Source organism: Enterobacter sp. MGH 37 (genome assembly GCF_000534515.1).
Taxonomy (GTDB): Bacteria; Pseudomonadota; Gammaproteobacteria; order Enterobacterales; family Enterobacteriaceae; genus Enterobacter; species Enterobacter kobei.
Genome location: NZ_KI973206.1, coordinates 384,291 through 737,049 on the forward strand (window position 1 = coordinate 384,291; position 352,759 = coordinate 737,049).

The 352,759-nt window shown below is 54.0% G+C and carries 317 protein-coding genes, 3 tRNA genes, 1 rRNA gene, 1 other RNA gene, 11 pseudogenes and 1 riboswitch (1 of these 334 running past the window's edge); of the genes and pseudogenes, 167 read left to right on the forward strand and 166 right to left on the reverse strand.

Going from position 1 to position 352,759, the window contains the following annotated elements:
* On the reverse strand, positions 1–404 hold the 5' portion of the coding sequence (locus L383_RS09285; RefSeq protein ID WP_023331304.1) for an AraC family transcriptional regulator. It extends 496 nt beyond the left edge of the window; only the first 404 of its 900 coding nucleotides appear in the window; the start codon lies at positions 402–404; its stop codon lies beyond the left edge, outside the window.
* A gap of 195 nt (positions 405–599) precedes the next feature.
* Here L383_RS09285 and yqhD point away from each other — a divergent pair, with 195 nt between their 5' ends.
* A complete protein-coding gene (yqhD, locus tag L383_RS09280; RefSeq protein WP_023331305.1) occupies positions 600–1,763 on the forward strand; it encodes an alcohol dehydrogenase in 1,164 nt (387 codons plus the stop codon).
* Positions 1,764–1,868: 105 nt separating this feature from the next.
* Complete coding sequence (dkgA, locus tag L383_RS09275) at positions 1,869–2,696, forward strand: 2,5-didehydrogluconate reductase DkgA (RefSeq protein WP_023331306.1); 828 nt, start codon at positions 1,869–1,871, stop codon at positions 2,694–2,696.
* Positions 2,697–2,773: 77 nt separating this feature from the next.
* On the opposite strand, the pseudogene L383_RS09270 reads toward dkgA, so the two are convergent.
* The 4 genes and pseudogenes from L383_RS09270 to L383_RS09255 all read right to left on the reverse strand — a co-directional run.
* Positions 2,774–3,781, reverse strand: a pseudogene (locus tag L383_RS09270) (radical SAM protein); the annotation flags it as partial.
* A gap of 114 nt (positions 3,782–3,895) precedes the next feature.
* Positions 3,896–4,225, reverse strand: coding sequence for a hypothetical protein (locus L383_RS09265; protein WP_000140246.1), 330 nt, complete (start codon positions 4,223–4,225; stop codon positions 3,896–3,898).
* A 204-nt stretch (positions 4,226–4,429) separates the two neighbouring features.
* Positions 4,430–7,705 carry a P-loop NTPase fold protein gene (locus tag L383_RS09260; protein WP_021242119.1) on the reverse strand — a complete coding sequence of 1,092 codons (3,276 nt, stop codon included), beginning with the start codon at positions 7,703–7,705 and terminating at the stop codon, positions 4,430–4,432.
* 159 nt (positions 7,706–7,864) lie between these two features.
* A complete protein-coding gene (locus tag L383_RS09255) occupies positions 7,865–8,833 on the reverse strand; it encodes an IS5-like element IS903B family transposase (protein WP_022649395.1) in 969 nt (322 codons plus the stop codon).
* A gap of 796 nt (positions 8,834–9,629) precedes the next feature.
* Between L383_RS09255 and L383_RS09250 the strand changes: the two genes are divergently transcribed.
* The 6 genes from L383_RS09250 (at position 9,630) to fghA (ending at position 14,036) form a co-directional block, all read left to right on the forward strand.
* Positions 9,630–9,926: a helix-turn-helix transcriptional regulator gene (locus L383_RS09250; RefSeq protein ID WP_017384073.1), complete on the forward strand. Its 297-nt coding sequence runs from the start codon at positions 9,630–9,632 to the stop codon at positions 9,924–9,926.
* A gap of 536 nt (positions 9,927–10,462) precedes the next feature.
* Positions 10,463–11,160, forward strand: a protein-coding gene (locus tag L383_RS0124090; protein WP_223479951.1) for an IS1 family transposase whose coding sequence is annotated in 2 segments (ribosomal slippage) — positions 10,463–10,712 and positions 10,712–11,160 — 699 coding nt in all. Because the reading frame shifts where the segments join, the coding sequence is not laid out codon by codon here.
* Positions 11,161–11,273: 113 nt separating this feature from the next.
* Positions 11,274–11,549, forward strand: coding sequence for a formaldehyde-responsive transcriptional repressor FrmR (gene frmR, locus L383_RS09240; protein WP_017384071.1), 276 nt, complete (start codon positions 11,274–11,276; stop codon positions 11,547–11,549).
* A gap of 34 nt (positions 11,550–11,583) precedes the next feature.
* Positions 11,584–12,693: an S-(hydroxymethyl)glutathione dehydrogenase gene (gene frmA, locus L383_RS09235; RefSeq protein ID WP_017384070.1), complete on the forward strand. Its 1,110-nt coding sequence runs from the start codon at positions 11,584–11,586 to the stop codon at positions 12,691–12,693.
* A gap of 43 nt (positions 12,694–12,736) precedes the next feature.
* Positions 12,737–13,135, forward strand: coding sequence for a VOC family protein (locus L383_RS09230; protein WP_012561111.1), 399 nt, complete (start codon positions 12,737–12,739; stop codon positions 13,133–13,135).
* A gap of 64 nt (positions 13,136–13,199) precedes the next feature.
* Positions 13,200–14,036: an S-formylglutathione hydrolase gene (gene fghA, locus L383_RS09225; RefSeq protein ID WP_012561110.1), complete on the forward strand. Its 837-nt coding sequence runs from the start codon at positions 13,200–13,202 to the stop codon at positions 14,034–14,036.
* 27 nt (positions 14,037–14,063) lie between these two features.
* On the opposite strand, the pseudogene L383_RS25965 reads toward fghA, so the two are convergent.
* The 4 genes and pseudogenes from L383_RS25965 to L383_RS25685 all read right to left on the reverse strand — a co-directional run.
* Positions 14,064–14,216, reverse strand: a pseudogene (locus L383_RS25965) (resolvase); the annotation flags it as partial.
* 114 nt (positions 14,217–14,330) lie between these two features.
* Positions 14,331–14,607: pseudogene (locus L383_RS25155) on the reverse strand (IS3 family transposase); the annotation flags it as partial.
* A 16-nt stretch (positions 14,608–14,623) separates the two neighbouring features.
* Positions 14,624–15,700: an IS110 family RNA-guided transposase gene (locus tag L383_RS09220; protein WP_000227969.1), complete on the reverse strand. Its 1,077-nt coding sequence runs from the start codon at positions 15,698–15,700 to the stop codon at positions 14,624–14,626.
* A gap of 272 nt (positions 15,701–15,972) precedes the next feature.
* Positions 15,973–16,841: pseudogene (locus L383_RS25685) on the reverse strand (IS3 family transposase); the annotation flags it as partial.
* 81 nt (positions 16,842–16,922) lie between these two features.
* On the opposite strand from L383_RS25685, the pseudogene L383_RS26550 reads away from it, so the two are divergent.
* The 3 genes and pseudogenes from L383_RS26550 to L383_RS0124110 all read left to right on the forward strand — a co-directional run.
* A pseudogene (locus L383_RS26550) lies at positions 16,923–17,243 on the forward strand (IS66 family insertion sequence element accessory protein TnpB); the annotation flags it as partial.
* Positions 17,240–17,590, forward strand: a complete 351-nt coding sequence (gene tnpB, locus L383_RS09210) for an IS66 family insertion sequence element accessory protein TnpB (RefSeq protein WP_016151369.1) — start codon at positions 17,240–17,242, stop codon at positions 17,588–17,590. The pseudogene L383_RS26550 and the gene tnpB (L383_RS09210), both read left to right, overlap by 4 nt.
* A 30-nt stretch (positions 17,591–17,620) precedes the next feature.
* Positions 17,621–19,213 (forward strand): annotated as a pseudogene (locus L383_RS0124110) (IS66 family transposase).
* A gap of 199 nt (positions 19,214–19,412) precedes the next feature.
* Here L383_RS0124110 and L383_RS09205 read toward each other — a convergent pair.
* A pseudogene (locus L383_RS09205) lies at positions 19,413–19,697 on the reverse strand (copper-binding protein); the annotation flags it as partial.
* A gap of 56 nt (positions 19,698–19,753) precedes the next feature.
* Positions 19,754–20,722, reverse strand: a complete 969-nt coding sequence (locus tag L383_RS09200) for an IS5-like element IS903B family transposase (RefSeq protein WP_022649395.1) — start codon at positions 20,720–20,722, stop codon at positions 19,754–19,756.
* Between the two features lie 267 nt (positions 20,723–20,989).
* On the opposite strand from L383_RS09200, the gene fecI reads away from it, so the two are divergent.
* From fecI to L383_RS25170, 9 genes and pseudogenes are all read left to right on the forward strand, one after another.
* Positions 20,990–21,511 carry an RNA polymerase sigma factor FecI gene (gene fecI / locus L383_RS09195; RefSeq protein ID WP_016151347.1) on the forward strand — a complete coding sequence of 174 codons (522 nt, stop codon included), beginning with the start codon at positions 20,990–20,992 and terminating at the stop codon, positions 21,509–21,511.
* A complete protein-coding gene (gene fecR / locus L383_RS09190; protein ID WP_023304425.1) occupies positions 21,508–22,461 on the forward strand; it encodes a ferric citrate uptake sigma factor regulator FecR in 954 nt (317 codons plus the stop codon). The genes fecI and fecR overlap by 4 nt, the downstream gene beginning before the upstream one ends.
* A gap of 86 nt (positions 22,462–22,547) precedes the next feature.
* Complete coding sequence (fecA, locus tag L383_RS09185) at positions 22,548–24,872, forward strand: TonB-dependent Fe(3+) dicitrate receptor FecA (RefSeq protein WP_022652364.1); 2,325 nt, start codon at positions 22,548–22,550, stop codon at positions 24,870–24,872.
* Between the two features lie 44 nt (positions 24,873–24,916).
* Positions 24,917–25,819: a Fe(3+) dicitrate ABC transporter substrate-binding protein FecB gene (gene fecB / locus L383_RS09180; protein WP_007898890.1), complete on the forward strand. Its 903-nt coding sequence runs from the start codon at positions 24,917–24,919 to the stop codon at positions 25,817–25,819.
* Positions 25,816–26,814 (forward strand): iron-dicitrate ABC transporter permease FecC, encoded by a 999-nt coding sequence (fecC, locus tag L383_RS09175; protein ID WP_004118243.1) that lies wholly within the window; start codon positions 25,816–25,818, stop codon positions 26,812–26,814. The genes fecB and fecC overlap by 4 nt, the downstream gene beginning before the upstream one ends.
* The gene (gene fecD, locus L383_RS09170; protein WP_004118246.1) at positions 26,811–27,767 is read left to right on the forward strand and encodes a Fe(3+) dicitrate ABC transporter permease subunit FecD; all 957 of its coding nucleotides are present in this window, start codon (positions 26,811–26,813) and stop codon (positions 27,765–27,767) included. Before fecC ends, fecD begins: the two co-directional genes overlap by 4 nt.
* The gene (gene fecE, locus L383_RS09165; protein WP_004152282.1) at positions 27,768–28,535 is read left to right on the forward strand and encodes a Fe(3+) dicitrate ABC transporter ATP-binding protein FecE; all 768 of its coding nucleotides are present in this window, start codon (positions 27,768–27,770) and stop codon (positions 28,533–28,535) included.
* A 53-nt stretch (positions 28,536–28,588) separates the two neighbouring features.
* A complete protein-coding gene (gene tnpB, locus L383_RS0124120) occupies positions 28,589–28,891 on the forward strand; it encodes an IS66 family insertion sequence element accessory protein TnpB (protein WP_369796274.1) in 303 nt (100 codons plus the stop codon).
* Between the two features lie 85 nt (positions 28,892–28,976).
* A pseudogene (locus L383_RS25170) lies at positions 28,977–29,235 on the forward strand (IS66 family transposase); the annotation flags it as partial.
* A gap of 22 nt (positions 29,236–29,257) precedes the next feature.
* Here L383_RS25170 and L383_RS0124125 read toward each other — a convergent pair.
* The gene (locus L383_RS0124125) at positions 29,258–29,536 is read right to left on the reverse strand and encodes an EAL domain-containing protein (protein WP_074146981.1); all 279 of its coding nucleotides are present in this window, start codon (positions 29,534–29,536) and stop codon (positions 29,258–29,260) included.
* A 261-nt stretch (positions 29,537–29,797) separates the two neighbouring features.
* Positions 29,798–30,802, reverse strand: a complete 1,005-nt coding sequence (locus L383_RS09160) for an IS110-like element IS4321 family transposase (protein WP_000427623.1) — start codon at positions 30,800–30,802, stop codon at positions 29,798–29,800.
* A 407-nt stretch (positions 30,803–31,209) separates the two neighbouring features.
* Between L383_RS09160 and lacI the strand changes: the two genes are divergently transcribed.
* From lacI to L383_RS0124130, 4 genes and pseudogenes are all read left to right on the forward strand, one after another.
* Positions 31,210–32,292, forward strand: coding sequence for a DNA-binding transcriptional repressor LacI (lacI, locus tag L383_RS09155; protein WP_007851507.1), 1,083 nt, complete (start codon positions 31,210–31,212; stop codon positions 32,290–32,292).
* Between the two features lie 121 nt (positions 32,293–32,413).
* Positions 32,414–35,488: a beta-galactosidase gene (gene lacZ / locus L383_RS09150; RefSeq protein WP_007894989.1), complete on the forward strand. Its 3,075-nt coding sequence runs from the start codon at positions 32,414–32,416 to the stop codon at positions 35,486–35,488.
* A gap of 51 nt (positions 35,489–35,539) precedes the next feature.
* Positions 35,540–36,793 carry a lactose permease gene (gene lacY / locus L383_RS09145; protein WP_003846917.1) on the forward strand — a complete coding sequence of 418 codons (1,254 nt, stop codon included), beginning with the start codon at positions 35,540–35,542 and terminating at the stop codon, positions 36,791–36,793.
* Positions 36,794–36,858: 65 nt separating this feature from the next.
* A pseudogene (locus L383_RS0124130) lies at positions 36,859–36,999 on the forward strand (maltose acetyltransferase domain-containing protein); the annotation flags it as partial.
* Between the two features lie 14 nt (positions 37,000–37,013).
* Here the strand turns inward: L383_RS0124130 and L383_RS26555 are convergent.
* The 8 genes and pseudogenes from L383_RS26555 to L383_RS09105 form a co-directional block, all read right to left on the reverse strand.
* A pseudogene (locus L383_RS26555) lies at positions 37,014–37,515 on the reverse strand (IS1 family transposase).
* Positions 37,434–37,709 carry an IS1-like element transposase gene (locus tag L383_RS26400; protein ID WP_000179213.1) on the reverse strand — a complete coding sequence of 92 codons (276 nt, stop codon included), beginning with the start codon at positions 37,707–37,709 and terminating at the stop codon, positions 37,434–37,436. Before L383_RS26400 ends, L383_RS26555 begins: the two are co-directional and overlap by 82 nt.
* Before the next feature lie 165 nt (positions 37,710–37,874).
* Complete coding sequence (locus L383_RS09130; protein WP_017384068.1) at positions 37,875–39,008, reverse strand: glutathione-independent formaldehyde dehydrogenase; 1,134 nt, start codon at positions 39,006–39,008, stop codon at positions 37,875–37,877.
* Positions 39,009–39,342: 334 nt separating this feature from the next.
* A protein-coding gene (locus L383_RS0124135; protein WP_085949497.1) for an IS3 family transposase occupies positions 39,343–40,490 on the reverse strand; the annotation gives its coding sequence in 2 pieces (ribosomal slippage) (positions 39,343–40,253 and positions 40,253–40,490; 1,149 coding nt in all).
* Between the two features lie 90 nt (positions 40,491–40,580).
* A complete protein-coding gene (locus L383_RS09120) occupies positions 40,581–41,009 on the reverse strand; it encodes a hypothetical protein (protein WP_017384060.1) in 429 nt (142 codons plus the stop codon).
* Positions 41,010–41,012: 3 nt separating this feature from the next.
* Entirely contained in the window at positions 41,013–43,130 is a 2,118-nt protein-coding gene (locus tag L383_RS09115; RefSeq protein ID WP_017384059.1) for a hypothetical protein, read from the reverse strand.
* Positions 43,118–44,884: a hypothetical protein gene (locus L383_RS09110; protein ID WP_007897920.1), complete on the reverse strand. Its 1,767-nt coding sequence runs from the start codon at positions 44,882–44,884 to the stop codon at positions 43,118–43,120. Before L383_RS09110 ends, L383_RS09115 begins: the two co-directional genes overlap by 13 nt.
* Complete coding sequence (locus tag L383_RS09105; RefSeq protein ID WP_007897923.1) at positions 44,871–46,118, reverse strand: tyrosine-type recombinase/integrase; 1,248 nt, start codon at positions 46,116–46,118, stop codon at positions 44,871–44,873. Before L383_RS09105 ends, L383_RS09110 begins: the two co-directional genes overlap by 14 nt.
* Before the next feature lie 613 nt (positions 46,119–46,731).
* Here L383_RS09105 and L383_RS09100 point away from each other — a divergent pair.
* The gene (locus L383_RS09100; RefSeq protein ID WP_012477419.1) at positions 46,732–47,367 is read left to right on the forward strand and encodes a hypothetical protein; all 636 of its coding nucleotides are present in this window, start codon (positions 46,732–46,734) and stop codon (positions 47,365–47,367) included.
* 135 nt (positions 47,368–47,502) lie between these two features.
* Here L383_RS09100 and L383_RS09095 read toward each other — a convergent pair.
* A pseudogene (locus L383_RS09095) lies at positions 47,503–48,678 on the reverse strand (YgiQ family radical SAM protein); the annotation flags it as partial.
* 200 nt (positions 48,679–48,878) lie between these two features.
* Here L383_RS09095 and L383_RS09090 point away from each other — a divergent pair.
* Positions 48,879–50,354, forward strand: a complete 1,476-nt coding sequence (locus tag L383_RS09090) for a TrkH family potassium uptake protein (RefSeq protein WP_014885240.1) — start codon at positions 48,879–48,881, stop codon at positions 50,352–50,354.
* A 32-nt stretch (positions 50,355–50,386) separates the two neighbouring features.
* On the opposite strand, the gene ftsP is transcribed toward L383_RS09090, so the two are convergent.
* The 4 genes from ftsP to L383_RS09070 form a co-directional block, all read right to left on the reverse strand.
* Positions 50,387–51,799 carry a cell division protein FtsP gene (ftsP, locus tag L383_RS09085; RefSeq protein ID WP_023331309.1) on the reverse strand — a complete coding sequence of 471 codons (1,413 nt, stop codon included), beginning with the start codon at positions 51,797–51,799 and terminating at the stop codon, positions 50,387–50,389.
* A 58-nt stretch (positions 51,800–51,857) separates the two neighbouring features.
* Complete coding sequence (gene plsC / locus L383_RS09080; RefSeq protein WP_014885242.1) at positions 51,858–52,595, reverse strand: 1-acylglycerol-3-phosphate O-acyltransferase; 738 nt, start codon at positions 52,593–52,595, stop codon at positions 51,858–51,860.
* Between the two features lie 163 nt (positions 52,596–52,758).
* Positions 52,759–55,017: a DNA topoisomerase IV subunit A gene (gene parC, locus L383_RS09075; protein WP_023331310.1), complete on the reverse strand. Its 2,259-nt coding sequence runs from the start codon at positions 55,015–55,017 to the stop codon at positions 52,759–52,761.
* Positions 55,018–55,135: 118 nt separating this feature from the next.
* A complete protein-coding gene (locus tag L383_RS09070) occupies positions 55,136–55,537 on the reverse strand; it encodes a YgiW/YdeI family stress tolerance OB fold protein (protein ID WP_014885244.1) in 402 nt (133 codons plus the stop codon).
* A 139-nt stretch (positions 55,538–55,676) separates the two neighbouring features.
* Here L383_RS09070 and qseB point away from each other — a divergent pair, with 139 nt between their 5' ends.
* The 5 genes from qseB (at position 55,677) to lysM (ending at position 59,295) form a co-directional block, all read left to right on the forward strand.
* On the forward strand, positions 55,677–56,336 hold the full coding sequence (gene qseB / locus L383_RS09065; protein WP_014885245.1) for a quorum sensing response regulator transcription factor QseB: 660 nt from the start codon (positions 55,677–55,679) through the stop codon (positions 56,334–56,336).
* A complete protein-coding gene (gene qseC / locus L383_RS09060; RefSeq protein ID WP_014885246.1) occupies positions 56,333–57,670 on the forward strand; it encodes a quorum sensing histidine kinase QseC in 1,338 nt (445 codons plus the stop codon). The genes qseB and qseC overlap by 4 nt, the downstream gene beginning before the upstream one ends.
* 105 nt (positions 57,671–57,775) lie before the next feature.
* Positions 57,776–58,357 (forward strand): NAD(P)H-dependent oxidoreductase, encoded by a 582-nt coding sequence (locus tag L383_RS09055; protein WP_023331311.1) that lies wholly within the window; start codon positions 57,776–57,778, stop codon positions 58,355–58,357.
* Between the two features lie 31 nt (positions 58,358–58,388).
* Complete coding sequence (locus L383_RS09050) at positions 58,389–58,703, forward strand: putative quinol monooxygenase (RefSeq protein ID WP_008502984.1); 315 nt, start codon at positions 58,389–58,391, stop codon at positions 58,701–58,703.
* A 151-nt stretch (positions 58,704–58,854) separates the two neighbouring features.
* The gene (gene lysM, locus L383_RS09045; RefSeq protein ID WP_014885249.1) at positions 58,855–59,295 is read left to right on the forward strand and encodes a peptidoglycan-binding protein LysM; all 441 of its coding nucleotides are present in this window, start codon (positions 58,855–58,857) and stop codon (positions 59,293–59,295) included.
* Between the two features lie 30 nt (positions 59,296–59,325).
* Here the strand turns inward: lysM and L383_RS09040 are convergent, their stop codons facing one another.
* Genes L383_RS09040 through L383_RS09020 form a run of 5 tightly spaced genes read right to left on the reverse strand, consistent with a single transcriptional unit; the run spans position 59,326 to position 63,987 of the window.
* Positions 59,326–60,201, reverse strand: coding sequence for a MurR/RpiR family transcriptional regulator (locus L383_RS09040; RefSeq protein WP_014885250.1), 876 nt, complete (start codon positions 60,199–60,201; stop codon positions 59,326–59,328).
* Positions 60,198–61,148: an iron-siderophore ABC transporter substrate-binding protein gene (locus tag L383_RS09035; RefSeq protein WP_023331312.1), complete on the reverse strand. Its 951-nt coding sequence runs from the start codon at positions 61,146–61,148 to the stop codon at positions 60,198–60,200. The genes L383_RS09040 and L383_RS09035 overlap by 4 nt, the downstream gene beginning before the upstream one ends.
* Before the next feature lie 9 nt (positions 61,149–61,157).
* Positions 61,158–62,198 (reverse strand): FecCD family ABC transporter permease, encoded by a 1,041-nt coding sequence (locus tag L383_RS09030; protein ID WP_023331313.1) that lies wholly within the window; start codon positions 62,196–62,198, stop codon positions 61,158–61,160.
* Positions 62,195–63,178, reverse strand: a complete 984-nt coding sequence (locus tag L383_RS09025) for a FecCD family ABC transporter permease (protein ID WP_023331314.1) — start codon at positions 63,176–63,178, stop codon at positions 62,195–62,197. The genes L383_RS09030 and L383_RS09025 overlap by 4 nt, the downstream gene beginning before the upstream one ends.
* The gene (locus L383_RS09020) at positions 63,175–63,987 is read right to left on the reverse strand and encodes an ABC transporter ATP-binding protein (protein WP_023331315.1); all 813 of its coding nucleotides are present in this window, start codon (positions 63,985–63,987) and stop codon (positions 63,175–63,177) included. Before L383_RS09020 ends, L383_RS09025 begins: the two co-directional genes overlap by 4 nt.
* 385 nt (positions 63,988–64,372) lie before the next feature.
* Between L383_RS09020 and L383_RS09015 the strand changes: the two genes are divergently transcribed.
* Entirely contained in the window at positions 64,373–66,514 is a 2,142-nt protein-coding gene (locus tag L383_RS09015) for a TonB-dependent siderophore receptor (RefSeq protein WP_023331316.1), read from the forward strand.
* An 83-nt stretch (positions 66,515–66,597) separates the two neighbouring features.
* On the opposite strand, the gene parE is transcribed toward L383_RS09015, so the two are convergent.
* Genes parE through nudF form a run of 5 tightly spaced genes read right to left on the reverse strand, consistent with a single transcriptional unit; the run spans position 66,598 to position 71,006 of the window.
* Complete coding sequence (parE, locus tag L383_RS09010; RefSeq protein ID WP_014885256.1) at positions 66,598–68,490, reverse strand: DNA topoisomerase IV subunit B; 1,893 nt, start codon at positions 68,488–68,490, stop codon at positions 66,598–66,600.
* Positions 68,491–68,518: 28 nt separating this feature from the next.
* On the reverse strand, positions 68,519–69,100 hold the full coding sequence (gene yqiA, locus L383_RS09005) for an esterase YqiA (RefSeq protein WP_023331317.1): 582 nt from the start codon (positions 69,098–69,100) through the stop codon (positions 68,519–68,521).
* A complete protein-coding gene (gene cpdA / locus L383_RS09000) occupies positions 69,100–69,927 on the reverse strand; it encodes a 3',5'-cyclic-AMP phosphodiesterase (protein WP_023331318.1) in 828 nt (275 codons plus the stop codon). The genes yqiA and cpdA overlap by 1 nt, the downstream gene beginning before the upstream one ends.
* A 27-nt stretch (positions 69,928–69,954) precedes the next feature.
* Positions 69,955–70,377 carry a DUF1249 family protein gene (locus L383_RS08995; protein WP_003862516.1) on the reverse strand — a complete coding sequence of 141 codons (423 nt, stop codon included), beginning with the start codon at positions 70,375–70,377 and terminating at the stop codon, positions 69,955–69,957.
* Positions 70,374–71,006, reverse strand: coding sequence for an ADP-ribose diphosphatase (gene nudF / locus L383_RS08990; RefSeq protein WP_008502974.1), 633 nt, complete (start codon positions 71,004–71,006; stop codon positions 70,374–70,376). The genes L383_RS08995 and nudF overlap by 4 nt, the downstream gene beginning before the upstream one ends.
* A gap of 198 nt (positions 71,007–71,204) precedes the next feature.
* On the opposite strand from nudF, the gene tolC reads away from it, so the two are divergent.
* From tolC to L383_RS08970, 4 genes are all read left to right on the forward strand, one after another.
* On the forward strand, positions 71,205–72,689 hold the full coding sequence (tolC, locus tag L383_RS08985) for an outer membrane channel protein TolC (RefSeq protein WP_094166514.1): 1,485 nt from the start codon (positions 71,205–71,207) through the stop codon (positions 72,687–72,689).
* Positions 72,690–72,882: 193 nt separating this feature from the next.
* The gene (locus tag L383_RS08980) at positions 72,883–73,548 is read left to right on the forward strand and encodes a DUF1190 family protein (RefSeq protein WP_014885260.1); all 666 of its coding nucleotides are present in this window, start codon (positions 72,883–72,885) and stop codon (positions 73,546–73,548) included.
* Between the two features lie 2 nt (positions 73,549–73,550).
* Positions 73,551–74,711, forward strand: coding sequence for a glutathionylspermidine synthase family protein (locus tag L383_RS08975; RefSeq protein WP_023331320.1), 1,161 nt, complete (start codon positions 73,551–73,553; stop codon positions 74,709–74,711).
* Positions 74,712–74,855: 144 nt separating this feature from the next.
* Complete coding sequence (locus tag L383_RS08970; RefSeq protein ID WP_023330980.1) at positions 74,856–76,013, forward strand: DDE-type integrase/transposase/recombinase; 1,158 nt, start codon at positions 74,856–74,858, stop codon at positions 76,011–76,013.
* A gap of 74 nt (positions 76,014–76,087) precedes the next feature.
* On the opposite strand, the gene ygiD is transcribed toward L383_RS08970, so the two are convergent.
* Positions 76,088–76,876 (reverse strand): 4,5-DOPA-extradiol-dioxygenase, encoded by a 789-nt coding sequence (ygiD, locus tag L383_RS08965; RefSeq protein WP_014885262.1) that lies wholly within the window; start codon positions 76,874–76,876, stop codon positions 76,088–76,090.
* A gap of 522 nt (positions 76,877–77,398) precedes the next feature.
* Between ygiD and L383_RS08960 the strand changes: the two genes are divergently transcribed.
* The 4 genes from L383_RS08960 (at position 77,399) to L383_RS08945 (ending at position 82,286) form a co-directional block, all read left to right on the forward strand.
* A complete protein-coding gene (locus L383_RS08960) occupies positions 77,399–77,959 on the forward strand; it encodes a fimbrial protein (protein ID WP_014885263.1) in 561 nt (186 codons plus the stop codon).
* Positions 77,960–78,034: 75 nt separating this feature from the next.
* Positions 78,035–80,473, forward strand: coding sequence for a fimbria/pilus outer membrane usher protein (locus L383_RS08955; protein WP_032629503.1), 2,439 nt, complete (start codon positions 78,035–78,037; stop codon positions 80,471–80,473).
* A gap of 6 nt (positions 80,474–80,479) precedes the next feature.
* Complete coding sequence (locus tag L383_RS08950; RefSeq protein ID WP_032629504.1) at positions 80,480–81,241, forward strand: fimbrial biogenesis chaperone; 762 nt, start codon at positions 80,480–80,482, stop codon at positions 81,239–81,241.
* Positions 81,225–82,286: a type 1 fimbrial protein gene (locus L383_RS08945; protein WP_014885266.1), complete on the forward strand. Its 1,062-nt coding sequence runs from the start codon at positions 81,225–81,227 to the stop codon at positions 82,284–82,286. The genes L383_RS08950 and L383_RS08945 overlap by 17 nt, the downstream gene beginning before the upstream one ends.
* Positions 82,287–82,330: 44 nt before the next feature.
* Here L383_RS08945 and ribB read toward each other — a convergent pair whose 3' ends face one another.
* Positions 82,331–82,984 carry a 3,4-dihydroxy-2-butanone-4-phosphate synthase gene (gene ribB, locus L383_RS08940; protein ID WP_014885267.1) on the reverse strand — a complete coding sequence of 218 codons (654 nt, stop codon included), beginning with the start codon at positions 82,982–82,984 and terminating at the stop codon, positions 82,331–82,333.
* A gap of 106 nt (positions 82,985–83,090) precedes the next feature.
* Positions 83,091–83,241, reverse strand: a riboswitch (FMN riboswitch).
* Positions 83,242–83,360: 119 nt separating this feature from the next.
* On the opposite strand from ribB, the gene ubiK reads away from it, so the two are divergent.
* Positions 83,361–83,657, forward strand: a complete 297-nt coding sequence (gene ubiK / locus L383_RS08935; RefSeq protein WP_014885268.1) for a ubiquinone biosynthesis accessory factor UbiK — start codon at positions 83,361–83,363, stop codon at positions 83,655–83,657.
* 101 nt (positions 83,658–83,758) lie between these two features.
* On the opposite strand, the gene hldE is transcribed toward ubiK, so the two are convergent.
* The 3 genes from hldE to L383_RS08920 are packed head-to-tail and all read right to left on the reverse strand — an operon-like array spanning position 83,759 to position 89,408.
* Positions 83,759–85,189 carry a bifunctional D-glycero-beta-D-manno-heptose-7-phosphate kinase/D-glycero-beta-D-manno-heptose 1-phosphate adenylyltransferase HldE gene (hldE, locus tag L383_RS08930; protein ID WP_014885269.1) on the reverse strand — a complete coding sequence of 477 codons (1,431 nt, stop codon included), beginning with the start codon at positions 85,187–85,189 and terminating at the stop codon, positions 83,759–83,761.
* A 40-nt stretch (positions 85,190–85,229) separates the two neighbouring features.
* Entirely contained in the window at positions 85,230–88,085 is a 2,856-nt protein-coding gene (gene glnE / locus L383_RS08925) for a bifunctional [glutamate--ammonia ligase]-adenylyl-L-tyrosine phosphorylase/[glutamate--ammonia-ligase] adenylyltransferase (protein ID WP_023331323.1), read from the reverse strand.
* Positions 88,086–88,106: 21 nt separating this feature from the next.
* Entirely contained in the window at positions 88,107–89,408 is a 1,302-nt protein-coding gene (locus tag L383_RS08920) for a CYTH domain-containing protein (RefSeq protein ID WP_023331324.1), read from the reverse strand.
* 229 nt (positions 89,409–89,637) lie between these two features.
* Between L383_RS08920 and L383_RS08915 the strand changes: the two genes are divergently transcribed.
* Both L383_RS08915 and L383_RS08910 read left to right on the forward strand, forming a co-directional pair.
* Positions 89,638–90,258, forward strand: coding sequence for a TIGR04211 family SH3 domain-containing protein (locus L383_RS08915; RefSeq protein WP_014885272.1), 621 nt, complete (start codon positions 89,638–89,640; stop codon positions 90,256–90,258).
* Positions 90,259–90,318: 60 nt separating this feature from the next.
* The gene (locus L383_RS08910) at positions 90,319–91,560 is read left to right on the forward strand and encodes a multifunctional CCA addition/repair protein (RefSeq protein WP_014885273.1); all 1,242 of its coding nucleotides are present in this window, start codon (positions 90,319–90,321) and stop codon (positions 91,558–91,560) included.
* Positions 91,561–91,573: 13 nt separating this feature from the next.
* Here the strand turns inward: L383_RS08910 and bacA are convergent, their stop codons facing one another.
* On the reverse strand, positions 91,574–92,395 hold the full coding sequence (gene bacA, locus L383_RS08905; RefSeq protein ID WP_023331326.1) for an undecaprenyl-diphosphate phosphatase: 822 nt from the start codon (positions 92,393–92,395) through the stop codon (positions 91,574–91,576).
* 105 nt (positions 92,396–92,500) lie between these two features.
* Positions 92,501–92,869 carry a bifunctional dihydroneopterin aldolase/7,8-dihydroneopterin epimerase gene (gene folB / locus L383_RS08900; protein ID WP_014885275.1) on the reverse strand — a complete coding sequence of 123 codons (369 nt, stop codon included), beginning with the start codon at positions 92,867–92,869 and terminating at the stop codon, positions 92,501–92,503.
* Positions 92,870–92,976: 107 nt separating this feature from the next.
* Here folB and plsY point away from each other — a divergent pair, with 107 nt between their 5' ends.
* The 9 genes from plsY to ureG all read left to right on the forward strand — a co-directional run bounded on the left by plsY (position 92,977) and on the right by ureG (position 99,188).
* Positions 92,977–93,591, forward strand: a complete 615-nt coding sequence (plsY, locus tag L383_RS08895; protein ID WP_014833311.1) for a glycerol-3-phosphate 1-O-acyltransferase PlsY — start codon at positions 92,977–92,979, stop codon at positions 93,589–93,591.
* Between the two features lie 111 nt (positions 93,592–93,702).
* Positions 93,703–94,530, forward strand: a complete 828-nt coding sequence (locus L383_RS08890; RefSeq protein ID WP_023331327.1) for an urease accessory protein UreD — start codon at positions 93,703–93,705, stop codon at positions 94,528–94,530.
* Positions 94,531–94,540: 10 nt separating this feature from the next.
* Positions 94,541–94,843, forward strand: coding sequence for an urease subunit gamma (locus L383_RS08885; protein ID WP_003862556.1), 303 nt, complete (start codon positions 94,541–94,543; stop codon positions 94,841–94,843).
* Positions 94,844–94,853: 10 nt separating this feature from the next.
* Positions 94,854–95,168: an urease subunit beta gene (locus L383_RS08880; RefSeq protein WP_023331328.1), complete on the forward strand. Its 315-nt coding sequence runs from the start codon at positions 94,854–94,856 to the stop codon at positions 95,166–95,168.
* Positions 95,161–96,864 (forward strand): urease subunit alpha, encoded by a 1,704-nt coding sequence (gene ureC, locus L383_RS08875; protein ID WP_023331329.1) that lies wholly within the window; start codon positions 95,161–95,163, stop codon positions 96,862–96,864. Before L383_RS08880 ends, ureC begins: the two co-directional genes overlap by 8 nt.
* A gap of 9 nt (positions 96,865–96,873) precedes the next feature.
* Positions 96,874–97,338 (forward strand): urease accessory protein UreE, encoded by a 465-nt coding sequence (gene ureE / locus L383_RS08870; RefSeq protein WP_014885279.1) that lies wholly within the window; start codon positions 96,874–96,876, stop codon positions 97,336–97,338.
* 9 nt (positions 97,339–97,347) lie between these two features.
* The gene (locus tag L383_RS08865) at positions 97,348–97,887 is read left to right on the forward strand and encodes a HupE/UreJ family protein (RefSeq protein WP_014885280.1); all 540 of its coding nucleotides are present in this window, start codon (positions 97,348–97,350) and stop codon (positions 97,885–97,887) included.
* The gene (locus tag L383_RS08860) at positions 97,887–98,561 is read left to right on the forward strand and encodes an urease accessory protein UreF (protein ID WP_014885281.1); all 675 of its coding nucleotides are present in this window, start codon (positions 97,887–97,889) and stop codon (positions 98,559–98,561) included. The genes L383_RS08865 and L383_RS08860 overlap by 1 nt, the downstream gene beginning before the upstream one ends.
* Before the next feature lie 9 nt (positions 98,562–98,570).
* Positions 98,571–99,188 carry an urease accessory protein UreG gene (ureG, locus tag L383_RS08855; protein ID WP_014885282.1) on the forward strand — a complete coding sequence of 206 codons (618 nt, stop codon included), beginning with the start codon at positions 98,571–98,573 and terminating at the stop codon, positions 99,186–99,188.
* A gap of 86 nt (positions 99,189–99,274) precedes the next feature.
* Here the strand turns inward: ureG and tsaD are convergent, their stop codons facing one another.
* Complete coding sequence (gene tsaD / locus L383_RS08850) at positions 99,275–100,288, reverse strand: tRNA (adenosine(37)-N6)-threonylcarbamoyltransferase complex transferase subunit TsaD (RefSeq protein WP_014885283.1); 1,014 nt, start codon at positions 100,286–100,288, stop codon at positions 99,275–99,277.
* 236 nt (positions 100,289–100,524) lie between these two features.
* Between tsaD and rpsU the strand changes: the two genes are divergently transcribed.
* From rpsU to rpoD, 3 genes are all read left to right on the forward strand, one after another.
* Positions 100,525–100,740 carry a 30S ribosomal protein S21 gene (gene rpsU / locus L383_RS08845; RefSeq protein ID WP_001144069.1) on the forward strand — a complete coding sequence of 72 codons (216 nt, stop codon included), beginning with the start codon at positions 100,525–100,527 and terminating at the stop codon, positions 100,738–100,740.
* Between the two features lie 115 nt (positions 100,741–100,855).
* On the forward strand, positions 100,856–102,601 hold the full coding sequence (gene dnaG, locus L383_RS08840) for a DNA primase (protein ID WP_014885284.1): 1,746 nt from the start codon (positions 100,856–100,858) through the stop codon (positions 102,599–102,601).
* Between the two features lie 165 nt (positions 102,602–102,766).
* Positions 102,767–104,611 (forward strand): RNA polymerase sigma factor RpoD, encoded by a 1,845-nt coding sequence (gene rpoD, locus L383_RS08835; RefSeq protein WP_014885285.1) that lies wholly within the window; start codon positions 102,767–102,769, stop codon positions 104,609–104,611.
* 101 nt (positions 104,612–104,712) lie between these two features.
* Here rpoD and mug read toward each other — a convergent pair whose 3' ends face one another.
* Entirely contained in the window at positions 104,713–105,219 is a 507-nt protein-coding gene (gene mug, locus L383_RS08830) for a G/U mismatch-specific DNA glycosylase (RefSeq protein ID WP_014885286.1), read from the reverse strand.
* Positions 105,220–105,344: 125 nt separating this feature from the next.
* On the opposite strand from mug, the gene L383_RS08825 reads away from it, so the two are divergent.
* The 5 genes from L383_RS08825 (at position 105,345) to L383_RS0124140 (ending at position 107,604) form a co-directional block, all read left to right on the forward strand.
* A tRNA-Ile gene (locus L383_RS08825) sits at positions 105,345–105,420 on the forward strand.
* Between the two features lie 140 nt (positions 105,421–105,560).
* Positions 105,561–106,301, forward strand: coding sequence for a hypothetical protein (locus L383_RS08820; protein WP_023331330.1), 741 nt, complete (start codon positions 105,561–105,563; stop codon positions 106,299–106,301).
* Positions 106,302–106,374: 73 nt separating this feature from the next.
* On the forward strand, positions 106,375–106,599 hold the full coding sequence (locus L383_RS25195; RefSeq protein WP_023331331.1) for a helix-turn-helix transcriptional regulator: 225 nt from the start codon (positions 106,375–106,377) through the stop codon (positions 106,597–106,599).
* Positions 106,600–106,609: 10 nt separating this feature from the next.
* Positions 106,610–106,801 carry a helix-turn-helix transcriptional regulator gene (locus tag L383_RS08815; protein WP_023331332.1) on the forward strand — a complete coding sequence of 64 codons (192 nt, stop codon included), beginning with the start codon at positions 106,610–106,612 and terminating at the stop codon, positions 106,799–106,801.
* A gap of 155 nt (positions 106,802–106,956) precedes the next feature.
* Complete coding sequence (locus L383_RS0124140; protein WP_023331333.1) at positions 106,957–107,604, forward strand: YagK/YfjJ domain-containing protein; 648 nt, start codon at positions 106,957–106,959, stop codon at positions 107,602–107,604.
* Positions 107,605–107,639: 35 nt separating this feature from the next.
* Here L383_RS0124140 and L383_RS08810 read toward each other — a convergent pair whose 3' ends face one another.
* Genes L383_RS08810 through L383_RS08785 form a run of 6 tightly spaced genes read right to left on the reverse strand, consistent with a single transcriptional unit; the run spans position 107,640 to position 118,609 of the window.
* Positions 107,640–108,257 (reverse strand): hypothetical protein, encoded by a 618-nt coding sequence (locus L383_RS08810; RefSeq protein ID WP_023331334.1) that lies wholly within the window; start codon positions 108,255–108,257, stop codon positions 107,640–107,642.
* A 21-nt stretch (positions 108,258–108,278) separates the two neighbouring features.
* Complete coding sequence (locus L383_RS08805; protein WP_023331335.1) at positions 108,279–109,637, reverse strand: McrC family protein; 1,359 nt, start codon at positions 109,635–109,637, stop codon at positions 108,279–108,281.
* The gene (locus L383_RS08800) at positions 109,634–111,598 is read right to left on the reverse strand and encodes an AAA family ATPase (protein ID WP_023331336.1); all 1,965 of its coding nucleotides are present in this window, start codon (positions 111,596–111,598) and stop codon (positions 109,634–109,636) included. Before L383_RS08800 ends, L383_RS08805 begins: the two co-directional genes overlap by 4 nt.
* Positions 111,599–111,627: 29 nt before the next feature.
* Positions 111,628–114,876, reverse strand: a complete 3,249-nt coding sequence (locus L383_RS08795; protein WP_023331337.1) for a type I restriction endonuclease subunit R — start codon at positions 114,874–114,876, stop codon at positions 111,628–111,630.
* Positions 114,873–116,249 (reverse strand): restriction endonuclease subunit S, encoded by a 1,377-nt coding sequence (locus L383_RS08790; RefSeq protein ID WP_023331338.1) that lies wholly within the window; start codon positions 116,247–116,249, stop codon positions 114,873–114,875. The genes L383_RS08795 and L383_RS08790 overlap by 4 nt, the downstream gene beginning before the upstream one ends.
* Entirely contained in the window at positions 116,249–118,609 is a 2,361-nt protein-coding gene (locus L383_RS08785; RefSeq protein WP_023331339.1) for a type I restriction-modification system subunit M, read from the reverse strand. The genes L383_RS08790 and L383_RS08785 overlap by 1 nt, the downstream gene beginning before the upstream one ends.
* 159 nt (positions 118,610–118,768) lie before the next feature.
* Between L383_RS08785 and L383_RS08780 the strand changes: the two genes are divergently transcribed.
* Positions 118,769–122,593: an RNA-directed DNA polymerase gene (locus L383_RS08780; RefSeq protein WP_226882703.1), complete on the forward strand. Its 3,825-nt coding sequence runs from the start codon at positions 118,769–118,771 to the stop codon at positions 122,591–122,593.
* A 292-nt stretch (positions 122,594–122,885) separates the two neighbouring features.
* Here the strand turns inward: L383_RS08780 and L383_RS08775 are convergent, their stop codons facing one another.
* The gene (locus L383_RS08775) at positions 122,886–124,193 is read right to left on the reverse strand and encodes a tyrosine-type recombinase/integrase (protein ID WP_023331342.1); all 1,308 of its coding nucleotides are present in this window, start codon (positions 124,191–124,193) and stop codon (positions 122,886–122,888) included.
* Between the two features lie 561 nt (positions 124,194–124,754).
* Between L383_RS08775 and L383_RS08770 the strand changes: the two genes are divergently transcribed.
* On the forward strand, positions 124,755–125,924 hold the full coding sequence (locus tag L383_RS08770; protein ID WP_023331343.1) for a coiled-coil domain-containing protein: 1,170 nt from the start codon (positions 124,755–124,757) through the stop codon (positions 125,922–125,924).
* Here L383_RS08770 and L383_RS08765 read toward each other — a convergent pair whose 3' ends face one another.
* Complete coding sequence (locus tag L383_RS08765) at positions 125,925–126,689, reverse strand: siderophore-interacting protein (protein ID WP_023331344.1); 765 nt, start codon at positions 126,687–126,689, stop codon at positions 125,925–125,927.
* Between the two features lie 147 nt (positions 126,690–126,836).
* Here L383_RS08765 and L383_RS08760 point away from each other — a divergent pair, with 147 nt between their 5' ends.
* Complete coding sequence (locus tag L383_RS08760; RefSeq protein WP_014885300.1) at positions 126,837–127,331, forward strand: PadR family transcriptional regulator; 495 nt, start codon at positions 126,837–126,839, stop codon at positions 127,329–127,331.
* Here L383_RS08760 and L383_RS08755 read toward each other — a convergent pair.
* Together L383_RS08755 and L383_RS08750 are read right to left on the reverse strand one after the other, a co-directional pair.
* Complete coding sequence (locus tag L383_RS08755) at positions 127,328–128,887, reverse strand: methyl-accepting chemotaxis protein (protein WP_014885301.1); 1,560 nt, start codon at positions 128,885–128,887, stop codon at positions 127,328–127,330. The two genes, L383_RS08760 and L383_RS08755, sit on opposite strands and share 4 nt — an antisense overlap.
* A 336-nt stretch (positions 128,888–129,223) precedes the next feature.
* Complete coding sequence (locus tag L383_RS08750) at positions 129,224–130,744, reverse strand: methyl-accepting chemotaxis protein (RefSeq protein WP_023331345.1); 1,521 nt, start codon at positions 130,742–130,744, stop codon at positions 129,224–129,226.
* Positions 130,745–131,179: 435 nt separating this feature from the next.
* Between L383_RS08750 and ygjG the strand changes: the two genes are divergently transcribed.
* Positions 131,180–132,559, forward strand: coding sequence for a putrescine aminotransferase (ygjG, locus tag L383_RS08745; RefSeq protein ID WP_023331346.1), 1,380 nt, complete (start codon positions 131,180–131,182; stop codon positions 132,557–132,559).
* 72 nt (positions 132,560–132,631) lie between these two features.
* Here the strand turns inward: ygjG and L383_RS08740 are convergent, their stop codons facing one another.
* Positions 132,632–133,234 carry a helix-turn-helix domain-containing protein gene (locus tag L383_RS08740; protein WP_023331347.1) on the reverse strand — a complete coding sequence of 201 codons (603 nt, stop codon included), beginning with the start codon at positions 133,232–133,234 and terminating at the stop codon, positions 132,632–132,634.
* Positions 133,235–133,276: 42 nt separating this feature from the next.
* On the opposite strand from L383_RS08740, the gene L383_RS08735 reads away from it, so the two are divergent.
* The 3 genes from L383_RS08735 to L383_RS08725 all read left to right on the forward strand — a co-directional run bounded on the left by L383_RS08735 (position 133,277) and on the right by L383_RS08725 (position 135,946).
* Positions 133,277–133,963 (forward strand): B3/B4 domain-containing protein, encoded by a 687-nt coding sequence (locus L383_RS08735; protein WP_023331348.1) that lies wholly within the window; start codon positions 133,277–133,279, stop codon positions 133,961–133,963.
* 12 nt (positions 133,964–133,975) lie between these two features.
* Positions 133,976–134,824: a dihydrodipicolinate synthase family protein gene (locus L383_RS08730; RefSeq protein WP_023331349.1), complete on the forward strand. Its 849-nt coding sequence runs from the start codon at positions 133,976–133,978 to the stop codon at positions 134,822–134,824.
* Between the two features lie 150 nt (positions 134,825–134,974).
* On the forward strand, positions 134,975–135,946 hold the full coding sequence (locus L383_RS08725) for a WaaS/CpsH family glycosyltransferase (protein ID WP_014885307.1): 972 nt from the start codon (positions 134,975–134,977) through the stop codon (positions 135,944–135,946).
* Positions 135,947–135,986: 40 nt separating this feature from the next.
* On the opposite strand, the gene lsrG is transcribed toward L383_RS08725, so the two are convergent.
* Genes lsrG through lsrA form a run of 6 tightly spaced genes read right to left on the reverse strand, consistent with a single transcriptional unit; the run spans position 135,987 to position 141,672 of the window.
* The gene (gene lsrG, locus L383_RS08720) at positions 135,987–136,280 is read right to left on the reverse strand and encodes a (4S)-4-hydroxy-5-phosphonooxypentane-2,3-dione isomerase (protein WP_023331350.1); all 294 of its coding nucleotides are present in this window, start codon (positions 136,278–136,280) and stop codon (positions 135,987–135,989) included.
* The gene (lsrF, locus tag L383_RS08715; protein ID WP_014885309.1) at positions 136,277–137,164 is read right to left on the reverse strand and encodes a 3-hydroxy-5-phosphonooxypentane-2,4-dione thiolase; all 888 of its coding nucleotides are present in this window, start codon (positions 137,162–137,164) and stop codon (positions 136,277–136,279) included. The genes lsrG and lsrF overlap by 4 nt, the downstream gene beginning before the upstream one ends.
* An 11-nt stretch (positions 137,165–137,175) precedes the next feature.
* Positions 137,176–138,177 (reverse strand): autoinducer 2 ABC transporter substrate-binding protein LsrB, encoded by a 1,002-nt coding sequence (gene lsrB, locus L383_RS08710; protein ID WP_014885310.1) that lies wholly within the window; start codon positions 138,175–138,177, stop codon positions 137,176–137,178.
* Position 138,178: 1 nt separating this feature from the next.
* Complete coding sequence (gene lsrD / locus L383_RS08705) at positions 138,179–139,156, reverse strand: autoinducer 2 ABC transporter permease LsrD (RefSeq protein WP_023331351.1); 978 nt, start codon at positions 139,154–139,156, stop codon at positions 138,179–138,181.
* Positions 139,157–140,188 (reverse strand): autoinducer 2 ABC transporter permease LsrC, encoded by a 1,032-nt coding sequence (lsrC, locus tag L383_RS08700; RefSeq protein ID WP_023331352.1) that lies wholly within the window; start codon positions 140,186–140,188, stop codon positions 139,157–139,159.
* The gene (lsrA, locus tag L383_RS08695) at positions 140,185–141,672 is read right to left on the reverse strand and encodes an autoinducer 2 ABC transporter ATP-binding protein LsrA (protein ID WP_023331353.1); all 1,488 of its coding nucleotides are present in this window, start codon (positions 141,670–141,672) and stop codon (positions 140,185–140,187) included. The genes lsrC and lsrA overlap by 4 nt, the downstream gene beginning before the upstream one ends.
* A 215-nt stretch (positions 141,673–141,887) precedes the next feature.
* Here lsrA and lsrR point away from each other — a divergent pair, with 215 nt between their 5' ends.
* The 3 genes from lsrR (at position 141,888) to L383_RS08680 (ending at position 146,679) form a co-directional block, all read left to right on the forward strand.
* Complete coding sequence (lsrR, locus tag L383_RS08690) at positions 141,888–142,856, forward strand: transcriptional regulator LsrR (RefSeq protein WP_014885314.1); 969 nt, start codon at positions 141,888–141,890, stop codon at positions 142,854–142,856.
* Positions 142,857–142,890: 34 nt separating this feature from the next.
* The gene (lsrK, locus tag L383_RS08685) at positions 142,891–144,471 is read left to right on the forward strand and encodes an autoinducer-2 kinase (RefSeq protein WP_023331354.1); all 1,581 of its coding nucleotides are present in this window, start codon (positions 142,891–142,893) and stop codon (positions 144,469–144,471) included.
* Positions 144,472–144,657: 186 nt separating this feature from the next.
* A complete protein-coding gene (locus L383_RS08680; protein WP_023331355.1) occupies positions 144,658–146,679 on the forward strand; it encodes an NADPH-dependent 2,4-dienoyl-CoA reductase in 2,022 nt (673 codons plus the stop codon).
* An 82-nt stretch (positions 146,680–146,761) separates the two neighbouring features.
* On the opposite strand, the gene rlmG is transcribed toward L383_RS08680, so the two are convergent.
* On the reverse strand, positions 146,762–147,898 hold the full coding sequence (gene rlmG / locus L383_RS08675; protein WP_023331356.1) for a 23S rRNA (guanine(1835)-N(2))-methyltransferase RlmG: 1,137 nt from the start codon (positions 147,896–147,898) through the stop codon (positions 146,762–146,764).
* An 83-nt stretch (positions 147,899–147,981) separates the two neighbouring features.
* Between rlmG and L383_RS08670 the strand changes: the two genes are divergently transcribed.
* The 4 genes from L383_RS08670 (at position 147,982) to sstT (ending at position 152,224) form a co-directional block, all read left to right on the forward strand.
* Positions 147,982–148,485, forward strand: a complete 504-nt coding sequence (locus L383_RS08670; RefSeq protein ID WP_023331357.1) for a YgjP-like metallopeptidase domain-containing protein — start codon at positions 147,982–147,984, stop codon at positions 148,483–148,485.
* A gap of 70 nt (positions 148,486–148,555) precedes the next feature.
* On the forward strand, positions 148,556–149,554 hold the full coding sequence (locus tag L383_RS08665; RefSeq protein ID WP_023331358.1) for a Gfo/Idh/MocA family protein: 999 nt from the start codon (positions 148,556–148,558) through the stop codon (positions 149,552–149,554).
* A gap of 251 nt (positions 149,555–149,805) precedes the next feature.
* Complete coding sequence (locus tag L383_RS08660) at positions 149,806–150,771, forward strand: TerC family protein (protein ID WP_023331359.1); 966 nt, start codon at positions 149,806–149,808, stop codon at positions 150,769–150,771.
* A gap of 211 nt (positions 150,772–150,982) precedes the next feature.
* Entirely contained in the window at positions 150,983–152,224 is a 1,242-nt protein-coding gene (gene sstT / locus L383_RS08655) for a serine/threonine transporter SstT (protein ID WP_023331360.1), read from the forward strand.
* Between the two features lie 93 nt (positions 152,225–152,317).
* Here sstT and L383_RS08650 read toward each other — a convergent pair whose 3' ends face one another.
* Both L383_RS08650 and uxaC read right to left on the reverse strand, forming a co-directional pair.
* Positions 152,318–153,805, reverse strand: a complete 1,488-nt coding sequence (locus L383_RS08650) for a UxaA family hydrolase (RefSeq protein ID WP_023331361.1) — start codon at positions 153,803–153,805, stop codon at positions 152,318–152,320.
* A 17-nt stretch (positions 153,806–153,822) separates the two neighbouring features.
* Complete coding sequence (gene uxaC / locus L383_RS08645) at positions 153,823–155,235, reverse strand: glucuronate isomerase (RefSeq protein ID WP_014885323.1); 1,413 nt, start codon at positions 155,233–155,235, stop codon at positions 153,823–153,825.
* A gap of 474 nt (positions 155,236–155,709) precedes the next feature.
* On the opposite strand from uxaC, the gene L383_RS08640 reads away from it, so the two are divergent.
* The 11 genes from L383_RS08640 to L383_RS08590 all read left to right on the forward strand — a co-directional run bounded on the left by L383_RS08640 (position 155,710) and on the right by L383_RS08590 (position 163,101).
* Positions 155,710–157,008 carry an MFS transporter gene (locus L383_RS08640; protein WP_023331362.1) on the forward strand — a complete coding sequence of 433 codons (1,299 nt, stop codon included), beginning with the start codon at positions 155,710–155,712 and terminating at the stop codon, positions 157,006–157,008.
* A 181-nt stretch (positions 157,009–157,189) separates the two neighbouring features.
* Positions 157,190–157,966 carry a transcriptional regulator ExuR gene (gene exuR, locus L383_RS08635; RefSeq protein ID WP_014885325.1) on the forward strand — a complete coding sequence of 259 codons (777 nt, stop codon included), beginning with the start codon at positions 157,190–157,192 and terminating at the stop codon, positions 157,964–157,966.
* Between the two features lie 343 nt (positions 157,967–158,309).
* Positions 158,310–158,972 carry a DedA family general envelope maintenance protein YqjA gene (gene yqjA / locus L383_RS08630; RefSeq protein ID WP_014885326.1) on the forward strand — a complete coding sequence of 221 codons (663 nt, stop codon included), beginning with the start codon at positions 158,310–158,312 and terminating at the stop codon, positions 158,970–158,972.
* 2 nt (positions 158,973–158,974) lie between these two features.
* The gene (mzrA, locus tag L383_RS08625) at positions 158,975–159,358 is read left to right on the forward strand and encodes an EnvZ/OmpR regulon moderator MzrA (protein ID WP_014885327.1); all 384 of its coding nucleotides are present in this window, start codon (positions 158,975–158,977) and stop codon (positions 159,356–159,358) included.
* 143 nt (positions 159,359–159,501) lie between these two features.
* Positions 159,502–159,870, forward strand: coding sequence for a DUF1090 domain-containing protein (locus L383_RS08620; protein ID WP_014885328.1), 369 nt, complete (start codon positions 159,502–159,504; stop codon positions 159,868–159,870).
* A 29-nt stretch (positions 159,871–159,899) separates the two neighbouring features.
* The gene (locus L383_RS08615) at positions 159,900–160,205 is read left to right on the forward strand and encodes an ElaB/YgaM/YqjD family protein (protein ID WP_008503141.1); all 306 of its coding nucleotides are present in this window, start codon (positions 159,900–159,902) and stop codon (positions 160,203–160,205) included.
* Between the two features lies 1 nt (position 160,206).
* Entirely contained in the window at positions 160,207–160,605 is a 399-nt protein-coding gene (locus L383_RS08610; RefSeq protein WP_014885329.1) for a phage holin family protein, read from the forward strand.
* On the forward strand, positions 160,602–160,898 hold the full coding sequence (locus L383_RS08605) for a YqjK-like family protein (RefSeq protein ID WP_023331364.1): 297 nt from the start codon (positions 160,602–160,604) through the stop codon (positions 160,896–160,898). The genes L383_RS08610 and L383_RS08605 overlap by 4 nt, the downstream gene beginning before the upstream one ends.
* 279 nt (positions 160,899–161,177) lie before the next feature.
* Positions 161,178–161,570 carry a DoxX family protein gene (locus L383_RS08600; RefSeq protein ID WP_014885331.1) on the forward strand — a complete coding sequence of 131 codons (393 nt, stop codon included), beginning with the start codon at positions 161,178–161,180 and terminating at the stop codon, positions 161,568–161,570.
* Positions 161,571–161,641: 71 nt separating this feature from the next.
* Complete coding sequence (locus tag L383_RS08595) at positions 161,642–162,628, forward strand: glutathione S-transferase family protein (protein ID WP_023331365.1); 987 nt, start codon at positions 161,642–161,644, stop codon at positions 162,626–162,628.
* A 107-nt stretch (positions 162,629–162,735) separates the two neighbouring features.
* Positions 162,736–163,101 carry a DUF805 domain-containing protein gene (locus tag L383_RS08590; protein WP_014885333.1) on the forward strand — a complete coding sequence of 122 codons (366 nt, stop codon included), beginning with the start codon at positions 162,736–162,738 and terminating at the stop codon, positions 163,099–163,101.
* A gap of 41 nt (positions 163,102–163,142) precedes the next feature.
* Here L383_RS08590 and L383_RS08585 read toward each other — a convergent pair whose 3' ends face one another.
* The gene (locus tag L383_RS08585; protein ID WP_014885334.1) at positions 163,143–164,045 is read right to left on the reverse strand and encodes a LysR family transcriptional regulator; all 903 of its coding nucleotides are present in this window, start codon (positions 164,043–164,045) and stop codon (positions 163,143–163,145) included.
* A 104-nt stretch (positions 164,046–164,149) separates the two neighbouring features.
* Here L383_RS08585 and L383_RS08580 point away from each other — a divergent pair, with 104 nt between their 5' ends.
* Positions 164,150–164,851: a pirin family protein gene (locus L383_RS08580; RefSeq protein ID WP_014885335.1), complete on the forward strand. Its 702-nt coding sequence runs from the start codon at positions 164,150–164,152 to the stop codon at positions 164,849–164,851.
* Positions 164,852–164,890: 39 nt separating this feature from the next.
* Here the strand turns inward: L383_RS08580 and L383_RS08575 are convergent, their stop codons facing one another.
* Both L383_RS08575 and L383_RS08570 read right to left on the reverse strand, forming a co-directional pair.
* Positions 164,891–166,192 (reverse strand): L-cysteine desulfidase family protein, encoded by a 1,302-nt coding sequence (locus L383_RS08575; RefSeq protein WP_023331366.1) that lies wholly within the window; start codon positions 166,190–166,192, stop codon positions 164,891–164,893.
* Positions 166,193–166,212: 20 nt separating this feature from the next.
* Complete coding sequence (locus L383_RS08570; protein WP_014885337.1) at positions 166,213–167,544, reverse strand: SLC5/6 family protein; 1,332 nt, start codon at positions 167,542–167,544, stop codon at positions 166,213–166,215.
* Between the two features lie 351 nt (positions 167,545–167,895).
* Here L383_RS08570 and L383_RS0124145 point away from each other — a divergent pair, with 351 nt between their 5' ends.
* Genes L383_RS0124145 through L383_RS08560 form a run of 3 tightly spaced genes read left to right on the forward strand, consistent with a single transcriptional unit; the run spans position 167,896 to position 169,173 of the window.
* The gene (locus L383_RS0124145; protein WP_032629512.1) at positions 167,896–168,345 is read left to right on the forward strand and encodes an STM2901 family protein; all 450 of its coding nucleotides are present in this window, start codon (positions 167,896–167,898) and stop codon (positions 168,343–168,345) included.
* A 2-nt stretch (positions 168,346–168,347) separates the two neighbouring features.
* On the forward strand, positions 168,348–168,665 hold the full coding sequence (locus L383_RS08565) for a DUF1493 family protein (protein ID WP_014885338.1): 318 nt from the start codon (positions 168,348–168,350) through the stop codon (positions 168,663–168,665).
* Positions 168,666–168,687: 22 nt separating this feature from the next.
* Entirely contained in the window at positions 168,688–169,173 is a 486-nt protein-coding gene (locus L383_RS08560; protein WP_014885339.1) for an Hcp family type VI secretion system effector, read from the forward strand.
* Positions 169,174–169,248: 75 nt separating this feature from the next.
* Here the strand turns inward: L383_RS08560 and L383_RS08555 are convergent, their stop codons facing one another.
* From L383_RS08555 to garL, 9 genes are all read right to left on the reverse strand, one after another.
* On the reverse strand, positions 169,249–169,659 hold the full coding sequence (locus L383_RS08555; RefSeq protein WP_014885340.1) for a Spy/CpxP family protein refolding chaperone: 411 nt from the start codon (positions 169,657–169,659) through the stop codon (positions 169,249–169,251).
* A 149-nt stretch (positions 169,660–169,808) separates the two neighbouring features.
* Positions 169,809–172,103: a formate C-acetyltransferase gene (pflB, locus tag L383_RS08550; protein WP_023331367.1), complete on the reverse strand. Its 2,295-nt coding sequence runs from the start codon at positions 172,101–172,103 to the stop codon at positions 169,809–169,811.
* A 15-nt stretch (positions 172,104–172,118) separates the two neighbouring features.
* Complete coding sequence (gene tdcD, locus L383_RS08545; protein WP_023331368.1) at positions 172,119–173,327, reverse strand: propionate kinase; 1,209 nt, start codon at positions 173,325–173,327, stop codon at positions 172,119–172,121.
* A 30-nt stretch (positions 173,328–173,357) separates the two neighbouring features.
* Complete coding sequence (tdcC, locus tag L383_RS08540) at positions 173,358–174,689, reverse strand: threonine/serine transporter TdcC (RefSeq protein WP_014885343.1); 1,332 nt, start codon at positions 174,687–174,689, stop codon at positions 173,358–173,360.
* A gap of 9 nt (positions 174,690–174,698) precedes the next feature.
* Positions 174,699–175,688 carry a bifunctional threonine ammonia-lyase/L-serine ammonia-lyase TdcB gene (gene tdcB / locus L383_RS08535; RefSeq protein WP_023331369.1) on the reverse strand — a complete coding sequence of 330 codons (990 nt, stop codon included), beginning with the start codon at positions 175,686–175,688 and terminating at the stop codon, positions 174,699–174,701.
* A 116-nt stretch (positions 175,689–175,804) separates the two neighbouring features.
* Complete coding sequence (gene tdcA, locus L383_RS08530) at positions 175,805–176,725, reverse strand: transcriptional regulator TdcA (protein ID WP_014885345.1); 921 nt, start codon at positions 176,723–176,725, stop codon at positions 175,805–175,807.
* Positions 176,726–177,412: 687 nt separating this feature from the next.
* Positions 177,413–177,789: RNase P RNA component class A (gene rnpB, locus L383_RS24585), an RNA gene on the reverse strand.
* Positions 177,790–177,848: 59 nt separating this feature from the next.
* Positions 177,849–178,739, reverse strand: a complete 891-nt coding sequence (gene garR, locus L383_RS08525) for a 2-hydroxy-3-oxopropionate reductase (RefSeq protein ID WP_023331370.1) — start codon at positions 178,737–178,739, stop codon at positions 177,849–177,851.
* Between the two features lie 20 nt (positions 178,740–178,759).
* Positions 178,760–179,530: a 2-dehydro-3-deoxyglucarate aldolase gene (gene garL, locus L383_RS08520; protein ID WP_023331371.1), complete on the reverse strand. Its 771-nt coding sequence runs from the start codon at positions 179,528–179,530 to the stop codon at positions 178,760–178,762.
* Positions 179,531–179,889: 359 nt separating this feature from the next.
* On the opposite strand from garL, the gene garD reads away from it, so the two are divergent.
* On the forward strand, positions 179,890–181,461 hold the full coding sequence (gene garD / locus L383_RS08515) for a galactarate dehydratase (protein WP_023331372.1): 1,572 nt from the start codon (positions 179,890–179,892) through the stop codon (positions 181,459–181,461).
* Between the two features lie 37 nt (positions 181,462–181,498).
* Here the strand turns inward: garD and L383_RS08510 are convergent, their stop codons facing one another.
* A complete protein-coding gene (locus tag L383_RS08510; RefSeq protein WP_023331373.1) occupies positions 181,499–182,314 on the reverse strand; it encodes a DeoR family transcriptional regulator in 816 nt (271 codons plus the stop codon).
* Between the two features lie 251 nt (positions 182,315–182,565).
* Here L383_RS08510 and kbaZ point away from each other — a divergent pair, with 251 nt between their 5' ends.
* From kbaZ to L383_RS08455, 11 genes are all read left to right on the forward strand, one after another.
* Entirely contained in the window at positions 182,566–183,861 is a 1,296-nt protein-coding gene (kbaZ, locus tag L383_RS08505; protein ID WP_023331374.1) for a tagatose-bisphosphate aldolase subunit KbaZ, read from the forward strand.
* Positions 183,862–183,881: 20 nt separating this feature from the next.
* Positions 183,882–184,355 (forward strand): PTS N-acetylgalactosamine transporter subunit IIB, encoded by a 474-nt coding sequence (agaV, locus tag L383_RS08500; RefSeq protein WP_023331375.1) that lies wholly within the window; start codon positions 183,882–183,884, stop codon positions 184,353–184,355.
* Between the two features lie 10 nt (positions 184,356–184,365).
* Entirely contained in the window at positions 184,366–185,145 is a 780-nt protein-coding gene (agaW, locus tag L383_RS08495) for a PTS N-acetylgalactosamine transporter subunit IIC (RefSeq protein ID WP_023331376.1), read from the forward strand.
* Complete coding sequence (gene agaE, locus L383_RS08490; RefSeq protein WP_023331377.1) at positions 185,135–186,013, forward strand: PTS N-acetylgalactosamine transporter subunit IID; 879 nt, start codon at positions 185,135–185,137, stop codon at positions 186,011–186,013. Before agaW ends, agaE begins: the two co-directional genes overlap by 11 nt.
* A 16-nt stretch (positions 186,014–186,029) precedes the next feature.
* Positions 186,030–186,464, forward strand: a complete 435-nt coding sequence (gene agaF / locus L383_RS08485) for a PTS galactosamine/N-acetylgalactosamine transporter subunit IIA (protein WP_023331378.1) — start codon at positions 186,030–186,032, stop codon at positions 186,462–186,464.
* Positions 186,461–187,594 (forward strand): N-acetylglucosamine-6-phosphate deacetylase, encoded by a 1,134-nt coding sequence (nagA, locus tag L383_RS08480; RefSeq protein WP_023331379.1) that lies wholly within the window; start codon positions 186,461–186,463, stop codon positions 187,592–187,594. Before agaF ends, nagA begins: the two co-directional genes overlap by 4 nt.
* Before the next feature lie 246 nt (positions 187,595–187,840).
* Positions 187,841–188,989, forward strand: coding sequence for an SIS domain-containing protein (locus L383_RS08475; RefSeq protein WP_023331380.1), 1,149 nt, complete (start codon positions 187,841–187,843; stop codon positions 188,987–188,989).
* 12 nt (positions 188,990–189,001) lie between these two features.
* On the forward strand, positions 189,002–189,874 hold the full coding sequence (gene kbaY, locus L383_RS08470) for a tagatose-bisphosphate aldolase subunit KbaY (protein WP_023331381.1): 873 nt from the start codon (positions 189,002–189,004) through the stop codon (positions 189,872–189,874).
* Between the two features lie 116 nt (positions 189,875–189,990).
* Positions 189,991–191,562 (forward strand): maltose/glucose-specific PTS transporter subunit IIBC, encoded by a 1,572-nt coding sequence (gene malX / locus L383_RS08465; RefSeq protein ID WP_023331382.1) that lies wholly within the window; start codon positions 189,991–189,993, stop codon positions 191,560–191,562.
* 12 nt (positions 191,563–191,574) lie between these two features.
* On the forward strand, positions 191,575–192,747 hold the full coding sequence (locus L383_RS08460; protein WP_023331383.1) for a MalY/PatB family protein: 1,173 nt from the start codon (positions 191,575–191,577) through the stop codon (positions 192,745–192,747).
* A 15-nt stretch (positions 192,748–192,762) separates the two neighbouring features.
* On the forward strand, positions 192,763–194,652 hold the full coding sequence (locus L383_RS08455) for an alpha-galactosidase (RefSeq protein WP_023331384.1): 1,890 nt from the start codon (positions 192,763–192,765) through the stop codon (positions 194,650–194,652).
* Between the two features lie 64 nt (positions 194,653–194,716).
* On the opposite strand, the gene rsmI is transcribed toward L383_RS08455, so the two are convergent.
* The gene (rsmI, locus tag L383_RS08450) at positions 194,717–195,580 is read right to left on the reverse strand and encodes a 16S rRNA (cytidine(1402)-2'-O)-methyltransferase (RefSeq protein ID WP_014885356.1); all 864 of its coding nucleotides are present in this window, start codon (positions 195,578–195,580) and stop codon (positions 194,717–194,719) included.
* A 62-nt stretch (positions 195,581–195,642) separates the two neighbouring features.
* On the opposite strand from rsmI, the gene L383_RS08445 reads away from it, so the two are divergent.
* Genes L383_RS08445 through dolP form a run of 4 tightly spaced genes read left to right on the forward strand, consistent with a single transcriptional unit; the run spans position 195,643 to position 199,355 of the window.
* Positions 195,643–197,805, forward strand: coding sequence for a penicillin-binding protein activator (locus L383_RS08445; protein WP_023331385.1), 2,163 nt, complete (start codon positions 195,643–195,645; stop codon positions 197,803–197,805).
* Entirely contained in the window at positions 197,763–198,158 is a 396-nt protein-coding gene (locus L383_RS08440; RefSeq protein ID WP_014885358.1) for a YraN family protein, read from the forward strand. The genes L383_RS08445 and L383_RS08440 overlap by 43 nt, the downstream gene beginning before the upstream one ends.
* Before the next feature lie 21 nt (positions 198,159–198,179).
* Positions 198,180–198,770: a DnaA initiator-associating protein DiaA gene (diaA, locus tag L383_RS08435; RefSeq protein ID WP_003861754.1), complete on the forward strand. Its 591-nt coding sequence runs from the start codon at positions 198,180–198,182 to the stop codon at positions 198,768–198,770.
* Between the two features lie 9 nt (positions 198,771–198,779).
* A complete protein-coding gene (gene dolP, locus L383_RS08430) occupies positions 198,780–199,355 on the forward strand; it encodes a division/outer membrane stress-associated lipid-binding lipoprotein (protein ID WP_014171764.1) in 576 nt (191 codons plus the stop codon).
* A gap of 49 nt (positions 199,356–199,404) precedes the next feature.
* On the opposite strand, the gene L383_RS08425 is transcribed toward dolP, so the two are convergent.
* A complete protein-coding gene (locus tag L383_RS08425; RefSeq protein WP_014885359.1) occupies positions 199,405–200,442 on the reverse strand; it encodes a permease in 1,038 nt (345 codons plus the stop codon).
* A gap of 40 nt (positions 200,443–200,482) precedes the next feature.
* Positions 200,483–201,127 carry an NAD(P)H-binding protein gene (locus L383_RS08420; RefSeq protein WP_023331386.1) on the reverse strand — a complete coding sequence of 215 codons (645 nt, stop codon included), beginning with the start codon at positions 201,125–201,127 and terminating at the stop codon, positions 200,483–200,485.
* A gap of 128 nt (positions 201,128–201,255) precedes the next feature.
* On the opposite strand from L383_RS08420, the gene L383_RS08415 reads away from it, so the two are divergent.
* Entirely contained in the window at positions 201,256–201,774 is a 519-nt protein-coding gene (locus L383_RS08415) for a type 1 glutamine amidotransferase domain-containing protein (protein ID WP_014885361.1), read from the forward strand.
* Here the strand turns inward: L383_RS08415 and L383_RS08410 are convergent.
* On the reverse strand, positions 201,754–202,188 hold the full coding sequence (locus L383_RS08410; RefSeq protein ID WP_023331387.1) for a YhbP family protein: 435 nt from the start codon (positions 202,186–202,188) through the stop codon (positions 201,754–201,756). The two genes, L383_RS08415 and L383_RS08410, sit on opposite strands and share 21 nt — an antisense overlap.
* A gap of 14 nt (positions 202,189–202,202) precedes the next feature.
* Here L383_RS08410 and L383_RS08405 point away from each other — a divergent pair, with 14 nt between their 5' ends.
* Positions 202,203–202,532 (forward strand): GIY-YIG nuclease family protein, encoded by a 330-nt coding sequence (locus L383_RS08405; RefSeq protein ID WP_023331388.1) that lies wholly within the window; start codon positions 202,203–202,205, stop codon positions 202,530–202,532.
* On the opposite strand, the gene L383_RS08400 is transcribed toward L383_RS08405, so the two are convergent.
* Positions 202,519–203,022 (reverse strand): GNAT family N-acetyltransferase, encoded by a 504-nt coding sequence (locus tag L383_RS08400; protein WP_014885364.1) that lies wholly within the window; start codon positions 203,020–203,022, stop codon positions 202,519–202,521. The genes L383_RS08405 and L383_RS08400 overlap by 14 nt on opposite strands.
* The gene (locus L383_RS08395; protein ID WP_014885365.1) at positions 203,016–203,540 is read right to left on the reverse strand and encodes a ubiquinone anaerobic biosynthesis accessory factor UbiT; all 525 of its coding nucleotides are present in this window, start codon (positions 203,538–203,540) and stop codon (positions 203,016–203,018) included. The genes L383_RS08400 and L383_RS08395 overlap by 7 nt, the downstream gene beginning before the upstream one ends.
* 211 nt (positions 203,541–203,751) lie before the next feature.
* Between L383_RS08395 and L383_RS08390 the strand changes: the two genes are divergently transcribed.
* The 3 genes from L383_RS08390 (at position 203,752) to L383_RS08380 (ending at position 206,719) form a co-directional block, all read left to right on the forward strand.
* Positions 203,752–204,747: a ubiquinone anaerobic biosynthesis protein UbiU gene (locus L383_RS08390; RefSeq protein ID WP_014885366.1), complete on the forward strand. Its 996-nt coding sequence runs from the start codon at positions 203,752–203,754 to the stop codon at positions 204,745–204,747.
* Positions 204,748–204,754: 7 nt separating this feature from the next.
* Complete coding sequence (locus L383_RS08385; protein WP_023331389.1) at positions 204,755–205,633, forward strand: U32 family peptidase; 879 nt, start codon at positions 204,755–204,757, stop codon at positions 205,631–205,633.
* A 78-nt stretch (positions 205,634–205,711) separates the two neighbouring features.
* Entirely contained in the window at positions 205,712–206,719 is a 1,008-nt protein-coding gene (locus L383_RS08380) for a luciferase-like monooxygenase (RefSeq protein WP_014833426.1), read from the forward strand.
* 63 nt (positions 206,720–206,782) lie between these two features.
* On the opposite strand, the gene mtr is transcribed toward L383_RS08380, so the two are convergent.
* From mtr to L383_RS08325, 12 genes are all read right to left on the reverse strand, one after another.
* Positions 206,783–208,027 carry a tryptophan permease gene (mtr, locus tag L383_RS08375; protein ID WP_023331390.1) on the reverse strand — a complete coding sequence of 415 codons (1,245 nt, stop codon included), beginning with the start codon at positions 208,025–208,027 and terminating at the stop codon, positions 206,783–206,785.
* Positions 208,028–208,169: 142 nt separating this feature from the next.
* Positions 208,170–210,065: a DEAD/DEAH family ATP-dependent RNA helicase gene (locus tag L383_RS08370; RefSeq protein WP_014885369.1), complete on the reverse strand. Its 1,896-nt coding sequence runs from the start codon at positions 210,063–210,065 to the stop codon at positions 208,170–208,172.
* Entirely contained in the window at positions 210,058–210,138 is an 81-nt protein-coding gene (gene yrbN, locus L383_RS25970; protein WP_097397692.1) for a protein YrbN, read from the reverse strand. Before yrbN ends, L383_RS08370 begins: the two co-directional genes overlap by 8 nt.
* A gap of 107 nt (positions 210,139–210,245) precedes the next feature.
* Positions 210,246–211,130, reverse strand: coding sequence for a lipoprotein NlpI (gene nlpI, locus L383_RS08365; protein ID WP_013098912.1), 885 nt, complete (start codon positions 211,128–211,130; stop codon positions 210,246–210,248).
* A gap of 109 nt (positions 211,131–211,239) precedes the next feature.
* A complete protein-coding gene (gene pnp / locus L383_RS08360) occupies positions 211,240–213,378 on the reverse strand; it encodes a polyribonucleotide nucleotidyltransferase (protein ID WP_023331391.1) in 2,139 nt (712 codons plus the stop codon).
* Between the two features lie 242 nt (positions 213,379–213,620).
* The gene (rpsO, locus tag L383_RS08355) at positions 213,621–213,890 is read right to left on the reverse strand and encodes a 30S ribosomal protein S15 (protein ID WP_003861789.1); all 270 of its coding nucleotides are present in this window, start codon (positions 213,888–213,890) and stop codon (positions 213,621–213,623) included.
* 154 nt (positions 213,891–214,044) lie between these two features.
* The gene (gene truB, locus L383_RS08350) at positions 214,045–214,995 is read right to left on the reverse strand and encodes a tRNA pseudouridine(55) synthase TruB (RefSeq protein ID WP_023331393.1); all 951 of its coding nucleotides are present in this window, start codon (positions 214,993–214,995) and stop codon (positions 214,045–214,047) included.
* A complete protein-coding gene (rbfA, locus tag L383_RS08345; protein ID WP_014885372.1) occupies positions 214,995–215,399 on the reverse strand; it encodes a 30S ribosome-binding factor RbfA in 405 nt (134 codons plus the stop codon). The genes truB and rbfA overlap by 1 nt, the downstream gene beginning before the upstream one ends.
* A gap of 87 nt (positions 215,400–215,486) precedes the next feature.
* Positions 215,487–218,174, reverse strand: coding sequence for a translation initiation factor IF-2 (infB, locus tag L383_RS08340; protein WP_014885373.1), 2,688 nt, complete (start codon positions 218,172–218,174; stop codon positions 215,487–215,489).
* Between the two features lie 24 nt (positions 218,175–218,198).
* A complete protein-coding gene (gene nusA / locus L383_RS08335) occupies positions 218,199–219,701 on the reverse strand; it encodes a transcription termination factor NusA (RefSeq protein ID WP_023331394.1) in 1,503 nt (500 codons plus the stop codon).
* A gap of 28 nt (positions 219,702–219,729) precedes the next feature.
* Positions 219,730–220,182 (reverse strand): ribosome maturation factor RimP, encoded by a 453-nt coding sequence (rimP, locus tag L383_RS08330; RefSeq protein ID WP_014833432.1) that lies wholly within the window; start codon positions 220,180–220,182, stop codon positions 219,730–219,732.
* A 207-nt stretch (positions 220,183–220,389) separates the two neighbouring features.
* Positions 220,390–220,466, reverse strand: a tRNA-Met gene (locus L383_RS08325).
* A gap of 287 nt (positions 220,467–220,753) precedes the next feature.
* On the opposite strand from L383_RS08325, the gene argG reads away from it, so the two are divergent.
* Complete coding sequence (argG, locus tag L383_RS08320; RefSeq protein WP_023331395.1) at positions 220,754–222,100, forward strand: argininosuccinate synthase; 1,347 nt, start codon at positions 220,754–220,756, stop codon at positions 222,098–222,100.
* A gap of 178 nt (positions 222,101–222,278) precedes the next feature.
* Here the strand turns inward: argG and L383_RS08315 are convergent.
* The 6 genes from L383_RS08315 to rlmE all read right to left on the reverse strand — a co-directional run bounded on the left by L383_RS08315 (position 222,279) and on the right by rlmE (position 227,871).
* Positions 222,279–222,365 (reverse strand) — tRNA-Leu (locus L383_RS08315).
* A 9-nt stretch (positions 222,366–222,374) separates the two neighbouring features.
* Positions 222,375–222,707 (reverse strand): preprotein translocase subunit SecG, encoded by a 333-nt coding sequence (gene secG / locus L383_RS08310; RefSeq protein WP_003861803.1) that lies wholly within the window; start codon positions 222,705–222,707, stop codon positions 222,375–222,377.
* Positions 222,708–222,930: 223 nt separating this feature from the next.
* Positions 222,931–224,268 (reverse strand): phosphoglucosamine mutase, encoded by a 1,338-nt coding sequence (glmM, locus tag L383_RS08305; protein ID WP_014885376.1) that lies wholly within the window; start codon positions 224,266–224,268, stop codon positions 222,931–222,933.
* Positions 224,261–225,109 (reverse strand): dihydropteroate synthase, encoded by an 849-nt coding sequence (gene folP, locus L383_RS08300; protein WP_014885377.1) that lies wholly within the window; start codon positions 225,107–225,109, stop codon positions 224,261–224,263. Before folP ends, glmM begins: the two co-directional genes overlap by 8 nt.
* A gap of 98 nt (positions 225,110–225,207) precedes the next feature.
* Positions 225,208–227,142 carry an ATP-dependent zinc metalloprotease FtsH gene (ftsH, locus tag L383_RS08295; protein ID WP_013098921.1) on the reverse strand — a complete coding sequence of 645 codons (1,935 nt, stop codon included), beginning with the start codon at positions 227,140–227,142 and terminating at the stop codon, positions 225,208–225,210.
* 102 nt (positions 227,143–227,244) lie between these two features.
* The gene (gene rlmE / locus L383_RS08290) at positions 227,245–227,871 is read right to left on the reverse strand and encodes a 23S rRNA (uridine(2552)-2'-O)-methyltransferase RlmE (protein ID WP_003861812.1); all 627 of its coding nucleotides are present in this window, start codon (positions 227,869–227,871) and stop codon (positions 227,245–227,247) included.
* Between the two features lie 127 nt (positions 227,872–227,998).
* On the opposite strand from rlmE, the gene yhbY reads away from it, so the two are divergent.
* Positions 227,999–228,292 carry a ribosome assembly RNA-binding protein YhbY gene (gene yhbY, locus L383_RS08285; RefSeq protein ID WP_003861814.1) on the forward strand — a complete coding sequence of 98 codons (294 nt, stop codon included), beginning with the start codon at positions 227,999–228,001 and terminating at the stop codon, positions 228,290–228,292.
* A gap of 151 nt (positions 228,293–228,443) precedes the next feature.
* Here the strand turns inward: yhbY and greA are convergent, their stop codons facing one another.
* Complete coding sequence (gene greA, locus L383_RS08280) at positions 228,444–228,920, reverse strand: transcription elongation factor GreA (protein WP_014171793.1); 477 nt, start codon at positions 228,918–228,920, stop codon at positions 228,444–228,446.
* Between the two features lie 228 nt (positions 228,921–229,148).
* Between greA and dacB the strand changes: the two genes are divergently transcribed.
* From dacB to pmrB, 3 genes are read left to right on the forward strand one after another with little or no spacing between them, the layout of a single operon-like run.
* Positions 229,149–230,582: a serine-type D-Ala-D-Ala carboxypeptidase gene (gene dacB, locus L383_RS08275; RefSeq protein ID WP_014885378.1), complete on the forward strand. Its 1,434-nt coding sequence runs from the start codon at positions 229,149–229,151 to the stop codon at positions 230,580–230,582.
* A gap of 2 nt (positions 230,583–230,584) precedes the next feature.
* Positions 230,585–231,247 carry a two-component system response regulator PmrA gene (gene pmrA / locus L383_RS08270; protein WP_023331396.1) on the forward strand — a complete coding sequence of 221 codons (663 nt, stop codon included), beginning with the start codon at positions 230,585–230,587 and terminating at the stop codon, positions 231,245–231,247.
* Positions 231,244–232,287, forward strand: coding sequence for a two-component system sensor histidine kinase PmrB (gene pmrB, locus L383_RS08265; RefSeq protein WP_023331397.1), 1,044 nt, complete (start codon positions 231,244–231,246; stop codon positions 232,285–232,287). Before pmrA ends, pmrB begins: the two co-directional genes overlap by 4 nt.
* Before the next feature lie 34 nt (positions 232,288–232,321).
* Here pmrB and cgtA read toward each other — a convergent pair whose 3' ends face one another.
* The 4 genes from cgtA to rplU form a co-directional block, all read right to left on the reverse strand.
* Positions 232,322–233,494, reverse strand: a complete 1,173-nt coding sequence (gene cgtA / locus L383_RS08260) for an Obg family GTPase CgtA (RefSeq protein ID WP_014885381.1) — start codon at positions 233,492–233,494, stop codon at positions 232,322–232,324.
* Entirely contained in the window at positions 233,491–234,465 is a 975-nt protein-coding gene (locus L383_RS08255; protein WP_014885382.1) for a DMT family transporter, read from the reverse strand. Before L383_RS08255 ends, cgtA begins: the two co-directional genes overlap by 4 nt.
* Positions 234,466–234,560: 95 nt before the next feature.
* Positions 234,561–234,818, reverse strand: coding sequence for a 50S ribosomal protein L27 (rpmA, locus tag L383_RS08250; protein WP_004385076.1), 258 nt, complete (start codon positions 234,816–234,818; stop codon positions 234,561–234,563).
* A 19-nt stretch (positions 234,819–234,837) separates the two neighbouring features.
* A complete protein-coding gene (gene rplU / locus L383_RS08245) occupies positions 234,838–235,149 on the reverse strand; it encodes a 50S ribosomal protein L21 (protein ID WP_003025032.1) in 312 nt (103 codons plus the stop codon).
* Between the two features lie 257 nt (positions 235,150–235,406).
* On the opposite strand from rplU, the gene ispB reads away from it, so the two are divergent.
* Together ispB and sfsB are read left to right on the forward strand one after the other, a co-directional pair.
* Positions 235,407–236,378: an octaprenyl diphosphate synthase gene (gene ispB / locus L383_RS08240; protein WP_032629753.1), complete on the forward strand. Its 972-nt coding sequence runs from the start codon at positions 235,407–235,409 to the stop codon at positions 236,376–236,378.
* Between the two features lie 229 nt (positions 236,379–236,607).
* Positions 236,608–236,895, forward strand: a complete 288-nt coding sequence (sfsB, locus tag L383_RS08235) for a DNA-binding transcriptional regulator SfsB (protein ID WP_014885384.1) — start codon at positions 236,608–236,610, stop codon at positions 236,893–236,895.
* Between the two features lie 61 nt (positions 236,896–236,956).
* Here sfsB and murA read toward each other — a convergent pair whose 3' ends face one another.
* From murA to mlaF, 7 genes are all read right to left on the reverse strand, one after another.
* Complete coding sequence (gene murA, locus L383_RS08230) at positions 236,957–238,216, reverse strand: UDP-N-acetylglucosamine 1-carboxyvinyltransferase (RefSeq protein ID WP_023331399.1); 1,260 nt, start codon at positions 238,214–238,216, stop codon at positions 236,957–236,959.
* A gap of 50 nt (positions 238,217–238,266) precedes the next feature.
* Complete coding sequence (gene ibaG / locus L383_RS08225) at positions 238,267–238,521, reverse strand: BolA family iron metabolism protein IbaG (protein WP_008501458.1); 255 nt, start codon at positions 238,519–238,521, stop codon at positions 238,267–238,269.
* Between the two features lie 126 nt (positions 238,522–238,647).
* Positions 238,648–238,941, reverse strand: coding sequence for a lipid asymmetry maintenance protein MlaB (mlaB, locus tag L383_RS08220; protein ID WP_014885386.1), 294 nt, complete (start codon positions 238,939–238,941; stop codon positions 238,648–238,650).
* Positions 238,941–239,576, reverse strand: a complete 636-nt coding sequence (gene mlaC, locus L383_RS08215) for a phospholipid-binding protein MlaC (protein WP_014885387.1) — start codon at positions 239,574–239,576, stop codon at positions 238,941–238,943. The genes mlaB and mlaC overlap by 1 nt, the downstream gene beginning before the upstream one ends.
* A 17-nt stretch (positions 239,577–239,593) precedes the next feature.
* The gene (mlaD, locus tag L383_RS08210; protein ID WP_014885388.1) at positions 239,594–240,142 is read right to left on the reverse strand and encodes an outer membrane lipid asymmetry maintenance protein MlaD; all 549 of its coding nucleotides are present in this window, start codon (positions 240,140–240,142) and stop codon (positions 239,594–239,596) included.
* Positions 240,143–240,146: 4 nt separating this feature from the next.
* Positions 240,147–240,929, reverse strand: a complete 783-nt coding sequence (gene mlaE, locus L383_RS08205) for a lipid asymmetry maintenance ABC transporter permease subunit MlaE (protein ID WP_010436044.1) — start codon at positions 240,927–240,929, stop codon at positions 240,147–240,149.
* Between the two features lie 7 nt (positions 240,930–240,936).
* Positions 240,937–241,749 (reverse strand): phospholipid ABC transporter ATP-binding protein MlaF, encoded by an 813-nt coding sequence (gene mlaF, locus L383_RS08200; RefSeq protein WP_014885389.1) that lies wholly within the window; start codon positions 241,747–241,749, stop codon positions 240,937–240,939.
* Positions 241,750–241,976: 227 nt separating this feature from the next.
* Here mlaF and L383_RS08195 point away from each other — a divergent pair, with 227 nt between their 5' ends.
* The 11 genes from L383_RS08195 (at position 241,977) to npr (ending at position 249,896) form a co-directional block, all read left to right on the forward strand.
* A complete protein-coding gene (locus L383_RS08195; protein WP_014885390.1) occupies positions 241,977–242,954 on the forward strand; it encodes a calcium/sodium antiporter in 978 nt (325 codons plus the stop codon).
* A gap of 13 nt (positions 242,955–242,967) precedes the next feature.
* Entirely contained in the window at positions 242,968–243,954 is a 987-nt protein-coding gene (kdsD, locus tag L383_RS08190) for an arabinose-5-phosphate isomerase KdsD (protein ID WP_014885391.1), read from the forward strand.
* 14 nt (positions 243,955–243,968) lie between these two features.
* Positions 243,969–244,535: a 3-deoxy-manno-octulosonate-8-phosphatase KdsC gene (gene kdsC, locus L383_RS08185; protein WP_023331400.1), complete on the forward strand. Its 567-nt coding sequence runs from the start codon at positions 243,969–243,971 to the stop codon at positions 244,533–244,535.
* Positions 244,532–245,107, forward strand: a complete 576-nt coding sequence (lptC, locus tag L383_RS08180; protein WP_023331401.1) for an LPS export ABC transporter periplasmic protein LptC — start codon at positions 244,532–244,534, stop codon at positions 245,105–245,107. The genes kdsC and lptC overlap by 4 nt, the downstream gene beginning before the upstream one ends.
* Complete coding sequence (gene lptA / locus L383_RS08175; protein ID WP_023331402.1) at positions 245,076–245,630, forward strand: lipopolysaccharide ABC transporter substrate-binding protein LptA; 555 nt, start codon at positions 245,076–245,078, stop codon at positions 245,628–245,630. Before lptC ends, lptA begins: the two co-directional genes overlap by 32 nt.
* Positions 245,631–245,636: 6 nt before the next feature.
* Positions 245,637–246,362, forward strand: coding sequence for an LPS export ABC transporter ATP-binding protein (gene lptB, locus L383_RS08170; protein WP_014885395.1), 726 nt, complete (start codon positions 245,637–245,639; stop codon positions 246,360–246,362).
* A gap of 47 nt (positions 246,363–246,409) precedes the next feature.
* A complete protein-coding gene (gene rpoN, locus L383_RS08165) occupies positions 246,410–247,843 on the forward strand; it encodes an RNA polymerase factor sigma-54 (protein ID WP_014885396.1) in 1,434 nt (477 codons plus the stop codon).
* A gap of 22 nt (positions 247,844–247,865) precedes the next feature.
* Positions 247,866–248,153 (forward strand): ribosome hibernation promoting factor, encoded by a 288-nt coding sequence (gene hpf, locus L383_RS08160; RefSeq protein WP_014171818.1) that lies wholly within the window; start codon positions 247,866–247,868, stop codon positions 248,151–248,153.
* A gap of 82 nt (positions 248,154–248,235) precedes the next feature.
* A complete protein-coding gene (ptsN, locus tag L383_RS08155; RefSeq protein ID WP_008501443.1) occupies positions 248,236–248,727 on the forward strand; it encodes a PTS IIA-like nitrogen regulatory protein PtsN in 492 nt (163 codons plus the stop codon).
* A 45-nt stretch (positions 248,728–248,772) separates the two neighbouring features.
* Positions 248,773–249,627: an RNase adapter RapZ gene (gene rapZ / locus L383_RS08150; protein WP_014885397.1), complete on the forward strand. Its 855-nt coding sequence runs from the start codon at positions 248,773–248,775 to the stop codon at positions 249,625–249,627.
* A complete protein-coding gene (gene npr / locus L383_RS08145; RefSeq protein ID WP_003861872.1) occupies positions 249,624–249,896 on the forward strand; it encodes a PTS phosphocarrier protein NPr in 273 nt (90 codons plus the stop codon). The genes rapZ and npr overlap by 4 nt, the downstream gene beginning before the upstream one ends.
* A gap of 38 nt (positions 249,897–249,934) precedes the next feature.
* Here npr and mtgA read toward each other — a convergent pair whose 3' ends face one another.
* The 5 genes from mtgA to lptF form a co-directional block, all read right to left on the reverse strand.
* Entirely contained in the window at positions 249,935–250,660 is a 726-nt protein-coding gene (gene mtgA, locus L383_RS08140) for a monofunctional biosynthetic peptidoglycan transglycosylase (protein ID WP_023331403.1), read from the reverse strand.
* Positions 250,657–251,310, reverse strand: a complete 654-nt coding sequence (gene elbB / locus L383_RS08135; protein WP_014885399.1) for an isoprenoid biosynthesis glyoxalase ElbB — start codon at positions 251,308–251,310, stop codon at positions 250,657–250,659. Before elbB ends, mtgA begins: the two co-directional genes overlap by 4 nt.
* Before the next feature lie 232 nt (positions 251,311–251,542).
* Complete coding sequence (arcB, locus tag L383_RS08130) at positions 251,543–253,876, reverse strand: aerobic respiration two-component sensor histidine kinase ArcB (RefSeq protein ID WP_014885400.1); 2,334 nt, start codon at positions 253,874–253,876, stop codon at positions 251,543–251,545.
* Positions 253,877–254,011: 135 nt separating this feature from the next.
* Complete coding sequence (gene lptG / locus L383_RS08125; protein ID WP_014885401.1) at positions 254,012–255,094, reverse strand: LPS export ABC transporter permease LptG; 1,083 nt, start codon at positions 255,092–255,094, stop codon at positions 254,012–254,014.
* Entirely contained in the window at positions 255,094–256,194 is a 1,101-nt protein-coding gene (gene lptF / locus L383_RS08120) for an LPS export ABC transporter permease LptF (RefSeq protein ID WP_014885402.1), read from the reverse strand. Before lptF ends, lptG begins: the two co-directional genes overlap by 1 nt.
* A 266-nt stretch (positions 256,195–256,460) precedes the next feature.
* On the opposite strand from lptF, the gene pepA reads away from it, so the two are divergent.
* From pepA to L383_RS08095, 5 genes are all read left to right on the forward strand, one after another.
* Positions 256,461–257,972: a leucyl aminopeptidase gene (gene pepA / locus L383_RS08115; RefSeq protein WP_014885403.1), complete on the forward strand. Its 1,512-nt coding sequence runs from the start codon at positions 256,461–256,463 to the stop codon at positions 257,970–257,972.
* 118 nt (positions 257,973–258,090) lie between these two features.
* Positions 258,091–258,534, forward strand: a complete 444-nt coding sequence (holC, locus tag L383_RS08110; protein ID WP_014885404.1) for a DNA polymerase III subunit chi — start codon at positions 258,091–258,093, stop codon at positions 258,532–258,534.
* Positions 258,534–261,389: a valine--tRNA ligase gene (locus L383_RS08105; protein ID WP_014885405.1), complete on the forward strand. Its 2,856-nt coding sequence runs from the start codon at positions 258,534–258,536 to the stop codon at positions 261,387–261,389. The genes holC and L383_RS08105 overlap by 1 nt, the downstream gene beginning before the upstream one ends.
* 123 nt (positions 261,390–261,512) lie before the next feature.
* Positions 261,513–262,016 carry a GNAT family N-acetyltransferase gene (locus tag L383_RS08100; protein ID WP_023331404.1) on the forward strand — a complete coding sequence of 168 codons (504 nt, stop codon included), beginning with the start codon at positions 261,513–261,515 and terminating at the stop codon, positions 262,014–262,016.
* Between the two features lie 83 nt (positions 262,017–262,099).
* On the forward strand, positions 262,100–263,119 hold the full coding sequence (locus L383_RS08095; RefSeq protein WP_014885407.1) for an NADPH-dependent aldehyde reductase Ahr: 1,020 nt from the start codon (positions 262,100–262,102) through the stop codon (positions 263,117–263,119).
* A gap of 43 nt (positions 263,120–263,162) precedes the next feature.
* On the opposite strand, the gene L383_RS08090 is transcribed toward L383_RS08095, so the two are convergent.
* Positions 263,163–264,803 (reverse strand): dihydroxyacetone kinase subunit DhaK, encoded by a 1,641-nt coding sequence (locus tag L383_RS08090; RefSeq protein WP_023331405.1) that lies wholly within the window; start codon positions 264,801–264,803, stop codon positions 263,163–263,165.
* Between the two features lie 137 nt (positions 264,804–264,940).
* Between L383_RS08090 and L383_RS08085 the strand changes: the two genes are divergently transcribed.
* Complete coding sequence (locus tag L383_RS08085) at positions 264,941–266,443, forward strand: helicase HerA-like C-terminal domain-containing protein (RefSeq protein ID WP_023331406.1); 1,503 nt, start codon at positions 264,941–264,943, stop codon at positions 266,441–266,443.
* Here L383_RS08085 and L383_RS08080 read toward each other — a convergent pair.
* Positions 266,423–267,364 carry a tRNA modification radical SAM protein MnmL/YtqA gene (locus L383_RS08080; RefSeq protein WP_155857905.1) on the reverse strand — a complete coding sequence of 314 codons (942 nt, stop codon included), beginning with the start codon at positions 267,362–267,364 and terminating at the stop codon, positions 266,423–266,425. The two genes, L383_RS08085 and L383_RS08080, sit on opposite strands and share 21 nt — an antisense overlap.
* Before the next feature lie 686 nt (positions 267,365–268,050).
* Here L383_RS08080 and gltB point away from each other — a divergent pair.
* Both gltB and gltD read left to right on the forward strand, forming a co-directional pair.
* Complete coding sequence (gene gltB / locus L383_RS08075; RefSeq protein ID WP_023331408.1) at positions 268,051–272,511, forward strand: glutamate synthase large subunit; 4,461 nt, start codon at positions 268,051–268,053, stop codon at positions 272,509–272,511.
* Between the two features lie 9 nt (positions 272,512–272,520).
* Positions 272,521–273,939 (forward strand): glutamate synthase subunit GltD, encoded by a 1,419-nt coding sequence (gltD, locus tag L383_RS08070; RefSeq protein ID WP_014885412.1) that lies wholly within the window; start codon positions 272,521–272,523, stop codon positions 273,937–273,939.
* Positions 273,940–274,053: 114 nt separating this feature from the next.
* Here gltD and L383_RS08065 read toward each other — a convergent pair whose 3' ends face one another.
* The 9 genes from L383_RS08065 to zapE all read right to left on the reverse strand — a co-directional run bounded on the left by L383_RS08065 (position 274,054) and on the right by zapE (position 282,737).
* Positions 274,054–274,614: a DUF1120 domain-containing protein gene (locus tag L383_RS08065; RefSeq protein WP_023331409.1), complete on the reverse strand. Its 561-nt coding sequence runs from the start codon at positions 274,612–274,614 to the stop codon at positions 274,054–274,056.
* On the reverse strand, positions 274,611–277,031 hold the full coding sequence (locus tag L383_RS08060) for a fimbrial biogenesis usher protein (RefSeq protein ID WP_023331410.1): 2,421 nt from the start codon (positions 277,029–277,031) through the stop codon (positions 274,611–274,613). Before L383_RS08060 ends, L383_RS08065 begins: the two co-directional genes overlap by 4 nt.
* A gap of 4 nt (positions 277,032–277,035) precedes the next feature.
* Positions 277,036–277,740: a fimbria/pilus chaperone family protein gene (locus L383_RS08055; RefSeq protein WP_014885415.1), complete on the reverse strand. Its 705-nt coding sequence runs from the start codon at positions 277,738–277,740 to the stop codon at positions 277,036–277,038.
* Between the two features lie 120 nt (positions 277,741–277,860).
* The gene (locus L383_RS08050) at positions 277,861–278,544 is read right to left on the reverse strand and encodes a DUF1120 domain-containing protein (RefSeq protein ID WP_023331412.1); all 684 of its coding nucleotides are present in this window, start codon (positions 278,542–278,544) and stop codon (positions 277,861–277,863) included.
* Positions 278,545–278,997: 453 nt separating this feature from the next.
* Positions 278,998–279,492 (reverse strand): ClpXP protease specificity-enhancing factor, encoded by a 495-nt coding sequence (gene sspB / locus L383_RS08045; RefSeq protein WP_014885417.1) that lies wholly within the window; start codon positions 279,490–279,492, stop codon positions 278,998–279,000.
* Between the two features lie 5 nt (positions 279,493–279,497).
* Positions 279,498–280,136, reverse strand: a complete 639-nt coding sequence (gene sspA, locus L383_RS08040; protein WP_014885418.1) for a stringent starvation protein SspA — start codon at positions 280,134–280,136, stop codon at positions 279,498–279,500.
* Positions 280,137–280,444: 308 nt separating this feature from the next.
* Positions 280,445–280,837 (reverse strand): 30S ribosomal protein S9, encoded by a 393-nt coding sequence (rpsI, locus tag L383_RS08035; protein WP_003860436.1) that lies wholly within the window; start codon positions 280,835–280,837, stop codon positions 280,445–280,447.
* Between the two features lie 15 nt (positions 280,838–280,852).
* Positions 280,853–281,281 carry a 50S ribosomal protein L13 gene (rplM, locus tag L383_RS08030; RefSeq protein ID WP_003860434.1) on the reverse strand — a complete coding sequence of 143 codons (429 nt, stop codon included), beginning with the start codon at positions 281,279–281,281 and terminating at the stop codon, positions 280,853–280,855.
* Positions 281,282–281,612: 331 nt separating this feature from the next.
* Positions 281,613–282,737, reverse strand: coding sequence for a cell division protein ZapE (gene zapE / locus L383_RS08025; RefSeq protein WP_023331414.1), 1,125 nt, complete (start codon positions 282,735–282,737; stop codon positions 281,613–281,615).
* A 189-nt stretch (positions 282,738–282,926) separates the two neighbouring features.
* Between zapE and zapG the strand changes: the two genes are divergently transcribed.
* The 3 genes from zapG to degS all read left to right on the forward strand — a co-directional run bounded on the left by zapG (position 282,927) and on the right by degS (position 286,023).
* Complete coding sequence (zapG, locus tag L383_RS08020; protein WP_010436126.1) at positions 282,927–283,325, forward strand: Z-ring associated protein ZapG; 399 nt, start codon at positions 282,927–282,929, stop codon at positions 283,323–283,325.
* A gap of 170 nt (positions 283,326–283,495) precedes the next feature.
* Positions 283,496–284,863 carry a serine endoprotease DegQ gene (gene degQ, locus L383_RS08015; RefSeq protein WP_023331415.1) on the forward strand — a complete coding sequence of 456 codons (1,368 nt, stop codon included), beginning with the start codon at positions 283,496–283,498 and terminating at the stop codon, positions 284,861–284,863.
* Positions 284,864–284,955: 92 nt separating this feature from the next.
* A complete protein-coding gene (gene degS / locus L383_RS08010; RefSeq protein WP_023331416.1) occupies positions 284,956–286,023 on the forward strand; it encodes an outer membrane-stress sensor serine endopeptidase DegS in 1,068 nt (355 codons plus the stop codon).
* Between the two features lie 90 nt (positions 286,024–286,113).
* On the opposite strand, the gene mdh is transcribed toward degS, so the two are convergent.
* Entirely contained in the window at positions 286,114–287,052 is a 939-nt protein-coding gene (gene mdh, locus L383_RS08005) for a malate dehydrogenase (protein ID WP_014885422.1), read from the reverse strand.
* Between the two features lie 397 nt (positions 287,053–287,449).
* Here mdh and argR point away from each other — a divergent pair, with 397 nt between their 5' ends.
* The 3 genes from argR to yhcN (L383_RS07990) all read left to right on the forward strand — a co-directional run bounded on the left by argR (position 287,450) and on the right by yhcN (L383_RS07990) (position 288,937).
* On the forward strand, positions 287,450–287,920 hold the full coding sequence (argR, locus tag L383_RS08000; RefSeq protein ID WP_008502836.1) for a transcriptional regulator ArgR: 471 nt from the start codon (positions 287,450–287,452) through the stop codon (positions 287,918–287,920).
* Positions 287,921–288,295: 375 nt separating this feature from the next.
* Complete coding sequence (gene yhcN, locus L383_RS07995; protein WP_014885423.1) at positions 288,296–288,559, forward strand: peroxide/acid stress response protein YhcN; 264 nt, start codon at positions 288,296–288,298, stop codon at positions 288,557–288,559.
* 111 nt (positions 288,560–288,670) lie between these two features.
* Positions 288,671–288,937, forward strand: coding sequence for a peroxide/acid stress response protein YhcN (gene yhcN, locus L383_RS07990; protein WP_014885424.1), 267 nt, complete (start codon positions 288,671–288,673; stop codon positions 288,935–288,937).
* A 67-nt stretch (positions 288,938–289,004) separates the two neighbouring features.
* Here the strand turns inward: yhcN (L383_RS07990) and L383_RS07985 are convergent, their stop codons facing one another.
* The 5 genes from L383_RS07985 to aaeX form a co-directional block, all read right to left on the reverse strand.
* Positions 289,005–289,277 carry a barstar family protein gene (locus tag L383_RS07985; protein ID WP_014885425.1) on the reverse strand — a complete coding sequence of 91 codons (273 nt, stop codon included), beginning with the start codon at positions 289,275–289,277 and terminating at the stop codon, positions 289,005–289,007.
* A gap of 44 nt (positions 289,278–289,321) precedes the next feature.
* Positions 289,322–290,776, reverse strand: coding sequence for an NAD-dependent succinate-semialdehyde dehydrogenase (locus L383_RS07980; protein ID WP_014885426.1), 1,455 nt, complete (start codon positions 290,774–290,776; stop codon positions 289,322–289,324).
* An 89-nt stretch (positions 290,777–290,865) separates the two neighbouring features.
* The gene (gene aaeB, locus L383_RS07975; RefSeq protein ID WP_023331417.1) at positions 290,866–292,833 is read right to left on the reverse strand and encodes a p-hydroxybenzoic acid efflux pump subunit AaeB; all 1,968 of its coding nucleotides are present in this window, start codon (positions 292,831–292,833) and stop codon (positions 290,866–290,868) included.
* Between the two features lie 5 nt (positions 292,834–292,838).
* On the reverse strand, positions 292,839–293,771 hold the full coding sequence (gene aaeA / locus L383_RS07970; RefSeq protein ID WP_014885428.1) for a p-hydroxybenzoic acid efflux pump subunit AaeA: 933 nt from the start codon (positions 293,769–293,771) through the stop codon (positions 292,839–292,841).
* A gap of 7 nt (positions 293,772–293,778) precedes the next feature.
* Entirely contained in the window at positions 293,779–293,982 is a 204-nt protein-coding gene (gene aaeX, locus L383_RS07965; RefSeq protein ID WP_003860416.1) for a p-hydroxybenzoic acid efflux pump operon protein AaeX, read from the reverse strand.
* Positions 293,983–294,161: 179 nt separating this feature from the next.
* Here aaeX and aaeR point away from each other — a divergent pair, with 179 nt between their 5' ends.
* Together aaeR and L383_RS07955 are read left to right on the forward strand one after the other, a co-directional pair.
* Positions 294,162–295,088 (forward strand): HTH-type transcriptional activator AaeR, encoded by a 927-nt coding sequence (gene aaeR, locus L383_RS07960; RefSeq protein ID WP_014885429.1) that lies wholly within the window; start codon positions 294,162–294,164, stop codon positions 295,086–295,088.
* Positions 295,089–295,307: 219 nt separating this feature from the next.
* Complete coding sequence (locus L383_RS07955) at positions 295,308–295,922, forward strand: YagU family protein (RefSeq protein WP_023331418.1); 615 nt, start codon at positions 295,308–295,310, stop codon at positions 295,920–295,922.
* A 46-nt stretch (positions 295,923–295,968) separates the two neighbouring features.
* Here the strand turns inward: L383_RS07955 and tldD are convergent, their stop codons facing one another.
* The 8 genes from tldD to csrD form a co-directional block, all read right to left on the reverse strand.
* The gene (tldD, locus tag L383_RS07950) at positions 295,969–297,414 is read right to left on the reverse strand and encodes a metalloprotease TldD (protein WP_023331419.1); all 1,446 of its coding nucleotides are present in this window, start codon (positions 297,412–297,414) and stop codon (positions 295,969–295,971) included.
* Positions 297,415–297,498: 84 nt separating this feature from the next.
* Entirely contained in the window at positions 297,499–301,296 is a 3,798-nt protein-coding gene (gene yhdP, locus L383_RS07945) for an AsmA2 domain-containing protein YhdP (protein ID WP_014885431.1), read from the reverse strand.
* A gap of 42 nt (positions 301,297–301,338) precedes the next feature.
* Positions 301,339–302,808, reverse strand: coding sequence for a ribonuclease G (gene rng / locus L383_RS07940; protein WP_014885432.1), 1,470 nt, complete (start codon positions 302,806–302,808; stop codon positions 301,339–301,341).
* Positions 302,798–303,391: a Maf family protein gene (locus L383_RS07935; protein WP_023331420.1), complete on the reverse strand. Its 594-nt coding sequence runs from the start codon at positions 303,389–303,391 to the stop codon at positions 302,798–302,800. Before L383_RS07935 ends, rng begins: the two co-directional genes overlap by 11 nt.
* A gap of 9 nt (positions 303,392–303,400) precedes the next feature.
* Complete coding sequence (mreD, locus tag L383_RS07930; protein WP_008502849.1) at positions 303,401–303,889, reverse strand: rod shape-determining protein MreD; 489 nt, start codon at positions 303,887–303,889, stop codon at positions 303,401–303,403.
* Positions 303,889–304,905, reverse strand: a complete 1,017-nt coding sequence (gene mreC, locus L383_RS07925; RefSeq protein WP_023331421.1) for a rod shape-determining protein MreC — start codon at positions 304,903–304,905, stop codon at positions 303,889–303,891. The genes mreD and mreC overlap by 1 nt, the downstream gene beginning before the upstream one ends.
* Before the next feature lie 61 nt (positions 304,906–304,966).
* Complete coding sequence (gene mreB / locus L383_RS07920) at positions 304,967–306,010, reverse strand: rod shape-determining protein MreB (protein WP_000913396.1); 1,044 nt, start codon at positions 306,008–306,010, stop codon at positions 304,967–304,969.
* Positions 306,011–306,292: 282 nt separating this feature from the next.
* A complete protein-coding gene (gene csrD / locus L383_RS07915) occupies positions 306,293–308,233 on the reverse strand; it encodes an RNase E specificity factor CsrD (protein WP_023331422.1) in 1,941 nt (646 codons plus the stop codon).
* Between the two features lie 182 nt (positions 308,234–308,415).
* Between csrD and L383_RS07910 the strand changes: the two genes are divergently transcribed.
* The 14 genes from L383_RS07910 (at position 308,416) to fis (ending at position 322,959) form a co-directional block, all read left to right on the forward strand.
* Entirely contained in the window at positions 308,416–309,390 is a 975-nt protein-coding gene (locus tag L383_RS07910; protein ID WP_023331423.1) for an acrylyl-CoA reductase (NADPH), read from the forward strand.
* 77 nt (positions 309,391–309,467) lie between these two features.
* Positions 309,468–310,469: a protein-methionine-sulfoxide reductase catalytic subunit MsrP gene (gene msrP / locus L383_RS07905; RefSeq protein ID WP_023331424.1), complete on the forward strand. Its 1,002-nt coding sequence runs from the start codon at positions 309,468–309,470 to the stop codon at positions 310,467–310,469.
* The gene (gene msrQ / locus L383_RS07900; protein ID WP_014885437.1) at positions 310,470–311,069 is read left to right on the forward strand and encodes a protein-methionine-sulfoxide reductase heme-binding subunit MsrQ; all 600 of its coding nucleotides are present in this window, start codon (positions 310,470–310,472) and stop codon (positions 311,067–311,069) included.
* A 234-nt stretch (positions 311,070–311,303) separates the two neighbouring features.
* The gene (gene aroQ / locus L383_RS07895; RefSeq protein WP_023331425.1) at positions 311,304–311,756 is read left to right on the forward strand and encodes a type II 3-dehydroquinate dehydratase; all 453 of its coding nucleotides are present in this window, start codon (positions 311,304–311,306) and stop codon (positions 311,754–311,756) included.
* 21 nt (positions 311,757–311,777) lie between these two features.
* Positions 311,778–312,239 carry an acetyl-CoA carboxylase biotin carboxyl carrier protein gene (accB, locus tag L383_RS07890; protein WP_010436174.1) on the forward strand — a complete coding sequence of 154 codons (462 nt, stop codon included), beginning with the start codon at positions 311,778–311,780 and terminating at the stop codon, positions 312,237–312,239.
* Between the two features lie 10 nt (positions 312,240–312,249).
* A complete protein-coding gene (gene accC, locus L383_RS07885) occupies positions 312,250–313,599 on the forward strand; it encodes an acetyl-CoA carboxylase biotin carboxylase subunit (protein ID WP_003860388.1) in 1,350 nt (449 codons plus the stop codon).
* A 222-nt stretch (positions 313,600–313,821) separates the two neighbouring features.
* Positions 313,822–315,723, forward strand: coding sequence for a M60 family metallopeptidase (locus L383_RS07880; RefSeq protein WP_023331426.1), 1,902 nt, complete (start codon positions 313,822–313,824; stop codon positions 315,721–315,723).
* Between the two features lie 171 nt (positions 315,724–315,894).
* Positions 315,895–317,793 (forward strand): M60 family metallopeptidase, encoded by a 1,899-nt coding sequence (locus L383_RS07875; protein WP_023331427.1) that lies wholly within the window; start codon positions 315,895–315,897, stop codon positions 317,791–317,793.
* A gap of 104 nt (positions 317,794–317,897) precedes the next feature.
* Positions 317,898–318,140 (forward strand): YhdT family protein, encoded by a 243-nt coding sequence (locus L383_RS07870; RefSeq protein WP_014885441.1) that lies wholly within the window; start codon positions 317,898–317,900, stop codon positions 318,138–318,140.
* A complete protein-coding gene (gene panF, locus L383_RS07865) occupies positions 318,130–319,581 on the forward strand; it encodes a sodium/pantothenate symporter (RefSeq protein WP_014885442.1) in 1,452 nt (483 codons plus the stop codon). Before L383_RS07870 ends, panF begins: the two co-directional genes overlap by 11 nt.
* Positions 319,582–319,592: 11 nt before the next feature.
* On the forward strand, positions 319,593–320,474 hold the full coding sequence (gene prmA / locus L383_RS07860) for a 50S ribosomal protein L11 methyltransferase (protein ID WP_023331428.1): 882 nt from the start codon (positions 319,593–319,595) through the stop codon (positions 320,472–320,474).
* A gap of 128 nt (positions 320,475–320,602) precedes the next feature.
* A complete protein-coding gene (locus tag L383_RS07855; RefSeq protein ID WP_014885444.1) occupies positions 320,603–321,343 on the forward strand; it encodes a carbonic anhydrase in 741 nt (246 codons plus the stop codon).
* A gap of 330 nt (positions 321,344–321,673) precedes the next feature.
* On the forward strand, positions 321,674–322,639 hold the full coding sequence (gene dusB, locus L383_RS07850) for a tRNA dihydrouridine synthase DusB (protein WP_014885445.1): 966 nt from the start codon (positions 321,674–321,676) through the stop codon (positions 322,637–322,639).
* Between the two features lie 23 nt (positions 322,640–322,662).
* Positions 322,663–322,959: a DNA-binding transcriptional regulator Fis gene (fis, locus tag L383_RS07845; protein ID WP_000462905.1), complete on the forward strand. Its 297-nt coding sequence runs from the start codon at positions 322,663–322,665 to the stop codon at positions 322,957–322,959.
* A gap of 129 nt (positions 322,960–323,088) precedes the next feature.
* Here fis and L383_RS07840 read toward each other — a convergent pair whose 3' ends face one another.
* The 20 genes from L383_RS07840 to L383_RS07760 form a co-directional block, all read right to left on the reverse strand.
* Complete coding sequence (locus tag L383_RS07840; protein WP_032629534.1) at positions 323,089–326,553, reverse strand: phage tail tape measure protein; 3,465 nt, start codon at positions 326,551–326,553, stop codon at positions 323,089–323,091.
* Positions 326,554–326,566: 13 nt separating this feature from the next.
* A complete protein-coding gene (locus L383_RS07835; protein ID WP_023332898.1) occupies positions 326,567–328,228 on the reverse strand; it encodes a terminase large subunit in 1,662 nt (553 codons plus the stop codon).
* Positions 328,212–328,568, reverse strand: coding sequence for a phage terminase small subunit P27 family (locus tag L383_RS07830; protein WP_023332897.1), 357 nt, complete (start codon positions 328,566–328,568; stop codon positions 328,212–328,214). Before L383_RS07830 ends, L383_RS07835 begins: the two co-directional genes overlap by 17 nt.
* 130 nt (positions 328,569–328,698) lie before the next feature.
* Positions 328,699–328,851, reverse strand: a complete 153-nt coding sequence (locus L383_RS26135; protein WP_023332895.1) for a hypothetical protein — start codon at positions 328,849–328,851, stop codon at positions 328,699–328,701.
* Complete coding sequence (locus L383_RS07825) at positions 328,844–329,287, reverse strand: HNH endonuclease signature motif containing protein (protein ID WP_023332894.1); 444 nt, start codon at positions 329,285–329,287, stop codon at positions 328,844–328,846. The genes L383_RS26135 and L383_RS07825 overlap by 8 nt, the downstream gene beginning before the upstream one ends.
* Entirely contained in the window at positions 329,287–329,580 is a 294-nt protein-coding gene (locus tag L383_RS07820; protein WP_023332893.1) for a head-tail connector protein, read from the reverse strand. Before L383_RS07820 ends, L383_RS07825 begins: the two co-directional genes overlap by 1 nt.
* A complete protein-coding gene (locus L383_RS07815; protein WP_023332892.1) occupies positions 329,577–329,915 on the reverse strand; it encodes a phage head closure protein in 339 nt (112 codons plus the stop codon). Before L383_RS07815 ends, L383_RS07820 begins: the two co-directional genes overlap by 4 nt.
* Complete coding sequence (locus L383_RS07810; protein ID WP_023332891.1) at positions 329,912–331,147, reverse strand: phage portal protein; 1,236 nt, start codon at positions 331,145–331,147, stop codon at positions 329,912–329,914. Before L383_RS07810 ends, L383_RS07815 begins: the two co-directional genes overlap by 4 nt.
* 1 nt (position 331,148) lies before the next feature.
* Positions 331,149–331,709, reverse strand: coding sequence for an HK97 family phage prohead protease (locus L383_RS07805; protein ID WP_023332890.1), 561 nt, complete (start codon positions 331,707–331,709; stop codon positions 331,149–331,151).
* Between the two features lie 51 nt (positions 331,710–331,760).
* Complete coding sequence (locus L383_RS07800) at positions 331,761–332,927, reverse strand: phage major capsid protein (protein WP_023332889.1); 1,167 nt, start codon at positions 332,925–332,927, stop codon at positions 331,761–331,763.
* A gap of 231 nt (positions 332,928–333,158) precedes the next feature.
* Positions 333,159–333,458, reverse strand: a complete 300-nt coding sequence (locus L383_RS07795; protein ID WP_023332888.1) for a hypothetical protein — start codon at positions 333,456–333,458, stop codon at positions 333,159–333,161.
* Positions 333,459–333,470: 12 nt separating this feature from the next.
* Positions 333,471–333,725 carry a hypothetical protein gene (locus tag L383_RS07790; protein ID WP_023332887.1) on the reverse strand — a complete coding sequence of 85 codons (255 nt, stop codon included), beginning with the start codon at positions 333,723–333,725 and terminating at the stop codon, positions 333,471–333,473.
* A gap of 222 nt (positions 333,726–333,947) precedes the next feature.
* Positions 333,948–335,312 carry a helicase RepA family protein gene (locus L383_RS07785; protein WP_023332886.1) on the reverse strand — a complete coding sequence of 455 codons (1,365 nt, stop codon included), beginning with the start codon at positions 335,310–335,312 and terminating at the stop codon, positions 333,948–333,950.
* Positions 335,309–335,677 (reverse strand): hypothetical protein, encoded by a 369-nt coding sequence (locus L383_RS07780; protein ID WP_023332885.1) that lies wholly within the window; start codon positions 335,675–335,677, stop codon positions 335,309–335,311. The genes L383_RS07785 and L383_RS07780 overlap by 4 nt, the downstream gene beginning before the upstream one ends.
* Positions 335,674–335,901, reverse strand: coding sequence for a hypothetical protein (locus L383_RS07775; protein WP_001547834.1), 228 nt, complete (start codon positions 335,899–335,901; stop codon positions 335,674–335,676). The genes L383_RS07780 and L383_RS07775 overlap by 4 nt, the downstream gene beginning before the upstream one ends.
* Complete coding sequence (locus L383_RS07770) at positions 335,894–336,079, reverse strand: hypothetical protein (RefSeq protein ID WP_023332884.1); 186 nt, start codon at positions 336,077–336,079, stop codon at positions 335,894–335,896. The genes L383_RS07775 and L383_RS07770 overlap by 8 nt, the downstream gene beginning before the upstream one ends.
* Positions 336,072–336,998, reverse strand: a complete 927-nt coding sequence (locus L383_RS26560) for a host cell division inhibitor Icd-like protein (RefSeq protein ID WP_023332883.1) — start codon at positions 336,996–336,998, stop codon at positions 336,072–336,074. Before L383_RS26560 ends, L383_RS07770 begins: the two co-directional genes overlap by 8 nt.
* A 10-nt stretch (positions 336,999–337,008) precedes the next feature.
* On the reverse strand, positions 337,009–337,218 hold the full coding sequence (locus L383_RS0124170; RefSeq protein ID WP_032629541.1) for a helix-turn-helix transcriptional regulator: 210 nt from the start codon (positions 337,216–337,218) through the stop codon (positions 337,009–337,011).
* Positions 337,219–337,312: 94 nt separating this feature from the next.
* Positions 337,313–338,125, reverse strand: coding sequence for a hypothetical protein (locus tag L383_RS07765; RefSeq protein WP_023332882.1), 813 nt, complete (start codon positions 338,123–338,125; stop codon positions 337,313–337,315).
* Complete coding sequence (locus L383_RS07760; protein ID WP_023332881.1) at positions 338,122–339,345, reverse strand: tyrosine-type recombinase/integrase; 1,224 nt, start codon at positions 339,343–339,345, stop codon at positions 338,122–338,124. The genes L383_RS07765 and L383_RS07760 overlap by 4 nt, the downstream gene beginning before the upstream one ends.
* 371 nt (positions 339,346–339,716) lie before the next feature.
* On the opposite strand from L383_RS07760, the gene L383_RS07755 reads away from it, so the two are divergent.
* Positions 339,717–339,881 (forward strand): DUF2556 family protein, encoded by a 165-nt coding sequence (locus tag L383_RS07755; RefSeq protein WP_014885446.1) that lies wholly within the window; start codon positions 339,717–339,719, stop codon positions 339,879–339,881.
* A 135-nt stretch (positions 339,882–340,016) separates the two neighbouring features.
* Positions 340,017–342,098, forward strand: coding sequence for a putative bifunctional diguanylate cyclase/phosphodiesterase (locus L383_RS07750; RefSeq protein ID WP_023331429.1), 2,082 nt, complete (start codon positions 340,017–340,019; stop codon positions 342,096–342,098).
* Here the strand turns inward: L383_RS07750 and envR are convergent.
* Entirely contained in the window at positions 342,014–342,730 is a 717-nt protein-coding gene (gene envR / locus L383_RS07745; RefSeq protein WP_023331430.1) for an acrEF/envCD operon transcriptional regulator, read from the reverse strand. The two genes, L383_RS07750 and envR, sit on opposite strands and share 85 nt — an antisense overlap.
* Before the next feature lie 389 nt (positions 342,731–343,119).
* Between envR and L383_RS07740 the strand changes: the two genes are divergently transcribed.
* The 7 genes from L383_RS07740 (at position 343,120) to L383_RS07710 (ending at position 352,538) form a co-directional block, all read left to right on the forward strand.
* Entirely contained in the window at positions 343,120–344,259 is a 1,140-nt protein-coding gene (locus L383_RS07740) for an efflux RND transporter periplasmic adaptor subunit (RefSeq protein ID WP_023331431.1), read from the forward strand.
* 11 nt (positions 344,260–344,270) lie between these two features.
* Positions 344,271–347,384: an efflux RND transporter permease subunit gene (locus L383_RS07735; protein ID WP_023331432.1), complete on the forward strand. Its 3,114-nt coding sequence runs from the start codon at positions 344,271–344,273 to the stop codon at positions 347,382–347,384.
* Positions 347,385–347,688: 304 nt separating this feature from the next.
* Entirely contained in the window at positions 347,689–347,910 is a 222-nt protein-coding gene (locus tag L383_RS07730; RefSeq protein WP_008502867.1) for a lipoprotein, read from the forward strand.
* A 474-nt stretch (positions 347,911–348,384) separates the two neighbouring features.
* Positions 348,385–349,410, forward strand: coding sequence for an amino acid ABC transporter substrate-binding protein (locus L383_RS07725; RefSeq protein ID WP_014885451.1), 1,026 nt, complete (start codon positions 348,385–348,387; stop codon positions 349,408–349,410).
* Between the two features lie 67 nt (positions 349,411–349,477).
* A complete protein-coding gene (locus L383_RS07720; protein ID WP_014885452.1) occupies positions 349,478–350,659 on the forward strand; it encodes an amino acid ABC transporter permease in 1,182 nt (393 codons plus the stop codon).
* Between the two features lie 9 nt (positions 350,660–350,668).
* The gene (locus L383_RS07715) at positions 350,669–351,772 is read left to right on the forward strand and encodes an amino acid ABC transporter permease (protein ID WP_023331433.1); all 1,104 of its coding nucleotides are present in this window, start codon (positions 350,669–350,671) and stop codon (positions 351,770–351,772) included.
* A gap of 7 nt (positions 351,773–351,779) precedes the next feature.
* Entirely contained in the window at positions 351,780–352,538 is a 759-nt protein-coding gene (locus L383_RS07710) for an amino acid ABC transporter ATP-binding protein (RefSeq protein ID WP_014885454.1), read from the forward strand.
* Positions 352,539–352,644: 106 nt separating this feature from the next.
* Here the strand turns inward: L383_RS07710 and rrf are convergent.
* Positions 352,645–352,759 (reverse strand): 5S ribosomal RNA (rrf, locus tag L383_RS07705).

Consider the following 352,759-nt stretch of genomic DNA (forward strand, 5'->3'; position numbering starts at 1 on the left):
AGCGTGGCCGAGTTAATCCCGCTTGAAGCCATCGACGGCTGGAAGAGTTCATCTTCGCCTATCTCCATCAGCAGTTCCTGCAACTGAAGGATATCGACATTAACGCGAATACCCGCCAGCGGGACCTCCTCTGTCGCGAAAGTTTCACATTCAAAGGGTAAAGGTACTGTCAGAAGCAGATATTCATTGGTGTCGTAGCGGAACACGCGGTCATTGATATAACCAATTTTATGGCCCGAAAAGAGAAAAACGATGCCCGGCTGGTACATCACTGGCGTGCGCGTCCCGGGCTGCGTGCCATAGAGCAGACGAATATCAGGCAACGGATCGCTGACACTATTTTCATTATCTATCAGTCTCTTAATCTGCGCGGTAAGCTGATGGCAGATCGCTTCACGGTTCATTTTTCGTTACTCCGGGTACGTTTTCCGACTTTCACAGTTTGCGCACTTTCCCGAGGTTTCTCCAGCGCTCTGTAGAAATGGGCAAGACATTGGCAGGAATGTGCATTGAGAGCATAGCCCCGGACCGCCACAATGTGCATCATCAGGCAGGCATCAGTGCCGCCACGGTTTTTCACCCACTAAAGGGAACGAGCAATGAACAATTTTAATCTCCATACCCCAACCCGCATTCTGTTTGGCAAAGACGCAATCGCTGACCTGCGTGCGCAGATCCCCGCTGATGCGCGTGTCCTGATCACCTACGGTGGCGGCAGCGTGAAAAAAACCGGCGTGCTGGATCAGGTTTACAGCGCCCTGGACGGTCTGGACGTGCGTGAGTTCGGCGGCATCGAGCCAAACCCGTCTTACGAAACGCTGATGAATGCGGTAAAAATCGCCCGTGAAGAAAACATTACTTTCCTGCTGGCGGTCGGTGGCGGTTCCGTTCTGGATGGCACGAAGTTCATCGCGGCGGCAGCGCACTACGCTGACGGCGTTGACCCGTGGCACATTCTGGAAACCCGCGGCAGCGACATTAAAAGCGCAATCCCGATGGGCTCCGTGCTGACACTGCCAGCCACCGGTTCCGAATCCAACAAAGGCGCAGTGATCTCCCGTAAAACCACCGGTGACAAACAGGCCTTTATGAACGAGCACGTGCAGCCTGTCTTCGCGATCCTCGACCCGGTTTACACCTATACCCTGCCTGCACGTCAGGTAGCGAACGGTGTGGTTGATGCCTTTGTTCACACCGTTGAGCAGTACGTGACCTACCCGGTGAATGCCAAAATTCAGGATCGTTTCGCGGAAGGCATTCTGCTGACGCTGGTTGAAGAAGGTCCGAAAGCGCTGAAAGAGCCGGAAAACTATGACGTTCGTGCCAACGTCATGTGGGCGGCAACGCAGGCGCTGAACGGTCTGATCGGCGCTGGCGTGCCGCAGGACTGGGCGACCCACATGCTGGGTCACGAACTGACGGCGATGCACGGTCTCGATCACGCTCAGACGCTGGCGGTGGTTCTGCCTGCGCTGTGGAACGAAAAACGGGATACCAAACGCGCCAAACTGCTGCAGTACGCAGAGCGCGTGTGGAACATCACCGAGGGTTCTGACGATGCGCGTATTGACGCGGCCATCGAAGCGACACGCAACTTCTTCGAAAGCCTGGGCGTACCAACGCGCCTGTCTGGCTACGGCCTGGATGGCAGTTCTATCCCTGCTCTGCTGGAGAAACTCGACGCGCACGGCATGACCCAACTGGGCGAGCACGGTGACATTACGCTGGACGTCAGCCGCCGTATCTACGAAGCGGCACGCTAAGCGTTTTTGTCCTCCCGACTTTCGTTTTTTGACATTTCGTCCAGACTTAATGCACACCCCATCGCCGGAGCCCCCCTCCGGCGATGCGCACCTGAAGGAGGAAAAATGGCAAACCAAACCGTAATCAAGCTGCAGGATGGCAACGTGATGCCCCAGTTGGGGCTAGGTGTATGGAAAGCCGGTAACGACGAGGTCGTCTCCGCCATTCATAAAGCCCTGGAAGTCGGCTATCGGTCAATTGATACCGCCGCCGCCTACAAAAACGAGGACGGCGTAGGCACTGCACTGGCCAGCGCCGGCGTCCCCCGCGATGAATTATTCATTACCACGAAACTGTGGAATGACGATCAAAAACGCCCTCACGAAGCCCTGCAGGAGAGTCTGGAGAAACTTCAGCTCGATTTCGTCGATCTGTATCTGATGCACTGGCCGGTTCCCGCCATCGACCATTATGTTGATGCCTGGAAAGGGATGATTGAACTGCAAAAAGAGGGGTTGGTGAAAAGCATCGGCGTCTGTAACTTCCAGGTTCATCACCTGCAGCGCCTGATTGATGAGACAGGCATCGCACCGGTGATTAACCAGATCGAGCTGCACCCGCTGATGCAGCAGCGCCAGCTTCACGCCTGGAATGCGACCCACAAGATCCAGACCGAATCCTGGAGCCCCCTGGCGCAGGGTGGCGAGGGGGTCTTCGATCAGAAAATCATCCGCGACCTGGCGGATAAATACGGCAAAACGCCCGCACAGATCGTCATTCGCTGGCATCTGGACAACGGCCTGGTCGTTATTCCGAAATCAGTCACGCCATCACGTATTGCCGAGAACTTCGACGTCTGGGATTTCCGCCTGGACAAAGATGAGCTGGGTGAGATTGCGAAGCTGGAGAAGGGCAAACGCTTAGGGCCGGACCCGGATCAGTTTGGCGGTTAAAAAAAGCCGGGTGGCGGCTTCGCCTTACCCGGCCTACGTGTCTACATAAAAAACCCCGGCTTGCCGGGGTTTTTTATTTACGCTTTGCGCTTCACGGGCTTCTTCGCATTCGAATTACCGTTCGAACGCTGATGCACAATCGGCGTGTGCTTGGTCAGCGCCGGGCGCGTATTGCGGTTCTGGCGACGCGCTTCGCGCATCTCATCCAGCGTCGGGGCCGGTACCAGACAGTCGCGGCGTGAACCGATCAGGTGTTTTTTACCCATCTCTTCCAGCGCCTGGCGGATCAGCGGCCAGTTTTTCGGGTCATGATAACGCAGCAGCGCTTTATGCAGACGACGCTGTTTATCCCCTTTTGGCACCACCACCTCTTCACTCTTGTAGCCAATCTTACTCAGCGGGTTCTTGCCGGTGTAATACATGGTCGTCGAGTTGGCGAGCGGTGACGGGTAGAAGTTCTGCACCTGATCCAGACGGAAGCGACGCTGCTTCAGCCACAGTGCCAGGTTCACCATATCCTCATCACGCGTGCCGGGGTGCGCGGAGATAAAGTACGGGATCAGGTACTGCTCTTTGCCCGCCTGCTTTGAATACGTGTCGAACAGCTCTTTAAAGCGGTCATAGCTGCCCATACCCGGCTTCATCATCTTCGACAGCGGACCTTCTTCGGTGTGCTCCGGCGCAATCTTCAGGTAGCCGCCCACATGGTGGGTCGCCAGCTCTTTGATGTAGCGCGGATCTTCCACGGCGATGTCGTAACGCACCCCGGAGGCAATCAGGATCTTCTTGATGCCCTTCAGGTCGCGCGCGCGACGATAGAGATTGATCGTCGGCTCGTGGTTGGTATCCATATGCTCGCAAATGCTCGGATAGACGCAGGAGAGACGACGGCAGGTTTGCTCCGCGCGCGGCGACTTACAGCGCAGCATATACATGTTCGCGGTTGGGCCGCCAAGGTCGGAGATCACACCGGTGAAGCCTGGCACCGTGTCGCGAATCGCTTCGATCTCATTGATGATCGAATCTTCAGAGCGGCTCTGAATAATACGGCCTTCGTGCTCGGTAATAGAGCAGAGCGAGCACCCTATAATTCTGATCATTTAGAAATTTTTTTGCGTTTAAAATCAATGAATTGAAAGATTTCATTTTTCTAAGTCTGATAAAACAGATGAAAACCCAACTGACTATACTCATAAAACTCAATCTTTGCGCTGCTGTACGATACCAGTAATTACAGGTGCCGAGTTTAACATCATGAAAAGTAGCCCAATAATGAATGACGCAACGCCAGCTGCGGTGCCTAACTTCTGACTGAACACCATTGAAACAAAGTACATATTTGGGATAAAAACGGACATAGCAATCACGAAAAGTAACTTATTCAGATAATTATTTATTCGGGTCTTAACCTCAACTCTATCATAAAAAGCCATCGAAACGTAAGCAGTTATCAGTGAATAAAAAGACCATGTCATATAGTTAACCGATTCATTAAATGCCTCTCGCAAAAGCAAAGCACTTTCTGTCATTCCCTACCTCATTAAATCAATAGAAAATAAATCTGAATAATTTATTTTTAAAAGAAAAGAACACAACATAACTTCAGTAGTTATGATTAATCCCTGAATGATTATTTCTTAGCAAGATATAACATGCTTAATGTATATCAGGCAATAAAAAAACTCCCAAAGACCACCGCTGTGGTCTTCAGGTATAGGATTTAAAGAACGAACTCAGTCCGGAAACGTATCACTATCTTCTGTAACGTCCGCTTTCTCTGGTAACATTCTGTTTTTAATATACTGTGAATTCCTGCAGATGAGAGGAAAAATCTCCGAGTTATTCATTATACAACTCGTTGCCGTACGGGCGTCCTCCGGAGACCATGATGAAAATGAAAACGTCTGACGGTCAAGCCATTGAGACAATAATACATTATCAACAGAAGCGCTAAACAGCGCCGCAATAGCCCTGCGTTCAACGGCCTTCTCAGGTTCAATAAACGACAACTCATTATGAAAACGGGTAATAATCGCAATACGGCTGTCAATACGAATATGTCTTTCAAGTAAGACATCGTGCAACTCATCAAGTACAGTCTCTCTCTGGGTATCGTCGAGGCAAGACCACAGAAAATGAATGTTCTCGGCATTTGTGACAACGTCTGGCTCTGCATCACGGAACCATGATGCAAAGATACCCACACTACCTTCCATCCGGATATGCTGCCCCTGAAGTTGCATTTGTTCAAGGATAAAGCGCATGTTCACAGGAAGAACCGTAAAACACTCAATAAGCCTTTCAGAAGAACTAAATACTCCACATGCCAGGGCGTTCAGCTTTTTCTTCAAAATATCAAACTGCTCACCTGACTGATATACGTCATGGAGAAATACTGGACCCATAGCATTCACATCAGACTCAATTATTTTCTCTGACAGTGCTTTTTGACGCTCTCGCACAAATATTAAAAGAGAGGTTGCATTTGTAGCTTCTTTGATGACGTCATACTGACCTTTAACAAAGCTCAGGACAGGTATATTCACCAGAAGACCTAAATCAACAATCCTGCCAACAGCATTTTTGATGTACGGCAGAACATTTTTATCCTTAAGTGCTATAAAGATACTCTCGGCAGTACGTAGATAACGAAGATATGCAGCCAAAGCCAGGTCAAACCGTTCCTCACCAATATGTTCACTGTACGACTCGATACCGGCATAGTTACCATGGAGCACCATGTGAGCAACAGCCTGTGCAGCAAATTCCGCAGGGAAGAGATTCCTCGTCGCCGTATTATTAAGATAATATTGATTTAAAACATTATTATTCCAGTCCGGGCTCAGAACAATTTTTCTGAAATGGATAACGTCCTCAACAACCTGACGATTTTTAAGCGTCATTATTGCAGAGCTAACCTGAGCCCCACCTGTACCATCATTCTTTCCAATTACGTTCTGTACCGCCTTCGATGCAATATTGATATGCCGGATAATTCCCGGATTAAAAAGGTCTATCTGAGGTTGCTCAGCTCCATAGCGTAACATCTCCTCCCGACCGTGATTTCCGATATCTAGTGTGCCAATTTTCAGGTTTGACAAGGTCTCTTCATTATTGACAAGGTATTCCACATAAAATACGCCATCTACAAAATTCTCCATTTTATTCAGTAGTGATTCACCGGCCAGAACAGAGTATGAATCAGCTTCCTGCAGCAACGTCTTCGTGGATTCAGCCTCCAATTTTTCTGAATCCTGAATTTCATCAAGTTTACTCACAATAAACGATATTTGCCTTTCGACGAAAGGCTCTAGGCTTATCCGCCCGTCAGCCATCAGTTTCTGCAGACTCAATACGAAACCTTCATCATTCTTTTCTCTGAGTGAAACAGCATAACTCTGATTCAGCATTTGCACTGCGACTTTGAGTTGCGGTTCGGCGAGAGCCTGACACTTCTCATCCATCCGGCTATAAGAAACCAGCCAGTCTCGCATCTGAATATGTGGTGCCACTCGCTGCCATGCTTCAGCGAAACCCCACAAGGCCGTCAGCTCTTCAAGCCGTGGGATATTTATAGCACCAATCGCGTCTTTAAGAGGCGTATCAAGCAACTCGCTCCTGGCAAGCTCCACCGTGGACTGATAGTGGATGCTCATCAGAAATTCGCTCCATCTTTCTGTATCGTTATTAAAAATTCGGGATATTTGTTGATAAGTTAGCGAGAGCATCTCGTCAAAATCATCCGGAGCAATACCGGGTTCGGTCTGACTAGCTTTGGGATCGCGAAGTAATACTTTAATATCTCGCTCCCCGTATCTGACCACCAGTAAGTAGAGAGCAATAAGAATATGGCGATGATCTTCTGTTGCAGGAACGGTAAGGTTCAGAATATGAATATCATTAACAAACTTCTTCATTAATCGCGGTGTGATACGAGGATACTCAGAGGGTTTCCAGCGCTCAAGCAACACCGTTGCTTCCCGGCACGCTATCCCTGCATCCTCATTTACTGTTTCTTTCCAGTACTGCCTTAACGCTTCCTGCCATCCTGCCGAAATAAGAGGAGGAACCTGAAAACTTACAGGAATCCGCTTTGCAATAAACTCACGCCCGCTGAAACCCGCCACAGAAAGTGAGGCTGAAACCTGTCTTGCCGAATAGGGCACCACTATCCTGAAGTGTTCATGAGTGGCTCCGGCAATAAGCTCCATATCACTCCAGAGCTCTTTCACTTTGTCTGCACTGATTCGGTCCAGATTATCAATGATAAGGATGAAGCGATCTCCATGGGAAATGACCTCTTTGGAGGTAAATCCCTGCAGAGCTTCAGCCAGCTCAATAGCTCCGACCTCCTTATTAACTAGCCAAGTCTCTTCAATCCTGTCAGTACTGTTGCGTTTGAACAAATCACCAATACTCGAATACCCTTTCTTTCTGTACCATTCCATGTTCTGCAGGCATGCCAGTCCTGCGACCATAATGGCAGGAGAAAGAAACGCGGCCACCTCAACATAAAAAAGCCACCCTAATAATGACTCCTTGTTAGTAAAATATTGATTAAGGTCTGTTAGCACATAACGAAGCATCTGCACGGAAAGCAATGACAGTAAAATAAAAACGACGGTCAACCAGCTTAGCCTGCTGCTGACCCTCTTGTCGTATTCAACGATGTTACCCAGAGCCAGATTTTTATACTTATCCAACACATCCCGGGAGCCCGGACATTGTAGGCTGACCCCGTGGTGGATGACATCGATAAGCGCTTTTTTAGTTGAGCCATGATGGTAACGTTCTGCATCAAAGTTAATGAACGTAAAATCATCTTTAAGCTTTTTCTGCAGGAACTTCAATATTGTTGACTTACCTGAACCCAGCTCACCTTCCAGACCAATAATATTGACATCAGGTGTCCTGATGATCTGAGCCACATTCTCTGCAACTTTTTCATGACTGCTGCCTCTAAACATATCCTGGTCAGCGGGTGATTCCGTCTGCAATCGTAGAGTCATTCAGCAATTTCCTTCGTTATAACGTAAGATTCTTTCACTATTAGACACAGTACAGAGCCCACAGCAACCAAATGACTGCAGCCGGGGCAGTTTAGTTTTAAGCGGCTTTGTTGAATAAATCAGATTTCGGGTAAGTCTCCCCCGTAGCGGGTTGTGTTTTCAGGCAATACGCACGCTTTCAGGCATACCTGCTTTCGTCATTTTGTTCAGCGCTCGTACCAGGGCCATAGCCTCTGCAACCTGACCATCGTAGTCACGCAGTGTCAGTGAACCTCCGAACAGCTGTTTTACCCGGTACATCGCCGTTTCCGCTATCGAGCGACGGTTATAATCTGTTGTCCATTTCCACCGCGCATTACTCCCGGTCAGCCGCTGATTCGCAACAGCACGGTTACGGTCTGCATATTCACCGGGCCAGTAACCCGCGCCTTTTCGGGGCGGGATAAGCGCGCTGATTTTCTTACGCCGCAGTTCATCGTGACAGAGCCGGGTGTCGTAAGCGCCGTCTGCCGATGCTGCCCTGATTTTTCTGTGAGTCTGCCGGATAAGACCCGGGAAGGCTTCTGAGTCCGTCACATTGTTCAGCGACAGGTCTGCACAGATGATTTCATGTGTGTTGCTGTCAACTGCCAGATGCAACTTTCGCCAGATACGGCGGCGTTCCTGGCCATGTTTTTTGACTTTCCATTCGCCTTCACCAAAGACCTTCAGCCCGGTGGAATCAATCACCAGATGCGCGATTTCACCCCGGGTGGGCGTTTTGAAACTGACATTAACCGACTTTGCGCGCTTGCTGACACTGGTGTAATCCGGGCAGCGCAACGGAACATTCATCAGTGTAAAAATGGAATCAATAAAACCCTGTGCAGCCCGCAGGGTCAACCTGAACACGCGTTTAATGACCAGAACGGTGGTGATGGCGAGATCAGAATAGCGCTGAGGTCTTCCCCGTGATGAAGGCGTTGCCGACTCATACCAGGCCTGAATAGCTTCATCATCCAGCCAGAAAGTTATGGAGCCACGGTTGATGAGGGCTTTATTGTAGGTGGGCCAGTTGGTGATTTTGAACTTTTGCTTTGCCACGGAACGGTCTGCGTTGTCGGGAAGATGCGTGATCTGATCCTTCAACTCAGCAAAAGTTCGATTTATTCAACAAAGCCGTTTTAAGCATGCATAAGCCGATTTCGATGGAATCCCTTTCACACAATAATATTGAATTGAAGCAATGAAAACATTAATGTGTTTGTTGTGACTAGCTGCAGGGGCCTGGAAGAAATTCCAAAGCCTGACAAACCGGAACAGGGCTTGCTCTGCTCCGGTTTTATCCAGTTCATCTTGAAGCCCTTGTTTTTGTTACATATCCCTGCTCACTCTTTCAGCCATTGTTAAGCTTCTTGTGTGTAATCTGCGAATAATACGGATGCAAAATTGATGCAATGGATTATACATACCTACAGCGCACGTTACGCTGAGCTGAATCGAATTTCAGAGAACGTTCTTCGCTATTACCCTGCCCAGCCAGTTGAACACATTTTATCATCCGGCCCCGAGAGTGACATGTTCTCTGCCTGGTACAGCCTTCATCAGAGTCAAACTAGACGTTATTTACAGGCAAAAGAAGACAGCTACAGAGCTTAAGTCTGACATTATTCGTGGCTGTGTCTGCCTTCGGAGTTTTCAGCTTATCCCGATAACAGCGGTTTTGAAAAATTGACGTTTTTTACACCGGTACATTGCCCGAACGCAATCTCCCCCGTAGCGAAATACCGCCCCGCAGAAAATCGTCCATGCTCGGCATGCCCCTGGAACATCAGCATCTTTTCAATAAAGGTTTTACAGCCTATAGTCTGTATAACACAAAATACACCTTACCTGCTGTATTACAGGGCGGTACTCCCTACTCAGTCTGCGAGGCAGGTCACTTATGAATAATCAGTTCCCGATAAAAACGCTGAACCAGCTCAGACCTGTGCTAATCGGGTTTCGCAAAATCAAGGGCTTCACGCAAAAAGATGTGTCTGAGAGGCTTGGCGTAACGCAGCAAACCTATGCCCGCCTGGAAGCAAACCCTGCTAGCGCCAGTATTGATCGTCTGTACAAGGTATTCAGTATTCTGGGCGTAGAAATAACGCTGTCATCTATTTCCCCTTCACCCTTCATTTCCCACACAGAGATGAGGGGGGCATTTGACAGCACTCCCGCCAGACGGGAGAAATGGTGACTATTAGAAGTTTGCTAGTTTTGTCGAATGACGCCAACTACATGTCCGCATCCATCGAGTAGTGGCTTCAAGCCACGATTGTCACTGCCTCCGCTGCCTTTTTCCAGTAACTCTCTCCTTTTAATTCTAATATTTAGGGGTGTCAACGCAAAGCAGAAACGGCACCTTCTTTGCGAGACAGAAATGACCTGTGATTGCCTGGCCGATTTATGGCAGCTAAGTGCGAGAAGCGGATATAGCGAATTCGCCATTGTACGGGATTAGCAGGTTTACTGAAGCAACCTGCGATGGCGTTATGGCAATAGTCAGTCCCCTGTCCAGTCGGCATAGGTGGCCACCTCGTCACCGCCGGGGATAAACTGATTGAAGCCTCCGCGCAAAATCACTTATTCTTTTCCGTTAATAAAATGCAGGAGCAAAGTCATGACTGGCGAAATTCGTGGGCGAGGCAGGCCACGAAAAACAGAGAGTACCTATACAGGGTAAGGGTGCCAACTTACTGATTTAGTGTATGATGGTGTTTTTGAGGTGCTCCAGTGGCTTCTGTTTCTATCAGCTGTCCCTCCTGTTCAGCTACTGAAGGCGTGGTGCGTAACGGTAAAAGTACTGCCGGACATCAGCGCTATCTCTGCTCTCACTGCCGTAAAACATGGCAGCTACAGTTCACTTACATCGCCTCTCAGCCCGGTACACACCAGAAAATTATTGATATGGCCATGAATGGCGTCGGATGTCGCGCCAGTGCACGCATTATGGGCGTTGGCCTCAACACGATTTTACGACACTTAAAAAACTCAGGCCGCAGTCGGTAAACTCACGCATACAACCGGGCAGTGACGTTATTGTTTGCGCGGAAATGGACGAACAGTGGGGTTACGTCGGCGCTAAATCACGCCAGCGCTGGTTGTTTTACGCGTATGACAGGATACGGAGGACGGTTGTGGCGCACGTATTCGGTGAACGCACGTTGGTCACGCTGGAGCGTCTTCTGGGCCTGCTGTCGGCCTTTGAGGTCGTGGTATGGATGACGGATGGCTGGCCGCTTTATGAATCACGCCTGAAGGGAGAACTGCACGTTATCAGCAAGCGATATACGCAGCGCATTGAGCGGCATAACCTGAATCTGAGGCAGCATCTGGCAAGGCTGGGCAGGAAGTCACTGTCTTTCTCAAAATCGGTGGAGCTGCATGACAAAGTCATCGGGCATTATCTGAACATAAAACACTATCAGTAAGTTGGAGTCATTACCGGTGCTCTGATATATTTATTATACTATAGTGGGGTATGTGTTGATCTTAATGTAATACTCCCCTATAGTATAAGAAATACAGAGCAGTGAGGTAAGCAATGCCCAGTACTCCTGAAGAGAAAAAAAAGGTCCTAACCCGGGTTCGCCGTATCCGGGGTCAGATTGATGCTCTGGAAAGAGCACTTGAAAGTGGCGCTGAATGCCGTTCCGTTCTCCAGCAAATCGCCGCCGTCCGGGGCGCCGCTAACGGACTGATGGCAGAGGTGCTGGAGAGCCACATACGGGAAACCTTTGACCAGAATGACAGCTACAGTCATGAAGTCAGTAAATCAGTTGACGATACGATTGAGCTGGTTCGTGCCTATCTTAAATAGGTGAGGCCATTATTACATTGAGGATATATTACGTATGAAATCACGTGCCGCTGTTGCATTTGCACCAGGGAAGCCCCTGGAGATTGTTGAAATTGATGTTGCTCCGCCTAAAAAAGGCGAGGTGCTGATTAAAAACACCCACACAGGTGTCTGCCATACCGATGCCTTTACCCTCTCAGGGAATGACCCTGAGGGCGTTTTCCCGGTGGTTCTCGGCCACGAGGGAGCCGGTATCGTCGTTGAAGTTGGTGAAGGCGTCACCAGTGTGAAGCCGGGTGACCATGTTATTCCGCTCTACACCGCTGAATGCGGGGAGTGTGAATTCTGCCAGTCCGGTAAAACGAACCTCTGTGTATCGGTTCGCGAGACTCAGGGCAAAGGACTGATGCCTGACGGGACCACTCGCTTTTCATACAACGGTCAGCCTCTTTACCACTACATGGGATGTTCCACATTCAGTGAATACACCGTTGTGGCCGAGGTTTCTCTGGCAAAAATTAACCCGGAGGCGAACCATGAACACGTCTGCCTGTTGGGTTGTGGCGTGACTACCGGTATTGGCGCCGTCCATAACACGGCTAAAGTGCAGCCGGGCGATTCAGTTGCCATTTTTGGTCTGGGGGCAATTGGTCTGGCTGCGGTACAGGGGGCCCGTCAGGCAAAAGCGGGACGTATTATCGCTATCGATACTAATCCGACAAAATTTGACCTGGCCCGTCAGTTCGGGGCCACTGACTGCATTAACCCGAATGATTATGACAAACCGATTAAAGATGTTCTGCTGGATATCAACAAGTGGGGTATTGACCATACCTTTGAATGTATCGGTAACGTTAACGTCATGCGTGCAGCGCTGGAAAGTGCTCACCGTGGGTGGGGGCAGTCCGTTGTCATTGGTGTCGCAGGGGCCGGACAGGAGATTTCCACCCGTCCTTTCCAGCTGGTCACCGGGCGCGTATGGAAAGGTTCCGCGTTTGGCGGAGTAAAAGGCCGCACTCAGCTCCCCGGTATGGTCGAGGATGCCATGAAGGGGGATATTGACCTTGAGCCATTTGTAACCCATACGATGACACTGGATGAAATCAATGACGCCTTCGAGCTTATGCATGAAGGCAAATCTATCCGGACAGTGATTCATTACTGATCCCATCAGAATTTTAATCAACTCAAACTGAAGGAAGTGGAAAATGACAACTCCGGTAATTTCTGGTGACGGCATCTTTTCTCATGTGTTCATTGGCGCAGCCGATGTCGAGAAATCCTCCGCATTTTACGATGTCGTCCTGGGCACGCTTGGTATCAATAACCTCGGCCCGTTTGGCAACGGCTGGGTACTCTATGGCCGCGAAAAGCCGGCATTTATCATTGCCCGTCCGGGCAACGGTGAAGCACCTTCCGCTAACGGGGTGACTGTCGGCTTCGCTGCTGCCACCCCGGAAGAGGTTGATGCTTTCCATGCTGCCGGCCTTGCCGCCGGTGGAGCTGATGAAGGTCAACCTGGCCCGCGTGGTCACCTTCCCGGGGCCTATGCTGCCTACCTGCGGGATCCGGCGGGTAACAAAATCACGGCGTATACGTTTATCTGACGTCCGGATTTAAAGATACTTCCCCTGGCTTCGGTCAGGGGAAATAACCATGAGATAACGGCTGATGGAACTCATTGAGCAGCATGCCAGCTCTGGCGGCTGGCAAAACGTGTACCGGCATTATTCACAATCCCTTAATTGTGAAATGAATTTCGGTGTGTATCTTCCTCCCAAAGCAGTAACAGAAAAACTGCCGGTACTATACTGGTTGTCGGGCCTGACCTGTACTGAGCAGAATTTCATCACCAAATCAGGTATGCAGCATTATGCAGCCCGGCATAACGTCATCGTTGTTGTCCCGGATACCAGTCCCCGGGGTAATAATGTCCCGGATGCCGACAGTTACGATCTTGGCCAGGGGGCCGGTTTTTATCTGAACGCGACGGAACAGCCGTGGAATGTTCATTACAGGATGTATGACTATATTCTCAGAGAGCTTCCGGATGTCGTCATGAATCATTTTCCTGCAACGGCAAGAAAATCTATATCCGGTCATTCTATGGGAGGGCTGGGTGCTCTGGTGCTGGCTCTGCGAAATCCTGGTGAATATGTGAGCGTATCAGCATTTTCCCCGATAGTATCGCCTTCTCAGGTGCCATGGGGGCAACAGGCATTTAGCGCTTACCTGGGTGAAAACAGAAAAACGTGGGAAGCCTACGATCCAGTCAGCCTCATTTTACAGGGTGAAAAATTACCAGAAATCTTCATTGATCAGGGGCTGAGTGACGCCTTTTATGAAGAGCAACTGCGCACCAAAATCCTTGAGAGAGTATGCAATGAGATGAACCTCAATGCGTCGTTCCGATATCATACTGGATACGACCACAGCTATTATTTCATTTCCAGCTTTATTGGTGAGCACATTGCTTACCATGCCAACAGGCTCAGGCTGTCAGCATGAGTTGATTTCCAGCCTCAGAAAATGTGCTTAATTTTCAGGCCTGAACAGGGCCTGAACCCTGCAGACCTGAGATGTACTGTAACTGGTGGCTTCAGCAGTTTCTCTTATGCTCAGTTTCTTGACCTGTCGGTAATACAGAACTTTCTTATGTCGTTCCTGATCGGCCTGTTTGCCCCGGTGAATAGCCACGGATAATCTAGACACTTCCGAGCCGTTGATGGACTGACCCCGCCCCGGTAGACGATCCTGCCCTATAGTTTGGACTGACCCCACGCCTGTAGACAAATCCTGTCCTCACGACGAGGCCTGTTCGAAGGCCTCCGGACTGACGCCGCCGAGGTGGCTGTGGCGCCGGGACCGGTTATAGAAGACTTCAATGTAATCGAAGATCCGCCCGGGCCAGATCCCTGGTTTTATATATGCGTTTTCTGATCCGTTCTTTTTTCAGCGAACTGAAGAACGATTCGGCCACCGCATTATCCCAGCAGTTGCCACGCCGGCTCATGCTCGGCGCCAGGTTATTGGCCCGGTAGAAGCGCTGCCAGTCGTCACTGCCGTACTGGCTGCCCTGGACGCCCTTCTAAGAGTCAAGCTGTTATCGGGATACTGTTGATCCGCCTGTTTTGATTGCGCAGTAACGTGTAAACTTCGCGGGAGATATATCGCTTTAGACAGCGTATCGCTTCCATTTTTGTATGTCCTTCGGCTACACGCCTGGCGACATATTCCTTTGTTTTTGCGTCAGTTCGTAAGCGTCCGATGGCGATGATGTGAAGTGCACTATTTGCAGCACGATCTCCACCACGATTAAGTCGGTAACGGTTCGTTTTTCCAGAAGAAACGGGGACCGGGCTGACACCACACAGTGCCGCAAATCCTGATTCTGATCTTAACCGTTGAGGATTGTCTCCGGCAGTGATCAGCAACTGTGAAGCGCTTTCGTATCCGATAGCATTACGTTTAATCAGCTCAGGTGCCAACTCGTCGACAATTGCCGCAATCATGACATCCAGATCAGCGATTTCGTCATGTAACTCGAGATAGCGTCGGGCAAGGGACTTTAATGAAATGCGATAAACGTTGGTTACATTGCGGTATTCACTGGCATCAGGTCTCCAGGAACCCAGGGTCCTGATGAGCTGCATGCGCGTCATATTTCTGAGCTGTTCACGTAATTCATCCGGGGCAGAGATAATATTTGAATGGATAATCTGGAGAGCGACTCTGCGGGCTGATATTGCTGTTTTTCGGCAAGTTTTTAATACCCGCAGGGACTCAATCATGCCATCACGCGTTTTGGGAGTAACTGTCCTGATGCCTGAGAATGCTGCATGAGCGGCACATTCAGCATCAATTGTGTCACTTTTACCCCGTTTGCGTCGCTCCATCCGGTCTGGAGCAGTCACCTCAAGAACTTCTAACCCGGCGTTCTGAAAATAACGAAGCAAACCGGAACCATAGGTACCTGTGCACTCAACACCAATTCGCTTTAATGTCCCAAACGAGGTCATCCATGCCAGCATCTGCCGGTAACCTTGTCGTGTTGTGGAGAAATACTGAGTCCCAAGGACTTTATTGTTCTGATCTACGACAGCGGCAACGTGCAAATCTTTATGTGTATCCACGCCACCCACAACGGCAGCTTCGGTAACTTTATCAACCATGACAGAGCTCCTGTGAGGAAACAGAGTTGAATCTCCAGACAGATAACCTGGACAGGACAGTAACGAGACAAGCCGTCAGGCCCTTCTTGAGTCACGCGCATCGGTGAGGAGATGCCTCGCATGAAGGCGCTTCCGGCAACCGACGGGTCCAGGGCAGGACACAAAAGGTCGATCGCTGTGTGAGTCAGGATGCGGGAAGGTCTTCACTGCATCAGTAATCACACCAATCTGGTTAAACGGCAAACTAAGTGGTGGTAAAGACTGACATCGGCATTATTACTATCGCTGTGGAACATCACCCCGACGGGCTTACCACGGGTTTCCCATGCCATTTCCAGTGCTTTCATGGTGAGCCTGCTGTCCGGCGAGAACGACATGGCCCAGCCCACTGGTTTTCTTGCGAACAGGTCGAGAACAACGGCGAGGTACGCCCAGCGCTTACCCGTCCAGATATAGGTCACATCACCGCACCACACCTGATTTGGTTCCGTTACGGCGAACTGTCGCTCAAGATGATTCGGGATAGCAACGTGCTCATGACCGCCACGCTTATACCGGTGAGTCGGCTGCTGGCAACTGACCAGCCCCAGCTCTTTCATGAGTCTGCCAGCAAGCCAGCGCCCCATCTGGTAACCTCTCTGGGTTGCCATTGTGGCGATGCTTCTTGCTCCGGCAGAGCCGTGGCTGATGCCATGCAGTTCAAGTACCTGACTGCGTAATACAGCCCGTCTGCCGTCTGGCTTTTCAGGACGGTTTTTCCAGTATTTGTAGCTGCTGCGATGAACCCCGAACACATGGCAGAGAGTGGCCACAGGATAACGCGCCCTGAGTTTCCCGATTATCGAGAACTGTTCAGGGAGTCTGACATCAAGAGCGCGGTAGCCTTTTTTAATATTTCATTTTCCATTTCAATACGTTGTAGCTTTTTCCTGAGCTCACGGATTTCAATTTGTTCCGGGGTAATGGGGGAGGCTTTTGGTGTTTTGCCCTGCCGTTCATCACGTAATTGTTTCACCCATCGCGTCATTGTGGAAAGGCCGACATCCATAGCGCTGGCTGCATCTGCCACGGTGTAGTTCTGGTCAACGACCAGTTGAGCGGATTCGCGTTTAAACTCTGCGCTGAAATTTCTTTTTTTCATTATGACACCTGTGTTGTTCTGAGGTGAGCATATCACCTCTGTTCAGGTGGCCAAATTCAGTAAACCACTTCATATCAGCCTGGAGCCTGTGTTGCCCGGTTGGCGCGGGATAATGGAATTAATGACAATCTGCTGTTTACCTGGCGCCAGCGTTACAGACATCTTCTGCCCGATGAAATACAACGGTCAATCAGAGAGCAAGACTCTGTTATCCCCGTTGTCCTGCCTGATATGGTCCTGTCACACCATGCTGAGCCGCACTATGAACCCGCCGCTCCAGCCTGCCGCGAGGCCATGACATGCGAGGTGACTGTCGGCGGTGCCAGCCTGCGTCTGTCCGGGGATTTATCACCTGCACTTCTGAAAACGCTGATCCGCGAGCTGAGCGGGAGGAGCCGATGATACCCTTACCGTCAGGCACTCGTATCTGGCTGGTTGCCGGGGTCACCGATATGCGTAAGTCCTTCAATGGTCTGGGCGAACTGGTCCAGCATGTTCTTGATGACAATCCGTTCTCCGGCCACCTGTTTATCTTCCGTGGTCGTAAAGGTGACACCGTGAGGATCCTCTGGGCTGATGCTGACGGTCTGTGTCTGTTTACCAAACGTCTGGAAGAGGGACAGTTCGTCTGGCCTGCTGTACGCGACGGCAAAATCGCCATCACCCGCTCACAACTCGCCATGCTCCTCGATAAGCTGGACTGGCGGAAACCTAAAACTGCACGCCTTAACTCACTGACGATGTTGTAAAAAGCGCATGACCGCATTATAAATGGGGTCATGAGTCAGGACTATCTCGCCCGTATCGCTGCGCTGGAAGACGCGCTTCGCCAGAAAGACAGCCAGCTCAGTCTCGTTGCTGAGACTGAGTCGTTCCTGCGTTCAGCGCTGGCCCGCGCAGAAGAGAAAATAGAGAACGAAGAGCGTGAAATAGAACATCTGCGGGCTCAGATAGAAAAACTGCGCCGAATGCTGTTCGGTACCCGTTCAGAAAAGCTACGCCGGCAGGTCGAAGAAGCCGAAGCCCTGCTGAAACAGCAGGAGCAGCAAAGCGATCGTTACAACGGCCGGGACAATGATCAGCAGGTTCCGCGTCAGTTGCGCCAGTCCCGTCATCGTCGCCCGTTACCGGAACATCTTCCCCGCGAAATAAACAGACTGGAGCCAGCTGAAACCAGCTGTCCTGGTTGCGGTAGTGATATGGCCTATCTCAGCGAAGTCAGCGCGGAGCAACTGGAGCTGGTCTCCAGCGCCCTGAAAGTGATCCGCACGGTCAGGGTGAAAAAGGCCTGTACCCGATGCGACTGCGTCGTTGAAGCGCCAGCGCCCTCACGTCCTATCGACCGGGGCATCGCCGGGCCGGGTCTGCTGGCCCGCGTGTTAACGGCCAAATACTGTGAACACCTGCCGCTGTATCGCCAGTGCGAAATCTTTGCCCGTCAGGGTGTGGATCTGAGTCGTGCGCTGCTCTCCAACTGGGTGGATGCGTGCTGCCGGTTAATGGCCCCGCTGGATGAAGCCCTCTACCACTACGTGATGGACTGCCGCAAACTGCATACGGATGACACTCCGGTGCCCGTGCTGGCGCCGGGCAGAAAGAAGACGAAAACCGGGCGTATCTGGACATATGTCCGTGATAACAGAAGCGCGGGTTCATCAGATCCGCCAGCGGCATGGTTCGCCTTCTCACCGGACCGACAGGGGAAACACCCTCAGCAACATCTTCGGCACTATCATGGCGTGCTGCAGGCAGATGCCTTCGCAGGGTACGACAGGTTGTTCAGCGCAGAGCGTGAAGGTGGCCCGTTGACAGAAGCGGCATGCTGGGCTCATGCGCGGCGCAAAATCCATGACGTCTATATCAGCACCCGGACGGCCACAGCAGAGGAGGCTCTGAAGCGCATCAGTGAGTTATACGCGATAGAAGAGGAAATACGCGGCCTTCCGGCATCTCAGCGGCTGGCCGCCAGACGGTCCCGAAGTTAACCGTTGCTGATATCCCTGCATGACTGGTTGGTGGAGAAAAGTGCCACTCTGTCGAAAAAATCCCGGTTAGGCGAGGCGTTCGCTTATGCACTGAACCAGTGGGATGCCCTGTGTTACTACTGCGATGATGGTCTGGCAGAGCCGGATAATAACGCTGCTGAGCGCGCGCTACGAGCGGTCTGTCTGGGCAAGAAAAACTACATCTTCTTCGGCAGTGATCATGGTGGTGAACGTGGTGCCCTGCTGTATGGTCTGATCGGAACGTGCAGGCTGAACGGTATCGATCCAGAGGGTTACCTTCGCCATATCCTGAGCGTATTGCCGGAGTGGCCCATCAACAAAGTGGCCGAACTGCTGCCATGGAACGTAGATCTCACCAATAAATAGCCGTCAATACGGCGCTCACTTAACGCTTACGTTCACCTGAGGTGTTTTTGTAGTTATCTGGCGTTACGTGACAGTGTTGGTCAGATACTTCCACCTCTTCAGAGTTAAAGTTTGATATATGGGAAAAAAACGCTCCCGGACGGGAGCGTAAGCCAGTGACTTCGGCGTCAAATGAGGGTCTGACAAGTGGAGCTGCGGGTTAATTCTGGGTGATCTGGCTGCGATGCTTTTCAGCCTGCTGCTGATGAATAACGGAAGATAGACCATTATTCGCCTTCTCATGCACAACAGCGGCTTTCTCATGCTCGTTCATTTCGGAAAATGGCTTAGCAGTTTCTTGGGTGTTCTCAGGTTTGGATTTCATCATTTTTTTATGCATTTCAGCCATGTCCTGATGGGCAGCAGAATTGCCGTTTTGCATCATTTCATGGGACATTGCGGCCTGATCGTGACCGCTCATATCCATCATTTTCATGCTCTCCCCGGCTTTGTTGAATAAATCAGATTTCGGGTAAGTCTCCCCCGTAGCGGGTTGTGTTTTCAGGCAATACGCACGCTTTCAGGCATACCTGCTTTCGTCATTTTGTTCAGCGCTCGTACCAGGGCCATAGCCTCTGCAACCTGACCATCGTAGTCACGCAGTGTCAGTGAACCTCCGAACAGCTGTTTTACCCGGTACATCGCCGTTTCCGCTATCGAGCGACGGTTATAATCTGTTGTCCATTTCCACCGCGCATTACTCCCGGTCAGCCGCTGATTCGCAACAGCACGGTTACGGTCTGCATATTCACCGGGCCAGTAACCCGCGCCTTTTCGGGGCGGGATAAGCGCGCTGATTTTCTTACGCCGCAGTTCATCGTGACAGAGCCGGGTGTCGTAAGCGCCGTCTGCCGATGCTGCCCTGATTTTTCTGTGAGTCTGCCGGATAAGACCCGGGAAGGCTTCTGAGTCCGTCACATTGTTCAGCGACAGGTCTGCACAGATGATTTCATGTGTGTTGCTGTCAACTGCCAGATGCAACTTTCGCCAGATACGGCGGCGTTCCTGGCCATGTTTTTTGACTTTCCATTCGCCTTCACCAAAGACCTTCAGCCCGGTGGAATCAATCACCAGATGCGCGATTTCACCCCGGGTGGGCGTTTTGAAACTGACATTAACCGACTTTGCGCGCTTGCTGACACTGGTGTAATCCGGGCAGCGCAACGGAACATTCATCAGTGTAAAAATGGAATCAATAAAACCCTGTGCAGCCCGCAGGGTCAACCTGAACACGCGTTTAATGACCAGAACGGTGGTGATGGCGAGATCAGAATAGCGCTGAGGTCTTCCCCGTGATGAAGGCGTTGCCGACTCATACCAGGCCTGAATAGCTTCATCATCCAGCCAGAAAGTTATGGAGCCACGGTTGATGAGGGCTTTATTGTAGGTGGGCCAGTTGGTGATTTTGAACTTTTGCTTTGCCACGGAACGGTCTGCGTTGTCGGGAAGATGCGTGATCTGATCCTTCAACTCAGCAAAAGTTCGATTTATTCAACAAAGCCCCTCCCCGCCCTAAAGGGCGGGGAGGATGTCAATAATAGCAGACCACATCATGATGTCATTCTGACCGACAGATGCCAGAAGCAGAGGATCCATCCCATTTTATACCTACCTTATAACACTTAGAAAAACAACATGTTAAAAATGTTTATTGGAAACAATTTTATTTCCAATTGTAATGATAACCATTCTCATATTAATATGGCTACGTGATAATTAACTTTTGATGCACTCCGCATGTCTGACCGTGCCACTTCCACAGCTTCCTTAACGTTCGAGTCGCTTTATGGCACCCATCACGGCTGGTTGAAAAGTTGGCTGACGCGCAAACTCCAGTCTGCCTTTGATGCAGATGACATTGCCCAGGACACTTTTTTGCGGGTAATGAGCAGCGAAACGCTCTCGACGATCCGCGATCCTCGCTCTTTCCTGTGCACTATCGCCAAACGCGTGATGGTGGACCTGTTTCGCCGAAACGCGCTGGAAAAAGCGTATCTGGAGATGCTGGCGCTTATGCCGGAGGGGGTAGCGCCTTCACCTGAGGAACGCGAAAGCCAGCTCGAGACCCTACAACTCGTCGACAGCATGCTGGACGGGCTAAACGGAAAAACACGTGAAGCGTTTCTGCTTTCGCAACTGGATGGCCTGACATACAGCGAGATTGCGCACAAACTCGGTGTTTCCGTCAGCTCCGTGAAAAAATACGTGGCGAAAGCCGTCGAGCACTGCCTGCTGTTTCGTCTGGAGCATGGGTTATGAATCCTTCGTTAACCGATTCCCGCCGTCAGGCGCTGCGTTCAGCTTCCCACTGGTATGCCGTGCTAAGCGGCGAGCGCGTCAGCCCACAACAGGAAGCGCGCTGGCAACAGTGGTATGAACAGGATCAGGATAACCAGTGGGCCTGGCAGCAGGTTGAAAACCTGCGCAACCAGCTTGGCGGTGTGCCTGGCGACGTTGCCAGCCGGGCGCTGCACGATACCCGCCTCACCCGCCGTCACGTGATGAAAGGATTACTGCTGTTGCTCGGCGCTGGCGGAGGCTGGCAACTCTGGCAGTCGGAAACCGGCGAAGGTCTGCGGGCAGATTACCGCACCGCCAAAGGCGCAGTCAGCCGTCAGCAACTGGAAGATGACTCCCTGCTCACGCTGAATACCCAAAGCGCGGCGGATGTGCGTTTTGATGCGCATCAGCGCACCGTCCGGCTCTGGTACGGTGAAATCGCCATTACTACCGCGAAAGATGCGCAGCAACGCCCCTTCCGCGTCCTGACCCGTCAGGGCCAACTCACCGCTTTAGGGACAGAATTTACCGTCCGCCAGCAGGATAATTTCACGCAGCTTGACGTGCAGCAGCACGCCGTGGAAGTGCTTCTCGCCAGTGCCCCCGCGCAAAAACGCATCGTGAACGCTGGTGAAAGCCTGCAGTTCAGCGCCTCTGAGTTTGGCGCAGTGAAACCGCTGGATGACGAGAGTACAAGCTGGACGAAGGGCATCCTGAGCTTCAGCGATAAACCGCTGGGTGAGGTGATAGCCACGCTAAGCCGTTACCGCAACGGCGTGCTGCGCTGCGATCCCGCCGTTGCCGGGCTGCGCCTGAGCGGGACGTTCCCGCTGAAAAATACCGATGCGATCCTGAACGTTATCGCTCAAACGCTTCCCGTTAAAATTCAGTCTATTACGCGGTACTGGATAAACATTTCACCGCTGTAAGAAAAATAATTCTCATTTCGATTGTCCTTTTTACCCTTCTCGTTCGACTCATAGCTGAACACAACAAAAATGATGATGGAGAAGGTATGACGCCGTTACGCGTTTTTCGTAAAACAACACCTTTGGTTAACGCCATTCGCCTGAGCCTGCTGCCGCTGGCCGGTCTCTCGTTTTCCGCTTTTGCTGCACAGGTTGATATCGCACCGGGATCGCTCGACAAAGCGCTCAATCAGTATGCCGCACACAGCGGAATTACCCTCTCGGTTGACGCCAGCCTGACGCGCGGCAAGCAGAGCAACGGCCTGCACGGAGATTACGACGTCGAGAGCGGCCTGCAACAACTGCTGGACGGCAGCGGACTGCAGGTAAAACCGCTGAGAAATAACAGCTGGACGCTGGAGACCGCGCCCGCGCCAAAAGAAGATGCCCTGACCGTGGTCGGCGACTGGCTGGGCGATGCGCGTGAAAACGACGTATTTGAACATGCTGGCGCGCGTGACGTGATCCGCCGTGAGGATTTCGCCAAAACCGGCGCAACCACCATGCGTGAGGTGCTTAACCGCATCCCTGGCGTCAGCGCGCCGGAAAACAACGGCACCGGCAGCCACGACCTGGCGATGAACTTTGGCATCCGGGGCCTGAACCCACGCCTCGCCAGCCGCTCGACCGTCCTGATGGACGGCATCCCCGTCCCCTTTGCCCCTTACGGTCAGCCGCAGCTTTCACTGGCTCCCGTTTCGCTCGGCAACATGGATGCCATTGACGTGGTGCGCGGTGGTGGTGCGGTGCGTTACGGACCGCAGAGCGTGGGCGGCGTGGTGAACTTTGTTACCCGCGCCATTCCGCAGGACTTTGGTATCGAGGCGGGGGTGGAAGGTCAGCTCAGCCCAACCTCTTCACAAAACAACCCGAAAGAGACGCACAACCTGATGGTGGGCGGCACAGCGGACAACGGTTTTGGCACCGCGCTGCTCTACTCCGGCACGCGCGGCAGTGACTGGCGCGAGCACAGCGCCACCCGCATCGACGACCTGATGCTGAAAAGCAAATATGCGCCGAATGAGGTGCACACCTTCAACAGCCTGCTGCAATATTACGATGGTGAAGCCGACATGCCCGGCGGCCTGTCCCGCGCGGATTACGACGCCGATCGCTGGCAATCCACCCGCCCGTATGACCGCTTCTGGGGCCGTCGCAAGCTGGCGAGCCTGGGCTACCAGTTCCAGCCGGACAGCCAGCATAAATTCAACATTCAGGGGTTCTACACCCAAACCCTGCGCAGCGGCTACCTGGAGCAAGGCAAACGCATCACCCTCTCGCCGCGTATCTACTGGGTGCGCGGTATTGAGCCACGCTACAGCCAGAGCTTTATGATCGGCCCTTCCGCGCACGAAGTGGGCGTGGGCTATCGCTATGTGAATGAATCAACGCATGAAATGCGTTACTACACCGCCACCAGCAGCGGGCAGTTGCCGTCCGGCTCAAGCCCTTACGACCGCGACACGCGTTCCGGCACCGAGGCGCACGCCTGGTATCTGGATGACAAAATCGACATCGGCAACTGGACCATCACGCCGGGTATGCGTTTCGAACATATCGAGTCATACCAGAACAACGCCATCAAAGGCACGCACGAAGAGGTGAGCTATAACGCACCGCTTCCGGCGTTGAACGTGCTCTATCACCTGACTGATAGCTGGAATCTTTATGCAAACACTGAAGGCTCGTTCGGCACCGTACAGTACAGCCAGATTGGCAAGGCTGTGCAAAGCGGCAATGTGGAACCGGAAAAAGCGCGAACCTGGGAACTCGGTACCCGCTACGATGACGGCGCGCTGACGGCGGAAATGGGGCTGTTCCTGATTAACTTTAACAATCAGTACGACTCCAACCAGACCAACGACACCGTCACTGCACGTGGCAAAACGCGCCATACCGGGCTGGAAACGCAGGCACGTTACGACCTGGGTACGCTAACGCCAACGCTTGATAACGTTTCCGTCTACGCCAGCTATGCGTATGTGAACGCGGAAATCCGCGAGAAAGGCGACACCTATGGCAATCAGGTGCCATTCTCCCCGAAACATAAAGGCACGCTGGGCGTGGACTACAAGCCGGGCAACTGGACGTTCAATCTGAACAGCGATTTCCAGTCCAGCCAGTTTGCGGATAACGCCAATACGGTGAAAGAGAGCGCCGACGGCAGTACCGGCCGCATTCCCGGCTTCATGCTCTGGGGCGCACGCGTGGCGTATGACTTTGGCCCGCAGATGGCAGATCTGAACCTGGCGTTCGGTGTGAAAAACATCTTCGACCAGGACTACTTCATCCGCTCTTATGACGACAACAACAAAGGCATCTACGCAGGCCAGCCGCGCACGCTGTATATGCAGGGGTCGTTGAAGTTCTGATGTGTTAACGCCCGGCTTGCCGGGCTTTTAGCTGGAATGTGACTATGTTGGCATTTATCCGTTTTCTTTTTGCAGGCCTGCTGCTGGTGATCGGCCACGCCTTTGCCGCCACGGTTCAGGACGAACACGGCACGTTTACACTCGATAAAACGCCACAACGGATTGTGGTGCTGGAACTCTCGTTCGCCGATGCGCTGGCCGCCGTGGACGTCAGCCCGATCGGTATTGCCGACGATAACGATGCAAAACGCATCCTGCCCGAAGTGCGTGCGCACCTGAAACCGTGGCAGTCCGTCGGAACGCGCGCGCAGCCGAGCCTGGAAGCCATTGCTGCCCTGAAACCAGACCTGATCATTGCCGACAGCAGTCGCCATGCGGGGATTTACACTGCCTTGCAGCAAATCGCGCCGGTACTGCTGCTTAAGTCCCGCAACGAAACCTACGCTGAAAATTTGCACTCAGCGGCTATCATCGGCGAAGTGGTAGGTAAAAAACGAGAGATGCAGGCGCGTCTGGAACAACATAAAGAGAAGATGGCGCAGTGGTCCAGCCAGCTTCCCACAGGGACACGCGTGGCCTTTGGCACATCACGCGAACAGCTATTCAACCTGCATACCCAGGAGACCTGGACCGGCAGCGTGCTGGCTTCTCTGGGGCTGAACGTTCCCGCTGCGATGGCGGGCGCGTCCATGCCGTCCATCGGCCTGGAGCAACTGCTGGCGGTCAATCCTGCCTGGCTGCTGGTTGCCCACTATCGCGAAGAGAGCATTGTTAAACGCTGGCAACAAGATCCGCTCTGGCAGATATTAACCGCCGCGCAGAAGCAGCAGGTTGCTTCAGTCGACAGTAACGCCTGGGCGCGGATGCGCGGTATTTTTGCCGCAGAGCGTATTGCCGCTGACACGGTAAAAATCTTCCACCATCAGCCGCTTACCGATGTGAAATGACCGCGCTAAAACACCCGGTGCTGCTGTGGGGGCTTCCCGTTGCAGTACTTATTATTATTTTCTGGCTGAGTCTGTTTTGCTACTCGGCCATTCCTGTTTCCGGAGCAGACGCAATCCGCGCCCTGCTGCCTGGACACACGCCAACGCTACCAGAAGCGCTGGTGCAAAACCTTCGTTTGCCGCGAAGCCTGGTCGCCGTTCTGATCGGCGCAAGCCTGGCGCTCGCGGGCACGCTGCTGCAAACCCTGACCCACAACCCAATGGCCTCTCCTTCACTGCTCGGCATTAACAGCGGCGCGGCGCTGGCTATGGCGCTTACCAGCGCGCTGAGTCCGACGCCGGTTGCAGGCTATTCCCTGTCGTTCATCGCGGCATGCGGGGGCGGCGTGAGCTGGCTGCTGGTCATGACCGCAGGAGGCGGGTTTCGTCATACCCAGGACAGAAACAAACTGATCCTCGCGGGTATCGCGCTGTCGGCCTTTTGTATGGCCCTGACCCGCATCACCCTGCTGCTGGCCGAAGATCATGCTTACGGCATCTTTTACTGGCTGGCAGGCGGAGTGTCCCACGCCCACTGGCAGGATGTCTGGCAGCTCTTGCCGGTGGTGGTCACTGCAGTCCCTGTCGTGTTGCTGCTGGCGAATCAACTGAACCTGCTCAACGTCAGCGACAGTACCGCCCATACGCTGGGAGTGAACCTGCCGAGACTACGTTTGATCATCAATATGTTAGTGCTGCTTCTGGTTGGCGCGTGCGTCAGTGTGGCAGGTCCGGTGGCGTTTATCGGCCTGCTGGTGCCACATCTGGCGCGCTTCTGGGCAGGCTTCGATCAGCGCAACGTACTGCCGGTGAGCATGCTGCTGGGGGCCACGCTGATGCTGATGGCAGATGTACTCGCACGCGCGCTGGCCTTCCCCGGCGATCTGCCCGCAGGCGCAGTGCTGGCGCTGATTGGCAGTCCTTGCTTTGTCTGGCTGGTGAGGAGGCGAGGATGAAAATTGCGCTGGTCATTTTCATCACCCTTGCCCTGGCAGGTTGTGCGCTGTTATCACTCCATATGGGGGTGATCCCCGTGCCGTGGCGCGCGCTGCTGACCGACTGGCAGGACGGACGCGAGCATTATTATGTATTGATGGAGTACCGACTGCCGCGCTTGCTGCTGGCACTGTTTGTCGGTGCAGCCCTCGCCGTGGCGGGCGTGCTGGTACAGGGGATTGTGCGTAACCCGCTAGCATCACCGGATATTCTCGGCATTAACCATGCCGCCAGCCTTGCCTCTGTGGGAGCACTGCTTCTTATGCCATCACTATCCGTGATGGTGCTGCCGCTGCTGGCCTTTGCGGGCGGTATGGCGGGGTTGATCTTGCTGAAGATGCTGGCAAAGACCCACCAGCCGATGAAGCTGGCGCTCACCGGCGTGGCGCTTTCCGCCTGCTGGGCGAGCCTGACGGATTACCTGATGCTCCTGCACCCGCAGGATGTAAACAGTGCCCTGCTGTGGCTGACGGGTAGCTTATGGGGGCGCGACTGGCACTTTGTGAAGATTGCCGTGCCGTTGCTCATTCTGTTTTTGCCGCTGAGCCTGCGCTTTTGTCGCGATCTCGACCTGCTGGCGCTGGGCGATGCACGAGCAGCCACGCTCGGCGTGTCGGTTCAGCGCACCCGGTTCCAGGGGCTGATGCTGGCTGTCGCGATGACAGCAACCGGCGTGGCCGTCTGTGGTCCGATAAGTTTTATTGGTCTCGTCGTGCCGCACATGGTGCGCAGGATCGCCGGCGGGCGTCACCGCTGGCTGATGCCCGTTTCGGCCCTGACGGGCGCGTTGTTGCTGGTCATTGCCGATCTGCTGGCACGAATCATTCATCCGCCGCTGGAGCTTCCGGCAGGCGTGCTGACCGCCATTATCGGCGCACCGTGGTTTGTCTGGCTGCTTGTGAGAATGCGATAAATGAGATTACGTACTGAAAATCTGACCGTCAGCTATGGCGCACAAACCGTGCTGGATGGACTTTCTCTCGCCCTGCCTGCCGGAAAAATCACGGCCCTGCTCGGCCCTAACGGTTGCGGGAAATCGACGCTGTTGAACTGTTTTTCTCGCCTGTTAACACCAGACTCTGGCGAGATATTGCTTGATGAAAAACCCATAGCCGGTTTTTCCGCCCGCCAGCTGGCTCGCCGCCTGGCTTTACTGCCGCAACACCATTTATCCCCCGAGGGGATCACTGTACGGGAACTGGTTTCCTACGGCCGCAGCCCGTGGCTGTCGTTGTGGGGGCGACTCTCCGCGGAAGACAACGAGCGGGTCAACGTGGCAATGAGTCAGACCCGGACGCGCAATCTGGCTGACCGCAGGTTAACCCAGCTTTCCGGCGGCCAGCGCCAGCGTGCGTTTCTGGCGATGGTGCTGGCACAGGATACCCCACTCATTCTTCTTGATGAGCCTACGACCTACCTCGATATCAATCATCAGGTTGAACTGATGCGCCTGATGGTTGAACTCAAAAGGCAGGGGAAAACCGTAGTGACGGTACTCCACGATCTGAATCAGGCCAGCCGCTATTGCGATCATCTGGTGGTACTGGCAAGCGGTCGCGTGATGGCGCAAGGTGCTCCGGAAGCAGTGATGAAACCAGAGCTTCTAAAGACGGTGTTCAGCGTAGAAGCGGAAATCCATCCCGAACCGGTATCTGGCAGACCCATGTGTGTGGTGAAGTAGTCTGGCGAAGTCATAAGGATCATCACAGGACAGATAAAGGAAGTGATAACCACCTGCCAACAGGCACCAAAATCTGGCTGGTTGCCGGTATCACCGACATGCGCAACGGCTTCAATGGTCTCGCCGCAAAGGTGCAGACGATGCTGAAAGATGACCCGATATCCGGCCATGTCTTCATCTTCCGGGGCCGCAGCGGCAGTAAGGTCAAACTGCTGTGGTCCACCGGCGACGGGCTGTGCCTGCTGACCAAACGGCTGGAACGCGGCCGCTTCGCCTGGCCCTCTGCCCGCGATGGCAAAGTGTTCCTGACCCCGGCGCAGCTGGCAATGCTTCTGGAAGGCATCGACTGGCGGTAGCCTAAAAGACTGCTTACGTCCCTGACCATGTTGTAGGCCTCTTTATCCTGGTTGTCGTTGAATAAGCCTGGTAAAATGCGGGCTTATGAACAACACCTCCCCCTGACGACATCCTTCTGCTGAAACAGCGCCTGTCCGAACAGGAAGCGCTGAACCGCGCCCTGCTGGAAAAGCAGGCCGACCGGGAGCGCGAAATAGACCATCTGCAGGCGCAGCTGGATAAGATTCGCCGGATGAACTTCGGCAGTCGTTCTGAATAAATCTCCCGCCGCATCGCGCAGATAGAAGCCGACCTGAACCGGCTTCAGACAGAAAGCGATACGCTGACGGGTCGGGTTGCCGATACGGGCCGGGCCCCGTATCGTTTTAACCCTGAATATTCATCGCAGATATTGTTTCGGGTTTTCCGATATACCAGCCCTGAACTAGGTAACCGGGGCCAAGAGAACGGACGAATTCAAACTGTCCTGGCGTTTCCACCCCTTCAAACACCAGTGGTTTGCCAGTACCACGTAACCCTTTCACCACAGAAACAAGTAGCGCTCGCTTCACCGGGTCATCAATATTGGCAATAAAAATACGGTCTATTTTTATCTCATCGAAATCCAGTACCGTCAGCCATTCAATATGGGGGCCGCTTGGCAAACGGAATCTATGGTCACTCCCGTTTTTGCAACACCGATTTTGACGACAAGTTGGCTTGCTTGAATCTATCCGGCGTCTGAATGGGATTTTATTCCCGCGCCTTGATGAGTTCCGCGCCTGATGAACCTCCAGAAAATATACGGCTTCAATGAGCCTTTCCGTTTTACAGGTTCCTCAACAGGCCGGTGGGCCGTTAGTATCATCAATATCAGTATTCGCAAAACCAGATCAGTAATTCTTTAAACCGGTGTATTTCTGCCGTTATGCTACATAAGTTTGCTGTCGTGCCGTTAGGGCCCAGGCTATTCTGGCCAGCTTGTTTGCCAGAGCACAAGTGACGACAAAGTTGCTTTTCCGGCACAGTAAATCCCTGACCCAATCGGCCAATTTGCCAGACTGGTGTTCCAGTTTTTGTATGAATACCCTGGCACATTGAACCAACAAAGTTCGGATCTTTTTATTACCTCGCTTACTAATTCCCAGCAATGTCGTCCTACCTCCCGTGCTGTACTGCCGAGGTACAAGCCCTGTTGCCGCCGCAAAGTCACGGCTGCTGGCGTACTGCTTCCCGTCGCCAATCTCAGTTGAAATAGTACTCGCTGTCAGTGTTCCGACGCAGGGAATGCTCAGCAAGCGCTGTCCAACCTCATCTTCGTCCAACTTTCGTTTCAACTGGGATTCCAAATCTTTAATCTGCTCAACAAGATAGTGATAATGCTGTTGTAATTTCAGCAATAACTGGCTGAGGTAAAGAGGCAAACTATTATCCTCAAGAATGGTACTCAGTCGGCTAATAACGGCAGCTCCTCGGGGAACGCTAATGCCAAATTCCAGCAGAAAAGCATGCATTTGATTGGTTGTTTTTACCTTATCCTGAACCAGGGATTCACGGACACGATGCAGAGCCCGCATTGCCTGCTGAGATTCCGTTCTGGGCTGCACAAAACGCATAGACGGACGCGATGCAGCTTCACAAATAGCTTCGGCGTCGACAAAGTCGTTTTTATTGCTTTTAACGAACGGGCGGACAAATTGTGGTGATATCAGCTTTGGGGAATGCCCCAACTCTTCCAACTTGCGTGCCATAAAGTGAGAACCGCCACAGGCTTCCATTGCGATGGTTGTAGCGGGGCATGTCGCCAAAAATTCGATCAACTTTGGCCGGGTAAATTTTTTACGGTAAACAGCCTTCCCGCGACGATCCTGGCAATGAATATGGAAAGAGTTTTTACCCAGATCGATACCAATGAGCGCAATGTTTTCCATGATAGTTCTCCGAATGAAAGCCTGTCCTCAGCATAATACCGGGAAGGAGGGAGTGACCATCTCATTAAATATCCTACGTTAAGCCTGTTTCTTTAGCTGGCATTACAAAAAGCGAGCGTCTGCATGGTACAGACAGACACCCGAATACGATAAAAATGAGACGAAAAAAACGGTAATGCTGTCAACCTGTTGATGACTATTTTAATCTGTAGTCATTCAATCCTTGTAACATCAGGATGATCCTGGTGTCAGTGAAAATACGAAATCAACACGTTGGTATCATTACCCACCTGTGAACTGACGTCGGCATTTTGAATCTCACTTCGGCGTGCCCCCTCCGAATGGCGCAAAACATTTCGTGGTATGGCATGATAGCACCCGAAGAGAGTCAATTCAGGGTGGTAAATGTGAAACCAGTAACGCTATACGATGTCGCAGAGTATGCCGGTGTCTCTTATCAGACCGTTTCCCGCGTGGTGAACCAGGCCAGCCACGTCTCTGCGAAAACGCGGGAAAAGGTGGAAGCGGCGATGGCGCAGCTGAACTACATTCCCAACCGCGTGGCACAACAACTGGCGGGGAAACAGTCGTTGCTGATTGGCGTTGCTACCTCCAGTCTGGCCCTGCACGCGCCGTCGCAAATTGTCGCGGCGATTAAATCTCGCGCCGATCAACTGGGTGCCAGCGTGGTGGTGTCGATGGTAGAACGAAGCGGCGTCGAAGCCTGTAAAGCGGCGGTGCACAATCTTCTCGCGCAACGCGTCAGTGGGCTGATCATTAACTATCCGCTGGATGACCAGGATGCCATTGCTGTGGAAGCTGCCTGCGCTAATGTTCCGGCGTTATTTCTTGATGTCTCTGACCAGACTCCCATCAACAGTATTATTTTCTCCCATGAAGACGGTACGCGACTGGGCGTGGAGCATCTGGTCGCATTGGGTCACCAGCAAATCGCGCTGTTAGCGGGCCCATTAAGTTCTGTCTCGGCGCGTCTGCGTCTGGCGGGCTGGCATAAATATCTCACTCGCAATCAAATTCATCCGATAGCGGAACGGGAAGGCGACTGGAGTGCCATGTCCGGTTTTCAACAAACCATGCAAATGCTAAATGAGGGCATCGTTCCCACTGCGATGCTGGTTGCCAACGATCAGATGGCGCTGGGCGCAATGCGCGCCATTACCGAGTCCGGGTTGCGCGTTGGTGCGGATATCTCGGTAGTGGGATACGACGATACCGAAGACAGCTCGTGTTATATCCCGCCGTTAACCACCATCAAACAGGATTTTCGCCTGCTGGGGCAAACCAGCGTGGACCGCTTGCTGAAACTCTCTCAGGGCCAGGCGGTGAAGAGCAATCAGCTGTTGCCCGTCTCACTGGTGAAAAGAAAAACCACCCTGGCGCCCAATACGCAAACCACCTCTCCCCGCACGTTGGCAGATTCCTTAATGCAGCTGGCACGACAAGTTTCCCGACTTGAAAGCGGGCAGTGAGCGCAACGCAATTAATGTGAGTCAGCTCACTCATTAGGCACCCCAGGCTTTACACTCTATGTGTCCGGCTCGTATGTTATGCGAAAATGTGAGCGGATAACAATTCACGCAGGATACAACTATGACAATGATTACGGATTCACTGGCCGTCGTATTACAACGTCGTGACTGGGAAAACCCTGGCGTTACCCAACTTAATCGCCTTGCGGCACATCCCCCTTTCGCCAGCTGGCGTAATAGCGAAGAGGCTCGCACCGATCGCCCTTCCCAAGAGTCGCGCAGCCTGAATGGTGAATGGCGCTTTGCCTGGTTTCCGGCACCAGAAGCGGTACCAGAAAGCTGGCTGGAGCGCGATCTTCCTGACGCCGATACTGTCATCGTCCCCTCAAACTGGCAGATGCACGGTTACGATGCGCCTATCTACACCAACGTGACCTATCCCATTGCGGTCAATCCGCCGTATGTTCCCACGGAGAATCCGACGGGTTGTTACTCGCTCACATTTAATGTTGATGAAAGCTGGCTACAGGAAGGCCAGACGCGAATTATTTTTGATGGTGTTAACTCGGCGTTTCATTTGTGGTGCAACGGGCGCTGGGTCGGTTACGGACAGGACAGTCGTTTGCCGTCTGAATTTGACCTGAGCGCATTTTTACACGCCGGAGAAAACCGCCTCGCGGTGATGGTGCTGCGCTGGAGTGACGGCAGTTATCTGGAAGATCAGGATATGTGGCGGATGAGCGGCATTTTCCGTGACGTCTCGTTGCTGCATAAACCGAGCACGCAAATCAGCGATTTCCATGTAGCCACTCACTTTAATGATGATTTCAGCCGCGCTGTACTGGAGGCAGACGTTCAGATGTACGGCGAGCTGCGCGATGAGCTGCGGGTGACGGTTTCTTTGTGGCAGGGTGAAACGCAGGTCGCCAGCGGCACCGCGCCTTTCGGCGGTGAAATTATCGATGAGCGTGGTGGTTATGCCGATCACGTCACCCTACGTCTGAACGTCGAAAACCCGAAACTGTGGAGCGCCGAAATCCCGAATCTCTATCGTGCGGTGGTTGAACTGCACACCGCCGACGGCACGCTGATTGAAGCAGAAGCCTGCGATGTCGGTTTCCGCGAGGTGCGGATTGAAAATGGTCTGCTGCTGCTGAACGGCAAGCCGTTGCTGATTCGCGGCGTTAACCGTCACGAGCATCATCCTCTGCATGGTCAGGTCATGGATGAGCAGACGATGGTGCAGGATATCCTGCTGATGAAGCAGAACAACTTTAACGCCGTGCGCTGTTCGCATTATCCGAACCATCCGCTGTGGTACACGCTGTGCGACCACTACGGCCTGTATGTGGTGGATGAAGCCAACATTGAAACCCACGGCATGGTGCCAATGAATCGTCTGACCGATGATCCGCGCTGGCTACCCGCGATGAGCGAACGCGTAACGCGAATGGTGCAGCGCGATCGTAATCACCCGAGTGTGATCATCTGGTCGCTGGGGAATGAATCAGGCCACGGCGCTAATCACGACGCACTCTATCGCTGGATCAAATCTGTCGATCCTTCCCGCCCGGTACAGTATGAAGGCGGCGGAGCCGACACCTTCGCAACCGATATTATTTGCCCGATGTACGCGCGCGTGGATGAAGACCAGCCCTTCCCGGCTGTGCCGAAATGGTCCATCAAAAAATGGCTTTCGTTGCCTGGAGAGACGCGCCCGCTGATCCTTTGCGAATACGCCCACGCGATGGGTAACAGTCTTGGCGGCTTCGCTAAATACTGGCAGGCGTTTCGTCAGTACCCCCGTTTACAGGGCGGCTTCGTCTGGGACTGGGTGGATCAGTCGCTGATTAAATATGATGAAAATGGCAATCCGTGGTCGGCTTACGGCGGTGATTTTGGCGATACGCCGAATGATCGCCAGTTCTGCATGAACGGTCTGGTCTTTGCAGACCGCACGCCGCATCCGGCGCTGACGGAAGCAAAACACCAGCAGCAGTTTTTCCAGTTCAGTTTATCCGGGCGAACCATCGAAGTGACCAGCGAATACCTGTTCCGTCATAGCGATAACGAGCTCCTGCACTGGATGGTGGCGCTGGATGGCAAGCCGCTGGCAAGCGGTGAAGTGCCTCTGGATGTCGCTCCACAAGGTAAACAGTTGATTGAACTGCCTGAACTACCGCAGCCGGAGAGCGCCGGACAACTCTGGCTAACGGTTCACGTAGTGCAACCGAACGCGACCACATGGTCAGCAGCCGGACACATCAGCGCCTGGCAGCAGTGGCGTCTGGCGGAAAACCTCAGCGTGACACTCCCCTCCGCGCCCCACGCCATCCCGCAACTGACCACCAGCGAAACGGATTTTTGCATCGAGCTGGATAATAAGCGTTGGCAATTTAACCGCCAGTCAGGCTTTCTTTCACAGATGTGGATTGGCGATAAAAAACAACTGCTGACGCCGCTGCGCGATCAGTTCACCCGCGCACCGCTGGATAACGACATTGGCGTAAGTGAAGCGACCCGCATTGACCCTAACGCCTGGGTCGAACGCTGGAAGGCGGCGGGCCATTACCAGGCCGAAGCAGCGTTGTTGCAGTGCACGGCAGATACGCTTGCCGACGCGGTGCTGATTACCACGGTCCACGCGTGGCAGCATCAGGGGAAAACCTTATTTATCAGCCGGAAAACCTACCGGATTGATGGAAGTGGTCAAATGGCGATTACCGTTGATGTTGAAGTGGCGAGCAATACGCCACATCCGGCGCGGATTGGCCTGACCTGCCAGCTGGCGCAGGTAGCAGAGCGGGTAAACTGGCTCGGATTAGGGCCGCAAGAAAACTATCCCGACCGCCTTACTGCGGCCTGTTTTGACCGCTGGGATCTGCCATTGTCAGACATGTATACCCCGTACGTCTTCCCGAGCGAAAACGGTCTGCGCTGCGGGACGCGCGAATTGAATTATGGCCCACACCAGTGGCGCGGCGACTTCCAGTTCAACATCAGCCGCTACAGTCAACAGCAACTGATGGAAACCAGCCATCGCCATCTGCTGCACGCGGAAGAAGGCACATGGCTGAATATCGACGGTTTCCATATGGGGATTGGTGGCGACGACTCCTGGAGCCCGTCAGTGTCGGCGGAATTCCACCTTAGCGCCGGTAGCTACCATTACCAGTTGCTCTGGTGTCAAAAATAATAATAACCGGGCAGGCCATGTCTGCCCGTATTTCGCGTAAGGAAATCCATTATGTACTATTTAAAAAACACAAACTTTTGGATGTTCGGTTTATTCTTTTTCTTTTACTTTTTTATCATGGGAGCCTACTTCCCGTTTTTCCCGATTTGGCTACATGACATCAACCATATCAGCAAAAGTGATACGGGTATTATTTTTGCCGCTATTTCTCTGTTCTCGCTATTATTCCAACCGCTGTTTGGTCTGCTTTCTGACAAACTCGGGCTGCGCAAATACCTGCTGTGGATTATTACCGGCATGTTAGTGATGTTTGCGCCGTTCTTTATTTTTATCTTCGGGCCACTGTTACAATACAACATTTTAGTAGGATCGATTGTTGGTGGTATTTATCTAGGCTTTTGTTTTAACGCCGGTGCGCCAGCAGTAGAGGCATTTATCGAGAAAGTCAGCCGTCGCAGTAATTTCGAATATGGTCGCGCGCGGATGTTTGGCTGTGTTGGCTGGGCGCTGTGTGCCTCGATTGTCGGCATCATGTTCACCATCAATAATCAGTTTGTTTTCTGGCTGGGTTCTGGCTGTGCATTCATCCTCGCCGTTTTACTCTTTTTCGCCAAAACGGATGCGCCCTCTTCTGCCACGGTTGCCAATGCGGTAGGTGCCAACCATTCGGCATTTAGCCTTAAGCTGGCGCTGGAACTGTTCAGACAGCCAAAACTGTGGTTTTTGTCACTGTATGTTATTGGCGTTTCCTGCACCTACGATGTTTTTGACCAACAGTTTGCTAATTTCTTTACTTCGTTCTTTGCTACCGGTGAACAGGGTACGCGGGTATTTGGCTACGTAACGACAATGGGCGAATTACTTAACGCCTCGATTATGTTTTTTGCGCCACTGATCATTAATCGCATCGGTGGGAAAAACGCCCTGCTGCTGGCTGGCACTATTATGTCAGTACGTATTATTGGCTCATCGTTCGCTACCTCAGCACTGGAAGTGGTTATTCTGAAAACGCTGCATATGTTTGAAGTACCGTTCCTGCTGGTGGGCTGCTTTAAATATATTACCAGCCAGTTTGAAGTGCGTTTTTCAGCGACGATTTATCTGGTCTGTTTCTGCTTCTTTAAGCAACTGGCGATGATTTTTATGTCTATTCTGGCAGGCAATATGTATGAAAGCATCGGTTTCCAGGGCGCTTACCTGGTGCTGGGTCTGGTGGCGCTGGGCTTCACCTTAATTTCCGTGTTCACGCTTAGCGGCCCCGGCCCACTTTCTCTGCTGCGTCGCCAGGTGAATGAAGTCGCTTAAGAAATTAATGTCGGATACGGCGCGAGCGCCTTATCCGACCAACTTATCAGGACGGAATGTTAAAAATGAACATGTCGATGACAGAAAAAATAAAAGCAGGCAAGCTATTTACCGATATGTGCGAAGGCTTACCTGAAAAAAGACTTCGTGGGAAAACATTAATGTATGAGTTCAATCACTCGCATCCATCAGAAGTTGAAAAAAGGGTAATGACTCCAACTTATTGATAGTGTTTTATGTTCAGATAATGCCCGATGACTTTGTCATGCAGCTCCACCGATTTTGTGAGCGACAGCGACTTCCGTCCCAGCCGTGCCAGGTGCTGCCTCAGATTCAGGTTATGCCGCTCAATTCGCTGCGTATATCGCTTGCTGATTACGTGCAGCTTTCCCTTCAGGCGGGATTCATACAGCGGCCAGCCATCCGTCATCCATATCACCACGTCAAAGGGTGACAGCAGGCTCATAAGACGCCCCAGCGTCGCCATAGTGCGTTCACCGAATACGTGCGCAAACCGTCTTCCGGAGCCTGTCATACGCGTAAAACAGCCAGCGCTGGCGCGATTTAGCCCCGACGTATCCCCACTGTTCGTCCATTTCCGCGCAGACGATGACGTCACTGCCCGGCTGTATGCGCGAGGTTACCGACTGCGGCCTGAGTTTTTTAAGTGACGTAAAATCGTGTTGAGGCCAACGCCCATAATGCGGGCGGTTGCCCGGCATCCAACGCCATTCATGGCCATATCAATGATTTTCTGGTGCGTACCGGGTTGAGAAGCGGTGTAAGTGAACTGCAGTTGCCATGTTTTACGGCAGTGAGAGCAGAGATAGCGCTGATGTCCGGCGGTGCTTTTGCCGTTACGCACCACCCCGTCAGTAGCTGAACAGGAGGGACAGCTGATAGAAACAGAAGCCACTGGAGCACCTCAAAAACACCATCATACACTAAATCAGTAAGTTGGCAGCATCACCTGGCAGCTGAAAGTATGAATAATAACGCCCTGACAGGATATTTTATTGCACCCTGTCAAAAGTCATACATTCTTTCCCGGTTTTTGCTTTCTCATACCGGATAACTCTATTTAAGGCTTAAGGATAACCTTCGTCCATCCTTCATCCCGCTCATCGAAGTGCTTATATCCGGCAGGAGCCTCTTCAAGCGAAAGACGATGAGAAATTATTTTGCCCGGACTGGCTTTATCGTGATGGATGAGGCGAGACAGCTGACGGTTATAGGCCTTAACGTTCGCCTGGCCGGTACGGATTGCCTGTCCTTTAAACCAGAAACTCCCAAAATCAAATGGCATCTTACCCTCTCTGGCAAGCTCCGATTCAGCCCCCGGATCCTGAGGAATAAAGACGCCAACCACACCAATTCCCCCGGTTGCTTTCGTCGACGCAACAAGACTGTTCATGGTGACAGAGTTATCTTCATGGCCATGTTTGTTACAGCACTGATAGCCAACACATTCGCAGCCACAATCCGTACCGCGTCCATCCGTCAGGTCGAGAATTTTTTGTACAGCTTCATCGCCAGTAGCATTGATGCCCGTCGCCCCCATTTTTTCAGCCAGAGCCAACCGGTCTGTGTGCGTATCAACCACAAACACCTGTGAAGCACCTTTAATGATCGCCGAATGAGCTGCCATCAAACCGACCGGCCCCGCGCCATAAATGGCCACGCTTTCACCAGGCTTCAATCCGGCAAGTTCTGTTGCATGCCAGCCGGTAGGAAAAATGTCAGAGAGCATCACATAATCATCTTCTTTTTCTGCCGCATCAGGGGGAAGAACAAGGCAGTTAAAGTCGGCAAATGGCACCCGAAGCAGTTCCGCCTGCCCCCCCTCCCAGGGACCCATTTCAGCAAAACCATAAGCTGCGCCTGCCGAACCCGGATTGGTAGTGAGACAAAAGCCGGTCAGACCTTTTTCACAGTTTTCGCAAAAACCACATCCCACGTTAAACGGCAGACAAACATAGTCGCCCACCTTAATACGTTCAACGCCTGAGCCAATTTCGACCACTTCACCCAGGTTTTCGTGACCCAGAATCCGTCCCTGTTCAAAGCTGGTCCGGCCCTCATACATGTGCAAGTCCGACCCACAAATGTTGGTGGTGGTGATGCGGACGAGTACATCCGTGGGGCGGACAATTTTCGCATCCGGTACGTCTTTTACTTTTACATCATAAGGACCGTTGTAAATTACTGCTTTCATGATCTTCTCCTTCTTGCGTGCGGAAAGGAAATGCTGCCCGGCGGATTGGGGTATCAATCGAGTTTAGCTGCCATAACAGATCTCGCGATCGGCGAAAGGACGATTAGGATGTTTCTTAACTAAGTGCATTGAAGTCTGTAAGACAGGTACTTACCGATGAAGGCTGCCTGGAAAACGTAAAAACATCACACGTTAATCCGGTTTTTTTAAGCAGGCAGGGGATTACGGACAGCTTTGAGCGAGAAGCGGATAAAGTAAATCTATCTCATTTCTGCATTGTGCCAGAAGTAGACATAGGTGAATTAGGTAACCCTAGTGAATCGCCACGGATAATCTAGACACTTCCGAGCCGTTGATAATACTGGTTTTCATATTCTGTCGGTGACATCTGTTCGCTAGAACCATGCCGACGCTTACTGTTATAAAACATTTCGATGTAATCAAAAATATCACTGCGGGCTTCTTCCCGCGTTCCGTAGATCTTTTTCTTTATCCGTTCACGTTTCAACAACTGGAAAAAACTTTCTGCAACCGCATTATCATGGCAGTTACCGCGACGGCTCATGCTACCCTCCAGGCCGTGTGATTTCAGGAACGACTGCCACTCATGGCTTGTGTACTGACTGCCCTGATCCGAATGAACCAGCACCTGTTTTTCGGGATTACGCCGCCATACAGCCATCAGCAGTGCGTTCAGGACAATGTCCTTTGTCATCCGGGATTGCATGGACCAGCCGATAATTTTGCGTGAGAACAGATCAACAACAACGGCAAGATACAGCCAGCCTTCGTGGGTCCTGATGTAGGTTATGTCCGTTACCCAACGCTCATCAGGAGCATCCGGATTGAACTGTCGCTGGAGCCTGTTGGGTGACACGATACTGGCCTCGCCTTTACGTGCCCGCGGGCTTCGGTATCCGACCTGAGCCTTTATTCCGACACGTTTCATCAGTCTCCAGACTCTGTTTACTCCGCACTGTTGCCCGCTGTCACGCAGATCCAGATGGATTTTGCGATAACCATAGACGCATCCCGATTCCAGCCAGAACTGTTTAATCTGTCCTGTCAGTCTCAGGTCTGCCTGATGGCGTTGTGAATGCGGCTGCTGAAGCCAGGCGTAAAAACCACTGGGATGAACATCCAGCACCCGACAGAGCAGGCGAACAGGCCAGCAACAGGAGTTGTCACGGATAAAGGCGTACCTCAGTCGGACAGCTTTGCGAAGTACGCCGCGGCTTTTTTTAATATGTCCCGTTCGTCGGTAACCCGTTTCAGCTCTTTCTGGAGACGGCGGATCTCGGCCTGAGCATCTGACTGTTCTTTATTAGTGGAAGAATCCGGACCGTACTTCTTTATCCAGGCATAAAGGCTGTGGGTGGTGATATCGAGACGTGTTGCAACGCTGGCAACAGAATAACCGCGATCAACAACCTGTTTGACTGCTTCAGTTTTAAACTCTTCAGGATAACGCTTACCGCTCATGGGCACCTCTCTTTAAGTCATCTTAAATGACTCTGAGGTGTCTGTTAAACGCGTGGCGATTCACCTCGCGTCCTTCCGTTCAGTATAGCCTCAGTCCCTGACACCACCCGAGAACGGAATGACGTCCCCTTTCTCCCTCCCGGTGTTGCGTTCAAGCTCCCTGACATACTGCTGTAAAAGTATAAGGTTATGTAACAGCTCTACATTTTCAGCCATCATCTTTTTGATTTCTTCCCTCAGCTCATTTCTCTGACGGCGATACTTTTCTTTCAGCTTGATCTGCTGCTCAATGCCCTGCTCATCAACCGGCGCGGTGCCCTGGCACGTTTTTTTCAGACTGCGGATAGCCTCCCTGACCTGCCTGTACTCAGGACAGTTATAATTCAGGGTGCCGTTTGCCAGCCCCGCTCGTTTTTCCACAGCATACTGGCTGATACGCTCCCCTGATAACATCAGTTCCCTCAGGGCCTGCTCTGCTCTTGCCTGTGTTTTTTTAACCCCCGACTGTTCGTTCGTCATGCTCTATTCATCCTTTTCAAAAAAGCGGACAGCATCTGCATAAAAATCTCTCTCAAGCATCAGAAAATCCCTGTCAGCCTGAGGAGCATTATTTCGCACGGCAATCTCCAGAAGGTTGTCATAATGAGCCATCCTGCGTTTCCACACGGGAACAGAATCAGCTCCGGCCAGCATGTTCTCACATCCCGGATTGCAGGACGCTGACTGAACAACCGCCTTAAACTCGCAGTCATGGCCATTCATGCAATAAAAACCGTTTCCAAGAGATACCAGTTTTTGCCCGCCTCGTTTAGCCATGCTCATCGCTTTTTTCAGTGTAGGAAACGTCATCTGATGTAAGTGCCCACCTCTCTGGGACATCAGTAACTTCCCGCCTTCGCCATAAAGCAGGCCTTCATGCTGATAAGAAACAGCCCTGGAAGCTGAGAGTTCGGTATCAACCCTTTCAATCTCGGCAGCGAATGCCTGAGGGATCGCCCGGCTAAAATGCGAAGCGTTGAGTGCACCGGACATATACCACTCCGTCATGCCTCTGATTAAGTGCTTAAACTGCCGGATAAGATCATTAGTAGAAATCAGATCAAGACGCCTGAGGTGTACAGCAAGTGAACGGCGAAACTGATGGGTTCGCAATGGCCAGAAAGCCCCCTCCCGAATCTCCATCGCAACGCGTTCATCATCACGTATGTTTGGATTTAAAAGCCTGAACTCATCAATATGGTCACGTCGGATGAACAGATGGTGTCTTTTCACAAATTTCTTTGCCCACTCAGTCTGGCGCTGCGTCCCCATAAAAGAGAGTTTTTGCTCCGAGAACCACGACCTGATATTTAAAGACAATGGAACATTGTCCAGCGTCTTCCCGTCCAGGCCTGTCATGATTTGATTAATTCTGCGTAAATGCTGAAAAGGCTTTTCCACATAGCGACAAACAACCCAGTCTTCGTGACTTCCACCTTCCGGGGCGAACTTATGCAACACCGAACGAAGTCCCAGGATATCACCATCATAAATCAGTGAACCGTGCATCACGCCAAGCACTTCGCTGTGTCTCATCCCCGACATGGCCTGTATCACATTCATGACTTTTAACGTCAGCTCAAAATGCCAGGTGTTCAGCTTTATGTGATCAACGCCAATAAAATCAGATCTCCAGCGCTTATTTTTATGTACCGAGAACCAGCCCTGCATCCCGGGGCCAAGTGTCGCGAAAAGCGCCCGAATTTCCCCGGCAACAATATTGTAGTAATACGCGGCCCGGTAATCCGGTATGCTTTTTGCTGTCCCTCTTTTACGGGCTTCCAGCATCGACGTATAGTAAGGCGAATCATAAAAACCGTTTATGATAGCGCACAGCCGGGAAAACCCGTCAAAATCGAAATCACTGATTTCAGCATCCAGTTCAGTAATCAGCCCTTCCCAGACAGACATCATAAGACTGAAAGGCATACAATATGTCTGGTTTGAATCATCCACACTGTTGTAACTGTCGAAGCTAATATCAGGAAAGTAACCGTATTTTCGAAGACGGGTATGACCTGTCAGCGAGATATCCGCCAGGTCCATAAAGTAATTACGTAATGTTCTTTCAGAACGCTTCCTGCCGTGCTCATCCTCCTCCTTCATCTTTACAATGAAAGCATTCCGGACAAGCGGAAAACGAAGCTGAAACAGACTGCGATACCCCATAGACTCAATAATACGGGCTCCCGCCACAATGTTTGCACATTTCCGGATCAGTGACTGCGTCTTCGCGGTCCTGCCGACAATCCAGAGCAGGCTGGCTGAGATGATTTTGGCTTCAAGACGCAGTTCAGGATCCCGTATGCCTGAAAAATTAACGGTTCTTAACGTTTCACCAATATGGGTTCTGACATAGCGATTGGTCCAGACATCATCCCTGAAATAAATATTCAGCGTCTCCTCATTGATAAAACGCATATCATGTTCATCTGAGCTGGCGATAACCAGGCAGTTATTCAGACGTTCAAAGCTTTTGTTTTCTAGTGCCTCACAGATGATATCCTCAGTCGGAAACTCATCCCCTGAACGAAGCGGCGTTCCGGCAGGAAACTCCGCCATTCGACTACGGCTTACCTCTTTTTTCTTCAAATCTGCCATACCGGAGCCACACCTTCTCGCTGAAGTTTAACGCGCGCTTTTTTCAGGGTCGCCTCATCTACCAGCCCAAGCCGTAAATCAATCTTCAGGAGTAACGTTTCATAACGCTCCACAGCATTGACCGAACCGATGTACAACGGTTTTCCATACTCGATAGCATGCCTGAATGACAGCAGGAGCCATACAGACTCCAGCGTTTCCACAACGCAACTTTTTGAACATTCGACACAATGAGAAAAATCCGCACAAGCCTTTGGTGTCCGGCCAAATCGTTTTTGCTTTTTTATAAAGCGCAATTCAATATCTGTAGGCGGCTCCTGCGATCGACATCCCAGGCCATTCAATAAAAGATCCACACCCTCATCGCTTCCACGCAGATCGATCCCCAGCTCATCAGCAACTTTTACCCGCTCGGATAACGCACGTGTCGCAATCCCCTGATTCATAAGCGTATCAAGTGCAGCACTGAAGTTTTCCTTCGCCCCCTGTGGGTTACCTGCAGCATAATTCCGCCTGTAAGTGCCCCAGTTATGCTGTGCTTTTTCCGCCGTAATCAGACCATTCTTTAATGTTCTGTCCGTATACTGCTCAGACGTTTTGCGCAAGCCAGAAACGGTAATTGATGGAAGCGAGGGATTAAGCTGCCGCATCGTGGCCCACGCCCCCTCAGAGTTAGAAAATTTAGTCAGATGACTGGGATTAAGAGAATAAAGCTTACGGAATTTCACCTGCGGCTCACTCAGAAACAGCGCCTGTACCGGAGGGAAGTTATCTGCGGAAACCAGATAGTTAACGATGTCGTCCCTGAGCCTGATAAAAGACAGAAACCAGTAATAGCCCGCACGTTTGGTCACATACTCCGATTTACCTATCGTCAGACGTATATACTTATTCGCTCTCCCCTTATAAACATAATCAGTGCTGATACCCTTTTCATCCAGATGTATATCATCCCGCGTCAGACCCAGAACCTGAGAGGTGTTTCCCCATGTGTGGTAACAGAACAGAAAAAAAGAAGTAAGAAAGTAATTTTCCAGAACGTCCCTGATGATGATCTCTGCCCTGCTGACCCCGTTCTCTCCCGGATACCGGAAATACGCTTCATAAACAGGTGCCAGCAAAGACGGTGAGAAATGCCGCACCCCTTTTTCCGATTTAGCGATATGCTCCCGGATACATCCCGCAAGGAACTCATTCATGGATGACAACTGCCTCAGGATCTCGGAAAGTTCATTCCTGGTATAGCTATCCCTTCCCTGCTGCTGATACGTTCCTTTCGGTAAGAATTCATATTCATACCGCCTCTGAATCTGCCCGCCCGTAAGCAAAAACCGGTTGACCACGGACAAGTAGTGTCTTGCCATCCTGACTGAAATTTTTCGCCGACGAATATCGTTCATGAGATGTTTAATATACATTTCAACGCCTTCAGCCGTGCCATAGTCATACTGATTGACTGACTGCCATATAAAAAACATATTGAGATAACGGAAAATGGTTAACCTTCCGGCGGGACGGTAAGACAGAAGAAATCGTTTCAGAGAGGCAATAAAATCGCGTTTTTCAGGGCGGGCAAGATGCGAATGTTCACTAAACCATCCGGGGAGCAACACATAATCTGAAAAATGAGCCTGAAGATAAACGTCAAGTAAATAATATCGGTTCAGATCCCGCTGAGTGATGTGTCCGCTGACCGTCTCCCATGACAGCACATTTTCGGCCATCCACGTTATCTGCGTTTCACTCCGGCTCATATATGGCTCCATCGCGACCTGCAGCACCGTCAATCAATGCGTCCATGACCCCGGCGACTGCATCAGAAATCTGGTTTTGCTGAAGAAAGACGATGTATTTCATCGTCGTATTTTCGCTTTTATGGCCCATCCAGTATTTTACTGTACCCAGCGCATTTGCGGCCTGATCGGGATAGCAACTCAGTGCCGAGCGTAAAAAATGGGTCGCAAACGTTGCCCGCAAATCATGGGGTTTATGTCTGAACACATTTCCCGGAGCAGACCGGGCCAGGCGATGGCGAAAACTGTACCAGCGGGAGTAAAAGGCTTTTTCAGACATCCGTTTCCCGTTTGCCATTAAAAATAAAGGCTCGTGCCGCCCTTCCCCACCCTGTCGTGCACGCCATTTTTGGATCTTCTTTTCATACTCCTCATCCGCCAGATAATCCAGAACCTGCTCGTACAATCGTCTGGTGATGAAGAGTTCTCGCGTCATCCCAAACTTCGTATGAACTCCGCATCTCGGACCAATATGAAGCCCCCTGATGGTCAACTCAGATACAGGGACACTGGCAAGGTACTCTTCAGTAAAGAGTGACGACGGCAGGGTCAGCATTTCATCCAGCCGTAGCCCACAATTTTTCATCAGCACAATCATTAAACTGAACAACCCGGACTCAGATTTCAGTGCCTCATCCAGGATATGAACCTCTGCATCATTCAGTGGGTTGATTGTCCTTTTTGTTGTGCTGGTTATCCTGATGGCAAGATCCGAACTTATCACCTTGCGTCGCCCGTCAACGACTTTTTCGACCAACGTAAAAAATGAGCTGGCAGCCAGCTCACCACACTTGCCCAGAAATACGTAAAACCGTCGGATAACGCTGATGTACACCGCCGCGGTGGATGAGGCGATGCGCCCCTGCCTTACGGCCCCCAGAAGATACTCCCTGAAGCCATATGTAGGGCTTTGGTATTTCAACGTTCCCGGGGTGAAAGGGTCAAGTCCGTTATCCTCCAGCCACCTTATCCAGCGTAAAAATGCCCGGGCTAAAGGCTTTAAATCCCTGGCCTGCAGGATAGCTTTATCCATAAGATAAAAGTGTACATATCGGCTCAGTTTTCGATTCTGGATGCCGCTAATATAAGGTATTTCAGCATACAGAAATCCGGGTTCAAATTTCAGTTTCGGCTCTGTTGCATCCAGTTTGCTGACACGCCCATAACGCGCATGAATGTTAGTGATTATCCTCACAGTCTGTCGCCCTGAAACGCCACCTCATGCCTACACTATAAATCCGGAAGAAGAAAAAACAAACAACCAGGTTGCCGGGAGTGAATATGCAAATCAGGAGGAAAGTAAAAGATGTAACGACACCATCACGATGCAATACATTGACCTCAACACGTTACCCGGACCATACGTGATAAACATCACAAATCCTTTGAGTGAAGAACTTAAGATGTGATTTTCATTTCCCGGCACAAACCGTGCCCTTAAAAAACAGGCAACGGATACATCTTAATGCCAGAAGTAAACCTTAATTGATTGAATACAGCCTGAGTCCATTGCAAAAATAACACACAGGGTAAATTCGCATATACAGAACCCAACGAAAAGCAAAAGAAACCTGTAACACATTTCGTTTACCTGTCACTTTCAATTGTAAAAGCCAGCAGAAAAAGCGCATATAACTATATTTATCCCTGCGGGGACTTTTGTTTGTGCTATATATTTTTTACAGAGAACCGCAACGCGTCCAAACACAAGAATATATTTACCTCTGGAAAATGGTCTGACTCCCTTTCACGTGGTTGTAGTGACCTGTTCTGTGATTCATGTAATGTCTTTTCTGGATGAGGAAAATATGTCATCACTGATATTTTATACAGACGAAGCACAAGCACTGATTGTAACAGATACCCTTGCCGTCACCGATAATGGGGAGCCGTTATCTTTTGTTTCCAAAGCAGGTTACATCCCCCAGCTAAGAACCATCATAGCAGGAACGGGGGCAGGTGGATTTTCTAACACCTGGTTGCTTGAAGCATCAACCAGAATGGTCGTATCAGGTATACAAAATCTCAATTATCATACATCGGCCTGTCTAAGGAGGCTGTGGAAACAATACAAGCATGACCATGCAATTCCCTCTTCTTCAACGGTGACAACCAGTGTTTATCAGTTCGCAATTTGCGAGGAAACAGGAAATATCGTTTCGTTCGCCTATCGCTCAGTCCATGATTTCGAATCAGAGCAATTACAATACGGAACAGGAGTAAAACCTGAGTGCCAAATCTTGGATGGGGATTTGTTGCAGACAATTCCTGTAATGATGAATGAACAAAGGGCTATACAGGCGACATACCCACACCCGGAACGGATCCATATTGGCGGTGAGATGATTGCGCATTATCTGACATCATCTATGTATCAATGCTTTAAGATTGGGGAATTTGAGGATTTCAGAACTCAGGGAGAGTATATATTGAGCAGGATTTAGGCAAAACGCGGTTCAGATAAAGTGCTTTTAACAGGCTTGCTGAACATTAAAAGGATATCTCTCAATTACGATGAATAGCTTGAATTCTAAAAATAGAAAAGTAGAGTTTAACTCTAAATACATAAAAACAAGAGTAAATGAACACCCGCCGAAGCAGCCGCGCATGATGTTGATCGAGAAACGGATCATCTCATACGCCGGGATACGGGCGTTGCCGTACGCCGGATGCGGCACGCGCTTGTACGGCAGCGCAAAGACGCTGTCCATCTCTTCGGTGGAGAGCGGGATCGCTGGCGGGTTGATCCAGATAAAGCGCTCGCCGTGCTTCTGCATTAACGCGCGGGCACAGCCCGGGTTGGTTTCGTGGTGCAAAATACGGGACGCATGGGCGTAGAGAACTTTGTCAGCCTTCACCTTCTCGTAAGACGGCAGCAGCACGTAGGTTTTTTCCCACGGTTTCGGGCGCGGCGGCTGCACGACAATCGCCTTTGCTTCCGCTTTCTTTGGCTCAACCGGTTTATTATCCGCACACGGCAAATCTTCGCCGTACGGGTGTGGGATAGGATCGATTTTGCCCGGCATATCAATGATGCGGGAATCCACCCCGCTCCAGCCCGGCAGCGCCTCTTTCACCATGATGGCGGTATTGCGCACGTCGCGGATGCTGCTCACCGGTTCACCCTGCGAGAGACGATGCGCCACTTCCACCAGCGGACGTTCACCGTTGCCGTAAATCAGCATATCGGCTTTGGAATCCACCAGCACCGAGCGGCGAACGGTATCTGACCAGTAGTCGTAATGCGCGGTGCGGCGCAGACTCGCCTCAATGCCACCCAGGATCACCGGCACGTCTTTCCAGGCTTCTTTACAGCGCTGGGTGTAGACGAGGGTAGCGCGGTCCGGACGTTTGCCCGCCACGTTATCCGGCGTATAGGCATCGTCATGGCGCAGCTTACGGTCGGCGGTATAGCGGTTGATCATCGAATCCATGTTGCCCGCGGTCACGCCGAAGAACAGGTTCGGTTTACCCAGACGCATAAAGTCGTCTTTGCTGTTCCAGTCAGGCTGGGAGATGATCCCCACACGGAAGCCCTGCGCTTCGAGCATACGGCCGCAGATGGCCATGCCGAAACTCGGATGGTCAACATAGGCATCGCCTGTGACCAGAATGATATCGCAGCTGTCCCAGCCAAGTTGGTCCATCTCTTCCCGGGACATCGGCAGGAACGGCGCCGGTCCAAAGCAGGCCGCCCAGTACTGGGGCCAGGAGAAGAGGTCACGATCCGGCTGGATCAGGGAAATGGCGCTCATAATGCTTCCGAAGAAAAAATAGACAAAAGGAGCGGGATTATACGCTGTTCATCCATCCAATTTGAAGAAAAGGATGCAGGAAGCAGACATAAAATCGCGGAAGTCGTTAAAATACAGCGCCCTGTTAATTTTGCATCATAATTACCCCTGACGCCTCCGGTTCTCTGCCGCCGGGAGGCATTCTGGCGTGGAGTTTCCGTGTGAAGTTCAACGATTCGTTACATGTGTCTCAACTGCGGGTTGTGCTCCACCTCTGCGGTTTCCTGGTTCTGCTGTACAGCCTTTCAATGCTGCCGCCGATGGTCATTGCCCTGCTGCACAAAGAGCGGACCTACTTTGCGTTTTTAACCACGTTTCTGACCTTTTTCAGCCTCGGGGGGTTAACCTGGCGGGCGACCCGTCACGCTGGCATACAGCTGCGCACCCGTGACGGTTTCGTGATCATTGTGCTGTTCTGGCTGCTGTTTTCAGTGATCAGCGCCATGCCGCTCTGGATGGATGATGGTCTGCATCTCTCTTTTGCGGATGCGCTCTTCGAAGGGGTGTCCGGAATCACCACCACCGGGGCAACGGTGATCGGGGACGTCAGCGCCCTGCCTAAGTCGTACCTTTATTATCGCGCCCAGCTCAACTTCATTGGCGGGTTAGGCGTCATCGTGCTGGCCGTCGCGGTACTGCCGCTGCTGGGCATCGGGGGCATGAAGCTGTATCAGTCAGAAATGCCCGGGCCGTTCAAAGAGGAGCGCCTGACGCCCCGGCTTGCCGATACTGCGCGTACCCTGTGGCTGACCTATTTCGCGCTGGGCGTGACCTGCACGCTGGCCTACTGGCTGGCGGGGATGCCCGTTTTTGACGCCATCTGTCACGGGCTTTCAACTGTGTCACTGGGCGGGTTTTCTACCCGCAGCGAGAGCATTGGCTTTTATGACAGCCACGCAATTGAACTGGTTGCCGGGGCTTTTTCGCTGCTTTCTGCCTTTAACTTTACCCTCTGGTACGTCGCCATTGTCAGACGCACCCTGAAACCGATCCGCCGCAGCCCGGAGGTCAAATTCTTTCTCAGTGCCGCCGCGGTGATTATCCTCATCACCGCCTGGCAGGTCTGGCATGCGGGAATGTACAACCCGACGGATAGCCTGGTACACGCATTCTTCCTTGCCAGCTCGATGATGACCGATAACGGTCTCGCGACGGCCGACTATGCCCAATGGCCTGCCCACACCATCTTTTTACTGTTGAGCGCCAGCTTCTTTGGTGGCTGCGTCGGCTCGACCTGCGGCGGGATCAAAGCGCTGCGTTTTCTCATTATGTTTAAGCAGAGTATTCAGGAGATGAATCAGCTGGCCCATCCGCGCGCGCTGCTGAGTATTAAGGTGGGCAAAAGCGTGGTGAATGAACGCGTTCTGCGTTCGGTATGGAGCTTCTTTTTTCTCTACGTGATGATTACCGGATTTTTTGTCTGGGCGCTTAATCTGATGGGCTATGACCTGTTTACGTCATTCGCCACGGTTGCCGCCTGTATCAACAATATGGGACTGGGTTTTGGCGAGACAGCATCAACGTTTGGCACCTTAACCGAAGGGGCAAAACTGCTGATGTGCGCGGCGATGATCTTAGGGCGTCTGGAAATCTACCCGGTGCTGATTCTGTTCTCGCGCTTTTTCTGGCGGGCATAACACATTCCCGGCGAACCGGGAATGTCAGGGGGTTATGGCGCGGGGTTGATCAACATCTGCCCCACTGAGCCCCTGTCCATCATCTCCAGCGTCTGGCTATGGAACAGGAACGGGAAGTGCGGCCACGAAGGCTGGCCATAGTAGACAAGCAGTTCGACCTGACCATCCACCCAGACGGTATCTTTCCAGCCGCGATCTTCCGGGAACGGCATCGCACCGTTGACGTTACGGATCAGGAAGGACACCCCTTCAATATGGAACGACTGCGGCATATCTGAACGAACCGTCCAGCGCTCCCAGGTGCCCTGCTGGGCGGTGATGTCGATACGGTTGACGTCCCACAGCGCGCCGTTGATGCCCGGATCGTCGCCCAGGCTGATATCACGGCTGCGCACCGGCGAACCGCCCATGATCTCCTGCGGCAGCAAACGCATCGGCAGGCTATCGGTGACCAGCGGCAGCAGGCCGGTTGGACGCAGGGTTAACACCAGCGTGGAGACCAGAATGCTCGACGGCTCGAAGAACCCGCGAATACGGTCAACAATGCTCGCGGCTTCGCCACAGGTGACAGAGACTTCATCCCCGTTGGTCATATCAACCAGAATTTCCCGACGTTCCCCCGGCGCCAGCGCCAGTTGCTTAACGGAGACCGGCGCAGGTAAAAAGCCCTGGTCACCGGAGATCACGTGGAGCGGGCGGCCATCGCTCATCTGCAGCTGATAACGACGGGAGTTAGAGGCATTAAGCAAACGCAGACGCACCCAACCGCGGGAAACTTCGACATACGGGCTTTGCGCACCGTTTACCAGCAGCGTATCGCCAACAAAGCCACCGCTCCCCGGCTCGCTGTACTCCGGCGTGCCAAAGTTATCCAGGCGCTTGTCCTGAATAATGATCGGGAAATCATCCACGCCGTAGTGGTTCGGGATCGGCAGCGACTTGCTGACCTCATCTTCCACCAGCCACATCCCGGCCAGACCGTTATAGACCTGCTGCGCCGTGCGGTTAGGCGTGTTGGCGTGATACCACAGCGTTGCCGCGCTCTGGCGGATCGGCAGGACGGGTGCCCAGTCGGCGTTGGGAGACATCATGCGCGCCGCGCCACCGATCAGCGGGCCTGGAACCTGTAAACCGCTGATGGTCATGGCAACATTTTCAGTGGTGCGGTTGCTGTAAATGAGCTTAACGTCATCGCCGTTCCACACGCGAACGGTTGGCCCGAGGTAGCGCCCGTTAATGCCCCATACCTGCGCGCGCGTGCCCTGGGTAAAGGACCAGTGGCTGCGCTGTAGCGTCAGAAATAGCGGCTGGCCGCGACGGGATTCAATCAACGGCGGAATGGGTAGCGGCTGTTGCTGCCCGGCGGCGCTGGCTGTCAGCGGCATCGCACCCGCACAGAGGGCAATCCCCGAAGCCTGAATAAACTGACGCCGACTGAGTGACATATAAGCTCCATCTGAAACGACTAACAACGCGGGAATTCGTTTTCCCTTTAACGCCGGATTAAATCTTACCGGCGGCTTCTCTTTCTGCGACTTCTTTGTCCAGCTGCGCAATACGCTGAGCCATCAGCTCGCGGCAATGTGCTGCCAGCTCGCGTACCTGGTCTTTACCGTATTTGCTGGTATCGACAGGCGGCAACATTTCGACAATCACCAGACCATTATTCAGGCGGTTAAGATTAATCTTATTCGAAGTATTGGAAACGCACACAGGAATAATTGGAACACCCGCCGCAATTGCGGCATGAAAAGCGCCCGTTTTAAACGGCAGCAGGCCACGCCCACGGCTACGCGTCCCTTCCGGGAACATCCAGATGGATATTTTGCGCTTTTTAAAATGATTCACCACTTCCGCAATGGTGCTGTGTGCTTTTGCGCGGTTATTACGATCGATCAGCAGGTTACCGGTCAGCCAGTACAACTGGCCAAAAAACGGGATCCACAGCAGGCTCTTTTTCCCCACCGTCACGGTCGGCGGCAGAACGATATTGGAGGCCGTCACCATATCGTAGTTGTTTTGATGGTTGGCGATATAGATGGCATTACCGAAGTTCTCTGCCCCTTCAGGCAGGCGTTTCTCAACCTTCAGACCAAACAACGGTGCAAGGCGGCCGAACATATGGCCGAAGGTGGCAACGTGCTTAGGATTGCGCGGGCTGAACAGGCAATAAATTGAGCCGAAAACACAGACCAGAATACAGTAGATAACGGTAAGAATAAGACGAACAATATATAGCATAGCGACCTCTGAAGCCCCAACAGCTGACAATTATACTTCACCTGTGGCCAGGTAAGGACTTTATTACGAGCGCGTATTGTTAATCGCAACGCACGAATTAACAACGATTTTACGGGAAATTTTATTGAACTTCCCCCTCCGGACGGAGGGGGATATCACGAGACTACTCTTCGCTGTCACCCGCGCTGCTGCGCGCCGGTGAATCTATCTCCACACGGTCGATACGCTGCAGGCCGCGCATCAGCGAACCGCGACGACCGCGTTCACCCACCACTTTCTGCAGCTCTTCCGGGCGCAGTTTGATCTTACGCTTGCCAACATGAATGGTCAGCGTGCTCTGCGGCGGCAGCAGGAAGAGGTGCGCCAGACCATCTTCACCTTTCGCGGCTTCCGCCGACGGGATGTTGATGATCTTGTTGCCCTTCCCTTTCGACAGCTCCGGCAGGTCGCTGACCGGGAACATCAGCATGCGTCCGGCGGAGGTGATCGCCAGCAGCATATCGCTTTCGTTCTCGATCACCAGCGGCGTCATCACGCGAGCGTTGTCCGGCAGGCTAATCAGCGCTTTACCGGCACGGTTACGCGACACAAGATCGTTAAAGGTACAGATAAAGCCATAACCCGCGTCAGACGCCATCAGCAGCTTCTGGTCATCGGCCTCCATCAGCATATGATCAACCGTCGCCCCCGGCGGCAGCGTCAGCTTACCGGTAAGCGGTTCGCCCTGGCCGCGCGCGGAAGGCAGCGTGATCGGGTCGATGGCGTAGCTGCGACCGGTGGAGTCGATAAACGCCACCGGCTGGTTACTCTTGCCTTTCACCGCCGCTTTAAAGCTGTCTCCGGCTTTGTAGCTGAGACCCGGCGCGTCGATATCATGGCCTTTGGCGCTGCGCACCCAGCCGCTTTGCGACAGCACAATGGTCACCGGCTCGGAAGGCTGCATGTCATGCTCGTTCATCGCCTTCGCTTCTTCGCGCTCGTGCAGCGGAGAACGACGATCGTCGCCGAAAGCATCAGCATCCGCCTGCAGCTCTTTCTTCAGCAGGTTATTCATCTTGCGCTCGGACGCGAGGATCGCCTGCAGCTGATCGCGCTCTTTTTCCAGCTCGTTCTGTTCACCGCGGATCTTCATCTCTTCCAGTTTGGCGAGATGGCGCAGTTTCAGTTCGAGGATCGCTTCCGCCTGCGTCTCGCTGATGCCAAAGCGCGACATCAGGGCCGGCTTCGGCTCGTCCTCGGTACGGATGATCTCAATGACTTCGTCGATATTGAGGAACGCCACCAGCAAACCTTCGAGGATATGCAGGCGCTTCAGCACTTTCTCCAGACGATGGTTAAGACGACGGCGGACCGTATCGTGACGGAACGTTAGCCATTCGGAGAGGATCTCCAGCAGGTTTTTCACCGCCGGGCGTCCGTCAAGGCCGATCATGTTCAGGTTGATGCGGTAGCTTTTTTCCAGATCGGTGGTGGCAAACAGGTGGTTCATCACCTGCTCCATGTCCACGCGGTTGGAGCGCGGCACGATCACCAGACGGGTCGGGTTCTCGTGGTCAGATTCGTCGCGCAGGTCGTCCACCATCGGCAGCTTTTTATTGCGCATCTGGGAGGCGATCTGCTCCAGCACTTTCGCGCCGGAAACCTGGTGCGGCAGCGCGGTGATCACCACAGCGCCGTCTTCTTTATTCCACACCGCGCGCATGCGCACGGAGCCGCGACCGTTCTGGTAGATTTTGCGGATTTCCGCACGCGAGGTGATGATTTCCGCTTCAGTCGGATAATCCGGCCCCTGAACGATATCCAGCAGCTCGTCGAGCGACGTTTTAGGCTGCTCAATCAGGGTGATGGCGGCTTTCGCCACTTCACGCAGGTTGTGCGGCGGAATATCTGTCGCCATACCGACCGCAATACCGGTGGTACCGTTCAGCAGGATGTTTGGCAGACGCGCAGGCAGCATCTTCGGCTCCTGCATCGTACCGTCGAAGTTTGGCACCCAGTCAACGGTTCCCTGACCCAGCTCGCCCAGCAGCACTTCGGCATATTTAGAGAGACGAGATTCGGTATAACGCATCGCCGCGAAGGATTTCGGATCGTCCGGTGCCCCCCAGTTCCCCTGACCATCCACCAGCGGATAGCGGTAAGAGAACGGCTGCGCCATCAGGACCATCGCTTCATAACAGGCGCTGTCGCCGTGCGGATGGTATTTACCCAGCACGTCACCAACGGTACGGGCGGATTTCTTGAACTTGGCGGTGGCGTTCAGCCCCAGTTCGGACATCGCATAGACGATGCGGCGCTGAACCGGCTTCAGGCCATCCCCGATAAACGGCAACGCCCTGTCCATGATGACGTACATGGAGTAGTTCAGGTAGGCGTTTTCCGTGAATTCATGTAGCGCGAGGCGCTCTGCCATATCGCTCATTACGTGTGATTCCTCAACTCAGAAACCGATGGGTTTCAGGCAATATTGCCGCAGATACTACCCTATCTGACGAGTTGAGTCACAAAGAAAAAGGGCCGGGTGAGCGGCCCTTTTCGGGTTATTTGTTCAGCTTGATAACCTGCTTCACGTCGATTTCAAACTCGTTCCAGTCTTTGTCGACTTTACCCTGCAGCTCCACTTTATCCTGCGGGGTCACGGTCACGCCGTTCCAGCGCTTGTGGTCAATTTCGACCACCACCGTACCGGACTCATCGCGGAAGGTGTAGCGGTCATCGGACAGGCGCTCGGTAATGTTCCCGCGCAGCTTCACCCAGGCATCGTCCTTCAGATCTTTCACTTTAGCCGCGGTGGTGAGGTTAGCGTTGTTATCGACAAAACCGCCCTGCTGAGTTTGCGTCTGGGCCGGCGTGGCGGATGGGCCACTAAAACCGCCCTGAGCAGCAAAGACCGGCGCGGTGGTCATCATCATGATGGCAGCAATTGCAGCGAATTTTTTCATCGTAATCTCTCCCTTTAATGTCGTTTCGCAGTCCATTAAACAGGGTAATCCTTAACAACTTCTTAAGGGGAAAATTTATTTATTTTTACTGTACACCAGCCGCTTAGAGAGGGTTTACTGGCGGCATCAAGGAGGGAACATGCGCATTTTACTGGTAGAAGATGACAAGCTCATCGGCGATGGCATCAAAGCGGGCTTAAGCAAACTGGGCTTTAGCGTTGACTGGTTTACTGAGGGGAAAACCGGGCAGGCCGCGCTCGCTTCCGCGCCCTATGATGCCGTGGTGCTGGACCTGACGCTGCCGGAAATTGACGGTCTGGACATTCTGCGCGCCTGGCGTGAAGGCGGACACAGCGAGCCGGTACTGATCCTGACGGCGCGGGATGCGCTGAACCAGCGTGTTGAAGGGCTGCGCCTCGGGGCGGACGATTATCTCTGTAAGCCTTTTGCCCTGATCGAAGTGGCTGCCCGCCTTGAAGCGCTGGTGCGCCGCAGCCACGGCCAGACGCGCAGCGAACTGCGCCACGGCAAGGTCACGCTCGATCCAGCGAGCCTTATCGCCACGCTGGATGGCGAAACGTTAACGCTTAAGCCTAAAGAGTTCGCGCTGCTGGAGCTGTTAATGCGTAACGCAGGCCGGGTACTGCCGCGCAAGCTGATCGAGGAAAAACTCTACACCTGGGACGATGACGTCTCCAGCAATGCCGTCGAAGTCCATGTTCATCATTTACGCCGCAAGCTCGGAAGCGACTTTATCCGCACCGTACACGGCATCGGTTATACCCTGGGTGACGCATGAAATTGAGCCTGAAGCTGCGCCTGACGCTGCTGTTTTTAGTCCTCTCTCTGACGGCATGGTTCGCCGCCAGCCTGGTGGCCTGGCAGCAGACCACCCACAAGCTGGATAAGCTGTTCGATACGCAGCAGATGCTGTTTGCCAAACGACTGCTGACGATGGAACTGGACGAGCTTCATGCGCCAGCGCGCATGCGAGAGGTGCCGAAAAAAGCCAAACACGGGCATCTTGACGACGACGCGCTGGCCTTTGCGATTTACGCTTCAGACGGCACGATGATCCTGAACGACGGCGAAAACGGCCGCGATATCCCGTATCACTATCGCCGTGACGGCTTTGACGACGGACGGCTTCAGGACGATAACGACGAATGGCGCTTTTTATGGCTGACCTCGCCAGACGGGAAATACCGCGTGGTGGTCGGCCAGGAGTGGGAGTACCGGCAGGATATGGCGCTCGACGTCGTCAGCTCACAGCTGACGCCTTGGCTGGTGGCGCTGCCGGTAATGCTGCTGTTGCTTATTGTCCTGCTGAGTCGGGAACTGAAACCGCTGAAAAAGCTGGCACAGACCCTGCGCGCGCGCTCGCCGGATGCCACCGATGCCCTGCCCACCCAGGGCGTACCGGCGGAAGTGCGCCCCCTGCTCGACTCGCTGAATCATCTCTTTGCGCGTACCCAGGAGATGATGACCCGCGAGCGCCGCTTTACCTCCGATGCCGCCCATGAATTACGCAGCCCGCTGGCGGCGCTGAAGGTGCAAACCGACGTGGCGCAGCTCTCTCAGGACGATCCGCAGGCGCAGGAAAAAGCGCTGACGCAGCTGCACGCGGGCATCGATCGCGCGTCCCGCCTGGTGGATCAGCTCCTCACGCTGTCGCGTCTGGACTCGCTGGACAGCCTGGACGGTGTAGAACAGATAGCGATGGCCGATTTGCTGCAGTCCGCGGTAATGGATATCTACCCTCCGGCGCAGCAGGCGGGCATTGATATTCGTCTGAACATTAACGCGCCAGAGGTGACGCGCACGGGTCAGCAACTGCTCCTGAGCCTTCTGGTACGTAACCTGCTGGATAACGCCACCCGTTACAGTCCGCGCGGCAGCGTGGTGGATGTGACGCTGGATGCGCGTCGCTTTACCGTGCGCGACAACGGCCCGGGTATTTCCCCCGATGCGCTGGCGCGTCTCGGCGAGCGGTTTTACCGTCCGCCAGGTCAGGATGCCACCGGAAGCGGGCTGGGGTTATCCATTGTGAAACGCATCGCCGCCCTGCACGGGATGCACGTCGCGCTGGGCAACGCCCCTGAAGGCGGCTTCGAAGTGAACGTCAGCTGGTAAAAGATTATTGCATTTAACGCAAAAGACTTTGCACATTTTGCTCATTTTTCCGCTCCGTCCTCGCGCGTAGAATACCCGGCATACTCTCAGTCACGAGGACAAATAATGAGCAACATTTTGATTATCAACGGCGCAAAAGAATTTGCGCACTCTAAAGGCCAACTGAATGACACCCTGACCGAGGTCGCGGATGGTTTCCTGCGCGACGCCGGGCATGATGTTAAGGTCGTGCGTGCGGACAGCGAGTATGACATGAAGGCGGAAGTGCAGAACTTCCTGTGGGCCGACGTGGTGATTTGGCAGATGCCGGGCTGGTGGATGGGCGCACCGTGGACGGTGAAAAAGTACATGGACGACGTCTTCACCGAAGGTCACGGTTCACTGTATGCCAGCGACGGCCGCACCCGTTCAGACGCGTCGAAAAAATACGGTTCCGGCGGTCTGATTCAGGGCAAAAAATATATGCTTTCCCTGACCTGGAACGCTCCTCTGGAAGCCTTCACCGAAAAAGATCAGTTCTTTGAAGGCGTGGGTGTCGACGGCGCGTATCTGCCGTTCCACAAGGCGAACCAGTTCCTGGGGATGGATCCGCTGCCGACCTTTATCGTCAACGACGTGATTAAAATGCCGGACGTCCCGAGCTATATCGCAGAATATCGCAAGCATCTCGCGAAAATTTTTGCTTAACTGGTAGCCTGGAATTAAAGGAGTAGTAACCATGCTTACAGTAATCGCAGAAATCCGTACTCGTCCAGGTCAACATCACCGTCAGGCGGTGCTGGATCAGTTCGCGAAAATTATCCCAACCGTACTGAAAGAAGAAGGCTGCCACGGCTACGCGCCGATGGTGGACGCCGCTACCGACGCAAGCTTCCAGGCCACCGCGCCAGACTCCATTATCATGGTTGAGCAGTGGGAAACCGTCGCCCATCTTGAAGCGCATTTGCAGACCGCACATATGAAAGCGTGGAGCGATGCGGTGAAAGGTGACGTGCTGGAGACCCACATCCGTATTCTGGAGCAAGGGGTTTAAGTTCGTGGAATTTGCCGGGTGGCACTGCGTTTACCCGGCCTACAAAACCTGAACCGTAGGCCCGGTAAGCGTTAGCGCCACCGGGCTTTTTTAGCACCTTAAACCTCAACTGCTATGCTTATTCTGACTTCATGATTAACAGGAGGATGGAATGGGTCTTTTTAACTTCGTAAAAGAAGCAGGCGAAAAGCTGTGGGATAACCTGACCGATCATAAAGGCCAGGGCGACAAAATCACCGAGCACCTCAAGAAACTCAACATTCCCGGTTCAGACAAAGTCCAGGTTAACGTTACCGACGGCAAAGCCAGCGTAACGGGCGACGGGCTGACCCAGGAGCAGAAAGAGAAAATCCAGGTCGCCGTCGGGAACATCGCGGGCGTCAGCGAGGTGGAGAACAATATCACCGCGACCGATGCCAAAGATGAAGCTACCTACTACACGGTAAAATCCGGCGATACCCTGAGCGCCATCTCCAAAACCGTGTACGGCGATGCCAACCAGTACAACAAGATTTTCGAGGCCAATCGCCCTATGCTCTCCAGCCCGGATAAAATCTACCCGGGCCAGACGCTGCGTATTCCTAAAGCGTGATCAACGAGTCGGGGTTACCCCCGACTGTTTTTAACCGCTTTTCTTCCCCGGCTTTAACCCACGATGCAACTCATTGATACGCTTCATCGACTTAATGGTGCGCTGCGGCTCGGTGGAGGCAACGGATAAAACAATCATCTCCAGACACAGCAGCACCGTGCCATGAAGCGGGATTTTACCCTTCTCTCCGCCACGCGGGACGTGGATCACCACGCTGGCCTCTTTACTGAATTGTGAGTCGGTGGCATTGGTCAGCAAAACGGTGGGGATCCCCAGGCGTTTCGCCTCGCGCAGCGTGGTTTGTCCTTCCCGATGCGCAGATTTTTGCGCCATCATGATCAGCACATCGCCGCGCTGGAGCCCAATCAACTGTTCCGCAAGCCCTATCCCGGTACGGTTGAGCGGCATGGCGGGGAGTCCCATCCGGCTGAACAATCTGGCGGTGTATTCGGCCAGAATCCCGGACGCGCCAATACCAAATAGGGCAACCTGCCTCGCCTGAGCCAGCAGTGAGACCGCCTGCGCCATCGCGAGGCGGTTGTGGGGTTCAGACAAGACGTTACAGGTATGCTGGTGCCCCTCCAGCACGAAATCAATGCTCGCATTGACGTCGCTGGTAAGCGTATTCACCGTGGTGGAGATCTTTTCGCTGGAGGTCACCACCGGACCAAACCACTGCTCCAGCGTCTGCTTGAGATCGCGCAATCCACCAAAACCGAGTGCCTGGATGGCGCGGACGACGGTAGCATCCGACGTTTTAAGCAGCGTCGCGATCTCCATCGCCGTCTGTTCCATCACCGCTTCACGATTTTCATTGATATAGCGCGCCACCAGCAGCAGCCGCGGCGTAAGCTGGTGCGCCCGCGAGCGGAGGCGGTCGCCGAAAACATCGACTTTTCGGCTCATCGTGACGCCTCCGGCAAAGGCCGTCCGGCAATCTGCGACTGCACCTGCGCGGCCATGAGCCCTAACGAGGCGAACGAGTTCGAGATGGCCTCTTCGCGCGAGATCAGTACATAGTGGCCGGTTCGGCAGGCATTCAGGAACTGACACCAGCCGGGCATGACCGCATCCATTGCTGCCAGCTCATCCTGCGGTTTGCCGCCTGTATCCCCGCGCCAGGTAGCGAAAACGAAATCAGCATCCAGCTCCGGCAGCCGTTCAGCACTGACGTCAATCCGTCCGCCCTCCGGGATGGACTCAATCAGCGGCGGGAAGGTAAACCCGGCATCACGCAGGACGCGCCCCAGCGAATGGTAGCTGTGCATGGCGTTGATTTTCCCCTGATTAGCCTGAATCACCGACACGGTGATTTTGCGTGTGTCGATAGTCGCCTTCAGCGCCTTGATTTGTTCCTGATAGCGGCGTTCAAGAACCTTGAGCCGCGCCTGCGTGCCCGTCAGCTGCGCCAGTTTGCGGTAGATCTCCGGCGCGCCGCCGTCGAGATGATCGATACTCACCGTCGGGGCTATCTTTTCCAGCTGCTCTACCGGCGTGTTGCGGGTCGGTTCGGTAATGATCAGGTCCGGTTTTGCCGCGGCGATGGCCTCCATGTCGATATCGGCAGTGCCGATAAACTTGATGTCGGAATTATCGAAGTCGACGCCGGTCAACATGCCGCTGGACCGCAGAAAGTGGCTACCGTCCGGTCGCGTGCGGCCATGGCTCGCCACGGGCGGTACGCCAAGCTCAATCAGTGGAATGGTGATATCCAGATCGTGTAACGAGACGATCCGTTTCGGATGTACCGGTACCACCACTTTCCGGTTCAGATCGTCCGTAAACGTCTGGGTCGGCTCGGCCGCACTCACCGCAAAGCCCACCAGCAACAGCATCGCAAACAGTACGCGCATCATAGTCTCCTAAAATCTGTCCCGACGCTGCCAGAGCAGCAGCAGGAAAAAGGGTCCACCAATCAGTGAAATCACAATGCCCGCAGGCAGCTGCAGCGGGAGGAATGCCAGCCGACCGACGTTATCCGCCAGCAGCACCAGCAGCGCCCCCAGCACCGCGCTTCCCGTCAGGAGCGCGCTTTGCCCGCCGCGCAGCAGCAGGCGCGCCATATGTGGCGCAATAAGCCCGACAAAACCAATACTGCCCACGCAGGAGACGCAGGCCGCCGTCAGTACCACCGGGGCGAGAACGCGCAGCAGCGCCAGTCGGTTCGTGCGCACCCCCAGCCCCGCCGCCGCGTGGTTGCCGAGCAGCGCCACGTCGGCAGCGCGGGCGGTTAATAAAAGTAGCGCAAATGCCGGAAGCGACCAGGCCGCCGCAATGCTGACCAGCGTCCAGTTTGCCGCGTGCAGGCTTCCCGCCAGCCATAGCATCGCCGTCTGCACGTCGCGCACGTCCGCCGTGGTCATAAAGACGCCCATTGCCGCGGCGAAGGCCCATGAAACGCCGATGCCGATCAGAATGAATCGTGGACGCGAAATATCACGCGCCAGGGCCACCACCAGCAGCGCAGTGAGTAGGCCTCCGGCTATGCCGACCAGCGGCCGCCAGCCTAGTCCCAGCGCCGGAAACTGAAAAATCAGCAGCAGTACCGCCGCGCTACAACCCTCTTTCACGCCGATAAGCCCCGGGTCCGCCAGGCCATTGCGGGTAATGGACTGCATTGCCGCGCCAGCCATGCCGAGCATCGCGCCGCACAGTACCGCCATCAGGAGGCGCGGCAGACGGATATCCATCACGATGTAGTGCGTCTCTGAGGTCAGGCTTTCGGGATAAAACAGCGCCCGCCCGATGGCGGATGCGGGAACGGGAAGCGAGCCGTGCGTCAGGCCAAATGCGGTAAGCAAGCAGGCCGCCAGCGTCAGGACGGCCAGGCACACCAGCGCTTTTGGACGAACCAGCGCCGAGAAAGCCCCCACGCGTAACGCGCGCAATCCAGCCCGGTTCATTTGAACATCCTTGCAGCCATGAAGATAAAGACGGGCGCGCCGACCAGGGCAGTCATGATGCCGGTTGCCAGCTCCCAGGGCGTAAACAGCGTGCGGGCAGCAATGTCCGCCAGCAGCAGAACCAGTGCCCCGCACAAGGCAGAGAGCGGCACCATCACGCGCAGATCGACCGACACCACACGGCGAATGAGCTGCGGCACCACAAGGCCGATAAAGCCAATCGGCCCGGCGAGGGAGACCGCCGCTCCGCAGAGCAGCGCGATAGAAAGCAGAGCGAGCAGGCGGGTTTTCAGCAGCGACACGCCCAGCCCCTGCGCCATCCTGTCGCCCATCGCCAGCATATTGAGCGAGGGCGATAACCCGAGCGCCAGCACAAACCCCATGGCCGCCACCCACAGGGCAGCGGCGATCGTTTCACCGCTAAGCCCTGCTAAATCTCCCGCCAGCCAGGTCCGCATGGCGAGCAGCGTCTGTTCATCCAGAATGAGCACCGTGGCGGTAATCGACGCGGCAAACGCCGACATCGCCACGCCGCACAGGGTCACCTTCATCGGCATAAGTCCTGCGCGGCCGGACGAGGAGAACATCAGTACCAGCAGAAACAGCGCAGCGGCGCCAGCGGCGGCAATCAGCGGGCGTCCAAACGGCAGCGTTAGCCCAAGCGCGCTCGTCAGTACCACCGCCAGTGCCGCCCCGGCATTGAGCCCCAGAATATGCGGTTCGCCGAGCGGGTTGCGGATCACGGATTGCAGCAGCACGCCCGCGACGCCGAGGGCAGCACCTGTCACCATCGCGCCGCAGAGACGCAGCAGCCGCAGTTTGATAATGATGTTATGGTCGAAATTGCGCGGGTCGAAATGGAAGAAGGCCTCCACCACCGTCTTCGGGGCGATAAAACGCGCACCGATACCCAGATGCGCAATCGCGCCCATCGCCAGCAGCAAGGTGAAAAGCAGGAAAGCCAGAGAGGTGCGCATCATGGCTGTTCCGTGACCTGGCGGAACGGCATAAAGAACGGTTTGCCGGTCAGCGGATTGATGGACATATGCACGTCGACATCAAATACCGCTTTAATCAACGCCGGCGTGCAGACGTCGCCCTCATGTAATACGCCCTCCACTTTTCCCTGGCGTAAAAAGACCAGTGAATCACCATAATTCACGGCGAAGTTAAGATCGTGCAGCACCACTACCACGGTACGTCCATGCGCGCGGGTCAGCGTATGCAGCAGCTCCAGGATCTCCACCTGGTAACGGAGATCGAGGAAGGTTGTCGGTTCATCCAGCAGGATATACGGCGTCTGCTGCGCCAGCGCCATGGCGATCCAGCAGCGCTGACGCTGGCCGCCGGACAGGCTTTCGACGGGCATATGGGCAAACTCCGCCGTGCCGGTCAGGCGCAGCGCCTCTTCCACCGCCCGCTCATCTTCGTCGCTCCACTGGCGCATAAAATTCTGCCACGGGAAACGCCCGCGCGAGACCAGCTCGAAAACGGTTAACCCTTCCGGCAGCAGCGGCGACTGCGGCAGGATGCCAAGCTGGCGGGCGACCGCTTTCGTCGGCTGCGCGTGGATTGCCTTGCCGTCGAGAACGGCCGCGCCGCCCAGCGGCTGGAGTAAGCGCGCAATCGTACTCAGCAGCGTCGATTTTCCGCAGCCGTTCGCGCCCACCAGAACGGTTATTTTCTGCTGCGGGATCGCAAGGGAGATATCATCAACGATGATTTTTTTCTGGTAACCGGCAGAAAGATTCTCCAGAACCAGTCCCGGTTTTTGGGTGTTGTGAGCCACGTGAATGCCAACGTAATGAAAAACAGCAATAAATATAAATAAAAATCATTCTCTTTTGAGAAGTTTGCCGCCGCGTCATGTAGTAGTCAAGTGAATAAATACCCTTGAAAAACCAGGGGTAACGGGGCATTTACACGCGACACAAAACACAAATAAGTATCTATTTTTCAATCAATTAAATGGTTAACCTTTTGTATTTCCGTCACGTTTCGCCTGTGTAGCCAATTTTTACCTTTTTTCATTTACTACTACATGCCTGCATGATTGAATGATTCTCAATTACATGTTCGATGCCGGTTCTGGCTAACGAGCAGACCATTAAGGGCAATGACTCACACATTCTTCCGTGAAGGTGATTCACGGATATTTCGGGATAACAGATGTAATGGCTACGTTCACACCTTCACTCTCTGGGGTAAAAGGGCGCGCGCTCTTTTCTCTGCTGTTTATCGCACCGCTGGTACAGGCCGCAGACGCTAATACGGCTAAAGACGGCGAAACGCTTACCGTTATCGCCGATCCCACTGCCGTGGCGGAGGCCACCAACGGCTACCAGCCGCTGAACACCTCCACCGCGACGCTGACCACCATGCCCATGCTGGATATCCCGCAGGTGGTGAATACCGTCAGCGATAAAGTGCTTGCCGATCAGCACGCTACCACGCTCGATGAAGCGCTGTATAACGTCAGCAACGTGGTTCAGACCAACACCCTGGGCGGTACGCAGGATGCCTTTGTGCGCCGTGGATTTGGCGCGAACCGTGACGGCTCGATCATGACCAACGGTCTGCGTACCGTCCTGCCGCGTAGCTTCAACGCCGCTACCGAACGCGTGGAGGTGCTGAAAGGCCCGGCCTCAACGCTTTATGGCATTCTCGATCCGGGCGGCCTGATTAATGTCGTCACTAAACGCCCGGAGAAAACCTTCGGCGGCGCAATTTCTGCCACCTCCTCCAGCTTTGGCGGCGGCACCGGACAGGTTGACGTGACCGGCCCGATTGACGGGACCCGTCTGGCGTACCGCCTGACAGGGGAGTATCAGGACGAGGACTACTGGCGCAATTTCGGTAACGAACGCAGCACCTTTATCGCCCCCTCCCTGACCTGGTTTGGCGATGATGCCACGGTGACCGTGCTCTATTCCCACCGTGACTATAAAACGCCGTTCGATCGCGGCACGATCTTCGACCTCAACACCAAACAGCCGGTGAACGTCGATCGCAATACCCGTTTTGACGAGCCGTTTAACATCACTGACGGGCAGTCCGATCTCGCTCAGCTTAACGCGGAATACCGCCTTAATAGCCAGTGGACCGCGAAGTTCGACTACAGCTACAGCCAGGATAAATACAGTGATAACCAGGCCCGCGTAATGGCCTACGATGCCAAAACCGGTAACCTCACCCGTCGCGTGGATGCGACCCAGGGCTCAACCCAGCGCATGCACAGCACCCGCGCGGATTTGCAGGGCAACGTGGATATCGCGGGCTTTTACAATGAGATCCTGACCGGCGTGTCGTATGAAAATTACGATCTGCTGCGTACGGACATGATGCGCTGTAAGAACGTCAAAGGATTCAATATTTACCATCCGGTTTACGGCAAACTCGACAAGTGTACAACCGTCTCCGCCGCTGACAGCGACCAGACGCTGAAGCAGGAGAGTTACTCTGCCTACGCGCAGGATGCCCTGTACCTGACCGATAAATGGATCGCCGTCGCCGGGATGCGCTATCAGTATTACACCCAGTACGCCGGTAAAGGCCGTCCTTTCAACGTTAACACCGACAGTCGCGACGAACAGTGGACGCCAAAGCTGGGGCTGGTTTACAAACTCACGCCGTCCGTTTCGCTGTTTGCTAACTACTCCCAGACGTTTATGCCGCAGTCGTCCATTGCGAGCTATATTGGCGACCTGCCGCCGGAAACGTCGAATGCCTACGAAGTGGGCGCAAAGTTCGACCTTTTCGACGGGGTTACTGCCAACATCGCGCTGTTTGATATTCACAAACGCAACGTGCTGTATACCGAAAGCATCGGGGACGAAACCATCGCCAAAACCGCGGGCCGCGTGCGTTCTCAGGGCGTAGAGGTGGATCTCGCCGGGTCGCTGACGGAGAACACCAACATTATCGCCAGCTACGGCTATACCGACGCGAAAGTGCTGGAAAACCCGGACTATGCGGGTAAACCGCTGCCAAACGTACCGCGCCATACCGGTTCCCTGTTCCTGACCTACGATATTCATAATGCGTTTGCCGGGAATACGCTGACCCTCGGCGGCGGCGGACATGGCGTGAGCCGTCGCTCAGCGACCAACGGTGCGGATTATTATCTGCCGGGCTATTTCGTGGCGGATGCGTTTGCGGCGTACAAGATGAAGCTGCAGTATCCGGTGACGCTGCAGGTCAACGTGAAGAACCTGTTTGATAAGACCTACTACACGTCATCTATCGCGACCAATAATCTGGGCAACCAAATCGGCGATCCGCGTGAAGTACAGTTTACGGTGAAGATGGAGTTTTGATGTAAAAAAGCCCGGTGGCGCTCACGCTTACCGGGCCTACGATCCATTCCCTCTCCCTGTGGTAGAGGGTTAGGGTTAGGGCATCAGGCCTCAATATCCGCCATATCACCCTTCTCCTGCAGCCAGTTACGTCGGTCTTCCGAACGTTTCTTGGCAAGGAGCATATCCATCATGGCATTCGTTTGCTGTTCGTCTTCGTCGCTGATGGTCAGCTGCACCAGACGGCGCGTATTCGGATCCAGCGTCGTTTCACGCAACTGCATCGGGTTCATCTCACCCAGCCCTTTAAAGCGCTGGACGTTAGGCTTGCCCTTCTTACGCTTCAGCTGCTCCAGCACGCCCGCCTTCTCTTCTTCCGTCAGCGCGTAATAAACCTCTTTGCCGAGGTCGATACGGTACAGCGGCGGCAGCGCGACGTGGACGTGACCGTTTTTCACCAGCGTGCGGAAGTGCTTCACGAAAAGCGCGCACAGCAGCGTGGCAATGTGCAGACCATCGGAGTCCGCATCCGCGAGGATACAGATCTTGCCGTAACGCAGCTGGCTCAGATCGTCGCTGTCAGGATCGATACCGATCGCTACGGAAATATCATGCACTTCCTGCGAAGCCAGCACTTCATCTGAAGAGACTTCCCAGGTGTTCAGGATCTTACCCTTAAGCGGCATGATCGCCTGATATTCACGATCGCGCGCCTGCTTGGCCGACCCGCCCGCCGAGTCCCCTTCCACGAGGAACAGCTCGGTACGGTTGAGGTCCTGTGCGGTACAGTCCGCCAGCTTGCCCGGCAGCGCAGGGCCGCTGGTCAGCTTTTTACGTACCACTTTCTTCGCCGCACGCAGACGGCGCTGGGCGCTGGAAATCGCCATTTCAGCCAGCATCTCTGCCGCCTGAACGTTCTGGTTCAGCCACAGGGTAAAGGCATCTTTCACCACGCCGGAGACGAACGCCGCACACTGACGTGACGACAGACGCTCTTTGGTCTGGCCGGCAAACTGCGGATCCTGCATCTTCACGGAGAGCACGTAGGCGCAGCGATCCCAGATATCTTCCGCCGACAGCTTCACGCCGCGCGGCAGAATGTTGCGGTATTCGCAGAACTCGCGCATCGCATCCAGCAGGCCCTGACGCAGGCCGTTGACGTGCGTACCGCCAAGCATGGTTGGAATCAGGTTGACGTAGCTTTCCGTCAGCAGCTCGCCGCCTTCCGGCAGCCACAGCAGCGCCCAGTCCACCGCTTCGGTGTCACCGCTAAAGTTACCGACGAACGGTTTTTCCGGCAGCGTCGGCAGGCCGTTTACCGCTTCGCACAGATAGTCATTAAGACCATCGGCGTAGCACCAGGTCTGCTCGGTGTTGTTGACGTGATCGGTAAAGGTGATTTCTACGCCCGGACACAGCACCGCTTTCGCTTTCAGCAGGTGCGTCAGGCGAGAAACGGAAAAACGCGGGCTGTCGAAGAAGCTTTCGTCTGGCCAGAAGTGGACGCTGGTACCGGTGTTGCGTTTGCCGCACGTGCCGACAACCTGCAAATCCTGCACCTTTTCGCCGTTTTCAAACGCGATGTTATAGACCTGACCGTCGCGACGGACGTTCACTTCCACCCGTTTGGACAGGGCGTTAACCACGGAGATCCCCACGCCGTGCAAACCGCCGGAGAACTGGTAGTTTTTGTTGGAGAACTTACCGCCCGCGTGCAGACGACACAGGATCAGCTCAACGGCAGGCACGCCCTCTTCCGGGTGGATGTCCACCGGCATGCCGCGCCCGTCGTCGATAACTTCCAGCGACTGATCGGCATGCAGGATGACGTCAACGCGTTTGGCATGGCCCGCCAGCGCTTCGTCCACACTGTTATCAATAACTTCCTGGCCCAGGTGGTTTGGGCGCGTTGTATCGGTGTACATCCCCGGGCGGCGGCGAACCGGCTCAAGCCCGGTGAGGACCTCAATGGCATCAGCGTTATAGGTTTGCGTCATGATTTAAACTAGCAATTCGCATTGATTGTCAGTGGCTGTGCAGTCCAAGAAAATCGACAATCTGGGTGAAATGATTCTCAAAGCCCGTGAAAGCATGGTTTCCGCCTTCTTCTATAGTCTGGCGGCAGGATGCGTAATACGCCACTGCCTGGCGGTAATCCAGCACTTCATCACCCGTCTGTTGCAGCAGCCAGATGAGATCCGGCGCTTCAAGCGGGTCGACCTGCATAACTTTGAGATCGTAAATATGGCGTGACTCTAGCACATATTGCTGCCCGGTGTAGGGGTTCTCGTTTTCACCAAGAAAGTCCCTCAGCAGCTCAAATGGCCGTACCGCCGGATTCACCACAACGGCCGGCAGCATAAAGCATTGCGAGAGCCAGGTGGCGTAGTACCCGCCCAGCGATGAGCCGACCACACCAAACGATTCACCGCCGTGTTCAAGCACGATGGATTCGAGCATTTCCGCCGCCTCCGCCGGATAAGGCGGCAGCTGCGGGATAATCATCTCAACATGAGGGTGATGCTCGCTCAGCCACTGGCGAAACTGTGTCGCTTTTGCGGAGCGCGGCGAGCTGTTGAATCCGTGCAGATAAAGGAGCGTAGACATCAATAGCCTTCTGAAGCGGTATCTGGTCGGAATTGCGCGCCTGCCAGACGGCAGACTTCCGTGGTCAGCGTGCCGTCGGCATGCAGTTCCAGCCAGCGCCAGCCTGGCGCGATAGTATCCAGCGTAAAGTTGGCACAGTGCGGTTTAAACTGCACGCAGGTCGACGGCGTCGCCAGCATGCGGCGCCCGTTCCAGTCGAGATCCTGTTCCTGATGAATGTGTCCGCACAGCAGATGTTTCACGCGGGGGAACTTCGTCAGCACGCGATCCAGCGCGGCGGAGTTACGCAGGCTGTGTTGATCGAGCCAGCTGCAGCCCGCCGGGAGCGGATGATGATGCAGCAACAGCAGGGTATGACGTTCAGGTTCGGCAGCCAGTTTGGTCTCCAGCCAGTCGAGTTGAAACTCGCTTAACTCACCGTGCGGGACGCCAAATACCTGGCTGTCCAGCAGCAGGATCTGCCAATTTTCACCCGCAAAAACACACTTCGCCGGAGAAATCCCTGCGTCCTGGAGCGAGCTGTACATCGCGGGCTGGAAATCGTGGTTTCCCGGCAGCCAGACGCAAGGCACGCTAAAGCTCGCGATGCCTTCAGCAAAATGCTGATAGGCCGCGGAGGATTGGTCCTGCGCCAGATCGCCTGTTGCAACTATCAGATCGCAGTCGCGATGTTCAGCGTGAATGGCGCTAAGTACTGCCTGATAGCTCTCCCAGGTATTCACCCCGAGCAGCGTCTCATGCTTTTCGGCAAAAAGGTGGGTATCGGTGATTTGTAATATCCTGACTGGCGCCCCACCAGCAACAGTCAGGTTCAACAGGCTTTCCAAATGGTGTCCTTAGGTAGGTTTATGACGCTAACAAACCGGAATCGCCATTGCTCCATGTGCTAAACAATATCTTAGCCAGTCGGCTAAAAACTGGTTAATTTGATGCTTTTCGTCGCGTTGATGCAACTTTTTATTCGGGTAATCATACCGCGCCTTGAAGCGAAAGATCTGCTGACTCGAACACACTTCAGCGACCATCGCATCATGATAGAGGCGCACCGTCATTGACGGCAGGCTCCAGTAGCTAATGCTGGGCGCCGTTTGTTCAATTTCGACCAGCGTAGTGTAGCGCGTTGATTCTGTTATCGTTAACCGATACTGCGCATTGCTCACCTGATAGCTTACCGTTTCGCCGGGTGCGTCATTTCTCGGCAGCAGGCGGCGCAATTGTGCGAAATTGGTTTCGCACAGGCGCATCATTTCTGGGAAGTCAGGTGTATAGCGCTTCATTTTTTCCACTCGTTTCGTAATGTCTGATAATGCAGTTGCAGCCATTGCAGGGCAATGACAGACGCTGCGTTGTCGATTTTCCCCTCTTCTACCCACTGATAAGCCTGTTCCCGGCTCACCACATGAACCCGAATATCTTCGTTTTCATCAGCCAGACCGTGGATCCCTTCCGCCGTCGTGGCGTCCACTTCGCCCACCATGATGGACAAGCGCTCGCTGGTGCCCCCTGGGCTCGCCAGATAACTCAACACCGGTTTTGTACGACCGACCACCAGCCCGGCCTCTTCCAGCGCCTCGCGGCGGGCGACGTCTTCAACCGTCTCGCCCTCTTCGATCATCCCGGCCACCATCTCCAGCAGCCACGGGCTCTCACTGACGTCATACGCGGCGATGCGGATCTGCTCCACCAGCACAACTTCGTCACGCACTGGGTCAAAGGGTAGCAAGACAGCCGCATGCCCGCGCTCAAAAATTTCGCGTCTGATTTCGCCGCTCATTTCACCGTTAAACAGGCGATGCCTGAAACGGTAAAGATCCATTGAAAAAAAACCGCTATAAAGCGTTTCTCGTGCAATAATTTCTACATCGTTTTTGGCGAATGTCACGGGCAACTTTTCTGGTTTTTGCATGAGTCGAGTCCTGGTAGCAATGGTGATGAAATTGTGAATTTCAAGGCTGTTTGGCTGCCGTTTGTAAGGCTATATGGTAGATTGGTGCAAATTACCGCCAGATGGCACGTAACGCCAACCTTTTGGTGTGGATGATTCTGTTAGAATCGGCAATTATTTTTTAATTAGATCAGCGCTAATACTGCTTCACAACAAGGAATGCAAATGAAGAAATTGCTCCCCATCCTTATCGGCCTGAGCCTGACGGGCTTCAGTGCAATGAGCCAGGCGGAAAACCTGTTACAGGTCTACCAGCAGGCACGTCTGGGCAACCCTGATTTACGTAAATCAGCGGCCGATCGTGATGCTGCGTTTGAAAAGATTAACGAAGCGCGTAGCCCACTGCTGCCGCAGTTAGGTTTAGGTGCAGATTATACCTACAGCAACGGTTTCCGCGACGCTAACGGCGTTAACTCCAATGCTACCAGCGCCTCACTGCAATTAACACAGACGCTGTTTGATATGTCCAAATGGCGTGCCCTGACCCTGCAGGAAAAGAGCGCGGGTATTCAGGACGTCACCTATCAGACCGATCAGCAGACGCTGATCCTGAACACGGCCACCGCGTATTTCAACGTGCTGAGCGCCATCGACGCGCTCTCCTACACTGAAGCGCAGAAACAGGCGATTTACCGTCAGTTGGATCAAACCACCCAGCGCTTCAACGTGGGTCTGGTGGCGATCACCGACGTACAAAACGCCCGTTCACAGTACGACACCGTGCTGGCTAACGAAGTGACCGCGCGTAATAACCTCGACAACGCGCTCGAAGCGCTGCGTCAGGTCACCGGCAACTACTATCCTGAGCTGGCCTCTCTGAACGTGGACAGCTTTAAGACGGATAAACCGCAGGCGGTTAACGCGCTGCTGAAAGAGGCGGAAAACCGCAACCTGAGCTTGCTGCAGGCGCGTCTGAGCCAGGATCTGGCCCGCGAGCAAATTCGTCAGGCGCAGGACGGTCACCTGCCAACCCTGAGCCTGAGCGCGTCAACCGGCGTCTCTGATACCAGCTACAGCGGCTCTAAAACCAATACGTCACAGTATGACGACAGCAATATGGGCCAGAACAAAGTGGGCCTGAGCTTCTCCCTGCCGCTGTACCAGGGTGGTCAGGTTAACTCGCAGGTGAAACAGGCGCAGTACAACTTTGTTGGCGCGAGCGAGCAGCTGGAAAGCGCGCACCGCAACGTGGTGCAGACCGTTCGCTCTTCCTTCAACAACGTGAACGCCTCTATCAGCAGCATCAACGCCTATAAACAGGCCGTGGTGTCTGCACAGAGCTCCCTGGACGCGATGGAAGCCGGTTACTCCGTGGGTACACGTACGATTGTTGACGTGCTCGACGCGACCACCACGTTGTACAACGCGAAACAGCAGCTCTCCAGCGCACGTTACCAGTACCTGATTAACCAGCTGAACATCAAACAGGCTCTGGGTACGCTGAACGAGCAGGATCTGCAGATGCTGAACAGCACGTTGGGCAAACCGGTTTCAACGTCGCCAGAAAGCGTCGCGCCGGAGAACCCGGATCAGGTTGCCGCCGTTGATAACTTCAACGCTAACGGTAGTGCCCCTGCCGCACAGCAAGCCGCCGCGCGTAGCACGGCCCCCGTAAGCAGCGGTTCTAACCCGTTCCGTCATTAAGCATTGCCCGATGGCGCTTCGCTTATCGGGCCTACTTAATCGTAGGCCGGGTAAGCGAAGCGCTACCCGGCGCAAAATACCCCCGAACGTAAGCCAACGTAAAGATCCCCCTGATTCCGCCCCTCTTCGCTTCATTTTCAACCACTCATCCTCTATCCTGAGCGTTATTACCACTGGGTCCTGGAAGACAAATATGAAACGGACAAAAACGATTAATCACGCGTCGTTCCGCAAAAGCTGGAATGCGCGCCACCTCACTCCTGTTGCGCTGGCGGTTACGGCTGTCTTTATGCTGGCAGGCTGTGAGAAAAACGACGAAACGGTTTCGCTGTATCAAAACGCAGATGACTGTTCCGCTGCAACCGGTCAGGCCGCAGAATGTAAGACGGCGTACACCAACGCGCTGAAAGAGGCGGAACGCACTGCGCCGAAGTATGCCTCACGTGAAGACTGTGTGGCGGAGTTTGGTGAAGGCCAGTGCCAGCAGACGCCAGCTCAGGCAGGTATGGCGCCGGAAAATCAGGCGCAGGCGCAGTCCAGCGGCAGCTTCTGGATGCCATTAATGGCAGGTTACATGATGGGCCGCCTGATGGGTGGCGGCGCGGGTTACCAGCAGCAGCCGCTGTTTAGCTCGAAAAACCCGGCCAGCCCGGCCTATGGTCAATATACCGATGCCAGCGGCAAAGGCTACGGCGCAGCAACCCCGGGCCGTACCGTGACCGTTCCGAAAACCGCAATGGCGCCGAAACCTGCGACCACCAACACCATCACTCGCGGTGGGTTTGGTGAGTCTGTGGCGAAACAGACCAGCATGCAGCGCAGTGCGTCAGGCACCTCTAGTCGCTCAATGGGCGGCTGATCATGGAACGAGTCAGTATTACCGAACGCCCGGACTGGCGCGAAAAAGCGACCGAGTACGGGTTTAACTTCCACACCATGTACGGGGAACCGTACTGGTGTGAAGATGCTTACTACAAGCTCACGCTCGCTCAGGTGGAAAAGCTTGAAGACGTGACCGCAGAACTGCACCAGATGTGCCTGAAAGTGGTGGAGAAAGTCATCGACAGCGACGAGCTGATGACCAAATTCCGCATTCCAAAGCACACCTGGAGCTTTGTCCGTCAGTCATGGAAAACGAATCAGCCTTCGCTCTACTCTCGCCTCGATCTGGCATGGGACGGCGTGGGCGAGCCTAAGCTTCTGGAAAACAACGCGGATACGCCAACCTCTCTGTACGAGGCGGCATTCTTCCAGTGGATTTGGCTGGAAGATCAGATGAACGCCGGAAACCTGCCGGAAGGCAGCGACCAGTTCAACAGCCTGCAGGAGAAGCTTATCGCGCGTTTCGCCGAGCTGCGCGAGCAGTTTGGCTTCAACCTGCTGCACCTCGCCTGCTGCCGCGACACGGAAGAAGACCGTGGAACGGTGCAGTATCTGCAGGACTGTGCCGCCGAAGCCGATGTGGCGACTGAATTCCTTTATATCGAAGATATCGGTTTGGGAGAAAAAGGTCAGTTTACGGATATGCAGGATCAGGTGATCAGCAACCTCTTCAAGCTCTATCCGTGGGAATACATGCTGCGCGAAATGTTCTCCACCAAGCTGGAAGATGCGGGCGTGCGCTGGCTGGAGCCGGCATGGAAAAGCATTATCTCTAACAAAGCTCTGCTGCCGATGCTGTGGGAAATGTTCCCGAACCACCCAAACCTGCTGCCAGCGTATTTTGCAGAAGATGATTTCCCGCCGATGGAGAAATACGTCGTTAAGCCGATTTTCTCCCGCGAAGGCGCGAACGTGTCGATTATCGAAAACGGCAAAACGGTGGAAGCGGTTGAAGGACCGTACGGCGAAGAAGGGATGATCGTCCAGGCATTCTATCAACTGCCGAAGTTTGGCGACAGCTATACGCTGATTGGCAGCTGGCTGATTAACGACCAGCCCGCCGGGATTGGCATTCGCGAAGATCGCGCGCTGATCACGCAGGATCTGTCACGGTTCTATCCGCATATTTTTGTAGAGTAAGATCTGCCGGGTGGCGGCTTCGCCTGACCCGGCCTACGGTTTTGTAGGCCCGGTAAGCGCAGGGTATGAACCGGAAACATGGGTAACACTTTAGACCGGATACATGGGTAACAGTTATAACTGGCATAGAAGAGGAGACTCGCTATGCCCTGGACTGAGACCCGACCTATGCAACGCCTTGATTTTATCCGTGCCAGCCATGCAGGTACGGACTCCTTCTCCGCGCTTTGCCGTCTTTTTGGCATCAGCCGTAAAACCGGCTATAAATGGCTTCAGCGTTTTGACCCTTCTGATCTGTCATCTCTCTCTGACCGGTCGCGCGCGCCACGCTCCCACTCCCGGACGGTTCCTGATGATATCGCCGGACACCTGACTGCCCTGCGTCAAAAACACCCTGACTGGGGGCCAAAAAAACTGCGGATGTGGTTGCTCAATCATCACGTCGATTTTACCGTACCTGCCGCCAGCACTATCGGCGATATCCTCAAGCGCGAAGGCCTGGTTCCGGATAAAAAACGAAAACGCAGAACACCAGGCAATCGCCAGCCCCTGACCATCATCAGTGAGAACAATCAGGTCTGGAGCGCTGATTTTAAAGGCAAGTTCAGGCTGCTCAGCAGAGAGTACTGCCATCCTTTCACCCTGACCGATAATCACAGCCGGTATCTGCTCAGCTGCCGGGGAACACACCGTGAGAGTGAACCCTTTGTCAGAGAGTGCCTGACGGATGCGTTCCTGGAATATGGTCTGCCGGAAGTGCTTAGAACCGATAACGGCCAGCCCTTCGCGGGAACAGGAATAGCCGGATTAAGTCGTCTTGCCGTCTGGCTAATCAAGCTGGGCATCAGGCCGGAGCGTATCAGAAAGGGGCATCCGGAAGAAAATGGCCGCCATGAGCGAATGCACCGCTCCCTGAAAAGTGCGGTGAAACAGGGCAACACCTTCATGACGATGGAAGAACAACAGCGGTGGTTCAGTGACTACCGGAAAGAATTTAACTACGAAAGGCCGCATGAAGCACTGGCGGGTGCAACGCCCGGAACGGTATGGCAACCCTCAAACCGACACTGGGATGGCCGTCTTCCTGAATATGCTTATCCGGAAGGAGGTACAGTCTACAGGGTGAAATCGAGGGGGACCCTCTATATGGGAAAAAAGGGTACGGTGTTCCTGAGTGAAGCACTGACTGGGGAGTACATCATGCTGGAAGAGCAAGATGATGGCCTTGAGGCCATCATCTTTAATGGAATAACACTTGCGTACTACGACCGAAAAACCCAGAGTGTGCTCCGGATAGACTAAAAGTGTTACCTATGTTCCCGGTCTGATCTGTCACCTATGTATCCGGTCATACAGTAGCGCCACCGGGCATGTTTTCACCCTACCTGCACCGACAGCATACTCAAACTACCCATCTCAATACCATCGACCGGGAGTGTCACCGGCTCCTGACCATCCCACGCGCCAAGAACGTACAGCAGCGGCAGGAAGTGTTCCGGCGTCGGGTTAGAGAGCGAACCGCCTTCGTGATCCAGATAGTTCACTAACGGGTGCTCTTCACCCGGCCCCTGCCAGGTCAGATTGGCTTTCACGTAATCGTTGAAAGCAGTAGCCCACGGGTACGGCGTATTTTCACCGTGCCAGCGTGCCGTGCGCAGGTTATGCACCACGTTGCCGCTCGCCACCAGCATGATGCCTTCGTCACGCAGCGTCGCCAGCTTACGCCCCATTTCCAGATGCCAGGCGGCCGGTTTGGTGCTGTCGATGCTGAGCTGCACCATCGGGATATCCGCATCAGGATACATTTTAATCAGCACGCCCCACGAGCCGTGGTCAAAACCCCAGGCCTCTTTATCCAGCGCTACAGGAACAGGCGCCAGCAGTTCGACCAGACGTTCTGCCAGTGCAGGCGAGCCCGGTGCCGGATAGTGCGTGTCATAAAGGGCCTGCGGGAAGCCGCCAAAATCATGTATGGTTTTTGGCGTTTCCATGGCGGTCACGCCCGTTCCCCGGGTGAACCAGTGTGCAGATACCACCACAATCGCTTTCGGCCGCGGCAACGTCTCCCCCAGCTGACGCCAGGCGCGGGTATAGACGTTGTCTTCGAGAACATTCATTGGGCTTCCGTGGCCTATAAACAGGGCGGGCATACGGGAAGAAGTCATGATGATATCCTTACAGAAGGTGTTAATTTAATGGTGCTACATTACGCGCAATCTGGCGCAGATGAACGCAGATAAGCATGAAGATCATCATCAGGAAATTTGAACATCCGAAACAACATAAGAAAAAATGAATGTCAGTGATGAGATTGAACCTGATTCAGCGCCAGGCAGCAGGCATCGGCGGTGGCAAACATACTAAAAATTAATAAATTCAATGAAAAAATAGTACTCACTGATAGTCTCTTTTTTTTACACGTATTTTTACATTTATTTATTTCCTGAAAGTCAACTTTTAAATAAGACATTATTATCGCTAATATCAACATGTTCTCACGTGGATAAAAATCCATTTTTCGCTGTTAATCCGATACTAAAGATCACTTCAAATTATATTTTAATGTTGACTACATTTATTTTTAAGAGCAATTAATCGCACTCACTCTTTTTTCACAGGTATAATCTCATGGTAATTTTCTGAAAATTAATATTCAGAGTATGAATTCATTGAAAAAGGATATTTTCATGCATGCAGGTAAAAAAGCACTGTTAGCCGTTGCGATGGCAACAATTGTCTCTGGTTCAGCATTTGCCGCCGATCAGGGCTCCGGGAAAATTAAATTTAAAGGCGTTGTTATTGACGCGCCTTGCAGCATTGCACCAGACAGCGTTGATAAAGAGGTGGATCTCGGCGAAGTGACCACCGCCGTCATCAATGCAAACAAGAAGTCCACCCCCGTAGCGGTAGATATTAACCTGCAGAACTGCGTTCTGTCAGATCCCGACGATGAGACGGCGACGCCAATAACCAAAGTGGAAGTGACGTTCAGCAGCACCGCCACCTACGCATCAGATACCAGCCTTCTGAGCAACACCTATGCAAGCGGTGCTGAAAACGTCGGTGTCCGTCTGCTGGACAACGACGAAGCAAACATCACCCTTGGCTCGGCAAAAACGGTGGATCTGCTGCCTAATTCAGACACCCAGACGCTGCACTTTAAAGCGCGCATGGAAGTGCCAACAGGTACCACTGCCACCGCGGGCCAGGTTGAAGCTAACGCCAACTATGTGCTGATGTATAAATAACGATTAAACATGATCCGTTATACCGACTGGTGATGTTTACCAGTCGGCTTTTTTATTTATTCGAGTAACAGAATGATGAAAAATAAATCACAATCGATAATCATCATTACTGCCATCTTGCTTGCGCACGCCGCCTCTGCCACTGAATTTAATATTAATGCTATCGATAAAGATTTAAGGTCTGGCATTGATCTTTCTCGCTTTAAAGAAGAGACGTCCGTTACGCCAGGACGTTATTTTGTCACCGTCGCGATCAACGATATTCCACTGGCAAACGGCTGGGAACTGACCTGGAAAGAGGTTGATAACAAAGCCGAAGTCTGTATTCCCGCAGAACTGGCAGACACCTTTGGCTTGCAGGACACTATTCGTCAGACCCTAACGCTTAAACAGGGCTGCGTGGATTTTACCCCGCAGGCGGATATTAAATTCCGCTTCGAGCAATCAACCCAAACGCTGCACGTCACCGTACCTCAGGCCATGATGCAATTTCGTCCGAACGACTGGATGCCCCCCTCCACCTGGGACAACGGCGTGGCCGGCGTGCTGCTGGACTACAACCTCTTTGCCAGCCATTATCAGCCGCAGGAAGGTAGCAGCACGGATAACGCGAACGCCTACGGTACCGCAGGTGCCAACCTGGGTGCATGGCGGCTACGTAGCGATTATCAGTACAATCAAACGCATGCCGAGGGAGGGTCAACCCATAACGGCCGCTTCTCACGCGTCTATATGTTCCGTCCTCTGCCGACGCTTGGCGCGAAACTGACGCTGGGTGAGACAGACTTTCAGTTCGCTATCTTTGATGCCTTTACCTATACCGGGGCGTCGCTGATCAGCGATGAGCGCATGCTGCCCTGGTCTCTTCGCGGCTATGCACCGCAAATCGCCGGGATTGCGCAAACTAATGCCACCGTCACGGTGAGTCTCGCCGACCGCGTGATTTATCAAACTAAGGTGCCACCCGGCCCGTTTGTCATTCAGGATTTGAACCAATCCGTCCAGGGCACGCTGGACGTTAAAATTACCGAAGACGATGGCCGCGTGAGCACGTTTCAGGTGTCCGCCGCCTCCGTGCCCTTCCTGACGCGCAAGGGCCAGGTTCGCTACAAGCTTGCCGTGGGCAAACCCCGCGAAGATGCATCGCATGCCCTTGAAGACAGTGCCTTTATGAGCGGCGAGTTCTCGTGGGGCCTGTTCTCCAACACCTCACTGTACGGCGGCACGCTCGCCGATGGCGATAACTATCGCTCCATCGCAGCGGGCATCGGGCAAAACCTCGCGCTGATCGGGGCCCTCTCCTTCGATGTGACCCAGGCGACCAGCCAGCTCCCGAACAAACCCTCTCAGACGGGTTACAGCTATCGCTTCAACTACAGCAAACGCTTTGATACCACGGGAAGCCAGCTTACCCTGGCCAGCTACCGCTACTCCGACCCGCAGTTCCTCAGCTACGCACGCTTCCTGGACAGCGAGAATAATGACAGCCAGTCGGAAAAACAGACGTTTAGCATCACGGCCAGCCAGTACATTCCCGCGCTGTCACTCAATCTCTACCTTAGCCTGCTCCGACAGACCTGGTGGGACGAAGCGCCATCCAATACGGGCAGCCTGACCGCGGGGTATAACTTCGATCTGGGCCGCTGGAAAAACCTTGGCGTTTCGGCATCGTTCAGCAAAACCCACTATCAAGATCGCGAGGACGACAATCAGTTCTACCTGTCTCTCAGCGTGCCGCTGGATCCTGACCATCGCCTCAGCTATGACCTGCGCAACAGCGACAACCTGAGCCAGACCGTCTCGTGGTACGACACCTCTGACAAGAACAACACCTGGGGCGTTTCTGCCGGTACCGAAAGTCAGCAGACCGATGCAGGCGCGCAGTTCAGCGGAAACTACCAGCACTACTCCCCGCTCGGCGATCTCAACGTTTCCGGAAGTTATAAGGCGAATGACTACAGCTCCCTCAGCGCCAGCTGGAATGGGTCCTTCACCGGTACGGCAAAAGGCATGGCCCTGCACCGCCGCAGCTACGGCAACGAACCGCGTGTCATGGTGAGCACGGACGGCATCAGCAATATTCCGCTCAACATGTCGCGGGACCAGACCAACGCCTTCGGGATCGGGGTGCTTCCTTCGTTCTCCAGCTACTCACCGTCGAGCGTGCAGGTCAATCTGAACGATCTCCCCGAAGGCGTAGACGTGGATAACCGCGTCATGACTTCGACCTGGACAGAAGGGGCCATCGGCTACCGCCAGATCGCCACCCGGGCGGGAAATGATGTTCTGGGCATCCTGCGAACCGCGTCAGGCATGCCGCCGCTGGGTGCCCGCGTCCAGATGGCGGATAGCGGTAAAGACGTGGGTATCGTCGCCGACGAGGGCCATGTCTGGCTGGGTGCCGTACAGCCCGAGCAGCAATTCCTGGTAACCTGGGGCGACGCCAGCCAGTGTCGCTTCACGCTACCTTCACACCTCACTAACCTTTCGCAGCTTATGCTGCCGTGTCAGTAAATTATGATGAAACTCACTCCACTGAAAAGCCTGTGCCTGATGTTGATCGGTACAGCATTCGCCACCCAGGCGGCCATCAATCTGGATCGTACCCGCATCGTCTTTCCCGAAACCGACAAGGCCAGCAGCCTGAAGGTCGATAACCAGAGCAAAACGCTCCCCTATCTTGCGCTCTCCTGGATCGAAGACGAAAACGGTCGTAAGGAAGACAGCCACTTTATGGCGCTTCCTCCGATCCAGCGCATTGAGCCCGGATCGTCATCCCAGGTCAGGATCGTGAAGCAGGCGGCCACCAGCGCGCTGCCAAAAGATCGGGAATCGCTCTTCTACTTCAACCTGCGCGAAGTGCCACCAAAAAGCGCCAGCCTCGACGATGATCGCAGCGTCATGCAGGTCGCCATGCAGAGCCGTATCAAGCTGTTCTGGCGCCCGAAGGCTATCGTGAAAAAAGCAGGCGATCGTTCTGAAATGCGCATGGAGGTGACGGCAACGGCAAAAGGGCTGACAATTCATAACCCTACACCTTATTACCTCACCCTCGCCTGGCTAAGCAAAAATGGTAAAACCATGCTGCCCGGCTTTGACAGCCTGATGCTGGCACCTTTTGCCAGCGCCTCTGTCACCACCGGTGGCTATCACGGCAGCTATTACAGCATTGGTTATATCGACGATTACGGCGCACTGCGAAAGCTTGACGCAACCTGTCAGGGGACGTCGACCTGCCAACTTAAGGATGCGAAGGCCACAAGCGATGCGAAAGCTCACTAATGTTTTGATCGCGATGCTGCTGGCGCTGCTGCCCTTAAAAGCCGCGCTGGCGCTCGATTGCTATCTGGGCGCTCAGGGCGGCCCGGTGGAAGAGACAAAAACGATCAGTCCGTTTGCTATCCCCAGCAATGCACAGGTGGGGCAAAAGATCTGGGAATCTGACGACATTAAAATCCCGGTCACCTGTAACCACGATGTGGCCGGCAGCTTCGAAAAAGAGGACGTCTATGCCTGGGTCAACCCCTATCCAGCCGCTTCCGACCCTTACTACGAGCTGGGGGTCACCTATGAAGGCATGGATTATGACGCGACGGGGCAGCCAAACGGCGTAGATACCCGCCAGTGCCTTGATAATAACAACATCACCATGTACACCCCGGAACAAATTAAGCAAATGGGGTGGGAGAACCGGCTATGCTCAGGCAATGCCAATGATATTCACACCACGCGCACGTTCATTGCCCGACTGCGCCTTTACGTTCGTATAAAGGCCGTTCCGCCGCACGGCTACAAAAGTTCGCTGGGGGACTACGTCGTGGTGCAGTTTGACGGAAAAGGCGGGGTTAACCAGATGGCCGATGCAAAAAACCTCAAGTACCACATTAACGGGTTAGAAAACATTACCGTCCTCGACTGCGGCGCAACCTTCAGTATTTATCCTGAGAACCAGGAGATTGATTTCGGTACCTTCAGTGCGCGCGACATCGTGAATCAGCAAACGCGCAACCGCACCTTTACGGTTAAAACCACGAAAGTGCAGGACGCCCAGTGTTCAGATGGCTTTAAAATGGACTCATCGTTTTACACGACGGAGTCGCTCTCCGAAAACGATACTGCCCTGTTGATTGGAAATGGCTTAAAGCTACGTATCCTCAATGGAACCCAGCCTTATACCTTCAACCACTACGAAGAGTATGCGGATTTCACCGGGAGTACATTGAACTATGAACAAACCTATACGGCGGAGCTCTCCCCCGACGCGGGAAAAGCCATTCAGTCAGGTCCGTTCGAAACGGTGGTGCTGTTTAAAATTAACTACCACTAGCCACAAAAAAGCCGGGTTTCCCCGGCTTTTTCACATCAGCGGTTTCAGCTGGCTTTGCGCTCGTGCGCCTGGCGGTACTCCACCAGATCTTCAATCGTGACTACCGGCATGTTGTGCAGACGCGCAAAGGTGATGCACTCCGGCGCGCGCGCCATGGTGCCATCATCGTTAGTCAATTCACACAGCACGCCAGCAGGTTTAAAGCCTGCCAGGGTCACCAGATCGATCGTCGCTTCGGTATGACCACCACGGGTCAGCACGCCGCCCGGCTGCGCACGCAGCGGGAAGACGTGGCCAGGACGGTGCAGATCGGAGGGTTTCGCCCCATCCGCAATGGCTGCACGCACGGTGGTCAAACGGTCAGCCGCCGACACACCAGTGGTTACGCCATGTGCAGCTTCAATGGTCACGGTAAAACCGGTCCCGAAGGCGCTGGTGTTATTTTCAACCATCATTGGCAGATCAAGCTGCTGGCGGCGTTCTTCGTTGATACACAGGCATACGATGCCGCTACCGTGACGGATGGTCAGCGCCATCTGCTCAACGGTCATGTTTTCGGCAGCGAAAATCATGTCGCCTTCGTTTTCACGGTTTTCATCGTCAAGCACCATCACACCGCGGCCTTCGCGCAGTGCATCCAGTGCATGTTCAACACGTTGAATTGAAGTGCCAAAAGAGGAAAGTAGCGTCTGATTCATGGTAAAAAAACCTCATTAACATTATGGTTACCAGAATCAGGGCAGTCTTAGGAGCGCCGAACAAGCGGCAAAAAGATAACGTGAGCGGGCCCATGCCCGACTGGATCGTTACTCTCTCCCATCCGGACTCTAACCGTCGGCCCCGGAATTACACCGGATCTGCTGACCTTTGAGTAGTCACCCAAAGCGCTCGCGGGCTTTCAGCGTGAAGCTGATTTACCGCCGGTGGGGAATTTCGCCCCGCCCTGAGAATAAGCGAGATAACTATAACGCTATTGATTATGCTGGGCAATGCATAAGCATCAAACAATTTTGTTTACCCCGGGCATGACGCGCTACAATGGACACTGACACCTTTCCATCAAGGGAAACGACAATGATTGACCCAAAGAAAATTGAGCAAATTGCGCGTCAGGTTCATGAATCCATGCCAAAAGGCATTCGTGAATTTGGTGATGACGTTGAGAAGAAAATCCGCCAGACGCTGCAGGCGCAGTTGGTTCGCCTTGATTTAGTTAGCCGCGAAGAGTTCGACGTGCAGACGCAGGTTCTGCTGCGCACCCGCGAGAAGCTGGCGCTGCTGGAACAGCGTCTGAGCGAGCTGGAAAACCGTCATGCACCGGAAGAAGTGAAGCCGGCACCGGCGATTCCACCGGTGGATGATCAGGCATAAGTGCGGCCTGTTGTGCCCGGTGGCGCTTCGCTTACCGGGCCTACATGATCGCGGCGCAGCCGCCACGCGACATGAAAAAAACGGGCCAACTGGCCCGTTTTTTACTGACTGTCTTTCTGGATCTTCCTGATGATGTTGGTGGTTGAACATCCGTCCTCAAAGTTGAGCACCATCACTTCGCCACCGTTGGCCCAGACCTCTTCGCTACCTGCGATTTGCTCCGGCTTGTAATCACCGCCTTTGACCAGCAGGTCCGGCAGAATGCCAGCAATCAGGCGCTGCGGGGTATCTTCTTCAAACGACACCACCCAGTCCACCGCTTCCAGCGCGCCGAGCACAATCATGCGCTGCTCCAGCGGGTTCACCGGACGTGTTTCGCCTTTCAGACGTTTGGTCGACGCATCGCTGTTGACCGCCACAATCAGACGATCGCCTAGCTTGCGCGCATTCGCCAGATAAGAGACGTGACCCGCATGAAGAATGTCGAACACGCCGTTGGTCATCACCACTTTCTCGCCGCGTTTACGCGCAGCGGCAACAGCCACTTTCAGCTCGTCTTCGGTCATGACGCCAAAACCGGTGTCGGCACGCCCGCGCACCGCGTTTTCCAGCTCGATAGGGGAAACGGTTGAGGTCCCGAGTTTGCCGACGACCACACCCGCCGCAGCGTTCGCGAAGTAGCAGGCCTCTTCCAGGGAGTTACCCGCTGCCAGCGTCGCCGCCAGCACGCCGATCACCGTATCACCGGCACCGGTCACGTCGTACACTTCCTGCGCCTGGGTTGGCATATGCAGCGGCGCTTTGCCCGGCTGCAGCAGCGTCATCCCCTGCTCGGAGCGGGTCACCAGCAGCGCAGACAGCTCGAAGTCAGCAATGATCTTCATGCCGCGTTCAACCAGTTCTTCTTCGGTTTTGCACTTGCCCGCCACCGCTTCGAACTCAGAGAGGTTTGGCGTCAGCAGCGTCGCGCCGCGATAGCGCTCAAAATCGGTGCCTTTCGGGTCAATCAGCACCGGCACGTTAGCGTTACGCGCCAGCTGAATCATCGTCTGCACGCTCGCCAGCGCACCTTTAGCGTAGTCGGACAGCACCAGCGCACCGATATTACCCAGCGCCTGGTTAATGCGCTCGTGCAGCGGCTCAGGATCAACGCCTTCAAACCCTTCTTCAAAGTCGAGGCGGATCAGCTGCTGGTTGCGCGACAGCACGCGCAGCTTGGTAATCGTTGGGTGGGTCGGAACAGAAACGAAGTCGCACTTCACGTTCACGTCCGCCAGCGACTTGCTCAGCGCACGCGCCGCATCGTCGATGCCGGTCAGGCCAACCAGACGCGACTGTGCGCCCAGGGAGGCAATGTTCATCGCCACGTTTGCCGCGCCGCCGGGACGCTCTTCAATGGTATCGACCTTAACCACCGGTACCGGCGCTTCCGGAGAGATACGGCTGGTTGGCCCATACCAGTAGCGATCCAGCATCACATCCCCGACAACCATTACTCCAGCACGTTCAAACTCTGGCAGTGTTACTTTCATTCCTGACTCCAGAAAGATTCACAATTTGCGCGCGATAATATCACACTTGATTTGTTACGCACGGCTCCACCAGCCATTTCTGCCAGCTTGCCGTCACCTGGGCGCGCTCTGCGGCAAAACAGTCCAGCGCGACATGCCCCGGCTGCTCCTGCAACGCCAGGTGATGAAGTTCATCGCGCAGCGTGGTGTAGGCGCGGGTTAAGGCCTGCGCCTCTTGCTCGTCCATAATGTCGTTTTGCGCCAGCAGTTCCAGAATGCGCACGTTATCCGACCAGCGCGTCAGCTTCGGCTTGTTGTGCGCGTGCAGCAGCACCAGATACTGAGTGATAAATTCAATATCGGTAATACCTCCCTCGTCGGCTTTAATATCAAAGCGATCGCGATGCTTATTGCCCAGATGCGCGCGCATTTTCTCGCGCATCTCGCGCACCTCGGTCTGCAACGTACTGCCCTCGCGCGGGGTGGTCATGACCGCCTTGCGAATCGCATCGAACTGCGCGTGCAGCTGCGGATCGCCATAGACCACGCGGGCACGCACCAGCGCCTGATGCTCCCACGTCCAGGCTTCGTTTTTCTGATAATCGGCGAAGGATTCCGTTGAGGTCACCAGCATGCCCGCCGCGCCGGACGGGCGCAGGCGCGCATCCACTTCATACAGAATGCCGGACGAAGTGCGGGTGCTGAACAGGTGCATAATGCGCTGGGCCAGGCGCAGATAGAACTGACGCCCGTCGATTTCGCGCTCGCCGTCGGTCATCACGTCCGCCGGGCAATCATGCAGGAAGATCAAATCCAGATCGGAGCTGTATCCCAGCTCCCAGCCGCCCAGCTTGCCGTAACCCACCACCGCGAAGCCGCGCCCTTCTCGATCGGCCAGATGTTTTGGCTGACCGTAGCGGGCCACCATCTGCACCCACGCCTGATGAACAACCGCGTCAATAATCGCTTCCGCAAGCCAGGTTAAGTGATCGCTCACTTTCATCACCGGCAGCGTTCCGGCAATATCGGCCGCCGCCACGCGCAGCATCTGTGCCTGTTTAAACTGGCGCAGCGCCTCAAGCTGTTGCTCTTCGTCCTCTTCAGGCACGCGCAGCAAATACTGGCGCAGCTCGTCACGATACGCATCCGTCGCCGTCGGCTGATAGAGCGTGTTCGGGTCGAGCAGTTCGTCCAGCAGCAGCGGGTAACGCGCCAGCTTGTTCGCCACCATCGGCGACGCGGCGCAGAGCGTTATCAGGTGCTTCAGCGCGCCCGGAAACTCGCTCAATAGCTCAAGATAGGTGGTACGCGTGATAATCCCGCTCAGCAGCGGCATCATGCGCGACAGCGGCACCGGCGCGTCTTCTCGCGAGCAGACCTCGCTCAGCAGATGCGGCATCAGATGATCCAGCACCTGACGACCGCGCGGCCCGATGGCGCGTTTGTTCAGTTCGAGACGGAAATCGGCAATTAAGGCCACCACACGATGGCGGGCATCATCGCTTAAGTGCGTCAGCACCGGCGTGGTGTCATCTTCCTGGAGCGCATCCTGCCACAGCTCGCGCCAGTGCTCGGAGAGCGCATCATCCGGGGATTCACTTTCATCGTCGCCAATCAGATCGTTAAAGATGCGGCGCACGCCTGCCATGTGTGCGTCCAGCGTTTCGGTCAGTGCCGCCCAGTCGTCCGCACCCATGCCCCAGGCCAGACGCGCCCGGTTCAGCTCATCGCCCGGCAATGTCTGCGTCTGCTCGTCATTGATGCTTTGCAGCAAATTTTCCAGACGGCGCAGGAAAAGATAGGCTTCGCGCAGGGTTTGCGCGTCGCCGTCCGGCAGCAGGTGCAGTTGCTCAATGGCGCTCAGCGTCGGCAGGAGCGAGCGCGACTGCAGCGACGGCTCTCGCCCGCCGCGAATGAGCTGGAAGACCTGAACGATAAATTCAATTTCACGAATGCCGCCCGCGCCGAGCTTAATATTGTCCTTCAGCCCACGGCGGCGGACCTCGCGGGCAATCATCCCTTTCATATTACGCAGAGACTGGATCACGCTGAAATCAATGTAGCGGCGGAAAACGAACGGGCGCAGCATGGCGCGAAGTTCGTTAGCATAAGCGTCGTCGCTGTCGCCCATGATCCGCGCTTTGACCATTGCGTAACGCTCCCAGTCGCGCCCCTGCTCCTGGTAATAATCCTCCAGCGCGGCAAAGCTCAGCACCAGTGGACCGCTGTCGCCAAACGGGCGCAGGCGCATGTCCACGCGGTAGACAAAGCCGTCCTGCGTCGGCTGGTCCAGTGCCTTGATCAGACGCTGGCCGAGGCGGGTAAAGAACTGGGCGTTGTCCAGCTCGCGGCGCCCGCCGCGCGTCGAGCCATTTTCCGGCCAGGCAAAAATCAGGTCGATATCTGAGGAGAAGTTCAGCTCGCAACCGCCCAGCTTCCCCATCCCCAGAATCAACAGCGGCTGCGGAACCCCTTCTTCACTGCACGGCGTGCCCCACTCTTTACAGCAGGCGGCGTAGAGCCAGTCTCGCGCGGCGACGATCAGCGTTTGCGCCAGCTCGCTCAACTGCTGCAACGTACTCTCTTCGCTCACCAGCGCCAGCGACTGCGCCCAGGCAATGCGTACCATCACCCGGCGGCGGAACTGACGCAGAACGCGCATCAGCGTGGCTTCATCAGCCACATCTGCCAGCGCGGCTTGCAGCCAGCTGGCATACTGCCGCCACTCATCCGCCAGCGGCGGTGCGCTCTCCAGCTCTGCCAGCCAGTCCGGGTTGGCACTCACACTTTCCTGAACAAAATCACTGAACGTGAGCACGCTTTTGGCCTGCTCACTTAACGATGACGCCGGTAAAGACTCGGGCAGACGTTCGCAAACGGTCTGCCAGTGCTGCTGTAACTGCGAAGAAAGCGGCATATCAGGGGTTCCTTGCCAGAATTAACGTTTTCCGCTGTGCAGCCAGTACGGATCCTGCGAAATGGCCTCGTTGCGGAAATGCTCGATCTCAATCTGCTGACGGGTTTCAATGGCATGCTTGAGCCCCTGCCAGTTTTCCAGCCAGGCCTGCGCCTTCACGCCCTCATACGCCCCCGACAGCAGCAACATGCTGTCGATATTACGCGCCAGACGGGGAAGCTGATCGCCGTACTGGTCACCCAGCGGATGTGCGAAGGTCGTTCTCAGCTCGGCAGCGTGACGGGAAAGATGGATATCCGCGAAGCGTTTAAAATTATCCGCGATTTTGGTCTGCGCTTTTGCATCCAGGAAGCTGCGCCAGCCGCGCGTCACCAGAAACTCGGTCAGCGCCAGTTTTGCCGCGGCGTTTTGCGGGCTGTAGATCACCGTTTGCGCGGAGACATCGGAATGCATCAGCGTTTCAGTTTGGGTCAGCAGGTCACGTAAGTGAGCACTTGCTTTACGCGGTACGATACCGCCAAACAGTGCCAGGGCATGACGCACCAGCCTAATGGCGGCCAGCACCTGTTTGCTGGCATTTTTCACGTTACGCGCCCAGAGTTCCTCATGGTACTGCCATTGAGAGAGGGCCAGATCCAGCGCCGCTTCCATGCCCTGTTCAATGCTGGCCTTCGGAACAACACGCAGAATCGGGGTCTCTCTCAGCAGGCGTGGCGCATTCCCGGCCGCCAGGTGATAACCGCGCGCCGCTTTACTCAGGCTGCCCTGACGTAAACCCGGCTGGCTCACCAGCTTGCGCGCCAGTTTCAGCACGTCGCTCGCATCCCCTTCCAGCAGTTCCAGCTCCAGCTCGCAAATAGGCTCCTGAAACTCACCCGCCTTCACTTCGCCTAAATCCAGCGCGATTTCAATGCGGCTCTTACCTTCCGTCACCAGCCATTTCTCACGGCAAAAATCGGTGCTGAACAGCGGCTGTACCTGCTCTGCCAGCGTGGCAGGCCGTTCACCTTCCGGCCAGACCTCCGCCGGGAAACGATCCAGCTCAAGTTCTGGCTTACTGATGTCGATATTGTATTCCGGGCGCTGGTGCAAACCGCCGACCACGCGGCCGGCGATTTTCATCGTCATCTCGTAGCGCCCGTTTGCGCCGCGGATGCGCAGCCCCATATCGTGGCTACGCAGCCAGTTGTCCGGCGTTTCGTAGTAGATGTTGAGCAACTGTACGGGTTCATGGTGCTCGCCGGAGAGCGTATGCAGATGCTGGCGGAGCGCGTCAACGCTATCTTTTTCGACGATAAATTTTAATTCGATTTCCTGAGCCATAGCCTTGTACTTTTGCGGGCGTCACAGACGCGTCAATGAGGGCGAACTTCCTCGCCATTTGTTTGTCAGTACATAGTATTTTGCGCCAAATTGCCATGCAATGAGCAATTTGACGGGCGTAAATGTGTAGAGTCGTGACACAGATGATTCTGATTGCTGACGAATGCTTTGCGTAGAGACACTGTTGCCACTACTATCGTTCCACTATTTATGAAAATAACGACTAATGATGCTTAAATTACGCCTGATTGGACTTACTTTACTCGCTTTTAGCGCCGCAACCGCAGTGCACGCTGAAGAGAAGCGTTACGTTTCTGACGAACTGAACACCTGGGTACGCAGTGGCCCCGGAGATAATTATCGCCTCGTGGGCACGGTGAATGCCGGCGAGGAAGTCACCCTGTTACAGACCAACGCGGACACCAACTATGGTCAGGTTCGCGACAGTACCGGTCGTACTTCCTGGATCCCGCTGAAAGAGCTGAGCACCGTACCAAGCCTGCGCACGCGCGTTCCGGATCTGGAAAACCAGGTGAAGACCCTGACCGACAAGCTGAACAACATCGACGGTACCTGGAACCAGCGCACCGCAGAGATGCAGCAGAAAGTGGCACAGAGCGACAGCGTGATTAACGGTCTGAAAGAAGAGAATCAAAAACTCAAAAACGAGCTGATCGTCGCGCAGAAAAAGGTAAACGCCGCGAATCTGCAGCTTGATGACAAGCAGCGCACCATCATCATGCAGTGGTTTATGTATGGCGGCGGCGTGCTGGGCGTGGGTCTGGTGCTGGGTCTGGTCCTGCCGCATCTTATCCCAAGCCGCAAGCGTAAAGACCGCTGGATGAACTAATTCGTCTTCTCTGCCAGACTTACGTATCATTCTGGAAAAGAGAAAACGGGAGAGTTGGGCGTGAAGAGTTATCTGGTCGGTGGTGCGGTACGTGATGCGTTGTTAGGTCTGCCGGTCAAAGATAAAGACTGGGTTGTCGTTGGCGCCACCCCGGAAGAGATGCTCGACGCGGGCTACCAGCAGGTAGGCCGCGATTTTCCCGTGTTTCTTCATCCGAAAAGCCGCGAAGAGTACGCTCTGGCGCGTACCGAACGGAAATCCGGCTCCGGCTATACGGGTTTCACCTGCTACGCCGCGCCGGATGTGACGCTGGAGCAGGATTTGCTGCGCCGCGATCTCACCATTAACGCCCTGGCACAGGACGAAAACGGCCATATCATAGATGCCTACGGCGGGCAGGATGACCTGCGCAACCGTCTTTTACGTCACGTCTCCCCGGCATTTTCTGAAGATCCGCTCCGCGTTCTGCGCGTGGCGCGCTTTGCCGCGCGTTACGCCCATCTGAGCTTCCGCATTGCGGATGAGACGATGGCGCTGATGACGGCCATGACCGAGGCGGGCGAATTAGAACACCTGACGCCGGAGCGCGTCTGGAAAGAGACGGAAAATGCCCTGACCACCCGCAACCCACAGGTCTTTTTCCAGGTCCTGCGTGACTGCGGCGCACTGAAGGTGCTGTTCCCTGAAATCGACGCGCTGTTTGGCGTACCCGCGCCGGCAAAATGGCATCCGGAAATTGATACCGGCGTGCACACGCTGATGACGCTGAGCATGGCGGCCATGCTCAGTCCTGAAGTAGACGTGCGTTTTTCCACCCTCTGCCACGATCTCGGCAAAGGCTTAACGCCGAAAGAATTTTGGCCACGGCATCATGGTCACGGCCCGGCAGGCGTAAAGCTGGTAGAAGGGCTTTGCCAGCGCCTGCGCGTGCCGAATGAGATCCGTGACCTGGCAAAACTGGTCGCGGAATTCCACGACCTGATCCACACCTTCCCGATCCTGAAACCCGCCACTATCGTGAAGCTGTTCGATAATATCGACGCCTGGCGCAAGCCGCAGCGCGTGGAGCAGATCGCACTCACCAGCGAAGCCGACGTTCGCGGCCGCACCGGGTTTGAAGCATCCGATTACCCTCAGGGGCGACTGCTGCGCGAAGCGTGGATTGTGGCAAAAGCGGTGCCGACGAAAGACGTTGTCGAGGCAGGATTTAAAGGCCCGGAAATTCGTGAAGAGCTGACGAAACGGCGAATTGAGGCCGTAACGGCGTGGAAGGAAAAACGTTGCCCTCAGCCGAAAGACTGAGGGCAGTGGGTCATCAGAAGAAGACCACGTAAACGGTAGCCGCGACAATAAAGCGGTAGATCGCGAACGGAATGAACGAGATACGCTTAATCAGCTGCAGGAAGGTTTTGATGGCAATCAGCGCCACGATAAAGGCGGTGATAAAGCCCACGGCAAACATCGGAATGTCACCCGTGGTCAGGAAGCCAATGCTTTTGTAGAGATCCAGCGCGGTGGCGCCCATCATCATTGGCACCGCCAGCAGGAACGAGAACTCCGACGCCGCGTAACGGCTCACGCCCATCAACATCCCGCCGGAAATCGTTGCCCCAGAACGGGAGAAGCCCGGCCACAGCGCCAGACACTGGAAGCAGCCAATGATAAATGCCTGACGATACGTCATATCGTCCAGCCCTTCCGCACGCGGGGTTTTAGGCTTCAGCACTTCGGCAGCAATCAGCAGGAAGCCACCGACCACCAGCGCGTACATCACGTTAATAGGGTTAAACAGCGATTTGATGGCATCGTGGAAAACCAGGCCCAGCACCACTGCGGGGATCATCCCGAGCAGAATATGAATGAGCGTCAGGCGTCCCGAGCCTTCGCCTTCACGCTGCGGCAGACGGCCAAAGTGGATGCCGATCAGGTCAAACAGGCGACGCCAGAACATCACGACCACCGCCAGAATAGAACCGAGCTGAATGACGACTTCAAACGTCTTTGCGGTATCGCCTTCAAAGCCCAGCAGATGGCCAACGATAATCATATGGCCCGTACTGGAAACTGGCAAAAACTCCGTCAATCCTTCGACCACACCCAGTATTGCCGCCACCAGCAGCGAGTGCATATCGCTCATCTATAAACCCCTAAAAAGATATAAAAAAACGGTCGCCCCAACGGCTCCCGTGAAAGATACAGCTATAAGACCGATATAACCTAAAATGGTTTAGCAATTATGACGTTAAATCTTACCTTTCAGATTTGTGCCACGCTCGATAATCACGCCCACATTGGCCGCACGCGCTACCGCTCCCGGCTTGCTCAGCTTGATGCGCACCCACGGTGAGTTGAATTTGGTCAGCAGCAGTTCCGCCACCTCTTCCGCCACACGTTCCACCAGCGCAAAACGCTGTCCTTCCACATGGCCGATGACCGTTTCACTGATGTCGGCGTAGCTCAGACAGTCATTCACATCATCGCTTTTTGCTGACTTGCGGTTGTCCCAGCCCATTTCGATATCGAACACTAACTTCTGCTCGATGGTCTGTTCCCAGTCGTAAACACCAATTGTGGTGATTACCGAAAGTTGCTCTATAAATACAATATCCATCACGACCTGCCTGCTTTTTGGCTAAACCGGATACCACTTCCGGCGAATTATGCGTATTATCCACAGATGCTGAGAATACAGATACATTTTCAAAACGGAACAGCGTTATGAGTGCAATCGCGCCTGGAATGATCCTCCTCGCCTATCTTTGCGGCTCAATCTCCAGCGCCATTCTGGTCTGCCGCATTGCCGGGTTACCTGACCCGCGTGAAAGTGGTTCCGGGAATCCGGGAGCGACCAACGTACTTAGAATTGGCGGCAAGGGAGCAGCCGTAGCGGTTTTGATTTTTGATGTTCTGAAAGGGATGCTACCCGTCTGGGGCGCTTATGCGCTGGGCGTCACGCCGTTCTGGCTGGGGCTCATTGCGATTGCGGCCTGCGTCGGCCACATCTGGCCCGTTTTCTTCGGTTTTAAAGGTGGTAAAGGCGTTGCAACCGCCTTTGGCGCTATCGCCCCTATCGGCTGGGATCTTACCGGCGTAATGGCGGGCACCTGGCTGCTCACCATCTTGCTGAGCGGTTATTCCTCGCTCGGCGCCATCGTCAGCGCGCTCATTGCCCCGTTTTACGTCTGGTGGTTCAAACCCCAGTTCACCTTCCCGGTGTCAATGCTCTCCTGCCTGATCCTGCTGCGTCATCACGATAATATTCAGCGTCTGTGGCGTCGTCAGGAGACCAAAATCTGGACGAAGCTCAAGCGAAAGAAAAAAGATCCGGAGTAAAACGCGCAACGCCGGCAGCAGAAAACGTATCCATAAGCGACTCATATGACAGCCTTCATTTCCGCCAGGGCATACTGAAACGTATCCCGATGGTGTGGAAATGGATGCAGCATGTTAGCAGCTCAGGTCACTGATAATACGTATAAAGGCTGGCAGGCATCGCTTGCCCTGCTGTTTTGTCACACCCCTGAGAAAACCCTCCTGCACGCCGCCCACCACGTCGGGCCGCTCACCGTTCAACGCCCGTTTTATCCCGAAGGGGAAACCTGTCACCTCTATTTACTGCATCCGCCCGGCGGCATTGTGGGCGGCGATACGCTGGACATTTCCGTTCGGCTGGACGCCAAAAGCCACGCGCTTATCACCATGCCCGGCGCCAGTAAGTTCTATCGCAGCAGCGGCCCGCAGGCCTGTCTGAATCAACACTTTTATCTCGATGATGGATCCACGCTGGAGTGGCTGCCGCAAGATACCATCCTCTTTCCCGGTGCCAATGCCGCACTGCGCTCCGTCTTCCACCTGAAGGCCTCCAGCACGCTGCTGGCGTGGGAGTTGTATTGCCTGGGTCGCCCGGTAATCGGTGAAACCTTCAGCCACGGCACGCTGGAGAGCCGCCTTGAGGTCTGGGTAGACGATGAACCGCGCCTGATTGAGCGTCAGCACCTGAGCGACGGCGAACTTGCGCCCGTTGCCGGACATCCGTGGCTCGGCACGCTGCTGTTCTATCCGGCCGGGGAAACGCATCTTGATACGGTCCGCGAGCGCCTCGCACCGCTGGGAAATTATGCAGGTGCAACGCTTACCGACGATCTGCTGTCGGTGCGTTTCCTCTCCCACGATAACCTGATTTGCCAGCGGGTGATGCGCGACATCTGGCAGTCGCTTCGCCCGCTTCTCACCCCTAAAAAAGCCTGTTCGCCGCGTATCTGGCAGACATAAGAGAAACGTTATGGAACTGACCCCCAGAGAAAAAGACAAGCTGTTGCTGTTCACCGCCGCGCTGGTTGCCGAACGCCGCCTTGCGCGCGGGGTTAAGCTCAATTATCCGGAATCGGTCGCGCTGATCAGCGCCTTTATTATGGAAGGCGCGCGCGATGGCGAAACCGTCGCCTCGCTGATGGAAGCGGGTCGTCACGTACTGACGCGCGACCAGGTAATGGAGGGCGTACCGGAGATGATCCCGGATATTCAGGTGGAGGCCACCTTCCCGGACGGCTCCAAGCTCGTCACCGTCCACAATCCGATCGTCTAAGGAGCACGTCATGATCCCTGGCGAATACCAGATCCAGCCCGGCACGGTTGCCCTCAACGTCGGGCGTGAAACCCAACAAGTGATTGTTGAAAACCACGGCGACAGGCCGATACAGGTCGGATCGCACTATCACTTTTACGAGGTCAACCCGGCGCTGAAGTTCGACCGGGAAGCCACCAGAGGCTACCGGCTGAATATTCCGGCAGGCACCGCCGTGCGTTTCGAGCCCGGCCAGAAGCGGGAAGTCACGCTGGTACAGGTGACGGGCGCGCAGCGTATTATCGGGTTTCGCGGCGAGGTGATGGGGGAGGTGAAAAATGGCTGACATTTCACGCCGGGCGTATGCCGATATGTTCGGCCCCACCACCGGCGATAAAGTGCGGCTGGCCGACAGCGAGCTATGGATCGAAGTGGAAGACGATCTCACGGTCTACGGTGAAGAGGTCAAATTCGGCGGCGGAAAGGTGATCCGCGACGGTATGGGCCAGGGGCAGATGACCGCCGACGACTGCGTGGATCTGGTGCTCACCAACGCGTTGATCGTCGATCACTGGGGGATCGTGAAAGCCGATATCGGCGTCAAGAACGGGCGGATCTTTGCCGTCGGTAAAGCCGGTAACCCGGATATTCAGCCCGGCGTGACGATCCCAATCGGCGCCGCAACGGAAGTGATTGCCGCCGAAGGGAAGATCGTGACCGCGGGCGGGATCGACACCCATATTCACTGGATCTGCCCGCAGCAGGCGGAGGAGGCGCTGGTTTCCGGCGTGACCACCATGATCGGCGGCGGCACCGGCCCTGCGGCGGGCACCAACGCCACCACCTGCACGCCAGGGCCGTGGTACATCGCGCGTATGCTGCAGGCAGCCGATACGCTACCAGTGAATATCGGCCTCCTCGGCAAAGGTAATGGCTCTAACCCGGACGCCCTGCGCGAGCAGGTCGCGGCTGGCGCCATTGGGCTGAAGATCCACGAAGACTGGGGCGCAACGCCCGCGGCGATCAACTGCTCGCTGGAGGTTGCCGAAGAGATGGATATTCAGGTGGCGCTGCACAGCGACACGCTGAACGAGTCCGGGTTTGTCGAGGACACGCTGGCCGCGATTGGTGGGCGCACCATCCACACCTTCCATACCGAAGGCGCGGGTGGCGGCCATGCGCCGGATATTATCACCGCCTGCGCGCATCCGAATATTCTGCCCTCCTCCACCAACCCGACGCTGCCCTACACGGTGAACACCATCGACGAGCATCTCGACATGCTGATGGTCTGCCACCACCTCGACCCGGATATTGCCGAGGACGTGGCGTTTGCCGAGTCGCGCATTCGCCGGGAGACCATCGCCGCTGAAGACGTGCTGCATGATATCGGCGCGTTCTCGCTCACTTCGTCAGATTCACAGGCCATGGGCCGCGTGGGAGAAGTGATTATCCGTACCTGGCAGGTTGCGCACCGCATGAAGGTCCAGCGCGGCGCCCTGCCGGAAGAGACCGGCGATAACGACAACTTCCGCGTGAAGCGCTATGTCGCTAAGTACACCATCAACCCGGCGCTGACCCACGGCATCGCCCATGAAGTCGGTTCCATTGAGGCGGGCAAGCTGGCGGATCTGGTGGTCTGGTCACCGGCGTTCTTCGGCGTCAAACCTGCCACCATCGTCAAAGGTGGAATGATCGCCTGCGCGCCGATGGGCGATATTAACGCCTCGATCCCCACGCCGCAGCCGGTGCATTACCGCCCGATGTTTGGCGCGCTGGGTACCGCGCGCCACGCCACCCGGCTGACGTTTATCTCCCAGGCCGCCAGCGCGAACGGCGTCCCGCAGCAGCTCAATCTGCAAAGCGCCACGGCGGTGGTGAAAGGCTGCCGGACGGTGAAGAAGACCGACATGATCCACAACGGTTTACTGCCCAATATTACCGTCGATTCGCAAACCTACGAGGTGCGCGTCGACGGTGAACTGATAACCAGCGAACCAGCCGACGTTCTGCCGATGGCGCAACGCTATTTCCTGTTCTGAGGAGTGATGATGATCTATTTAACCCAACGCCTGGACCACGCGCACCCGATTACCGCCAGCGTCACGCTGCCGATTGACGTGCGGGTGAAAAGCCGCGCCCGCGTGGCGCTGAACGACGGCCGCGAAGCAGGGCTGATGTTGCCGCGCGGCCTGCTGCTGCGCGGGGGCGACCTGCTGACGACAGACGACGGTAGTGAGGTCATCGAAGTGATCGCAGCGGCAGAGTCGGTCTCCGTGGTGCGCTGCGCCGACCCGTTCCTGCTCGCCCGCGCCTGCTACCACCTGGGCAACCGCCACGTGCCGCTGCAGATCATGCCCGGCGAACTGCGCTATCACCACGATCACGTTCTCGACGACATGCTGCGCCCGTTCGGGCTGGAGGTGACCTTCGACTCCCTGCCGTTTGAACCGGAAGCGGGCGCCTATGCCAGCGATGCCCACAGCCATAGCCACTCTCACGCTCATTCACATTAAGGATTAATTATGCGCAAGCTCCTCCCCCTGTTACTGCTGGCCTTTTCCGTTCCGGCGCTCGCCCATCCAGGCCACGGTGCCGACAGCTTCCAGGCCGGTTTTTTCCATCCTCTGACCGGGCTCGATCACCTGCTGATGCTCACCGGCGCGGGCGTGCTCTCGGCGCTGAGTGGCCGCAAACTCCTGCTGCCGTTTGCCACTCTCGGGATGATGCTCGTTGGCGCTGTTGCAGGCAGTCTGCTCGGCGGATTTAGCGGCATGGAGATGCTGATTATCGCCTCGCTGGCGGTCTGCGGCGTGATGATGTTTAAAACTGAAAACCGTCTGCTGCTGGCGGTACCTGCTCTGGCGATGTTCCACGGCTGGGCACACGGTGTGGAGATGTCCGGCCACAGCTTCTGGCTTTTCACCAGCGGGTTTATGTTCGCCAGCGCCACGGTGCTGTGCGCCAGCTTCGCGGCAGGTTTACTGCTGCGCCGTCATGACGGCCTGCGTAAAACGTTCGGCGGTGGGTTGATTGTCTCTGCCCTGCTGGCGTTGATGAGCTGATGGAGCACGCCCGCCAGTGGCTGCGCCTGATGCAGCTCTCCAGCAGTAGCCTGCCGGTTGGGTCGTTTACCTGGTCGCAGGGGCTGGAGTGGGCGGTAGAGGCAGGCTGGGTCACGAATGCCGACGCCTTTAAACGCTGGCAAATCCAGCAGATGGAGCAGAGCTTTTACTGCGTCGATCTGCCGCTCTTTACTCGCCTGTATCTCGCCTGCGAACAACAGGATTGGGTGGCGGCAAAACGCTGGACGGCATACCTGCTCGCCTGCCGGGAAACGCGCGAGCTGCGCGATGAGGAGCGCAACCGTGGCGCGGCCTTTACGCGCCTGATTAAAAGCTGGGAGCCTGACTGCCCGACTGAATGGCTGACACTGTGTATGCAGAGCCAGCTCTGCGGCATGGCGTGGCTCGGCGTGCGCTGGGGCATTGGCGCGCGCGAACTGGCGCTCAGTCTCGGCTACAGCTGGATTGAGAGCGCGGTGATGGCGGGCGTTAAGCTGGTGCCGTTTGGGCAGCAGGCGGCGCAGCAGCTGATTATCGACCTGAGCGACCACTTCGCCGCCGGGTTCGAAGAGGCATTTTTACGTGACGACGACGCGCTTGGCGCAGCCACGCCGCTGTCTGCCATCGCCTCCGCGCGGCACGAAACACAATATTCACGACTATTCCGTTCCTGAGGAGTCAACATGGCTGATTACAAACATCCCCTGCGCGTCGGCGTCGGCGGCCCGGTAGGGTCGGGTAAAACCGCCCTGCTGGAAGCGCTCTGCAAGGCAATGCGCGATACATATCATCTTGCGGTAGTCACTAACGATATCTACACCAAAGAGGATCAGCGCATCCTGACCGAGGCGGGCGCACTGGAGCCAGAGCGCATTGTTGGCGTGGAGACCGGCGGCTGCCCGCATACCGCCATCCGCGAAGATGCCTCGATGAACCTGGCGGCGGTGGAAGCGTTAAGCGAGAAATTCGGCAATCTGGACCTGATCTTCGTCGAAAGCGGCGGGGATAACCTGAGCGCGACGTTCAGCCCGGAACTGGCGGATCTCACTATCTACGTGATAGACGTGGCCGAAGGGGAAAAAATCCCGCGTAAGGGCGGGCCGGGGATCACCAAATCTGACTTTCTGGTGATCAACAAAACCGATCTCGCGCCCTACGTGGGTGCGTCGCTCGACGTGATGGCGCGCGATACCAACCGCATGCGTGGCGAACGTCCGTGGACGTTTACCAATCTGAAAGCGGGTGACGGTCTGGCGACGATTATTGCGTTTCTGGAAGAAAAAGGGATGTTGCGGGTGTAATGCGGTTTATCGCCGGGTGGCGGCTTCGCCTGACCCGGCCTACGGTTTTGTAGGCCCGGTAAGCGCAGCGCCACCGGGCAAAAAACTCACGCCTCAGGCAGTTCCGCCAGCGGCCAGCGCGGACGCACGGACACGCTCAGGTCAGACGTTGCCCCCGCGTTAAGACGCACCATCCCGGCGTAAGCGATCATCGCGCCGTTATCGGTACAGAACTCTGGACGGGCATAAAACACTTCCCCGCGACGCTTTTGCATCATCTCAGCCAGCTTCGCGCGCAGCGTGCGGTTGGCGCTGACGCCGCCCGCCATCACCAGACGCTTAAAGCCGGTCTGATCCAGCGCGCGCTTGCACTTGATCATCAGCGTATCGACCACCGCATCTTCGAACGCGCGGGCGATATCGGCACGGGTCTGTTCGCTGTCGTCGTTATTACGAATCGTATTCGCCGCGAAAGTTTTCAGCCCGGAGAAGCTAAAGTCCAGCCCTGGACGGTCGGTCATCGGACGCGGGAAGACAAAACGCCCTTCCGTTCCCTGCGACGCCATTTTCGAGAGCATCGGGCCGCCAGGATAATCCAGCCCCAGCAGCTTGGCGGTTTTGTCGAACGCTTCACCGGCGGCGTCGTCGATCGACTCGCCCAACAGCGCGTATTTGCCAATGCCCGTTACGCTAATCAGCTGCGTATGACCGCCGGAAACCAGCAGCGCAACAAATGGGAACTCAGGCGGATTCTCTTCCAGCATCGGCGCCAGAAGGTGACCTTCCATATGGTGAACCGGAATGGCCGGCACGTCCCACGCGAACGCCAGCGAACGGCCTACCGTCGCGCCAACCAGCAGCGCGCCCACCAGACCCGGACCCGCGGTATAGGCCACGGCATCAATATCAGTTGAACGTAACCCGGCCTCTTTCAGCGCCGCCTGAATCAGGGGAACCGTTTTACGCACGTGGTCACGAGAGGCCAGTTCCGGCACGACGCCGCCGTAGTCAGCGTGCAATTTCACCTGACTATACAGTTGGTTGGCCAGAAGGCCTTTTTCGTCGTCGTAAATGGCGATGCCGGTTTCATCGCAGGATGTTTCAATACCCAGTACACGCATGACTTGTTTTACCTCGTTTCACTACCGCGCAGTGTAGAGCCTGGGCGGAGTGATGTAAAACTTTGTTCGCCCCAGGAAGAAGGCTCGTGTATACTCCTCACCCTTATTAAAGTCCCTTTCAAAATCGCATCGGTGCTTTACAAAGCAGCAGCATTTGCAGTAAAATTCCGCACCATTTTGAAATAAGCTGGCGTTGATGCCAGCGGCAAACCGAATTTATTAAAGGTGAGAGTTACATGCCGGTAATTAAAGTACGTGAAAACGAGCCGTTCGACGTAGCACTGCGTCGCTTCAAACGTTCATGCGAGAAAGCAGGTGTTCTGGCTGAAGTTCGTCGTCGTGAGTTTTATGAAAAACCAACGACCGAACGTAAGCGCGCTAAAGCTTCCGCTGTGAAACGTCACGCGAAGAAACTGGCTCGCGAAAACGCACGCCGTACTCGTCTGTACTAATCGCTTGAGGGCCTCAGTCCTCAATTGACAGACAGAGTAGTAGTCGTAAGGCCGTGCTTCCGGAAGGAATGCGCGGCTTGTTTTCGTTTATAAGTCGCTTAAATTTTTGGGGCATATGGCCGGAAGAATCCCACGCGTTTTCATCAACGATCTGCTTGCCAGAACCGACATCGTCGATCTCATCGACGCGCGGGTAAAGCTGAAAAAGCAGGGCAAGAACTACCATGCGTGCTGTCCGTTCCATAACGAAAAAACCCCCTCTTTCACCGTTAACGGTGAAAAGCAGTTCTACCATTGCTTTGGCTGTGGCGCACACGGTAATGCCGTCGATTTTTTGATGAACTACGACAAGCTCGAGTTCGTTGAAACCGTCGAAGAGCTGGCGGCGATGCATAACCTTGAAGTGCCGTATGAAGCAGGCAGTGGGCCAAGTCAGATCGAGCGCCATCAACGGCAAACGCTGTATCAACTGATGGATGGCCTGAATTCGTTTTACCAACAGTCTCTTAAGCACTCTGCGGCTGAGCCTGCGCGTCAATACCTGACAAAGCGCGGACTGAGCGACGATGTGATTGCGCGTTTCGCTATTGGTTACGCCCCGCCCGGCTGGGACAACGTGTTAAAACGTTTTGGCGGCAATAGCGAAGATCGTAAGTCTCTCATCGACGCAGGCATGCTGGTCACCAACGACCAGGGACGAAGCTACGACCGCTTCCGTGAACGGGTGATGTTCCCGATCCGCGATAAGCGTGGCCGGGTGATTGGTTTTGGTGGTCGCGTGCTGGGTGATGCCCTGCCGAAATACCTCAACTCCCCGGAAACCGATATTTTCCATAAGGGCCGCCAGCTTTACGGTCTTTATGAGGCGCAGCAGGATAACGCGGAACCTCCGCGTCTTCTGGTCGTCGAAGGCTATATGGACGTTGTCGCGCTGGCGCAGTACGACATTAACTATGCGGTGGCGTCATTAGGAACGTCCACGACGGCAGACCATATCCAGCTGCTGTTTCGCGTCACCAACAACGTGATTTGCTGTTACGACGGTGACCGCGCAGGACGCGATGCCGCCTGGCGTGCGCTGGAAACGGCGCTACCGTATATGACCGACGGGCGTCAGCTACGCTTTATGTTCCTGCCGGATGGCGAAGATCCGGATACGCTGGTGCGTAAAGAGGGCAAAGCGGCGTTTGAAGCGCGGATGGATCAGGCTCAGCCGCTCTCCACGTTTCTGTTTAACAGCCTGATGCCGCAGGTGGATTTAAGTACCCCTGACGGGCGCGCGCAGCTCAGTACGCTGGCGCTGCCGTTAATCAGCCAGGTGCCCGGCGAAACGCTGCGTATCTATCTGCGTCAGGAGTTAGGCAACAAGCTCGGCATTCTGGATGACAGCCAGCTTGAACGTTTAATGCCTAAACAGGCTGAAAACGGCACGGTTCGCCCCGCGCCTCAGCTAAAACGCACAACCATGCGTATACTGATAGGGTTACTGGTACAAAACCCCGAACTTGCGCCGCAAGTGCCATCGCTGGCGGGTTTGAACCACGAAAAATTGCCCGGACTTGGCTTATTTTCAGAACTGGTCAACACGTGTTTGTCTCAGCCAGGTCTGACCACCGGACAACTTTTAGAACATTATCGCGGCACAAAAGAGGCCGCTACCCTTGAAAAATTGTCGATGTGGGACGATATAGCAGATAAGGACATTGCAGAAAAAACGTTCACCGACTCGCTCAACCATATGTTTGATTCGATGCTTGAGTTGCGCCAGGAAGAGTTGATAGCTCGCGAGCGCACGCACGGCTTAAGCAGCGAAGAACGCCGGGAACTCTGGATGATTAACCAGGAACTGGCGAAGAAATAAGTGAAAGACAAAAGTATTTAACGGCTTAAGTGCCGAATATCGATCGGGGAGCCCCCGGCAGCCGCACTGAGAGGCAGCGGCCAAAATATAAGTACGCCCTCGCTTTAAAGGTTGGCAGCCCCATCGCCGACACCAATCAAACGAATTAAGTGTGGATACCGTCTTATGGAGCAAAACCCGCAGTCACAGCTGAAACTTCTTGTCCAACGCGGTAAGGAGCAAGGCTATCTGACCTATGCCGAGGTCAATGACCATCTGCCGGAAGATATCGTCGATTCAGATCAGATCGAAGACATCATCCAAATGATCAATGACATGGGCATTCAGGTGATGGAAGAAGCACCGGATGCCGATGATCTGTTGCTGGCTGAAACCTCCAACAATACCGACGAAGATGCGGAAGAAGCTGCCGCACAGGTACTGTCCAGCGTTGAATCTGAAATCGGGCGTACCACTGACCCGGTCCGCATGTACATGCGTGAAATGGGTACCGTTGAACTGTTGACCCGCGAAGGCGAAATTGACATCGCAAAACGCATCGAAGACGGGATCAACCAGGTTCAGTGTTCTGTTGCCGAATACCCTGAAGCGATCACCTATCTGCTGGAGCAGTACGATCGCGTTGAAGCGGAAGAAGCGCGCCTGTCTGACCTGATCACCGGGTTTGTTGACCCGAACGCGGAAGAAGATCTGGCGCCTACCGCGACTCACGTTGGTTCCGAACTGTCTCAGGAAGAGATGGATGACGACGAAGACGAAGATGAGGAAGAAGACGACGACAGCGCGGACGATGACAACAGCATCGACCCGGAACTGGCGCGTGAGAAGTTTGCCGAGCTGCGTACCCAGTACGAAGTCACGCGTGACACCATCAAAGCGAAAGGCCGCAGCCATGCCGCCGCGCAGGAAGAGATCCTGAAACTGTCTGAAGTATTCAAACAGTTCCGCCTGGTGCCAAAACAGTTCGACTACCTGGTAAACAGCATGCGCGTGATGATGGATCGCGTACGCACCCAGGAACGCATCATCATGAAGCTGTGCGTTGAGCAGTGCAAAATGCCGAAGAAGAACTTCATCACCCTCTTCACCGGCAACGAAACCAGCGAAACCTGGTTCAACGCCGCTATCGCGATGAACAAGCCATGGTCTGAAAAACTGCACGACGTGAAGGACGATGTCTATCGTGGTCTGCAGAAGCTGCATCAGATTGAAGAAGAGACCGGCCTGACCATCGAGCAGGTCAAGGACATCAACCGTCGTATGTCTATCGGTGAAGCGAAAGCCCGCCGTGCGAAGAAAGAGATGGTTGAGGCGAACTTACGTCTGGTTATCTCTATCGCCAAGAAATACACCAACCGTGGCCTGCAGTTCCTGGATCTGATCCAGGAAGGCAACATCGGTCTGATGAAAGCGGTAGATAAGTTCGAATACCGTCGTGGTTACAAGTTCTCCACCTACGCTACCTGGTGGATCCGTCAGGCTATCACCCGCTCTATCGCGGATCAGGCGCGCACCATCCGTATTCCGGTGCATATGATTGAGACCATCAACAAGCTCAACCGTATCTCCCGCCAGATGCTGCAGGAGATGGGCCGTGAGCCAACGCCGGAAGAGCTGGCTGAGCGCATGCTGATGCCGGAAGACAAGATCCGTAAAGTGCTGAAGATCGCCAAAGAGCCAATCTCCATGGAAACACCAATTGGTGATGATGAAGATTCGCATCTGGGTGATTTCATCGAGGATACCACCCTCGAGCTGCCGCTGGACTCTGCCACCACCGAGAGCCTGCGCGCTGCGACGCACGACGTTCTGGCCGGCCTCACCGCCCGTGAAGCAAAAGTGCTGCGTATGCGTTTCGGTATTGATATGAACACGGACCACACGCTGGAAGAAGTGGGTAAACAGTTCGACGTGACCCGCGAACGTATCCGTCAGATCGAAGCGAAGGCGCTGCGTAAGCTGCGTCATCCAAGCCGCTCTGAAGTGCTGCGTAGCTTCCTGGACGACTAACCTGTCCTGACAGTGAAAAAGCTCCCTTCGGGGAGCTTTTTTTTGTTTATTCCCTCTCCCTGTGGGAGAGGGTCAGGGTGAGGGCATCAGGCCGCAGAGGATTACAGCCCCCGCACCATCAGCGCCTCATCCAGCTCCCGATACGCCTCTACCAGCTTATCCAGCGTCGCCCTGTTGAGCCCGCTCGGGTTCGGCAGCACCCACACCTGCGTCACGCCGATGGTGATGCTCTGCTTACCCCATTTAGCGCCGCGCTGGCTGAACGCCTGCTCGTAGGCCTGCTTGCCGAGGATCGCCAGCGCTGCGGGCTGATAGTCCTCTATCTTTTTGACCAACTCCCGTCCGCCGCTGCGGAGCTCATGCAGATTGACCTCGCTCGCCTGCACCGTCGGGCGCTCGACAAGCATAGTAATGCCGCAGCGCGTATCCAGCAGGTGCTGTTCCTCTTCGGGCCTGAGTAATCTGTCGGTAAACCCGGCCTGGTGGATCACTTTCCAGAAGCGATTGCCCGGATGGGCGAAGTGAAAGCCGGTGTGCGCCGAGGACTTACCCGGGTTGATTCCGCAGAACACCACCCGCAGGCCAGGGGCCAGAATATCGTTGATCATTTTTACTCCCACTCGATACATCGTCAGGGAAGTATAAAGGATTGATTATGCATTGTTTATAAAAACAGCAGGCAGGTGTGAATGGCTGGATTGCTGTAGAGAGTTACTTTATAATTCACCGCCACGGCCCCTTAGCTCAGTGGTTAGAGCAGGCGACTCATAATCGCTTGGTCGCTGGTTCAAGTCCAGCAGGGGCCACCAAATATATCAAGGACTTAGATGAGAAATTATCTAAGTCCTTTTTCTTTGCGTCAAATTTGGGTCAGGTAATGGGTCAGGTAATGGGTCAGGTAACGTTTTGGCTTCGAACCTGAAATGCCAACTTCCAGACTAAGGTTTACATGAACACTTTTGCTTCGGACATCCATGCTCTGCTGCAACGCCTCGTCAGCGAAGAAACCCCAAACCTGAGTAAGTACGATAAGGATTTGCTATCACACCTTGAGGTGGCGCTATATAACTTACTGGTGGCTGAAAATGGATTGGAGTCAGTTTACAAGGTTCGTTTCGAGGATAGCGGCCATCTGTTAAAGCAACAAATTGCAGGTATGGGTCCGGGCTCAGTTACTGATTTAAAGGCCGATTTTCAGGTACTGGCTCCCCGATTTATTTTAAACCATTTGAACATCTTACGACTCGATAATGTAAAGCGTTACCTTTCTGACCGATTCAACAAAATCACGCTTGTAGAGTCAGGCCATGTTGTAAACAGCATGAGAAAAGATGAAAACCAGCGAGAAACTAAAAAACGGAAAAATGGTGGTCAAAAGAGCCATGAACGCATGGAGACAGTCAAGAATCATATTCATAATCTTGCAATGGCCTTTTTGGAAGTTCACTCTCCCAGACCTTCAGATGCTTCATTTACGTTGAAAGAAGTAAATGCTGCCATACATGAAGATGTCATCAATTTCTTCAAAGAAAATCCTGAGCTTCCCCAGAGCAAAAAAATCCTCTTAAATCCCGATAACTCGCCTAAGGATGGACCTGACGCCACGCGTGCTATCGAAGACAAACTACGTTTGCTCAGAAAAGAAGGTCGGCTTAGACCATTTTTTGAGCCATCAACACCGAACCAGTAAGTGGTTCGGTATACGTCCCCAGTCGTACGAACCAGAATGCCTCCTACCCATTAAAACCAAAGAGGCATTATCAATGTTTGAAGTTTCACCAGAACAACGCCTTAGCATTCTAAAAACCTATGGACTGACTGTCGACAGATTGGTACGTGAAGATGAGCGCAAATCGATTACCAGCATCTCTCGTTCTCGTGCATGGGAGCTAGAAAATCAGGGCAAATTTCCCCCGCGCAAAAAACTGGGTTCTCACAGTTGCGCATGGCTGCTTTCTGATTTGTTAGTCTGGAGCCATCAGCGTTAGGGAGTCCGATATGGATATTTTCTCTCACAATAATATGGCACCGGTTTCTTTCCGACGTTACCTCAACAAAGTTGAAGTGTGCCTTTTTCTTCGCATCAGCTTACCGACGCTTAACCGCTGGATACGTAATGGCGATTTCCCCCCACCCCATAAATTTGGTCAGTGCATTGTGGGCTGGCCGCCAGAAATAGTTAAACGCTAAAGGATATAACGAAAATCAGCAGGCTCCCGGAGCCTGCGGGTTTTATTTATCATAAGCATGAACCTGAATGGCGTAATTTTTACAGACAATAAACCATCAGAGCTACAGGCCTCATGGCCATATTGCCAAAACTAACTCAGGATTATTTATAATATATGTCCACCAGCACACCCATGAATCCGTTTCAGATATCAAGAAAAAAGCTTGGTGTCTTTATCTATCAAGGTTATGCCTTACCCGTGTATGAATGTTCTCAGCGTGCGGTATATCCTGAACCTAAAATCATGCGTGCGATGATGAACTGCCTTACTGAGATATTCAGCCAATCGACTAAAGTGCTGGTGCTACGTTTCGACTTGCATGTCAAAGAACACAGCGAGTCTAATCAGGTCATCAGCCAATTCAGTCAGACACTGGCAAGCACACTGAAGAAACAATATTCTGGTACCTGGTTTCATCTGATGTGGGTTCGTGAGCATGGTCGTAGCCCGAAACAGCATTATCACTGTGTGTTAATGGCTAACGGTCACAAGATACAGCATCCGGCGAAACTCATCCCAATGATAGAGGAGCACTGGCAGACCTCTTCCGGGGGCACTTTCAGCCTGCCATCTAACAGTTATTATTTCTGGAAACGTGGCGATAGCCATTTACTCGGCCTGATTATTTATCGGCTCAGTTATTTGGCGAAAAACATCACTAAAAAACGTTTCAATACCAAAACCAGACGTTACGGCAATCGTTGTATCTCTGCCAGCAGACAAATTCCCACACAAACGCTGAGTGTACTGTTAGGCTCATAGAGATTAGCCAATATAAAACGTTAAAGTGGAATTAATTAACGCACCTTATCCTTTAAACAAGAATGTTTTTTCACGATGCCAAGCTTCGTTATTTTGATGGCCACTTGCTCAAGTTCACCGAGGTTTACTGAGCAAATTTTAAAGTAATCATTGCCAGTGAATGGCTCAGAATGAGAATAGCTGCGCTCATTATTCACCGAAGAGCAACTAGCTGAATGCAGGCAAGTTGAATTTGTAGGATCCAGTCCAAGGCTTTCCTCACTCCTTTTTAGCAAATTTAAAACATAGCCTTCAGGGTTTGAATTCAGCCAGTCTTTATATTGCGCTTCGCTGTTATAAAGCTCCTCGCTGTGAAATCGTACAATGGAAGCATGTTGCCCAGTAATATATTTCATCGCAGCTAGCAAATAGGAGGCTTTGAAAGTCACATCCTGGTAGTCTTTCGCTAACAAACTTTCACTTTCTTCAAACCGCTCAACAAACGCCGCAACTTCTTTAGGATCGATACGGCTGATATTATCTTTTCCATTTCGAACAAACAGCTTTGTTTCTTCAGCGTAGAGAGTAAAAGGTACATTCCTTGACCCAGTGAACAGCTCAACAGGTTGGGAAAATGACTCCAACAGTAAATGGTAGAAATCCTTATAGGCCATTATTACTCCTCCCTCATCTCTCTAACCCACAAGTAATTCGTGGCTATTTTGTTGTTCGTCATAAACTGGTGAAGGATCATCACCGGGGAAGCAACGGAACGAATCCTGCCACTCGCCTTTTACCAACTCACCAGATTCAAGGTCAAAGGGCACACACCATAGAGATAAATCTTCGTCGAAACGGAACACCGGCAATGGTGTAGCAAAGTACTGATGGCGGGGATAAATCAGCATCATATTGCCTTGCCCATGAAGGTACTTTTGCCCATAGGCGAACATCTGATACAGGTCAACCTGGCTCATTTCATACTTCTTCAGACTGTCACCGGCTCTGTTATCTAATAGCTTCCATTTGGCATCCAGAACTACCGTCTGCTCACCGTTGATAAGAAAGTCCGGTTTAAGCATAAACCATCGTTGATATGACTCTTCACCAACAGGGACATGCTCTAACAAGTACTGGCTCTTAGTCTGTTCTATAAGTTTGAAATCATGATGCAACGCTCCAGCCAGGCCGTATCCTACCCAGCCTTCATATAACCTCTCCATCGGGAACAACAGGGAAATTCCCTGATGGGGTCCATGTTGAAAATCTGGATTCATTTGCTCAAGAATGAGCTGGCACCACGGTTTTATGGCACGATAGTCGAGGAGATACTTGCCGTCACTCCATTGCCTCAAGGATTGTGTCGTATTGCCACAAATAGGCTCTATTCCATCCAGTTGGTGGCTAAGTGAATTTGCTAGCCTCCAGCTCTGCCCTTGTCTGGTCATTTTAAGCGCCCAATCCAAAGCCGTCCGTAACAGGCGGTTTTCGATGCGCTGAGGGGAGAACTCCGCATAGCGCACATGAAAATGAGTGCCTCTGCCCGGAGGCATTCTCATTTGTGCAGTGACATTCAATTGACCGCGGATGAACGCGCTATGTTCGTCCTCGATGAGGTGATAATCGAAACGCAGTCCTTTGCGTACTAAATCAGCAAGATGCCGCAAAAACTCACTGATTATCCATTCATGTAGAGGCTGCTCACTACGTTGCAATGCCGCCTGGTTCGCCTCGCGGGGCGTAATGCCTAAAGAGGCGCTTAGCATTCGGCGTAAAAGCTGACGTAGAGGGTCTACCTCCGTTGGCGCTTCAAATGTGGTTTTTGGCAGAATTTCAATTGACTCGCCATTCGGGGATTGTAGATAACCGACATAGCTTCCCAAACGCAAAAACCGCTTCCCTTCTCGGCTGAGAATTTGAGAGGTCCCACTCCACGTTTGTTGCAATTGCTCAAGCCAGGATAAGGTTGCCTCAGAGACAATTCCCAAATCCATGCTGGCTGGTTGAGAGTTATCACAGGTAAGCAGAGCATATTCCCGGACCTGGATCATCATGCGACAATACCCTGATAAGCCTCTGCCGACGCGAAAGCATCTTGATTGATACGGAAGCGCCTGTCAGACAAACCATCCGCAATATCTTTCGGAAATAATGCAGAAAATGCTGGTAGTTGTACTGACTGCTGCAACAGAATAAAACGGTTTTCTTTCGCTTTCACCGAATCATTCAACACCCAACCAATGCGTTCATAATCATCAAAGAAATACTCTCTCAGCAATGGAATGATTTTGTCCTGGAAGATGCTGGCAAGACAGGCTTCGCGGTCGGCATTATTTTCTAATTTTTTTAGCGGCATAAAGTAAGCATGGCCAATCATATGCTCACTATCCAGCAGCGCTTCGATACGCTGATTAATACGCGTTAACAACGTTTCGACATCAACACCGAACGCAGTGACCCCAGCTAACAGCTCCGGTCGTGCAGGCATTTCGGTAAAGCTAAAGCGTCGTCTTAGCGCCAGGTCCATTTGGATAAGTGATTTATCCGCAGTATTCATCGTCCCAATGACATAAACATTTTGCGGTACTGAGAATGCTTGCTTTGAATAAGGAAGCATCAGCGACCGCTCATCATCGGCCCCTTGACGTTTGTCCGGCTCAAGAAGAGTAATAAGCTCACCAAAGATACGCGCTATATTACCGCGGTTGATTTCATCTATTATCAGTACATGTGGTAGATCCTGACTATCGACATTATCAACAGGAGCCAGCAACTGGGTTAATTTTTCACGATCAATCGTCGTATCCTGCAACTCATAAAGGGTCATCTGAGATAATGACTTGATGAAAATTTGCTCTTTAGGAAGACTTGGGGTGTATGTCCTTAGCCATTTAACTGAACGCATTTGATGGTAATACTCACGTTCATCATTGGGTAAATAACTATACTCACCTGTCATCTCAGCTATTGCACGGAACTTATGATTTCCATCAGAGACGACGACTAAGTCGCCATTCTTAATAATATTTTTAAAGGTATTCACGGCAACAGCCATATAATTACTGGTGCCTTCCAGTGACTGTTTTTCTGATGCAATCCGAGCTTTAACTGACTCATAGGTAGAGCAGTTACTAAAATCGATATCTTCTCCCCAACCTAGCAGGACATAATTGTTTGCCAGGCAGTCCTCATACACATCCTCTTCTCCGCCCATGGTATTACCCAGAGACATCTTCCAGATCCGCCGACCTTTGAGTGAGATAGATTGTGTTGCACTCCCCTGAACTTTAACCCTGGAGTTCAGGCACAGCTGTTTAAAAATACCATCCACAACTTCGTAGCGAAGCGCACCCGATTTTTCATCAGTAGTTGCGCGAATCCCTTCGATAAAATCTTCATAGGAGAAGCTCTGGTGGAAGGTGGTAAACATAATGCGCTGCTTTTCTACCAACGCCTTATAGCGTTCTTTTACCAACTCCCGTAAGTCATTGTCATGATGTTCCCGCGTGGTCTGTTGGTACCACGCATTATCGGCAATTTTGACCGCCATCTCGGTGGTACTGTAGGTTTTACCCGTGCCTGGTGGCCCAAAGAGAATCTGGTTTAAAGGGTACATTGGCAATTGTTCCTTGTTTTGGTTATCTCTTTTTAGTCCAGGTTGTCCACCCAGCAAAGCCACCAGCGCCTGTAACGCTTCAACGGATTCAACATCTACCGCAAAACCATATTGGGACGTACCATTATCTTTCGGGTAACGGCGGTAGCTGGTGCTTTTTACTTTTTCCCAAAGGCAGTGGATACCCTCGATGCGATCAATTTCCGCCTTTAGGGCATAAGTTTCTGGTGCAAGAACTAATGGGCTCTTTTTAACCACGCCGTCCCGGCTACGTTTGACGTACAGATACTTTCCATTCCCGAGTACGTGCTCGGATGCATAGCTTGGCTCGAATTTTCCAGCCTCAAGCCGGTACCCCAATTCATTCAACGCCTGGTATATCTCGAGCGAATTCAGCATTTCTTACACCACTCCTTGATGAAAAAGCGTTAAGCCCCTTTCAACATATCAAACACCACGCGGGCAAAGCCCTTCGCCAGTTCAGGGTTAGAAAGGTATTGCACCATCATCTCCTGCTGGGCGTCGTTGCTGTCCATCACGGCATCATCAATGGCTTTCGGGAAATCCCCCAGCATCGCCTGCTCGCGCGTATTGTTCGCGATCTGGGTCATCACCGCCTGGTTTTCTGACAGCTTGTCGCGCACCGCGAAGGCATAATTAATCATGTCTTTATCAGTGAGATTATCGGTAACGAACAGCTCATTAAGACGCGCCAGGATATTCGACAGAAACTCTTCTTTTTTGTCCTTCGGCTTCGCTGTGCCGACATCATTCCCCGGTGTGATTTTGTATTCTGCCGCATCTTCCTGCAGCTTTAGGTGCTGTTCGTGAAGCTTCGACAGGCGATAATGGCTCATCTCCACGTTGCTTAAATCAATTTCATCTTCTTCAATATGCTGTTCATGCAGTAACGGACGCAAATGACGAGCAAAGAGACTCAGCTTTTCAAGATTCTTGTCGTCATAATCGACGATTTGCGACATAAACTCGTAAAAGCGGACAAAGCTGCCGAGATCTTTCTTGAAGATATCCAGCTTACTTTTTTCTTTCTCGCACTCTTTAAAGGTGTTTTCCGCATTGGTGATCAGCACAACATCACCGGTCTTCTTGGTGCGTTCAAACATCTCTTTGGCCAGCATATAGGCATCAATCGCTGAGGTGTAACGATGCTTCCAGCGCTGCACTGCAGGTTTACAGATATTGCTAATGGCCGCGTTGGATTTGTTTTTACTGAAGAACGCCTCACAGAACTGCTCCACTTCGTTCCACAGGAAAATACCGCTGGTACGCAGCTTTTCATAAAGCTCAAAGACCAACTGCGGATCGCTGACATCCATCAGCTCTGCTGTCTGGTAGTACGGCTGGAAAGCCCCCAAAATCTCATCAGGTTCGTTGTAGAAATCGAGCACAAACGTGCCGGACTGTGCCTTCCCTGGATAGGTACGGTTCAGGCGCGACAGCGTCTGTACGCACTCCACGCCCCCCAGCTTTTTATCCACATACATAGCGCAGAGCTTGGGCTGGTCAAAACCGGTCTGGAATTTGTTCGCCACCAGCATCACCTGGTAGTCATCGGTATCAAACGCTTTACGCATATCCCGGCCTTTCAGGCCTGGGTTCATATTGATCTCGGTGAACTTTTGATTGAGCAGCGCAAGGCTGTTGTGGTCATCTTCATGGAATTCCACCTCCCCGGAAAACGCCACCATTGCGCTTATCTTGTCGTACTTGTGCTCGGCGATGTATTTATCGAACGCCAGCTTATAACGCACCGCCGCCTTACGCGAACTGGTCACCACCATCGCTTTTGCCTGGCCAGCCAGTAAATGCATCACATGCTTGCGGAAGTGCTCAACAATCACCTTCACTTTCTGCGACACGTTATGATCGTGCAGCGAGACCCACTGGTTAAGTTTGATTTTGGCTTTTTTGCTGTCCACTTCCCGGTCAGGATCGTCCAGCTTTTGCAGTAGCTTATACGCCACCTTGTAGTTGGTGTAGTTCTTCAGCACATCGAGAATAAAGCCTTCTTCGATGGCCTGACGCATGGAGTAAACGTGGAACGCTTCCGGCTTATTGGTTTTTGAAGCTGGTTCCTGCGGGTTAGGACGACGGCCAAAAAGCTCCAGGGTTTTGGCTTTCGGCGTGGCGGTAAAGGCGTAATAGTTGAGATTGTTGCTGCCTTTGCGCGCGGCGACGGTGGCATCCAGAATATCTTCTGAAGACATCTCCACATCGTCATCTGTTTCTTCGGTCATCAGCACTTCTTTCAGTTGACGCGCCGTAGAGCCGCTCTGCGAGGAGTGCGCTTCATCGGCAATCACCGCGTATTTACGCTGCTTGAGGCTGACGCTGTTTTCAATGGCCTTCAGCACAAACGGGAAGGTCTGAATGGTGACGATAATGATTGGCTGCGAGTTTTCCAGCGCGCTGGCCAGCTTCTCTGATTTAGAGCCATCACCTTCTTTGTTATTGATACGCCCGACTACGCCATCCTGATGCTCAAACTGATAGATAGTGTCCTGCAGCTGATCGTCCAGCACGGTGCGGTCCGTCACCACAATCACCGAGTGGAACTGCTTCTCACCATTCTCATCGTACAGGCGGGAAAGCTGATGAGCCGTCCAGGCGATAGAGTTCGATTTACCCGAACCCGCACTGTGCTGAATCAGGTATTTATTGCCGGTGCCTTCCACCGTGGCGGCGGTGATCAGTTTATTCACCACATCCCACTGGTGATAGCGCGGGAAAATCAGGCTCTCGCTTTTGTACTTTAGTCCAATGGCGTTTTCTTTTTCGACGATTTGCAGATGCACAAAACTGGCAACAATTTTCAGCAGATTGTCCGGCAGCAGCACCTCGTTCCACAGGTAGCTGGTGGCGTAGTCGTTGGCATCTTCCGGGATATCGTTTCCTGCACCGCCGTCATGGGTGCCTTTGTTAAACGGCAGGAAGAAGGTTTTATCGCCATCGAGTTTGGTCGCCATAAACACTTCGTACTGGCTGACGGCAAAGTGCACCAGCGCGCCGCGTTTAAAGGTCAGCAGCGGCTCAGGCTTATTGGTGCCAGGGTCCTTCGGTAAACGCGTTTTCTTATATTGAGTAATGGCGTTTTGCACCGTCTGCTTAAATTCAGACTTCAGTTCGAGGGTCGCTATCGGCAGGCCATTGACGAACAGCACAAGGTCGATACGCCACTTCTTCGCTTTTATACCCGTTTCTTCGAATGCGGCGTTCGACGCATGCGGGCTGTAAACCAGCTCCGGCACAATGCGGCAGATATTCTGTTTGTAGCGCGTCAGGGTTTCCGGATTGAGGTTATGTTCCGGTTTAAACTGGCACAGGGAAAAACGCGCGTTATGGCTTTTGATACCATGACGCAGCACGCCGAGCGTACCGTAGGTGCGAGACAAAACATCGGTGGCATTGATATCTGCTTTTTTCAGCTGCGCCACCATCGCATCGAGGAAATGACGCTCGGTATCGGTAGGATAAATTTTGGCAAACTTCTCCCACTCCTGCGGCTGCGTGGTCTGCACAAAGGTCAGCGCATCCTGCGAGTACAGCGCACGTTCACGATCATAGCCGTCGGTTTTTCCACTAACCCAACCTTTTTCCTCCATCTGAGTAATTATCTCATTTTGGAAAATCAGTTCTTTGGTGCTATCCATGCTCATGCGGTGGCCTCCTGTGACTCCTCAGTGCCCTGCGTGTCAGGGGCAACCCAATCGCGGACGTCGATTCTTCCGGTGACGGCGGCGGAGATAAGGGCAGCGCGGCGTTCCAGGAGAATGGTTATTGCGGTCATAGCATTGTCGGTAACCACATCATATTTTTTTGTAATACTATTTAAAGCATCAACAATTTCCTGCTGTTCGTTTTTTGGTGGCAAAGCCAACCATATCTTTATCAGACGAGTGAGCCCAAGATCATTATTTGTTGCACCTTGGGTATAAAGTTGAGATTGGGCGTAGCAAGATGTGCCATTTAAAGAATATGCTATGAAATCTGGGACGGCTTTTTCTTTTAATATTTTTAATACAGCTACGTGAACCCATACTTGAAATTTATCTTCAATATCAACAGTTCTAGCTATTCCCGTCGTGCCACCTTTTGTGTATAAAACATCACCTATTTCAGGGATCACTCTTTTGGAAAACTCATTGTAATCCTTTTCAGTTATATATTTAGCATCATCTAATGACCACCCATTAACTTTGATATTTCTTGCAGAAATAAACAAAACTCCTGAATCAACATAGTTAGGAGAGAAATGAGGCCCATCTGATACTTGATAACAAACCTTTCCTAATTGTATTGGAACCCAATGCTCCGGCACTTCCCCCAACCACTCCACGCCAGAATCTTTCATCGGCGCATCAGAGTTTAGCCCTTTGGTGACGGCATGGCTAATTACTGCCTGACGTTTTTCTTTCAGCAGTTCAATCAGTTGCTGTTGCTTCTCGATCATGTTGTCGATTTTTGTGGTTTCGTGATCGAGGAAATCTACTATTATTGATTGCTCTTTTTTACTTGGAAGCCCAAATTTAAAATTATTTAGAACTTCTGAAGGTACCCTCTTCAATCCACCAGCACCGGTCATAGCACCTTCAGCTATGGACATGAAGTTATCTTCCTGAAGACGATAAAATAAAAAATTATTGTTTATAATATCATTGCAACGTAAAACATAAATTTCAGAAGAACCAAATCCTATGCCATTATTCAAATCATGCGCAACGACCATGTTTTTATTTTCGAAGCATGGTGTGACTTTTGCAATTAGGATGTCTTCATTTTCAAAATATGTATATCCATTATATACATCGGTAACATCTTTTATTTCATCTAAACATAAGGAATTGAATTTGAGCTTTTCCATCGGAATGAAGCTACACATCCCTTTCATTTTTTCTACGCTAATGCTTGATTTAGAAGGATTTAATTGAGCAACATGTTTTATTGCTAGCGTTGTCCAATGAGCTGGAAGTTCGCCCAACCACTCCACCCCAGAATCCTTATACTCCGGATACGCCTTATACTTAGCCATCAGGAATGTACCTCCTGCAGCAGCTTCATAATCTCGGCGCTGACCGCATCCAGGTCGGCATCAATTTCTTCCAGCGGGCGCGGTGGCTGATAGACGTAGAAATGGCGGTTAAACGGAATCTCGTAACCGACAATCCCTACCTCGCCATCTTTCGCATCGCGCTTATCGGCGTTGATCCACGCGTCATTCACGTGCGGCAACACTTCGGCTTTGAAGTAGTTTTCAATCAGGTCGCTGGTGGACACTGCTGGGTTCAGCGGCACGTTCTCGTTATCGCGTAACTCACCGTCTTGTTCAAACTCAACCACTTTGCCTTTGTATTCAAACGCACCGTACAGCGGCTGAGCGGCTTCTTTCAGCACCTTCTTCACCACCGGTTCGGCATCCGGGTTTTTGGTGGTGATGGCGTCGATAAACTGCTTATTCTCTTTCGTGTCCAGCTTCACGCCAGCCGCTTTGATGGCCCCTTTCAGGGTCAGCTGGAACTGGTTAAAGTCATTGCTTACCAGCGTTTTGCCACCCGCCTGCGTACCCAGAGCCGTCTGAATCTGCTGCGCTTTTTCCATCAAGGCGCGCTGCGCCAGCCACAGTTTGCTGTCGAGCAGATCTTTAATCTGCTTCTCTTTCAGCTCGGCAAATTCAGCTTTAATGATGGCGCGCACATCGGCTTCCAGCTCGGAGAAATCACCGTAGTTATCCTCCTGCCATTGGGCTACGAACTCTTCATACAGACGTTCCATCGGCGCGTTAAACGGCTTCGGCGCAAAGCGCAGAGTCGCAATCGCCTCATCCGTCACCTGAGCAGATAAACGCAGCGGGCGTTCAATCGTCAGACGGCGATAGCCAAAGTCGGTGCTGTTAAAGATTTTGCTTGCGAAGGTTTTCGGCGTTTCGGTTTTGGCGGTGGCAGGCTGGCGACCACGGTTGGATTTTTGCTCGGCGGCTTTTTCCAGACCCAGTTCTTCCAGGGTTGTAGCATCCACTACTTCAAAATCACCAAAGGTCTGGGTGATCAGCTTGATATCGTCTTCGCCCATCAGGTTGCGCTTGGAACCCAGCGATTTACGCATTTTCCCGCACAGGTTGGTGCCATCAATCAGCTGGACTTTGCCTTTACGCTCAGGCGCTTTCTTGTTGGAGAGGATCCAGACGTAGGTGGCAATGCCGGTGTTGTAGAACATGTCCGTTGGCAGCGCGACAATGCCTTCCAGCAAGTCGGCTTCCAGAATGTAGCGACGGATTTCGCTCTCGCCACTGCCCGCACCACCGGTAAACAGTGGGGAACCGTTAAGGATAATCCCGATACGCCCGCCGTTGCTCACGGTGCCATCCACATTGTGGTTGTCGCGCATTTTGCTGATCAGGTGCATCAGGAATAGCAGCGAGCCGTCGGATACACGCGGCAGGCCCGGGCCAAAGCGACCGTTAAAGCCTTTCTGCGTATGTTCGTCGTTAATCTCGCCCTCAATCTTCTTCCAGTCCACGCCAAACGGCGGGTTAGAAAGCATGTAGTCGAACTGGTCCAGCGGAAGTTGGTCGTTAGAGAGGGTGTTACCCAGCTTAATACGGCTGACATCCTGACCTTTGATCAACATATCGGCTTTACAGATAGCGTAGGATTCCGGGTTCAGCTCCTGACCAAAGGCGCGCATGACCGCGTTAGGGTTCAGCTCGTGCACATATTCCATGCCTGAAGAGAGGAAGCCGCCGGTCCCGGCCGTCGGGTCATAAATGGTGCGGATAATACCAGGCTGCGTCAGGGCTTCATCATCTTCCATAAACACCAGCGAGGTAGTCAAACGCACAATATCACGTGGGGTGAAGTGCTCCCCGGCGGTCTCGTTAGAGCTTTCCGCGAAACGACGGATAAGCTCTTCAAACACCAGGCCCATCTCATAGTTGGAAATTGCTTTCGGACTGAGATCGGTGGTGGCGAATTTTTTCACCACTTTAAATAGCAGGTTGGCGTCTTCCAGCAGGCCGACGAACTCACTGAATTTGAAGTGTTCGAAGATTTCACGCGCATCGGGTGAGAACGACTGGACGTAGTTCTCCAGGTTGGCTTTGATGTCGTTCTGCCCCATCTTGCCCAGATCCATCTTCGAGGTGTTGAAGAAGGAAAGTGTGCTGGCGCGCAGCAGAAACTTCTCTTTGGCATCTTCCGGCAGTGAGCTGGTTTTTAACTCATCATATTTCGCCACCACCGCATCTTTGGTCTCCGCCAACACGCACTCAAGACGGCGCAGCAGTGTAAAGGGCAGGATCACACGCCCGTACTGAGACTGTTTAAAATCACCGCGCAGCAGATCGGCCACCGACCAGATAAACGCAGCCGTTTGAGAAAAGTTCGTGTTAGTCATGAGCGACACCCAAAAAAATGGCATAAAAAAGTGGCAAGATTATACCCCATCAGGCATAAGATGCTTTGACTTATAACGCATCAGTTTGAAACACAATGGTGATGGGGGTCACAGGGGCTGACATGTACTTTTAAGATTAAAAAGCATTAACATCTACTTTTGAAGAAAACAGAAAAAAACAATCACAAACCTTTAAAAACAAAAACCATGCCAATTATTAATAAAAAGTATCAAGAGCTTCAGTTAACAGATGAGTACATTACCGATCCACTGCTCATGGCCCTAGCCTGGAAGAAAAGCCATCACTACATACGTACCACAAATTGGTATGCTGACAACTTTGAACTAGACCTGTCGGCTTTGGACCTAATGCAGCACTGTAAAGATTGGGTCAAAAGAATGCAGGACAAAAAAAAATTTAAATTTTCAGAGCTACAACTTGTTCCTGTACCAAAAGCCTGTAAATGGGAGTTTAAGACTGTCGAAAATAAGGTTCTATGGCAACCTTGTGATGAAAAAGAACTTACCCTACGCCCCCTTGCCCATATACCCATAGCTGAACAAACCATCATGACATTAGTCATGATGTGCCTAGCCAATACAATAGAAACCAAGCAAGGAAACCCAGACACCAGCTATGACATCGTCCACCAGAAAGGTATCGTCAATTACGGAAATAGACTTTATTGTCAGTATATTGACGATAAAGCAGAGCATAGCTTCGGTGCAACAGTGACATATAGTAAATATTTCACTGACTATCGGAAATTTTTAAACAGGCCTTATCATTTTGCGTCAAAAGCGCAAAGTGAAATTTCGCCGGACGAAGCCGTTTACATCATAGAACTAGATCTTGCGAAGTTTTTCGATTTAGTAAACAGGAAGACTCTAATTCAAAAGATAAAAAGCCATATCAGTGAGCCAATAAACAATAAAGAAAACCCTCTCATCAATCATTTATTTAAATGTTTTACAAACTGGGACTGGACTGCATCTAGTATAAAGAATTATGGCCTATGTAAGTCGGACGAAGTAAAAGAAATACCCAAAGGCATCCCTCAGGGATTAGTTGCCGCAGGATTTTTCTCAAATATTTATTTACTTGAATTAGATCTATTCCTGCAAAATAAAATCAACACAAACATCGCTGATAACATTAAACTTATTGATTACTGTCGATATGTCGATGATATGCGACTTGTGGTTAAGGTTAAAAAACAAAAAAATAATAATACCGAATTCATAAATGATGCAATAACTAATCTCCTTAACCATGAAATAGATAATCTTGGACTGATAATTAACCCTAAAAAAACAAAAATAGAGATTTTTAGAGGTAAATCAGCGGGCCTCTCACGCAGCCTAGAAAACATCCAGACCAAGTTAAGTGGTCCAATATCAATGGATAGCGCCAACGAACAACTTGGGCATCTTGAGTCATTATTAAGTCTAACAAAAACCGATTTTGAACCACCGAAAAATGGTAAATCAAATCGATTAGCTGAGATTGAAAAAGACCGTTTCGATGTCAGGGAGGATACCCTCAAGCGTTTTTCTGCAAATAAAATCAGTAAGATACTAAAAGAATTAAGACATTTCACCTCGCAGGATATAGATACTGATGGGGATGTTATTGCCGGGGAATGGGATTATCTGCAAGAACGTTTGGCACGGCGTTTTATTGTCTGTTGGAGCCATGACCCGTCACTGGCACTGCTACTCAAGAAAGGACTGGAACTTTTCCCAGATCCTAAGCTATTAGACCCTATACTTGAACAGCTTTGCACCCTCATTGAAAGCGATAATGAAAAACAAAGTGCTGTAGCTACTTATTGCCTTGCTGAAATATTTCGACATTCAGCAATGACTATTCATAAAAAAGATACCTATGCATTCCCTGCGCAAGCCAATGTGGATGGGTACTTTGAAAAAATACAACATTGTGCCGCGACATTCATTAATAAGCGCAGCGCCTCTGACAACGAAACTTGGAACCTGTTAATTAATCAGGCTAGTTTTCTGTTGCTTGTGCGTTTAGATAATACATTAGAAAAAAATGGCACTGATGCCAGGCATGATCTTATCTTAAAACTGGCATCAGGCTTTAGAACAATTACACTTCCCACTAAAATGGATAGCAAGACTATAGCCTCATGTATTTTGCTGGCTAGTCAATTAGTTAAAGATAACAAACCATTTATTCGCTCATGTGCTTCTTTGTGCGAAAGAATTTATGACAAAAAACACGTCATAAAATTGAAGAAAACAGTTAGCATAATATCACATCAAAACTTATCATTGTTTAAATTCTTAGTTTATCATTCACGACCTTTACAACAGAGGTGGCTAAACTCAGACTCCGTGAAAACAATAATTAATGAATGTCATATAGATATACAACCTTTGGCGACTTCTTTAGGCATGATAAAAAGTAGTCACTCATTACTTAGAATCATATCAAGACCTGATAACCCATTTTCCAATGAGATAATGGCATTAAAACTGATGCAAGCCCTTTTATTGGACAGGATTGTTTGCCTGGATAATAAAAAAGATTATCAAATAAGTGTAGCAAACACTAAAGTAACGTTTCATAACTACTCCAACCCTCCAACATCGAATGTCTTCGATGCAGGAATGGATGTGGATGCAAAATTATTCAAATCATCGGGATGGGTCGATTCTATTTTCACGGATGATGCAGACACTCAAATATTGTATAGAGTTGCCATGTGCATCCGATCAGTACTACTCGGCAAACAAGACTGGACAGATTTTGGTCAAGCAATTTCCCCCAAACAGGGTTATCGGGGTATTAAAACTAGTAGAGACAAACGTCAATTGGGGATGATGACAACACCTGAGTCCATTGCCGGTGAGAACTCTCAGGTTTCTGGTTGGCTTACCACACTCTTATCCAAGTTGCTTGCCTGGCCGGGAATTTCAGTGGGTGATAATGGATATCAATGGCCAGCAATTTTTACAGTAGATGCTGTCAGAAAACTAGTTGATGCTCGGCTGAGTAAGCTTAAGCAGGATTACTGCAAACTATCAGGAACTCCGGGACTTACAGAAAAAATACAGTTCGACTGGTCTGACTCGAAAAAAGCCCTAACAGTTGCTATGGTCCAGTCAAAACTGCCTGCAACGAAAGATTTTGCCAGCCATGGACTTCTTTTAAACTCCGCAAAATATAGAGTGATTCATCGCAGACATGTTGCTGAAGTGGCTGATTTAGTTGTAAAACACACGCTTGCACAAAAAACAACTCAACGAACTCATGGTGAAAAAATAGAGAACATTGATTTAATAGTATGGCCTGAGCTCGCTGTACATAGTGACGATTTGGATGTACTCATCGCCTTATCTAGAAAAACCAATGCAATCATATACTCGGGCCTGACATTTATTGAGCAACCTGGAATCAAAGGACCAAATAATTGTGCCGTTTGGATTGTCCCACCTAAAAGCAATAGCAGCCAGAAAGAAATGATAAGACTTCAAGGCAAGCATAATATGATGGAAGATGAGAAAGGCCGGGTTGAACCCTGGAGACCATACCAATTGATGCTTGAACTTGTTCACCCCCAATTCCCTGATAAAAAAGGATTTATTCTCACAGGCTCCATTTGTTATGACGCAACCGACATCGCACTAAGTGCAGATCTCAGGGATAAATCAAATGCTTATCTTGTGGCAGCATTAAACAGGGATGTTAATACATTCGATTCCATGGTTGAAGCACTGCATTATCATATGTACCAGCATGTTGTGCTCGTTAACTCAGGGGAATTCGGCGGATCTTACGCTAAAGCACCTTACAAGGAGCCGTTTAATCGTTTGATTGCTCATGTTCATGGCAATGATCAGGTAGCTATAAGTACGTTTGAAATGAACATGTTTGATTTCCGTCGTGATAATGTAGGAAAAAGTATGCAATCCGGGTTAGATAAAAAAACTGCTCCTGCAGGAATCACAATGTAATAAATATTAGATATTTTTATATTAGAGGTGAGGGGATGGCGTCACCTCTAATATTTTCGCTGATTGTATTTAGCATCAAATAATAAAGGTACAATTAATTTAAGTGACTATCATGAAAAAATTAGTTCCGCCATATCAAGTAACCCCGGCACAAATCTATCGTTCCGTTGCCAGTTCTACAGCCATTGAAACCGGAAAACCCGTGCAAGAAATTGAGCGACAGCTCAAACGTAACCGAACACTGGCGAAGAACGTCGGCCTCGCCAGCAAATCCAGAGATCCGATTAAGCCTCTATCTCTGCCCAAACAGGTTAACGACATTGTTTTCCTGCTGTTGCTGGTGGTTATTCACCCGAGACTCCCAGATCTCGAGAGCCTTACGCTTTTCAACTAGGTAATCGTAACGATCGTAGTGTTTAGAACTCACATCCTGTAGAGCATGGTTCTGAATGCGGTCACGCAGGTCTTTAGCAATACCCGCTTCGCCCATCAGGGTCTTACAGGTACGACGAATATCACGCGCAATAAAAAATGGGCTCAGCGCAAAGTGTTCCCGGTAATAGATGATGGCTTGTGCAAAGCTGTCTGTGCGCAAATGCTGCTCTGGCTTGGTTCGTTGCGGGAAGATGTAAGGACTCTGATTTAGATTTTCAGCTTTTAACCTTTCGAGTATCTCAAGAGCTGAGTCAGTCAAGGGCACCAGATGATCCCTTTTATTTTTCGACACACCCGCCACTACCAATAGCGTTTTCTCTTCCCAGTTAACAGCATCCCAACGGCTGGAAACCAGCTCATGAGGCCGCTGACCACCAGTGTAGACACACAAGTTGAGCAATTGGCTAATTAACGAACCTACCTTTGAAGCTTTAGGGAAATCCCCCATCAGCTGCTGCAACTCATCCAGCTTGAGCCAGTTTGTCCCTGCCTTCTCCGCTGAGGATTGTTTGGGTATGACGCCCACTGGATTCATCTGAAGACCAAACATCACATTCTGCTGATGGTTTGCCGGATCGTTGTCAGCTTTCAATCCATAGTTGAAGGCTGCCATCAGATAAGAGCGGACACGGTTTGCTTCAACCGAGGCACCTCGTTTAATAATGGCTGCCAGAATCTGTTTGATATGAGCAGGTGTAACGTCACGTGCTTTTGTTGCTTTAGGTATAAATGGGTAGGTTTCTTTTTCCAGCCGGTACAGAACCTGCTGCCAGGTACGTTTACCGTCTTCACGCATTTTGGTGGTGTACCCCAAAATGAGTTGCTCAATGCTGCCTTTGAGCTGGTCTTCATACTGTTGCTGTTCGGCAGTTAAAAGTTGTTCCGCGATTTCAGCCTTGGGTGCTTTTCCTTCTTTAAGAAGACCCGCATGCTCTTTACATTGCTGCCTGGCCTGTGCCAGTGACAGCTCCGGGAACCGCCCTAGCAGAATGAACTGCCGTTTCCCTTGCCAAAAGTAGCGATAATAAAAAACTCTCTGGCCTGATGGCTCAACTTTCACCCCTAATCGCCCTGCCCCGCGTTCACCACTTTTGTCCCACTCATAATAGGCAGTTTTCTTCGGCTTTAAGCCGCTTATCAGCGAGACAGTTAAATTATCAGACATAGCCTTTTTCAGTCCTTCGGTGTTACGTTACCTGAACATTTACAGGTGACGTAGTGGGTGACGTAAGGATGATACTGAAGGCCAAAACACAGCACAACATGAAACAACGAAAATGAATTAACACCATGTTATTAAACAAAATAAAATCATGGCGATGAAAAATGCACAAAGATGAAACGCGTTATTAATATGACTCATAATCGCTTGGTCTCTGGTTCAAGTCCAGCAGGGGCCACCAAATTTTAGCTTTAAATTCATATGATTAAGCCACTCGAATGAGTGGCTTTTTTGTTGGCTGAATGACGGGTGCCCCCTTGTTGTCCCCTGAGTTTTCCTCCTGGCATTCGCCAGGCTATATTCCTCCTCTGATTTTTTGCTGCACCCTGTGCAAGCACACACAGAATCAATCAAATGTAGTCCGTCCTGCCGCTCACCCTCACAAACCCTAAAAACTAAAGAAATCCCCCATCGCGCCGATCATCATCCGTGTGTATTATTTCCTGTAGCGTTGCCCACAACTACCCTTAACTCAAATACTTAAGCGCCAAAGCGAAAGGCATCATGAGCACACCGATCAAACGGCTAGAAATCATTAAAAATGCCATTGAACTGGAAGATGACGACATCATCCAGAGCCAGCTGACACGGCTGAAGAATGAAGCGTTTGACGATGAGCTACAGGCAATCGTCGTGGCGCTTGAGCAGAAGAACTACACCGCCGCCATCAGGGCCATTACCGCCTGGCTGCAGGGCCAGCGCGCCATCACTCCGTGGCGCGACCCGCAAGTGGCAGCCAGCAAGCTGGAGCTGAAGGCGCTGGAAGAGCGTCTGCGCGATCTCATCGATCGCCGCAACGCGCGGGTGCAGCAGCTTGATGAGTTCAACGATCTCTATTTCTCCCGTCTCGGCCCGCTGATGCAGCAGATCCTCGCCCTGCGTAAAACGCTGGCAGAGCTCAACCTGCGTCGTCAGCAGGCGGAAGCGCGTCGTCGCGAGGAAGATTACCGTCGCTGCCAGCGCTATATGGCGCAGGCGGTGGAGGTGCTGGCGACGCTCACCCAGCGCTGGCGCGATCTCCCGGCCGACTCCGTGCAGGCGGCTGAGGCGCGCAAGCATCTGGAGCAGCAAAGTAATCTGATTGCTAATCTGCTGGCCGAGGCGCTGGAGCTGGAGAGCGGCTTAACGCGCGAAGAGGAGCCTGCTCGCCAGGCGCGTGACGAAGCCAACGAAGAGTACGAGAAGTATCGCGAGCAACATCACGATGTCGAAATGCGGCTGCGCAAAGGGAAGCACCTCTCTGAAGAAGATCAGAACGAACTCAAGCGTCTCTGGCGGCAGGCGAGCAAACTCTGTCATCCGGACCTGGTGGCGGACGACCTGAAAGAGGAAGCCAACGCGATGATGGTGCAGCTCAACCAGGCCAAACAGCGTGGCGACGTCAAGGCTATTCGCTCGCTGGTCGCCCGCCTGCAGCAGGGCTTCGAGCCGCTGATGGCCAGCGACAGGCTGAACGATCTGGAACGTATCCGCAAAAAAATGGCGCAGGTACGCGAGCAAATCGACACCTTAGTGAACGAGCTGGCGGAGCTGGAGAAAGAAGAGTCCTGGCTGCTGGTGTCGTCGCTGAGCAATATGGAGGCGTACTTTGCTCAGCAGGAGAAAGCCCTGCACGAGGTTCGCGCCTCGCTCGAACACCAGGTGAACGAAGCGCAAATGGATTCAGCAGCCTGATTATTTAGCGTGCCAGTAGGCGCTGGCACGCACCAACTGTTGATCAATCGCGTCAGTGTCAAACTGACGGCTCAGGCTTTTTACTACCTTTCCTTCCCCGGTCAGCCAGATAAAGTACTCTTCCGCCGGAACGGTCAACGCCGCCAGACGATCCGCCACCGCCTGCTCGCTGTGGCCCACTACCCAGGTGATGTCGACGTCGCTCAGGTGCGCCAGATAGTCCTTATATGCGTCGTTCCCGACCGTTACTACCGCGTGAATTTCTGGGCGAACCGGCAGTTTAGCAAGACTCTCTAAGCGTCGACGTAGCGCAGGCATACCGGATTCATCGCACACGTACAGTTGCCAGGCGTAATCTTCCGGCACCACCAGCGAACCGCGCGGCCCACCAATGGTCAACGTGTCCCCCGCTTTCGCCTCAACCGCCCAGTTGCTGGCAATGCCGCCGTCATGAATGAAGAAATCGAGCACCAGTTCATGGCGAGACTCATCATACAGCGGCGTATAGTCGCGCGTCTGCGGACGCACGCCGTCGCCCCAGTCGATGCCTTCATCAGTCACCACGGGCGGCACAAACACCGCCCCCGGTGCCGGGAAAAAGACTTTGGTGTGGTCGTCGAAGCCGCGGGAGCTAAACCCCTCCAGCGCCTCGCCACCTAATACAACGCGCTGGAAACCCGCGCTCACGCGTTCCACGCGGAGCACCGTCAGCTCGCGAAAACGCAGGTCATTACGAACACGCTGTGGGTAACGGGTAGATGCCATTTTTAGCCCCTTCTCTGATGAATACGATATATCTAAATTAATTTTTAAATGATAATGATTACTAATCAGTAAAAAAGCAAGATCTTTTAGATTGCATCTGAATATATCTTAGATATAGTTTAGATATATCAAATTGAAGGAATTACTATGCGACACGAACATGATGGCGGCGGACGCCGACCGCGCTTTTTCGGCCACGGCGATCTGCGGCTGGTGATTCTGGATATCCTGACCCGCAATGCGAGCCACGGCTATGAGCTGATCAAAGAGATTGAGAACCTGACCCAGGGTAATTACACCCCGAGCCCTGGGGTGATCTACCCGACGCTGGATTATCTGCAGGATCAGACCTTTATCACCATTACGGAAGAAGAGAACGGCAGAAAGCGAATTGCGATTACCGTGACGGGCCAGCAGTGGCTGGATGAGAACCAGGAACAGCTTGAGCACATACAGGCACGCATCAAAGCGCGTTCTGTCGGCTTCCAGCTGCGCAAAAACCCGCAGATGAAGCGGGCGCTGGATAACTTTAAAGCGGTGTTAGACCTGAAGGTGAATCAGGGAGAGCTCAGCGACGCGCAGCTTAAGCAGATTATCGGCGTCATTGACCGCGCGGCGCTCGAGATCTCCCAGCTGGATTAAGCCGGAGCGTGTTCGCTCACGCGGAAGACGCGTACCAGCTCTTTCAGGTGCATCGCCTGTTCGTTAAGCGATGCCGCCGCGGCGACGGACTCCTCCACCAGCGCGGAGTTCTGCTGGGTGGTGGCATCAATCAGGCCAATCGCGCTGTTAATCTGCGAGATCCCTTCCGTCTGCTCATGGCTGGCCTGGCGGATCTCACGCAGGATGACGTCCATCTCTTCCACGTTGCCCACCATCCCGTTGATCAGCGCGCTCGCTTTTTCCACCAGGTTCATGCCGTCCTGGGTCTGACTGGTGGAGCTCTCAATAAGCTCACGGATTTCGCTGGCCGACGACGCGCTCTTCTGGGCAAGCTGGCGCACCTCACCGGCCACCACCGCAAAGCCACGACCGTGCTCACCGGCGCGCGCTGCTTCCACGGCCGCGTTCAGCGCCAGAATGTTGGTCTGGAAAGCAATGGCGTCGATCAGGTCGATAATGTCGGACATCCGGTTCGACGTCTCGTTAATCAGGCGCATTTTGCTGGTCACCTGCTTCATCATCTCACCGTTGTTTTTGACCACCGTGGCAGCATCTGCCGAGAGGTTGGTCGCTTCGCCAGTGTGCGAGGCGGTGTTTTTCACCGTCGCGGTGATCTGCTCCATCGAGGCTGCTGTCTGTTCAACGGAACTTGCCTGCTCTTCCGTGCGCGCGGCGAGATCCTGGTTACCCGCAACGATCTGCGCGGCTGCGCTGGAGATATTCTCCGAGCCGGTTTGCACCTGCTGCACAATGTCCAGCAGACGGTTTTTCATCTCCATCAACGCATGCAGCAGTAAGCCCGTTTCGTCTTTGCCGTGCGGCGTGATGCTGCCCGTCAGATCGCCCTCTGAAATGGCCTTCGCAAAATTCACCGCCTCGCCGAGCGGACGGGTGATAGCGCGCACGATAAACCAGCCGATCAGGCTGCCTGCCGCGACGCTAAAGAGGGTGATGAGGATCAGCAGCAGTCGGTTAGACCTGAAATCCCCTTCTACCTGCGCGCCTGCACTTTGCATCTCGCTGTTTTGAATGGCAATCAGCTCCTTCACTTTCGCTTTATAAGCCTGCTGCACGGCAAGGGTGGTGGTCATCATCTCTTGAATGGCACCCGCACGATTGTTGTTCTGCACCGCCTGCAGGATGCGATAGCGCGAGTCCAGATACTGCTGGCGCACGCTACGGATATCCGCCAGCACCTGCTGAGACTTTTCATCCTGCAACGCGTTGTTCAGCTCGCCCAGGATCACCGTGATGTGCTCGCTGATCTCTTTCAGGTGCTGCTGAGATTGCCCCGTGTAAGTTCCCTGCTCGTCCAGCAGCATCAGCTGTTGAGTGCTAATAAATTCCTGGAAGTTATCGATTAACTGGTTCGCTTTTACCGTGGTCGGATAATCACGGGTAATAATGGATTGCATCCCATTATTTGCCCGGTTCAGACTCAGCAGAGACAGGCTCGCGCTGATTGCCATCAGGACAATAAAGAACCCAAACGCCAGAAATAATTTCGTGCCGATCTTTACGTCATGTAAGAACATATTTACTCCATCGATGTGATTATTTCTCAGACGATCGCTGTTATCGGTAACGAATTCGCTAACTTTATGACTTTGATCGTTTTTTTATTTCATAACCATCACAATGGATAGGCAGAGACTATTAATTTCGTCTCATCGATCGTTACCAGACCACCAGAAGCGTGTTTTGCAAAACAGCATCATGGGAAACTGACTTAGGCAGGAATAAATAACTGAGGTACTTTTTTTAGTTATTTAATATTATATTAACAATAAAGCACATTAATAGTCACAAGCAGCCATAAAAAAGCCGTTTATTCCTTACGGAATAAACGGCTTTTCCGGAACTTTACTGACTCAATGGAGCACGGTTACCGCATCCTTCAGACGCCCGGCACGGTGTTTCACCATGGCAGAAATGTGCGCGCTCTCCTCGACCAGGTCGGCATTTTTCTGCGTGATGCTGTCCAGCTCGGCCACCGCACGGGTTAATTCTGAGAGCCCGGTGGCCTGCTCGGAGGTGGAGTGACTGATCTGAGCGATAAGCTGCGTCACGTTTTTCACCTGCTCGACAATGTCATCCATCGTGCGGCCGGCGGCGTGCACCTGCTCGGAGCCGGACTGCACTTTGCTGGCGCTGGCATCGATGAGTTTACGAATATCGTTAGCCGCACTGGCGCTGCGGCTGGCGAGATGGCGGACTTCGCCCGCGACCACGGCAAACCCTTTCCCCTGCTCACCCGCCCGTGCCGCTTCAACTGCCGCATTGAGCGCCAGGATATTGGTCTGGAAAGCGATGTCGTTTATCAGGGAGGTAATCGAGCCAATTCGCTGCGTGCTGTCGGCGATGTCATCCATGGTTTTGACCACGGTCTGCATCGCATTGCCGCCCTTCGTCGCCGCACTGCTCGCGGCAACGGAGAGTTTATCCACCTCGGCGGCAGTTTCAGAGTTGCTCTGCACGGACGCGGCCATCTGGTTCATCGTTGCGACGGTCTGCTGCACATTCGCTACCGTCTGACGCGTACGATCGTTCAGATCTTCATTACCCCGGGCCAGCCTGTCGCTGCCGTCACGCACGCTCACCACCTGGCTCGAGACGTCGTTGATCAACCAGCGGCACATCAGCCCCAGCTGGCCTATCGCGCGCAGGGTTAGCCCCAGCTCGTCACTGCGGTTCAAATGCTGCACGCTGTTGCGCTCCCCGGTAGCCACCCTCAGGGCCTGTCGCGCCACGTTTTCGACCGGACGCACAATCTGTTGCTCAAACAGCAGCGTCCCCAGCAGCATGACCACCGCAGCCGCAACGAGCGGCATCCACCCTGCGGAGGTGGCGACCAGCGTGGCGGCGAGGACGGCAAAAAGCACCGCCATTACGCTACGCACCCGCCAGCGCAGCGGCATGGCCGGCAGTTTACCCAGCCAGCCCTTTCCCACCACCAGTCCTTTATGAATACGTTTCTTACAGCTGCCGTCATTCAGCGCGCGGTAGAGCGGCTCCACGGTGGCTATCTCTTCCGCCGTGGCTTTGGTGCGGATCGACATATAGCCCGTCACCTTCCCGTGACGCACCATTGGCACCGCATTCGCGCGCACCCAGTAGTGGTCACCGTTTTTGCGCCGATTTTTGACAATCCCGCTCCACGGTTCCCCCTGTTGCAGGGTGTACCACATATCGGCAAAGGCGGCTTTTGGCATATCAGGGTGGCGCACCATATTGTGCGGCTGGCCCGTCAGCTCATCAAGCGGGTAACCGCTCACCTGCACAAACGTGTCGTTGGCGTGGGTAATGTAGCTGTGGATGTCTGTGGTAGACATTAAGGTGGTGTCATCGTCCAGAGGATATTCATTCTGGGTGACATAGGTTGGAGAGGACATTGTGAGCATCCCTTGCAGGTTATTTGAATGTTAAATTTGTGGGTAATTGTTTTTTCGGCGGTAACCAATTTATCTTTAGTTGTTAAACTTGATGGAGATCGCAGATTTCACTTAAACCGCACTTTTTGTGAGAATTTATAATTCATTGATTTGAAATACTTTCTCCTGGAAATTACCTGCAAAGCATGACCTGTTAACGCCCGCTTAAGTGGCATGCAGTGCACTCCTTTCGTGCAATTGCGCTTTTATGCCCCGTCCTGCACATGCTGTACCTTATCGCTAAATCCCGTTTCGGTTGTATCGGCATGATTAAATATTGTGCAACATTATTTTAACCTGGCGTTTATCCCGATTTTCGTTACGTCCTCTGAAGTGGCGTAATCCCTGCAATACTTAAACCAGTATCATATGATACGCGATCCCCGGGAGCATATTTTGAACAGGTTACCTTCCAGCGCCTCGGCTCTTGCCTGTACCGCGCACGCATTGAATCTCATAGAGAAGCAAACGCTCGATCATGAGGAGATGAAACAACTTAACCGAGAGGTCATCGATTACTTTAAAGAGCACGTCAATCCAGGATTTCTGGAGTATCGCAAATCTGTTACCGCCGGCGGGGATTACGGAGCCGTAGAGTGGCAAGCGGGAAGTCTGAACACGCTTGTCGACACCCAGGGACAGGAGTTTATCGATTGCCTTGGTGGTTTTGGTATCTTCAACGTGGGGCACCGTAATCCAGTTGTGGTTTCCGCCGTACAGAATCAACTTGCGAAACAACCTCTCCATAGCCAGGAACTGCTCGACCCGCTTCGCGCCATGCTCGCGAAAACGCTGGCGGCCTTAACGCCCGGCAAACTGAAATACAGCTTCTTTAGTAACAGCGGCACGGAATCGGTCGAAGCGGCGATTAAACTCGCCAAAGCGTACCAGTCGCCGCGTGGGAAATTCACCTTCATTGCCACCAGCGGCGCGTTCCACGGTAAATCCCTGGGCGCACTGTCGGCGACCGCTAAATCCACCTTCCGCAAGCCGTTTATGCCGCTGCTGCCGGGCTTCCGCCACGTGCCGTTCGGCGACATTAACGCCATGCGCACCGCGCTGAGTGAATGCCGTAAAACCGGCGATGACGTGGCGGCGGTGATTCTGGAGCCGATTCAGGGCGAAGGCGGCGTGATCCTGCCTCCGCAGGGCTTTTTGCCTGCCGTGCGTCAGCTGTGCGATGAGTTTGGCGCCCTGCTGATCCTCGACGAAGTCCAGACCGGGATGGGACGCACCGGCAAGATGTTTGCCTGCGAGCACGAGAACGTTCAGCCAGACATTCTGTGTCTGGCGAAAGCGCTCGGCGGCGGCGTGATGCCGATTGGTGCTACGGTAGCCACCGAGGAGGTATTCTCGGTGCTGTTCGACAACCCGTTCCTGCATACCACGACCTTTGGCGGTAACCCGCTGGCCTGTGCGGCCGCGCTGGCGACCATCAACGTGCTGCTGGAACAAAACCTGCCTGCGCAAGCAGAGCAGAAAGGCGACATGCTGCTGGATGGCTTCCGCCAGCTGGGCCGGGAATATCCGGATCTGGTGCAGGATGCACGCGGCAGAGGGTTATTGATGGCAATTGAGTTTGTCGACAATGAAATCGGCTATAGCTTCGCGAGCGAGATGTTCCGCCAGCGGGTACTGGTGGCCGGAACGCTCAACAACTCGAAAACCATCCGTATTGAACCGCCGCTGACGCTGACGATTGAGCAGTGCGAGCAGGTGCTGAAAGCGGCACGTAAAGCGCTGGCAGCACTGCGTGTGAGCGTGGAAGAGGCGTAAAAAGCGCCGGGTGACGCTACGCTTACCCAGCCTAAGCAAGCCCGGTAAGCGTTAGCGCCGCCGGGCAGTTTTTTACCGGTGAAACTCCGCCACCGTCATAGTGAAGCGAAGCACGGTATCGCCTTCATTCCCGTAGCCGTGTGCGGCTTCCGTTTTCGCCACCGCCGACGCGCCAGCCTCAACCTGCGTCACCGTCTCGCCCACCGTCAGCGACAACACCCCCTCGTTTACGTGTAGCAGTTCACATGTGCCTGCCGGGTGCCCCGGTGAAGAGAAGTGTTCCCCCGGCTGCATCTCCCACTGCCACAGTTCAATCATGTCCGGGCCAGCGGTACCCGCCAGTAATCTGGCAGAACCGCCCTTTGCGCCCTGCCACAGAACCGGGATGGCCTGTTTTTCAATAACATGCACGACCGGTTCGCTGGAGACGTTAACAATATCCGCCACGGAAACGCCCAGCGCGGCAGCCAGTTTGCACAGGATAGCGATACTGGGATTGGCGGCCCCCTTTTCGATTTCCACCAGCATGCCTTTGCTGACGCTGGCGCGGCGGGATAGCTCATCCAGCGACAATTTTTTATCTTTACGCCAGTTGCGGATGCGGTTCGCCACGGCCAGGCTTACCTGGGCAACATCGGCCCCCTGCTCAGTCATTATATTGACTTTATCAGTCATTGGTCACTACCATGGTATAAAACAGTCGATACAGGATTATTTATGTCTCTCGTTACGCCGTCAATAGACCCGCGTCTTGCCGGGATTGCCCCGGGCTTTCGGGCGCTGAGCATTCTGGTTGAAGCCGCACAGATTACCCATCCAGAAGTTGCCCCCGCCGCGCTGACACAGGCTTGCCAGCAGGTGTTGAATGATGATGTACCGTGGGCACAAGCGCATCTCGCTGCCTGGGATGAGGTATTTAAAAACTTTGGCGCGAAGCCAAAACGTACCCCCTGCTCGGCCTCCGCACTGCGAAAGCGGGTGCTTAAAGACGGTTCGCTACCTTCACTCGACCCGGTAGTGGACATCTATAATGCGGTCAGTATTCGCTACGCCATTCCGGTAGGGGGCGAGAATCTCGCGGCCTATTCCGGTGCGCCGCGCCTGACGCTGGCCGAGGGCAATGAACCCTTTGACACCCTGAAAGAGGGCCAGCCGGTGGTGGAATACCCGGATGCTGGCGAGGTCATCTGGCGAGACGATATGGGCGTCACCTGTCGTCGCTGGAACTGGCGACAAGGGATACGCACCCGTCTTGATAGCCAGGCGCAGACCATGTGGTTTATTCTCGAAAGTCTGCCAACGATGCCGTCAGGTGCGCTCGAAGAAGCGGGCGAGGAGCTGGTCAGCAATCTGCAACGATTAATGCCAGGCGCAACGGCTCAGGTTCAACTGCTGGAACTGTAAGAGGACAACACGATGTTTCACGGGTTAAGTGCGTTTCCGTTAACGCCCCTGAAAGAGGGGAAGTTTGACGAGCAGGCCTTTATCAACCTGCTGCGCCCCCTGATCGACGCGGGGGTGGATTCGCTGGGTATTCTGGGTTCAACGGGCAGCTATGCCTACCTCACGGTTGAGGAGCGCACGCATATTACCCGCTGCGCGGTGGAACATGCCAATGACATTCCGGTCATGGTCAGTATTGGCGCACTGAGACTGGATGACATTCTGCGTCTGGCTGAGCACGCGCAGAAGGCAGGTGCATCCAGCGTGCTGATGGCACCGGTGTCGTACCAGCGTTTGACGACGGACGAGGTCTATTCGCTGTATGAGACGGTAACTCGCCAGCTCTCCGTCCCGCTGTGCGTTTATGATAATCCCGCCACCACCGGGTTTGAGTTTAGCGACGAGCTGATGTTTGCCGTGGCGGCGCTGCCCAATATTGGCTCGGTGAAAATGGGCCACATGCCGGAGGATGTGTCGCAGGTGCGGGCGCGTCTTCCGAAGACGGTCACGCTGGGGATAAGCGGCGACTGGCGGGCAGCATCCGCCCTGCAGGCCGGGTTTGACGTCTGGTATTCCGTCGTCGGCGGGCTGTTCCCTCAGGCGGCACTGGCAATTGCGCACTCGAAAGACAGCATGGAATCAGAACGTCTGGAGCCACTGTGGGCGCTGTTCCGCCGTTACGGCAGCGTGCGGGTGATGGCAGCGGCAGCCGAGATGATGGGAAAAGTGGAGGCACCGGCGCTCCCCTTCCCACTGCAGGCGATTCAGGGTGAGCCGCGCGAGGCGCTTGCTGCGATCCTGGCGGACCTGAAGCTGGCCTGAAAAATGCCGGGTGGCGCTAGCGCTTACCCGGCCTACAAAACTTCATCAATCTGTTGCGTCCCCGATCAAACGTGGAATCTCGCAATAATGATTCCTTTTCCAGTATGAGATATCATTTCCCGATAATCTGCCAGCCATCTCTGAGGGACCATGCGCTATTTTTTTCTGGAATGGGTCAATCCTTTCGAAATCATGATGCTTAATTCGCTTGCTCAGGATCATCCCGTTAAGCAAATTAATCGCATTATGCGACGTTATAAATCAATCAATGCCCTGTTACCAGGCAACGCATTAAAAAAATGGCATAAACGCACCCACTGTGCTGTGAAATTATCAGCAATCAAGCCCGATGATATTGCGATTTGCAATGGATACAGCGTCTTTCCATTCCTGGATTATGTCGCCAGTATGCCTTGTAAAAAAGTGCTGATTCTCCGCGACTCCGTTGAAGCCCTGACACGTAAACGGCGTCACCTTGGGCAACTGGCTCAGGATCAAGATTACATCGAGACCGTTCGCCCGATCTTTGATGCTATTTATAGCTTTGATCCCGCTGATTGCGAACGTTATAACCTGCGTGCAATTGAGCAGTTTTTGCCCTTTAGCTGGAAAGAAATCGAGCAGTTTCAAAAACAAAATCCAACTGAAAATAAAAGCTGTTTTTTTGTCGGTGGCTATGAACCCATTCGCGCAAATGTTGTGCGCACATTGACGCCGGTACTCGAAAATTGCGGCTACAAGACAGATTTCTACCTGCTGGATAAGTACGATAACCAGGATAACTATCCCGATAATTGTCAAAATAAAAAACTGAGCTATCAGGAAAATATTGAAAAAGCCAAACGCTGCTCTGTCATGCTGGAAATAAACAAACCCGAGCAACAGGGATTAACTCTCCGCGCTCTGGAAGCCCTGATTCTGAATAAGAAGCTGATCACCACAAACGCGTCGATTAAAAACATGGCGCTTTACCATCCCGACCGTATTTTCATTTTTAACGGTGTAAATACCGAGAGTCTGGAAGCGTTTCTTCACAGCGGCCTGCCTGAAAGAGATGAAAAACTCCTCAGACAATATTGTGCAGACAGCCTGCTCACAACGTTACAAAAGCATCATCCCTGATCGATGCTTGCCCGGCAGACCGGTCTACCGGGCAAAAAAACTACTCCGGCAACAACCCCACAAAACTGCGTTTTTTGCGCGGCTCCGACATCAGGTCCTCAAGCTTATCCACGCACGCCAGATAGTGCGGCGTCTGCTTATGCGCCAGCACCGCCGCTTCGTCTTTATAGGCTTCGTAGATAAAGAACCGGGTTTTCACCCTCGGATCCTGCAGGACGTCAAAACGCAGGTTTCCCGGCTCCTTAATCGCCCCTTCATGGTTGGCGCGAAACACCGTCAGAAACTCGTCCACCCGCTCGGGTTTGATGTTGATCTCCACTAACGTCACGTTCATTTTGCTTCTCCCTGTTTCTCTTCCTGCCAGAACTGGAACGCTTCACGGGCGCTCATGTTCTCGTGAACCACTTTTTTCACTGCCTTCAGCATGGCGAGCGGCGCGCTGGACTGGAAGATATTGCGCCCCATGTCCACACCGGATGCGCCTTGGTCAATCGCGCGCCAGCACATCTCCAGCGCCTCGTGCTCCGGCAGCTTTTTGCCGCCGGCGATGACGATCGGCACCGGGCAGCTGGCGGTGACTTTTTCAAAGCCCTCATCCACATAATAGGTTTTGACGAACTGCGCCCCCATTTCGGCGGCAATGCGGCTGGCAAGTGAGAAATACCGCGCGTCGCGCGCCATCTCTTTCCCCACCCCTGTCACCGCGAGGGTCGGCATGCCGTAGCGGGCACCGGCGTCGACAAGCTTGATGATGTTGTTGATCGACTGATGCTCGAACTCGCTGCCAATGTAGACCTGTGCTGCGACCGCACAGACGTTCAGCCGGAGCGCATCTTCCATTGCCACCGCCACGCACTCGTTGGACAATTCGCCCAGAATTGAGTTACCGCCGGAGGCGCGCAGCACGACCGGTTTGTTGGTGGCCGCAGGCACGGTGCTCCGCAGGATACCGCGGGTACACATCAGCACATCGGTTTCGCCAAACAGCGGCGCAATGGAGAGATCGATACGCTCAAGGCCGGTGGTCGGCCCCTGGAAATAACCGTGGTCAAAGGCCAGCATCACCGTGCGGTTGCTTTGCGGGTTGAAGATGCGCGAAAGCCTTGACTGCATCCCCCAGTCCAGCGAACCACAGCCCTTCAGGGTAAACGGCACATTTTGCTGTGGCGTGCCGATGCCAAAATCCTTCCCGTCTTTGATGTCGTCTAAATCAGCCATTTGTTCCCCCGTCAGAAATCGTATTTGTTGATGTTCTCTTTAGTGAACACCACGCGTTCCGGCAGCAGCACGATGCCGTTACCTTTCGCCTCATACTGGTAGCCCTGCACGCTGTTCGGTTCGACCTTCAGCGTACCGATCTCTTTCACGTCCACGCTGTCGCCAACGTTAAGATCGCCTTTTTTCAGTAAACGATCGGCGACATTGACCGCAATTTTGCCCTGTTGCACCACGTCCCACAGGCCGAAGGCTTTTACCGTGCCGCGCTCCACGTATGGACGCATGACGTTTGGCGTGCTGAACCCGACAATCGCCACCCCTTCCCGCTTCAGATTTTCTGCTGCCTGCGCAGCGGCTGGCAGGGCGTTGGCATCCGGGGCGATGATCGCATCCAGATCCGGATACGCTTTTAAGATCCCCTCGGCGGTTTGCAGGGATTTGGTGGCATCGTTATAGCCAAACTGAGTGGTCACGATCTGCCACTGAGGATGATCTTTCTCGATTTTAGCCTTCGCCTCTTTCACCCACTGGTTCTGGTCGGTGACCGTTGGGCTGGAGTAGAAGAATGCCACTTTGGCATTCGGTTTGGTGACCTGCTTGCCCGCCATCTCCACCAGCAGGCCGCCGAGCTGTTCCGGCGTCCCCTGGTTGATATATATGCTGCGGCACTCCGGTTTGGTGTCGGAATCCCAGGTCAGCACTTTGACGCCGCGCTGCATCGCGCGTTTTAAGGCCGGGCAGAGGCCGTCCGGCGACACAGCAGAGACGATAATCGCGTTGTAGCCCTGGTTAACGAAGTTGTTGATGAGCTGCACCTGGCCGGAAACGCTCGGCTCGGTTGGACCGTCATAGGTGACATCCACGCCGAGGTCTTTCCCCGCCTCTTTCGCACCGTTGCCGCCGCTGGTGAAGAAGCCAACCCCCACCAGTTTCGGGATAAAGGCAATCCGATCCGCCGCCTGCGCCGAGGCGAAGCTGAGGGCCATTGCCAGGACTATCAGTTTTGTTTTCATCTTACGCTCCGGAAAGTTTTCTAAAGAGAGAACGCACCCATTCGCGGTGCAGACTCAGCGAACGACCCATCACCACCACAACCAGCAGCGCTCCTGAAAGCGCGCTCGATACCTGGCTGGGGATGCCGACCATCTGTAAACCCTGTTGCAGGTACCCCACCAGCAGCGCTGCCAGCGCCGTACCGACAACCGAACCTGACCCGCCGTAGATATTCGCCCCGCCGAGTACGGCGGCGGTGAGCGCAGGCATCAGCAAATCGCGCCCCAGATCTGACCGCGCGGAACCGAAATAGGAGACCATGACCAGTGCGGCAATGGCCGAGGCCACGCCCACCAGACCATACAGCGCGTAGGGCATACCGTTAACCGACAGCGCCGCATAGCGTGCCGCACGCGGGTTCTGGCCAATCAAAAACAGATGACGGCCAAAGCGCCCGCGGTGGGTAATCAGCCAGAAGAAAACGGTAATCACAGCGAACAGCACCAGCGGGAGCGGCAGGCCAACGACCGTGAGATTCGCGAACGCAGTAAAGCTGTCCGGGAAGCCGCCGATGCCCTCATAGCCCGTCGCCCCCGCCATGCCGGAAAGCAGCAACGCCCCGCCACCGTAGAGATAGAGCGTGCCGAGGGTAATCACCAGTGGACTGATGCCGGTGTAGTGGATCAGCGCCGCATTCACCAGCCCGCACAGCAGGCCGAGCAGCAGCGTCAGCGGAATGGCCACCGCCATCGGCCACCCGGCCTGCATCATCACCCCCAGCGCGATGGCGCACAGGCCGATGGTCGAACCCAGCGAGATGTCGATCCCGCCGCTGATAATGACAAGCGTGAGCGGCAGCGCCACGATACCGATACAGATGAAGTCGCTGGTGCTGAACAGCAGCATATTGATGTCGAGCATGCGCGGGTTAATGGCGCCAAAGAGCAGGATCTCCAGCACCAGCAAAACCAGCAGCGCGCTTTCCCAGTTAAGCTTCATTTACGCCACCTCTTTTTTGCGTTTGGGAAAGGGAGTGACGTGCTTTCCCCCTCTGTGACCTGGCTGGAAGCGGCCGTATTTCAGCGCCCGCTGATGGCGCGCCAGCGCCTGACGCAGCCGCCCGTCGAGCACCAGTACGCCCAGCAGCACCAGCCCGGCGATAAAGTCATTCCACCAGGCTGGCAGCCTGAACAGCACCAGTACGGTGTCGATTTGGGTGAGGAAGAAAGCCCCAAGCAAGGCACCGATCAGCGTGCCGGTGCCGCCCAGCAGAGAGATCCCCCCGAGCACGCAGGCGGCGATGGCCTTCATCTCCAGCCCGCTGCCGGTCTGGTTGGGGACAAAACCAATTTGCGCGGCAAAGACAATCCCTGCGCAGGCCGCCAGCATGCCGTTCAGGGTAAAGGCGAGCATGCGGGTGCGGTTCACCGCTACGCCCAGCTGACGCGCGGCGGCGAGGTTATCCCCCACCGCGTAGAAATCACGGCCGAACGCGGTACGCGACAGCGTCCACGCGCCCGCGGCTGCGATAATTAACATCACCATACCGAGTGGCGACATGCCGATGGCAAGCGGTTCAGAGAGAGATTTCAGCCCCGGCGGCAACCCTTCAATCCACTTCCCGCCCGTCCAGAGCAGCATCGCCCCGCGATACAGCCCCAACGTGCCGAGGGTGGCGACAATCGCCGGGATGCGCAGCCCCACCACCAGCACGCCGTTGAACGCCCCGGCCAGTGCGCCAATCGACAGTGCGAAGAGGATGGAAACGGGCAGGCTGTAGCCGCCATTGAGCGCCACGCCGACGGCGATTGCCGACAGCCCAACGGTCGAGCCCACCGAGACGTCAATATTGCGGGTCAGCATGACCAGCGCGGCACCGATGGCCAGCAGGATCAGGATCTGGGCACTGGCGAAGATCATCCCCAGCGTTTGCAGGCTGAAGTAAGACGGGTTCAGCGCCACCAGCACGGCAAACAGTGCCAGAATGGCGAGAAACGCGCTCAACTCACGGTTCTTTAATAAGGTCTTCATGATTGCCCTCCGAACGCCAGCGCCATCATCCTGTCGAGGCTAACGGCATGGCGCGGCAGCTCGCCGCTGAGTACGCCCTGATGCATCACCAGTACGCGATCGGCAAGGCCCGGGAACTCATCGAGATCGCTTGAGATCATCAGTACCGCGACGTTCTGCGCGGCTACGCTTTTGATGAGCTGGTAGATATCGGCGCGCGCGGAGACGTCCACGCCACGCGTCGGTTCATCGACAATAAGAAGTAAAGGATTGGCCTCCAGACAGCGCGCCAGCAGTACCTTCTGCTGGTTGCCGCCGGAGAGCGTACGCACGGTTTGATCCGCATGGTTGAGCTTAATCCCGAGTGCACGGTGATAGCGCTCTACCACCGCCGACTCCCGCTTGCGCTGCTGCCAGAAAGACGGCTCGTTCAGCACCACGGTGTTCCAGCGGATCGGCGCGTCGAGGAACAGGCCGGAAACCTGCCTGTCTTCCGGCAGGTAAACCAGCCCTTTTTCCAGACGTGAACCAGGCGGCTCGGCAGTGATTTCCTGATTCTCTAGCCAGACGCGCCCCCCGCGCACCGGACGCAGGCCGTAAAGCGTTTCGGCAAACTCGGTGCGCCCGGATCCCACCAGCCCGGCCAGGCCGACGATCTCACCGGCGAAGATCTCAAGACTCAGATCGATAAACCCCTCCCCGGTGAGATCCTCCACGCGCAGCACCGGGAAATCCTGCGGCTGGGTGCGGCGGTTGCCCGGCAACGCCAGCCACAGCTTTTGCGTCTCGCTCAGAGATTTTTCCCGACTCACTGGCGTCATGGCGGCAATCAGGGCGTTATCGTCAAACTGCGCGGTTTCACCGCTCAGCACCACTGCACCGTCGCGCATCACCGAGATGTGGCTCGAAAGCAGGCGAATTTCCGGCAGCTTATGCGAGATAAAAACAATGCCGACGCCAAGCGCCTGCAACGCACGGATCTGGCGGAACAGGCGTTCGGTTTCGCCGGGCGTGAGCGAGGCGGTGGGTTCGTCGAGGATCAGGATCCTGGCGTTGCGCATTAATCCGCGGAGGATCTCTACCATCTGCTGATCCGCCACTTCCAGAGTGCTGGCGGTGGCATCAAGGTTAAGCTGGCATTGCAGCTGCTGGAGCTTATCGGCCAGGCGCGGTTCCAGATCCCGTTCACGGGGCAGGCGAAAGAGGATGTTTTCCCGCACCGTCAGGTTGGGGAACAGCAGCGGCTCCTGCGGTACCAGATAAATGCCGAGCTTATGCGCCTGCGCTGGCGTAAGCCGTGCAAAAGACTCCCCCGCAACCGAAAGTTCACCGCTGTCGGGCGTTTCAACTCCGGCGATGATCTTCATCAGCGTCGATTTTCCCGCGCCGTTCCCGCCCATCAGGGCGTGTACCTGGCCCGCGAGCAGCGTGAAATCAATGCCTTTTAACACCGGCACGCCCGAGAACTGCTTGCTGATCCCCCGCGCTTCAATAAGTGGTGTCATCATCGCTCCGCTATTGAACAAATGATTTTTAGATTTAATAATGTTCAAAAGCGTAGACGGTGAACTATATTTACAACCGTGCAGGGATCACAGTTTTATTGATTAAGATCCAGATAAAACAGAAACCCGCTTAAAGATCCGTTTTGTCGCGTGGCTCACATTTTCCCTTCGCGTCATCACGAACATATGATCTAAATTTTTATAAGAGTTCAATTATGAGCGATAAACGCACTGCGGAAGAAGGACGGTTTGCCGGGCTGGCGCTGGCGGAAGAGGAGCTGGTGGCGCGCGTGGCCTGGTGCTATTACCACGACGGGCTGACCCAGAACGACATCGGTGAGCGACTCGGGCTGCCGCGTTTGAAGATCTCCCGTCTGCTGGAGAAAGGCCGCCAGTCCGGGGTGATCCGCGTGCAGATCAACTCCCGTTACGAGGGCTGTCTGGCGCTGGAAACCGAACTACAGCAGCGCTTTGGGCTGAAGCTGGTGCGCGTGATGCCCGCCCTGAATACGCCGCCGATGAACGTGCGGCTGGGCATTGGCGCGGCGCAGTCGCTAATGGGCGTGCTGGAGCCCGGCCAGCTGTTGGCGGTGGGATTTGGTGAAACGACCATGAGCAGCCTGCAGCACCTGAGCGGCTTTATCAGCTCGCAGCAGATCCGCCTGGTGACGCTCTCCGGCGGCGTCGGGCCGTATATGACCGGTATCGGCCAGCTGGACGCGGCCTGCAGCGTCAGCATGATCCCCGCCCCGCTGCGCGTGTCATCCGCCTCCGTTGCCGGGATCTTAAAACGTGAAACCAGCGTGCGGGACGTGATCCTCGCCGCCACCGCCGCCGACGTGGCGGTGGTTGGCATTGGTTCGGTGAACCAGCGCCGTGACGCCACGATACTGCGCTCCGGCTATATCAGCGAAGGTGAACAGCTGATGTACGCCCGCAAAGGCGCAGTCGGCGACATTCTCGGTTATTTCCTTAATGCCGAGGGGGAATGCGTTGAGGAGCTGGAGATCCATAAAGAATTACTCGGCGTCACGCTCGATGAACTGGCGCAACTGCCCACCATCGTTGGCGTGGCCGGCGGGGAAGAGAAAGCCGATGCGATTTATGCCGCACTGAAGGGTCGCCGTATCAATGGCCTGGTGACGGAGGAGACGACAGCCCGCGCGGTGCTGGCCCTGGCGTAACGGGGATGCCCTGCGCTAACAACGAGGCAAGCTCATGAGTTACCTTTTAGCGTTAGATGCAGGGACCGGCAGCGTTCGCGCCGTGATTTTCGATTTACAGGGCAACCAGATTGCCGTCGGTCAGGCCGAGTGGAAGCACCTGAGCGTGGAGAACGTACCGGGATCGATGGAGTTCGATCTCGACACCAACTGGCGGCTGACCTGCCAGTGCATTCATCAGGCGCTGGAGCGTGCGCACCTGACCGCGGCGGATATCCAGTCCGTTGCCTGCTGCTCCATGCGCGAAGGGATTGTGCTGTACGACCGCAACGGCGAGGCCATCTGGGCCTGCGCCAACGTCGACGCCCGCGCCAGCCGCGAGGTGGCCGAGCTCAAAGAGATCCACGACAACCGCTTTGAATCCGAAGTGTATGACGTCTCCGGGCAAACTCTCGCCCTGAGCGCCATGCCGCGCCTTCTGTGGCTGGCGCACCATCGCCCCGACATTTACCGCAAGGCCGCGACCATCACCATGATCAGCGACTGGCTGGCGGCGAAGCTTTCCGGCGAGCTGGCGGTGGATCCCTCCAATGCGGGCACCACGGGCATGCTCGATCTCTTTTCCCGCGACTGGCGTCCGGCGCTGCTCGACATGGCCGGGCTGCGCGCCGATATTCTCTCCCCGGTGAAAGAGACCGGCAGCGTACTGGGAGCCATTACCCATGAAGCCGCGCAGCAAAGCGGCCTGCGCGAAGGCACGCCGGTGGTAATGGGCGGTGGCGATGTACAGCTGGGCTGCCTGGGGCTGGGAGTGGTCCGCGCCGGACAAACGGCGGTGCTGGGCGGCACCTTCTGGCAGCAGGTGGTGAACCTGCCGCAGGTGCGCACCGATCCCGATATGAATATCCGCGTGAACCCGCACGTCATCCCCGGCATGGCCCAGGCGGAGTCGATCAGCTTCTTCACCGGGCTGACCATGCGCTGGTTCCGCGACGCCTTTTGCGCAGAAGAAAAGCTGATTGCCGGGCGGATGGGAGTGGACACCTATACCCTGCTGGAAGAGATGGCGAGCCGCGTGCCGGCAGGCTCCCACGGGGTGATGCCGATCTTCTCCGACGCGATGCATTTCAAGCAGTGGTACCACGCCGCGCCGTCGTTTATTAACCTCTCTATCGACCCGGAAAAGTGCAACAAAGCGACGCTGTTCCGTGCCCTGGAAGAGAATGCGGCAATCGTTTCGGCCTGCAACCTGGCGCAGATTTCGCGCTTCTCCGGCGTGACGTTTCAAAGTTTAGTTTTTGCGGGCGGAGGAGCAAAAGGCGCCCTGTGGAGTCAGATCTTAAGCGACGTCACCGGACTGCCGGTACGCGTGCCGGAAGTGAAAGAGGCGACAGCGCTCGGCTGCGCGATTGCGGCAGGCGCAGGCGCGGGATTATTTGCAGATATGGCCTCAACGGGCGAGCGGCTGGTGAAGTGGAGCCGTGAGTTCACGCCAAATCCCCAGCATCGTGAGCTGTATGACGGCATGATGCAAAAATGGCAGGCGGTGTATGCCGACCAGCTTGGGCTGGTGGATAGCGGGCTGACCACATCGATGTGGCAGGCCCCGGGATTGGTACGGGCAGCGGCGCCGTAAAAAAACGCCGGATGGCGCTGCGCTTATCCGTCCTGGGGTTTTGTAGCCCCGGTAAGCGCAGCGCCACCGGGGAAGTTCTTTGAGATCTATCACAATCATTCGATCCCGCTTTTACCTTTCCGCTGCCGCTGGCTAAATTAGTAACTCATCCGACCACATAACAATAATTTTACACTGGAAGAGACTATGAGCCGCTACCCGTCGTTGTTCGCCCCCCTGGATCTGGGGTTCACCACCCTTAAAAACCGCGTGTTAATGGGCTCGATGCACACTGGGCTGGAAGAGCGTCCGGACGGTGCCGAGCGTCTGGCGGCCTTCTACGCCGAGCGCGCGCGGCATGGCGTGGCGCTGATTGTCACCGGTGGCGTAGCACCTGCGTCTTCAGGCGTGACGATGGAAGGTGGCGCGGTGTTGAACGATGCGAGCCAGCTTGCACATCACCGTATCGTTACCGACGCGGTTCACAAAGAGGGCGGCAAAATCGCCCTGCAAATCCTGCACACCGGGCGCTACAGCTATCAGCCGAAACTGGTCGCGCCGTCGGCCATTCAGGCGCCGATTAACCGCTTCACACCGCATGCCCTCAGCCACGACGAGATCATAGCGCTGATTGACGACTTCGCCCGCTGCGCGGCGCTGGCGCGTGAAGCAGGTTATGACGGCGTCGAAGTTATGGGCTCAGAAGGTTATCTGATTAACGAATTCCTTGCCGCCCGCACTAACCAGCGCGAGGACGAATGGGGCGGCGACTATGTCCGCCGCATGCGCTTTGCCGTTGAAGTTGTGCGTGCGGTGCGCGAACAAACAGGAACAGATTTTATTATCATCTTCCGCCTGTCGATGCTCGACCTGGTGGAGGGCGGCGGGACGTTCGACGAAACCGTGCAGCTGGCGCAGGCGATTGAAGCCGCTGGTGCCACCCTCATTAACACCGGGATTGGCTGGCACGAAGCCCGTATTCCGACCATCGCCACACCGGTGCCGCGCGCGGCATTCAGTTGGGTGACGCGCAAGCTGAAAGGCAAAGTGTCTGTTCCGCTGGTCACCACCAACCGCATTAACGACCCGCAGGTGGCGGACGATGTGATATCGCGCGGCGATGCCGACATGGTGTCGATGGCGCGGCCGTTCCTTGCGGATGCCGAGCTGCTGTCCAAAGCGCAAAGCGGACGCGCGGATGAGATCAACACCTGCATCGGCTGTAACCAGGCCTGCCTGGATCAGATCTTCGTCGGCAAGGTGACCTCCTGCCTCGTCAACCCGAGAGCCTGCCACGAAACTAAAATGCCGGTCGTTCCGGCGGCCAGCATAAAACGCCTGGCCGTCGTGGGCGCAGGCCCGGCGGGCCTGGCGTTTGCAGTGAATGCCGCCTCGCGCGGCCACAGCGTGACGCTTTTTGACGCCGCAGGCGAGATTGGCGGGCAGTTTAATATCGCCAAACAGATCCCCGGCAAAGAGGAGTTCTACGAGACCCTGCGCTACTACCGCCGGATGATCGACCTGACGGGCGTCGAGCTCCGGCTCAATCAGTTTGTCAGCGCGGCGGATCTGATCGGTTTTGATGAGGTGATCCTGGCAAGCGGGATCGTACCGCGAACGCCTGCGATCGCAGGTATCGATCATCCAAAAGTGCTGAGCTATCTCGACGTATTGCGTGACAAAGTGCCGGTCGGGAAAAGCGTAGCGATTATCGGCTGCGGCGGAATTGGCTTTGATACCGCCATGTACTTAAGCCAGCCGGGTGAGGCTACCAGCCAGAACATTGCCGAGTTTTGCGTGGAATGGGGTATCGACACCAGCCTGAGCCAGTCCGGCGGCCTGCGTCCGGAAGGACCGCAATTGCCGAAAAGCCCGCGTCAGATTGTGATGCTGCAGCGTAAAGCCAGCAAGCCGGGCGAAGGACTGGGTAAAACCACGGGCTGGATCCATCGGGCAACCCTGCTTTCACGCGGGGTGAAGATGATCCCGGCGGTGAGCTACGAAAAGATCGACGACGAGGGTCTGCACGTTACGATCGGCGGCGAACCGCAGCTGTTGCGTGTGGATCATGTGATTTTGTGTGCCGGGCAGGAGCCGAGAAGGGATCTGGCGGATCCGCTGCGAGAAGCCGGAAGAACAGTGCATTTGATTGGCGGGTGCGATGTGGCGATGGAGCTGGACGCACGGCGGGCGATTGCACAGGGGACGAAGTTAGCATTAGCGATTTGATTTCTTGCCCGGTGGCGCTGCGCTTACCGGGCCTACAAAACCGTAGGCCTGTGCAAGCGCAGCGCCGCCGGGCAAAACAACCTTACCGACGACGCCCCAGCTTCACCGCCTTCAGCACCACAAACTTGTTGTTGGTCGCGATGGTGACGCAGTTGCCGAAAATTTTCTTCAGCTTGTGGAAGTAGTCCAGGTGGCGGTTCGCCACGATATACAGCTCGCCGTTGATTTTCAGACAGCGGCGCGCGTGGTGGAACATCTCCCAGGCGACGTTATCCGTCAGAGCATGCTTCTGATGGAACGGCGGGTTACAGAACACGGCGTTGAAGCGGAACGGCTCCACGCCGGAGAGCGCGTTGTTGATCATAAACTCGCAGCGATCCAGCGCCTCTGGCAGGTTAGTTTCCACGTTCAGACGGCTGGAGGCCACCGCCATTGGCGATTCGTCGCTAAACACCACGCTGGCGTCCGGGTTTTTCGCCAGCAGCGTCAGGCCAATCACACCGTTCCCGCAGCCCAGGTCGACGATCTCCCCTTCCAGAGTTTCCGGCAGATGTTCCATAAAGAAGCGTGCGCCGATATCCAGGCCGGTACGGGAGAAGACGTTCGCATGGTTGTGGATGGTCCAGTCGGTGCCTTCCAGCTTCCAGCTCAGCGTCTCTGGCGCGTCGGCCAGCTCCGGTGCGCTAAACGTACAGTTGATCAGGCGCGCTTTTTTCCAGGCAAGCGTAGTGGTGGTTGGACCGAGGACTTTCTCGAACAGCTCCAGCGTCGACGTGTGGATATCGCGTGCCTTGGCACCCGCGATAATACGGGTTTCTGGCGTGACGACTTTTCGCAACGCGCGCAGCTGCTGCTCCAGCAGCGCCATGGTTTTTGGCACTTTGATCAGCACTACACCCGGCGCCTGAGGGTACTCCGCGGTGCTGTCGAGGAACTTCACGCTGGATTCGTCGATTTCGTTATGGCGCAGGTTTTCACGCGTCGCCAGCTCGCTTAAGTAAGAATCGCCGATGCTGTAAGGTTTGTGCTCCGCCAGCGCGCAGCCCAGCGCGCCGAATGCATCATTCAGGATCAGAACCGGCCCGAGGATTTCGGTATCATCCAACTGCTGCAGCAGATACTCATCCGCCGCTTCCCACGCCTGAAGCGGGTTAACGTCGTCCGTTTCCGGGAAACGTTTAAGGTTGAGTGAACGGAAACCGTTGTCTAAGTGGCTCATCGGCCCTCCTGAATGGTAAAATTTGGCGTATCCCTGAAAAGGGTGCGTGAGTATACCCGTTTTATTGTCGATTTGGGGCGTTGATGAACCAACTTACTTATCTCCAGGGCTACCCGGAGCATTTACTTTCTCAGGTTCGCAGCCTGATTGCCGAGCAGAAGCTGGGCGCGGTGCTGGAAAAACGCTACCCCGGTACGCACGATTTCACGACCGATAAAGCCCTCTGGGGGTATACGCAGGATCTAAAAAGCCGGTATCTGAAGAGCGCGCCGCCGATCAACAAGGTGATGTACGACAACAAAATCCACGTTCTGAAAAACGCGCTCGGCCTGCACACCGCTATCTCCCGCGTGCAGGGCGGCAAGCTGAAAGCCAAAGCCGAGATCCGCGTGGCGACGGTTTTCCGTAACGCACCGGAAGCCTTTCTGCGGATGATCGTGGTCCATGAGCTGGCGCACCTGAAAGAGAAAGAGCACGACAAAGCGTTCTATTCCCTGTGCTGCCACATGGAGCCGCAGTACCACCAACTGGAGTTTGATACCCGACTGTGGCTGACGCATTTATCGTTAAAGAGTAATGCGCAGTAACGCACGCGAATTGTCATGATGACGTGCTACAGTGGTTAAAGGTTCCCCGCTACGGAGTACGTAAACGTTTATGATACGTTTCGCAGTCATTGGAACGAACTGGATCACGCGCCAGTTCGTCGACGCCGCCCACGAAACCGGCAAACTTAAACTCACCGCAGTCTATTCCCGCAGCCTTGAGCAGGCGCAGAGTTTTTCGAATGATTACCTCGTCGAGCATCTCTTCACCTCTCTCGACGAGATGGCGCAAAGCGACGCCATAGACGCGGTGTATATCGCCAGCCCGAATTCCCTGCACTTCCCCCAAACGAAGCTGTTTCTCAGCCATAAAAAGCATGTGATTTGCGAGAAGCCGCTGGCGTCGAATATCCAGGAAGTGGAAGCCGCCATCGCGCTTGCCCGCGAAAACCAGGTGGTGCTGTTCGAAGCGTTCAAAACGGCCAGCCTGCCGAATTTCCTGCTATTGCAGCAGTCGCTGCCGAAAATAGGCAAAGTGCGTAAAGCCTTCATCAACTATTGCCAGTACTCGTCGCGCTATCAGCGTTATCTGGACGGCGAGAACCCCAATACCTTTAACCCGGCCTTCTCTAACGGCTCGATTATGGATATCGGTTTTTACTGCCTGGCCTCTGCAATCGCGCTGTGGGGCGAGCCGCACGGCGTCACGGCCACGGCCAGCCTGCTGGAAAGCGGTGTGGATGCGCACGGGGTCGTGGTGCTGGATTACGGCGATTTCAGCGTCACGCTGCAGCACTCTAAAGTCAGTGATTCTGTGCTGCCGAGCGAAATTCAGGGCGAAGCCGGGTCGCTGGTGATTGAGAAGATTTCCGAGTGTCAGAAAGTGAGCTTTGTGCCGCGCGGCGGTAAAGCGCAGGAGCTGACGCAGCCTCAGCATATTAACACTATGCTCTATGAGGCAGAGGTCTTCGCCCGTCTCGTGGAAGACAATGAAGTGAATCACCCGGGCCTCGCGGTGAGCCGCACCACGGCGAAGCTGCAAACGGAGATCCGCCGTCAGACCGGCGTGGTGTTCCCGGCAGACGGCGTGGGCGCAGAAGCTATCGCGTAAAGCTGTGTAATGAAAAGGCGCAGACCATTGACGAAACCGATGGTCTGACATATTTTGTTACCTGCAAAGGGGAGTAACTTCTTCGCCGGTGGATCGTCATTACGATGCGTGCAAAATCGCATCCGGTCGCCGGGCAACCTTCGTGGTTGTAAGTGAGACCTTGCCGGAAGGCGAGGTCTATGCATAAAAAGCTAACGGCTATCGTCTTCTGACCATAGCCGTTTTTGTTTTTTATGTGTAAGGAAAATAGTATGCATTCTGTCGGCACTCCAATGTTGTGGGGCGGATTCGCGGTTGTCGTGCTCATCATGCTGGCGATCGACCTCTTTTTGCAGGGGCGTCGCGGTGAGCACGGCATGTCCATAAAGCAGGCCGCCGTCTGGTCCCTGGTATGGGTCACCCTCTCTCTGCTCTTCTGTGCTGCCTTCTGGTGGTACCTGGCCTCAACCGAAGGCCGTGCGGTGGCCGATCCTCAGGCGCTCGCCTTCCTCACTGGCTATCTGATTGAAAAAGCCCTCGCGGTCGATAACGTCTTCGTCTGGCTGATGCTGTTCAGTTACTTTGCCGTGCCTGCGTCACTGCAGCGCCGTGTGCTGGTCTATGGCGTGCTGGGTGCGATTATCCTGCGTACGATCATGATCTTCGCCGGTAGTTGGCTGATTACCCAGTTCGAATGGCTGCTGTACGTCTTCGGCGCGTTCCTGCTGTTCACCGGGGTCAAAATGGCGCTGGCGAAGGAAGATGAAACCGGTATTGGCGAAAAGCCGCTGGTCAAGTGGATCCGCAGCCACCTGCGCATGACGGATAAGATCGAGAGCGAGCACTTCTTCGTGCGCAAGAACGGTCTGCTGTTTGCCACCCCGCTGCTGCTGGTGCTGATTCTGGTTGAGCTGAGCGACGTGATTTTCGCCGTAGACAGCATTCCGGCCATCTTTGCGGTGACGACAGATCCGTTCATCGTCCTGACCTCTAACCTGTTCGCGATCCTTGGCCTGCGCGCCATGTACTTCCTGCTGGCAGGTGCCGCAGAGCGCTTCTCGATGCTGAAGTATGGCCTGTCGGTGATCCTCGTGTTCATCGGTATCAAGATGCTGATCGTCGATTTCTACCATATCCCGATCGCTATCTCGCTCGGCGTGGTGTTCGGCATTCTGATCGTGACGCTGATTATCAATACCTGGGTTAACCGCCAGCACGATAAGAAGCAGCAGGTTTAGTGCGTTTTGCCGGGTAAGCTCAGCGCCACCCGGCATTTCCGTTAACCAATAGTTAAAAAACATGACGCAACACGTAAAATCCAGCATTTTACTCTTCCGCCTTGCCCTGCTTTCCCTGATACTCAACCAGGCAAACAAATACTTACATCCGGACATAAATGTGACTTAGAGCACATACAGGATGGAACGCAATTTCACTCAGGAATAACGTATGAGCACACAATCAAGCGGTCTGTTCGCGCGCCTGGCGCAGGGCAGCCTCGTTAAACAAATTCTCGTCGGGTTGGTACTGGGCATTCTGCTGGCAATGGTGTCAAAACCCGCTGCAGAAGCCACCGGGCTTCTCGGCACCCTCTTTGTTGGCGCCCTGAAGGCCGTCGCACCGGTTCTGGTTCTGATGCTGGTCATGGCCTCCATTGCCAACCACCAGCACGGACAAAAAACCAACATTCGCCCTATTCTGTTCCTGTATCTTCTGGGAACCTTCTCCGCTGCCTTAACGGCCGTGGTATTTAGCTTCCTGTTCCCGTCTACGCTGCACCTGACCAGCGCGGCCGGTGACATCACACCGCCGTCCGGCATTGTGGAAGTGCTGCGCGGTCTGCTGATGAGCATGGTATCCAACCCCATCACGGCGCTGATGAACGCGAACTACATCGGCATCCTGGTCTGGGCGATTGGTCTGGGCTTCGCGCTGCGTCACGGCAACGAGACCACGAAAAATCTGGTCAACGATTTATCGAATGCCGTCACCTTTATGGTGAAACTGGTGATTCGTTTTGCGCCAATCGGTATTTTCGGGCTGGTCTCCTCCACGCTGGCTACCACCGGTTTCGACGCGCTGTGGGGCTACGCGCAGCTGCTGGTTGTTCTGGTCGGCTGTATGCTGCTGGTGGCGCTGGTGATCAACCCGCTGCTGGTGTTCTGGCAGATCCGCCGCAACCCGTATCCGCTGGTGCTAACCTGCCTGCGTGAGAGCGGTGTGTATGCCTTCTTCACCCGCAGCTCTGCGGCAAATATCCCGGTTAACATGGCGCTGGCGGAGAAGCTGAATCTGGACCGCGATACCTATTCCGTGTCGATCCCGCTAGGTGCGACCGTGAACATGGCGGGCGCGGCAATCACCATCACCGTGCTGACCCTGGCAGCGGTACATACCTTAGGTGTTCCGGTCGATCTACCAACGGCGCTGCTGCTGAGCGTGGTGGCTTCTCTGTGTGCCTGTGGCGCGTCCGGCGTGGCGGGTGGCTCGCTGCTGCTGATCCCACTGGCATGTAACATGTTCGGTATCCCGAACGAGATCGCCATGCAGGTTGTGGCCGTCGGCTTTATCATCGGCGTATTGCAGGACTCCTGCGAAACGGCGCTGAACTCCTCAACCGATGTGCTGTTCACCGCAGCGGCCTGTCAGGCGGAAGACGCGCGTTTAGCGAAGAACGCTCTGCGAGGTTAACAGCAAAGCGGCAACCTCTGGTTGCCGCTTTTAATGTTTTCACCCTCTCCCCGTGGGAGAGGGCCGGGGTGAGGGCACCAGCCCGCACTCAACCTAAAGCGTCACACCACTCTTAAAGATCGCCAGCTCGCGAAAATCGTTCTTCTCATTGCAGGTCTGTCTGCCGCTGGCAAACGCCACGATGGCGTCCACAAACTCCGTCAGCAGCTGCGGCATCGCTTTGCCGTGAATCAGCTGGCCTGCGTCGAAATCAATCCAGTGCTTTTTCTTCGCCGCCAGCTCGCTGTTGGTCGCGATTTTGACCGTCGGCACAAAACCACCGTACGGCGTGCCGCGACCGGTACTGAACAGCACCATGTGGCAGCCTGCCCCCGCCAGCGCGCTGGTGGCGACCGCATCGTTACCCGGTGCGCTCAGCAGGTTCAGACCGTGGGTTTTCAGGCGCTCGCCGTAACGCAGGACGTCCACGACCCGGCTTGCCCCCGCTTTCTGGGTACAGCCGAGGGATTTCTCTTCAAGCGTCGTGATCCCGCCCGCTTTGTTACCCGGCGACGGGTTCTCATAAATCGGCTGATTATGGGCGATGAAGTACTGTTTGAAGTCGTTCACCATGGTGACGGTCTTCTCAAACGTCTCTTCGTCGCGGCAGTGGCTCATCAGAATGCGCTCTGCGCCGAACATTTCCGGCACCTCGGTCAGCACCGTTGTGCCGCCGTTAGCGATCACGTAATCCGAGAAGCGGCCCAGCATCGGGTTCGCCGTGATGCCGGACAGGCCATCGGACCCGCCGCACTCCAGACCAAACTTCAGCTCGCTTAGCTTGCCCGGCTGGCGTTTATCGTGACGCATCACCTCGTACAGCTGGTGCAGATGTTCCACGCCCGCCTCCACTTCGTCATCCTGGTGCTGACATACCATAAAATGAACGCGCGCCGGGTCAAATTCGCCCAGCGTGTCGCGGAAGGCATCGACCTGGTTGTTTTCACAGCCGAGGCCAATCACCAGCACCGCTCCCGCGTTAGGGTGGCGCACCATGTTTTGCAGCATGGTGCGGGTGTTGATATGGTCGTCGCCGAGCTGCGAACAGCCGTAGGTATGGCTGAAGAGATGTACGCCGTCGGTACCTTCAGCATCGTGAGTTTCTTTCAGAAAACGCGTCTGGATCTGGCGTGCAATGCCGTTCACGCAGCCGACGGTTGGAAGGATCCACAGCTCGTTGCGGATCCCCACCTCACCGTTCGCACGACGGTAGATCTGCACGTCCCGATCCGCCGCCTGCTCTTCTTCCACCTGAAAATCAGGTTGATAGCTGTACTCGTCAAGATCGCTCAGATTTGTGCGGGTGTTGTGGGAATGAATATATTCACCCGGCGCAATATCCGCCAGTGCATGACCGATGGGCAAGCCGTACTTCACCACGTTCTCCCCTTTCGCAATGGGGATCAGGGCAAACTTGTGTCCACGCCCAACGGCCTGGCGTAACGTCACCGACTGGTTGTTGAAGGTCACTTCCGTCCCTTCGGTTAAATCTGCCAGCGCGACGGCAACGTTATCCAGCGAATGGATTTTGATGTATTGCATATCAACCTCAGACGGCCTTAGTTCAGTTCAATGGCGAAGTAGTCACGCGCATTGTTAAAGCAGATGTTTTTCACCATGTCGCCCAGCAGCTGGATATCGGCTGGCGCTTCGCCTGCGTGAACCCAACGGCCAATCATCTGGCACAAAATGCGGCGGAAATATTCATGGCGCGTATAGGACAGGAAGCTGCGGCTGTCAGTCAGCATGCCGACAAAGCGGCTCAGCAGGCCAAGCTGTGCCAGCTGCGTCATCTGACGCTCCATGCCATCTTTCTGGTCGTTGAACCACCAGCCGGAACCGAACTGCATCTTGCCCGGCATCCCTTCGCCCTGGAAGTTGCCAATCATGGTGCCCAGCACTTCGTTATCGCGCGGGTTCAGGCAGTACAGGATGGTTTTGGGCAGCAGGTTTTGTTCGTTCTGTTTGCTCAGCAGTTTAGATAACTCTTCCGCCAGCGGGCGATCGTTGATGGAGTCAAAGCCCACGTCAGCACCGAGCAGTTTGAACTGACGCTGGTTGTTGTTGCGCAGCGCGCCGATGTGGTACTGCTGTACCCAGCCGCGACGGGCGTATTCCGCACCGAGGAACACCAGCACCGCCGTTTTAAACTGCGCCACGTCGTGCTCGTTAAGCGTTTCACCCGAGAGACGACGCGCCAGAATGCTGTCCAGCTCGGCTTCGCTGGCGTCCGCAAACAGCACCACGTCCAGCGCATGGTCAGAGACTTTACAGCCATGTGCCGCAAAGTGATCCAGACGTTTGGTCAGCGCGGTTTGCAGATCGGCGAAACGGCGGATATCGGTATCGGACACCTCTGCCAGCTTCGCCATGTAATCGTTGAAGGTGGCCTGTTCGATGTTGAAAGCTTTGTCCGGGCGCCAGCTTGGCAACACTTTAATATCGAAAGAGGTATCTTTCGCCACGACAGCGTGATGTTCCAGGGAGTCAATGGGATCGTCGGTGGTACCCACCATCTTCACGTTCATCTGCTTCATGATACCGCGTGCGGAGAAGTTATCCTGCGCCAGCAGTTCGTTGCACTGGTCCCAGATTTCATCCGCAGTGGCAGGTGAAAGCAGTTTGCCGGTGATGCCAAACGGACGGCGCAGTTCCAGATGGGTCCAGTGAAAGAGCGGGTTGCCGATCGTGTGTGGAACGGTCGCGGCCCAGGCGTCAAACTTCTCGCGGTCGCTGGCGTCGCCGGTACACAGGCGCTCAGCCACACCGTTGGTGCGCATCGCACGCCATTTATAGTGGTCACCCTTCAGCCAGATGTCATACAGGTTTTTGAAACGGTAATTTTCGGCAACCTGCTGCGGCGGCAAGTGGCAGTGGTAGTCGAAAATCGGCTGGTCTTTGGCATAGTCATGATACAGACGGCGAGCAAATTCGGTATCTAGCAGAAAATCGTCAGTCATAAACGGCGTCATTATCGTCATCCTCATTACGGGAGCGTCAGAAAGCGTATGTTCATATGCTGCAAAGTTATCACACCAATTTCCATCAGCAGACGTTTTTTTCGTGAGTAAGATCAATAAACGCCAACAAATAAATCCCCCTGAATGACGTAAACTCTTCTCCATCCCGCGCCAGCACTGGCTTCATCCGCAAAGCAGAATGCCCACACAAATAATCATACATTTGTGATATCACTCACCTTTTAAAGTTGTATGACAAGTTATCTTTTCGCCGTCGCAAACCATAAGCCGACGGAATGAATTGCCGGTGTGAAACATCGGATTTAACGGTACGGATACCGACTGAAAGACGCTTACTGATGGCAAAGTTCGGGCCGTTCCGGAACCACCTTCCGGCTACGCCCCTCCCGTTACACAGCTGCTCCCGGAAACGGTTGAGAGGTTGTCGTGCTCTGGCACGGAAATAACATAACGATGAGGTTTTAGATGCGTAAAATTAAAGGGTTACGTTGGTATATGATCGCACTGGTGACGCTGGGCACCGTGCTGGGCTACCTGACGCGTAACACCATAGCGGCGGCGGCGCCTACGCTAATGGAAGAGCTGCACATTTCAACCCAGCAATATTCCTACATCATTGCGGCCTACTCCGCGGCTTATACCATTATGCAGCCGGTTGCTGGCTATGTTCTGGATATTTTAGGCACCAAAATCGGCTATGCCTTCTTCGCCGTCACCTGGGCCATTTTCTGTGGCGCAACGGCGCTGGCAGGCAGTTGGGGCGGGCTCGCGCTGGCGCGTGGTGCAGTAGGTGCCGCCGAAGCGGCAATGATCCCGGCAGGGCTGAAAGCCAGCTCCGAATGGTTCCCGGCGAAAGAGCGTTCCATTGCTGTCGGATACTTCAACGTGGGGTCGTCGATTGGCGCGATGATTGCACCGCCGCTGGTGGTGTGGGCTATCGTGATGCACAGCTGGCAGCTGGCGTTCATTATCTCAGGCGTGCTGAGCTTCGCATGGGCAATGGCGTGGCTGATTTTCTACAAGCATCCGCGCGACCAGAAAAAACTCTCCGAAGAAGAACGCGAATACATTATTGGCGGTCAGGAAGCGCAGCATCAGGTCAACAACGGCAAGAAACTGTCCGTCTGGCAGATCCTGGGCACCCGTCAGTTCTGGGGTATTGCCCTGCCGCGCTTCCTCGCTGAGCCTGCCTGGGGGACGTTCAACGCGTGGATCCCGCTGTTCATGTTTAAAGTCTACGGCTTTAACCTGAAAGAGATCGCGATGTTCGCCTGGATGCCGATGCTGTTCGCCGATCTGGGCTGTATCGTGGGTGGCTACCTGCCCCCGCTGTTCCAGCGCTGGTTTGGTGTGAACCTGATTGTCTCCCGTAAAATGGTCGTGACCATGGGCGCGCTGCTGATGATTGGACCGGGGATGATTGGCCTGTTCACCAGCCCTTACGTGGCTATCGCGCTGCTGTGCGTTGGCGGTTTTGCTCACCAGTCACTTTCCGGCGCGCTGATTACGCTCTCGTCTGACGTCTTCGGCCGTAATGAAGTCGCCACCGCTAACGGCCTGACCGGGATGGCGGCATGGACTGCAAGTACGCTGTTTGCGCTGGTAGTGGGTGCCCTGGCAGACACCATCGGCTTTAGCCCGCTGTTCGCCGTGCTGGCCGTCTTCGACCTGATGGGTGCGGTAGTGATCTGGACGGTACTGAAAAACAAATCCGCCGAGGAGCTGCAGAAAGAGACGCTCGGGAAACCGGCCACGCAGAGTTAGCATCGCTGTGCCGGGTGGCGGCTTCGCCTTACCCGGCCTACAAACCCCGTAGGCCCGTGCAAGCGAAGCGCCGCCGGGCATTAAAGGCCGCTCCGTAGCGGCTTTTTTCATGTCAAAATCTGGAGAGTGGCACGCAGAAGTGGTATAACAAATCATCTGCCGTACCCTGCCTGGAGCGCATATGGACATCACCGAACCACGTCGTTTATATCAACAACTTGCTGCGGAGCTGAAAGATCGCATCGAGCAAGGCGTCTATCTTGTCGGTGATAAACTTCCCGCCGAGCGTTTCATTGCCGATGAAAAAAGCGTGAGCCGTACCGTCGTGCGTGAAGCCATTATCATGCTGGAAGTGGAAGGCTATGTTGAGGTCCGCAAAGGCTCCGGTATTCATGTGATTTCCAATCAGCCTAAACACTCTCCGGTAACGGATGAAAGTCTGGAATTCGCCAGCTATGGTCCGTTTGAGCTGCTCCAGGCTCGCCAGTTAATCGAAAGCAATATTGCCGAATTTGCCGCGACGCAGGTGACCAAGCAGGACATCATGAAGTTAATGGAAATCCAGGAGAACGCCCGCAAAGAAAAATGTTTCCGGGATTCTGAGTGGGACCTGCAGTTTCACGTCCAGGTTGCGCTGGCAACCCAGAATACGGCGCTGGCGGCAATCGTTGAGAAAATGTGGACTCAGCGCGTTCACAACCCTTACTGGAAAAAACTGCACGATCATATCGATTCCCGCACCGTCGACAACTGGTGTGACGATCATGATCAAATCCTTAAGGCGCTGATTCGTAAAGATCCTCACGCGGCAAAACTGGCGATGTGGCAACATCTGGAAAACACCAAGCAGATGCTGTTCAATGAAACCAGCGACGACTTCGAATTTAACGCAGACCGCTATCTTTTTGCTGATAATCCAGTGGTTCATCTTGATACGGCACCCAGTGCCGCAAAATAGATGACCTTTCTGCTGGCAGGCGCTTCGCTGCGCCTTCCGGCTTAAGTGGGTAAGCAAAACATATATTGTGTCAGCCTTTGTAAATCCCCTCGCTCACTTCCAGGGCTTACGCCAAAATCACCTCACCCTGCAAATTCTGTGACGCAGAACGTTGGGCTTTGTTACAATTGGATTCACTTCGTTATTTTGTAAGTTAGTGCTTGCTAACCAGCCAATTAACAGGGAACAGTGTTGGCCACACCGCAATGTGTCCGCGAGCGACCATAATGAAATCACAACAATGTCGCCGTGCTGTTTGTCCCGGCTAACAGGCGTGACGTTAACCGATTTCCAGGAACACTGAATGGAACTTTTGACTCAACTACTGCAAGCCCTCTGGGCGCAGGATTTTGAAACGCTGGCCAACCCTTCCATGATTGGCATGCTCTATTTTGTCTTATTTATGATCCTGTTCCTGGAGAATGGTTTGCTGCCTGCGGCCTTCTTACCGGGTGACAGTTTGCTGGTGCTTGTCGGTGTGCTGTGTGCCAAAGGGGCAATGGCATTCCCGCAAACCGTTTTATTACTGACCATCGCGGCCAGCCTCGGCTGCTGGGTAAGTTATATCCAGGGAAGGTGGCTGGGCAATACCCGGATCGTACAGAACTGGCTTTCTCATCTGCCGGCGCATTACCACCAGCGGGCGCATCACCTTTTCCATAAGCACGGGCTTTCCGCACTGCTGATGGGCCGCTTTATTGCCTTTGTGCGCACCCTGCTGCCCACCATTGCCGGGCTGTCCGGGTTGAGCAGCACGCGCTTCCAGTTCTTTAACTGGATGAGCGGCCTGCTGTGGGTGCTGATCCTGACGACGCTGGGCTATGCGCTGGGTAAAACGCCGGTCTTCATGAAATACGAAGATCAGCTGATGTCTTGTCTGATGCTGCTTCCAGTGGTTCTGCTGGTCTTCGGCCTGATTGGCTCGCTGGTTGTTCTGTGGAAGAAAAAGTACGGAGCGCGAGGTTAACGATGGTTATCTCTCCCCTCGCCCTGCGCCGTTCTGCCTGTGCATTCATTGTACTGATGTTCCTCTGCGCCCTTCTGCTGGCCTGGAGCGCGCTTTCACATGAGGAATCTACGCTGGCCATTCGTCCGGTTAATCAGGGCGCCAGCGTGCCCGACGGTTTCTCTGTCTGGCATCATCTGGACGCGAACGGGATCCGCTTTAAAAGCATTACGCCGAAAGACGATGTGCTACTGATCAAGTTTGACTCCCGCACGCAGAGCGCCGCGGCGAAAGCGGTTCTTGACCGTACGCTGCCGCGTGGGTATATCATTGCCCAGCAGGAAGATGACAACCAGCCAGCGGCGTGGCTGTCATTGATTCGCGATACGTCGCATCGGTTTGGATAATTACCAGGATTCCGAATCTTTTCACTCACTTTGGTGAATCCCCCGTTTACTTACTATGCTTAAGTACGCGGAGCACCCCTCGAATGTACTCCGCATCATTCTGGAAAGCGGCTTACGCCGCAACACAATGGAAGGTTTCGATAATGAAATTCCGCATGACTCTGGCTCTGGCCCTTTTTTCTTTAAGCACAGCGACCTTCGCCAACTCTCTCTGTCAGGAGAAAGAACAGGATATTCAGCGTGAGATCGGTTATGCCGAAAAGCATAACAATCAGCACCGTGTTGATGGTCTTAAAAAAGCGCTGAGCGAAGTGAAAGCAAACTGTACAGACAGCAAGCTACGTGCCGATCATCAGAAAAAAATCGCTGAACAGAAGGACGAGATAGCCGAGCGCCGTCAAGACCTGCAGGAAGCGAAAGAGAAAGGGGATGCGGAAAAAATTGCTAAGCGCGAGAAGAAGTTGAAAGAAGCGCAGGACGACCTGAAAGCGCTGGAAGCTCGCGATTATTGAGTTAACGGAAATCTCAACAGGAGAGAATCATGTCAAAAGATACGACGTCTGAACATCTGCGCGCTGAACTGAAATCCCTGGCCGATACCCTTGAAGAGGTGTTGAACTCTTCCGCCGACAAGTCGAAAGAAGAAGTGAGCAAGCTGCGTAGCAAAGCGGAGCAGGCGCTGAAAGAGAGCCGCTACCGCCTGGGTGAAACCGGTGATGCACTGGCAAAACAGACCCGTGAAGCGGCGGCTCGCGCGGACGAATATGTGCGCGATAATCCATGGACGGGGGTAGGTATTGGTGCCGCCGTCGGTGTGGTACTGGGTGTTCTTCTGACGCGTCGTTGATATGGAAGATCCTCGTCACGCACAAGGGCCTGCTAACAACGTCCTCGGCATCGGCCAGCGTATTTTAACCACGCTGGTCGGGATTGCCGAAACGCGCGTCCGGCTGGCAGTGGTCGAGCTGGAAGAGGAGAAAGCAAATCTCTTCCAGATGCTGCTGATGCTCGGCCTGACCATGCTCTTCGCCGCGTTTGGTCTGATGAGCCTGATGGTGTTAATCATCTGGGCCATTGATCCGCAGTATCGACTCAACGCGATGATTGCCACCACCGTCGTTTTGCTGGTCGCCGCGTTGATTGGCGGCATCTGGACGCTGCGCAAAGCACGCAAGTCGACTTTCCTGCGCCATACGCGTCAGGAGCTGGCTAACGATCGCGCCCTGCTGGAGGATGACAAGCCGTGAGCGATAAAGCCGAACGTCAGAAGCGCAAAGCCTACCTGTTAAGTCAGATCCAGCAGCAACGGCTGGATCTTTCTGCCAGCCGTCGCGACTGGATTGACGCGACGCGGCGGTTTGACCGTGGCTGGAATACCTTTCTGAGCCTGCGTTCATGGGCGCTGGTCGGCAGTAGCGTAATGGCTATCTGGACGGTTCGTCATCCAAATATGCTCATCCGCTGTGCACGCCGCGGTTTTGGTGCCTGGAGCGCCTGGCGTTTGGTGAAAGCGACGTTGCGTCAGCAGCAGCTGAGGTAGCCTTCTCGCCGGGTGGCGGCTTCGAGGTAAAAGCAAAACGGTAACTCAGGTTACCGTTTTTGTTTTTGCGCCCTCTCCCCGTGGGAGAGGGTTGGGGTGAGGGCACCAGCGCGCACCTGTTTTTACTCAATATCTTTGAAGAAGATTGACAGTTTTCCTTGCTAACAATTGTCACCCGCCCCGTTTATTATCCTCTCCATCGACAGCAAAGCCGCGGTATCTACCCGGAATTGCACACAAATAAAGTTCAGCCGCTGATGTGGTTTCCTGGAGAGTAAAATGAAAAAATTAGAAGATGTTGGTGTACTGGTAGCGCGTATTCTGATGCCAATCCTGTTTATCGTAGCGGGTTGGGGAAAAATCACCGGTTATGCGGGTACCCAGCAGTACATGGAAGCCATGGGCGTGCCGGGGTTCCTGCTGCCTCTGACCATTCTGCTTGAGTTCGGCGGCGGCCTGGCGGTTCTGTTCGGTTTCCTGACCCGTACTACCGCGCTGTTTACCGCGGGCTTCACCGTGCTGACAGCGTTCATCTTCCACAGCAACTTTGCGGAAGGCGTGAACTCTCTGATGTTCATGAAAAACCTGACCATCGCGGGTGGCTTCCTGCTGCTGGCAGTCACTGGCCCGGGCGCATACAGCATCGACCGCCTTCTGAATAAGAAGTGGTAAGCACGCTATACTGAATAAACACAAAGCGAGGAGACATCTCCTCGCTTTTGCTATCTGACGGAGGAGAAAAAATGGGACAACTCGTAGACGGCGTCTGGCAGGATGTCTGGTATGACACAAAATCCACCGGAGGACGCTTTAAGCGCTCTGTTTCGGCCTTCCGTAACTGGCTGACCGCCGATGGCGCACCTGGCCCGAGCGGTGAAGGCGGCTTCGCGGCCGAGAAAGATCGTTATCATCTTTATGTTTCTCTGGCCTGCCCGTGGGCACACCGCACGCTGATTGTGCGCAAACTTAAAGGCCTTGAATCCCTCATTCCGGTTTCGGTGGTCAACCCGCTGATGCTGGAAAACGGCTGGACGTTTGACAGTGATTTCCCCGCCGCGACCGGTGACGATCTTTACCACCACGATTTCCTCTACCAGCTTTATTTGCGTGCCGATCCGCACTACACCGGACGCGTTACTGTCCCGGTACTGTGGGACAAGAAAAACCAGACGATTGTCAGCAACGAATCTGCGGAAATCATCCGCATGTTCAATACCGCGTTTGATGCACACGGCGCCCGCGCCGGGGACTACTACCCGGTTGAGCTGCGCGATAAAATTGACGAGCTGAACAGCTGGATCTACGACAACGTCAACAACGGTGTCTATAAAGCCGGGTTTGCGACCAGCCAGGAAGCCTATGACGACGCGGTCGGGAAAGTGTTTGAATCGCTGGAGCGTCTGGAGCAGATCCTAGGCCAGCATCGCTATCTGACAGGCGACCGCCTGACGGAAGCCGATATTCGTCTGTGGACCACGCTGGTGCGCTTTGATCCGGTCTATGTCACTCACTTTAAGTGCGACAAGCATCGTATCAGTGACTATCTGAACCTGTATGGTTTCCTGCGCGACATCTACCAGATGCCGGGCATTGCCGTAACGGTCGACTTCGACCATATCCGCACCCACTATTTCCGCAGCCACAAGACCATTAATCCGACGGGCATTATCTCCATCGGCCCGTGGCAGGATCTGGATGAGCCGCACGGTCGCGACGTGCGTTTTGGATAAATATCAAGGGCATCACCAGATGCCCTTTTTTAATTCACAATCTCCATCTATCCTTATCTCGATCGCTTAAAAAACAAGTGATTGACCGATTATTGAGGCAAGGAAAAATGGACTGGTATTTAAACGTACTGCGCAACTATATTGGATTTGGTGGCCGCGCCCGCCGCAAAGAGTACTGGATGTTCATTCTGGTGAACTTCATCTTCGCGCTGGTGCTAAGCATCGTGGATAAAATTCTGGGCTGGGAGTGGGCGAGCGGGGAAGGCGTTCTCACCTCAATTTACGGCTTATTTATTCTGTTGCCTTCCTGGGCCGTGCAGTTTCGACGCCTCCACGATACCGATCGTTCGGCGTGGTGGCTGTTGCTGCTGCTGATCCCGATCGTGGGATGGATTGTGATTTTGATCTTCAACTGCCAGTCCGGTACGCCGGGCGAAAACCGCTTTGGTCCGGATCCTAAGATCGCTGCGTAAATTATTGCCCGGTGGCGCTTACGCTTACCGGGCCTGCACGCTTATTTGTTGTGGTGCGCAAAGAGTTTGGGTATTTCGCGCAGGCACCACGATTTGGCTTCGCCCATGCTGTCGCGACGCCAGGCCATAATAATGTCCACTTCGCTGGTGTACTCCGGGCTCACAACGCGCAGACGCCCTTCCGCAATATCTTTTTCCACAAACGGATACGGCATGGTTGCCACGCCAAGCCCGGCCAGCAGCGCCTGTCGTTTGTCTTCCAGTGAAGTGACCGTCAGACGAGGCTGTTTATCCAGCAACTGCACCGTCAGCACCGGACGTTCACGCGCGGTATCAGCGACCGCCACGCCGCGATACTTCACGCGCGTCACCTCAGAGAGCGGCTCTGGCTCCTGGTGAATCGGGTGATTGGGTGCGGCAACGTAAACGTTCATCACGCTGTAGAGCTTGCGCGAGTTGATTTCCGACGACGAGCGGAAGTGCATATCCGGCGCAATAACGATATCCGCCCTGCCCGTCTCCAGGCGCTCCCACGCGCCTGCCAGCACTTCGGTAATGATCGACAGCTGCGTGTTCGCTTTATCAGCCAGACGGTCAACCAGCGGGAACAGCGCTTCAGTAGGCACCAGCGCTTCGGTCACTAACGTCAGATGGGTTTCCCAACCGCGCGCCAGCGCTTCGGCATCGGTCGTTAACTTATCCGCCGCTTCCAGCAACACGCGACCGCGCTCCAGCAGCATTCGGCCCACGTTGGTGAATTTTGTTCGATGACCGGAGCGGTCAAACAGCACCACGTCCAGCTCCTCTTCCAGCTTCTGCATGGTGTAACTCAGCGCCGACGGAACGCGCCCCAGTTCATCAGCGGCTGCCGCAAAACTGCCGCGCCGGTCAATCGCGTCCATGACGCGAAGCGCCTCAAGCGTCAATGCTCTCTCTTTAGCCATCTCGTTCTCATTCAGGAAATTTGAACATACCGGGCAGAATATCTGGCTAACAATGCAGCGTCCATACCTTTACCATTGTTTTAGTGTAAAGAGAGGTCAAGTTTATGATTACGACAAGAACAGCTAAACAGTGCGGACAAGCCGATTTCGGCTGGCTGCAGGCCCGCTACACCTTTTCTTTTGGACACTACTTTGACCCTAAACTCCTCGGTTACGCTTCATTACGCGTATTGAACCAGGAAGTGCTCGCCCCTGGCGCGTCCTTCCAGCCGCGTACGTACCCGAAAGTCGATATCCTGAACCTGATCCTGGAAGGCGAGGCAGAATACCGCGATAGCGAGGGCAATCATGTCCAGGCAAAGGCTGGCGAAGCGTTGTTAATTTCCACGCAGCCGGGCATCAGTTACAGCGAGCATAACCTCAGCAAAGATAAAACGCTGACCCGTATGCAGTTGTGGCTGGACGCCTGCCCTGAGCGGGAAAACCCGCTGGTACAAAAGGTAGATTTAACGGGCGATAAGCAGCAGCTGATTGCGTCGCCTGATGGCAGCAAAGGCAGCCTGCAGCTACGTCAGCAGGTATGGCTGCATCATATCGAACTGAAGAAAGGTGAGCAGGCGAGCTTCCAGCTTCATGGACCGCGTGCGTATTTACAGTCCATCCACGGTACGGTGCATGCCGTAACGCATACGGAAGAGAAAGAGGCGCTCACCTGTGGTGACGGGGCGTTTATTCGTGATGAAGCGAATATTACCCTGGAGGCCGATACGGCATTGCGGGCGCTACTGATTGATTTACCGGTGTAATTAACCTTACCCCTCTCCCAAACGGGAGAGGGGTATTCTTTACACCTTACTCGCCATAATCTCGATAATCTGCCGATCCGTTGCCTGCATCGAGCGGCACGCCAGTGCGCACAGGTTGGAAATAGACTGTTCCACATCGTGCGCCACAATCCCCTCATTGCCCGTTACGGCAGAATCGTCCAGCGCCATCATGACTGCTTTCCAGGCACTGTTGACGCTGGTGGAGACTTTCATCGCGCAGCTATTGGAGGCGCCATCACAGATCATCCCACTGACATCCCCGATCATACTGCCGATTGCCATCGCAACCGTCTTGTAGCTTCCGTCCATCAGCCACGCCATGCCTGCCGCTGCGCCCATTGCCGCCGTCGTTGCTGCACATAATGCGGACAAGCGCGGAAGCTGGTAGTGGATATAAATGGCCGCCAGATGTGAAAGCATCAGCGCCCGCGCCAGCCGCTCGTCGTCAGCCTGAACGTGTTCAGCCACAACAACAACCGGCATAGTCGCGGTGATCCCCTGGTTTCCTGACCCGGAATTACTCATCGCTGGCAGTGTCGCACCGCCCATGCGGGCATCCGAGGCCGCGCTGGTGCGGATAACAATATCTGAACCCAGATCCTGTGCCATCCATCCGCGGGTGCGCTGTTTATCGAGCGTCGCACCAATGTGCAACCCCCATTGCCCGCTGAGCCCTTCACGTGAGAGCGCATCGTTCAAACGCCCGGCATCAAGGATAAACCGGATCGCATCGAACGGGACCTGCTCGACAAACTCCAGGATCTGCGAAAGCGTCGTGGTTGACAGCACCGCCAGGGGGTCACTCCCTGCCTCTGCCTGTTGATCGTCCAGCCTGAAGCGCGTTTCGCCCTGACACACCACCTCCACCACACGGGTATGCCCGCCCGCGATAGTCACCATCGCCGAGGCATCACCGGCGTATACACAGGCTCGTGAATAGAGAATCTCTTCGCACGGTTCCTGAAGTTTCACCTGCACCTGACCGGCATTCAGCAGCGCTTTAGCCCGTACCAGCGCATCCGCACTGGCATCTTTCAGTACCTCCAGCCCCGCCTGCGCATTACCACCGATGGCGCCCAGCGCCGCCGCAATCGGCAACCCGACCATTCCGGTACCCGGTACCGTTACGCCCAGCCCGTTCTTCATCAGGTTCGGCGATACCCACGCCTCAATTTGTGTTACGTCGCCTGACAGGTGCTCTGCGGCAATTGCACAAGCCAGCGCCAGAGAAACGGGTTCGGTGCACCCCAGTGCAGGTTTAACTTCTTCCTGCACCACGCGAATAAATTGATTCCATAAAGGATGAGTTTGCTCAGACATCGTTACGACCTTAATTACCCTCAGGAGAATGCGAGGAAAGGAGAAACACAAAGCAGCAGCCCGGTGATAACAATAATCACCAGCGACACGCCTTTATATTTATGCAGTGCTGGCACTTTATAGACCAGCCATGCAGGGATCAGGCAGCCCACCATGCCGAAGATAGGGCTACAAATGGAGGTGAAGCTTAATACCGGCGCGTTTAAGACAATCGCGCTCCAGGCCAGCAGAATGGCGAATAACATGATGCCGCGCTGGACGGTGCTTTCATTGATTTTCTCTGTTGGCATTTTGCGGCGCAGGACGTTCATCACGATCCCCTGCGTGGCCTCACGAAAGCCCAGATAGACGCCGAAGAATGCCGTCATCACGGCAAAGATATTGAGAATTACGCTGACGATTTTGACCCAGCCCGCACCGTCGCCGCTGATAAATTGCGCCGCGATCGCCAGGGCAGAGATATTCTGTTCGTAGGCTTTGACCGCTTCGTCGTGTCCCATTGCCAGGGTGAAAGAGACAGCGTAAAAGAAGACCGTCACAAACAGTACGCCAAAAGCGATATTCATTGCCCGCAATGCTTTGTGTCGCGCCACTTCAACGGACTTTTCCCGTGAGCGGTACGAGATAACCATCGGGCTTAAAGTCTGAATAAACAGAATGGAGGTTAAGGTAAAGGGCAACGTAATAATGGCGTTTTTAATCAGCAGACCCACCGGTGGCAGCATGCCCACATTGGCTAAATGCCAGAGGCCAATCATCGACAGCCCCAGCGCGGCAACCACGAATAGTTTGGTCAGCACCATCAGGCTGGAGACCTTAAACAGCAGCTTTTCACCGCGTGAAGAAATGGCGACCAGAATGCAGATCAGGAATAAACCGTAGAACGGATTGTCAGACAGCAACCCGTCGGTCACACCGAAAGTATGCAAATACGATGCGCTGTCGTTGGTGATGGCAGTGGAATAAACAAACATCCAGATCACCAGCATCACGAAATAGAGCGCACCTAATAGGATGCCCCAGTTTTTACCTAAGTAACCGCTAATTACGCTTGGGTAGTCTTTGCATTCCGGAGACTCCGCCAGCGTATTAATAAACAAACGCTGGAACAGATACATGGCCGGATAACCAATAATCGACGAGAGCAAAAAGACCCACAATCCCATTAATCCAACCTGCACTGGGAGAAAAACAATCCCCGCGCCAATGGCCATCCCGATACTCATGATGACCCAGCCCGTGTCGGTGCTGTCGAATTTAATCGCTTCTCGCCACTCGCTTTCACTCATTCCCGCCCGCCTTGCCGCAGGGGAATCATTCACAATCACACTGCTGTTTGTTGCCGTATCCATTGGGTACTCGCTTATTTTGTAGGGTAAACAGTTGTTTTTATTAGATTCCGATCGCCAGCGATTGCGAGTCAGAGGGCAGCAGGTGCTTGTTATTGGTGTGGGAAGATCATATCCGCTGAGGCGGAGAAAAAAGTCACAATCTTTGTGAGGATTTGCTAAATTGCGAGTAAAGATTTTCTATAAAATCCTAAAATACAGGTAAATAATTCTAAGTGTGATGCAGCTTAAAAAATTATATCATCCTCAAAACGAGAATATTTCGGAATTTATAAAGATGAATGTCCTACTCTCACCCCTTTCTTTTTTATAGGATGACATCTCAACAAACCACCTGATGATTATGGTTATACTATGGACACCGTTGAAGAACTCAATGGAACATACTTTTATAAAGGAGTGTGTAACATCTCGGCATCTGAGCTATTTTTTTGGATTTTTCTCGATGCCACCGATGAACAGTTCGGCGGATTAAAGGATGCAGTAATGATGGCAAGTATGATTCTTGGTTTACCTGTACTTGAAACCAGAACAAAACCAGAAACGGCTACAATAGGCACATCCGTGGCATCTAAATACCTGCGAGATCTACTGAATGTACAGCTACCACACCGACTACCTACAATTACACTCGCAAGTTTCAAATACAGAAAACCAATGTATACCAAAAATTTAGGTGCGTTCATTGGCCGATGGATACCTGCCCTCGGGATAACCATACTTGCAGCAGATGTTGCAATGATAAGTTACAAAACGCTTTCGAGATATAATACGATTGCTCACCCAAAAGACCGGATTTGGTGAAGATGGACACTGAAACTGATGTTTTAAAATTCTTCAGGGACAACTTACCAGAACAAGGAACATTTACAGGCAAGAGAATTCCGCTTGAGATAGATGATGTTTTACAGGATTACACCGATCTGGATGATGTCATATATGCCATTGAGAGATTTGAAAAAGAGTATCTTATCGAAGTTAACACTGGAAATTATTTCCCCTGGACTCAAACATGGTTTTTCAGGAAATGGTTTACAAAAGAACCGGTTAAGCAAATATCAAAGCCATTGACGGTAAGAATGTTTGACGAAGCGGTAAAAGCAGGAAAATGGATACACGATTGATATATAGAAGGAGTTTTTTATCATGGCCGTACCTGTTCACATTTGGTTCTATGACGACGGTGGCTCACTCATTAAAGGTTCATGTGATGTTCAGGATCGTGAAGGGAGTGTTGAAATTAGAGGTTTAACCCATAACTTGAGTATTCCAACCGATCCACTCTCCGGAAGATTAACCGGAACGAGGAAACACGCGCCTTTTTTATTCGAGAAGGAAATTGATAGCTCATCTCCCTATCTTTATAAGGCGGTAGCGACAGGGCAAAACCTTAAGAAAGTTGAGATTAGATATTACCGAATCAATAACGCAGGTTGGGAGGTTGAATACTTTAGAACTGAGCTGGAAGGTGTGAAAGTTGTCTCTATTTCGCCTATTGTTAACGATACTCGTAACTGTCCAGGTACTGGCCACCTTGAATCTGTTCAATTGCGCTATGAAAAAGCGACCTGGACCTATTGCGACGGGAATATTCAATTCTCTGATGCATGGAACGAACGGGCATCAGCATGATGGTCACGCTCATTCCTCACAGAATCTACTTAAAGCGATTCTGTGAGGTTTCATTTTATACGAATGATTCCAACATCACTCAGCCAGCGCGTTAGCCATATCGGTTCTGATCTGCTTACGCTGTTCCGGTGTCAATACCTGGCTGACGTCGAAGTAATATTTCACGCGGTAATAACGGGTCTGCTCTTCAATTTTGCTGAAGGCGGTAAGCTGGCTTTTCACCGTGCTTTCGTCCCATTTACCCGCCTGGAACATGTCGATCAGCGCGCCGTCCTTCACGCCCGTCATTGGGATCTTGCTGACGTTTTGCTCCAGTTGCTGATGCAACTCTTTAATCTTATTAATCTGCTCATTGCTGAGCTTCAGGTGCTGTACCAGCGGATCCTGCGATGGAGACGGGGCTGCCTCAACGTTCGCGGCCTGCGCGGTAAAACTGCACACCGCCAACGACGCTGCAATCAAAGCAATACGGGTCATTTTCATCATCTTACTGTCCTTACATTTTGTTATTGGGAAAAGCAGGAACATTGTTTTTCAAGAGCGGATGAATATGTGTGAGTAATTATATAAACAATTTTGTATGTTTAGCGGGCAAAAAAGTGCCCCCTGCGTTGAGGGGGCATGTGAACACACTTTTAGATAGATTGAGTAAACGTCCTCGATATCACATCCTGCTGCTGCTCGCGCGTCAGGGCATTAAAGCGCACGGCATAGCCTGAAACACGAATGGTCAGATTCGGGTAATTTTCCGGATGCGCAATGGCGTCCAGCAGCATTTCCCGGTTCATTACGTTGACGTTCAGGTGCTGCCCGCCTTCAATGGCCGCTTCATGGTGGAAGTACCCGTCCAGCAGCCCCACCAGGTTGGTTTTGCGCACCAGCTCATCTTTGCCCAGCGCCTGCGGCACGATAGAGAAGGTGTAGGAGATCCCGTCCTTCGCATAGGTGAACGGCAGCTTGGCCACCGACGTCAGCGAGGCCACCGCCCCCTTTCTGTCACGGCCATGCATCGGGTTCGCGCCAGGGGCAAACGGCGTGCCGCCGCGGCGACCGTCCGGCGTATTCCCGGTCTTCTGACCGTAAACCACGTTGGAGGTAATGGTCAGAATAGACTGGGTCGGCACCGCATTGCGATAGGTCGGCAGCGCCTGAATTTTCTTCATAAAGCGCTCAACCAGGTCGCAGGCGATGCTGTCCACGCGGTCGTCGTTGTTGCCGTACTGCGGATAGTCACCTTCGATGACGAAATCAACCGCCAGACCGGTGTGGTCGCGCACCGGTTTCACCGTGGCGTATTTAATCGCGGAGAGAGAGTCCGCCGCGACCGACAGCCCGGCGATGCCGCAGGCCATGGTGCGATAGACGTCACGGTCATGCAACGCCATCAGTGAGGCTTCGTAGCTGTACTTATCGTGCATATAGTGAATGAGATTCAGCGCGCTGATGTACTGCACCGCCAGCCAGTCCATAAAGTGATCGAGGCTGGCCATCACGGTGTCGTAATCCAGCACCTCATCCAGCAATGGCGCGGTTTTCGGGCCGACCTGAATCTTCAGCTTCTCATCCACTCCGCCGTTGATGGCGTACAGCAGCGTTTTCGCGAGGTTGGCGCGGGCGCCAAAGAACTGCATCTGCTTGCCGATCACCATCGGGCTGACGCAGCAGGCAATGGCGTAGTCGTCGCTGTTGAAGTCGGCTCGCATCAGATCGTCGTTCTCGTACTGCAGTGAGGAGGTGACAATCGACACCTGCGCGGCATATTTCTTAAACGCAATCGGCAGCTGTTCAGACCAGAGGATCGTCAGATTGGGCTCCGGCGCAGGCCCCATGGTGTGCAGGGTGTGCAAATAGCGGAAGCTGTTTTTGGTCACCAGCGTGCGGCCGTCCAGCCCCATTCCGCCAATCACTTCCGTCGCCCAGATCGGATCGCCCGAGAAGAGCGTGTCGAACTCCGGCGTGCGTAGGAAGCGGACCATGCGGATCTTCATGATGAAGTGGTCGATCAGCTCCTGCGCCTGCGCCTCATTTAGCCGTCCGGCCTGCATGTCGCGCTCAATGTAGATATCAAGGAACGACGCCGTGCGCCCCAGCGACATCGCCCCGCCGTTCTGGGATTTCACCGCCGCCAGGTAGGCAAAGTAGACCCACTGCACCGCTTCCTGCGCGTTCATCGCCGGACGCGCAATATCAAAGCCGTAGTTCGCCGCCATCTGCTGGATCTGGAGCAAAGCACGCTTGTGCTCCGCCAGCTCTTCACGCAGGCGGATCGTCGCTTCGAGATCGTCACCGCGTTCCAGCTTCGGCTGGAGATCCGCAAACTGCAGCTCACGCTCGCGCACCAGATAGGTGATGCCGTACAGCGCCACGCGTCGGTAGTCACCGATGATGCGCCCGCGTCCGTAGCCGTCCGGCAGACCGGTCAGCACGCCGGATTTACGGCAGCGCATCATCTCCGGCGAGTAGACGTCAAACACGCCCTGGTTATGGGTTTTACGCAGGTCGGTAAACAGGTATTCAAACTGCGGATCCATCTCGCGGCCATAGGCTTCAAACGAGCTGCGGATCATGTTGATCCCGCCATACGGATGCAGGGCGCGCTTGAGCGGTTTATCGGTTTGCAGCCCGACGATCGTCTCCAGATCCTGATCGATATAACCCGGCCCGTGAGCGGTAATGGTGGTGGCAATGTTAGTATCAAAATCTACCGGGGCGTGGGTGGCATTCTCCTGACGAATGCCGACCATCACCTTCTGCCACAGCGCCGTCGTTGCTGGCGTCGCCTGCGCGAGGAAAGCTTCGTCGCCTTCATAAGGGGTGTAGTTATGCTGAATAAAATCGCGCACGTTGACGGCGTTTTTCCATTCTTCACCGCGAAAGCCAGCCCATGCGTCGCTGTAGGGCGCGACGCCTGTATCGATTGTTACGTTCATGTGTTTCTCGCTATATCAGGCGTAAGCCGCAGCCGGGGTGACCTTCCCAAGACGGAGGGCGTCCAGCGCGATCATTTTTTCTTCATTGGTAGGGACAACCGCGCAGACTACGCGGGAGGAATCGGTGCTGATGACGCGCTCGCCCGCGCTGCCCGGCAGGGCATTTTTAGCCTCGTCGAGGAGGATGCCGAAGACCTTCAGATGCTCCGCCACCAGCGCGCGGATCAGTTTCGAGTTTTCGCCAATACCACCGGTAAAGATCACGCCATCCAGACGATGCAGCGATGCCGCGTGACCGGCGATATGCCGCGCAATCCGGTGGACAAAGGTGTGGATCGCCAGCTGCGCCCGTTGATTGCCCTCGTGCCAGGCTTTCTCCAGCGCGCGTAAATCGGAGGAGATGCCGGATATCCCCAACAACCCTGACTCTTTGTTAACCACGCGCTCCAGATCATCAAATGACTGGCCGGTTTGCTGGGCAATCCACGCCATCGCGCCAAAATCCACGTCGCCACAGCGCGTGCCCATCACCAGCCCTTCCAGCGGCGTCATGCCCATGGAGGTATCGACGCTCTCACCGTTGCGCACCGCGCAGATGGAGGCCCCGTTACCAAGATGAGCAATCACCAGCCCGCTGTCGTCGGGGGACAGCCCGAGAAGCGTATGCGCCTGTCCGGCCACGTAACGATGGGAAGTGCCGTGAAAACCGTAACGCCGTACGCCCAGCGCTTCAAAATAGCGGTACGGCAAGCCGTACAGATACGCCTGAGGCGGCAGCGTCTGATGGAAGCTGGTATCGAATACCGCCACCTGCTGCACGCCCGGGAACAACCGCTCTGCGGCTTCCACGCCGCTTAAGTTGGCGTAGTTATGCAGCGGTGCCAGCGGGGAAACCTGACGGATCTGCTCAATCACCTCTTTCGTAATCAGGGTCGACTCGCTGAAGAGGTCGCCGCCGTGTGCAATACGGTGGCCAATTAAGGCCACGCTGCTCATCAGGTTGCGCTTCTCCAGCTCCAGGGCGATGGCTGCCAGCGCCCCTTCGTAGTCCTGGTGAGCCAGTTTGACTGGCTCACCCCCGTTCACGGAAATAAAGGCCTTTTCGGTGTTGATACCGTCCGCAATGCCCGTCATCAGGGTCTCACAGCTGCTGGCGTCGAGCACCGAAAACTTAACAGAGGACGAACCGCAGTTAATAACCAGTACTACCGGAAACTCAATCATCATATGACTCCGCTCTTCCTGAGCTATGGGTTAGAACAGTTTGTAAACGATATTCAGAATGGTCAGCAGGCCCACAACCGTGACGAAGATGTTCTCGGGTTTGCCCTTATATTTCGCCATGGCTGGCGCTTTGCGGATGGCGTACATCGGCAGCAGGCACAGCAGAGAGGCGATGATCGGTGCGCCCATGGCTTCGATAAGGTCGAGAATGTTCGGGTTGGCATAGGCCACAACCCAGGTGGAGCCCATGATGAAGACCATGCTGATGGTGTTCAGCTTGCCAACGGAAACCTTCTTCTTATCCCCCTTATAACCGAACTTGAGGATCAGGCCGTTCAGCCCTTCCAGCGTGCCCAGATAGTGCCCAAAGAAGGATTTAAAGATAGCGACCAGCGCGATGATGGACGCACCGTATTCCAGCACCGTGGCAAATGTCGATTTGGTTCCCGACATGGAGGCAAAGTGGTTCGCCAGATAAGAGAGCACCGGAATGTTCTGCGCTTTGGCATCCGCCATGTTCTGCGGAGAGAGCGTAAACAGGCAGCTAAAGGCGAAGAACATCACCACGGCGACCATCAGCATGCTGGCGCGACCGATGATTTTGGAACATTTCTGCTCGGTAAACGCTTTACCGAACTCGGGCTCGTACTCTTCACGCTTGGAGACCACAAATGAGGAGACGATGGGCGAGAAGTTGAAGGAGAAGACCATGATGGAGATCCCCAGCCACACCGTGACCAGAATGCCGTCATGACCGGTAAAGGAAATATCGCTCAGGTTGACCTGGTCGATCACCGCCGAGTTCCAGTATGGGATCAGCGACAGGGAAATCAGCACCAGGCTGGCGATGAACGGGAACACCAGGAAGCTCATCACCTTCACCATCAGATCTTTACCAAACCAGATCACAAAGGCCATCAGCAGCAGCAGGAACAGCGCCACTACACCACGGTTCAGCGCAGGCAGCTGGAGCTGGTTTTCCCAGAACGTCATAAAGGTGTTGGTAATGGTCACGCCGTAAATCCACAGCAGTGGGCAAATGGCAAAGAAGTAGAGGAAGGTGATGACCACCCCGCCGGTCTTGCCGAAGTGCTCTTCCACCGTTTCGGTAATGTTGCCGGAGACATTACTCCCGGACAGGCACAGACGCGCCAGCGCGCGGTGACAGTAAAATGCAATCGGGAACGCGAGGACCAGCATCAGCAGGATGGGGATCAACCCGCCAAAGCCTGCGCGAATAGGGAAGAACAGCACGCCTGCGCCAATGGCGGTTCCGAACAGGCCCAGCGTCCAGGTGGTATCAGACTTACGCCAGGAGGACGTTTTTGTCTGGCCAACGATAATGCTTTCTGTGTTGCTCATAGGTCACCTTTATGCGTCAACGAAGCCGGTAATTTGGGAAACACGGGAGAGATCGATATTGCCGCCGGAAATAATGCAGACGGTTTTTCGGCCCTGAATATAGTGGTCAAGTTTGCCGCTTAATAATGCCGCGCAGGCCAGCGCGCCAGCACCTTCCGTCACCACTTTATTTCGCTGAATAAGCGCAATCATGCTGTTGCGAATATCGTCTTCGCTCACCAGCACAATGTCATCAACCAGTTCGCGGACGATTTCGAAGGTTAATTTACCCGGACGAGATACGTCGCAACCGTCAGCTAATGTACCGGTGACGCGATGGTTGATGATTTCTCCGGCCTGGTATGATGCCGCCATCCCATGAACATTTTCAGACTGTACGCCAATAATATTAATGGTCGGGTTAATGGATTTAATGGCCGTTGCAATCCCGGCAATTAATCCGCCACCGCCGATGGGAACAATCACGTTATCCACATCATACAAATCTTCGAGAATTTCCAGGCCAATGGTGCCCTGTCCGGCGATCACTTTCGGATCGTCATACGGCGGGATAAAAATGCGCCCTTCCATCTCGACGATTTCACTCACTTTCGCGATGGTGTCGTTGAAGTTCTCGCCGTGCAGCACCACTTCCGCCGAGTAGTCACGCGTCGCGGCTACTTTAGACTTTGGCGCGCCCATCGGCATCACCACTTTGCCGTCAATGCCGAGCATTGCACACGATAGCGACACACCCTGCGCGTGGTTTCCCGCCGAGCAGGCGACGACGCCCTTACGCTTTTCAGCATCGGTCAGCGAGCTTAATTTATTAAACGCACCGCGAATTTTAAACGAGCCGGTACGCTGCATATTTTCAAACTTCAGGAATATTTCACCCTTACAGCGCTCGCTGAGATAATTCGAACGCGGCATGCCGGTTTTATATATTTTACCCGCCAGGCGTTTTCTGGCGTCCTGAATATCTTCAATCGTTACCGGAAGGTCGTAGGTAATGTGCATAATATCCTCGTTATAATAATTCATTCTTTTCAGGCAAAGTCAGGGTATCAGAGCATAAAATTATCTCTGGGTGTTTTTTTTAAAAAATGTTTATTGCTTCTAAGGAGATCAATATTTCATCGTCGTCTTTCACCGGTGAGTGAGGCATATTGTTTTGCCAGTTCAACCAATACTGACGCGGATTTTTTAATTCTGTAATTTTTCGACCACACGGCGGCATAACGCGCCACGGGTAATTCATCCTCTACCGGCAGAACAATAAATTGATCCGAGCCGAACGGAGCAATCATGTCGCGTGGAATCACCGTCAGATAATCGGCATTCAGGACAAGGTTATAAATGGTGACCACGGAATCGGTCTGGACGATGTTTTCAATACTGATGTGGTTGTCTTGCAGAGTGGTCAGAAGTTCTTTGTAGTAGCCCATATCGGTTTGCGGCATCACCCACTGCTCATGCGTGAGCGATGCCAGTGTCGTCGGGCCGGTGCACGTTCGTGATTTACTGGCGACCAGCACAAATTCTGACTCAAACAAGGGCTCGACGTGCAGATCCTGCAGCAGCATCTCATCACTCAGCGTGCCGATGGCGAAATCCAGCCGACCATCGCGAATGGCTGGCAGGAAAGAGGAGAGTTGGGCTTCATACATAGATACACGCGCTTTCGGGAACACTTCCTTGAATTTTTTGATCATTTCGGACAGGAAGGTGAAACCAATCAGTGATGGGTAGCCAAAGGAAACGTCCATCACGGTGCTGAAACTCAGGCTGTTGATCTCGCTCACCATGTTTTTCATTTCGCGGGTGATCGACTCTGAGTAGGAGAGCAGCACCTGGCCTGCGGCAGTCAGTTTTACGCCCGTGTTTTTACGCACCATGACTTCCACGCCGAAGTAGGATTCGATATCGCTGATGATTTTGCTGACGGCGGGTTGCGTCAGGCCCAGTTGTCTTGCAGCAGAACCTATGGAGCCACTTTTAATGACTTCCTGAAATACCACGAGGTGCTGTGTTTTCGGTAGAATAATAGTGTTCATAATATTCTGCGCTTATTTCCCTATGACGCAGCGGATTCTACCCAATATTGTTTCAGGGGGTATGTGCTGTTACTCACAATTTGCCTTCCCGCATTATTCACCGGAACAACAAAAAACATAAAAAGCTTTTATAATCAATCATATAATCTTGTCATATCACACCATTACGCTGATATCGATCAACAAAACCAACACTAATAAATTTATTTTATGGCGATAACCTGGATAAATTTTCCTGCGTTAATAAAATCAATAAAGACGATCTTTCAGGCAATTAAAGACCAATAAATAACCGTTATTCAGTTGAAACATTCTTTCAATTTATCAATTTTTACAGATGCTTTTAGGCTGGCTTTCGATAAAAAGAGGAATACGTCACACATTCGCAGGATGAATGTTTTTAAATGCAATATGTAGATATCAAACATGAAAACATATTGAATCATTAAGACAACAATCACAACAAATTAACAACACCGTGGATTAACCCCTTTTCAGCGCGAAATTTTGTGATAACGATCGCCTGTAGATTGCTTGAGGCCATTGAAGAGATAAAAACAGTGAAATGTGCTTAATGTCGCAAATATGAGAATTGATGTCGTTTGTGGGGTTGTCGGGTGGCGCAGCACTTAACCGACCTACAACCTACTGAAAGCAAAAACCCCGCCGAAGCGGGGTTTTTTAAGAAGTTGAAGCTGACCGATAAGCCGGGTTCTGTCGTGGACAGTCATTCATCTAGGCCAGCAATCGCTCACTGGCTCAAGCAGCCTACCCGGGTTCAGTACGGGCCGTACCATGTGAACCCCTATTTGGCCTTGCTCCGGGTGGAGTTTACCGTGCCACGGACTGTTACCAGCCGCGCGGTGCGCTCTTACCGCACCCTTTCACCCTTACCTGATCCCGCTTGCGCGGGCCATCGGCGGTTTGCTCTCTGTTGCACTGGTCGTGGGTTTCCCCCCCAGGCGTTACCTGGCACCCTGCCCTATGGAGCCCGGACTTTCCTCCCCTCCGCCCGTCTCCCCCGAAAGGGACGACGACGAAGCGGCGACTGTCTGGTCAGCTTCGGCGCGCAGTATAGAGGGTTTGCGCGCCGCTGTCACCTTCAGGTGCAGGCAAGACGTAATTAACGCGCAACTTCTACCTTTGCCAGTTTTTCGTAGTAGCATGCAATCGCGCTGTGATCGGCCGTACCCAGACCATCTGCACGCAACGCCTGCATCATCTCCATCACCGCCGCGGTCAGCGGCAGCTGTGCGCCTACGCCGTGGGACGTATCGAGCGCGTTCGCCAGATCTTTAATGTGCAGGTCGATACGGAATCCCGGCTTGAAGTTACGGTCCATCACCATCGGCGCTTTGGCATCCAGCACGGTACTTCCCGCCAGACCACCGCGAATCGCCTGATAGACCAGGTCCGGGTTAACGCCCGCTTTGGTTGCCAGCGTCAGCGCTTCAGACATCGCGGCGATGTTCAGCGCCACAATGACCTGGTTCGCCAGCTTGGTCACGTTGCCCGCGCCAATTTCACCCGTATGCACCACGGAGCCTGCCATCGCTTTCATCAGGTCATAGTATTTATCGAAAATAGCTTTATCCCCGCCGACCATCACCGACAGCGTGCCGTCGATCGCTTTCGGCTCACCGCCGCTGACCGGCGCGTCCAGCATATCCACGCCCTTCGCTTTTAGCGCCTCGCTGATTTCACGACTTGCAAGCGGTGCGATAGAGCTCATATCAATCAGCACCAGGCCGGGCTTTGCGCCCTCAATGATGCCGTTCTCCCCCAGCGCGACCTCTTTAACATGCGGGGAGTTTGGCAGCATGGTAATGATGACATCGCACTGCTCAGCAATCGCTTTGGCGGTGGAGGCGGTTTCTGCGCCAGCCGCCATCACCTCGGCCACAGATTGCGGATTATGATCGGAGACCACCAGTGAGTAACCCGCTTTGATGAGGTTCTTACTCATTGGTTTACCCATGATCCCCAGGCCAATAAAACCCACTTTCAGCGTCATAACTGTTTCCTCAATGATGGTTATTTTTTAAAAGCGTCCGCTAATTTCTGCGTCGCTGAGCGGAACACCCCGAGATCGCTGCCGACGGCAACAAAGGTGGCTCCCCACTCCAGATAACGTCGGGCGTCGGCTTCAACCGGCGCCAGTATGCCGCTCGGTTTACCGTGTGCTTTGGCGCGAGCAAATATGTGCTGGATCGCACGCTGCACGTCAGGGTGGCTGGCATTGCCCAGGTGGCCAAAGGCGGCAGCCAGATCGCTTGGGCCGACAAAGATACCGTCCACACCGTTTGTGGCTGCAATAGCGTCGAGGTTATCAACCCCCTGCTGGCTCTCAATCTGCACCAGAACAGTGATGTTGCTATTGGACTGCGCGAAGTAGTCCGGCACGGTGCCGAACATGTTGGCGCGGTGTGAGACGGAGACGCCGCGGATCCCTTCCGGCGGGTAGCGCGTTGACGCCACGGCCAGCGCCGCTTGTTCCTGGGTTTCCACAAACGGGATGAGGAAATTGTAGAACCCGATATCCAGCAAACGTTTGACGATCACCGGGTCATTGGTTGGCACTCGCACCACCGGGGCGCTGGCGCTGCCTTTCAGGGCCATCAGTTGCGGAATAAAGGTGCTGATATCGTTTGGCGCATGTTCGCCGTCGAGCACCAGCCAGTCAAAACCAGCAAGGCCCAGCACTTCAGTACTTATTGGGTTTGCCAGCGCAGACCAACAGCCAATCTGGATCTGGTGCGCCGCGAGGGCCGTTTTAAACGTATTCAGGAAGATATTGTTATTCATCACTTATACCTTTTTAATTCCGCAGTTTGAGCCGGGATTATTTATTGCGAAACATATTGTTTTTATATTTATTTCTCTGACTGAATGTTGGCAATATAAAATCGTCCTTCAGTATAATCGTCACTTCACAACAGCACATTGTTTTTATGCTCAAGTATTGCGCCTCATTTCAACGCCATTTTGAGCATATGCCCAACGCTGTGGGCGCTAATGCACAGAATCAGGGATTAGTTAGCCTGACGCGATCGTGATCACATTTTTAACTGTCTTCTGCTGACATCCTTTATTTCCTCGAGAATAAAACGATTATCCAACGGGTTAAATTTACTATCTGACACTTTGCCGGAGAAATGTGAATAATGGCCGATATTGAAATGAGAGAGGCATCGCCGACGGCGTTTTATATAAAAGTTCACGATACGGATAACGTGGCGATTATTGTCAATGACAATGGCTTAAAAGCGGGAACACGCTTCCCGGACGGACTGACGTTAATTGAACATATTCCCCAGGGGCATAAGGTCGCACTGGTCGATATTCCTGCCCATGGGGAGATCGTGCGTTACGGTGAAGTCATCGGCTATGCCGTTCGCGCAATTCCGCAGGGAAGCTGGATTGAGGAGTCGCTGGTTGAACTGCCAAAAGCGCCACCGCTGAACACCCTGCCACTTGCCACCCGCGTACCGGAACCGCTTCCTCCGCTGGAAGACTATACCTTTGAAGGCTATCGCAATCCGGACGGCAGCGTCGGTACCAAAAATCTTCTTGGTCTCACCACCAGCGTACACTGCGTGGCGGGCGTGGTGGATTACGTGGTGAAAATCATCGAACGCGATCTGCTGCCGAAATACCCGAACGTCGATGGCGTGGTTGGCCTGAACCATCTCTATGGCTGTGGCGTAGCGATCAACGCGCCAGCGGCGGTCGTGCCGATCCGTACCATTCATAATATTGCCCTCAACCCGAATTTTGGCGGCGAGGTGATGGTGATTGGTCTGGGGTGCGAAAAACTCCAGCCTGAGCGTCTGCTCCAGGGTACCGAAGACGTCAAAGCCATTCCGGCAGACGAGGCCAGCATTGTACGCCTGCAGGACGAACGCCACATTGGGTTCCGGTCTATGGTCGACGATATTCTGCAGGTTGCCGAGCGTCATCTCGATAAGCTCAACCGACGCCAACGCGAAACCTGCCCCGTCTCTGACCTGGTGGTGGGAACCCAGTGCGGCGGCAGCGATGCGTTCTCTGGCGTGACGGCCAACCCGGCGGTGGGCTTTGCGTCCGACCTGCTTGTTCGTTGCGGTGCGACAGTGATGTTCTCCGAAGTGACTGAAGTCCGTGATGCCATCCATTTACTGACGCCGCGCGCCGTCAATGAAGAAGTGGGCCAGCGCCTGCTTGAGGAGATGGCCTGGTACGATAACTATCTCGACATGGGTAAAACCGACCGTAGCGCGAATCCGTCTCCGGGAAACAAAAAAGGGGGCCTGGCGAACGTCGTGGAAAAAGCCCTGGGTTCGATTGCTAAATCCGGCCAAAGCGCGATTGTGGAAGTCCTCTCTCCGGGACAGCGGCCGACCAAACGCGGCCTGATCTACGCGGCAACGCCTGCCAGCGATTTTGTTTGCGGCACCCAGCAGGTGGCATCCGGCATTACGGTACAGGTCTTTACCACCGGACGCGGCACGCCGTATGGCCTGATGGCAGTCCCGGTGATCAAAATGGCGACGCGCACCGAGCTGGCAAACCGCTGGTACGACTTAATGGATATCAACGCGGGAACCATCGCCACCGGAGAAGAGAGCATTGAGGACGTGGGCTGGAAGCTATTCCACTTCATTCTGGACGTGGCAAGCGGGCGGAAGAAAACGTTCTCGGACCAATGGGGATTACATAACCAGCTGGCGGTGTTTAACCCGGCACCAGTGACGTGATGACTCCTCACCCTGCCCTCTCCCTACGGGGAGAGGGTTAGGATGAGGGGGAAACCAGCACTACATCAATCCCGCTTTTACGCAACCCATCCAGACTTTCCTCCGGAATGCCCTCATCGACAATAATCATATCAATCCTTTGCGTATCAATGATTTTATGCAGGCTTGAGCGGTTGAACTTGCTGGAATCAGTCACAACGATAATGCGCTCTGCCACCTCGCACATTTTGCGATTCAGACGCGCTTCATCCTCGTTATGCGTGCTCACGCCACGATCCAGATCGATGGCATCAACGCCCAGGAACAGCAAATCAAAGTGATAATTCTGTAAGGACTGTTCCGCCTGGTCGCCATAGAAAGACTGCGACTGACGACGCAAGTGGCCGCCGGTCATCAGCAGTTCCACCCCTTCCGCTTCCAGCAACGCATTCGCCACATTCATTCCATTGGTCATGGCAATGACATCCGTGTGCTGGCGCAACATTCTGGCAATTTCAAAGGTCGTGGTGCCAGAGTCGAGAATAATGCGATGGCCCGGCTTCACCAGCGCGGCGGCGGCCTGAGCGATGCTGCGCTTGACCGCCGTATTGAGCGAACTTATATCCTCAACGGAGGGCTCGATGCCGGGCACATTGCCTTCACAAATTAGCGCCCCGCCGTAAGCGCGAACAGCGATGCCCTGCCTTTCCAGGAATGCCAGATCGTTACGGATCGTCACTGTCGATACGCCATATAAATGAGAAAGATCGTTAACCTGCACGCTTCCCTGCGCCCGCAACCGCTGAATGATCTGCTCTCGCCTTTCACTGGTACCGGTGACGCGCTTTTCTGCGGATGAATCGGAGCTATTCATATGAAGTCCTTAATCAATACACTTTCGTTTCATTTCGTTTTGCCTATTAACGCCTTTCTTTTTGTGGAATGCAAGCGCTGTCTGGGGGACATACGCAAACAAGCCCGACGCTGAAACCTTTCATTGTGTTTCTTTTGTGAAACAGATCGGAAAACCATTATCTTTCGTTTTATTTTTACATCACCATCATGCAGGATTAAATGAAACAAAACGAAAGATGACTACCAACACCATCCGAAATGGAGAGGAAAGTGAAACATCTGACAGAAATGGTGGAACAACATAAACGGGGGAAGGCAAACGGAATTTATGCCGTCTGTTCAGCACATCCACTGGTACTTGAAGCGGCCATTCGTTACGCCCAGTTACGCTGCACGCCACTGCTGATCGAAGCAACCTCAAACCAGGTGGATCAGTTTGGCGGCTACACCGGCATGACGCCCGCCGATTTTCACGGTTTCGTTAGCAGGCTGGCGGAGTTACTTGGTTTTCCGACGTCACAATTGATCCTCGGCGGCGATCACCTGGGCCCAAACCGCTGGCAAAACCTGCCGGCTTTACAGGCGATGGCGAACGCCGACGATCTGATCAGAAGCTACGTCACTGCGGGGTTTAAGAAGATCCATCTGGACTGCAGTATGTCCTGCGAGGACGATCCGGTTCCCTTAACCGATGCCATCGTCGCTGAGCGCGCCGCGCGTCTGGCCAAAATTGCCGAAGACACCTGCCGTGCGAAATTTGGTGTAGCCGATCTGGTCTACGTTATTGGCACGGAGGTGCCGGTTCCCGGTGGTGCACATGAAACGCTGAGTGAACTTGAAGTCACCACGCCTGAGGCGGCGCGCGCCACGCTTGAAGCGCATCGCCATGCATTTGAGAAAGTGGGGTTGAACGACATCTGGCCACGCATTATCGGCCTGGTGGTTCAGCCTGGCGTGGAGTTCGACCACGCCCACGTCTGCGATTATCAACCGCAAAAAGCCATCGCCCTGAGTGAAATGGTTGAAACATACGACACGCTGGTATTTGAAGCGCACTCCACTGACTACCAGACATCACAGGCGTTGCGCCAGCTGGTGAAAGATCACTTTGCAATCTTAAAAGTCGGCCCGGCCCTGACCTTTGCCCTGCGTGAAGCGCTGTTCTCACTGGCCGCCATTGAAGAGGAGCTGCTGCCAGCCAAAGCCAGCTCTGGCCTGCGCCACGTACTGGAAAACGTGATGCTCGATCGCCCCGAGTACTGGCAAAGCCATTATCACGGTGACGGCAACGCACGACGGCTGGCACGGGGCTACAGCTACTCCGACCGCGTGCGCTATTACTGGCCAGACAGCGAGATTGACGATGCCTTTGAACGACTGGTCCGCAACCTGGACGACGAACCCATCCCGCTGCCGCTCATCAGTCAATATTTGCCGTTGCAATACGGCAAAGTTCGCGAGGGCGCTCTCAAGTCGACACCGCGGGAACTCATCATTGACCACATTCAGGACATACTCCAGCAGTACCATGCCGCCTGCGAAGGCGTACCGACTCAACACGCATAATTAAAAAAGAGGAAAACACTATGCCAAACATTGTCTTATGCCGCATTGATGAACGCCTGATCCACGGACAGGTGGGCGTTCAGTGGGTAGGGTTTGCGGGGGCGAACCTGGTTCTGGTGGCAAATGACGAGGTTGCAGACGATCCGGTTCAACAGAACCTGATGGAAATGGTACTTGCGGAAGGGATCGCCGTGCGCTTCTGGTCTCTGCAAAAAGTGATCGATAACATTCACCGCGCCGCTGACCGCCAGAAGATTCTGCTGGTCTGTAAATCACCCGCCGATTTTTTAACGCTGGTAGAGGGCGGCGTGCCCATCACCCGTATTAACGTCGGAAACATGCATTACGCCAGTGGCAAACGGCAAATTGCCAAAACGGTATCTGTCGACGCGAACGATATCACTGCGTTCAACGGCCTGAAAGCGGCCGGGGTGGAATGCATCGTTCAGGGCGTTCCAACAGAGGCTGCTTTGGATCTCTTTAAACTGCTATGAGGGATTCACAATGGAAATCAGTCTGTTGCAGGCTTTCGCGCTGGGGCTTCTCGCCTTTATCGCGGGCCTGGATATGTTTAACGGGTTAACACACATGCACCGCCCGGTGGTACTGGGGCCACTGGTTGGTCTGATTCTGGGCGATCTGCATACCGGCATTCTGACCGGCGGCACGTTAGAGCTGGTCTGGATGGGTCTGGCGCCGCTGGCTGGTGCGCAACCGCCAAACGTGATTATCGGCACCATTGTCGGCACCACGTTTGCCATTACCACAGGCGTGAAACCGGATGTCGCCGTTGGGGTCGCTGTACCGTTTGCTGTTGCGGTACAAATGGGTATTACCTTCCTCTTCTCCGTGATGTCCGGCGTCATGTCCCGTTGCGATCGCATGGCGGCTAATGCGGACACGCACGGTATTGAACGGGTTAACTATCTTGCCCTGCTGGCGCTGGGTATCTTCTACTTTCTCTGTGCTTTTCTGCCAATTTACTTCGGTGCGGAGCACGCGAAAACCGCCATTGATGTCCTGCCGGAACGTCTGATAGACGGTCTCGGTGTTGCAGGCGGCATCATGCCAGCCATCGGCTTCGCCGTGCTGCTGAAGATCATGATGAAAAACGTCTACATCCCTTACTTCATTATCGGTTTTGTCGCTGCGGCCTGGCTGAAACTTCCGGTGCTGGCGATTGCGGCTGCTGCGCTGGCGATGGCGCTGATCGACCTGATGCGTAAATCACCTGAACCGACTGCGTCAACGGCCCAGAAAGAGGAATTCGAAGATGGCATCTAATCAAACCACTCTGCCAGGCGTGTCTGAAAGTGAAGAGACCCTGCTCACCGGCGTAAACGAAAACATCTATGAAGACCAGAGCATCGGTGCCGAACTGACGAAAAAGGACATTAACCGTGTCGCATGGCGCTCCATGCTATTACAGGCCTCGTTTAACTACGAGCGTATGCAGGCCTCCGGCTGGCTGTATGGATTACTGCCTGGGCTGAAAAAGATCCACACCAACAAGCGGGACCTGGCGCGGGCGATGAAAGGCCACATGGGGTTCTTTAATACCCATCCGTTCCTGGTCACCTTTGTTATCGGCATCATTCTGGCGATGGAGCGCTCCAAGCAGGATGTGAACAGCATCCAGAGCACCAAAATTGCCGTGGGCGCGCCGCTCGGCGGCATTGGCGATGCCATGTTCTGGCTGACCCTGTTACCCATCTGCGGCGGTATTGGTGCCAGCCTGGCGCTGCAGGGTTCGATTCTGGGTGCGGTGGTCTTTATCGTGCTGTTTAACGTGGTGCACCTCGGCCTGCGCTTTGGTCTGGCGCACTACGCCTACCGGATGGGCGTTGCCGCGATCCCGTTGATTAAAGCCAACACCAAAAAGGTCGGCCACGCTGCGTCTATCGTCGGGATGACGGTGATCGGCGCGCTGGTAGCAACCTATGTGCGCCTGAATACCACGCTTGAAATCAAAGCCGGGGATGCGGTTGTCAAACTGCAAGCCGACGTCATCGACAAGCTGATGCCCGCATTTCTGCCGCTGGTCTATACCCTGACCATGTTCTGGCTGGTGCGTCGTGGCTGGAGCCCGCTGTGCCTGATTGGTATCACCGTGGTGCTGGGCGTTGTCGGTAAATTCTGTCACTTCCTGTAAAAGCAAAGAGGTCACGATGTTAGGCATCATTTTGACGGGTCACGGTGGGTTTGCCAGCGGACTTGAACAGGCGATGAAGCAGATCCTCGGCGAACAGCCGCAGTTTATCGCCATCGATTTCCCGGAAACCTCCTCGACTGCGCGGCTAACCGCGCAGCTTGAGCAGGCGGTAACTGAACTGGATCCCCAGTACGATATCGTGTTTCTTACCGATCTGCTCGGCGGTACGCCGTTTCGCGTAGCGTCAACGCTTGCGATGCAAAAGCCGGGATGGGAAGTGATCACCGGCACCAACCTGCAACTTCTGCTGGAAATGGTGCTGGAACGCGACGGGTTAAGTAGCGAAGCGTTTCGTCTGCAGGCGCTCGCGTGTGGCCATCGCGGCCTGACCAGCCTGGTGGATGAGCTTGGGCGCTGTCATGAGGAAGCCCCTGCTGAGGAAGGGATATGAGCCAGCTGCTGCGCGCGCGACGGATCCTTACCGAACAGGGCTGGCTGGACGACCACCAGCTACGCATTGAAAGCAGTGCGGTTGCGGCGATTGAACCCATCCCGGCGGGCGTTACGACGCGGGATGCGGAGCTGCTTTGCCCGGCCTATATCGACACGCACGTCCACGGCGGCGCTGGCGTGGACGTCATGGATGATGCGCCCGGCGTGCTGGACACCCTGGCAATGCATAAAGCCCGCGAAGGCGTGGGCGCATTTCTGCCCACCACCGTGACCGCGCCGCTGAAGGCCATCCACGCCGCGCTGATGCGTATCGCCCGGCGCAGTCAGTCCGGCGGCTCGGGCGCGCAGATCCTGGGCAGCTATCTGGAAGGACCGTACTTTACGCCGCAGAACAAAGGGGCGCATCCGCCGGAGCTGTTCCGGGAGCTGGATATCGTCGAGCTGGACAGGCTGGCTGACGTTTCACAGGGCACGCTACGGGTGGTGGCGCTCGCGCCAGAAAAACCCGGCGCGCTGCAGGCGATTCGCCATCTTAAACAGCGCGGGATACGCGTGATGCTGGGCCACGGCGCTGCCACGTACCGGCAAACACTTGCCGCATTTGATGCGGGTGCCGACGGGCTGGTTCACTGCTACAACGGCATGACGGGGCTGCACCACAGAGAGCCCGGAATGGTCGGCGCAGGGCTTACGGACAAACGGGCGTGGCTGGAGCTGATTGCCGACGGGCACCACGTCCATCCGGGGGCGATGCGCTTATGCTGCTGCTGCGCGCAGGAGCGCGTGGTGCTGATTACCGATGCAATGGAGGCGGCAGGTATGCCGGACGGACGGTATACGCTTTGTGGCGAAGAGGTCTCGATGCAAAACGGCGTGGGTCGAACCGGCTCCGGCGGGCTGGCGGGCAGCACGCTGTCGCTGGATGCCGCGGTCAGGAATATGGTGGAGTATGCGGGCGTAACCGCCGAAGACGCTATCCATATGGCCTCGCTGCACCCTGCCCGGCTGTTGGGCGTTGACGGTCAGCTAGGATCCTTAGCCCCGGGTAAACGCGCCAATATCATTGCGCTGGACGGGGGTTTACACCTCCAGCAGATCTGGATTCAGGGACAGGCTCTCTCCCTTTAGCCCTTTCATTGTGTCTCCTGTTGGCCTTACGGCACCCGATCGTAAGGCCTTTCTTTTCCTTTCCTTAACTCTTCCCTTTCCTTTCACGATCACACTTTTCGTTTTATTTCTTTTCTTTCATTGAAGTTTCGATTTCTTTTCTATAGATTTTATTTAACTGCTTAAGTGAACAAGTGAAACGAAACGAAAGATAGCGACACGATTGCCAGCGTCTGATGTGGAATTCACACGACTAAGGACTGAGTTATGCCACAAACCACTACCGCCGCGACAACCGGCACCTGGACAGAGGAAGAGATCCGCCAGCAGCCTGCCAGCTGGATCCGCTCGCTCAACAACATCGATAACCTGCGTGCTTCGATCGACAGTTTCCTGACGCCGCTGCTGCGCAAGGAGGATCTGCGGATCGTCCTGACCGGCGCGGGCACATCCGCCTTTATCGGCGATATCGTTTCTCCCTGGCTCGCGAGCTACACCGGGAAAAACTTCACTGCCGTGCCAACAACCGATCTGGTCACGAACCCGGTGGACTACTTCAGCCCTGCGCATCCGCTGCTGCTGATTTCGTTTGCCCGCTCCGGCAACAGCCCGGAAAGCGTCGCGGCCGTCGAGCTGGCAAACCAGTTCGTGCCGGAGTGCTACCACCTGTCGATCACCTGCAACGAGGCGGGGAGCCTGTACCAGAACGCCATCGACAGCGATAACGCCTTTGCCCTGCTGATGCCTGCCGAAACGCACGATCGCGGGTTCGCGATGACCAGCAGCATTACCACCATGATGGCGAGCTGTCTGGCGGTGTTCGCGCCGGAAACGATCAATAGCCACACCTTCCGCGACGTCGCCGATCGCTGTCAGGCGATCCTCACCGCGCTCGGCGATTTCAGCCACGGCGTCTTTGGCAATGAAGCGTGGAAACGCGTCGTCTATCTGGGAAGCGGCGGGCTGCAGGGCGCGGCGCGCGAATCGGCGCTGAAGGTGCTGGAGCTGACGGCGGGCAAGCTGGCGGCGTTTTACGATTCCCCGACGGGCTTCCGTCACGGGCCGAAGTCGCTGGTCGATAGCGAAACGCTGGTGGTGGTGTTTATCTCCAGCCATCCGTATACGCGTCAGTACGATCTGGATCTGCTGGCCGAACTGCGCCGCGATCGCCAGGCCCTGCGCGTCGTCGCCATCGCCGCTGAAAACGCTCCGGTCATTGAAGCGGGTCCGCACATTCTGCTGCCGCCTTCACGTCCGTTTATCGATATGGAACAGGCGTTCTGCTTCCTGATGTATGCCCAGGTCTTTGCACTCTCCCAGTCGCTCAGCGTAGGCAATACGCCCGATACGCCATCCGCCAGCGGGACGGTCAACCGTGTAGTGCAGGGCGTTGTTATTCATCCGTGGCAGGCTTAAGAGGATCGGATCATGAGTATCATTTCAACCAAATATCTTCTGCAGGACGCACAGGCAAAAGGCTACGCCGTTCCGGCGTTCAACATCCACAACGCGGAGACGATCCAGGCGATCCTTGAAGCGTGCAGCGAAATGCGATCGCCGGTGATCCTCGCGGGCACGCCGGGCACCTTTAAGCATATTGCGCTGGAAGAGATCTACGCCCTGTGCAGCGCGTACTCCCACACCTACAACATGCCGCTGGCGCTGCATCTCGATCACCACGAATCGCTGGATGATATACGCCGCAAGGTCAACGCGGGCGTGCGCAGCGCGATGATCGACGGCAGCCACTATCCGTTTGAACAAAACGTGAAACTGGTGAAGTCGGTGGTCGATTTCTGCCACCTCAACGACTGCAGCGTCGAAGCCGAGCTGGGCCGTCTGGGCGGCGTGGAAGATGACATGAGCGTAGACGCCGAAAGCGCGTTCCTCACCGAACCGCAGGAGGCGAAACGCTTCGTCGAACTGACCGGCGTCGATAGCCTTGCCGTCGCCATCGGCACCGCACACGGCCTGTATACCAAACGTCCGAAAATCGACTTCCAGCGGCTGGCGGAAATCCGCGAAGTGGTCACCGTGCCGCTGGTGCTGCACGGCGCGAGCGATGTGCCGGATGAGTTTGTTCGCCGCACCATCGAGCTGGGCGTATGCAAAGTCAACGTGGCCACCGAGCTGAAAATTGCCTTCTCTGACGCGGTTAAAGCCTGGTTTGCCGAAAACCCGCAGGGGAACGATCCGCGCTTCTACATGCGGGTAGGCATGGACGCCATGAAAGAGGTGGTCAGAAGCAAGATCGCCGTTTGCGGCTCGGCAAACCGGCTCCTGCTTCCTGCCGAAGCCTGATCCCATCGCGCATTACGTCAATACCTAAAAAATAACTATAAGCCTCGCAAATATGAAGGCGCGTCCTTAAGCCGGACAGCGCCTTCCATTATCCTAAAAATCCGAGGAGTCCCTACATGACACAGGAAAAGTCGTTTAAATCGAAAGCGTGGGAATTTTTCCAAAGCCTGGGAAAGACGTTTATGTTCCCCGTCTCTCTGCTGGCCTTTATGGGGTTGCTGCTGGGTATCGGTAGCTCCGTCACCAGCCCTTCCACTATTAAAAGCTTTCCCTTTCTGGGCGGCGAGTTAACGCAGCTGACCTTTGGCTTTATCGCCATGGTGGGCGGCTTCGCCTTTACCTATCTGCCGCTGATGTTTGCCATGGCTATCCCGATGGGCCTCGCCAAACGCAACAAGGCCGTGGGCGCCTTTGCCGGGTTCGTTGGCTATATGCTGATGAACATGAGCATCAACTACTACCTGACCGCCACCCACCAGCTTGCCGACGCCGCCACCATGAGACAGGTAGGACAATCGATCGTGCTGGGGATCCAGACCCTGGAGATGGGCGTACTGGGCGGCATCGTGGTGGGGGTAATCACTTACTTCCTGCACGAGCGTTTTCAGGACACGGTGCTGCATGACGCCTTTGCGTTCTTTAGCGGCATTCGTTTTGTGCCCATCATTACCGCACTCACGCTGTCGCTGGTCGGGCTGTTTATCCCGCTGTTGTGGGAATACGTGGCGCTGGGCATTGCCGGAATTGGCCATATCATTCAGAGCACCAGCGTTTTCGGACCGTTCCTGTACGGTGTAGGCGTGCTGCTGCTTAAACCCTTTGGTCTGCACCATATCCTGCTGGCGATGGTGCGCTTCACACCGGCAGGCGGCATTGAGATGGTCAACGGCCATGAAGTGGCCGGCGCGCTGAATATCTTCTACGCCGAGCTGAAAGCCGGACTGCCGTTTAGCCCGCACGTTACCGCGTTTCTGTCACAAGGCTTTATGCCGACCTTTATCTTTGGCCTGCCTGCCGTGGCGTACGCCATCTACCGCACCGCGCGTCCGGAAAACCGCCCGGTAATTAAGGGGCTGCTGCTTTCCGGCGTGCTGGTTTCCGTCGTCACAGGTATTTCAGAACCGATTGAGTTTCTGTTCCTGTTTATCGCCCCCGCGCTTTACGCCTTCCATATCGTGATGTCGGGCCTGGCGCTGATGGTGATGGCCCTGCTGGGGGTCACCATCGGCAACACCGACGGCGGGATTTTGGATCTGCTGATCTTCGGCGTGATGCAGGGGATGTCGACCAAATGGTATCTGCTGTTCCCGGTCGGTATCGCCTGGTTTGCCATCTACTTCTTCGTCTTCCGCTGGTACATCCTCAAACACGATATCAAGACGCCGGGACGTGAAGTGGACGCGCAGGGTGCGCAGCAGGCCGTCGAAGCCAACACCCGCGCGCGTGGAAAATCGAAATACGATCACGGGCTTATCCTGCGCGCGCTCGGTGGCAAAGAGAACATCGAGTCGCTCGACAACTGCATCACCCGCTTGCGCCTGGTCGTGAAGGAGATGGGGCTTATCGATCAGCAGGAGCTGAAAGCGGCTGGCGCCCTGTCGGTGGTGGTGCTGGATGCTCACAGCGTTCAGGTGATCATCGGCCCGCAGGTGCAGAGCGTCAAAACCGGCATTGAAGCCTTAATCTAACAGGGGGTTGTTGTGTTTGATTTCGACAAAATCATCGAGCGTAAAAGCGATAAGTGCCGTAAATGGGACCATGCGTTTGTCTGCTCACGCTTTGGTGATGTCCCGCAGGGGTTTATCCCGCTGTGGATCGCAGACATGGACTTCACCTCGCCGCCGGCCGTTATTGAAGGCTTCCAGCGCATCGTGGAGCACGGCACCTTTGGCTATACCTGGAGCTTCGACGAATTTTACGACGCGGTGATGGCCTTCCAGCGCACGCGTCATCAGGTTGAGGTGGAGAAGTCGTGGCTCACCCTGACCTACGGCACCGTCTCCACGCTGCATTACACGGTCCAGGCGTTCTGCACGCCTGGCGATAGCGTGATGATGAACACGCCGGTCTACGATCCGTTTGCGATGGCGGCACAGCGCCAGGGCGTGCGGGTGCTTGCTAACCCGCTGTCCGTGAAGGAAAACCGCTATCAGCTGGATTTTAATCTGGTTGAAGATCAGCTCAAAACCCACCGTCCAAAACTGTGGTTCTTCTGCTCGCCGCATAACCCCTCGGGCAGGATCTGGCGCGCGGATGAGATACGTCAGGTCTCCGATCTCTGTAAACGCTACGGCACGATTCTGGTGGTCGATGAGGTTCACGCAGAGCACATTCTGAAAGGCACATTCGTCAGCTGTCTGACCTCGGGCTGTGCCGCACTGGACAACCTGATCGTGCTGACGTCGCCAAATAAAGCCTTCAACCTGGGCGGGCTGAAAACGTCCTACTCCATGATCCCGGACGATTCGCTGCGCCAGCGCTTCCGCCAGCAGCTTGAGAAGAACTCGATTACCTCACCCAATATGTTCGGCGTATGGGGGATTATTCTCGCCTACCAGCACGGCCTGCCGTGGCTCGACGCGCTCAACGACTATCTGCAAGGCAATGCCCGCTACCTTGCGGACGCTATTCAGACCCACTTCCCGGCGTGGAAGATGATGAACCCGGAATCGTCGTATCTGGCCTGGATAGACGTAAGCGCCGACGACCGCAGCGCCACAGAGTTGACCCAACATTTCGCCCAGCAGGCCGGTGTCGTGATTGAAGACGGCAGCCACTACGTGCAAAACGGCGAAAACTACCTGCGGATTAACTTCGGCACCCAGCGCTACTGGCTGGAGCAATCCATCAACCGAATGCTGAAGCATTTCTGATTAGGATCTTAACCGATGAAAAAAGTGCTCACTCTCTCGCTGCTGGCCCTGTTTGTTTCTCACGGTGCTCTGGCCACCAACTACGTGCTCAATAACGACAATATTGCTCTGTCATTTGATGACGCAAACTCAACGGTAGTGGTTAAGGACAATAAGGCTAACCATCCGCTCACGCCGCAGGAGCTGTTCTTCCTGACGCTGCCGGACGAGACAAAAATCCACACCGCGGATTTCACCATTAAGCACGTCGAAAAGCAGGACAACGCTATTGTCGTCGACTTTACCCATCCGGACTTTAACGTAACGGTGAAGCTGAACCTGGTGAAGGGAAAATACTCCAGCATCGACTACACCGTTGCCGCAGTCGGCCAGCCGCGAGACGTGGCGAAAATTACCTTCTTCCCGACGAAAAAGCAGTCTCAGGCACCCTATGTTGACGGGGCGATCAACAGCTCGCCGATCGTTGCTGATTCGTTCTTTATTTTGCCGGACAAGCCCATCGTTAACACTTACGCCTATGAAGCGACCACCAATCTCAACGTAGAACTGAAAACGCCGATCCAGCCAGAGTCGCCGGTCAGCTTTACCACCTGGTTCGGCACCTTCCCGGAAATCAGCCAGCTGCGCCGCAGCGTGAACCAGTTTATTGATGCCGTGCGTCCGCGACCGTACAAGCCTTATCTGCACTACAACAGCTGGATGGATATCGGCTTTTTCAATCCGTACACCGAGCAGGATGTTCTGGGGCGGATGGACGAGTGGAATAAGGAGTTCATTACCGGACGCGGCGTGGCGCTGGACGCCTTCCTGCTGGACGACGGCTGGGACGACCTTACCGGGCGCTGGCTATTTGGCCCGGCATTCAGCGACGGTTTTGGCAAGGTTCGGGAAAAAGCCGACAGCCTGCACAGCTCGGTCGGACTGTGGCTCTCGCCGTGGGGAGGCTACAACAAGCCTCGCGACGTTCGCGTCTCGCATGCAAAAGAGTATGGGTTTGAAACCGTCGACGGAAAGCTGGCCCTGTCAGGACCGAACTACTTTAAGAACTTCAATGAGCAGATCGTTAAGCTTATCAAAAACGAACGCATTACCTCATTCAAGCTGGACGGGATGGGTAATGCCAACGCGCATATCCAGGGCAGCCCGTTTGCCTCGGATTTTGACGCCTCTATCGCTCTGCTACATAACATGCGCAGCGCCAACCCAAATCTGTTTATCAACCTGACGACCGGCACCAACGCCAGCCCATCCTGGCTGTTCTACGCCGACTCGATCTGGCGCCAGGGCGATGACATTAACCTGTACGGGCCCGGCACGCCGGTACAGCAGTGGATGACCTACCGCGATGCCGAAACGTACCGCTCCATTGTGCGCAAAGGCCCGCTGTTCCCGCTGAACTCGCTGATGTACCACGGGATCGTCAGTGCGGAAAACGCCTATTACGGGCTGGAGAAAGTACAAACGGACAGCGATTTTGCCGATCAGGTCTGGAGCTACTTCGCGACCGGCACGCAGCTGCAGGAGCTGTATATCACTCCTTCAATGCTGAACAAGGCGAAGTGGGATACCCTTGCGCAGGCGGCAAAATGGTCGCGGGAAAACGCCAGCGTGCTGGTGGATACCCACTGGATAGGCGGAGACCCGACGGCGCTTCAGGTTTACGGCTGGGCGTCATGGAATAAAGACAAAGCCATTCTTGGTTTGCGAAACCCGTCGGACAAGCCGCAAACCTACTATCTGGATTTAGCGAAAGATTTCGAAATCCCGACAGGAGAGGCAGCGCAGTTTAGTCTGAGAGCGGTATATGGCCGTAATGCAACCGTACCGGGACAATACAAAAACGCCGTGGTGATTACGCTACAACCGCTGGAAACGCTGGTGTTTGAGGCGGTGCCAGGAAAATAAAAAGTGTTCAGATCTGTAGGCCGGGTAAGGCGCAGCCGCCGCCCGGCAAAAAGACGGCTGGGGCTTACTCCCCCTGCTGCTCCAGCGCGTACTTATACAGGGCATTCTTCTTCACGCCGTGAATTTCCGCCGCCAGCGCAGCCGCTTTTTTAAGCGGCAATTCGGCCTGTAGCAATGCCAGCGTGCGCAGCGCATCGGCTGGCAGGGCATCCTCTTCTGCTTTATGCCCTTCGACAATCAGCACCATCTCACCTTTGCGGCGGTTTTCGTCTTCCTTCACCCACGCCAGCAGTTCACCCACCGGTGCGCCGTGAATGGTTTCCCAGGTTTTGGTCAGCTCGCGCGCCAGCACGACGTAGCGGGACTCACCCCAGACGGTAACCATATCGTCCAGGCTTTCCAGCAGGCGGTGGGTGGATTCGTAGAAAATCAGGGTGCGCGGTTCCGCTTCCAGGTCTTTTAAGACGTCGCGACGGCCTTTGGATTTGGCGGGCAGAAAACCTTCATAGCAGAAACGGTCAGACGGCAGACCTGCGGCGCTTAACGCAGCAATCGCGGCGCACGGTCCCGGCAGGGGCACAACGCGAATGCCGGCTTCACGGCAGGTACGCACCAGATGGTAGCCGGGGTCGTTAATCAGCGGCGTTCCCGCGTCGGAGACCAGCGCAATGTTCTGCCCCTCCTTGAGCTTCGCCACCAGCGTGTCGGCTTTTTGTTGCTCATTGTGATCGTGCAGGGCAAACAAACGGGCGTTAATCGCGAAATGCTGCAGCAGTAAACCGGTATGACGAGTGTCCTCAGCCGCAATTAAATCAACGGCTTGCAATACAGTGAGTGCACGTTGGGTAATATCAGACAAATTCCCGATAGGAGTAGGTACAATATAAAGCTGGCCTTGAGAATTATCTGCCGTTTCGTGTTGTTTCATTGTTTCGTCCGTATTGCCGATTTAATATTGAGCATTGCGTAAAAAAAATCACTGGATACAGTATGGTACCGTTAACGTTTCTTCGAAAAAAAGCCACGCGCAGCGTGCCGCTTCTGCTGGCAGCCCTGATCTTTGCAGGCTGCGGCACCCAGGCACCTGACCAGAGCACCGCCCATCTTGAGGGTTCCGCTCAGGCTGATTCTGGCTTTTATCTGCAACAAATGTCGCAGAGTTCAAATGATACCAGGATCAACTGGCAATTACTCGCCATTCGTGCACTGCTGAAAGAGGGAAAAACCCAGCAGGCTGCAGAGCTGTTCGGCCAGCTGCCGAAAGATCTTAACGATACCCAGCGTCTTGAGCAGAGCCTGCTCTCTGCCGAGCTGAAGGTCGCGCAGAAAGAGTATGACAGCGCGAAAAAGATCCTAGGTAGCATCGACCTGAGCGCGCTGGATAAAAACCAGCAGGCACGCTTCTGGCAGGCGGGTATCACCGCTGAACAGGGGCGTCCTTCCCTGACGCTGCTCCGCGCGCTTATCGCTCAGGAACCGCTGCTTGCCGGTGCCGACAAGCAGAAAAATATTGATGCCACCTGGCAGGCTCTTGCCGCCATGACCCCGGATCAGGCAAAGGCGCTGGTCATCAACGCGGATGAGAACGTGCTGCAGGGCTGGCTTGATCTCCAACAGATGTGGTTTAACAACCGCACCGACCCTAAGATGCTGAAGGCCGGTATTACCGACTGGCAGACTCGCTACCCGCAAAACCCGGGCGCCAAAATGCTGCCAACCCAGCTGGTGAACGTGCAGAACTTTAAGCCAGCATCGACCAGCAAAATTGCACTGCTTCTGCCGCTGAATGGTCAGGCGGCGGTGTTTGGCCGTACGATTCAACAGGGCTTTGAAGCGGCGAAAAACGGCACTATGCCGGTGACGGGCAGCGCGGTGCCGGTGCAGGCAGCACAGGCGGCCAACGTGAATGATGTTGTCAGCCCTTCCGCCGCCGAGACCAGCGATCTGACCACGGCGCAAACCCCGGCGCAAGGCACGATGCAAAACCCGGTGACCGCACCGACGACGCCTCCGCCTGCTGCAGAACCAGCAACACAGGCGCCAGTGGAGACACCTGCTTCTCCTGCAGCGCCTGAGGCAACAGCAGAACAACCTCAACAACAGCCAGCACAACCAACCACTCAACCAACCACTCAACCTGCCGCGCAGCCGCAGACCGTGGCGACCACCAGCGCTAATCCTGGCACCGAACTGAAAATTTACGACACCAGTTCGCAGCCGCTTGACCAGGTACTGGCTCAGGTGCAACAGGACGGGGCGAGCATCGTTGTCGGTCCGCTGTTGAAAAACAACGTGGAAGAGCTGATGAAGAGCAATACCACGCTAAACGTGCTGGCGCTCAACCAGCCGGAGCAGGTTCAAAACCGGGCCAATATTTGCTACTTCGCGCTCTCTCCGGAAGACGAAGCTCGCGATGCGGCACGTCATATCCACGAGCAAGGTAAACAGGCTCCACTGTTGCTCATCCCGCGCAGTACGCTGGGCGATCGCGTAGCGAATGCCTTCGCCGATGAGTGGCAGAAGCTGGGCGGCGGTATCGTGCTGCAGCAGAAATTCGGTTCCGTCTCAGAACTGCGCGCGGGCGTAAACGGCGGAGCGGGTATCGCGCTTAACGGCAGCCCGGTGACCGCCAGCCTGCCACAGCAGCAGGGCGTGACCATTGGTGGGCTGACCATCCCTGCCCCACCTACCGATGCGCAGATCGGCGGCGGTGGAAAAGTGGATGCGGCTTATATCGTTGCCACACCGCAAGAGATCGCCTTTATCAAACCGATGATTGCGATGCGTAACGGCAGCCAGAGCGGCGCAACACTCTATGCCAGTTCCCGCAGCGCGCAAGGCACCGCTGGCCCGGATTTCCGTCTGGAAATGGACGGCCTGCAGTACAGTGAAATTCCGATGCTCGCGGGCAGCAACCCGGCGCTGATGCAGCAGGCGCTGAGCAGCGTACGTAACGACTACTCACTGGCGCGTCTGTATGCCATGGGGGTCGATGCATGGGCGCTGGCGAACCACTTTACCCAGATGCGTCAGGTACCGGGCTTTGAGCTTAACGGCAACACCGGCGATCTGACCGCGACGCAGGACTGCGTGATCAACAGGAAGTTATCATGGCTCAAATACCAGCAGGGACAAATCGTCCCGGCCAGTTAAGCCGTAAAGAGACCGGCGATGCGTGGGAGTTAAAAGCGCGTCGCTGGCTTGAAGGCAAAGGACTGCATTTTATCGCCGCTAACGTTCGCGGACGTGGCGGCGAAATTGATCTGATCATGAAAGAGGGTCAGGTGATTGTGTTTGTAGAAGTCCGCTTTCGACAGTCTTCCCGTTTTGGCGGTGCTGCCGCCAGCGTGACGCTCGCCAAACAACATAAATTATTACAGACTGCCCACTTGTGGCTTGCCCGCCATAATGGGAGTTTTGATACTGTGGATTGCCGGTTCGATGTGATAGCCTTCACCGGAAATGAGATCGAATGGCTTAAAAACGCTTTTGGCGAAGACGCATAATTACGATTTAAAAGGGATAACGTGCTCGAAAGAATTAAAGTGTGCTTCACAGAAAGCATCCAGACTCAGATTGCCGCGGCGGAAGCCCTTCCGGACGCGATCTCTCGTGCTGCAATGACGCTGGTGCAATCCCTGCTTAATGGCAACAAAATCCTCTGTTGTGGCAACGGTACCTCAGCCGCCAACGCACAGCATTTTGCTGCCAGCATGATTAATCGTTTTGAAACCGAACGCCCGAGTTTACCTGCCATTGCACTTAATACCGATAATGTGGTCTTAACAGCGATTGCTAACGATCGTCTGCATGACGAAATTTACGCAAAGCAGGTGCGCGCCCTGGGGCATGCCGGTGATGTGCTGCTGGCCATCTCCACGCGCGGCAACAGCCGGGACATTGTCAAAGCCGTTGAAGCCGCGGTCACCCGAGACATGACTATCGTCGCCTTAACCGGCTATGACGGTGGTGAACTGGCGGGTCTGCTGGGGCCGCAGGATGTGGAAATCCGCATTCCGTCTCACCGAAGCGCACGCATTCAGGAGATGCATATGCTCACGGTAAACTGCTTATGCGATTTGATCGATAACACGCTTTTCCCTCACCAGGATGATTAAGGAGTTTTTATGAAGGCTTTATCGACCCTCGCAGTCCTTATGTCTGCATTGCTGCTTCAGGGATGTATCGCTGCGGCTGTCGTGGGTACTGCCGCAGTAGGCACCAAAGCGGCGACCGATCCACGCTCTGTAGGAACGCAGGTGGATGACGGTACGCTGGAGCTGCGCGTCAACAGTGCGCTGTCGAAAGACGAACAAATTAAGAAAGAAGCGCGTATCAACGTGACGGCTTATCAGGGCAAAGTCCTGCTGACGGGTCAGTCACCGAATACCGAACTCTCCAGCCGCGCGAAGCAGATCGCCATGGGCGTTGAGGGCACTACGGAAGTCTTCAATGAAATCCGTCAGGGCCAGCCAATCAGCCTGGGTACGGCGTCGTCTGACACCTGGATCACCACAAAAGTCCGTTCCCAGCTGCTGGGTTCAGATCAGGTGAAATCCTCAAACGTAAAAGTGACGACCGAAAACGGTGAAGTGTTCCTGCTGGGTCTGGTTACCGACCGTGAAGGGAAAGCGGCAGCGGATATCGCCAGCCGGGTCAGCGGCGTGAAGCACGTCACCACCGCGTTTACTTACATCAAATAAAAAAACCTCACTGTAGGCCCGGTAAGCGTAGCGCCACCGGGCTTTTTTTTCACAGAAGCGCAATGCTTCCCACCAGCACCCCACTTAACGCTACCAGCCCCGCTGTCAGCCACAGCGCTTTTGCCGGGAAAGACTTACGCAGCATGACAAGCGACGGCAAACTAATGGCCGGCAAGGTGATAAGCAGCGCCAGCGCGGGCGCGGTGCCCATGCCAGCCAGCATCATGGTCTGAACAATCGGAATTTCAGCCGCCGTTGGGATCACAAACAGGCAGCCAGCAACGGCCATCGCAATCACCCACATCAGCGTGTTATCAATCGCGCCATCCGCATGCGGGAACAGCCAGACGCGCGCCGCGCCGAGCACCAGAACCGCCAGGATATAAACCGGAATGGTGCTCCAGAAAAGTTGCCACAGCGCTTTACCCCAGCGGGCAAAGAAACCGCCCTGCGGCTCGCTGATGTCCAGCTCAACAGAAGCGGGCTCTGGCGCTTTCTCTTTCACCAGATTTTGCACCAGCGTCGCCACCACCAGCACCGTCAGCAGCCCGGCAACCAGGCGGATAGCCGCAAAATGCCAGCCGAGCACAAAGCCCATAAACACCAGCGTGGCCGGGTTGAGCAGCGGATTGCCCATCCAGAACGCCAGCGCACCGCCCATCGAGACACGCTGACGGCGCATTCCTGCGGCCACAGGGGCTGCACAGCATGAACACATCATGCCCGGCAGAGAGAAAATCGTCCCCAGCAAGGTGCCCTGAAAGCGTGGCTGCCCGAGGGTTTTCACCAGCCAGTTTCGCGGAATAAGTACCTGAATCAGCGACCCCAACAAGACGCCTAATACCGCAGCTTTCCAGACAGCCAGGAAGTAGACCATGGCGTAATCCCACGCCGCCTTCAGCGGGCTGGCATCCGCCTGCGCGAGTATCGATTTACCAATGCTGTGCGTTTCGGCGGCGGTGAAGGCCTTGCCATAGTACGGCTGCCATTTCACATACCAGAGGCCAATGATGACCACGAGAAAGAAGAGTGCGGGCTTCCACCATTGGACAGGTGTCGCCGCCTGAGATGAAGACTGACCAGTCATACCATTCCCCGGAGAGTGTTATTGAATAAGCCGGAGAAGTTTACGCCTCGCCCTGCGCGATTTCACGCAGTTTTGCCGAAGGGATGATATTGACCCCTTCCTGCGACGGTGCCAGCGCCTCTTTCAGCATCGCCTGCGCGACATCCCGCGCCTCAATGGACTTCCAGTTACCCGGCAGGATGCGAAACAGCGGAGCGAAAACAGACTCGTTAAAGCGCCGTTCGTCGCGGTGCCCCATCAGCATGGAAGGTCGCACAATGGTCAAATATTCCCACTTCTGGGCAATCAGCGCCTCTTCCATCTTGCTCTTCACCTGGTTGTAAAAAAACGGCGAGCCGGTGCTCGCGCCGTGCGAACTGACCACCAGAAAATGCTTTGCCCCCAATTTTTTCGCCGTCAGTGCGGTATCCACCACCAGCGTGTAATCCGCATGGACAAAGGCTTCTTTACTGCCCGCCTCACGCCGCGTCGTACCGAGGCAGCAAAAGGCGATATCAATCGGGTCCTGCACCTGCGCCAGCGCGTCGGTGAGCTGTGGGTCGTGCGGGTTAAAGACGCCGGAGATATCCAGCAGCGGGCGACGCGTCGGTGCGGCGATATAGTTAATATGGCGATCCTGGATCAGCAGCCGCAGCAGATGCCCGCCGACCAGCCCGGTTGCGCCCGTAATCAGTACCTGGCTCATCGTATCCCCTTTACAGAATTGTCCGTTTGCGAACTCAGCGTGGTCGACCACACTTAGAAGTCTGTTACAGGTAAGTATTTACCACAAGCGGAGAAAAATCAGTCTGAAGCCAAAACAACGGAGGAAGCATGGGCAAGAAAATCGCAGTCTTGATTACCGACGAGTTTGAAGATTCAGAATTCACCTCTCCTGCAGAGGCATTCCGCAAGGCGGGACATGAGGTCATTACCATTGAGAAAGAAGCGGGCAAAACGGTGAAAGGCCATAAGGGCGAAGCCAGCGTGACCATCGACGAAACCATCGATAACGTCAGCCCGTCTGATTTCGACGCCCTGCTGTTACCCGGCGGCCATTCACCGGATTCCCTGCGCGGGGACGAGCGTTTCGTCACTTTCACACGTGACTTTGTCGCTACCGGAAAACCGGTCTTTGCTATCTGTCACGGCCCGCAGCTGCTGATCAGCGCCGACGTGGTCCGCGGACGTAAGCTGACGGCGGTGAAACCGATCGTTATCGATCTGAAAAATGCGGGGGCTGAGTTTTACGATCAGGAAGTGGTCAACGACAAAGACCAGTTGATCACCAGCCGGACCCCGGACGATCTTCCGGCGTTTAACCGGGAAGCGCTACGCCTGCTCGGCGCGTAGCCAGTGAAGCTTCTTGCCAAAGCCCAGCGTGTTGTCGGTAAATTTCAGCTCATCAAGGCGGATTTCCCACACCGGGGCTTTTAGCGCAGCGGCAACCGGGAAGCGGCGCGTGTAGTGCTTACGGCGCGCGTCGCTCTCTTCTCCCTCCAGCCGACGGATCTCTCCTTTGAACTGCACGCCACGGATCAGCGCGACCGTTTTGGGCTGGCCATTTACCGTACCCGCCACCTTCGCCTGCTGGCCGGTCATTTGCGCATGCCGCGTTTTGTCTTCGCTCATGACATAGAAGGCTACACGCTCGGGATCGTAGTAATAAAAGGCGTTCGCGCACCACATCTCTTCGTCTTTACAGACGCACCAGGTGACGACATGCTGCTTCGCCAGCCAGCGGTTAATGGCTGCCAGTGTTTCCATTTTCGCTCTCTCTCATGCTATGGTGCGTTCACCTTAACATACTGAATCTGTTTACCGTGTGCTGGTTTCTCTATCTCGTCCGAACCGCTGATAACGCACTCTACACCGGGATCACTACCGATGTGGCGCGGCGTTTTTTACAACATCAAACGGGGAAAGGGGCAAAAGCGCTGCGGGGGAAAGGTGAACTTCAGCTGGCTTTTTACGCCGCCGTCGGCGACAGGTCGCTGGCGCTCAGGCTGGAATACCGAATTAAACAGCTGACGAAGCGCCAGAAAGAGCGCCTCGTTACCGGAGACGGCTCATTTGAGGCGCTACGCGAAAGCCTGCTCAGAAACGATTGAAGTGATCGTGGTAATCAACCAGGCCACTCACACCGTTCAGGGCATCATCCGCCAGGCGATGTACCTGGAAGGCGGATTCGGTACCCGGCCAGCGGCAGCGCAGATCGTAATGCGCGGCCTGCTCGAAGCCTAAGCGGCCATAAAATGCCGGATCGCCCAGCGTGACCACGGCGGCATAGCCAAACTCATTCAGCGAGTCCAGCCCTTCATACACCAGCTGGCGCGCCAGGCCCTGGCCGCGATAGTTCTCATCGACCGCCAGCGGTGCCATGCCTACCCACTGCAGATCTTCGCCCTGAACAATTACCGGGCTGAAGGCAACATAGCCAACAACCTGACCTTCGTCATCGGTGGCTACCAGCCCTAAAGTAATCAGGCCGTCTTCACGGAGATCGTGGACCAGTTGGGCCTCCGCATCGCTCTCAAAAGCGCGGCGTAACAACGCATCGATACCCGGTGCATCAATCCCAATTTCGACTCGAATCAGCATGGCTCACCTACTGAAGTGTGTTTACTGTCAGGCGGGGTTTTCAGCCCGGCCTCAACGAAATCTGCCATTTGCATCAGCATCACGCGCAGCGCTTTCGGCATCTGCTCCAGCTCAATGGCATCCATTAAATTTTTCACGTACAGACCCAGCTCCGTATCGCCTTCAATGACCAGACGGCGCTGGAAGAATAACGTATCCGGATCCTGTTTACGCGCGGCGATCATCAGCAGATCGCTGGCACTGGCGCTAAAGCTCACATCCGCCTCGGCGGACTCACGCACAATGAGTTGATCATTCTCAACCGAGGTAAACCAGCGCAGCCCGATGTCACGCACCTCAATGCTCAGCCAGCGGCCTTCCAGAAACTCCAGCTCGCCGTCCTGCAGCGCCTGGCGGAATTGCCAGCTCAGGACCTGCTCGAGCACCTGACGTTTTAGCGCGAACGGCGCCAGTTTCACCGGCACGCTCAGCATTGATGGACCGAATTGTACGAGACGTGAACGCAGTTTATCCAGCACGAGCTTTACTCCCTGATAGCAATAGTCCCGCTATTTTGCCATATCCGACGCACAACATAGCGGCGTAAATCAACAAACCGTCGTCCGGTGACGCTCATTATTGGTGTCATCAATACGCCATTAGCTGCCTTAAATCAAAAATTGTCGCCCAGGGGTTAATTAAAATCCCAGCTCGTTAACAATTTTGCGATCGACTACATCAGGATAATTTATGGAGCTGCTCTGCCCTGCCGGTAACCTACCGGCGCTTAAGGCGGCCATCGAAAATGGGGCCGATGCGGTCTATATCGGGCTGAAAGATGATACCAACGCCCGCCATTTTGCTGGCCTCAACTTTACGGAGAAAAAGCTTCAGGAAGCCGTTAACTTCGTTCACCAGCACCGCCGCAAACTGCATATTGCCATTAATACCTTTGCGCATCCTGACGGCTATGCCCGCTGGCAGCGCGCGGTGGATATGGCCGCACAGCTGGGTGCCGATGCGTTAATCCTGGCCGACCTCGCCATGCTTGAGTATGCGGCAGAACGCTATCCGCATATTGAGCGCCACGTCTCTGTTCAGGCATCAGCCACGAATGAAGAGGCCGTGCGTTTTTATCATCAACACTTTGACGTCGCTCGCGTGGTGCTGCCCCGCGTGCTCTCCATTCATCAGGTTAAGCAACTCGCGCGCGTCACGCCAGTGCCGCTGGAAGTTTTTGCCTTTGGCAGCCTGTGCATCATGGCCGAAGGCCGTTGCTACCTTTCTTCTTATTTAACCGGTGAATCACCCAATACCGTTGGGGCCTGCTCTCCTGCCCGCTTTGTCCGCTGGCAACAAACCCCACAGGGGCTGGAATCACGCCTGAATGAAGTGTTGATTGACCGCTATCAGGACGGCGAAAACGCGGGTTATCCAACGTTATGCAAAGGCCGATATCTGGTTGACGGTGAGCGCTACCACGCGCTGGAAGAGCCTACCAGCCTCAACACGCTGGAGCTGCTGCCGGAACTGCTGGCGGCGAATATTGCCTCGGTAAAAATTGAAGGTCGCCAGCGTAGCCCGGCCTATGTGAGCCAGGTGGCGAAAGTCTGGCGTCAGGCTATCGACCGCTGCATGGCGGACCCGCAAAACTATGCTCCGCAGGCAGCCTGGATGGAGACGCTCGGTTCTATGTCCGAAGGCACGCAAACGACGCTTGGCGCGTATCACCGTAAATGGCAGTGAGATAACCATGAAATATTCATTAGGACCGGTGCTCTACTACTGGCCAAAAGAGACGCTGGAAGATTTTTACCAACAGGCCGCCACCAGCAGCGCTGATGTGATTTATCTCGGTGAAGCCGTGTGCAGCAAGCGCCGCGCCACCAAAGTGGGCGACTGGCTGGAGATGGCGAAAAGTCTCGCCGGAAGCGGTAAACAGGTGGTGCTCTCGACGCTCGCGCTGGTGCAAGCCTCGTCCGAACTGGGTGAACTGAAACGCTACGTTGAAAACGGTGAGTTCCTGCTGGAAGCGAGCGACCTGGGCGTGGTGAACATGTGCGCCGAACGTAAGTTACCGTTCGTCGCGGGTCATGCACTGAACTGCTATAACGCCGTCACGCTGCGCCTGCTTCTCAAACAGGGAATGACGCGCTGGTGTATGCCGGTGGAACTCTCACGCGACTGGCTGGTAAACCTGCTGACGCAGTGTGACGATCTCGGCATTCGCAATCAGTTTGAAGTGGAAGTGCTGAGCTACGGCCATCTTCCGCTGGCTTATTCCGCGCGCTGCTTTACCGCGCGTTCGGAAGACCGCCCGAAAGACGAGTGTGATACCTGCTGCATCAAGTACCCGAACGGGCGCAGCGTGCTATCCCAGGAAAATCAGCAGGTGTTTGTCCTGAACGGGATCCAGACCATGAGCGGCTATGTCTATAACCTGGGCAACGAACTGGCGTCGATGGACGGCCTGGTAGACATGGTGCGTTTATCCCCGCTGGATACCGGCGTGTTCACGATGCTGAACGCCTTCCGCGCAAATGAAACCGGCGCCGCTCCGCTGCCGCTGACGGCAAACAGCGACTGTAATGGTTACTGGAAACGCCTGGCCGGGCTGGAACTGCAGGCCTAAAAAAGGCTCACTTTGTTAACAACGGTTATCATTTTTTAATGCAGTATTAAAGATTGACCGTCGACAAAGTGAGCTGTTATGACTGACAAAACCCTTCCGTTTTCGGTGCTGGACCTGGCGCCGATCCCACAAGGCTCCTCGGCCAGAGAAGCCTTTTCGCATTCTCTCGATCTGGCTCAACTGGCTGAAAAGCGTGGCTACCATCGCTACTGGCTGGCCGAGCACCACAACATGGTCGGCATTGCCAGCGCCGCCACCTCGGTTCTGATTGGTTATCTGGCGGCGAACACAACGACATTGCACCTGGGCTCCGGTGGCGTGATGCTGCCGAACCACGCCCCGCTGGTGATTGCCGAGCAGTTTGGCACGCTAAATACCCTCTATCCTGGCCGTATTGATTTGGGGCTGGGTCGTGCGCCGGGTAGCGACCAGCCGACCATGCGCGCCCTGCGTCGCCATATGAGCGGCGATATCGACAACTTCCCGCGCGATGTGGCTGAACTGGTTGACTGGTTTGACGCGCGCGATCCGAACCCACACGTGCGCCCGGTGCCGGGCTACGGCGAGAAGATCCCGGTGTGGCTGCTGGGTTCGAGTCTTTATAGCGCGCAGCTTGCCGCGCAGCTGGGTCTGCCGTTTGCGTTTGCCTCGCATTTCGCACCGGATATGCTGCATCAGGCTCTGCATCTCTATCGTACGAACTTTAAACCGTCTGAACGTCTGGAGAAACCGTACGCGATGGTGTGTATTAATATCATTGCCGCCGACAGTAATCGCGATGCTGAATTCCTGTTTACCTCCATGCAGCAGGCGTTTGTGAAGCTGCGCCGCGGTGAGACCGGGCAACTTCCACCGCCAGTGGAGAATATGCATCAGCTGTGGTCTGCCTCTGAGCAGTATGGCGTGCAGCAGGCGCTGAGCATGTCGCTGGTGGGGGATAAAGCGAAAGTGCGACACGGTCTGGAAGCGGTGCTGCGTGAAACGCAGGCGGATGAGATTATGGTTAACGGCCAGATTTTCGATCACCAGGCGCGTTTGCATTCGTTTGATTTGGCGATGCAGGTGAAAGAGGAGTTGGTGGGGTAGTTTTTTGCTTTGCTCCCTCTCCCTTTGGGAGAGGGTCGGGGTGAGGGGGGCAAGCCGCACGTTTTACTGGTATACCGGCAACAGATTAAAGCTCGACAGCACGTGAACCACCGCGTTACCCACCCCAAATACCAGGATCAGTGCAATCATCGGTTTGCCACCCCAGACGCGGAATTTAGGGCTACCGAAGCGTTTACGTGATTTACGCGCCAGCAGCGCCGGCACAATCGCCGCCCAGATGGTTGCCGCCAGACCCGCATAGCCGATGGCGTACAGGAAACCGTTCGGCCACAGCAGCCCCCCCGCAACGGGCGGCAGGAACGTCAGCAGCGCCGTTTTGAAACGTCCCATCGCGGAATCATCAAAGCCAAACAGATCCGCCAGGTAGTCAAACAGACCCAGCGTCACGCCGAGGAAAGAGCTCGCCACGGCAAAGTTGGAGAAGATCACCAGCAGCAGATCCAGGCTACGGCTGTTCAGCACGCCGCTCAACGCCTGAACCAGCACATCAATGTTACCGCCCTTCTGCGCAATATCGATGAACGCCGGGCGCGGGATGTTGCCCATCGTACCCAGCAGCCAAATTACATACAGGCCCAGCGCCAGCAGCGTACCGTAGACCAGACACTTCACGATGGTGCGTGGATCTTTGCCGTAGTACTTCATCAGGCTCGGCACGTTACCGTGGTAGCCAAACGATGCCAGACAGAACGGCAGCGTCATCAGCAGGTACGGGGTGTAGGAAGTATTCACTTCCGCGACATTAAACAGCGTGGCGGGCGTGACGTGCCCCAGCAGGCTACCGAAGGTCAGGAAGAAGGTGATGACCTTGGCGCCCAACACAATCGCCGTCATGCGGCTCACCGCTTTGGTACTCATCCAGACGATAAAGGCCACGCCCAGAGCAAAACACAGACCCGCCAGACGCGCCGGAACGTTTAGCGACATCTCAGCAAAGGTGTGGTGCAGTATCGAACCGCTCGCGGAAATGTACGCGTAGGTCAGAATGTAGAGCACAAACGCGATGGAAAGCCCGTTTACCAGGTTCCAGCCCTTGCCCAGCAGATCTTTGGTGATGGTGTCGAAGCTGGAGCCAATGCGGTAGTTGAGGTTCGCCTCAAGGATCATCAGCCCGGAATGGAGCATACAGAACCAGGTAAAGACCAGCGCCGCCAGCGACCAGAAGAACCACGCACCGGACATGACCACAGGCAGGGAAAACATCCCGGCACCTATAATGGTTCCGCCGATGATCACCACGCCGCCAAGCAGCGAAGGTGACGTTTGGGTGGTGGTTAGTGTCGCCATACAGCCTTTTCTCCAGTCAATTATGCGGTTCTGCATTTTAGTGTGACGCACTGTACCAGTACAAGAGTACAAAGGGAATAAAAAAAGCCCCGATAGCATTTATCGGGGCTGTATATTTTACTTTACGTCAGAAGCGTAAGGCTTACGCGTCACCGAAACGACGACGGCTGGTGCCTTCTTCACGACGTGGGCCACGGTTTTCGCGGCGCTCGCCGGAGAAACGACGACCTTCACCACCGCGACCTTCTGTGCGACCGCCTTCACGACGCTCGCCGCCGAAACTGCGACCACCGCCACGACGTTCGCCGCCACGGTCAGGACGTGGCTGAGCATCGCCCAGCAGCTGCATGTTCATCGGCTTGTTCAGGATGCGGGTGCGAGTAAAGTGCTGCAGTACTTCACCCGGCATACCTTTTGGCAGCTCGATGGTAGAGTGGGATGCGAACAGCTTGATGTTACCGATGTAACGGCTGCTGATGTCGCCTTCGTTAGCGATAGCGCCAACGATGTGACGAACTTCAACACCATCATCACGGCCCACTTCAATGCGGTACAGTTCCATATCGCCCGCTTCACGGCGTTCACGACGTGGACGGTCTTCACCACCACGCTCTGGACGGTCACCACGTGGGCCACGATCGTTACGGTCGCCACGACGTTCAAAGCGATCGTCACGGTCACGGAATTCACGCTTAGGACGCATTGGCGCATCAGGTGGCACGATCAGAGTACGTTCGCCCTGCGCCATTTTCAGCAGTGCCGCAGCCAGGGTTTCCATGTCCAGCTCTTCGCCTTCAGCCGTAGGCTGAATCTGCGACAGCAGTGCACGGTACTGATCCAGATCGCTGCTTTCCAGCTGCTGCTGTACTTTCGCGGCGAATTTTTCCAGACGGCGTTTGCCCAGCAGTTCTGCGTTTGGCAGTTCAGCTTCTGGAATAGTCAGCTTCATGGTGCGTTCGATGTTACGCAGCAGACGACGCTCGCGGTTCTCAACGAACAGCAGCGCACGGCCCGCACGACCCGCACGACCGGTACGGCCGATACGGTGAACGTAAGACTCGGAATCCATCGGGATGTCGTAGTTAACAACCAGGCTGATACGCTCAACGTCCAGACCACGTGCTGCCACGTCGGTTGCAATCAGGATATCCAGACGACCGTCTTTCAGGCGCTCCAGCGTCTGCTCACGCAGAGCCTGGTTCATGTCACCGTTCAGTGCTGCGCTGTTGTAGCCGTTACGCTCCAGCGCTTCAGCCACTTCCAGGGTCGCGTTTTTGGTACGCACGAAGATAATCGCCGCATCAAAATCTTCCGCTTCCAGGAAACGTACCAGCGCTTCGTTTTTGCGCATGCCGTACACAGACCAGTAGCTCTGGCTGATGTCCGGGCGAGTGGTGACGCTGGACTGAATACGCACTTCCTGAGGATCTTTCATGAAGCGTTTGGTGATACGACGAATCGCTTCTGGCATGGTAGCAGAGAACAGCGCGGTCTGATGACCTTCTGGGATCTGCGCCATGATGGTTTCGACGTCTTCGATGAAGCCCATACGCAGCATTTCATCTGCTTCGTCCAGTACCAGACCGCTCAGTTTAGAGAGATCCAGCGTACCGCGCTTCAGGTGATCCAGCAGACGGCCCGGCGTACCGACAACAATCTGTGGGCCCTGGCGCAGGGCGCGTAACTGCACGTCATAACGCTGGCCACCGTAAAGGGCTACCACGTTTACGCCGCGCATATGTTTAGAGAATTCCGTCATGGCTTCAGCAACCTGAACAGCCAGTTCACGGGTTGGAGCCAGGACAAGGATCTGCGGTGCACGCAGGTCCGGATCGATGTTGTTCAGCAGCGGCAGCGAGAACGCTGCAGTTTTACCGCTACCAGTCTGGGCCATGCCCAGCACGTCACGACCAGAAAGCAGGTGTGGGATACACTCAGCCTGGATCGGAGATGGTTTTTCGTAACCCAGATCGTTAAGGGCTTCAAGGATAGGAGCCTTCAGGCCCAGATCTGCAAAAGTGGTTTCGAATTCAGCCATGTAGTACAAGTGCCTCGATATTAATGGCGGCCAGTCTACTTAGCTCATCGTGAAAATGATTAGCAATTTTCATTGAAAAGTGTGAACCGGCTCAAAGTAGGTGTATTGACGAACAACAACGCCCTCACCAGTTAAGGTGATGGCAATCAAAAGATTACGGGCTGATGTTTATGTCGTCAGCTATTGCTGGTCCGATTCTGCCAGGTCGTCTTGCTCCTGGCCCAAGAGCGATAATTCCAACAATGCATAACGGTGCTCAACGAAATTGTGTACGTTGTTAGCAACCGCTAATTTGAACAGTGCCGTAGCGCTGTCCTTATCCCCCAGACTTAGGTAGTACTTACCTAAATAGAAGTTGGTTTCACTGAGATGCTCAGCGAGCGAGGTGTTATCCGTTGCGTCCGCCTTGAGGCGTTCCATCAGCGTTGCTTCGCTAATGTTGCCCAGGTAGAACTCGACAATGTTCCATCCCCACTGTTCCTTGTCCGATTTATCGAAGCGCTGTTTCAGGGCCTCTTTTGCCTGCTTCTCATCGAGCTTCTGCTCAACGATGTAAAGCCACAGGCTACGGAAAGGATCATTAGGATCGTCTTGATAAAACGCCAGCAGATCATCTTGCGCTAACTTATCACGACCGCCGTAGTACAATGCGATACCGCGATTCAAGTGCGCGTAGTTGTAAGTTGGATCAAGCTCAAGTACAGAATCAAACGCTTCATAGGCAGCATCAAAATTGCCTGCCTGCGTTAAATAAATGCCTAAGTAATTGAATACTTCAGGCATATCAGGTCGGATAGCCAGCGCTTGTGAAAAATCATTTCGCGCCAATGCCCTCAGACCGAGACTATCATACAACACTCCGCGCTCATATAAAAGCTGTGCGCGTTCGTCATCGGTTAAAGCCCGACTGGCAAGAATTTGTTCCATGCGTGCCAGAATCACTTCCTGCTGCAAAGTCGGTTGCAATGGCACTGCGAGGACTTCGCTCTTACGCCAGGCAGAGTTGCTGCATCCTGCCAGCGTTAAAGCTGTCGCAACGAAACACCAGCGCAAAAAAGGCTTCATTTCCCACTCCCGAAGACAACTATTGGATGAACGTCCTGTCCCCCGGCGGCTTAACAAGGCGTCCTGCCTGATACCAGGCCCTCCGCAATGCGGAGGGCAAATGGCAACCTTACTCGCCTTGCTGTTCAGCAGCCGGAGTTTCCGGCGCCGCAGCAGGCTGAGACTGCTCGGTTGCTTCTTTAATGCTCAGACGGATACGGCCCTGGCGGTCAACTTCCAGAACTTTAACCGGTACTTCCTGACCCATCTGCAGGTAATCGGTCACTTTCTCAACGCGCTTGTCAGCGATCTGAGAGATGTGAACCAGACCTTCTTTACCGCCACCGATGGCAACGAACGCGCCAAAGTCAACGATACGGGTCACTTTACCGTTGTAGATACGGCCCACTTCGATTTCAGCGGTGATCTCTTCGATACGACGGATAGCGAATTTCGCTTTCTCGCCGTCGGTTGCTGCGATCTTCACAGTACCGTCATCTTCGATTTCGATGGTGGTGCCCGTCTCTTCGGTCAGCGCACGGATTACGGAACCGCCCTTACCGATAACATCTTTGATCTTGTCTGGATTGATCTTGATGGTGTGGATACGTGGAGCGAACTGAGAAATGTCGCCACGCGGCGCGTTAATCGCCTGTTCCATCACGCCCAGGATGTGCAGACGCGCACCTTTAGCCTGGTTCAGAGCAACCTGCATGATCTCTTTGGTGATACCTTCAATTTTGATATCCATCTGCAGTGCAGAGATACCGTCGCGGGAACCCGCCACTTTGAAGTCCATATCGCCGAGGTGATCTTCGTCACCCAGAATGTCAGACAGAACTACGAAGTTGTCGCCTTCTTTCACCAGGCCCATTGCGATACCCGCAACAGCGGCTTTGATCGGCACGCCTGCATCCATCAGTGCCAGAGAAGCACCACATACGGAAGCCATGGAAGAAGAACCGTTAGATTCGGTGATTTCAGACACCACACGAACGGTGTACGGGAATTTGTCAGCTTCTGGCATCACGGCCAGCACGCCGCGCTTCGCCAGACGACCGTGACCAATTTCACGACGCTTCGGCGAGCCAACCATGCCGGTTTCCCCTACGGAGTACGGAGGGAAGTTGTAGTGGAACAGGAAGTTGTCAGTGCGCTCGCCCATCAATTCGTCGATGATCTGTGCGTCACGAGCGGTACCCAGGGTCGCGGTGACCAGGGCCTGCGTTTCACCACGGGTAAACAGTGCGGAACCGTGAGTACGTGGCAGTACGCCAGTACGCACATCCAGACCACGGATCATGTCTTTTTCACGGCCATCAATACGCGGCTCGCCGGCCAGTACGCGGCTACGAACAACGTTTTTCTCGATAGCGTGCAGGATTTCGCCAATTTCGTTAGCGTCCAGCGTTTCGTCTTCAGCAACCAGGGTCGCGGTCACTTCAGATTTGATCACATCAACCTGAGCATAGCGCTCCTGTTTGTCGGTGATGCGGTACGCGTCGCTCAGACGAGACTCTGCCAGTGCCGCAACACGTGCGTTCAGCGCGTCGTTTGCTGCTTCTGGCTGCCAGTCCCAACGTGGCTTACCGGCTTCTTTCACCAGGTCGTTGATGTTCTGGATAACGATCTGCTGCTGATCGTGGCCGAAGACCACTGCGCCCAGCATCTGGTCTTCGCTCAGCAGTTCTGCTTCGGATTCAACCATCAGAACCGCCGCTTCAGTACCGGCAACAACCAGGTCCAGCTTACTTTCTTTCAGCTCTTCCTGAGTTGGGTTCAGCACGTACTGGTCATTGATGTAACCCACGCGCGCGGCACCGATTGGGCCATTGAATGGAATACCAGACAGTGACAGGGCAGCAGATGCACCGATCATCGCAACGATGTCCGGGTTAACCTGTGGGTTAACGGAAACTACGGTTGCGATAACCTGTACTTCGTTAACGAAGCCTTCCGGGAACAGCGGACGAACCGGGCGGTCAATCAGCCGCGCGATCAGGGTTTCGCCTTCGCTTGGACGGCCTTCACGACGGAAGAAACCACCAGGGATTTTACCGGCAGCGTAGGTACGCTCCTGGTAGTTAACGGTCAGCGGGAAGAAGTCCTGACCTGGTTTAGCTTTTTTCTGGCCCACTACGGTGACGAACACCGCGGTGTCATCCATGCTTACCATAACGGCAGCAGTAGCCTGACGTGCCATCATGCCGGTTTCCAGCGTGACGGTATGTTGACCATACTGGAATTTACGAACGATCGGATTCAGCAAAATTCTGTCCTTTCTTAAATGTATGACAGCACACCACCGGCGTGCTGTCGATTTAACCCGACCTTCTTCGCATCCTCGCGACTAATGACAACCGACACCCCCATGGGTGAAGCCTCTCATTAGCCGCGCGAACCTCTGCAATGAAGATCATTTATAGCAACAATACAATAGTTTCCAGTGAATTGCTGCCGTCTGGTTGAAAAAAGGGGCCATCAGGCCCCCTTTTCTGAAACTCGCAAGACTTAGCGACGCAGACCCAGACGCTCGATCAGCGCGGTGTAACGTGCAACATCTTTACGTTTCAGGTAGTCGAGCAGTTTACGACGCTGAGAAACCATACGCAGCAGACCACGACGGCTGTGGTGATCTTTTTTGTGCTCTGCAAAGTGACCCTGCAGGTGGTTAATCTGTGCAGTCAGCAGAGCAACCTGAACTTCGGTAGAACCGCTGTCGTTAGTACCACGACCAAACTCAGAAACGATTTTAGCTTTAGCTTCAACGCTTAGAGACATTTTAAAACTCCAAAGTATAAAGAATGTAAGGGTGCCGATCTCTAATTCAGCGACCCCATGTACGCCTCGCAGATTGTTAAACAATTTACCAGGCGTTAAGCGGCAATATTCTACTCGTCTCCCCTGCTTATCGCAAGATGAGGCGTTATCACCGTCACGCGTCGACCGGATATTCGACGACCAGACGACGCGGCGCAACGCGCCCTTCACCATCCATTTCGCCCATTCCGATAAACTTACCGTCGTCACCTTCGGTCACGCGCACCAGCCCTTCCAGCGGAGCTTCCGCCGTGCGAACCGGGTTGCCGTTCTTAAAGTAAACGGACGATGTTAAAGGAAGATTAACCACCGGGAAGTCCGCTGCCGGACTGTCCATTGGCATCAGCAAGGGATCCAGCAACGATGCTGGCGCGATCCCCTGTACTTCCGCCTGTTCAACCAGCTCGCGCAGGTGCTCAAGCGTCACCATCCGCTCAACCGGGTACTTACTCACCGCCAGACGGCGCAGGTAGATAACATGCGCACCGCAGCCCAGTTTTTCACCGAGGTCGTCGATGATGGTGCGAATGTACGTCCCTTTGGAACAGTGCACTTCCAGCTCCAGCTCATCACCTTCGTGGCGAATAAAGAGCAGCTCATACACGGTTATCGGACGGGCTTCGCGCGGAACGTCAATGCCCTGACGCGCATATTCGTAGAGTTTCTTGCCCTGGTATTTCAGGGCGGAATACATCGACGGCACCTGCATCGTGTCCCCGCGGAAGCTCTCCAGTGCAGCGTCAAGCTGTTCAGCACTGAAGGTCACCGGACGTTCTTCCACGACCTGGCCATCCGCGTCGGAGGTATCCGTGCGCTGGCCGAGCTTCGCGATAACGCGGTAACGCTTATCGGAGTCGAGCAGATACTGGGAAAACTTTGTCGCCTCTCCCAGACAGATCGGCAGCATACCGGTCGCCAGCGGATCGAGCGCGCCGGTGTGGCCCGCCCGGTTGGCGTTATAAAGACGCTTCACTTTTTGCAGCACGTCGTTGCTGGATGCCCCCTGCGGTTTGTCCAGCAGCAGCACGCCATGCACGTCGCGACCACGACGACGAGGACGACTCATTAGTCCTCCTTGCTGTCGTCCGTCGGGTTAACACGACGTTCGTCGTCATGTTTCACCACGCTGGTCACCAGATTGGACATGCGCATACCTTCTACCAGCGAGTTGTCGTAGAAGAAGGTCAGCTCAGGCACGATACGCAGACGCATCGCTTTGCCGAGCAGAGAGCGGATAAACCCGGAGGCTTCCTGCAGCGCTTTAATGCCGTTCTTCACGGCCGCTTCGTCCTGATCGTTCAGGAAGGTGACGAACACTTTGGCGTAGGCCAGGTCACGGGACATTTCCACGCCGGACACGGTGGTCATCACGCCGATGCGAGGGTCTTTAATTTCGCGTTGCAGGATAAGCGCGATCTCTTTTTGCATTTCCTGCGCCACGCGCTGTGGGCGACCAAATTCTTTCGCCATAATAAATTCTCCAGACAAAAAAGGGGCTTAAGCCCCTTTTGAAATAATTGCCGGATGGCGCTTCGCTAACCCGGCCTACGATCTCAATTAATCGATGCTGCGTTGGATCTCGATGATTTCGAACACTTCGATCATATCGCCAACGCGTACGTCGTTGTAGTTCTTCACACCGATACCACATTCCATGCCGTTACGGACTTCGTTAACGTCATCTTTGAAGCGGCGCAGAGATTCCAGCTCACCTTCGTAGATAACCACGTTGTCACGCAGTACGCGGATTGGGTTGTGACGCTTGATGGTACCTTCGGTAACCATACAGCCCGCGATCGCACCGAATTTCGGTGATTTGAACACGTCACGCACTTCAGCCAGACCGATGATCTGCTGTTTCAGCTCAGGAGACAGCATGCCGCTCATCGCCGCTTTCACTTCGTCGATCAGGTTATAGATGACGGAGTAGTAGCGCAGATCCAGGCTTTCCGCTTCGATCACGCGGCGAGCAGAAGCATCAGCACGCACGTTGAAGCCTACCAGGATGGCGTTGGACGCAGCAGCCAGGGTCGCGTCGGTTTCGGTGATACCACCTACGCCAGAACCGATGATCTTCACTTTCACTTCGTCGGTAGACAGTTTCAGCAAGGAGTCGGAGATCGCTTCCACAGAACCCTGAACGTCAGCTTTCAGCACAACGTTCACTTCGTGAACTTCACCCTCGGTCATGTTGGCAAACATGTTCTCGAGTTTAGATTTCTGCTGACGAGCCAGTTTAACTTCACGGAATTTGCCCTGACGATACAGTGCCACTTCACGCGCTTTCTTCTCGTCACGCACGACGGTCACTTCGTCACCGGCAGCCGGCACACCGGACAGACCGAGGATTTCAACTGGAATGGACGGACCCGCTTCCAGCACTTCCTGACCCAGTTCGTTACGCATCGCACGAACACGACCGTATTCGAAGCCACACAGAACGATATCGCCCTTAAGCAGGGTACCTTCACGAACCAGAACGGTTGCAACCGGGCCACGACCTTTATCCAGGAAGGATTCGATCACCGCACCGCTCGCCATACCTTTACGCACGGCTTTCAGCTCCAGAACTTCAGCCTGCAGCAGGATAGCGTTCAGAAGGTCGTCAATACCGGTACCCGCTTTAGCAGATACTGGGATGAACTGTGCTTCACCGCCCCACTCTTCCGGCATAACGCCATACTGAGACAGTTCGTTTTTAACACGGTCCAGATCGGCTTCTGGCTTATCGATTTTGTTGACTGCAACAACCAGAGGCACCTGCGCCGCTTTCGCGTGCTGGATAGCTTCGATGGTTTGCGGCATTACGCCGTCGTCTGCAGCAACAACCAGCACAACGATATCCGTTGCCTGAGCACCACGAGCACGCATAGACGTAAACGCTGCGTGGCCTGGGGTATCCAGGAAGGTAATCATACCGTTGTCGGTTTCTACGTGGTAAGCACCGATGTGCTGGGTAATACCACCCGCTTCGCCAGAGGCAACTTTCGTAGAACGAATGTAGTCAAGCAGAGAGGTTTTACCGTGGTCAACGTGACCCATAATGGTCACAACCGGTGCACGCGGTTCAGCCGCAGCGCCAGTATCACGGTCGCTCATTACGGCTTCTTCCAGCTCGTTTTCACGACGCAGGATAACTTTGTGGCCCATCTCTTCGGCAACCAGCTGCGCGGTTTCCTGGTCGATAACCTGGTTGATGGTCGCCATTGCACCCAGCTTCATCATCGCTTTGATGACCTGAGAGCCTTTAACCGCCATCTTGTTCGCCAGTTCGCCAACGGTGATGGTTTCGCCGATCACGACGTCACGGTTAACAGCCTGAGCGGGCTTCTGGAAGCTCTGCTGCAGAGCGGAACCCTTACGCTTGCCACCTTTACCACCGCGAACAGCAGCGCGTGCTTCTTCACGATCGGCTTTGGATTCAGCGTGCTTGTTACCTTTCTTCGCAGGACGCGCAGCTTTTGCATTACGACCACGGCCACGGCCGCCTTCTACTTCACGGTCGTTGTCATCTTCAGCCTGACGTGCGTGCTGAGAAGTGGTGACGTGATAGTCGCTGGTGTCTTCAGTCGGTTCAACGGTATTCACACCGTTCTTCTCGTTTTCTTCTGCCATACGGCGTGCTTCTTCAGCGACGCGGCGAGCTTCTTCTTCGAGCTTGCGGCGTGCTTCTTCTTCGGCTTTACGCTTCAGTTCGGCAGCTTCATTTTCACGACGGGCTTTTTCAGCCTGGGCAGTTTTGGTCATTTCGTCTGTCTGTTGATTGCTCACTTTGTCTTTTTCCGCAGCGTCACGCTTCACTTTATCACTGGCGTCGCGTTTCGCTTTTTCTGCGGCCTCACGTTCAGCTTTTAATTCTGCCTCGCGTTTGGCGGCAGCTTCCGCCTCACGCTGAGCTTGTTCTTCCGCTTCACGCTGTGCCTGCTCTTCCGCGGCAAGGCGTTCTGCCTCTTGCGGATCACGTTTTACAAAGGTGCGCGTCTTGCGGACTTCAATTTGTACCGATTTACTTTTGCCACCGGTACCAGGAATATTCAACGTGCTGCGCGTTTTGCGCTGCAGCGTTAACTTGTCAGGCGTAGAACCGTGCTCACGGTTCAGGTGCGTTAACAAGGTTTGTTTTTCTTGCGCGGTCACCGAGTCATCAGCGGACTTCGGGATCCCTGCATCAGCAAATTGCTGTACCAGGCGGTCCACGGAGGTCTGAATCTCAGCAGCCAGCGATTTTACAGTTACATCAGTCATGCTGTTCCTTCCTGCTACAGTTTATTACGCTTCGTCGCCGAACCAGCAAATATTACGTGCGGCCATGATGAGTTCGCCGGCTTTCTCGTCGGTTAAACCTTCGATATCAGCCAGGTCATCAACGCCTTGCTCAGCGAGATCTTCCAGCGTACAAACACCACGGGCAGCCAGCTTGAACGCAATCGCACGATCAAGACCTTCCAGATTCAGCAGGTCATCAGCCGGCTTCTTATCGCCAAGGCTTTCTGCCTGAGCCAGTGCCAGGGTGGTCAGTGCGTTTTTAGCGCGTTCACCCAGGGCTTCAACGGTTGGTTCATCCAGACCGTCAATTTCCAGCAGCTCTTTCATTGGCACATAGGCCAGTTCTTCCAGCGTAGAGAAACCTTCCTCAACCAGAACAGTGGCGAAATCTTCGTCAATGTCGAGGTATTTGGTGAAGGTATCGATCGCCGCATGGGCTTCAGCCTGATGCTTGGCCTGCAGGTCGTCAACGGTCATTACGTTGAGTTCCCAGCCGCTCAGCTGTGACGCCAGACGTACGTTCTGACCGTTACGGCCAATCGCCTGCGCCAGGTTGCCCGCTTCAACAGCGATATCCATGGTGTGTTTGTCTTCGTCAACAACGATAGACGCCACATCTGCCGGAGCCATTGCGTTGATCACGAATTGCGCCGGGTTGTCATCCCACAGAACGATATCAATACGTTCGCCACCCAGCTCGGTAGACACCGCCTGAACACGCGCACCACGCATACCAACGCAAGCACCGACCGGGTCGATACGCTTGTCGTTCGTTTTCACCGCAATTTTCGCACGGGAGCCCGGATCGCGAGCCGCCGCTTTGATTTCGATGACTTCTTCACCGATTTCCGGTACTTCGATACGGAACAGTTCAACCAGCATTTCCGGTTTAGAACGGGTCACGAACAGTTGAGCACCACGCGCTTCAGGACGCACGGCGTACAGCACACCACGGATACGGTCGCCCGGGCGGAAGTTTTCACGCGGCAGCATGTCTTCACGCAGGATCACCGCTTCAGCGTTACCCGGCATCCCTTCGGATTTGATCTCCAGAGAGATGTTGTCGCGGTTTACTTTCTTCACCACGCCGGTAATGATTTCGCCTTCCTGATCGCGGAACTGGTCAACCACCAGTGCGCGCTCGGCTTCGCGCACTTTCTGCACGATAACCTGTTTCGCGGTCTGGGTAGTGATACGGTCAAAGGTGACAGATTCAATCTGATCTTCAACGTAGTCACCCACGTTCAGACTTTCGTCTTCAAAACGTGCCGCTTCCAGCGTGATCTCTTTGGTCGGCTGGGTCACTTCTTCAACAATTACCCAACGACGGAATGTATCGAAGTCACCGCTTTTACGATCGATTTCTACGCGAACATCGATCTCTTGTTCGTATTTTTTCTTGGTTGCTGTAGCCAGTGCACTTTCCAGCGCTTCGAAAATCTTCTCACGCGGCAGTGATTTCTCGTTGGAGACGGCTTCAACAACAGCCAAAATTTCTTTGTTCATCGCGGGCTTTTCACCTCAATCCAGACTGTTAAAAGTGGGGAACCAGGTTCGCCTTCTGGATATTACTCAGCGCGAACACTTCATCTTTGCCTTCGACTGTCACCGTGATCATTTCACCATCAACGGCTTTGATAATTCCCTGCCATTTACGGCGGTTCTGTACGGCCATACGCAGAACGAGAGCCACTTCTTCACCGGTAAAGCGCACATAGTGCTCGGCCGTGAACATCGGACGATCGAGGCCAGGTGAGGAAACTTCCAGGTTGTACGCAACGGTAATTGGGTCTTCAACATCAAGAACCGCACTCACCTGGTGGCTGACATCAGCACAATCATCAACATTGATGCCATCTTCACTATCAATATAGATGCGCAGCGTCGATGTACGGCCGCGAACGAATTCGATGCCGACCAGTTCGTAGCCCAGTGCTTCGACCGGTGCAGTAATCATCTCTGTTAATTTTTGCTCTAATGTGGACAAGCCCACCCCCAAGACATAAAAAAAGGGCGTAAAGCCCAGTTATTCTTTAGTCAGATAACAAAAAACCCCGATAAATCGGGGCTTTAGATAACTGAACCCTATAGCCACAACTGTGGCCTGGAGCACTCTCCGAAAGAATTTTTTCAAATCCAGCTACGAAGGCTCTGAGTCTTCACAGTATATTTGAAAAAGAACTTTATGGGAAAGTGGTTGCGGGGGCCGGATTTGAACCGACGACCTTCGGGTTATGAGCCCGACGAGCTACCAGGCTGCTCCACCCCGCGCCTGAAACGTGGCAAATTCTACGCGTTTTGGACAGAATTTGCAAATAATGCTGGGATTTGGTACCGAAGACGGGACGTAAAATCGGCGTTTAGTATATTGATAGTTGACCCCACCTGTCAACCCAACTTCCATCAGACGAAACAGACCAAATTTTTTACAAAAAACGCACGAGTCTCTTCCGGTATTCGATAAAAGATGATTAAATGAATACTCACTTATTTTGCATAAAAATGCACAAGAGAGCGAAAGCGGTCTCTAATCAGTCAATCAAGCAGGGTTTTATTCTATGACGACGATTCTCAAGCATCTTCCGGTAGGACAACGTATTGGCATCGCTTTCTCAGGCGGCCTGGATACCAGCGCTGCACTGCTGTGGATGCGCCAGAAGGGAGCGGTTCCGTATGCATATACTGCGAACCTGGGTCAGCCGGATGAGGACGACTACGATGCTATTCCTCGTCGCGCGAAAGAGTATGGCGCAGAAAACGCGCGCCTGATTGACTGCCGTAAGCAACTCGTCGCAGAAGGTATTGCGGCTATTCAGTGTGGTGCGTTCCATAACACCACCGGCGGTCTGACCTATTTCAACACCACTCCACTGGGTCGCGCCGTTACCGGCACGATGCTGGTTGCCGCGATGAAAGAAGATGGCGTGAACATCTGGGGTGACGGCAGCACCTATAAAGGTAACGATATCGAACGTTTCTATCGTTATGGCCTGCTGACCAACGCCGAGCTGCAGATCTACAAACCCTGGCTGGATACCGACTTCATCGACGAGCTGGGTGGCCGTCATGAAATGTCCGAGTTTATGATTGCCTGCGGCTTTGACTACAAGATGTCCGTCGAGAAAGCCTACTCTACCGACTCCAACATGCTGGGTGCAACGCACGAAGCGAAAGACCTGGAATTCCTGAACTCCAGCGTGAAGATCGTTAACCCAATCATGGGCGTGAAGTTCTGGGATGAGAACGTGAAGATCGCGGCAGAAGAGGTGACCGTGCGTTTCGAACGTGGTCATCCGGTTGCCCTGAACGGCAAAACGTTCTCTGACGACGTAGAGTTGATGCTGGAAGCAAACCGCATTGGCGGCCGTCACGGTCTGGGCATGAGCGACCAGATTGAGAACCGTATTATCGAAGCGAAAAGCCGTGGCATTTATGAAGCCCCGGGGATGGCGCTGCTGCATATCGCTTATGAGCGTCTGCTGACCGGGATCCACAACGAAGACACCATTGAGCAGTATCACTCTCATGGTCGTCAGCTGGGTAAACTGCTGTATCAGGGTCGCTGGTTCGATCCGCAGGCGCTGATGCTGCGTGATGCGCTGCAGCGCTGGGTGGCGAGTGCCATTACCGGTGAGGTCACTCTGGAACTGCGTCGCGGTAACGACTACTCCATCCTGAACACCATGTCTGACAACCTGACCTATAAAGCAGAGCGTCTGACCATGGAGAAAGGTGAGTCGGTGTTCTCGCCAGATGACCGTATTGGTCAGCTGACCATGCGTAACCTGGACATCACCGATACCCGTGAAAAGCTGTTCAATTATGTTGAGAATGGTCTGCTCTCCGCAAGCTCCGGTAACGGCCTGCCGCAGGTGGAAAACCTGGAGCACAGCGATAAGAAGTAATCGCTATTCAGAAATGCAGAAGGCACTCTTAGGGTGCCTTTTTTATGCCCTTTTGTAGGGCGGGTAAGCGCAGCGCCACCCGCCATTTTGCCCGGTGGCGCTGCGCTTACCGGGCCTACGAAAACAAAAAGTACAGACGAAAAAAAAGACGTCATTCGACGTCTTTCTTCTGGAATATTGGTACCGAGGATGGGACTCGAACCCACAAGCCCGTTAGGGCACTACCACCTCAAGGTAGCGTGTCTACCAATTCCACCACCTCGGTACGGAATACTTACTGCGGGATATCGCTGGTTGGCTTCGCCGGTGCAGCTGGCTGAGTCTGCTCAGTTTTCGCTGGCGCGCTCAGGTTTTCCCACTCGCTTCCTTTACTGGTCTTGTTGCTGTTGATATTGCCCAGCACCAGACTGATGATGAAGAACAGCGTAGCCAGAATCGCTGTCGTACGGGTCATGAAGTTCGCAGAACCACTTGAACCGAACAGCGTACCGGAAGCGCCTGCTCCGAAGGAGGCTCCCATATCAGCGCCTTTACCTTGCTGCAGCATAATCAGCGCTACGAGAGCGATGGCTACAATAAGGAAAATAACTAAAAGAGCTTCGTACATAATCAACCTGTTCCTTGCGGATTTGCCGCATACCAATGCTTCGACCAATTAGCAGGATTTTTGTTTCCCACTGAAGCGGGTGTGAATACTAACCAAAGCGAATGGCCTTCGCAAGGGCATTTTTGAGCCATTGTATCAACTGCGGAAAAAAACAGCAAAAAGCCATTAATTGCTTAAAACAAAGGCGACAAAAGTCGCCTTTTTAAACAGTTAGCGTGCAAGTTTATGCAGCTTTAACGGCATCAGCAATACGGTGGGCAAATTCAGTCACCTGCGCTTCATCCTCACCTTCCACCATAACGCGAATCAGTGGTTCAGTTCCGGACTTACGCAGCAGCACGCGGCCACGGCTTCCCAGCGCCGCTTCAACGTCAGCCATTACCGCTTTCACATTGTCATTTTCCAGCGGATCGCCTTTACCTGCCGTGAAACGCACGTTCACCAGGATCTGCGGGAACATTTTCATGCCGCTGCAGAGATCGTGCAGGCTCATATGGTTACGGGCCATTGCTGCGACGACCTGAAGCGCAGCCACGATGCCGTCACCGGTGGTGGTTTTGTCGAGCAGGATCACGTGGCCTGAGTTTTCTGCGCCAATGCGCCAGCCTTTCTCCTGAAGCTTCTCCAGCACGTAACGGTCACCCACTTTCGCGCGAACAAACGGGATACCCAGCTGTTTCAGCGCCAGCTCCAGACCCATGTTGCTCATCAGCGTGCCGACGGCACCACCGCGCAGTTGACCCTGACGCAGCCCTTCGCGGGCGATGATGTAGAGGATCTGATCGCCATCAACCTTGTTGCCTTCGTGGTCGACCATGATCACGCGATCGCCGTCGCCATCCAGCGCAATACCCAGGTCGGCCTTCTCTGCCAGCACGCGCGCCTGCAGGGCACGCACGTCCGTCGCGCCAACCTGCTCGTTAATGTTCAGACCATCCGGCTCGCAGCCAATGGTGATCACTTTGGCGCCCAGCTCGCGGAATACGTTTGGCGCAATGTGGTAGGTCGCACCGTTGGCGCAGTCCACCACAATTTTAAGGTGGGCAAGGCTCAGTTCGTTCGGGAAGGTGCCTTTGCAAAATTCAATATAGCGACCCGCGGCATCGACGATACGGTTTGCTTTACCCAGCTCTGCGGAGTCCACGCAGGTGATCTCTTTTTCCATTTCGGCTTCAATGGCTTCTTCCACTTCATCCGGCAGCTTGGTGCCATCAATGGAGAAGAACTTGATGCCGTTGTCATAGAACGGGTTATGGGAGGCCGAAATCACAATTCCCGCTTCCGCGCGGAAGGTACGGGTCAGATACGCAACAGCCGGCGTTGGCATTGGGCCAGTAAAGGAAGCTGACAGCCCCGCGGCTGCCAGTCCGGCTTCCAGCGCCGATTCCAGCATATAACCTGAAATACGGGTATCTTTACCAATAATGATCTTACGGGAACCATGACGTGCGAGTACCTTGCCAGCAGCCCAGCCAAGCTTAAGGACAAAATCAGGCGTGATAGGCGCATCGCCGACACGCCCACGGATACCATCGGTCCCAAAATATTTACGATTACTCATAGCGTTTGTTTTCCTTCGCTGCCAGTGTGGCTTCCACCACGCGCATGGCTTCTACTGTTTCTTTGACGTCATGGACACGAATAATATGCGCGCCTTGCATCGCCGCAATGACCGCGCAGGCCAGACTACCACTCAGGCGCTCGCTCGGCCCTACGTTAAGCAATTGGCCAATCATCGATTTTCTCGACATCCCCACCAGCAGCGGCAGGCCGAAGTGATGGAATTCCGATAAGCGCGCAAGCAGTGCATAGTTGTGGGAGAGATTTTTACCGAAACCGAACCCCGGGTCGAGCAGCAATTTCTCTTTTGGGATGCCTGCACGCTCACAGCGTTCAATATGCTCAATAAAGAAGCGATTCACATCAGCAAAGACATCGTCATACTTCGGCGCCTCCTGCATGGTTTTCGGCTGCCCCTGCATGTGCATCAGGCACACAGGCAACCCTGTCTCAGCAGCGGCTTCGATTGCACCGGGTTCAGTCAGCGAGCGGATATCATTAATAATGTGAGCACCCACTCTCGCCACTTCACGAATCACTTCTGGTTTGGAAGTATCGACGGAGATCCATACCTCAAAACGTTGTGCGATTGCCTCAACGACCGGCACCACGCGCGCCAGCTCTTCTTCCACCGACACATCCGCTGCCCCTGGGCGCGTCGATTCACCGCCGACATCAATGATGGTAGCACCCGCGTTGATCATTAAATTCGCGTGCTTAACCGCGTCGATAAGCGTGTTGTGCGTGCCGCCGTCAGAGAAGGAGTCAGGGGTAACATTCAGGATACCCATCACATGAGGATGTGAGAGATCGAGATGCGAGTCCTGGGCGAAGAGTTTCATGGCTAAATCCCTGGTATCAATATGGTTAAATGAAAAAGAAAAACCCCGGAGCAAGCTCCAGGGTTTGAGATACAGACAAACGCTTCAACAGCAGTGACTTACTTGTCGCCCAACTGTTCTGACATGGTGTTGCCCGGGTTCGGCGTACGCGGTTCATCGACCGGACGCGGCGCACGCGGGGTGCCATTGTTGTCAGAATTGTTGGAAGCACCTGGGTCTTCCCAGCCTGCTGGCGGACGCACTTCGCGGCGAGCCATCAGGTCGTCAATCTGCGGTGCATCGATGGTCTCATATTTCATGAGCGCATCTTTCATCGAATGCAGGATGTCCATATTGTCGTTCAGGATCTGACGCGCGCGACCGTAGTTACGTTCAATCAGCGCTTTCACTTCCTGGTCGATGATACGAGCCGTCTCATCGGACATATGTTTCGCTTTTGCCACGGAGCGGCCCAGGAATACTTCACCCTCTTCCTCTGCATAAAGCAGCGGACCGAGTTTGTCGGAGAAGCCCCACTGAGTGACCATGTTACGTGCCAGGTTTGTCGCCACTTTAATGTCGTTCGACGCACCGGTAGAAACATGTTCCGGCCCGTAGATGATCTCTTCCGCCAGACGACCACCGTACAGGGTTGAAATCTGGCTTTCCAGTTTCTGACGGCTGGCGCTGATCGCGTCGCCTTCAGGCAGGAAGAAAGTCACACCCAGCGCACGACCGCGCGGAATAATCGTCACTTTGTGTACCGGATCGTGCTCCGGTACCAGGCGGCCGATAATCGCGTGACCGGCTTCGTGATATGCCGTGGACTCTTTCTGCGCTTCCGTCATCACCATGGAGCGACGTTCCGCACCCATCATGATTTTGTCTTTCGCTTTCTCGAACTCCACCATGGACACCACGCGCTTGTTACCGCGAGCGGCGAACAGAGCAGCTTCGTTGACCAGGTTAGCCAGATCCGCACCGGAGAAGCCCGGGGTACCGCGCGCAATAATTGCCGCGTCGATATCTGGCGCCAGCGGTACGCGACGCATGTGCACTTTCAGAATCTGTTCACGACCACGAACATCTGGCAGACCGACCACAACCTGACGGTCGAAACGGCCTGGACGCAGCAGCGCCGGGTCAAGTACGTCCGGACGGTTAGTTGCGGCGATAACGATAATACCTTCGTTACCTTCGAAGCCGTCCATCTCAACCAGCATCTGGTTCAGGGTCTGTTCACGTTCATCGTGACCACCGCCCAGGCCCGCGCCACGCTGGCGGCCTACGGCGTCGATTTCATCGATGAAGATAATACACGGTGCTGCCTTCTTAGCCTGCTCGAACATGTCACGCACACGAGATGCACCGACACCCACGAACATTTCGACGAAGTCAGAACCTGAAATAGTAAAGAACGGTACCTTCGCTTCACCTGCGATAGCTTTCGCCAGCAGGGTTTTACCGGTACCCGGAGGGCCGACCATCAGCACGCCTTTCGGGATCTTACCGCCCAGTTTCTGGAAACGGCTCGGCTCGCGCAGGTATTCAACCAGTTCACCGACTTCTTCTTTCGCTTCGTCACAACCAGCAACGTCAGCGAACGTAGTCTTGATCTGGTCTTCCGTCAGCATACGCGCCTTGCTCTTACCGAACGACATGGCACCTTTGCCACCGCCGCCCTGCATCTGGCGCATAAAGAAGATCCAGACGCCGATGAGAAGCAGCATCGGGAACCAGGAAATGAAGATTGAAGCCAACAGGCTTGGTTCTTCTGGCGGCTCGCCTACCACTTTGACGTTTTTGGTCAGAAGGTTATCAAGCAGCTTAGGATCGTTCACCGGGATGTAAGTCGTGTAACGGTTACTATCTTTCTTGGTAACGTTGATCTCACGTCCGTTGATACGCGCTTCGCGAACCTGGTCCTGATTGACCTCCTGCAGGAAGGTAGAATAATCCACCTTGCGGCCATTCGACTCGCTGGGCCCAAAGCTCTGGAATACTGACATCAGCACAACGGCAATGACCAGCCAGAGTATTAGGTTTTTCGCCATGTCACTCAAGGGATTAACCTCATATTACAACTGTGTTAAAAACAGCGTCAGGATACTCTATATCCAGTTTCATTCAAACTTTCGCCTGAAATCTACCGGTTATCATTTTCGCCCGGTCGCTACAATATACACTTCGCGGGAACGGGCCCGGGAAGAGTCCGGCTTACGAACTTTGACCTTCGCAAACAGGGAGCGAATTTCCTTAAGATACTCCTCGAAACCTTCGCCCTGAAACACCTTCACAACAAAACTACCACCAGGCGCTAGTACATCACGACACATTTCTAACGCTAGCTCCACCAGATACATGGCGCGGGGGATATCCACCGCCGGTGTTCCACACATATTTGGTGCCATATCTGACATGACAACCTGGACCTTACTGTCACCTACACGATCAAGTAACGCTTTAAGCACTAATTCATCACGAAAGTCGCCCTGAAGGAAGTCGACACCGACGATAGGATCCATTGGTAAAAGATCGCACGCGATGATTCGGCCCGTTCCGCCGATCTGCGTTACCGCATACTGGGACCATCCGCCAGGTGCCGCACCGAGGTCAACAACCGTCATCCCCGGCTTAAAAAGTTTGTCACTTTGCTGTATTTCATCAAGTTTAAACCAGGCACGGGAACGCAACCCCTTTTTCTGCGCCTGTTGAACATATTTATCGCTAAAGTGTTCCTGAAGCCAGCGGCTGGAGCTGGCAGAACGCTTTTTACCTGTCATTTAACATTTCCGTCCTGGTTCATCGTTACTTGCCTGTGACGTAAATTTCTACGCAGCTATTTGGCGATATAAGGGAGATGGCGGTAGAATGAACCGTTTTCAATCCCAACGTAAGCAAAAATATACGATGAATCTGAGTACTAAACAAAAACAGCACCTTAAAGGTCTGGCACATCCGCTCAAGCCTGTAGTGATGCTTGGCAACAATGGTTTGACCGAAGGGGTGCTTGCCGAGATTGAACAAGCGCTGGAACACCACGAGCTGATCAAGGTGAAAATCGCCTCTGAAGACAGAGACACTAAAAACCTGATCGTGGAAGCCATCGTGCGCGAAACCGGCGCCTGTAATGTACAGGTCATCGGTAAAACGCTGGTGCTCTACCGCCCATCTAAAGAGCGTAAAATCTCGCTGCCACGCTAAGGATATCCTGAATCAAACACATTTTCTGTGTGAAACGAGGGATTTCTGTCAGCAGGCGAGCAAAATGCCATGCTCCTTGAGTTGATAAAAGGCCGCTATGCGGCCTTTTTCTTTTCTTTACAATGTATCAACATCTTACCAGAGATGCGAATTACAGGTATTCAACCTTGATAATTTCGTATTCCACTTCACCGCCAGGCGTGCGAATGGTAACAACATCATCCTGCTCTTTGCCAATCAGGCCGCGAGCAATCGGAGAGTTCACGGAAATCAGGTTCTGTTTGAAGTCTGCTTCATCATCACCCACGATGCGATAGGTCTGCTCTTCGTCGTTGTCCAGGTTCAGCACGGTCACGGTTGAACCAAAGATCACACGCCCATTGTTAGGCATCTTGGTGATATCGATAACCTGCGCATTGGACAGTTTTGCTTCGATATCTTTGATACGTCCTTCACAGAAGCCCTGCTGCTCACGCGCCGCGTGGTATTCAGCGTTCTCCTTCAGGTCGCCATGCTCACGCGCATCCGCGATAGCGGCGATAATTTCAGGGCGACGAACGGATTTCAGGAAATCCAGCTCTTCGCGCAGTTTTTCGGCACCACGTAAGGTCATCGGAATAGCTTGCATTTGTTATACCTCTTAAACATTCCTGTTGGGAGCAGTGTTCCCTGCCCCTGCCCCCCTAAGCGGGCAAGAAGCAAAAAGAAAACCGACCCGGGAGCAACGCCCCAGGTCAGCAGCAATTTTTCAATTTGATACGCATTTTACCGCGAAGTTCACTATGGGTCATCGTTTACTTTGCAGTGCTATGCACCGTAGTATGACGGTTTGTTTTCGGGTTGTTAGCGCGAGATTATGCGATTTTCCAGATTTATCATCGGATTGACTACCAGTATAGCGTTCAGCGTTCAGGCCGCGAATGTTGATGAGTACATTAATCAGCTACCCGCAGGTGCTAACCTTGCATTGATGGTGCAGAAGGTCGGGGCGCAGACGCCAGAGATTGACTATCACAGTCAACAGATGGCGCTGCCTGCCAGTACCCAAAAGGTGATCACGGCCCTCGCCGCGCTGCTTCAGCTCGGCCCTGACTTTCGTTTTACCACCACGCTTGAGAGCAAAGGCAACATTGAAGGCGGTGTGCTGAAAGGCGATCTTATCGCCCGTTTTGGCGGCGATCCGACCTTTAAGCGCCAGGATATCCGCAATATGGTGGCGGTGCTGAAAAAATCCGGTGTGACGAAAATCGAGGGTAACGTGCTGATCGACACCTCGATTTTTGCCAGCCATGATAAAGCGCCAGGCTGGCCGTGGAACGACATGACGCAATGTTTTAGCGCCCCACCCGCCGCCGCGATTGTTGACCGCAACTGCTTTTCAATTTCCCTTTACAGCGCGCCCAAACCGGATGATTTAGCGTTTATCCGCGTGGCATCCTACTACCCGGTGACCATGTTTAGCCAGGTGCGTACGCTGGCCAAAGGCTCCCCGGATGCCCAGTATTGCGAACTGGACGTGGTGCCTGGCGATCTTAACCGTTTCACGCTCACCGGCTGTCTGACCCAGCGCGCCGATCCCCTGCCGCTGGCCTTTGCGATACAAGATGGCGCGAGCTACGCGGGCGCCATTCTGAAGGATGAACTGAAGCAGGCAGGCATTAGCTACTCCGGTACGCTGCTCCGCCAGACGCAGGTCAACCAGCCCGGAACGGTCATCGCCAGCAAACAGTCGCCTCCGCTGCACGATTTGCTGCGAATTATGCTGAAAAAGTCTGACAACATGATTGCTGATACGGTGTTCCGCATGATCGGCCACGCGCGTTTTGGCGTGCCGGGAACCTGGCGCGCGGGCTCAGACGCTGTGCGCCAGATCCTGCGCCAACAGGCGGGAATCGATCTGGGTAATACCATTGCTGTCGATGGTTCCGGATTATCGCGTCATAATTTGATCGCACCGGCAACCATGATGCAAGTGCTTCAGTACATTGCACAACATGACTCTGAGCTAAACTTTATTTCAATGCTGCCGCTTGCCGGGCATGACGGTTCTCTGCAGTATCGCGCCGGGCTTCACGCGGCCGGCGTAGATGGCAAAGTATCCGCTAAAACAGGTTCACTGCAGGGCGTTTACAATCTTGCAGGGTTCATCACGACCGCCAGCGGACAACGCATGGCCTTCGTACAGTATCTTTCCGGCTATGCCGTCGAACCGACCGATCAGCGCAACCGTCGTATTCCGCTGGTTCGCTTCGAAAGCAGGCTTTATAAAGACATTTATCAGAATAACTAGCGATGAAACTACTCATAGTTGAAGATGATCTGTTATTACAGGAAGGACTCGCGCTGGGGCTTGCCAACGAAGGGTATGCTCTGGATTGTGCCGGTACCGCGGCAGAGGCGGATTCCCTGATCCAGAGCGGCGAGTACAGTCTGGTGATCCTCGATTTGGGTTTGCCGGACAAAGACGGCGCGACGCTGCTCACCCAATGGCGTCGGCGCGGCATCACTAACCCGGTGTTGATCCTGACGGCACGCGATGCGATTGAAGATCGTATTACCGGTCTTGATGCTGGCGCAGATGACTATCTGGTGAAGCCCTTTGCGCTCGCAGAACTTCAGGCACGCGTGCGGGCGCTTATCCGGCGCTATCAGGGGCACAGCGATAATCTGCTGACGGACGGCGACATCACGCTCAATCTGCAAACCCAGCAGGTACTGCGTCAGTCCCAGCCCGTTGAAGTGACCCCAAAAGAGTTCGCCCTCCTGACCCGCCTGATTATGCGCAGCGGGCAAACGGTGCACCGTGAAACGCTGCAACAGGACATTTACTCCTGGCAGGACGATCCCGGCTCTAACACCCTGGAAGTCCACATCCATAACCTGCGTCGCAAGCTTGGCAAAGACAGGATAAAAACCGTCCGCGGCGTTGGCTATCGTCTGGAGAGCCAGAAATGAACAGCATGCGTCGGCGATTAATGGTGTTGCTGGCGGTCATTCTGTTATTTTTCCAGCTGATAAGCGTGATTTGGTTGTGGCATGAAAGTCGTGAGCAGATTGGCTTTCTGGTGAATGAAACGCTGTCTGCAAAAGCCCGCAATAACCATGTCGAAAAAGAGATCCGCGAGGCGATTGCATCTCTTCTGGTCCCTTCCCTGGTGATGGTCAGTTTCACTCTGCTGTTTTCATTCTGGGCGGTCACCTGGATAACCCGGCCTCTGAATAAACTCCGCGACAGCCTCGCTAACCGTTCGGCGGATAACTTAACGCCGCTGCCTATGTATTCCGACATGGAAGAAATAGGCGCCGTTACCACCTCTCTCAACCAGCTACTCGCCAGGCTGGACAGTACCATTCAGCAGGAGCGTCTCTTCACCGCAGACGCCGCCCACGAACTGCGAACGCCACTGGCCGGGATCCGGCTTCATCTGGAGTTAATGGCGCAGTCAGGCTCTCCGCAGGCGACAACGTTAATCAGCCGTATCGATCAGCTCATGCATACCGTTGAACAACTGCTGATGCTGGCCCGTGCCGGACAGGCGATGGCGAGCGGTCACTATGAGACCATCAACTGGACGGACACGATCATCACGCCCCTTGGTCTTGAGCATGAAGCCAAAGAACATACGGTGATATGGCCGGCCAAAAGCACCCTTACGGTGCAGGGTGACGCGGTGCTTTTGCGACTGATGCTGCGTAACCTGCTGGAAAATGCCGGACGTTATAGTCCACCAGGCACAACAATCACCGTGGCACTAACCGAGGTTGCGGGAGGTACGCTGGTCAGCGTGAGCGATCAGGGGCCCGGCATCGATGAAGCACATCGACAGTCGATCACCGAGCCGTTCCGTCGGCTTGATCAGCGCTACGGCGGTAGCGGCCTGGGCCTGAGTATCGTACAGCGTATCCTGCAACTCCACCGCGGTAAGCTAGCGTTGGAGAACGGTGCTGAAGGCGGCCTGATAGCAAGCTGCTGGCTCCCCTCAACGCTGGAATAAAAAAAGCCCCCGGAATGGGGGCTTTAGACAGATATCAGTGCTTGTAGATGAACTCGACACCTTCTTCGTCGTCTTCATCCCAGTCATCGTCCCAGTCGTCTTCCTCTTCCGCTTCCAGCTCTTCGAGCTGCTGACGGTGGTAGTCATCCCACATGAATTCGACTTTTTCTGGCTGTTTCGCTTCTTCAGCCTGAACAACCGGGTTTTCGATGATAAAGGTCATCACATCCCAGCAGAGGTCTTTCACGCCAACCTGGCTTGCCGCGGAGATCAGGTAGTATTTATCTTCCCAGCCCATCGCTTCAGCAATCGCTTTAGCTTTCGCTTCCGCTTCCGCTTTATCCATCAGGTCGATCTTGTTGAAGACCAGCCAGCGCGGTTTAGACGCCAGTTTTTCGCTGTATTTTTCCAGCTCACCGATGATGATCCGGGCATTTTCAACCGGATCGGAACCATCAATAGGATCGATATCAATGAGGTGCAGCAGTACGCGGCAACGCTCAAGGTGTTTCAGGAAGCGAATGCCGAGACCGGCACCTTCCGCTGCACCTTCGATCAGACCCGGGATGTCAGCAACAACGAAGCTCTTCTCGTTATCCATACGGACAACACCCAGGCTCGGTACCAGCGTGGTAAACGGATAGTCCGCCACTTTTGGTTTCGCCGCAGAAACCGCGCGAATAAAGGTCGATTTACCGGCATTTGGCATACCCAGCATGCCCACGTCTGCCAGGAGCATCAGCTCCAGCTGCAGATCGCGCTTATCGCCCGGCGTCCCCATCGTCTTCTGACGCGGAGTACGGTTAACGGATGATTTGAAGCGGCTGTTGCCCAGACCGTGCCAGCCGCCTTTTGCAACCATCAGGCGCTGACCGTGTTTGGTCATGTCACCCATGGTTTCACCGGTGCCCTGGTCAATCACGCGCGTACCAACCGGCACTTTAATGGTCACGTCTTTACCGCGTTTACCGGTACAGTCGCGGCTCTGACCGTTCTGACCTCGTTCAGCGCGGAAGGATTTTTCGAAACGGTAGTCGATCAGCGTGTTGAGGTTCTCATCCGCCTCCAGCCACACATCACCACCATCCCCGCCGTCGCCGCCATCCGGGCCACCTCGAGGAATATATTTTTCACGGCGGAAGCTCACGCAACCGTTGCCGCCATCACCAGCCACAACCAGGATCGTTGCTTCATCAACAAACTTCATTTTACTCTCCGTAACTCATTCGCCTGAGCGGGGACCGCTTCATTTTTGCGCCAACGTCCCCAAAGACGATGACCAATGGCGGAATACATCGCGCCCGCAACCACGACAAACGCACCGAGATAGCCCAACAGGTTGAGCATCGGTCTGACGAAGACATCGGGCCAGGCCATTGATAACAAATCTGAAAATAACAGGGTAAACAGCGGAGTCAGCGTGATCAATGCGCTAACCTGTGCTGCCTGCCAGCGCGCCATTGCTTCAGCAAGCGCGCCATAACCAACCAGCGTGTTAAGCCCACAAAAAATGAGGCACGCCAGCTGCCAGTCGCTCAGTTGGGTAATGACACCCGGCTTTGCTAACGGCAATAATGCAACTGTACATAAAGTGTACAGCAAAAAAAGGATCTGCTGTGAGGCCAGGCGCCGCAATAACACCTTTTGCGCGACGCCATAGCTTACCCAGACCGTAGCTGCTCCCACACCAAAAATCACACCCCAGGTGTAATCCGTCAGGCGGGTAAAAATTTCGATCAGGCTGGTGTTAAAGAACATCACCAGACCACACAGCAACATGCTCGCCCCGATAATCTGCGTCCCACGCATCTTTTCCTTGAGGATAAACACGCTGGCGACCATCATGCCCACAGGTGAAAGCTGACCAATCACCTGTGACGCTGTAGGGCTAAGATACTGCAGAGAAGAGCTGAACAGGATGAAGTTACCAAACAGACCGCCCGTCGCGATAGCCAGCAGCACCAGCCAGCGCGGTTTGCGGAAAAGTCGTAAAGGCGGAAGCTTACCTTTGATAGCCAGAATGGCGCCGAGGCCGATGCTTGCCATCAGAAAGCGATAAAAGACCACCGTAGGCGGCTCCATCACTTCCAGTACTTGCTTCATTGCAATTGGCAGCGCACCCCAGCACATTGCGGTCGTGAGCGCCAAAAGAATACCAATGCCGGCCTGCTGCTTCATGCCCGTTTTCCCTACAGAAAATTTTCCGGGTTTCCAATGTAAAAAGCCCCGCAACACGTTGCGGGGCTTTAATCCGTTACCGGACCGAGAAAACCTTACTCAGCAACGATGCTGATGTATTTACGGTTGTTCGGGCCTTTAACTTCAAATTTCACTTTACCGTCTGCTTTAGCAAACAGAGTGTGGTCACGACCGCAACCTACGTTGTTGCCAGCGTGGAATTTGGTACCACGTTGACGAACAATGATGCTACCCGCCAGAACGGATTCGCCACCGAAACGCTTAACGCCCAGGCGTTTAGCTTCTGAATCGCGACCGTTACGTGTGGAGCCGCCAGCCTTTTTATGTGCCATTTAAATCTCTCCTCAGGTCTTAGGCGCTGATGCCAGTAATTTTCACATCAGTGAACCACTGACGGTGGCCCTGCTGCTTACGGTAGTGTTTACGACGACGAAACTTAACGATTTTAACTTTCTCGCCACGACCGTGAGCAACAACTTCAGCTTTGATAACGCCGCCATCAACGAAAGGAACGCCGATTTTGACTTCTTCACCGTTTGCGATCATCAGAACTTCTGCGAACTCAACAGATTCGCCAGTTGCGATGTCCAGCTTTTCCAGGCGAACGGTCTGACCTTCGCTTACTCGGTGTTGTTTACCACCACTTTGGAAAACCGCGTACATATAAACTCCGCTTCCGCGCACATCCTCGTATGATTCAGAGTGCGCTATAAATATTCACAATAGGGCGCGAATATTACGCAAAACGCGAGCCTTTGACAAGTGCTACCATCAATACATGAAGAAAAAAAACACAACACGTACGGTAACGTTTATCTGAGCCGTTTTTTCAGTACAATCAGCACTACTATTGATAAACCGAAACCCTTCGTTACCCCATTGAAGATGGGATCAACAGGATGAAAAGCCCGGCTTTTGCGATGAATTTAGAAAAAATCAATGAGTTAACCGCGCAAGATATGGCGGGTGTGAATGCAGCAATCCTGGAGCAACTCAACTCTGACGTTCAGTTGATCAATCAGTTGGGCTATTACATTGTCAGCGGCGGCGGTAAACGCATTCGCCCGATGATTGCCATTCTGGCTGCCAGAGCCGTTGGCTATCAGGGAAATGCCCACGTCACGATCGCCGCACTGATCGAATTTATTCACACAGCGACGCTTCTGCATGACGATGTTGTGGATGAATCCGATATGCGTCGCGGTAAGGCCACGGCCAATGCCGCCTTCGGTAATGCCGCCAGCGTTCTGGTCGGGGATTTTATCTATACCCGCGCCTTCCAGATGATGACCAGCCTGGGCTCGCTGAAAGTGCTGGAAGTGATGTCAGAAGCCGTAAACGTCATCGCTGAAGGCGAAGTGCTGCAGCTGATGAACGTCAACGATCCGGATATCACTGAAGAAAACTACATGCGCGTCATCTACAGCAAAACAGCACGCCTGTTTGAAGCGGCCGCGCAGTGCTCCGGCATTCTGGCTGGCTGTTCTGAGGCTCAGGAAAAAGGGCTCCAGGACTATGGTCGCTATCTGGGGACAGCCTTCCAGCTAATTGATGATTTGCTGGACTACAGTGCGGACGGCGAAACGCTCGGCAAAAACGTGGGCGATGACCTGAACGAAGGCAAACCGACCCTGCCGCTGCTCCATGCGATGCGCAACGGAACTGCAGATCAGGCGAAAATGATCCGTGAGGCGATCGAACAGGGAAATGGTCGCCATCTTCTGGAACCGGTACTGGAAACTATGGCGATCTGCGGTTCACTGGAATGGACGCGTCAGCGTGCCGAAGAAGAGGCTGATAAAGCCATCGCTGCCCTTCAGGTTATTCCAGACAGCCCGTGGCGTGATGCCCTTATTGGCCTTGCCCACATCGCTGTTCAACGCGATCGTTAATCCTTTCACGCCTCCCCGTTTCCATCGCGGGGAGGTTCTAAAACACCCCAGTAAATTCCGTATTCATGTAAATTCATCGGTTTAGAGACCGCATGAATAAAGGCATGTCTTATTCTGAATATCCGTTCAAGTAACGCGAACTTTTTAGAACAAGAGTTTGAAATGGATATAGTAAGCCAGTCGTTTCAGAAGAAACGGCGTAGGTGAATCCGCACTTAAGGACAGCGTTATGGATACGAAATTTATCGACTGGCATACGGCAGATATCATTGCGGCACTGCGCAAAAGAGGGACGTCACTGGCAGCAGAGTCCCGCCGCCATGGTCTGAGTTCTTCCACCCTGGCCAACGCCCTGACCCGCCCCTGGCCAAAGGGAGAATTAATTATCGCGACGGCGCTGGAAACGCACCCGTGGGTGATCTGGCCCTCGCGCTACCACGATCCCATTACCCATGAATTCATCGACAGAACGCGCATGATGCGCCAGAGAAAGTTAAAGAAAGAACCACAGGAATAACGCGCTTTTTAGCAGGAACAGCAACCCCCCGGTCATCTCTGGCAGGGGGCTGCCGGAACGATTACTCGCCCTTCACACGCTCGATATTGGCACCCAGCGCGCGCAGTTTGTCTTCGATACGCTCATAACCACGATCGATGTGGTAAATACGATCCACCACCGTGGTACCTTCCGCAATACATCCCGCCAGCACCAGGCTTGCAGAAGCACGCAGATCGGTTGCCATCACCTGAGCACCTGACAGTTTCTCCACGCCGTGGCAAATCACGGTATTGCTCTCGATCTCAGCATGCGCACCCATACGGATCAGTTCCGGTACGTGCATAAAGCGGTTCTCGAAAATGGTCTCTGTGATGAAGCCTGTCCCTTCGGCAACCAGGTTCAACAGGGTGAACTGAGCCTGCATGTCCGTTGGGAACGCCGGATGCGGCGCCGTACGTACATTGACCGCTTTTGGACGCTGACCGTGCATATCGAGGCTGATCCAGTCTTCGCCGATTTCGATATCCGCGCCTGCATCACGCAGTTTCGCCAGCACCGCATCCAGGGTATCAGGCTGCGCGTTGCGACAAACAATCTTACCGCCAGAGATCGCTGCGGCCACCAGGAAGGTGCCAGTTTCGATACGGTCGGGCAGAACGCGATACACACCGCCGCCCAGACGCTCAACGCCTTCGATGGTGATACGGTCAGTACCCTGGCCGGAGATCTTCGCCCCCAGCGCCACGAGGAAGTTGGCAGTATCCACAATCTCAGGTTCACGCGCGGCGTTTTCGATGATGGTCGTGCCGTCTGCCAGCGTTGCCGCAGACATGATGGTGACGGTTGCGCCCACACTCACTTTGTCCATGACAATGTGCGCGCCTTTCAGACGACCGTTGACGGAGGCTTTAACGTAACCTTCTTCCAGCTTGATCTCAGCGCCCAGTTTCTCCAGACCATAGATATGCAGATCAACCGGACGCGCACCGATGGCGCAACCGCCCGGCAGTGAAACCTGACCCTGACCAAAACGCGCCACCAGCGGGCCAAGTGCCCAGATGGATGCACGCATGGTTTTCACCAGATCGTAAGGCGCAGAGAAGTTGTTCACGTTGCTGGCATCGATCCAGACGGAACCGTTACGCTCAACTTTCGTGCCCAGCTGGGTGAGCAGCTTCATGGTGGTGTCGATATCTTTCAGCTTCGGTACGTTCTGAATTTCTACCGGCTTTTCCGCGAGCAGCGCAGCAAAGAGGATTGGCAGCGCGGCGTTTTTCGCGCCAGAAATTGTGACTTCGCCCTGGAGACGCGTTGGCCCCTGTACACGAAATTTATCCATTGTGTGCTCTCTTATAAATTCAACCGTGCTGCGGGCCTGTCGCCCTCAGCTCAAAAACCGTTTAGTTTGCGATCGCGTGCCCACTCTTGCGGGGTGAACGCTTTAATCGACAGGGCGTGGATGCGGTTATCCGCAATATATTCCATCAGCGGCGCGTACACAGCCTGCTGTTTCTTCACACGGCTCATACCGTCGAACATCTCACCCACAGCAATAACCTGAAAGTGACTGCCATCGCCAGTGACGTGGGCTTCCTGAAGGGAGAGTGCATTCATCAGCACTGTCTGGATTTCATGATTTTCCATGGGTTCTTAATCATCTGATAGTGAAAACAAGCCCAACATCTTAGAGCAAAGTGGCGTCGTCTTAAACAAGCAAAAAGCCCCGACGATGAAACTGTCAGGGCTTTCGGAAGTAACGCACTGAAAATATTAACGAGGTAGGACGTCCGGAGGCAAATTGTAGAGTTGGGCAAGGGTAACGACATTATCGCTCGCGCCATGAAGCCTGACGCTTGTCCCCTGCTTTTTCCCCACAGCGACCAGATGGGCGAGCAGCGCAACACCTGCCGTATCCACCCGCGTGACGTCGGTTAAGTCGATGAGCGTCACGCCCTGCATCGCGTCGTGGCGTTTATCCCACAGTGGGTTCAGCAGGTCCTGATCAAGTTCACCGGACAGCTTTAACGTCTCACCTTCACGCGACCAGCTGAGTTGCTGCGACATTACTTTTTCTCGTCCAGAGTAATTTTCTGACGCGCAATAGACTGCAGTTGCGCGGTCAGGCCATCAATACCTTTGGTGCGCAGCAGGTCACTCCACTCGTTCTGTTTGGTGGTGATCATGCTTACCCCTTCGGCAATCATGTCATAGGCCTGCCAGTGCCCGGTCTGGCTGTTTTTACGCCACTGGAAATCCAGGCGCACCGGTGGACGGCCGTTAGGATCGTTGATCGTCACGCGGATAGGCACAATGGTGGCATCACCCAGCGGCTGCTCGGGAGCAATCTGATAGGTCTGGCCGTGGTACATCGCCAGCGCCTGACCATACGCCTGTTTCAGGTATTCACGGAACGCAGCAAAGTAGGCTTCACGCTGCGCAGGCGTCGCATCTTTGTAATAACGTCCCAGCACCAGCGCACCAGCATATTTGATCTGCACATAGGGCAGCAGTTCCTGGTCTACCACGTCACGCAGATAATCAGGATTCGCGCGAATTTTTGGCTGTTCGTTTTTGAGACGGTCGAAGGTTTTCTTCGCAGCTTCGTCCATCAGTTTGTACGGGTTGCTTTGATCCGCAGCATGAGCCGCAGTCAGGGGAGCAATGACCAGCATGGCAACCATTAACAGTCGTTTAAACATGAATGACTTCTCCTGAATTAATTCGTCGCACCTGGGGTCGGCGCAGCGTTGGTATGGTCTTCACTCTGCGCAGGGGCATCGTCAGACTTTTTATCATCCCCTTTACTGTTGTAAAGGAACTGACCAATCATATCTTCCAGCACCATCGCGGACTTCGTATCCTGGATAACGCTACCGTCTTTAAGGATAGTCGTTCCAAGCTCAGGGTCTTCAAAGCCAACGTTGAGCGCCAGGTATTGCTCTCCCAGCAGGCCGGAAGTACGGATTGACAGGGAGCTGGTGTCCGGAATGTGGTTGTAACGCTCTTCGATATCCATCGCAACGCGCGGCAGATACGTTTTCTCATCAAGCGTTATGTCTGATACACGCCCAATAACAACGCCACCAATACGCACCGGTGAGCGCGCTTTCAGGCCGCCGATATTATCGAAGGTGGCATAGACACGGTATGTCGGCTCGGTGCGCACTGAGGTGATATCCGCCGCTCGCAGACAGATAAACAGTGCGGCCAGCAGCGCCAGCAGCAGAAACACGCCGACCCAAATTTCATTTTTTCTCGTTTGCATGAACTCAATTCCCAAACATCAGTGCGGTGAGCACAAAATCCAGACCCAGTACGGCCAGCGACGAATGTACGACAGTACGTGTAGTTGCACGGCTAATGCCCGCCGACGTCGGAATGGCATCATAACCATTGAACAAGGCGATCCAGGTGACCGTAATGGCAAATACCACGCTTTTAATCAGGCAGTTAACCAGATCCATTCGCAGATCGATGGCATCCTGCATGGCGGACCAGAAGAAACCGGCATCAATGCCTTTCCAGTGGACCCCCACCAGCGAACCACCCCAGATCCCCACGGCGACAAACAGAATAGTCAGTAGGGGTAACGAGATCACCCCCGCCCAGAAACGCGGAGAGATGACCCGACGCAGCGGGTCGACCGCCATCATCTCCATGCTGGAGAGTTGCTCGGTGGCGCGCATCAGGCCAATTTCTGCCGTGAGTGCTGACCCTGCACGACCGGCGAACAGCAGCGCCGCCACAACCGGCCCCAGTTCACGCAGCAGTGAGAGCGCCACCAGCATCCCGAGGCTGGTTTCCGCACTGTAGGTGGTCAGAACGAGGTAGCCCTGCAGCCCCAGCACCATACCGATAAACAGGCCGGAGACAATGATGATGAGCATCGACAGCACACCGACATTATAAAGCTGCCGCACCAGCAGAGGCGCGTGCTTGCGAAACTCCGGCTTGCCAACCAGCGCGTTGAATAACATTAATCCGGCACGCCCGAACGTCCTGATGGTTTTTATGCCACGGTGTCCAAGGGCGGCCAACGCATTTAACAGCATGAGTGGCTTAACTCCCTAATCCCAGTAAATCGTCACGATAATCGCCCGCCGGGTAGCGGAACGGTACGGGTCCGTCAGCAATACCATCGAGGAATTGCCGCACGCGCGGATCGCAATTTTCCTGAAGCGCCTGGGCGCTGCCGTGTGCGACGATCTTTTTGTCCGCCACGATATAGGCGTAATCGGCAATGCTCAACACTTCCGGTACATCGTGAGACACCACAATACAGGTTACGCCGAGCGCGCTGTTCAGTTCAGAGATAAGCTTCACCAGCACGCCCATCGTGATGGGATCCTGTCCGACAAACGGTTCGTCAAACATGATTAAATCGGGTTCTAATGCAATGGCTCGCGCCAGTGCGGCACGTCGCGCCATCCCGCCAGACAGTTCTGAAGGCATCAGTTTCGCAGCCCCCCGCAGACCGACAGCTTCAAGCTTCATCATCACCGTGCTTTTCAGCAGTTCAGGCGGCAGGCTGGTATGTTCGCGCAGCGGATAAGCCACGTTATCAAAGACGTTCATGTCGGTGAACAGCGCCCCCGACTGAAAGAGCATACTCATACGTTTGCGGACAGTATACAGGCGCGAGCGCGACATCTCCGGGATGTTTTCGCCATCGAAGAGGATTTCACCGCTGTCAGGTGGTATCTGCCCACCAATAAGGCGCAGAAGGGTCGTTTTACCGATCCCGGACGGCCCCATGATGGCGGTAATTTTGCCACGCGGTACGGTCAACGAAATATCATCGAATATCAATCGATTACTACGCGAGAAACTCACACCGCGGACATCGACTAAATTCGCCATCGTTTGGCTCATTTATGGTTCCTTTCTTACCCTGCTCACGTTTAAGCGTGCAGCCTGAATCAGCCCTAAACTCAGCATTTTTACAGAATATTAGCCATTGAGGTTAGCGAAAGCTGGCATTTGTTTTACTTTTCCGGCGCATAAAGTCAAAATTAGGAATTCGTTACGCCTCAGACCGTATGCAGTCCAGCCATTCCCGCGCGATGGACCGACAAGTATACCTGAAGAAAGGACTTTTGATGCTTTTAGCAACAGCACTGTTAATAATTGGTTTACTTTTGGTGGTCTACAGTGCTGACCGTTTAGTGTTTGCTGCATCAATCCTGTGTCGCCTGACGGGCGTACCGCCGGTTGTCATCGGGATGACCGTTGTCAGTGTTGGCACGTCGCTTCCTGAAATCATCGTCTCTGTCTCGGCATCGTTGCACGGTCAGTTAGACCTGGCAATTGGCACCGCGATTGGCTCTAACATCGTCAACATCTTACTGATCCTGGGCCTGGCGGCGCTGCTCCATCCATTTCGCGTGCATTCTGATGTTCTGCGCCGTGAATTGCCGCTAATGTTAATCGTAAGTCTGCTGGCAGGCTGCGTATTTTATGATGGCGTACTGAGCTACAGCGACGGCATTTTCCTGCTGGCGCTGGCCGTCATTTGGCTGCTGTATAGTGTTAAAATCGCCCGCCAGGCTGAGAAGCTGGGTCATGACAGCCTCACGCGTGAGCAGGTCGCCGAACTCCCGCGCGAAGGTACGCTACCGGTCGCTCTGCTCTGGCTTGGCGTCGCGCTGATTATTATGCCGATGGCAACGCGCATGGTCGTGGATAACGCGACGGTGCTGGCGAACTTTTTCGCCATGAGTGAACTGACGATTGGCCTGACGGTGATTGCTATCGGCACCAGCCTGCCGGAGCTGGCCACCGCCATTGCGGGGGCACGTAAAGGGGAAGATGACATTGCCATTGGTAATATCATCGGTTCCAACATATTTAATATCGCGATTGTGATGGGTCTGCCGGCCCTGATTACGCCAGGGCCCTTCAACCCTCTGGCATTCTCTCGCGATTACGGAGTGATGTTGCTGGTCAGCGTGATATTCGCCCTGCTCTGCTGGCGGCGGCAACGACAGATCGGCAAAGGCGCAGGTGCGCTGCTGACAGGTGGATTTATCGTATGGATGGCGATGCTGTACTGGCTCTCGCCTCTTCTCTCTGGGTAAACGGAAACGCATTATGTCGCAAATAGAATTGCAGCCGGGTTTTGACTTTCAGAAAGCAGGCAAAGACGTTCTGGAGATTGAACGTGAAGGTCTGGCGCAGTTAGATCAGTACATTAATCAGGATTTTAGTCTGGCCTGTGAGAAGATGTTTTACTGTGCCGGTAAAGTCGTGGTGATGGGGATGGGCAAATCCGGTCATATTGGCCGCAAAATGGCGGCAACCTTTGCCAGCACCGGAACCTCCTCCTTCTTTGTCCACCCGGGAGAAGCCGCACACGGCGACCTGGGGATGGTCACGCCGCAGGATGTTGTCATCGCGCTGTCCAACTCCGGTGAATCCAATGAAATCCTGGCGCTAATCCCGGTACTGAAGCGCCTGCAGGTGCCGCTGATTTGCATGACCAGCCGCCCGGAAAGCAGCATGGCGCGTGCAGCCGATATTCACCTGTGCGTAAAAGTACCCAAAGAAGCCTGTCCTCTCGGTCTGGCGCCAACGTCCAGTACCACCGCGGCCCTGGTCATGGGCGATGCACTTGCCGTTGCGTTGCTGGAAGCGCGTGGTTTTACGCCGGAGGACTTCGCGCTTTCCCACCCGGGTGGCGCGCTGGGGCGCAAGCTGCTGCTTCGGGTAAACGACATTATGCACACCGGGGATGAGATCCCTCACGTCAGTAAAGAGGCCTCCCTGCGTGATGCGCTGCTGGAAATCACCCGCAAGAATCTGGGCATGACGGTCGTGTGTGACGACCTGATGAAAATTCAGGGGATCTTCACCGATGGCGACCTGCGTCGCGTGTTCGACATGGGTGTAGATGTCCGTACACTTGGCATTGCCGATGTCATGACGCCCGGCGGGATTCGCGTGCGTCCGGGTACGCTGGCCGTGGATGTGCTGAACCTGATGCAGTCCCGCCATATCACCTCCGTTATGGTTGCCGATGGCGACCAGTTGCTGGGTGTGGTACATATGCATGATCTGCTGCGCGCAGGCGTAGTGTAATGAAGGATAAGACAATGAGTAATGCGGGTGCATCCCTTGCAACCTGTTATGGACCGGTTAGTACCCAGATGATGGCAAAGGCGGAAAATATTCGTCTGCTCATCCTTGATGTCGATGGCGTACTCTCCGATGGCCTGATTTACATGGGCAATCATGGCGAAGAGCTGAAAGCGTTTAACGTCCGCGATGGCTACGGAATTCGCTGCGCGCTCACCTCGGGTATCGAGGTGGCTATCATCACCGGGCGGAAAGCTAAACTGGTAGAAGACCGCTGTGAAACCTTAGGGATTACCCATCTGTATCAGGGGCAATCCGATAAAATGGCAGCGTTCAACGATTTACTGGGTAAACTGGCGATCGCGCCGGAAAACGTGGCCTATGTCGGGGACGATTTGATTGACTGGCCAGTGATGGCTGAAGTCGGTCTCAGCATTGCGGTTGCTGACGCTCACCCGTTGCTGCTCCCACGCGCTGACTACGTTACCCACATCAACGGTGGCCGTGGTGCCGTACGTGAAGTCTGCGACCTGCTTCTGCTGGCGCAGGGCAAGCTTGATGAGGCCAAAGGGCAATCAATATGAGTAAAACCAGACGTTGGGTTATCATTCTGCTTTCGCTTGTCGCACTGGTATTGATTGGCGTGAACCTGGCCGATCGCGACGATACGCAAAAGGAAGTGATCAACAATAACGATCCAACCTACAAAAGCGATCACAGCGACACCGTGGTCTATAGCCCGGAAGGTGCGCTGAACTATCGCCTGGTTGCCCAGCATGTGGAATATTTTTCCGATGACGGCGTTTCGTGGTTTACCCAACCCGTCATGACCACATTCGATAAAGACAAAGTGCCGACGTGGTCAATTAAGTCAGATCGGGCCAAACTGACAAATGACCGTATGCTTTATCTGTATGGCCATGTTGAAGTCAACGCCCTGACCGCTGACTCGCAACTGCGGAAAATTACGACCGATAATGCCCAGATCAACCTGGTAACCCAGGACGTGACCTCGCAGGATCTGGTCACACTGTATGGCACAACATTTAATTCCAGCGGTTTAAGAATGCGCGGGAACTTACGCAGCAAGAACGCCGAGCTGATTGAAAAGGTTAGAACCTCCTATGAAATTCAAAACAAACAAACTCAGCCTTAAAGTAATTATCGCCAGCGCGATGCTGGCGGCCAGTCTCCCCGCGCTTGCTGTAACGGGCGATACCGACCAGCCGATCCACATCGAGTCTGACACTCAGTCCCTCGATATGCAGGGTAACGTCGTCACCTTCACGGGTAACGTCGTGATGACGCAGGGCACCATCAAAATTAACGCTGATAAAGTGGTCGTTACCCGTCCGGGTGGCGAGCAGGGCAAAGAGATCATTGATGGTTACGGCAACCCGGCCACCTTCTACCAGATGCAGGACAACGGCAAGCCGGTGAAAGGCCGCGCCTCGCATATGCACTATGAGCTGGCGAAAGACCTGGTTATCCTGACCGGAAACGCGTATCTGGAACAGCTGGACAGCAACATTACCGGCGACAAGATCACCTATCTGGTGAAAGAGCAAAAAATGCAGGCCTCCAGCGAGAAAGGCAAACGCGTAACCACCGTGCTGGTTCCGTCTCAGCTGCAGGATAAAGGCAAGGGTCAGGCCCCGGCACAGAAGAAGAGTAACTAATTCGTTATGGCAACATTAACTGCAAAAAATCTCGCGAAGGCCTATAAGGGCCGCCGTGTCGTAGAAGATGTCAGTCTGACCGTCAACTCCGGCGAAATTGTGGGCCTGCTTGGCCCTAACGGTGCGGGTAAAACCACCACCTTCTACATGGTGGTTGGCATTGTCCCGCGTGATGCCGGCAACATCATCATCGATGATGAAGACATCAGCCTGCTGCCACTGCACGCGCGCGCGCGTCGTGGCATCGGCTATCTGCCGCAGGAAGCCTCTATTTTCCGCCGTCTGAGCGTCTTTGATAACCTGATGGCGGTTCTGCAAATTCGTGACGACCTGACCAGCGAACAGCGTCAGGATCGCGCCAACGAGCTGATGGAAGAGTTTCACATCGAGCACCTGCGCGACAGCCTGGGTCAGGCATTGTCCGGCGGTGAACGCCGTCGTGTTGAGATTGCGCGCGCGCTGGCTGCAAACCCGAAATTTATCCTTCTGGATGAACCGTTTGCCGGTGTTGACCCAATCTCCGTCATCGACATTAAACGTATCATTGAGCATCTGCGTGACAGCGGGCTTGGCGTGCTGATCACCGACCACAACGTGCGTGAAACGCTTGCCGTCTGTGAGCGCGCGTACATTGTGAGCCAGGGCAATCTGATCGCCCACGGTACGCCGCAGCAGATCCTCGAAAACGATCATGTTAAGCGCGTCTATCTTGGGGAAGACTTCAGACTCTGATAGGGTAGAGGTAACGTAACGCCGAACCGGAGAAAAATGCTCTGAACATGAAGCAAGGTTTGCAATTAAGGCTCAGCCAACAACTGGCGATGACGCCGCAGTTACAGCAGGCAATTCGTCTGTTGCAACTGTCCACCTTAGAACTCCAGCAGGAGCTCCAGCAAGCGCTGGACAGCAATCCCCTGCTGGAGCAAGCCGATCTTCATGATGAGGTAGATACACAGCAGTCCCAGGATACAGAATCGCTCGATACCGCAGATGCACTCGAACAAAAAGAGATGCCGGACGAGCTTCCTCTGGATGCCAGCTGGGATGAAATTTATACCGCCGGCACCCCTTCCGGTACGCGTGCAGACTACCAGGACGATGAGCTGCCGGTTTATCAGGGCGAAACCACCCAGTCGCTGCAGGATTACCTGATGTGGCAGGTGGAGCTGACCCCGTTCTCCGATACCGATCGTGCCATTGCCACCTCCATTGTCGACGCCGTTGATGACACCGGCTATCTGACCGTCACGCTGGACGACATTCTGGAGAGCATGGGCGATGAAGAGATTGAGCTGGAAGAGATTGAAGCCGTTCTGAAACGTATTCAGCGTTTCGATCCCGTAGGCGTGGCAGCGAAAGATCTGCGCGACTGCCTGCTGATCCAGCTTTCTCAGTTCAGCAAAGAGACGCCATGGCTCGACGAAGCACGCTTAATCATCAGCGATCATCTGGATCTTCTCGCTAACCACGACTTTCGTAGCCTGATGCGCGTTACGCGCCTCAAAGAAGAGGTGCTGAAAGAGGCGGTGAATCTGATTCAGTCCCTCGATCCGCGGCCTGGTCAGTCGATCCAGACGAGTGAACCCGAGTACGTGATCCCGGACGTGCTGGTCAGAAAACATAACGACCGCTGGGTCGTTGAACTGAACTCTGACAGCATCCCTCGCCTGCAAATCAACCAGCAGTACGCCTCCATGTGCACCAGCGCGCGCAACGACGCCGATAATCAATATATTCGTAGCAACCTTCAGGAAGCGCGATGGTTGATCAAGAGTCTGGAGAGCCGAAATGATACCCTGCTTCGCGTGAGCCGCTGTATCGTCGAACAGCAGCAGGCATTCTTTGAACAGGGCGAAGAATATATGAAACCGATGGTACTGGCGGATATCGCTCAGGCCGTCGAGATGCATGAATCAACCATTTCCCGCGTCACCACGCAGAAGTATCTGCACAGTCCGCGCGGTATTTTTGAGCTTAAGTATTTCTTCTCCAGCCACGTGAGTACCGAGGGCGGCGGCGAAGCGTCGTCAACGGCGATTCGCGCACTGGTGAAGAAGTTAATCGCCGCGGAGAACCCCGCGAAGCCACTGAGTGACAGTAAGTTAACCACCATGCTGTCCGATCAGGGTATTATGGTGGCACGTCGTACTGTTGCGAAGTATCGAGAGTCTTTATCCATTCCGCCGTCAAACCAGCGTAAACAACTGGTGTGACACAACCGATAAGGAAGACACTATGCAGCTCAATATCACAGGACACAATGTCGAGATTACTGAGGCCTTACGTGATTTTGTGAACGCTAAGTTCGCGAAACTCGAGCAGTATTTCGAAAGGATCAACCAGGTCTACGTTGTGTTGAAAGTGGAGAAAGTGACTCATATCTCAGATGCGACCCTGCATGTAAACGGGGGTGAACTCCATGCCAGTGCGGAAGGGCAAGACATGTACGCTGCTATCGACGGCTTGATTGATAAGCTTGCGCGACAGCTCAATAAACATAAAGATAAACTGAAACAACACTAATTGTCCGGGCAGTTAACGGGTGCAGGACGGCCTGTTGTGAAAAACAACAGGCCATTTGTACAGTTAGCGCTTAGGTGAAATTATGATGAACAACGATTCCGCTCTTCAACTGAGCAATGTCCTTAACCAGGAATGTACCCGCAGTGCCGTTCACTGCCAGAGCAAAAAACGTGCGCTGGAGATCATCAGTGAACTGGCTGCAAAACAGCTGGGCCTGCCGCCGCAGGTGGTGTTCGAAGCGATCCTGACCCGTGAAAAGATGGGCAGTACCGGTATCGGCAACGGCATCGCGATCCCGCACGGCAAACTGGAAGAGGACACCCTGCGTGCCGTCGGTGTGTTTGTGCAACTGGAAACGCCAATTGCCTTTGATGCCATTGATAATCAGCCCGTCGATCTCCTCTTCGCGCTGCTGGTTCCTGCCGACCAGACCAAAACCCATCTGCACACGCTTTCGCTGGTCGCTAAACGTCTGGCCGATAAAACCATCTGCCGTCGACTGCGCTCAGCCCAAAGTGATGAAGAGCTTTATCAGATTATCACTGAAGCAGAAGGCAATCAGGATGACGCGTAACCAGGAGATGGCCTTCACATCTGTTGTCCTGAGGAGAAACGGAACATGGTGCTGATGATTGTCAGCGGTCGTTCAGGGTCGGGGAAATCCGTTGCCCTGCGCGCGCTGGAAGACATGGGTTTTTACTGCGTAGATAACCTGCCGGTGGTGTTATTGCCCGATCTGGCGCGTACCCTGGCGGAGAGACAAACCTCTGCTGCCGTCAGTATCGACGTTCGTAACATGCCCGAGTCGCCTGAAATCTTCGAGCAGGCAATGAGTAACCTGCCTGACGCATTCTCGCCTCAGCTGCTGTTTCTCGATGCCGATCGCAATACCCTGATCCGCCGCTACAGCGATACCCGGCGTTTGCACCCGCTTTCCAGTAAAAATCTCTCGCTGGAAAGCGCCATCGACGAAGAGAGCGATCTGCTGGAACCGCTGCGTTCACGCGCCGACCTGATTGTCGATACCTCAGAGATGTCCGTTCATGAACTGGCGGAAATGCTGCGTACCCGCCTGCTGGGCAAACGCGAGCGCGAACTGACGATGGTGTTCGAATCCTTTGGCTTTAAGCACGGTATTCCGATTGATGCGGACTATGTTTTCGACGTGCGCTTCCTGCCGAACCCGCACTGGGATCCTAAACTGCGTCCTATGACCGGCCTGGATAAACCCGTTGCGGCGTTCCTCGACAGGCACACAGAAGTTCACAATTTTATCTACCAGACGCGAAGCTACCTTGAGCTATGGTTACCTATGCTGGAGACAAACAATCGTAGCTACCTGACGGTGGCGATTGGCTGTACCGGCGGTAAACATCGTTCGGTCTACATTGCCGAACAGCTGGCCGACTATTTCCGCTCGCGCGGCAAGAACGTTCAGTCCCGTCATCGCACGCTGGAAAAACGTAAAACATGACCGTAAAACAAACCGTTGAGATCACCAACAAGCTGGGAATGCATGCACGCCCGGCGATGAAACTGTTTGAGCTGATGCAGGGTTTTGATGCAGAAGTTCTGTTGCGCAATGATGAAGGCACCGAAGCGGAAGCGAACAGCGTTATCGCCCTGCTAATGCTGGATTCTGCCAAAGGGCGCCAGATTGAGGTCGAAGCCACCGGCCCTCAGGAAGAGGAAGCGCTGGCGGCGGTGATTGCGCTGTTTAATGCCGGGTTTGACGAAGATTAGGTCTGCCATTCTGGCGGGTGGCGCTGCGCTTACCCGCCCTACATCAGATGATTACGCTGCATAAACCCCTCTCCACCCAGCTGTCGCATCTGACGCATGATCCACGCCTGACGGCTTCGCACGTAGCCTGATGGGGCACTGGCCTTAAAGCGAAGAGGATTAGGCAGTACAGCGGCTAACAGCGCGGCCTCCGACATGCTTAGCCTGCTGGCAGGTTTATTAAAATAGCGTTGTGATGCAGCTTCGACACCAAATACCCCCTCCCCAAACTCGGCAATATTGAGATAGACGGTCAGAATGCGCTTTTTGCTCCAGACTGTTTCCATTCCCAGGGTCAGCCCCGCTTCCAGCCCTTTTCGCACCCAGCTTCGGCCATCCCACAGGAAAAGATTTTTTGCCGTCTGTTGCGACAGGGTAGACGCACCGCGCACGCGATTTTCATGGCGTGCGTTATGGGCAAGCGCCTTTTCAATCGCGGCCACATCGAACCCCCAGTGCTCCGGGAACTTCTGATCTTCCGCCGCGATGACTGCCAGCCCCATCCACGGTGAGATCTCGTCCGTACTCACCCAGTCAGAATGCGCGACATAGCCAAAATCACCGGAGAACCACGCGCTGAGCTGACGCTCAACCATAACGGCTGAAAACGGTACTGGCAAAATGCTGAACACGGCCAGTCCGCCTCCCCAGAACACCGCCAGCACGAGTACGATGCGCAAAAGAAGGTATTTCACCCATTTTCCTGCGGAAGACTGTCGCCTCATTCCGTCAGCACCAGTACCCGGGCTACCAGTTTTTCAATACCCTCAGCCGCTTGCGCGATATTCTGCGCCAGCATGTACGCGGGCGTGGTGACGATTTTGTTCTCTTCATCCACGACAATGTCATCGACCGGGCACGGAACATGTTCGCCACCCATCTCCTCGATGACCTCAGCAGTGTCGATATCGGTCCCGATTGTCAGCCGTAACGGGAAATCAAAAATGTTTGGCAGCATGGCCGGTGCAATGCAGATAAAGCCCAGCGGCTTACCCGCCGCATGCATCGCCTGCGCCAGCGCTTTTAAATCCGCGTCCACCTTGCAAGCCGCGCCTTCAGCAGCAAAAGTGCTGAGATTTTTCGCGGCACCGAAGCCACCCGGCACAATGAGCGCATCCAGTTCAGCAGCATTTGCCTGGGCCAGCGGACGAATTTCTCCCCGGGCAATACGCGCGGCTTCAATCAACACATTACGGGTTTCGGCCATTGGCTCGCCGGTCAGATGGTTAATGACATCCGCCTGATTTTTATCTGGCGCAAAACACATCACCTCTGCGCCCTGTTTTGCCAGAGCCAGTAGGGTAATTACGGCTTCATGTATCTCTGAGCCATCATAAACACCGCATCCGCTCAGGACGACACCCATTTTTTTCATCTTGACGATCCTTCTTTGCAACTTGCTGAAGCACATTAATAATTTTGATTAAAACGCTATGCTTCACACATTTCACTGATTCATGTAACAAACCATTTAAGATTTGCTATCTTATCTGCGTGCGGCCTAAATTTTTCAGGCGGCGCCCATTCGAAAATAACGTTTAAAAACAGGCGCAGCCACGATTTCCCTGGTGTTGGCGCAGTATTCGCGCACCCCGGTTAAACCGGGGTCATTTTTTTCTGGCGTCCACCCAGGCTTTAAGCACCGCCACATCGTTCTGCCACTCTTGTTTCATCTCTTCAACCCAATCACCCACGTTATCTTCCCAGGCGGGTAAATCAGGCGACTGAATCTGTTGGCCCAGCTGCTGCAGGTGGCGTAACCCGACCGAGCCGGCGGCTCCTTTGATTTTATGCCCTTCTTCCACGATGCCCTTCTGGTCCCGTGCCGTCAGGTTTGACTCCAGCACGCTCAGATAGCCCGGCATCATTTTTTCAAACACAGCCAGACCGTCGGTAATCAGTTTCGGGCCGACCAGGTCAATGTACTGCTCCAGCATCGCGGTATCGAGTATCGTTTGGGCTTTTGCGCTATCAACAGACGTCATGGTGCTCTCCTCTTCATCACGGGTATCCCAGAACTTCTTGATCATGGCGGTCAGAGCAGGCACCGCCAGCGGCTTGCTGAGTACATCGTCCATACCGGCGTCGAGATACTCTTTTTTGTCTTTCAGTACGTTTGCCGTTAGCGCCACCAGCGGCGGCAGTTCGTCAGCCGCGTACTGACGCGTCAGTTCACGCGAGATATCCAGCCCGGTCATATCCGGCAACTGGATATCCAGCAGAACGAGGTCATATTCGCCCGGTGTAAACATCTCCAGCGCGGCTTTACCGGTCATTGCCACATCCACGCTGTTGCCCAGTTTTTCCAGCACCGAGCGCGCCACAATGACGTTCAGCTCAATATCTTCCACCAGCAGGACGTGCAGGGCTGGCAGCGGCATATCGTCGTTTTCAAAGGTATCCTCAACTTCTTCCGCCACCGCTGGCGCATGCACCGTCAGCGTAAAGGTTGATCCTTTGCCCGGCTGGCTGGCAACGGTAATATCACCGCCCATGCTCTTCGCCAGCCGTTTAGACACCGCCAGGCCAATACCGGTCCCGGTGGCAGGTTTTCCGCCGTTGCTGTCTTTCACCTGGTAGTACATCGCGAAAATTTTGTCCTGCTCTTCCTGTGGAATACCGATCCCGGAGTCCTCCACCTCGAAGTGCAGCATGTCGCCTGCGTCATAGCGGATACGCACCGCCACCTGCCCTTTCTGGGTAAATTTCACCGCGTTGCTGATCAGGTTCCACAGGATCTGGCGCAACCGCGTACCGTCGGTAACCACTTTATGCGGCAGCGGCAGGGTGGGCTCCATGACGAACCTCAGCCCTTTCTGCTGCGCCTGAAGACCAGACAGATTTTCCAGATCGGCAAGGAAACTGGTGAAATCAATCGGCTGGTTATCAAGCTGAACCTTACGGCGTTCCATCTTATCCATATCGATAATATCGTTGAAGATATTACCCAGCGTAACCGCCGAGACATGAATTGTTTTCAGGTACTTTTCCTGCTCTGCAGTGAGATCGGTATCCAGCAGAATACGGCTCAGCCCTACAATGCCATTGAGCGGCGTACGCAGTTCGTGGCTAATGGTGGAAATAAAGGTAGTTTTATCGCGGCTGGCGCGCTCCAGGGCATCCTGATAGCGCTTACGCTCGGTGATATCACGGCCGAAGCCCATCAGGCCGTGGCGTTTCCCTACGCGGTCATAATAGGGCACCTTACGGATCTCAAAGCAGGCTTTGCGGCCATCCGGATAATCCAGCCACTGCTCGTAGGTCAGCGAGACGTTATGTCGGAACACTTTTTCGTCCGTTTCCATGACCTTGGCGGCCGCCTCCTCAGAGTAAACGTCCTGCGGCTTCAGATGAATCAACTGCTTCTCGCTTTTTCCGGTCAGGAGTTCCATTGCCCGGTTACAGCCGGAAAACTCTTTATCTTCGTTGCGGTAGAACACCAGATCCGGCGAAGCATCCAGGAACGAACGCAGGAAAGAGGATTGCTGCTCAAGCTGGATCTGCGTCACCTCGCGCTCTTTCATTTCAACTTTCAGCTGTTCCAGCGTGGCCTGACGCTCCGCCTCCGCCTTCTCACGATCTGAAATTTCCTGATTCAGCTGCGCAATATTGTCTTTAAGCTGAACGTTGAGTTTCAGATCGCGCTCGCGCATCTCCTCCAGTTTATCCACCAGTTTTGACAAGCGCTGACGAGACTCCTCAAGCTGTTCAACCACGACGGAAAGGAAATAGACGGCCCAGGGGGTAATAAGCAAGCCAAAGAAGATAGAGCGGATGACGTCGATACTCTCAACCTGGCCATGCAGAACCATGGTGACGGCCATTTGCACGACAATGGCCAGAACGACCAGCGCCAGCGCCAGCAGCATGGAGAAACGCACCAGCCCAAGCTTCATCATCAGGTCGACGTAATACTGGGCAAGCATTCGAATTTGCTTCATAGAGGATCCCTTCACGACTTTATCGCTCAATAATACTCAAATTCGGGGCAGGGCGTTGAAGGTTGTGAGAAAAAGTGCGGGGTGAAACAGGTGATTAGCCTCGCTCCCGGTCAACCGGAAGCGAGGAGAGGTCTGTCAGGAGCGTTTCAAAAGCAGCCAGAGACTGATCAGGAAGAAACTGGCACTCGGCAGCAGCGCGCCAATAATCGGCGGGATACCGTACACCAGCGTCAGCGGTCCGAAGATCTGATCGAGAACGTAGAAGACAAAGCCGAAGCTGATCCCCGTCACCACGCGCACGCCCATCGGTACGCTACGCAGCGGACCGAAGATAAACGACAGCGCCATCAGCATCATTACCGCCACGGACATCGGCTGGAAGATCTTGCTCCACATGTTGAGCTGATAACGTCCGGCATCCTGCCCGCTCGCCTTCAGGTACTTCACATAGTTGTGCAAGCCGCTGATAGAGAGCGCATCAGGATCCAGCGCCACGACGCCGAGTTTATCCGGCGTGAGGTTGGTCTTCCACGTGCCGCTGACGGTCTGCGAACCGGTGATCTGTTTTGGATCGGTCAGGTCAGATTCATCCACCTGCGACAAACGCCACTGCTTATGTTCGGGGTCAAACTTTGCCGAAGAGGCATGTCGGACTGACTCCAGGCGGCGCTGGTCATTGAAGGCGTAGATGCTCACGCCGCCCAGTTCATCATCGCCTTTTACCCGTTCGATGTAGACGAAGTTTTTACCATCTTTCGCCCACAGCCCTTGCTGCGTCGAGAGTAGTGAACCACCGTACATCGCCTGAGCACGATAGTTACGCGCCATCTGCTCGCCCTGCGGTGCCACCCACTCACCAATCGCCATGGTCAACAGCACCAGCGGGATAGCGGTTTTCATTACCGACAGCGCAACCTGCATACGGGTAAAGCCTGAGGCCTGCATCACCACCAGCTCGCTGCGCTGTGCCAGCATGCCCAACCCGAGGAGTGCCCCCAGCAGGGCCGCCATTGGGAAGAAGATCTGCACATCTTTTGGCACGCTGAGCAGGGTGTACATCCCCGCGCCCAGCGCGTCATAACTGCCCTGCCCGGCTTTTTTCAGCTGGTCGACAAATTTGATAATGCCGGAGAGCGACACCAGCATGAACAACGTCATCATGATGGTGGTAAAAATGGTTTTACCGATATAGCGGTCAAGAACGCCAAACGCCTGCATTAGATGGCTCCTTTACGCGAAAATCGGGCACGTATGCGGCGCACTGGCACCGTATCCCACAGGTTTAATCCCAGCGCCAGTAAGATGTACAAGCTGTTAACGAACCACGTCCAGACCATAGGATCCAACTTACCCTTCGCGCCGTTAGAGCGAATAGAGGTTTGCAGCAGGAAATAGATCAGGTAAAGCAGCATCGCTGGCAGCATAGAGAGCACGCGCCCCTGACGCGGGTTCACCACGCTCAGCGGAACCACAATCAGTGCCATCATAAACACGGTGAATACGAGCGTAATACGCCAGTGGAACTCTGCACGCGCTCTGTCGGTGTCGGTGTTCCACAATGTACGCATATCCATTTGCTCGGTATCCGTCGGATCGAGCGCCACCGCCTGATGGCCGATAATAGCCTGATAGTTCTGGAAATCCGTAATACGGAAGTCGCGCAGCATCGCGGTGCCTTCAAAGCGAGTGCCTTTATTCAGCGTGACAATCTGCGAACCATCTTTACTCTGCGCCAGCTGACCGGAATCTGCCACCACGACGGATGGACGCGCGTTACCTTTAGGTCGCAGCTGGGCCAGGAATACATCGTTGAATTTACTGCCGTCAACGCTCTCAATGAACAGCACAGAGTTACCGTCGGTCGCCTGCTGGAACTGCCCCTGCGCTAACGCCGCCATGCCGGGGTTCGCTTTCGCTTCGGCCAGCACTTCGTCCTGATGACGAGAAGACATGGGGCCCGCCCACATCACATTCACTGCCGCCACGATCCCCGTGAACAGCGCCAGTATCATCGCCGCTTTCACCAGTACGGCTTTGCTCAGGCCACAGGCATGCATCACCGTGATTTCACTCTCGGTGTACAGCTTGCCGAGCGTCATGAGCAGGCCGAGGAAAAGACTCAGCGGCAGGATCAGCTGCGCCATTTCCGGGATCCCTAAACCAAGCAGGGAAAGCACCAGATTCGTTGGAATTTCGCCGTCAACGGCCGCACCGAGGATCTTAACCAGCTTCTGACAGAAAAAAATCAGCAGCAGGATGAAGAGGATCGCCAGTTGGCTTTTGAGCGTCTCCCGCACCAGATATCTTATGATTATCACTTTAAATACGCCCGTAAAAACCCGTCTCTTTGCTGGAAAATCGCTTGTTTCATGGCTTAAACGTCATTTATTCTCTTGAGTCGTCGAAATCATCGCTAAGATTAAAACATCCGGCGGATTCACGCTTCAGGACTTTTTCTGACGTGTCGAAACCGTAGTAACGTAAGATTAACACGAAGTCACCACAACAGCGGACATGAGTTACGAAAGGTTTCAATTCTATCCGTAGCAGCCGCTGTTGTCTTTAAGATTCAGGAGCGTAGTGCATGGAGTTCAGTGTAAAAAGCGGTAGCCCGGAGAAACAGCGGAGTGCCTGCATCGTTGTGGGCGTCTTTGAACCACGCCGACTCTCCCCGATCGCCGAGCAACTCGATAAAATCAGTGACGGCTATATCAGCGCCCTGCTGCGCCGTGGCGAACTGGAAGGCAAACCTGGGCAGACGCTGTTACTGCACCATGTTCCAAACGTCCTGTCAGAGCGTATTCTACTGATTGGCTGCGGCAAAGAGCGCGAGCTGGACGAGCGTCAGTATAAGCAGGTCATTCAGAAAACCATTAATACGCTGAATGATACCGGTTCAATGGAAGCCGTCTGCTTCCTGACCGAGCTGCACGTTAAAGGCCGTAACACTTACTGGAAAGTCCGTCAGGCGGTCGAAACCGCAAAAGAGAGCCTGTACAGCTTCGATCAGCTGAAGACCAATAAAAGCGAGCCGCGTCGTCCGCTGCGTAAAATGGTCTTCAATGTGCCAACCCGTCGCGAACTGACCAGCGGCGAACGCGCTATTCAGCATGGTCTGGCGATTGCCGCCGGTATTAAAGCGGCGAAAGACCTCGGCAACATGCCGCCGAACATCTGTAACGCTGCCTATCTGGCCTCTCAGGCGCGCCAGCTGGCAGACTCCTACAGCAAAAACGTCATCACTCGCGTCATCGGTGAACAGCAGATGAAAGAGCTGGGGATGCACTCCTATCTGGCGGTCGGCAACGGCTCGCAGAACGAATCTTTAATGTCGGTCATCGAATACAAGGGCAACCCGTCGGAAGATGCGCGCCCTGTCGTGCTCGTCGGTAAAGGCCTGACCTTCGACTCCGGCGGCATCTCCATCAAGCCTGCCGAAGGCATGGATGAGATGAAGTACGACATGTGCGGCGCGGCGGCGGTTTACGGCGTGATGCGCATGGTCGCGGAGCTCCAGCTGCCCATTAACGTGATCGGCGTTCTGGCAGGCTGCGAAAACATGCCTGGCGGACGCGCCTATCGTCCGGGTGACGTGCTGACCACGATGTCAGGCCAGACCGTTGAAGTGCTGAACACCGATGCCGAAGGCCGTCTGGTGCTGTGCGACGTGCTGACCTACGTTGAGCGCTTCGAGCCTGAAGCGGTAATTGACGTCGCCACATTGACGGGTGCCTGCGTGATTGCACTGGGCCACCACATCACCGGACTGATGTCGAACCACAATCCGCTGGCGCACGAGCTTATCGGGGCATCTGAACAGGCTGGCGATCGCGCATGGCGTCTGCCGCTGGGTGACGAGTACCAGGAACAGCTGGAGTCTAACTTTGCGGATATGGCGAACATCGGCGGTCGTCCTGGCGGGGCTATCACCGCGGGCTGCTTCCTGGCACGCTTCACCCGCAAGTATAACTGGGCACACCTGGATATCGCGGGTACCGCATGGCGCTCCGGTAAAGCCAAAGGCGCCACCGGTCGTCCGGTGGCGCTGCTGTCGCAGTTCCTGCTCAATCGTGCGGGTTTTAACGGCGACGAGTGATGTAAAACGCCGGGTAGCGGCTTCGCCTTACCCGGCCGACAACGTCGCTCAACCGTAGGCCGGGTAAGCGTAGCGCCACCCGGCTTTGCATTTAAATCCACGACAAGAAGCCCCATATATGAAGAATGCAACGTTCTACCTTCTGGACAACGACACCCATCAGGATGGCCTCAGCGCCGTCGAACAGCTGGTGTGTGACATTGCCGCAGAACGTTGGCGCGCAGGTAAACGCGTTCTGATTGCCTGTGAAGATGAACAGCAGGCGATTCGCCTTGATGAAGCCCTGTGGGCCCGCCCACCGGAGAGTTTTGTCCCGCATAACCTGTCGGGCGAAGGTCCGCGCGGTGGCGCCCCGGTCGAGATCGCCTGGCCACAAAAGCGCAACAGCAGCGCGCGCGATATTCTCATTAGCCTGCGGGCAGACTTTGCAGATTTTGCCACCGCTTTCACAGAAGTGGTAGACTTTGTCCCTTACGAAGAATCTTTGAAACAACTGGCGCGCGAACGCTATAAAGCGTACCGCCTGGCTGGTTTTAACCTGAATACGGCAACCTGGAAATAATGGAAAAGACATATAACCCACGCGATATCGAACAGCCGCTTTACGAGCACTGGGAACAGCAGGGCTATTTCAAGCCTAACGGCGACGAAAGCAAAGAGTCCTTCTGCATCATGATCCCGCCGCCGAACGTCACCGGCAGTTTGCATATGGGACATGCTTTCCAGCAGACCATCATGGACACCATGATCCGCTACCAGCGCATGCAGGGTAAAAACACCCTGTGGCAGGCGGGGACTGACCACGCGGGTATCGCGACCCAGATGGTGGTTGAGCGTAAAATTGCCGCTGAAGAAGGAAAAACCCGCCACGACTACGGTCGCGACGCCTTCATCGACAAAATCTGGCAGTGGAAAGCGGAATCCGGCGGCACCATTACCCGTCAGATGCGCCGCCTCGGCAACTCCGTGGACTGGGAGCGCGAGCGCTTCACCATGGATGAAGGCCTGTCCAATGCCGTGAAAGAAGTTTTCGTCCGTCTGTACAAAGAAGACCTGATTTACCGTGGCAAGCGCCTGGTGAACTGGGACCCGAAACTGCGTACCGCCATCTCTGACCTGGAAGTGGAAAACCGCGAGTCTAAAGGCTCCATGTGGCACATCCGCTATCCGCTGGCCGACGGCGCAAAAACCGCAGACGGTAAAGATTATCTGGTCGTTGCCACCACCCGTCCGGAAACCCTGCTGGGCGATACCGGCGTGGCCGTTAACCCGGAAGATCCGCGTTATAAAGATCTGATCGGCAAATTTGTAGTGCTGCCGCTGGTAAACCGCCGTATTCCGATCGTGGGCGACGAACACGCCGACATGGAAAAAGGCACTGGCTGCGTGAAAATCACTCCGGCGCACGACTTCAACGACTATGAAGTAGGTCGTCGTCACGCCCTGCCAATGATCAACATTCTGACCTTCGACGGTGATATCCGTGAAAGCGCAGAAGTGTACGACACCAAAGGCAACGAATCTGACGTTTACTCCAGCGAGATCCCGGCTGAATTCCAGAAACTGGAACGTTTTGCCGCGCGTAAAGCGATTGTGGCTGCCGTTGACGCACTCGGCCTGCTGGAAGAGATTAAACCTCACGACCTGACCGTGCCGTACGGCGATCGTGGTGGCGTAGTTATCGAGCCAATGCTGACCGACCAGTGGTACGTCCGTGCCGACGTGCTGGCGAAACCGGCGGTGGAAGCGGTTGAAAACGGCAGCATCCAGTTTGTGCCGAAGCAGTACGAAAACATGTACTTCTCCTGGATGCGTGATATTCAGGACTGGTGTATCTCCCGTCAGCTGTGGTGGGGTCACCGCATCCCGGCGTGGTATGACAACGAAGGCAACGTCTACGTTGGCCGCAGCGAAGACGAAGTGCGTCAGGAAAACAACCTGAGCGCTGACGTTGCGCTGCGTCAGGACGAAGACGTACTGGATACCTGGTTCTCTTCCGCGCTGTGGACCTTCTCCACCCTTGGCTGGCCTGAGAACACCGACGCGCTGCGTCAGTTCCACCCAACCAGCGTGATGGTGTCCGGTTTCGACATCATCTTCTTCTGGATTGCGCGCATGATCATGATGACCATGCACTTCATCAAAGACGAAGACGGCAAGCCTCAGGTTCCGTTCCATACCGTCTACATGACCGGTCTGATCCGTGACGATGAAGGCCAGAAGATGTCCAAATCCAAGGGTAACGTTATCGACCCACTGGATATGGTTGACGGTATTTCGCTGGAAGATCTGCTGGAAAAACGTACCGGCAACATGATGCAGCCGCAGCTGGCAGAGAAAATCCGCAAGCGCACCGAGAAGCAGTTCCCGAACGGGATTGAGTCTCACGGTACCGACGCCCTGCGCTTCACCCTGGCGGCGCTGGCCTCGACCGGCCGCGACATCAACTGGGACATGAAGCGTTTGGAAGGTTACCGTAACTTCTGTAACAAGCTGTGGAATGCCAGCCGCTTCGTGCTGATGAACACCGAAGATCAGGATTGCGGCTTCAACGGCGGCGAGATGACCCTGTCCCTGGCGGACCGCTGGATCCTGGCGGAATTCAACCAGACCGTGAAAGCGTTCCGTGAGGCGCTGGACAGCTACCGCTTCGATATCGCAGCGGGCATTCTGTATGAATTCACCTGGAACCAGTTCTGCGACTGGTACCTGGAGCTGGCGAAGCCGGTGATGAACGGCGGTTCTGAAGCGGAGCTGCGCGGCACGCGCAACACGCTGATTACCGTTCTGGAAGGTCTGCTGCGCCTGGCGCATCCGGTCATTCCATTCATTACCGAAACCATCTGGCAGCGCGTGAAGGTGATTGCAGGTATCAATGCCGATACCATCATGCTGCAGCCGTTCCCGGAATTCGATGCTGCGCGCGTTGATGAAGCCGCCGCTGCCGATACCGAATGGCTGAAGCAGGCGATTGTTGCCGTACGTAACGTGCGTGCAGAAATGAACATCGCCCCGAGCAAGCCGCTGGAACTGCTGCTGCGCGGCTGCAGCGAGGCTGCCGTGCGTCGCGTGAACGAGAACAGCACCTTCCTGAAAACGATGGCGCGTCTGGAAAGCATCACCGTGCTGCCTGCAGATGACAAAGGTCCGGTTTCCGTGACCAAAATCATCGACGGCGCCGAGCTGCTGATCCCGATGGCAGGCCTGATCGACAAAGATGCTGAGCTGGCGCGTCTGGCGAAAGAAGTGGCGAAAGTCGACGTAGAAATTGGCAAAATCGAAAGCAAACTGGCGAACGAAGGCTTTGTCGCCCGTGCGCCGGAGGCGGTCATTGCCAAAGAACGTGAACGTCTGGTTGCCTTCGCGGATGCGAAGACCAAGCTGATTGAGCAGCAGGCGGTTATTGCTGCCCTGTAATGCTTTTACCCCTTACGCTTCAGGGCGTAAGGGGTACCCTTCCTGAAAACTCCTCGCTTGCACTCCCTTTTCTGCGGTGCTATTAACAGCAGTTGTGTGTCAATTTTTGTCATGAGTAATACTATGAGCGTGATTACCCCCGTCGCGACGACGATGCGTCGGATCACTGAGCAGGACAATCCGGCTATTGCCACCGTTATCCGCACCGTTTCTGCGGAGTATGGGCTGACAGCGGATAAAGGCTATACCGTTGCTGACCCCAATCTTGACGAGCTTTTTCAGCTCTACAGCCAACCGGGCCACGCCTATTGGGTCATAGAGCAGAACGGCCAGGTAGTAGGCGGTGGCGGCGTTGCGCCGCTGAGCTGCAGCGAGCCGGACATCTGTGAGCTACAGAAAATGTATTTCCTGCCGTCCGCTCGCGGACAAGGGCTGGCAAAAAAACTGGCGCAGCTCGCCCTTGATCATGCTCGTACTCAGGGTTTTACGCGCTGTTACCTCGAAACAACCGCCTTCCTCAAAGAGGCCATCGGCCTGTATGAACATCTTGGCTTTGAGCATATCGATGCGCCGCTGGGCTGCACGGGCCACGTCGACTGCGAAGTGAGAATGCTGAAAAATCTGTAAATTTTGTTCCTGCCCCCTTCTGTTAAGCGGCCGTAAACTGAATGCTCTACACTCTCAGTTCACACCACAACGGGGGAAACACGATGTCGAAGATAAAAAGCTACGCCGCACCGCAGGCGGGTGCAGAACTTGAGCTGTACGAATACGATGCGGGCGAACTAAAAGCAGAAGACGTCGAAGTGCAGGTTGATTACTGCGGGATCTGTCACTCGGATCTCTCGATGATCGACAACGAATGGGGCTTCTCGAGCTATCCACTGATTGCCGGGCATGAAGTCATTGGTCGCGTCGCGGCGCTCGGTAGCGCCGCCCAGGACAAAGGGCTGAAGGTCGGCCAGCGCGTAGGTATTGGCTGGACGGCACGCAGCTGCGGTCATTGTGATGCTTGTATCAGCGGCAACCAGATCAACTGCCTTGAAGGCGCGGTGCCAACCATTCTGAACAAAGGCGGATTTGCCGATAAACTGCGTGCCGACTGGCAATGGGTTATCCCCCTGCCGGAGAGCATTGATATTGAATCCGCCGGTCCGCTGCTGTGTGGCGGTATCACCGTCTTTAAACCACTGCTGATGCACCACGTCACTGCGACCAGCCGCGTAGGCGTCATTGGTATTGGCGGCCTGGGACATATTGCCATCAAACTGCTGCACGCAATGGGCTGTGAAGTGACGGCGTTCAGCTCGAACCCGGCAAAAGAACAGGAAGTGCTGGCGATGGGTGCGGATAAAGTGGTGAACAGCCGCGATCCTGAGGCGCTGAAGGCGCTGGCGGGTCAGTTTGATCTGATCATCAACACCGTCAACGTCGATCTCAACTGGCAGCCATACTTTGAAGCGCTGGCCTACGGCGGTAACTTCCACACCGTGGGTGCGGTAATGAAGCCTCTGCCGGTTCCGGCGTTTACCCTGATCGGCGGGGATCGCAGCGTATCCGGTTCCGCGACCGGTACGCCGTACGAGTTGCGCAAGCTGATGAAGTTCGCCGGACGCACCAAAGTGGCGCCCACCACCGAGCTTTATCCGATGTCGAAAATTAACGAAGCTATCCAGCACGTACGCGACGGGAAAGCGCGGTATCGCGTGGTGTTGAAAGCGGATTTTTGATGTGAGTTTGCCGGGTGGCGGCTTCGCCTTACCCGGCCTACTTTTACCGCTGTGCCAATACGTTAAATACTTCTGCCACCGCAACCGCCCCCGGATCCATCACGCCATCCAGGTTCTCTTTGTTCACATACGACGAGCGCCCAGCTCCTGCTTTCTCCATTTTTGCCGTTGCTTCTGCCCCCAGCTGTGCTGCCTGCGCCGCTGCCTGAAGATCATTTTTCTGCAACGCCTCCAGCGCCGGTTGGAGCGCATCGATCAGGGTGCGATCGCCGAGATCCGCGCCGCCATACTGCTTCATTTGCGCCAGCCCGCTCAGCAGCGCATCCGGAAGCGATTTTCCGTCATGCAGCTTTTGCCCGGCTGCCGTAAAGAAGATCGACATCAGTACGCCACTCGATCCGCCCATCACCGTTGCCAGCCGCTCCCCTACCAGCAGCAGAAGCTTAGAGACATCATCAAGCGGAAGCGCATGCTCCTCCAGACGCTGCGCAATATCCCGCGCGCCTTGCGCAAAGGTGGAGCCGGTATCGCCGTCGCCCACTTTGGCATCCAGCGCGTTCAGACGATTTTCCAGTTGGATCAGCGTCCTGGCTACCAAAGAGACAGACTTTTCGACCTGTGGGTTTTCCGACGGAGTGTATTCCACGCGGTCATGGATGGCGCTATGTGCGACGGTACGCAGTGGCGCAAACGCCACGGGTTTCTGCCAGCCGAGCGTTTCCACCTCTTCATGAAGCGCTTTTTCGAACAGATCGTTGAGCCTCAGCAGCGTCAGCGAAAAACCCTTCATATCCAGGGCGCTTACCAGCGGGGCCGGGCCAATAAGATAAGCAATACTCTCTTTCAGCGCCGAGTGCGCCAGCTCTTTGGTCAGTAACGCCATTTCCAGCGCCGATACGCCACCAAGATTGTTAATCAGCACCGCAAAGCGCCCTTCACCCGCCTGCGCTTTCAGCGGGGTCACCAGCGTGTCGATAATCGCTTTGCTGTTTTGTGTGTCGACAACGGAAGCGCCCGGCTCACCGTGGATCCCCAGCCCCAGCTCGACATGACCCTGCTTAATGCGTCCCTCTTCATCGTCACTGCCCGGCAGGTTGCAGGTTTGCATCGCCACGCCCAGACTCCAGAGGTTATCGCAGGCCTGTTGCGCAATATCCCGCACTTCACTCAACGATTTCCCCTGCTCCGCCGCATAGCCCGCAATCTTATGCACCAGCGCCGTACCGGCAATACCGCGCGGCTGTTTGTTGTCGGGCAGCGCGATATCGTCCGCCACAATCACCATTTCGACCTTCAACCCGTAACGTTTGGCCTTCTCGGCCGCCAGACCGAAGTTCAGCCGATCGCCGGTGTAATTTTTGACAATCAGCAGGCAGCCGCGATCGCCCGTGACCGCGACAATGGCATTCAGCACCGCATCCACGCTCGGCGAGGCAAACAGATCGCCGCAGACGGCAGCCGTCAGCATGCCTTTGCCGACAAACCCGGCATGCGCGGGCTCGTGGCCAGAGCCGCCGCCGGAGATCACCGCCACGCGGCTTTTGTCCCAGTCACCGCGCGCGACAATCCTGATGGCAGGATCAATATCGAGTTTGACGAGATTCGCGTGTGGCGCAGAAAGCAGTATGCCTTCAATGGCATCGTTGACCAGCTGTTTGCGATCGTTAAAGAAGAATCTGGACATAGTTTCCCACTATTTTGTTAACCGTATGCAAAAGCATAGTCCGCGCTGGATAATGCGCCGCAAAGTCAGCAATTTACTCAGCCATTTTGCCGTCAGGTTGCCTATACTCCACCCAGGACTAAGAGAGGAAGCGCATTATGAGTACACCATTGTTAATTGCCCGGACGCTGGAAAAAGAGCTGTATCTGCTGCCCGCGATGGCGAACCGCCACGGCCTGATCACCGGCGCGACCGGGACGGGGAAAACCGTCACCCTGCAGAAGCTGGCGGAGTCGCTTTCAGAGATTGGCGTGCCGGTCTTTATGGCTGACGTGAAAGGCGATTTAACCGGTGTGGCTCAGGAGGGTACCGCCTCTGAAAAATTGCTCGAGCGGCTGAAGAATATTGGCATCACGGACTGGACGCCGCATGGCAACCCGGTGGTGGTATGGGATATCTTCGGTGAGAAAGGCCACCCGGTCCGCGCCACCGTCTCCGACCTCGGCCCGCTGCTGCTCGCCCGTCTGCTTAACCTTAACGATGTCCAGTCCGGGGTACTGAATATTATCTTCCGCATCGCCGATGACCAGGGACTGCTGCTGCTCGATTTCAAAGATCTGCGGGCCATTACCCAGTACATCGGGGATAACGCTAAATCTTTCCAGAACCAGTACGGCAATATCAGCAGCGCTTCTGTCGGCGCGATTCAACGCGGGTTACTGACTCTGGAACAACAGGGTGCCGAACACTTCTTTGGTGAACCGATGCTGGATATCAAAGACTGGATGCGCACCGACAGCAGCGGCAAAGGCATCATCAACATTCTGAGCTCAGAGAAGCTCTACCAGATGCCGAAACTCTACGCCGCCAGCCTGCTGTGGATGCTCTCCGAGCTTTATGAACAGCTGCCCGAAGCGGGTGACCTGGAAAAACCGAAGCTGGTGTTCTTCTTTGACGAAGCGCACCTGCTGTTCAACGACGCCCCGCAGGTCTTGCTGGATAAGATTGAACAGGTCATCCGTCTGATCCGCTCCAAAGGCGTTGGCGTCTGGTTTGTCTCGCAAAATCCGTCGGATATCCCCGATAACGTGCTCGGGCAGCTCGGCAACCGCGTCCAGCATGCCCTGCGCGCCTTCACGCCAAAGGATCAGAAAGCGGTAAAAGCCGCCGCGCAAACCATGCGTGCGAATCCGGCCTTTGATACCGAAGCCGCCATTCAGGCGCTGGGCACCGGTGAAGCGCTGATATCGTTCCTTGATACGAAGGGCAGCCCATCCATCGTGGAACGTGCGATGGTGATTGCGCCCTGCTCGCGTATGGGGCCCGTCACTGATGATGAACGCAACGGCCTGATTAACCATTCTCCGGTTTACGGTAAGTACGAAGACGAGGTGGATCGCGAGTCCGCGTTTGAGATGCTGCAAAAAGGCGTGCAGGCAACAACGGAGTCCCAGGATGCCCCTGCCGCAAAAGGGCAGTCCGTCGCCGTAGATGACGGCATTCTCGGTGGGCTCAAAGACATTCTGTTTGGCAGCACCGGTCCGCGCGGCGGCAAACGCGACGGCGTGGTGCAAACCATGGCGAAAAGCGCGGCGCGGCAGGTCACCAATCAGATTGTACGCGGCATGCTGGGGAGTTTGTTAGGCGGCCGTCGCCGGTAGACGAGGAACCCACGGGCGCCCCAGCGCCGAACCCTGTACGCCGTTTTGCTGCAGATAGCGGTCAATTTCCACCATGCCCGTCCAGCGGTTCTCACACCAGAGCGGTGCCAGAAGCGTTGGACGGCGGGCGCTGGCCGAGATGCGGTGGTAAACAATCTCCGGCGGCGTGTGGCGAATCATCTCCCCCGCGGTCACCGTATAGTCCTCAAGCTCAATACCGCTTAACCGCCCCGCTTGCCAGGCTTTCGCCATAATGCTTCCCGTAACGATGTGCAGCGGATGCAGCTTGATACCGTCCACGCCGGTCTCAACGACCTTTTCCAGCGTCTCCAGGCCGTGCTGCTGCCCTTCGCCAGGGAGACCGACAATCAGGTGTGAACAGACCTTCAACCCACGCGCGCGCGCGAGGCGTGTGGTGCGCTGGTAACAGGCGAAATCATGGCCACGGTTAATGCGGTGCAGGGTTTTATCATGTGCGGTCTGCAAGCCCAGTTCCAGCCAGATCTCGTAGCCTTGCTCCTTATACTCGCTGAGCAAGTCCAGCACCGCCTCCGGCACACAGTCCGGACGCGTACCGACGCACAACGCCACAATGTTCGCCTGCGTGACTGCCTGCTGATACATGGACCGCAGCACCTGCACTTCCGCCCAGGTACTGGTGTACGCCTGGAAATAGGCCAGATACTGCTTTGCGCGGTTAACCCGGCTGGCCTGATGTGCGAGCTGCTCTGCAATAGATTTATGCTGCTGAGCTTCGTCAGCAAAGGAGGCCACGTTACAGAAAGTGCAGCCACCGCGCCCGATGGTGCCATCGCGATTCGGACAGCTAAAACCGCCGTGCAGCGTCAGCTTGTGAACCTTTTGCCCGTAGCGCTGCAAAAGATCCCCACCAAACATATTGACTAATTTCTGTAACTGCATAATCTGATAGACCGTCCCGAAGAAAGGGGACAAGCCTGCCATTTTTAGCCTCTGTCGGCGATGACCTGGATCAATCGCCAAGGACGGCCTTTATCCATATGAATAAATACTCAAGATTACTGCAGTTTCATTCACACCACCTGTGATTACTTTTCCTTATGTTCTGATTGTTTTTTTCATTTATAGCGCCAGCACTGAAAAACAGTGACTTTATGCGGGTTTAGAACCCATGCCAGATTATTGTTCTGCGTTAAAACCACTATTCAGCACGCTACGTTGATAATACCGCTTACATATAGTGAGACAGATCACACTCCGTTGCGGTCTACAAGGGCTTTTAATCAATGTAAAAATAGTTAAATACCCTTTATTTACAAAGACATAGTCACTCTTTAGCACATTTTTGGATAAATAAGATTGCCATTTGACCTGTGTACCAATTCCCGATAAGTTGGAAATCCGCTGGAAGCTTTCTGGATGAGCGGCCTGCTCATCATATTTATGCAGTAATTGAGATTCCCTCTGAAGCAAGTCCTCAAACTTGTTTACCTGCGCGAAAGGATGAAAAGAGGGCGAATGCGAGGTACGCGTATGAAGCGCAAACTCCGTCGCCATGCTCTTTCTGCGCCTGTGCGCCACGGTAAAGTTCAGAGAGAAGCCCGACGAGCCTGGGGAGGTTCACTGATATGTTGTACGATAAATCCCTTGAGAAGGATAACTGTGGTTTCGGCCTGATCGCCCACATAGAAGGCGAACCTAGCCACAAGGTAGTGCGTACCGCTATTCACGCACTGGCCCGTATGCAGCACCGTGGCGCCATCCTTGCTGATGGTAAAACCGGCGACGGTTGTGGCCTGCTGCTGCAAAAACCGGATCGTTTCTTCCGTATCGTTGCGGAAGAGCGCGGCTGGCGTTTAGCCAAAAACTACGCTGTCGGTATGCTGTTCCTGAACCAGGATCCTGAAAAGGCTGCCGCTTCACGCCGCATCGTCGAAGAAGAACTTCAGCGTGAAACCCTGTCGATTGTCGGCTGGCGCGATGTGCCAACCAACGAAGGGGTGCTCGGTGAAATCGCCCTCTCCTCACTGCCTCGTATTGAGCAGATTTTTGTTAACGCGCCTGCGGGCTGGCGTCCGCGCGATATGGAACGCCGCCTGTTTATCGCCCGTCGCCGCATTGAAAAACGTCTCCAGGACGATAAAGAGTTCTACGTCTGTAGCCTCTCCAACCTGGTCAATATCTATAAAGGTCTGTGTATGCCGGCTGATCTGCCGCGCTTTTACCTGGACCTGGCGGACCTGCGTCTGGAATCGGCCATTTGCCTGTTCCACCAGCGCTTCTCCACCAACACCGTTCCACGCTGGCCGCTGGCGCAGCCGTTCCGCTATCTGGCGCACAACGGCGAGATCAACACCATCACCGGTAACCGCCAGTGGGCTCGCGCCCGTACTTATAAGTTCCAGACGCCACTGATCCCTGACCTGCACGACGCTGCGCCGTTCGTGAATGAAACTGGCTCGGACTCAAGCTCCATGGACAACATGCTGGAGCTGCTGCTGGCGGGCGGGATGGACATCGTGCGCGCCATGCGTCTGCTGGTGCCACCGGCATGGCAGAACAACCCGGATATGGACCCTGAGCTGCGCGCCTTCTTCGACTTTAACTCCATGCACATGGAGCCGTGGGACGGCCCGGCGGGCATCGTTATGTCCGACGGTCGTTTTGCCGCCTGCAACCTGGACCGTAACGGTCTGCGTCCGGCGCGATACGTCATCACAAAAGACAAGCTCATCACCTGTGCCTCTGAAGTCGGTATCTGGGATTACCAGCCTGATGAAGTGGTCGAGAAAGGCCGCGTCGGTCCGGGCGAGCTGATGGTTATTGACACCCGCGGTGGGCGCATCCTGCACTCTGCCGAAACCGATCACGATCTGAAGAGCCGTCATCCATACAAAGAGTGGATGGAGAAGAACGTGCGTCGTCTGGTGCCGTTTGAAGATTTGTCGGACGAAGAAGTGGGCAGCCGCGAGCTGGACGACGATACGCTCGCAAGTTTCCAGAAACAGTTTAACTACAGCGCGGAAGAGCTGGACTCGGTTATCCGTGTGCTCGGTGAAAACGGCCAGGAAGCAGTCGGCTCCATGGGTGACGATACCCCATTTGCCGTGCTCTCCAGCCAGCCACGCATCATTTATGACTACTTCCGCCAGCAGTTCGCGCAGGTTACTAACCCGCCAATCGATCCGCTGCGTGAAGCCCACGTGATGTCCCTGGCCACCAGCATCGGTCGCGAGATGAACGTCTTCTGCGAAGCCGAAGGCCAGGCGCACCGTCTGACCTTTAAATCGCCGATCCTGCTGTACTCCGACTTCAAACAGCTCACCACCATGACCGAGGAGCACTACCGCGCCGACACGCTCGACATTACGTTTGACGTGAACGACGCGAGCCTCGAAGAGACGGTGAATGCGCTGTGTGACAAAGCCGAACAGATGGTGCGTAACGGTACCGTTCTGCTGGTGCTGTCTGACCGCAATATCGCGAAAAACCGTCTGCCGGTGCCTGCGCCAATGGCGGTGGGTGCTATCCAGACGCGTCTGGTGGATAAGAGCCTGCGCTGCGATGCCAACATCATTGTTGAAACCGCCAGCGCCCGCGACCCGCACCACTTTGCCGTGCTGTTAGGCTTTGGCGCGACGGCGATCTACCCGTACCTGGCCTACGAAACGCTGGCCCGTCTGGTGGATACCCGCGCGATCGACAAAGATTACCGTACTGTGATGCTGAACTACCGTAACGGCATCAACAAAGGCCTGTACAAGATCATGTCCAAAATGGGCATCTCGACCATTGCCTCTTATCGCTGTTCGAAGCTCTTTGAAGCGGTCGGCCTGCATGATGACGTGGCAAATCTTTGCTTCCAGGGCGTGTTTAGCCGTATCGGTGGAGCCGGTTTTGCTGACTTCCAGCAGGATCTGGTGAACCTGTCCAAACGTGCCTGGCTGGCACGTAAGCCGCTGGATCAGGGCGGTCTGCTGAAATACGTTCACGGTGGTGAATACCACGCCTATAACCCGGACGTGGTGCGCACGCTGCAGCAGGCGGTGCAGAGCGGTGAATACAGCGATTATCAGCAGTATGCTGAGCTGGTGAACAACCGTCCGGCGGCGACGCTGCGCGATCTCATTGCCCTGAATCCGGGTGATGAAGCGGTCAGCATTGACGACGTTGAGCCTGCTTCCGAGCTGTTCAAACGCTTCGACACCGCGGCAATGTCCATCGGCGCACTGAGCCCGGAAGCCCACGAGGCGCTGGCCGAAGCCATGAACAGCATCGGCGGTAACTCCAACTCCGGTGAAGGCGGTGAAGATCCGGCGCGTTACGGCACCAATAAAGTGTCCCGTATCAAGCAGGTAGCATCCGGTCGTTTTGGCGTGACGCCTGCGTACCTGGTCAACGCCGACGTGATTCAGATTAAAGTCGCTCAGGGTGCGAAACCGGGCGAAGGCGGTCAGCTGCCGGGGGATAAAGTTACCCCGTACATCGCCAAACTGCGCTACTCGGTGCCGGGCGTGACGCTGATCTCCCCGCCACCGCACCACGATATCTACTCTATCGAGGACTTAGCGCAGCTGATTTTCGACCTGAAACAGGTCAACCCGAAAGCGATGATCTCCGTGAAGCTGGTTTCCGAACCGGGCGTGGGCACCATCGCCACCGGCGTGGCGAAAGCTTATGCGGATCTCATTACCATCGCCGGCTACGACGGCGGTACCGGTGCAAGCCCGCTCTCCTCCGTGAAATACGCGGGCTGCCCGTGGGAGCTGGGACTGGTGGAAACCCAGCAGGCGCTGGTGGCGAACGGTCTGCGTCATAAGATCCGTCTTCAGGTGGACGGTGGCCTGAAAACGGGCCTCGACATCATCAAAGCCGCGATCCTCGGTGCGGAAAGCTTCGGCTTCGGTACAGGCCCAATGGTGGCGCTCGGCTGTAAATACCTGCGTATTTGCCACCTGAACAACTGCGCAACCGGTGTGGCTACCCAGGATGAGAAGCTGCGTAAGAACCACTATCACGGGCTGCCGTTCAAAGTGACCAACTACTTTGACTTCATCGCCCGGGAAACCCGCGAGCTGATGGCGCAGCTGGGCGTGAAGCGTCTGGTGGATCTGATTGGCCGTACCGACCTGCTGAAAGAGCTGGAAGGCTTCACGGCGAAGCAGCAGAAGCTGGAGCTCAGCAAGCTGCTGGAAACCGCGCAGCCACACCCAGGCAAACCGGTGTACTGCACCGAGAACAACCCACCGTTTGACAATGGCGTGTTGAATGCGCAGCTGTTGCAGCAGGCGAAACCGTATGTGGACGAGAAGCAGAGCAAGACGTTCTGGTTTGATATCCGCAACACCGACCGTTCCGTGGGCGCGTCGCTCTCCGGTTATATCGCGCAAACGCACGGTGACCAGGGGCTGGCAGCGGATCCGATTACCGCGCACTTCAGCGGCACTGCGGGTCAGAGCTTCGGTGTGTGGAACGCAGGCGGCGTTGAGCTGTACCTGACCGGTGACGCCAACGACTACGTCGGTAAAGGCATGGCGGGTGGTCTGCTGGCAGTGCGCCCTCCGGTCGGCTCTGCCTTCCGCAGCCACGAAGCGAGCATCATCGGTAACACCTGTCTGTACGGCGCGACCGGCGGTCGTCTGTTCGCCGCGGGCCGTGCGGGTGAGCGTTTTGCGGTGCGTAACTCCGGTGCCATCACCGTGGTGGAAGGCATTGGCGATAACGGTTGTGAATACATGACGGGCGGGATTGTTTGCGTTCTGGGTAAAACCGGCGTGAACTTTGGCGCAGGCATGACGGGCGGTTTTGCCTACGTCCTGGATGAAGACGGTGAGTTCCGCAAACGCGTGAACCCGGAACTGGTGGAAGTGCTGGACGTTGATACGCTGGCTATCCATGAAGAACACCTGCGCGGTTTGATTACCGAACACGTGCAGCATACCGGTTCTTCGCGCGGCGAAGAGATCCTGGCGAACTGGCCGGCGTTCTCAGCGAAATTTGCGCTGGTTAAACCGAAGTCCAGCGATGTTAAAGCCCTGTTGGGTCACCGTAGTCGTAGCGCAGCAGAGCTGCGCGTGCAGGCGCAGTAAGGAATTCAGATGAGCCAGAACGTATACCAGTTTATCGACCTGCAGCGTGTTGATCCGCCAAAGAAACCGCTGAAGATCCGTAAAATTGAATTTGTTGAGATTTACGAGCCGTTTTCAGAAGGCCAGGCCAAAGCGCAGGCAGACCGCTGCCTGTCCTGCGGTAACCCTTATTGCGAATGGAAATGCCCGGTCCATAACTACATCCCGAACTGGCTGAAGCTGGCCAACGAAGGGCGTATTTTTGAAGCCGCCGAACTCTCTCACCAGACCAACACCCTGCCGGAAGTGTGCGGCCGTGTGTGTCCTCAGGACCGCCTGTGTGAAGGCTCCTGTACCCTGAACGACGAGTTTGGTGCGGTGACCATCGGTAACATTGAGCGCTACATCAATGATAAAGCGTTCGAGATGGGCTGGCGTCCGGATATGACCGGCGTGAAGCAAACCGATAAGCGCGTGGCGATCATCGGTGCGGGCCCGGCGGGCCTGGCCTGTGCGGACGTGCTGACCCGCAACGGCGTGAAGGCGGTGGTCTTTGACCGTCATCCGGAAATCGGTGGTCTGCTGACCTTTGGTATTCCGGCCTTCAAGCTGGAAAAAGAGGTCATGACCCGTCGCCGTGAAATCTTCACCGGCATGGGCATTGAGTTCAAACTGAATGTGGAAGTGGGCCGCGACGTGCAGCTCGACGATCTGCTGAAGGATTACGACGCGGTGTTCCTCGGCGTTGGCACCTATCAGTCCATGCGCGGCGGCCTGGAGAACGAAGATGCGCCGGGCGTTTATGATGCCCTGCCGTTCCTGATTGCCAATACCAAGCAGATTATGGGCTACGGCGAAACCGCCGACGAGCCGTTCGTCAGCATGGAAGGCAAACGCGTGGTGGTGCTGGGCGGCGGTGATACCGCGATGGACTGCGTGCGTACCTCTATTCGTCAGAATGCGGCGCACGTCATCTGCGCCTACCGCCGTGACGAAGAGAACATGCCGGGCTCTAAACGCGAAGTGAAAAACGCGCGTGAAGAGGGCGTGGAATTCCAGTTCAACATCCAGCCTCTGGGTATTGAAGTGAATGCTAACGGCAAAGTGAGCGGCGTGAAGATGGCGCGCACGGAGATGGGTGCGCCGGATGCGAAAGGCCGTCGTCGTGCAGAGATTGTCGCAGGCTCTGAGCATGTGATCCCGGCTGATGCCGTGGTGATGGCGTTCGGTTTCCGTCCTCACAGCATGGAGTGGCTGGCGAAGCACAGCGTTGAGCTTGACTCTCAGGGTCGTATTATCGCCCCTGAAGGCAGCGATAACGCTTTCCAGACCAGCAACCCAAAAATCTTCGCGGGTGGCGATATCGTTCGCGGATCTGACCTGGTGGTGACAGCCATTGCCGAAGGGCGTAAAGCGGCCGACGGGATTATGAACTACCTGGAAGTGTAAGAAAAAAGCCGGAGGGTATTTACCCTCCGGCTTTTTTTATGCGGTTTACAGCCATTGATTATCACCCTACCCCGCATGCAGCTCCGCTTTTAAGGAGTGCCGCGAAGAGAAGGGTTACTTCGTCAATAAACTCCAGGACAAATCACTTTCCAGCGTAGTTTGATCTGTCAGATGGCTGAACGCGCTATCGTTGAGAACCGGCGAGAGCGTTACGTTGAAACTCATCTGCTGGCCGGAAGGAACCTGGTTATTCTCAAGCGCAATCACCGCCTCGTTATTACGCAGGTAGAGAGGTGTCGGCGTACCGTTTTCAGGCGTAAAATTTAGCTGATCAACTGTTTTACCCACACTGTAACTTTTGCCATCGACGGTCATGTTGTCAATTTTGACCGCGACACCACCGGACTGCCCAAAAAGAAACCGCCCCTTATCTCCAGCTGTACCGCGCAGTAACACCGCCATCTGCTGAGTCTGAGGACAGAAAACGTTGACCGTGATGTCACGATCGGCCATTTTGTGCCAGTCCTGTTGCGTCGCTTCGATCGTATCCTGACGCATCTCGTGATAATCCACCACCGGCTGTGAGAGGCTGATCTGGCAGTCTTCAGCATGGGTTACCCCTGTCATACCGAGCATCAGCAAGGCTACTAAGCCCGATAAGTGTCGACTGTTCATCGGCAGACTCCGTTCACTTCTTCGTAGAAGGCATTTTCGTCACGCTTATCAGCCAGAGTGTAATCAATCTTACACAGTCGGTTATTGTTACCGTCTAGCGCGTAGAGGGCGCTCAGCTGATCGGCATCGTTAATAAAGACGTGGCCATCATCAACCGTGGTCACGATATAGTTACCTTTCTCATCAACAATCGAGATCCCTTTATTCAGGGGCTGACCGTTAGCCTGCTTTACGCTCAGCATGACGCGGCGGCTGTTGAGTACTTTGAAATCAATCTCGCTGACCGAAGCATGGCCTGCGGCGATATATTTCGTGCCGTTAGCAAGCGTCATACTCTGCGGCAGCTTGTTAGCATCAATTTCTATGCGGGAGTTATGCCATTCGTTGAGAGAAGGCACCACGGCCTGGCCCCATGGATCGGTCCAGACGGTGCCTTGCGGAGTGGAAATTTCAACGCCGCTCTTCTTCTCGCTCAGTCTGGCAATCGCGAAGGTATCCTGAATCGAATACGGCGAGAAAGTCACGCCCTCTTTATGCATGGCCACGCCACCCGACAATGTCGCACTGTAGTTCCGCTGATTATCACCACTGGTTCCGCCCCCCACGCTTAGCTGCGTATAGTGGAGGTTAGTGTTGATGTTGCCATTGAAGCTGTTGTCTTTGGTATCCTGATCGCGATCGGCTGAGATGTAATAGTGCGTATTGTCTCCCAGCGAGCCGCTGTTAGACACGCCATAGGTGGTGCTATCACCCTGTTTACGCATATAGGAACTGATCGACTGACTGCCACCGAGCGGGATGCTCACATTGACGTAGAACATCTCATTGTCCTGATCGTCATCGACATTACCGACCGCACTTTGCCAGTTCATGGACACTGACGCGTACGAAAAGGTCTTGCCCCAGGACAGCAGGAGATAACGTGAGTCATCCCTACCACCATTGGTCTGGTTGTAGTTGAACCCTGCGCTAAACACCCCCGCCAGAGGGGAGGAGAAACGAACGTTGCCAGAATAGGTATTGTCATATCCCTGATAATCGTCATCCATTGCGTCAGCCATTTCGCGGTACTCGCCGCTGTAATGCGTCGCACTGCCTGAAAGACCGACATACTGGTTCAGGATATAATCACTTTGCAGATCGGTTTTTACTCCGCTGCTGCTGTCACCAAAGCTTGCACTGCTGACTGCTGCGCCCGTTGAAAGAGTCCAGTCATCGTTTATCAGGAACTCTGTTCTGCCGCCTGCTGCCTGGTAGTTTTCCGCAGCTGCACCAGAAGCCAGGAGATTCATCCACGGTGAGATGCGCCAGCCGTCAGAAATGTTCATTACCAGCGGATCGCTATATTCGCTTTCGATGCTGCGCACCTGACCTACAGAAAGGGTCAGCCCCAGTGGGCGTGAAAGGTTGCGCGCCCTTACCTGAGACGCCGGGACAATAAACCGGTTAGTCGCACCATCGGACTCTACCACCGAGACGTCCAGATCCACATTGTTGCGAACCACGGGCACGTCATCCAGCGTGAAGGGGCCAGCAGGCACAAGGGTACTGAAGACCAACTGCCCGTTCTGGCGGACTTCTACACGTGCCTGGGAAGACTGGGCGATACCGGAAACACTCACGCCAGAGCTTGTTTTCGCCAGGCCGCTGGTCGGCATAAACTGCACGCCGGTAATCGGCACGCCGCTCAACACGTTAGACATGGCGTTGATTTCACCCACCTGCATCGTCATCTTCTGCGCGGCAAATACATGTTCTGCATAGGTGTAAATGCTTTCAGCATTTCGGCTACCGTTGTCATCCGTCAGGATATAACGGCTGCGCAGCGCCCAGTCCATCGTGTTGAATCCGGCTTCCAGGCTGGCCTGAGAGTAGCGGCTAGTGTCGTTGTCACCATAGTCGTTATGGGTACTGAACAATGAATAGTTCAGCAGCGCCGCCGTTCCGCCATGCTGAAAGTTTTTGATATCTCCCGACAGACTGTTCACCGCTTCAGCTGGCAGATAGAGTTCAACGGCTTCCTGGTTAGGCAAAGCGTTGATGATGGCTTTAGGATAGTTATCACGAATATCGTGACACGCCTCATCGGACTTTATTGGCACAGGCATCAGCCCGGCAAACTCCATGAGATCGTTGTCAAAGCAAAGCACGCCATCTTTGTTGAAACGAACTGCAGCCATTCCTCGCTCTTTCCCATTGACCTTCACCGAAACGGAGTGGGTTCCGGGTAAAAATCGCGGTGCTTCAGCGAAGTAATGGTTGAGATCTTTATTCAACCCCAGCGTTTGCATAATCCCCGTATCGAAGGTGACTTCCCTCGCCAGGACGGATGTCGAATCAAGTAATACCAGAGGTAATGTGCCGCAAAGAATGGCGCGGACACAAAATGCAAGGCGGCTTTGTTTAATCACCGTCATATCCCTATTTATTTAATTCCGATGTAAAGCTCGGTACCTCAACGCCATAGCGGCTGGCCGGGAAAAACTTAACGCTGCTGTCACCGCTGACTTTCTTTTTCATATCAGCCGTTAGCGTTTCGCCAGGAAGAATGTAGGTTTTGGACAGAGTGGCGCTCACACCTGAAGGCAGCAGCATTACGTTCTGCCCAAGACGGACCACATATTTGCTAGGGTTTTTCACGGTGACAGACGCGCCGTTTGAAGACCACTTAAGGAACTTCCAGGCATCAGTAACCACTCCCAGAGATGCCGGACGAATAAGCACGGGGATATCCTGGCGAATGTTTATACCGATCTTGATTTTTTTATCATCGTTTTTAGGTGGAATACCGTCGAACGTGACGCGTTTATAATGCTCAACGTCCAACGGTTGTTTATTCTGAAGAATAAAGCGCAACTGCTGCGTCTGACCTGGCTCAAGACGTACCACTGGCTGCGTCGCAATAAGCTTAAGACCGGTATCATCCGGCAGATCAACGACATTCGTATATAAAAGTGAAGGGTGCGAGTCGGTATTCTTGACGTTTATCGTTCCACTGTGCGTCGCTTCATCAATGATTAACAGACTGGTTTCAGGCACCATGCCTTCTGCATGTACAGCAACACTGGCAGACAATAATGTGGCAGTAATAAGTGTATTAATTAAAGTGGATTTTAAACCTTGCATAATAATATCTCCTTGAAAGCAACAACAGAACAGTCCATGTTTATCGCGCCGTTAAAAAGAGAGTAAATGCAGCGCATTTACTCTCCGGTAATTAAATAACATTTACTCGATTAAAAAGTCTTACAGATAACGCAGACTGATTGTTACCTGACCGTCAAGCTGGGTGTCATCAGTGATCGCCAGCGTGGTGGTATCCTGGATCGCCAGGGAGGTTACCAGCGGGAAGGTTGCAGTTTCGAACGCCAGAGGAGCCAAAGAGCCAACAGTCGCAACGGTGAAATCACGATAATTGTCGCCCTGAGTAGAACCGTTGTTGCTCTTAGTCCATACACCCGCAGAGCCCTGCTGGTAAATTGGATCAACAGTAGCGCCATCAGCCACTACGCTGTCAGTTTTAACAAACAGTGAATAAGAACCGATGTTCACTGGTGTTGCACCTGCAGTTTTACCGACACCATAAAGCTGGCTTTCAGAAGTCTGAGAATCCCCACCAAACATGCCATTCTCAACTTCGAGTTTCGCGTTTGAATCTTTGCGATCGTCAACCATGTTCCAGGAGACTTTCGTTGCCGCGGTGCAATTAATGGTCAGGTCGATATTTTTCTGACCCAGCTGGTTAACCGCTGTAGCACTCAAAGTGCCCAGATTAATTGTACCGTAGTCAACGGTACCACCATTACTTAATGTTGGCGTACATGCTGCATTTGTCAGCGTACCCTTAACCTTCAGAACAGCGGTAGGGTTAGCAGCAAATGCTGATGTTACACACAGAGAAAGGGCGGTAGCGAGTAATACTTTTTTCACTTGTTAATCCTTAACATACGAGAAATTGCAATATTAAATCACGTAATGGTAAATGCCTTTACCGATTACTGATTGTAGTCATGCTTGTCAGCATGCGCCCATAATATTATTTTTATAAATACATGCAATTTAGCAAAATTAATTTTGATATTAAGAATATCAAAAAAATGATTATTTCCTTAATTTATTAAGGAATTACTCGTTTAAAAAAGAGATTAACATCAAAAAAATAATATTACCCAAAATTTACCTTTACTTTTATCACTGTTTTGATATTGGCTTAAATCACAATAATTCACAGTAATTATAAATCCATTTAATTATTAACCAAGTGATGAAGAATCAAGAGGTATAAACAATGCTTGTTTATACCTATCGTCACGATTATTTGAAATAAGAATAAAAAAAAGCCAGTGATATCACTGGCTTTTAATAAACAGGCCGCAAGCGGATTTATTTCACTACGCGTAGTGCTGGACGACCACCGCGCGGCGGCGGTGTGTCATCAGGATCGTCGTCGTCGTGATGGTCGGGCTTATCGCCGTCGATCACCGACATGACCGTTTCACCTTCAGCGCCAGCTTCTTCATCGTCATTGACGTGAATTGCGTCTTCGTCATACGCCGCTTCCGGCTCAAACATGGTGCCTGCACCGTTTTCACGCGCATAAATCGCCAGCACAGCAGCCAGCGGCACAGAAACCTGACGCGGTACACCGCCGAAACGCGCGTTAAAGCGCACTTCGTCGTTGGCCAGTTCGAGGTTACCCACCGCGCGTGGCGCGATGTTCAGTACGATTTGTCCGTCGCGTGCATATTCCATTGGAACCAGCACGCCCGGCAACGTCACATCCACAACCAGGTGCGGCGTGAGCTGGTTATCCAGCAGCCATTCATAGAAGGCGCGCAGCAGATACGGACGGCGTGGGGTCAGTTGTGACATTTCCACAGTCATTAGCCTCGGCCGAGACGCATTTCACGTTCCGGTTCAGTTAAAGATGCCAGGAAAGAGTCGCGCTCAAATACGCGGGTCATATAGCCCTTCAGCTCTTTCGCGCCAGGACCGCTGAACTCTACGCCCAGGGTTGGCAGACGCCACAGCAGCGGCGCCAGGTAGCAATCCACCAGGCTGAACTCATCGCTCAGGAAGAAGGGTTTTTGGCCAAACACAGGGGCAATGGCGAGCAGCTCTTCACGCAGTTGCTTACGCGCTGCATCGGCTTCAGAAGCGGAACCGCTGGTGATGACGTTCATCAGCGAGTACCAGTCTTTTTCGATACGCTGCATGTACAGGCGGCTTTCACCACGCGCAACAGGGTAAACAGGCATCAGCGGCGGATGCGGGAAACGCTCATCCAGGTATTCCATAATGATACGGGATTCCCACAGGGTCAGCTCGCGATCCACCAGCGTCGGTACGCTTTGGCTCGGGTTGAGATCGATCAGATCCTGAGGCGGGTTATCCTTTTCCACATGCTCGATCTCAAAACTGACACCTTTCTCGGCCAGCACGATACGAACCTGATGGCTATAAATGTCAGTAGGACCAGAAAACAGCGTCATTACCGAACGTTTGTTGGCAGCGACAGCCATGAAAACCTCCAGGTATATTCAGAATTTTTACTGCTACCGGCCCAACAGGGGCCAGCCAGATGTTGTATCGCCCATCCCAGAGAAGACACATTGTTCAGGAATCGAACAAAAATCGAGTATTCACCGACATTTGGGCAGAAAATTGGATGATAGTTTACCAGATTTTGATGGCTTTGTGGTGAGGGGATTCTGGAAAAGAGGAAAAAGAGAAGATATATGCATGGATATTGTGGATAACCTGCGCATTATCCATAAAAAAACCCGCCGAAGCGGGTTTTTCGCCAATCGTTCTGCGTAAGCAGAATGGATTAACGTTTGGAGAACTGTGGACGACGACGTGCTTTACGCAGACCCACTTTCTTACGTTCAACCTGACGAGCGTCACGAGTAACGAAGCCAGCTTTACGCAGTTCAGAACGCAGGGATTCGTCGTACTCCATCAGAGCGCGGGTGATACCGTGACGGATCGCACCAGCCTGACCGGAGATACCACCACCTTTAACGGTGATGTACAGATCCAGTTTTTCTACCATGTCAACCAGTTCCAGCGGCTGGCGAACTACCATGCGGGCAGTTTCGCGACCGAAGTATTGTTCCAGAGAACGCTGGTTGATTACGATTTTACCACTGCCCGGTTTGATGAAAACGCGAGCTGCGGAACTTTTGCGGCGACCAGTGCCGTAGTATTGATTTTCAGCCATTGCCTATAATCCCGATTAGATGTCAAGAACTTGCGGTTGCTGTGCCGCGTGGTTGTGCTCGTTGCCTGCGTAAACTTTCAGTTTACGGAACATAGCACGACCCAGCGGGCCTTTTGGCAGCATGCCTTTAACCGCGATTTCAATCACACGCTCAGGACGGCGAGCAATCATCTCTTCAAAGGTCGCTTCTTTGATACCACCGATGTGGCCGGTGTGGTGGTAGTACATTTTGTCAGTACGCTTGTTGCCGGTTACAGCAACTTTATCAGCGTTCAGAACGATGATGTAATCACCGGTATCAACGTGCGGAGTGTATTCCGCTTTATGCTTACCGCGCAGGCGACGAGCCAGTTCAGTAGCCAGACGGCCCAGAGTTTTACCGGTCGCGTCAACAACATACCAGTCGCGCTGTACGGTTTCTGGTTTAGCTGTAAAAGTTTTCATTAAAAGCTTACCCAAATAATAAGTTACACGTTGGTGAACACCCAAACGTTTAGTCAGTTGAGGTTCACACGACAAAGTCCGGCAAACCTACCCCTTCGAATAGCACATGCCGACACATAGAAAGTTTCGGGAAAAAAACCTTCTCGTAACGTGGGGTCGCAAGATTATAGAGAAGTTGAGGTCAAAGATCGACCCTTAAATGTGATTTGGAATGGGTTTTTCGGGGGTTAAGTATTGTGCGGTCTGGTGCCCTCACCCCCGGCCCCTCTCCCACAGGGAGAGAGGAGCATTTACCTCACCCCCAGCCCCTCTCCACGGGAGAGGGTGGCATTTATGGCATATGCTCCCGCTTCAGGTATTCCTCGCTCTGCATCTCCTGCAGCCGCGACAGGCAGCGCTGGAACTCAAACTTAAGGCGCTCGCCCTGGTAGATCTTATATAAAGGTACCTCGGCGCTGACCACCAGCTTAACGTGGCGCTCATAAAACTCGTCCACCAGGGCAATGAAGCGTCGCGCTTCACTTTCCATCAGTTTCGTCATCACCGGCACATCCAGTACCATCACGGTGTGGAAGAGACGCGAAAGCGCAATGTAGTCGTGCTGACTACGGGCATCCACGCAGAGCGTCGTAAAGGAGACCGCCAGCGTTTGGTTTTCGACGCCGAGCGTTGGCAGCGGGCGATGGTTTATCTCCAGCGTCGGTGCATGTTCACGTTTTGTGCCCGCCAGCGCCAGCCACAGTTTATCCATCTCGCGGGTAGTCTCCGCATTGAGCGGCGAAAGCCACAAATGGGCCTGGGTCAGCGTGCGTAACCGGTAATCCACCCCGGCATCCACGTTCATGATGTCGCAGTGTTGCTTAATAGCATCAATAGCGGGCAAGAAGCGCGCCCGTTGCAGGCCGTTGCGATAGAGCTCGTCGGGCGGAATATTCGAAGTCGCCACCAGCGTGATCCCTCGGGCGAACAGGGCTTTCATCAGGCCGCCTAGCAGCATGGCGTCGGTGATGTCAGACACAAAAAACTCATCGAAGCAGAGCACGTCTGTTTCCGCCTTGAATCTGTCGGCCACAATCTCCAGCGGATCGCTTTTGCCCTGCAGCGCGGTCAGTTCCTCATGCACCCGCAGCATAAAACGGTGAAAGTGCAGACGCTGCTTACGTGCGCCAGGCAGGCTGAGATAGAACAGGTCCATCAGCCAGGTTTTGCCGCGCCCGACCCCGCCCCACATATATAAACCACGCACCGGAGCCTGAGTCTGTGGCGTTTTTTTACCGAGCAATCGTCCAAATGCCGCTTTTAGCCCACTGCTCTGATCAACGTCAGCGGGTTTTGCCGTGAGTTCCTGATAAATCATCTCCAGGCGGTTTACCGCCTCACGTTGAACATCATCTGGTTGGTGCGTGCCCTCGTTAAGGGCCTGTTGATATCGCGACGCAGGGGACAGGTTTTGCATAATCTTATTGTTATTCCTTCAATTAACGCTCACCAGCAGGCGTGACTGATGAAAAAAAGGCCGTTCTACACTACGCGATGATACGTCAGGATTCCACTTCTGCGGAAATAGCGGTTATAGTGGCATTATCAGGCACAGGCAGGAGCCGAGCCAACACCCTACGGAACAACAAGACAACGGGAGAAGTTCATGACCTGGGAATATGCGCTAATCGGTTTAGTCGTCGGCATCGTGATCGGTGCTGTGGCCATGCGTTTCGGTAACCGCAAATTGCGTCAGCAGCAGTCACTGCAGTACGAACTGGAAAAGAACAAAGCAGAGCTGGAAGAGTATCGCGAAGAGCTGGTTAGCCACTTTGCCCGTAGCGCTGAGCTGCTGGACAATATGGCAACCGACTACCGTCAGCTGTATCAGCATATGGCGAAGAGCTCCAGCAGCCTGCTGCCGGAAATGACCGCGGAAACGAACCCGTTCCGCAACCGTCTGGCAGACTCGGAAGCCGGTAACGATCAGGCTCCGGTTCAGATGCCTCGTGACTATTCTGACGGCGCATCCGGTCTGCTACGCGGTGGCGCAAAACGCGATTAATCGCACAACCTGAATATATTTTACGGGCGCATCCCTTGCGCCCGTCCTTTCTTCCCGTCCCCAGCTATTATTTAGTCAAACGCCTCATTGTTCAGCGGTAGAAAATTCAATAACATCATCATGATTTTGGGCCGTTCTTCTTTCATTCCAGGATACGAGAGTCAGCATCAATGAAGAAAAAAAACCAGCTGTTGAGCGCTTTAGCGTTAAGTGTCGGGTTATCCCTCTCGGCGTCCTTCCCTGCCAGTGCGGCGTTGCCCTCACAGGTACCGGGACAAGCAGCCATTCCAAGCCTCGCGCCGATGCTGGAAAAAGTGTTGCCTGCGGTTGTCAGCGTGCAGGTTGAAGGCACAGCAGTACAAAGCCAGCGCGTACCGGAAGAACTGAAAAAATATTTTGGTGATGAGGGCCCTGACCAGCAGGCACAACCCTTTGAAGGTCTGGGTTCCGGCGTCATTATTGATGCGGCCAAAGGCTATATCCTGACCAACAATCATGTCATCAGCCAGGCCGATAAAATCAGCGTACAGCTGAACGATGGTCGTGAATTTGACGCCAAACTGATTGGTGGCGATGACCAGAGTGACATCGCACTGCTGCAGGTACAAAACCCGAGCAACCTGACCCAGATTGCCATTGCGGATTCCGACAAACTCCGCGTCGGTGATTTTGCCGTTGCCGTGGGCAACCCCTTTGGTTTAGGACAAACCGCCACCTCCGGCATTATCTCTGCGCTGGGACGTAGCGGCCTGAATCTGGAAGGTCTGGAAAACTTTATCCAGACCGATGCCTCGATCAACCGCGGGAACTCCGGCGGGGCGTTGCTCAACCTTAACGGTGAGCTAATTGGGATTAACACAGCGATACTGGCGCCGGGCGGCGGCAGTATCGGGATCGGCTTTGCTATCCCGAGCAATATGGCCAAAACGCTGGCACAGCAGCTTATCCAGTTTGGCGAAGTCAAACGCGGGCTGTTGGGTATCAAAGGCATGGAGATGAGTGCGGATATTGCGAAGGCGTTCAATATTAACGTGCAGCGTGGTGCTTTTGTCAGCGAAGTGCTGCCAAACTCCGGCTCGGCAAAAGCAGGCATCAAATCAGGCGATGTAATCGTCAGCCTCAACGATAAGCCGCTGAGCAGCTTTGCTGAATTGCGCTCGCGTATTGCCACGACTGAGCCCGGTGCGAAGGTGAAACTCGGTCTGATCCGTGACGGTAAGCCGTTGAACGTCGAAGTGACACTGGATAAGAGTACCTCGTCATCGGCCAGCGCGGAGCTTATCGCCCCTGCGCTGCAAGGGGCGACGTTGAGCGACGGACAACTGAAAGACGGTACGAAAGGCATTCGCATCGACACCGTTGAGAAGAGCAGCCCTGCCGCGCAGGCCGGATTGCATCAGGAAGACGTCATCATTGGCGTAAACCGTAATCGCGTGCAATCCATCGCTGAACTTCGCAAAGTGCTGGAGAGCAAGCCGGCGGTCATTGCCCTGCAGGTGATGCGCGGCAATGAGTCCATCTACATTCTGTTGCGCTAAGCATTTGCTATCCCGGACATCACCGCTGCGTGTGATGTCCGGATAACTCATGTTATGCTGCAAATCGTTCCTTTTATCACGACACGCGCATCATGCTTTCAAAGCTCTTACGTTCCATTGTTATCGGTTTGATTGTCGCTGGCCTGCTGCTGCTGGCGATGCCGTCTTTGCGTCAGTTCAATAAACTGTCCGCTCCCCAGTTCGACAGCGCGGATGAAACGCCCGCAACCTATAACACGGCCGTTCGCCGTGCCGCCCCTGCCGTGGTTAACGTTTATAACCGCGGCCTCAATAGCTCGGCCCATAACCAGCTTGAGATCCGCACGCTGGGCTCCGGGGTGATTATGGACGAGCGCGGCTACATTATTACCAACAAACATGTGATCAACGATGCCGACCAAATCATCGTTGCCCTGCAGGATGGCCGCGCGTTTGAAGCATTGCTGGTGGGTTCTGACAGCCTGACCGACCTTGCCGTGCTCAAAATCAATGCCACCGGGGGTTTGCCGGTCATTCCGATTAACCGCAAACGCACGCCACACATTGGCGACGTGGTCCTGGCTATCGGTAACCCTTACAACCTCGGCCAGACGATCACGCAGGGGATTATCAGCGCAACCGGTCGAATTGGCCTTAACCCGTCAGGGCGGCAGAATTTCCTGCAAACCGATGCGTCAATCAACCACGGTAACTCGGGTGGCGCGCTGGTTAACTCGCTGGGCGAACTGATGGGCATCAATACCCTCTCGTTCGATAAGAGCAACGACGGCGAGACGCCGGAGGGGATCGGCTTTGCTATTCCCTTCCAGCTGGCGACCAAGATTATGGATAAGCTGATTCGCGACGGGCGCGTCATCCGCGGCTATATCGGCATTGGTGGGCGCGAAATTGCACCGATGCATACCCAGGGCGGCGGTATCGATCAGATTCAGGGCATTGTGGTCAACGAGGTATCGCCTGGCGGTCCGGCGGCTAACGCGGGGATTCAGGTGAATGATGTCATTGTCTCGGTTAACGGCACACCGGCCGTCTCTGCCCTGGAGACGATGGACCAGGTGGCAGAAATTCGTCCGGGTTCGATCATCCCTGTTGAAGTCATGCGTAACGATAAAAAACTGACGCTGCATGTGACGGTTCAGGAATATCCGGCAACAAACTGACAGCCATAAAAAAACCGAAGCCAGTCAGTGCTTCGGTTTTTTTTGCCGGGTGGCGCTAACGCTTACCCGGCCTACGGCAGTTGGCTCGTTTTACTTATTAACGAACTCTTCGCCCAGCGTGATATCTTTCTTCAGCGTATCCAGCATGCCTTCCATCGCGTTTTGCTCAAACGCGCTCAGCGTACCGATAGACTTACGTTCTTCAATACCATTTTTACCCAGCAGCAGCGGCTGAGAGAAGAAGCGGGCATGTTCGCCATCGCCTTCAACGTAAGCGCATTCAACAACGCCTTTTTCGCCCTGCAGAGCGCGAACCAGTGACAGACCGAAACGTGCCGCCGCCTGGCCCATAGACAGCGTTGCAGAACCGCCACCCGCCTTCGCTTCCACCACTTCGGTGCCCGCGTTCTGGATACGTTTGGTCAGGTCAGCCACTTCCTGCTCGGTAAAGCTCACGCCTGGGATCTGCGACAGCAGAGGCAGAATGGTGACACCAGAGTGACCGCCAATGACAGGCACTTCCACTTCTGTTGGCTGTTTGCCTTTCAGCTCAGCAACAAAGGTATTGGAACGGATGATATCCAGCGTGGTCACGCCGAACAGTTTGTTTTTATCGTAAACACCTGCTTTCTTCAGCACTTCTGCCGCGATAGCGACGGTGGTGTTCACTGGGTTAGTGATGATGCCGATGCACGCTTTCGGGCAGACTTCAGCGATCTGCTGCACCAGATTTTTCACGATGCCCGCGTTGACGTTGAACAGGTCTGAACGATCCATGCCTGGCTTACGCGCCACGCCTGCAGAAATCAGCACCACGTCAGCACCCTGCAGTGCAGGACGTGCATCTTCACCGGAGAAGCCTTTGATTTTTACAGCTGTCGGGATGTGGCTCAGGTCAACCGCCACACCTGGGGTTACCGGAGCAATATCGTACAGGGAGAGTTCTGAGCCTGAAGGCAGTTGGGTTTTCAGTAGTAGGGCAAGCGCCTGGCCGATACCACCAGCAGCGCCGAGGACTGCGACTTTCATCCTAAACTCCTTATTATGGTTAACTTAAGTATCTGTAAATCCGTTGCCGCGACCTTAATTCAGCAAGTCTTTAATTACAATTTTCGAAGCTAAAGAATTTGAGGTCACGCGTCTTTATCTCTCATCAGAAGGCTATCTGACGACAGAAGGCAACGCATTAAGAGGGGGTTACAATACACCCTGCCCCGCCACCAAAACAACATCATTTTGATAACATTTAATTTACTTTTAAGCTTATTTGCGTGGCGTGACCCAGGCATGTTTTCTGATAACGAAATCTGATAAAATCACTCCCTTTCATAACATTATTTCAGCCTTGCGCTGAGTAGATAATTTGCATAAAAATTCATCCACATGCATAATAATGTTGTTTCTTTCGTCATATTCCGGGTGACTTATGCGAAGCTCGTCTAAGCAAGAAGAATTAGTAAAGGCGTTTAAAGCGCTACTCAAAGAAGAGAAATTCAGTTCTCAGGGAGAAATTGTTCAGGCGCTGCAGGAACAAGGTTTCGATAACATCAATCAGTCGAAAGTCTCCCGCATGTTAACTAAGTTTGGCGCGGTACGTACCCGTAACGCGAAGATGGAGATGGTCTATTGCCTGCCGGCTGAACTTGGCGTGCCGACCACTTCCAGCCCCCTCAAAAATCTGGTTCTGGATATCGACTATAACGACGCCGTGGTGGTGATCCACACAAGCCCTGGTGCCGCACAGCTGATTGCCCGCATGCTGGACTCGTTAGGTAAAACGGAGGGCATCCTGGGTACCATCGCAGGCGACGACACCATTTTTACCACCCCGGCCAGCGGTTTCTCCGTAAAAGATCTCCACGAAGCGATTCTGGTTCTGTTCGAACAGGAACTGTAATCCACTCTCCCCGTAGCGCTGCTACGGGGAACATCCTGCTCCAGCCTCGTTTTCCCCTGCATTCCACTGCCTCTGGTTTTAACAAATAGTGCTTTTTACCACCTATTAACATTCATCTGGTGAATGATAAATCAAAAAATCGCACAAAAAATCAAAAGAAGATATCCATCTGATTTTCTTAGATTTAAACACACTTAAAGCTCAAAAATCACTCAATATTATGCATTTGGGTTATAAAAAACGGTGTGTTTAACACGTAATAACACAGGAAACCATTAGTCTGGTATTAATTTTTGCCGTTATTAGTGTATACTTGATTTTGTGATGAGGGTCACGAAACAAGACCCCACTAAAAAATTCGACGAGGTAAGAATCATGAAAATCAAAACTACTGTAGCGGCGCTGAGCGTCCTGTCTGTCCTGTCCTTCGGTGCTTTCGCGGCTGACGCTATTAATGCTGACCAGGCACAATCCCGTGAGGCAATCGGTACGGTTTCGGTCGGTGCAGTCGGCACGTCGCCAATGGACATGCATGAAATGCTGAACAAAAAAGCGGAAGAAAAAGGTGCATCATCTTATCGCATCATCGAAGCGCGTTCCGGTGACCACTGGCACGCAACCGCAGAGCTGTATAAATAAGTTTTAGTTATCACTGAAGATGTAATTCTCCACTCAACGGCACCAGGCATAAAAATAGCGGTTCAACCCTTCTCGCCGTTGAGCAAAAAACCTTTTCCAGGAGTAAAGACTATGAAAACCAAATTGATCATCGCAACCCTCGGTCTGGCATCCGTTCTCTCTTTCGGCGCAAGCGCAGCCGTACAGCAAGTGAATGCCGACCAGGCACAAAATCTGCAGCGTATGGGCAGCGTATCCGTCACGTCGGTCACCGGCTCACCGATGGATATCCGTCAGGAACTTGCCGCCAAAGCTGAAAAAGCAGGCGCCAGCAGCTATCGCGTCACCGAACTGAATCAGGGTGACCACTGGCATGCCACGGCAGAACTGTATAAATAAACCCTCGTCGTATCTCATCATACGACTTGCCCCTGGCCTGATGGTCAGGGGCTTTTTTATGGCTTGCTCAGTGGCGAGCATTGAAACGCAGTTGTCCTTCCAGCTCTTCTTCCGCTTCATCGAACAGTAATATCAGCGCCCCGAAACGTCTGCGCAGCTTATCGGGCAGATGGATAAACTCTATTTCCAGCGGTAGCGGCAACAGACTGCCGGTTACCACATCCCACAGCGTATCCAGATTCGTCACGCTTTGCCGTTCAAGATCAAACACCCGAGTAAATTCCCGATAGAAGTCTTCCTGACTGTCTATCTCATCAAAATCAAAGGTATAGGTTTTCATTACCAGCCACCAGTCCAGGCGAGCGGCAGATGCCGCTCCATCTATTATAATCCCCCGATATGCAGGGTTTTAACTTCCAGATACTCTTCCAGCCCCAGCACCGATCCCTCACGCCCCAGGCCGGATTCTTTTACGCCGCCAAAGGGCCCCAGCTCTGTGGAGACGGCGCACTCGTTAATCCCAATCATTCCGCTTTCAATTGCCTGTGAAACGCGGAAGACCCGCGAGAGATTCTGTGTATAGAAGTACGCCGCCAGACCATAAGGCGTGTTGTTGGCACGCTGGATGACTTCATCTTCTGAAGTGAAACGGAAGCACGCCGCGACCGGGCCAAACGTCTCCTCTTCTGCCAGCTTCATCCCTTCATGACAGTCCCCCAGTACGGTTGGCATCCAGAAATTGCCGCCAAGGGAATGAGGTTTACCGCCCGCCAGCACGGTCGCGCCACGCGCAACAGCGTCGTCAACATGTTCACGTACCTTGTCGACCGCTGCACCTTCAATCAACGGCCCGACGACGACGCCGTCCTCAAGACCATTTCCCACCTTCAGCGCCTTCACCGCATCAGCGAGTTTATTCACGAATTTGTCGTAGACGGTTTCCTGAATATAGAAGCGGTTCACGCTGACGCAGACCTGCCCGGCATTGCGAAACTTATTGGCGATCGCGCCTTTCACAGCCGCGTCGATGTCTGCATCCTCAAAGACGATGTACGGAGCATTCCCCCCCAGCTCCATCGAGACTTTTTTCATGGTTTCTGCGGCGTTACGCACCAGCGTTTTGCCAACCGATGTCGAGCCGGTGAAGGAGATTTTTCGCACGTCCCGGCTGGCCATAATCGCGTCGCTGATTTCGTGCGTATTCCCGGCGACTGCGTTGAGTACCCCATCCGGTACGCCGGCCTGTTTTGCCAGCGTCAGCAGCGCAAAAGCGCTGAGCGGCGTGTTATTGGCCGGTTTGATTACCCCGGTGCATCCGGCTGCCAGCGCCGGGCCTAACTTGCGGGTGAGCATCGCCATCGGGAAGTTCCACGGCGTGATAGCCGCGACAACACCTATCGGTTCACGGGTCGCCAGAATGCGCGAGCCGGGTTTGATCGGCGGAATAATTTCACCGTTCGCACGCTTGGCCTCTTCGGCAAACCACTGGATAAAGCTGGCGGCGTACTCCACTTCACCTTCCGCTTCTTTCAGGGGCTTACCCTGTTCGGTGGTCATTAGCCGTCCGAGCCAGCTTTTATTCTCAATAATCAGTTCGTACCAGCGGTAAAGAATGGCCGAACGCTCTTTCGCGGTTTTGGCGCGCCATGCAGGGAAAGCCTGGGTGGCGGCAGCAATTGCTGCTTCGGTCTCTGCTTTGCCGGCTTTCGCGACGCGGGCGATGACTTCCCCGGTGGCCGGGTTAAGCACATCAAACGTCGTATCCAGCGGTTTCCAGAGGCCGTTAACCAGATAGCCGGTCTGAAAAAGGGTATTGTCCTGAAGCGCCTGGGTCGTCATGTGTCCTCCCTTTCTGAATGTAAGAACGTGCTGGAATAAGTATAGCCACAAAAAAACCGACGCTTTTGGCGTCGGTTTTTTTACTTCAGTCAGTTATCCGTGAGGGCATTTTGATAGCGACGCAGCATCAGCGCCAGCCGCCCTACCGGTTCGGTGACCTGAAGCGGTGCCTCCCAGTGCTTAAGCTTTTCCTGATAGATATCGAGCTCTTCAAGCAGCTGCGTAAAGTAACGGCGACGTTTGTCATCACTGCTGGCGGAGAGCACATGGTCCGCGGTACGACGCAGCTGACGGTGCCAGGCGGAGAGATCGTCGTTGATCGGCACCGGTGCACTGCGCAGACGCTGGTGCGCGATAATCATGGTTAACGCCAGGCGGAACTTCGCGATGTCGCCCGGAAACTTGTTCAGCAGTAAAAACAGCTGCTGATAGAGCGCCGGGAGGTGGTTCTCTTTACGACGCGCCGTATTGGTGGTCATCGACGACACGGCGGCAGAAACAAACTGATTCAATAACACACGCCCCGTCCGCGCCTGTGAGTTATCTCGCACCAGCAGAATGACCATCATCGCCAGGAAACAGCCCACCAGCTGGCCCAGCGCGCTGTCGAGGAACTGGCTGAAATGGAAAGTCATCGGGTTATCGAGCACGATGATGTTAATCGTACTCGCCAGCGCCCCTAGCGATCCCAGGCGACGCTTTTGCACTTCAATGCCGATAAAGAACGCCATCACCGCCAGGCTAATACAGAGCAGCAACATGCTTTGTTGCGTCGACGGGATGATGACCAGGAAATAGAGCGCCCCTATCGGCAGGGCGGCAATGGTACCGTAGAGGAAATCAACGGCAACCATACGCGGGTTAGGCAGACGCATCGCCAGTGCGGTCACAACGGCAATCATCACCATCGCGCCGCTGCCAGACGTCCAGCCTGTCCACAACCAGAACAGCGTACCGAGCATACAGGCAAGCGTGGTACGCCAGAAGTTGACCATCGCGTGGTGACGTTCGGCAGATTCGGCCTTGATGACCACTTCACCCTGGAGGACCTCTTCTTCCGCCGCGCTAATTTTGGTGTTGCCGATCACGCCACGTTTCAGCAGCAGATAGCGCGTCGCGGCCCCGACCCAGGTGTAGATGGTCACCGGCGTGTCGCGCTCCCCGGTCCAGGCGATCACCCGACGCATACGCTTAAGCTGTTTATGCACGTCCTGCACGGTTTCCACCGGCTCGGCAAACAGCTCACGGAACGTATCGGTGACCGCTTCCGGACGGGTGTTCTGGATGAGATACGTTTCGCACGCCTGGGTAATCAGCGTCAGGGAGACAGTATTGAGGGCTTTCAGGCGGCGGTTCGCACGGGCCCAGCGCGAGGACTCCATGTTGAGGTTGCTACGCATCCCCTCCAGCGCCTGCGTCCGGCGAACCAGCCCGCTCCAGGCGTTATCCACCTCTTCACTGTCGCCATGCTTAATGCACAGCTGCATCAGCTGGTACTGGGCAACGATCAGCGCGTCAAGTTCACGGTCGACTTCCTGTTTGATGGAGCGTGGAGAGAAAAGCAGGTCAGCGACAATCGCACTCACAATACCGATCACAATCTCGCTGCAGCGCTCCACTGCAAACTGCGGCGCGAGCAAAGGTTCAGACTGAATGGTGATGATAATAATCAGCGCGGTATAACCCGCCAGCCCCCAGGCGTAGGAGTTTTCCACTTTCACCAGAGACGAAATCCAGGTGCAGAAACCCGCCCAGATACAGCACACCATCAGCATCAACAATGGCGTGCGGATCATCAGAATAATAATGGTGAGTGCTGCGAAACAGCCGATAAACGTCCCGATGATACGCAGCATCCCACGATAGCGGATCGCGCCAGAATAGGGTTCCCCGCCAGCGGCAAAGGCAGGACCCGCCGCAACTATTGCAGCCGTCAGGACCGCCCAGCGAGGGGTTTCAAGCTGGAAGTGAAAGCCAACAAACAGCGCCAGCACAATGGCACAGGCCAGCTTCACGGCGAAGCGAATGTGCTGGCTGGCGATGGAAAAGATACCCATGGCGATTAACCAAACTCGCGCAGGCGATGGGCAATTTTACGGAAGAAGGAGTCCTGGCTGGCATCCCGATCTTTTTCACCGGTGATCACCACCGTCGCCGTGGTCCCCGCCGGCCACAGGTTGCCCTGCTGTTCATCAAGGTGAATACGTACCGGCACACGCTGCGCCAGACGCACCCATTCCAGGTTGGAATCCACCGTCGCCATTCCTTTGGTATCGTTAGAGCTGCTGGAGTTGGTCACCCCTGCAGCGACACTGTCGACGGTACCTTTGAAGACGCGGTTACTGCCCAGCGGCGTGATTTCCGCACGATAACCCGGACGCACGCCTTCCAGCTTGGTCTCTTCCATATAGGCGAGCACGTAGAAGGAGTTCTGTTTAACCAGCGCCACGGCAGTGGAGCCACGGGTAATAAACTCCCCGGCATAGACATTGAGGTTAGTGACCCAGCCGTCGGATGGCGCGCGGATCACGGTGCGCTCCAGATCGAGCTTAGCGAGATCGCGCGTGGCTTGCGCTTTCGCCAGCTGGTGCAGCACGGTTTGCAGCACGTTGTTAGACTGGTCTATCTCTTCACGGGACATGGCCTGAACGCCCAACTGGTTACGGCGGCCCGCCTCACGGCGTTTTTCCGATGCCAGCGCCTGGTAATAGGCGACATCTGCTTCCGCTTCTTCCAGCGCCTTCTGGTAACGAGGCTGGTCGATGGTGAACAGAACCTGATCTTTTTTCACCAGCTGGTTATCGTGAACATTCACCGCCGTGATTAGACCAGCCACATCGGGGGCGATGGCCACGACATCAGCGCTGAAGCGCGCATCACGCGTCCACGGTGATTCGGTGTAATAGACCCAGGCACGAAAAATAGCGATGAAGGCGAGGATAACCAGGGCCATCGTGATGGCAGTGCGGGAGATTTTTCTTGTTAGCGTTTTCACATCAACCTCAGACAAACATGCGCGATATCAGGTAAAACAGGCAGCAATACAGCGCGGTATTGAACAATGCAGGGTGCCAGACGAAATCGTAAATCCCGGTAGGGACCAGCACCTTGCGCACCAGCCAGAAGATCGCCAGTGATAAAAGTAGCTCGAAAAATATCGGTGGGAACGACAGACCGAACACCACGATAACGGGAAACAGACTCATGTTGACCTTGATAAGAGAGAGTGCAGGCTTCAGAATTTTTTAGCGCACGCCATCGCAGAAGAGCAAGAAACGTCGGGCGAGAATGGCGCAGCCGTTATGTAATTAATAATATATTAACGTAACTGTTATGCTGTTATCTATAATATGTGATCTAAATCACTTTTAAGCCAGAGTGAACAATGGAACGTTTAAAACGCATGTCGGTCTTCGCCAAAGTGGTTGAACTGGGTTCGTTTACCGCCGCGGCACGTCAGCTTCAGATGAGCGTATCATCCATTAGCCAGACGGTCTCTAAACTGGAAGATGAGCTACAGGTCAAGCTGCTCAACCGCAGTACCCGCAGCATTGGGCTGACGGAGGCGGGTAAAATTTACTATCAGGGCTGCCGACGCATGATGCACGAAGTACAAGACGTCCATGAACAGCTCTACGCCTTTAACAACACCCCGATCGGCACACTCCGTATAGGGTGTTCTTCAACTATGGCACAAAATGTACTCGCTGCCATGACCGCGGATATGCTGAAGGAGTACCCCGGGCTTACCGTCAATCTGGTGACGGGTATCCCGGCGCCGGATCTGATCGCCGATGGTCTGGACGTGGTGATCCGCGTGGGGGCGTTGCAGGATTCCAGCCTCTTCTCGCGTCGACTGGGCAGCATGCCGATGGTTGTCTGCGCCTCGAAAAGCTATCTTGCGCAGTACGGCGTTCCGGAGAAACCCGCGGATCTCACCAACCACTCCTGGCTGGAGTACAGCGTGCGACCCGACAATGAATTCGAGCTGATTGCCCCGGAGGGGATCTCCACCCGGCTGCTGCCGGAAGGACGATTCGTCACTAACGATCCGATGACCATTTCGCGCTGGCTGGTGGCCGGTGCGGGGATCGCCTACGTCCCGTTGATGTGGGTGATCAATGAGATCAACAGCGGCGTGCTGGAGATCCTTTTCCCTCGCTATCAATCCGATCCGCGCCCGGTCTACGCCCTGTATACCGAAAAGGACAAGCTGCCGCTCAAAGTGCAGGTGTGTATCAACTATCTGACCGACTATTTTGTGGACGTGGCGGAGCTGTTTCAGGGGATGCGGGGAAGAAGAAAGGAATAATCAATTTATTTCTGAACGCATAGAGGCAATGAATATTCCCAGGATGAATCCCTTGTTGATTCAGGAATATTCCTTCACCACTATCAGGAATAGAGAATTGACACTACTGCCGCCACCCCATTACTTTATATGCAGTCTGCTCGTCAGACTGTTATTAATTTGTTGCTGATATGAATAATAAAATGTATTCCGCAGGATGACGTTAAACAAGGAAAAGAAATGAATCTATTTGAACAAACACCGCCTTCACGCAGGCGCTATGGACTCGCCGCGTTCATCGGTTTAATTGCAGGGATTGTCTCCGCGTTTGTCAAATGGGGAGCCGAAGTACCGCTTCCACCACGCAGCCCCTCCGACTTATTCACCGGCGCATGCGGACCCGAGCAATTAATAAGAGCCGCAAGCCAGATTGACTGTTCCCGCAATTTTTTAAACCCTCCCTATGTATTTTTACGCGACTGGCTGGGCGTTGTTGATCCTAACGCGGCAGTTTATACATTTGCCGGACATATATTTAACTGGGTTGGCGTGACGCATATTATTTTCTCAATCGTCTTCGCTGTTGGCTATTGTGTCGTGGCTGAAGTCTTCCCGAAAATTAAACTCTGGCAGGGTTTGCTGGCGGGTGCGTTAGCTCAGCTCTTTGTGCATATGATCTCCTTCCCGCTGATGGGGCTGACGCCACCGCTGTTTGAGCTGCCGTGGTATGAACACGTTTCAGAGATCGTAGGCCATCTGGTCTGGTTCTGGTCGATCGAAATTATTCGTCGTGACTTGCGTAACCGCATCACACACGAGCCGGATCCGGAGATACCGCTGGGTAACTTACGTTAAAAAAAAGGCGCTACATCAGTAGCGCCATTTTTTATGCCGATTCAGGTCAGGCTGTGCCGCCTACCGTCAGGTTGTCCACTTTCAGCGTTGGCTGGCCCACGCCCACCGGCAGGCTCTGGCCCTCTTTACCGCAGACGCCCACGCCGTTATCCAGCTTCAGATCGTTACCGACCATCGAGATCTGCTGCATGGCTTCAATACCGGAGCCAATCAGCGTCGCACCTTTTACCGCTTTGGTCACTTTGCCCTTCTCAATCAGATACGCTTCTGAGGTAGAGAAGACAAATTTACCGGAGGTGATGTCCACCTGGCCGCCGCCAAAGTTTGGCGCAAAGATACCGTAATCTACAGACTCGATAATCTCCTGCGGCGTGGATTTGCCCGGCAACATGTAAGTGTTGGTCATGCGCGGCATTGGCAGGTGCGCGTAAGATTCACGACGGCCATTACCCGTTGGCGCGACACCCATCAGGCGCGCGTTGAGTTTGTCCTGCATGTAACCTTTCAGCACGCCGTTTTCAATCAGCACATTGTACTGGCCTGGCGTACCTTCATCATCGATAGCCACCGAACCGCGACGGTCAGGCATGGTGCCATCATCCACCACGGTGCACAGCTCAGATGAGACGAGCTGTCCAATCTGACCGCTGAACACGGATGTCCCGCGACGGTTAAAGTCGCCTTCCAGACCGTGGCCCACCGCTTCGTGCAGCAGCACGCCCGGCCAGCCTGCGCCCAGCACCACCGGGAATGTCCCGGCGGGAGCCGCAACAGCATTAAGATTCACCAGCGCCATGCGCACGGCTTCTTTTGCCCACGCGTCAGCGCGCGCTTCGCCATCTACATCGCCCAGGAACCAGTCATAGCCGAAACGACCGCCGCCGCCGCTGGAGCCACGCTCGCGTTTACCGTTGTCATCAACCTGCACGCTGATGGAAAGACGCACCAGCGGACGCACATCGGCGGCCAGCGTACCGTCCGTTGCCGCCACCAGAATCAGTTCATAAACACCGCTCAGGCTGGCAGAGACTTCCTGCACGCGTTTATCTGCAGCACGCGCCACTTTGTCCACGCGGCGCAAAATATCCAGCTTCTCTTCGCGGCTCATGCTTTGCAGCGGATCGATACTGGTATAGAGCGCAGAGTGCGACACTTCACCGAGGGTTTTCACACGGCCATCGCCAGTATCACGCACAATGGTACGTGCAGCCTGCGCACTTTGCTCCAGTGCAGCCAGGCTAATCTGGTCGGCATAGGCAAAACCGGTTTTCTCACCGCTGACGGCGCGCACGCCGACGCCCTGGTCAATGTTATAAGAACCATCTTTGATGATGCTGTCTTCTAAAACCCAGGATTCGTGATAGCTCGACTGGAAATAGAGATCGCCGTAGTCGAGACGGCGTTCGGTCAGTTGACCAAGAATGGAGAACAGGTCCTGATGGCTCAGGCCGTTCGCTGCGAGCAAATGTTCACTTACCAGGTTCAGACTCATCGTATTGCTACTCGTTCGTTGCCGCCCATGGCGGTATAAAAATCGTATTTATTGAGAGTGAGGCAATTACCTGCCCACGTCAAATCATTGCTGTGCATCTTTGCGCGGCTGGCGCAGTACCTCGTTAATCTGGGGTTTATCCACCGGACCGGTAATGCGATAGCGCAGAATCGAGACTTTGCTCCACAGCGGGCCCAGCACTTTACTGGCAGCAAATACCGCCGCACCGACTATCGGGTTCACCACAAACGCCGCCGCCACGCCCACGCTCGCGGAAATTTCCGGCGCCACCACGGCTTCCATATCCAGCTCACGGCGTACCAGATTGACTGAGCCTTTCATGGCGATATCCGCTTCCAGGCCGTCTACCAGCGTGTCATCCGTATGCATCACGCCGTCCTTTATCCACGCCGTGCTGCGGATGGAATCGTAGTAGAAACCTTCGCTGAAGGTGTCGCTGAAATCGAAGCGCAGCTTGCGCAGCAGCGCATCAAAACTCAGCAGGCGCAGGATCTGCCCGGCTCGCCCCGTGCTCACATCGGCGATTTCCCCCTTGCCAAAGCGGGTTTTTAAAATACCGTTCAGTGACGCTTCGTCTGGCTTCCACGGCGCGTCTCGCCAGTGAAGATCGTAATTCACGTCAAATGACGATCCCCGCAGCGGCGTAGTGATGCCAAAGAAATTGGTTGCCGCATCCAGTTTGTTGCCTTTAATGTCGCCCTTCAGGGAGGTACGCTGTTCGCCCGGGTTATTGACCCATTCCCCTGCGGCCGTCATGCGGCCAAAACCGGTATCGACCAGGCCGCCGGAGAGCGTAAGCGTATTCCCCTGGATGGCAAAATCGCCGTCGATACGGCCATATTTTTGCCCCCACAGCCAGCATTCCGCGCAGCGCAGCTGGAGATCGGGCCAGCCGCTAAAATCGACGCGGGAGGCTTGACTCAGCGGCGATGTGTTCGCCGGTTGATCTTTACTCGCGGTGGCCGGGTTGTAGTAGAGATAGCGAATCGCTGCCTGCCACGGCGCGTTATTACGCATGGTAAGCGTGCCGTTGATCTCCCGGCCCTGCGCCTCCACTTTGGAGCCATTCGCGGTGGGCTGAGAAACAATGCTAAGGTTGTTCCACTGCTGTCCGCCCAACATCAGCGACGGCGTGCGTACCGTAACGGTTTGCGGGAACTGGGCGGCTTCATCCACGTTTTGTCCAACGCCTTTCTGGAACAGCGCCAGCCACTCCGCGCCATCCATCGGCGGAAGATTGAGCTCAACGCCCGCATGGTCGGGCAGCGGCGGCGTGGTTTTGCTGTCCGTCGTCCAGATAGCCCTGTCGAGGGTGAGTTTGCGATTAAGCAGCCAGCGGCTGTTGAAATGGTTTGTGCTGCCCGCATTTCCGGTCAACGCAAAGCTGTTCAGGTTGCCATCGACGTTGACCTTCACCGGCAGCGATTGTCCGGCCTGTTTATCCAGCGGCGCGGGCAACTGGCTGTGGATGTTTTTCAGGTCACCCGTGATGTCGACCTTATACTGCACGCCTGCGTGATAAGGCAGCTCAATAGCCACTTTGCCATTCCAGGCTACCGCGCCATCCACTGATGACGCGATCGGCTTCGGCAGGACGTCCATACGCGCAGGCTGCCAGTTACCGTCCAGATTGACGGCCACCTGGTAAGCTTTTTCACCCTCAGTGGTTGTGAAGTCAATATTCACCGGCTGATTAAACCAGCTGGCGGTCAGCGGCTCGCTCTTGAGGTTACCATTCACAAAACTGAACTGCCCGCTGAGGTTTTTCAGGGTGCTCTCAAGCGGTTTAATGTACAGACTGTTGTTCTTCAGACGGACATCACCTTTGGCGGTGGTCATCTCACCGTCAAGTGGGATATCAAGATGTAAGCGAGCATTCACATCGCCATCAAGCTGGAGCTGCTGCAGCGTCGCCGCCAGCGACTCTTTCAGCGGCGTCTCCTCAAAGTACGGCCCCACCGCTTTACCTGGACCGTTGATGTCGGCATCGATAAGCAGCTTCTCTTTTGAGTAGTCCGGGATGTTAGCCGTCAGGTTGCTGGCCGTCACGCCGCCCAGCGCAACGCTGTCAGACTTCATCCATAAGCCGTCATTGAGGAAGTTAAGTTCGATATCCAGGTTTTTCAGCGCAGGCCAGCCAGGCTGGAACGCGAAGGTGGCGTTGTGCAGCGGCACCAGCACCTGGAACTGACCTTCATTATGTTTGTACGGGAAAAGATGCGGATTACCACCGTAGACCAGTGTGGCATTATCCGCCTGACCGCCCTGAATCGCGCCGCTCAGATAGTCGACCAGCGCTTTCCCCATCAGGTTTTCCGGGAAATAGCGCCAGGCCTGAGAACCATCATCGGTACTGATGCCGGCCAGAATACCCAGCCAGGGCTCATCGCCATCTGGCTGCAGGTAGCGGAAATCGCCGCGTGCATGTACCGCTTTGGCTTTGACGTCGATATGCCTGCCATCAAGCTGGAAGCCCTTATCATTACGGAGCCAGTTCAGCACCGCATTGCCCTGTTCAATTTCCAGCGGCGCACGGAAGACCGTCTCGTAAGGCATTTTGGCGTTGTGCATATCCACCGTCAGCCTGCCGTTTTCCACACTGCCTTCCAGCTTGCCGCTGAAGTGCTCGGCTCCCGGAAGCAGCTTCCACTGCTTCCAGGCAAGATCGTTCCACGAGGCCTGGAAACGGGTTTTATCTGTGGCCTGAAGCGGGATATCCAGCGCCAGCGCATCAATCTTGCCGCTCGGCTGCGTTGCCAGCCAAATCTCGCCCAAATCCGGGGAGAGTTTCGCCGCCATTGAGCGCAGGCCTTCGATGGCTGTCAGATCCAGGTTACTGGCGCGGATACGCAGCTCATCGCTGCGTTTACTGGCCGCGCCGCCCACGTCCTGCTCCGGCATCCAGGCCAGCGTCAGCGCACCGCGCGGCCACGGCTTGCCGTCCATCGTGATGCGCGTATCCGGAATAGCAAACTGCCAGCCCTCTTTCTCCTGCGTCACATGCGCGGTGAGGTTATCGACGGAAAGCTGATGCTGCTGATTTTCGCCCTTCCAGCTTGCGCCCCCTTGCTTCAGCCAGATATCGCCGCTGGCGAATTTTCCCTTCGTCAGGGTTAGCCAGCCCTCAAGGCTAAAGCGGGCGGTTTCCAGCTGCATGTTTTGCTGTAACCAGTCGCCGAGCCAGGGCTTCACGTCCACATCGTCGGCCTGCAGCCAGACTTTACCGTTGTTTAACAGACCGTCATCGTCGCGCAGATCCATACGTACCTGCATCACGCCGTGCTGGCCGTTCAGGCTGGACAGGCTCACCAGTCCTTCCGCGCGGTGTCGGTTCTTGCCGTTAAGCCAGGTTAGCTGTGGGATCGCCAGTTCGGCGCGCTGGCCGGAAAGGGTAATAAAGCTCACTTCGCTGTCGCGCAGATCGAAATGATCGAACTGGCGGAGGAAGAGATCGCTGAAGCGGTTGGCTTCCAGGCCCTGATTATCCTCACCGCCCGTTAGCGGCGTATTGGTCAGAAACTGAAGCTGGTAAAAGGTGAGATCGCGAAACTGCCAGCGCAGATGCAGCAGGCTTTGCCAGACGTCCAGCGCCAGGGTCACGCGTTTGATTTTCAGATGGCCGCCATCTTTCAGGCTGGCATTGATATCCCGGACGTCGAGCGTCGGGCCAAAATTTTGCCAGCTGGCGCTTAGCTGGCTTACGTCGACCGGCACACCGGTGGTGGATTCGATTTTTGCCAGCAGCTGCGGACGCCAGCTGTCGAGATGCGGCAAAACGAGGCGTAGCCCGCTCACGAGCAACGCGACAATCACGACCAGCGTTGCCCCTGTAAGCAATAAAATCCCCGGCAATCGCCTCACGCATCTCTCCTTGTCAGCTTTCGTCACGCAGCGTACTGCGTTTTACATCATCACAACGTCAAACTGCTCCTGGTTATAGAGCGGTTCAATTTGTACTTTTACCTGTTTGCCGACAAAGATTTCCACTTCCGCCAGCGCGTGCGACTCTTCGCCTTTCAACGCTTCCGCCACCGCAGGGGAAGCATAGACCAGAAAACGGTCGGAGTCGTAGGCGTGATGAACACGGACGATTTCACGCATAATTTCGTAGCAGACGGTCTCAACCGTCTTTACCGTTCCGCGTCCATGGCAGGTTGGGCATTCATTACACAGCACATGCTCAACGCTTTCACGGGTGCGCTTACGCGTCATTTCCACCAGCCCCAGCTGTGAGAACCCGTTGATGCTGGTTTTCACGCGATCCTTACTCAGCGCCTGCTCCAGTGAATGCAGCACGCGGCGGCGGTGGTCTTCATTACTCATATCGATGAAGTCGATGATAATAATGCCGCCGAGATTGCGCAGACGCAGCTGGCGGGCAATCGCCTGCGTGGCTTCAATGTTGGTGTTGAAGATGGTGTCATCGAGGTTGCGATGGCCAACAAACGCGCCGGTGTTGATATCGACGGTGGTCATCGCTTCGGTCTGATCGATAATCAGATACCCGCCGGACTTGAGCTCAACCTTACGCTCCAGGGCACGCTGGATCTCGTTTTCGACATCATAGAGATCGAAGATAGGCTGACGCCCGGTGTAGTGCTCCAGCAGGCCCGGCATTTCCGGGATGTATTCAGCGGTAAATTCCAGCAGCGCTTCATACGTCAGGCGAGAGTCCACACGAATGCGGTCGAGCTGCGCATCGGCAAAGTCACGCAGAACGCGCTGAGCCAGCGCCAGCTCACCGTAAAGCTGGTAGCGGGTCTGGTTGCGTTTTTTACGCTCCATCACTTTGGTCCAGACGCGCTTAAGGTATGCGGCATCGGATGCCAGATCGTCTTCGCTGATCCCTTCCGCGGCGGTGCGGATAATAAACCCGCCCTGTTCATCGCAGTAGGCGCTGACCACTTTCTTCAGACGCTCGCGCTCGCTTTCGCTCTCAATGCGCTGCGAAACGCCGACGTGTGACGCGCCGGGCATAAAGACCAGATAACGGGAGGGTAAGGTAATGTCGGTAGTCAGACGGGCGCCTTTGGTGCCCAGGGGATCTTTCACCACCTGCACCATTAAGTCCTGACCCTGACGCACCAGTTCGGAAATATCGCGCACGGCAAACTGCTTTTGCTCTTCGCCCGCAACGCACTCGGTGTGCGGCATGATATCGGAGGCATGTAAAAATGCCGCCTTATCCAGACCAATATCTACAAAAGCCGCCTGCATACCCGGCAGTACACGACTGACACGACCTTTGTAGATATTGCCTACTATTCCGCGCCGCGCTTCACGCTCAATATGAATTTCCTGAAGAATGCCACCGTCAATATAGGCCACACGGGTTTCCGATGGCGTTACGTTTACCAACAATTCAGCCGTCATAATTATCCCTTCCCTCACGCAGTGAGTTAAAATTGCTCAGCAACTCATACGTTTCCACCAGCGGTAAGCCGACTACGGCGTGATAGCTGCCATGAATCTTCCTGACAAAACAGCCACCCAGCCCCTGAATACCGTATGCACCTGCTTTATCCATCGGTTCACCGCTGGCAATATAAGCGGCGATCTCGTCGTCGGTAAGTACTCTGAACGTGACATCGGTTACCACCAGACAATCCAGCACGTGCTGGCTATCCGCCAGCGCGACCGCCGTCATTACCTGATGCGTTTGCCCGGACATTTTGCGCAGCATACGCGCCGCATGTTCGGTATCGTGCGGTTTCTCAAGCACTTCACCATTAAGGATAACGATGGTATCTGCTCCCAGCACTGGCAGATCGCGGGGCGCTAACGCCACGCCCGCCTGCGCTTTCTCGCGCGCCAGACGAGAGACATATTGCTGCGCACTTTCGCCCTCAGCACGTTTTTCTTCAATGCCGGTCACGATGCGTTCAAAAGATACCCCTAACTGGGTCAGGAGTTCCTGACGGCGCGGGGAACCGGAAGCGAGATACAAAGACGTCATAGAAACCTTTTATTGCACGGCAAACTGCTGGCGAACCTTACGCATCAGCAGGAACAGCCACGGCCAGAGCACACCGTTTACTACACTACTCCAGAACACTTCCGGTCGGAAAGAGACGTTGATCACTAAAAACTCTGCCCAGAAAACAACGATATCCGCAGCAAGCGACAACAACATCACGACCAGGGCCTGTTGCCAGAGCGCGAGGTTACGAAAGAGCTGGAATTTTAGTGCGACGAGGTACGCAATAATGCTCATGGACAGGGCGCGAACGCCCAGCGTAGAGCCACTAATGAGATCCAGTATGGCACCCATAACAAAACCCGTGCCGACATTTACGCGGTGCGGCAGGGCAAGGATCCAGTAAAGTAAAATGAGCAAGACCCAGTTTGGCCGGAAAACGAGAATGTTATCCGGCCAGGGCATAATCTGCAGCAACAGTGCAATGAGGAACGAGAGCCAGATGACCCAGCGTCCCTGGCTACGATAACTTGCCACTACTGCCCTCCCAAAGAGAGTTTAGGCGGTGGCGGCGCATCAGGCAGCGGCTGCGTTAACCCGGTTGCCGGCGCGGGCACTGGCGCAGGTGGCCCCATGGAGTCCGCAGGCGGAAGAACCTGCGGCATCATCTGCATCAGGCGTTCGTTTGCGACACGGTGCACCTCTTCAGGCGTCATCGGATTCGTGCCATTACGATCGGCACCCCAGAGCAGCAGCAGGTAGCGCAGACGCTGTAAACCCGCAGTCGGACGAGCCTGAATGACGGTATACGCACGTTGAGTATCGAGCTTCACGGAAGAGACCACCGCAACCGGGTAGCCCTCAGGGAAGCGTCCACCCAAACCGGAAGTCACCAGTACATCACCGACACGGATGTCCGTGTTCGCAGGCAGGTGTTCCAGCTGCAGATCGTCCGTACAGCCGTTACCGGCCGCAATCACGCGGATATCGTTACGCAGGACCTGGATAGGCAGCGCATGCGTGGCATCGCAAATCAGCAGCACGCGGCTGGTCAGCTTGGCGACGGCAACAACCTGCCCCACTACGCCTTTATCACTGATTACAGGCTGGCCTTCATACACACCGTTCACACTCCCTTTGTCGATCACAACCTGATCGCTGTAAGGATCGTTCACGGTGGAGATCACCTGGGTGACCATCTTCTGCTCATCCTGACGCAGCGGCGAGCCGAGCAGTTCACGCAGACGCGCGTTTTCCTGCTTATATTGCCCCAGCATCAGCAGTTCGCTGTTTTTCAGCAGCAGTTCCTGGCGTAATGCCCGGTTTTCAAGTTCGAGCTGGTCTCGTGAAGACAGCGTTTGAGAAACGGAGTCGAGCAGTTCACGGGGACCATTTGATATAAAGTAGAAAGGACTGACGGCGGTATCCATGTACGTTCTGATCTGGCTGAACGTACCGAGGCGGCTATCGGCAATAATGACGCCAAGCGCAACCAGAACCGCCAGAATAAGGCGAAACTGTAGCGATGGGCCACGGCTAAAAATTGGCTTCATAGGCTATGCGTATTCTCGTGTCAGAGAGAAAGGGTAGCGATTCGCTACCCTTTCACAATGACTACTCTTCGCTGAACAAGTCGCCGCCGTGCATGTCGATCATTTCCAGCGCCTTGCCACCACCACGGGCGACGCAAGTCAGTGGATCTTCTGCAACTACGACAGGAATACCTGTCTCTTCCATTAACAGGCGGTCGAGGTTACGCAGCAGCGCACCACCACCGGTCAGAACCATACCGCGCTCGGAGATATCGGACGCCAGTTCTGGTGGGCACTGTTCCAGCGCAACCATTACCGCGCTCACGATGCCAGTCAGCGGTTCCTGCAGCGCTTCCAGAATTTCGTTGGAGTTCAGGGTAAAGCCGCGTGGCACACCTTCCGCCAGGTTACGACCACGCACTTCGATCTCGCGCACTTCATCGCCCGGGTAAGCAGAGCCGATTTCGTGTTTGATACGCTCTGCGGTCGCTTCACCGATCAGAGAGCCGTAGTTACGGCGCACGTAATTAATGATGGCTTCATCGAAGCGGTCACCACCGATACGTACGGAGGAGGAGTACACCACACCGTTCAGAGAGATAACGGCCACTTCTGTGGTACCACCACCGATATCCACTACCATTGAGCCGGTTGCTTCAGACACAGGCAGACCTGCACCGATTGCCGCCGCCATTGGCTCTTCAATCAGGAACACTTCACGAGCACCCGCCCCCTGAGCAGATTCACGGATTGCGCGACGTTCTACCTGGGTTGCGCCAACCGGCACACACACCAGAACACGCGGGCTTGGACGCATGAAGCTGTTGCTGTGAACCTGCTTGATGAAGTGCTGAAGCATTTTTTCAGTCACGAAGAAGTCAGCGATAACGCCGTCTTTCATTGGGCGAATTGCGGCGATGTTGCCAGGGGTACGACCCAGCATCTGCTTCGCGTCATGACCCACTGCGGCGACGCTTTTCGGCGAGCCTGCACGATCCTGACGAATGGCCACAACAGAAGGCTCATTCAAAACGATGCCTTGTCCTTTTACGTAAATAAGGGTATTCGCGGTACCCAGGTCAATGGACAGGTCATTGGAAAACATGCCACGAAATTTTTTCAACATACTAAGGGATAATCCTGAAAGCTGGGGCGGAAAACAAAATCCGCTTACTTTACCAACCACACGCAGCAGCGACAAGGCGCAAAAATCATCTGCAACGGTGAAAATTTGTGCAGTACGTTTCCTGATGTTACAAAATTGATCCCTGACTCCCTCAGGGCTGAGTCAACAGCAGCATTCCTTACTGACCTTTGTAACCCGTTAAAGGTCGTTCACTGGCTTTTTGCTCGACATACTCAAAGCTACAGGCGCGATATTCTACGTGAAAACAACGTAAACGGCAGGTCAAACAGAGTATCTTTGCAAATATTTTTTCACGTTGGTGTCAAGCGGTTGAGAGGCGGCAAAAAAATCGCCCTGACCACCCATGACACCGCGCTCTGTTAACATCTGCCATTCGCCCCTGGAGCGCACGCCCGCGGCAAAGACTTGTGTTCGGGTTCCTTTACACGCTTCAACCAGACTCTGAACCAGCAGCTGGTTTTCCGTGCGCTTTTCAATATTTCTTACCAGCCCCGGATGCAGCTTTAATAGCTCCACATCCAGTTCCTTGATCCAGTCGGTACTGACCAGCGTTAAACCAGCTTGTGTCACCGCCACACGCGCACCGAGCGCGTTGATCAAACGAACCACCGGACGTAACCGGCTGATGTGTTGACCCACATCCGCCTCAGCAAGTTCAAAAATAATGCGTTTGCGTTGCGATTTTTCGCATTGCATTAATGTATCACGCAGCCAGCGCTGAAAACGCGGGCGTATTAACGACTCAACGGTGACCTGTAACGCCAGACTTTCTTCCGGCCAGAAAGATAAAAATGGGATCAGGCGGGAAATTTGCTGGCGGTCATACTCTTCAGACAGCCCAAATTGCAGCACCATTGGCAGATATTCCGCAGAAATAACCTCTTCCGTACCGTCAAAAATACGGCACATCAGTTCGCGATGGTGGACATAGCCGTTTTTCATGACCGCCGGTTTTTGATAAATACGTGGCCCACCGCGGCTCAGCATTTGCTCAATCAACGTACGCCACCGCACGTTTCCACGCCCTTTTTCCGGTAACGAGTCATCGTAAACGGCCCATCCGTTCGCCCCCTGCAACACGGCGTTGCGGGTAGCCGATTCCGCATGCTCCATCACCTGCTCCGTCGACTGACCGCCGCGCCAGGCGCAGATCCCCATATGCACCATGTCGTCGCGATCGAGCATTTTACTCTGGGGCAGCGCGTCTACCGCCTTCAGCAGCTGGCTGGCAATACTTTCCGACTCTTTTAGCGTGCGATGCGGCAATAACACGGCAAAGTCGCTGCGGTGATAGCGGGCCAATAGTGCCCCGGGGTAGCGCATGATAAAGGTGGAGAGCAGGTTGATCAGCGTAAAGAGATTTTCTTCCGCGGCCCGCTGCCCCCATGTGTCGCGCAGCAGATCGAAATCGGGCAGGCGAATCATCATCACCACGCCGTGAGTGCCCACTTTTTCCGAATCGTCGAGCAGCGTGGCCAGTTGATTATCAAAGAAAAGGCGGTTGTTAAGGCCGGTTTTATTATCCTGCGCGGCATAAGAGCGGATCAGCGTATCCATACGGCTGCGCTGGTCGCTGGCAAACTGAATTTCTGAGAGCAACGTATCCAGCGCACTGCTGGTGCGTGACGGCCATTCATGAACAGAGCCGCGCACCTGCGGGCCGCGCTCACCGTTCAGGATGCGGACGGAGCGGATTTCCAGCAGTTCCTGCCCTGAGAGCTGGCGGCGCAACCAGCGAACCGCGAGAAAAATGAGCAGAATAATGAATGCAACCGCGATCGTGAGCGGCGCGGTGGTCATCATGGAACGGAAATAGCTGGCCATCGGATCGAGATATACCATGTGAATGGTCATACCCGGGTTTTTAAGGGAGTGCACCGTTACTTCCCGGTACTGACTCACTACGCCCGCAGGGCGATAACTTCCCTGCCGTTCATGGCTTAAAACCTGATGCTTTCCCTGCTGAATATCGATCCGAATAATATCAACCGGCACCATCAACTCATCCAGTTCCCGGGAGAGCGACGGGAGTGGCGTGGTCAGCAGACGCGTATCAATGACCAACGCAACAGACTGCACCCGGTTGACCAGTTTGTCCTGAATGGCGTTATAAAAGCTCAAAGAGCAACCCAGAAGCGTGACAAAGATGGTCAGCCCCGTTAGCAAGGTGATAAAAGCCGAGAACTTCGTCGTTAATCGCATCCTTGAGATTACTCCGTGGGTTGAGGGGGTAGCGAGTAAGCGCTAACTTGCATTTCAAATGCGGCATACTACCAAATCGGGCGTATCTGGCAATTTATTGCGTTAAATCGGCATTGAATTACCCTGAGCGAGTATAGTCTTCAGAAATTATTTTCCAATCATCTGAGTCGTGAGGACCCCGTATGCAGGCTTTGATCTTAGAACAGCAGGACGGCAAAACGCTTGCCTCAGTACAGGCCGTAGAAGAGAGCCGTCTGCCGGAAGGCGACGTCACCGTCGACATCGACTGGTCCAGTTTAAATTACAAAGATGCACTGGCGATCACCGGTAAGGGTAAAATCATCCGAAATTTCCCTATGGTGCCGGGTATTGATTTTGCTGGCCGGGTCCACAGCAGCGAAGACCCTCGCTTCCATGCGGGCCAGCACGTGCTGCTCACCGGCTGGGGTGTGGGTGAAAATCACTGGGGCGGGCTGGCAACACAGGCGCGCGTAAAAGGCGACTGGCTGGTGCCGATGCCGAAAGGCATGGATGGTCGCAAAGCGATGATCATCGGCACCGCAGGCTTTACCGCCATGCTGTGCGTGATGGCGCTGGAAGAGGCGGGGGTTCGCCCTGAGTCGGGTGACATTGTCGTGACCGGCGCCAGCGGTGGCGTGGGGAGCACGGCGGTAACGTTGCTGCACAAACTGGGTTACCAGGTCACGGCGGTTTCCGGCCGGGAAAGTACGCATGATTATCTTCGCCAGCTCGGTGCCAGCCGCATTCTTGGCCGCGATGAATTCGCCGAAACCCGTCCACTGGAAAAACAGGTCTGGGCGGGCGCGGTAGATACCGTCGGCGATAAAGTGCTGGCGAAGGTCCTGGCGCAGATGAACTACGGCGGCTGCGTGGCAGCCTGCGGTCTGGCGGGCGGCTTTGCCCTGCCAACTACCGTCATGCCGTTTATTTTGCGTAACGTTCGCCTGCAGGGCGTGGACTCCGTGATGACGCCAGCGGCTCGCCGCACGGAGGCCTGGGAACGTCTGGTACGCGATCTGCCGGAATCGTTCTTTACCCAGAGCGCAACGGAGATAAAACTCAGCCAGGCGCCAGACTATGCAAGTAAAATCATGGATAACCAGTTCCACGGTCGCGCGCTGGTGAAAATCGCCTAATCTTCAAATTTTCGTGACATATTCGCGTGAAGCGCTCTCCTCCGTCATGCTTAGAAAAACGCATGACGGAGGATGCCATGAAAAACCGAAAACTGACGGAAGCCGACGTAACGTCCGAGTCTGTCTTTATGTTACAGCGCCGCCAGATCCTGAAAATGCTTGGCATCAGCGCCACTGCACTGACGCTCTCCCCTGCGGCACATGCCGACCTGCTCGACTGGTTTAAAGGTAACGATCGCCCTAAGGCGCCTTCCGGCGCCCCGCTTACGTTTACGAAACCCGCCGAGTGGCAAAACAAACTGACGCTCACCCCTGAAGACAAAGTCACCGGCTACAACAACTTTTACGAATTTGGTCTGGATAAAGCCGATCCTGCCGCCAATGCAGGCAGCATGAAAACCGATCCGTGGACGTTGAAAATTGACGGCGAGGTGGCAAAACCCCTGACATTGGACCACCACGATCTGACCACCCGCTTCCCGCTCGAAGAGCGCATCTATCGCATGCGCTGCGTGGAAGCCTGGTCGATGGTGGTACCCTGGGTCGGCTTCCCGCTGCATAAGCTGCTGGCGTTGGTTGAGCCCACCAGCAATGCAAAATATGTCGCCTTCCAGACGCGCTACGCTCCGGACGAGATGCCGGGCCAGAAAGATCGGTTTATCGGCGGTGGACTGGACTATCCGTACGTTGAAGGGCTACGCCTCGACGAAGCCATGCATCCCCTTACCCTGCTGACCGTTGGCGTATACGGCAAGGCGCTTCCTCCTCAAAACGGCGCCCCCATTCGGTTAACCGTACCGTGGAAATACGGCTTCAAAGGAATTAAGTCTATCGTCAGCATTAAGCTGACTCGCGAGCGTCCGCCAACGACCTGGAACCTGGCAGCACCGGGTGAATACGGTTTCTTCGCGAATGTGAATCCTCATGTGGATCATCCCCGCTGGTCGCAGGCGACTGAGCGCTTTATTGGCGCGGGTGGTGCGCTGGACGTTAAGCGTCAGCCCACGCTGTTGTTTAACGGGTATGCGGATGAAGTGGCTTCGCTTTACCGTGGCCTTAATTTACGGGAGAACTTCTGAGTGCGTTTAACGGCAAAGCAGATTACCTGGCTAAAAGTGCTGCTGCATTTAGCCGGAATACTTCCTTTTATCTGGTTGTTCTGGGCCGCCAGTCAGGGCCTCTTTAGCGCCGATCCAGCAAAAGATATCCAGCATTTTACGGGTCGGATGGCTCTGAAATTTTTACTGGCAACCTTGCTCGTCTCGCCGCTGGCGCGCTACGCTAAACAGCCATTATTGATACGTACCCGTCGGCTTTTGGGGCTATGGTGTTTTGCCTGGGCGACGCTGCACCTTACCAGCTACGCCCTACTGGAACTGGGAATTAACAATCTGACACTGCTTGGCCGAGAGCTGGTGACACGCCCTTATCTGACGCTGGGTATCGTAAGCTGGCTGGTTTTACTGGCGTTAGCGCTGACGTCCACGCAATATGCGCAGCGAAAGCTGGGCAGACGCTGGCAGTTACTGCACAACTTCGTCTATCTTGTCGCGATCCTCGCCCCCATTCATTATCTGTGGTCGGTGAAGATCCTCTCCCCGCAGCCAGTCCTGTATGCGCTGGCGGCAGTGGCGCTTTTAGCATGGCGTTACAAGAAGTTCCGCCAGTGGTTGCGATAGTTCGCGAAACTGTGCGTTTTCCCGCAGATTCCCCCTCAACCGCAAATCTTTTTTGGATTGCGGTTGATAATCTTCCCTGATAAGACCAGTATTTAGCTGCCAAATGCTACGAAATCGTTATAATGTGCGACCTTGGTTCGCCTGACAGTGGTTTTTGGCCTCTGAAAAGGTGACATTTGCGCTTCGACGGTATATTTTGTTTTTTACCCAAAAATCGCAGGAGATAGCGGCATAATGACTGACAAGTTCCATATCTTAGTATTGAACGGACCGAACCTGAACATGCTCGGCACCCGTGAGCCAGAGAAGTACGGCACGCTAACATTGAGCGAAATTGTTAACCGTCTGAGCACGGAAGCAGCATCGCTGAATGTGGATTTGGATCATTTTCAGTCAAACGCGGAGTACGCAATCATCGACCGTATTCATCAGGCTAAAGACAATGTGGACTATATCCTGATCAATCCGGCCGCGTTTACGCACACCAGTGTTGCTATCCGCGACGCACTGCTCGCGGTGAGTATCCCGTTTATCGAGATCCACCTGAGTAACGTGCACGCCCGAGAGCCGTTCCGCCACCATTCGTATCTGTCGGATATCGCTACTGGCGTTATCTGCGGACTGGGCGCTGACGGTTATTCATACGCTTTACAGACAGCGGTAAAACGCTTGTCACAATCACACTAAACAAGAGTACGGAACCCACTCATGGATATTCGTAAGATTAAAAAACTGATCGAGCTGGTTGAAGAATCAGGCATCTCCGAACTGGAAATTTCTGAAGGCGAAGAGTCTGTACGCATCAGCCGTGCAGCCCCAGCCGCTAGCTTCCCGGTAATGCAGCAGGCTTACGCTGCGCCAGTGCAGCAGCCTGCGCTTTCCGCAGCCGTTGCACCAGCAGCTGAAGCCGCACCTGCCGCTGCAGCAGAAATCAGTGGTCACATCGTACGTTCCCCAATGGTTGGTACTTTCTACCGCACCCCGAGCCCGGACGCGAAGGCGTTCATCGAAGTGGGTCAGAAAGTCAACGTAGGCGATACCCTGTGCATCGTTGAAGCGATGAAAATGATGAACCAGATCGAAGCAGACAAATCAGGTACTGTGAAAGCGATTCTGGTCGAAAGTGGTCAGCCGGTTGAATTTGACGAGCCGCTGGTCGTCATCGAGTAACGAGGCGAACATGCTGGATAAAATTGTTATCGCCAACCGCGGCGAGATTGCACTGCGTATTCTTCGTGCCTGTAAAGAACTGGGCATCAAGACCGTCGCGGTGCACTCAAGTGCGGATCGCGATTTAAAACACGTATTGCTGGCGGATGAGACGGTCTGTATTGGCCCGGCTCCGTCCGTAAAAAGCTATCTGAACATCCCGGCTATCATCAGCGCCGCTGAAATCACCGGCGCGGTGGCAATTCATCCGGGTTATGGCTTCCTCTCTGAGAACGCCAACTTTGCTGAGCAGGTTGAACGCTCTGGCTTTATCTTCATCGGCCCGAAAGCCGACACTATCCGCCTGATGGGCGACAAAGTGTCTGCGATCACCGCGATGAAAAAAGCCGGTGTGCCAACCGTACCAGGCTCTGACGGCCCTCTGACCGACGACATGGATGCTAACCGTGCTCATGCTAAACGCATTGGCTACCCGGTTATCATCAAGGCGTCCGGCGGTGGCGGCGGTCGCGGTATGCGCGTAGTACGCAGCGATGCTGAACTGGCGCAGTCCATCTCCATGACCAAAGCGGAAGCGAAAGCGGCTTTCAGCAATGACATGGTGTACATGGAAAAATACCTGGAAAACCCACGCCACATCGAAATTCAGGTGTTGGCTGACGGTCAGGGTAACGCGATCTATCTGGCAGAACGTGACTGCTCCATGCAGCGTCGTCACCAGAAAGTCGTCGAAGAAGCACCTGCGCCGGGCATTACCCCGGAACTGCGTCGCTACATCGGTGAGCGTTGCGCCAAGGCGTGTGTCGATATCGGCTATCGCGGGGCGGGTACTTTTGAGTTCCTGTTCGAAAACGGCGAGTTCTACTTCATCGAGATGAACACCCGTATTCAGGTTGAACACCCGGTTACCGAAATGATCACCGGCGTTGACCTGATCAAAGAACAGCTGCGTATCGCTGCGGGTCAGCCGTTGTCCATCAAGCAGGAAGAAGTCGTGGTGAAAGGCCATGCGGTTGAATGCCGTATCAACGCCGAAGACCCGAACACCTTCCTGCCAAGCCCGGGTAAAATCACGCGTTTCCACGCGCCGGGTGGCTTTGGTGTGCGTTGGGAGTCTCATATCTACGCCGGTTACACCGTACCGCCGTACTATGACTCAATGATCGGTAAGCTCATCTGCTACGGCGAAAACCGTGACGTGGCGATTGCCCGCATGAAGAACGCCCTGCAGGAGTTGATCATCGACGGTATTAAAACCAACGTTGATCTCCAGATGCGCATCATGAGCGACGAGCACTTCCAGAATGGTGGAACTAACATCCACTATCTTGAGAAGAAACTCGGCCTCAACGAGAAGTAATCTTAAAACACGCCTGTTTATCAGGCGTGTTTATTTTTTGCGTCCTTGTTTCTCCCCCCAAACTATTTACCGTCACTATATCTCCAACCCAACCCAGAAATATTCAATATCATCATTTTTTCTACATTTACTTTTCATCATTCCTCGGTTCTTAACGATATTACAGCGTGATGTAATGAGTCCGTTTTTCTTAATATTTTCTCGATAACGGACATATCTTTTATGAATATACTGAAGAGTGGCATACAGAAAAAATGTGTTGCTGCTGCGCTGTTATGTGCATCGGTAACGTCTTTGCCTTTATACGCTGAAACCACGGCCAACTGGTGGGAAAGATGGCAGGATAACCAGGCCTTCAATGAAGCTCTGGATGAACTCGGTATGAGTTATCAACTGTTATCTGAAGATCCACAAAAAACCCTCACCCGTTCAGCCGACCCGACTGATGTTCTCTACTGGCAAAAGCGCACCATGCAAATTTATGGTGAGGCTGACAAAGACATTTATTATATTCCAGCCATTGAAGATCATGATGAAGCTCGTGCCAGAACAGGCTTCACAGGTCGCAATCCCTATTTTAATACCTATTATTATGGTGAACAGGGTGATACGTTCACATTGACCACCTCTTCCCAACCCGATGATGTGGTCTGCTACGCAGGACTGGAAAATCAATACAGCGGTACAATCACCACTAAATATCAGGTGCAGTTAAATGCCAATCACTCAACGCAATATACCCTGAGTGAAAATGGATTAATGCTGCTGGCCTGCTGGGATAAAAGTGGTACCTATAGCCATATGAACACACTCGTTCGTGTGGATGTCACATCGACGACCGCGAAAAAACACCCGTTATTTGTCTTTGGTCTTAACACAAAAGAAGAGTGGAAGGCCCTTAGCCAGCAGAGTACACCGACCGGGCAAACGCTGCTCTTTGACGGGCGCTCTCGATATGTTGTGAATAATTCCACCGCCAAAGCATCGCAGAATACCAACGTGCTGCAAATGCTGCGCGAACAATTAAGCTACGTTATGGACTATGATAAAGTTAACGGGCTTGATGGGTCATCGTATTTACATCAGCCTCTGCGCGGTTTGAATTTCGGTATTTTTAACAGCTGCTGCTGGTCTCAGGGCGGTGCCGGACGTATTGGGATCGGCTTTGGCAACAGCTTACCAACGGAAACCAGCTGGGGTCATTGGCATGAATATGGTCATCAAAATCAGATGACCTGGGCATGGAACGGGTTAACTGAAGTGACAAATAATATTATGTCCCTTTCAGCCTGCCGCCTATTACGCGGAGAAGTCACGGATAAATCCTGTCACGAAAACCTGTATTACAACAATTTCTCCTGGGATCAGCAGGCCGTAGGTTCTTTCCTGAACTCTGGCGAAACACATCAGTTTGATACTGACACTGACGTCTTCCGTAAATTAATGATGTTTGCGCAGCTGAAAACATCGTGGCCCGATCTCTTCGCTTATATTGGCAAAGCCTACCGCGAAACCTATAACGAGGGTAAAGGTAAATCTCTGGTTGCAACCAATCAACAAAAAATTGATTTCTTTGTGGTCAATGCCAGCAAAGCAGCGGGACGTGATTTACGTGAATTCTTTACACGCTGGGGTTTAGGCTATTCCGCTGATGCTGACTCACAAATTGCTGCCCTGAACTTACCTCAGCCGAACAAAGTGACGAAAACCTTTACCGGTAGCCTGAACGGCTCTTCCCCGATAACGATTGAAGTTCCGGCTGAAGATAACACTGTGAATATTGCTTTTGTGACCAACACACCTAAGGCTGGCCCTACCTCTCTGGTCTGGGTTGAGGATGGTGAAACGCCACTGTATGCGCAGGTTGTCGATAGTCGTAACAGAAGCTTCATCGTGAAACTGCGTGGCCAGAACAGCCATGGCGGCTGCAATATTCATTCCGTTAACACCGCGGTTAACTGCAACTCAGGAACAAGCGCATATTTAAGAGTCGCTTATAAAGCAGAAGATAACCCGCATCTGCCTCAGGGCAGCTATACGGGTGTTCTTCATCTGATTGCGCGTGACTGGCACAACACTGACTGGACGGCAAACGTGAATGTCGATCTCTCCATTGTGAAGTAAGTGCTTTATTGCTGCGCCAGTTTCTGGCGCAGCAGAAAATGATTTGGCCTGACTTGCTTATTTATCAGATTCACTACAATGAATATTAATTAGTTCTACATTTAATAATCCGTTACGAAATGTTGTAATTAAACAAGCTTCACCTCATGTTTAATTACGGACATTTTAACTATGAATATATTTCAACATGGAATAAAGAAAACTTTTTCCATCGCAGCACTACTCTGTGCGTCTGTTTCTTCCGCTTGTTATGCGGCAGAGACGGTCTCTACTAACCAAACGATGTGGGACGAGTGGAAAAATAATCCGGGATTTACTGAAGCACTCGATGAATTAGGTATTGACTACAATAATTTAATCAATCCTGCTTATGCATCAACCTATGATGCGCAAAATGTCAATAATCCCCTGTTCTGGCTCAACCGTACTTTAAAAATTTACGGTGAGGCTGAACAAGGTCGCTATCAAATTCCTGTTACCGAAGTTCATGGCAATGGCACGAACAGAACCACCAACGGTGGACGTAATAATTACTTCTTAACGCATACATGGGGCGTCAAGGGTGAAAACGTCACCCTCCGTCTCGGTGATGTTCCGCAAAATGTTTCCTGTTATGCTGCCGTTGATCCTAACTACGAGGGTATTGGCGGTCCGACTAACGAACTTATTTTGAACGCAAGCGGTGACACAACCTACACGTTCTCACAGAACGCGCTGCTTGTCGTTGGGTGTCAGGATAAAACCAAAAAAATGGAGAATGTTGATAAATTCGTCTCCGTGGATATTGTTAACGGCGGTACGTATCACCCTCTCTTTATCTTTGGTATGAATGACAGAGCCGAATGGCGCGCACAGGCACAGGCTACAACGCCATCAGGCTACCACTTTATGTTTGATGGCAGGACACGCTTCGTTGCAAGTCAGGTAATTGCGCAAAACTCGGCAACTAAAAATATAGAGCAGACTCTCCGCCAGTCGCTGCTGCGAACCATCACTTATGACAAACTTGATGGTCTGGATGGCTCCAGCTGGTTGCACCAGCCTAGCCGCGGTTTACTCTTCGCCACTTATCAGAGCTGCTGCTGGGCAAGTGGTGGACAAGGGCTGACTGGCATAGGTGGTGACAGTTCAATCCCTGAGACGCCGAGCTGGCTCGACTGGCACGAATACGGTCACCAGTTCCAGATGAGCTGGTCCTGGAGTGACCAGGGAGAAGTTACCGTCAACCTTTATTCTATCGCTGCATGTTACACCACACTCGGCGATACCGATTTCAAAAACTGTCATAGTAATGAAGGCTTTTACGGTTTCGGTTGGGATCAACAAGCTATTGGCACTCTGCTGAAATCCGGGCACACCTGGAATTTTGCTAAAGAAGATCTGTTCCGTCGGGCGTCTTTCTTTGGTGAAATAATGACGAGCTGGCCACAGCTTTACCCGACACTGGCGAAAGCTTACCGTGAAGTTAACCAGAATGACCCAACCCTGGTTAATAGCAGCCAGAAAAAAATCGACTGGTTTACGCTTAATGCCAGTAAAATCGCCGGCTTAAATCTGAATCAGTATTTCCAGCAGTGGAATATTCCCCTTTCCGCAGAGGCGGTTGCAGCGATTAATGCGCTGAATTTACCTCAGCCGAATAAAGTGGAGAAAACCTTTACCGGTAGCCTGAATGGCTCTTCCCCAGCCAATATTGAAGTACCGGCTGAAGATAAAAATTTCAATATTGCTTTTGTAACCAACACACCTGAAGCAGGTCCTACCTCTCTGGTCTGGGTTGAGGATGGTGAAACACCACTTTATGCGCAGGTTGTCGATAATCGTAACAGAACCTTCATCGTGAAACTGCGTGGCCAGAACAGCCATGGCGATTGCAATATTCATTCCGTTAATACCGCGGTTAACTGCTCCGTAGGAACAAGTGCACATTTAAGAGTCACTTATAAAGCAGAAGATAACCCGCTTCTGCCTCAGGGCAGCTACACCGGTGTCCTTCATCTGATTGCGCGTGACTGGCACAAAACGGACTGGACGGCAAACGTGAATGTCGATCTCTCCATTGTGAAGTAAGTACTTTATTGCTGCGCCAGTTTCTGGCGCAGCAGAAAATGATTTGGTATCCCCCCTGCAATGCGTACAATCCGCCTCTCACTATGAATTATCCAGGAGAGTGGATGGACGCTCGTTTTGTTCAGGCCCATAAAGAAGCGCGCTGGGCGCTGTGGCTGACCCTTCTCTATCTTGCCGCATGGTTGGTAACCGCTTACTTACCTAATTCAGACATCGGTATTACCGGCCTGCCACACTGGTTTGAAATGGCGTGCCTGCTGGTACCGCTGGTATTTATCCTGCTGTGCTGGGCGATGGTTAAATTTATCTACCGGGATATTCCGCTGGAGGACGATGATGCAGCTTGAAGTCATTCTGCCGCTTGTCGCATACCTGCTGGTCGTATTTGGCTTGTCCATTTATGCCATGCGTAAAAGGGCGACCGGCGCCTTTCTGAATGAGTATTTCCTCGGTAGCCGTTCGATGGGCGGCGTCGTGCTGGCCATGACGCTGACGGCCACCTACATCAGCGCCAGTTCATTTATCGGCGGTCCCGGTGCCGCGTATAAGTACGGGTTAGGCTGGGTACTGCTGGCCATGATCCAGCTACCTGCCGTCTGGCTCTCTCTGGGTATTCTGGGTAAAAAGTTTGCCATTCTGGCACGGCGCTATAATGCCGTGACGCTCAACGATATGCTGTTTGCACGCTACCAAAGTCGCTTGCTGGTGTGGCTGGCAAGCCTGAGCCTGCTGGTCGCCTTTATTGGTGCGATGACGGTGCAGTTTATCGGTGGAGCACGTCTGCTGGAAACGGCAGCCGGGATCCCCTACGAGACAGGGTTGATTATCTTCGGGGTAAGCATTGCGCTGTATACTGCGTTTGGCGGATTCCGCGCCAGCGTGCTGAACGATACGCTGCAGGGAATGGTCATGCTGATTGGCACGATCGTTCTGCTGGTGGGCATCGTTCATGCTGCGGGTGGACTTACGCATGCGGTGGAAACCCTGGAAGCCATTGATCCGAAACTGGTCTCGCCGCAAGGCGCGGATGATATTCTTTCTCCGGCATTTATGACGTCGTTCTGGGTGTTAGTCTGCTTTGGGGTGATTGGTCTGCCCCATACCGCCGTGCGCTGTATCTCCTATAAAGACAGCAAAGCCGTTCACAAAGGCATTATTATCGGGACGATTGTCGTCGCGATCCTGATGTTCGGTATGCATCTGGCGGGTGCATTAGGACGTGCAGTCATCCCTGACCTTACCGTGCCGGATCTGGTGATCCCGACACTGATGGTTAAAGTGCTGCCGCCATTTGCCGCCGGGATTTTCCTTGCTGCGCCAATGGCCGCTATTATGTCCACTATCAACGCCCAGCTACTGCAAAGCTCCGCGACGATCATTAAAGATCTCTATCTCAACCTGCGTCCTGAGCAGGTAGAAAATGAACGTCGCCTGAAGCGTATGTCAGCCATTATTACGCTGGTGTTAGGGGCATTGCTGCTGTTAGCCGCATGGCGCCCGCCGGAGATGATCATCTGGCTGAACCTGCTGGCGTTCGGCGGCCTTGAAGCCGTTTTCCTCTGGCCGCTGGTGTTGGGTCTCTACTGGGAACGTGCCAATGCTGCAGGCGCGCTGGGCGCGATGATTGTTGGCGGGGTGCTGTATGCCGTCCTCGCAACGTTTAAGATTCAGTACCTGGGCTTCCATCCTATTGTGCCTTCGTTACTGCTAAGTTTACTGGCGTTTGTGGTGGGGAACCGTTTCGGTCAGCCCGTCCCACAGTCCGCTATGATTTCTACTGATAAATAAAGAGTTTTGCCATGCCGTGGATCCAATTAAAACTGAACACAACCGGCGCGAACGCCGAGGAACTGAGCGATGCGCTGATGGAGGCCGGCTCGGTCTCCATCACCTTCCAGGACACGCATGACACGCCGGTCTTCGAGCCGCTGCCGGGCGAAACGCGCCTGTGGGGTGATACCGACGTCATTGGACTTTTCGATGCCGAGACCGACATGAAAGAGGTCGTCGCGATTCTGGAAAACCACCCACTGTTAGGTGCAGGTTTCGTGCACAAAATCGAACAGCTGGAAGATAAAGACTGGGAACGGGAGTGGATGGATAACTTCCACCCGATGCAGTTTGGCAAGCGTCTGTGGATCTGCCCAAGCTGGCGCGAAGTGCCAGATCAAAACGCCGTCAACGTGATGCTCGACCCGGGCCTGGCATTTGGTACCGGCACCCACCCGACCACCTCCCTGTGCCTGCAGTGGCTGGACGGTCTGGATCTGGCAGGAAAAACCGTGATCGACTTCGGCTGCGGCTCCGGGATCCTCGCTATCGCGGCGCTGAAACTGGGTGCGGCAAAAGCGATTGGGATCGACATCGATCCGCAGGCAATTCAGGCCAGCCGCGATAACGCCGAGCGTAACGGCGTCTCCGATCGTCTGGAACTGTATTTGCCGGATGCGCAGCCAGCGGTCATGAAAGCCGACGTGGTGGTCGCCAACATCCTGGCAGGCCCGTTACGTGAACTGGCACCGTTAATCAGCGTACTGCCCGTTGAGGGCGGTCTGCTGGGGCTTTCAGGTATCCTGGCAAGCCAGGCCGACAGCGTGTGTGAAGCCTACGCGGATCTCTTCGCCCTTGACCCGGTGGTAGAGAAAGAAGAGTGGTGCAGGATCACCGGTCGTAAAAAATAAGCATTTGGCGTGGTCATCTGACCACGCCTCTCCTCCACTGATAGTCCTCTCTCCCCGCGCATTTCTCCGGTAAAATAACCACACAAATCATAATTATTTGAATTACAACAATTCACCGGAAGAATATTATGAAACACATTACTGGCAAGGCAGCGCTGATTGCGCTGAGTATGATCTCGGCATCAGCTTTCGCTTCACACTGGAGCTACGAAGGGGAAGGTTCACCGGAACACTGGGGTGAACTGGACGAGGCCTACAAGACCTGTCAAAACGGGATGTATCAGTCTCCGATTAACATTGAATCGACTGCAAACGCCCATTTCTCTCCGCTTAAAACGCACTACATTGATGGCCCCATGACGTTGACGAACAATGGCCATACCATTCAGGCCAGTGAGAAAGCGGATACCCGCGACACGATAACCCTGGATAATCAAGCCTGGACTCTGCAGCAGTTCCATTTCCACGCGCCGAGCGAGAACACCGTGCATGGCAAAAAATACGCAATGGAAATGCATCTGGTGCATAAAAATAGCGCAGGTGAGCTGACCGTAGTGGCCGTCATGTTTGACAAAGGCGCCGCGAACCCGGAGCTTGATAAACTGTGGAGCGTGATGCCCCAACAGGCCGAACAGAACATCTCCATTAAGCAGGATCTCAACCTGAACAAGCTGCTCCCGGTCAACAAAACTTACTGGCGCTTCAGCGGTTCACTGACCACCCCACCTTGTTCAGAAGGCGTCACCTGGATTGTGCTTAAGCACCCTCTCACGCTCTCAGCTGAGCAGCTGGAGAAATTCACCCATACAATGCATCACGATAACAACCGCCCGGTACAGGCCCTGCATGGCCGTCTTGTGGTCGAATAATCTGCATTTTTTGCCCTGAGATCATGTTCTAAAATGCGACAGAGATCGCAAAGAAGTGAGGAAATCTGCTGTGAAAAACAGCAGATTATCCCGCTCAACTGTCGCGTTTAATGAGAAATGATGAGAAGTTACGGGAAATTGTAAGCGCTCATAAAACAATCATTTAATTATAACCCAATGATTTAAATGATGAATAATTTTTAACGGAATGATTGAGCGGCGATTCCTTGATCTACAACAGTGGATTGTTCAAAGTTTGGCCTTTCATCTCGTGCAAAAAATGCGTAATATACGCCGCCTTGCAGTCACAGTATGGTCATTTCTTAACTCATGCGCATCGGACACCACCAGCTTAGAAATCGCCTGATCGCAGCCCCAATGGCAGGTATTACCGACCGGCCGTTCAGGACGCTGTGCTATGAGATGGGAGCCGGTTTAACCGTATCCGAGATGATGTCGTCTAACCCGCAGGTCTGGGAAAGCGATAAATCCCGCCTTCGGATGGTGCACATTGATGAGCCAGGTATCCGCACCGTGCAAATCGCCGGAAGCGTGCCTGAAGAGATGGCAGATGCCGCGCGTATTAACGTGGAAAGTGGCGCCCAGATTATTGATATCAATATGGGTTGCCCGGCCAAGAAAGTGAATCGCAAGCTTGCAGGTTCAGCCCTTCTGCAATACCCCGATCAGGTGAAGTCTATCCTGACGGCGGTTGTCAGCGCGGTGGACGTTCCTGTTACGTTGAAGATTCGCACGGGTTGGTCGCCGGAACACCGTAACTGTGTAGAGATTGCCCAACTGGCCGAAGACTGTGGCATTCAGGCCCTGACCATTCATGGACGCACTCGCGCCTGTTTGTTCAATGGTGAAGCTGAATACGACAGCATTCGGGCAGTTAAGCAGAAGGTTTCCATTCCGATTATCGCGAATGGCGACATAACTGACCCGCTTAAAGCCAGGGCTGTGCTCGACTATACGGGAGCTGATGCTCTGATGATAGGACGTGCAGCTCAGGGAAGACCCTGGATCTTCCGGGAAATCCAGCATTATCTGGACACTGGGGAGCTGCTTGCCCCACTGCCTCTGGCAGAGGTTAAGCGCTTGCTTTGTTCGCATGTTCGGGAACTGCATGACCATTACGGTCAGGCAAAAGGGTACCGAATTGCGCGTAAACACGTCTCCTGGTATCTCCAGGAGCACGCTCCAGATGACCAGTTTCGGCGCACATTCAACGCCATAGAGGATGCCAGCGAACAGCTGGAGGCGTTGGAGGCATACTTCGAAAATCTTGCGTAATGAAATAAAGAGCTGACAGAACTATGTTCGAACAACGCGTAAATTCTGACGTACTGACCGTTTCTACCGTTAACTCTCAGGACCAGGTAACTCAAAAGCCCCTGCGTGACTCGGTTAAACAGGCACTGAAGAACTATTTTGCTCAACTGAATGGTCAGGATGTTAATGACCTGTATGAGCTGGTACTGGCTGAAGTTGAACAGCCACTGTTGGACATGGTGATGCAATACACCCGCGGTAACCAGACCCGCGCTGCGCTGATGATGGGTATCAACCGTGGTACTCTGCGTAAGAAACTGAAAAAATACGGCATGAACTGATACTAATCAGTTAAGTGTTTGTTTAAAAAGGCGCTCTTCGGCATGGGGAAGCGCCTTTTTTATTGGATTGACTGCACCACTGACTGCACTAATTGACGAACAAATTAGAGCAATGGCGAACGGTAAAAACTAAACTCCCTTAATCAAACGCCACAATGGTGAGCCAGGCATACTGGCCTGCTCGTTAATAACGCCAGTGATGGCATCTTTCAGTTGTCTGCCAGCTGCACCAGCAGTCCCCTGACTGGCCGCCTGAGGTGATCCGCCCTGAATATTGATATCGCCGAAGTTAACTGAAGGCACACCACCAGAGACCTGAGGAGTGCCAACAGCCCGAACACCAAGAGAACCATCAGCTGCACGGGTAAGCGGCATAATGGCTTCAGGTCCAGCCTCCGCAAATACACCCGCTCCTTTGGCAAACGCAAAAAGCTGAGGCGTCTGAAAAACGCCATTGCTGTAAGCGCTCAGGGACGGAGAGTCGTAAACATTACCCTTCGCATTAAAGGTGAAGTTCGCACCAGCATTCTGAATAGCGGTGCCGCTACTGGCGGCAGCGGCGGAAGATGCACCGAAGCTGAAGAATGAGCCTAACGAGCTAACACCATTAGCAAGAGCCATGTTGATTGCAACATTTTCAACAATTTTGAGAACACTTATTCCCCAGTCCTTCCAACTGTCAACGTTGCCATTGAGCATGTCGGTGATCGTGGTGACCGCGCCACCCATGGCCTGCTTCATGCCGTCAGCGGCCATGGAAGAATAATCAGTAGCTTCGTCCACCCAGTTCGCATAACCCTCAGACAGTCCCGTCATCCAGTCGTCACGCTGCGCATCAGAAGCTGCGTAATATCCCTCCTGGTCGCGCAGGCGCTCTTCGAGGTAGCGCTTATTAAGTGCCAGCCCCTGCTGATAGAACGTCTCGTCGATTTCACCAGCCTGACGCTGGCGGAGAAGATCGGTATTCTTCTGCTCAAACTCCTTACGCAGATTGAACTGCTCCTGAAGTCTTTCACGGAACCTGGTTCCCTGCCCGTATCCCAGCAGTTGCGCTTCATTGGCTGCGCGGGCGCTGGCGTTACTGTCGGCAAGGTTGGCTTCGTAATTTCGCAGTTGCTCACGTAATTTAACCTGGTCAATCAGCGCAGCATTCTGCAATACCGTCTTTTTCTGGGCTTCTGTCAGAGAAGCAAGTTCGCCCTGGCTGACCTGGTATTTAACCTTCGCCAGTTCAGTATTCTGGCCTTGCAGGGCAATCTGCTCTTTTTGCTGCTTGATAAGGCGCTTATACACATCCTCGGTTTTCTCGCCTTCGGTTTTACCACCCTTCGCCTTAGGTTTGTTGGCCTCATTATTCCGCCATTCAGCAAGACCGTTATTAATAAACTCCTGACGGCCTGTCTGGAATTGCGGATCACTGGTTAACCCCAGGTCATCGGCTGCATAACTCAGACGCAGGCGCTCTTTGGCCTCACCCTTATGGCGTGACAACTCCAGATCCCGGCGACTCTTTTCGAGGGCATCGGTTTGCTTTTTGTCGAGATCGGCCTGCGGAAGTCTGAGCGGGACGTTAGCCAGCCCCTGACGCGCCATAAGGAGTTGGTTGCCTAAGCCAAGAAGACTGTTGAACTTTTCATGCTGCCCATTCATCATCAATTGCGACTGGTACAGTGCGTTCTGGCGCCAGGCATGCTCTTTGATCAGATCGTTACGTTGCCTTTCAATACCCTCAAGGGTTTGCTGAATATTGCGAGATTTCTCCCGCATATCATTCAACTTCCCTTCTTCAACGGCGAGCTGATCTGTGACGATGGCTATCGCTCTCAGGATATTTGCATCGTTCTCGCTGGTAATGCCCGGTTTTCCACGCGATGCATTCAAATCGTCGATCTGGTTCTTCAGCTCACCAACCTTTTTGGCTTGCTCATCAACCAAACGATTTTGCTCTACCAGAGCACCAACAGTTCTCCCCCTATTGTCGTCTGTTTCAGACAAAGACATGCGGGAAGTTTTTTCTCGTATTTCGTCGATTTGACTGGCGTATTCCTGGGCAGAGCGACGTGCCTGCTCCTGGTTTTGATACATCGCATACCAGGCTCCTGCTCCCAGCATCACCAGACCCGGCACGCCGCCAATCAGGCCAAGCGCACCACTCATCAGGCGAGTGCCGACAGATGTTACGCTATTGAGATTGCTTTGAGTCGAAACACGATTTGAGATGTTACGGTTTAAATCAGCCTGAGCGGCAGCCAGACGCCTTTCAGCGACAGCCTGAGCGTCGGCATTTTTAGCTGCTACCAGCCCTTCCTGCGCGCGTTCAAGTGCTGTTCTGGCTCGCACCTTTTCCGTAGCAGTGCCACTTGCAAGAGCGGTAGTCAGTCTGGCTTGAGCTGCTGTAACTTTTGCCTCTGCTGCCGCAATTTTCTCTTGCTGGGCGGCCTGAACATCTGCGCTTCGTGATCGCTGAACAGCTTGCTGAGCTCGATAAACTTCAGCCCTTGAAGCTGCAACAGCAGACTGAGCCGCTTTGTCCTGTGCGACAGCAAGAGCAACCTCTGATTTCGCGGCTGAAATTAGCGCACCTGTTGCACTCGTGGCGCTAGTTACTACTCCACTGAGATACCTTGCCAGCCCAACGCCAACAAGTGCACCCGCCACTGTTGTGATCGTGGACATATTGTCTGCAACATCACTTAGTGCGCCGCTTACTGCCGAAGAGGTAAATGAATCAAGCGTTTGGGCAACTCCGTCTAGGCCACCAGATAGCGCATCGGTAGCACCTGTAGCCTGGTTGACACCTCCAACCCATGCCATGAACGAGTTTGTGACTTTTTGCAGGGATCCGGAAACTGTTTGCGGCATGCTGGCAAACTCACCCTGTAATGAGCCCAACTGGCTCATTAATGCAGGAACAACCTTATCAATCGTAAGTTGCCCCTGGTCAGCCATGCTCTTCAGGTCTTTGCGGGCCACGCCCATTCCGGCGGCAAGTGCGCGGATAACACGATCACCTGCTTCGTTAACGGCGTTGAATTCTTCACCGCGAAGAACGCCCTGCGCCAGAGCCTGGCTGAATTGAGTGATAACAGAACTCGCTTCCTGAGTATTAGCCCCCGAAAGTTTAAGGCCGGTAGAAACAGCTTCGGTAATTTTCAGAACTTCGTCAGAGCTATACCCAAACTCACGCATTGAAGCAGCTGCGCGTGAAAAAAGGTTTGCGTTGTCTGAAAACGCGGTGCCAGTTCTTTGGCTGATTTCCATTAACTGGCGCTGAGAGGCAGCAAAATCATCAGCTGAAGATGATGCCTGCTTAAGACGGGCGTTTACTGAATTCCACTCATCAGCAATCTGCACGAGCTTACCAGTCGCAAAAGCGGCCGTAGCAGCAGCAGCGGCTCTTCCTGCCGATGCAAACCCAGCGGTCAGATCAGATAACGCCCTTTCGCTCTCTCGGGCGGCAGCGGCAGCCTGCCGACCGCCATTTTGCATGGTTCGGTAATAATCCTGCCCCATGCGTGAGGCGCGGGAAATTTCCGCCTGGAATGATTGCGAGTTAGCAGAAATTTTGATTATCAGCTCACGAAGAGTTGCCATAATTTACCTCGATTTAGATGCCGTCAAACTTAGCGAGACGCTGTTTGTGGCTTTCACTCATATCAAACGCAAAATCCTCGTGCTCAGCCTGGAAGGTACCGAACGCCATCAGCGCGGATACAGCCGGGTCTATCTTGTTGGAGGATTTCTTCTTGTTGGGCTTAATGTTGGCGTTGGCATCCGTCTCCATCACCACGTTACCAATCGCCCAGGCCAGAACCGGATCGCCACGATGGCGCACCACCTTGCGGTTAACAAAAACCTCAAAGGATTTCGCTACCGGGCTGAATTTCAGATAGGTTTGCGGGAACGGCTCCACATCGAGGCCCGCCCCCTGTAGCTGGGTGCGCAGGTGCGTGGCGTTCCACGTATCGAAGCCCACCAGCCTGATATTGAAGGTTTCAGCGTCGCGCAGAATATCGTCACGGATGCGGTCATAGTCGATGCAGTCGCCGGGGGTAGTGTGTATCCATCCCGCTTTTACCCACTGTCGGTAGATGGCGCGGTTTTTGTTGGCGACGTTAAGCAGCTGTGCTTCCGGCAGATAATGACGGGTAAGGAGTCTGATCTCCCTGTCGAACGGGAAAGCGTAACTCACGCTGGTAATATCGCTGGTTGAGGACAGGTCAAATCCGGCGTAACACTCCATCCCGGCCAGATCTTCTTCGGTGTAGTCGAGTGCACAGGCATCCCATGCACCGGCACCCATCCACGGCGTGGAGCCCTGACACCAGATATTGAAACGCTTGGTCAGCATCTCCACCCACTGCGACGGTATGCCCCGCGCTTTCTGGATGGTGGACTCCAGTTTCGCCGCATCAACGGACACATGCAGGTTGGGGTTAGCCTTGATCCACATTTCAGGCTGCTCAACCTCGCTTTCGTCGTCCAGTTCGTAGATCAGGACAAAAAGCGAATCGTTGCTCTCTTCCCCGGCCAGAATCTGGCAGCAGTAGTCGTAATGCTGTTTACAGGCAGAGACAACGTTACTCCCGGCGGTCGTGATGGCGAACAAAATCGCCTCAGGACGTGCGCCCATACCCAGCTCAAGCGCGGAATAAACGCCGTTATCCGGGTGAAGGTGGTACTCATCAACAATCGCCAGGCTGGGGTTAGTCCCCTCAATGGTGGCCGCTTTCGCCGCCAGCGGCTTTAACAGGCTGTTGCTCTTCGGGAAAATGACCTTATGCGCCTGGATATTGACGCGCTTTTTCAGCGGTTTTGACAGCAGGCACATCTGGCGGGCATCATCGAACACGATTCTGGCCTGATCCCGGCTCACCGCCGCCGTGTAGATATCCTGCTGGCCCTTCTCCATTACGAGAAACCAGTTTGCCAGCATGGCGGCCACGGTTGATTTTGCGTTCTTGCGCGGTACTTCAATAAAGGCGCTGCTGTACTTGCGGCGCCCTGACTCCCTGACCTTAAAGCCCAGCAGGTTAGCAAAGGCGAACTGCTGCCACGGCTCCAGCTCGATAGGCTGGCCCCGCAGCGGGCCTTTGACGTGTGGACAGAGCCGGGAGAAGGCAATAAACCGCTCTACGGTCGCCGTATCGAACTCATAACGGGGGTCATTCAGGTCTGAAAAGTACCTTTCCACAGCCTGTTTTACGCGCTTACAGGCCGGAGTTTCGCCCGTTTTTATCGCATTTGCGTACTCATTCCAGACGGTCAAGCTCGTCCTCCTCTTCCGATTCCACCGGGTTACGGCGACGGCTTACCGGATCAAAGCCCAGCAGCGACGACATTTTAATCATGATTTTTTCAGCATCGGCCTTTGCGCTCAGCGCCGGATTTCGGCTCTCGCCGCCCTGACTGTTCACAATGCTGAATCCACGGCTGGCAAGGTCTTCCACGGCTTTGCGGTACATCGAATAGTTGACGCAAAAAAGCTCAAGGTTGTTCCAGTCGGCGGGAGTCAGATCACCGCGTTCGGCCAGTTGCTTCGCTTTCGCTTTCCACTGCTGCGCGGCTAACTCATCAAGGTAAGCTGGCGGTTTTGGTGGTCTTGCCATAAAAATTTCTCGTTTCCATCGCGTTTTATTTTCAAAAAAATCACCGTGCGTAAAAATTTGAGGGGGCGGGTGGTGCCTTGCGGCTGGGGTTTTGTCCTGAAAACCTCCCCCACCCCATCCATGCGGCCTGTCAGCGGTTGCGGAAGCATTGCATCACCTCCCGCTCACGTTCGCTCATGCGCTTCACTGGCTGGCGCTCATTGCGTCTGGTGCGGGTCTGCATAAAGCCATCACGGCATCGGGCCAGCGACTGATACAGATTCACCACGTCTTTCTCATTCATCGCTTGCCTCATACATCCAGTTATTGCGCTGTGCTGCCCGCTCTTCCTGCTCGATGTAGAGCCCTGCTTTGCGGTTGGCTTTGGTAATGGGGTCTTGCTGCGTGGTCTTCTGGTTATGATGCATTTGGCATAACGGCTGGTGATTCCACTCAGGCCAGAACAGAACATCACCACCACCATTGATAGGGATGATGTGATCGACAATCTTTGCAGGAACGTAGAGGCCCAGCTTCTGGCACTCAACACAAAGGGGGTGACGTTTCAGATACTGAGCGCGGTACTTCTCCCATGAGGCTGAGTAGCCACGGGCGCGACGGTGGCCGCGTCTGGCATCCTGTTCCCGCCACGCTTCCCGCTTATGCTCGTCGCACTTACCGGACTTCACCCGCTTATTGCATCCCGGCTCTGTGCACCGGCGCATTGGCTGCCATGGCATCAGTACACCCCCACATCACGATAGACAGACCACAGCGCAGAGATAGCCAGCGGAACCTCTTTCGACTCAGCATCGGCAATCATCGTGCGGTACTCGTACAGCTGAGAGACGTACATCAGGCAACCAATCTTGATAGCCGGGGTAAACTCCAGCCCGTTATCAAACCGCTTGCCGATATGCTTCTGGCAGACCTCCAGCGCCGCATCGATGTACGCCTGAATCAGCGCATCCTCCTCTGAGCCATCAACACGACAATGCAGTTTTGCTTCAGCCAGGGTGATTTCAGTAGTCATTTCTCGGTCCCCTGTTTGCATAGAATCTCAAGGCGCGTCATACCTGAGTCCGGTATGGGCGGCCCGATAATGTTGAGCGTCGCCCCGGCAAACGGGCCAGTCAGCACCTTAAGGCGGTTGGCGGCGGTAATATCGCGGCGGAATCGCACCCAGACGCGGATCGTTGCTTCGGCAACCTCAGCACCAGCCGCTACCAGTTCACGACCGCTGATCCCCTTAACCTCAGCCCAGATAGTTTCCCCGTCTTCCCAGGTCTGAATAACCTGACCAGATGGATCTCTGTGAGTAGTGAATACCCGGATTGTTAGCCGGTTTCTCAGTCCCCCGGCTCTCATGCGTCACCTTCCTTGCCGTCCTTACTGATCTTCACTTCCTGCTTCCATGCCTGGCTGAACTCGTCACCACCTTCACGCGGCGGCATCCCCTCACGCTCACGGGCTTCGTTCGGGTTCATGATCCCGTTCTTGATGCCGCGCTCATAAGTGGCGTAGCGTTCGGTTGGCGTGGCACGGAGAAGGTCAGCGGAGTCAAACTCCACCTGATAACGGGTTCCCGGAACAGGAGAGGCCACCAGCAGCGCAGATTTGATTTGTTGTTCGAAATTCGCCAGCCACGGGCGCATCGTCATGGTGAGAAAGGCGCGGCTCGCTTCGCTGAAGTTGCTGTAGGTGCTGTTGCTGTATTCCTGCAGGAAGATAGGCGACACGTTGAACATGCGGGCAATGTCTTCAATGGTGAAGCGACGGGAGGCCAGCCACTCGGCATCCTGATTACTCATGCCAAGCTGCTTGTAGTCCATCCCACCTTCAAGGATCGGCACTTTCCCTGCATTTTTAGCGCCTTTGTAGCGATCCAGCGCATCCATAGCCTGCTTGCCCTTCACGCTGTCGAGATACTCAGCTGTGGTTATGACTCCCGCCGCCATCATGCCATCTTTCATAATGCTGGCACCGTGGCGCTGTTGGGCCAGACCTAACCCCAGCGCCTCACGGCAGATGGAGATCGGGGAGCGCCCCAGAAAGCCATCATCGGTGGAGTAACGCAGGTGCAGAATCTCTTCCTGCAGGTAGGTGCGCACAGCCCCGGTAAACGGCTCGGTAACGGTATATTTGTACTTATGCTGGCCGATACGCTCAGGAACAACCGCCCCCGGCGCATACGGATGCAGGGATTGCGGCTGACCGTCGCGCCCCCACTGGATCACCGCATAGGCGTTACCGTTCAGCAGACAATGGCGCATCATCGTGCGTTTAAACTGATAAGGCGTCTGGCAGTCGTTCGGCTGCTCGTTCAGGAGAAAATCCACCGGGTGATTACTCAGCCACTCCCGCGCCTCGCGACCATTATCATTACGGACGCGATAGAGGTAGCAGGGCATTGTCGCCACAGCCTCACTAATAACTGACACGGCGTTCATCACCGCAGGCAGAGATTCCGCAGTACCAGCAGACACATACTCGCCTGATCCGGTATTTGGAATCCCTGCCATCGCCAGCCACTCATCAATGGTCATACTGCGCTGTTCGGAGGGTTCAGACTTACGGCCAAACGGCCAGATATTCCACATATCAGAGCCCCGCTAATTCAGCCCAGCGGCGACGGTTATCGCCAGCGCGGCGCAGTTCAGGATGTTGGGAGAAAAGCGAACGGTGCGCGATTTCCACGCCAGACTCAGGATAGGCAGGCATAGAGGTAACGGTAATCTCCCGCAGTTCGGCGGCTGTGACTGTGCGCAGATATGGAGACTGAGCAATATCCCACGCCTCTTTCAGCGCACGGAAACCGAAGCTCATGCCGGAGATATCCCCGCGCTCCACCAGCTCCAGCACATCGTTGCCAAGCTGGGTATTCGGCGGGGTCAGTTCGAAACGAAGCCCGGTATCATCTTCGGACAGTACCAGCGTGCCGGACTTGGTACGCCCCAGCAGTTGGGTATAGTTATGCTCATACAGCGCACGCACATCACTACCGGATGCCAGGCTGTCTTTAAATGCTCCCGGCGCAAACTGCTCGCGGAACTCATCCCAGATAACTTCTGACAGACTGTTCCAGCGCACGGCATAGCCCACCAGCTTTTTGTTGCTGGCACTCACTTCGGAAGTACGGATTTCAAAATCGGTTGTTTTCATTACTGGACTCCACAGAGGGCAAAAAGGGGCCGAAGCCCCTTAAACGTCAAATCAGGAACCGGAGCCGGAAAGCTCAAGCACCTTGATGGCGTTGGAGTCCACCACGCCGCCGCCCAGGTATTTATCGGTATGCACCTTGTAGAAACCCGGTTCAGTGATGTTGTCGGGGCGGGTACGTACGCCAGTGGTGTGATCCACGATAAAATAGCCGCGTTTGAAGTCGCCAACCGCGAGGAACGCTTTACCCGCACCCGCATCCGGCATGGTTTCCAGATACTGAACAGGACGGCCCAGCAGCGTATCGGGAGAACCGGCAACCAGACGATCGCGCCAGATGTAATCTCCGTTGCCGTTTTTCAGCTTTTGCAGTTTGGCGGCTGTGTTGGAGTTCATCACCCATACGGCGTTTTTGCGATATTTGGCTTTCAGCTTATACAGCAGGTCGATCAGACCATCAGAGGAAACGTCAGCGGCTTCCATCTTCTCCAGCGTACCGAAAGGACGGGTTTTATCGGCAGTGGCCGCGCGAGGGTAAGACAGGAAACCTTTGGATTTTTTATCACCGTCGCCGTTTACAAAGTCGCTCTCTTCAGTGGCGGTGAAGGTGTCAGCAATTTCAGAAGACAGCCAGCCCAGAATATCCACCTCGGAGAAGTCGAGAATCTCCTGAGTGGTTTTCGGGTAGGCGTAGATCGGGTTGAGTTTGATATCAACGCGCTCCATCTTCGGCGTGCTGGTTTCGGTACGTGGTTCACCTTCGGTGCCGCGATTAACGGTAGTGCCGCCTACAGATACCAGCTTCTGGTATTCGTTGGTTTTGGTGGTCTTCACCGTTGCGATGGAGCGCATCACGCTATCATCCTGCAACTGGCGCATAATCTCTTTGTCCAGCTCAGGGATAACGGTATAGCCGCCGTCAGCCTGCACCAGCGTGGAGAGAGAGCGGGTATCACCGGTCATGATGTAGTGGCGCAGCTCGTCGTTGCTTACTGGCTCACCTTCAACGGAAGTACCAGGCAGATTGCGCTGATCGTCGGCGACGGCTTCAAGACGGGTGATTTCAACTTCAAGCGCATCAGCCTGGGCGCGGAGTTCGTCGAACTTTTTGCCCTCTTCTTCGTTCAGGCTGCGCTTTTCGGTGTCAGCTTTGTCAAGCATGGAACGCATCTGAGTTTTGAGTGCGGCTTTCTGCTGGCGTAATTCGAGTAGTTTCTTCATGGAGTGGTTTCCGTAACAATTAACGTTGAGACGTGAAACCAGCGCGGGAAAGGGTGAGGCCGTTTAATCTTTTTCTGCATCCCACAGGCTACTTCGCGCAGCTTGATTAAACGGCCAGTGGCGGCTCACGTCTGAGTGCCACTCTTCAAAATATACATACTTATTAATAAGTAAACGTCATTTTTCAGTGATGAACAGTAATGAAAATTAACGAGCAATTAATTTACAAATCTATTCTTTAGCGCAGTCAAGAGCGTCATCAAGAAGCTCTCGCTTCGCTTTCAGTTCCCCGATAATAATATCCAACTGCTCTTTGCTGGCGGCAATAACTTCACCAGAAAATTGATGCCGTAGAAAGCCATTGTGATCGATGAAAAAGAATGACTCCCGCTTTACCATCTCACGGTATTCACTCAGCGGCATAAGCTGTAATTCCGCTTTGCTGTCTGGTATACCGAACGTATCTTTGTGCTCTACTATTTTCTGGATCAGAACCTTCGAATAAACAACATCATCAGTTTTACTTGTCATGAAATTTGTCCTTTAGTGGATGGTTTTTCCGAGTGTGACAACATTAGCTGTCTTCTTCATTGAGCTGAGTAAGTGGCGCATGGATTCCACTTCTGAAAGCCCCATACTGGCACCATGCTCAATAATTCTGGCTATTGCCTCCGTAGCCATTTCCGAGGCAGCCTGCTCGGCAATGTCACGGGGCATATCAGGATGCAGGTAGCCCAAAAAACAAAGCCTTATTTCCGACTCCATTTGCTCAATCAATTTTTCACTTTCTTTGCTCATAATTAAACCGCCATAATTTAAATGCCACTCATGCCGCACTTAGCGCCGCGCTTAGAAATGCCGCACTTAGCGCCGCACCAGATATTTCAAAAACACGCTAAAAGCCAGTAATGACGTGGGTTTCAGTGAAATGCCGCACTTAGCGCGTGTATACAGGGACTAAGTGCGGCATTTGGTCACAAAACATACTAAATGCCGCACATGCCGCACTTACCGCCGCATTTACTCGACTGTTACCGGGTAAAGGTTCTCACCCTCGATGCGAATAATTTGCTCACTCTCCAGCTTGTCCAGCCAGCGCGGGAATGACTTTCTCACTTTGTCTGCGCCCAGCGTTGCACGCAGATCGTCTTTAATGACGGAGATAGTGCATGGCTCCCCCTTAGCTGTGCGGCTGCGTACTGCCTGCCATAGTGCATGGTGGTTATCGCTAAGACGGGAGACATTGGCCAGTTCAGGCTCAACCTCTTTAGCCTCTCTCGGCTGATCGTGCACAACCAGAGAGCAAACAAGCTCACCATCTTCATCGGTGTAAAGCTCTGCCGTTCTCAGGTCATACGCTTTACGCTCTGGCTCCTCCGCGTCTTTCATCTTGGTACAGGTCAGAATAAGCGCCTTTCCATCCCCTTCACGCTTAACGTTAAATTCAGTATCAAGCGCAGCGCGGAAAGCACTGGAACCGCGAGCGCCTTTCCCTTCATCTTTGCCGGAGTGGTGAACTACCAGCACCGTTGCACCCGTTTTCTGTTTGATAACGTCACACCCTTCAATAAATGCCCCCATATCACGAGCATCGTTCTCGTCGTTACCGCCAAAACAACGGGCCAGCGTATCGATCACCACCATGCGAACCGGTACACCACATTCAGCTTCAATCTGCCTGGCAGCCAGAAGCACTTCCGTTACCTCTGACTCGCGTACAGGGAACACCGGGCGATTGACCAGCCAGAGGTTGTCTGCATGTATGCCATGCACCTGCTCCCATGCCCGTATACGCCGGGGAACACCCACGCCCCCCTCACCGACAACATACAGAACTGCGCCGGGAGTGACCTTTTTACCCGCCCATGAAAGGCCAGCAGCGATATGACAGGCCCACGAAACGGCGAGAAAACTCTTATACGAACCGCTGGGGCCGTAAATGCTGCACAGTGACTGTGCTGGCAGGAAGTGTTTAAGGATATAGTCCTGACGGACATCAAAGCCCTCTGAGCCACGCGTGAGCGGTAACTTTGTCCTTAACTTTGCACCAGCCTCAGGGAAAACTCGGTGAATACGCTGTAAATCAGACAGTAAGGCATTCATCTCCTCTTCACCTATCTCCTCCACCAGCACAGAACGCCGTGCAGCAATCATTTGTTTGCGGTCTGTATCGAGATACCCGGCATCACAAAGCTCCTCATACGGCATTGCTGCTATCTGGTTGAGTCGAGCCACCAGCTTCCCGTAACGGGTAGTCGGGTCTTTGTGCTGGTGGATGGCTTTATCCAAATCACTGCGGCTGTACTGCTTGCCATGCGCCCACAGATACGAACAGGTGAACAAGGCATCCGATACGGTTTCTACAGCTGTCAGTTGTACCGTCATTTTGGAATGCCCCCGCTCATCTGGAATTTGCCGATCAGAGGATGGAACCAGTATGCAGAGCCATATTTGCGCTTAGCACTACGCAGCACCAACCGTGCCGCTTCCCTGAACTTTTCATCAGGTGCAACGAACCCGCCTGATTTCAGCTTAACCAGCATCACCCCTGTGTTTTTCGCCAGCTCCTCAGCCTTTTTGGTTGAGATACCGTATTCAGCAGCCAGTGTTGCTACTGGCGTCATACCCGGAGGGATTTCTCCGCCCTGACTATCGGTAAGTGATTTAACCTGAGCCTCAAGGCGCAAAACCTTCTCAACCAGCAGATCAACGCGGTTAGCAAGTTCGTTAAACTTCACATTGCTGATCATGGTCTTGCCTCCTGCGTTTCAGGGTCTGAAAAAGTAGAAATATCCAGTGAGTTTGCCAGTTCGTCAGAAAGGCGCTGAGCCAGGTGCGTTAAACTCATTACATGGATACGCTCCGCCTCCCCCTTGATAGTTGAAAGGTAAGCAGCACATGACATGAGCGCAGCAACCTCTTGCGCCAGTAACAGCAAATCTTTTTTGCTGCGGTAGGTGTAAAAGTTATCCATTGAGCGCTCCCGTTTCATTCTGCTCCACCATGCTTGCCGCAAGTTGATCCGATACTCGTCTGGCCAGGCTGATAAGGTTTTCACGTTCTACCTGATCAACGTCGCACTCTTCGACAACCATCAACAACGCAGCCAGCTCACAGGCTATTGACGCGCTTTTATTGGTTAATTCACGCATGGCGTACCTCCTGAATAGCTGCGCTATCGAACTCCCAGCCACGGCGGGTGGTGTAATCGAAAAACGCAACGCGACAAGGAGACTGGGCGCGGATTTTGGCAGCGAAAACCAAATCCCAGCCGGGGAATGCAGCGCGGGCTTTATCTTCCGTGTCAGCATCAAAGCGGAGCACTACAGGTGTGCATTTTGGGGTGTGGTCTGGGGTTGCTAGGAATAACCATGTAAATTCCGGGCGAGTTTGGGTATGCTGTTGATCAGCCATAACTGTTACTCCGATTAACGGTTTGGTTAGACGCCCTGGTACTGCTCTAACAGTCCGGGGCGTTGCTTTTTGGTATGCACCTGTCATACACTTGATTACCATTTCAAAGTAATCAGGTGTCAACCAAATGTCAACCATAGAAATTAAAGCCAAAGGTAACAAGCAGATCGCATTACGCGTAGAACCAAACCTAGAAGAAGGAATTAAACAGGCTCTGGCGCAAGATGGTGACGCTTCTGTATCAGCATGGATAAAGCGAATAATCCGCAAAGAGTTACAGCAGCGAGGCATTGAGCCGAAAAGCTGATACCCAGAGTGCATAAATGCACTCTGGAAATCTTCCGGGGTTTGACCACCGCTATTTTTGTAGCTCTGGTTCTGACCGATGCGATTTTCTTCGCATCGATACCCAATATTTGGGTAACGGTCGAAACTACGAGATATCTCCGGGGTATGCTGTATTGCAGTAGACCCTGCACGCTGCTCCAGATCTCCCCAGATTTGGGGAAATGGGGTATGCGCCAATGGCGCAGTTCCTGAAATCACAGGAGCGCTCAGGCTTTGACCACCAGCATTAACCCTGGTATCCTGACTTTGCTTAAGTTTTTGGTAGTGACATTGGCGGCCCTGCATGGCCGCTTTTGTTTTATGTGACATTCCCCACCCCTCACGCTGCTTTGCTGCGGCTCTGCTGCCATGCTGTGACCTCAGACAGAAGCCAACCAACGGCACGACCTCCCAGCTTGCGGCGGGCGGGAAAGCTCCCCTCTTTTTCCATCACGTATCGAGTGGTGCGGCATATTCCTGTTAACTGGCGGCATTCTGCCTCACGGATAACTCTTTCTGCTGGCTGCTGGGGTTGTTTAATATTGTTCATAAAAAAATGCTCTCGTTCGCTAAGGTTCGAGAGCATTTAAAAACAAGCGATACTCTTGTTTAGGAAATTTCCAACATACAAAAGGAATTTCCAGTTAATTAAAATCTATATCAGCATCTTGTAACCAGGATGCTACAGTTTTACCAGAAGGCAGTGATATGCCTTTTAATTCAAAGTCCCTGCATATCTCGCTATCTTTACTTTCAATGAATTTTCTCGGGTTATTAGCAACATCCTCACCATAATGTATAGCTAATAGCGCCTTTATTAATGAGGCCCTATTAGTTGCAACGGTCTTGCTTAATTTATCATCCTCAATGATATTTTTAGAGGCATCTTTTTTCTCTATATTTATTTCTCTCGGCTCACTCCCAATGATTTTCTTTAAGGCGTTTTTAGATATAAGCAAATCTTTTTCAGAGAAACCAACCTCCTCCGGAATGATAGCGAGAGCATCTACAACCGATTCTCCATATGGCTTTAGTACCGCCCTTGTGTAAGGTGTATTTCTATTGTAATCAACAAAATATCTATTTAATTCCCAAACCCCGTATAGTCTTGCTCTTACCTTTGGTTTATCGGTAAACCTGGTTAATACTGATAAGACATCATCAACAGATGTGCATTCACAAAAATCATTTGTTGCAATTACTGAAAAAGGTGAAAGGTTAATATGATAATCGTCAAGCTGACCTGTATTAAATATTTGTGTAGCAATATTACCCATGTCACCAAAGAATTTAACAAAGGCACTGTATTCTTCAGTGCCTTTAAACTTATATGATAGATTTATAGCCCCAATCTCAGCCCAGTGAAGAATATCTTCAACCTCACAACCGGAACCGATAAATCTAGCTGCACGCTCTAGAGAGCAGTATTCTAAAATAGGTAAGTCGAAGTCTTTCATTTTGCCATCTCCAAAATAGTAACATTAGGATAATCAGAGGAAATGACCTCTAAACGTTCCATCCATTTATTCAATGCATCCAGTTTTTCCGGTAAATACTGGCTACGGTTGTAAACTGCCATAACCCCGCCGAGTGAGTGACCCAGCAACTGCTCAACAACATGGGGAGCGATTCCCATATTGTTTAGTGTGGTGGCGAACGTCCGCCGCAGATCGTGGAGCGTCCAAGGTTCAGAATGGCCCAGACGTTTATATAGCATCCTCCCCCATTGGCTTACGGCTTCCGGTTTCTTTATCTCTCCCAGCAATAGCCCTGTGCTTTGGTGCTGCTCTAAAAGCTGTTTGATAAATGGGCGGATATCTACGGGAATAGGCCGTAGTATTTTCTCACCACCTTTGCTGTGCTCTTTAGGTACCGTCCAAACCCAATCATTTAGATCCCATTCGGTTACGCGAGATAATCTCAGCTCCTGAGTTCGGCAGCCAAACACCACCAGCAGACGTAATAGAGCTGAGTAGTAGGGCTTAAATTTCAGGCCTGAGCATTCTCGCCATATATCAGCAAGCTCTTGCCGGCTATGCTCCCTGTCCCGCTTATTCTGTTTACGTCCAACATCGTCAATGGTCAGATCGTCCAGGACGTTACTCACCGCATACCGATGAACCCGGCAGAACTTGAGTGCTTGCTTACACATCTGCAAAAGATAGCCAGCCGCTACAGGCGCTTCGTTCCTTACCCTGGCGAAACATTCCAGCCAGTGGCGAGTTTCACACATAGAAAGCGGATAAGTACCTATATAAGGAAAGATATGCTTATTGAGCTGCTCAATGTGCTTTTCAACATTAGCGCGGTTATGGGTGGCATATTCCCTGATCCAGTATTCAAGGGCATCCCTGACCGTCACTGGCTTTAACGTTTCCTGAGTCGTAACGCTCAACTGGTGCTTTGGATTCTTTCCTTCTGCGAGCCATGCGCGACACTGCTCTCGTTTCTCACGAGCTGCTTTAAGTGAAAGGTCTGGATAATTACCCAGCTTTATACGCTGAGATTTTGATTCCCGGCCACCTATGCGGAAAGTGAAATACCAGGTCAATACGCCCGATCTGGACACCTTCACACTTAGCCCATCGCCATCAGCATAGAAGCTGTCTCCGGGGCTTTCTCTTCCCAGCATTTTACGAAGCGACGTGTCGCTTAATTTGTTCGTTCCACCAGCCATAGAAAACCTTAGTTCATATTGGAGACTGACTGCACCACTGACTGCACATCTCAATGTTACTCTATGAACGGCAATGAACAAAGGCAAACCAGAAAAACAATTTTATTGTTTTGTATCAGCATGATAGACGAACATTAGCAAACATAGCCAAACGGTAAAAAACGTAGGTTTTGAAAATACGGCATGAACTAATTTCGATTAGCGAAATGCTTGTTTAAAAAGGCGCTACTCGGCATGGGGATGCGCCTTTTTTATTGCCTGTTAATGTTATCGTCAACGCTTTGTAAACCCTCGCGTATCCCGCTTTTAAACCGCAACTTTTCGTGTATATTTCCACCACTTCAGTGGTTCTCTTCTCGCGGAATGACACAATGATTCGTAAATACTGGTGGCTGGTTGTCTTTGCAATCTCCGTTTTCCTCTTTGATGCCCTTTTGATGCAGTGGATTGAACTGATGAGCACTGAAACCGACAAGTGCCGCAATATGAACTCCGTGAACCCGCTCAAATTAGTGAACTGCTCAGAACTCGATTAACGCCCTGACGTCACTGCCCCCGAATTACCCACTAAAAACGGGGATTTAAAACCCTTTGAGCCGTTACCTTACGGTGATAATGTCTCGCCCTTCTCAACCTCTCCTGCTTAACGTCAGACACGAGTAGAACCGACCATGCTGGTTAGCCAATACAACCTTATCCTTGTAGTTCTCTCCTTCGTTGTGGCCATCCTCGCGTCGTATACCGCACTGAATATGGCGGCACGCGTCGCCGGAAGTCAGGGCGTCGCCGCCCGCGTCTGGTTGGCTGGCGGCGGTATTGCGATGGGCATTGGCGTGTGGGCTATGCACTTTATCGGCATGCTGGCGATGGACCTCTCCATGAGCATGAGTTACAACGTAAGCCTGACCATTTTATCCATGGTCATTGCCGTGGGTTCTTCACTGTTTGCACTCTGGCTCGTCAGCTGTGAACAACTGCGCTTGCGCCGTCTGCTACCCGGCGCGCTGGTGATGGGAAGCGGTATTATCGCCATGCATTACACCGGTATGGCCGCGCTGGAAGTGAGGCCCGGTATCGTCTGGGACACGCTGTGGGTGGCCATTTCAGTCATCATTGCCCTTGCCGCTTCGCTTGCTGCATTGTGGCTGACCTTCCGCCTGCGTCACGAAGCGGCTCAGGTCGTGCTGATGCGTCTGGGTGCCGCCATCACAATGGGCATTGCCATTGCCGGTATGCACTACGCCGGGATGAGAGCCGCGCAGTTTCCAATGTCGACGATGACGCACCATGTTGGTATTAACAGCAGCTGGCTCGCCATGCTGGTCAGCGTCGTCGCGCTCTCTATTCTTGGGATCACCCTGCTGGTGTCGATGCTGGATGCCCGTCTTCAGGCACGTACTGCCCTACTGGCCTCATCGCTTGCAGAAGCGAACCGGGAACTTGCTCAACTGGCGCTGCAGGATACGCTAACGCGCCTGCCCAACCGCATCCTGCTGGAAGACCGACTCGATCAGGCGATCAGTAAAGCCGATCGTGAAGGAACCCATTTTGCGCTGATGTTTATGGATCTCGACGGCTTTAAAGCCATCAATGACGCCTATGGTCATGATGTCGGTGACAAACTGCTGGTCGCCGTTACGCAGCGTCTGCTGCTGCTTCTGAAGGGCCAGTTCACTCTTGCACGTATCGGCGGTGATGAGTTTGTTCTGCTGGCTGAGGGCGAAGGCCCGGACGATGCGGCCTCGCTGGCAAATTCGCTGGTACGCGCAATCGATAGCCCGTTCAACCTCGACCCTTATGAACTGATGGTGACCCTCAGCATTGGTATCGCTTTTTATCCTCACGACGGCAAAACCGAACGCGAGTTGATGTTTAACGCCGACGCGGCGATGTACCACACCAAGCATATGGGCCGAAACGGTTATCACTTTTTCCAGCCTTCGATGAACACCCTGGCGCAGACCCATCTTCAGTTAATGAACGATCTGTGGATGGCCATCGAACGCAATGAGCTGCGCCTGTTGTATCAGCCAAAATTTCACGCGCCCGCAGGACCTCTCCTCGGGTTTGAGGCACTGTTGCGCTGGCAACATCCTAAGCAGGGACTACTGACGCCGGATCTTTTCCTGCCACTGGCGGAAAAGACGGGGCTTATCATCCCTATTGGTAACTGGGTGATCAATGAAGCCTGCCGCCAGCTGAGAGAATGGCATCTTCAGGGACATCAAGACTGGTCAATGGCTGTAAACCTGTCGACATTGCAGTTTGAACAACCATCACTGGTTAAAACGGTTCTCGACTGCCTGGAGCGCCATCAGGTACCGCCGGAAATGCTGATCCTGGAAGTTACGGAAACGACGGCAATGAGCAACCCGGATGAGAGCGTACGGGTGCTGACAGAATTGACGAATGCAGGCGTGAAAGCGTCCATTGATGACTTTGGAACCGGGTATTCAAGCCTGCTGTATCTCAAGCGCTTACCGGCCTGTGAACTGAAGATCGACAGAGCATTTGTAAAAGAGTTAAGCGGGGAAAGCGAGGATGCCACCATTGTCTCGGCGATTGTGGCTCTCGCAAAAACACTTAACCTGAAAGTCGTGGCTGAAGGTGTGGAAACCGAAGCCCAGCAAACCTTTTTAACAGAGCTGGGTTGTAACACCCTTCAGGGTTATCTGTTAGGCAAACCAGCCAGCGCGCAGACCATAGAGGCGCTTTGTGCGCGAGGTGAAATGTTGCCTGGCGCTGAGCTGTAGTCATCCTGAGGCGACACGCGCAAGACAGGGAGTGTCGCCAGAATACTGTCGACCAGCGCGGGTGCCTGTTGATAGAGATTAAAACTGTCGGTATTCATTAACCAGTTTTTAATGATTCCGCAAAAAAAGCCATGCAATACAATCATGGTCAGTTCAACATTCATCTGCGCCGCAACGATTCTCTGAGAAATACATTTTTCCAGCGTAATGCGTAAAGAATCATAATTAAAGCCAATGCGTTTACGGATTTCATCTTCTGAAATCATATCGCTATGAAACTCACATTTATGATACAGAATTTGTAAAAGCGCGCATTGCCGGGGTTCATGCGCGATATACTGTAGCGCAGTAATAAATTGCTCACGAAGCATTAACAACGGGTCATCATTTTCGGAAAGAGAAAGCCTGTCGCAAATAATGTCACGCAGCGGTAATTGCTGTTCCCAGATCGCATTAAATATCTCTGCTTTACTGGTAAAGTGCCAGTAGATGGCACCGCGCGTAACCTTTGCGGCATCCGCGATATCCGTCAGCGTCGTGCTGGCCACGCCACGCGTCGCAAACTGCCCGATAGCCGCCTCAATCAACTGCTGTCGGGTCTGTTGAGCCTCTTCTTTCTTTTTACGCGCCATAGGCAGCTACTCGTTACTCACTGGGTTTATACGTAACATCGGGTTCGGGTGGCTGGAATTATTCCCTAAAACCCGTTTTCATTTTGCACAAAAAAAGTCAAACCCCTTAACTCATAATTAATACAAATGCATAATCAATATTTAATTCATGATATGAATACCATAAGGCATTAAACCCTCTTTCTCTGGTTAGCCAGGAGGGGAGTATATTCATATCTTCTCCGGGCTCCATTCTGATTTTCCCTTCAAGCCTCGTCATTCGCACTTATAAATTAAAAAACATTAAATATCCTCATTATTATACGCAGCTACATTTTATTTTTTTATCCCTCTGCCCCAACGACCGTTCTACGGCAAATCTCGGTTATTGGGTATTTAAAGGAACAGTAATGACGAATCATTTCAGACGCTTGCCCTTATCCGGTTTCATTGTCTGCGCTGTACTGCTCTCTGGATGCGATGGCCAGGAAAACCAACAACAACATCCCCAGGCACCTCAGGTCAGCGTGCATATCGTGAAAAGCGCGCCGCTGGCGGTCACCACTGAACTCCCGGGCAGAACGGATGCATTCCGCGTGGCGGAGGTTCGTCCACAGGTTAGCGGTATCATCCTGCGTCGTAACTTCACGGAAGGTAGCGATGTAAAAGCAGGAGATTCGCTTTACCAGATTGATCCTGCGACCTATCAGGCGGCTTACGACAGCGCGAAAGGTGAGCTGGCGAAGGCCCAGGCGGCGGCCAATATTGCGCATCTGACAGTAAAACGTTATCTCCCGCTGGTAGGCACCCAGTATGTCAGCAAGCAGGAGTATGACCAGGCGGTGGCAACAGCCCAACAGGCCGATGCCAGTGTTATCGCCGCCAAAGCCGGCGTCGAAAGTGCACGTATTAACCTTGCCTATACCAAAGTGACGTCTCCCGTCGATGGGCGCATCGGCAAATCCAGCGTGACAGAAGGTGCTCTCGTCACGAACGGGCAGGCCTCTGCACTGGCAACAGTCCAGCAGCTTGATCCGATTTACGTCGACGTCACCCAGTCCAGCAATGAATTTATGCGCCTGAAACAGACAAGCCTGCAAAAAGGCGACACGGCCAGCAGCGTTGAACTGCTGATGGAAAATGGTCAGCCTTATCCGCTGAAAGGAACGTTGCAGTTCTCAGACGTCACGGTGGATGAAAGCACCGGTTCGATTACCTTGCGCGCTATTTTCCCTAACCCTCAACACCTTCTGTTACCCGGGATGTTCGTTCGCGCCCGCATTGATGAAGGCACACAGCCGAATGCAATTCTGATTCCCCAGCAGGGTCTGACCCGTACGCCGCGAGGTGAGGCAACCGTCATGGTGGTTAACGATAAAAACCAGGTTGAGCCACGCACCGTCGTTGCGCCTCAGGCCATTGGCGATCGCTGGCTGGTGACGGAAGGGCTGAAAAACGGTGACCGCGTGATTGTCAGCGGATTACAAAAAGCCAGGCCAGGTGCCACCGTCGTCGCCACCCCAGATACCACCACAGCGCCCGCCAGTTAAGGAACGACGACATGGCTAATTTCTTTATTCAGCGGCCGGTTTTCGCCTGGGTACTTGCCATCATTTTGATGATTGCAGGCGGGCTGGCTATTCTCAAACTGCCCGTTGCCCAGTATCCAACGATTGCCCCGCCAGCCGTTGCGATTTCCGCAACCTACCCCGGCGCAGATGCCCAGACGGTACAGGATACCGTAACCCAGGTTATCGAACAGAACATGAACGGTATCGATAACCTGATGTATATGTCCTCCACCAGCGATTCAGCGGGTAATGTCACCATCACCCTGACCTTCGAGTCGGGAACAGACCCGGACATCGCCCAGGTGCAGGTGCAGAACAAGTTGCAGCTGGCCATGCCGCTGCTGCCGCAAGAAGTTCAGCAGCAAGGGATTGGCGTTGAGAAGTCCAGCAGCAGCTTCCTTTTGGTCGCCGGTTTTGTTTCGGACAATAAAAGCCTTACTCAGGATGATATCTCCGACTACGTCGCTTCGAACGTCAAGGATGCCATCAGCCGAACATCGGGTGTCGGCGACGTTCAGTTGTTTGGTGCCCAGTATGCGATGCGCATCTGGCTCGACAGTAACGCGATGAACAAATACCAACTGACGCCGCTGGATATTATCAATCAGTTAAAAACGCAGAACGACCAGATAGCGGCAGGCCAGTTGGGTGGAACACCATCAGTCCCTGGACAGCAGCTGAATGCCTCCATCATCGCGCAAACTCGCCTGAAATCACCGGAAGAGTTTGGTCGCGTCACGCTCAAAGTGAACCAGGACGGCTCAATGGTTCATCTGAAGGATGTGGCTCGCATTGAGTTGGGTGGCGAAAACTACAATATGGTGACCAAAATCAACGGGCAGGCGGCAACCGGTCTGGGGATTAAGCTCGCTACTGGTGCAAACGCGCTGGATACGGCGGCAGCCATCAAGAGCAAGCTGGCACAACTGCAACAGTTCTTCCCGCAGGGACTGAAGGTCGTCTACCCCTACGACACCACGCCTTTTGTGAAAATCTCGATTCATGAAGTGGTGAAGACCCTGTTTGAGGCGATCATTCTGGTCTTCCTGGTCATGTATCTGTTCCTGCAAAACCTGCGGGCAACGCTGATCCCAACGATCGCCGTGCCGGTTGTTCTGCTGGGGACCTTCGCCGTGCTGGCTGCGTTCGGTTTCTCCATCAATACCCTGACGATGTTTGGGATGGTGCTGGCGATAGGGCTACTGGTTGATGACGCCATCGTGGTCGTCGAGAACGTTGAGCGCGTGATGGTGGAAGATAAACTGCCGCCGAAAGAGGCCACGCAGAAGTCGATGGAGCAGATTCAGGGCGCGCTGGTGGGGATCGCCATGGTCCTCTCGGCGGTCTTTGTTCCGATGGCCTTTTTTGGTGGCTCGACTGGGGCCATCTATCGCCAGTTCTCGTTAACTATCGTTTCCGCGATGGCGCTATCCGTGCTGGTCGCGCTGATCCTGACCCCCGCACTCTGCGCAACGTTGCTTAAGCCCGTCTCCAGCGACCACCACGAGAAAAAAGGGGGCTTCTTTGGCTGGTTCAATGCGCTCTTTGATAAGAGTGTGGAACACTATAGCAACAGCGTGAGCGGTATTTTGCGTAAGACCGGTCGCTATCTGGTGGTGTATGTCATTATTGTTGGTGGCATGGCGGTGTTGTTCCTGCGCTTACCGACCTCCTTCCTGCCCGAAGAGGACCAGGGGGTCTTTATGACAATGGTTCAACTCCCGGCGGGGGCGACCCAGACGCGTACTCAGGCGGTCCTCGACCAGGTTCAGGACTACTATCTGGACAAAGAGAAGGCGAACGTTGAATCCGTCTTCACCGTAAACGGCTTTAGCTTTAGCGGCCAGGGTCAGAACTCCGGTATTGCCTTTGTCAGCCTGAAGCCCTGGGAGGAGCGCCCGGGCGAGAAAAATAGCGTTGAAGCTATCGTGGGTCGCGCGACAAAAGCGTTCAGTCAGATTAAAGACGGCCTGGTGTTCCCGTTCAACCTGCCTGCGATTATTGAGCTTGGAACCGCAACGGGATTCGACTTTGAACTTATCGATCAGGCTAACCTGGGACATACCCAGCTGACGCAGGCACGTAATCAACTGCTCGCGATGGTAAAAGAGCACCCAGACCTGCTGGTGCGCGTGCGTCCAAACGGACTGGAAGATACGCCTCAGTTCAAGCTGGATGTCGATCAGGAAAAGGCGCAGGCATTGGGCGTCAGTCTTTCCGACGTCAACCAGACCATCTCGACGGCGTTGGGTGGCACCTATGTGAACGACTTTATCGACCACGGGCGCGTGAAAAAAGTTTACGTGCAGGCAGATGCCCGTTTCCGCATGCTGCCGGGGGACATTAACAACCTTTACGTGCGCAGCGCGAACGGAGAGATGGTTCCCTTCTCCGCCTTTAGCTACTCTCACTGGGTTTATGGCTCACCTCGCCTGGAACGCTTCAACGGGATGCCTTCAATGGAGATCCTCGGGGAATCCGCACCGGGTAAAAGTACCGGGGAAGCAATGGTGTTGATGGAAAGCCTGGCCGCAAAACTGCCTGCAGGAATTGGCTATGACTGGACGGGCATGTCTTATCAGGAACGCCTTTCCGGTAACCAGGCGCCCGCACTGTATGCCATTTCACTGATCGTGGTGTTCCTGTGTCTGGCGGCCCTGTATGAGAGCTGGTCCATCCCATTCTCCGTGATGCTGGTTGTGCCGCTGGGTGTTATCGGTGCTCTGCTCGCCGCGTCGCTGCGCGGATTGAACAATGACGTCTATTTCCAGGTCGGCCTGCTGACGACAATTGGCCTGTCGGCGAAAAACGCCATCCTGATTGTCGAATTTGCTAAGGACCTGATGGATAAAGAAGGTAAAGGGATTATTGAAGCCACACTGGAAGCATCAAGGATGCGCCTTCGACCGATCCTGATGACCTCCCTGGCCTTTATCCTTGGCGTCATGCCGCTGGTAATCAGTACCGGAGCCGGGAGCGGTGCGCAAAATGCTGTCGGTACGGGCGTTATGGGAGGCATGCTTTCCGCGACGCTGCTGGCGATTTTCTTCGTTCCCGTTTTCTTTGTGGTTGTCCGGCGACGGTTTACCCGCCATAAAGAGTAACGTCCCCCTGAAAGGCACCCTGCGGTGCCTTTTTTATTTTTAATATAAACAATAAATTAGACATTATTGAATTGCAGTGTTAAAAATGCGGTGATTTACATTAAGTAGAAACGCCCTGTTGTGTCTCCATAATTTCTCCATTAATTCATCCTGAAACCGACTTTTCTCCACGATTTTTACAAACGACATACTTTGAGATTATTCCCCGTGCAACGAGGTGTTATCCCGGTGGTAAAATAGCCTCCAGTTCGTTAATAGCCCTCCTGGCTTTGTAGCGAATGAGAAATAATACTGAGGTAACATCATGAAAAGATTCATTTCCGTTGCACTTCTCGCTGCGCTACTTGCTGGATGCGCGCACGATTCTCCATGTGTACCGGTTTACGATGACCAGGGTCGACTGGTTCATACCAATACCTGTATGAAAGGCACCACCCAGGATAACTGGGAAACCGCGGGTGCTATCGCCGGCGGAGCGGCTGCCGTGGCGGGGTTGACGCTGGGTATCGTTGCCCTGACGAAGTAACATCAATTAAGAAAGCGCGGCTCGGGCCGCGCTTTTGCGTTTAAAAAGTGCATTGTTATCGAATAAGTAAAAAAATAGCCCCGTTTTTATTCAAGAAATTAATTCCCATCGACTGGCTATCACATCTTTTTAGTATATAAAAGTTTATTTCATATTTTATCGTGATGATTTTCACACATTAATCTTATTGAATACCCTGCCAATATTCACTTCAGAAACTATCTCTTGATTTATCTCATCCTCATCGAAACTTTTGCTCCGATTTGTGGCACAGGTTGTAATTTCGCACCGTTTCGGGGCGTTCGTTTTATTTAAGCGTGTCTACACTCAGCATTAAGCGTTCTGTTATCACTTATTTTGTGGAACGCAAAACTGGCATTACGTTTGCTTTATAAACGTTGGCCAAAGCCACAGACAGGTTTAGCGCTTAAAAAGCGCTTCTATAACGATAAATTTCGCCACACAGGATGCATTATGAAAAAGACGATGATAGCCAGCCTGACCGCTGCAGGCATGTTGTTTGCCGTAGCGGGCCAGGCCCATGCGGGTACGACACTGGATGCCGTTAAAAAGAAAGGTTTTGTTCAATGTGGTATCAGTGATGGTCTGCCTGGCTTCTCATATGCCGATGCGAACGGCAAATTTACCGGTATTGATGTGGATGTCTGCCGCGGCGTCGCAGCTGCCGTTTTTGGGGATGACAGCAAAGTAAAATACACCCCGCTGACGGCGAAAGAACGCTTTACGGCGCTGCAATCCGGTGAAGTTGACATGCTCTCTCGTAATACCACCTGGACCTCCTCTCGTGATGCAGGTATGGGGATGTCATTTACCGGCGTGACCTATTATGACGGCATCGGATTCCTGACCCACAATAAAGCGGGTCTGAAAAGTGCCAAAGAACTGGATGGCGCCACCGTATGTATCCAGGCGGGTACGGATACTGAGCTGAACGTCGCGGATTATTTCAAAGCCAATAAGATGAAATACACCCCTGTGACGTTTGATCGCTCGGATGAATCAGCCAAAGCACTGGAATCCGGCCGTTGCGACACGCTGGCCTCTGACCAGTCACAGCTGTATGCCTTACGTATTAAGCTGAGCAACCCGGCAGAATGGATTGTGCTGCCAGAAGTGATCTCCAAAGAACCTCTCGGACCTGTTGTTCGTCGTGGTGATGAAGACTGGTTCTCCATTGTTCGCTGGACCCTGTTTGCCATGCTGAACGCGGAAGAGATGGGCATCAACTCGAAAAACGTTGATGAGAAAGCCGCTAATCCATCCAACCCGGATATGGCTCACCTGCTCGGTAAAGAGGGTGATTTCGGCAAGGATCTGAAGCTGGATAACAAGTGGGCTTACAACATCATCAAGCAGGTGGGTAACTATTCTGAGATCTTTGAGCGCAACGTGGGATCGGAAAGCCCGCTGAAGATCAAACGCGGCCAGAACAATCTCTGGAATAACGGCGGCATTCAGTACGCGCCACCAGTACGTTAAGTCAAAGCTGTAACGGGCACTGCTCAGGCGGTGCCCAGTCCAGAGTCATGGTTACTGAGGTTTCTTTATGTCCCATCGCCGCTCAGCCGTAAAAGGAACGCTATCCTTTTCTCATCCCGCGGTCCGCGCCTGGCTATTCCAGATCATTGCTATTGTTGCGGTTGTTCTCATCGCCGTGTATCTCATCCATAACACCATCACCAACCTGAATAACCGCGGTATTACCTCCGGTTTTGCGTTCCTGGATCGCAGTGCAGGGTTTGGTATTGTTCAGCATCTTATTGATTATGAGGAAGGTGACACGTACGGACGCGTGTTTGTGGTCGGTTTACTGAATACGCTGCTGGTATCGGCGCTTTGTATTGTCTTCGCCTCGATATTGGGTTTCTTTATTGGCCTGGCTCGTCTTTCTGAAAACTGGCTCCTGCGGAAGCTTTCAACCTTTTATATTGAGACTTTCCGCAACATCCCACCGCTGCTGCAGATCTTTTTCTGGTATTTCGCGGTCCTGCGTAACCTTCCTGGCCCCCGCCAGGCCGTCGATGCGTTTGAGCTGTTTTTCCTGAGTAATCGTGGGCTATACATTCCCTCTCCGCAGTTCGCCGAAGGGCTTTACGCCTTCATCGTCGCAGTTATTATTGCGATCGCCATTTCTGTCGGGCTGTTCCGTTATAACCGCAAGCACCAGATTAAAACAGGGCAGCTTCGTAAAACATGGCCCGTTGGCGCTGCGCTAATTGTTGGCTTACCGTTAGTCGCTCACTGGCTTTTTGGTGCGGCTTTGCACTGGGATATCCCCCATCTGCGCGGGTTCAATTTCCAGGGCGGGATGGTGTTAATTCCTGAACTGGCAGCACTCACGCTGGCGCTCTCGATTTATACCTCCGCATTTATTGCAGAAATCATTCGCTCCGGGATCCAGGCGGTGCCTTACGGACAGCACGAGGCGGCGCGTTCACTTGGTTTACCGAATACCGTGACGCTGCGCCAGGTCATTATTCCCCAGGCCCTGCGGGTAATCATTCCGCCACTGACCAGTCAATATCTCAACATTGTCAAAAACTCATCGCTGGCCGCCGCGATTGGTTACCCGGATATGGTGTCTCTCTTCGCCGGCACCGTGCTTAACCAGACCGGACAAGCTATAGAAACCATTGCCATCACCATGTCTGTCTATCTGATCATCAGTCTGGCGATTTCATTGCTGATGAACCTTTATAACCGCCGTATTGCACTGGTCGAGCGCTAAGGATTTATGATGTCGAAAGCGATACTGTCGCACTCCTCGCGTCCAGCCAGCACAACCGATGGACGTTTCATTATCTGGGCACGTAAGAACCTGTTCTCCAGCTGGAGCAACAGCCTGCTGACAATAGTCTGCCTGTGGTTGATGTGGGAACTGATCCCGCCGCTACTCAACTGGGCATTCCTGCAGGCGAACTGGGTGGGTTCAACGCGTGCCGACTGTACGAAAGCGGGCGCATGCTGGGTGTTTATTCACGAGCGTTTTGGCCAGTTCATGTATGGATTGTATCCTCATGAACAGCGCTGGCGGATTAATCTGGCGCTGGTTATCGGTCTGCTTTCCATCGCCGTAATGTTCTGGAAAAAGCTACCTCATCGTGGACGCTATATTGCCGGCTGGGCTGTGGCGTATCCCATTATTGTTTGGGTGTTGTTGTATGGCGGCTTCCTGGGGCTGGAACGCGTTGAAACACGCCAGTGGGGTGGTCTGACGCTGACGTTGATTATCGCTTCCGTGGGGATAGCTGGCGCTCTGCCGTGGGGCATTTTACTCGCTCTGGGGCGTCGTTCAACAATGCCGGTCGTGCGTGTGCTTTCCGTGATCTTCATTGAGTTCTGGCGTGGCGTACCACTGATCACCGTATTGTTTATGTCTTCGGTCATGCTGCCGCTGTTTATGGCAGAAGGTACAACGATCGACAAACTGATTCGTGCCCTGGTCGGGGTGATTCTGTTTCAGTCTGCCTATGTCGCTGAAGTTGTGCGTGGTGGCCTGCAGGCGTTGCCTAAAGGCCAGTACGAAGCGGCGGAATCACTGGCTCTCGGATACTGGAAAACGCAGGGACTGGTCATTCTTCCACAAGCACTCAAGCTGGTGATCCCGGGCCTGGTCAACACGATCATTGCCCTCTTCAAAGATACCAGCCTGGTCATCATCATCGGATTATTCGATCTCTTTAGCAGCGTGCAGCAGGCAACCGTTGACCCTGCCTGGTTGGGCATGTCCACCGAGGGATATGTCTTTGCTGCTCTGATCTACTGGATCTTTTGTTTTAGCATGTCGCGCTACAGCCAGCACCTGGAAAAGCGCTTTAACACCGGGCGTACACCGCACTGAGGAAATTATGAGCCAAATTACTATGACACCCGCCGACGCGATGATTACGCTGGAAAACGTGAATAAATGGTATGGACAGTTTCATGTCCTGAAAGACATTAATCTCAAGGTAAAGCAAGGCGAACGAATCGTCCTTTGCGGCCCTTCCGGTTCAGGGAAATCGACAACCATTCGCTGTATCAACCATCTTGAAGAGCATCAGCAGGGACGCATTGTGGTTGATGGTATCGAGCTGAATGAAGATATTCGCAATATCGAACGCGTGCGCCAGGAAGTGGGGATGGTATTTCAGCACTTTAATCTATTTCCCCACCTGACCGTTCTGCAGAACTGTACGCTTGCGCCGATTTGGGTACGAAAGATGCCGAAACAGGAAGCGGAGGCGTTGGCAATGCATTACCTCGAACGCGTACGTATTGCAGAGCACGCCAATAAATTTCCCGGCCAGATCTCAGGCGGACAACAGCAGCGTGTGGCTATCGCCCGTTCGCTATGCATGAAACCCAAAATTATGCTGTTTGACGAACCGACATCTGCGCTGGATCCGGAAATGGTGAAAGAAGTGCTGGATACTATGATTGGGCTGGCGCAATCCGGGATGACGATGTTGTGCGTGACGCATGAGATGGGTTTTGCCAGAACGGTGGCAGACCGGGTGATCTTTATGGACCGCGGTGAGATCGTTGAACAGGCCCCACCGGATGAGTTCTTTGCGCATCCGAAGTCGGAACGTACGCGTGCATTCCTGTCGCAGGTGATTCATTAGTCATTTGCTTTGCCGGGTGGAGGCTTTGCCTTACCCGGCCTACCGTTTTTTCTGCACATAAACGCAAAAAGGCCATCCTTTCGGATGGCCTTTTCACTTATTTGATGCCTGGCAGTTCCCTACTCTCACATGGGGAGACCCCACACTACCATCGGCGCTACGGCGTTTCACTTCTGAGTTCGGCATGGGGTCAGGTGGGACCACCGCGCTAAAGCCGCCAG

What these genes read in the sequence shown, in the direction of transcription:
- garD (WP_023331372.1), top strand. Translation starts at nt 179,890, where the DNA reads ATGGCCGATATTGAAATGAGAGAGGCATCGCCGACGGCGTTTTATATA.
- rbfA (WP_014885372.1), bottom strand. Translation starts at nt 215,399, where the DNA reads ATGGCGAAAGAATTTGGTCGCCCACAGCGCGTGGCGCAGGAAATGCAA.
- L383_RS08750 (WP_023331345.1), bottom strand. Translation starts at nt 130,744, where the DNA reads ATGTCCTCTCCAACCTATGTCACCCAGAATGAATATCCTCTGGACGAT.
- ubiK (WP_014885268.1), top strand. Translation starts at nt 83,361, where the DNA reads ATGATTGACCCAAAGAAAATTGAGCAAATTGCGCGTCAGGTTCATGAA.
- mreB (WP_000913396.1), bottom strand. Translation starts at nt 306,010, where the DNA reads ATGTTGAAAAAATTTCGTGGCATGTTTTCCAATGACCTGTCCATTGAC.
- L383_RS08865 (WP_014885280.1), top strand. Translation starts at nt 97,348, where the DNA reads ATGCGCAAGCTCCTCCCCCTGTTACTGCTGGCCTTTTCCGTTCCGGCG.
- mlaF (WP_014885389.1), bottom strand. Translation starts at nt 241,749, where the DNA reads ATGAGCCAAACGATGGCGAATTTAGTCGATGTCCGCGGTGTGAGTTTC.
- L383_RS07870 (WP_014885441.1), top strand. Translation starts at nt 317,898, where the DNA reads ATGGACGCTCGTTTTGTTCAGGCCCATAAAGAAGCGCGCTGGGCGCTG.
- L383_RS08095 (WP_014885407.1), top strand. Translation starts at nt 262,100, where the DNA reads ATGTCGAAGATAAAAAGCTACGCCGCACCGCAGGCGGGTGCAGAACTT.
- fecR (WP_023304425.1), top strand. Translation starts at nt 21,508, where the DNA reads ATGAATCCTTCGTTAACCGATTCCCGCCGTCAGGCGCTGCGTTCAGCT.
- murA (WP_023331399.1), bottom strand. Translation starts at nt 238,216, where the DNA reads ATGGATAAATTTCGTGTACAGGGGCCAACGCGTCTCCAGGGCGAAGTC.
- lsrR (WP_014885314.1), top strand. Translation starts at nt 141,888, where the DNA reads ATGAGCGATAAACGCACTGCGGAAGAAGGACGGTTTGCCGGGCTGGCG.
- L383_RS07760 (WP_023332881.1), bottom strand. Translation starts at nt 339,345, where the DNA reads ATGGCTGGTGGAACGAACAAATTAAGCGACACGTCGCTTCGTAAAATG.
- pmrB (WP_023331397.1), top strand. Translation starts at nt 231,244, where the DNA reads ATGAACAGCATGCGTCGGCGATTAATGGTGTTGCTGGCGGTCATTCTG.
- gltD (WP_014885412.1), top strand. Translation starts at nt 272,521, where the DNA reads ATGAGCCAGAACGTATACCAGTTTATCGACCTGCAGCGTGTTGATCCG.
- L383_RS08510 (WP_023331373.1), bottom strand. Translation starts at nt 182,314, where the DNA reads ATGAATAGCTCCGATTCATCCGCAGAAAAGCGCGTCACCGGTACCAGT.
- L383_RS07765 (WP_023332882.1), bottom strand. Translation starts at nt 338,125, where the DNA reads ATGAAAGACTTCGACTTACCTATTTTAGAATACTGCTCTCTAGAGCGT.
- L383_RS08920 (WP_023331324.1), bottom strand. Translation starts at nt 89,408, where the DNA reads ATGGCTCAGGAAATCGAATTAAAATTTATCGTCGAAAAAGATAGCGTT.
- L383_RS08100 (WP_023331404.1), top strand. Translation starts at nt 261,513, where the DNA reads ATGAGCGTGATTACCCCCGTCGCGACGACGATGCGTCGGATCACTGAG.
- L383_RS08650 (WP_023331361.1), bottom strand. Translation starts at nt 153,805, where the DNA reads ATGCAATACATCAAAATCCATTCGCTGGATAACGTTGCCGTCGCGCTG.
- L383_RS09035 (WP_023331312.1), bottom strand. Translation starts at nt 61,148, where the DNA reads ATGCGCGTACTGTTTGCGATGCTGTTGCTGGTGGGCTTTGCGGTGAGT.
- L383_RS07770 (WP_023332884.1), bottom strand. Translation starts at nt 336,079, where the DNA reads ATGCGTGAATTAACCAATAAAAGCGCGTCAATAGCCTGTGAGCTGGCT.
- glnE (WP_023331323.1), bottom strand. Translation starts at nt 88,085, where the DNA reads ATGCCGCTTTCTTCGCAGTTACAGCAGCACTGGCAGACCGTTTGCGAA.
- pmrA (WP_023331396.1), top strand. Translation starts at nt 230,585, where the DNA reads ATGAAACTACTCATAGTTGAAGATGATCTGTTATTACAGGAAGGACTC.
- rlmG (WP_023331356.1), bottom strand. Translation starts at nt 147,898, where the DNA reads ATGAGCCACTTAGACAACGGTTTCCGTTCACTCAACCTTAAACGTTTC.
- L383_RS09050 (WP_008502984.1), top strand. Translation starts at nt 58,389, where the DNA reads ATGCTTACAGTAATCGCAGAAATCCGTACTCGTCCAGGTCAACATCAC.
- lsrK (WP_023331354.1), top strand. Translation starts at nt 142,891, where the DNA reads ATGAGTTACCTTTTAGCGTTAGATGCAGGGACCGGCAGCGTTCGCGCC.
- plsC (WP_014885242.1), bottom strand. Translation starts at nt 52,595, where the DNA reads ATGCTATATATTGTTCGTCTTATTCTTACCGTTATCTACTGTATTCTG.
- L383_RS26560 (WP_023332883.1), bottom strand. Translation starts at nt 336,998, where the DNA reads ATGTCACATAAAACAAAAGCGGCCATGCAGGGCCGCCAATGTCACTAC.
- L383_RS07815 (WP_023332892.1), bottom strand. Translation starts at nt 329,915, where the DNA reads ATGAGAGCCGGGGGACTGAGAAACCGGCTAACAATCCGGGTATTCACT.
- L383_RS08775 (WP_023331342.1), bottom strand. Translation starts at nt 124,193, where the DNA reads ATGTCTGATAATTTAACTGTCTCGCTGATAAGCGGCTTAAAGCCGAAG.
- L383_RS08425 (WP_014885359.1), bottom strand. Translation starts at nt 200,442, where the DNA reads ATGACTGGTCAGTCTTCATCTCAGGCGGCGACACCTGTCCAATGGTGG.
- L383_RS08590 (WP_014885333.1), top strand. Translation starts at nt 162,736, where the DNA reads ATGGACTGGTATTTAAACGTACTGCGCAACTATATTGGATTTGGTGGC.
- L383_RS0124145 (WP_032629512.1), top strand. Translation starts at nt 167,896, where the DNA reads ATGGACACCGTTGAAGAACTCAATGGAACATACTTTTATAAAGGAGTG.
- L383_RS08765 (WP_023331344.1), bottom strand. Translation starts at nt 126,689, where the DNA reads ATGGCATCTACCCGTTACCCACAGCGTGTTCGTAATGACCTGCGTTTT.
- lptA (WP_023331402.1), top strand. Translation starts at nt 245,076, where the DNA reads ATGAAATTCAAAACAAACAAACTCAGCCTTAAAGTAATTATCGCCAGC.
- yqjA (WP_014885326.1), top strand. Translation starts at nt 158,310, where the DNA reads ATGGAACTTTTGACTCAACTACTGCAAGCCCTCTGGGCGCAGGATTTT.
- L383_RS07735 (WP_023331432.1), top strand. Translation starts at nt 344,271, where the DNA reads ATGGCTAATTTCTTTATTCAGCGGCCGGTTTTCGCCTGGGTACTTGCC.
- prmA (WP_023331428.1), top strand. Translation starts at nt 319,593, where the DNA reads ATGCCGTGGATCCAATTAAAACTGAACACAACCGGCGCGAACGCCGAG.
- plsY (WP_014833311.1), top strand. Translation starts at nt 92,977, where the DNA reads ATGAGTGCAATCGCGCCTGGAATGATCCTCCTCGCCTATCTTTGCGGC.
- L383_RS07795 (WP_023332888.1), bottom strand. Translation starts at nt 333,458, where the DNA reads ATGACAAGTAAAACTGATGATGTTGTTTATTCGAAGGTTCTGATCCAG.
- mtr (WP_023331390.1), bottom strand. Translation starts at nt 208,027, where the DNA reads ATGGCGACACTAACCACCACCCAAACGTCACCTTCGCTGCTTGGCGGC.
- rpsI (WP_003860436.1), bottom strand. Translation starts at nt 280,837, where the DNA reads ATGGCTGAAAATCAATACTACGGCACTGGTCGCCGCAAAAGTTCCGCA.
- npr (WP_003861872.1), top strand. Translation starts at nt 249,624, where the DNA reads ATGACCGTAAAACAAACCGTTGAGATCACCAACAAGCTGGGAATGCAT.
- L383_RS08915 (WP_014885272.1), top strand. Translation starts at nt 89,638, where the DNA reads ATGCTTAAATTACGCCTGATTGGACTTACTTTACTCGCTTTTAGCGCC.
- panF (WP_014885442.1), top strand. Translation starts at nt 318,130, where the DNA reads ATGCAGCTTGAAGTCATTCTGCCGCTTGTCGCATACCTGCTGGTCGTA.
- parE (WP_014885256.1), bottom strand. Translation starts at nt 68,490, where the DNA reads ATGACGCAAACCTATAACGCTGATGCCATTGAGGTCCTCACCGGGCTT.
- L383_RS07980 (WP_014885426.1), bottom strand. Translation starts at nt 290,776, where the DNA reads ATGACGACCCAGGCGCTTCAGGACAATACCCTTTTTCAGACCGGCTAT.
- lptB (WP_014885395.1), top strand. Translation starts at nt 245,637, where the DNA reads ATGGCAACATTAACTGCAAAAAATCTCGCGAAGGCCTATAAGGGCCGC.
- L383_RS08090 (WP_023331405.1), bottom strand. Translation starts at nt 264,803, where the DNA reads ATGTCCAGATTCTTCTTTAACGATCGCAAACAGCTGGTCAACGATGCC.
- mlaD (WP_014885388.1), bottom strand. Translation starts at nt 240,142, where the DNA reads ATGCAAACGAGAAAAAATGAAATTTGGGTCGGCGTGTTTCTGCTGCTG.
- lsrB (WP_014885310.1), bottom strand. Translation starts at nt 138,177, where the DNA reads ATGAAAACAAAACTGATAGTCCTGGCAATGGCCCTCAGCTTCGCCTCG.
- rpmA (WP_004385076.1), bottom strand. Translation starts at nt 234,818, where the DNA reads ATGGCACATAAAAAGGCTGGCGGCTCCACACGTAACGGTCGCGATTCA.
- aaeB (WP_023331417.1), bottom strand. Translation starts at nt 292,833, where the DNA reads ATGGGTATCTTTTCCATCGCCAGCCAGCACATTCGCTTCGCCGTGAAG.
- fecA (WP_022652364.1), top strand. Translation starts at nt 22,548, where the DNA reads ATGACGCCGTTACGCGTTTTTCGTAAAACAACACCTTTGGTTAACGCC.
- folB (WP_014885275.1), bottom strand. Translation starts at nt 92,869, where the DNA reads ATGGATATTGTATTTATAGAGCAACTTTCGGTAATCACCACAATTGGT.
- L383_RS08600 (WP_014885331.1), top strand. Translation starts at nt 161,178, where the DNA reads ATGAAAAAATTAGAAGATGTTGGTGTACTGGTAGCGCGTATTCTGATG.
- L383_RS09220 (WP_000227969.1), bottom strand. Translation starts at nt 15,700, where the DNA reads ATGGTTGATAAAGTTACCGAAGCTGCCGTTGTGGGTGGCGTGGATACA.
- agaW (WP_023331376.1), top strand. Translation starts at nt 184,366, where the DNA reads ATGGAAATCAGTCTGTTGCAGGCTTTCGCGCTGGGGCTTCTCGCCTTT.
- nusA (WP_023331394.1), bottom strand. Translation starts at nt 219,701, where the DNA reads ATGAACAAAGAAATTTTGGCTGTTGTTGAAGCCGTCTCCAACGAGAAA.
- L383_RS08475 (WP_023331380.1), top strand. Translation starts at nt 187,841, where the DNA reads ATGCCACAAACCACTACCGCCGCGACAACCGGCACCTGGACAGAGGAA.
- L383_RS08440 (WP_014885358.1), top strand. Translation starts at nt 197,763, where the DNA reads ATGGCTCAAATACCAGCAGGGACAAATCGTCCCGGCCAGTTAAGCCGT.
- lsrD (WP_023331351.1), bottom strand. Translation starts at nt 139,156, where the DNA reads ATGAAGCTTAACTGGGAAAGCGCGCTGCTGGTTTTGCTGGTGCTGGAG.
- L383_RS09115 (WP_017384059.1), bottom strand. Translation starts at nt 43,130, where the DNA reads ATGGCAGATTTGAAGAAAAAAGAGGTAAGCCGTAGTCGAATGGCGGAG.
- L383_RS08975 (WP_023331320.1), top strand. Translation starts at nt 73,551, where the DNA reads ATGGAACGAGTCAGTATTACCGAACGCCCGGACTGGCGCGAAAAAGCG.
- hpf (WP_014171818.1), top strand. Translation starts at nt 247,866, where the DNA reads ATGCAGCTCAATATCACAGGACACAATGTCGAGATTACTGAGGCCTTA.
- L383_RS08980 (WP_014885260.1), top strand. Translation starts at nt 72,883, where the DNA reads ATGAAACGGACAAAAACGATTAATCACGCGTCGTTCCGCAAAAGCTGG.
- L383_RS08080 (WP_155857905.1), bottom strand. Translation starts at nt 267,364, where the DNA reads ATGCAGTTACAGAAATTAGTCAATATGTTTGGTGGGGATCTTTTGCAG.
- L383_RS09040 (WP_014885250.1), bottom strand. Translation starts at nt 60,201, where the DNA reads ATGAGCCGAAAAGTCGATGTTTTCGGCGACCGCCTCCGCTCGCGGGCG.
- L383_RS08420 (WP_023331386.1), bottom strand. Translation starts at nt 201,127, where the DNA reads ATGAGCCAGGTACTGATTACGGGCGCAACCGGGCTGGTCGGCGGGCAT.
- ygiD (WP_014885262.1), bottom strand. Translation starts at nt 76,876, where the DNA reads ATGACTTCTTCCCGTATGCCCGCCCTGTTTATAGGCCACGGAAGCCCA.
- L383_RS08560 (WP_014885339.1), top strand. Translation starts at nt 168,688, where the DNA reads ATGGCCGTACCTGTTCACATTTGGTTCTATGACGACGGTGGCTCACTC.
- L383_RS08615 (WP_008503141.1), top strand. Translation starts at nt 159,900, where the DNA reads ATGTCAAAAGATACGACGTCTGAACATCTGCGCGCTGAACTGAAATCC.
- tsaD (WP_014885283.1), bottom strand. Translation starts at nt 100,288, where the DNA reads ATGCGTGTACTGGGTATTGAAACATCCTGCGATGAAACCGGCATCGCC.
- kdsC (WP_023331400.1), top strand. Translation starts at nt 243,969, where the DNA reads ATGAGTAATGCGGGTGCATCCCTTGCAACCTGTTATGGACCGGTTAGT.
- tdcA (WP_014885345.1), bottom strand. Translation starts at nt 176,725, where the DNA reads ATGAACACTATTATTCTACCGAAAACACAGCACCTCGTGGTATTTCAG.
- lacY (WP_003846917.1), top strand. Translation starts at nt 35,540, where the DNA reads ATGTACTATTTAAAAAACACAAACTTTTGGATGTTCGGTTTATTCTTT.
- L383_RS08970 (WP_023330980.1), top strand. Translation starts at nt 74,856, where the DNA reads ATGCCCTGGACTGAGACCCGACCTATGCAACGCCTTGATTTTATCCGT.
- L383_RS08105 (WP_014885405.1), top strand. Translation starts at nt 258,534, where the DNA reads ATGGAAAAGACATATAACCCACGCGATATCGAACAGCCGCTTTACGAG.
- argR (WP_008502836.1), top strand. Translation starts at nt 287,450, where the DNA reads ATGCGAAGCTCGTCTAAGCAAGAAGAATTAGTAAAGGCGTTTAAAGCG.
- csrD (WP_023331422.1), bottom strand. Translation starts at nt 308,233, where the DNA reads ATGCGATTAACGACGAAGTTCTCGGCTTTTATCACCTTGCTAACGGGG.
- L383_RS09055 (WP_023331311.1), top strand. Translation starts at nt 57,776, where the DNA reads ATGAGCAACATTTTGATTATCAACGGCGCAAAAGAATTTGCGCACTCT.
- L383_RS08445 (WP_023331385.1), top strand. Translation starts at nt 195,643, where the DNA reads ATGGTACCGTTAACGTTTCTTCGAAAAAAAGCCACGCGCAGCGTGCCG.
- L383_RS08795 (WP_023331337.1), bottom strand. Translation starts at nt 114,876, where the DNA reads ATGAGCATGGATAGCACCAAAGAACTGATTTTCCAAAATGAGATAATT.
- fghA (WP_012561110.1), top strand. Translation starts at nt 13,200, where the DNA reads ATGGAACTCATTGAGCAGCATGCCAGCTCTGGCGGCTGGCAAAACGTG.
- tdcC (WP_014885343.1), bottom strand. Translation starts at nt 174,689, where the DNA reads ATGAGCAACACAGAAAGCATTATCGTTGGCCAGACAAAAACGTCCTCC.
- L383_RS07775 (WP_001547834.1), bottom strand. Translation starts at nt 335,901, where the DNA reads ATGGATAACTTTTACACCTACCGCAGCAAAAAAGATTTGCTGTTACTG.
- L383_RS08665 (WP_023331358.1), top strand. Translation starts at nt 148,556, where the DNA reads ATGATACGTTTCGCAGTCATTGGAACGAACTGGATCACGCGCCAGTTC.
- ribB (WP_014885267.1), bottom strand. Translation starts at nt 82,984, where the DNA reads ATGAATCAGACGCTACTTTCCTCTTTTGGCACTTCAATTCAACGTGTT.
- tdcB (WP_023331369.1), bottom strand. Translation starts at nt 175,688, where the DNA reads ATGCACATTACCTACGACCTTCCGGTAACGATTGAAGATATTCAGGAC.
- aaeR (WP_014885429.1), top strand. Translation starts at nt 294,162, where the DNA reads ATGGAACGTTTAAAACGCATGTCGGTCTTCGCCAAAGTGGTTGAACTG.
- rlmE (WP_003861812.1), bottom strand. Translation starts at nt 227,871, where the DNA reads ATGACAGGTAAAAAGCGTTCTGCCAGCTCCAGCCGCTGGCTTCAGGAA.
- L383_RS08740 (WP_023331347.1), bottom strand. Translation starts at nt 133,234, where the DNA reads ATGACTGATAAAGTCAATATAATGACTGAGCAGGGGGCCGATGTTGCC.
- elbB (WP_014885399.1), bottom strand. Translation starts at nt 251,310, where the DNA reads ATGAAAAAAATGGGTGTCGTCCTGAGCGGATGCGGTGTTTATGATGGC.
- L383_RS08455 (WP_023331384.1), top strand. Translation starts at nt 192,763, where the DNA reads ATGAAAAAAGTGCTCACTCTCTCGCTGCTGGCCCTGTTTGTTTCTCAC.
- L383_RS09110 (WP_007897920.1), bottom strand. Translation starts at nt 44,884, where the DNA reads ATGAGCCGGAGTGAAACGCAGATAACGTGGATGGCCGAAAATGTGCTG.
- L383_RS08380 (WP_014833426.1), top strand. Translation starts at nt 205,712, where the DNA reads ATGACTGACAAAACCCTTCCGTTTTCGGTGCTGGACCTGGCGCCGATC.
- aaeX (WP_003860416.1), bottom strand. Translation starts at nt 293,982, where the DNA reads ATGAGTCTGTTTCCCGTTATCGTGGTGTTCGGTCTGTCGTTCCCACCG.
- garL (WP_023331371.1), bottom strand. Translation starts at nt 179,530, where the DNA reads ATGAATAACAATATCTTCCTGAATACGTTTAAAACGGCCCTCGCGGCG.
- yrbN (WP_097397692.1), bottom strand. Translation starts at nt 210,138, where the DNA reads ATGAAAATTGCTAATCATTTTCACGATGAGCTAAGTAGACTGGCCGCC.
- rapZ (WP_014885397.1), top strand. Translation starts at nt 248,773, where the DNA reads ATGGTGCTGATGATTGTCAGCGGTCGTTCAGGGTCGGGGAAATCCGTT.
- zapG (WP_010436126.1), top strand. Translation starts at nt 282,927, where the DNA reads ATGACCTGGGAATATGCGCTAATCGGTTTAGTCGTCGGCATCGTGATC.
- accB (WP_010436174.1), top strand. Translation starts at nt 311,778, where the DNA reads ATGGATATTCGTAAGATTAAAAAACTGATCGAGCTGGTTGAAGAATCA.
- ureG (WP_014885282.1), top strand. Translation starts at nt 98,571, where the DNA reads ATGGCTGATTACAAACATCCCCTGCGCGTCGGCGTCGGCGGCCCGGTA.
- L383_RS08555 (WP_014885340.1), bottom strand. Translation starts at nt 169,659, where the DNA reads ATGATGAAAATGACCCGTATTGCTTTGATTGCAGCGTCGTTGGCGGTG.
- L383_RS08390 (WP_014885366.1), top strand. Translation starts at nt 203,752, where the DNA reads ATGGAGCTGCTCTGCCCTGCCGGTAACCTACCGGCGCTTAAGGCGGCC.
- kbaY (WP_023331381.1), top strand. Translation starts at nt 189,002, where the DNA reads ATGAGTATCATTTCAACCAAATATCTTCTGCAGGACGCACAGGCAAAA.
- L383_RS07780 (WP_023332885.1), bottom strand. Translation starts at nt 335,677, where the DNA reads ATGATCAGCAATGTGAAGTTTAACGAACTTGCTAACCGCGTTGATCTG.
- rsmI (WP_014885356.1), bottom strand. Translation starts at nt 195,580, where the DNA reads ATGAAACAACACGAAACGGCAGATAATTCTCAAGGCCAGCTTTATATT.
- folP (WP_014885377.1), bottom strand. Translation starts at nt 225,109, where the DNA reads ATGAAACTCTTCGCCCAGGACTCGCATCTCGATCTCTCACATCCTCAT.
- nagA (WP_023331379.1), top strand. Translation starts at nt 186,461, where the DNA reads ATGAGCCAGCTGCTGCGCGCGCGACGGATCCTTACCGAACAGGGCTGG.
- L383_RS09030 (WP_023331313.1), bottom strand. Translation starts at nt 62,198, where the DNA reads ATGAACCGGGCTGGATTGCGCGCGTTACGCGTGGGGGCTTTCTCGGCG.
- L383_RS07825 (WP_023332894.1), bottom strand. Translation starts at nt 329,287, where the DNA reads ATGCCATGGCAGCCAATGCGCCGGTGCACAGAGCCGGGATGCAATAAG.
- mlaC (WP_014885387.1), bottom strand. Translation starts at nt 239,576, where the DNA reads ATGTTTAAACGACTGTTAATGGTTGCCATGCTGGTCATTGCTCCCCTG.
- L383_RS08725 (WP_014885307.1), top strand. Translation starts at nt 134,975, where the DNA reads ATGCGCTATTTTTTTCTGGAATGGGTCAATCCTTTCGAAATCATGATG.
- L383_RS09100 (WP_012477419.1), top strand. Translation starts at nt 46,732, where the DNA reads ATGTCATCACTGATATTTTATACAGACGAAGCACAAGCACTGATTGTA.
- tnpB (WP_016151369.1), top strand. Translation starts at nt 17,240, where the DNA reads ATGATACCCTTACCGTCAGGCACTCGTATCTGGCTGGTTGCCGGGGTC.
- hldE (WP_014885269.1), bottom strand. Translation starts at nt 85,189, where the DNA reads ATGAAAGTAACACTGCCAGAGTTTGAACGTGCTGGAGTAATGGTTGTC.
- rplU (WP_003025032.1), bottom strand. Translation starts at nt 235,149, where the DNA reads ATGTACGCGGTTTTCCAAAGTGGTGGTAAACAACACCGAGTAAGCGAA.
- L383_RS08640 (WP_023331362.1), top strand. Translation starts at nt 155,710, where the DNA reads ATGCGTAAAATTAAAGGGTTACGTTGGTATATGATCGCACTGGTGACG.
- L383_RS08820 (WP_023331330.1), top strand. Translation starts at nt 105,561, where the DNA reads ATGAACACTTTTGCTTCGGACATCCATGCTCTGCTGCAACGCCTCGTC.
- L383_RS08085 (WP_023331406.1), top strand. Translation starts at nt 264,941, where the DNA reads ATGAGTACACCATTGTTAATTGCCCGGACGCTGGAAAAAGAGCTGTAT.
- lacZ (WP_007894989.1), top strand. Translation starts at nt 32,414, where the DNA reads ATGACAATGATTACGGATTCACTGGCCGTCGTATTACAACGTCGTGAC.
- L383_RS08945 (WP_014885266.1), top strand. Translation starts at nt 81,225, where the DNA reads ATGCGAAAGCTCACTAATGTTTTGATCGCGATGCTGCTGGCGCTGCTG.
- fecC (WP_004118243.1), top strand. Translation starts at nt 25,816, where the DNA reads ATGACCGCGCTAAAACACCCGGTGCTGCTGTGGGGGCTTCCCGTTGCA.
- malX (WP_023331382.1), top strand. Translation starts at nt 189,991, where the DNA reads ATGACACAGGAAAAGTCGTTTAAATCGAAAGCGTGGGAATTTTTCCAA.
- mzrA (WP_014885327.1), top strand. Translation starts at nt 158,975, where the DNA reads ATGGTTATCTCTCCCCTCGCCCTGCGCCGTTCTGCCTGTGCATTCATT.
- fecI (WP_016151347.1), top strand. Translation starts at nt 20,990, where the DNA reads ATGTCTGACCGTGCCACTTCCACAGCTTCCTTAACGTTCGAGTCGCTT.
- L383_RS07790 (WP_023332887.1), bottom strand. Translation starts at nt 333,725, where the DNA reads ATGAGCAAAGAAAGTGAAAAATTGATTGAGCAAATGGAGTCGGAAATA.
- ibaG (WP_008501458.1), bottom strand. Translation starts at nt 238,521, where the DNA reads ATGGAAAATCATGAAATCCAGACAGTGCTGATGAATGCACTCTCCCTT.
- L383_RS08575 (WP_023331366.1), bottom strand. Translation starts at nt 166,192, where the DNA reads ATGTCTGAGCAAACTCATCCTTTATGGAATCAATTTATTCGCGTGGTG.
- L383_RS08385 (WP_023331389.1), top strand. Translation starts at nt 204,755, where the DNA reads ATGAAATATTCATTAGGACCGGTGCTCTACTACTGGCCAAAAGAGACG.
- L383_RS07800 (WP_023332889.1), bottom strand. Translation starts at nt 332,927, where the DNA reads ATGAAGAAACTACTCGAATTACGCCAGCAGAAAGCCGCACTCAAAACT.
- yhbY (WP_003861814.1), top strand. Translation starts at nt 227,999, where the DNA reads ATGAATCTGAGTACTAAACAAAAACAGCACCTTAAAGGTCTGGCACAT.
- aroQ (WP_023331425.1), top strand. Translation starts at nt 311,304, where the DNA reads ATGACTGACAAGTTCCATATCTTAGTATTGAACGGACCGAACCTGAAC.
- L383_RS08585 (WP_014885334.1), bottom strand. Translation starts at nt 164,045, where the DNA reads ATGGCTAAAGAGAGAGCATTGACGCTTGAGGCGCTTCGCGTCATGGAC.
- ftsP (WP_023331309.1), bottom strand. Translation starts at nt 51,799, where the DNA reads ATGTCACTCAGTCGGCGTCAGTTTATTCAGGCTTCGGGGATTGCCCTC.
- L383_RS08055 (WP_014885415.1), bottom strand. Translation starts at nt 277,740, where the DNA reads ATGCAAGGTTTAAAATCCACTTTAATTAATACACTTATTACTGCCACA.
- L383_RS07785 (WP_023332886.1), bottom strand. Translation starts at nt 335,312, where the DNA reads ATGACGGTACAACTGACAGCTGTAGAAACCGTATCGGATGCCTTGTTC.
- L383_RS09265 (WP_000140246.1), bottom strand. Translation starts at nt 4,225, where the DNA reads ATGACAGAAAGTGCTTTGCTTTTGCGAGAGGCATTTAATGAATCGGTT.
- nlpI (WP_013098912.1), bottom strand. Translation starts at nt 211,130, where the DNA reads ATGAAGCCTTTTTTGCGCTGGTGTTTCGTTGCGACAGCTTTAACGCTG.
- greA (WP_014171793.1), bottom strand. Translation starts at nt 228,920, where the DNA reads ATGCAAGCTATTCCGATGACCTTACGTGGTGCCGAAAAACTGCGCGAA.
- L383_RS25195 (WP_023331331.1), top strand. Translation starts at nt 106,375, where the DNA reads ATGTTTGAAGTTTCACCAGAACAACGCCTTAGCATTCTAAAAACCTAT.
- glmM (WP_014885376.1), bottom strand. Translation starts at nt 224,268, where the DNA reads ATGAGTAATCGTAAATATTTTGGGACCGATGGTATCCGTGGGCGTGTC.
- L383_RS26135 (WP_023332895.1), bottom strand. Translation starts at nt 328,851, where the DNA reads ATGAATGAGAAAGACGTGGTGAATCTGTATCAGTCGCTGGCCCGATGC.
- L383_RS07855 (WP_014885444.1), top strand. Translation starts at nt 320,603, where the DNA reads ATGAAACACATTACTGGCAAGGCAGCGCTGATTGCGCTGAGTATGATC.
- L383_RS08415 (WP_014885361.1), top strand. Translation starts at nt 201,256, where the DNA reads ATGGGCAAGAAAATCGCAGTCTTGATTACCGACGAGTTTGAAGATTCA.
- L383_RS07725 (WP_014885451.1), top strand. Translation starts at nt 348,385, where the DNA reads ATGAAAAAGACGATGATAGCCAGCCTGACCGCTGCAGGCATGTTGTTT.
- L383_RS09250 (WP_017384073.1), top strand. Translation starts at nt 9,630, where the DNA reads ATGAATAATCAGTTCCCGATAAAAACGCTGAACCAGCTCAGACCTGTG.
- fis (WP_000462905.1), top strand. Translation starts at nt 322,663, where the DNA reads ATGTTCGAACAACGCGTAAATTCTGACGTACTGACCGTTTCTACCGTT.
- dolP (WP_014171764.1), top strand. Translation starts at nt 198,780, where the DNA reads ATGAAGGCTTTATCGACCCTCGCAGTCCTTATGTCTGCATTGCTGCTT.
- qseB (WP_014885245.1), top strand. Translation starts at nt 55,677, where the DNA reads ATGCGCATTTTACTGGTAGAAGATGACAAGCTCATCGGCGATGGCATC.
- tldD (WP_023331419.1), bottom strand. Translation starts at nt 297,414, where the DNA reads ATGAGTCTGAACCTGGTAAGTGAACATTTGCTCGCAGCGAACGGCCTG.
- fecB (WP_007898890.1), top strand. Translation starts at nt 24,917, where the DNA reads ATGTTGGCATTTATCCGTTTTCTTTTTGCAGGCCTGCTGCTGGTGATC.
- lsrF (WP_014885309.1), bottom strand. Translation starts at nt 137,164, where the DNA reads ATGGCTGATTTAGACGACATCAAAGACGGGAAGGATTTTGGCATCGGC.
- L383_RS07710 (WP_014885454.1), top strand. Translation starts at nt 351,780, where the DNA reads ATGAGCCAAATTACTATGACACCCGCCGACGCGATGATTACGCTGGAA.
- rpsO (WP_003861789.1), bottom strand. Translation starts at nt 213,890, where the DNA reads ATGTCTCTAAGCGTTGAAGCTAAAGCTAAAATCGTTTCTGAGTTTGGT.
- L383_RS07755 (WP_014885446.1), top strand. Translation starts at nt 339,717, where the DNA reads ATGATTCGTAAATACTGGTGGCTGGTTGTCTTTGCAATCTCCGTTTTC.
- secG (WP_003861803.1), bottom strand. Translation starts at nt 222,707, where the DNA reads ATGTACGAAGCTCTTTTAGTTATTTTCCTTATTGTAGCCATCGCTCTC.
- agaV (WP_023331375.1), top strand. Translation starts at nt 183,882, where the DNA reads ATGCCAAACATTGTCTTATGCCGCATTGATGAACGCCTGATCCACGGA.
- L383_RS09015 (WP_023331316.1), top strand. Translation starts at nt 64,373, where the DNA reads ATGGCTACGTTCACACCTTCACTCTCTGGGGTAAAAGGGCGCGCGCTC.
- L383_RS07875 (WP_023331427.1), top strand. Translation starts at nt 315,895, where the DNA reads ATGAATATATTTCAACATGGAATAAAGAAAACTTTTTCCATCGCAGCA.
- L383_RS07880 (WP_023331426.1), top strand. Translation starts at nt 313,822, where the DNA reads ATGAATATACTGAAGAGTGGCATACAGAAAAAATGTGTTGCTGCTGCG.
- L383_RS09230 (WP_012561111.1), top strand. Translation starts at nt 12,737, where the DNA reads ATGACAACTCCGGTAATTTCTGGTGACGGCATCTTTTCTCATGTGTTC.
- dusB (WP_014885445.1), top strand. Translation starts at nt 321,674, where the DNA reads ATGCGCATCGGACACCACCAGCTTAGAAATCGCCTGATCGCAGCCCCA.
- mreC (WP_023331421.1), bottom strand. Translation starts at nt 304,905, where the DNA reads ATGAAGCCAATTTTTAGCCGTGGCCCATCGCTACAGTTTCGCCTTATT.
- mug (WP_014885286.1), bottom strand. Translation starts at nt 105,219, where the DNA reads ATGATCAACGATATTCTGGCCCCTGGCCTGCGGGTGGTGTTCTGCGGA.
- L383_RS08995 (WP_003862516.1), bottom strand. Translation starts at nt 70,377, where the DNA reads ATGAAGCGCTATACACCTGACTTCCCAGAAATGATGCGCCTGTGCGAA.
- L383_RS0124140 (WP_023331333.1), top strand. Translation starts at nt 106,957, where the DNA reads ATGTCCACCAGCACACCCATGAATCCGTTTCAGATATCAAGAAAAAAG.
- mlaE (WP_010436044.1), bottom strand. Translation starts at nt 240,929, where the DNA reads ATGCTGTTAAATGCGTTGGCCGCCCTTGGACACCGTGGCATAAAAACC.
- L383_RS0124170 (WP_032629541.1), bottom strand. Translation starts at nt 337,218, where the DNA reads ATGAACAATATTAAACAACCCCAGCAGCCAGCAGAAAGAGTTATCCGT.
- L383_RS08880 (WP_023331328.1), top strand. Translation starts at nt 94,854, where the DNA reads ATGATCCCTGGCGAATACCAGATCCAGCCCGGCACGGTTGCCCTCAAC.
- L383_RS08570 (WP_014885337.1), bottom strand. Translation starts at nt 167,544, where the DNA reads ATGGATACGGCAACAAACAGCAGTGTGATTGTGAATGATTCCCCTGCG.
- agaF (WP_023331378.1), top strand. Translation starts at nt 186,030, where the DNA reads ATGTTAGGCATCATTTTGACGGGTCACGGTGGGTTTGCCAGCGGACTT.
- L383_RS08805 (WP_023331335.1), bottom strand. Translation starts at nt 109,637, where the DNA reads ATGATGATCCAGGTCCGGGAATATGCTCTGCTTACCTGTGATAACTCT.
- L383_RS08620 (WP_014885328.1), top strand. Translation starts at nt 159,502, where the DNA reads ATGAAATTCCGCATGACTCTGGCTCTGGCCCTTTTTTCTTTAAGCACA.
- mtgA (WP_023331403.1), bottom strand. Translation starts at nt 250,660, where the DNA reads ATGAGGCGACAGTCTTCCGCAGGAAAATGGGTGAAATACCTTCTTTTG.
- L383_RS07985 (WP_014885425.1), bottom strand. Translation starts at nt 289,277, where the DNA reads ATGAAAACCTATACCTTTGATTTTGATGAGATAGACAGTCAGGAAGAC.
- rpoD (WP_014885285.1), top strand. Translation starts at nt 102,767, where the DNA reads ATGGAGCAAAACCCGCAGTCACAGCTGAAACTTCTTGTCCAACGCGGT.
- L383_RS08680 (WP_023331355.1), top strand. Translation starts at nt 144,658, where the DNA reads ATGAGCCGCTACCCGTCGTTGTTCGCCCCCCTGGATCTGGGGTTCACC.
- L383_RS08770 (WP_023331343.1), top strand. Translation starts at nt 124,755, where the DNA reads ATGAGCACACCGATCAAACGGCTAGAAATCATTAAAAATGCCATTGAA.
- sstT (WP_023331360.1), top strand. Translation starts at nt 150,983, where the DNA reads ATGAGCACACAATCAAGCGGTCTGTTCGCGCGCCTGGCGCAGGGCAGC.
- L383_RS09070 (WP_014885244.1), bottom strand. Translation starts at nt 55,537, where the DNA reads ATGAAAAAATTCGCTGCAATTGCTGCCATCATGATGATGACCACCGCG.
- ureE (WP_014885279.1), top strand. Translation starts at nt 96,874, where the DNA reads ATGATCTATTTAACCCAACGCCTGGACCACGCGCACCCGATTACCGCC.
- L383_RS07910 (WP_023331423.1), top strand. Translation starts at nt 308,416, where the DNA reads ATGCAGGCTTTGATCTTAGAACAGCAGGACGGCAAAACGCTTGCCTCA.
- L383_RS08255 (WP_014885382.1), bottom strand. Translation starts at nt 234,465, where the DNA reads ATGAAGCAGCAGGCCGGCATTGGTATTCTTTTGGCGCTCACGACCGCA.
- pflB (WP_023331367.1), bottom strand. Translation starts at nt 172,103, where the DNA reads ATGAACGTAACAATCGATACAGGCGTCGCGCCCTACAGCGACGCATGG.
- L383_RS08885 (WP_003862556.1), top strand. Translation starts at nt 94,541, where the DNA reads ATGGAACTGACCCCCAGAGAAAAAGACAAGCTGTTGCTGTTCACCGCC.
- ureC (WP_023331329.1), top strand. Translation starts at nt 95,161, where the DNA reads ATGGCTGACATTTCACGCCGGGCGTATGCCGATATGTTCGGCCCCACC.
- gltB (WP_023331408.1), top strand. Translation starts at nt 268,051, where the DNA reads ATGTTGTACGATAAATCCCTTGAGAAGGATAACTGTGGTTTCGGCCTG.
- L383_RS07740 (WP_023331431.1), top strand. Translation starts at nt 343,120, where the DNA reads ATGACGAATCATTTCAGACGCTTGCCCTTATCCGGTTTCATTGTCTGC.
- exuR (WP_014885325.1), top strand. Translation starts at nt 157,190, where the DNA reads ATGGACATCACCGAACCACGTCGTTTATATCAACAACTTGCTGCGGAG.
- agaE (WP_023331377.1), top strand. Translation starts at nt 185,135, where the DNA reads ATGGCATCTAATCAAACCACTCTGCCAGGCGTGTCTGAAAGTGAAGAG.
- yqiA (WP_023331317.1), bottom strand. Translation starts at nt 69,100, where the DNA reads ATGTCTACGCTCCTTTATCTGCACGGATTCAACAGCTCGCCGCGCTCC.
- L383_RS08810 (WP_023331334.1), bottom strand. Translation starts at nt 108,257, where the DNA reads ATGGCCTATAAGGATTTCTACCATTTACTGTTGGAGTCATTTTCCCAA.
- bacA (WP_023331326.1), bottom strand. Translation starts at nt 92,395, where the DNA reads ATGAGCGATATGCACTCGCTGCTGGTGGCGGCAATACTGGGTGTGGTC.
- L383_RS07840 (WP_032629534.1), bottom strand. Translation starts at nt 326,553, where the DNA reads ATGGCAACTCTTCGTGAGCTGATAATCAAAATTTCTGCTAACTCGCAA.
- truB (WP_023331393.1), bottom strand. Translation starts at nt 214,995, where the DNA reads ATGAGTCGTCCTCGTCGTCGTGGTCGCGACGTGCATGGCGTGCTGCTG.
- L383_RS08785 (WP_023331339.1), bottom strand. Translation starts at nt 118,609, where the DNA reads ATGACTAACACGAACTTTTCTCAAACGGCTGCGTTTATCTGGTCGGTG.
- L383_RS08670 (WP_023331357.1), top strand. Translation starts at nt 147,982, where the DNA reads ATGAACCAACTTACTTATCTCCAGGGCTACCCGGAGCATTTACTTTCT.
- L383_RS08890 (WP_023331327.1), top strand. Translation starts at nt 93,703, where the DNA reads ATGTTAGCAGCTCAGGTCACTGATAATACGTATAAAGGCTGGCAGGCA.
- tdcD (WP_023331368.1), bottom strand. Translation starts at nt 173,327, where the DNA reads ATGATTGAGTTTCCGGTAGTACTGGTTATTAACTGCGGTTCGTCCTCT.
- rplM (WP_003860434.1), bottom strand. Translation starts at nt 281,281, where the DNA reads ATGAAAACTTTTACAGCTAAACCAGAAACCGTACAGCGCGACTGGTAT.
- yqhD (WP_023331305.1), top strand. Translation starts at nt 600, where the DNA reads ATGAACAATTTTAATCTCCATACCCCAACCCGCATTCTGTTTGGCAAA.
- rpsU (WP_001144069.1), top strand. Translation starts at nt 100,525, where the DNA reads ATGCCGGTAATTAAAGTACGTGAAAACGAGCCGTTCGACGTAGCACTG.
- msrP (WP_023331424.1), top strand. Translation starts at nt 309,468, where the DNA reads ATGAAAAACCGAAAACTGACGGAAGCCGACGTAACGTCCGAGTCTGTC.
- sfsB (WP_014885384.1), top strand. Translation starts at nt 236,608, where the DNA reads ATGGATACGAAATTTATCGACTGGCATACGGCAGATATCATTGCGGCA.
- mlaB (WP_014885386.1), bottom strand. Translation starts at nt 238,941, where the DNA reads ATGTCGCAGCAACTCAGCTGGTCGCGTGAAGGTGAGACGTTAAAGCTG.
- degQ (WP_023331415.1), top strand. Translation starts at nt 283,496, where the DNA reads ATGAAGAAAAAAAACCAGCTGTTGAGCGCTTTAGCGTTAAGTGTCGGG.
- argG (WP_023331395.1), top strand. Translation starts at nt 220,754, where the DNA reads ATGACGACGATTCTCAAGCATCTTCCGGTAGGACAACGTATTGGCATC.
- L383_RS09160 (WP_000427623.1), bottom strand. Translation starts at nt 30,802, where the DNA reads ATGGAAAACATTGCGCTCATTGGTATCGATCTGGGTAAAAACTCTTTC.
- parC (WP_023331310.1), bottom strand. Translation starts at nt 55,017, where the DNA reads ATGAGCGATATGGCAGAGCGCCTCGCGCTACATGAATTCACGGAAAAC.
- L383_RS09025 (WP_023331314.1), bottom strand. Translation starts at nt 63,178, where the DNA reads ATGATGCGCACCTCTCTGGCTTTCCTGCTTTTCACCTTGCTGCTGGCG.
- L383_RS08405 (WP_023331388.1), top strand. Translation starts at nt 202,203, where the DNA reads ATGCTATGGTGCGTTCACCTTAACATACTGAATCTGTTTACCGTGTGC.
- L383_RS08950 (WP_032629504.1), top strand. Translation starts at nt 80,480, where the DNA reads ATGAAACTCACTCCACTGAAAAGCCTGTGCCTGATGTTGATCGGTACA.
- L383_RS08410 (WP_023331387.1), bottom strand. Translation starts at nt 202,188, where the DNA reads ATGGAAACACTGGCAGCCATTAACCGCTGGCTGGCGAAGCAGCATGTC.
- lptC (WP_023331401.1), top strand. Translation starts at nt 244,532, where the DNA reads ATGAGTAAAACCAGACGTTGGGTTATCATTCTGCTTTCGCTTGTCGCA.
- sspA (WP_014885418.1), bottom strand. Translation starts at nt 280,136, where the DNA reads ATGGCTGTCGCTGCCAACAAACGTTCGGTAATGACGCTGTTTTCTGGT.
- L383_RS08580 (WP_014885335.1), top strand. Translation starts at nt 164,150, where the DNA reads ATGATTACGACAAGAACAGCTAAACAGTGCGGACAAGCCGATTTCGGC.
- qseC (WP_014885246.1), top strand. Translation starts at nt 56,333, where the DNA reads ATGAAATTGAGCCTGAAGCTGCGCCTGACGCTGCTGTTTTTAGTCCTC.
- L383_RS08065 (WP_023331409.1), bottom strand. Translation starts at nt 274,614, where the DNA reads ATGAACAGTCGACACTTATCGGGCTTAGTAGCCTTGCTGATGCTCGGT.
- dacB (WP_014885378.1), top strand. Translation starts at nt 229,149, where the DNA reads ATGCGATTTTCCAGATTTATCATCGGATTGACTACCAGTATAGCGTTC.
- L383_RS08195 (WP_014885390.1), top strand. Translation starts at nt 241,977, where the DNA reads ATGCTTTTAGCAACAGCACTGTTAATAATTGGTTTACTTTTGGTGGTC.
- L383_RS08660 (WP_023331359.1), top strand. Translation starts at nt 149,806, where the DNA reads ATGCATTCTGTCGGCACTCCAATGTTGTGGGGCGGATTCGCGGTTGTC.
- yhcN (WP_014885424.1), top strand. Translation starts at nt 288,671, where the DNA reads ATGAAAACCAAATTGATCATCGCAACCCTCGGTCTGGCATCCGTTCTC.
- lsrC (WP_023331352.1), bottom strand. Translation starts at nt 140,188, where the DNA reads ATGAAGACCTTATTAAAGAACCGTGAGTTGAGCGCGTTTCTCGCCATT.
- L383_RS07750 (WP_023331429.1), top strand. Translation starts at nt 340,017, where the DNA reads ATGCTGGTTAGCCAATACAACCTTATCCTTGTAGTTCTCTCCTTCGTT.
- garR (WP_023331370.1), bottom strand. Translation starts at nt 178,739, where the DNA reads ATGACGCTGAAAGTGGGTTTTATTGGCCTGGGGATCATGGGTAAACCA.
- L383_RS08960 (WP_014885263.1), top strand. Translation starts at nt 77,399, where the DNA reads ATGCATGCAGGTAAAAAAGCACTGTTAGCCGTTGCGATGGCAACAATT.
- L383_RS08735 (WP_023331348.1), top strand. Translation starts at nt 133,277, where the DNA reads ATGTCTCTCGTTACGCCGTCAATAGACCCGCGTCTTGCCGGGATTGCC.
- L383_RS07805 (WP_023332890.1), bottom strand. Translation starts at nt 331,709, where the DNA reads ATGAAAACAACCGATTTTGAAATCCGTACTTCCGAAGTGAGTGCCAGC.
- lsrA (WP_023331353.1), bottom strand. Translation starts at nt 141,672, where the DNA reads ATGACACCACTTATTGAAGCGCGGGGGATCAGCAAGCAGTTCTCGGGC.
- L383_RS08400 (WP_014885364.1), bottom strand. Translation starts at nt 203,022, where the DNA reads ATGCTGATTCGAGTCGAAATTGGGATTGATGCACCGGGTATCGATGCG.
- lsrG (WP_023331350.1), bottom strand. Translation starts at nt 136,280, where the DNA reads ATGAACGTGACGTTAGTGGAGATCAACATCAAACCCGAGCGGGTGGAC.
- L383_RS07730 (WP_008502867.1), top strand. Translation starts at nt 347,689, where the DNA reads ATGAAAAGATTCATTTCCGTTGCACTTCTCGCTGCGCTACTTGCTGGA.
- L383_RS07810 (WP_023332891.1), bottom strand. Translation starts at nt 331,147, where the DNA reads ATGTGGAATATCTGGCCGTTTGGCCGTAAGTCTGAACCCTCCGAACAG.
- accC (WP_003860388.1), top strand. Translation starts at nt 312,250, where the DNA reads ATGCTGGATAAAATTGTTATCGCCAACCGCGGCGAGATTGCACTGCGT.
- dnaG (WP_014885284.1), top strand. Translation starts at nt 100,856, where the DNA reads ATGGCCGGAAGAATCCCACGCGTTTTCATCAACGATCTGCTTGCCAGA.
- mdh (WP_014885422.1), bottom strand. Translation starts at nt 287,052, where the DNA reads ATGAAAGTCGCAGTCCTCGGCGCTGCTGGTGGTATCGGCCAGGCGCTT.
- L383_RS07715 (WP_023331433.1), top strand. Translation starts at nt 350,669, where the DNA reads ATGTCGAAAGCGATACTGTCGCACTCCTCGCGTCCAGCCAGCACAACC.
- yhcN (WP_014885423.1), top strand. Translation starts at nt 288,296, where the DNA reads ATGAAAATCAAAACTACTGTAGCGGCGCTGAGCGTCCTGTCTGTCCTG.
- L383_RS08955 (WP_032629503.1), top strand. Translation starts at nt 78,035, where the DNA reads ATGAAAAATAAATCACAATCGATAATCATCATTACTGCCATCTTGCTT.
- ptsN (WP_008501443.1), top strand. Translation starts at nt 248,236, where the DNA reads ATGATGAACAACGATTCCGCTCTTCAACTGAGCAATGTCCTTAACCAG.
- tolC (WP_094166514.1), top strand. Translation starts at nt 71,205, where the DNA reads ATGCAAATGAAGAAATTGCTCCCCATCCTTATCGGCCTGAGCCTGACG.
- L383_RS08790 (WP_023331338.1), bottom strand. Translation starts at nt 116,249, where the DNA reads ATGGCTAAGTATAAGGCGTATCCGGAGTATAAGGATTCTGGGGTGGAG.
- uxaC (WP_014885323.1), bottom strand. Translation starts at nt 155,235, where the DNA reads ATGACGCCGTTTATGACTGACGATTTTCTGCTAGATACCGAATTTGCT.
- L383_RS08610 (WP_014885329.1), top strand. Translation starts at nt 160,207, where the DNA reads ATGGAAGATCCTCGTCACGCACAAGGGCCTGCTAACAACGTCCTCGGC.
- L383_RS08565 (WP_014885338.1), top strand. Translation starts at nt 168,348, where the DNA reads ATGGACACTGAAACTGATGTTTTAAAATTCTTCAGGGACAACTTACCA.
- L383_RS07935 (WP_023331420.1), bottom strand. Translation starts at nt 303,391, where the DNA reads ATGACGTCTTTGTATCTCGCTTCCGGTTCCCCGCGCCGTCAGGAACTC.
- L383_RS08595 (WP_023331365.1), top strand. Translation starts at nt 161,642, where the DNA reads ATGGGACAACTCGTAGACGGCGTCTGGCAGGATGTCTGGTATGACACA.
- L383_RS08060 (WP_023331410.1), bottom strand. Translation starts at nt 277,031, where the DNA reads ATGACGGTGATTAAACAAAGCCGCCTTGCATTTTGTGTCCGCGCCATT.
- envR (WP_023331430.1), bottom strand. Translation starts at nt 342,730, where the DNA reads ATGGCGCGTAAAAAGAAAGAAGAGGCTCAACAGACCCGACAGCAGTTG.
- L383_RS09260 (WP_021242119.1), bottom strand. Translation starts at nt 7,705, where the DNA reads ATGACTCTACGATTGCAGACGGAATCACCCGCTGACCAGGATATGTTT.
- kdsD (WP_014885391.1), top strand. Translation starts at nt 242,968, where the DNA reads ATGTCGCAAATAGAATTGCAGCCGGGTTTTGACTTTCAGAAAGCAGGC.
- L383_RS07955 (WP_023331418.1), top strand. Translation starts at nt 295,308, where the DNA reads ATGAATCTATTTGAACAAACACCGCCTTCACGCAGGCGCTATGGACTC.
- lptG (WP_014885401.1), bottom strand. Translation starts at nt 255,094, where the DNA reads ATGCAGGCGTTTGGCGTTCTTGACCGCTATATCGGTAAAACCATTTTT.
- rpoN (WP_014885396.1), top strand. Translation starts at nt 246,410, where the DNA reads ATGAAGCAAGGTTTGCAATTAAGGCTCAGCCAACAACTGGCGATGACG.
- L383_RS08755 (WP_014885301.1), bottom strand. Translation starts at nt 128,887, where the DNA reads ATGTTCTTACATGACGTAAAGATCGGCACGAAATTATTTCTGGCGTTT.
- cgtA (WP_014885381.1), bottom strand. Translation starts at nt 233,494, where the DNA reads ATGAAGTTTGTTGATGAAGCAACGATCCTGGTTGTGGCTGGTGATGGC.
- L383_RS08860 (WP_014885281.1), top strand. Translation starts at nt 97,887, where the DNA reads ATGGAGCACGCCCGCCAGTGGCTGCGCCTGATGCAGCTCTCCAGCAGT.
- L383_RS08730 (WP_023331349.1), top strand. Translation starts at nt 133,976, where the DNA reads ATGTTTCACGGGTTAAGTGCGTTTCCGTTAACGCCCCTGAAAGAGGGG.
- L383_RS08370 (WP_014885369.1), bottom strand. Translation starts at nt 210,065, where the DNA reads ATGGCTGAATTCGAAACCACTTTTGCAGATCTGGGCCTGAAGGCTCCT.
- degS (WP_023331416.1), top strand. Translation starts at nt 284,956, where the DNA reads ATGCTTTCAAAGCTCTTACGTTCCATTGTTATCGGTTTGATTGTCGCT.
- arcB (WP_014885400.1), bottom strand. Translation starts at nt 253,876, where the DNA reads ATGAAGCAAATTCGAATGCTTGCCCAGTATTACGTCGACCTGATGATG.
- L383_RS09130 (WP_017384068.1), bottom strand. Translation starts at nt 39,008, where the DNA reads ATGAAAGCAGTAATTTACAACGGTCCTTATGATGTAAAAGTAAAAGAC.
- zapE (WP_023331414.1), bottom strand. Translation starts at nt 282,737, where the DNA reads ATGCAAAACCTGTCCCCTGCGTCGCGATATCAACAGGCCCTTAACGAG.
- fecD (WP_004118246.1), top strand. Translation starts at nt 26,811, where the DNA reads ATGAAAATTGCGCTGGTCATTTTCATCACCCTTGCCCTGGCAGGTTGT.
- L383_RS08800 (WP_023331336.1), bottom strand. Translation starts at nt 111,598, where the DNA reads ATGCTGAATTCGCTCGAGATATACCAGGCGTTGAATGAATTGGGGTAC.
- L383_RS08815 (WP_023331332.1), top strand. Translation starts at nt 106,610, where the DNA reads ATGGATATTTTCTCTCACAATAATATGGCACCGGTTTCTTTCCGACGT.
- ftsH (WP_013098921.1), bottom strand. Translation starts at nt 227,142, where the DNA reads ATGGCGAAAAACCTAATACTCTGGCTGGTCATTGCCGTTGTGCTGATG.
- pepA (WP_014885403.1), top strand. Translation starts at nt 256,461, where the DNA reads ATGGAGTTCAGTGTAAAAAGCGGTAGCCCGGAGAAACAGCGGAGTGCC.
- fecE (WP_004152282.1), top strand. Translation starts at nt 27,768, where the DNA reads ATGAGATTACGTACTGAAAATCTGACCGTCAGCTATGGCGCACAAACC.
- L383_RS07820 (WP_023332893.1), bottom strand. Translation starts at nt 329,580, where the DNA reads ATGACTACTGAAATCACCCTGGCTGAAGCAAAACTGCATTGTCGTGTT.
- L383_RS08760 (WP_014885300.1), top strand. Translation starts at nt 126,837, where the DNA reads ATGCGACACGAACATGATGGCGGCGGACGCCGACCGCGCTTTTTCGGC.
- dkgA (WP_023331306.1), top strand. Translation starts at nt 1,869, where the DNA reads ATGGCAAACCAAACCGTAATCAAGCTGCAGGATGGCAACGTGATGCCC.
- nudF (WP_008502974.1), bottom strand. Translation starts at nt 71,006, where the DNA reads ATGCAAAAACCAGAAAAGTTGCCCGTGACATTCGCCAAAAACGATGTA.
- L383_RS07720 (WP_014885452.1), top strand. Translation starts at nt 349,478, where the DNA reads ATGTCCCATCGCCGCTCAGCCGTAAAAGGAACGCTATCCTTTTCTCAT.
- L383_RS07830 (WP_023332897.1), bottom strand. Translation starts at nt 328,568, where the DNA reads ATGGCAAGACCACCAAAACCGCCAGCTTACCTTGATGAGTTAGCCGCG.
- frmR (WP_017384071.1), top strand. Translation starts at nt 11,274, where the DNA reads ATGCCCAGTACTCCTGAAGAGAAAAAAAAGGTCCTAACCCGGGTTCGC.
- rng (WP_014885432.1), bottom strand. Translation starts at nt 302,808, where the DNA reads ATGACGGCTGAATTGTTGGTAAACGTAACGCCATCGGAAACCCGTGTG.
- lysM (WP_014885249.1), top strand. Translation starts at nt 58,855, where the DNA reads ATGGGTCTTTTTAACTTCGTAAAAGAAGCAGGCGAAAAGCTGTGGGAT.
- frmA (WP_017384070.1), top strand. Translation starts at nt 11,584, where the DNA reads ATGAAATCACGTGCCGCTGTTGCATTTGCACCAGGGAAGCCCCTGGAG.
- L383_RS09120 (WP_017384060.1), bottom strand. Translation starts at nt 41,009, where the DNA reads ATGACGAACGAACAGTCGGGGGTTAAAAAAACACAGGCAAGAGCAGAG.
- holC (WP_014885404.1), top strand. Translation starts at nt 258,091, where the DNA reads ATGAAGAATGCAACGTTCTACCTTCTGGACAACGACACCCATCAGGAT.
- ispB (WP_032629753.1), top strand. Translation starts at nt 235,407, where the DNA reads ATGAATTTAGAAAAAATCAATGAGTTAACCGCGCAAGATATGGCGGGT.
- infB (WP_014885373.1), bottom strand. Translation starts at nt 218,174, where the DNA reads ATGACTGATGTAACTGTAAAATCGCTGGCTGCTGAGATTCAGACCTCC.